This window comes from Flavobacterium sediminis (genome assembly GCF_003148385.1).
Taxonomy (GTDB): Bacteria; Bacteroidota; Bacteroidia; order Flavobacteriales; family Flavobacteriaceae; genus Flavobacterium; species Flavobacterium sediminis.
This window is the reverse complement of the sequence record NZ_CP029463.1, coordinates 2536494-2997866: the sequence shown is the minus strand read 5'-3', so window position 1 is coordinate 2997866 and position 461373 is coordinate 2536494. Positions and strand designations below refer to the sequence as shown.

The following is a 461373-nucleotide window of genomic DNA, read 5'->3' as shown; positions in this document are numbered from 1 at the left end:
TAGGTCTCTACCCTCTAATTCTAACGGTGTATACGGTTTAACACTTGCAATAGTCGGAATATTCGATTTCACTACCAGCATCGGTACAATCTGAACAATACCCCCGATAGCTACAGCAATTGTTGTATAAATAGTAAACTGAACCGGTTTTCTTTCTAACCAAGAGTGCCAGCTTTCTCCTTTTAATTGATATGGAGAAATTCTTGTTAATGCAGGTGCCTCAGCTAATTCATCTTCAATAGGAGAACCTTGACGTACCGTTTGGATCACATTATATACCAATGTTAAGATACCGATAAAATATAATGTACCACCAATAGCTCTCATAGCATGCATAGGAATAATCTGTGTTACAGTTTCTAAGAAGTTACCGTAAACCAATGACCCGTCCGGGTTAAATTGCTTCCACATTGATGCTTGTGTAAACCCTGCCACATACATTGGCAACACATATAAAATGATACCTAAAGTACCGATCCAGAAGTGGAAATTAGCTAATTTTTTAGAATATAAAGTAGTTTTAGCCATTCTTGGTAACATCCAATATGTCATACCAAACATCATAAATCCGTTCCAAGCTAAAGTACCTACGTGAACGTGCGCTACGATCCAATCCGTAAAGTGAGCAATCGCATTCACATTTTTTAAAGATAACATTGGACCTTCAAAAGTAGACATACCATAACCGGTAATTGCCACTACCATAAATTTAAGTACAGGATCTACTCTTACTTTATCCCAAACACCTCTCAATGTTAATAAACCATTGATCATACCACCCCAAGACGGTGCAATCAACATTACAGAGAAAACCACTCCTAAATTTTGTGCCCAATCCGGTAAAGCGGAATACAATAAGTGGTGAGGACCAGCCCAGATATAAATAAAGATCAAAGACCAGAAGTGAATAATTGACAATCGGTAAGAATAAACCGGACGGTTAGCAGCTTTAGGCACGTAATAATACATTAACCCCAAAATAGGTGTTGTCAAGAAAAAGGCCACGGCATTGTGACCGTACCACCACTGAACCAAAGCATCCTGAACCCCAGCATAAACCGAATAACTTTTCATAGCTGTCCAAGAAACCGGAATCTCTAAATTATTGAAAATGTGCAATAAAGCTACAGCAATAAAAGTTGCAATGTAAAACCAAATAGCTACGTAAATATGACGCTCTCTTCTTTTAATGATCGTTCCGATCATATTAATACCGAATGCCACCCATATAACTGCTATCGCTATATCAAAAGGCCATTCTAATTCAGCATATTCTTTTGATGAATTATAACCTAAAGGTAATGTAATGGCTGCACCTAAAATGATGATCTGCCATCCCCAGAAGTTCAATTGACTTAAAAAGTCACTAAACATTCTGGTTTTTAATAAACGTTGCAAGGAATAATATGCTCCTGCAAACACACCATTACCTACAAAAGCAAAGATTACTGCATTTGTATGTAACGGTCTTAATCTTCCGTAACTTAACCATGAAATACCATCGGTCATGTTAGGAAACAAATAAAAGAAAGCTACTATAAGCCCGACAAGCATTCCTATTACACCAAAAGCAATTGCTGCATAAAGGAAGTTTCTTACAATTTTGTTGTCGTAATAAAATTGTTGCATTTCCATAATTAGATTGATTTTTGTTTCTCTTTTTGTGATTGAATTAATTTGTTGTTAGGGTTTTTCTTGATTTCATCGTCAAAAAGCATTCTGACGGAAGGTGTGTAATCATCATCATATTGACCGCTTTTCACTGCTTTTATAAAAGCAAGCAGAAAAGTTATGGCCACAACGATACTTACTGTGATTAATAAATAAATTACGCTCATACCTATTTTTATTTTACGTTAACAAATTTAATTCGGGCACTGTAACTAAAATATGATTTTTGTCATATCTGAAATTTTTGTTAAAATTATTTCCTTCTGCTCAAAAGGTTTGTCATAATTGTTACAAAACTCACTACTGTAATAGAACTGAGAGGCATAATAATTGCCGCTACCAAAGGAGATAAATGCCCTGTGATCGCAAAGCTAAGACCTATACTGTTATACAAAAGCGACAATCCGAAACTTGTATAAATAGTCTTTACGGCATTTTTTGCATAATGAAGGTAATAATCCAAACGAGCAAATTGACTTGCATCCATAATCCCGTCACAAGCGGGTGAAAACACATTTACATTTTCAGATATGGCAATTCCCACATTACTTTGCGCCAAAGCTCCGGCATCGTTCAACCCGTCACCTATCATCATAACATTTTTTCCTTGCGTTTGTAAATTCTCTATGAACTTTAATTTTTCTTCCGGCTTCTGATTAAAAATCAATTCGGTAGCATCTGGGAGTAAGGTCAATAGCGTATTTCGTTCGCCATCATTATCACCGGAAAGAACTTTTAATTCGTAATTTTTAGCTAATTTCTCAAATAAATCAGCTAAACCTTCACGATATTGATTGTTAAATATATAAAATCCTTTGTAAATCCCGTTAATTTTTATGTTAACTTTTGTTTTCTCATACTCTGAATTCTCTTCTATATCAAGAAAACTTGCTGAGCCGAACTGAACGATTTCTTTATCAAAAAAAGCTAAAACGCCTTTCCCAGTAAGCTCTTCATAAGATGTTGGCATTGCTTTAGAAACATCAGGCAAATAATCATATAATCTTCTGCTTAGCGGGTGATTAGAGCCTCGAAGAGCATTCTTCAATAAGTAGATTTCATGGTCACTCAGCTCTTCTCCTACAAATCGGATCGCTGTTTTTTTATTGGTTGTAATGGTTCCTGTTTTATCAAAAACGATAGTATCTACTTTTGCCATTTGTTCAATTACTGTCGCATTCTTTAAATACATCTTTTGTTTTCCCATAATACGAAGTACATTCCCTAATGTAAATGGTGCTGTAAGAGCTAAAGCACACGGACAGGCAACAATTAAAACTGCAGTAAAAATATTAAACGCCTGATACGTGTCTACAAACAACCATCCTATCAAAGAAGCAAAGGCTATCAATAATAAAGCAGGAGTAAAATATCGACTAACTTTATCTGTAATGGTTTTATGCTTTTGTTCAAATTTCTTTTGAAAGACATCATTACTCCATAGTTGAGTTAAATAACTTTGGGAAACAGAAAAAAGCACTTCCATTTCAATACTTTTTCCCAACTGTTTTCCTCCGGCAAAAAGTTTATCTCCTGATTTCTTTTCAATAGGTTCTTCTTCACCGGTAACAAAACTGTAATCTACAGCTGCTTTTTCAGAGATTAATATTCCGTCAACCGGAATTAACTCCTGATTACGGATTAGTAAACGATCTCCTTTTTCAATCTCATACACCTGAACGGCTTCTTCTGTCCCGTTTGGTGCCACCTTTGTAACAGCTATGGGGAAATATGACTTATAATCTCGTTCAAACGACAAAAAGCTATAGGTTTTCTGTTGGAACAACTTTCCTAATAACATAAAGAAGATCAAACCTGTTAAGCTATCAAAAAAACCTTGTCCATAGCCCATGATGATATCAATTGTACTTCGTACAAACATAACTACGATCCCCAAAGCTATAGGAATATCAATATTCAATATCCCTGAGCGGATACTTTTATAAGCTGATTTATAATAATCGATAGCCGAATATAAAAATGCGGGAAGAGACAAAGCAAAAATCAGCCATCTGAAAAAAGAGCGATACTGATTGATCCAGAATTCCTGAACTTCAAAATATTCCGGAAATGACAATAGCATGATATTCCCGAAACAGAAAAAAGCCACCCCCACCTTATAGATCAAACTACGATCGACTTCTTTTTTACCCGTTTCATAATTCTCCAGACTTATATAAGGTTCATAGCCTATTGAACTTAAAAGATATACGATTGCTTTTAAATCGGTTTCCTGAGGATTAAATGTAATACGGACTTTCTTTTCCGGAAAATTTACCTGAGAAACAATAATTCCTTTCTGAAGTTTTTGTAGATTTTCTAATATCCATATACACGAACTACAATGTATATGAGGAATATACAATGATACAATTGACGTTGTATTTTCATTGAATTCTAATAACTTCTCAACAATTGTTACATTGTCTAAAAAGTCATATTTACCATTGATGTCCTGAGGCGTTGCTCCAGGGGCTTGTTGGAAATCATAATAACACGTTAAATCATTCTGACTAAAGATTTCGTAAACGGTCTTGCAACCGGTGCAACAAAAATTTTTGTCATCATAAATAACCTCGTCTTTTTTATTAATTTCGTTACCACAATGGAAACAAGTATTTGATTCCATATATTTGCTCTTTTATACCTTATACAAAGGTCTTAAAACTTGTATAAATAAAATATGATTTTTATCATCTTTTTTGTAGCTTTGTAACACACTTTTTTATAAATCCAGTTCACTATGAGCAAATGCGAGCAATGTATTGTTAGAGAGTTTAGTTCGTTAAAAGCACTAAATAAAGACGAGTTATTGAAACTGGCTAATTGTAAAACTTCCTATACTATAAAAAAGGGAGAACCCATTTTTGAAGAAGGCGAAAATATCAATGGTATTTTTTGTATCAAAGACGGTGTTTGTAAATTAACCAAATTAAGTGCTAACGGTAAAGACCAAATTGTAAAACTGGTTAAACCGGGAGAATTATTAGGTCAACGTTCGATGATTAGTGACGAACCGACTAATTTGAGTGCTGTTGCCTTAGAAGATATGCAGGTTTGTTTTGTACCCCGAAAAGAAGTTATCGGCTTTTTCAATCTGAATAATGACTTCTCTATGAATGTCATGAAAACTATTTGCGGTGATCTGCGTGAAGCTGATGATCTAATGGTTAGTATGGCTCAAAAAACCGTAAAAGAGCGCTTAGCGCAAACCTTGATCTACTTAGAGGAAACTTTTGGTAATAATGCTGACAGAACTTTGAAAATTCAACTTTCAAGAGAAGAATTAGCAGGAATGATCGGTACGGCAACGGAAAGTTGTATTCGTTTGCTTTCCGAATTCAATAAAAACGGCTGGATCGAGCTTATCGGTAAAAAGATTGCCATTAAAGACAAGACCAAACTAAAAAGAATCTCATAAAATATATTTCTTAAAAAAGAAAAAGGAGTCCTGCAGGACTCCTTTTTTATTCTTCAACAGGACCTTGCCATTCGGAAATCCCGCCTAAAAGATTGTAAACATTTTCAAATCCTAATTGTTTCATAACATTGCAAGCCTGAGCACTTCTCCCTCCTGCTAAACAATAAACATAATAATTTTTACTTTTATCCAGTTCATCTACTTTATATACAAAGCCTTGACCTTTGTAGAAATCAATATTAATAGATTCGGGGATTCTGAGAGCCGCATTTTCTTCTTCTGTTCTTACGTCCAGAATCACTCCGTTAGGATCTTGAAGAAACTGGCTCCACCAGTCATTTTGATTTAAGTTCATGGTAATTTTTTTGACAAAAGTACTACGATTTAATAGAACAACCAATAGCTTTTGTAAAATCGGTTTTCACTTCTTGTCCTTTCAACAAAGCATCAACTGCATTTTCTACATATTTTACCTTTATAGCTTCAGCATCAGTATGATTATCATCAATTGCCCCGATGTATTTTACAACATTTCCTTTAACCGTTTTTTGTAAAACAAAAACATGAGGCGTTTTAGTAGCGCCATATTGCGGATATATTTTTTGCCCTTCATCAAATAAATACGGGAAGGTAAACCCTTTTTCCTTAGCTCTTACTTTCATCAAATCGTAACTATCATCCGGTTGGACTTCAGGATTATTAGGATTAATAGCAATTACAGGATATCCTAGTTTTTTATATTTTTTATCTAAAGCAATGATTCTGTCTTCATACGCTTTAGCAAACGGACAATGATTACAGGTAAAAATCACAATATAGCCTTTAGCATCTTTATAATCTTTTAATGATACCATTTTGCCATCTACATTTTTCAATTTAAAATCAGTAGCTACATCACCGACTTTATAACCTTCAACAGGTTTTTCTGTAAAAGCAAAGGTTGTCACCAATACCAATGCAGTAAGTACAAATTTGATTGTTTTCATAATTTTAATTGTTTAGTATTAATAAGAGTTCTTTTTCTAATTCTTCATAAGTAAACGATTGTTCAAAAAACTTTTTGTTTTTACCTTTATATATAACGGTAGCCGGAATAGCTCCTGACCAATCTTTATTTACTTTTTCAATCCAGCTGTTTGCATCCGGATCATCCAAAACATAAACAGTAGACTGAATTTTTTTTCGTTCTAAAAAAGGCAATAACTGAGATTCTATTTTCTTAGGGAAATCTAAGCTTACTAAAATCACTTTTACATTTTTACCTTTATACGTTTCATTCAGTTTCTCAAAATAAGGCAATTCTTTAACACATGGCAAGCACCAAGTAGCCCAAAAATTAATAGCATAAGTAGCATCATCATCTTGTTCAAATAAAGGAGACAAATGTTCAAAATCAAAAGAAGCTACTTCCCTATTTTCATTTTTATAGCTCTTAACAGGCTTTAAATCTTGTGAATACAAAAATCCTGTACACAATAAAAACACTATAATGGCTTTTCTCATCTGAAATATTTTTTTTTAAAATTAACCAAGCAATAAAGCTTATGAAATTTTTTAATAAAAAATTAACATACTTGTATATACAAGTATTCAAAAATACACTACATTTGTACATACAAATTTTGTAATTACAAATGAAAATAGAAGAAATCATAAAAGCAACATCAGATCTAACATTAGAAAAGCGTACTTTATTAAATTTAATGTACACTCAAAATGTTATTTCTGAAAAGTTTAATGAGGTCTTAAAGCCATTTGAATTATCTACAGAACAATTTAATGTTTTAAGAATCTTGAGAGGACAAAAAGGGAAACCTGCAAATATGTGTGTTATTCAGGAGCGAATGATCGCAAAAACCAGTAACACAACACGTTTGGTCGACAAACTTTTATTAAAAGAATTGGTCACTCGCGAAGTTTGTCCGGAAAACAGACGAAAAATGGAGATCGAGATCACAGACAAAGGATTAGCGCTTCTTAAAGAATTAGATCCTTTAGTGGTAACTCATGAAAACCATTTTGCGGAAAACCTGACCCGGGAAGAATTAGAAAATTTAAACAATTTATTAGAAAAATTTAGAACTATTTAAATACAATGAGTACATTTATTGACAATCAAAATTGGCGCTATGCCACTAAAAAATTCGATGCTACTAAAAAAGTATCAGATACAGACTTAGCAATTTTAAAAGAAGCTATACAATTAACTGCTTCTTCATACGGTTTACAACCTTATAAAGTATTAATTATTGAAAACCCGGAAATCAGAAAACAGTTGCAAGCAGCTTCTTGGGGACAAACTCAAATCGTTGATGCTTCTCACCTATTGGTTTTTGTGAATCATACTAACATTGACGAGACTTATATCGCAAAATTTGTCGATCATATTGCAGAAACACGCGGAATACAAACAGAAGCTTTAAAAGGATATCAAGACGTAATGAATGCTAATGTTGCAGGATTACCGGCTGACGTAAAAAATACTTGGGCTTCCAAACAAACGTATATTGCCTTAGGAAACCTTTTAGCTGCTGCTGCTGAGCTTAAAATTGATGTAACGCCTATGGAAGGCTTTGTTCCGGCTGAATACAATAAGATATTAGGACTAACAGAAAAAGGGTTGAATGCTTCTTTGGTTGCAACTATCGGTTACCGTCATGAAGAAGATGCTACACAACATTTCAAAAAAGTTAGAAAACCACTTGAAAAATTATTCGAAACAATTTAATCTATTAATAATCCAATTCAAAATTTAATTCACAATCATGAAAGCAAATTTAAAATCAATCGCATTAGCATTAGTAGCTTTTGTTACTTTTTCAACAACTGCTCAAACCACTAAGAAAGTAAATGTTGAAAAAAGTAAATTACACTGGGTAGGTAAAAAAGTTACCGGTCAACACGAAGGAACAATCAGCTTAAAAGAAGGTGCTGTTGTTTTAAAAGGTAAAAAATTAGTAGGTGGTAACTTCACTGTAGATATGACTTCTATCAACACTACTGATTTAGAAGGTGACTGGAAAGCAAAATTAGACGGACACTTAAAAGCTGAAGATTTCTTTGGTGTTGAAAAATTCCCTACTTCAACTTTAGTATTCAAAAAAATCGCTGACAAAGGTAACGGTGTTTACACTGTATATGCTGATTTAACAATCAAAGGAATTACTCAACCTGTAAATTTTGATCTAACTGTAAACGGAAACTCTGCTACAGGTAAATTAGTGATCGACAGAACTAAATTCGGTATTAAATACGGTTCAGGTTCTTTCTTCTCAGGTTTAGGTGACAAAACCATCTATGATGAATTCGAATTAGACGTTACTTTAAGCTTCTAATCAAGATAAACTTTGCTATGAAAAAGAAAAAGTCCAAGTATCCCTTGGACTTTTTTCTTTTATATGGTAATTTTAAACCACTACCAATAATAAATCTGAAATTCATGAAAAACCTTAGCCTTCTGGTTCTTGTCTTAGTTACTTTTTTAGCTACTGCGCAAAACAAACCCGTTCCTCTGGATCAAAACTTAAGCAACTACAAATATCCGTATCCGGTTCATTTTATAGCGCTAAAAGTTCAAAACCAAGAGCTTCAAATGGCGTATATGGATGTAAAACCTAAAAATTTCAACGGTAAAAATGTCCTTTTACTACATGGTAAAAACTTTAACGGAGCCTATTGGAAAACCACTATTGAAGCTTTAACGGCTAAAGGATATCGAGTAATCGCTCCAGACCAGATTGGTTTTGGGAAATCTACCAAACCAGAACATTTTCAATATTCTTTTCAGCAATTGGCTCAAAATACAAAAGCCATTTTAGATCATTTAAACATTACTAAAACTGCGGTTCTGGGACATTCTATGGGAGGCATGCTAGCTACTCGATTTGCATTGATGTATCCTGAAATGACTGAAAAACTGATTTTGGAAAACCCGATCGGACTCGAAGATTACAAAGTAGTTGTACCTTACCAACCTATTGATTGGTGGTATGAAAAAGAATTAAAAAGCAATTACGAATCCATTAAAAACTACCAACTAAAATTCTATTACGACAATAAATGGAAGCCGGAATACGATCAATGGGTTAATATTTTAGCCGGATGGACTTTACACAAAGATTATCCGATCATTGCTTGGAATTCTGCTTTAACCTACGACATGATTATGACACAACCTGTAGTCTACGAATTTCCGAATATAAAAGCACCTACTCTATTGATCATCGGAACACGTGATCGTACCGCTTTAGGAAAAAATCTAGCTCCGGAAAATGTTAGAGAAACGCTAGGATTGTATTATGAGCTGGGCAAAAAAACGCAGCAAAAAATACCGAATGCTACATTAGTCGAAATTGAAAACATAGGTCATTTACCTCATATTGAATCTTTTGAAAAATTTATTCAACCTTTAACTGATTTCTTACTCGAATAATTTTTACATTTGTTTCAACAATTAAGAAGATGAACAACACTTTAAACAATACTTGGTGGTGGCACAACTTACGTCAAACGTTGTGAGCGAAACTTCTATTAGTATAATTTAAAACAAAATACTTAAAAAAGGCTTGTCGTGTGACAAGCCTTTTTTATTCCTTATACTTTATACTTTAGACTAAAAAGTAAAATTCATTTGTATTAATACACACACTATAATTAAAAATATTTTCTAGTATAAAAATTCAATCATTAGTGTTACTCTTTATTGCAAACAGGTCACTTTTTTAAATGCTTCCTTACTGTTTCGACTATTTCTACAGGATCTCTTGGAGTTGTAATATAATCTATCATTTTACCATTTCTATCAACGATAAAAAGCTTATCGGAGTGAGAAACCGAATAATTTAAATTAGAGTTATTATTCTGTTGTATAACATAACCTGCAGGGAACAAATCAATCGTTTTATCTATTTCTTGTTTATTTCCAGTAATTCCAACAAAGTCTTTATTAAAAGATTTAGCATATTCTGAAACTATCTCCGGAGTATCCTTTTTTGTAATCAACACTTATAAAAATTACGCTAACATTTTTACGTTCGCTTTGCGTAAGCATATCAAAAGAACTATTAACCGAAGCTAACGCCATAGGACAAACTGAAGCACAAGAAGTAAAACCGAAATACAGTAAATTTATTTCCTTAGCATTTTGATTAAACTCCCACTTTCCTTTTTCATTATTAAGAGTAAAATTTTCTCCATATGGAATGTTATCTATCTTATACCATATCAAAAAAATAACAAAAATAACTCCCAGAATAGTGAGAACGGTTCTTATAATTTTATTCATGGTTTAATTTTTCCATTACAGATATCCTGCCTCTAACATAGTTTCCTGTTAAAGAAACACCCACACCAACAAAAATTGTCACAGCAAGAACTGTCCAACTTATAGAATCTGCTCCGAGCTTGAAAAAATTTGAATTCCATATGCCCCATACAGGAAATGTAGGACGCCATAAATGGACTTCTGCAAATGCTGCCGCTACTAACAAACCGTTGATTACAGTTGCTATTGCAGCAGAGTTTTTGTTCTTACTTATAAGAAATAAAGCGATTAAACTAGGTGTATAAACACTTATATTTACCAACCAAACCGATAAAGGAATGGTATAATCCCAACAAGATGCTTGTCTAACATGGTCAGTATCATGAATTACTATCATTACAATCATAATGATATTTGCCCAAATCAATGTTTTTTTGTTTTGCTTTTCCATTTTTGTTAATCTAAAAATTTATCTAATTTATTTACAATGTCTTTCCAAAGATGATTCTTCATATTCTTCCTAAAATAACCAAAATGGTCAATTTTTTTCAATCCAAATTCTGTTGGTGTCAATGCTGAAAATGTTATGCCTTTTTCACTCTTTACATTTCGCCAAAAAGCTTTGGTGTTTTTTGAATTGGAAATAGTATCATCCACCGAGTAATAAACATGAATAGGGAATTTGAAGTTTTTAAAATTTCCATTAGGAACAGTTTTTCCATAGAATTTTTCATCAAAAAAATAGTTTTCTTTTTCTAGCCAATCACGCCATTCAAATACAACTTCTTTAGGCAAGTTTTCCATCAATCCATAAGGTTTCGAATTAACAAAACCGCTTATTAAAACACTTATTGGCGAAAAAACATAGAAAAAGAAATAAGCTTTCATTCTATAAGCAAATGGCATATTCGAATAATAACCCGATGAAACAGCAATATTAATCGTACCTTTTACATTATCTAAATTTTCAATAAAACCTATTTGTTGTCCTCCAACACTATGTCCTATAAAGAGAAAGGGAAGCTTTGGGAACCTATTTTCTAAAAAAGTTTTAATTGCAGACATATCTTTGGTTCCATAATCTGAAAACTTGTAATAATTATTTTTAAGATCATCGCTCTTTTCACTTCCTCTATAATTCCATAAGCAGCATAAATATCCGTTTTCTGCTAAAAAAGTTAGAAATGGAAGATAAAACTCCTTTTTAGTAGCAGTTCCGCAATTAAATTGTATAACAGCTTTTGGATTAGTAGGAATAATTAGTGTTCCTTTCAGCTTTATTCCGTCACTACAAATAGCTTCAAAATTTTCTGTTTTCATCATCATTATATAGGAAGTATCATACAGGTAGAAACAGTATGTGCATACACTTTTCCATTATTATCTATCAAATCTGCTTCTAATAATGCCGTAGTTTTACCTTGATGTATAATTTTTGTATGGGTTTTAAGTACTGGCGTTTTTGTATTTATTTTAGCAACAAAATTAATTTTTAGATCCAGAGTCGTAAATGTTGTTTTAACCGGTAAAGTAGAAAGTAAAGAACAACCTATTGCAGAATCTAAAATTGTAGTAACGATTCCTCCATGAACACTTCCTACAGGGTTGTAATGAAACTCTTTAGGATGAAACTCAAAAATTACTTGTCCTTTTTCGACTGAAATTACCTTGAAATCTACAGTATTAAAAATAGGCGGAGCAGCTATACTTCCGGCAAAAATACCTTTTAAATATTCCAATCCTGTTATATTCTTAGCTTGATTTATTCCTTTCAAAGGATCTTCCCATGAATAGTTTCGCTGTCTATATTCTATCATACTTTTTTTATCTTTTAGTTATCTAATTGCACTAAGCCACTCTTCTGTAGGCTCTACAAGTTTCCTGTTTTTTGTATCAAATAAACCTATATGCAATTCAACATCTGAACAAATATTCCCTTTACTGTCAGTTATCCATTGTTTCATAGTACCAACTTTTGAACTATATTCACCTGTTTGAGAATGAATAGTTATTTTATCTCTTAATCGCAATTCTTTAATAAATCGAAGCTTTATTTCAAGAATCACAGGACCTAATCCAGATGATTTTATTTTGTCTAAGCCATAATCATTATCCGTAATGAATTGCCAACGCGCTTCCTCATAAAGTTGAAGATAAGTAGCATTATTTACATGTCCGTAAAAATCAAGATGATGTTCTTTAATAGTTAGTTCATATTCCAAAATTCTATTTTCCATATTATATTATTTAATGATAAGTTCTTCTAAAATCATTTGTGTCATACTTTCAAAGTCTGAAGTATTTTTTTCAATTCTGGCAAATTGAGCAAATGCCATTAAACTTGCTATTATCTGTTTTGCTTTTAATTCAGAATTCGGTAAAATTTTAAAAACTTTTTGATTTTGTCCGTCTTCTAATATTGAATTTGTCCATTGTATTATTTTATCTGTAAAAAACAATAGTTCTTTTCGCAACGGTTCATCTAAAGTGTTGATATCCGATGTTAAAGCCCCAACAATACATACTTTTTCTTCAGCAACAAGTCTTTTATAGTAAAGGAATAATTTATTTATTTTTTCGATAGGTGTTTTCTCATTTGTCTTTAAGATTGTATGTTCAAAAGCTTCTTGATGTTTATGAATAATAGCAATTCCTAAATCACTTTTTGTCGGAAAATGATAGTGAATAGAGGACGTTTTAATATCAATTTTTTCAGTGATATTTTTATAACTAAATGCATTATATCCTTTCTCTACTAAAAGCTTATTAGCTTCTTCTATGATTCTTTCTTTCATATTTTAATCTATCTACTTATAGGTAGGTAAAAATAATAAAAATATTCTAATTGATGATATCCACTTCTAAAATTCATTTATAAGTTCACTGTTTAAAGCTCAAAACTAGACTTACGAGTTTACAAACTAGTTCTATATTAACTCTTTGTAAAACCATTCAACCGCTTACCAATTTCTTAGCCGAATAATTTTTTTAATCTAAATTTGGAATTCTAAAAAAATATTTTTTACATTTGTTTCAACATTTAAGAACATGAACAACATTTTAAACAATACTTGGTGGTGGTACAACTTACGTCAGACGTCGTGAGCGAAACTTCTATTAGTATAATTTAAAAACAAAATACTCATAAAAGGCTTGTCAATCACGACAAGCCTTTTTTTATTGCTCAATTTTAAAGAACATCAAATGAAAACCTTCAAATTACATACATTTCACAAACAAATTCTTGCTGACACCATTACGCCGGTAAGCATTTATTTGAAAATACGCGACAAATTTGCCAATAGTATCTTACTGGAAAGTTCTGATTATCGTGCCAATGAAAACAGTTTTTCATACATCTGTTTCAATCCGATTGCGACTTTTAAAGTGGAAAACCAACAAATTACCACAACTTTTCCTGACAAAAATTCGGTAACGAACACAATTACCCACAAAGACCAAGTTCTTAACGAATTAGATCAATTTTCGAAAGCTTTTCAAACTGAAAAGTCGCCGTTCAAATTTATCACACAAGGACTCTTTGGTTATATGTCTTACGATGCCGTTCAATATTTTGAAAAAATTGATATCCGTGAAAAATCGACAGAAAATCAAATTCCGGAAATGTTCTATTCAGTGTACCAAAATATCATTGCCATCAATCACCATAAAAACGAAGCTTATATTTTTTGCCACAGTTTAGACCAAAACAATAACATCAACGAAATTCAACAACTGTTACAAGCCAAAAACTTTGCTTCATTCAGTTTTAAGAAAGAAGGACATTTTACGTCTAACTTAACAGATGATACCTATAAAAACTACGTTCGTTTAGCTAAGAAACATTGCATGCGAGGCGATGTATTTCAATTGGTTTTATCCAGAAGATTTTCACAAAACTTTAAAGGAGACGAATTCAATGTCTATCGTGCTTTGCGAAGCATCAACCCTTCTCCTTACCTATTCTATTTCGACTACGGAAGCTTTAAAGTATTCGGTTCGTCACCCGAAGCACAATTAGTTATCCATAATTCACAAGCCGAGATTCACCCTATTGCAGGAACGTTCAAACGCACCGGAAATGACGAACAAGACGCAGAATTGGCTAAAAAATTAGCAGTAGACGCCAAAGAAAACAGTGAACATGTTATGCTGGTCGATTTAGCCCGTAACGATCTAAGTAGAAGTTGTAACGAAGTTACCGTAGAAAAGTACAAAGAAATTCAGTTCTTTTCGCACGTTATTCACCTGGTTTCCAAAGTTTCCGGAAAAATAAAAGATAACAACCATTTCTTGGATTTAGTTGCCAAAACGTTTCCTGCCGGAACCTTAACCGGAGCGCCAAAAGTAAAAGCCATGCAATTGATTGAAAGTATAGAGACCACTAACAGAAGTTTCTACGGCGGTGCCATTGGTGTTATGGATTTTCAAGGAAACTTCAATCACTCCATTATGATCCGAACGTTTTTAAGTAAAGATCACACGCTCCATTTTCAGGCGGGAGCCGGAATTGTGGAAAGTTCATCCGAAGAAAACGAAACCCAAGAAGTGTACAACAAACTAAACGCTTTACAAAAAGCATTAGACATTGCCGAAACCATTTAATTTTAGAAATCACATCCCATGAAAATAGCAGTTATCGATAATTACGACAGTTTTACATACAATTTGGTTCACTATTTAGAAGATTTAGGAGCCGAAGTAACTGTTTTTCGCAACGACGAATTTGAATTAGACGAACTCAAACCATTCAAAAAAATATTACTTTCTCCCGGTCCGGGAATTCCCGATGAAGCCGGATTGCTAAAGCAAGTCATTCAAAAATATGCACCTACCAAAGATATTTTCGGTGTTTGCTTGGGTTTACAAGCCATTGGCGAAATTTTCGGAGGGAAATTAACCAATTTAAACAAAGTATATCACGGTGTTGCAACAACAGTAAAACAAACAGAAAACGATTTTATTTTCAATGATTTACCTAACGAATTTGAAGTAGGTCGTTACCATTCCTGGGTACTTTCTAATGACAATTTACCCACAGATCTAATCGTTACTTCTGTTGATGAAAACAATCAAATTATGTCACTGAAACATGCACAATACAAAGTAAGAGGCGTGCAATACCATCCGGAAAGTGTATTAACTCCTAACGGTAAAAAGATTTTAGAAAATTGGCTTAAGAATTAAAAAAGCAAACTGATTTACTAATTCTTAATTCCCAAAAAAATGAAAACAATACTCAATAGATTAATCAATCACGAAATATTAAGTCAAGAAGAAGCTAAAAATGTCTTGGTTAACATTTCGCAAGGCGAATATAATTTAAGTCAAATTGCCGCTTTTCTAACGGTGTACATGATGCGTAGCATTACGGTAGAAGAACTTGCCGGATTTCGCGAAGCCTTGTTAGAACTATGTATTCCTGTAGATTTCTCCGAATACGATACCATTGATCTGTGTGGAACGGGTGGCGACGGAAAAGACACTTTTAACATCTCGACTTTGGCTTCTTTCATTGTAGCCGGTGCCGGTATAAAGGTTGCTAAACATGGAAACTACGGTGTTTCCTCGATTTCCGGTTCCAGCAATGTGATGGAAAAAATGGGTGTGAAATTTACAAATGATACTGATTTTTTAAAAAAAGCGATTGAGGAAACGAATGTCGTTATTTTACATGCCCCACTGTTCCATCCGGCTATGAAAATGGTGGCTCCCATTCGCAAAGAATTAGGTGTAAAAACCTTTTTTAATATTTTGGGACCTATGGTCAATCCGTCATTTCCAAAGCATCAAATGGTAGGCGTTTTTAGTTTGGAATTGGCCCGAATGTATGCTTATTTGTATCAAAACACCGATACGCAATACAGCATTTTACACGGATTGAGTGGCTTTGACGAAATTTCCCTTTCGGATGAAGTGAAGATCATTACCAATCATTCGGAACAAATTCTTCAGCCACAAGATTTTAAATTATCAGTTACACAATTAGCAGATATTAAAGGTGGAAACACCACTGATGAAGCCGCGCAGATCTTTTACCAAATCATTTCAGGTAACGGAACGCAAGCGCAAAATGATGTCGTTTGTGCCAATGCGGCTATCGCCATTCAAACCGTTCAACAAAACAGTTATGAAGAAGCCTTAGCAATGGCACAGGAAAGTTTGAACAGCAAACGAGCTTTTGAAAAATTGAACAAGCTAATTGAATTAAGTACGTTTTAAAACCTAAAAGAGAATAACCATGAACATACTAGACCGAATCATTGCTGATAAGAAACGGGAAGTAGCTTTAAAGAAAAAAGTTGTTCCGGTTGCCCAATTGGAAGCGACTGATCTTTTCAATTCGCGTACGCATTCGTTGCGCAAAATACTTGCGTTTAGTTCTACCGGAATTATTGCTGAACACAAAAGACGTTCGCCTTCAAAAAGTGTTATCAACTTCAATCACAATGTAGAAGATGTGGTTTTGGGATATCAAAATGCCGGTGTTTGCGGCATTTCAGTGTTGACAGATGGCAAATACTTCGGAGGTTCACTAGAAGATGTTTTATTAGCAAAAGCGAGTGTTTCCATTCCGGTTTTACGCAAAGAATTCATCATAGACGAATACCAATTACTGGAAGCTAAAGCCAACGGAGCTGATGTTATTTTACTGATCGCGGCGGTTTTAACCCGAACAGAAATTAAATATTTATCGGAATTTGCCCAAAGTTTAGGTTTAGAAGTATTGCTGGAAGTTCACAATTTGGAAGAATTGGAAAAATCGATCATGCCGAGTTTGAATATGATTGGTGTAAACAATCGCAACTTAAAAACCTTTGAAGTCAGTCTGGATTATAGCAAAGAACTTTCCGTTCACATTCCTGACGAATTTGTCAAAGTTTCCGAAAGCGGAATCAGTTCTGTAGCAGCTGTTAAAGAATTGCAACAATTTGGTTACCAAGGTTTTTTAATGGGCGAACATTTTATGAAAACAGATAACCCGGGAGCTGAAGCACAAACTTTCATTCAAGAATTAATCCCATAAATTTCTTTTTCAATCCCGATACAATGGAACCGAAACTTAAAATATGCGGCATGAAAGATCCTGAAAATATTCAGGAAATTGCGGCTTTGTTACCTGATTTTTTAGGGTTTATCTTTTGGGAACCTTCCCGACGTTTCTGCAATCTGGAAACGTTACCGGATTTACCGGAAAACATTCAGAAAGTCGGTGTTTTTGTGAATCCGGGATTGATGGAAGTGTTCCTTACAGTAAAAAAGAAACAATTAGATTACATACAATTGCATGGAAATGAAAAACCTGAATTCTGTAAAAAACTGAAAAAATTGGACATCAAAATCATCAAAGCTTTTTCGGTAGATGAAAATTTCGATTTTAAGATTATGAAGAAATATTTGGATGCCGCAGATTACTTTTTATTGGATACTAAGAGTAAAAATCCCGGTGGCAACGGCGTCACTTTCGATTGGAAACTATTGGAACAATATCCGTATGACAAACCCTATTTTTTGAGTGGCGGCATCGGATTAGAACAGGTCAAACAACTTGAAACCTTTTTAAAAACAAAAGCAGCACAACATTGTTTGGCAGTAGACATCAATAGTCGGTTTGAAACAGCACCCGGAATTAAAAATGTAGAACAATTAAACCAATTTCAACAACAAATAAACACCTTTTAAAATGAAATATAACGTTACTGAAAAAGGATTTTACGGGCAATTCGGCGGAGCTTTTATCCCTGAAATGCTGTATCCGAATGTAGAAGAATTGCGTCAGAAATATTTGCAGATCATGAACGAAGCTTCTTTTCAGGAAGAATTTCAGAATTTACTGGAACATTATGTAGGCCGCCCTACTCCTCTCTATTTTGCAAAACGTTTGTCGGAACAATACAATACCAAAATTTATCTAAAAAGAGAAGATCTGTGCCACACTGGAGCGCATAAAATCAACAATACCATCGGGCAAATTTTGATGGCAAAAAGATTAGGCAAAAAACGAATTATTGCCGAAACCGGAGCCGGTCAACATGGTGTGGCAACAGCAACGGTATGTGCTTTAATGGGATTGGAATGTATTGTGTATATGGGCGAAATTGACATTGAACGCCAAGCGCCAAATGTCGCACGAATGAAAATGTTGGGCGCCGAAGTTCGTCCGGCAACATCGGGTTCTAAAACCTTAAAAGATGCCACTAATGAAGCCATTCGCGATTGGATCAATAACCCAACGGATACCTTTTATATCATTGGCTCGGTGGTTGGACCTCATCCTTATCCCGATATGGTGGCACGTTTCCAAAGTATTATTTCTAAGGAAATTAAATCGCAATTATTGGATTTAGAAAACAAAGAAAATCCTGATTACGTTATCGCTTGCGTAGGTGGTGGAAGTAATGCTGCCGGAGCTTTCTTTGAGTTTTTAGACAACGAAAACGTAAAACTTATTGCAGTGGAAGCGGCAGGTCATGGTATAGATTCCGGTGAAAGTGCAGCCACTTCCGTTTTAGGAAAAATCGGTATTATTCACGGAAGCAAAACACTATTGATGCAAACCGAAGACGGACAAATTACGGAGCCCTACTCTATTTCTGCCGGATTAGATTACCCGGGTGTGGGTCCGTTACACGCGCATTTACACGATGTAAAAAGAGCCGATTTTGAAGCCATTACCGATGATGAAGCCATGCAAGCCGGACTTAATTTATGCAAAACAGAAGGCATCATTCCGGCCATTGAATCAGCACATGCTTTAGCTGCTTTAACCAAAAGAACTTTTAAGCCAAACAACATTGTTGTGATTAATCTTTCCGGTCGTGGCGACAAAGATCTGAATACCTATATTAATTATTTCGGATATTGAAATTGTACTCCTTATCAACCTAAAAAACGTAAAAAAATGAATCGAATACATCACGCTTTACAACAAGACAAAAAACTGCTTTCTATTTATTTTACAGCAGGTTACCCGCATTTAAACGATACGGCAGCGATCATAAAGGAACTCGAAAAGAACGGTATTGACATGATCGAGATCGGCTTACCGTTCAGTGACCCGTTAGCAGACGGACCAACCATTCAGGAAAGTTCGACCGTTGCCATTGCAAACGGCATGACAACACAGTTGCTATTTGAACAATTGAAAGACATTCGGAAAAGTGTGCAAATCCCGTTGTTAATTATGGGCTATTTTAACCCGATGATGCAATTCGGTATGGAAAAATTTTGTCAAAAATGTGCTGAAATCGGCATTGACGGTTTAATTATTCCCGACCTGCCTTTGGCTATTTATGAAGCCGAGTACAAAGCTTTGTTTGAGCGTTATGGTTTGCACAACATCTTTTTAATCACACCACAAACCAGTGACGAACGTATTCAACAAATCGATGCTATTTCCGACAGCTTTATTTATATGGTAAGTTCGGCAGCAGTTACGGGAAGTCAAAGTGGTTTTGCTACGGAACAATTTGTTTATTTTAAACGCATTGCCGACTTAAAACTAAAAAATCCGCAAATTGTCGGTTTCGGTATTAAAGATCAGGTTACGTTTATACAAGCCACAACGTACCAGAAAGGAGCGATTATCGGCAGTGCTTTTATTCAATTTTTAAGTAAAAACCCGATTAAGAATATTGGAAAATTTGTAAAGAGTGTTCGGTAAGAAGGTTAATTATTCAACCAAGAAAGCCAATATATAATTATAAAATCTGGAAATTGAAGTTTTACACTATAATTCCTAATGTACAATGGTGAAAACTTTAACAAAATATAACTTCTCCACATTTTGGATACAATAAACCACTATTTGGAAACATCCCTCTTTTCTTTTATACCCAATTTTGTCTGGTCTAATTTAATACTAAAGAACAATGGCAAAAACAATTTTTATTACAGGTGCTTCCAGCGGATTGGGAAAAGCTACAGCTAAATTATTTCAGAGCAAAGGTTGGCATGTAATGGCTACAATGCGAAATCCTGAAAAAGAAACCGAACTTACTACATTAGAAAACGTTACCGTTTTACCACTTGATGTGAATGATCCGGAGCAAATACAAACTACAGTTAAACAAGCAATCGAAAAATCAACTATTGATGTGGTCTTTAATAATGCCGGTTATGGTTTAATGGGTGCTTTAGAAGGACTAAGTGACGAAAAAATCATTCGTCAGATCAATACCAATTTGCTAGGAGTTTTACGTGTAACGCAAGCTTTTATTCCTTATTTCAGAGAAAAAAGAAACGGTTTATTTATCAGTACTACTTCTATAGGCGGGTTTATGGGCTTTCCTTTACATTCCATCTATCATGCTACCAAATTTGCTTTAGAAGGCTGGTCTGAAAGTATGTCTTTTGAATTGAGTCCATTGGGTATTCGAATTAAAACTGTGGCTCCGGGAGGAATTTCAACTGATTTTGCAGGCAGATCAATGGATTTTAATGCACAATCTGAATACTCCGACATTGAACATAAATTGTTTGAAGCTGTTGAAGGTATGATGAAAAATGCCTCAACTGCCGAACAAATTGCAGAAGTCGTTTACGAAGCAGCAACAGATGACAAAGATCAAATACGCTATTTGGCTGGAGCCGATGCTCATTTTCTTTATGAAAGACGATTAGAAATCGGTAAAGAAGCATTCATACAAGAAATTAAACAGCAATTCGGGTAACAATGAATCCAGCAACTATCTTTCTATAGTTGCTTTTTGTAAATTTGTAAAGAGAGAACATCATGTATATCATCAATTCCATATCTGAATTCCATAAGCTTTTGGCTCTGCCTGATCCGTTACATCCTTTGGTCAGCGTAATTTCCGTTTCAGATTTAAAGCCGGCGGAAAGTGAAATCTGGGAACAATTTTTTGCTAATTTTTACTGCATTTCACTCAAAAAGAATGTAGCTGCAAAAATGAAATACGGACAAGAATATTATGATTTTGAAAAAGGTACGATGAATTTTATTGCGCCTAAGCAAGTACAATCGCTTAGTATTGCTGATATTCAACAAATAAATGTGGAATGCGGAGAAGGTTATATGCTGATGTTTCATCCTGATTTTTTGCATAAACACCCTTTGCAGGTTTCAATTAAAAACTATGGTTTCTTTTCCTATTCCGTCAATGAGGCTTTACATCTCTCAGATCCGGAAGAAAAAAATATCATTGAGATCTTTCAAAAAATAGAACGGGAATATCAACATATCGACCGACATACTCAGGATATTATTCTTTCGCAAATTGATTTGTTACTCAATTACAGTAATCGTTTTTATGAAAGACAGTTCATTACCCGAAAAGCGGTAAACCATAATCTGGTCACTAAAATGGAGAAGCTGTTGAATGATTATTTTAGTAATGAAGAAACTTTACATAACGGATTGCCTACAGTCGAATATTTTGCAGGGCAACTTAACTTGTCAGCACATTATTTAAGTGATGTGTTGCGCAACTTAACCGGACAAAGTGCTCAGGCTCATATTCACAACAAAATTATTGAAAAGAGTAAAGAATTGCTCACGACTTCTCAGCTTTCCGTTAGTGAAATTGCGTACCAATTGGGATTTGAATACCCACAGTCATTCAACAAACTATTCAAGAAAAAAACCGAAATGTCACCTTTAGAATTCCGTGCAACATTTAATTAAAACTATCAAGCGAATAATGACAATTTTGATCTCTGTAATTCTGCTTTTGACAATTGCTGTATTTCTTTTTATGAATCACCCGCAATTTGGAAAGACTCCCGCTGGAAAACGGCTAGAACTTTTACAACAGTCTCCTAACTATAAAGACGGTAAATTCCAAAACATTCATCATACACCAACAGTAACTGAAGGTTATTCAATGACAGGTGTTTTATATGATTTCATTTTTAAATCATTTCCAAGAACTAAACCTGTAGATGTCATTCCTTCTGTAAAAACAGATTTAAAAAATTTGCCGATTACTGAAAATGTGTTGGTTTGGTTTGGACATTCCTCTTATTTTATACAACTTAACGGAAAACGATTCCTGATCGATCCGGTTTTTAGCGGGAATGCCTCTCCTATTCCTAATTCCAATACTTCCTTTAAGGGAAGTGATGTTTATTCGGCTGAAGACATGCCTGAAATTGATTATTTACTCATCACACACGATCATTATGACCATTTGGATTATCCTACAATTCTAAAGCTAAAACCTAAAATTAAAAACATTATTTGCGGATTAGGTGTAGGACAACATTTTGACTATTGGAAATTTGATGCTTCAAAGATCATCGAAAAAGACTGGAATGAAAGTTTCAATATTGCTGATGACTTTTCAATACATACGGCTTCTGCACGTCATTTCTCCGGTAGAGGCTTTACCCGAAATAATACGCTTTGGCTGTCTTTTATATTGCAAACAGATAATTTCAAAATGTATCTTGGCGGAGACAGTGGTTATGACTCTCATTTTACAGAAATCGGAGAAAAATTTAACGGTTTTGATTTAGCACTCTTAGACAACGGGCAATATAATCTCGCTTGGCAAGCTATTCACATGCTACCGAAAGAAGGTTTAAAAGCAGCAAAAGAACTAAAGACCAAACGATTGCTTCCTATCCATTCGTCTAAATTTAAACTAGCTAATCATACTTGGGACGAACCACTTAAAACTATTTCAGCATTACACGAAAAAGATAGTAGTTCCATTGCATTAATTACACCTAAAATCGGAGAAATTGTAAAACTGAATGACACTACACAAACCTTTGAAAGATGGTGGGAAGGTTTGAATTAAAACCTATTTTTCTCAAAACAATAAACCGTTAATTATCCTGTTTCTGATTCTTTTAAAAATAGTTTTTAAATTTGTTAACTAGCTTTTATCTGAGAATAAGATATGAATAAACTGCCTGTTCAGGAATTACTTCATGGAGAATATCTTCATATTGCCAGACTGCATAAAGATTTGAATGATCTATCTGCTGTTCCGCACCGACATGACCATTATGAATTTATTCTTCCGTTAAAAGGATCAGGCAAGCATTTAATTGATTATAAACCTTTTGATATTCAACCTAACCGACTCTATTTTATCCAAAAAGGACAAGTTCATATCATTGAAAATTTTGAACGAGAAGGTTGGTTGGTATTTTTTGGTGAAGAGCTATACAGCACGTTTTTAAAAATTCACAAACAAGAAAGCGAAAAGGGTTTGTTAGATAGCTATTCTCCTTTTCCATACATTGATTTAGACGAAAATCAATTGCAGAAATTCATTCATCTTATTGAACAAATCAATGAAGAACTTAAGGCTGAAAAGCAAGATCTCAACATCATTTTTCATTATGTGTCACTTTTTATTCTTCAAGCCAATAAAATACAAGTCAACCAACATCCTAAAGAACAATTAGATTTAGCCAATCGTAAAATATTTCAAGAGCTCAAACAACTTTTAGAAGTGAAATATAAAAGCGAACATCTTGCCTCCTATTATGCTGAAAAACTAAATATCGACGGTAAAAAACTAAATGCAATTTGCCGAAAAACTACCGGAAGTACTCTTTTTGAACTCATTCAAGAACGATTAATTACCGAAAGTAAAATTGAATTGCAAACCTCAACCGGTTCCATCAAAGAAATCAGTTACGAATTAGGATTTAATGATCCGGCTTTCTTCGGACGATTTTTCAAAAGACACACGGGAATTACTCCGGCTGAATTTCGCAAAAAAAGAATGATTTAAACCATAAGTTACCCAAAATGTACCATAATCTACAACCAAAGGCATAATACCTTTGCAAAATGGGAACTACTATTCAATCACTTAAAGGAATAATTTGGGGAATAATTGCATCATTCTTTCTATCCTCAACATTTTTAATCAACAGCTTAATTGCAGAATCAGGTGGACATTGGGCTTGGACAGCAAATCTGCGTACCTTTTTCCTCATTCCTATTTTAGCCTTAGTTTTGTTAGCTAACAAAAAACTACGTCCTTTAGTACAAGCCATGATTTTAAAGCCTATGATTTTCATCAAATGGGGAATTATTGGCTTCGGGATCTTATATAGTTTTGTGGCTTTAGCTTCCCTTTTTGCCCCAGGATGGATGATCGCTGCTTCTTTTCAAATGAATATTGTATTTGGAATTTTACTTGCTCCTTTTATTTATAAAGATCACCGACGCAAAATTCCTAAACAAGCAGTATTCCTTTCCCTTTTAATTTTGGTAGGAGTTCTTGTTATGCAATTTGAAAAAGCAGATGGTTTAGGAAATTCTTCCGAAATCGCAATCAGCTTTATATTAGTTCTCATTGGTGCAATTGTTTGGCCTTTAGGAAACCGAAAATTAATGGTTGATCTTGAAGAAAATAATCTCCAACTCAATGCCGTACAACGCGTATTAGGTATGAGTATCGGATCTATACCTTTATTAATTGTATTAGCAATTATCGGTTACACACAATCAGGATTACCGCCAATTTCTCAATGTCAAGCATCATTATACTCAGCTTTACTTTCAGGTTTTTTAGGCGGAGCAGCTTTTTATCATGCTACCCAAATGGTTCATAAAAATCCCATAGCCATTGCTGCTATCGAAGCAACTCAAGCTTTGGAAATCATCTTTACATTATTAGGCGAGATGATCTTATTAGGAACTTCTTTCCCCGGAACTTATGGACAAATAGGAATGCTTATTGTGTTCACCGGATTAATTCTTCACTTTTGGAATGTATTATATCAATCCAAAAAGCGTACTGAAATAGCTGTTTCTTGAAATTAAATAGCAAGATTCTGTTTTGTTAAATTTTTGTTAATATCATTTTTAAACAAATGTTTAATTTAAACAAGTGTTTAACTTTGCGTCGTAAATTAAAATGAAATGGAGTTAAATGCTAAACAAATCGAAATCATTACAATAGCCGAAACTTTATTCGCAGAAAAAGGCTTCGACGGAACTTCCATTCGTGATATTGCCAAAGCAGCTGATATCAACATTGCTATGATTTCTTATTATTTCGGTTCCAAAGAAAAGCTTTTGGAAGCTATTGTACTGAACCGTATTTCCGCTATGCGCTTAATGTTAGCCAACCTTTTCGAAGAAAACATTTCGCCGATAGAAAAAATGGAAAAACTGGTGCGCTTTTATGTGCATCGTATTTATGAGAATCGCAGTATTTATCAAATTCTGCATGTGGAGATCATTTCGCAAAAACGCGACATCAATTACGATGTTTTTATTGACATTAAGAGACAAAATCTGGATCTGATCGAAGACATCATTAAAGAAGGTCAGGAACAGAAGGTTTTTCGCCCGAATATAAAAGTATTGATGATTCCTCCGGTAATTATCGGAACGCTGACCCAATTCTATACCAACAAGGCTTTTTACCAAAAAGTATTAGACCTGAAAACGGAAGAAGAATTTGAACAATATATCTACAGCACTTTTACAGATGATCTGATCAGAGCAATTCACGCAATTATTTTAAACTAACATAACTATATAACTCAAAACCTCAACAGAAATCGAAACACTATGAAAAGTAAATTTTCGCTTATTTTAGTTCTTTTTCAACTGGTTTCTTTTACGGGACAAGCTCAGGAAACACAAAAGCTGACCTTAAAACAAACCGTTGAAATGGCTACGACACAAAGTAAGCAAGCCGTTTTAGCCGAGGCTAAAGTAACGACCTCAGATTATGAAGTCAAAAAGGCTAAAAACAACCGCTACCCGAGCGCAACGCTTTCGGGACAATATTTCCGGTTGACAGAACCGAACATCAGTTCGCCTTTGTTCGGTGATTCAAGTTCCGGTTCTTCCGGCGGAAGTACCGGTAAAATAAACCAATTGCTTTTAGGAATGGCTAATGTGAGTATTCCGGTATTCAACGGATTCAAAATCAGTCAAAACATTAAAGCCTCTGAGAATTTGCATGAATCGGAAAGTTTAGAAGCCGAATATACAAAAGAACAAGTGGCTTTATATGCTACTAATTTGTATCTGGCGATCTATAAAACCCAACAAATGTTGGATTTATTACAAGATAACCTGAAAAGCGCTCACCAACGTGTAGTGGACTTCCAAGCTATGGAAGACAACGGTTTGTTGGCACACAACGATATGCTAAAAGCACAATTGCAGGAATCTAACGTACAATTGATGATTGATCAGAACCAGAAGAATCTGGATGTATTGAATTTCAAACTGAAAAATCTTTTGGGAATTGCTGAAAATTCAACTATTGAAATTGATCCTAACGGAATTGATTCGTTCCAGGCAATAGCTGCCGGCGATGCACAACGCAGTGACCTACAAGCAGCAGAATACAAACAAAAAGCAGCGGAAAACGGGATTAAAATAGCACAAGGAAACTATTATCCCTCTATTAATCTAGTAGGCGGATATGTTGCCGTAGACATCAAAAATGCCTTTACCATGACTAATGCCATAAACTTTGGAGTTGGTGTTTCTTATGACTTATCGTCTATTTTTAAAAACAATGCAGAAGTTAAGGTCGCCAAAAGCAAATCGGAAGAAGCAAAACAATCCGTAGCTCTTTTAACCGATCAAATTAAAGAAGAAGTTCACGAAGCTCAGGAAAACTACACCTTAGCTCAAAAACAATACAATGTATACAACTTAGCTGCTGAACAAGCTACAGAAAACTACAGAATTGTAAAAGACAAATACGACAACGGTTTATCCAATACTAATGATCTACTGGAAGCCGATGTAGAACAACTTCAGGCTAATATCAATAAGGCGGTTTCAAAAGCAGATATTCTTCAAAAATATTACGAATTGGCTTTTGCTAAAGGAAACTTAACCCAATCTGTTCAACAATAAATTTCTGACCAAAAAATGGAAACAAAAAAAACAAATAAAAAATTTACGATCATCCTAATTGTTTTAGTAACCTTAGGAGTGGTTTACGGTGGATACAAATACTTCCACTCTTTGGCTCACGAAACTACCGATGATGCCCAGATAGAACAAAACATGTCACCGATTATTCCCAGAGTAAGCGGTTACGTTCAGAAAATATATGTAAAAGACAATCAATACGTTAAAAAAGGAGATACTTTATTCGTTATCGACAACAGTGATTATTTGGTACGCTTTGAAGAGGCTCAGGCAGCGCTTTTAGCGGCAGAAAGCAATTTAGAAGTCTCTAAAGCTGATGTAGGAAGCGCGGCAGCCGGTGTATCAGTTTCTGCTGCCAATGCACAATCCTATACTAATAGTATTGAAAATGCTAAAGTAAAAGTGTGGAGAGCCACTAACGACTTTGAACGTTTTGAGAACCTATACAAAAACAAATCGATCACTAAACAACAATACGAACAAGCCTTGGCAGCCAAACAAGTGGCAGAAAATGAACTGAAAGTGTTGCAAGATCAGAAAGCAGCTTCTGATTATCAGAAAAAAGTAGCTGTTTCCCGTTCAAATGTTTCCAGCAAACAAACACAAGTAGCTCAAGCTAATATAAAAAGAGCACAAGCCCAATTAGATGCTGCTAAATTAAACTTAGGCTATACCGTAGTGACTGCGGCTATTGACGGACAAGTTTCAACTGTTGATCTGCAACCGGGACAAATGGTTCAGGCCGGACAATCGTTATTTTATATCATCGAAACCGGAGACGTTTGGGTAGTTGCTAATTTCAAAGAAACCCAATTAGACAAAATGCGTTTGGGACAAGAAGTTGAAATAAAAGTTGATGCTTATCCTGACTATAAATTTGTAGGTGAAGTTACTTCATTCTCTCCGGCTACCGGATCACGTTTCTCCCTTTTGCCCCCTGACAATGCTACCGGAAATTTCGTAAAAACCGTGCAAAGACTTCCGGTTAAGATCAATTTTAAAAACTCTAACGACAAAGAAAAATTAAGTTTACTTCGCGCAGGAATGAATGTAGATGTAGACGTACACTTAAAATAAGATATGAGCGCATCAGGAACCATACAAAATGACGATTTGGTACTGTATGGCATTGACAGGGTTATTATTACCGTCACTGCCGTATTGTGTGCCTTATTAGAAATTGTAGATACTACCATTGTTAACGTAGCCTTGAACGACATGCGTGGAAGTCTGGGAGCTACCTTAACCGATGTGGCTTGGGTAATTACGGCTTATGCTATTGCTAACGTAATTGTAATCCCAATGACCAGTTGGCTATCTCAACAATTCGGTAGACGAAATTATTTTGCCGCTTCTATTATCATTTTCACCTTTTCCTCATTCTTATGCGGAAATGCTTCCGGAATTTGGGAATTAGTTCTCTTCCGATTCATTCAGGGATTAGGTGGCGGAGCCCTTTTGGTTACTTCTCAAACGATCATTACCGAAAGTTATCCGGTGGAAAAAAGAGGTATGGCACAAGCTATTTACGGTATGGGTGTAATTGTAGGACCTACATTGGGTCCGCCGTTAGGAGGTTATCTGGTAGATAATTACTCCTGGCCTTATATCTTTTACATCAACGTACCGATTGGAATTATTGCAACCTTGTTAACTTTAACTTACGTTAAAAGTCCGAAATACGGTGATAAATTAAAAAGCAATCAGGTTGACTGGTGGGGAATCATTACGCTGGCTATGTTTATCGGTTCGCTGCAATTTGTTCTGGAGCACGGACAACAGGACGACTGGTTTAATGACAGTACTATAGTTGTCGTCAGTATTATGAGCTTTGTCGGTTTGTTCTTCTTCATTTGGAGGGAGCTCGTCTACGAATATCCGATAGTGAATCTTCGGGTTCTGAGGGACAATAACCTGAGAGTAGGAACCATTTTAAGTTTTGTACTCGGTTTCGGATTGTATGGCTCTACATTCATTATTCCGATCTATACGCAGTCTATTTTAGGGTGGACCGCAACCGACGCCGGTTTATTGCTGATCCCGAGTTCCTTGATGACGGCTTTTATGATGCCGATCATCGGTAAACTGATCCAAAAAGGCGTACCTCAACCCTATCTGGTCGCTATAGGCTTTTTAATGTTCTTTATTTTTACGTTCTGGATGCATAACATTATGACTCCCGATACCGGTGAAGAACACATGTTTTGGCCACTGATCGTTCGCGGATTCGGTTTAGGATTGCTGTTTGTTCCGATCACTACTCTTTCGCTTTCCACTTTAAGCGGAAAAGGAATCGGTGAAGGAGCTGCTTTTACCGGAATGTTACGTCAGTTAGGAGGTTCATTCGGTATTGCCATTATTACAACTTTTATTTCCAGATTATCACAAGACCACCGAGTGAATCTGATCAAAAATATTGACGGAGCTAATACTCAGGTACAACAAAGGATCTATGCTTTACAACAAGGATTTATAGCCAAAGGATTTAGTCCCAATGAAGCATTGAACAAAGCTTACCAGCTAATTGATCTGTCAGTGACCCAACAAAGTACAGTATTGTCCTATATGGATGTTTTTATGTACTTAGGATTGCTGTTCTTAATTTGTATTCCGTTTATCCTACTCATTAAAAAAGGAAAAGGAAACGTCAATCTTAGTGATGCAATGCACTAATCTCATTTAATTTGTTAATCAGAAAAGCTCTTTCTTTTAAAAGAAAGAGCTTTTTGCTTTTGGCTATCTATGTTTTATAATACACTCTTTTTGGAGAACGAAATCGACAAAAACAAAAAGTCCCGAAAGGATTTCGGGACTAGATGTTCTTGATAAGAAATAAAAATTACTGCTATTAACCATCACAAATATACGGCAGACTAAACCTAACTCGGATACAGAAAAAATGTATATTTTGTTAAAGTTTTTAGAAGTTTTTCCTTTATTCTGTTTTTAATCCTAAAAACTATTGTCGCGTCAACATCAGATCTACTTTAGGTAAAAACATGGGAATATCTAACTGGTCGGTATAGGAACAATCCCAATCCCAATATTCATCATAAATAAAGTTTTTATATTCTATTTGATCTGTATTATTATCAATTCTATAAATATAGAATTTAGCAGAATTACTACAATTCATTTCATCTTCATAATAAAAAGAATACCCAATATTATTACCATAATATGATAAATTTATCTTATAATCATCAAAATCAACAACCTGCAAATCACTATATATCAATTGATTCGCAACTAAATCTACTACTTTAAATTTAACTTTAAGTATATCTTCATAATAATTAACATCCCCATAAGAAATTAAATGGTGGGGTAATTTAACAAACTGAAAGGTGTATTCTTTATCATTAATTATACCTATCCACGTCCCTTCCAAAAAAGACTGGACATCATCTAAATCTTTTAAGTATGCTCCATTAGTTCGTTCAAAACTTGGAGTATATAATGGTAAGACCTGACACTGTACATTCAAACTAATTAATAGTAAAGCGAGGATTTTAAATAGTATTTTCATCTTTACTTTTTTAAACGTTGGTTTTGAATTAATCCTCAAAACCAACGTTCTAATTACTGTCTTGTTAATACAAAATCTTGAGTCGGCAAAAACATGGGAATATCTAACTGGTCATTGTAAAGGCATGGATTGTTAGATAAACAACCATATTCTCCATAGCTAAAATCTTTATACATAATTTGGTCAGGACTGTTACTGTCTTTGATCAGATAAAACTCAGCTGTATTGCAACAATTGATCTCGCCGTCTTGAAAGAGTAACAATAAACTATTGCCCCTAAGAACAAGATTAGTTATTGTGTAATCATCATAAACTGTAGCATTAAGACCATTATATAAAATAGCATTCGTGTTTAAATCTATTACTTTAAATTTCCCTTTTATTTCATCATAATAATAATATTTATCTATGTCATATTGACTTAAGTGTTGTTGAAAAAACGTGAATTCAAAAACGTATTTTTTACCATTAGAGACTCCTTCCCATGTACCCACCCAGAATGGCAGCTCATTATTTAAGTCTTTTCTATAAGAGCCGTAGCTCATCTCTCCTCCATTTAAAGGTAGTATTTGAGTAACCTGACAATTTACATTTATACTAATTAATAACAGGCAGAGAATATTTAATAGTGTTTTCATATCGCTATTTTCCTTACAAAACCAAATCTTTAATCCTAAAAATTATTGTCGCGTCAACATCAGATCTACTTTAGGTAAAAACATAGGAATATCTAACTGGTCATTGTAAGGACATGGTCCGTCCAATGTAAAATACTCTCCATAACTAAAGTTCTTATAGAGTATCTGGTTAGGGTTATTATCATATCTTACTAAAGTAAAGTCAGCACTATTGTTGCAATGGTTCTCTTTATCATAAAAACCAAAATAGAACTCCCTTCCATATATTACATTCCCTTTTATAATATAATCATCAAAATTAGCAAAAGAAGATTCATCATAAATCACTTGATTTGTAGCTAAGTCGGTTACTTTTAGCTTACCTACAACTTTGTCTTTAAACTCGTATCTACCACTTGGAACTGTTCTTAAATGCTTTTGAAATAATACAAAAGTAAAAGTATACTTTTTATTATCGGCTGTTCCTTCCCATGTTCCCAACCAAAACGGAAATTCGTTGTCCAAATCTTTTAAATAAGCACCGTTGGGGTAATCTAATGTTCTATAAGGGACAACAGTAGTTACTGTCTGACACTGTACATTCAAACTAATTAATAGTAAAGTGAGGATTTTAAATAGTGTTTTCATAATTATTATGTTTTAATCGCATGGTGTTTCTTCTATTGTTAGCCCAAAAAAAGTATTTTTTAGTGTTTTTTGAGTCCATGCTATAGTATAATTGTTAATATCAGAAGTATCTTCATTTTCCACCTGTCCTTCAAATAAAGCTATTTTATTATATAATTGAGTGTCTCTCAAAGCGCCTAAAAACAGTTTTTGAAGTTCTTTTTTTCTACCACTTATTGTAGAATATTCCCTTAAGATATCTTTTGCCTTATCGCCATAATCTTCTTTCCAACCTCTTAAAAAAGTTTTTGTCTCTTCACTTAAAACACCAATTGGTTCAGTAATAGTAATAGCAAATATACTTTCATTTGAAACCATAACTACAAAAGCATTTTCTGGCGTTGTCCCATTGGAATTGTTAATAGTTGTTATTAACATGACTAAATCTTTAGGAGAAAGCATTTTAATTTGGGCATCAAAAGTGTTACCATCGGTATCTGTCTCTGGCTTGTTATTATGCACATGAGTCGCATTTAAAGAACCTTGCACTATATTTAGTGTATGGTTTCCATCAGCTACTCCGTCTACATACTGTTTTACCCCGTTAATTTCCTGTTCGTAAAAACCGGTTTCATGGTCTAAATTAAACTTTTCCGGTGTATTTAAGGCTTTAAATTTTTGTTTATATGCCGCACTGCCTGTTCCGGCTTTTATTCTGTCGCAAGGCGTTTCGGGTTCTTCTGCCGGCTCTGTTGCCGGGCTGGATATGATATCACTGTCGCCGCAACCTTTGCAGGTATCGCCTATATCTGTATTGTCGCCACTATCAGAGCTATCTCCTGTTGTGCTTGTACCTCCGGCACTACCGCCTACACCGCCCGAGGTCTCTACTCCGGTTGTTGTTGTGGTACTTCCGCCGCTGCCATCTGTTTCGTCATCGTAGTAATTCCAAGTGCATTCGTTGGAGACCAATACCCATTCTTCCGTGTAGAGTTCGCCACCTGTGTTATCGCCCTGGTGGGCCGGTACGACTTCCAATGACCATATTTCTACACAACTGTATTCCAGCACCATTTTGTTTAACTCGCCGCTGTTAAAGACCGAAGTGTCAAAATCTATCGGATAATAACGGGTCGTTGTGTTGTTCAGCGTTGTTTGAGACACAGCATTGTATTCGTCCTTTGAAAAACCATATTCTACGATATACGCATCGTAACTCCCGTCGGAACGTGACGATAGCAAGAGGTTTTCCAAATGGGAAGTGACCAAACTGTCCCGCGTGAGCGGAAAGTTATAGGAATGTTTCCCCGTTGTGGTATCTTCCACGTATTTCACATAAGCGGTGTTTACGGAAAAGCCGTAGGTTGAATTGTAAAGGATTCGGGAAGTACCTATTGGTGTTCCCGTTCCGGTGGCTTGTGCTTTGGTTTGCCCTGCAATCTTTTGTAATTCGTCCATAACCTTAGCATTGGACCGGATCTGTTCACTGTTCAGAACCCGAATGTCAAAGCGGGAGGTTGTTAACTTATTGTTTAGCGTTGCTTCCGGGTAGTCTTTTTCGCAGTTGGTTAAAAGCAGCACTAAGAGCCCCGATAAACCTAAGAGCAGCCTTTTCTTTCGTTTTAATTTCATTTAATAAACATTATAACCTTTTCTTTTTTCAATACGACGGCTGAAAAGGGTTTATGATCCGTTTCGGGACAAGTCATACTTTCTGGTGATTACACACTGAAAGAAAACAAAATTTTGATAAGTGAATCGGGATCAAATGTATAGCATTGTCCTTATAACTCGGATACAGAAAAAATGTATATTTTGTTAAAATTTCATATTTTATCCCCACGAGACGTAAAAAATCCACAAAAACAAAAAGTCCCGAAAGGATTTCGGGACTAAATGTTCTTGATAAGAAATAAAATTACTGCTATTAACCTGAAACAAAGGTAGCGCCTAAAGTTGTTAACTTGGATACAGAAAAAATGTATATTTTGTTAAAGTTTTGGTTTTAGCAATTTATTTTAAATAGTTATCTCATTACTTGTCTAATGAGCACTTTACCCCTAAAGTAGTTCGTTTCAACTTTTTTAAAAAAGACCACAAAACACTAACAATCAAAACATTGTATGTTTAATATCTTAAAATACTATTATTCTTAATGTAACTTTTAATTAAAACCTATACATATTAAGAAAAGTAAAATCATGAAAAAAACAATCTTCAGTCTTATTCTTTCAATGGGTATTGTACTCTTCTCATTCGGTCAGGCTCCATTGAGCCCTCAAAATAATCCTGTGGATTATAGTTTGGTAAAAAATGAATCTTCAAAAATGAAATGGTTTGTCCTGCAAGACACTATGAAAATTGAAATAGGAACTATTCAGACTGATGTTCAAAAAAAAGGAAATGAGCTGATAGTCATCTCTACCATTGATCTGAACCGCTCACCAGTAAAATGGGTTGACAGTACAATTGTAAAAACGGATCGCTTTAAACCGGTTTATCATTCTTCATACAATCAACAAAGGGATATGGCACTCCACTTTAAGGAAGAAATTACCGGTTATTATCTGGATAAAATGAATAATAAAAAAGTAATGATCTTAGAAAAAGCAGATGAATCTTACTTTGATAGTAATTTTTATCCGCAACTGATTCGTTGGCTCCCCTTAAAAGAGGGATACTCCGACATTATTTCTATTTTTGATTATAATCCGGTAGCTAAAATCGGTGTGATTACAGCAACAATTACACAAGTAAAAGATAGTACTTTGCTGAGTCATGGCCTTCCAAAAGAAACCTGGATTGTTACTACAACAGATGATATTTCAGATAACGAAGTTGTTTCCACTTATTACATTGAAAAAAGCAGCCGAAAGGTATTGAAACAGGAAATAGATATTAAAGGTAAAAAAATGCTTATGGAATTAATCGACTAATTGTTTTAACTACTATAAAACTACACCTTAAAGGTGTAGTTTTTCTTTTTATAGATGCGCTCTCTTTATAAAAGAATTATATTTGACGTACAATATATAAAGAATGAACATCCCATTTGAACCGCAAGTTTTCGGAACTTCAGTCAATGTACATTTACTATTAGAATATTTAGCTTTTTTCATCGGTTTCCGATATTACCTTTATTTAAAAAGAACGAAAAGTGATGCTATTACCGGAAAAAACAGATTATCCATCCTTTTAGGAGCTATTGTAGGAGCTTTTATAGGTTCCCGATTTTTTGCTTTTCTTGAAAACCCGGTCTTTCATTTCAGCTCTGATCACCTGATCCGTATCCTGAATGCTAAAACCATTATGGGTGGATTATTCGGAGGACTTATCGGTGTTGAATTAGCCAAAAAAATAATCCGTGAAAAAGAATCATCCGGTGATTTGTTTACACTTCCTTTGATCCTGGGAATCTTCATAGGGCGTATCGGCTGTTTTTTAAGCGGCATACGGGAGTTTACGTACGGGAAACCGACTTCTCTTTTTCTTGGTATAAATCTGGGCGATGGTATTAAAAGACATCCTATTGCTCTTTATGAATTATTCTTCTTAGCAGGTTTATTCTGGCTCTTAAAATATTTATGGGAAAACAAAAAACTTGAAAACGGTACCCTTTTTAAATTTTTTATGATCGCATACTTTTCATGGCGCTTTGCCGTTGAATTCTTAAAGCCGAATACTTTCTTTATTTCAGGACTAAGTAGTATTCAATGGTTGTGTATCATTTGTTTCCTTTATTATAGCAAAACCCTAAAAAAATACGTTGTTTATGCCTGTCAGAAAATATACTTACTATGATTTTACATTAAGCTTATGTCCGGAATGTTTAAAGCGAATTGATGCTAAAATTGTTTTTGAAGGACAAAAAGTCTTTATGTTAAAAAGATGTCCGGAACATGGTGCTTCTAAAGTTTTAATTGCCGATGATAAAGAATATTACAAAAACATCCGGAATTACAATAAACCCTCTGAAATGCCTTATGTGTTTAATACTAAAACACATTATGGCTGTCCCTATGATTGCGGTTTGTGTCCGGATCACGAGCAACATTCCTGTTTAACTGTAATTGAGATTACCGACCGTTGTAATTTAACCTGTCCTACTTGTTATGCAGGTTCCTCTCCTACTTATGGCAGGCACAGAACACTTGAAGAAGTGAAAACCATGCTTGATACGATTGTAAAAAATGAAAAAGAACCCGACGTTGTTCAAATTAGCGGAGGAGAACCTACTCTACACCCACAATTTTTTGAGATCTTAGATTATGCCAAATCCCTGCCGATCAAACATCTGATGGTAAATACGAACGGTATTGCTATCGCAAAGGATTTTGAATTTGCTAAGCGATTGAAAACATATACCCCTGATTTTGAAATTTATCTGCAATTTGATTCTTTTAATGACGTCGTTTTAAAGTCTATGCGGGGAGCCGAATTGAGTAAAATGAGAATGCAGACGCTGAAACACCTGAATGTACTCAATTTGTCAACAACTCTGGTGGTTACTTTACAAAAAGGACTGAACGACAATGAAATCGGAGAAGTGATTGAATTTGCACTTCAGCAACAATGCGTAAGAGGTGTTACTTTTCAACCTACACAAATTGCCGGAAGACTGGAAAACTTTGATTCACAAACCGATCGTATCACATTAACCGAAGTCCGACGAAAAATACTGGAACAAACTACTGTTTTCGAATCAGATGACCTGATCCCTGTTCCTTGCAATTCGGATGCCCTGGTTATGGGATATGCCTTAAAACTAAACGGAAATGTATTACCTTTAACCCGCTATATTAATCCGGCAGATCTGTTAGACAACAGTAAAAATACTATTGTTTACGAGCAGGATGAAGCCTTACAACAAAAAATGTTTGAAATTTTCAGCACCGGAACTTCTACGGATAAGGCTTCTGAGAAATTGCATTCCTTGTTGTGCTGTTTACCGTTTGTTGAAGCGCCTGATTTAGGATACGACAATTTATTCCGTATCATCATTATGCAATTTATTGATGCTCATAATTTTGATGTGAGAGCCATAAAAAAATCCTGCGTTCATATAGTCAATAAGGATAATAAAATAATTCCTTTTGAGACCATGAATCTCTTTTACCGGGATGAAAAAAGAAAAATTTTGGATAACCTCATTAATTAAATCGCTATGGAAGGCTTACTTTCTTTAATCATAATCATTTACTTATTATTTCACAGTCCGGCCATTCTAATGGTTATTATTGGCTTAATCATCCGAAAAAAGAAACCGTCTACCGCTAAAAAGCTTTTCATTGCTGCGGGAATCTATTTTTTAATCGGAGCCGGGATTTGCGGTGCCATGTTATCTTAAACGAATCAAAATGTCTTTAGACCTTTCCCAAATAGCTTTTAAAAAAATAACCAACTATCCTGATCAGCCTACTCTCATTTTTTTACATGACTCACTGGGCTGTATGGAACTATGGCGGGATTTTCCTGAACAACTGGCCAGACAGACGCACTGTAATGTACTACTCTATGACCGACAAGGTTATGGAAGATCCTGTCCTTTCTCATATTCAAAACGAGATGTAAATTATTTAGAAGAGGAAGCCGATATTTTAGCCGATCTGATGGAATTCCGGGAAATTGAAAAAGCTGTTTTATTTGGCTTCAGTGATGGTGGATCTATAGCACTTATCTTTGCCGCCAAATACCCTGAAAAAACCATCGGTATCATTACCCAAGGAGCACATATCTTTGTAGAAGATGTTACATTAAAAGGAATTCAGGAGGCTGTTCTGAATTATAAGACAACGTCTTTAAAACAAAAACTGGAACGTTATCACGGTGACAAAACGGAAGCTTTATTTAATGCCTGGACAAAAACCTGGACTTCTCCGGAATATAGAACCTGGAACATTGAACACTTTGTAAGACAAATATCATGTAAATCCCTTATTATACAAGGTGAAAATGACGAATTCGGTTCTCCGGAACAGGTGAAAAAGATCGTTACCCAAACAGAAGGTCCTTCTGCTTCTCTTATTGTTTCTGAGGCAGGACATACAGTGCACAAAGAAAATCCGGAACTTGTTCTACGGGAAAGTGTTCGTTTTATTAAAAAAATTATCGCGTAAAAACTAATGTGTTACCCTTGCTCAGATTGGCATCAAAAGCATAACCATCATAGTTGAAGTTTTTCAGCTCTTCAAGTGTTTCTACATTGTGATCCAAAATATAACGAACCATTAAGCCGCGTGCTTTTTTAGCAAAAAAACTAATCATTTTCAGCTTTCCGTCTTTGTAATCTTTAAATTCAGGAGTAATGACCGGAACTTTTAAAACTTTTACATCTACTGCACTGAAATATTCGTTACTCGCCAGATTGAGAAATAGCTCCTCTTTTTGAAGCTCTTTATTCAATGCATCCGTAATTTTCTTTTTCCAGAATTCATATAAATTCTTCTTAGTACCGACAGCTAATGAAGTTCCCATCTCTAAACGATAAGGCTGTATCAGATCTAATGGTTTTAATACACCGTACAAACCTGAAAGAATTCTCAATTTATCTTGTAAAACAGGGAGTTTTTCAACCGGAATTGAATAAGCATCTAAACCGACATATACATCACCGTTAAAAGCATATACAGCTTGCCGTGCATTTTCAAGAGTAAACGGTAACTGCCATTCCTGATTGCGTTGCCAATTCAAATCGGCTAACTTTTCTGAAATGTGCATCAATTCCATCAGATCCTTAGGCTTTTTCTTTTTTAAAACTTTTTGAATGCTATTGGCTTTATCTAAGAATTGTGACTCAGTAAACTCTTGCGTTGGGATTGCCGTTTCAAAATCCAATGATTTGGCCGGAGATATAACTATTTTCATACGTTCAATTGTTTAGTCTCAAAAATACAAAATTGTACTTTCTGCCTAAATGGTTAAAAATGAAAAGAATTGATACGATTATAGAGAAATCTTATTGTTGTCTCTGCTTTTCGTATAAAACCGTCTCTATCGTTTCGAAATCAGTCGGTTTATCTTCATTGAAGAAATACTTCACCAGAATTTGTCCCCAAAGATCACCGTTAGAGAATTCAGCAATGATCCACCTGTGATTTAAAACCTTCGCTTTGTTCACTAAAAATGGTTTACCGTCAATCGGTTCATAAGGTACTAGTGCATTTCCTTTTGGATTCGTGTTCAAGGAAACTAAATCTTCATTTACCTTAGCCATTACTTTTTGGTAATCTAAATCTTTATTGTAGAAATAATCTTGTGCATCCTGATCTTTTTCAATATCAAAATAATCGTTGTATTGTACCAGTGTTATTGAGTCACGGGCAATTTTTAAATGCTCTTTTGTTCTTTCTACCTCGTGCTCTTTAGCTTCTAAAATTTTAGTAGCATTGACATATTGAAATACATTGATCAAAAAAGAAAAAACAAAAAGGAATAAAATGATATTTTTTTTCATCAGTAATATATTAATTCTATTGTTATTATTTTATATGCTTTCTCATCACAAGGAAATTTCCAGATTATCATAGGCCACATACACATTATCCGGTAGTTTAGCCTGTATTTCTTCATGAAATCCGAAAATGTGACTTATATGCGTTAAATAAGCCTTTTCAGGTTGCACCAAAGATATAAAATCTAAAGCTTCTTCTAAATTAAAATGCGTATTGTGTGGTTCTTCACGCAAACAATTTATAACCAAAGCTTTACAGCCTTTTATCTTGTTTATCTCACTTATATCGATACGTTTCACATCAGTCAGATAGACTATATCCAACAGTTTGTACCCGAAAACCTGTAACGAACCGTGCCAGGCATTGATCGGTTCTATTACGATGTCTTTAATTGTAAAAGATTCATCTTCCCTGACTTCAACCTGAGTAACAGAAGGAGCTCCCGGATATTTATTTTCGGTTTCAAAAATATAATCAAAACGTCGTGCCAGATTATTCAGCACCCTTTTGTGTCCGTATACCGGAATATCCCCTGTTTAAAATAAAACGGTCTGATGTCATCCAGTCCGGCAGTATGATCTGCATGCTCATGAGTAAACAAAATAGCGTCTACATGTTTACATTTGCTTTGTAACATTTGCTGACGAAAATCTGGTCCGCAGTCAATTACAACAGAAAAATCACCGGAATTGATCCAAACCGAAACTCTAAGTCTTTTATCCTTAGGATCCTTACTTAAACACACCGGATGGTCACTACCGATAACCGGAATTCCCTGAGAAGTTCCGGTACCTAAAAAGTATAATTTTGCTTCTTTCATACCTTACAAAAATAAAAATAATTAGGCTATCTTTTACAAATTGATTAACTTTGCCGTAAACAAACAAACTAAAATTTTTCCCTAATTATCATTGCAGATGAGAAGCATGGTTACCGATATTAAACTACGAGGAGACAAGGAAATTGAACAAATTCCATCCATCAAAGACAAAGCCTTACGAATTAATCTAAACGATAATATTTACGGTACTTTTGCCGAGATCGGAGCTGGTCAGGAAACTGTCCGTCATTTTTTCAGAGCAGGAGCTTCTTCAGGAACCATTGCCAAAGCCATGTCTGCATATGATAAAGATTTTAGTGATGCCATTTATGGCATTGAAGAAGACGGTCGTTACGTCACAGAAAGTCGGTTAAAAAAAATGCTGGCTCACGAAACGAGAATTATTGAAGATCGTTTAAAACGCGACAAACATCCTAATAAAATATTCTTCAGTTATGCAAACACCGTTGCCACTATCGATTTTGCAAAAAAATTCAAAGGTCACGGTTGGGTCGGAATTAAATTTCAGGTAGAACCTGATGAAGATTACAATGAAATTATTCTCCACATCCGTTTTAAAGAGAATGATGCCCGTTTGCAACAAGAAACTTTAGGGATTTTAGGGGTTAACCTGATCTATGGCGCTTTTTACAAGCACAATGACCCTAAAAAATTATTGCGTTATTTATATGACCATTTAGACAAAGATCAATTAGAAATAGATACTATCAATTTTTCCGGTCCGCGTTTTGCTAATGTAGACAACCGATTAATGAGTTTACAATTGGTTAAAAACGGTATGACTGACGCTGTAATGTTTGGTCCTGACGGAAATAATATCTTACCGGCTGCTGTTCTTTATAAAAAGAATATCTTGGCGCTTAGAGGTAGTTTCAGACCGGTTACTAAAGTAAACATGAATATGTACAAAAAGTCATACGACATGTTTATTCGTGAAAATAAAGTAGACGAAGAGAATACTTTTGTGGTCTTTGAAATTACGCTTTCTAACTTAAAAGCAGAAGGGGAAATTGACGAAAGAGACTTTTTGGACAGAGCGGAATTATTATGTTCTTTAGGACAAACGGTAATGATATCAAACTTCCAGGAGTATTATAAAGTAGTCGAATATTTCTCTAACTATACTAAAGCTCGTATGGGATTAACTATGGGCGTTAGCAATCTGGTTGAAATTTTTGACGAAAAATATTACCGCCATTTATCGGGTGGTATTTTAGAGGCTTTCGGTAAATTATTCTACCGTGACCTTAAAGTTTACCTGTATCCGATGAAAGATGAAGATGGTAACATCATCAACTCCGACAATCTGAAAGTATATCCAAGAATGAAAGAATTGTACAAATTCTTTAAATTTAACGGTAAAGTAGTCGACATTCAGGATTATGAAGAAGAGAATCTTGATATCTTCTCCCGAAAAATATTGAAAATGATCAATAACGGTGAAAGCGGTTGGGAAACCATGGTACCATCCGGTACTGCTGAAATTATCAAAACGCACCATTTATTCGGTTACTATGATAAAAAAGAAAAAGAGTTAGCTGAAAAATAAAATAATAACTTTCAACTTAGTCTTGAATTGAAAAAATAATAAAAAGCCGAACAAAAATGTTCGGCTTTTTTTATCTATTTAACTAATAATTCTCTTTATTCAATTCTCTTAAAACTTCTCTTATTTTAACTCCCGATTCTTTCAGATCCGACAGTTTCCAATTTCCTTCCGATTTTGCTGTTTTTCGGAGTACAGAACATGTTTCGTCTTTATCTGAAACCGACCATGTAATCCAGCTCAATTTTTTGCTTTCCATCCAATCGATATATTCCTGCCATGATTTATAATCTAAAGGACCGTCTCCGGTAGCCTCCATTCCGGCACTTTCAGAAATAAAAACAGGTAAACCATTTGCCATAGCTGCATCTACCCTATCTCGTAGCCATTTTTCATGAGTCGCCGCATAAAAATGCATTGTATACATCAGGTTTTTATACCCTTTGATAGGATCTGCGGCCGGTAAATGAATATCCTGATCCCAATGCGGACACCCTACCAAGATAACATTATCGGAATCAATTGCTCTGATCACTGCAATAACTTCTTCAGCATAGGTTTTCACTTCCTCCCAACTCTCTTCATCCGGTTCATTAAAAACTTCATAGATAATATTTGGGTATTTACCATATTCTTTAGCAATTTCTGCAAAGAATTCTTTAGCTTCTTCCAAATTTATATTGTGACTATGCCAATCAACGATTACATAAATATTCTCTTTAATAGCGCCTTCTATCACGGCTTTGACCTTAGCCTTGGCAAACTCCGGATTATCTTTGTAAGTCTTATTTTCGTCTCCTCCTTCAATACCCATAGCAGCTCTTACCACATTGCAATGCCAATCTTTTTTAAGCCATTTTACAGCTTTTTTATTATAAAAACGGGGCCAAAAACTATGCCATCCGAAACTCATTCCTCTTAACACTACCGGTTTACCATATTGATTAACCAACTGGGTTCCTTCAACTTGCAAAGCACCATTGTTTTTTACAAACTGAGCCTGTACTGTAGTCAAGAAAAAAGTACACCAAAAAACAAAATACCTCATCTTATTATTTTTTTAAAATTAAAGTAATAACATCATGTGATTTAATCGATGCTTTAAACACTTTTTTTGTTGTTTTCAAATCCTTATGCGTCCAAGCATCTCTGATCTGATAGTTTTCTTTAACGAAAGAAAGTTCTAAATCATTTAGCTCATCTTTGATCTGATGTTCTTTCCAATCAAAATTTATCGTTTGCTCTGTATCGCTCTTATTAAAAAAGCTAATCGCCCAATTTCCGTTTTCTAAGGGTTTTACCCAAATTGACAGATCATTCTCTTCACTATGTTTAAAACCTTGTATTCCCAGTTTATCTTGATTTATTGCTATCAGTTCTTTATTTGTCAGAATTTCAAGGGTTTCTTTTTTCATCGTTCTGAAATCATTTCCGGCAATTAACGGTGAAGCAACCATACACCATAATGTAAAATGACTTTTATCTTCTTCATAGCTCATTCCGTTTCCGACTTCCAGCATGTCAAAATCATTCCAATGATCTGGTCCTGAATATTGGCGAATTCCTTTGTGCATTTCTGCTATTTTAAAGAATCCCCAAGATGACCAAGGCTCTGCTGCTTCTTTGTGAACGTATTCACAATCATAGCACGGGTAAATATCTCCTGAAATGCGCCACAGATTCCCGATCGGTTCACCCCATTCCCAAGGTTGGTTATCCCCCACTCACAAAGACTAAAAACAATAGGTCTTCCGGCTGTTTTAAGCGCTTTACTCATTGTCGTATACGCTTCCTTAGCATCTATTCCTGCTGTATTACACCAATCGTATTTTAAAAAATCGATTCCTAAAGACGCATAAAAACGAGCATCTTGGTATTCGTATCCTCGTGTTCCTGGATAGCCCGCACAAGTTTGAGTTCCTGCACAATTATACAATCCGAATTTTAAGCCTTTTGCATGAACATACTCGACTAAAGCTTTCATTCCACTAGGAAATTTTAAAGGATCAGGCACCAAATCACCGTTTTCATCTCTTTCTTTTGTCATCCAACCGTCATCCAATACAATGTATTCATAGCCTGCCTCTTTCATTCCTGTTGAAACTATCAAATCAGCGGTTTCTTTTACTAATTTTTCATCTATGTTTATTTCAAAAGTATTCCACGAGTTCCATCCCATAGGCGGTTGTTTAGCTAAACCAATAAACTTTTGTGCTTGCATAAAAGTCATTGAAAGCAGAAATACCAATAAAATAACGCTCTTTTTATTCATCTTTAATAATTTTAAAAAAGCATCTTGAAGATCAAGATGCTTTTATTAATAACTAATTCAAATAGGTATCTATTAATCAACAGTATATGTAATATTATCAAAATAATAGGTATGTGTCTCACCTGTAAACTCTTGAAAAGTGATATTTTGAACGTGGTCTGCATTATTTAGCTGTTGCCAAGTAAAACTCACTTCTGTCCATTCCGTTGTTGTATCGAATGCGAAATTACTATCTCCCCAGTTACTTCCGTTGAAAATGAAAACCAATTTTCCGGGAGTATCTGAACGAACGGCAAATTTAATACCGGTATATTGAGAGATTTGATCGTCCCAATCCCAGTTTCCTTGAATATTATCCCAGCCCGGGATATCTTTTTTGAAAAATGTAGTTCCCTGAAAAGCATTTGCCAAATCAGTAACATACACATGATTATTCCAGGCTTCTATAGTCCAAGGTGCATAAAAATTGTCATCGTAAATTGCTGTCCCTACAGCTGTACCCCAAGAGGCTGTACCTGAAATAGTCTCAACTGTAATATATTTATACTGTGCATTAGCCGGCATTACAGCTACAATTTCTGTTAAAGTATTAGACACAACAGTTGCCTGAGCACCATCAAATGAAACTGTAGGGTTTATGAAATAGTTCCCGTAAATTGTAATTTGATCCCCTTCAACAGCATTTACCGGCTGAAAGCTTTTTACAATCGGAGCTGGTGGGGCTACAACAAAATGATACACAAACTCTCCGTTTTTATTCACCACTTTTAATGTTTGAGGAGCATCTTCCTCATAAGGTGTCTCCATATCGATGGCTACAAAAATCTCAGTATCTGTAACCATTGCCGGGTTGAAATAAGTATCAAAATCATTAAAGTACACATTTTTCAACGTGTTAAAACCAGATCCTCTAATAATGACCATTGTTCCTCCTTGCGCTTGAGTAACTGGTTCTAAATCAGGATCACTAGCCAAAACTACACTTGTTATGACCGGAGGATTTACCATCCCCCTCTATTATCCTGATCACTATCTGAACAAGAAAATTGTACAGCTAAGATAAATACAGTCACAACAGCAACAGTAATTCTTTTTAAAATTCTATTTTTCATATCAAATTTCTTTTTTTAGTTAAAATCATAAGGTACCGGAGACTCTAATAACTTAGGATTTCTAGCCACTTCATTAGCAGGATAATCTAATAAGAAATCTGCGTCCGTTGGCGTAAAATATTGAGCATAATTCATGTCTCCTCTATTTTGAGCTGACATTATAGCTATTGCTTCTGCTCTTGGTCTACGTCCCAAGTCAAACCAATAATCGCCTTCAAAAGCCAGCTCTTTTCTTCTTTCTAAAAACATATCTTCTGATGTAATAGAACTTACACTAGGTAAACCGGCTCTGTTTCTAACTGCGTTAAAAGAATTCAATGCCGAAACATCACTCGTACTTCCTCCACCTGCTAATATAGCTTCAGCATGGATCAATAATAATTCTGCATAACGCATGATATAGGTATTATTAGACATCGCTCCGTTACCGCTGGTCTGAGTCGGACCGGTTTCATTTCCGTTTTCAATACCAATTACATATTTTTTAATTGCAGCTCCTGCTCCTTGTCCACCGATAGCTGTTGCAGCCGGTACGATAAAGCCCATTTGTTCAGTTTGTCCACCATTAATAAGTACTTTAATATTTGTATACTCCTCTCCTGGAAACATAATCGTTTCATGTCTTCTTAAATCGTTAGTCTCATACAAACTCAAAATATCTTGGGAAGGTGCAAAAACGCCTCCGTAGGAACAATTTGAAGTTGTTAAATTGCCTGTACTGATTCCGAACTGAGTGTTACAAATATTTCCGGAACCGTAATTTCCGTCCCATAACCATTGCAAAGCAAAGATTGATTCCTCATTATTATTATTAGGATATGTGAATAGATCTGCAAAAGATTTACCCGGAAGCTCTTGCCCGCCAAATAATTTAAACTCACCACTACTAATCACTTCTTCTGCTATTTGTTTTGCTTCTGTATATTTTTGTTCATATAGATACACTTTAGCTAACATTGCTTTAGCCGAACCTTTAGAAACATGTCCGTTATCAGCATAGTTACTTCCTCTGTTCTTTTCATACAATCGATCAATAGCTTTCAAATAATCCATTTCAATCAGCGTGTACACATCCTCTACTCTATTAGTCGGAATTTGAGGAGAATTAGCATAATCCAGATTGTTTTCAATAATCGGAACAGCCCCCATAAACGTACTAAATAGAAATAAGCTGTAGCCCTTAAAAAGTATGCCTCTCCGATTGTATTCTGAACAACTTCAGGGTCAACATCCGGTCCAACTCTTTCCTCTAAAAAGTTAATCAGGGCATTTGCCTGTGCTATATTTGCCCATAATGAAGCCCATCCATCCTGCAAAATAGCATAACTACCATTCATTGAAAAATCGCGTAATGCATTTACATCTGATGAATTAGTATACATATTTCCGGAACCTACTTCTGCAACTGCAAAAAAGAACTTTGTTTCAAAATTAAACCACGTTCTGGAATATAATACATTTGTTGCAGATGCTACTTGTTCATTAGTTGAATAGTAAGAGTCTAAACTAATTGCATCTTCAGAAGGTCTATCTGTAAAATCTTGCGAACAAGATGCCAGAATCAATACAGAAGCTAAAACTGCTGTAAAACGTCCTATTACTTTTTTATTCATTTTCATTTTCATTTTTTTTAGAATTCGAAATTAACACCAAATGAGTAAGTTCTTGGAGTCGGATATCTACCATTATCAATCCCCGACAATAAAACATTTTGGTTAAATGAACCAATTTCAGGATCATATCCTCTATACTTAGTGAAAGTATGAAGGTTTTGTACACTTCCGTAAAGCCTTATCCTTGACATCTTAATTTTTGCTACTAAATCAGATGGTAGTGTATAGCCTAAAGTTACGTTTTGAATTCTGGCATAAGAGCCATCTTCAATATAACGTGTTGAAACTAAATTATTAACATTTCCAACACCATTTAATGCTCTCGGAATATCTGTATTTGTATTAGTCGGAGTCCAGTAATTAGCTGCTTCAACTAACTGATTCGTATATAATTGTGAATTAGCTGTTCCGTTTCTCCATGTTAAATTCATGATATCATTCCCAACAGAACCCTGAACAAAAACGGATAAATCGAAACTTTTATATCTGAAATTATTAGTAAAACCAAAAGTAAAATCAGGATTAGGGTTACCAATTAAAGTTCTGTCTAATTCATTAATTACACCATCTCCGTTCACATCTTTATATTTTACATCACCCAACCAAGTTTCTCCCGGCTGATCTCCAACAGATTGACCAAATTGGATCGGTGCATTATTCAACTCCTCTTGCGTTTGAAATAATCCTTCAGCAACGTATCCATAAAACATTCCTATTGGCTGACCAACAACTGTATTCGTTACAGAAACTGGCATATAACCGTTTGTCTGAATGTCCTGAATCAGTATAAGTCCGTCTTGAAGAGATAATAGTTTGTTCTTGTAATGTGATAATACTAAAGTTGAACTCCACGAAAAATCACTTTCTCCTTTTGTTTTATAGTTTAAAGTAACATCATATCCTCTATTCTCCATAGAACCTATGTTTGAATATGGTGATTCAATTCCGCCATAATAGGAACTCCCTCCTGTTAAATAATCCGGTAAAGGTACCTGGAACAAAAATCCTTTAGATTTTTTCACATAATAATCTAAACTAGCTGATAATCTGGAATCAAATAACGTAAAATCAAGACCAAAGTTAGTTTGTTGCATTGATTCCCATGTCAAATCAGGATTCGGCATATTCCCCACTGTATAAGAAGATCCTAAACCTGAACCTCCCGGTTGTAACAAAGCCGTATAACGGTTATTCGGAATTTGTTGGTTCCCTGTTTCACCATATCCAATTCTGAACTTGATATTGTCAATATACTTTCTGGTATTTTCCATAAATTTTTCATTTGATAATTTCCAAGAGACAGCTACAGCCGGGAAATATCCCCATTGTTTTTTTCCACCATCAACAACCGGATCAAATTTTGACGATCGGTCTGCACGCCAAGAAGCTGAAAGACTATATCTATTGTCAAAATCATAGATCAAACGACCAAAATATGAGAATAATGCTGCACTACCTTTGTAATAATCATTTGCCGTAACACGAATCGTTGATCCCATATTAACCGTAGCCGGATCACTTACAGGGGCTCCTGTACTGTAAACGTTCAAACCTTCCCAGTGGCTATCATTAGCCTCCTGACCGGCTAAGAGTGTTACTTTATGTTTTCCGAATGTTTTATCGTAAGTCAATAAATTTTTAACATTTATAGAATACCAGTTTGAGTTTCGTCTCCATAATTCTGTTGCATTATGCGTTTGAATTCCCCAGTTATATTCAGGAATAAAATCTTCTTGAGTTGAAAATTCTGTATTTGCTCCTAACTCCGCTCTATATTTCAACCCATCAATTATAGTAGCCTCTCCGTACAGATTTCCTAAAAAGTTTTTACGAACCAGAGTATTATCTCTAACCATTGAAATAGCAACCGGGTTATAGTATGAAGCCCCTGCCATTGAATTGTCATTAGGTCCGGCAAAACTACCATCCGTATTTCTTACCGGAATATCAGGAGCCTGTAACAATGCATTACTAATAATTCCAGTATAGCTCTGGTTGATAGTTAGTTTTTCATTTGTAATACCTGTCCCAACATTTAAACCTACTTTTAACCAATCTTTTACTTTTGAATCAAGATTAGCACGCATCGTATAGCGTTTATACCCCGAACCAAGTAAAACTCCTTGCTGATCCATAAAACCTCCGGATAAATAATAAGTCGTTGCATCTTTACCGCCTGAGAAAGCCAACTGATGACTTTGTGTAAAAGCAGTTTGATATACTTCATCCTGCCAATTCGTTCCGTTTCCTAATAATTCCGGATGTGAGAATTCATCTCTAACAGAGTTTGGTAAACCTATCGCGACCGCTAAATTATTCTGATATCTGGCATACTGCTGTAAATTCATTACATCTAATTTTCTATAAATATTTGCAACAGAGGTGTAACCTTCATAAGATATCTTTCCATCTCCTCTTTTACCGGATTTCGTTGTAATAATCACAACCCCGTTAGCCCCCTTGAACCATAAATAGCTGTCGCTGAAGCATCTTTTAAAATATCAATCGATTCAATATCGTTAGGATTTAGAAATGACAACGGACTTACCGCACTGTTTCCCGAATCTCCTCCCGCTGAAAAATCATTAGCAGCTATAGGACGGCCTGACATGGATTTTCCAGTTGCATCACCGGAAACCGGAACACCATCAATAATATAAAGCGGCTCGTTTGTTCCAGAGATAGAAGTCACACCACGAACACGAACTGAAACTGCACTACCTGGCTGCCCTGAATTGTTTTGAATTGTAACACCGGCAGCTTTCCCCTGCATCATCTGATCCACAGTCGTTTGTTTTAAAGCCGTAATATCTTCCGTTTTAATTGAAGATATAGCACCGTTAACATCTTCCTTCTTTTGAGCACCATAACCAATAACTACGATCTCTTCTAAACTGGATACATTTTCTTCAAGAGTCACATTAATCGTTGATTGAGAATTTACCGGTACCTCTTTTGTTTTAAAACCAATGTAGGAAAAGGTTAAAACACCATCTGACGGGACATCCAATTGGAAATTTCCGTCGAAATCTGTAATCTCCCCTTTTTGCGTACCTTTCAAAACAACATTAACTCCCGGAAGAGTCACTCCTTGTTTATCGGATACGACGCCCGAAACCTTAATGTTTTGAGCCATTAAAGCAGAAAAAGACGATAAAAGAAAAAGAAAGAAAAAATACCTTTTTCTTTTACTTGCCTGCTTTAAGCAATAATTTGAATCCCTCATAAATTTGTTAGTTAGTTAGTAATTTAATAAAACAAAATAAATACCTATATTTTTTATAATATCAATAATTTAGACATGTATTTATTGTTGATTTACAAAATTATAGGTCTTACCAACTTAACTTTAATATTATTTTATCATTTAATTCTATTATTTTCACGAAAATTTTAACGAAATTTTAATGTTTGAATATGATAAAATAATATCATTGTTATAAAAAACGTTTCATTCCATTGAATTCTTCCCTGTATTGACTCGGAGTTGTGTTCTTTTTACTCTTAAAGATTCTGTTAAAGTTCGCTATATTATTAAAACCTGCCTTATAAGCAATTTCCGCAATACTTAAATCCTTCTCAATCAACCACCTGGAAGCATACCCTACCCTGATATCATTCAAATAGTTCACAAAAGTCTTATTTGTTCTTTTTTTAATAAAACGATTAAACGACACAACACTCATCGATAACAGGTCTGCTACTTCATCTAAAGAAATTTTCTCTGAAAAGTTTTGTTGCACATAATCATACACCATTTTCATTTTATCATCCTCTTCGAAATTAAAATTATCAACCGTATAAGTAGACAACAACCGCTGATTCCTTGAATTAGACATATCATAAAGTATAGACAAAAACTCTAAAAAATTATCAATTCCGTCTAATTTTGATAGTTTTTTCAACCTTTCCCCTATTTCTATAGCTGTTTTATTCGAAAACAATATTCCATGTATAGACTTTTCCAACATATCTTTGATCGACAGCATTACCCGTCTGGATAAAAAACTATCTTCAAACAAATCATTATGAAATTGGATGGTTATTTCATGAATCCTTCTTGACCTGCAATTATGTGTTTCCCACCCATGATGCAAATTAGGTCCAACTAACACCAACTCAACTTCTTCAATCTCTTCTATATGATCTCCCACTACTCTTTTTACACCGCTTCCGTTTTGAATAAAATTAATCTCGTATTCCGGATGATGATGTACCGGGAAATCAAATCCATCTTTAATTCTATCAAAGACCAAAAAGCTATCTCTTTTTGATAAGGGAGTTACTTCTCTGTGAAATTTATAGACCTCGCTCATTTTAATTTTATTTTTTTGCAATTATAAGATATAATTTTGACAAAATAATATTACTACTATATAGAATAACAAAATTAATTTTGAATTTTATAAAATCACAATCAATATTTTTAATTATTTGAAAAATATTCCTATATTTTTTAACTACTTTTTAAAAATACACAAGATAACTGATATGAGACTGTACAAAACCATACAAAAAATAACATTATTGACCTCAATCTCTTTGTTAGCTTCTTGTCATTCAATACTCAATAGCGACCAACAAGCTACTACTGAAACCCAAAACGTATACAGAAACCTGATACAATTAAAACAAAAAGGATTCATGTTTGGTCATCAGGATGATCTGGCTTATGGAGTGAACTGGAAATATGAAAATGGTCGAAGTGATGTAAAAGAAGTTGCTAATGATTATCCGGCTGTTTATGGTTGGGATATCGGAAGAATTGAAAATGACAGTCCGGAAAACCTGGACGGAGTTCCTTTTCATAAAATGAGACAATACATTAAAGAAGTATATCAAAGGGCGGTGTCAATACTATTAGTTGGCATATTAATAACCCTTTTACCGGTGGTGATGCTTGGGATACAACTCCCGGCTCCTTAGCTTCAGTACTACCAAACGGAAGCAAGCATGAACTTTTTAAAAACTGGTTAGACAAAGCTGCCGTATTTTTAAACAGTCTTAAATCTGACGATGGTAAATCAATCCCTGTTTTATACCGCCCGTATCATGAATTAACCGGAAATTGGTTTTGGTGGTGCCAAAACAACGGAACTCCTGAACAATTTAAAGAATTATGGGTGTTTTCATTTAATTACTTAAAATCTAAAGGCGTTCACAATTTAATTTATGTATTCAACACTGCTGATTTTGAAACATACGAAGATTTTGAAAAATTTTACCCGGGAGACCAATATGTTGATATCGTAAGCTTTGATGCCTATCAATACGACGATCCTGCCACAAGTACTGCCTATGTTGATAAATGCCGGAAACAATTCAAAATCATGAATGAATTTGCCTTCAAGCATAACAAAATAATGGCATTTGCTGAAACCGGATTTGAACAGATTCCCTATGAAAACTGGTGGACTGATACCTTAATAAAAGCTATTGGCAATTATAAAATTTCATACGTCTTGGTCTGGAGAAATCACGGTTGGCTGGAACATGAACAAAAAATGCATTATTATGCTCCTTATAAAGGGCAGTCTACGGAAAAGGATTTTAAAAAATTCTATGAATTACCTAATACTTTTTTCCAAAAAGAAATAACAGAACAAAATATTTACCAGTAAACCGATACTATGCAACTACTCAATACAATAGATTTTTTAATTATCCTTGCTTACTTGATCTCAATTGTCATTATCGGGCTGGTATTAAGGAAAAGGGCTGAACGAAGTAAAGACGATTATCTCTTAGGTGGTAAATCCATTCCATGGTATTTACTGGGGCTTTCCAATGCTTCGGGTATGTTTGACATTTCAGGGACTATTTGGTTGGTTACTTTAATGTTTGTTTATGGTATAAAAAGTGTATGGATCCCATGGCTTTGGCCGGTTTTCAATCAGATCTTCCTAATGGTTTATTTATCCAAATGGTTAAGACGATCAAACGTAACGACAGGTGCCGAATGGATCGGAACTCGATTCGGGACAGGTACCGGTGCCAAATTATCACACATGATCGTTGTTGTATTTGCTTTAGTTGTATGTTTAGGCTATTTAGCATACGGATTTATTGGCTTAGGAAAATTTGTAGAGATTTTCCTCCCTTGGGAAGTTATCAGTAACTATATACCTTTTCAGGTTTCGGCTCAATATGTTCCGCACTTTTACGGCGTTATTTTTACACTTTTTGCTGTATTCTATTCTCTATTGGGCGGTATGTCAGGAATTGTTTGGGCAGATGTAGTTCAATTTGCAATTATGACAGTAGCAGCTTTAGTTATCGGCTATTTAGGTTGGCAAGCTGTCGGAACAGGAAATCTGACCGTACCGGAACATTGGATGAGTCCGTTCAGCGGAGGCTTAGAACTCAATTGGTCTTCTGTGATACCAGAAGTACAAAGCAAAATAAAGTCCGATGGTTTCGGAATCTTCTCGATTTTTCTTTCAATGATGTTATTTAAAGGAATTTTGGTTAGCATCGCAGGACCTGCTCCTACTTATGATATGCAAAAAATATTATCTACCAAAAATGCTATTGAAGCTTCTAAAATGAGTGGTTTCGTATCCGTTATCCTAATGCCGATACGTTACTTAATGATTGCCGGATTTGCTGCCTTAGCTTTGGTTTACTATGAAAAGATAGACCTGTTGACTGCTTCCGGAAATCTGGATTTTGAGCTTATACTTCCTTCGGCTATTAAAACCTTTGTTCCTGTCGGGCTTTTAGGTTTATTACTGGCAGGGTTAATCGCTGCATTCATGTCTACTTTTGCTGGAACTCTTAATGCTGCTCAAGCCTATATTGTAAATGATATTTATCTGAAACATATTAAACCGGAAGCTAATGCTAAACAAATCAGAAATATGAATTATGCCACCGGAATTATCGTTGTGCTTATCAGTATTATATTGGGATTATTTGCTAAAAATGTAAACTCCGTGTTAAACATTATTGTATCTGTTCTTTATGGAAGTTATGTAGGAGCTAACATTTTAAAATGGCATTGGTGGCGATTTAACGGCGAAGGGTTTTTCTGGGGGATGCTAACCGGATTAGTAGCCGCTTACTTCACTCCCATGCTTTTTCCTGAAGTAAACGAACTTTATTTGTTTCCTATTTTGCTTATCGTTTCTTTATTAGGATCGATTATCGGAACCTATTCCGCACCGGCAACCAATAAAGACATTCTTAAAGAATTTTATTTAAACGTCCGTCCGTGGGGTTTTGGGGACCTGTAAAAGAAGAAGTAATAGCTGAAAATCCTGATTTTAAATCTGATGCTAATTTCGGTCGTGATATGTTCAATGTATTGATCGGAACAATAGCACAAACGCTATTGGTACTAATACCGATGTACCTGATCTTTCAGCAAACCTTTCCGCTTTATATCTGCATCATTATTCTTGTTATATGCATTGCATTACTAAAAAAATTCTGGTGGAATAATCTAAGTGAATAAAATTTTTAACCGTCAATAATATGGAAATTAAAAACATGAAACATATAACCAATTACGAACAATTAAAGGCTGTACACGAAACCTTTCTGAATATCAGCAACAAACCATACGAGGAATCAAACGGGATTTACATGCGCTATAAAAATGCAATTGTTACCCCGAAACATATTCCTTTGGAATGGCGTTATGACCTGAACGCAGAAAACAACCCTTATGCTATGGAACGTATCGGTTTTAATGCAACATTCAATGCCGGAGCTATAAAATGGAAAGGAAATTATATATTATGCGTACGTGTTGAAGGAAACGACAGAAAATCGTTTTTTGCTCTTGCAGAAAGTCCTAATGGAATTGACAACTTCAAATTTTGGGAAAAGCCATGTGTCATTCCTCAAATCCCCGGAAATCCGGATACCAATGTATATGACATGCGTCTGACACAACATGAAGACGGATGGATTTACGGCATTTTCTGTACCGAAAGAAAAGATCCGAATGCTCCTAAAGGCGATACCAGTAGCGCAATTGCTAATGCCGGTATTGTTCGTACAAAAGATTTGGTTAATTGGGAGCGCTTGCCGGATTTGATTTCCAATACAGGTCAACAACGAAATGTGGTTTTACACGCTGAATTTGTAAATGGAAAATATGCGGTTTACACACGCCCTCAGGACGGCTTTATTGATGTTGGTTCCGGTGGTGGTATCGGTTTAGGTTATATTGACAATATGGAAAACCCTGTTGTTCAAAATGAAACCATTATTTTCTCTAAAAAATACCATACAATCTATGAATTAAAAAATGGCTTAGGTCCTGCTCCGATCAAAACCTCAAAAGGTTGGTTGCATTTAGCACACGGAGTGCGAAACACAGCTGCCGGTCTGCGCTATACACTCTACATGTTCATGACCGATTTGAATGATATAGGAAAAGTAACGTATGTTCCGGCCGGACATTTTATGGCTCCGATCAATGACGAACGCGTAGGAGATGTTTCCAACGTGTTGTTCTCAAACGGTTGGATTACTGATGAAGACGGAACCGTATACATCTATTATGCTTCATCCGATACCCGGATGCATGTAGCCGTTTCTTCTACTGACAGATTAGTAGATTATGTAATGAATACTCCTGAAGACACCTTTATTTCATCAGGATCCGTAGCGACTATTATTGATTTAGTTGATCGAAATAAAAATTTATAATCCTTGATCTTTTGATATGCCAACACCAGAAAGAAAACAAAATTTAAAAAACGAGGTCAGAGAAGAACTTAACCACATTTTAAACTATTGGAAAAAAAACACCATAGACGCTGAAAATGATGGTTTTGTAGGACAAATCGATGCTTTTGAAAAAAAAGTTCTGAATGCTGAAAAAGGCTCTGTTCTCAATGCTCGTATTCTTTGGTCTTTCTCTGCGGCTTATCAGATCACACAAGATCCTTCCGATCTTGAAACAGCCACTAAAGCTTATCATTTTATTAATAGTTATTTTTTTGACAAAGAGTTTGGCGGGGTTTTCTGGAGTGTTGCATACGATGGAAAACCTTCTCAAACCAAGAAGCAGATCTATGCTTTAGCATTTACAATTTACGGCTTAGCCGAATACTATAAGATAACTCAGGATCAAAAAGTTTTACAAATGGCTATTTCGCTTTTTGAAACCATCGAAAAATATAGCTTTGACCCTGTAAACAAAGGATATTTAGAAGCCTTTACTCAAGAATGGAATCCAATTGAAGATCTCCGGTTAAGTGCTAAAGATGTCAACGAAAAGAAGACTATGAATACGCATTTACATATTGTAGAGGCGTATGCCAACTTATTTTTAGTTTGGCCAAATGAACTTTTACAAACAAAGATCATAGAAATTTTAGAGACGATCAATCACTATTTTATCAATACTAGAACCGGACATCTAAAACTCTTCTTTAATGAAGAATGGATTGAAAAACCAGATGTCGTTTCCTATGGCCATGATATAGAAGCTGCTTGGTTATTGCTTTGGTGTGCAAGAATTACACAAAATCAAGAACTGATTGAAATCTTTACTAAACACGCCTTACAAATGGCTGATGCTACTTTTGAAGGGATTGACCAGGACGGAGGTCTTTGGTATGAACTTGATCCTCAGAAAAATAATTTAATCACAGAAAAGCATTGGTGGCCACAAGCAGAACTTTTAATTGGGATGATCAATGCTTGGGAATTAACACAAGAAGAGAAATATTTTACTACTGCTGAAAAAAACTGGGATTTCATTAAGCGTTTTATCATAGACAAAGAAAACGGAGAATGGATCTGGGGTATTCATGGAGATTACAGTAAAATAATCAACGATAAAGCAGGTTTATGGAAATGTCCTTACCACAACTCCAGAGCTTGTATAGAACTGATTGATCGATTATAAAAACTATTGAAATGAAACATTATACTCTTTTCCCGATATTGTTCCTTTTTTGTCTGTTTTCTCATGCACAAAAAAATATCGTTAAAAACGGAGGCTTCGAGTCGGATCTGCAATATTGGAATGGTTCTTCAGCAACCATCTCTCCTTATGATAAAAAAGCAGGAAAAAATAGTTGCTTAATCAATCAATTTACCGGTAGCGAATGGAAAGGAATAGACCAGACTGTTAACATTCCGAAAGAAACATTTGCTTTAGAATGTAGTATATGGATAAAAACCGATGCGATTTCCGGAGGGAAAGAGCCTTATAACGCAGGCGTAATGACTGTAGAGTTCCTGACCTCTTCCGGAAAAAATATCAGTTATGAGAATATAGCTCAGATCAAAGGTTCTACCGCCTGGACTGAATATACAAAAACGGTTTTAGTCCCTTCTGATGCTAAAAAGATCCGAATTATGCTCGCGCTGGCCCAAACAGACGGTACTATTCTATTTGATGAAGTACAAGTTAATAAAATTTCTGAAGAGGAATACCATTCCACGGTACAAAAGAAAACCTCAGAAAAAGAGCAAAAAACCATAGTAAAAGTTATTGAACCGGTCTATTTCCAAAACGGTGATTTTGAAAACCAATTAGAATACTGGACAGGTAAAGCCCGTATAACCGACAAAAGCCATCAGGGAAAATTTGCAGTACTGGTATCTTCTCCGGCAAATGAATGGACTGCAATCGAACAGTCAGCAGACCTTCCCGAAGGTGCCGAGAAAATTCATATTTCAGGTTGGTTAAAAGCTGAAAATATTGTTCGGGGAAAAGAACCTTGGAACAACGGAATGTTTATCATTGAATTTACAAAAGACGGAAAAAATAAAACATCGGAAGACCAGCTTCTGGGAACTGTTACCAACTCTACTGAGTGGTTGTACTTTGAAAAAACATTAAGTATTCCTAAAGAGACAAAAAAGTTCAGGATCATGTTAGCATTAAGCAATTGTACAGGAAATTTATATGCTGACAACATCCAAATTAAATACTTCAGATAATGAAAAAAATATTTTTTTTCTTTTACACTACTCTTTTAATCGCTTGTTCCTCAACAGAGGAATCAAATTCCGTTGCTACTACAAATACAACAAATAACAACGGTATAACGCCTCAAAACGTGAGGAACTATATGGTTGATCCTAATGCTACTGATGAAACCGTTGCTTTGTTCTACAACCTGAAAAAAATGGCTGAAACAAAGTTTGCTATAGGTCAACAAGATGCTTTTAACAGCTTTTACAATAACGATAGCTCACAATCAGACATCAAAAAATCGACCGGATATGATCCCGCTCTTTTAGGATGTGATTTCATGTTCATTACGGATGATAATAACACAGGAGAAGCTTCTAATTGGTTCTACCAACAAGAATTAAAAATTATAACAGATGCTAAACAGGCGTATGACAATGGTATGTTTGTTACTTTTTCATGGCACATGCGCGAACCTTATGAGGGCCAAGAATTTTACACAAGTGAAATGACCGATTTCCAAAAATACAATGCTTTGATCAGTCTCCTACCCGGCGGTACAAATCATGAGTATTACAAAACAAAACTGGATAAAATAGCTACTGTATTAACTAACATGAAAGGAACTGATAATAAACAAATTCCTGTCATTTTAAGACTATTTCACGAATTTGACGGAGGATGGTTCTGGTGGGGAAGCCAGTGGTGTACTGCAGCCCAATATCAGCAGCTATGGCAATTTACTGTTGAGTATTTAAGAGATACTAAATCAGTTCACAATATCCTCTATGCTTTTTCTCCTGACAATTCTTATAATACAGAAAGTCAGTATCTATCACGTTATCCGGGAGACACTTATGTTGATATTTTAGCAATGGACAATTACGGAGATTTTAATAATCAAGGTACTTCAGGAGCAACAACTGCAAACAATAAATTAAAAATGCTCTCTGATCTGGCTATTGCAAAGAAAAAAATTGCAGCCTTGAGCGAGACCGGCTATCAGGTTAGCAATGCCAATCCTCCTATAAATGGTTGGTTCTCGAATTATTTATATACTGCTTTAACCGATCAGAACATCCAAATTGCATATACCATGTTCTGGTATAACACACAAGATGCTTATTATGTACCAACCCCAACTAACTCTAATGTAAACGATTTTGTAGATTTTACTAACAAGCCCAAAACGACTTTAGTAAATAATTTACCGAACTTGTACCAATTACCAAACTAAAAAATTATGAAAGCTATCCGTGCCTTTTTGCCCCTTCTTTTGATTATTATTTGTATTTCCTGCAATGTCGAAAAAGACAGCTTTATCAGCATTAAGGAATCTCAATTTATCAAAACCGGAGAACCTTATCATTATGTAGGAACTAATTACTGGTATGGAGGTCTTTTAGGCTGTAAAGAAGGTAATCAAAGTCGTTTACTAAGAGAGTTAGATGACTTAAAATCTAATGGCATTGTCAATCTAAGGATTATGATTGGTGCTGAAGGCGGAGATCAGGATTATACTGTAAGAGAACCTTTGCAACCTCAACAAGGTGTTTTTATTGAATCCCGTTTAGAAGGACTCGATTTTCTTTTATCGGAAATGAAAAAAAGAGATCTGACAGCTATTCTTTATTTTACTAACAATTGGGAATGGAGCGGCGGAATGGCTAAGTACTTAGAGTGGAACGGATACGGCGTAGTTCCTAACCCTAATATTGCACCTAATACCTGGCCGCAATTCATGGCATATACAGCACAGTTCCATACTTGTGAACCGTGTAAAGAAGCTTTAAAAAGTTACATCAAAAAAATTATTACCAGAACTAATTCTGTTTCTAAAGTAAAATATTCAGATGACCCAACTATTATGGCATGGGAAGTAGCCAATGAACCTCGTGTTTTTACTCCGGAAAATGAAAAAGCTTTTACAAATTGGTTAAATGATGTGACTGCCTATATTAAATCTTTAGATAAAAACCACTTGGTAACAACAGGCTCAGAAGGGAAAGCCGGTTCTAACGATGATCTGCTTACTTTTGAACGTACACACAATAATCCGAATATTGATTATTTGACCATGCACATCTGGCCTAAAAACTGGGGTTGGTATAAAATTGAAGACGAGGCTGGCTCTACTCCTGTTGCTATTCAAAATACACTGAACTATATAGAAGAACATATAAAAGTAGCTAATAAGCTAAATAAGCCTATTGTTTTAGAAGAATTCGGTTATCCGCGAGTTCAGGAAAACTTAGACAGAAATGCATCAGCGGCATACCGCAATCAATTCTATAAAGCTGTTTTCCGGCGCTTGGACAAAGCTATTCAGACTAATGAACCTTTTGTTGCTTTGAATTTTTGGGGTTATGGTGGTTTCGGAAAGAACAATCCTAAAAATGGTAAATGGAATATTGGCGATGACTATACTACTGACCCACCGCAAGAGCCGCAAGGTCTGAACTCCGTTTTTGCTACAGAAAAAAGTACCTTAGCTCTTATGAAAGACTTTAATTCTAAGTGGAATAACAACTAAATTATTCCTCTTAGAATTGATTCTATTTGTTGCAATTCCTCTTCTGAAAAAGTCAACTGCTCTAAACTTTTTAAGTTTTCGTATAATTGCGCAACAGAACTGGCACCTATTAAAACAGAAGTAATTCTTCTATCTTTTAACAACCAGGCGATAGCCATTTGTGCTAACGTTTGGTCTCTTTTTTGTGCCAACTTATTTAACAATTGTATCTTTTGAAGAATGTCTTCCGTTATGTCTGTTGTTTGTAAAGATCCGTTAGGATTTGATGCTCTTGAACCGGCAGGAATTCCTTTTAAATATTTAGAGGTTAATAGACCTTGCGCTAAAGGAGAAAACGCGATACATCCTACTCCATTCTCTTCTAAAACATCTAATAAGCCATTTTCAGGTGAACGCTCAAACATAGAATATTTAGGTTGATGAATTAAGCTAGGAGTTCCCAGATCTTTCAGAATCTTTATGGCTTCCTGAGCCTGCTCAGCATTATAATTACTAATCCCTGCATAAAGTGCCTTACCGCTTTTCACGGCATAATCAAGAGCCATCATGGTTTCTTCAACGGGAGTTTCAGGATCCGGACGATGCGAATAAAAGATATCCACATATTCCAGATTCATTCGTTTCAAACTTTGATTTAAACTCGTAATCAAGTATTTCCTTGAACCCCAATCTCCATAAGGTCCGTCCCACATCTTGTATCCGGCTTTCGTTGAAATGACTAATTGGTCTCGCATAAAACCTTGAAAATTCCGTTTAACGATTCCTCCGAAGTTTTCCTCTGCTGATCCCGGAACCGGCCCGTAATTATTTGCTAAATCAAAATGTGTGATCCCATTATCAAAAGCATTGACAATTATTTGCTCTGCATTTTTAAGATCATCAAAAGAACCGAAATTATGCCATAGCCCTAAAGATATTTGTGGTAACAAAAGTCCGCTTTTCCCACATCTGTTGTAATTCATATTTCTGTTTTTTTTACACAAAAAAGGATTGATGAAAGATCATCAATCCTTTTCAAAACCCTAACAAATTCTAGTATAAATGAAAAACACTATTCTTTGTATCAGAGGAGCTTGTTCCTATAAAAATTTGAAATTTACCGGATTCAACAATAAATTCTCCTTCACTATTATAAAAACCTAACTCTTTTTCAGTTAGTACAAACTCTACGGTTTTAGACTCTCCCTTATTCAGAGATATCATTTGAAAATCTTTTAATTCTTTTACCGGCCGGGTTAAACTTGCCACTACATCACGAACATATAACTGTACCACTTCCTTACCATCATAATTTCCGGTATTCTTAACTGTTACAGAAGCTTTTACAGGTTCTCCTTTTTTATAACTTTCTTTATCAAGAGTTATTTCTGAATACTCAAAAGTAGTATAACTCAATCCGTGACCAAAACTCCAAAGCGGTGTTTTTTCTACATCGCTGTAATGCGTCCAGAACACATTGTTATCTTTATCGATTGGTCTTCCCGTAGCATAATAATTATAGTAAATCGGGCATTGTCCCACATTTCTAGGAAATGACATCGGTAACTTACCGCTAGGATTGTAATCTCCATAGAGCACCTGAGCAACAGCATTTCCTGTTTCAGTTCCTAATTGCCAGGCTTCTACTATAGCCGGGATATGTTTGGCTGCCCAAGGTAAAGCTAGCGGACGTCCGTTATTCAAAACCAAAACAATATTGGGATTCACTTTGTACACTTCTTCTAAAAGTTCTTGCTGTACACCCGGAAGTCCAAGTTCTGTTCTGCTTCTTGCCTCTCCGGTCTGAAACCCGTGTTCCCCGAGAACCATTACTACTATATCACTTTCTTGAGCCGTTTTTTTTGCTGCTTCAAAGCTACTTTTATCAGTAGTGTTGATTTGAACTTCCTGAATAAAACTTACCGAACCTATAGTTACATCTGCTCCTTTTTCATAGACCAATCGGTTGCCTGTATATTGCTGCATTCCTTCTAAAACAGATACAGCAGTTTCATCATCCGATGCTATGCGCCAACTTCCTAACGGACTGGTTTTATCTGCTGCCAAAGCACCGATTAAAGCAATTCTTTTACCTGTTTTAGGTAAAGGAAGTAACTGTTTGTCATTTTTCAGTAATACAATTGACTTTTTAGCCATATCCAATACAGCTTCTCTGTTTTCTTTACTTCCAATAACCTTTTGCTCGCGTTTTTCATCACAATAGCGATAAGGATCATCAAACAACCCTAATTCAAATTTTACACGCAGAATTCTTCTCACTGCATCGTCAATCAGTTTTTCATCTACTTTCCCTTCCCAAACCAATTTCGCTAATTCGTATACATATAAATGCGACTCCATGTCCATATCAGCTCCGGCTTCAACTGCTTTCAAAGACGCTTCTGTTCCGTCTTCTGCAAATCCCCAATTGATCATTTCTCTGATGGAAGCCCAATCTGTAATCACAAAACCGTCAAAATTCCATTTGCCTTTTAAAATATCACGTTGTAAAAACTTACTTCCTGTTGCCGGTACACCGTTTAATGTATTAAATGAGTTCATAAACGTTCGCACTCCTGCATTTTTAGCAGCTTCAAACGGAGGCAGTACTAAATTATATAATGTTGGCATTCCGATATCTACCAAATTGTATTCCTTTCCGGCCTCCACAAAACCATAAGCTGCAAAATGCTTGGCGCAAGCTGCAATAGTATTAGGCAATCCTAAATCTTCTTTAGTCTCACCCTGAAAACCTTTTACTCTTGCTTCAGCTACCTTACTTCCTAAAAAAGCATCTTCTCCGGCTCCTTCCATAACCCTGCCCCAACGAGCATCTCTGGAGACATCTACGTTAGGTCCGAATGTCCAGTTAATACCAGAAGCAGAAGCTTCACCGGCTGCTACCTGAGCTGATTTTTTAATCGCTTCCATATCCCAACTTGCTGCTTCCGCCAGTGGTATAGGGCTTAACGTTTTGTAACCGTGAATCACATCAAAGCCAATGATCAGCGGAATTCCTAAACGGGTTTCCTCTACAGCTATTTTTTGTACGGCTTTAACTTCTTTTACACCTCTGACGGTTAACATGGAACCAACCCAACCTTTTTTAAGGTGCTCATACTTTAAAGCTGCCGAACCTCCTTCCGGAGCCGGACCGGTTACGTCCCAAAATCCGTTATATTGATTCATCTGACCTACTTTTTCTTCCAAGGTCATCTTTTGCAGTAACTGTTCTATTCTGGTTTCAATAGGCTCTTGTTGCTTCATTTTCTTTTTCTTTTGTGCATGGGCATAACTTCCCATGATAAGTAAGGTTAAGATGATTGTTCGTTTCATGGAATGGCAATTTTAAAAGTAGAAGCCGGTAATTCAGCTTCATTGAACAAATTAGACTGAACAGCATTTCCCCAAGCAAAACGGATGTATTCAGGATACTTTACTTTAGAACAACCGACTATTACTTTCCCTTCTACTATTTTGGCTTTCGCCTGATAAAAAACTCCATCATTTCCGGCAATTTCAAATAAATTCTCTTTGGTCGTAAAATGAAGGCTCTCGTTATGTTCAAAAGTAAGTTCAACTCCTTTTTTAACCTTTTTAGCACTTTGGATAGCCGGACTTTCAACAGTTCCTTTTAAAACATTATAATGCTCTTTTAAAGCCATATCCGCTAATCGGGTTCCTACCGTTTTTTTATTGGTCGGATGAATGTCATTTAAAGTTGCCACATCACTGATCACAACCATTCCTGTTTTTGGCAAAGCCAAAACTTGTCGCTGTAAATCACGGGTCATAGCAGCATAAGTGCCTTCTCCTTCATATTGATAAGGTGCGATCTGTACATAATAAAAGGACAATTCCTCTTTCCATAGTTTTCGCCACGATTGAATCAATTCGGTAAATAATTGTTGATATGTAGATTCTCCTACATTACTTTCTCCTTGATACCACAAAAAGCCGGCTATTTTATAACCAATCAAAGGATAAATCATGCTGTTGAATGTTTTAGAAGGTTCAACCGGACAATATTCTGACAACTTACGGTCAATGGCCGTTTTATAATACGATTTATCATTTGAAAATACATTCTTAGGCATCCAGACTTCTGCCGGAGTACCTCCCCAAGCTGAAACAATCAAGCCCACCGGAACATCCGGTTCTATTTCCTGTAACCTTCTGGCAAAATAATAAGCAACGGCACTATTTTTTCGCATGGTTTCCGGAGTACAAGTTTCCCAATTGCCAATAGCATTGACCTGAGGATAATCGGCTGTGACCTTAGCAGTCCTGAAAAAGCGGATCTCAGGAAAATCAGCTTTTGCTATTTCTTCTTCTTTATTGTCAATTCCCCAATCGGCCGTCATTTCCATATTAGACTGCCCGGAACAAAACCAAACTTCTCCCAACAAGACATTGGTTAATTGCAATGTATTGTAACCTTTTATTTCCACTTCATAAGGTCCGCCCGCTTGTATTGTCTCAATGGTTAGTTCCCAATAGGCATTCGAATCGGCTTCGGTCTTATATTCTTTTTTATTCCAAGACGGAATTACTGAAACGGGTTCTTTTGGATTTGCCCAACCCCAAATCTTTACTTGTGAATTTTGCTGTAAGACCATTCCATCCGAAAAGCACGAAGGTAAACTTACTTCTGCATTCATAACTTGAATTAAAAACAAACTAAAAATTACAACAATTTTATTCATTTAGTATTTTTTTAAAGGTTTCTTTCAATTGCTGAGCCATAAACTTATGATCTTCTACATCCGGATGGTAATCACATCCTTGGGGTTCCATAGGCTTGTACTCAAAAATAGTAATCGGTTTATGTACGGTGTCTGTTTCAAAAGCTTCTTTAACTTTCCTTAAACATGCCATAAAAACATCGTTTTTTTCTCCTGAAACCATAGGACTGTTCAGTAAAACAAGCTGTGTATCCGGATAACGATTATAAATAGTCTTTATAAACTTGATATAGTTTGCTATGTATTTTTCTTCATTAAAAGGCAAACGTTCCTTTTTACCATCCCCGTCAGACAGGTCATTAGTTCCCAAACATATACTTACTAAATCCGGTTGGAAATCAGTGTTGAAAACTTTAGAAGTATCTTTATCTAAATTTAGATTTTCATAGACCTCCGGTAAATTAGGTTCTGACTCATGTTCATCGTTCCAATTGCGGTACATACCATAACCGGAAACAGAGCTCAGCAAGAAATCGGCATCCAGTTCTCTGGCTAAAACTGGACCATAAGCCCAATATGCATTATGTTGATCGAACCAGAAATCGGTGCTATGACATGGAATTGTCAGATCATTTCCCATGCCACATGTAATGGAATTCCCGATAAATTCAATTCTCTTTTTAGATTCTGCCGAAAAGGGGACTAAATTTGTTATTCCTGAGCCATCGAATAAGACTTTTCCATTGGCTGCTTCTGTTGCTTTAAAAACTTTTACATGATGAATAGTATCTTTTGTTTCTTCAATTTTTACCTTTTCAATACCTATTGAATCAATTGTAAACCGTCCTTTGTAAAACCCATCTATCTCTAAAACATAATAATTATGATGTTTCCATGTATCAACACTCTCCATGTTAAACTCACAGCTATTCCCTTTGTAGCTGAATTCAATTGAAGAAGCCGATCCCAACAGGTAGACCTTACGATCTGAAACAGCCTCAACTCTTCCGCTGGTATGAAACAGTGTTTCAGTTATTTTTTCTTTTTCTCCTGCACAACCTGCTAGCAAAAAAACTAAAGCAAAAACTTTATAATTAATATTCATTTTTCAAAAAAATTAAGGATTATAAAATTAAGGCTATTTTTTTTGTACAAATAATACAATTACATCAAATTGTTATCAAAAAATAAACTATATCTGTAATAAATCAATCTTATTCTAAGTTTCTTAAAATACGCTTAACCTCTCTTTTTTTAACGTTAATTATTCTAATAAAACTGGTTAAAATGCTTAAATTTGTTAGAGTACATAACAAAATAAAACTAAACTTATGATGACCATAATTGCCACAACTGACTTTTCTGAAATCGCTCAGAATGCAGTTCAATATGCGGCTAACTTAGCTAAAGCAGCCAATATGAATTTAGTACTTTTCCATGCTTTCAATCCACCTATACACGCATCTAATGCGCAATTATCAGCAGAAACTTTTCAGAAACTGTTTGATATTAATTCAGAACGTTTGAAAGAGTTGGCTAAGGAATTAAAAAAGGAACACCATATTGAAACCCAATCAGAGATCACCTATTCTTTTGTTGAAGAACATTTAGTTACTTGCATTGAAAAATACAATGCCGGTTTATTAGTATTCGGTATGGCTGAAAAAAGCTTAGAACAGGAATTAATGGGTAATACAACAACCTCAGCTATCAGGAACATTAATATCCCTATAATCTCTGTTCCGTTAGAGACAAAATTCACACCGTTAAACAGAGTTTTATTTGCCTGCGATACACCGGATGAAATTCCGAGCCATGCTACTTCGCTCATTAAAAGCCTGATCGCTGCTCAAAATACAGAAATAGAAGTTTTCAGTGTTGATACAACTGTTGAAAAAATCAAAAAGGACAATCCTAAAACAAAAGAAGACGACGAAAAGGAGATCAACTATTATTACAAAAATATACAGTCGAAAGAAGTTATCGATGAAATTAAAAAAGAGATCAAAGATTTTAATGCAGACCTGTTAATTATGATGCCTAAAAAATATGGCTTTTGGGACTCAATGGTTCACAGAAGTAAAACCAGAGTTATGGCGTCGGGTTTAAGCATTCCGCTTTTATCTATACCTGCAAGCTATTAAAAATAAAAAGCTCCTAATAAACGGAGCTTTTTTATTTACTTAATATAAAATTCAATCTATTTATCTGGAATAATTCGGTGCTTCTTTAGTAATCGTAACATTATGCGGGTGACTTTCTCCGATACCGCTGGCTGTTAAACGAACAAAACGACCTACCTCTTGTAAAGTCGGAATATTTTTTGCACCGCAATATCCCATTCCGGCACGTAGACCTCCGATAAACTGAAGCATACTTTCCGCTAATTCGCCTTTATAAGGAACACGCCCTACAATTCCTTCCGGAACTAATTTTTTAACATCGTCTTCCACATCTTGAAAATAACGGTCTTTAGAACCTTCCTTCATAGCTTCAACAGACCCCATTCCTCTATAAGATTTGAATTTTCTTCCTTCAAAAATAATAGTCTCACCCGGAGATTCTTTGGTTCCTGCCAATAATGATCCGAGCATAACACAATCTGCTCCTGCTGCCAAAGCTTTAGGAATATCTCCTGTATAGCGGATACCGCCGTCAGCTATAACCGGTACTCCGCTGCCTTTAATTGCTGCAGCAACTTCTAATACGGCTGAAAACTGAGGAAAACCGACACCTGCGACAACACGCGTTGTACAAATGGATCCCGGACCTATACCTACTTTTACACCATCTGCTCCGGCTTCTACTAAATATTGAGCGGCTTCCGGTGTTGCAATATTACCTACTACAACATCTAACTGAGAGAATTCCGCCTTAACTTTCTTTAAAACGTCTACTACACCTTTTGTGTGTCCGTGGGCCGTATCAATTATAACCGCATCAACACCTGCATTTACCAAAGCTCTGGCTCTTTCAACAGCATCAGCTGTAACACCTAATGCCGCTGCAACTCGTAAACGACCGTATTGATCTTTATTAGCCATTGGTTTCAAGGTTAATTTAGTGATATCTCTAAATGTAATTAAACCAATCAGTTTGAAGTCATCGCTAACAACCGGTAATTTTTCAATTTTATTTTCTTGCAAAATTTCTTCTGCCTGCGCTAAAGTTGTTCCTTGCTTAGCTGTAACCAGATTTTCAGATGTCATTACTTCTGTAATGGCTCTTTTATTGTCTTTTTCAAAACGCAGATCTCTATTGGTTACAATTCCTTTTAAAGTCATATCCGTATCCACTACCGGAATTCCTCCGATACTGAATTCTTTCATCACTCGTTTTGCATCTCCTACATTTGCTTCTAAGGACAAAGTAACCGGATCAATGATCATTCCTGACTCGGCACGCTTCACTTTGCGTACTTCTGCTGCCTGGCGCTCAATTGACATGTTTTTATGCAAAACACCTATTCCGCCTTCTCTCGCAATAGCAATTGCCATATCACTTTCGGTAACAGTATCCATTGCTGCCGAAATAATAGGAACGTTTAATGATATATTTCTGGAAAATTTACTTGAAATATTTACTTCACGAGGAAGCACTTGGGAATAATTAGGAATTAAAAGGACGTCATCATAGGTTAGACCTTCACCTACGATTTTTGAGTTGTGTGCTTTCATCGCAATCTGTTGTAGTTGTTAAATTGCATGCAAATATATAAATTTACTTCCACATTCTAAAACTTTAATACCAGTTTATCATGCAAAGTCTGTCACTTCATATTTTAGAGATCCTATTAGTTGTATTTATAATCTTAGGGATGCATTTTTATAAAAAAAGAGTCGGAATAGGAACGCTTTATGTTTTTATAGGAACGATCCAATTCTTTCAGACGTTATTAGTTTCTAACGTGTATGATAATTATTTAGGGGATTACAGATTTTCACCAGGTTCCACTATATTTTACACTTCTACTCTATTTGCTATATTACTTTTCTTTCATACTGAAAACCTTGTCAAGACCAAAAGCCTTATTTACGGAATCTTGATCGCTAATATATCCATTACATTCTTTTCTCAATTCTTATTAGTACAAGACCACAGTATAGAACAATCCAGCGGACTGCTTTTAGAAGAGATATTGAGTTTTGAATTGACAATTTTCCTGATCGGGACAAGTTTACTTTATTTAGAAGCAATGTTTATCTTGTTATTTTATGATTTCTTAAATTATAAATTCAAGGATAAAGGTACCTTCCTGAAGATTTTTACAACGATGTCACTTGTATGTATCTTTGATTCTATTGCGTTCTATACGTTCTTTTATTTTACTCATGATAACTTTAAAGATCTGATCATTGGCAATATCATAGGAAAACAGATCACAGTGGGGCTATTTTCTATTTGTCTTTATTTCTATCTGAAATTCAATAAAAACATAAAACCGAAACGAACTCCAAGTGACTTTAAGGAAATATTGAAGATATTTACTTTTTAGTTTCTTAGTGGTAGTAATTAAAAACTTTTAACGCCTCATTATAAGCGCTTTCAAAACTCATAGCATGACAATTGGTCTCTGCTTTTTGTGTATTGAAATAGGACAACAACTTCTCTGTCGGCATGTTTCCGGTTAAATCGTCCTTAGCCATAGGACAGCCTCCATAGCCTTTTATTGCTCCGTCAAAACGTTTACATCCGGCTTTATAAGCTGCATCCACTTTTTCATGCCATGAATCCGGAGTTGTATGCAGGTGCGCCCCGAATTCAATATCCGGATATTCAGGAATCAAATTTGAAAATAAATAATTGATCACTTCCGGTGTTGAACTGCCAATGGTGTCTGAAAGGGATAAAATAGTAATTCCCATATTGGCCAATTTTTCAGTCCATTCGCCTACAATATCCACATTCCATGGATCTCCGTAAGGATTTCCGAATCCCATAGACAAATACGCCACGACCTCTTTATTAGTTCTGGCAGCTATATTTAATATTTCCTGCAAGGTTACAAATGATTCAGCAATTGTTTTGTGGGTATTTCTCATCTGAAAATTTTCTGAAATAGAAAACGGGAAACCCAAATATTGAATTTCGGAATGTACAGATGCTAACTCTGCTCCTTTAGTATTAGCCACAATAGCCAATAATTTACTTTTTGTTTGCGATAGATCAAGCTGAGCCAAGACCTCAGCAGTATCCTGCATTTGCGGAATAGCTTTAGGCGAAACAAAACTACCGAAATCAATGGTATCGAAACCTACTCTCAATAACGATTGAATGTACTGAACTTTTTTTTCTGTAGGAATAAAGGCTTTGATACCCTGCATGGCATCGCGTGGACATTCAATAATCTTTACCTGAGTAGTATTCATAAAAATCAAATGTAAAAAATTAATTCTTTTCTAACAGTTTTCGGTTGATCGCTTTAACTAAGCCCGGACCTTCATAGATGAAACCGGTATATAATTGTACCAAACTGGCTCCTGCTTCTAACTTTTCTATTGCATCTTCTGCCGAATGAATTCCTCCTACACCAATAATCGGAAATGCCTTATTACTCTTGTCTGAAAGAAAACGAATTACTTCAGTAGAACGCTTTGTCAACGGCTTTCCTGACAAACCTCCTGTTTCCTTTTGATTTTCCGAATGCAAACCTTCTCTTCCTATAGTTGTATTCGTTGCTATTACTCCGGCTATTTTCGTTTCTTTTACAATGTCGATAATATCCAACAACTGTTCGTTCGTTAAATCCGGTGCTATTTTCAACAAAATAGGTTTTGGCTTCTCTGCTCCGCTTGTTGTGGCAGGTTTTTCATTATTCAGATCCTGTAAAGTTTGTAACAACTTTGTTAACGGCTCTTTATCCTGCAACTCACGAAGATTAGGCGTATTGGGCGAACTCACATTAACTACAAAATAATCAACATAAGGGAATAATGCTTCAAAACAAATTTCATAATCTTTAACCGCTTCTTCATTAGGCGTTATTTTGTTTTTACCGATGTTTCCACCAATTAAAACACCTTTATTCTTTTTCAAACGCTCAACCGCTTCTTCTACTCCACCGTTATTAAACCCCATACGATTAATGATCCCCGAATCTTCTTTTAGACGAAACAAACGCTTTTTAGGGTTTCCGGGTTGGGCTTTAGGTGTTAAAGTACCGATTTCTATAAAACCAAAACCAAAGTTTGACAACTCTTTATATAATTTTGCATCTTTATCAAAACCAGCCGCCAGACCAACCGGGTTTTTAAATTTTAAGCCGAAAACTTCTCGTTCTAAACGCTTGTCTTCAATACAATACAGTGCTTTAAAAAGGGAAGAAAAACCAATTTTATTCAGAAATCGGATCAAAGAAAATGTAAAGTGATGCACTTGTTCCGGATCAAAACAAAATAAAATAGGCCTTATAAATATTTTGTACATAATTTTTGTTGTGTTGCTTTGCAAAAATAAGAATTCAACAGTATTTATAATGAAATAAACTTAATAATTTACAATTCTTCAAAATTTAACCATAAGTAGTATATTTGTGTGAAATTTTAAAAAAGGCATCATGCAAGATATTATCAATCGTTTTATCAGTTACGTTACAATAGATACAGAATCCGATCCGAATTCTAATACTACTCCCAGTACAGAAAAACAATGGGATTTAGCCAACAAACTTGTGGAAGAACTAAAAGCTATGGGCATGCAAGACGTCACTATCGACGAAAATGCCTATATCATGGCAACCTTACCGAGTAATGTTGCTCATGATGTACCTACTATAGGTTTTGTAGCGCACTTTGATACAACTCCTGATTTTACGGGAGCAAATGTAAAACCTCAGATCGTTGAAAATTATGATGGTCGTGATATCGTATTAAATGCCGAACAAAATATTATCCTTTCACCCGATTATTTTGAAGATTTGCTTCAATATAAAGGACAAACTCTTATCACAACCGACGGAACTACACTTTTAGGTGCTGATGACAAAGCCGGAATCACAGAAATTATGACGGCTATGGATTATTTGATCAAGCATCCTGAAATCAAACACGGTAAAATACGTGTCGGCTTTACACCGGATGAAGAGATCGGACGTGGTGCTCACAAATTTGATGTCGAAAAATTCGGAGCTGAATGGGCTTATACAATGGATGGAAGTCAGATCGGTGAATTAGAATACGAAAATTTTAATGCGGCCGGAGCAAAAATCACATTTCAGGGGAAAAGTGTTCACCCGGGTTATGCTAAAGGAAAAATGATCAACTCCATGTTGTTAGCAAACCAATTCATTTCTGAATTACCGATAAATGAAGTTCCGGAGCGAACAACAGGTTACGAAGGTTTCTTTCACTTACACGATATTCACGGAAGCATTGAAGAAACTGTAGTAGAATTAATTATCCGTGATCACAATAAAGATCATTTTGAAGCACGTAAAGCTTTGATCCAAACTATCGCTGATAAGATCAATACTGCTTATGAAAAACAATTCGGAGGTCCTATTTGTGAAGCAATTGTAAAAGATCAGTATTTTAATATGCGTGAAAAAGTTGAACCGGTTTTCCACATTGTAGAAATTGCTGAGAAAGCAATGAAAGAATTAAATATAACTCCTATCATAAAACCGATCAGAGGAGGAACAGATGGCGCTCAATTATCTTTTAAAGGTCTACCTTGCCCTAATATCTTTGCCGGCGGACATAATTTTCACGGAAAATACGAATACGTTCCGGTTGAAAGTATGGTAAAAGCTACAGAAGTAATTGTAAAGATCGCAGAATTAACTGCACAAAAATAATTTATAAAAAGAGCTTTTTTAAAGCTCTTTTTTTATATTTGAGTCTTTAAAGTAAATCTAAATAAAAACAACTTACATGACAAAATCTATAACTTCATTTCTACTCGCCTCAACTTTCTGCTGGTATGGTTTTGCCCAAGAAAGCAATTTAAAAAATCTAAGACAACTTACTTTTGGCGGTGACAATGCCGAAGCATATTTCAGTCCGGACGGCAAGAATCTTACCCTACAAATCACCAATCCGCAATTTGGTATACAGTGTGATCAAATCTACATGCTGGATTTACAAAAAGACAACCACACTCCGGAAGATTTAAAACTGATCTCTACCGGATACGGACGAACTACCTGCTCATTCTTTATGCCCGACGGTAAACATATTTTATATGCTTCCACTCATGAAGGCGGACATGCTTGCCCTACTCCTCCCAAATCAACTGACGGCAAATATCTTTGGGCCATTTACCCTGAATACGATATTTATGTCGCTGATCTAAAAGGGAATATTGTAAAGCAACTCACCAATTCTCCGGGATATGATGCTGAAGCCGTTGTTTCTCCTGATGGCAAAAAGATTGTTTTTACCAGTACCCGAAGCGGAGATTTAGAACTTTGGATAATGAACATCGACGGTTCTGAAGTAAAACAATTAACAAACGGTTTAGGATACGATGGCGGTGCATTCTTTTCACACGATAGTAAAAAACTGGTTTTCCGTTCGTCACGACCAAAAACCGAAGAAGACATCAAAGAATATAAAGAGTTACTAAGCAAAAATTTGGTAGCTCCTACCGAGATGGAGATTTACACCATTAATATTGACGGTACAGACCTGAAACAAGTAACTCATTTAGGCAAAGCTAATTGGGCTCCGTACTTCCATCCTTCGGATAAAAAGATCATTTTTTCATCAAACCATCATTCTACCAGAGGATATGACTTCCAATTGTTTATGATCGATACCGATGGAAACAATTTACGTCAAATCACATGGGAAAGCGAGTTCAATGCCTTTCCGATGTTTTCACCTGACGGAAAAAAACTGGTTTTCTCTAGTAACAGAATGCAAAGTAAACCGAGAGAGACTAATGTATTTATTGCCGATTGGGTAGATACTGATGAAGCCGAAATCGTAAACGATAAAAATCTAAAACAACATATCTCTTACTTAGCTTCTGATGCATTACAGGGTCGATTAACAGGTTCTGAAGGAGAGAAAAAAGCAGCAGATTACCTTGCAGCAGAGTTTAAAAAATTAGGTCTAAAACCATATAACAAGAAAAGTTATTTTCAAAAATTTGATTATAAAGTTCGCTTAAACCCTCATGACAGCACAAGTGTAAAAGCTAATAACGGAACCAATGTAATTGCCGTTTTAGACAATAAAGCAGACCGAACTATTGTTATCGGAGCACATTACGACCACTTGGGACTAAACGAACACCACCACTCTACAAAACCTAATTCTGAAGGAGAAATTCATAACGGAGCCGACGATAATGCATCCGGTGTTGCAGGTGTCATGGAATTAGCCCGAATGTTATCGCAAAATAAATCCAAAGAAAATGTAAATTATGTTTTTGCCCTTTTCTCAGGTGAAGAAGATGGTCTGATCGGTTCCAAATTCATGGCAGAAACTTTAAAAGAAAAATTTCCGAAAGTGATCACTATGGTCAATATGGATATGATAGGACGCTTAAATAACAATAAAGCATTAGTAGTAGGCGGCGTAGGAACATGTCCGGATTTTTCAGAATTGATTGCGAAAAATAAACCAGCCGGATTCAATGTAACGGAAGAAAATACCGGAATAGGCCCGTCAGATCACACTTCATTTTATTTAAAAGATATTCCTGTTTTGTTTTTCTTTACAGGAACCCATACAGACTATCACAAACCAAGTGATGACGAGGATAAGATCAACTATTATGGTGTAAGAGCTATTGTTGATTATGTCTTCAGAATTACGGATGCCATTTCAAATATGGATACGGTAACATTTACTAAGACTAAAGTCGAAGCAGGAAAAAAAGTCCCGGCTTACAAGGTAACATTAGGCATTATGCCTGATTATACAGATTATGGAGACGGTTTACACATTGATGGTGTTACTGACGGGCGACCTGCAGATAAAGCCGGAATACAATCCGGAGATGTTTTAACCCGAATAGGTGATTGTAAAGTAAAAGAAGTATATAGCTATATGGATTGCTTGTCTAAACTGAAAGCCGGTGACGAAAGAGAAGTAACCGTAATGCGTGATGGTAAAGAGTTGAAACTGAAAGTTGTTTTTTAATTAAATGGAAGAACAAAAGAAAAATCCCTGGAACAAGACCAATCAATGGACTGAAGAATTAGAGATACTTTTCTCTATAATCCGAAAAACTGATTTAGCAGAAACAACTAAATGGGGTGGTCCGGTCTTTACCCATAACGGAAAAAATGTAGTGGGAATAGGAGGTTTTAAGTCTTATTTCGGGATTTGGTTCTTTAACGGTGTTTTCTTAAAAGACAAAAAAAAGCTATTAATCAACGCTCAGGAAGGCACAACAAAATCGCTTCGGCAAATGCGTTTTCAATCAAAAGAGGAGATCGAAGAAGCTACTATAATTGCCTATATAGAAGAAGCTATTGCTGTTGAAAACAAAGGCTTATCTGTTAAGCCCGAGAAAAAAGAAGCTATTCATTCTGCCTTTCTTGAAGATTTTTTAAGTGAAAACCCTCACTTTAAAAGCAAATTTGAAAGTCTGACACCCTATAAGCAAAGAGAATATCTGGAGTTCATTGAAACAGCGAAACAGGAAAAAACAAAACTCACCCGTTTGGAAAAAATAAAACCTTTACTTGCAGAAGGTAAAGGTCTCAATGATCGCTATCGATAAAAAAATCCCAATCGTACGATTGGGATTTTTTTTATTTCTTTTCATTTAGCTTAGCTGTCATTTCCATTGATAAAGCCGATTTTTCCATTTTAATTTTTCCGGCCATTGTTTCTATCACAACTGTTCCATCTGAAATTTCAGCGATCTTGCCGTGAATTCCTGCCTTAGTAATCACCTTGTCTCCTACTTTTAAAGTAGCTTCAAATGATTTTTCTTTTTTTGCTTTTTGTTGTTGTGGACGGATCAGTAAAAAATAAAAAATTACTGCCATAAACAACAACTGCATTATAATCGTTGTATTCATTGATCTCTTTTTATTTGGTTAAAACATTAGCCTTAATTGCGAACGTTTCTTTTCCGTTCTCAGTATTAGTTGTCAAAGTAACTGTTTTGTTTTGCATACCTGATTTTCCAGAAGAATTAAAAGATACTTTGATCGGAGCCGATTCTCCCGGTTTTACCGGTTGTTTCGGATAAACCGGAACAGTACAACCACAAGATGCTTTAGCATCAGAGATTACCAGATCAGACTCTCCTGTATTTGTTACTATGAATTCTGTTTCTACAACATCACCTGAATTGATGGTTCCGAAATCATACTCTGTTTTATCAAAGCTTACTTTCGGTAATTTTCCGATCATGGCTTTTTCTGCTTCAACAGTAGCCATATCTTCATCTGTAATTTTGCCTTGAACATTATCTTTACACGAAACAGTTATTAAAGTAATAGCAACTGCTGCTAAGTAAATCATTTTTTTCATAATACTTGTTTTTTAGTTTTATAATAATCCTCTACCCGCTTTTTGCATACGGTTATCTCTTTGAAAATCTCTTACCAGATTATCCAGAATACCATTGATGAAGATACTACTCTTCGGTGTTGAATACTCTTTGGCAATCTCTAAATATTCGTTGATCGTTACTTTTACCGGAATTGAGGGGAATTTCAATAGCTCACAAATAGCCATTTTTAAAATAATCGTATCCAATTCTGCTATACGATCAGCATCCCAGTTCGGTGTTTTATCAATATACTCTTTAGACAATTCCACTTCATTCAAAACCGTTTTTCTAAACAGGTTTCTCACAAATTCTTTATCGTCTTCGTCTCTGTATAATTTTGGCAAACGAATAGTATCATTTTCATCCTTTAAACCTTTTATTTGTTTTAAAATAAAAGTATTTACCAAAGGAAGATCATCCAACCATGTTAATTTATAATCTTCTAAATAATCGTATAATTGTTCATTAGGAGCTATGATCTGACTAAAAACATCTGCTATAAAATATTTTTCCTCTTCATACGTCCCGACCGGTTTGCTCATATAATCCTTATACAAATCACTAGCCTTAATTTCCCGGATCAGAAACAATATTAAATCGTCATTATTTTTCCAGTTCTTTATACTTCTATCCCCAAGGCTTTCCTGCAATTTCTCATTTTCCGCCAATTGCATTAAAACTTTATTAGAAATAAATTTACGGTTAGGATTGCGTTCTTCTTTAGTTGCCAGATGCTTTTTGGAAGCCATATCAAGGTATTCTTCCTCTTTTTCTCTGATTTCTACAAGGGCAGAAAGCAATAATAAATATAGATCCTGCATAATTTCAATGCTTTGATAAAGAAATCTTTCTTCCTTGTCAAGAACATCAGATTGATGTTGATGCATAGCATAGATTGTCTGCATCACTTTAATACGAATATGTCTTCTGTTTAACATACTTTAGTTTAAGAACTTTTTAAAATTAAGAAAGCGAAAGAGAATTTCTTTCGCTTTGCAAAAATACCAATAATATTTAAAAATTATTTATTCTGTAATTCTTTTTTTCTATCATCAATACGCTTTTGAGCGATAGATAAAGCAGCCTGATGTGTTGTGATGTTGTTTTTATCGGCAAAATCAAAAATTTCTAAAGCCGTGTTATAAATATTCTCCGTTTTTTCTAAAACCTGCTCTTTTGTTAAATTAGCCAGTTCTGAGTAAACATTGATGACACCTCCGGCATTGATCAAGAAATCAGGAGCATATAAAATTCCTTTTTCTTTCAGAATTTGTCCGTGTGTTATTTCGTTTGCCAATTGATTATTAGCAGCACCTGCAATAACTTTAGCTTTTAATTTACTGATTGTTTCATCATTTACCGTTGCTCCTAAAGCACATGGCGCATAAATATCCACATCAGAAGCATACAGGTCAGTTCCTGTAAAAATCTTAGCACCGTACTTAGCACCTACCTGATGTAATCTGTCTTCATTAATATCCGTAATCGTAACTATAGCACCACTTTCTGTAAGGTGTTTTACTAAAACTTCACCTACATGACCAATACCTTGTACCAAAACTTTCTTACCTTCTAAATTATCCGTACCAAACTGATATTTAGCAGCGGCTCTTAATCCCATGAAAACCCCGTAAGCTGTAATAGGTGACGGATTACCTGAACCTCCTTTTTCAACGGAAATCCCTGATACGTGTTTTGTAACTTCTCTTACAATATCCATATCTTTAGTTTCCATCCCAACATCTTCTGCTGTGATATATCTTCCGGATAAAGAATCTACATACTCCCCAAATTTACGCATCAATTCAGGTGTTTTTTCAGTCTTGGCATCACCGATTATAACGGCTTTACCTCCACCTAAGTTTAATCCTGAAATAGAATTCTTAAACGTCATACCACGCGATAAACGCAATACATCGTTAAGGGCTTCCCATTCATTAGCATACTTCCACATTCTCGTTCCTCCCAATGCAGGACCTAAAACTGTGTTATGAATACCAATAATTGCTTTTAAACCTGTATCTTTGTCATGGCAAAAAACAACTTGTTCGTGACCGTCAAAAGAAATTTGCCCGAAAACCGGTGCAACCTTTTGAAGTTCTTTTGCATTTAATACGTCTGCTATCATTTGAATTGAGTTGAAAATTATTCAATATTTTATGGCAATATTACGTAAAAATTTGAAATGATTCAAAAATTTAGTCTTTTTTTAGCAATTCAACAACAAACAACTGCTTTTAAAAGAAAAAATAAATTTTTAAAAAGTTAAGATTTAAACTGTTTTTAATTAAAAAAAAAGCTTTTTTCCGTTTTTAAATGAAAGAATTACAATATTTAAATAAATTTTTTATTAAATACAAATATCGATTCCTACTTGGAATCGTTATTACATTTATAGCCCAGATCTTCTCTTTATTTACCCCTGAACTGGTTGGTGACTCCATTCGGTCTATAGAAGAATATACTCGTAACAACCACGAAATCAGTATTGAAGTTGCCCAATCATTATTGGGTAAAAACATTATTCTGATCTTGGCTACTACACTTATTTCCGGTTTTTTTACGTTTCTGATGCGACAAACCTTAATCGTAATGTCCCGCTATGTAGAATTTGACCTCAAAAATGAAATTTATAATCATTACCAGATTCTGAGTCAGACCTTCTACAAGCAAAACCGTACCGGAGACTTAATGAGCCGTATTAGTGAAGACGTCAGTAAAGTCAGAATGTATGTCGGACCTGCCGTAATGTATTCCATGAATACACTGGTTCGCTTCTCTATGGTTATTATTTATATGTATAATATTTCTCCAAGACTTACTTTTTATTCTTTATTACCTCTTCCGTTACTCTCATACGGTATTTTTAAGATCAGTTCAGAGATAAATAAAAGAAGTGGCATTTTTCAGGCTAATCTTTCTACCTTGTCCTCTTTTGCTCAGGAAATGTTTTCCGGTATAAGAGTTATAAAAGCATACGCCATAGAAAAACAAAAAGAAAAAGAATTCACTGATCTGACAGAAGATAGTCGTAAAAAATTCATGAATTTAGCTATCGTAAATTCTTTATTCGGTCCTTTAATGATCTTACTGATCGGGTTAAGTAACTTGGTTGTTATATATGTTGGAGGCATGATGTATATCAACGGTTCCATTTCGATAGGGATCATTGCCCAATTCATTTTATATATCAACATGCTGACCTGGCCGGTTGCTTCCTTAGGTTGGGTTTCTTCTTTAGTACAAGAAGCTGAAGCTTCCCAAAAAAGGATTAATGAATTTTTACATACCGAACCTGAAATTACGAATAAAACCGATCACCATTTTGATATTAGAGGAAACATCAGCTTTGAAAATGTAAGCTTCATCTATCCGGATACCCGAATTAAAGCTCTGGATCATGTAAGTTTTCACATAAAACCAGGTGAAACACTGGCTATTTTAGGGAAAACCGGCTCCGGTAAATCGACACTTTTATCCCTTATCAGTCGCTTATATGATATTGAAAAAGGAAAGATTCTGATCGACGGTGTCCCGATTGACCAGGTCAACCTCAACGATCTGCGCAATTCAATCAGTGTAGTTCCTCAGGATGCTTTTCTGTTTTCAGACAGTATTGCAAACAATATTAAATTCGGAAATGAAGATGCCACAGAGGAAGAAGTGATTGAAGCCGCTAAACTGGCCGTTGTTCACGAAAACATTCTCCATTTTAAAGAAGGCTACAACACTGTTTTAGGGGAAAGAGGAATTACACTTTCAGGCGGACAAAAGCAACGTGTTTCTATTGCCAGAGCATTAATTAAACAAGCACCTATCTTATTGTTAGATGATTGTTTAAGTGCAGTTGACACGGAGACAGAAGAGCAAATTTTAGGAAATCTGGGATCTTTTTCTCAGGACATTACAACCATAATTGTGAGCCACAGAGTGTCCTCTGCTAAAAATGCTTCGCAGATCATTATTTTAGACGAAGGCAGAATTATTCAGCAAGGTACACATAATCAACTATTAGCAGCAGATGGTTACTATAAAGATTTATATTTTAAACAGCTTGCAGAAAAAGAAATTATATAAACTATTGCTTAATACATTTTTTTTTTAGACTTTTGAAAAACTTAAAACCATTTAATTGATAGATTGGACTATGAGAGAAAATGAAATGTTAGAACAAGAAGATATCTTTTCTAAAGTATTAAGAGCAGGTAGAAGAACATATTTCTTTGATGTGAGAGCTACTAAAGCAGATGATTACTATATTACTATCACTGAAAGTAAAAAATTCACAGAAGAAGATGGCTCATACCACTTCAAAAAACACAAAATCTATCTTTACAAAGAAGATTTTGCAGCTTTCAGAGACATTCTTGACGAAATGACATCTTTTGTAATTGACAAAAAAGGTGAAGAAGTAATTTCTGAAAGACATCAAAAAGATTTTAAAAGAGATTCTTTTTCAAATGAAACTACAGAAGAATCTGTTTCTGCAAAAAGCTTTACTAACGTAGATTTTGATGATATCTAAAATTTTTTATATTTTTAAAATAAAATAAAAGCCTCGCAAATGCGAGGCTTTTATTTTATTTCAGGATTTGAGCAGCGTGCTCCTTGGTTTTCACTTTTTCAATCACTTCTTCAATCACTCCGTTCTCATCAATTACAAAAGTTGTTCTGTGGATTCCGTCATATTCTCTTCCCATAAATTTCTTAGGGCCCCAAACCCCGAAAGCATTGATTACTTTCTTCTCTTCATCTGCTAATAAAGGAAACGGTAAATCATTTTTTTCAATAAATTTAGTTTGCGCCTTAGCACTATCGGCACTTACACCTAATAACTCGTAATTCTGAGCTTTAAAACGTTCGTAATTATCTCTCAGATCACAAGCCTCAGCCGTACAACCCGGTGTACTTGCCTTAGGATAAAAGAAAACTACTAATTTTTTTCCTTTATAATCCGCTAATTCATGCTCTTTACCATTTTGATCTAGCCCTGAAAAATTCGGAGCTTTATCTCCGGCTTTTAATGTTATCATAATACTATTAATTTTAATCGTTATTTTTGCTTCAAAGTATAAAATTACAAAAATGACAAAGAACGAAAAAGTAACATTTGTTATAAATACCTTAAATGAATTATTTCCGGAAGTTCCTATTCCGCTCGACCATAAAGACCCTTATACTTTATTAATCGCCGTACTGCTATCTGCTCAATGCACTGACGAACGCGTAAACAAGATCACACCTTCATTGTTTGCAAAAGCAGATAACCCATACGATATGATAAAAATGAGTGTCGAAGAAATTGCTGAAATTATTCGTCCATGCGGCTTAACTCCTATGAAATCGAAAGGTATTTACGGACTTTCAAAAATTTTAATTGAAGAACACAACGGAGAGGTGCCACAAAGTTTTGAAGCCCTGGAAAGACTTCCGGCTGTGGGACACAAAACTGCCAGTGTTGTAATGAGCCAAGCCTTTGACGTACCGGCATTTCCTGTAGACACACATATTCACCGATTATTATATCGCTGGGGATTTTCTAACGGAAAAAGTGTAGAACAATCCGAAAAAGATGCCAAACGTTTGTTTCCGATGGAATTATGGAACAAGCTCCATTTACAGATCATTTATTACGGAAGATCTTATTCACCGGCAAGAGGTTGGAACTTAGACAAAGACATTATTACCAAAACTATTGGCAGAAAGACTGTAATCAACGATTATCATAAAAAAAATGCCTCGTAAAATTACGAGGCATTTCCTAATTAGCTATCATTTCAAACGACAATTTACCCACTTTCGTAACGTTAAGTGCCTTTGAATAGTTTAGTAAAAAAGAAACCGTTTCTTTTTTAGGTAACATCTCTTTTGTAGCTAATTTTTCTTTAGTGTAAAGTTTTGCCATAAATATCTATTAAAATCTATAGAGTTATAACGCACAAAACTTTTGTTTAGTATTTAATTCGTTAAAATTATCTGTTTTTTTTCAATTACTTTACGCAGGTTCATTAGCGCATAACGCATTCTTCCTAAAGCCGTATTAATACTAACTCCCGTTAGATCAGCTATTTCCTTAAAGCTCAAATCCTGATAAATACGCATCACCAGAACTTCTTTCTGATCGTCAGGAAGTTCATCTATTAAACGACTTAGATCCATTTCTACCTGTTCCAGTATGATCTTTCCTTCGATATTAGGATTATCATCACTCATAAATGAGAATATCGAAAATTCTTCGGTATCTCTCTGCATAGGCATCTTCTTTGATTTCCTGAAATAATCAATAACCAAGTTGTGTGCTATACGCATGACCCAAGGTAAAAATTTACCCTCTTCATTATACGTTTTTGACTTTAAGGTTCTGATCACCTTAATAAAGGTATCCTGAAAGATATCATCGCAAATATCTCTATCCTGAATTTTAGAATAAATAAAGCCGTAAATTTTGGATTGATGTCTTTCTATTAATGTAGCTAAAGCTTGTTCATTACCACCTACATAATTTTTTACCAAGACCGCATCGGAAAGTTCATATTTAGCCATAACAATACCTTTTAGTTTACTTGTGGGTTAAGAATCTCTAAAAAAGTATTTTTAAACTATAGGCCGTTTTCTTTACAATTGATTGTCAAATTTAATAGATTTTCTTTCAATTCACCAAATTATTTTCAAACTTTTTGTCTAAAAGTTCATTTTTTTTCAATATTCAAGGGAATACAACATAAAACTCTTGGTCAATTCCTGTAAAAAACTTGATATTTATTATCTTTGCAAATCTTACAAAAAACTATGAACACAACTGATTTTTCTAAACTTGAACCTAAAAAAAATATCCTGATTAAAGGTGCTCAATTGCACAACTTAAAAAACATTGATGTAGCCATTCCCCGAAATAAACTGGTAGTTATTACCGGATTATCTGGATCCGGAAAATCAAGCTTAGCATTTGATACACTTTATGCAGAAGGACAACGTCGCTATGTTGAAAGTTTATCGTCATATGCCCGTCAGTTCTTAGGTCGTTTAGACAAACCTAAGGTAGAATATATCAAAGGTATCGCCCCGGCAATTGCTATTGAACAAAAAGTCAATACCACTAATGCCCGGTCAACGGTAGGTACCTCAACAGAGATTTACGACTATTTAAAATTATTGTATGCCAGAATCGGAAAAACCTTTTCTCCTATTTCAGGGCAAGAAGTAAAAAAACATACAGTCACCGATGTTATTGAAACTGTAAAAACCTTTGAATTAGACTCTAAATGGCTATTATTAGCACCGATTCATCTGGAAAAAGGACGTGCCATCGAAGACAAACTAAATGTTTTATTACAACAAGGTTTTGCTCGTATATTGGTTAATAATGAGATGGTTCGTTTAGATGCTATTGAGCAAGTTAAACTTGATACAAAAGAAATCTTTTTAATTGTTGACCGAATTGTCGTTAAGGACGAAGAAGAGTTTTTTAACCGTCTGGCAGATGCTGTCCAAACGGCTTTCTATGAAGGTAAAGGCGAATGCTTTTTACAAGAATTAAAAACGAACAAACAGCTATCATTCAGCAACAATTTTGAACTGGATGGCATAACATTCTTAGAACCTAATATCCATTTATTTAGTTTTAATAATCCGTATGGTGCTTGTCCTAAATGTGAAGGCTATGGAAATGTGATCGGTATTGATGAAGAATTGGTCATACCTAACACTGCACTCTCAGTTTACGAAAATGCAATTTACCCTTGGCGTGGTGAAAGTATGAGCTGGTACCGTGACCAATTGGTTAACAATGCTTACAAATTCGATTTCCCGATTCACAAACCTTATTTTGAACTTTCTGACGAGCAAAAAGCTTTGATCTGGAACGGAAACCAATATTTCACGGGTTGAATGATTTTTTTGCCGAACTGGAAGAAAAAAATTACAAGATACAGAATCGTGTTTTATTGTCCCGCTACAGAGGAAAAACCAAATGTACGGTTTGTAAAGGCAAAAGGTTACGACAAGAAGCCAACTATGTAAAAGTAGACGGAAAAACAATAAGCGAATTGGTAGATTTACCTATTGTAAAATTAATACCTTTCTTCAAAGACTTAAAACTTACTGAATACGATGTTAAAGTTGCCAAACGTCTATTGATTGAGATCAACAACCGTTTAGCTTTTCTATCAGATGTCGGATTGAGCTATTTAACCTTAAATCGGAATTCGGCAACCTTATCCGGAGGAGAATCGCAACGCATCAATCTAGCAACTTCATTAGGCAGTAGCTTAGTCGGTTCTATGTATATTTTAGACGAACCGAGTATCGGTCTGCATCCAAAAGATACGGAACGTTTGATCTCTGTGTTGAAAAATCTTCGTGATTTAGGGAACACCGTTATTGTCGTTGAACATGACGAAGATATTATGAAAGCAGCCGATATGATCATCGATATTGGTCCGGAAGCCGGAACGCATGGCGGAGAACTAGTAGCACAAGGAACCTATAATGAAATTCTGAAAGCAGATTCTCTTACGGCAAACTATCTTAGCGGAAAAGAGATTATAGAAGTACCTCAAAAACGACGCAAATTCAAACACCATATCGATATAATCGGTGCTCGTGAAAACAATCTTAAAAATCAGGATTTTATGTTCCCCTTAGATTGTTTAACGGTTATTACGGGCGTTTCAGGAAGTGGAAAAAGTACACTGGTAAAAAAGATACTGTTTCCGGCTATTCAAAAACAATTAGACGGTGTAGGCGAAAAGGCCGGGCAATTTTCTGAATTGAAAGGAAACTTTGCGAATATCAAACATATTGAATATGTAGACCAAAATCCTATCGGAAGAAGTTCGCGTTCTAATCCGGTTACCTATATTAAAGCGTATGATGATATTCGTGATCTGTTCTCAAAACAAGCGGTTTCAAAATTACGTGGCTATCAACCAAAGCATTTTTCATTCAATGTCGACGGCGGTCGTTGTGAAACTTGTAAAGGAGACGGAGAAGTAACCATTGAAATGCAATTCATGGCTGATGTTCATCTGGAATGTGAAACCTGCCACGGAAAACGTTTTAAGAAAGAAATTCTTGAAGTCACTTTTGAAGGAAAAAATATTGATAACATCCTTAAAATGACCATTGACGATGCTGTTGAATTTTTTACTCAGCATAAGCAAACTAAGATCACACAAAAGCTGCAACCGTTACAAGATGTTGGTTTAGGTTATGTACAATTAGGTCAGTCCTCTTCTACTCTTTCAGGTGGTGAAGCACAGCGTATCAAACTGGCTTCTTTTTTAGTAAAAGGAACGGTTAAGGACAAAGCTTTATTTGTTTTTGACGAGCCTACAACGGGATTACATTTCCACGATATTAAAAAACTGTTAGCCTCTTTTGATGCTTTGATCGAAAAAGGGCATTCGATAATTGTAATCGAACACAATTTAGACTTAATCAAATGTGCCGACTATATTTTAGACATTGGCCCGGAAGGCGGAGAAAACGGCGGAAAATTAGTTGCTTTCGGTACACCGGAAGAAATTGTAAAGAATAAAAATTCGGTAACCGGAATATATTTAAAGGAAAAACTGAATTGATTTAATAATTTGAAGATTCCGTAATTTGAAAATGTCTGAATTTTATAGATCAAATTAACACATCACCCCATGAACATCAAACTTCTAACCATAGGAAAAACGGATAACAAAAACCTTCAGGCTCTGATCGATGATTATTCAAAGCGTTTGGGCTTTTACATTAAATTTGATCTGGAAATTATTCCCGATATTAAAAATGTAAAGAATTTAAGTGAAGCCCAACAAAAGGAAAAAGAAGGTGAATTGATCTTATCTAAGTTAACACCTACAGATCATTTGATCTTATTAGACGAGAACGGAAAAGAGTTTTCCAGTATGGGGTTTTCTGAATTTTTACAAAAGAAAATGAATGCCGGAATAAAGACACTGGTTTTTGTTATCGGCGGGCCGTATGGCTTCAGCGAACAGGTTTATCAAAAAGCAGCCGGAAAAGTTTCATTATCTCAAATGACCTTTTCCCATCAGATGGTTCGGCTATTTGTTATTGAACAAATCTATCGTGGTTTTACTATTTTAAAAAACGAACCATACCACCATCAATAATTAAATACTTTTTCTTTTAAAAATTTACTCATTTCGTAAAACTAACGTAACAAAGCGTTTTTATTAAGCCATTATTTTTGTTTTTGTTAAAATTTACAATATATTTAGCCAAAATTATTACCAATCACTAATTTAATTTTTACCTCAAAATTTATGAAAAATTTAATTACTATTCTAGTTGTTTTTATCAATTGTGTGGCCTTTGGTCAAATAAAAGTAATTGAAACTACTCCTATTATTAGATTAGGTGCTATCGGTCAGAACGATATGTACATTCAGACAGAAGGTGACAAATACACTTTCTTTTACAAAAACATCGAAAAAGAAGAAGAGATCACAAATCGTTCGTTCACGTTCCGTGACTTAGACAACGATATTGAAAAACTGGAAGACATTATTTTAGCCGGATTCACTGCTGATCCGTTATTAGATATTAAATTAGAATTACCTAACGATTATGTTTGGTTACACTACTCTAAAAATTTAGACAGAACTTATGTTCAGTTTATGTGTAGAAGCAAAGACGGTAATACTTCAGGTGTTTCTAAATCATTCAATTTAGAACAAATCGTTAAGATGTTTGAAAAGAAACTTCCTAAAAAATAATATTCTTAAAAAGATATATAAAAAAAGCTCCGCTTATAGCGGAGCTTTTTTTATTATAATTTACAACCACATTCCGGTAATTTCTTTTCGTCATAAACAAACTCGTACGATGAAAGCTGTATACGGTCAGAAGTAAGTTGCCACGCCAGTATTTTATTTTGAATGTATTGTTCATAAGTCAGATATTTGCTGAAATTCAAATGAATAATCGTATTCTTTCCATCACTCATAAAATCAGCAAAATCACGTACAAAAGGAACAAATTCTTCTCTGTCAATACCATTTCCGTCAATTGTAATTTCGTTTTCTTTATTAAAATTGATCGTTAGATTATTGTATGCTTGATACAATTCTGCATGTTCTTTTATATAGAATTTTGAGAAATCTTTATCGTAAAAATATTGCACATCCGTAAAAGGCAAAAAGGCTAAATTTTTCCCGATACTGTCGGCATACGAATATACATTAACCGCATCTTCTCTTTTGTGCATCCCATTCTTTTTCTTTTCCTGCAATTGCTGTACTTCCGGAATCACAGCATGTAACGGCAATCGTTTATCGATATTAAAGATCCAATTCGTTGTACCGATCGTATTCTTTCTATTGATCTTTGCAATAGTATCTTTCCCTTCTACTCTGAAAAACAGATAAACCGGGGAATGATCGTAGATCTCTTTCTGAACGGAAAGATCACTTTTAGGCAACTGAACGTCTTCCTGTTTACACGAGATCAAACCTAATAGTGATATTAAAATAATACTTCTTCTCATATTTAGCATAATTGTTCCATTATTGTAATACATTCAACTGCTTCTTTAACATCATGAACCCGTAATATATGAGCTCCTTTTTGCAAAGCGATCGTATTCAGAACCGTAGTCCCGTTTAAAGCATTTTGAGGTGTTGTTTCTAATAACTTATAGATCATTGATTTTCTTGAAATACCGATCAGTAAGGGTAATTCAAAAACCGACAAAAAATCAGTCCGCCTTAATAATTCATAATTTTGTTCTAAGGTCTTCGCAAAACCAAATCCCGGATCTAAAATAATATCATTAATTCCTAAGGCTCTAGCTGCACTGACCCTTTCCGAAAAATAATAGGTTACTTCCTTCGTAATATCCTCATATTGAGCCAATGATTGCATAGTATTCGGATTACCTTTCATGTGCATCATAATATAAGGAACCTGTAATTGTGCCGCAGTTTCTAACATGTTTTTATCCAATAAACCTGCTGAAATATCATTAATAACGGCTGCTCCGTTCTCGATCGCTTTTTGAGCCACCTGAGCCCTGAAAGTATCTATCGAAAGTAGTGTTTCCGGGAATCTCTTCAAAATAACAGCAATAATCGGTAAAATCCTGTTGATCTCCTCCTCTTCCGTTACGAACTCAGCTCCCGGTCTTGAAGAATATGCTCCAAGATCTATAAAAGCAGCCCCTTCGGAAAGCATTTTTTCAGTCTGATTTAAAAAATCGGAATCGGATTTATATTTCCCTCCGTCATAGAACGAATTGGGTGTCACATTTAAGATCCCCATTACTTTTGGAGTACTTAAATCGATCAAGTTTCCTTTACAGTTTATAGTCATGTCATTCTATATCAGATTAAAATAAAGATCAAAATTCAAAGTCTGCTTCTTTTCTCTTTATTCTTTCTCCTTAATTAATTACTTTTGAAAATTAATCAAACAAATATACGCTAAATAATGACCAATACGTCGCAACAATACGATAAAATAGTAACGATTTGCCGTGACTTGTTCAGCAAAAAAGCTAAAGATTACGGAACTGCCTGGCGCATTTTACGCTTGCCTTCCTTAACAGATCAAATCTTTATAAAAGCACAACGCATCCGAAGTTTACAGGAAAATGAAGTACGTAAAATCGAAGAAGACGAAACCTCAGAATTTATCGGAATTATCAATTATTGCGTAATGGCTTTGATACAAATCGAAAAAGGTATTGCCAATCAACCCGATTTAAGTGCTGACGAAGCGATTCAATTATATGATGAAAAAATTGCATTGACAAAACAGCTAATGGAAGATAAAAACCATGATTACGGTGAAGCCTGGAGAGATATGCGGGTCAGCAGCCTTACAGATCTGATCCTTCAGAAATTGCTCCGTGTAAAACAGATCGAGAACAACCAGGGTAAAACTATCGTTTCAGAAGGAATTGATGCCAATTATCAAGATATGATTAATTATTCAGTCTTTGCCTTGATCCATTTAGGTAAAGCCGATTAACAACTGGTTAACATTTCATTGACAGCTTAATTGAAGTGAAAAAGTTAATTTTAGAAAAATTTAAAAAATGCGAAACATTAGTACACAAATCGCCCGAATTTTAGTTGGCGTTCTCTTTATTATTTCAGGATTAATCAAACTAAATGACCCGACCGGTTTTTCATTCAAATTAGAAGAATATTTCAGTGCAGATGTTTTAAACATGGAGTTTTTTATTCCTTATGCACTGCTTATTGCTTGTTTTGTTGTAATTTTTGAAGTTGTTTTAGGAGTTATGCTTCTTATCGGATTCAAACCCAAATTTACAGTCTGGAGCTTATTAGCCATGATCGTTTTCTTTACCTTTTTAACGTTCTACTCGGCTTATTTTAATAAAGTTACAGATTGCGGTTGTTTCGGAGATGCTTTAAAACTAACCCCTTGGGAATCTTTTTCTAAAGACGTAGTTTTATTAGTCTTAATTCTTATTTTATTTATCAACCAAAAATACATCCGTCCATTATACGGAAAAATAGGAGTGAACTATACTGTATTTGTTGCTTATTCACTTTGTTTATTCATGGCTTATTATGTTTTACAGCACTTGCCTATAATTGATTTCAGAGCTTATAAAGTAGGAACAGATATCAAAAAAGCGATGGAAATACCGGAAGGAGCACCTAAAAGTGAATACGAAATGGTATTTATTTATAACGTTAATGGTCTGGATACCGAAATCAGTTATGACGATGTAATGGCTAATAAAGTTCCGGAAGGTGCTGAATTTGTTGACCGAAAAGACAAACTGATACGAGAAGGATACATTCCTCCGGTACATGACTTTACGATCGAAAAAGGCGGAAACGATTATACTGAAAGTGTTTTAGAAGAACCGAAAGTGATTATGCTTATTTCGTATGATTTAAAAAAATCAAAAGAAAATGGCATGAAGAAATTGGAAGATTTTTATCAAAAAGCAGCAGAAAAAGGATATCTGGTAATCGGAATGACATCTTCCGGAACAGATATTATTGAAGAGTATAAAAAGAAATACGGTTTAACATTCGACTATTATTTTTGTGATGCAACTACTTTAAAAACAATAGAACGAGCTAACCCAAGTATCGTTGTTTTAGAAAAAGGAGTTGTCGTTCAGAAGAAACATTTCAACGATATCGATAAAGTAGTGTTAAAATAATTCACAGGTCTATTTTTTACTTGTTGAATTGTTTACATTTGGATTAAACCAATAAATTAAAAAACAAAAATGAAAAAGATCTTATTATTATTTATCGGAGTTTTAGCTTTGATTTCTTGTGAAGCACAAAACAATACCGAATTTTCAAAAGAAGCGCTTGAAAATAAAATGATCTCTAAAGAAAACCAATCGGTTACTTTTCAAGAGATCATCGAACAATATAAAGGTAAAACCGTTTTTATTGATGTTTGGGCTTCTTGGTGTCCTGATTGCGTGAAAGGTATGCCAAAAGTAAAAGCGCTACAGAAAGAACATCCGGAACTGGTTTACCTATTCATTTCAATGGATAAAACCTACGATGCCTGGCTTAAAGGAATTGAAAAATACGAGGTAACCGGTAAACATTATCTTACTACAGACGGAATGAAAGGTGTCTTCGGGAAATCAATTGCTTTAGATTGGATTCCTCGTTATATGATTGTAGATAAAACAGGAAAAATTGCTTTATTCAAAGTAATTGAAGCTGATGATGCTAAAATCGAAGAAACATTAAGCAAGCTGGAATAATTGTTCAGTTACGCAATAAATTCAAAAAACAAACCAAAATATATAAAGATTTATGAGAAAAAATATTGTAGCAGGAAACTGGAAAATGCATAAAACATACACAGAAACTCTTGCTTTATTAGATGATATCGTTGCTCAGAAAAAAGAAACTACGGCTGAGATCATTGTAGCACCAACATTCGTTAACTTAAAAGCTGCAGTTGATAAAGTAGCCAGTCAAAATATTACGGTAGCTGCTCAAAATATGCACCAGGCTGAAGGCGGAGCTTTTACTGGTGAAATTGCGGCAAATATGCTTACTGATATCGGTGTTCAAACTGTGATCTTAGGACATAGCGAAAGAAGAGCTTATTTTCATGAAACCGATGCTTTATTAGCCAATAAAGTAGATACTGCTTTAAAGCATGAAATGCGTGTCATCTTCTGTTTTGGTGAAGAGTTAAAAGACCGTCAAAAAAACAATCATTTCAATATTGTGGAATACCAATTACGAGATGCGCTTTTTCACTTAGAAAAAGAAAACTGGAAATCTATTATTCTGGCTTACGAGCCGGTTTGGGCTATCGGAACCGGAGAAACTGCTTCTCCTGAACAAGCTCAGGAAATGCATCAGTTCATTCGCGAATTAATTGCTAAAGTATATGGAAATGATGTCGCTGAAAATGTTTCGATTTTATACGGAGGAAGTGTTAAACCGGATAATGCCAAAGAGATTTTTTCGAAACCGGATGTTGATGGCGGTTTAATCGGTGGCGCTTCATTAAAGGCAACTGATTTTCTGGCTATTGTAAACGCAATTTAAAAAAATAAAAAACAATAATAAAAAAGTCCCGAAATCGGGACTTTTTTATATCTATTCATTCATAGAAATCAAAAATTCTTCATTATTCTGTGTCTTCTTGAAACGATCATAAATGAAGTCCATCGCTTCTACAGGATTCATATCGGCTAAATACTTACGCATGATCCACATTCTTTGGACAGTATTTTCATCTAATAACAGATCATCACGACGTGTACTTGAAGAAACCAAGTCTATTGCAGGGAAAATACGTTTATTAGCAATTCTTCTATCTAATTGTAATTCCATATTACCTGTTCCTTTAAACTCTTCAAAGATCACTTCATCCATTTTAGAACCGGTTTCTGTAAGCGCTGTTGCAATGATACTCAACGATCCTCCGTTTTCTACATTTCGGGCTGCACCAAAGAAACGTTTAGGTTTCTGTAAGGCATTGGCATCCACCCCACCACTCAATACTTTTCCTGAAGCCGGTTGTACCGTGTTATAAGCTCTTGCCAAACGTGTAATTGAATCTAATAAGATAACCACATCATGACCACACTCAACCAAACGTTTGGCTTTCTCTAAAACAATATTGGCAATCTTAACATGCTCCTGAGGTTCTCTGTCAAATGTAGAAGCTACTACTTCTGCTTTAACACTACGTTGCATGTCAGTTACCTCTTCCGGTCTTTCGTCAATTAAAAGTACGATCATATATACTTCAGGATGATTCGCCGCAATAGCATTAGCAACATCTTTCAGCAACATCGTTTTACCGGTTTTAGGCTGTGCAACGATCATACCTCTTTGGCCTTTACCGATCGGAGAAAATAAATCAATAATTCGTGTGGAAATAGTACTGCTACGTTCAGCAAGTCTGAATTTTTCTTTAGGAAAAACCGGAGTTAAATGTTCAAACGAAATTCTATCGCGTACCACTTGCGGATCGTGGCCGTTAATTTTTAATACTTTTACCAAAGGAAAATACTTTTCACCTTCTTTTGGAGGTCTTACAACTCCTTTTACGGTATCACCTGTTTTAAGACCAAACAATCTTATTTGAGATTGTGACAAATAAATATCATCTGGAGAAGAAAGGTAATTATAATCTGAAGAGCGCAAAAAACCATAACCATCCGGCATCATTTCCAGAACACCTTCACTCTCTATAATTCCGTCAAATTCATAATCCGGCTCTCTATAATTCGGCTGCTTTGGATTATTTGCTCCTTTCTCACTATTGTGATGACTACTTTTCTTATAGTTGGGATTATTCGGATTATTAGCATTTGCTTTACTGTTTGGCACTTTTTGAACCGAAGAAGCTTGATGTTGTTCTGTCTTAACTTCCTCTTCCTTTACAACAACAGCTTCCTTATTTACACTCTGATCCTTTACTTCAGTCTTAGCGCGTCTGGTTGTCTGTTTTGCTACAGGTTTTGATTCTTCAGCTACTTCTTTAGCTTCCTTTTCTTCCAATAAAGGATTCTTAGCCTCATCAACCACTTCAGTACCCTCCGAGGTCTTAGCCTTTTTAACAATTCTAGTCCTTTTAGGCTTAGGAACTGCTTTATCTTCTTTTACTACCGGAGAAGTTTCCTCTGCTTTTACCTTTTCAGGATTAGCTGCTTGCATATCTAGAATTTGATAGATTAAATCTTCTTTTTTTAAAGAACGATATTTTTTTACATTAGCAACTTTGGCAATTTCTTGCAAGTCAGAGAGTTTCATCTCCTTTAATACTTCAATATCAAACATGAATATCTAACTGAAATTTTTATACGATTTATTATCGAAAAATGATAAGAAAAAAATGAGTTTATCTACAAACCGTAAAATGAAGTACTTACGGTTTTACATTGCAATAATACAAATAAAAATGCAGAAAACAATAGTTTTTTATAAAAAGAAACTATATTTTTGCATCAATAACCTAGAAAATGATTCAAAGAATTCAAACAATATACATGGGAGTTTGCCTGATTTTATCAGGTGTTTTACCCTTTTTTGTTTCATTATGGACTGATGCAAACGGTTTAGTTACTTTTGCTAAGGACTCTATTCTTTATTTATCACTTTTTGGTATTATTTCCTTACTAGCTTTAGTAAGTATTTTAAATTACAAAAAAAGGCAACTCCAATTTGTTTTAAACAGATTGAATATAATATTAAACTTTATATTACTAGGATTTTTTGTATATCGAACGCTAAGCTTATCCGGAGAAACTGAAATTTCTGAGAAGGGTATTGGGATTTTTCTTCCTACCATTTCTATCGTTTTACTTGTTCTGGCAAACAGAGCAATTAAAAAGGATGAGGATCTTGTAAAATCAGTAGATCGATTACGATAAACCTAACATCTTAGTTTATTAGTGCGTTAAAAAGTCTAACTCTTTAGTTAGACTTTTTTATTTTAATATCTTCCTTTCTTTACTTTCTTTACTAGCCGCACACTACCCTGTGATTTACTATTTAGTAGCGATAGGTTTTACGGGTTCAGTTGCTATTTCAGGGAGTTCTGTAACTTGGCATAAACAACGATTCAACAGCCAAAACTACAACACCTCAAATCCTAAATATTTCACTATCGGTGATGCCAGAATCGGTGCTTCCTTAGTCGTAAGTGCTATTGCTGACGGCAGAAACCTCGCCAAATACATTCATACAAACGATTTTAATCAATAAAAAGATTAATTAGAATTCTCCTTTTCATTTCCTTTTCCTTTTCCTTTTTTAAAAGAGATACCCTATTTATGTGTAAACTCCATTTCTCAAAAATAGGGTAAAAAAAAAGAGGATCATATTTTATATGATCCTCTTAAAGAAAGGCGGCGACATACTCTCCCACAGGATTGCAGTACCATCTGCGCTGTCGGGCTTAACTTCTCTGTTCGGAATGGGAAGAGGTGAGCCCCGACGCTATAACCACCTTAAGTTTTTAGTCTAAAGTAAAAATACTTTACTTAAGACTGCAACATCGGTTGCAATATTGTAACATACTAAGATAATAAAAAACCTTAAGAAAGTTCTCCCCCCGCCTTGCAGCGGGGAAGAGCGTGTACATAAGCTTACGGGTTATTAGTACTACTCGGCTATGACATTACTGCCTTTACACCTATAGCCTATCAACGTGGTCATCTTCCACGACCCTTAAAAGAAATCTCATCTTGTGGTGGGTTTCGCACTTATATGCTTTCAGCGCTTATCCCTTCCGAACGTAGCTACTCTGCGGTGCCCCTGGCGAGACAACAGATACACTAGAGGTTCGTCCAACTCGGTCCTCTCGTACTAGAATCAGATCCACTCAAATTTCTAACGCCCGCAGTAGATAGAGACCGAACTGTCTCACGACGTTCTGAACCCAGCTCGCGTGCCACTTTAATGGGCGAACAGCCCAACCCTTGGGACCTTCTCCAGCCCAGGATGTGACGAGCCGACATCGAGGTGCCAAACCCCCCCGTCGATGTGAGCTCTTGGGGGAGATCAGCCTGTTATCCCCGGCGTACCTTTTATCCTTTGAGCGATGGCCCTTCCATACGGAACCACCGGATCACTATGCTCTACTTTCGTACCTGATCGACCTGTATGTCTCTCAGTCAAGCTCCCTTATACCATTGCACTCTACGCACGGTTACCAAGCGTGCTGAGGGAACCTTTAGAAGCCTCCGTTACTCTTTTGGAGGCGACCACCCCAGTCAAACTACCCACCAAGCAATGTCCCCTACATCCGCAGGGTTAGGCCTCAGACAAGCAAAGGGTGGTATTTCAACAATGACTCCACAACGCCTGGCGACGCCGCTTCAAAGTCTCCCACCTATCCTACACATCACGTGTCCAAGGTCAATACTAAGCTATAGTAAAGGTGCACAGGGTCTTTTCGTCCCACTGCGGGTAATCGGCATCTTCACCGATACTACAATTTCACCGAGCTCATGGCTGAGACAGTGTCCAGATCGTTACACCATTCGTGCAGGTCGGAACTTACCCGACAAGGAATTTCGCTACCTTAGGACCGTTATAGTTACGGCCGCCGTTTACTGGGGCTTCAATTCAATGCTTCTCCGAAGATAACATCTCCTCTTAACCTTCCAGCACCGGGCAGGTGTCAGGCCCTATACCTCATCTTACGATTTTGCAGAGCCCTGTGTTTTTGATAAACAGTCGCCTGGACCTTTTCACTGCGGCCCCGCCTGAGCGGGGCGACCTTTCTCCCGAAGTTACAGGTCTATTTTGCCTAATTCCTTAGCCATGAATCTCTCGAGCACCTTAGGATTCTCTCCTCAACTACCTGTGTCGGTTTACGGTACGGGTACTTATAATCTAAGTTTAGAAACTTTTCTTGGAAGCCCTTAGGCACACTATCCCTTTGTCCGAAGACTCCGAGTACTATCGTATTTCACCAAAACCTACGGATTTGCCTATAGGTCTTATAGCTACATACTTCAACGAACACTTCCGTCAGTTCGCGGTGCTTTCATCACTCCGTCATTCCATCACAATTATAAGTAGTACGGGAATATTAACCCGTTGGCCATCGACTACCCCCTTCGGGTTTGCCTTAGGACCCGACTAACCCTCAGCTGATTAGCATAGCTGAGGAAACCTTAGTTTTTCGGTGTGCGGGTTTCTCGCCCGCATTATCGTTACTTATGCCTACATTTGCTTTTCTAAACAGTCCAGCAATCCTCACAGATCACCTTCAACCCAGTTTAGAATGCTCCCCTACCCATCTTTCGATGCCATAGCTTCGGTAGTATACTTATGCCCGATTATTATCCATGCTCGTCCGCTCGACTAGTGAGCTGTTACGCACTCTTTAAATGAATGGCTGCTTCCAAGCCAACATCCTAGCTGTCTAAGCAGACAAACCGCGTTTTTTCAACTTAGTATACATTTGGGGACCTTAGCTGATGGTCTGGGTTCTTTCCCTCTCGGACATGGACCTTAGCACCCATGCCCTCACTGCTGGTAAACATTTATTAGCATTCGGAGTTTGTCAGGAATTGGTAGGTGGTGAAACCCCCGCATCCAATCAGTAGCTCTACCTCTAATAAACTAAGCCAGCGCTGCCCCTAAAGGCATTTCGGGGAGTACGAGCTATTTCCGAGTTTGATTGGCCTTTCACCCCTACCCACAGGTCATCCGAAGACTTTTCAACGTCAACCGGTTCGGTCCTCCACTATGTGTTACCACAGCTTCAACCTGCCCATGGGTAGATCACACGGTTTCGCGTCTACCATTACCGACTATGGCGCCCTATTCAGACTCGCTTTCGCTACGGATCCACACCTGAAGTGCTTATCCTTGCCGGCAACGGTAACTCGTAGGCTCATTATGCAAAAGGCACGCCGTCACCCCAAAAGGGCTCCGACCGCTTGTAAGCGTATGGTTTCAGGATCTATTTCACTCCGTTATTCACGGTTCTTTTCACCTTTCCCTCACGGTACTGGTTCACTATCGGTCTCTCAGGAGTATTTAGCCTTAGCGGATGGTCCCGCCAGTTTCACACAGGGTTTCACGTGCCCCGCGCTACTCAGGATACCACTATCCTTATCTTCTCTTACTTATACGGGACTATCACCCTCTATGGTTAACCTTTCCAGGTTATTCTAATTCAATCCGTAAGAAATCTCGTGGTCCTACAACCCCAATATTGCCGTAACAACATTGGTTTGGGCTAATCCGCGTTCGCTCGCCACTACTTACGGAATCACTTTTGTTTTCTTCTCCTCCGCCTACTTAGATGTTTCAGTTCAGCGGGTTCGCCTCCTATCGGATACTATGTCTTCAACATAGTGGGTTGCCCCATTCGGATATCTACGGATCTATTCGTATGTGCCAATCCCCGTAGCTTTTCGCAGCTTATCACGTCCTTCTTCGCCTCTGAGAGCCTAGGCATCCCCCATACGCCCTTATTTTGCTTATTGTACTTTAATACTTTCGTATTCTTTGTGTTTTCTTTCTACTTTGTTTTTTAGTATCTCAATATGTCAATGAACTTTTGATCTCTCGATCTCGTGGAGAATATCGGAGTCGAACCGATGACCTCCTGCGTGCAAGGCAGGCGCTCTAGCCAGCTGAGCTAATCCCCCGTCTCAGTGATCAGTTAACAGTCTACAGTTAACAGTAACTTTAAACGGTTAGCCAACACCTAGAATTTCCTCTTTTTTTAAAACTAAAATTAGTAGTCCCGGGCAGACTCGAACTGCCGACCCCTACATTATCAGTGTAGTACTCTAACCAGCTGAGCTACGAGACTCTGTATTTTTAGCTTTAATTTTTGAACTAACAGCGAGAGTAAAACTCATCTCGAATAAACCGTATCGATTTCTCTAGAAAGGAGGTGTTCCAGCCGCACCTTCCGGTACGGCTACCTTGTTACGACTTAGCCCCAGTTACTAGTTTTACCCTAGGCAGCTCCTTACGGTCACCGACTTCAGGTACCCCCAGCTTCCATGGCTTGACGGGCGGTGTGTACAAGGCCCGGGAACGTATTCACCGGATCATGGCTGATATCCGATTACTAGCGATTCCAGCTTCATAGAGTCGAGTTGCAGACTCCAATCCGAACTGAGACCGGTTTTATAGATTCGCTCCTTATCGCTAAGTGGCTGCTCTCTGTACCGGCCATTGTAGCACGTGTGTGGCCCAGGACGTAAGGGCCGTGATGATTTGACGTCATCCCCACCTTCCTCTCGGTTTGCACCGGCAGTCTCGCTAGAGTTCCCGACATTACTCGCTGGCAACTAACGATAGGGGTTGCGCTCGTTATAGGACTTAACCTGACACCTCACGGCACGAGCTGACGACAACCATGCAGCACCTTGAAAGACGTCCGAAGAAAGTCTAGTTTCCTAAACTGTCGTCTCCCATTTAAGCCCTGGTAAGGTTCCTCGCGTATCATCGAATTAAACCACATGCTCCACCGCTTGTGCGGGCCCCCGTCAATTCCTTTGAGTTTCACACTTGCGTGCGTACTCCCCAGGTGGGATACTTATCACTTTCGCTTAGCCACTCAGATTTGCATCCGAACAGCTAGTATCCATCGTTTACGGCGTGGACTACCAGGGTATCTAATCCTGTTCGCTCCCCACGCTTTCGTCCATCAGCGTCAATCATTTGTTAGTAACCTGCCTTCGCAATTGGTATTCCATGTAATATCTAAGCATTTCACCGCTACACTACATATTCTAGTTACTTCACAAATATTCAAGCCTTACAGTATCAATGGCAGTTTTCTGGTTGAGCCAGAAGATTTCACCACTGACTTATAAGGCCGCCTACGGACCCTTTAAACCCAATGATTCCGGATAACGCTCGCATCCTCCGTATTACCGCGGCTGCTGGCACGGAGTTAGCCGATGCTTATTCTTACGGTACCGTCAAGCCGGTATACATACCAGTGTTTCTTCCCGTACAAAAGCAGTTTACAACCCATAGGGCCGTCTTCCTGCACGCGGCATGGCTGGGTCAGAGTTGCCTCCATTGCCCAATATTCCTCACTGCTGCCTCCCGTAGGAGTCTGGTCCGTGTCTCAGTACCAGTGTGGGGGACCTCCCTCTCAGGACCCCTACCCATCATCGTCTTGGTGTGCCGTTACCACACCAACTAACTAATGGGACGCATGCTCATCTTGTACCGATAAATCTTTAATAATAAAGTGATGCCACTCTAAAATACCATGAGGTATTAATCCAAATTTCTCTGGGCTATCCCCTGTACAAGGTAGATTGCATACGCGTTACGCACCCGTGCGCCGGTCTCAAGTTAGCAAGCTAACTCTACCCCTCGACTTGCATGTGTTAGGCCTGCCGCTAGCGTTCATCCTGAGCCAGGATCAAACTCTTCATCGTAGTATTTTTAATTTCGTACGATACTTGGTCATTCGTCTAATTAATTCGCCTTACTCTCTTTTTTGTATGCTGTCAATTCAATATGTCTATGAACGTGTCTTCTTTTTTATTCTCGCTATTCTTTCGTTTAGCGGGTGCAAAAGTACAACTTCTTTTTTAACTGGCAAGCTTTTTTTTAATTTTTTTTTTCAAAAATTTTAAAACTCGTTTTTTCAGTATTTTTTCGTTAAAATTAAAACCTTAACGCTTCCAAAGAACTCTCATCTTGCGGAGGGCAAAGATACTGTGTTTATCCTTTACAATCCAAATATTTTTTCAAGTTTTTTTCAAAATATTTTTCCCGTTTTAACACCCTTTCTATGAACCTCTCAAACCTCCCTAAATCGCTTTATTTAAAAACATATCTCGGCTGATTTGCGGGTGCAAAAGTAGTAGCTTTTTCCATTCTCGCAAACTTTTTTATGCCTTTTTTTTAAAGTTTTTTTTACTAACCCTGAAACACAATAACTTACAAGAAAAACTTTTTTTAACCCTTCTAAATATATAACAAAAATGAAGTGCTAAATAAGAAATATCTCTAACCAATTAAAATGTGAGCTTAATCGAATTATTCAAAGAATAACTATTGTTTACCGAGTTCTTTTGCTTTACGCTCTTCTCTCGCTTTTTCAATTTTGGCTCTCCAAGTTGCAGCCAATTCTTTTAAATCTATAGGAATTGCAGGATCCTGCTTAACTAAATGCCCTTGACGAAAAGCTGTAACCAGTATACTTTCGATATGAAAATCTTCTAATTCGTCAAAAGGCCGGTATTCTTCTTTGAGATCAATATTAAAAAGTTTAGCTGTATTGTTTGACCAAAAAGCCTTCCAACCGCTTTTATAATCTTTAATCAAATCAAAAGTCGACTCACCGGTTTGTCTGTAAATTAACTTCACCAGAATCTGTCCGTCTTTACGAGATAGTTTCTTCAATCGAGGTTCAAACTCTTCCTGCAGGTACTTCTCTACTATTTTAAAGTATTTCTTTTTTTCTTTTTTAGTTTTCAACTTAGCCATTGTTTCATTAAGCTGCTTAAGTTTTTCAGCAGTAGCTTTTGCATAAGGATAAGTTTTATACACCCTTCTCTTTAATATAAGTAGCTTTCTCCGTTCAGCCTCTAAAGCGGTTTCTTCTCTGGAAACTACCACTTCTTTTAATTCTATTGAATATAAAACAGCCGAATCCTGTGCCGTTACTTTTAATGTATCGGCTTCCTGTGACCATAAAAAGTTATTAATTCCTATTATAAAAAGAAAAACAGCTATTCTCATACCTTAAAAAATCAAATCAAAAATAAGCAAATAATCATAAGTGTACGAATCTATTTCATAATTTAGCAAAAAATTAAATTTTATGAGTACAAGTTCAATACTAAATGAAAAATCACTGGAATTTTTAGAGCAATACTTGAATAATGCTTCTCCGACAGGCTATGAGTCTTCCGGTCAAAAAATATGGATGGATTACCTAAAACCTTATGTTGATACTTTTATTACGGACACTTACGGAACAGCTGTAGGTGTTGTAAATCCGGATGCTCCTTATAAAGTAGTCATTGAAGGGCATGCTGATGAAATTTCATGGTATGTTAATTATATTACCGATGACGGTTTGATCTATGTTATCCGAAACGGAGGTAGTGACCATCAGATCGCTCCTTCAAAAAGAGTTAACATTCATACTAAAAAAGGAATTGTAAGAGGTGTATTCGGTTGGCCAGCCATACACACAAGAACCAGAGATAAAGAAGAAACAGCCAAAGTAAGCAACATCTTTATTGATTGCGGATGCGACAGTAAAAAAGAAGTGGAAGAATTAGGTATACATGTAGGTTGTGTGATAACCTACCCTGATCGATTTGAAGTTTTAAACGGAAATAAATTTGTATGCAGAGCTATTGATAACCGTATGGGTGGTTTCATGATTGCTGAAGTAGCCCGTTTAATTCACCAAAACAAAAAGAAACTTCCCTTCGGATTATACGTTGTCAATTCCGTTCAGGAAGAAATTGGTTTACGCGGTGCTGAAATGATCACACAAACAATCAAACCTAATGTTGCTATCGTAACTGACGTTTGCCACGACACTACAACCCCTATGATCGACAAAAAAATCGAAGGAGATCTGAAAATGGGTCGCGGACCGGTTATTGCATATGCTCCTGCAACACAAAATATTTTACGTGAGATGATCGTCGATACTGCCGAAGATAACAAAATCCCTTTTCAACGCCACGCTTCCTCAAGAGTTACCGGAACTGATACTGATGCTTTTGCTTACAGTAACGGAGGAGTAGCCTCTGCTCTTATTTCTCTACCGTTGCGCTACATGCACACAACTGTAGAAATGGTACATCGTGAAGATGTTGAAAATGTTGTTAAGCTAATCTACGAGACTTTGCTTAAGATTGAAAACGACAATAGTTTTTCCTATTTCAAATAAATAAAAAAGGCACCTCACGGTGCCTTTTTCTACCTTAACAAATACTAATTATTTCTTTTTCATTGCTTTAGTAAGTAATTGGGCAGCTTCATTTGAATTACTTCTTTTCGCATGATCTAAAGCTGTTAGCCCTTGATAATCTTCTTTTTCCAAATCAGCTCCTTTTTCTATTAACAAATTCATAATCCCTGTATTGTTATACATTGCAGCGTACATTAAAGGAGTCATTCCTCTGGTTGTAGTTTCATTAACATCTGCTCCGTATTCTATCATAATTTTTACTGCCTCTAAATCACCTTTACTGATTGCAGCACACAATGGTTTTGAATCATACATCTCAGAAACCGCTGTATGAGAAACATTAAAATCAGAAGCACTAACTGCTGTTGTAGCCATTACAAGAGCTAAACCTAAATAACCGATCGTTTTTTTCATGATATAAAATTTAAATGATTAATGATTGATGCTAAGTAGACGCTCTCTTTTCTTATTTGTTACAGTATTTTTGTGCAAAAAACTTTATTTAACTTTTATTTAATATTACAAAATGTTCAAGGGTATAAAAAAACCACGCATTGCGTGGTTTTCGTTTTATCTTAAGTTAAAAGTTACTTTTTCAAATAAGCTATAACATTTTTTTCAATTCTGTCTGTAAGATCCGAAATATCAGCTTTTTCAAACTTTTCTCCTGTAATATTTTCATAGAGCTCAATGTATCGATCGGAAACAGATTCTATATATTCCTCTGTCATTTCCGGAATCTGTTGTCCTTCTTTTCCCTGAAAACCATTAGCGATCAACCATTGACGCACAAACTCTTTTGACAATTGTTTTTGCGCTTCGCCTTTGTCTTGTCTTTCCTGATAACCTTCAGCATAAAAATAACGTGAAGAATCCGGTGTATGAATCTCATCTATTAAAACAATTTGTCCGTCTTTAGTTTTTCCGAATTCATATTTCGTATCTACTAAGATCAACCCTCTTGAAGCCGCTATTTCTGTTCCTCTTTGAAATAAGGCACGAGTATATTTTTCTAAAATCTTATAATCTTCCGGAGAAACAATTCCGTTTTCCAAAATAGCTTCTCTTGAGATATCTTCATCATGGACACCGAAATCGGCTTTTGTCGTCGGTGTAATTATCGGCTCCGGAAATTTATCATTTTCTTTCATTCCTTCCGGTAATTCCACTCCGCATAAAGTTCTTTTTCCGGCAGCATATTCACGAGCGGCATGTCCGGACAAATATCCTCTGATTACCATTTCTACTTTGAAAGGAGTACATAAATGTCCTACTGCAACGTTAGGATCAGGAGTTGCTATAAGCCAATTCGGAACGATGTCTTTAGTCAGCTCCATAAAACGTGTGGCTATCTGATTCAGGATTTGTCCTTTATAAGGTATTCCCTTTGGCATCACTACGTCAAAAGCTGAAAGCCTATCGGTAGCTATCATGACTAATAATTCGTCATTGATATTATAAACTTCCCTTACTTTACCTTTGTAAACGGATTTTTGTCCCGGGAAATTGAAATTAGTTGAAGTAATTGTGTTCATTCGGTTGTTTGTAATCTGAGCTTATCTCAGTTGTTTATTTGTAGTTAAACGAATTGTGTATGCAAATGTAATCTGTTTACCAATATTACCAAAAAACAATTTTGCTTTTGTTATAAAAAAAGTCATTTCAATTAAGAAATGACTTTTCACCTTTTACATATTTATTGACCAGACTGAATAGCCTTTTGGCGGACACTCGATTTTAACCCATTGATCACTTTGGGTTGTTGGATACCAACCGGAATTACCGGTAAAATCTTTAATCTGAGTATTGCTCCAGTTTGTTTGTATCCATCTTTCCTGCCATGAATCAGAATTGTTCAGATACACAATTAATCCCGGATTTCCGTTATAACCGTTTCGACGTGCTATATATTCATCAGTATCCGTATAAAGGATCGTTGTATTTCCGGTTGCTTTGTTATTATGTATCCAGATCAGATTGTTCAACTTACTTTTATCTAACCACTCCTCATAATCTCTGTAAAAAATAGTCGGATATCCTTCGTGCGTCAAAATATAAGCATACGCTAAGTATTTATTCCAAATTTCGTCTGTATCATGATTAGTAACAAACGTCACTGCTTTATACGGGTTTCTTTTCCACATCATGTCGTCATTCAAAACATTCAGATTATTTCCGTCAAAAGCATCATTCATTTTATAATAACAAGCAAAATCAAAAACAGAACTATTTGCATTATTAGCCCACCATTCTAAAGTATTTACATTTGAATCCCAATATTCTCCCACAGAAAAACCACCTACACTTGCATTCCAATCGTGAACCACCCATGGCCCGAAGCCTTTTACATAATCAAAACGCCAACCGTCAAACCCTATTGTATTCTTGTAATATTTTGCAACAGCATCTGAACGGTTCCAAAGCCAGTCTTGTACATAAGGATTAGCATGGCAAAGATCCGGATAGCCACCAAATGAACCTTCATCATTATTTCCGTAACTGTTTTTATAGAAATCATGATAACTTCTCAAAAATTTACCGGATGCCACTCCCGAAAAATCAGTCCAGGTATCTGTACCTGTGTAAGGATTCGCCTCAAGTTGACCGCCACTATTATGGTTGATTACAATATCTGCATAAACCTGCATGTTCTCAGTATGTGCTTTATTAATAAGTGACACTAATTCTGCTTTCGAACCGAATCTGGTTTCTACTGTCCCGTTTTGGTTATAGTCTCCTAGATCAAAATAATCTGTCGGATCGTATCCCATAGAATATCCTCCCCCTGTCCTTTTGAAGCAGGTGGCAACCAAATGGCATTTATTCCGGCATCAGACCAGGCCGTTACTTTTCCTTTCACCGTATCCCACCAGACTCCACCGCCTGTAGGATCCCAATAAAAAGCCTGCATCAAAACCCCTCCTCCGGGACCATTTACAAACTTTCCGGTTTCACCGGTATTACCAGTACTAAAAGGTTTTCCATCATGTTTTGTTACCTGAATTGCTTTAAATTCTTTTGAAGAAGTAGAAACGTCTGATTGTTCTTCCTCTTTATCACAAGATAAAAATGAGAACAACACACATGACGCTAAAATTCCTACGTGTTTTTTTAGTTTCATATATTTAGTTTTTAGTGATTTAAAGCCTAAATTAATACAAAATCAATAAAAAAATACACTTAAAAATAAATATATCTCAACTAAAACGTTTTCGTGTTAATAAGTTATTAAAAAAACAAACTTTTTTAATAAATAAAAAGCCGATTACAAATGCAATCGGCTTTTTATAACTATTTTACGACAATTTAATCATGATTTTCAATGCTCTTATAGGCATCAATTATTTTTTTGACCAATTTATGTCTCACAATATCTTTATCGTCTAAATACAACATGCCAATACCTTCCACATCTTTCAATACCAGAATAGCTTCTTTTAATCCCGATATTGTCCTTCTTGGTAAATCGACCTGCCCCGGATCGCCGGTAATGATAAACTTAGCATTGCGACCCATCCGCGTCAAAAACATTTTCATCTGACTATGAGTCGTATTTTGTGCTTCATCTAAGATCACAAAAGCGTTATCCAAAGTTCTTCCCCGCATAAATGCAAGTGGTGCAATTTGTATAATTCCTTTTAAGATGTAATCTTCCAGTTTTTCCGGCGGAATCATATCGCGCAAAGCATCATATAGCGGTTGCATGTAAGGATCGAGCTTCTCTTTCATGTCTCCGGGAAGGAATCCCAGATTTTCTCCTGCCTCTACAGCCGGTCTCGTTAATATAATGCGTTTTACCTGTTTCTCCTTTAATGCTTTTACCGCCATTGCTACTCCGGTATAGGTTTTTCCGGTTCCGGCAGGACCAATGGCAAACACCATATCATTTTTCATAACCAAGTCAACCAGTTTTTGTTGATTTGGCGTCATTGCCTTGATTAATTTCCCCCTACGCCATGTACCAGAATCTTATCTCGGTCGTGCATCTGCTGCGGTTCATGGTTGTCCGTTTCCAAAACACGTAAGATCACATTCTCGTCGATACTGTTGTAACGAGTAAAGTGAAGCATTAATCTGCGAAATTTAGTTTCAAATTCATCCAGAATCTCTTCTTCACCATATACTTTTAAAGTGGCTCCTCTCGCTACAATTTTAAGTTTCGGATAAAATTTCTTAATAGCTTCTAAATTAATATCTTGAGGACCCCAAAAATCTTTGGCAGTGATATCAGTTAATTCAATTATTCTTTCGTTCAAAGGCTTTGTAGTTTAAATTGTTTTTCGTGTCTTAAAATTATATTAGCTTTGTATTCAAATTTAAGAAAAACTAAGATTCATTTTCTAATAAGTTATAAACAAATTTATGTCAATAATTACGCTAACTACTGATTTTGGTTTAAAAGATCATTTTGTTGGGGCAACCAAAGGCAAAATAATATCCGGCTATGAAGAAGCAGTTATCGTTGATATTTCGCATGACATAGATTTGTTCAATACAACTGAAGCCGGTTATTGCATCGCCGCCGCATACAGCAGCTTTCCGAAAGGAACAATCCATATTATAGGTGTAGACAGTGAGCGCAATGATACTATTCAGCATATTGCCATGCAATGGGACGATCATTATTTCATTTGTGCAGACAACGGAATCCTTAGTACCTTGACACAACGCAAGATTCCGCAAAAGATCGTTGCTATAAATATCCACGATCGCTTACAGGAGAACGCAACTGATATGGACGTTTTCACAACTGTCGCCTGTCATATTGCAAGAGGTGGTCATTTGAACGTTATCGGAAAAGAAATCGAAACATTGAAAACCGTTAACGAATTGGTTCCTAAAATTACAAACGAACAAAGTGTTATTAAGGGAAATGTGATCTATATTGACCATTTCGGGAATTGTATCACTAATATTTCCAAAAAACTATTTCAGGAAATGGCACGGGGCAGATCGTTTGAAATTTCGTTCCATAACAAAAAAATTACAACTATTAAAAAATCCTATTCCGATTTTAATACATCCGATAAATTTACCTTAAAAGATTTTGAAGGTGAACGTTTAGCCCTGTTCAATGAAAACGGCTTACTGGAAATTGCTATTTATAAAAGTAATCCAAAAACCGTAGGCTCTGCCCATTCTCTTTTAGGCTTAAAATTCAGAGATGTAGTTACTATAACTTTTTCATAAAAAATACGTTATTATGTTTATACGCATTGTAAAAATGAGATTTCAAGAAGATAAAATTGAGGCTTTCCTTGAAAATTTTCATCAGTTTAAAGATCAGATCAGAAGTTTTGAAGGCAATCATTTACTGGAATTATACCGCGATAAAAATGATCCCAGAACTTTTTTCACTTATAGTTATTGGGAATCGGAAACACATTTAAATAATTACAGGAAATCAGAACTTTTTGGTCAGGTTTGGCCTTTTACGAAAACACTTTTCAGTGATAAACCGGAAGCTTGGAGTGTCGACAAATTAGTCAGTTTATCGTAAAAGCTATTTTGTCCAGATTTTTTGCTAATGCTAAAAAATAGCATAATTTTAAACCGAAATTTTAAATTCATACAATGAAAGCATTGCTGTTACGAGAGATCAAATCTTTTTTTGGTTCACCTATCGGTTACTTAGTGATTGCTATTTTTCTTTTACTCAACGGACTATTCCTTTGGGTATTTGACGGTGATTACAATATTCTGAATTCCGGATTTGCCGATATGACTCCGTTTTTTAGATTGTCTCCATGGATATTTATCTTTTTGATCCCCGCTATTACCATGAGGAGTTTTTCCGATGAGAAAAAACAGGGAACATTAGAATTATTGTTTACCAAACCTTTATCCATATGGGAAATTGTTAACGGTAAATTCATGGGTGCTTTCCTGCTATGTGTTCTGGCACTATTGCCTACCTTGATCTATGTTTGGGTTATCTCCTATTTCGGTAGTCCGCAAGGTAATATCGATATGGGAAGTACTACCGGATCTTACTTCGGTTTATTATTTCTGGTAGCGGCCTATACTTCAATCGGTATTTTTACGTCAACCTTGTCCGATAATCAAATAGTAGCTTTTATCCTGTCTGTTTTCATTTGTTTTTTCTTCTACTTTGGTTTTGACGGCATTGCCACTTTATTAAAACAAAGTAATTCTCTCATTGCTCAATTAGGAATGGACTACCACTTTAAAAGCATGGGTCGCGGTGTGATTGATACCAGAGATATTCTGTATTTCGGAAGTATTACTACTGCATTTTTAGCTTTTACTGTTTATAAACTTAAAACAACAAGAGGATAATGAAGAAGAATATAAAAGCTTTCAAACAGTTATTATTACTACTGCTTGTTTTAGTTGTTGCAAACTTCGGCGGACATTATTTTTTCAAACGTTTTGACTTAACACAGGACAAGCGATATACCTTATCCCCGACTACATTAAACATTATTAAAACTGTCGACAGTCCTTTATATATTGATGTTTTTCTGGAAGGAAATTTTCCGCCGGAATTCCGACGTTTACAGGATGAGACCCGACAATTATTAGAAGAGTTCTCTGCTTACAATTCCAATATTATTTTTCAGTTTGTCAATCCTATTGAAAAAGAAGAAGAGCGTGTTGCCATTATGAAACAATTCTATGAAAGAGGTATGCAACCTCTGAGCATAACGGTTGACGATAAAGGCAAACAAAGTCAGGAAGTCGTTTTCCCTTGGGCAACGGCCAATTATGGTGACAAAGGCTCTAAAATAGCACTGCTTAAAAATTTAATGGGCGCCTCCACAGAACAAAAAGTAATCAGTTCTGTTCAACATCTGGAATTTGCTTTTGCTGAAGCGTTGAACAAAATAACCAAAGAAAAACAAAAGAAAATAGCCATCGTAAAGGGCAACGGCGAATTAGACGATCGTTATATTGCCGATTTTTTACAAACGGTTCGTGAAAGTTATTACATCGGTCCGTTTACACTTGACTCTGTCAGCAAGCAACAACCTGTTGAAACACTCGATGCTTTAAAGAAATACGATCTGGCGATCATTGCTAAACCAACCGAAGGTTTTTCAGAAGAAGAAAAACAAGTACTGGATCAATACATTGTAAATGGCGGTAAAACACTTTGGTTGATTGATGATGTTGCCATCAATTTTGAAGACCTATCTAACGAAACAGGACAAACCGTTGCATTTCCAAGACAGTTAAATTTAACGGATATGTTCTTTGCGTATGGAATTCGTATGAATCCTTTGATTATCAAAGATGAACAAGGGATCCCTATTAAATTAGCAACAGGGCAGCAAGGTAGTCAAACACAATACCAGCAATTCATCTGGCGCTATTCTCCTTATGTTTACCCTATTTCAAGCCATCCTTTAGTTAAAAATATGGAAGGCATCAAATTTGAATTTGCCACACCGATTGAACTGCTGAAGAATGACATCCACAAAACTGTTCTCCTGACCAGTTCAGAATATTCAAGACCTATTGGTTTACCTGCAACTTTTTCACTGGATATGGTTACCGAAGAAACCCGTCCTGAAGATTATACCGGAAAAGGTTTAATGCCTGTAGCTGTACTTTTAGAAGGTAATTTTACTTCCATGTACAAGAATAGAGTGCTTCCGTTTAAAGAGAAGGACTTTAAAGAAACCGGTTCTGATAATAAAATGATTGTGATCTCTGATGGCGATGTCATCAAAAACCAACTGGAAAACGGTGTTCCGCTTGAATTAGGCTTCGATAAATGGACGAATAACCTTTATGGCAACAAAGAGTTTTTAATGAACTGTATCAACTACCTTTTAGACGACACGGGACTTATTAACATTCGCAGCAAAGATGTCGACCTGCCGTTGCTGGACAAAGAACGTGTCTATCAGAATTACACTTGGGCACAAATGGTAACTGTCGGATTACCAATCGGTATCCTGATAATTTTCGGTTTTGTATTTACTTACTTACGAAAAAGAATGTACAGCCGTTAGTTGTTGATAAAATATTGTTGCGTATTGCTGATAATTAAAATATATTTGTGAAAATAAAACCCGATATTGGATTTTTAATAAAAAGATGATGAAGTTTATTGTTTCAAGTTCGTATTTGTTAAAACAACTACAAGTTTTAGGTAGTGTTATTAATAGTAGTAATACCCTGCCTATTTTAGATAATTTCCTTTTTGAATTAGACAATACCCAATTAACAGTTTCAGCTTCTGATCTGGAAACCACGATGTCTGCAACTTTGGAAATTGATTCTAACAGCCAAGGAAGTGTGGCAGTTCCGGCGAAGTTATTGCTGGATATTTTAAAAACATTTCCGGAGCAGCCTTTAACTTTTACGGTTGAAGACAATAATACGGTAGAGATCAGTTCAAATTCTGGTAAGTATGCTATTGCTTATGCACCGGGAGACGAATTCCCTAAAGCTGTTGTTCTGGAAGATCCTTCATCTACAATTGTTCCGGCAGAGGTTTTATCTACTGCTGTTAGCAAAACCATTTTTGCAGCAGGAAATGACGATCTACGTCCGGTTATGAGTGGTGTTTTCTTTCAGTTCTCTCCGGAAGGATTAATTTTTGTCGCTACAGATGCGCACAAATTAGTAAAATATGCCCGCGCTGATGTAAAAGCCTCTCAGGTAGCCGATTTTATCATGCCTAAAAAACCTTTGAATATCTTAAAAGGAATTTTAGCAGCTTCTGATGCTGAAGTAACTATCGAATATAACGATGCTAATGCAACTTTCTCTTTTGATAACTATATCTTAACTTGTCGCTTAATTGACGGTAAGTATCCGAATTATGAAGCGGTAATCCCGAAAGAGAATCCTAATAAATTATTAATCAATCGTGTTCAGTTCCTGAATTCTGTTCGCCGTGTGGCTATTTTTGCCAATAAAACAACGCATCAGATTCGTTTGAAAATCGCCGGAACTGAATTAAATATTTCAGCCGAAGACATTGATTACTCTAACAAAGCTGACGAGCGTTTGACTTGTGACTACCAAGGAGACGATATGCAAATCGGTTTCAATTCCCGTTTCTTAACTGAAATGCTGAACAACTTATCCAGCGATGAAATTCAGTTAGAAATGTCTATGCCTAACCGTGCAGGTATCCTAACACCGGTTGACGGTTTAGATGAAGGAGAAACCGTTACTATGCTTGTAATGCCTGTAATGCTGAGCAACTAAAATTCAAAAAGATATATATATCAATTAGAAAAGCTTCAAAAGCTGAATTCTGATTTTAAGATTTATATAACCAACCCTTAACCTAAGAACCGTATGAACTGTAAAGTGATTACGGTTTTTTATTTTACAATCCCCAAAATGATTTTCGTGACTTCATAATTAATGCAGTATTAACAAAACTATCACTAAAGCTTTTTTAACTTTGCAACTTAAACTAAACCAATGCTACAAAAAGCCTTTCTTCAGTACTTCAATAATTTCAAAGGTTTTTCAAGAGAGATCTGGATTTTAACTCTTATAACCTTTATCAACAGGGCTGGAACCATGGTTTTGCCGTTCCTTTCAAAATATCTGAAGGAAGACCTGAACTTTTCGTACGGTCAGGTGGGGTGGATCATGGTCAGTTTTGGTTGCGGTTCTATGCTCGGATCCTGGTTAGGCGGTAAACTTTCCGATTCCATCGGATTCTATCGTGTTATGATCTTTAGTTTACTAACCAGTGGTTTAATGTTCTTTGGTTTGCAACACATACATACTTTTGAAGCTTTTATCGTTGCTATATTCTTAATTATGGTTATCGCAGATATGTTTCGTCCCGCTATGTTCGTTTCATTGGCTGCGTATGCCAAACCCGAAAACAGAACACGAGCGCTGACCTTAGTTCGCTTAGCGATTAATTTAGGATTTACTGCCGGACCTGCTTTAGGCGGATTAATCATTATGAATATGGGGTATAAAGGATTATTCTGGGTTGACGGAACAACCTGTATCCTTGCCATTGTGATCTTTTGGGCTACTGTAAAAGAAAAAGAAAAATCTAAATATCAAGATGTTAAACATCCGGGAGAAATCTTAACAGCTTCCGTTTTTAAAGATATTCCCTTCTGGATCTTTTTAGCAACTTGTCTCATCAGCGGGATCATTTTCTTTCAGTTGTTTACCACTCTTCCACTCTACCATAAGGAACAGTTTAATATGAGCGAGTATAAAACCGGACTGCTCTTATCATTTAACGGTTTAATGATCTTCTTTATGGAAATGCCATTGGTCAGCTATATTGAGAGCCATCATTTTAATAAAGTAAAAGTAGTAACAGCCGGTACATTTATCATGTCGCTCTGTATGTTCATGCTACTCTTTAATAAATGGGAATCTATTTTGTGGATCATGATGTTCAGCATGACATTCGGAGAGATGTTTGCTTTTCCTTTTTCCAACTCCTTTGCCATGAGCAGGGCTCCGAAAGGACATGAAGGCAGGTATATGGCTATTTTTACTATGAGCTACAGCTTAGCCCATATTCTTTCTGCCAAAACAGGTTTTACCATCATTGAATTTTTCGGTGGTTACCAGACCAATTGGATCATCATGGGAATTTTAGGGCTGATCGGTACACTCTTAGGGATTTTAGTTTTTATTCTGGTTCGCTATGAAGACAAAACATTTAAAAACGTTTTCTTTATTGTACTGGCTAAGTTTAACAAGCTTATCCTACCTAGTTTCACCAAACAAAGACTTGATCCTATTAAAGGTAAAAAATGGCAGAAAGCCATTATTGCATGGCGCTATTATGTTACGGCAAGAGCTTTAGAAGATACTGAAAAACGTAAAATTTAGTTAAATAACTATTTTTATAGTTGTGTAACTAAAAAAATAGTTGTAAGTTTGACTCATCAATGTCGAAACAACTATTGCTATGCAAAAATTAACCAATAAAGAAGAAGAGATCATGCACATTTTATGGAAGCTTAAAAAAGCTTTTGTAAAAGATGTATTGGCTGAGATCGTAGAAGAGAAACCACATTACAATACGCTGTCAACAATAATCAGAAATTTAGAAGAAAAGGGCTATGTTTCTCATACTGCCTATGGCAATACGCACCAGTACTTCCCTATCGTAAGCAAAGAAGAGTATCGCAAAGCTTTTATGAATACGGCTATTTCTCACTATTTTAACAACTCGTATAAAAATTTAGTTTCCTTTTTTGCTGAAGAAGAAAAAATCACTGCTGACGAACTTCGGGAAATTTTAGATCTAATCGAAAAAAAGAAATAGTATGGATGTTTTATGGCTCTACTTTCTTAAGGTAAATGGTTTATTACTACTCCACTATGGTGTGTACCAGCTTTTCTTGAAAAAGGAAACCTTTTTTCAAACTAACCGCTGGTTCCTTATTGCCGGAGTTTTCATTTCTTTTCTCTTGCCTTTATTCAGTTATACCAAGATCATCTGGGTCGACCCGGAACCTCAGGTTCAAAATTATTTTCCTTTTGTAAGCGCTAATTCTACCGCTAGCATTCCCTCAGTGGATGTTACAGAAATACCTATCGACTGGAATTTTATTGCTACTTCTGTTTACAGTATCATTGCTCTATTACTGGCTACTACGCTACTACTTGAGATCTTTTCACTCATCAGAATTTTTCGTCAAGGCAATCGTCGGAAAGAAAATAACATCTGGGTTGTAGAAACCTCGCAGGGTCAAAATCCCTTCTCATTTTTTAATATTTTAGTATACAACAAAGAAAAATTTACAGCAGAAGAGCTTAATCTGATCTTTTTACACGAAAGGGTACATATTGAACAGCGTCATTCTTTTGATGTACTACTGGGAAAAATACTTTGTTTTATCCTTTGGATCAACCCCATATCCTGGTTGTACCGCAAAGCTATTCTCCAAAACTTAGAATATATTGCGGATTCAGAAACGGCACGTTTGAGTAATAATTCTTATCAATATCAAAAAACATTAGTAAAGACTATTATCAATCACAATCAATTATCAATCACCAATCAATTTTATCAATCATTAATCAAAAAACGAATCGTTATGTTAAACACCAATCCATCAAGCAAGAAAAAGATGTGGAAATACACTGTAGTACTTCCTTTATTGACCTTATTCTTTTTGGTATTCCAGATCAAAACATTAGCTCAGGTTAAAGAGCGGGTCTTCATCACTCCTAATGATGAAACAACCGAATTCATCATTACTAAAAACACTACCGATGAAGAAATCAAAAAAGAAACAGCTATTCTTAAAAAAGAGCACGATGTTACTTTCAAGGTTTCAAAACTAAAAAGAAACACAGACAATGAAATTATTGCCTTAGATATTAAGTTCAAAGACAAAGACGGTTCCACCGGAAGAATGTCAGCCAATGGTGATCAGCCGATACAACCGATCCGTTTCTTTAAAGAGGTTGATATGAGCGGAAAAACGAATATGGGTTTCGGAAGAAAACAGCTTCGAACAGTTTTCAAAAAGATCGAAACAATGGGGCCGAAATCAGTCAAAATCGGTGACAGCCTTATCAATATCAAAACAGTAGAGATCCGAAAATCGGGTGATTCCGACCAATCAGAGTTATATATCATCAACGGTAAAGAATACACAAAAGATGAGCTAAAGAATCAAAAGATAGAACTGGAAGAAGGTTCAGTTCTGCAATTGTCTGAAGAAGATGCTATTGAAAAATTCGGAAAAAAAGGAAAAAACGGAGTAATTATCATGAATGGTAATGCTACTTTTAAATACGATGACGATTCTGATGAAGAAGCGATCTATATCGTAAATGGCAAACAAATTTCTCCTAACGAATTTAAAACGCTAAAAACAAAACAAGCTAAAACCGTTCGTGTTTATACTAATACGAATGATGAAGAAGAAACAGAATTCATCATTATGAATGATATGATGGCTGATCTACCAGAACCGCCGGCACCGCCGACATTCAATTTTGACAATTTACCTCCGGCGCCCAAAGCACCTTCCTTTCCAAACCCGCCAGCTTTACCTTCCGATCTTAGTGATGAAAAAGCCATGAAAGATTACGAAAAGCAAATAAAAGCTTTTGAGAAAAAAATGGAGAACATGGAGCCTCAGATAAAAGAATTTGAAAAGAAGATGGAGAAATTTGAAAAAGAAATGCTGAAAAGAGAACCTGCCATGAAAAAATACGAAGAGGCTATGAAAATCTATGAAGAAAAGATGAAAGCTTATGAGGAAAAAATAGGGGCTTATCAAAAGAAACTGGAAAAAATGTATTAAATACCTGAATATCTACTAACGGAACTTATTCCATCTAAACTTTCTGAGCAAAAAAATCCCTTGGTACATTCGTCCAAGGGATTTTTTTATTTCTTTTAAAAACACTGAATATCAACTGTGTAGTTTTTACAGCTGTATTTTTTATTATTTTTTTCTTTTTTTGATTTGCAGGTTACACAATTATGGCTATATTTGCACCCACAAAACAATGGCCTCGTGGCGCAACTGAATAGCGCATCTGATTACGGCTCAGAAGGTTACAGGTTTGAATCCTGTCGAGGTCACGATATAAGGACAATTTTTCCTCCTTAGTGCTACAAAAACCTTGGGTTCTCCAAGGTTTTTTTTATTTCTAAATGTGTCATTTTGTATCATTTTGTATCATTTTCTTTACCCCCATTTTTTCCCCCTTAAAAAAATAACAATCCTAACGCAATTTGTTAAGCTAGTACTGTTTAAGTGTTTTTTTTGTTATTTTTTAAAAAAGCGAAATTATTGAATATCAATAACTTAAACACATTTATTCATTAAATGTAATCTTTTTCTTACTATTTTAGCTCTCGTAAAATATGCTTGACCTGTTATTAAGTAAGAAAATAAAATCATGAAATTAAATTATTCAGTTAAACCTATCCTACGCACAGATAAAAAAAGAAAAGATGGAAAATGTCCAATTAACTTAAGAGTTACATTAAATTCTAAAGTATTAAAACTTCCTTTTGGAGAATATACAGAAGAAGTCAATTGGAATAAAAAAGAAGCCTGTTTTAAAGAACCAAAAACTAGCATTAGCAATGAAATGCTAGATAAAGAAGTAAGTAGAATAAAAGATTACATTAGAGAACAAAGAATTAGTGGAAAAGAAATAAACTTAGAATCTATAAAAAACTTTTATTCTAACAACAATACAACCGACTTGTTTTTTGTTTTCAATATGTTTACTGCTAAGAAATTTAAAGAAATCGAAACTGGGACACAAGAGCATTATAAATTACTAAAAAAACGCTTACAAGAATTCAAACCTAATGCTAAAGCAGAAGACATTAATTTAAAGTTTATAGAGAAATTTGACGACTTCTTACGAGAGAGAAGTAATATTAAAGAGAGTGGTTTATTTAACAGACATAAAAACCTAAAAACATTTATTCTGTATTTAATAAAAAACAACTATATAAAAGATAATCCATACAGAGATTTTAAAATGCCTAAATGCAACCAAAAATTTGGATATGTAACCGAAAAAGAATTAGAAAAAATATTAAATACAGATTTTTCAGATCACAAGAATGCAGAAACTATAAAACAAATTAAAGATATGTTTTTATTTTCTTGTAATACAGGATTAAGATTTTCAGATGTAGTAGCTCTAAAATGGGAAAATGTTATAAACATGAATCACATTGTATTAAACACTAAAAAAAACAATAAAAAAGCAACTATTCCTTTAAGTAGAAATGCTAAATTAATTTTAATGCAACATAAAAAGCATAGGTTAGAACAAGTTTTCCCTAAAATCACAAATGCACATACTAATAGAGTATTAAAAGAAATTGCGAAAATCTGCGATATAAATAAAAATGTTACTTTTCATATGGGGAGGCATTCTTTTGCAACAATTTTAGCTAACTACAATGTAAATCCTTTCCACATTGCACAGTTAATGACTCATAGCAGTATGAAACAAACAATGACATATGTTAATTCATCTGTTGAATCATTAAATAAATCAATAGAAAATATTAGTGTATTTAAGTAAAGTCTTTAAAAAACTCTTCGGGTGTAATATTGTGAATAGATAATATTTTAAAAAATGTTTTAAGAGTAATGTTTTTTCCTGATTCTACTCTCCAATATTGTACCCTATTTATTTCGTTTTCAAAAGCAAAATTCTCATAGCTAGAATAATTACTATCTATTCTTAGTTGTCTTATTTTCTCTGCAACTTTTTTAATGTTGGCTTCTATATTTAAATCAGCTTCACTCATATAAAAGCCGAAATTCAGACATTTGTATATTATATGTTACCTATTATAATAGACTTTACTATATTTGCTTAATTTAAAAACACTTTATTATGAAAAAATTACTCTTGTTTATTGCTTTTTTATGTTTTTCTACATCAAATGCACAAATTAATAATCTAAAAGAACTACTAATTGCTTCAGAGTTATCTTTGGAATCACTTACAGAGGAATTACAATATGATGGCTGGTCTATAGAAAGACCAACAGAAAAATTTAAAGACAATGGAAGAAAAGTAGTTGGAACTTATTCGTTTACATTCACTCAAAAGAAACAATTATTAAGAAGAATTATAATAATGGACACTTCGGATGGTACTACTTTTCAAAATACAAAACTAATAATTAAGGATAAAACGCTATATAACTTAATAGTTAAAAATTTACCGCAAAACGGTTATTCATTAATTAAAAAGAATGGAAATGAAAGTTTATATAACGACGGTCGTAATGCGATTATGCTTACAGAAAACTATTCACAAAAAACTCTTGGAACAGGAGTTTATGAAATATCAATTTTACTCAATGCTATAGAATAAATAGAATAATCTCTAAATTTTTTAAAAGCCCAATTAAGGGCTTTTTTTGTGTTTTGTTAAAAACTTCTTCAAATTGTCAATAACTTTTGCTGTTTTTTAGCCAAAATTCGTGTTGTGACTTTAGTTAATAGTATTATAAATCAAAATTTTAAAAATATGAAAACTAAAAACCCTTTAGACAAAAAGATTAATTCTTTAGAACAATTGTTAATCAAACTAAAAGCACAAAGAGAAGAAGAAAGACTTAATTATTTAGTAGAAAAAAAAGTAGAAGAAATTCTAAAATTAAAAATAGAAGAATTTAATCCAACTGCAAAAACTGCTTTCACAATAAAAGAGGCAGAAAAAATGTATTCAACTTCAAGGTCTACATTAGAAAGAGCTATAAGAGAAAATAAGCTTCCTGTAATACAAAAGCAAAGTTTTGGCAATCGCTTAATAAAAAAAACAGACCTAGATAATTTATTCTTTAACACAAATAAAAAATAATCATGGATAATATTACAATAATACTTAACAATAGAAAACTTTCAAGAGCTATTTTAAATGATTTCCAAAATGGCAATAATCCATATGTATTACCTAACACAGAAAGTAAAAACTTTATTGGTGAAAAAACTGTTTTTGTATGCTATTATATTTATTACAATAAAGTTAATTTTCAAGATAATGAAAACCAACCTTATATGAAACTTGTATATAGAGAATCAAGTAAGGGAACAATTATAGAAATTCGCAATAGTATTAGAAAATGGTTTTTAGGAAAAAGAAGCATTCAAGAAATAAATTTTTATGAATTTGAAGTTTGTTTAAAACATTTAAGCAATATAATATTTAAAGAGGAAAGTACAATTTATAATGGTATCTTAAGGCGAGTAGAAATAGGAAAAACAATAAAAATTAGTAACGATTTTGGAACAAGATTGCTCTTTAATACATTTTCACATAAAAACTATAAAAAGAGGGTTAATTATCCTCTAGAAACCTTGTATTTCATGACCGCCGACGGAAAAAACAATGTTAAGATATACGATAAAGGTTTAGAAATGCAAAAGAAAAAATTATTTAGTCAAAACTTTTATAGTGTATTTAGTAAAAAATGGATGCTTTTAAGATTAGAACAAAAAATACATGTAAGTACAAATGATTTTTTTAAAAGAAATAACATTAAAACAGTTAGGGATTTTTGTAATCAAAAAGAAGAAATAATAGATTATTGGATAAAACAAATGACCAATCTAGAGTATCTAGAATTAATTAACGAAAATGAATTAGATTTTTTAAAAACAAAAAAAAGAAACGTGTATTATGAATTCTTAATATGTAAAGGAATAGAGCGTATAGGATTAGACCGCTTATATGGATTGTTGCAAAAATTAGAGGATAATCCCAACAGAAGATACAAAATAAAGAGTACTTTAATTTTAAAATTAGAAAGCTTTAAAGTGGAAAAACATCAACTTACAAAACAAATAATGAAAAGAATTTTAGAAAAACAAGCCTACAACGGATTTCTAGAAAGTCAAAAAATAAAATTACCACAGTTCCGTCATAATAAGGTAATAATATAACTCTAGAATGTATAATATTAAACAATCTATAGAGTAATAGCGAATTTTTTCCGCACAACAAGTACAGGCTTCCAAAATTGTATCATATTAATTACATATACAACAAGTAAGACACAATTTTTGTATCAGCGATTTTTAAGAACATATTTTAACGAGTAAACATCTTAAAAAGATAAAAGGCAATCATTCATATATAGAACACGATTGCCTTTTTATAATTATAGCTATCTTAAAACGAAATACAAACGATTTAAGAGATTATCTATTAAATTCCGTAACCTAAATTAGATAATCTAAAAGTCATCGCTTGTTGGCTTACTTTAAACTTTTTAGCTAAGAAAATAATTGCATCATCTACATCATTAGGAGCTTTTTCTATTTCAGCTTCAATAAGTTTTTTTGGCATAAGTAAAGATGCTGCAAATGCATTTGCTTCTCTTTCTTTAAAATCCTCTCCAGTAGAAGAAGAATTATCTCTAAACATTACACTCGGAGTTTTGTCAATAAATATTGGCTGATCTTTAGAATGTAATAAAAAATGTCCAATTTCATGGGCAATAGTAAATCTTTGTCTTAATTCACCATCTTTTTTATTGTATGTAATTATGTTGTCAGTATCTGTCATGACAAAAAAACCAGACACGTTGTCATCTAAAACCTCCTCTTTTAAACTAATTCTTAACAATTTAGCTAACTTTTCAACACTAAATCCAGCTTTGAAAAGATTGTTTTTAGATAAAACGTCTTCTGCTTTGTCTTCAATGTATTTAAAATTTGGTCTCATTTTTTGTCTTTATTTAGTAAGTTTTTTATCTTTTCAAAAGTTAATTTATCTTCAACATCTAGGCTGTCTAAAAACCTTTCAATTTTATTATCGGAATTGTTTTTCTCTATGTAATCTAAGACTTCTGAATAGGTTGGTAAAATGGTATGTATGTCTAGCCTTAATGCTTCGCAAAGCCTATAAATAGTATCTAAAGGAGGGTGTTGCCTACCTTTTTCTATATTAGATATAGAAGCCCTTTTAAGGTCTTTTAATTCTTCAGATAAATTGGTTTGACTCATACCTAAAGAGTCTCTCCTATCTTTAATTCTATCCCCTAAAATTTTATACAAAGCAGAACTAAAATCTAGCATAAATTGTATTTCTAATATTATCCTTTACGAGGGTGCAAATATATAAAAATATATATACCGAATATACAAAAAATGTTCCAATTACAATAAATGTTTGTATTTTTTTCTGGCATGGTATTTGTATTACAAAAATAGTATTGTTATTTTTACAATACACGTTTATAATAATAACATTTAACAAAAAATAAAATGACGACACACTATTATATCACAGGAGTTTGGAAAGACAACCAAGGAAGAATTACAGATGTAATGTTACATACAGTTAACAATAATGGAACTTTCCAAACAAGAGGAAAAAAAAACAATAAAAAAGACGTTATTAAACTAATTAAAAATGGTAAAGTAATAAAAACACTTGTATGGGATTATCCTGGATGGAATTTAGGCGCAGTAGTAACATACGAAACTATAAATAACGAAGAGTATTTAAGAAGTGTAAAAGATGCTTCAACAAAAAATAATTTAGATAATTCCCTTCAAATGGAATGTTTCTTAGATTAAAATAGCGGAACTCCACAAGCTTTAATGGAGATTGTTTAATTAAAAATACAAAAGTATGAGTGTTTTAAAAAAAGAAGAGAATCTTACTTTTAGTTATAAAGACTTTAGTATTAGTGCTAATGGACAAGCAATAAGAACGCTTGCGGGATTAGCACTAACACTTGTAGTTATAGCTGGAGTGGTTTCTGTAGCAAACAAAAGATAAAAACAAGTGGGGTGAAATGCCCCTATTCATCTATTAATTTAAAAAGATTATTAATTATTATTTATTACGCTTATGAAGCAACATTACACATTTAAGAAGCACTTCAACATCAACAAAAGAGAACATGTTGACTTTGCGAACGTCCCGCTCGATGGGGACTTACTAGGGTTTATCTGCCCCTTTTTAATTGCAAATAACAAAGATGTAAAAATTGTAAAAGAAGTTTATTTACAATTAGAACATTTCTTTAAAAATCTAAATAGAAACTATATTGTCCCTATGGATAGACAAAATGGTCTTCTATTTCTATCAGAATTACACGAGCCTAACGAGTATCATTTAGGCTATTCGGACAGTAATAAAGGAAAAGCAATTGCAAATGAAAAAGCAGAAACAATTTTCGATTCTTTAAGTAGAAATGTCTTTGCACAACAAGGTATTTCTATAACAAACGAAGCACATAATATACTTTTATTAGTAGAAGGTATTGGACAAGATTTAATGTCAGATACAATTTCAAATGTGTGTAGAAACATTTTTGCAGAGTTTACAGAAGAACAATGCTTAAAGTATAAAATTCCTACTCTAAAAACAAAAGTTAGATTTTATAATCCTAATAGTGGTAAATGGGAAACTAAGGAATATAATTTACCAACTTACAAAGGCAAAAAAATTATATTAGTTCCAAAAATAATTATCTCTGGGTCTAGAGATTATTCTGGAAGATATAGCTATTTTGTTTCTAGTAATTGTATATCTAAGGATATAATGTCTAATAAAATTAAAATTAAGAATCTAAAGATTGTTAATAAACTTAAAGACGGAACTAAGAAGCTTATAATTAAGGAAATTTATAAAACTTATGGAAAGCCAAAAAGTCAGTTAGTAGATTTTGTATTACAATATAGAGGTTCGCTAGAGGATTTCTTAGAATATTGTAAGTTACATTACCCATCTTTAAATTTAGACAACTTAGGAGAGTAATTACCCTTAGAATTACCCCCATTTTTTTAAACCTCTGTAAAGTCTCGTATTTTATAGGGGTTTAAAAATAGGTTATAAGCCTGTCGAGGTCACAATTTAATCCCCAATCCCTTATAAATAAAGGTTTTGGGGATTTTTATTTTTCAACTGTGCCTTATTTGTACCAAAGCCTAAATTCAATTACAATTTAGTTTTAATTTTTCAAATTTCAAATGCATCAAATTAGATTTTTTTAATGCTAAAAATTTCCCACTAATCTGTTTTAAATATTTAGTAGATTTGGAAGAATCTAAATTAAAATCATGTGGAGTTTTTTCGAAAAGAAAATTAAAAATGAACAACTTGAATTATTGTCAGATAGATTTCCATTATATGTTAATCATACAATAGAAATTTTTGAATATTCTGAAAACAATTTAGATTATGAAAAACTCTATAGAATGTTATTTCATAAAAATGCTACTCAATTTGAGATTAATGAGATTTGTATTTTTTGCCTAAACTACATTGATGATGATTCATGAAGATATTTTGGAATAAATTAAAAATATCTGATGCCAACAGCTTTTAACGTAAATAGCCTTGTCAAATATCTACCGAAAATTCTCCTGATTTTCTAAATTTTGTCTATTTTTGGTCATACTCGGTCTTGGCTATTCACCACTTTCTTTAGCCGTACCCCATTACCACAAATAAAAAAACTTAAAAAATTGAAGACAAAAAAAACGATCATTACATTATTATTACTGTTAATCGAAGTCAATTTTGGTTTTAGCCAAGAAAAAGTATGTGATTGTATTAACGAACTGGATAATGTTTCAGAACTGATTAAAAACGCTAAAAGTTATCAGACTCAGATTGTAAAAGAACACAAAGAAACTGAGTTTGAAGATTGGAAAGAAATAATAAAACATGAGATCACAAACGACAGTTTGAACCAAGCATTCTGTACCGGATATTTACAAAAATATATTTCGTTTATTCATGACAGACACAATGAAATTTATACTATTCCTAGCGATATATCGACCTTTATCCCAAACTATACTAAAGCAATTGATACAATTAAAATCAAGAGCGATGGGATTTCAGGGATATACTTTGCCGGAAGAGAAAAAATACTTCTGATCAACGATGAAAAGAACACGTGGTATGGTGTTATGGTATCTTCCGATTCAGAGAAATGGAAAGAGAGAAAAATTCGATTAAAACTCAATAAACTGCCTAACGGCAAATTTGAACTTTTTGAATTTTATCAAAATGGACTATTGTATTACCAGAACAACATTGAAGTTAAAAACAGTAGAATTTATTCCACTTTTTGGAATAAAGAGAACAACTACTTTTTCAACAAAAATCATGAAAAGAATTTTACCTACCAATCCATAAACCCTTCTTTCGACTATATCGGAATCAAAACCCTGAGCAGAACCACTAATTTGATGAAAGAAGCTGAGAATTTTTACAACGAAAATTTATCAAACCTCAATAAAGAAAATCTGATTATCGATCTAAGAAACAATGGCGGAGGCGCTACCAAACAAGCAGAAGCATTATTGAAATACCTGAAAAAGAACCACAGCATCAAACGAATATATGTGATGATAAATTTCAAGACAGGGAGTTCTGCCGAATTAATTACTTTAGATCTTAAAAAAGACAACAGAACGATTATTGTCGGTGAAAATTCAAGAGGCATGCTCAAATACGGATACGGCAATAAAGCATTTTCTGCTACCACAAATTGTGCAAAATACAAAATGATTCTATCGACTAAAATTATCAATAAAGACTTCGATAAATTTGAATATACCGGAATTCAACCTGACTATTATCTTGACAATAAAAGCGACTGGATTCAGCAAATTATAAAGATCAACAATGAAAAAATATAACTACCTGTAACACAATAGCTATAAAAATGGCTTATTTCCCTCTATCAAAAATTTAAAACACAGCTCCCATGAAAACTATTCAAATAATGTTTCTAATGTTAATTTCCATTACTTCTTTTGCTCAAAAGAAGATTGAAATTAATTTTAAAATTGAGAACGATTCCACCATTATTCACTATTTAAAAGCTAAAAAAGTTGACTTCTCAAACGATCAAATAGCAACTTTAAAAGGAATCGGAACCTTTGCGGAATTTAGCAAAACCGAAAGACTGGTAGTTCCTGATGCCTTTTTTTTTAATTCTAAAGGTGAATTAATCAAGAATAAGGGAAAAGGGATGTATTGCGGAGCAGAATTAAAGAAGTTAGAAAAAATTTCAAAAATGAAATCCGATCCCGGTCAAACATTAGAGAACTTCCTGAAAGAAATAACTATTTTAGATGGTAGCACCATAACTGATGAAAATGTCGACATGTATATTTTTATCACTTGGGGGAAATTTCTGAGTGCTGAAAGCGAAACCTCTTTAAATTGGTTCTCAAATCTCGCAAACCAAGAAAATTTAAAAATAAAAGTTCTGCTTCTTAATCTGGATATTCAGGAAAACTGGAACTTAACAGAGAATCAGAAAGAGTATTTAGGGATAACTGAATAAAAAAATCGGTTACAATAATGACTCGGTTTAGAATTTTCCGAAAATCTCCCGAATCCTCTAAATTTTGCCTACATTAGCTTTGGTATAACCTAACATTTTTAGCCAATATTTCTATGAATGATATTCTGAATAAGGTCAAAACTGAAATTTATGACACATGCGGACTACAACTTTCTGATCTACAAACAGAACCGGAAGGTCAGGAATATGATGCCTGTCGATTTGAGTTGGACGGATTGAAGATCATCAGCAGAACCGCTAAAATAACCCCTAAAAAAACAGGGCAGTTCGTTACTTTCTGGAAACGGAATAAAAACGGAATTACAGAACCATTCTCTGAAAACGATCCTGTTGATTTCTTTGTTATTCATGTTCTTAAAGAAAATAAGCTGGGACAATTTGTCTTTCCAAAATCGGTTTTAAAAAACCAGGGAATACTACGTACAGATAAAAAAGACGGAAAAAGAGGATTTCGGGTATACCCGGTTTGGGATACGGCAAACAACAAACAAGCCGAAAAAACTCAGAAATGGCAACTTGATTATTTTTTCCGGATAACGGATACAACCGAACTCGATCGGGTCAAAGAATTATACACAAAGCCAACCTACTGATCTTATTTTCTATTTTAATTGATAACCTCGATAGCGAAATCGTATTTAACTTCTTAAAACCTCAACGGTTCATACACTCTGAGCACACTCCTGAAATTGATGCGTTAAAATTTTGAAAAACATAATTTTCAGGCAAAGAGATCTCTATTTCTGACGTTAAACACTCTACTTTCCCACAAACGGTACATCTGAAATGAAAGTGATTGTGCTTATGCTTTTTCTCTTGACAATTCGTGCAAAAAGCAAAATATTGCTTTCCGTCATCTCCCATGACTTTATGAACAAGCTTATCTTCACAAAAACGATTAAGTATTCTATAAATTGTAGCTCTGTCCGCATTACTAGTTAGTTTTGACCGGATCATATCGTGGCTTAATGCCGATTTAGATGCTTTAAGCAATGCGTATATTTCATTAGTCGATTCTGTATTTCTTCTTTTCATATAAATGCAACTTTGTCGCAATAATAAAAAATTTTTATATCTTTACCAAAAAAAGATATGGTTACAGTATTAAAAATTATAGCAATTGGGATCGGAGCAACTTTAACAATGGATATCTGGGCTTACATTTTGAGCATTTTTAATATAAAATCTTTAGATTACAGATTAGTAGGAAGGTGGATAGGAAGCATGACAAAAGGGAAATTTAAACATGATAAAATAATTCATACAACTCCTTTTCCTAATGAATCCCTGATCGGGTGGATCGCTCATTACTTCATCGGAATTGCTTTTGTCTTCCTACTTGTTTTAATTTATGGTACGGAATGGATTGAAAATCCTACTCTACAACCCGCACTATTTATCGGACTACTGACGACAATTGCTCCGTTTTTTTTAATGCAGCCTTCTTTCGGTTTCGGAATAGCCGGCTCTAAACTTCCTGAGCCTAACATTGCCCGCTTAAAAAGTATAATTACTCATTTCATATACGGACTTGGAATATATATAGCTTCATTAGGCTCAAGCAAATTAACTGAGTTCTTATAAATAAAGAATCGCTATTCTGTTCCGTAATTTTCATGCTAAAAAAATTAATCTTACATTTATATCTCTTATAAAAAAACAGATTCCAATTCTTTCAGCATGGAAAAAAAACAACTTAAAAAGCTTAACGAACTTGCTTCGACAGCTATTTGCGGAAATGATATCAGTTCTTCTTGTTTATACGTATCGGCTTTAGCCATTGTTTACTCCGGACAATATGCCTGGCTCGCTTTACTGATGGTTGGTGTTGTTCTCTTTTTATTCCGTAAAGTATACGGAGAAGTGGTAGGCGCACTTCCCTTAAACGGTGGTGCTTACAACGCCCTACTGAATACCACCAGTAAATCATTAGCTTCTCTCGCAGCTACCTTAACCCTGCTATCTTATATGGCTACTGCTGTAATTTCAGCCAATGAAGCCATGCACTACGCTTCAATTGTATTTGACCATTTGCCTATAATTATTGCAACAATCGTTTTACTTGGCATTTTTATGGGATTAAGCATAATCGGGATCGGAGAATCTTCTAAAGTCGCCATCTTTATTTTTATCTTTCATTTAACCTCACTGGTCATTCTGGCTTCTTTTACGATATTTTATCTCTTTCAAAACGGCTTTACCGTTTTTACCGAAAATAATCTTTTACCCACCAAAGGGGAAACATTACCACAGCCTTATTTTTCGGTTTCTCGGCAGCCATGTTAGGGATCAGCGGGTTTGAAAGTTCGGCTAATTTTGTAGAAGAACAAGAACGCGGCGTTTTTCCGAAAACATTGCGAAACATGTGGGTGGTTGTAACCATCTTTAACCCGCTGATGGCTTTTTTAGCTTTGGCCGTAATTCCTATGGGAGATATTGAGAACAATCAGGAAGCTTTATTATCTTATATGGGAAATATCTCCGGAGGATCCTGGCTTTCGGTTCTGATATCTATTGATGCTGCTTTAGTGTTAAGCGGAGCCGTTTTGACTTCGTTTGTCGGCGTAACCGGTTTAGTTGAACGAATGACACTGGATCGGGTGTTACCTCCTTTCCTACTCAAAAAGAACAAAAGAGGAAGCTCGTATCGCATTGCTATTGTTTTCTTTTTATTATGCGTTTCCATTTTATTGATCACAAGAGGAAAACTAAGTGCTTTGGCAGGTGTTTATACCATTGCTTTTCTATCCGTAATGGTCTTATTCGGTATCGGTAATATATTACTCAAAGTAAGGCGACAAAATTTGCCGCGACCGGAAAAATCTTCCTGGATCGCCCTGTTAATTGCTATCGGAGCCGTGATCATAGCCATAACCGGAAATGCCATCCTGAACCCTGCTTATCTGGGTGTATTCCTTCAGTATTTTTTACCTACAATATTAGTTGTTGCCGTGATGCTGAACCGGACCTCTATTTTAAAACTCCTTTTAAAGATCATTAAATATTTTCTGTCGCCCGTGCAGTCGTTTTTAACCCGATCCAATGACGGGATCCTGAAAGTTATAGACACCATCAATTCACAAGAATTTGTTTATTTCACCAAAGATGACGATGTGGCTACGTTGAATAAAGTAATGCTCTACATTCAGAATAACGAACATACTAAGAACCTCAAAATCGTAGCCGCCTTTAAAGAAGGTGAAAAAGCCTCCCCTCAATTCCTTGCCGATCTGGATGTATTAGACAGGGAATATCCCAATATTAAGATCGATTTCATTCAGCTACAAGCAGAATTCGGTCCGGATCTGATCAATGAACTATCTGAAAAATGGAACATTCCGGTCAATTTTATGTTTATTGGTTCGCCCGGCGATCATTTCCCGTATAAAATAGAACAATTGGGCGGTGTTCGATTGATTATTTAAGGTTTTCAAGGAATTGACTAAAAGACTAATTCTCTACTTTTCAATCGGATAGCAATTGTATGGGTTTATGGAAAACCGTAAAAAAGACTTTCAATAAAGTTTTATATTTGAAAAATAATTCTTCTTTTTATAAAGAAAAGTTATATATATTTGATGATATTTACTAGTTGTGTAACATTTGACAAAAACTATGGCAATACACCTATTTATTGACACTAATGTTTATCTGAAATTCTATCATTTCTCGAATGATGATTTGGAAGAACTGAGTAAATTGATGGTTCTAATGGACAACGACCAATTAGAACTACATTTACCTGAGCAAATCGTAAATGAATTTAATAGAAATAGAGAAACTAAACTTGCGGATGCTTTAAAAACATTTAATCAATCAAAATTAAGTACACAATTTCCTCAGTTCTGTAAAGACTACAAAGAATACGAAACTTTAAAAAAGTTGATTAAAGATTACGACAGAGAAAAACAATCTCTTCTAAAAAATTTAATGTTAAAAATTGAAACTCATACATTACAAGCGGATAAAATAATTGAGATGCTTTTTCAAAAAGCAAATTATGTTTCGACTACACCTGAACTTGTTGAAAAAGGCAGATTGAGATATGATATTGGGAATCCGCCTGGAAAAAACAAATCTTATGGAGATGCAATAAATTGGGAATGCTTGTTAGAAAATGTTGAGAACAATAATGATTTATATTTTATTGCAGATGATAAAGACTATTTTTCAGAACTTGACAATACAAATTTCAATACATTTCTAGCAAGAGAATGGAAACGAAAAAAGTTTTCTGAAATAAAATTTTATAAAACGCTATCTGATTTCTTTAAAGATATTTTTCCTGAAATAAAATTAGCGACAGAATTGGAAAAGGATATTCTAATTTCAAAGCTCATTGAAAGTGGGAATTTTTATTCTTCAAGACAACTACTTCAAAAACTTTCAAAATTTGAGTCTTTTTCAACAGAACAAGCAAATCAATACGTTTCTGCGAGTTTAAATAATTCACAAATTTTGTGGATTAGTGAAGATGAAGACATCAACGAATACCTACACGATTTTGTTGAGAAAAATAAAGATAAAATTAATGTGGAATTATTGAATGAATTTTATCGAACGGTACCGAATTTGAAAATTCCTGTTCCGCCACCACCACCATTTTAAAAAAACGTTACACAACAATGGCTATAAGTAATTGCTCGTTCTCGCCTACTTCTGAAAATCCTCGCGGATTTTCAGTTTGGTGCGTACTTGCTAAATTAAGTGCTAACCCACGCAACTACTCATAGCCGATACCGTTGTAACTTATATTAAAAAAACTTATGAAAAAAATCTATCTTTTTGTTATTTTTTATTTTTTAAGTAAAATGTATTCTCAGGAAAAATTTATCTTTAACAAAGATGGATTTACTGATTATGTAGTTGTTGAGATAAATCAAAATTCTTCTGAATTGTATTCAAAAACTATTAATTGGATAAAGGAAACTTACAAAGATCCTGATAATGTAATAAAAATGACTATTGTGAATGACAAAATTAGAATTTACGCATATACAAATGAACTCATTTCTTATAATGTTGGAAAGAAAAAAGTAAATAATGATTCATATTACACAATAGAGATTTCTTTCAAAGAAGGAAAATATAAATTTGATCCAACCGAACTCAAAATATCAAACCCTATGGGAAGTTCAACAGGCTTATTAGATGGTAGATCTTTATACTATGACGAAAAAGGAAAATTACCTAAAGGTTTTGAAGAAATACCTACAAAATTTGAAACATTTTTTAATAACTTAAATGAGTCTTTAAAAAACTATTTAGAAGGTAATTATAAAAGTAAAAGTTCTGATTGGTAATTAAAACATCGTCTATAAATTATGACTCTGTTTGTGGTTTTTCGCCACTTTCTTTAGCCACAGAACGTCACCAACATCAAACCTCCCCACAAAACCGTTCCCCAATCACCTTTCGGATGGAAACAAAACCGATATTTTCTAACGTAATCTCGGAACGCTTTACCCAAATCAAATCCTAAATTTTATTTTCGGTATTGCTCTTATCTTCAACACCATAAAAATAATTTCCATTTATGGAAAACCGTAAAAAGGACTTTCAATAAAATATTACATTTGAAAAACAATTCTTCTTTTTATAAAGAAAAAGTTACATATATTTGATACTTACAGATAAGTATAAAAATGACAATAAAAACACTAAAAATATTATTACCTTTTATCTTTACAACATTTATATTATCGTGTAATCAAACTGAAAAAAAAGAAAGTAATACTAAGATTAATGAAAATAAATCTACCATAATTTCAACTGACAAAAATAAACTTGGAAAATTAATTGACTTAAACACTTATAAACCCAAAAAGTAAAATTCAAATACGTTTTAATAGACAATTCTGGAAATAATCAAAGACTAACAGTTCCCGGTCCTTCAGAAAGACTATTAGAAGCAGTTCTTTATTTTGACAGTGAAACTTTCAACAAACTAATAATTAACAACTCCAAGCTTTCGACAATTTCGACAGGAAGAAAAGATGTTTATGATTTTGACTGGTTAGAAAGCGATATTAAGAATGAATTGAGCAAAATGGATAATTATACTGACTTCCCACCACATTTTTTTAGTTCAGTAGGACTTACAAACGGTGGATATTTTATGTTAAATAATAAAATATTACTTAAACTTTATTCAAACTAAAAAACCAGTAAGTAACAGCAGTTTAATAAAATGGCTCCGACTTGGCTCTACGTCACTAATTTGTAGCCGAGGATAATCACATACACATTTTAAAAGAACATGAAAAAAAATTACATTTTAATCTTGTATTTACTTAGCTTTCTAAGCTATTCTCAAGAGAAGATAAAAACAAATTTCATCAATTATGGAAAGACTAAAATTGAGTTTAATTCGACAATAAAATCATTCGGTGAAAACGAAATTTTAACTGATACATTCTATGCAAAATGGATTTTTGTAAAAAAAGAACCTAATGGAAATGAACAAAAAATGGCTGATGCAATAAATCCATTTGAAAAAGAAGTTAAAGGTAATGAACTAGGTAAAATAGTATTCAATTCAGATGGAAATGAATTTACCGGAATAAAATATAAATGTACATCATGTAACAAATTTAAGTTTAAAATTTTATCCTTTGGTAAAATAGATGGTGAGTTAGTAATCCTTAATATATGTTTTTTAGAAGAGCCTAAAAGCAATTCTGATTTAGATTGGCTAATGAAGAAATTCATTATTCTAAAATAAAAAGCTAGCTGGTTATCTGTTACAAGCAATCGCTAGACTAAGTTTTTTACAAAATTAAAGCTATATCAATTTCTGCTTGATCTCACTTGTTTGCTTAGCTATTGATATTATCACTATTTATTAGAAAAGAAAAGGTATTTATTATGAAAGTAGATTATGAAGAATATCAATACTCTTGTATAATAAACAACCGAGAGTTTCATTATGATTTCAAAATCATTGCTCGATTTAATGAAAATCTCACGCAATGTCCTGTTTGTGGTTCTGAAGAATGTTGCGGAGCAAAAGAAAAATTCATTTGGGCAGAATTTGGAGATGAAAAACTAGCAATTCATTTTGAAGATGGTGAATTTGAAAATTATTTAGAATATTGGCATTATGAAGGAATTAGTGAAGAGGAGTATCAATCACTGCCTAATTTTATTAAAGACTTCAATGAAGGAAAAGGTTGGGACGATTGGAATGTTATAGAACCTAATTCAATCATTGATGCTGTCGATTTTAAAAGAGCGATGGATATAATTAAAAATTCCGGACATATTACTCAAAATGACAAATTCCTAACGTTGTATTATCCTGTTATTATAGAATTTATTGATAGAGTAATTAACGAAAATAAGGTACTGAATATTTTAAAGGAGTAAAAACAACTGACAACGTCATTAGTAAATTATAGCTTTACTTATATTTGTTGAAAATTGGTTTTTAAAGAAGCTCAACTATTTTATAACCTAATATCATTGTATATAATTATAAATGAGAAGTTTAAAAGTAATCATATCATTTTCATTTTTCATTCTATTTTCATCAATTTTAATCTTAGCTTATATTTTCTTTAGAGAATCTAAAAGAGAAATAGAACATGAAATACCTACATTGGCTCCCATTTGTGGTACAAAAAGTTTAACCGAAAACCAATCCATTGGGAGACAATTATTTAATGAAAATTGCTCTGCTTGCCATCATATTAGGAGAAATTTTACTGGACCAAACTTAATGAATACCGACTCCTTAATTTTCTTTAATTGGTTGTCAAAAAATAGTCCTGCAGCAAAAAAATCGTCAGTGAAAATTGAATTTGGACAAGACTACCATCAAAAGATGTGGAATGAAAGACTTAATGATGATGAAATTTCAAAAATTTATCAATATTGCAGGTATTTTTCTAATGAATAATTGTGTACAATAGCGAACTAGATACAAGTAATGACTTTAGTCAAGAATTTTTCAAAAATTATACACCTTTTTTGAATTCTATCTATTTTGATTTGGCTTACAGTGTTCCTTTACAGTAAAAAACCTTGATTGTAATTTAGAAAAATTATGAAGAAAATTTGATACCTTTATCCAACAATGAAAAAAATAGCCTTACTTATTTTAATACTTTCTGCTGTTGGAATATGGTATTTTGATGCCTTTCACGAACCAGTTGAAACTATAGATGACTTGATTGGAAAAAATTTAGATTTTGCAAATAAAGTATACTTTAAATCGGAGGCAGACGAAATAACATCTTTTAATATTAATAATTCACTAAATGAATTTCAAGGTGGAATAGTAAATAAAAAGTCAATAATCACAGATAGTATAGTTTATCAATACACTTGGAAATATCTAAATCATAAAGAAACAATTTGGGTGGCAAAAACAAAAAAACAAGATTTAGAAATCGTTGATGCCATTAGATACAAAAAAAACGTAAAATTCTGATCATACAGCCATCGAAATAGCAGTTTAATAAATGACTCGGATCAATCGTCACTAATTTGTAGTTGCTAAATTACTAATCCCAAAAACTCCCCTATAACCTTTCAAATAGAAACAAAACCGATATTTTCTAACGTAATCTCGGAACGCTTTACCCAAATCAAATCCTGAATTTTATTTTTGTATTGCTCTTATCTTCAATACCATAAAAATTGTTTCCATTTATGGAAAACCGTAAAAAAGACTTTCAATAAAGCTTTATATTTGAAAAATAATTCCTATACTTATAAATAAAAATTGTATATATTTGATGATATATTCTTGTTGTAGGAAATGCTAAACCAATATTGCGATAATAATGGATAATAAACCTTTAGAAAAACAAGCTCAATCTTATATCTACTCTCAGCTTGTAAGATTTGGATTTAAAGTTAATGAGCTCTCTTTTGATGAAAATGGTTCGGATTTATATATTATAAAAAAAACAACTAAACATAAACTCAAGTATCTAATTGTTCAATCTAAAGGTCGAAGCTTAAATGAAAAAAATACATCTGTAACAATTCCAATAGAATATGTTCAAAGCAACTTCATCCTTTTCATATACATAATTGATGGTGAAAACGAACATCTTTTTTTATTTCTTCCAGACCAAATTAAAACCTGGAAAGTTAATAGTAATAAGGAATATATCATTTCCATAAATAAAGAGAAAATTCAATCCCAAGATTTTAAAACTAAAGTTTTCGATAAAAATTTAGCAGGCAAAATTGAACATATGCTTAAAGAAGTAAATGAATATACTTCTATAATTATAGATGGCATCTTTTTAGAAAAAGCTTTAGATAGAGCAATTAAATTATATTCAGATATATGGCCAGACAAAGAATTACAGAAACCCGATCTTATTACAATAATCAAAAATATTTTAGATTTTTATAATCAGTTCAAAACAGAGAAAAAAATAATCAACTGCACTTTGTTCATGAGTCGCTCATTTGGATTAGAACATAAAATTACAATCGATTACGATAATTTAAAGTTTGAAACTAAGAACGGTAATCAAGTTAGAATATTCATAAACAAGTCAGATGAAATTATTGCTTTTGAGATTTTTGAAGAACTAGATAGACTAGTTGATAATGATAACATAGTCTTGGTTGCAAGTGATAGAATCTACGAACAGGAACTTTCTGAATTAAAAAAGAAAGGACATGATATGATAATTATCTGCTCCAACAATCATGATGAAAGTGATATGTATTCTGAGTTTCGTTGGGGAGACATAACTTTGCCTTTAGGATTTGCTTTGGGATTGGAAAAACATGAATTATAAGCACTTCCTACAACAGCGGTTTTAAGAAATTGGGGTTTGAGTGTATAATGGAACGGTCTTTTTGTATATTTGACTTCAGTCTTAACGGAATGGTTTGGGAACAAAAATCCCCAACCTCTTAAAGCCGACGGGACGTTAACAGCAATTTTGAAAAAATCATGCTAATTAATTTATTTAAAAAGCCAACAGAAAAATGCCCAAGATGTCTTGGCAAAGGTTTTGTTGACAATAATGATATTGAAAGACTCAACAAAAAATTAGAATGGTTACCTGGAAAATGTGCATATTGTTTCGGAAAAGGGAAAGTAAATAAACAGACCATTTCTAGTATTCCTGCTGATTTATCTTATCTTACATTGAATCGTTCAAAAATTGAGAGATTGAAATTAACAATCGGAAATAAAAATGCTAAAAAAAGAGCCGAACTATATCAAAAAAATTTAAATGACTTAATAAATCATATAACAAAACAATACTTTGTAGGTCAACTAGATATTGAAACAATTGCTGATTTGCATTTTGCAAGATTTAAAATAAAGCATGTTTCGATTGAAGAAAAAAAAGAGTTTATGAAATATACTGAAAAAGTTATTGAATTAAATAGAGATAAACATAAATAAAAACTGCTGTTAACAGCAATTAAAATAAATAGCTTAGTCAAGAATTTCCTAAAAACCGTTCCCCAATCACTTTTCGAATGGAAACAAAACCGATATTTTCTAACGTAATCTCGGAACGCCTTACCCAAATCAAATCCTGAATTTCATCTTCGGCATTGATTCCGATACTATCGGTTGCCAACGGACATTCATAAAAAATATCCATCGTTCGGTAGGGAACACTTTTATACAAATAATTATTAGGCGAAGTCGTGATGTATTTCAAATCTTTCGGTACAATCTGTAATCCCAATTCTTCCTGAATTTCCCGGCAAACCGCTTCTTCCGCATTTTCACCCGGATCGATAAATCCGCCCGGTAAATCCCATTTTCCTTTATCAGGATCCACATTGCGCACCGTAAACAAGATTTGATCTTCAAACGTAAACACAACCGCCACCGCAGCTGCTATATTATGGTAATACGTAAAATCACAATCCAAACAATGAAAACGAACCGTATTCGTAAATTCAAAATGATCGGATCTGCAATTCGGACAGTATTTAAAAAATGTCATTTCTATGATATTCGTTTGTATTTAACTTCAAAACAAAGGTAAGACTAAGAAATATCTATTTCAACTTTCGACTTTCGACTTCTCACTTCGTAAAAACCCGATTCTCCTGTTCGCTTACCCGGATAAAAGTCGTTCGTTTAGACAATTCTTTCAGTTGAGCAGCGCCCACATACGTACACGTACTTCGCAAACCGCCTAAAATATCCAAAACGGTATCTTCCACAGTACCACGATACGGAACTTCCACCGTTTTTCCTTCGCTGGCGCGATATTCCGCAACACCACCCGCATGTTTTTCCATTGCTGTAGCCGAACTCATCCCGTAAAACAATTTATAACGTTCGCCGTTGCGTTCGATCAATTGGCCGCCGCTTTCATCGTGTCCTGCTAACATTCCGCCTAACATCACGAAATCAGAACCCGCACCGAAAGCTTTCGCCACATCGCCCGGAATACTGCAACCGCCATCACTAATAATGTGTCCGCCCAATCCGTGAGCTGCATCGGCACATTCAATAATTGCCGACAACTGTGGATAGCCTACTCCTGTTTTAACACGTGTGGTACAAACCGAACCCGGACCAATGCCCACTTTTACGATATCGGCGCCCGAAAGCAACAGTTCCTCTACCATTTCGCCTGTCACTACATTTCCGGCAATAATGACTTTTTCCGGTAAAAGAGCCCGCATTTTCTTTACAAATTCCACAAAATGTTCCGAATAGCCATTGGCCACATCAATACATAAAAATTGTAACCTCGGATTTTGTTCAAAAATGAGCTGCACCTTTTCAACATCCTCTTTTCCCGTTCCCGTACTTACCGCTATACACTGCTCAATGGCTTCCGGAGCTTCACTCATAAATTGTTTCCACTCGGCAACCGAATAATGTTTGTGAACAGCCGTAAACATACTTTTTTGAGCCAATGCCAATGCCATTTCAAAAGTTCCCACCGTATCCATATTAGCCGCCATGATCGGTACTCCTTTCCATACGAACGGACTGTGCCTGAATTTGTATTCGCGTTCCAAATTGACCTGTGACCGACTGCTTAGTGTTGAACGTTTAGGGCGAATCATAACATCTTTAAAACCCAATTTTAAGTCTGTTTCTATTCTCATGCGATACCATTTTGTTTCTATAAAATTACGATAAAGTGCTTTTTACAGTACATTTAGTTATCAAGAAAGCACATAATTTATCAACAATTAGCCTTAAAAAGCTATTTTTGTGGCATGCAAAAACTCGTTATCATAGGAAGTGTATGGCCGGAACCGGAATCGACAGCAGCCGGAAGCCGAATGTTGCAGCTCATTACTCTTTTTCAGGAAATGAATTTTGAGATTTCTTTTCTTTCGGCGGCAACAGCCAATGAATTTTCCTTTGATGTCAGCCAATGGAATATTGCAGCGTATTCCATTCAATTGAATCACGACAGTTTTGACGAACTGATTACAAAACTGCATCCTGATGTGGTAATTTTCGACCGCTTTATGATCGAAGAACAATTCGGTTGGCGCGTAGCCGAAAATTGTCCGGATGCCTTACGGATTCTGGATACCGAAGATTTGCATTTTTTGCGAAAAGCTCGGGAAACCACTTTCAGGCAGAACCGAACGCTACGTTTTGACGATTACCTCAACGATACGTTTAAACGCGAACTGGCTTCGATCTACCGTTGTGACCTCAGCCTGATCATTTCTAAATTTGAAATGGAATTGTTAACGCAGACTTTTAAAGTTGATCCGGTTCTTTTAGAATATCTTCCGTTTTTAGTCGAAACTCATATACTTTCAGACAAGCCAAGTTTTTCGGAACGAGAACATTTTGTAAGTATCGGTAACTTTTGGCACGAGCCCAATTGGCAAACGGTGCTACAATTGAAAAAACTGTGGAAATCCGTCAAAAAACAAATTCCGCAAGCCGAATTGCATATTTATGGCGCTTATGCTACCGATAAAGTTTACCAACTGCACAATGAAAAAGAAGGCTTTTTAATTAAAGGCAGAGCCAACAGTGTTGAAGAAGTCTTCTCAAAAGCCAGAGTTCTACTGACTCCTATTCCGTATGGTGCGGGATTAAAAGGAAAATTGCTGGAAAGTATGCTTTTCGGCTTGCCGAATGTCACTACCGAAATAGGCGCTGAAGCTATGAAACACAACGATCTCTGGAATGGTTGTATTGCTGATGACGAATCGGAATTTGTAGAAAAAGCAGTCGAATTGTATACTAACAAAAGTCTTTGGAACCAATGCCGGCAAAACGGTTTTGTAATTCTCCGAAACGAATTTGACAGAGAACTATTTACATCTCGTTTTCAAAACAGAATACAGCATTTACTGGAAAACTTGGAAGCACATCGCCGACAAAACTTTTTAGGACACGTTTTGCAACATCAATCTCTTCAAAGTACTAAGTTTATGAGTAAATGGATTGAATTAAAGAATAAATAATGTAATTTTCAATCCTATTATTTTCCAAGTTTTAATATTCTTACTGCTCCTTGAATCACTAAAACAAAAACGATTGTACCAATAATCAGATCCGGTTTATTTGACTTAAACCCATTGACTAAAATTGCCGCTATGATTACGCCCAAGTTGATAATCACGTCATTTGAAGTAAAGATCATACTGGCTTTCATGTGAGCTTCTTCTTTATTTTTTGATTTAAGGAGTAGATACAAACAAATTCCGTTTGCAATAAGTGCAAAAATTGAAACGATAATCATTGTTGAAAAATCCGGTAATTTAGCAACTCCTAAAAACCTTCTTAATACTTCTATGAATCCTATAATGGCAAGGGTTATCTGAAAATATCCGGCAAGTTTTGCAACTCTGCTTTTCATTATTAAAGTTCCTCCGACGGCAAAAAGGCTAATCCCATAAACAAAAGAATCGGCAAGCATATCCAAACTATCTGCAACCAATCCCATTGATTTTGACACAAATCCGCTTATCATTTCGATAATGAAAAAAGCAAAATTTATTCCGAGTATTGTCCAAAGTACCTTTTTCTGGTCAGCATTGTCTTCAAAACGGACTTCTTTAACTTGTTCAGTCGATATCTTTTTACCTCCTAAATTCAATTCCGAGACTGATCTCTCGATCTGATCAATTTGACCGCTGTGAAAAACGGTTAATTTGCGGTTAGGTATGTCAAAATCTAAATTTGCGATACATGGAATTCCATCCAATTTCATTCGAATTAAATGCTCTTCCGAAGGACAATCCATTTTTGTTATCTCAAATATAGTTTTTTCCATTCACGCTCTCGCCTTTAGCATTATTAGGATTTGGTTTATCCGTGAACCGTTTCTTTCGTTCCGTAGTTTTGAATAATTTTTGCTTCAGCTTCTAACCATTCGTTCCAACGTTTTTCAACATCAATAGTTTCTGAATATTTACGGGCAAAATTGATGAATGAAGTATAATGCATCGCTTCGCTTTCCATTAATTCACGGTAAAACTGTGCCAGTTCCTGATCTTCAATGTTCTCGCTCAACACTCTGAAACGTTCGCAGCTACGTGCTTCGATCATAGCAGCAAACAACAAACGCTCAATAAGTCCGGATTCTCTTGAACCGTCCTGATTCTTTTTTAAATATTTCAACAATTCGTTAACATAATCATCTTTTCGTTCGCGTTTAAACTCATAGCCGCGTTGAATAATGATATCGTGAACCATTTTAAAATGTTCCATTTCTTCAATAGAAATTTTCAGCATTTCTTCTACCAGATCCTGCTTTTCGGAATTATTAATGATTAAATTAATGGCATTAGTCGCTGCTTTTTGTTCACACCAGGCGTGATCTGATAAGATCTCTTCTAAATTTCCTTCGGCTATGTTTGCCCAACGCGGATCAGTAGGTAATTTTAAACGAAACATATATAAAAAATATTAACTTTAAATGTAAAGCGAATTAAGCCACAAAATTACTATTATCTATGAAATATTAAAATTATATAACAAACTATCTAAATGTTATAAAACGTTTGGGATAAAACAGAGCTAACTTGCGAAAGAATTAAAAATCAAATTATTATGAAGAAAATGAGTTTAGTTATCGCAGGAATTGCACTATTAGGTATAGTCGCTTGCAACGAAAAAAAAGAAGAAAGTCCGGAAAACGTAGCTGTTGAGCAAGAGGCTGCACCGCAACAGGAAGAAACTGACGGAACTTCGCTAAGTGTAAGCGAAGACGGTGTTGAGTTTTCAACGCAGGACGGAGAAAAGAAAACAGAAATTGATATTAACACCTCTGAAGAAGAAAAGAAAGAAGAAAAATAAACAAGAACTTGCAATGCGTTATATAAAAAATCCCGAATTCAGTTCGGGATTTTTTATTATTTCTAAGCCAGGCGCAATCCGTTCTTGACTTTAAAATCAGGCGATAAAAGGGTAACTTCTTTTCCTTCTCCCACTAACCCAGTACCAAACATTCGCTCATGAACTTCCCTATTTGTTTTTTCGGAAAATTGACTACACTTATAATCTGTTTGCCTGTAAGATCTTCTTTCCGGTATAAATCGGTTATCTGAGCCGATGATTTTTTAACACCGATCTCTTCTCCGAAATCAATGGTTAGCTGATAAGCCGGATTTCTGGCCTCCGGAAAATCATTTACCGCTATAATAGTTCCTACTCTAATATCTACTTTCTCAAAATCACTCCAAGAAATCTGATTATCTTCCATTAAAAATTGAATGTAAGACCCATGCCGGGCCGATTAATAAAAATTGTAAATCTTTAAAAAAAGAAGGTTTCTTACCTTCTACTTTATGTCCATAAAATTGTCCGATCCAAGCCACTGTAAAAATCAGCAACGAAACTTTCCATAGCGTTGCATATTGTGCAATATAATAATTCAACAGCAAACATACCAATGAGAACAGAACAATCTGAAATCCCATTTTTACGGATAATCGGAAATAAAATATTGATACGAATACTAAGGCTACAAAAGCCCAATTGGCTAAAAATGCCGGTAAAAAATGTAATATTCCGTTAGGAATACTCATCAACAATCCTACAATAGATAAAAAAATAGCCGGTACACAAATATAGTGAATCGCTTTGTTGGTTTTGTTTTGGTGGCTTTGGCTATACTCTCCGAACCAGTCCTGTAATGTTCTCATGATCGTTCTTATTTATTTTGTTTTTGGTGTAACTAATTTAAAAATTATAGCGTATAATAAAAAGAGAATCTCATATTTTCATCAAACCGACAAACTATAAACATCTTAAAATGGCTCGAACACCTTCAAATATGCTTCCGCTTGGCACAAAAGCGCCTGATTTTAAATTACCCGCAACTAATTTCAATGATTCATATACTTATAATGACGTAAAAGGAACCAAGGGTACTTTAGTTATGTTCATTTGCAATCACTGTCCTTATGTTGTACATGTAATTGACGAAGTTGTCATGATCGCTAATGATTACCGGGTGCAGGGAATTGGTGTGGTGGCGATTTCGAGTAATGATGTAGTGAACTATCCGCAGGACGCTCCTGATAAAATGGCTGATTTTGCTTTGGAAAACAGAATTGACTTTCCCTACCTGTATGACGAAACACAAGAAATAGCTAAAGCTTATGATGCTGCTTGCACCCCTGATTTTTATTTATTTGACAATCGCGACCAACTGGTGTATAGAGGTCAACTCGATGATTCCCGCCCGGGAAATTCTATTCCCGTAAGCGGTAGTGACTTACGTGCGGCTATAGATACTATCTTATATAACCGAAAAATTGACGAAGATCAAAAACCAAGTATGGGTTGTAATATTAAGTGGAAATAAACGCTATAGTCTCACTAAATACCGGACTGAACAGTAGATTAAATGCCGAATAAAATCATGACACAAACCGAACTTATACTTTTAAATCTATCAGAGATCAGGCGAAGAAGCATCAAACTTTGGAAAGCGCTACCTGAAGAATATTACCATTGGCAACCGGATAACGAGGCTATGACCGCTATTCAAATGATTCGGCATGTTCTGGAAGCTGATTATGGCTGGAATATTATTATCAATCAAGGAGATATGACGCATTATACAACACCGTGGGAAAATCGTCCGTATCGGAATGTAAATGAAGAACTTGAATTTGCTCAGCCCTATCGAGAACAATTTCTGGATAGTATCAAAAAGTTTTCTGCTGAAGAACTCTCAGAAAATCAGATCATCCATCCCGGAAACGGTGAAAAGAAAATACTCGGAGACTATTTATTGCGTATCGGTTACCACGAAGCCGTCCATGCCGGCAATTTTTTATCGTATTTAAGAGCTATGGGAGTTGACCGACCAAATGTTTGGGATTAATTTTTTAATACTTTCCGCTTTTAAAAATAGAATATGCTAATCGCAGACTCAACAAACCGGAAATTATAAAACCGACAAAACCTAAAAAAGGAACGTTGTAGATCTTAGGTGGCATATTCGCAAAAACCAATATGGACGAACCGATGGATAAGGCTGCTATAATGACGGCCAAAACTAAACGGTTGCTAGCTTTTTGAATAGTATCACGCATCTCTTCAAGTCCGTGAACTTCATGCTTTATTTTTAATTCTCCCCGTTTTGTTTTTTCTAAGATCTCTTTAAGATCCGAAGGCAGATTATCAACCAGATCATAAATCTCTTCAAAGCGTTTGACCAATTTATTGAAAATGCGTTTCGGACTGAACCTTCTGCTGATGATCGATGTGATATACGGCTCCACATTTGACATCAGACTATATTCCGGATCAAGTTTTAACCCGATAGCATCAATAATTAACAAGGCTCTCATCAACATATACAAATAATGCGGCAGAACGACTTTGTTCTCAGTCAGGATCTCTTTGAACTTCCCGATTCCTTCTTCCAGTTTAATATCCTGAAGTTTCATGGAATCAGCTTCACCTAAAAGCTTATTCAGTTCATATTCTACTTTTTTTCTGTCGGCGATATCACATTTTATGGCGATCCTTTCAACGGTACTGATGATCTTTTTGGTATCTTTTCTAACAAAATACAGGATCAGGTCTTCCAGTAATTCACGTTCAGAAGTAAGGATTCTCCCCATCATCCCGAAATCAATAAAACACAGTTGTTCCCTATCGGGCAAGAAAAATAAATTACCCGGATGCGGATCGGCATGAAAAAAGCCGAATTCGAGAACTTGTTTCAAATACAGATCAACACCTACTTTCGCTAATTCCTTTCTGTCAACCCCTAATCCGTCTAAAGCAACAACATTACTGATCTTGATTCCTTCAATATATTCCATACAAATTATTCGTCGGTTCGACAATTCTTTGTAAGCTCTTGGAACATGTAAATAAGGTTCGTCTTCAAAATTTTGAGCAAAACGCTCTAAATTGGATAATTCCCGGGTAAAATCAAGTTCTTCTAAAATACTTTCTTCAAAAGTCTCTACCATATTCACCGGCTGAAAAGACTGTAAAGTTGCACTGTAACTTTCCAAAGTCTTAGCCAGCGATTTCATGATCTCAATATCGGCTTCAATGACTTCTTTGATATCCGGTCGCTGAACTTTAAAAACGACCTTTTCACCATTTGTTAATGTTGCTCTGTAAACCTGAGCTATAGAAGCAGCTGCCAAAGGTTCCTCTTCTATTTGCTGAAAATAACTGTTCGGATCAATTTCAAATTCGGCTTCCAATAACACCCGTATATCAATACTGTCACGAGCCGGAACCTTATCCTGTAATTTTGTTAACTCTTCCAGCAACTGTTTCGGAAGCAGATCTTCTCTATTGCTGAATATCTGACCGAATTTAATATACGTTGGTCCCAGTTCTTCCAAAACCATCCGTATTCTTTCATAAGTAGAATGTTCTAAATTTTGCTTTAAAGCCTGATGTTTCTCCAAATAAGAAACAGGCAGGTAATTGAACAAGCCGGAAGCGGCAATCAAATCCTCAAAACCGTATTGGGTTAACACCATTGCCAGTTTTTTGTATCGGCTTGCCTGTTTTTTATCTAAAACACTCATACTTATAATTTCTTTACTTTTTTTCTAAGACCACCTCAATCGGTCGGTTACTTCTCGGACCGAAAGAACGTGCTTGACGCTCATTTTCCGCCGAACATAAGATATAAAGGTTATAACTCTGTAAAGGAAGCATCTGACTTTTATAGATACCATTGGGATCTTCGATCTTTATACTGAATTGCTCTGCCGGAAATGTATTGGTAACCGAAATAAAATATTGATCTTTTGCGTACGGAAAAAAATAACGCTCCTTTTCGCCTTCATTACTCACCAGATAATTCTGAGTAAACACCATCGGCAGATTGGCTTTATTCCAACTGTACAAATTATTCACATTGACTACTTCATTTCCGTTTTCATCTACAATTGAGATTTTTAACTCTTTTACATTTTCCGTTTTTCCGTTTTCGTGAACATCCACCACCAGATAAGACGTAAAATCGTAACCGCAATGCTGAATCTGGCTAAAAGAGTTCCAAGAGAAAAAGAAAATTAAAAGAGAAAAGATGCACTTCATATTTTAAAATTTATCTTGTAAAAATACAAAACATTTTTCTACTTAATACTAATTGAATACAACAGTTTTTTCTTATCTATTTAATATGTAATTTCATCTATAAAATCACGGAATTCATCTATTTGTTGCTTAATCATGCTTCTTTTATCTGTATATTTGATATGAGTTTTAAATTTAATCAACTAAAATTTAAACAAGTATGAAAGCACTAAAAAAAATAGGATTGACAGCTTTATTGTTAGCTGCATTCGTAGGAACAAATGCTCAGAACAGAAGATCGTCTTCTACAGCTAATCCTCAGAGAACTGATGGCAGGACTCAACAACCCAGATCTACTTCTGTTGACAATCAACCTAAACCTTATAATGTAGATAGAGAACAGGTAACTTATAAAAGAAATGAGCCCAAAGTAGTTGTTGTACGAGATGACAACAATCGTGATATGCGTAAGATTGTGCATCAAAATAACGAATATTACACGAATGCCGGCTTCTATTATAAAAGAGTAAACCATAACTATGTTCGTACAGCTCCGCCGATCGGATTGCACATTACCATTTTACCGGTAGGCTACATTATTGTAACGATCAACAGCGGAACGTATTTCTATTATGAAGGAACTTATTACATAAGTTCCGGAAACGAATATGCTGTTGTAAACCCTCCTATCGGAGCTATTGTGTATGCGATCCCTGTCGATTATGAAAAAGTGATTGTAGACGGTAAAACGTACTATGAATACAATGGAATTCTGTACAGTAAAATATACTATAACGGAGAACGTGCTTATCAGGTTATAGGATATGTAAATTAGTAGATTAAATTTTAAATTAGCACACCTCAAAACCAAAAAATCCCGACAGACTGTAGTCTTCGGGATTTTTCATTTATCTTTTGAATTAAAGGATAAAAGCTTACTTCACATCCATCAATTCTACATCAAATACTAATGTTGCATTAGGTGGAATAACTCCTCCTGCTCCACGGCTTCCGTAACCTAAATAAGAGGGGATCACAAAACGAGCTTTATCTCCTACTTGTAACAAAGCAATTCCTTCATCCCAACCTTCTATTACCTGACCTACACCTAAAGTAAATTCAATTGGTTCTTTTCTTTTATAAGAAGAATCGAAAACCATTCCGTTATCTAAAGCACCTTGGTAATGTACGGAAACTTTACTTCCTTTTTGCGGCTTTTTACCGTTTCCTTTTTGAATAATCTGGTAGCGTAAGCCACTTTCTGTTTTTTGAAAACCGGCAGCTAATTTTTCAAGAGCTTCTTCTGCTTGTTTCTTCTCTTCTGCAATACGTTGCTCTCTTGATCCTTCAAACGTTCTGAAAGCTTCAATAGCATTCCATTTCTTTGCTTCTTCACCTACTCTTATAATTTCTACAGAATCAATTCTGTCTCCCTGAGCAATAGCATCCACTACATCCTGTCCTTCCACCACATGTCCGAATACGGTATGCTTTCCGTCTAACCAAGGAGTCGGAACGTGCGTGATAAAAAATTGAGAACCGTTCGTTCCGGGACCTGCATTTGCCATAGACAATACCCCGGGACCATCGTGAACCAAATCAGGATGAAATTCATCATCAAACTGATATCCAGGTCCGCCTACTCCGGTTCCCTGAGGGCAACCTCCCTGTATCATAAAATCAGGAATCACTCTATGAAATGTAAGTCCGTCGTAATAAGGTTTTCCCATTGGTAACACATTGTTCTCTAAATGTCCTTCAGCTAAGCCGACAAAGTTACCAACTGTACCCGGTGTTTTATCGTGAGTTAATTTCACCAAAATACTACCTTTTGGCGTATTAAATTTTGCGTAAATTCCGTCTTGCATTATTGTAATTTTTAGTTGAGTGGCAAAAATACTAATATTTTTTGACTATTTTTGAACCTAAAGGACATCTTTTAGCAATCCTGATCACCGGTAATACGATTTAAAATGAACTACGAAAATTATTTTGAAATCAACAAACAAACCTGGAACACTAAAGTTCCGGTACACATTGATTCTGATTTCTATGATATGGAAGGTTTTTTAAACGGAAAGAATACGCTGCCTGATCTTGACCTGAAACTCTTAGGAGATGTCTCCGGTAAAAAAATCCTGCACTTACAATGCCATTTCGGTCAAGATTCTTTGTCTCTGGCACGCATGGGAGCTCAGGTTACCGGAATAGACATTTCTGATAAAGCTATAGAAGAAGCCCGAAAACTGAATGACCAATTAGGGTTAGATGCCCGGTTCATTTGTTGTAATGTGTATGACACTCCGGAATATATTAAAGAACAATTTGATATCGTTTATACCAGTTACGGTGTCATCGGCTGGTTACCAGATCTGAACAAATGGGCTGAAGTCATTTCAAAATGTTTAAAACCAGGAGGTAAACTGGTCTTTGTAGAATTTCATCCGGTAGTATGGATGTTTGATGATGATTTTACAAAAGTTAATTACCATTATCATAACGAAAGACCGATCATAGAATCGTATACCGGAACCTATGCCCAAAAAGAGGCTGACATCAAAACCGATTATGTAGGTTGGAACCATTCCTTAGCAGAAGTCCTTACTGCCTTACTCCAAAACGGTTTAACGCTAACTGATTTTCAGGAATTTGATTATTCTCCTTATAATTGTTTCAATAAGACGATCGAATTTGAAAAAGGCAAATACAGAATTCAGCATTTAGAAAATAAAATCCCGATGCTTTATTCATTAATTGTAAAAAAATAATTAAGTTTAAAAAATTAACTTTTTATTACGATTTTTTTTCTTAAATTGTCACTGACAAGAAATTTTTATTTCTATTAACTCGTTACAACACTCTGTTGTAAGCAACGATCCCCCCTTCACAAGACTGTTATTGTATTTATTGTTAACACAAAAATCAAGTGTATGAAAAGTATTTTTAACGCCCTTGATAACAAACAGATTATTATGAGAATACATCTGTTAGATGAAGATTCAAAAACAATTAGCGGTAATTTTACTGCCGAAATGCTATTTCGTCAATCTCTCTTAGAGTTAGACATTGCTTTCGGCAAACAAGACGTTAAGGTGGATCAAGTCAGAAAAGTCATGTGTCGTTTTTTTAAAGATCAGTTCATCAAATCAGTTATTTATGATGAATCGCAAAGGTTTTACAAACGTAAAACACCTAAAGAAGCAAATAAATCGCAACTCAAAGAAGAACTGATCCAGAAGATCAACCGCATCGGAAATCAAGGCAAACATGCCATCATGCGCATGCACCATCCTTTTTGGGGCAGAATGACTTATAACGATTGGAACTATTTAGTCTGGAATTATATTGACAATCATTTAAGTGATTTGGGAGTATAATACCGTTTCAATAGGTAAGTTTACTTTAAAGTTTTACCTTTGCGCCAGTAAAAGATTTTTTCCATGCGCATTGATATCATCACCGTTTTACCTGATCTGCTTCGTAGCCCGTTTGAAGGCTCTATCATGAAACGTGCCATTCAAAAAGGTTTAGTTGAGGTACACTTTCATAATCTAAGAGATTACAGTACTAACAAGCATAAAAACGTAGACGATTATCAGTTCGGAGGCGGTGCCGGTATGGTTATGATGGTAGAGCCAATTGATCTGTGTATTTCCAAATTAAAAAGTGAGCGTCATTATGACGAGATCATATACATGACACCTGACGGAGAAACTCTCGATCAAAAAATGGCTAATTCCATGTCAATGTTGGAAAATATCATTATTCTATGCGGACATTACAAAGGTGTTGACCAAAGAGTTCGGGATATGCACATCACTAAAGAAATCTCTATCGGTGATTATGTACTGAGTGGCGGGAGATCGGAGCTATTGTATTGTGTGATTCGATCATTCGCTTAATTCCCGGTGTTTTAAGTGATGAAACCTCTGCTCTGACAGATAGTTTTCAGGATAATTTATTGTCACATCCTATTTATACACGTCCGGCAGAATACAAAGGCCTAAAGGTTCCTGATATCTTATTAAGCGGTAATTTTCCGGAGATCGAAAAATGGCGTGAACAAAAAGCCTATGAGCACACCAAAGAACGAAGACCTGATCTGTTAGAAGAGTAAATTTCTAAATTGAAACTTATTAACTTATAAAAAATCCCGACTGAAAAGTCGGGATTTTTTTTATTCATTTGAAATGATAATTTTAATTGCTTTTTCTTTTGCACCATCCAGAAAAACCTGATAAGCATGCTCAAGTTCATCCAGTTTAAAATGATGAGTGATCATTTTTTTCAGTGGTAATTTATTGGTCGCTGCCGCTTTAAGCAACATTGGTGTTGTATTCGTATTTACTAAACCTGTAGTAATGGTCAGGTTCTTTATCCATAACTTTTCAATTTCAAAGTCTACTTTTTTACCATGAACCCCTACATTAGCAATATGTCCGCCCGGTTTCACTATTTTTTGACAAATATCCCAAGTTTGCGGAATACCTACTGCCTCGATCGCTACATCTACTCCCTCTTCTTCTACTATTTTTTTGATAACCTCTTCTACGTTCTCACTTCCGGAATTAATACTATGTGTAGCGCCTAATTCTTTTGCCATTTCCAAACGGTTTTCATCCAAATCTATCATTATAATTTTAGAAGGCGAATAAAACTGAGCTGTCAATAAGGCTGACATTCCAACAGGTCCTGCTCCTACAATAGCAATTTCATCACCCGGTTTAACATTTCCGTATTGCACTCCGATTTCATGTCCGGTAGGTAAAATATCGCTTAACAAAACAGCCGTTTCATCATCAATAGTTGACGGAATTTTATGCAAGCTGTTATCTGCATGAGGAATACGTACGTATTCTGCCTGAACACCGTCTATCATATACCCTAAAATCCATCCGCCATCTTTACAATGCGAATACATTTGTTTTTTACAATAGGAACAAGATCCACATGCTGAGATACAAGAAATAAGTACTTTGTCCCTGCTTTAAATTGGCTTACACTACTTCCAACTTCTTCTATAATCCCTACTCCTTCATGCCCTAAAATCCGGCCACTGGCTATTTCCGGGTTTTTACCTTTGTAAATTCCTAGATCTGTACCACAAATCGTTGTTTTTAAAACTTTTACAATCACGTCTGTTGGTTTCAGGATCGTCGGTTTTGGCTTTTCCTCTAACTTAATGTTATGATCGCCATAATATACCATTGCTTTCATAAGAATATTTTTTTCATTTATGTAAAAATATCAGTAACTTTAGAGAAGAATTTGAAGTATTCTACTAAAATATATCACAATTCTATCATTTTTTTAATTTTTATATTCCGTACTTTAATTTAAGTTTAACTTTCATTTTTTAATGAACATTACAGACAAAATATATCAAAATCGAAAATTAGAAACTTGGGTTGAGAACAAAACCTCTCATACTTTAAATAGTGCCGAAATGCACATTTTTGAAACCCATCAAACGGAGAAGAATTTTTTATTAAAGTTCAGGCATCCGGTTTTAGCAACTATGTTTGAGGGTAAAAAAGTAATGCATCTCAGAGGAATGGACTCTTTTGATTTTTTGCCCGGCGAATCATTAATTTTACCTGCAAATGAACTGATGACCGTTGATTTTCCTGAAGCAAGTTTAGATACGCCTACAAAATGTTTGGCAATGACTATTTCTGAAGAAATGATTAGGAAAACCATTGACGACATGAATGAAAGAAGAGCTAAAATAGACGGTGAATGGGAATTTAAGGATTATAATTTCCATTTTACCAATGATATGGCTATTCAGCAAATTATTGAACGATTATTATTTCTTTTCACTGAAAATCACCGTTCTAAAGACATCTTCGCTGATTTTATGCTACGAGAATTAGTCATCAGAATTTTACAGGCTGAAACCAGAAGCCAGTTAGTCAACGACTCTAAATCGTTAGCTACAAATAACCGATTAGCCTTTATTGTTGATTATATCCGACAAAATTTAGACAAAAACCTTACGATCAAAGAATTGAGTAACAAAGCTTATATGAGTGAATCGCATTTTTATAGGGTTTTTAAAAACGAATTGAACCTTTCTCCTATCGATTTTATTAATAATGAACGTATAAAATTAGCCACTGAATTATTAAGAGATCCTAAAAAGCAGATCAAAGAAATTTATATGGAATGCGGATTTAACAGCCCTTCTTATTTCAATAGAATTTTTAAACGAGTAGAATTAATTTCTCCCAGTGAATATAAAATGCGTTTTATGAAAGAATAATTTTAAAATTGAGGTCCTATTCACAACAACCTCAGATATTTATTTTCTTCTGAAAAAGAATCGATTTTGAACTTAAATTCACGAACTGATGTAAAAAATTAAGAATTCAAAATTAAGAATTCAATTTTTTTTATATATTTGCACCCACATTTGGACTAACCTCTGGCGAAAGACGTGATATGTTATTCTGAATCAAACTTTTATATTAAATAAAATGGCTAATTTAGTTGATTTCGTACAAAGCGAATTTGTAGCAAAAAAAGATTTTCCTGAATTTAATTCGGGGGACACAATTACTGTGTATTACGAAATTAAAGAGGGTGAAAAAACAAGAACTCAGTTCTTCAAAGGAGTTGTAATCCAAAAAAGAGGTGCTGGTTTAACTGAAACTTTCACTATCCGTAAAATGTCCGGATCAGTAGGTGTTGAGCGTATCTTCCCTATCAATATGCCGGCTTTACAAAAAATCGAAGTGAATCAAAGAGGTAAAGTTCGTAGAGCTCGTATCTTCTACTTCAGAGAACTTACCGGTAAAAAAGCAAAAATTAAAGAAAGAAGAAGATAATCTGTTTTTCTCTTTCGAAAAAAATAAAAAAGTCTCAACATTGTTGAGACTTTTTTATTTTAAGCACTTTTCACCTTCTTAAAATTAAGGATTTCAAAAAATATTCCTTATAAATTATCATATTCTCAATTCAATCGTTTTCGAGAGCTATTCGTCTGAAATTCACTGTAAAATTGTTATATTTGCGAGATTTTCTTTTGAAATTCTTAAAAAACAAACAAACTTAAAAATAAATTTTCATGTCAAATCAACCAAAAATCATCTATACGATTACCGATGAGGCTCCTATGTTAGCCACACATTCATTTTTACCGATTGTACAAGCCTTTTCTAAACCTGCCAACATTACTTTAGACACAAGAAACATCTCTTTAGCAGGAAGAATTTTAGCTAATTTTCCCGAGTTCTTAAAAGACGATCAAAAAGTTAATGATGCTTTAAGTGAATTAGGACAACTGGCAACCACTCCGGAGGCTAATATCATTAAACTACCGAATATTTCTGCATCTGTTCCGCAATTAAAAGCAGCTATTACAGAATTACAATCACAAGGATATGCTGTTCCTAATTTTCCGGAAGAACCAAAAAATGACGAAGAAAAAGCAATTAAAGCTAAATATGCTAAAGTATTAGGTTCTGCAGTTAATCCTGTATTACGTGAAGGAAACTCTGACCGTCGTGCGCCTAAAGCCGTTAAAAATTATGCTAAAGCTCATCCGCACTCTATGGGAGCTTGGTCAAAAGATTCTAAATCACATGTTTCTCACATGGAAGAAGGTGATTTTTATGGTTCTGAAAAATCAGTTACTGTTAATGAAGCCAATAGCTTTGCCATTGAATTTACTGATGAGAACGGAAACACTACCACTTTAAAAGCCGCTGCTCCTTTAAAAGCAGGAGAGGTTATTGATTCTGCTGTAATGAGCATGAAAGCTTTGAAAAAATTCATTTCTGAACAAGTAGAAGATGCAAAAGCCAAAGGTGTTTTATTTTCTGTTCACTTAAAAGCTACAATGATGAAAGTATCTGATCCGATCATGTTCGGTGCTTTTGTTGAAGTATATTTCAAAGATGTTTTTGCCAAATACAATGACCTGTTTGAAGAATTAGGTGTAGATACTCGTAACGGTTTAGGCGATGTGTATGCTAAAATTGCCGGACATGCCAAAGAAGAGGAAATCAAAACAGCTATAAACGAGGCTATTGCAAATGGTCCGGATTTAGCTATGGTAAATTCTGATAAAGGTATTACGAACTTAAATGTTCCTTCAGATGTAATTGTAGATGCTTCAATGCCTGCCATGATCCGTAATTCAGGGCAAATGTGGAATAAAGAAGGTAAATCACAAGATACAAAAGCCAATATTCCGGACAGATGTTATGCAGGCGTTTATCAGGCAACTATCGATTTTTGTAAAGAAAACGGAGCTTTAGATCCAAAAACTATGGGAAGTGTTCCTAATGTAGGTTTGATGGCTCAAAAAGCTGAAGAATATGGTTCTCATGACAAAACATTCCAAATGACTGCAAATGGTACCGTAGCGGTAAAAAATGCAGAAGGAAATACTTTAATGGAACAAAAAGTTGAAGCCGGAGATATTTTCAGAATGTGCCAAACAAAAGATGCGCCTATTCAAGACTGGGTAAAACTAGCTGTGAACAGAGCTAAAGCTACGGGAGTTCCTGCTATTTTCTGGTTAGACGAAAACAGAGCTCATGACAGAGAACTGATCAAAAAAGTAAATACTTATTTAAAAGATTACGATACAACCGGATTAGACATCCGCATTATGAACCCTGTTGATGCTACTAAATTCTCTTTAGAAAGAATCGTAAAAGGTTTAGATACTATTTCTGTTACCGGAAACGTTTTACGTGACTATTTAACAGACTTATTCCCTATTTTAGAGGTTGGTACTTCTGCTAAAATGCTTTCAATTGTACCATTGATGAATGGTGGCGGTTTGTTTGAAACAGGTGCCGGAGGATCAGCTCCTAAACATATTGAACAATTCTTGCAGGAAGGCTATTTGCGTTGGGATTCTCTAGGTGAATTTTTAGCTCTTGGCGTTTCTTACGAACATTTAGGAAATTTGTACAACAATGCTAAAGCTTTAGTCCTTTCTGAAACTTTAGACGATGCTACTGAAAAGTTCTTAGAGAACGACAAATCTCCTGCTCGTAAAATTGGCGGAATTGATAACAGAGGTTCTCACTTCTATTTAGCATTATACTGGGCTAACGCTTTGGCTAATCAGGATAAAGACGCTGAATTGAAAGCTAAATTTGCTCCGATCGCTGCTGAATTAAATGCAAACGAAGCTAAGATCAACGAAGAGTTGATTGCCGCTCAAGGTAAAGCGCAAAATATTGGCGGTTATTATCACCCGAATGAAGAATTGACCACTAAAGCAATGCGTCCTAGCGAGACTTTTAATGCTATCTTAGCAAAATTGAATTAAGAATAAAATTCTCAATTTATAAAAAAACGGCTTCTGAAATCAGAAGCCGTTTTTATTTTTTTAAAGGATAAGAGTGAGTTTACTCATCCATCGGTTTAACATATTCTATAGTAAATTTTGCCGAAACTCCTGTTTTTAAATTCCAATCGTTAGCTGTAATCAAATTTTCATTAGCATCGTAGATCGCAAAGTTTGCTGTATTAGGTCCTGCAAGCCCTTGATTAAGAGCCATAATGTTAACTAAATTATCTCCTTCTCTCAGATTAATAATATAGGTGTTATAATGCCCCTCTAAAAGCTCATTTGAATACATGGTTTCCGCATTCAACATGATTCTTACTCTGTCCCCGTCCGGATCCATATAATCCCTCATCTTCACTATAATTGACGAGGTATGCACCACAAATTTACCGAAGAAGACGTCTTCCCAATCTCCGTCTCTGTTGATCTCTCCATTCAATTTATCCTTTACCTCATCTCCCGGATTCTTAAAATCAGTCGTCTTATCAAAGACACTTTTAGTTTCCTCTTTCTTATTTAATATCGAATATCTTTTTAAAATATTATCGTCATTATTTTCAAAAGGGCTTTTATAATCCAGACTTGGCAAAGAAGAACCATCAAAAGAATTAGTACTGCTACTTGGCAGCCTAAGGTCTAAGTTCAAAGATTCTTTTTTAGTATCGATCTGGGCAAAAACCGAAGCAGTAACTAAAAAAACACAAATACTAATTGATTTTTCATCAATACCTATTTTTAAAACAAATCTATTTAAAAGCAGTCTATTTTACCACAAATTAACCAATGATTAACAATTGTTTTGAAACAAAAAGCAATATTAATCGTCAAATTTGTAACTCAAAAAATATACCATGTTGACAAACATTAGGCAAGTTAGTATTTTTTTATTCTTTTTTATCGGATTTATCAGTTATTCTCAGGAAAAATTCACGATAAGCGGAACAGTAAAAGACAGTCTATCAGGAGAAACACTCATTGGTGTTACCATTGCTATTACAGAATTAAAAACCGGAACCACTACAAATGAATACGGTTTTTATTCGCTAACCTTGCCTGAAGGCGAATACACATTATGGGTTAGTTATATTGGTTTTGGTGATTTTACTCAAAAAATCAATTTGAATAAAAACAAGAAGATCAATATTAATCTAAAAGAATCGCTACAGAATCTCCAGGAAATTATAGTTACTGAAAATCCGAATAAAGTCAATATTCAAAAACCGGAAATGAGTACTCATAAAATAACCGCAGCTACCATCAAAAAAATGCCGGTGGTTTTAGGAGAAACTGACGTACTGAAATCCATACTGACACTACCCGGCGTTACCAATGCCGGTGAAGGGCAATCCGGATTCAATGTCCGTGGCGGTGCAGCCGATCAAAATTTAATTTTACTGGACGAAGCTACACTTTACAATTCCTCTCACTTGTTCGGCTTCTTTTCTGTTTTTAATACAGATGCCATAAAAGATATCAAACTATACAAAGGAGGAATTCCTGCCCGTTTCGGCGGACGGGTTGCTTCTGTCTTAGAAATTTACCAAAAAGACGGAAACAATTCCGACTTTCACATGAACGGCGGAATCGGACTGATCTCCAGTCGGCTATTAGCAGAAGGTCCTATTGTTAAAGACAAAGGCTCGTTTTTAGTTGCCGGAAGAAGCTCATACGCTCACTTGTTCCTTAAAATGACCGGAAACAACAATTCTGCTTACTTTTATGACTTAAATACCAAACTGAGCTATCAATTAAATGACAACAATAGTTTATTTGTTTCCGGATATTTCGGCAGAGATGTATTCAGTCTCAATGACCAATTTAAAAACACCTACGGTAATTCTGTTTTCAACTTAAGGTGGAATCATTTATTCTCCGAAAAATTATTCTCTAACCTATCAGTTATTTACAGTGATTACTATTACGGTTTAACCTTAGACTTTATAGGATTCAATTGGGATAGCGGCATAAAGAATTACAATCTGAAATACGATTTCAAACATTATCTTTCCGATAAGATCAAATTATTCTACGGTGCTAATGCGATCTACTATGATTTCAATCCCGGAAAAATAGAGCCGACTGGTACTGATTCAGGAATCAATCCGGATCAATTGGCTAAAAAATATGCTTTTGAGCCTTCAATTTATGCTGATATCGAACAAAAGATCTCAAAAAAACTAACCGTGAACTACGGTCTCCGTTATAGTAAATTCTATCGCCTAGGAGATGAAGAGATCAATTTATATGCAAATAACGAAGCTGTTATCTTCAATGAAGCTTATCAAATTTACGAGAAAGCGACACCCGTCGGCACTCAAAAATATGGCAAAAATGATATTATTTCGCAATTCGGATACTTAGAACCGCGTTTCTCATTGGCTTATACACTAAACGAAAACAGTTCGGTAAAAGCCAGCTATAACCGAATGACACAGTATCTACATCTGATCTCTAATACACAATCTCCTACTCCACTGGATGTTTGGGCACCAAGTGACGATTACCTGAAACCACAGATTTTAGATCAGGTAGCATTGGGATATTTCAGAAATATTAAGAACGGAGATTACACTTTAGAAGCAGAAACTTTCTATAAAAAAGTAAAAAACAGATTGGATTATATTGACGGTGCCGACCTAATTGCGAATGATGATATTGAACAAGTCGTTTTAAAAGGAGAAGCCAGGGCCTATGGATTGGAACTGTTAGCTCGAAAAAACAATGGCAACCTGACAGGCTGGGTATCCTACACGCTTTCACGTTCTGAACAACGAACTCCGGGAAGAACGGCTAATGAAACTGGGATCAACAATGGAGAATGGTACAAAACCGGTTGGGATAAACTACATAACCTTTCCGTTACAGCGATGTATCAACTAAACAGTAAATGGAGTTTTAGCAGCATCTTTACACTACAAAGCGGACAACCTGTTACCTATCCTAATGGACAATATCAGTATCAGGGTATTACTGTGCCGACCTACGGTTTACGAAATGAAGATCGTTTGCCAGCTTATCATCGTTTAGATGTTTCGGCGACTTTGGTTCCTAGCAAAAATAAAAACAGAAATTGGTACGGCGAATGGGTATTCGGAATCTATAATTTATACAGCAGAAAAAATGCGGCTTCCATCAGTTTCAGACAAAATCAGGATTCCGGACAAAACGAAGCTGTTCGATTGTCGATTTTCGGTATTGTTCCTAGTGTAACCTATAATTTTAAATTTTAGTCATGGTTAAAATTATTTATAAAATAGTAAGCTTTTTTCTTCCGCTTTTACTGATCCTTTTGAGTTTAATCAGTTGTGAAGATGTTGTTAATGTTGATCTGGATACAGCTCCTCCAAAATTAGTTGTAGATGCCTCTATCAAATGGCAAAAAGGAACTTCCGGAAACGAACAAATCATTTATTTAACGACTACGGGAGATTACTACACTACAGATGTCCCTAAAGTTTCAGGTGCAACTGTTTACATCACGGATGAAAACAGTAATCAGTTTAACTTTACCGAAAATCCGGGAACGGGGCAATATATTTGCGGAAATTTTATTCCGACAATTGACGGGATCTATACATTAACCGTAAACTATAACGGAGAAATTTACACTGCTACAGAAACATTAAAAGCTGTTCCTACTATTGATAGTGTTTCTCAAAATGATAATGGCGGTTTTACCGGAGATGAAATAGAACTTAAGTTTTTCTTTCAAGACAACGGAAATGAAGATAACTTTTACCTGATCCAGTTTACCGGTAGTTTTACTTCCCTACCCGAATATGCAGTCGTTGATGATGAATTTTTTCAGGGAAATCAAATGTTCGGTCTTTATATTAATGAAGACATGCAGGCGGGTGATGATGTTACCTGTACACTTCAAGGAATTTCTGAGACCTATTACAATTACATGAACATTTTATTGAGTATTGCCGGAGATAACAGCGGAAGCCCTTTTCAAACACCACCGGCTACCGTACGGGGAAATCTGGTGAACCAGACTGATTTTGACAATTATGCTTTAGGGTTTTTCAGATTATCAGAAATTGACACAATGAATTACATAGTTGAATAATTATTGCTAATTTCGCAATTCTAAACGGCTAATTCTAAATTCTTAAATGTCTTCACATCATATTGTACGCGACGATCAGGAACCGGCATTAATCATTGCTAACGGTGCTTCTTGCAGCATCGAACTAATGGGGCAATTACTGGAGTGGTCTCCTTATGTAATAGTTCTGGACTCAGCAATGGACAGAGTTTTAGAATTAGGTGTAAAAGTAGATGTCTTATTAGGAGATTTTGACCGTGATTTTGATTCGGGTTCCTACAAAGATTCTCAGTACCCTTTAGAAATAATTCACACACCGGACCAAGATAAAACAGATCTGGAAAAAGCGTTTGATTTCCTTATTGAAAAAGGGCACCAAGCTGTAAATGTTATTTGGGCCACCGGAAAAAGAGCCGATCACACGATTACGAACATCACAAATATTGTTCGCTACCGTAATTCCTTAAAAATAGTCATTTTAGATGACCACTCTAAGATTTTTCTTCTTCCTCAGAAATTTCAAAAATGGTATCCGAAAAACACACCGCTTTCTTTAATTCCCATTGGAAAAGTAAGCGGTATACACTCTCAAAACCTTTTTTATCCTTTAAAAGACGATGAATTAACTATAGGATACAGAACCGGAAGCAGTAATCATACTACTGAAGATGGAATTGTAGTTATTGAACACCAACAAGGCGATCTTTTATTAATGGAATGTTGGGATTAACATAAACTATTTTATGAAGCAAAACTACAATCTTACACTCATACTGTTCTTCATATTGCTTAATTTAAGTAATGTCTACTCACAAATTGTCGTTAACGGAGAATACGGAATAGGGAGAACCTCACCCGCAAACAGCTTTTTTCCTGAATTAAAAGCAAATCAGACTGCCAGCCTTTCCATCGGAAAAAAACACAATTCCGATCTTGCCTGGTCTCAAGAATTAAACCATCCGGAAACAGGACTTACCTTTGAATACAGTAATTACGGTAACAATCAGATTATCGGTTCATCCTATTCTCTTTTACCTTATCTTGAATTGCCTTTTCTGAAATCTAAAATCAAAGGACTGGCTTTAAATACTGCTATGGGTGTTTCTTATTTTGATAAAACGTATGATGATGGTGCTAATTGGACAAACAAAGCGGTTTCAACCCATTTCACTTGGTCCTACAGAATGTTTTTATACTATTCACTGTTTTCTAATTCCAACTTAAAAACAAGACTCAGCTTAGGTTATACACATCATTCTAATGGGCATGTAAAATGGCCTAACAATGGTTTAAACACCTTTCTTTTAGGGCTAAACTTTAAATTTCAGAAAGAAAAAGTAAACCTTGAAAAAGATTCTATTATCAGTTCTCTACCAGTAAAGTTCTTTTCTATCAGAACCGGAATCGGACAACATTCTTTATCTCGATTAGAAAATAAAAACAAAGAAGTATATGCCGTGGCTCTTTCTTATGGAAAAATTTATAAGAACACTTATAAAGTAGGAATCGGATTATATTACAGATTTTATGAAAGTTATTATGATTATATCAAATCGGAAGGCTATCTAATTAACGAAGAATATCCCGAATTAAAGAAAAACGCCTTTTATAATTCTTCTACTTACGGAGTATTCATCAATGGAGAACTCTTATTAAATCATATTGCCTTTGAAGCTGAATTAGGCTTTAATATTGATAAGCCTTTTTACAAAGTAGATTATCGTTTAAACGACGAAAAATATATTCCTGAAACCAATTCCTATGAAGTCGGAACACTTGGTGGTTATTACAACGTAAAGCGATTCGTTGCCGGAAAGCTCGGTTTGAAATATTACCTCTTAAACACAAAAAACTCCCCTAAACACAACCTGTCAATCGGAGCTTCAATTTGTAGTAATTTAGGACAGGCAGATTATAGTGAATTGGCTCTAAGTTATACTTATTGTTTAAAATAAGTCTTCTCAGAAACGAGACGCATTTTGTTTTATTGAATTATGATCTTCTTTTGAATAAATTGATCGCCTGATCCCAGTTTAACCAGATACATTCCTTTAGAAAGATCAGTAATACAGATGTTCTCTACAACCTTCGGATTCTCAAAATTCTGTTCCAGAACTATTCTCCCGTTGCTATCGATAATTTTTAAGTTTGACTTTTTATTTGTTAAAGTACCGAAATTAATGTTTAAATAATCTTTTACCGGATTAGGAAAAAAACTCACTTTTAACGGATTATCAAAAGTATTGCCCGATAATGCCGTAGTAGCAATTGCAAAATGTAAAATAGCTCCGGTTGCTGCTTTCGCTACATTATAATTATAAACCGGATCCATATTAACGAATAGATCAGTTGATGAATGCGGATGAGTTGATTCATTGGTCTCATAAAAACCGGTGATAATTTCATTATTATCCTCAAAAGGCATATAATCAGATGCATAAGCATATGATAAATTTGCATTTAAAGACGAATACAAACCTACACAAGTCATCAATTCATTGGTAACAGTAGTAGACGCAGCATTGTTTGTCGTAGGATTCCCCGTATCTCTTTCACAAGTAATTGTATTATTAGTAACTCCGGCTACACCGCCAACTTCATCAATGTTAAAAACTAAACGAATATCCATTTTAGGAGTAGTCGCATTGACCACGTTATTAACGTAATGCTGGCTTCCTACTAAACCGTCTTCTTCCCCGCTGAAATGAATAAATTTAATAGAATATTCCGTATCTACATTTTGCAACAATCGGGCTGCTTCTAAAATGGTCACGGTTCCGCTTCCGTTATCATTAGTTCCGGTTCCTCCAATGGAATCGTAATGTCCGCAAACAATCACATACGTATTCGGATATACCGTTCCTACTTTGGTTACAATCAGATTTTTACAAGTATAGCCTGCATCCGTAAAAGTATCTTCCTGCATTTGTCCGGATACATAGCCATAACTTAGGTATTTATTTACAAGCCAGTTATAGGTATCTTCTAAAGGCTGTGTTCCTCTTCTTTTTATTCCTAATGCCTCAAATTCTGTTAAATAACTAGTGACATTCGTTTGGGAAACCTGATTCACAATATCGGAATAAGCCTGAACAAAAGTTTGCGAAAAAGACATGTTAGTCAACAACAATAAAATAGAAGAAACCAATATTTTTTTCATACGTTATATTATTTTGAGGGTGAAACAAATATACTCTTTTTCATTTAATCGCAAAGTCTTATTTGCTTTTGAGAAGTTTAGCTTAAATTTGCAAAAAACTATTCCGAATAGATGAAATTCCAAGTTGTATCTGAATATCAGCCTACAGGTGACCAGCCACAAGCTATAAAAAAACTTTCCGACGGTATCGTTAATGGTGAAAAGTACCAAACTCTTTTAGGAGTTACCGGTTCCGGAAAAACATTTACTATGGCTAATGTTGTTCAAGAAGTACAACGCCCGACTTTAGTTTTAGCGCATAACAAAACGTTAGCAGCTCAATTGTATTCAGAATTCAAACAATTTTTTCCGAACAATGCTGTAGAATACTTCGTATCTTATTACGACTATTACCAGCCTGAAGCCTATATTCCTGTTACCGGAACCTATATCGAAAAAGACCTTTCCATCAATGATGAACTGGAAAAAATGCGTTTAAGCACCACTTCTGCTCTGCTCTCCGGACGCAGAGATGTTCTGGTCGTAGCGTCCGTCTCTTGTTTATATGGTATCGGTAATCCGGTAGAATTTCAAAAGAATGTAATTTCTATTGAGAACGGACAAGAAATTTCCAGAACCAAATTATTACACCGATTAGTTCAAAGTTTATATGCCCGAACTGAAGCCGATTTCCTTCCCGGAACTTTCCGTATAAAAGGCGATACCGTTGAAGTTTTCCCTAGTTATGCCGATGAACCGTTCCGTATTCATTTTTTCGGGATGAAATTGAAGAGATCGAGGCTTTTGATGCCAAAACTTCTCAGGTTCTTGAACGTTATGAAAAATTAAATATTTATCCGGCTAATATGTTTGTAACTTCTCCTGATGTATTGCAAAAAGCCATTTGGGAGATCCAACAGGATTTAGTTAAACAAGTCGATTATTTCAAAGAAATAGGCAAACATTTAGAAGCCAAACGATTAGAAGAACGAACCAATTTTGATTTGGAAATGATCCGTGAACTAGGATATTGTTCGGGTATTGAGAACTATTCCCGCTATTTAGACGGAAGAGCTCCCGGAACTCGTCCTTTCTGCCTTTTAGATTATTTCCCTGATGATTATCTAATGGTCATTGACGAAAGTCACGTTACCATTTCTCAGGTTCACGCGATGTATGGCGGAGACCGAAGCCGTAAAGAGAACTTAGTGGAATATGGTTTCCGATTACCGGCAGCTATGGATAATCGTCCGTTAAAGTTTGAAGAGTTCGAAAGTTTACAAAATCAGGTGGTTTATGTTTCCGCTACTCCGGCAGATTACGAACTGAAAAAATCAGAAGGTATCTATGTGGAACAAGTTATTCGCCCTACAGGTCTACTGGATCCTATTATAGAAGTCCGCCCAAGTGCCAACCAGATCGACGATCTGATTGAAGAAATTCAACAAAGAGTTGAAGTTGATGAAAGAGTTTTGGTCACCACTTTAACCAAACGTATGGCCGAAGAATTAGCTAAATATTTAACCAAAGTTGCTATTCGTTGCCGTTATGTCCATAGTGACATTGATACTTTGGAACGTGTAGAGATCATGCAAGACCTGCGCAAAGGTTTGTTTGATGTATTAATTGGTGTCAACTTATTACGGGAAGGTTTGGATTTACCTGAAGTTTCTTTGGTTGCCATTTTAGATGCTGATAAAGAAGGCTTCTTACGCAGCCACCGTTCGCTAACACAAACTGTTGGTCGTGCAGCGCGTAACGTTAACGGAAAAGCCATTATGTATGCCGACAAAATTACAGATTCTATGCAACGAACGATTGACGAGACGAATTATCGTCGCGAAAAACAAATGAATTACAACCAAAAGCACAATCTGGTTCCTAAAGCATTGAACAAATCGATTGAAAATCCGTTAATGAAAAACAATTACGTAGAATCAGATTTTGCGATCAAAGCAAATCAAGCGGCTGAAAAAGAGACCGAATACCTTTCAAAAACCGAAATTGAAAAACGCATCCGGGAAAAACGAAAAGCTATGGAAAAGGCGGCTAAAGATTTAGACTTTATGCAAGCCGCAAAGCTCAGAGATGAAATAAAAGCATTACAGGAAAAAATTTAATATTTCAAAAGCACCCATGGTTATGCCTTTTAATTGTGTTGCTCACTAAAGACAGATAAAAGAGTTTCTCCGTCAACCATTCGTGTAGGGGATTCCTTCATCAAATGCAATACACGCTTCATCGCATAAGGATTCAACCCCATATTAATTCCTATTTCATTTATTTTTATTTGTTCTCTTTCATGCAATACACCATCACAATGCATTAACAAAGCTAAGCGGTAAAACTGGCACACTCTGTTAAATTCATCTTTTATTACTACTTTCTCCTGTTTCTTGTCAAACAACTTAAAAACCGTTTCTTTATCCACCTCTAATTCACTGGCAATAACCATGATAAAGTCAAACTCACGATCATGCAGTTCTCCGTCAACAAGTGAAAAAGCAATCATTTCTTGTAGCAATCCTATCTTTTCCTGATAAGTACTGTCCATAATTTCACAAAGATTTTTAACTAAAATAAACATTTTTTTGATTTCAACAATTATTTACGGCAGTTAATCGATAAAATGAATTCATTTCTTTAACAAAATTGTAGCTTTACTATAGTTCTTTAACAAAATGTAATCGGTAACAAATAAATAAATTTTCTATGAAGCATTTAATTACTCTAGTTACCATTTTGAGTATCAGCTACGGCTACACTCAAGTTGGTATTGGTACAACGTCCCCAAATGCTCAATTAGAAATCGCTGCTTCAAACCCCGCTAACCCCACCAATAGCGATGGTTTGATCATTACGAGATTAAACAGCTTACCTACTGCGAACCCTACTGTTAATCAACACGGTATGTTGATTCAGTTATTAAACACAAGTGGTGCGAAATCGCCTGGTTTCTATTATTGGGACAATACTGTTCCGGACTGGATTCCATTCGTAACCGGCACTTCTATAGGAGGATATCAGGATGCTGATTGGTTTGAAGAGGGAACCTTAACAGCACCGGATGACATTAACGACTCTATGTTTCACATTGGTAATACTGCTATTGGTAAGAATACGGCTACAACCCAATTAGATATTTCCGAAACTACAGACACGAACAATTCCACTTTATTAGTCACAAGGACCAATACGAGTGCTACCGCAGCATCCGCTATAAAAACTGCATTTACTGTAGCCGGTAACTCAGCTTATGGCCTTGAAAATAATTTAACCGGAACAGCTAATGCAAGTGTCGTTGGTGGCGTACACAATATATTAAACCATTCCGGTTCAGGTGAAAAAAGAGGTTTATACAATGAATTCTTAGCCGGAAGCGGACCTGTTACAGGAGTATACAACCTGATCAGTGCTCCGTCAACTGGAGTACAAAACGGTTTGTTTACTCGTTTTGCAGGAACGAATAGTGCCGCTCATTACGGGATCAATATTGAATTCAGAGGTACCGGTAACGGGAATAATACCGGAGTTTACATTGATAACGCTAAAAACGGTTCAGGCGTTTTTCACGGAGCTTTATTTGAAGTAGGCGGAAACGGAAACAACACTAAATACGGTGTTCAGAATATGATTTCCGGTTCGGGTTCAGGTGATAAATACGGGACTTACAATTATGTAGACAGTAGTGCCGGTGGTATACACTACGGAGTTTACTCAGCCGCTTTAAAATCAACTGGTTATGCAGGTTATTTCTTAGGAAGAGTTTCCATTGGAACAACCAGTACTAACAATTATATTTTACCGTTATCAAGAGGTACTGACGGACAAATCATGGTTACTGATGGCAGTGGCAATGTGAGTTGGTCCAATCCAAGCAGTGTCAGCTCTATTCAGAGTATCAGCACTGTCAGTTCCGGTACCTATAACGTTACGGCAAATGACTATACATTACGAATCAGCAATTCCGTTTCTTCTATTGTTTTGCCGGATCCGGCAACCGTTAACGGAAAAATATTGGTCTTAATAGGTATTCCCGGCATAAGCTCTAAAACGATAAGCTGTTTAAGCGGAAGTCTTTTTGACGATGCTACAAACAGTACTATCACAGCATTAGCGGCCGGAGAACGCTACATGATTCAAAGCAATGGAACTAATTGGTATGTAATCGGAAACTAACTGCCAATTATTCCATACAACTGTTGAACTTTTACTTAGAGAACATTTTCACTCTATAACCATAACAACACTCTTCTTTAAGACGTTCAACAGTTGTTTTTTTATCTTTCATTTAAAAATATACTTACCTTTGCCAAAAATCCATTGGCAGAAAAGCCTTTCCTAAAAGAAACAGAATGAATAATAATGACGTTTTAAAAAAACTAAGAGTAGCACTACAACTACGAGATGATCAAATTGTAGAAATTTTAAAATTAGTTGATTTTAGAATGTCAAAAGGAGAATTAGGCAATTTTTTCAGAGATGAAAAACACCCTAAATACATGGATTGCGGAGATCAGGTATTGCGAAACTTTCTAAATGGTTTAGTCATTTATCTACGTGGAACCAAAGAAGAGCCAAAGAACCCGATGGAAGTATTAACTGAAGTAAATCAGAATAAACAAAAACCGCTACAAAAACCGCAACCTAAAAAAGCAATTAAGAAAAGTGTTGCTCCAAAAAATAAGCCCATACTACAAAACATTAAATTTAAAAACGGTAAAAAGAAAAACAATCCCGAATAAATGCTCTTATTCAGTATTAGTGTTATTCCTGTATTAATCCTGTTCTTTGACGGATATGCTAAAGGAAGACTAAAGCTTGGTTTTCTGTACATTATATACTTTCTGTTGTTTCTGACCTTTACAGGGTTCATGCTTCATTTCTTTACAATTTACAGCATCTTCATTTTTCCGTTAAGTTTGTTCTTTTTGATTGCATTCAAAATAATGAAGAAGAAAAAAACAGAAACGAACCATAGTGTTTTTTAGAATTTTTATGCACTGTAGTAAACATCTGTTTCATTTCTTTTCGTATTTTTGGCAATTATATCTTTTAGTGAAAAACTAAGTAAATGCAATTCAAACATCCTGAAATTCTATATTTCCTTTTTCTTTTGGTTATACCAATTTTAGTGCATTTATTTCAACTTAGAAAGTTCAAAAAAGAATACTTCACCAATGTTAAGCTTTTAAAAGAACTGCAATTACAGACCCGAAAAAGCAGTTCGATCAAAAAATGGCTATTGCTTGCCACTCGCCTATTATTGCTTGCGGCCTTGATCTTTGCCTTTGCCCAACCATTTCTACCGGCTAAGGACTCAAAGGCTCAAAATAACGAATTGATCTTACTGGTCGACAACTCATTTTCCATGCAGGCGAAAGGTTCTGAGGGCGAACTCCTGAAAAAAAGCATTCAGGATATTTTAGAAAACATTCCGGAGAACCAAACGGTTTCCATAGTAAGTCCGTCAAAAAGTTTTTGGGATATTACCCCTAAAAGCATTCTGAAAGAATTACAGAACTTACAATACACGTCATACTCTTTTCAACCGGATTATTTGTTGTCGCAAGTTGAAAATAAAAAACCGAATACTACTAAGGATTATATTTTTATAACTGATGGCGTAGATGTATCGTCTGAAAAAACAACTGATTTAGTGCAAAAAGGAACCCTTTACGGAATTTTTCCGAAAGCTGAGAATAGTGCTAATTGCAGTATTGACAACATTTCTATCTCTGCTATTACGGATTCTTTCTACGAGATATCCGTTTCTCTTTCCAAAAACGGAAACGTAACCGATAATATCCTCTTCTCTATTGTTAGTGATTCAGGTGAAAGCGTTGCAAAATCTACAATTTCTTTTGAAGATGACAAAAACGAAAAGGTTCTTAAAATAAACGTACCGAAAAAAGATTTCAAAGGAAAAGCTATTCTTGAAGACAACAGCCTGCCGTATGACAATACCTTTTACTTCAGTCTGAGCAAACCTAAAAAATTAAATGTTTTAGTTATTGGTACACCTGAAAAAAATAATTTCATCCGCAAGATCATTACTCCGGACGAATTCCAACTAACCGAAACGACTCTCGACCAACTGGATTTCAGTAGTATTGAGCAGCAGCATACGATCATCATAAACGAACCGGAAAACATTACCCCTTCCTTAAGCAATACTTTACTTGCTTTTTATGAAAAAGGTGGCAATCTAATCATCATTCCGAGCGAAAACAGTAACGTCCAGAACCTGAATACATTGCTAAGCCAATTAGGAAACCTGAGAGTTAACGAATTACAACAAAATGAAAAACTGATCACAGAAATTCATTTTGAACATCCTTTGTATAAAAATGTCTTCGAAAAAAAGATCCATAATTTTCAGTATCCTAATGTTCAGACGTATTTTCCAGTTTCGGGTACTATTTCTTCCATTTTATCCTTTGAAGACCAATCCCTTTTTTAAGTTGGATTACAAATAAAAAAGGAAATGCCTTTATCTTTTCAGCGCCTATAAACAAAAAGCTGTCTAATTTCCAAAACTCCCCTTTAATTGTACCTACTTTTTACAACATGGCACAATACAATTCAGGAACAGCTCAAACGCACTATACCATCGGACAAAACGAACAATTGTTCATTGAGACCGGTATAGGAAAAGATCAGGTTTTATCGGTACAGAACGAATCTTACAGCTTTATCCCTTTACAACAAGTTCTGAATACTAAAGTAAAGATCAGCTTTGGTGATTATCCCGAACAAGCAAGGAATTATTCCATTGTACACGGACAGGATACATTAGCCAATGTAAGTTTTAACTATCCCAGAACAGAAAGCGATCTGCAAAAGATCAATTCTTCATTTTTTGATACCTTTACCAAAATAAACTCCGTATCAACTGCACTTAACGAGTTGGACTCCGAAAGAAACGATACCGGTTTATGGAAATGGTTTATTATAACAACACTACTTCTTTTATTTATTGAACTACTAATCCAAAAATTTGTAAAATGACAACGGTTTTAATAAAAAATGTCACCATTATTGATCCTGAAAGCCCTTTTCACAATCAAAAGGTCGATCTTAAAATTCAAGATGGTAAATTCATTGAGATCGGCAATAACTTATCCAAAGATAACGATACTACTGAGATCAATATTCCTGACCTGCACGCATCACAAGGTTGGTTTGACACTTCTGTTTCTTTCGGAGAACCGGGTTATGAAGATCGAGAAACCATTGCTAACGGTTTAAAAACAGCTGCTTTAAGTGGTTTTACCGGTGTTGCTTTACAACCTAACAGCCATCCTGTTATTGACAACCAGGCCTTAGTGAAGTTCGTCTTAGACAAAGCTCAGGATCAAGCAACATCGCTTTATCCGATAGGCTCTTTAACGATCAACAGTGAAGGAACAGACTTAGCTGAACTTTACGATATGAAAAATGCAGGTGCTATTGCTTTCGGAGATTATCAAAAAGCAATTCAAAATGCTAATGTTCAAAAAATCGCTTTGCAATATGTTCAGGATTTTGATAGTTTGGTTATCAGCTTTTGTCAGGACAACTCCGTTAAAGGAAAAGGTATTGTTCACGAAGGGGTCACTTCAACCAAACTGGGATTAAAAGGTATTCCTGCTTTAGCAGAAGCCTTGCATGTAGCCCGCAATTTATATCTGTTGGAATATACAGGCGGTAAAATGCATATTCCGACTATTTCCACGCAAGAATCCGTTCAGCTTATTAAAGAAGCAAAAGCTAAAGGATTAAATATAAGTTGTAGTGTAGCCGTTCACAACCTTATCCATAACGACATGGTTCTGGATAATTTTGACTCTCGTTATAAAGTTTTACCTCCGCTACGTGACGAAGCTACCCGAAAAGTACTTATAGAAGCCGTTTTAGACGGAACAATAGATTGCATTACCTCAGACCACAATCCTTTAGACATTGAACATAAAAAATTAGAATTTGATCTGGCTAAAGACGGAACCATTGGCTTAGAAAGTGCTTTCGGGGCTCTATTAAGTATCTTACCGTTAGAAGTCGTGATTTCTAAACTAACAGCTGGTAAAAAAGTGTTTGGTTTGTCTCAGCATACCATCAATACTGATAATAAAGCTGAGATCAGTTTGTTTACTACGGTAGAAAACTGGAACTTCGAAAAAGAAAATATCCTTTCAAAGTCTAAGAACTCTGCTTTTTTAGGTCAAAAAATGAAAGGAAGAAGTATAGGAATTTACAACAACGGAAAACCAGAAATCAACTTCTCTATTTAACTTCTATACTAAAAACTAAAAAATACAACACATTATGAACGATATTGAAAAAGGGAAAAACACGGCGATTATAAGTTATATTACCATTATCGGTAGTGTAATTGCTATTTTCATGAATCAGGACGAAAACAAAAGCAATTTTGCCAGTTTTCATATCCGACAGGCTTTAGGTATTTTTTTAACTTTCTTTTTATTAGGCTATCCTATCGGTTACTTTAACAGTTGGATGGTTTCCTCTGCCTTTTGGTTATTTATTTTCATTCTTTGGATCTATGGCTTCTTAGGGTGTCTGAACAATGAAAAAAGAATAGTTCCTATCGTGGGAGATTTCTATCAAAAGTTTTTTAAAAATTTATAATTTCATTTATCTTAATAATATTCTAACTTGCCAATAATAATGGCAAGTTTTTTTATTAATTTTTTATCGATCTTAAAAGCTGTTTCGTCATATTCACCGACACATTTTAACTTTTCGTCTTCGCCTTCTACAGCATATAATCTTTTTATCAGTATCCCTTGATCCGTATATAAAACATATTGCCTACCATAGATTATAAAAGTATTCACAGAAACTTCTTTACACCCATAAATTGATTTTTTATTTTCGACTAAAAATTCAACTCCGAAACTTTTAAGCTTACTTATTATATAATCTCCTGATACTAAATCATTTTCATTTCCATTTTTATAAAAATGTTGATAATTTAACAAAGGGAGATATAAACTCGGCTCATACTCTTTTTCATTTTGCTTTCGCAACATTTCTCCCTGACCGGTTACCAACCAGTCTGACGAAACATCTTTAAATCTCTCAAGAATGGATTTAACTATATTAAATGTTACCACAGGATACCTTCCGTTTCTAGGGTCTTTTGTAAATAATCTGTTAATCCTCGGCTGACTTATTCCTATTTCTCTACTAAATTGTAGCTCATTTCCGTTACAGAAATGTTCTATCACTTTGCGAATTCTTGCATTTTCTTTAGGTAAAATCATTGTAAATATTTTTTATTCATTTTTTTATAATTATTATTGATAATTAACCACTTGTTTATATATTTGTCCAAAATTCATATAAAGCAAATTTAGCTAATGTGCAAATGCTTTTTGTGAAAAGTCAACAAATTAAGGAAAAATTAAAAAATGAAAATTATACAAAAGCATTAAAATTTCCAAAATACTGTTTTAAGAATCAAACTTATAATTTAAATATTTTAAAAAGCTATTAAACACTAAAAAAATATTAACCTAAATATTAATTTAAATTAAGTATTATGTCAGATTTTATCAAAACTTTCATCGAAGAAGTGAAAACAAACACGCCAGGGTACATTGCAACAGCTGTAGCAGACGTTAAAACAGGCGTATTATACGGTTCTGATAGTGCCGTTCCTTCTTTTGATCCCGCAATTGCTTCTGTTTACAACTTAGAAGTAGCAAAAGCAAAAATGACTGCTATTAAAGCATTAGGCCTGGACAGCAAATTAGAAAACATTCTGGTAAACCTAAACAACCAAATCCACATTATTGACCTTGCTGAAGACGGCGCTTATTTTGTTTACTTAGCTGTAGATAGCACAAAAGCAAACTTAGGTATGACAATGGCCTTGTTAAACAAATACAAGAAAACATTGAAAGACAACCTATAAAATTACACTTTAAAACTAGCTAATTAACCCATTAATCTAATGAAGATAATTCTTACTGCTATCTGTTCTTTACTTATATCTACCAATTCTTTTTCTCAATCTATACCTGATTTAATTCTTGTGGAAGGTGGAGAATTCAGAATGGGAACCAAAAAAAACAGTTCCATTGAAGGTGACGAACAATTAGATCACGATGTAGAATTAAATTCGTTTTACATCGGTAAATATGAAGTCACATTAGCCGAATGGAAAATCTACGCTTTGGCGAATAAAATCAAAATGCCAAACTTCAGAAACTGGAATCCTCTTAATCATCATCCCATAACCAACATTAGTTGGACTGACGCTATCAAGTATTGCAACTGGCTTAGTAAAAAACATAAGTTTAAACCAGTTTACAAGAGAGTCGGCACTGTTTGGGTCAGAGATCTCAAAGCTAATGGCTACAGACTTCCCACAGAAGCAGAATGGGAATACGCGGCTAAAGGAGGAAAGTTATCAAAAGGTTACAAATTCTCAGGAAGCAACACTCTTGACAAAGTCGCATGGTATAACAAAAATGCCAAATCACCTAACGTTGTAGGGACAAAACTCCCGAATGAATTAGGTCTTTACGACATGTCCGGAAACGCTTGGGAATGGTGTTGGGATTGGTACAACAGGGATTTCTACTTAACAGAAACGAAAAACAACCCCAGTGGTCCGGAAAACGGAACTGAAAGATGTTTACGCGGAGGCTCCTGGGATAGCAGAACCTATTCTTTAAGAGTAGCAAATCGTTGGGCAGCCAAACCCTTTATAGAAAATGATTTTTTCGGATTTCGTCTTGCACGGAATGCAGATTAAGTAAAAAACAAAAAAAACAGAAACAATATGAGAACAAATGTTGAACCTGTAAATATCGAAGTAAACTGGGACAAAACCTTAGAACTCGTAAGTAAAACCAATAGAATAGGAATTATCAACTATGTAAATTCAGCATTCGTTAATGTTAGTGGCTATGAAGAAAGTGAACTTCTGGGACAGCCTCATAATATTATCAGACATCCTGATATGCCAAAAGCTATTTTCAGAATGCTTTGGGAAAATCTTAAACAAGGCAAAGACTTTCATGCCATTATTAAGAACAAAGCAAAAGACGGAAAATATTATTGGATCATTACCCAGTATGATTTTTTCAAAGATACCGAAGGCGACATTAACGGATACATGGCCAGAAGAAAGGCTGTTACTCCCGAAGTGATAAGCAAAATAGAAGGTGTCTATAAAAAAATTAAGAACATTGAAGATACTAAAGGATTAGATGCTTCAATGGCTTATTTCGCAGGTTTTTTAGACGAGCAAAAACAAACTTATGATGAATTTTTAACTTCAATATTAAAATCTTCTGACAAAAAAGAAGAGAAGAAGGCTACAGAAAAAAAATCTTTTTGGAATAGCTTATTTAGCTAACCCCCCCCCTATCATAAAACTTCCTATTATAGTCCATTCTATTAACACAACGAGATTTGGTGCAAAATACCTTCGTTAATAGTCTGGACTTTTTTTCATTTTGCTTTTTTAATTACTTTTGCGATAAAAGTCATAATTAATGAATCTACACTATCTACTACGCGAACCTAAAGAAAAGAAAGATAAAAACCCGGCATTAATTTTATTACACGGCTATGGCAGCAATGAAGAAGACCTGTTCTCCTTTGCCGGTGAATTACCGGAGGATTACTATATCTTTTCTGTAAGAGCGCCTTACGATCTACAACCATTCGGTCATGCGTGGTATGCCATACATTTTGATGCCGATGAAAATAAATTCTCCGATGACGAACAAGCGCGTCAATCCAAAGACCTGATTGCCGAATTCATCGACCAAATTGTAAATGAATACCCTTTAGATACTCAAAGCATAACACTTATCGGCTTCAGTCAAGGTGCCATTTTAAGCTATGCTACTGCCCTGTCCTATCCCGAAAAGATCGCCCGGGTAGTTGCCTTGAGCGGTTATATGAACGAAAACATATTATCTGATAACTACACGACTTTTAATAACAAACATTTACAATTTTTTATTTCTCACGGAACAGTTGACCAGGTAATCCCTGTTGTCTGGGGCAGAAAAGCCAAACCTTTTCTGGAAAAATTGGGACTAGCTGTAACCTACAAGGAATATCCTGTAGGACACGGAGTAGCTCCTCAGAATTTCTACGATTTCAAAAACTGGCTCGAAACAACAAAATAGAATACAAATAAGCGATTGCTCTAAATTCTGAAAAAGAGAATCCAGAAAAATTAATTTAATCTTAAGGAAACAAATATTTCTTAATTTAGTAATTTTGCCCACTAATATTTTTACAGATGGCAACAATTACACTAAAAGGAAATCCCATAACTACTAACGGTACTTTACCTGAAGTAGGTTCTAAATTAGCCGATTTCTCCTTAGTCAAGAATGATTTATCCACTACTTCTCTTTCAGATTTTAACGGAAGTAAACTGGTTCTGAATATCTTTCCGAGTATCGATACAGGAACCTGTGCTACATCTGTAAGACAATTTAATACCAAAGCCGGAAACCTTTCTAACACAAAAGTATTGTGCATTTCACGAGATTTACCTTTTGCTCAAAAACGTTTTTGTGGTGCCGAAGGCTTAGATAACGTGATAACTCTTTCGGATTTTAAAGACGGTTCTTTCGGCAAAACAAACGGCTTGGAAATGATTGACGGTCCTTTAGCCGGATTAAATTCCCGGGCAATTATTGTAGTTGATGAAAACGGCATCGTAAAATATACCGAACAAGTTGTTGAAATTGCCAATGAACCGGATTATGAATCAGCCTTAGCAGTATTATAATATGGAATTTAAAAAAGACGAAACGTTCTTCACCGGAAGACTTAAGAGCATCACCTTTGCCGTAAAAGGTGCATTCAAACTAATAACTACTGAACATAGTGTAATGGTACAATCTTCCGTAGCCCTATTAGTTACTCTTGCCGGTTTTTATTTCGGGATCAGTAAATCAGAATGGCTGATCCAAACTTTAGCAATCGGTTTAGTTCTGGGAATTGAAGGTTTAAATACCGCTGTTGAAAAAATCGCTGATTTTGTACATCCTGAATTTCATGAACGTATCGGTTTTATAAAAGATATTGCTGCCGGGGCAGTGTTCTTTGCTGCTTTAACTGCAATTGCTGTTGCTGCTATAATTTATATTCCGTATTTAGCATAAATTCTCTATTTTTGTAAAATAGAGTTAAGTCTAAAATGGCAAAAAAAGAAAAGCAAAACAAAAAAAACTCCGTACCTCTAAAAGAAAAAATATCTTGGCAACCTACTAAGCAGCAAAAATTTGCTATAGGTGTGTTGCTCATTTTATTGGCTGTAGCATTACTGCTATCTTTCGTTTCTTATTTTGTTACCGGAAACTACGATCAAAGTCAGGTTAATGATGTCCTGAACAGAGCGGTTAAAGTCAATAACTGGTTAGGAAAATTCGGTGCCTTTCTATCCGATTTTTTCCTGTACAAAGGTTTCGGGGTTGCTTCATTCATTTTTGTCCGAATGTTATCTTTAACAGGCGTATACCTTATTTTAGACCTTTCCGTTACTAAACTTAAGAAGATATTTTTTTGGGATCTCTACCTGATAATTGTATTATCAATACTTTTCGGTTTCTTTTGGGATCTCCTTCCCCAACTTTCCGGAGTGGTTGGTTTTGAGATGAATTTATTCATTCAGGATTACATCGGTAAGGTGGGTACATTATTAAGCCTTGTATTTGGCGTGGTGATCTTTCTCGTTTTCCGAATCAAAATCTCCGTTGAAAATGTAAAGAACTTTTTTGAAAAACCGGCTAAAGTATTACAGGAAGAGGCTGAACTTGCAGCTTCAGAGGCAAGTCCAACTTCTACCTTTGAGAATGAATACTCCGTTGAAGACACTTCCATTCCTGTAGAAAACGGTAAAAATGAAGACGATTTTGTACTCCGTGAAGACGAAGAAGAACTTTCTAAAATTGAACTAAAACCGACTTCTTCTTTTGAGATCAATAAGGAAGAATTAAAACCAACTATATCTAATGCTTCTGAATTAAGTCTGAATGCAAAACCTAATACAGAGAACAATAGTCAATCGTTGAATATACAAACACCGGAGTCTTCAAAAGAAGAAGAGAACACTACTGAAAGCGACTTTGTTATTGAAAAATACGAAGAAGAAGAATCTGTTACCGAAAATTTAGCGGCTAAATTAGTTCAAGATTTCGGAGAATTTGATCCTACTTTAGAACTTTCGAACTACCAGCTGCCTCCTATCGATCTGCTGAAAGAGTATTCAACAGGAGGAATTACTATAGATCAAAACGAGCTGGAAGAAAACAAAAACCGAATCGTTGAAACGCTACGTAACTACAATATCGGAATCTCTCAGATCAAAGCTACAGTAGGACCTACAGTAACGCTTTATGAGATTGTGCCGGAAGCCGGAATCCGTATCTCAAAAATTAAGAATCTGGAAGACGATATTGCTTTATCATTATCCGCATTAGGAATCCGTATCATTGCTCCTATTCCGGGTAAAGGAACTATCGGTATTGAAGTTCCGAACAACAAACCGACAATGGTTGCCATGAAATCGGTTATTGCTTCACCGAAATTCCAGCAAGCCGAAATGGAATTACCGATTGCTTTAGGAAAAAACATTTCCAATGAAACCTTTGTCGTTGATCTGGCTAAAATGCCGCACTTACTGATGGCAGGAGCAACAGGTCAGGGTAAATCAGTAGGTTTAAATGCTATTCTAACCTCTTTATTGTACAAAAAACATCCGGCAGAGGTTAAATTTGTTTTGGTCGATCCTAAAAAAGTGGAACTAACACTTTTTAATAAAATTGAACGACACTACTTGGCAAAACTACCGGATACGGAAGAAGCTATTATTACCGATAACACCAAAGTAATTAACACTTTAAATTCATTGTGTATTGAAATGGACAACCGTTACAATCTCTTAAAAGATGCTATGGTTCGTAACATTAAAGAATACAATGAAAAATTCAAATTACGCAAATTGAATCCTGAAAACGGACACCGTTTTCTACCTTATATTGTACTCGTTGTTGATGAGTTTGCTGATCTGATCATGACGGCAGGAAAAGAAGTGGAAACCCCTATTGCCCGTTTGGCACAATTAGCCAGAGCCATCGGTATTCACTTAATCATTGCTACACAAAGACCTTCCGTTAATGTGATAACAGGTATCATTAAAGCTAATTTCCCGGCTCGTATTGCTTTCCGGGTAACTTCAAAGATAGATTCCAGAACAATCTTAGACAATCAGGGTGCAGATCAATTGATCGGTCGCGGAGATTTATTATATACTCAGGGAAATGACCTTACAAGGGTACAATGTGCTTTTGTAGACACTCCTGAAGTTGAAAAAATATGTGATTTTATCGGTAATCAAAAAGCTTATCCTGATGCTTATCTTCTGCCGGAATACGTTGGAGAAGAAAGTGGCACAAGTCTTGATATAGATATTTCCGAACGTGACTCTTTATTCAGAGAAGCAGCCGAAGTGATTGTAACAGCACAACAAGGAAGTGCTTCTTTGATCCAGAGAAAATTAAAATTAGGCTATAACAGAGCCGGAAGAATCATCGATCAGTTAGAAGCGGCTGGAATTGTAGGACCTTTTGAAGGTAGTAAAGCCCGTTCTGTACTGGTTCCGGATTTAGTAGCCTTAGACGAATTTTTAAACAATGAACAAAACCATAATTAAAATGACTAAATTTTTAAAAGTAGCATTACTTTTTTTATTGAGTATTACAACTTTACAAGCGCAAAACGCACAAAAGGCTAAAGCCTTATTGGATGAAGTTTCTGCTAAAATCAAAACATACGAAAACATTACTATTGATTTCAAATACGCTTTAAGCAATCCTAAAGAGAATATCAATCAGGAAAGCAAAGGGAATGTAGTTTTAAAAGGAAATCTATACACCTTAAACTTTATGGGAGTAACCAAGATTTTTGATGGCAAAAAAGTGTACACCATTGTTCCTGAAGATGAAGAGATCACAATCTCTAAATATGACGAAACAGACAAAGATGCGATCACTCCTAACAAAATGCTGACTTTCTTCAATTCGGGATACAAATATGCATGGGATATTTTACAGGATATCAAAGGAAGAAAAATCCAATATGTGAAATTAACACCGATCAGTTCAAAAGATCAACGTAAAGAGATCTTAATCGGGATCGATATTCAGACTAAAAATATTTACAACCTGATCGAAATCGGTAAAAACGGTACCCGAACAACCTTAACTGTTAATTCTTTTAAAACAAATCAACCTTTGTCAAAAAATCATTTTACCTTTACCGAATCGAAATACCCTAATTACTATATTAACAGATTGGATTAATTTTTTTCGGTGAAAATATTAGACAAATATATTATCAAATCCTTCATGATTACATTCGCTTCTGTGTTTGTAATCTTGTTTTTTATATTCGTATTACAAGGAATCTGGCTATTCATCTCTGAATTAGCCGGTAAAGACCTGGATACCTTTACTGTTTTAAAGTTCTTATCCTTCTATGCGCCTACGATCGTTCCTTTAGTTCTTCCGCTATCTGTTTTACTGGCTTCAATCATGACCTTCGGTAGTTTTGCCGAGAACTATGAGTTTGCCGCCATGAAATCATCCGGTATCTCACTACAGCGTTCTATGCGTATGTTAACGGTCAGTATCTTTATACTGAGCCTGGTTTCCTTTGTTTTTGCCAACAATGTTATACCGGAAGCTCAATACCGCTTTATCAACCTGCGAAAAGACATCGTTCAGCAAAGTCCTGCTATGGCTATCGGTGAAGGGCAATTCAACAGCATCGGTAACATTAATATTAAAGTTGAAAAAAAATCAGGTAACAACGGTGAAGTATTGGAAGACGTTATCATGCACGTTAAAAACACTAAACACGGATTGGGTGCCAATACTGTAATTAAAGCTAAAAGCGGACTCCTACAAAGTCAGGAAGGGTCTAATTATTTACAATTACAGCTTTTTAACGGTGACTATTATGAGAACATTATTCCGAAAGAATACAAAGACCGAAAAAAATACCCCTTTGCAAAAAGTAGTTTTAAAAAATATACCATCAATATTGACCTCACAAAACTAAACACTGCTGACAATAATGACGACGACGTTACATCGGAAAAGATGTTAAACCTGAGAGAGTTAAGCTACACCGTAGATTCTTTGCAACGCAACTATGACAAAGACATTATCTCAATGGCAGACAATATGGCGCAACGTCAGGAAGTGATCTTCACTAAAAAACTGAATCTGTTGCCTGCAAACAAAGACACCACTATAGTAGATAAAACAAAAAAAATAGAGGATCTATTAAGCCTCTACGACGAAAAAGATCAAAAACGAATTCTGGAAGCTGCAAAGAACAATGTTACCAGTACAGAATTCAGCATTCATAACAGCAAAACCGATCTGGAAAACAAAAAGAAACAGATTAACAGCCATTGGATCGTGATCCATGAAAAATTCATGATCGCCTATTCTTGTCTGCTAATGTTCTTTATCGGAGCTCCTTTGGGGGCTATTATCAGAAAGGGAGGAATCGGGTTACCTATAGTATTTGCCATAGTGATCTTTATTGCTTTTCACTTCACTAATACTTTCGGAAGAAAATTAGCTCAGGAAGACTCTATTCCTACCTTTTTAGGAGTGTGGATGGCTTCTATCTTGTTAACCCCTCTTGCCATCGTATTAACTTACAGGGCGACCAACGATATCGGGCTTATGGGAAGCATTAATTTTGATTGGTTAACGAAGCCTTTTAAACGATTATTCAACAACAATAAAAATAAAGAAAATAACAACTAAACATGATGTCACACAACATACAACTCAACACTATTGAAGAAGCGATCGAAGATATTCGCCAAGGAAAAGTCATTATTGTAGTAGATGATGAAGACCGTGAAAATGAAGGAGATTTTATTGCAGCAGCAGAAATGGTCTCTCCTGAAATGATCAACTTTATGGCCACTCATGGACGTGGATTAATTTGTGCTCCACTTACAGAAAGTCGTTGTAAAGAACTGGATTTACACCCGATGGTTACCAACAATACCGTATTGCACCAAACAGCATTTACCGTTTCTGTTGATTTGATCGGTAATGGCTGTACAACAGGGATTTCAGTTCATGACAGAGCCAAAACCATAAAATCATTAATTGAAGAAGATACAAAATCTGAAGATTTGGGTCGTCCCGGACATATTTTCCCTTTGATCGCCAAACAAGGTGGGGTTTTAAGACGAACCGGACATACTGAAGCCGCTGTTGATTTTGCCCGATTGGCCGGTCTGAAACCAGCCGGTATCTTGGTCGAAATTTTAAATGAAGACGGAACTATGGCTCGCTTGCCTCAATTAGTAGAAGTAGCTAAAAAATTTGATCTTAAATTAGTTTCTATTGAAGCTCTTGTTGCTTACCGCATGCAACACGATAGTTTAATCCAGAAGAAAGAAGACTTTGAAATCGAAACCCGCTTCGGAACATTCCGCTTAAGAGCCTATCTTCAAACCACTAACAAACAGGTACACCTTGCTTTAACAAAAGGCAACTGGACCAAAGGTGAAGAAGTTCTGACGCGTATCAATTCCACACAGGTCAATAACGACATCTTAGGCACATTGACAAACGATGCCGATAAGAAACTGGACGATATGTTCAATAAGATCAATGCTGAGGGAAAAGGAGCTATTATCTTTATCAATCAGGAATTACAATCCGGTAATCTTCTTCCGCGTTTAGCAGAACTAAAAGAATTACAGGAAAAAGGAATAATGAAAGCTCCTCAGGTTAAAATGGATGCTAAAGATTTCGGGATCGGCGCTCAGATCCTTCACGACTTAGACATTTCCAAACTTCGTTTTCTAAGTAACACCGAAGAACACCAGAAACGAGTGGGAATGATCGGTTACGGATTAGAAATCACAGAATATGTAAATTACTAAAAAGGTTAAAAGAACCAAAGTTTTATAGCTAAAGACGATACAGTTATCACTAAGAAAATTTTGATAACTCTATCGTCTTTTTTTACGGACCAACGACTCCCCACCCATGCTCCGGAAGTATTTCCTATCGCTAAAATTCCGGCTATACCATAATTTATTTTATGCTCCAGCGCAAAAACAATAACTGCACTTACTGTATACAAAGCCACCACAAAAACTTTCGTAACATTGGCCTGTAAAAGAGTTAACCCGTTAATGTAAGGTAAGATCACCAGCATTAAAAAACCTATACCGGCATTAATAAAGCCGCCGTAGATCCCTAAAAAGAAGAAAATGACCGTTGTTACCCATAGCGGCTTTCCTGTCACTTTAGCCACATAATCCTTATTGTATTTAACCGGATTGAAGATTGTGGTCAATAAAACCATGATCATCACCACGGCTAAAATTTTATTGAATACGACTCCACTGATGTCAGAAGCCAGTTTAGCCCCGATAAATGCACCCAAAAAAGCAGAAATACCGAGATACAAACTAAAAGGATACATTGAAACTCCTTTACTTTTAAATCCTCTTACAGCGGCAGTAGTTTGCGCTAGAATAGCGATTCTGTTCGTTCCGTTTGCAACAGAAGCCGGAAGTCCTAAAAAAATTAATGCCGGTAGTGTCAATAAAGTCCCTCCTCCGGCAATTGTATTCAAAAAGCCGGCAAGAAAACCAATGGGAATTAAGATCAGGTAAGAAAATTCGAAATGCATAATCTGTTACGAAGAGCTACAAAGGTACAGAAATACCGATTAGAATACTCCGTTTTACTAATTTGTTTTTTTATTTAAAAATCGTAAAAACTGATTATCAAACATTTAAAAAAAAGATTAAAAAAAAGTTAGTTTTTTTATCGAAAAACATTTTGAAACTAAAAAAAGCTTCCTATATTTGCACTCGCAATCACGAAATGATAGCGACTTACTGGAGAAATGGCAGAGTGGTCGAATGCGGCAGTCTTGAAAACTGTTGACTGTAACAGGTCCGGGGTTCGAATCCCTCTTTCTCCGCTGAAAAAATCCTAAACGGTAGCAAAACCCTGTAAATCTTATGATTTACAGGGTTTTTTCTTTTGCAGACATTCCAAATTATTCATTCAATCTTATTTAAATCGAGATAAAATCGAGACCCTAGAAAATTCAAAAATTAGGGTCTCGCTAAATTACCTCAACACCTACAAACATTGGGTTCAACGACTGGTTCAATAGCTTGTTCAGTCAGTAAACATCTTGTTTGATTTCAATTAGGAATTTAAATTGAGTAATAATTAATTGGTCACCACAATGAAAACAAAAATCACACTTCACTTTTATGCCAAAAGCACAAAAGCCAATGCAAATGGACTACTTCCAATTTATGTAAGACTAACAGTTGACGGGAAGCGACTTGAATTCAGTACCAAAAAGTTTGTAGAAAAATCAAAATGGTCAAGCGAATTAGCTAAAATGAAAGGTACAACAGATGAAGCTCGTTCAATCAATAGTTACCTTGATTTAATGAAATCAAAAGTATTAGATGCACAAATGGAACTGCTTCATCGAAACGAGACCCTATCTATAGAAAATTTCAAAAATAAGTTACTTGGTACTGAAGAACGTCAAAGAATGCTCGTTCCTATCTTCCAAGACCACAACAACAAAATAAAAGAATTAGTTGGTAAAGAATATGCTTCGGGTACATTAGAGCGTTATACGACATCACTCAAGCATACCATTGAATTTATGCAATGGAAATACAATATTTCAGATATCGATATTACAAAGATTGATCATGCTTTTATCTCCGATTACGAGTTTTGGCTAAGAAGTGTTAGAAACTGTGCTAATAACACGGCGGTTAAATACATCAAGAACTTCAATAAGATTATCAAGATATGTTTGGCTAATGATTGGCTCGATAAAAACCCATTTGCTAACTATAAATCAAAAGTAAAAGAAGTGGAACGAGTTTATTTATCCGAAGAAGAAGTTCAAGCTATAATTGAAAAAGAATTTAAAACAGAAAGACTATCCTTAGTTCGCGATATCTTCCTTTTTAGCTGCTTTACTGGTTTAGCTTACATAGATGTCAAAAACTTAACAAAGTCGCATATCAGCTTTGGTATTGATGGAGAGCAATGGATATTCACTCATAGACAAAAAACCGAAAGTGCTTCTAAAATTCCAATCCTTCCGGTTACACAAATGATAATCGATAAATACGAAAATCATCCGCAATGTATCAATGAAGATAAATTACTACCTATCCTATCGAACCAAAAAATGAACGCTTATTTAAAAGAAATAGCTGGAATTTGTGAAATTGAAAAAGAATTAACCTTTCACATTGCTCGGCATACTTTTGCAACGACTGTAACACTTACTAATGGAGTTCCTATTGAAAGCGTTAGCAAAATGCTTGGACACAAAAATTTAAGAACTACACAACATTATGCAAAAGTTTTAGATAGAAAGGTTGGTGAAGATATGAAGATATTGAGAGATAAATTATCGTTACAAATCACCTTAACTAAAACTTCTTAGAGTATTATGATCATTTTCTTTTTATAATATTTACAGTATTTGAAATTTTAATAAGCATATTATAATTTTAAATTACCTATTAGCCAATCTGTTTTCAAATTCTAAATGATTTATCAAAGTATAGCTTATACTTTACTTTAAAATAAACCTTGATACTTAATTAAATCTTTCATTTTTAAATCTTTCAATGTTAATTTTTTTAAAAAAACTTGGAAACTATTTTGGTTTATAAGTTTCCTTACTATATTTGCAAAAAAATAATTTATATGAAAGAACAAATTATAAGTAAAGCAAAAACGATGTTTTTGAAGTTAGGCTTCAAAAGTGTGACAATGGATGATATTGCAAGTGAAATTGGAATATCTAAAAAAACTATCTATAAATATTTTAGCAATAAAGATATTTTGATTGATTGTAGTATAGAGTTAGCACATGGAGAAGTGCAAGAAATCATAGCTAAAATTGAAGCACAAAATTTAAATGCTATAGAAGATAACTTTGAAATGAAAAGAATGTTCAGAGAGATGTTTAAAGGTGCGGATACATCACCACTTTATCAGCTTAAAAAACATTATCCTGATATCTATGAAAAAGTAAACATTGTACAAATTGATATTTTATCAAATTGTTTCCGAAAAAACATCATTAAAGGAATCAAGGAAGGATTATACAGAGCAGAAGTTGATATTGATGAATATGTGAAATTTTATCAAATTTTAATTTTTGATATTAACGAAAACTCATTATTAGAAAAAGACTCACATATACTGGGACAAAAAGCTCTTGAATATCATATTAGAGCACTAGCAACATTAGCTGGAATTATCGAATTAGAAAAACACCTTAAAAACCCAATTATATAAACAATGAAGAATACAATCCTTATAACCTTATTAACTTTTACACTGTCAGTAAGTGCTCAAGAAGTGGCACCACTAACATTAAAAGATGCTATAACTTTTGCGCTTGAAAACAAAGCAGAAGCTAAGAAAGCAAAACTAGAAGTAGAAAATAGCGAGTATAAAATTCAAGAAGTTCGTTCGAGAGCTTTACCGCAAATTTCGGCTAATGGAAGCATGACATACAATCCTATTCTTCAACTAAACGCTTTACCAGGCGATTTCTTTGGAGCTCCAGGAACAACAATTCTAGCACCACTTGGACAAAAATGGAATTCTGTGGCTGGTGTTTCTTTAAATCAAGCATTATTTGACCAATCGGTTTTTACAGGTTTAAAAGCAGCTAAATCTACAAGAGAATTTTACCAAATAAACGCTCAATTAACAGAAGAACAAGTTATCGAACGTGTTGCAAATGCCTATTATCAAGTATATGTGCAACAACAAAAACTTATTGTAGTTGATAACAATTTGAAAAACACAAACAAAGTAAAAGACATCATCAAAGGGCAATTTGAAAATGGTTTAGCTAAAAAAATTGATTACGATAGAATTACGGTTCGTGTAAACAATATCAATTCATTACGTCAGCAAATTTTAAATGTGATTTTGCTTCAAGAAAATGCGTTGAAATTTTATATGGGAATGCCGATGGAAAACAAAATCATCATTCCTAACACCGCTTTTGAAGTTACACCACAAGACTTATCATCAACAGCTGATGTTACTGGAAGAACCGAATATTTGTTACTTAAAAAACAAGAACAATTATTAACGTACCAAAAAAAGGCGGTTCAAGCGGCATATTATCCAACACTTTCATTAACTGGAAATTACAACTATATTGGTCAAGGTCCAGAAATGCCATTATTTGCAAAACCAGCTGATGGCGTTTATTGGTCAGACTTTTCTTCTATAGGATTAAGTTTAAGAGTTCCATTATTTACAGGATTTGGAACAAGAGCAAAAGTAAGACAAGCAAACAATGCATTAAGTTCGATAAAAGTAGATCTTGATGACACAAAATTAGCTTTGGATTTAGCATTTGACAATGCAAAAAAACAACTTGAAAACAGTTTGATTACCATCAACAATCAAAAAGAAAACGCGCAACTTGCTCAAGAAGTTTTTGATAATACCAACAACAATTACACACAAGGATTAGCTGCATTAACCGATTTATTAGATGCTGAAAACGCATTAGTTGAAGCACAAAACAATTATACTAGTGCTATTTTAGAATACAAATTAGCAGAAATTCAATTCATAAAATCAAAAGGAGAACTAAAAAACTTATTAAACCAATAATCAAATGAAAAAAATAATTTATATCGTTTTAGGTGTAGGATTAGCAGGAGCTGCTGTTGTAACTCTTATAAATAATAAAAAACAAAATGAAGCCGACACTGCAATTGTAGCTCAAGAAAATAGTAGTGTTGCGGTTCGTGTAGCTACAGTAGCAACAAACCCAGTTGAAGATAACTTTGTTGCTAACGGAAACTTCTCTCCTGATCAAGAATTGGAAATGGCAGCAGAGCGTTCAGGAAAAGTAATTTCGATTTTAGTAAAAGAAGGTGATAGAGTAGCAAAAGGACAAACTATTGCTATTATTAGAGGTGATGTTGTAAATATTGAAGCAGAAACAGCTAATGCTAATTATCAAAATGCTCTTAACGATTTCAATCGATTCGAAAGTGCTTACAAAACTGGAGGTGTTACAAAACAACAATTAGACCAAGCTAGAATCAACATGATTAACGCTAAATCTAGATTGACTCAAGCTAATATTAATGTGGGTGATACAAGAGTAAAAGCGCCTTTCGGAGGAATTATCAATAAAAAATTCATTGAAGTTGGAACTATTTTAAGCGCAATGCCTCCAACAAAAATGTTCGAAATTGTGAATACAAACTCGTTAAAACTGAAAGTAAATGTAAGTGAGCGTCAAGTAGCACAATTAAAAATTGGTTCAGTTGTAAAAGTAAAAGCAAGTGTTTTTCCTGATAAAGAATACACTGGAAAAGTAACTTTTATTGCTCCAAAAGCTGACACATCTTTAAACTTCCCTATTGAAGTGGCTATAACAAACAATCCTAATAATGAAATCAAAGCAGGAATGTATGGTTCTGTAGTTTTTGGTGCGCCAGAAGGAAAACAGCCTGAATTAATGACAATTCCAAGAAGTGCTTTTGTAGGAAGTGTAAGTAGCAACCAAGTGTATGTGGTGGAAAAAGACATCGCAGTAATGAAAAAAGTTGTGGCAGGAAGAGTGTTTGGCGACAAAGTTGAAATTCTGAGTGGCTTAAACAATGGAGACGTAGTAGTAACTAGCGGTCAAATTAACTTAAGTGATAGCACTAAAGTTTCTATTGTAAAATAATTAAAGACGCTTACTTAAAACCGATTATATGAAAATTGTAGATATATCAATTAAAAGACCTTCTATGGTTATCGTACTTTTTACGATACTATTATTAGGTGGACTATATAGTTATAAACAGTTGAGTTATGAGTTAATTCCAAAATTTGAGATTAACGTAGTTACCGTTTCAACTGTTTATCCTGGAGCTTCTCCAAGTGAAGTAGAAAATACCGTAACCAAGAAAATTGAGGATGCGGTTTCTACCATGGAGAACATCAAAAAATTAGAATCAAAGTCATACGAAAGTTTATCGGTAGTAATGATTACGCTAACTGCGGATGCCGATGCCGATTATTCTTTAAATGATGCTCAACGCAAAATCAATGCAGTTTTAAAAGACTTACCTGAAGATGTTGATCCACCTTCATTAAGTAAATTCTCTTTGAGTGATTTACCAATTATGACTATTGGAGCAACAGCAAGTATGGATGAAATTGCTTTTTACGACTTGTTAGATAAAAAAATTCAACCTATTGTTTCTCGTGTTCCAGGTGTGGCACAAGTTAACTTAGTAGGTGGTGAAGAAAGAGAAATTAAAGTAAGCTTAGATGCAACTAAATTACAAGGATTTGAATTATCAGTTCCTCAGGTGCAACAAGCTGTTTTATCTTCAAACTTAGATTTCCCTACAGGTAATATTAAAACTAGAGAAAACAGTACAACCATTCGTTTATCTGGAAAATATAAATCAGTTGAAGAGTTACGAAATTTAGTTGTTGCTTCAAACAATGGCGTTCAAGTACGTTTGGGTGATGTGGCCGATGTTCAAGATGCGCAAAAAGACGTAACTAAAATTTCAAGAATTAACGAGAAAGGATCAATTCTTTTACAAGTTATTAAACAATCAGATGCAAATGCCGTTGAAGTTAGTAAAAAAGTAAAAGAAGCAATTGCTAAAATTGAACAAGATTATGCAAAATCAAACTTAAAATTAAAAGTTGCAAACGATAGTAGTGAATTTACCTTAACTGCTGCTGATAATGTAATGCACGATTTATTTCTTGCTATCTTTTTAGTTGCATTTGTAATGTTATTCTTCTTACACAGTTTACGTAATGCTGCTATCGTAATGGTATCGATTCCAGCTTCGTTGATTGCTACTTTTATTGGAATTTCATTAATGGGATACACGCTAAACTTAATGAGTTTACTTGGTCTATCGTTAGTAGTGGGAATCTTAGTAGACGACGCGATTGTAGTATTAGAGAACATTCACCGTCACATGGAAATGGGTAAAAATAAAGTTCGCGCTGCTTACGATGGTGCGGCTGAAATTGGATTCACTGTTACAGCAATTACTTTAGTTATCGTGGTGGTATTCTTACCAATTGCCATGAGTACCGGATTAGTTTCTAACATCATTACGCAATTTTGTGTTACAGTAATTATTGCTACATTATTGTCGTTATTGGCTTCCTTTACTATTGTGCCTTGGTTATTCTCACGTTACGGAAAATTAGAACATTTAAATAAAGAATCGTTTTTTGGGAAAATTATTCTAGGCTTTGAAAACTACCTAGATAAATTCACTCACAAAGTAACAGACATTTTAACTTGGTCTTTAAATTACAAAAAAACAACGTTAGCAATCGTTACTGTTATTTTCTTTGGTTCAATTTTCGGATTATTAGGAGGTGGATTTATTGGTGGTGAGTTCTTCTCTAAAACCGATAAAGGTGAATTCTTAGTTCAAATTGAAATGCCAAAAGATGTTTCTGTTGAGCAAACCAATTTTATGACTCAAAAAGCGGAAGCTTATCTAAAAAAAGATAAAAACATCGTTGATATGATTACCACAGTAGGTCAAACTAGTGATGGTATGGGAGCTACGCAATCTACTGCTTACAAAGCTGAAATTTTGATTTCTTTGGTTGAAAAAGCAAAACGTGATGACAACTCGTTTATATATGCGGCTAAAATCAAACGTCAGTTAGAAAAAGAATTGGTAGGAGCAAAAGTAAAAACTGTTCCTGTAGGATTATTGGGCGCAGATAAAGCACCAATTGCCTTAACGGTTACGGGGCCAAATTTTGATGATGTAATGTTATTTGCTCAAAAAGCAGCTGCTGAATTGAAAAAAGTTCCTGGAGCATCGGAAGTAAAATTGACTTCAGAAGCTGGAAATCCTGAAATTAAAGTTCAAGTTGACCGTGATAAAATGGCAGCATTAGGATTAAACCTTCAAACAGTTGGTCTAACTATGCAAACCGCTTTCAACGGAAATACTGATGGAAAATTTAGAGCCGGGGAATATGAATATGATATCAACATCAGATTCAATGAATATGATCGTTCTAATATTAATGATGTAAACAATCTAATTTTTGTTAACAACATGGGACAACAAATCAAATTATCTCAATTTGCAGAGGTTATTGAAAGTTCAGGTCCAAGTATGTTAGAAAGAAGAGACAAAAGTACTTCGGTTACTATTGAAGCACAATCTGTAGGTAAACCATCTGGTACTATTGCAACCGAATGGGAAACAGTATTCTCAAAAATGGAACGTCCAACAGGAGTTAATTATGTTTGGGGTGGAGATATGGAAAATCAAACTGAAGGTTTTGGTACTTTAGGAATTGCGTTACTTGCTGCTATTATTTTAGTTTACTTAGTAATGGTTGCCTTATATGATGACTTTGTAACACCTTTTGTAGTATTGTTTTCTATTCCATTATCATTTATTGGAGCGTTATTTGCTTTGGCATTAACTAATAATTCACTTAATATTTTCACCATTTTAGGTATTATTATGTTAATTGGATTAGTAACGAAAAACGCAATTTTATTGGTTGACTTTGCTAACCACAGAAAAGAAGCTGGAGAAACAACTTTCAAAGCTTTAGTACAAGCAAACCATGCACGTTTACGTCCAATCTTAATGACAACTATTGCCATGGTAATTGGAATGGTGCCTATTGCGCTTGCTAAAGGTGCTGCTGCCGAAATGAATAATGGTTTAGCGTGGGTAATTATTGGTGGTTTGATTTCCTCTTTATTCTTAACATTAATTGTTGTTCCTGTAGTTTACGCTATTGTTGACAGCATTAGAGTTAAACTTGGAAGAGATGTTAAAGTAGATTATGACTCATTAATGAAAGCTGATTATGTTCACAAAGAATTAAGTGAGGATGGTTTTACCCCGAAACATATGTAATAATACTTTAAATAATAAACTAACGAGAAGTATTTTCAATATTGCTCGTTAGTTTAAATTTGTTATGATGTAATTAACAGCTAACAGCTAACTTCATCTTTTAATTTGAATATTAACAAAATTTTATTTTTTTGTTTAGAACGATTAAACTTCATCATTGATTCAAATTAAAATAAATTCAAGTGATTTGAATACAATATTCCTTGATTTAGCTAAAAATAAAATTTGAAAATAATTCAACTTTACACCATAATTATAAAGTATTTAATAATATGAAAAATGTAAATTGGACAGCAGAAAACATTCCCCCTCAAAATGGGAAAACTATTTTAATTACTGGAGCAAACAGTGGACTTGGTTTTGAAGCAACAAAAGTATTGAGTAAAAAAGAGGCTCACATCATTATGACTGCGAGAAACTTGCAGAAAGGCAATGAAGCTCTAGAAGCAATTAAAAAAGAAAACCCAAGTGCGAAGTTACATTTAATGCAATTGGACTTGGCTGACTTTAATTCAATCCGAGAATTTTCAGATGAATTTCATTCCAAATATTCAAAACTTGATGTTTTGGTAAATAATGCCGGTGTTATGAATCCACCCAAAAGAGAAGTGACAAAACAGAATTTTGAAGTTCAATTTGGCACTAATCATTTAGGACATTTCTTACTCACCGGCTTGTTATTGGATATACTTAAATACACACCTAATTCAAGAATTTCGGTCCAAAGCAGCATCGTTCATAAAACGGAAAGTATGAAGCCTGATATTCATTTTGATGACTTGAACTTCGAAAAATCATATAATAGAGACCAAGCGTATGCTCAAAGCAAATTAGCTAATTTACTATTTGCTTATGAATTAGACAGACGTTTGAAAGCCAACAATTTCAAAACGATTGTAACTGCGGCTCATCCCGGCTATACAAAAACAAACCTGCAAGCAAATTCAGGATTTTTAATGTCGGTTATTTTGAATAACATTCTTGCCCAAAATGTTAAAATCGGAGTACTACCTATTCTACGAGCTGCAACAGAAGAAAATCTGAAGGGTGGTGAGTATTTCGGTCCAACTAAAACAATGGAAATGAAAGGATATCCTGAGCTAGTAAAATCAAGTGATAAATCTTATGACAAAGATTTGGCTAGAAAACTATGGGAAGTGTCCGAAAAATTAACAAATCATAATTATCAGTTTTAATTTACTCTTATATAAAAATGAAAACAAAAATTTGGTTTATTACAGGATGTTCAAAAGGTTTTGGTAAGGTTTGGGCTGAAGCTGCTTTAAAACGTGGTGATAAAGTAGCTGCTACAGCAAGAAACATTGACTCTTTAGCTTCATTAAAACAACAGTATGGTGACGAAGTACTGCTAGTTACTTTGGATGTAAATAATAGAGAAGCGTGTTTTTCAGCTGTTAACGAAGCGATTAACTATTTTGGAAAAATTGATATACTTGTTAACAATGCGGGATTTGGCCATTTTGGCTATGTTGAAGAAATATCTGAGAGTGAGGCTAGACAACAAATTGAAACCAATTTGTTTGGCTCACTATGGATGATTCAAGCTGTTTTACCCATCATGAGAAATCAAAAAAACGGTCATATTTTACAAGTATCTAGTATTGGAGGTATAATGGCTTTCCCAAGTTTGAGTATTTACCATGCATCTAAGTGGGCAGTAGAAGGTATTTGCGAATCAATGAATCAAGAAGTTGCTCAATTTGGTATTAAAACTACACTTATAGAACCAGCAGCTTATGCTACAGAATGGGCTACAGCTTCAGCAAGTTTTAGTGCACCAATAGAAGCCTACAATGGCATTAGAGAAGCCATGTTAGCTGCAAGAGGTAGTTTGAAAGCGGGTGACCCAAATGCAACTGCTGACGCTATTTTAAGAGTAGTAGATGCTGCTAATCCACCACTTAGGTTATTTCTAGGTAAATTACCGCTAATAATGATAGAGCCTACCTATAACAACAGATTGGAAACTTGGAAAGAATGGAACGAAATATCTGCAAACGCTGAATAACATATTATGAAAACAGGAAAAAAAATATTTCTCTATTTGTTAGTAGCATTTTACCTATTCATGGGGTTAATGCACTTTATACAACCCGAACAGTATTTTGCAATGATGCCATCGTGGTTACCAGCAAAAAAGATTTTAATAATTTTTAGCGGAATCGTTGAAATTGTTTTAGCGATACTTTTAATACCAATTAAAACAAGGGCAATTGCAGCAAAGTTCATAATTGCAATGTTGATTGTATTTTTATTTGCAATTCACATTCCTGAAAGCATAGGTTACTACAACACAGGTAATGAGAAGTTTGTTGCAAGCATCGTAAGACTACCTATTCAATTTCTGTTCATAGCTTGGGCTTGGATGTTTGCGAAAAAATAACACACAAAATAGAAATCTAAAGAATCAACAATGTTAACTCATACAAAGCGTTGTTGATTATAATTAAAATTGAACTATGGCAAAAATTGTAAATCATTTCGCTATAAACTCCATTTCAGAATTGCATCGTCTAATGGGATTGCCAAAACCTCTTCATCCGTTAATCAGTTTGATTAATATGGGTGATGTAGAATCATCTGAAAAAACAGAAGAACTACATTTTCTGCTTCATTTTTATGGCGTTTCCCTGAAAAAAAATGTAAGTGGTAAATTAAAATACGGACAGAACTACTATGACTTTGATGAAGGTGTATTGGCAATGACAGCACCAAAACAAATTTTATCAGTAAGCAGCGAAGATAAATACAAAGTCTTAGGATATTGGTTAGTTTTTCATGCTGACTTTATTTTAAATTATCCATTAGGAAAAGTTATAAAAAACTACGGCTTTTTTTCTTATGCAGTAAACGAAGCCCTACATCTTTCAGAAAAAGAAGAAAAAATGCTCGAAGGAATATTTAATAATATAGAGCAAGAATATCAGACATCAATAGATCAGTTTAGTCAAGATGTAATGGTTTCGCATCTTGAATTATTGTTGAATTATTGTAATCGTTTTTACAACAGACAATTTCTAACGAGAAAAAAAGCAGGAAATGACTTATTGAGCAAAATGGAAGAATTGCTTGATGACTATTTTAAAAAAGATAAACATATAGAATTAGGACTTCCAACAGTTCAATATTTTGCAGAAAAAATGAACGTTTCTTCCAATTATTTAAGTGATATGTTGAGAACACTCACAGGACAAAGTACACAACAGCATATTCACAACAAATTAATAGAAAAGGCAAAAGAAACATTAGTAACAACTAACTTATCTGTAAGTGAGATTGCGTATCAGCTAGGCTTTGAGCATCCGCAATCGTTTAGTAAATTATTTAAAAATAAAACCAAGGTAACACCCAAAGATTTCAGATCGACTTTTAATTAAATATAGTATGTTAAAACTTCAATTCACATTCATAGCATTAATTAGTGCTTCTATACTTTTGGCTCAAAATAATGACTCCATTTTAAAAGCTACCTTTAGTAAAAAAATTAAAGGAGAATTTCCTAAAACAAGAATGTTTAACCTCGAATACAATCTACAAGGACCAACGGCATTCACTTCAAAACTATTTGATGAGAACTTTAGTAAAGGTACAATTGATAGTCAGCGAGAAGTAAATTTTATTTCAAACATTCCATTATACAAAAACAAAAAATGGACATATACAGGCTCACTGAACTACAGGTTTAATGAGTTTGTTTTCTCTGATGTCGAAAATGTATCTAGTTCTACTAATTATACAAGTAACAAATATGAACAGTTTCACACCTTCGCTATAGTGTTAAGCACAACTTACACATCAAAATTATTTAACAAACCTTTCATCTATAATGGCAGTTTAATTTTGGATGGAGGTGAACAAGGTTTTGAAAGGATTAAAGGAATAATAGGAGCTTCAATAGTTCTAAAAGCCACTAAAAATAAAGTGTTCTCAATAGGTACGCTAGTTTTCATTGATCCAACGGCAATAATGCCTATTTTACCAATTATTAGTTATAATCAAAAGTTTGAAAATTCAAATTATGAACTAGACATATTTTTACCTCAACGACTTTTTTTTAGAAAAAACATAAGCCATTTTGCTCGTTTATCGTTAGGAAGTAGGTTAGCTCCCTCAGGATTTTATGTGTATAATGACGGAAGAAATATTCTGCTTCCAAACACATCAGAATACGCTCAAATCGAAGTGCAGTCAGGTCTTACTTACGAACATCTCCTTAATAAAAAGTGTATTATTACTATCAGTGGAGGAGTTTCATCTTTTATTACTTCTCGACTTACCGAAAAAGCCCAACCTATTAGGGAATATTATTATTCTAATCAACAAGAAGCAAAAGGATTTTTCAATATTGGACTTTCATATAACCCAGATTTAAGAAAGAAAAAGTAAGTTTTAATTAAAGTTATTTTAAATGCAAGATACGACCTCAATAGAAATCATAAAGTTTAAAATAGATCGCTTATGATTCTAAAATATATCATTTTAAAGAATAAAAACACGCCAATACTTTTTCCTAGGGAGCCATTCTCTCATTATGAAGTTGCTTATAGTCTTGGCGATGTGATATCAGCAGGTTTTTGCGTAATTCGTATTAAAGAAGAAAAATTACAAATTAAATGTTTTGGTGAATCATTAACATTGGCGATTAAATCAAATCCAAATGAAGATAAAGAAATAATTAAAAATTTTATAGCAAATAAATATTGAACACCAAGTCTATACTTTTATTAACAAAGTTAAACGAGCAATTAAATTTTACGGACATAGAAATTGATGACCCAATACAGAGAAGTGAAAATGCAGTTAATATCATTATCAATGCAGTTGAAAAATTAAAAATAATTTTTGAAAAGGAAAAGACAAAATCTCAAGAACAAGAAATTGATTTCTTTAAAAATATCAAGCCAAAATTCACATCAAAGCTAATTTATTATAATGCAATTTATAAGATTGAAACTAAGAAACCTCATGGTGGAGAACGTATCGTAAAAAAGTATATAAACAACGAGTTAGAAAAATTAAAACGCTATTTTGATAGCAATTTAGATTTCTATAGATATTATCGAACAGGAAGTAATTACTTAGATGTCAAATATTTCACCAGAGGAAAATTTGATATAAAGTTAGCGTTAGATAGCTTCTATTTCGAGGCAGACCATTCATTTTCAACATCTCACGATTTTAAAGTGGCTAAAATTATGGCTCACGATTTAATTCAAGTTTATTTGGAAGATATGCTATTAATGATAGAGAATAAAGAACCAAGAGAAAAATCACAAGTAAATCACAAGTTAAAGCAAAATTGGACAGGATCTAAAGTCGCTTTAACAGAACTTTTATACGCTTTGCATACCGAAGGTGTATTTAATAATGGAACATCTGATTTGAAAGATATAGCGGAGTATTTTGAAAATATATTTAATATTGATTTAGGTCAATACCATCGAGCTTTCCTTGAAATAAGAATGAGAAAATCAGATCAAACAAAATTCCTCAATTCTTTAAAAGAAACACTAATCAAACGTATGGAAAAGACAGACGATTTATAAGAACACAATTAAATACAATACTTTTTCGCAAAAGAAATCGCAACTTGTGGCTAAAACAATCCTTACTGTCTTTATTGAATAATAAAATTGAAATAGCGTAAGGACATAAAATGTATTTTTGTAAACTTTATTAGAGACTAGAGGTTTATTAATTAAGGACTGCATTAATTTTACCCCATAATTCATTGTCAAAACCAGATACTGCAAAATTTGGATTTGAAGGATCAGAAGCATCGCCCATTCTTATAACTACCATTTTTTTACTTGGAATAACATAAATACGTTGGTCACTTGCACCCATAGCAGCAAACATATCAGCAGGAGCGCTCGAAACAAGAGATCCTGGGTAAACCTCTTGACCACCAGGGATCATAGAACTAGCTTTGCCATTCAACCACCAAAAATAGCCGTAAGAAGGATTAATGTTTTGAGACGAATTTATACTCTCATTAAAAAAAGTTTCGTTTATGATGGTTTCATTATTCCACTTACCTTTGTTTAGTGCCAAAAGTCCAAATCTGGCCATGCTTCGGGTGTTGCTGTGGTATATTTTAAAGATTACACCATTGTTCCAAAAGCCATCCATACCAATTTTGTTTTTAATTTTGGCATTGAAATACGTTTCAAACTCTTGATTACTTGCATCAGCAACAACGTCCATTAATTTTTGGAATACATTGTGGTACGACCATCGGGTTCCAGCATCTGCTAAATAGGTTAAGTTTGATGGTATTACCAATTGATTCTGATCATTAAGACCCGATGTCATTGTTAGTAAATGCTTGGAATTTATTAAATTCTCTTTTGCCAAAGGAGCATTTGTCCAACCTTCGCCCAAATATTGAGAAACTTTTGTGTTATAATCTAATAAACCCTCTTGTTGGGCAATACCAGTAGTTGTTCCAACCAATGTTTTTCCGGCACTATTCCATTGCCATGTATCTGTTGCGGTATGACCATTAAAATATTCTTCCATGACTATTCTTCCATTTACAAGTATCATAAATGATTTTGTGTTTTTTTGAATTAGGTAGTCTTTTAAAGGTTGAATAGCATTTTGATTCCAATTCAAACTTGATATTGACTTGGTTTCCCAAGTAGAATTAGTATTGGGGGGAAATACATGGTTTCAGACGATGTTGGTTCAACTGCAGCAGCATCTTTACTACAACTTGAAATTAATAGCAATAGTAATATTGAAAATATAGTTATTGACTTCATATTTTTTAATTTATTGATTAGACACTGTATTTGCTAAATGGTTTAATGACACTATTATTATTATTCGAAGTTTTACTTTTTAATAATCACCAAAACTATTTACTATCAATTAAATTTTGTTCCGCCCATAGCACAATTGAGTTAAATACTTGGGTTAAGCTTTGTCCAAATTCTGTCAAAGAATACTCTACTCTTGGAGGAACTTCTTTATAATACTCTCTAAATATCAAACCATCTTTTTCTAATTCTTTTAGTTGTTCTGTTAGTACTTTTCTAGAAATACCGGCTATAGTAGCATCAATTTGTCCAAATCTTCGTGTACCCTTGGACAAGTAATATAAAATAGGAGCTTTCCACCTGCCACCAATTAATTCTAAAGTGGCGGTCACAGGGCAGTCAATTTTTTTTCCGTGTACTTTCATGGATAGTTACAATTAGGTTACTAGTTTTTAAAATTCAATAGTTACAAAAGTAATCTTTTATTAGTTACTTTGTGAAACAATTGAAAAAATAATAATAATTTAAACAGAGAAAAAATGATTTTAGTAACAGGTGCAACAGGGAATTTAGGCAAAGCAGTAGTAACCCAACTACTCAAAAAAACAGCAGCATCAAACATTGCTATATTGGCTAGAGATGCCCATAAAACAATCGATCTTAAAAAAGTTGGAGTTGAAATACGAATTAGTGATTTTGACAATCCATCTTCTTTACTAAAAGCATTAAAAGGAATCGACCAAGTGCTGTTAATTTCAGGAACAGATCCTATTAATCGCTTTCTACAACATAAAAACGTTGTTGATGCAGCTCTTAAAAATGGAATAAAAAGAATTGCTTACACAAGTATTGCCATGAATGATTTTTCAACATCGGCTAATCAATTTTTAATGCAAAGTCATTTTCAAACAGAAGACTACATACAAGCAAGCCAAGTAAATTATACCTTTTATCGCAACAACTTATATGCCGATACAATTTTGATGTTTGCTGGCGAAAATCCATTTGAAACAGGTATTAGTCTACCAACGGGGCATGGAAAAGTTGGTTTTGCATTACGTAGAGAAATTGGCGAAGCTATTGCAAATGATTTAGTAATTTGCGAAAGTGGCAATAGAATTTATCAAATGACAGGTTCTCAATCATACTCATATTCAGACATAGCTTTTGAGCTTTCTAAAATATCCGGTAGTGATGTATTTTATAACGATTTGAAAGCAAACGAATACAAAGAAATTTTAAAAAAATATGAAATTCCCGAAGAGTATATCCAAATGTATAGTGCGTTTACAGAAGATATTATAAGCAACCAACACGATATAGTTAGCTCAGATTTAGAAAAATTATTAGGGCGAAAACCAATTCAGTTCTCTGATGCATTAAAGGAGTTGTACAATCTAAAGTAACTAAATTAATTAATTTTTAAAATAGCTGATCAAATCCGTTTTATCTTTGGGTTGATAATCTTTTTACAAACAGTTTTGATTGAATACTCCATCAAATCAAGAATAGTATAGAGATAAAACGGGTTTTGACAGGCTCAAAAGTTACAGCAAATAATCATACAAAAGAAGTTATTGACCATACAAACTTTGGGAAGAGTAAAAACTACCTAACATCAGAATTAATTTAATATGAACTTGTAATGATGTATTTGTTGTCTTAGCATTTGAATAATTCTCACTAAAAAATAAATCAATAATCTCTATTAAAAAAGTTGAAAAGTAAAACAATCAAAGCCATAAATAAACACCTTACAGCCCTATTATTCAGTATTATAAAAACCCTAAAGTGATTGGTAGTATATTCATTATAGTATGATAGTACAACTATACAAACAGCAATTAATTATTAAAAATTAAAGACCAAAAACAAAAATCACAAGTCAATCACAAGTTGAAACAAAACTGAACTGATTCTAAAGTGTTGTCAATAAAGCTTTTATATAGTTTGCACTCATAAGGTATATACAATAATGGCACATCAGATTAAAGGAAGTTGGAGAATATTTTGAAAACATATTTAATGTCTATTTAGGCCAGTACCACAAAACTTTCTTTTGAAATTAGAATAAAAAATCAGACCAAACAAAATTCCTCAATGCACTTAAAGAAAAATTAGTAAAACGATTGGGAAACACAGATGACTTTCTATAATATCAATAAATACAATGCTTTGAATAAAAATCATTCACAACTTGTGACTGACTTGTGATTTAAAACTATTCAAAAACTACAATTTTGTACCATAACAATCTAAAACATCAGTTATGGCAGTACAAATTATTACTATCGAAGATTTAAACGAATTCCGTAGTCTTCTTTTGAATGATATAAAAGAAATCATTCAATCCAAACCACAACAAACAAAACAGTGGCTCAAATCTAATGAAGTCCGTAAACTGTTAAACATTTCTTCAAGTACTTTACAAAACCTCCGTATCAATGGAACACTAACTTACACCAAAGTTGGTGGCATCATGTATTACGACAAAGCAGACATTGAAAAACTCCTTCACGGCAACAAGGTTAATGCAATTCCTACCCTCTTCAAGTAATGTCATCCCGATTAGCCTGTTTTGAGCGAAGTCGAAATGAAGCAATCTTTTCTAATCACTTTTCACTAATCACTAGTAAAATGAACTACATCAAACACCTAACTGGTTTTTTCATTCGTATCGCATCTGAAGAAACCATTTACCCAACACATATTAGTTTGTATTTAGCTTTATTCCAAAGTTGGAACGTCAATCGTTTCAAAAATCCAATTTCCATTTCTCGTGACGAAATGATGAAAGCCAGCCGAATAGCATCTAAAGCAACCTATCATAAATGTATAAAAGAATTACAAAACATGGGATTTATTGATTATTTGCCTTCATACAATCCGTATTCCGGTTCAGAAGTAATTCTACATGATTTATCAGATAGAAAAGCTGTCTTTAAAAATCAAACCAGTTCAATTATTGACCAAACCATACCAATAAATAACCAAGCTAATAGTAACGGTACTGAACAAGTCAATGAACCCAATATATATAATACTAATAAAACATCTAAAAACAATAAAAACATTTCTATAGATACCAATTCCAAAATTTTAAATGAAGAAAAGTTTTTAGAGTCTGAAAAAAAAGAGAAAAAAAGTTCCGCGAAAAAAAGAGAAATAGAAAATCCATCATTCGAGCAAGTCAAAGACTATTTCAAACAAGAAGAATTCTCAGAATTTGAAGCAGAACGATTTTACAATTATTACACTAGTAACGGTTGGCTTATTGGCGGTAAAACTAAAATGATAGATTGGCATGCAGCAGCTCGTAGCTGGATATTAAATACAGCCAAATTCACAATTAATCTTCCACAAAATCCACAAGCAAAAGAGCAACCACGAGCCAAACAATTACAAGTTACCGAAGATAAAAATTATGCAGAACCGCTTTAGTCATTGCGAGGTACGAAGCAATCAGCTAATCACTTTTTACTAATTACTAATCACTAGCTTAATGACTTCACAATACAATTATCCGGAAATCCTAACATGGTTAGAACAAAAAGCCAAACAAGATTATGGTTTAAATTTCCATTTCGTTGAAGAAGATTTGTCAAACATAACAAAACTAGTTGCTTATTTCTTGAAGGATGAAATAACTGCAAATCAATTCGGCTTAGACTTGTCAAAAGGGATTCTACTTTCTGGTCCTGTGGGTTCGGGTAAAACAACCTTGATGACCATAATGAAATACATCACCCAAAAAGAAAATAAGTTTTACATGCGAACCTGTCGCGATGTAAGTTTCGAATTCATTAAAGAAGGTTACGAAATAATTCACAAGTACAGTCGTGGAAGTTATTCCCAAACAGATTGTAAAAATTATTGTTTTGACGATTTAGGAGTAGAAAGCAATTTAAAATACTATGGTAATGAGTGTAATGTTATGGCAGAAATTATCCTTTCACGATATGATCTATTCATTTCCAAAAAAGTCATAACTCATATCACTACCAATCTTTCCGCTTCAGAAATCGAAACCATGTACGGCAACCGTCTTCGCTCAAGATTAAGAGCCATGCTCAACCTCATCGCATTTGATAAATCCACACAAGACAAACGCTAACCAAACACTACAACAATGAGAAAAATAAACATATTCTGGAATTGGTTCCAGGACAACAACCAAGCCATTAAGAATCTAAAAAACGAAACACCAATAAATAAAAAACAAATCTGCTATTGGTTGGATAAACAATTAGGCTACTACTCCAAAGATTTAGATTTCATGATAGTATTTCCAAAAAAACAAAACCAAAAAACAGAACTCATCATTACCGCAAATGGTAATCCGGACTACTTCAATCAAGTAGAAGAACTAATCAATAATGCACCAGTACTAAAACATTGGAAATTCACCGCATTCATACAACCAACATCCAACATTGACCAAATCATAAACGGTTTAGACGAACCCTACGTTTTTCAAGAAATTACAATCAAAACAAGCGAAATCAAATTCCTACCACTAAACTATGATGACAACATCAAAAAGCTAGATATAATCATTTACTTAAAAAACTACACCATCAACTGTAATACAAAAACATGGCAGCAAATCATCTACATCATCCTTCAGGATGTATTGGGTGAAAAATCATTATATCAAAACATAAACTTTGTCCAATTAGCACAATTATCAAACTCTACTGAAGAATTAATCGAATTATACGAATTGCAGTTTTATATTGATACAATTAATAAAAGTGATGTTTCATAGTTGAATAATCAGGTTTATCTTGATATTTCTGCTATGGAAAACAACCTATATCGTATATTGCGATTTGCGATATAAAGTATAGTTTAAGCTCACAATCAAAAAATAGATTCTAAAATAGTAAATACTTCAGATGATACTCATTAAGAAAAATAACAAGCAAAAATGTTTGTTATTTTATACAAAAATGTTAGTTTTGTTTATAATAATGAACATTTGTAAAAATGAGCAGAAAGAAACAAACAATATTTCCAAAGCATCTAATCATATTAGAACAGATGGGAGAAAATATAAAGTTAGCTAGAAAAAGACGTAAGTTAACAGCTGTACAAGTTGCTGAAAGAGCAGATATTGTGAGAACTACTTTATACCAAATAGAAAAAGGAAATCCTAGTGTAGCTATCGGAGCTTATTTTAATGTGCTCAGAGTATTAGGACTACAAGATGATTTTCTAAAACTAGGAGCAGATGATGAATTAGGTAGAAAATTACAAGATTTAGAACTATTAAAATAACTATAAAAGATAAATTAAACGTCAGTTCGAGTGATTTTCGCGTAATGCAATGGAGCGAAAATTGTATCGAGAACCTTTAATATTAAGAGAAAAATGTCCAACAACAAATTCGACATATACGTTTACGCTCATTGGGTAGGAATGCCCGAACCTCAACTCATCGGTACACTTTCGGCTCATTTTGCAAAAGGAAAGAAAGCCTTTAGTTTTGAATACGACAAACAATGGCTTAAATCCGGAAATCAATTCCTGCTAGATCCCGATATTCAATTGTATAGCGGACAGCAATTCCCAAACGGCAAAGAAAACTTCGGAGTCTTCCTAGACAGTATGCCTGACACTTGGGGTCGTACACTAATGAAACGAAGAGTAGCCCAACAAGCGAAAGAGAAGAATGAAAAAGCACCAACATTATACGATATTGATTACTTATTAGGCGTATATGATGAAAGTCGCATGGGAGCTTTACGATTCAAAACGGAAATTGATGGCCCATTTTTAGACAACAATAACGAAACACCTACACCACCATGGTCCTCAGTGAGAGAATTACAACAAGCAGCGAATAGTTTTGAAAATGATGATAACAATGAAGATGCTAAAAAATGGTTGGCCATATTAATGGCTCCAGGTTCTTCATTAGGAGGAGCAAGACCCAAAGCCAACATTTTAGACGAGAATAAAGAACTTTGGATTGCCAAATTTCCTTCAAAAAATGATACCATCGACAAAGCAGCTTGGGAATACCTAGTTTATCTATTAGCAATAAAGGCGGACATCAATATGGCACCTTGCAGAATAGAAAAGATTGCAGGGAATTATAATACATTTTTCACGAAACGTTTTGATCGCGAAAATGATGGACGCATTCATTTTGCTTCCGCTATGACCATGACCGGTAATAACGAAGACACCATTCGCGACAATACGGCTAGTTATTTAGATTTAGCGGAATTTATAAGTAATTATGGAGCAAATGTAGAAGAAAACTTGCACCAGTTATGGCGAAGAATAATCTTCAACATTGCCATTTCCAATACCGACGACCATTTACGAAATCACGGTTTCATTCTAACCGATGAAGGTTGGATTTTATCACCAGCCTACGACCTCAATCCATCAATCGACAAAGATGGTTTAGCACTAAATATCGATACCGATAACAATACTTTAGATTTTGAATTAGCTAAAGAGGTAGGTGAGTATTTTAGATTAAACAACGAACAAATGGAAGCTATAATCCATGAAGTTCAGGTAAGTGTAAGTCAATGGAAAGAAGTAGCAACAAAACTGGGGATTCCAAGAAGTGAACAGGAACTTATGGAAAAAGCTTTTATATAATAATCATCAATGCTTTATTTCATCTCCAAACCAAACACCATATTTTTGCCATTGTTCGTAAAAAATTATCCATTCTGTAATCCAAGGAATCATTTTGTATAAGGGAATAAAATTCAATGTTGGTCTGTCAAAAATTGGATGATATAAACACAAAGACATATCTCTATATAAATGAATTTCATTATTAAACTTAATTACTTTATCATTTATGAAAATTCTGTCATATCGGTATTGGTTGAACGGAGAATATGAGAGCAAAATTTCATAATTTTTACCCTCAACATTCAACGTTCCTTTTCCTATTAAAGATTTACTTTCAGTACTTATCTTTAAATCGATCCACTCAAAATATTTTTCTACTAATAGTTTCTCAATTAGTAAAAATGTATACCAATTTTTTTTATGCTCCGATTTAATATTTTCCTCCAAAATTGCGATGAGGTTCATTTTTTATTCCTTGATTTTGATTAATATTTCCTAAAGAATTTGTCAAAGCATTACCACTTACAATTAAGCCACTTGCTTTTGCAAAGCCATCAGAAGTTGATTTTGAAAATGTTTTAAACTGTTCATTCAATGATTGTTTATATACTCCTTCGCCAAATAATTTTATATAATCTTCTTTTCCAGTTTCAAATGATGTTTTAAGATTTTGCCATTTCTTATAAAAATCTGTAATGAAATTGTAAAAACTATCGTAATGTTTATTAGTCCATGAATCTGTAAAATCTTCTGCTGAATTTACAGGATTTAATATTTTGAACCTTTCTCTATTGTTTACAGATTCCAAATAATTATTTTTAATTTTTCTTGCTAAATTATCTATTGTTTCAAAAATTGAACTTTCACCTTGATAAAGTGTTGCTGCCAATGTTGTAATAACTACACTCGATACAGGATAGTCTTTATCTTGAAAATAAATATCACGATACCTTTTAAACAATTGAACCGCTCTTTGTAATGGTGTTTTTAAATATAATTCTTCTGGTAAAGGTTCTGTTTCTACTTTTGCTTCAAGTAATACAGTAGAATACTTACGAAGCATTGGCATTTCAACTGAATTAGCAATATTTAGAAACCAATTTGCAAATCCTTTTGGATTTCCCAGAGACCAATCTTTCATTGCTTTTTCAGGAATTTTAATATTTTCTTTATCAAAACCATTAGGCATACAAGCAGGTAAAATATCCATGTGAAAATCACTCTTATAGTTTAATCGTACACATCTTTTTTTCTTTTCCATTATGGTTTTATAGTAACTGTCTTTTTCTAAAGCTTTAACCAAAGCATTGTAAACTTTTTCCGGAGAATGATTGTAGAAAACATCATAAATATGTAAAACTGTATCTAAATCAAAATCTTCTTGATTTATTGGTTTTACCGTTGTTCCTATTCTCTTTGAACCTTGAGCATAAACCTCAATTTCCAAATCATTGAAAAAATCATCATCCTTTTTTAAAACTTCTGCAACAGCATTGAATGCTGTTTCCATTCGCTCTAACCTTGTTTTATCAAGCTGTAATTCTTGAGCAATTCTTGCCAATAGTTCTTCTCTCTGAAGAACGTAATCTTTAAAAATATCAATCATCATTAAAATCTTTTATTTATTATTAATTTTGTGTGTTGCCCTATTCGCGCAACTTGTTTTTCGTTTTCCATATATCGTAGTTGCTCAATGTTGTCACAATCAACAATAGCATAATCTTTATTTAGGTTCGAGCCAACCTTACCTAATTCAATTAAAGCTAGTTTTTGTTCTTCATTCGGAATTAATTCAAATACATCAAATACTAAAATTTCATAACAACTAAAAAAATCACTCCAAACCAAGTTTTTAGAAAATCTTCGTATGTGTTTATAGTTTATATTTTGAAAAATATTCGTGTCTAAAATATTTGTGTCTAACAATTCTTCTCTAAATTCTCTATTTGGGTTAATTTCTCTTTCCTGCATACTTTCAAACCAATTCATTACTTCGATTGTATACTTTCCTTTTACCATAAATCTTAAATCAGACGCACTTTTTTCATCTACATTTAATCCATTTTTATTATTATCGGGTTTATATTCCCACTTATTGAAAAGCGAGTCATCTCCATATCTTTTGTATGCACCACCAACAGGTTGCAATTGATTTTCAATTCGCCTGTTTTTCACAAGTAAATATTTGTTTGTATTCGGAATTTGAATTTTAAACAAGTAACTTATTGAAAATCGAATATCTTTATTTTTATAACTTCCTATTTTTGTTTTAAAATAAGTTGTTAAATTGTTTCTGTTTTCCCAAACAATTGTAGCGCCTTTGCTTAGTATTGGTTTTAGCAGTGTTGTTAATAGTTCAGCCATTAGTAATATAATTTTAATTTAAAATAGGGGCGTTTCACCCCAACTCGTTTTTTAATTTGATTTTGATAATGCAGATATGCCAATTAGTACAAACATTGCAAAAGCACCAATCGCTAATAATTTTGCGTTTGAACCTTTTGCATGAATGCAGCTATTTTTATAGCATAAACTCACATCATCATTTGAAATAGATAAATTATTTGTCATTTCAATGAAATTTAATTACGTTCTTCATTTTGGGTAGAAAAACTTAACCCAGTACTATTAAGAAGTACCATTACTTTTCTTTTCTAACTCCTTTGAATGGTTCTGGACTTGATGTTTTTACATCAATAAATCTTCCAGTTTCGGTATCCCTTTTAGTCCATAATCCAGTAACTGGATTTTGAATTTGAGATCGTTCTCTAACCATTCCTTTTCTTGAATTGTCTTTTGGTGGATTAGTCGCCATTGTTTTACAATTTTTTAATTAAACATATTCTTTCAACTTCTCGACATGAAAGATTTGACGAGCGTAATCACTTTTACGTATACTAATTCCATTAGGTTAAATTATTTAACAAAATTTTATTAACTTCGTTTTTATAGTATAAGTGCGCCTCAATCATATACTAATTCCATTACTAACGCTTTTAGTATATAAATGAAAATAGAGTTAAAACAAGAAGATATAGATTTTGATGTGCTTACAAGTGATGAGCTTATCGAATACATTTCTTTTAAAAATGAATTTCCTAGCGAAGCAGAAAAGGCATTTATTGTATTCTGTAATAGATTTCAACAAGATGTTATAAAAACTGCTGAAATTTATTCTAATAAATATGGGCACAGTGAAGTTATTGCTCTTGATATTGCAAACTGTACTTTTGCTAAAGTATGGAAATACCATTCTTTTGATAAAAGTAAGTCAAAGATTAAGGATATCGATAAAGCAATAAAAATATGGCTTCATGCGATTGTTTTTAATGAGTTAATGAAATATGGAGTAAAAGATACTTGTAGTGAACCCGAGGAAGACGATTTGTCAATAGTTGAGAATTTAGATGATTTAGTTTCTCTTACAGTTGGTGAAGACTCGGAAAAAAGAAAAGATTTAAAAATTAGATTAGAAATAATTGAAAGGGCAATGTTGGGCTTATCAGAAAAGCATAAAATAATCTATCTTACTTATAAAGCCTACGAAAACAATGGAAAAAATATTCCAAGAATAGTAGGTAAGAAATTAAGAGAAAAATTAAACCTTGTTCAAAGTTCAATTCAAGTCTATAAAAAAGAAGCAACTGACCACATTAACAATTATTTGAATAGTTTAAATGGCAATAGATAAAAAATATATTGGTAAAGTAACTAATGATAATCTTGATGATTGGTTACATTCTACTGGTTTTTTGTATCCGACAAATGAAAAACAGTTAGATAGATTTAATAAATTATATGAGGAATATGATTTTAAGTTAAAAAACGCGACTATTGATGTGAAATCTATAATTGAAGGAACTCTGTGTAATAAATCAAAAGTTATCTCTTTAGATATTAGTAATAGTGTTATTAACGAAATTGAAAGTTTAAAAATGGTTGCTAGAAAAGGTCAAAGTAATCTACCAAAACATATTATTGATAAAATGAAAAAAAAGCATCGAGATTCAGATGATACAAAATAATTCGAAATCTAAAATTAGAAAACTTGCTGAATCAATTGCTTTAAAATACAATGAAAAGATTACACCTCTTGAAAAAATAGTTGAAGCTGAAGATTTAGAAGTTTTCTATGATGATTATGATAAAGGAACATTTGATGGAATGACTGTTTATGATGACGAAAATTTTTACATTCATATTAATACTGCTAATGGCAACAGAATAGACTCTGCTAGAGGACGATTTACATTGGCACATGAACTAGGCCATTATATCATTGATTCTCACCGAATAGGTTTAAAATTAGGATTATTAGAGCCACATCCATCAAGAACTAACCAAAAGCAATTTAATGAGATTGAAAGAGAAGCTGATTATTTTGCTTCATGTTTATTAATGCCTGAAGAGAGATTTAAAAAAGATTTTTTTAGAAAAAAATTTAGTTTTGAGTTAATTGATTCTTTGAGTAAGGAATATGGTGTTAGTATTACAGCTTGTGCATTCCGTTTTGCTCAAATTGGTTCACATCCAATAATGATAATATATGCTGAAAATGGAGCAATTAAGTGGACTTATTCCAGTGATGATTTTCCATTTAAGTACCTCCTTAATAATCAAAAAATTTCTGATTCATTTGTTATGGGTGAATACTTTAAAAATACTGCTACAGAAATTTCTAAAACAGCTCAAATAAGGGCTATTGACTGTTTCAATTACGTTAAAGCAGAAGATTCTAATAAAAAATTTTATGAGCATTGCATAACTCATAAAAATTCTGCTTTAAGTATAATTTGGGAGGATTGATACTTTATTTTAAAGAGCATCCTTTTTATGCTTTATATTTTTAGGATTTAACTAGTAATTATTTAAATTTAAGTTAACTAGGGTAACTCATTATCTCATTCACCTGCACAAAAATCGCTCCTAGTCCAAGTATTCCTAGCATCAATTCTTTGTTTGTTTCATTTCGTTAGTTTCAGATATAAAAAAGAAATAGGTACGCTAACGCTGAGGTATTTTTACCCCACCCAATCCAACGCTCCCCACCGCACAAGTGGTATTTCCCACGCGCACAGCATTTGTTTTTCCCAAGGTAAGCCAATAAAAAAAGGGTTCCAGTTTTCCCAAACCCATCGCGCACTGTTACCCTTTTTTTATCCACTTACTGCCAACGCCAAAAACAAAAGCTGTCTTCCTCCAGTTAAACCACTCCCAAGCTATGTTACATAATAAACCTTATAATTCCTTCCTTAAAAATCCCAACGCTCCCGCAGCGGCAGTTATAAGGGTTATTATGTAAAATATCCGCACTCCAACGCTCCCACCCAGAAGCGGTAAGTATTTTCATTGTTTTTTAGAGTGGCTTTGCATTTCCACAACATATAATCTTTTCACTATTCATGTATTACTTTCCACTCAACAATTAGCCACCCTAAAAATCAAAAAAGAAAGGATGTACAATTAAAAATTGCACACCCTTTCCAACGAATCGCTTTCAAATCACGTTTAGTTCTCCATAACAACAGACCAAATACAATCGTTTTTAAATTGAAAATCAGTATTTCAAAACAAAAAAAGTAAAAAAAAGAAGGCAAAGGTTTGTTCCAGGTATTCAAAAAAAGCAAGTTCAAGCCTTCGGTTTCAGATAAAATCTCCACCCCAAAAGTCTCATAAACATAATCCATCTGAACACTGCGACTGAATACTGCTCACTTATAAGGGGTAGTATTTTATCTGAAAAACTTGCTTTTTTGAAACCTTCCACATGAAATGACGGCTTTCTTTTTTTTCCTTTTTTCTTTTGAAAAGAAATTTTGTGTGAGGGCTGTCCGAACCAAATCATCTTTGGGAAATAACCAAAGTCTGGAGAAGAAAGAAGAATTAACCTTTAATTCTTTACTTATGACCAATTTCATTGTTAAAAGCCACGTAGTCGGAAAATCGTATGCAAAACCGCATTTCTTTGTTTTAAACAAAGGATTAAACAGCGGAAAACCACAAAACGAACCTTTTACAAATTCCTTTGTCTTGATCTTCCAAAAAGAAGAAGACAAAGAAGACGTTTTTTGGATTGCTTCCAGTTTATGGAAATCTAAATTTTGGATGACTTATTTGCGAGGTTCTGTAATACCATTTTTGGCACTTTATGAGTTTCAAAAGGAATTTTTTCCAAAAGTGAATCGTTTACTGCAAGAGCACGAGCAACATCAAAAAAATGTAAAAGCGTTACAGCTCTTGCAACAACAAGAAGCACATCACGCAAAAAACATTCACTTAATCAACGAGCTTCGTAATGCTATTTTGATGAGGTATCGCAACAAATAAAAAAAGCCTGGTCTTACGACTAGGCTTTCGTTTTGTTTAACCCAAAGGTCACCACAACTAGGGCTAAACTTATTTTTTGTGCTTCTTATTCAGGCTTTTAAGTACTAACGAAATAGTAAAACTGACTACAGCTCCAATAGTGGCTAAGATAACCGTTTTTGCAATATCTTCAGATTGAATATTTGGTGCAATACTTAAAAATGTACCACCTGCAGTACCTATTAGCGTGTGATTATTCGCTGTCATTTGGAATTGTCAACTGACTTGCAGCTGTCAAAACACTTCCAGCAACCGCAACATAACCGCCAATGGTTGTAACAACAACTGGCAAAGCTACTGGAGCTGCTAAAATAGTTCCACCAACTGCAGCTAATGCCAAACCAATAGTACGAAGCACTTTAAAAAACTTAGGTGTGGGAGCCGAAACTCTATTAACTATATTTTTCATAATTAAAATTTAAGATTGAACAATTAACGTAACACTTTCTTGATTATCCAAAGCTTTGTAAACAATGCTTTTAAGCTTCTCAAAAGCTTTTATCGAAAGTAATCCAAGTCCTGGTCCAGAAAGTTTAGTAACCGGAGCAATACAGCCTTGTAATTCCTTCTGTGCATTATTAGCTGGATGAACAAGAATAAATTTTCTATTTGGCACATCCACTAATTCCAAATGCCATTTGAATTTTGAGCTATATCGCTTTCTAATAAAATATTTCCCTTCCGGAATACAGGAAACTCTTGTTTCGTTCATCTTCCAAGGCAATTCTATGGTATTACATATCAATTTGCCTTCACATTCGAGTTTTCCATTAGTTCCTTCAGGGAAATAAGTTCTAGTTAACCAAATAACCATTACACGCCACCATCAACTTTAACAATCGATAACGGGTTGAAAGCACCATTTTTCAAAGGGTACATTTGCCCATTAATCTCTTGGTAAAATTCAATACCTAAAGCCAAAACTAAAGGTTGTGTAGAGTTAGCTGTAACAGCATTACTCAAGTTGATTACAGCTGTAGCAGTTCCATCCCAAGGTAAAATTGCGGTTTCGGTAGTTTCTACTACATAGGTTTCGTTCGTAAAATCGATTTCAGCTCCTCCAGAAATCACTTTAAAGTGAGTTGTTCCACTTGGAGCAGCAATCATATTCGCAGGTACAAAAGATGGAATAGAAACGCTTAACGTTCCGGCAGCTCTGTCAATCGCTGAGGTAAACGGAGCAAATAAAGAAGTACCTAGTTTTCCACGAATATTAAATTCGAATCCAAGTACCAATTCAATTTCACCATCAATTACATTTCGTAATCCTCTTTCACTCACAGCATCCGCTTGAATTACTTTTACCATTGTTTGAGTCAAACGACTCACCATTCTACCATCAGCAGAATTCAAAAGCAATGGGCGCAAAGCAGTTCGTAAAATCTTTCCGGCTTTTCCAGCTCTACCAAATTCGGAACCGTTTTCACGCGTTCTCTGGAACGCAGGATCACTCGCAATTCTGCTCGCGTCAATTCCACCTTTCTCACGAGCCAAATGACCATCTTGCGTTTTGTAAAAGGTAATATCCCCGATAGTACCTTTCAATTTAATTATGCCTTTCTGTCTAGCCATAACTTCAAAAATTTTATTAATAAATCAGTTAAAAACTCCTTCAATCTCCATCACGTTGCAACATTTTTAGATTGATTTAGAAACAAAATTTAAACAATAAATGAAAGTTTCAAAGTAGTGTGTCATCACATGACACATTTGTCCAAATCCGACACATATGACATCTAAACAAGTTCATTTATCGTTTCTGAACCAGTTCAAATAATAATTATTTTTACTAAAATTAATTCTGATAATCAGTATGAAATAAGTAATTCAAAGCCTAGTCAAAGGCATAGATAAAGTATGAAAATTGAAAAAAAGAGAATATGTATCTATCCAAAGGACATACAACGCATTACAGGGAAGAGTTATAGACAAAGTGCAAGATTATTACAAAAGATAAGAACTGACCTTAAAAAGCTTGAAAATGAGTTTGTATCGGTTGAAGAGTTCTGTAACTACACAAGCTTAAAGATTGAACAAGTAGAACCTTTAATTGTTGGATAAGATTGAGAAAGAAAGTATTAATTATTAAACTTCATTTCAAACCCTTTTTACACTCTTAACCAGTTCAATAAATGAACAATAATTATACTTTTTTACTTTGTTTAATCCTCTAATTTTCATAGATTTGTACTAATAAGATTTCGAAAAATTTGCACATTATTTATCGATGCAAAAGCGAGACCCTAGGATTTTTAAAATTGTTAAAACCAATAATATCAAGCGATTAGAAGAGGATGATAAATCCCTCTTTCTCCGCCACTTCAAATTACAAACCCTTGAAAATCAAATACTTTCAAGGGTTTTTTATTTTTGGTTGCCGTTATAGTTGCCTCTTTTGCTCTTTTAAACCCTTCTATAATGTTTTTCTTTTACTTTGAACTTTGTATTCTTTTCATAAATCTTTGGAAAATTTAAAATATAGTTATCAAATCCAATCATTTTAAAAATCAAAACATTTAAAAGTGTATAAAGTCTAACACTAGCATAGTATAAATCATAATCTTTTAATTCAATTGAGCGATTTGCACCTTGTTTTTTAAAATCTGGAACTCTACCATGTAAAAAATCATTTCTCGACTTAATCACTTTCAAATCCTCATCTAATAAAGTAATTCCTAATATTGAAAAAGGTTTCTTTAAACTTTCTAAATTAGTAATTTGATTAATATTTTCAATCCTTACTTTTAACGTATTAACATCTATAAATGATTCTTTAGTTGAATGCTTATTTAATACTTCAATTAAGTCTATTTTAAAATCTTTAAAATCTTGTTTTGAATTTATTGGTGCTATTTTTTCCTTTTCTGCTCCAATTATAATATCCGATAGTGTTTCAAGTGCTATGGAATATCCACTTGGTCTAAAAATAAGACTTGCCTTTGTTGATTCAATGATTAACAATATCGTTGCTGTAAATTCATCATTTGTAATTAATTTATTGCATAAAAATGAAAATTCACTAATTGTTAAAGGTCTAAATATTTTCAATTTATAATATTTTTCTGCAACCTTTCTGTAATCATTTAACCAAGAAAATGGGTTTGTATTTATTGGATTCATTAATGTTTTTATTTCATCTCTTAATGAGGTAAAATAAAAATCATTGTAGTTTTCCATCTTTGCATTTGAATAAGAAAAGAAATAACCTTTATTTCCTGCAAAATACCCCGAAACGTAACCTAAAGCTATCCTTATAGCAAATGTTTTATTACTAAATTCCTCGTAAGTTTGCTTTTTCCGAGATTCAATAATAATGTATTTGTTTTTATTTTCATCCTTTTCCTCCATTATAAATATTTCTTCATCCATTAGATTTATTTTTGTTGCTACACTTGAACGGATGCCGTAATCATTTTCAATAACTATGTGGTCAATTTGAAAGTGTATATCTAAAGATTTTGAATTTGGAATAACAAATTTAAAGTATTGTTTTTTTGATTTTGAAAAACCTTTAGAATGTAATTCATTAATTGAGCCTTCTAAACTTTGATTTGAAAATCTACCAATAAATACACTATTGAAAATTATTGTTTTTTCATTAGAGTCAAAATTTACTTTTTTAATAACATCTCCAACACCAATGTTTTTACTTTTTCTGCTATACTTATTAAAATCAAATTCAACTTTAAACTCATTTTTCAAGCTAGATAACTCAACCTCATCAATTCCATCTAATGAAGATTTTGACTTTCTAAAAATACCTTTTTTAGGTATTTCAAAGTCATTGATAAAAGTTATAGGCTTTTTATTATAGAAAAAAGGTATTCTTTTTGAACTCATATTTAAAATTTAATTTCTGGAAAAACAATTGAAACTATTTCATTGTATTTGCCGTCTTGTTGGGGTTTCCAATTGTTAGTATTTAAAATTTTAGGTTTCAGCAAACCTTTTTTATCCTCACTATTGCAAAATTTATCAATTCCCCAATAGGTTTCAATTGCTTTTACAATAACATCAAAGAATACAACTCTATCATTTTTCAAATTAGTATAATGATTAACAACTTGAATTAAATTTGAAAAATTATTTCCTATAACTTTTTTTATTTTAATTGATAAAATTGCAAAAAGTAACTGCTGAATTGATACATTATAATTAATATATAATTCTTTATAATTAGTCAATCTACTCAAAAAAATACTTATTGAAATATAGTAGACAATTGTATTTTCGTTTAGTTTATCTGAACTTTGAGTTTTTCTATTAAATTCATTATTAATAAACTCTTTATCTTCTTTTGTAAAAGTGTACTCATCCTTGAAAAACTCAAAAATCTTATCATACATTTCACTCTGTTGCATTAAAAACAATCGCTGATAATTAGTTAAAAAAAAATCGTTTCTTAAATCAATTATTGTACTTCTATTATTCTCATCAAAAGCAATATTTTTATCTCGAATTAGTTTTTGACTTGTTGTTAATTCTGGTATTCTAACTTCATCCTCAATCTCATCTTCATAGTATGAATAATTGTAATCTTCATAATCATACTCAATATTTTTCTTTTTCTCTTTTAGAAGTTTTAAAGCATTCTCTTTGGCTTTTTGTTGCTCTTTTAGTTCCTTTTCTCTTATTTCTTTTTGAGTTGCTAAAATCTCATTATTTAAAATTTCCTCTGCTTTTTTCACATCAAAATAAAAGATTTTATAATCAACTTCATTAAAAATCAATTTATCAAAACTTACATATTCAAAACACCAATCATAATCAATTTTTAAGTTTACAATTTTTGGCTTTTGATAATAACATAAAAGATATAGTTCCTTATTTTGTAATGATAAATTTATTGCCACTTCATCCAATACGAAAGCATTTCTATTGTTGGAATAAAAAACATCTTTTTGGGTAAAAAGTTGTTTTAAGTCGTCAATTTCAAAATCTTTGAAAATCCATAAAAGATAAATGTTATTTGTTTTATAAAAGTGTTCTCTATCAACTATAACGCTTAAGAATGTAGTAGATAATTGAATTTCAAAAACTACCTCAACATTTTTGTAATTCGTCTTAATATCTGGTTTTTTCCATTCAAGATAATTAGAGTTACATTTAACCACTTTTTCTACTAGAATATTTGAAAAGTCTTTATTTAATTCAAGAATGTTTTTAATTAAATGTTTTGTTTCAAAATGCAATAATCCTTCTTTTGCACCATTATATTTTACACGTTCAATTTGTTCTCTTGTAGGCTTTGCATCTGTCTTTAAAATGCAATCTCCTTTTTCTTTTTGATGTGCAAAATGCAATACTTTCTTTCTTAACCCTTTACCTCCATTTATCTTAATATTTTGATTACAAAAATAACATACAAAAATAGGCTCCCTTATACCTTTAATAACCTCTTGTAATTCAATTCTACGTTTCCAAATTACATTTTTACTTTGATTGAAAAAAATATCGGCATCAATTGGGTTTCCATCCTCTTTATTTAAAACTTCTTGTATGGTTCTTTTTGTACTCATTTAATAAACCTTTAAAAATAAAATTGATAATCTAGCCAAGAAATTGCAATTTGATATTCATTAGATTGGGGTTTCCATCTTGAAAAATAAAAACTAAAATCTACCTTATATCTATTATAACTATACATTTGCCTAAATAAATTGTAAACTTCCATCTCTGAACTAGAAAAACCAAATTCTCGCTCAATATCAATTGGTCTTACCATACTAGGACTTACAATTATCCAAGCTGTATCAAATGAAATTCGTTTATTCAAACAAGTTGCCTCCCACATTTGTTTAAAGACATAACTTCTATTCGACAATTTATATTTATTTGGGACTCTACTCTCTATATCATGTAAAAGTTGCTGTATTTTTATAATTGCATTTTTCACATAATTATAATCTACATCCAGCCTATTCTTACTATTATTTTGTCTAGCATTTGAACCAGTTTTACTGAAATATAAATCTGTAGCTTTTCCTTGCGAATGTATAATACAGTCCCTTGTACATTTTATTTCATTTACTTCGTTTATTAAAATTTCATCTAATATTGAGGTTAACTCTAAAGTATCTGAAAAAGATTTTATAAAACTATCAAACTTACCATAAGCAAGGTCAAGTATTTTTTGAGTTGCTTTTTTATGAAACAATTCTAATATTGAGCCTTCCTCCAGTAATTCATCTATTTCAAATTTCTTTGCACCAAATTTTTTGGGATATGAAATTAAAATCTGTTTAAGAATTTCATTTATTTGATGTTCAAAAATGCTGACTAAACCAATTATTGTAAATTCACAATTTTGTAGTTTCTCTTCAATTGAAAATTCATCTGAATTATAAATTTTATCGTTGATATTTTTTAACTCTAAAATTTTTTTGTTTGCATCATTAAAAGAAGTTTCTATTATACGACTAAGTCCCGCTCTTCTTGAAATTGTCAATAGGTTTAAATCCATTTTTTTAATATTTTATTTTACTCTCATACTCCGTAAAAAATACAACCTTATCGGAAAGATATTTTTCATTTACTATATAAACGATTAAATCTGCTTCGTTTTTATATTTTACTTCAAACCAAACTCCTTTTTTTACATTTCTAATCCATTTCGTTTTTAATACAATCCAGTTTGCATCATATTCATTTTCAGTAATAATAATTTTATAATTTGCCTCTTTTGGATTATCTGTATAAAAAACTTTTTGAGAATATGATTTAAACCCTAATAACAGAAACATAAATAAAAATAACAGTTTAGGTCTCATCTATTTAATTTTACTCAAATTTAATTAAAAAATATGTAGATTTGTTATAGAAAATATAACCTCATCAGTTGAGGTAAAAAATATGTACTCTTTAGAAGTCCTTGTTTACAGAATCGGCAAAATTCAAATACAAACACAAGGGGCAATAATAGAAGTACGCCGTCTGGCGTACCTGCTCCGTTATTTGTGTTTGGGCTTTGCCGAGCCATGTAAGCAGTAATGTGATGCGTGGTACGCTTTTTTTTGTATTACGGTTTTCCACATGGTTATTCTAAATAGTCAAAATAGATTTGTGAAATTTAATTTGAATATTTATGACTATTGAAAATTCTAAGAAATGGTTTAACAATAAACCTTTATTAATTGCTCTTCTTTTTCTCTTTCCTCCAGTTGGAATTTTTGGAATGTTTAAGAAACAGTCTGCACTTTGGAAAAAGTTGCTTTACACATTCTTTGCCTTAATTTCCTCATTACTCTTGTTAGTTTTTATATTGGCTATACTAAATCCTATAGATTATTATAAAAGTGGCTTAGAAAACTTTAAAAATGGAAAATATGAGCTTGCTATAAAAGATTTTGAAAGTGTTAGTTCTAGTAATGAAAATTACAATGATGCACTTTCTAAAATTGAGCTTTCAAAAAATAAATTAAAAGACCTGGAGTTAAAAAAAGAACAAGAACAAATTCAAGTGTTAGAGAATTTAAAATCTTTTCAAAATAAATGGTCGGACAGTATTGTTTCTACGTGGAACGGAAGCTATATAAATAAATATTCTATTAATGAAAACAGAGATACTATTTTCTTTCAATTGAATAAAGAAGCTACAAAAGGGAAATGGCGAGATATGGCTCAAATGTACGAATCTGTATATAAAAAGAATCTGGACAGTTTGTACAACTCTAAATTAAAGTTAGAATTTAATACTTCAATTATACTATTGCCTAACAAAGAACAAGAAGAAAAGAATATTGAATTGCTTAACAGACAAAAAAAGATTCAAATGCAATTTTCTTCATGGGATGGCTCTCATTCTGCATTAAAAGATTATGTAAAAGAAAACATGAACGACCCTTCTAGTTTTGACCATGTTAAAACTACCTATGCGGATAAAGGAAATTATTTAATTGTTCAAATGACCTTCAGAGGTAAAAATGCTTTTGGTGCAAAAGTTTTACAAACTGTAAATGCAAAAGTAGATTTGGACGGAAATATATTATCTGTAAACTAACTTAAAAAATTACAATATGAAAAAATTATTAGTACTACTGTTTATTTACACATTACTTATATCATGTTCAAGTGATGACACCAGTACTCCTGCAACTCCTCAAAACGATTATATTGAATGGTATATAAACGGAGTTAAATACACAAACGGCAATTTGAGCCAAAAAGTAATTGCAAATTCTAATTTGCAAATTTTAGAAGATAGTAGTAAAGAATTGTTTTTGTCTGTTGTTCCAGATAACCCATTTATTCAAAATACCACCTACAATACTACCAATTCTAATATTGATATAACAGCGAAGTATCCTTTTCCTGCAAATTCCATTTATGATGGAATACAATATTCAATTAAAAGTTTAAAAATATTAGAATTTAATAACACTTATATTTCTGGAGAGTTTGAAGCTAGAGATGCAGAAATTATTGATTCTGAAACAGGAAATTCAGAGGCAGTCTCTTATGATATTCTAAATGGTAAATTCAAAATATACAGATAGAAAAATATCTGTTTTTCAAACATCAAAAAATGGCTCGGAGGAGTACTTCTAGCCTAGTTAATGTTATAAAAGAGTACTATATTTTAATGGTGGGGTACTTATCCCCATCTTAGTAAAAGTTAAAGCCCTTTAAAATCAAGAACATTTCTATTTTTGATTTCTTAGGGCTTTTGTAATTGAAAAAAAAAATATTAAATAAACTTGTACCTACCTCTTCATAGTTCTAAAAACTTCTTCAATCTGCTCTTTGTCAAGGCAAAACAAGTATTGTCGTAGTTCGGTAGCCTTTTTATTTTGCGGAAGTTGGTTAATGTAAAATTTAAGCATTTTGAACTCCCTATTTAAGGATTCATAAACTATTTCTTTTGTTTTTATGCTAACTTTATCATTGCCCGCACATAAAATTTTAATAATTGATTTAAGCCCAACAAATCTTTCATCCATTGGTAGATATGCAAAAGATTTCTCTAATCCAACAAAATCCTCTTTAAAAGCTTGAAACAATTCTTGTTTTGCATTTTTAGTTAACTTGTTAGTTGATTTTAATTTTCTTCCTCCAGAACTTTTTTGAATTTCATTCTTTTTTAAATTGTCATCTCCGAAATTTTCATTTTCCATAATTAAAAAATTTGTTTGTTAAAAATAATCCCTTTTTAAAACCTGCACTTTGTTTACAAGTGCAGGTTATTTATTCATTTATTATTCTTTTGTATTTATTTTATATATGTATACCATATTTGAACAAAAAAATGCTATAAATGAACATTTGGTAAACTGTATTTGAACATCAACATTGCTAAATTTGAACATTGCTTTTTAATGTGCTAGCTTTGAACATTTCTGCTTTCAAACCAATTAAAAACATCAATATTTAATTTTAGGAAATGATTTTTTTGCGGTTCAATTAGATTTGCTTCTTTAAATTTACCTTTTGTAGTATCATAGTGACTTTTACTAATATTTAAAAAGTCACAATATTTTTCTTTACCTGCAATTGCAATTTTACTATCATATTTTTTTGATAAAGAGTATATCATGTAAAGAAAAGCATATTGCTTTAGAGAAAGTTTTAATAGTTTTCTATGTTTATGATAAATCTTCACATATAAGCCAGCTATTTCAAACTTTTCTTTAACATCTACTGATATATAATAAGCTTTGCCTTGGGCTTCAACTTTATTAATATGCCCTTTAGATATTAATTTTACTAATACTTTGTCCAAAGTATTCCTTGAAATACATAAAGTTTTACTTATTAATGATTTATCAAGCTTAATTTCATTTCTCTTACTGAATTTAAGCATGATTTGAAGAACAATATACTCTTCAAAACCAATTTCTAAACCCTTCATTACCTCAAAATATAATATCGAATAATTATCCTTTACAGGATTTTTTATAAATTTGTTATCCATAAAAGAAGATTTAAAAAGGCGTAGTAATTTTGCAGATTCAAACGCCTTTTTTGTTTAACAATAATTACTTATTTCTGTTGTGTTTGATTCCTCTTGGATTCTCTAAGAGTTTCTCTATGTCCTCTCTTTTAAATCGAATCCTAGTATTAAATCTGTAACTCGGAATGATACCTTGTAGGCACCAATTGTGTAAAGTGGGTAAACTAACCGAGAGAAGTTTTGCTGTCTCTTCTCGAGTTAATAATTCATTTGTATAGTTAGAAGATTTTTCCTTTTGCTGTTTTATAACAGCTTCTATCTCTTCCTTCACAGCCTCTCTAAAGAGTTCTTTTAGTTCCTGCGGAGTAATTCCTTCAAGATAAAACGACATAAGTTTAGTCCATTGTCTAAAATGAAAATGTTAAAAATTTATAATATGTTCTATATGATTTAAACAGCTTTGGAATTTGATAAAACTATACAGTAAAGCTGTTCAAATGTTCCTACCATAAAATGAATATGGTTCTATGAAGTCGAGTATAGTTTTTAACTTTCTATGACAAAACTAATAATAAATTTCGATTACAAAAAGTTAAATTCAAAAAAAATAAATATAAAACCCTTAAATTCAGTTGTTTATTAAATTTCAATGAAATTTAATTGATATTCAAAGTATTAATATTCAATTACTTAAAAAAATCATTCTGAGCCATTAAGACGGCATTTTCTTCGTTAGAAATTTTTATATATTGTAAAAAACTTGCCTCTGTTTTATGTCCAGTAATTCGCATTATATTCAAAGAATTCATTCCTAACTTAAAACTATTCGTTGCAAACGAACGTCTTGCAGTATGCGAACTTATTAAATCATATTTTTTAAAAATTTCCTCTGTTCTTTGTCCCCTTTGGTTTTTACTATTAAAATATCTTCATCAATCTTTACTTTTTTACCCAACTCTTTAAGATACTCATTAATCTTTTGATTTGTTATTTGTCTTGGCATTACACCATTATATTTATTTAAAATAGCTCTTACTTTTGGATGCACTGGTATTACTACCTTTTGCTTTGTCTTTTGTGTTACTATTTCCACGACTTCAACACCATCAATCGTTTTAAAATGTTGAGGTTGTAAGTTACTAAAATCTGAAAATCTCAAACCTGTAAAACAACCTACAATAAAACTATCTCTAACTCTCTCTAATTTTGGATTTTCGCTCAAATCTTCATTATACATTTTTTCAAGCTCTTCAATAGTTAAATAGATATGAGTTATATCTTCTTTTTTGATAGTAAATTTTCTGCTTTTGTAAGCTGTATTAATATTGTAACCATATTCAGAGGCTTCATTTAAAAATAATTTCAAATTTTGGATTAATTTCAATGAATAATTTACTGAAAGCGAACGTGGCGGAGAATATAAAAAGTTTTGAAATTTATCCAAAAAATCAATGTCTATATCTTCGTAGTTTAATTTACCATATTTCTTACTGTAATCTTTAAGGTGCTTTAAAGTCTTTTTATATACTTGAATTGAGCCTTTCGGTTTTCCTGCTAATTCTCTTTTTTGAATAAATTCATCAATAAAATTTAAAAGAGTTGGAGTTTCTTTTTGTTTTACTTTATTAAGTGAAATATCTAAAGCTTTTTTAAATTCAGAAATAGAAAGTGGTTTACTTTCAATTAATGAATTTCTATAGATTTCCTCTGTTTTATTTCTTAACGTTTTTAAGTAATAATTAAATTCGGCACTTTGAGGAAATTTAGATTTTCCTTCAGCACATTTGTTTTCAAAATCCCAATGCTTTTTTAAAATTTTTTGACCTGTTGAATAAACAAGTTTCTTACCATCGTATCTAAAGATTAGTAGAACTAAATTTTCTTTTTTCTCATCTACAGGGGACTTTAAACTAAATATAACATTACCCATAATAGTTGCCGTTTAAGTTGCCGTTTTTATTTTTTCAAAGATACTTAAATTTTATTTATCTTTGTTGTAAATCAGCTATAACAAGTGCAAATTAAATAAGTTAGATAAAAACAGATTAAGTTAAATACAAAAAGTTCGGGAGCCTCTTTCTCCGCGAGCTGAAAAGCAAACGGTACTAAAACCCGCTAAATTCAATGATTTAGCGGGTTTTTTCTTTTAAGTCTATACCAAATTATTCATTAAATCTCAAAGTTTAGGTGTCTTTCAAGGTGTCACTAAAAAATTAGAATTTCAAGTGACTCCTCGCAACGAAAACACCACTACTACAAGGTGTTCAATAACATATTCAAAAAATGTACATCTTGTGTGTAGTTATTAAATCGAATAAATTTAATACTAACTTTAAGGTCACCAACAATGAACACAGCAGTAGCAATTCTCTTCTACATCAAGAGAGCAAAAGTTAACAATTTAGGAGTTTGTCCAATCTACACCAGAGTAACGGTCAATGCTAAACGATTTGAGTTTAGTACCAACAAATACATTAATCCCGATAAATGGTCCTCAGAAGGTAGCAAAGTAAAAGGCACTAATGAAGAAGCTAGAACAATCAATAGTCATCTTGATTATCTAAAAAATCAAGTTTTAGAAGCAGAGAAGAAACTATTCAAAAAAGACATTAGTATAACTTCAGAGAATTTAAAAAATGAATTATTTGGTTTTTCCGAAACCAAGCGTATGCTCGTTCCCATCTTCCAAGACCATAACAACAAAATAAAAGAATTGGTTGGAAAAGAATACGCTCCAGGAACACTGGAACGCTACACTACTTCATTGAAACATACTATCGAGTTCATGCAATGGAAATACAACGTTTCTGATATCGATATTACAAAGATAGATCATGCCTTTATAACCGATTATGAATTTTGGTTACGAAGCGTAAGAAACTGCGCTAATAATACAGCGGTGAAATACATCAAAAACTTCAATAAAATTATCAAGATATGTTTGGCCAATGATTGGTTGGATAAAAATCCATTTGCAAACTACAAATCCAAAGTCAAAGAAGTAGAACGTGTGTACCTCAACGAAGACGAGATTCAAACTATAATAGAAAAAGACTTTAAAACAGAGCGATTATCTTTAGTTCGCGATATTTTCCTTTTCAGCTGCTTTACAGGTTTAGCCTATATAGATGTCAAAAACTTAACGAAGTCGCATATAAGCTACGGTATTGATGGCGAGCAATGGATTTTTACTCACAGACAAAAAACAGAATCAGCTTCAAAAATTCCAATACTTCCGGTGACACAAATTATTATCGATAAATATGAAAATCATCCACAATGTTTAAATGAAGATAAACTACTCCCTATCCTGTCCAACCAAAAAATGAATGCCTATCTAAAAGAAATAGCCGGTGTTTGTGAAATCGAAAAAGAACTAACCTTTCACATTGCCCGACATACATTTGCAACTACAGTAACGCTTACAAATGGTGTTCCTATTGAAAGCGTAAGTAAAATGCTGGGGCATAAAAATTTGAGAACTACTCAACATTACGCTAAAGTATTGGATAGAAAAGTAAGTGAGGATATGAAAATTTTGAAAGATAAATTTAGTTCTAGTTTTAAGTTGAATAGTAAAGAAGCATAAAAAAAAGTAAAAATTAAAAATTAATTTTACTACTTTTACAGCTGTGAAATTTTTAAACTACATATTATCTCTGTATTTAGTAGTACTTTCATGTTTGCCATGTGCAGATGTGGAAGCAACTAGTTTTACGCACACTTCTAGTAAAATAGACACAAACCACGAAAATCATTCACACGATAAGGAAAATGACGCTTGTTCTCCTTTTTGTGTTTGTAATTGTTGCAGACAAAGTGTTTTATCTTATGTTCCTACAATAGTTTTTAATTTTCATACTCCAACAGTAGAAATTCAAACGCTAAACTCCATTTACAAATCTAATTTGTATTCCAATTTCTTTGGGAGTATTTGGCAACCACCTCAAATAGTATAATGAAGCCCGAGTAATTTCGGGTTAGAAACTTGTGTTTTTACCACAAATTATGGCAAATTTTTAATTTGCTAATTTCTAATTCATTATAATATTTTCAATGTTAGACAAAATCATACAATTCAGTATAAAGAACAAATTCGTTATACTACTTTTTACACTTGTGTTAGTAGCTTGGGGAAGCTATTCAATAAAACAATTACCACTTGACGCATTACCAGATGTTACTAATAATCAAGTGCAAATTATTACAAATGCACCTACTTTAGCCAGTCAAGAAATTGAGCAACTCATTACATATCCATTAGAGCAATCTTTAAAAACAATTCCAAAAGTTATAGAACTGCGAAGTATTTCTCGTTTTGGACTTTCTGTTGTTACTGTTGTTTTTAAAGATGATGTAGATATTTATTGGGCAAGGAATCAAATTTTTCAACGAATAAGTCAAGCCAAAGAAAATATCCCAGCTTATGCAGGTTCTCCAGAAATGGCTCCCATTTCAACTGGTTTAGGAGAAATATTTCAATACGATGTATATGCTAAAAAAGGATATGAAGATAAATACGATGCAATCAAATTAAGAACTATCCAAGATTGGATTATCATTCCACAATTACAAGGGATTGAAGGTGTTGCAGAAGTTGCTACTTGGGGTGGTAAATTAAAACAGTTTGAAATAGCTGTTAAACCAAATACTTTAAAGAGTTTAGATGTAACCATAACTGAAATTTTTGAAGCTTTAGAAAAAAACAACCAGAATACTGGGGGTGCATATATAGAAAAAGATCAAATGACCTACTTTATTCGTGGTGTAGGTATGGCAACCGGAAGTAAGGATTTAGAAAATGTTGTTGTAAAAAATAGAAACGGTACACCTGTTCTAATTCGTGATGTAGCTTCGGTTAAAGAGGGATATGCTATGAGATATGGTGCAGCTACAAAAGATGGTAAAGGAGAAATTGTTTGTGGAATGGCATTAATGTTAAAAGGTGAAAACTCAAAAGCAGTTGTAGATAGAGTTAAAGAAAGAATGGTTCAGATTAATAAAACACTTCCAGAAGGAGTTGTTGCAGAAGCTTTTATTGACAGAGGTAAATTAGTAGAGAATGCCATTGGTACAATTAGTAAGAACTTATTAGAAGGAGCATTAATTGTAATTTTTGTATTGATTTTATTTCTAGGAAACTTACGAGCAGGATTAATAGTAGCTTCAGTAATTCCATTGTCAATGCTGTTTGCGGTTATATTAATGAATCAATTTGGAGTAAGTGGAAATTTAATGAGTTTAGGGGCTATCGATTTTGGGATTATTGTTGATGGAGCAGTAATTATTGTAGAAGCAACAATGCATCATTTACAGAAACTTAAAAGGAAAAAGAATTTGACTCAATTAGAAATGGATGTTGAAGTGTACCAATCTGCTTCTAAAATTCGTAACAGTGCTGCTTTTGGAGAAATAATTATTTTAATCGTATATCTACCAATATTAGCATTAGTGGGAACAGAAGGTAAAATGTTTAAACCAATGGCTATGACTGTTGGCTTTGCTGTAATTGGTGCTTTCATCCTTTCTTTAACTTATGTGCCCATGATGAGTGCAATGTTCTTGTCTAAAAAGACAGAACATACTGAAAATTTCAGTGATAAATTGATAGCATGGTTAGAAAAAATATATACTCCGTTTTTAGACAAAGCATTACAAATAAAAAAAGCAGTATTGGGTATTGCAATCGGATTATTTGTAATGGCATTACTAGTTTTCCAAAATATGGGTGGTGAATTTATTCCAACTATTGAAGAGGGAGATTTAGCAATAAATGTTACAATTATGACAGGAAGTTCGCTTACTCAAACTATTGAAACTTCAACTAAATGTCAAAAAATTTTAAAAGCAAAATTTCCTGAAATTAAAACTATTGTAACAAAAATTGGTAGTGGAGAAATTCCTACAGATCCTATGCCTATTGAAAGTGGTGATTTTATTATTGTTTTGAAAGATAAATCAGAATGGAGTTCGGCTGAAAACTGGGAAGATCTAGCTAACTTGATGAAAGAAGAAATAGAGGTTATTCCTGGAGCAAATATTGAAGTTTCTCAACCTATTCAAATGCGTTTTAACGAATTAATGACTGGTAGTAGAAGTGATATTGCTATAAAAATTTTTGGTGATGATTTAGAAGTATTAGATGAAAAAGCAAAAGAATTAATTTCAAAAGTAAATAATATTCAAGGAGTGGGTGATTTAAAACCCGATAAAGTAACAGGGTTACCACAAATCACTATTAAATATGATTACGATAAAATTGCCTTGTATGGACTAAATATTACAGATGTAAATAAAATCATCCGATCCTCTTTTGCGGGTGAAAGTGCAGGTAAAATTTATGAAGAAAGTAAACGTTTTGATGTAGTAGTTAGAATGAATGCAGAAAATCGTAGTGATATTTCAGATGTATCTAATCTTTTTATACCATTACCAAGCGGCCAACAAGTACCACTTTATCAAGTAGCTTCTGTAGAATACGAGCAAGGACCAGTTCAGGTTTCTCGTGAAAATGGAAAGCGAAGAATAACCATAGGATTAAATGTACGTGGTCGTGATGTAAAAAGTGTTGTTGAGGAAATTCAACAAAAATTAGAAACAAATTTTGAACTTCCAGCAGGATATTATATAACTTATGGAGGTCAATTTGAAAATTTAGTAGAAGCCAATAAAAGACTTTCTGTAGCTTTACCTATTGCATTGGGATTAATTATGGTTTTGTTATTCTTTACATTCAATAGCATGAAACAAGCCTTATTAATTTTTACAGCTATACCATTGTCAGCAATTGGAGGTGTTTTTGCTTTATGGATGAGAGGAATGCCTTTTAGCATTTCTGCAGGTATTGGTTTTATTGCTTTATTCGGTATTGCGGTTTTAAATGGTATTGTTTTAATCTCCTATTTTAACCAATTAAAATCTGAAGGAATTAAAGATCCTTTACAAAGAGTTTTAATTGGTACAAAAACAAGACTTAGACCAGTTTTAATGACAGCTGCAGTTGCTTCATTAGGGTTTTTACCAATGGCATTATCAACTAGCGGTGGTGCAGAAGTGCAAAAACCATTAGCAACAGTTGTTATTGGGGGGTTATTTTCAGCAACCTTATTAACCTTAATTGTTCTTCCTATTCTTTATTTATTATTTGAGAAAGGTTTTAAAAAAAGAAAAAAAATATCTAATCCTATCATAACTATAATCATATTATTTATAAGTACTTTTTCATTTGCTCAAAATGGTAAACCTATAAGTTTACAACAAGCTATTGAAATGGCTAAAGCCAATAATATGGATTTAAAAATTGCTGATAAGGAAATTGAAAAACAAACAGTTTTGAAAAAAACTGCTTTTCAAGCAGAGCCTCTCCAAATTGAATATATGGGAGGACAATACAATAGTTCAGATTATGACAATAATGTGAGTATTCAGCAATATTTTCCTGTAGGAGGAAGTACAAAAGCAAACAGACAACTTCAGGAAGAACTGGCAAAGTTGGCAGAAAAGCAAAAAGCATTATCAGAATATGAAATTGAAAAAGCTGTAACTTTAGCTTATTATCAATATCTGTATGGAATTTCAATTCAAAAGCTAAATGACGAATTATATGATGTGTATTCAAAATTTCTAAAAAATGCAGAACTTCGTTTTAAAACAGGTGAAAGCGGAAACATAGAAGTAATTAGTGCAAAAGCTAAAGTAAAGGAAATAGAAACCTTAAAAGAACAAATGCTTCTTGATTTAGTAATCTACCAAAAACAGTTACAGTATTTTATACAGACAAATGAAGATATACTTCCAGAGAGTACAACTCCTTTAAAATATATACATGCAGCTGCTTTAAATGAAAATAAGGTAGAAACATTAGTAAGTGATTATTATACCCAACAAGCAACGGTTTTTGAAAAAGAATCAAATGCTTTTAAGAAATCTAGAGCACCAAAATTAGGCTTGGGTTACTTTGGTCAAACATTAAACAAAGAATCTTATTTTCAAGGATTTACTGTTGGTTTGCAAATTCCTTTGTTTAGCGGTGCAAATACAGCTCGTGCTAAAGCTTCTGAAATAAGTATGTCGCAATCGCAATTAGAATTTGATAAAACAAAATTAACTTTAAAACTGCAAAAAGAACAATTAGTAAACCAATTTTCTAAACAAGAAAAAGCAATTCAATATTTTGAAAAAGAAGGGTTAAAATATGCAGAACAGATAATCACTACTGCTCAAAAAAGTTATGCCAATGGCGATATGAGTTACTGGTCTTACATCAGTTTCTTAAATCAAGCCATTGATATTAAAAAGCAAAATATCGAAGCAGTAAACGCTTACAATCAAAGTGCTATTCAAATGCAATTTCCATCTTTCAATAACAATTAATACTCACGATAATGATCAATATATCTTTAAAACCAAATTATAAAATAGGTTCAATTTTTAAAATATTTCTTCTTTCTTCTTTCCTTTTGATTCTAAACTCATGTGGAGAAAAGAAAACAGAAGAAGAGCATGAAGAAGAAAAATCGGAAACAGAAGTTGCATTAACAACAGCTCAATTCGAAACCGTGGGCATTGAAATTGGTAGTATTGAAATGAAAAACCTCAATACAATCATCAAAGCCAATGGTTACACAACTGTTCCACCTCAAAACCGAGCAGATGTTTCAACCTTAATTGGTGGAGTGGTAAAAGACATCTTTGTATTAGAAGGTACTTATGTAGCAAAAGGAAAAACTTTGGCTACACTTCAAAACCTTCAAGTGGCAGAAATACAAGAAGATTACAATGCTGCTGTAGCAAATATTGAATATTTACAATTAGAATACAATCGTCAAAAAACTTTGAGTGAAGAAGATGTAAATCCTCGCAAAGTATTTCAAGAAGTAAAAGCTAAATTGGCAACTGAAAGAGCAAGAGCACAAGCAGCCAAAAACAAATTACAAGCATTAAATGTAAGTCTATCAGGGAACTCTTCTATCATTCCTATCATTGCTCCTATAAGTGGTTATGTGGGTAAAATAGGCATTACAAAAGGAGCTTTTGCAGACACAGGAATTACTCTTTTTGAAGTAATTGACAACAAACAAATGCACCTCGATTTGAACGTTTTTGAAAAAGACATGAGTAAAATTTCTATTGGTCAAGAAGTTGATTTCGTACTAACCAATCAATCGAATAAAGTCATTAAAGGAAAAATATTTGGTATTAACAAATCCTTTTCAAACGAAAGTAAATCGGTTGCAGTACATGCCAAGATTAATGAAAATGACACAAAAGATTTAATTTCTGGAATGTATGTGGCAGCTAATATTAACATTACAAATCAAATGGTTCAAGCATTACCTAAAGACGCAATTGTAAGAAACGGAGATAAATATTATATTTATATGCAAGAAGAACATACAGAAGAAACTCCAAAAGCAAAAAAAGAAGCACACGTTCATAAAGAAGGAGAAGCACATAATCATGACGAAGAAGCTTCTGGAGAAGAGGAAGGACATGATGAAATTCATTTTAAAGCCATTGAAGTGATACCAGGAACAACTGATTTAGGGTACACGGAGGTAAAATTTGTTGAACCCATTCCAGCCAATGCGAAAATTGTAGTCAAAGGAGCATTCTATTTATTAGCAGCTTCAAAAGGTGGTGGAGAACACGTTCATTAATAATTTATAACAAAAAATAGAGATGAAAGTAAATACCAATATGCCTACAAAATTGAAACCTTTTTATAATGCTGAACTAGAATTAGCAAAAAATAATTTTAAGGAAAATAATTTACAAAAGTCTTGGTTTCATTTAGAAAGAGCACACATAATCGGACAAAAATATCCGTATGAACATACATTTGTCCATTGGAAAATGTTACAGTTTGGATTTAAAATTAAAAATGCCAAAGAAATTTTTGGTCAAATACCAAGATTACTAGTAGGTGGTGTAAAATCATTTGTGGGTCACATTCCTGTCGGAAATACAGGTGGTGCAAATGTTCCACCATTAAGAGCAATGGAAATTCCTGAAGACATTCAAAAAATATTAAATGTAAACACTTAGATTACTATGACAGATAAAAAATCACACCAAATAGAAGACGTTGCAGAATGCTGTAGAATTGAAGAAAAAATCAATAAAGCAGAAGAGGAACATGCAGAAGATGATGGACATGATCATGACCATACTTCTAAAGAAAAATCTACCTTCCAATTATTTTTACCAGCAATAATAAGTTTCGGCTTATTATTGTTGGCCATTGGTTTTGATAATTATTTTACCCAATCTTGGTTTGTGGGTTGGGTTAGAATAGTTTGGTATGTTGCAGCCTATATACCAGTCGGACTCCCAGTTATAAAAGAAGCCATACAAAGTATTCGTAAAAGTGATGTATTCTCTGAATTTTTACTAATGTCTATTGCTACTATAGGGGCTTTTGCTATTGGTGAATATCCTGAAGGTGTAGCGGTAATGCTATTTTATGCCATTGGAGAAATTTTTCAATCATTGGCAGTACAAAGAGCCAAAAGAAATATAAAATCATTATTAGATCAAAGACCTGACGAAGTTACTATTATAGAGAATAATGTAGCTAAAACCATTAAAGCATCAACGGCTAAAATCGGAGATATAATCCAACTTAAAGCTGGAGAAAAATTAGGTTTAGATGGAGAATTAGTATCAGATAAAGCTTCCTTCAATACAGCAGCTCTTACGGGAGAAAGTAAACCAGATTCAAAACTAAAAGGAGAAACAGTTTTAGCAGGAATGATTAATTTGAATTCGGTTTCTCAAGTTAAAGTAACAACAGCTTATACAGATAGTAAATTATCAAAAATTCTGGAAATGGTGCAAGAAGCAACATCTAAAAAAGCTCCAACAGAATTATTCATTAGAAAATTTGCTAAAATCTACACACCTATTGTGGTGTTTTTAGCAATTGGAATATGTTTAGTGCCAATGCTTTTTGTAGAAAATTATGTTTTTAACGATTGGTTGTATAGAGCTTTAATTTTCTTGGTAATTTCATGTCCTTGTGCATTAGTTATTAGTATTCCATTAGGATATTTTGGTGGAATTGGAGCAGCTTCTAAAAACGGAATCCTTTTCAAAGGAAGTAATTTTTTAGACGTAATGGCTTCTATTCAAAACGTAGTGATGGACAAAACAGGAACCATGACAGAAGGTGTTTTTAAAGTACAAGAAGTAGTTTTTAAATCGGAATTTGACCAAAAAGAAATACTTCAATTAGTAAACGCTATTGAAAGCCAAAGTACACATCCAGTAGCTACAGCTATTCATGATTTTGTTGGAGAAATAGATAGTAAAATCAGTCTTAAGGAAGTTAAAGAAATAGCTGGACACGGTTTAAAAGCTAGTGCAAATGGTAAAGAACTTTTAGTGGGAAACTTTAAATTAATGGATAAGTTTTCTATTAAATATGATATTGATCCATCAAGTATTGTGTATACACTGATTGCAGTGGCGTATGATAATAAATTTGTCGGTTACTTAACCATTGCAGATAGTATAAAAGAAGATGCACAGCGAACTATCGATAAACTAAAAGTATTAGGAATCAAAACTACTATGTTAAGTGGAGATAAAAATAACGTGGTACAATTTGTGGCTCAAAAATTAGGAATTACAAATGCGTTTGGTGATTTATTACCAGAAGATAAAGTAAATAAAGTCAAAGAAATTATAGCTAAAAACCAAACAGTAGCTTTTGTAGGTGATGGTGTTAATGATGCACCAGTAGTCGCTTTAAGCAATGTGGGTATAGCAATGGGAGGTTTAGGTAGTGATGCAACAATTGAAACGGCTGATGTAGTAATTCAAGACGATAAACCTTCAAAAATTCCAATAGCAATAAACATTGGAAAACAAACCAAGAAAATTGTTTGGCAAAATATCACTTTAGCTTTTACAGTAAAAGCGATAGTTCTAATTCTAGGTGCTGGTGGTTTAGCTACGATGTGGGAAGCGGTTTTTGCCGATGTAGGAGTCGCTTTATTAGCAATATTAAACGCTGTTAGAATACAAAGAATGAAGTTTTAATTGTATTATTAACATTTTCTTTATAAAAATTAATTTATTTTGATTAACTTTGATACGTTTTTTAACAAAAAATGAAAAAGTCATACATCATAATAATATTGCTTTTAGGTATATTTTTTATTCCTAACAGCTCTTTTGCATGTGGTAGTGACAATCAACAATCTTGTGAAAAAGAAGTTTCTACTTCTAATACAAAAGAAAAAAGCTGTTGTGACAACAGCATGGATGATGAAGGATGTAATGGAAGTTGCGGACACTCAAATTGCACAACAACTTCTTCTGTTAGTTTCATTGCTTTTTTCTTTAATGAAATAGAATTTACAAATAATAATTTTGATTTTTCTACAAGTAAAACAAAATTTTACCATACTGTAAACTTACCGTCAGATGGTTATTCTTCTATATGGCTTATACCTAAAATAAGCTAAATTTAAAATTTGACAGCCATACTTATGTCAAATTTATAGCATTTGCTATTTTTTATAACAGACTTTTGAATCTTAAATTATCATGTTTAAAATGCTTATTTAATTTATCATAGCTGCTATTCAATTTAAATTTATTTCAAAAAATCATTCAAGAAAAATTCTTTTTGAATACTAAAATCATATAAAATGAAAAAATCATTAGTAAAAATAATGATAGCAATCACAGTATTGTTATCTACCACTATAAATGCACAAACAAAAAACACAAAAACGGAGGAAATTAAAGTTTCAGGGAATTGTGGAATGTGTAAAAAAACGATAGAAAAAGCAGGAAACATCAATGATATTGCTACAGTAGTATGGAACAAAGAAACTAAAATAGCAACAGTAACATACGATGAATCTAAAACAAATAAAGAAGAAATAGCAAAGCGTATAGCTATAGCTGGATATGATTCAGAACTTGCCAAAGCAAAAGATGAGGATTACGACAACCTTCCGGGTTGTTGTCAGTATGACCGCGAGTAATTGTGCTTTAATCAGTTGTAATTAACCTATTCCTCTAGAGCAAAAAAACTTTAGAGGAATATTGAAAACTTGATTGCCAAAATATTTGGTAAATAATATTTCTATGGTTATAAATTTTATATTCAGATGTTAAATAAAATAATTAAATATTTCCTTGAAAATAGATTAGTAACTGTTCTTATTCTGATGGTTCTAATTTTATGGGGTATTTCCACAGCTCCGTTTAACTGGAAAATACCTTTCCTTCCTTCTGATTCAGTTGCGGTTGATGCTATTCCAGATATTGGTGAAAATCAACAAATTGTTTTTACACAATGGCAAGGTAGATCACCACAGGATATTGAAGACCAAATCTCTTATCCTTTGACTACTTATTTATTAGGTATTCCAGGTGTAAAATCCATTAGAAGTAATTCTATTTTTGGTTTTTCAAGTATTTATATAATCTTCGATGATGATATTGAATTCTACTGGTCTAGATCCAGAATACTTGAAAAATTAAATTCATTACCTAATAGTTTATTACCTGAAAATGTAAAACCATCACTTGGACCAGATGCAACAGCATTAGGGCAAGTGTATTGGTACACAGTTGAAGGAAGAGATAAAGATGGAAATCCAACAGGTGGATGGGATTTACAAGAAATTAGAACAGCACAAGATTTCTATATTAAATATGGATTAAATGCTGTGCAAGGAGTTTCAGAAGTAGCATCTATCGGAGGTTTTGTAAAAGAGTACCAAATAGACGTTAATCCTGATGCATTAAAAGCTTACAATATTAGTTTGATGCAAGTAATGACTGCGGTACAAAAATCAAATAAAGATGTTGGAGCTAAAACAATTGAAATCAACCAAGCCGAATATTTGGTTAGAGGTCTTGGATATGTAAAAAAAGTAGAAGATATTGAATTGGCAGTTGTTGCTGTAAAAGATAATGTGCCAATACGTATAAAAGATATTGGTGTAGTTGCATTAGGTCCAGAAACAAGAAGAGGAATTCTAGATAAAGGAGGTGCTGAAGCCGTAGGTGGTGTTGTTATTGCACGATATGGCTCTAATCCATTAGAAGTAATTAATGGTGTAAAATCTAAAATCAATGAAATTGCACCAGGTTTACCTAAAAAAACATTAGCTAATGGTGTTGTAAGCCAATTAACAATTGTTCCTTTTTATGATCGAACAGAATTAATTCAGGAAACAATTGGAACCTTAGAAATGGCTCTTTCGCATGAAGTATTAATAAGTATTATTGTAGTTTTACTTTTAGTTTTAAATTTAAGAGCTTCTTTAATCATTTCCAGCTTATTACCCGTTGGAGTATTAATGACTTTCATTGTAATGCGTTATGCTGGTGTAGATGCTAACGTAGTGGCTTTATCAGGAATTGCTATTGCAATTGGAGTAATGGTAGATGTAGGCGTCGTGTTTGTCGAAAATATTATTCGACATCTCGAAATGCCAGAAAACCATGGCGCAAAAGGCAAAAAATTAATGCAGGTAATTTATGAAGCAACTACTGAAGTTGTTTCAGCTATTACAACTGCCTTAGCAACTACGGTTGTAAGTTTTATTCCTGTATTTGCTATGGAATCTGCCGAAGGAAAATTATTTAGACCTTTAGCATTTACTAAAACATTTGCTTTATTAGGTGCTTTTGTTTTAGGATTAATTATTCTTCCATCTTTAGCTCATTATATTTTTGGGATTGACTACGACAAAAAAAGAGTAAAACGTTTTTGGGCGTATGTATTTATTTCTGGAGGTATATTATTGAGTATTTATTTTAAAATTTGGCTTCCTTTAGCTTTAACATTAATGGGATTATATGATCTCTTAAATCACAAAATACCTCAAAAATATCAACCCTATACAAAACATTTCAATTTAATTGTAGTTTTATTTATTGTATCCTTTTTCCTTACCGAAGAATGGATGCCTTTAGGTCCTCAGATAAGTGTAATTGGTAATTACCTATTTGTAATCATTTTGTTAGGAATAATATTAGGTGTTCTTTTGTATATCGTAAGTTCCTATGAAAAAGTACTGCGTTGGTGTTTAGAAAATAAAGGAAAATTTATGTTATTACCAATGATAACATTGTTTTTTGGAGTTTTAGTTTGGATAGGATTCGACAGTACTTTTGGCTTTGTTGCCAATGGATTCGACAAATTAGGTTGGAATATTAGATCCTCTAAAATTTGGTCAGTACCATCACATACATTTCCTGGAATTGGTTCCGAATTCATGCCAACACTTAATGAAGGAAGCTATCTTTTAATGCCAACATCTATGCCTCATGCTGGTGTAGAACAAAACAGAAAAGTAGTTGGACAACTCGATATGATTCTAAACCACATTCCCGAAGTTGATATGGCAGTTGGGAAATTAGGACGTGTAGAAAGTGCTTTAGACCCTGCTCCAATTTCAATGTATGAAAACGTTATCAATTATAAGCCAGAATATATTTTGGATGCTAACGGACATCGAATGCGGTTTAAAACCGATAATAAAGGTCGTTACATTACAAAATCTGGTGATACACTTTCACATGATGAAGCACTAAAACAGGCAATTACTGTAAAAAATTTAATACATGACGAAGATGGTTCTTTCTATAGAAATTGGCGCGATATAATTCAATCACCCGATGATATCTGGAATGAAATTGTAAAAGCTTCTAAAATACCAGGTGTTACATCTGCTCCCAAATTACAACCTATCGAAACACGTTTGGTTATGCTTCAAACAGGAATGAGAGCACCTATGGGAATAAAAGTTTTTGGACCCGATTTAAAAACTATTGAAGAATTTGGATTAGAATTAGAAGCCATTATTAAAGAAGTTCCTTCTGTAAAAAGCGAAGCTGTTTTTGCCGATAGAATCGTAGGAAAACCTTATTTACATTTAAATATTGATAGAGAAAAAATTGCTCGATTTGGCTTAAATATAGAAGATGTTCAACAAACTATTGAAACAGCAATTGGAGGAATGAAAATTTCTTCAACTGTTGAAGGAAGAGAACGCTATCCTATAAGAGTTCGCTATCCTAGAGAATTAAGAGATAGCCCTGAAGCATTAGGAAAAATATTAATAGCTACTCCTACTGGCGCACAGATTCCGTTAGGTCAATTAGTTCAGTTTGAATACAAAAAAGGACCTCAAGCCATTAAAAGTGAAGATACTTTTCTGGTTGGTTTTGTATTATTCGATAAAAATGATGGCTATGCCGAAGTTGATGTAGTAAATGATGCTCAAAAAGCAATTCAAGCTAAAATTGATTCAGGCGAATTGGTAGTGCCTCAAGGTGTAAATTATAAATTTTCAGGAAGTTATGAAAATCAAATAAGAGCAATGAAAAGACTTTCAATTGTAATTCCTATTTGTTTAATCGTTATCTTTTTGTTACTTTATTTTCAATTCAAGACTGTTATTGCATCGTCAATCCATTTCTCTGGAGTATTTGTTGCATTTGCAGGAGGATTTATTATGCTCTGGTTATATGGACAAGATTGGTTTATGAATTTTGCCATTGCAGATGTTAACATGCGGGATTTATTTCAAATGCATTCCATTAATTTAAGTGTGGCAGTCTGGGTAGGTTTCATAGCATTATTTGGAATTGCTACTGATGATGGTGTAATTATGGGTTCTTATATTCACCAAGTTTTTGAAGAAAAAGATCCGCAAACAGTGTCTGAAGTTCGTGATGCTGTAGTTGAAGCTGGTAAAATGAGAGTTAGACCTGCTGTGATGACAACGGCTACAACAATCATTGCCTTGCTACCAGTTTTAACCTCAACAGGAAAAGGCTCAGATATTATGATTCCAATGGCAATTCCAACCTTTGGAGGTATGACCATTCAAATTATGACCATGTTTGTAGTACCAGTATTACAAGCATTTTGGAGAGAAACAGTAATTAAAAATAAAGAAAAGAGAAATGCGTAAACTAATAATTATATTCATTTTATTTTTTGCTTATAATGCTAAAGGACAATCTTTAAACGATTATTATACTATTGCTGCGGAAAATAATCCAGAATTAAAAGCAAAGTATAAAGAGTTTGAAGCAGCCATGCAAAAAATACCACAAGTTAGCTCTTTGCCCGATCCTAATCTTTCAATGGGGTATTTTATCTCACCCGTAGAAACAAGACTTGGACCGCAAAATGTTCGATTATCTCTTTCGCAAATGTTTCCTTGGTTTGGTACTTTAAAAGCACAAAAAAATGCAGCAACTTTACTTGCAGAAAGTAAATATCAAGCATTCTTAAATGCTAAAAACCAATTGTTTTCACAAGTAGCCGCTGTATATTATCCATTATATGAATTGCACGGTTTAAAAGAAATTGAACAAGAAAACATTAGAATTTTAGAATCATACAAAAGCATAGCCAATACAAAATTTCAAAATGCTAAAGGAAGTTTAGTAGATGTTCTACGTGTGGATATTATGATAAAAGATGCTCAAACTAATTTAGAAATTTTAAATAAAAAAGAACCCGCATTAACATCTTGGTTCAACAGTATTCTAAATAGAAAGTATGATGAAAAAATTGTTGTTTCTAAAAAAATAGAAACAATAGAATTACCCATAGAATATCGTAAAGATTCAATAGCTACTAACCCTATACTACAAGAACTTGAATTAAAAAAGCAAGCTTCGGAAGCTACAATTGAAGCAGCCAGAAAGCAAGGTTTGCCAAAATTAGGTATTGGTTTAGATTATGTTTTTGTAGGTAACGGAATGAATAATTTTCCAGATTCGGGTAAAGATGTTATCATGCCTATGGTTACAGTTAGTTTGCCCATTTTTAGAAAAAAATACGACGCAGCAGTTACCGAAGCAAAATTAATGCAGGAAAATTATTCTTTTCAAAAAGAAGCTTATGAAAACAAATTGAACGGAACCTATTACAAACTTGTTTTTGAATTGCAAAAAGAAAGAGATTTGTTAAAATTATATGAAGGACAAGTAATAACACTATCCAAAAGTTTAAGTCTATTATTTGCCTACTACAGTAATGCCAATAAAGATTTTGAAGAAGTATTACGTATGCAACAAGAGCTTTTAAAATATCAAAAATTGCAATTGTCAAGTATAAGTACTTTTCATGTAAAATTAGCAGAATTAGATTATTTAACCGCAAAACAATTTTAATCATGAACATAGATAAAAAAACAAAAATCTTATTAGCAATAACCTTATTAGTTGGGCTACTATTAGGAGCTTTGTTATTTGGTGGAAGCTCTGAAGAAAAAGATGAAAATAAAACAGATGCTTCATCAAAAGCAGAAACATGGACCTGTTCTATGCATCCACAAATTAGACAGCCAGAACCAGGTGATTGTCCTATATGTGGAATGGATTTAATCCCTTTGGAAGCAGGAGATGAAGATATAGATCCTGATGCAATTAGCATGTCGGAATCGGCCATGATTATTGCTGGAATCTCTACTTACAAAGTAGGAAATACCGATGGTGTTAAAGAAATTTCACTTAATGGAAAAGTTGAAGTTAATGAAAGAACCGTTTATAGCCAATCATCACATATACCAGGTCGAATCGAAAAAATTCAAGTTTCGTTTGTGGGCGAATATGTAAAAAAAGGTCAAGTGGTTGCTTATGTGTATTCTCCTGAATTAGCCAGCACACAACAAGAATTAATTGAAGCATATACTGTAAAAGACATTCAACCTGAATTATTTGAATCGGTAAAAATGAAATTGAAAAATTGGAAAGTTTCAGATGCTACTATTAACAGTATTATTTCTTCAGGTAAAACCCAAGATAGATTTCCTGTTTATGCCGATGTATCGGGATATATTATCAAGAAAAATGTTGAGTTAGGCGATTATCTTCAAAAAGGACAAACCTTATATGATGTTGCAGATTTATCAAACGTATGGGTTCTTTTTGAAATTTACGAATCAGATATGAGTTGGGTTAAAAAAGGAGATAAAATCAACTATACAGTGGCATCTTTTCCAGGAGAAACATTTTCAGGAACAATTGCATTTATTGACCCATTTATAAACCCACTGACACGAATTGCAAAAGCAAGAGTTGAAGTAGCTAATTCTGGATTAAAATTCAAACCAGAAATGTTTGCAACGGGTACTTTAAAAACTAAAGTAGTTGGCAATAAAGCGACATTAAGTGTTCCTAAATCAGCTGTAATGTGGACTGGAAAACGCTCAATTGTATATGTAAAAAATGAAACAGAAAAAGGAATAACATTCAAATTACGCGAAGTTACCTTAGGACCATTATTAGGAAATGACTACATAATTGAAGAAGGTTTAAAAGTTGGTGAAGAAATAGTAGCAAATGGTACTTTTAATGTTGACGCTGCTGCACAATTAGCAGGAAAACCAAGCATGATGAATATTGAAGGTGGCAAAGTAAATACAGGACACAATCATGGAGATTCACCAATGCCTATGAATGGTGACAAAAAAGTAGTGCTAAAAGAAGATAAAACAGCAATTAGTGCAGAAGCCAAAAAGAGCTTACAACCATTATATAAAGATTATTTTGAATTTAAAGATGCCTTAACAAAAGACGATTTTAATTCAGCTAAAAAAGCTTTGTTAGCATTTGAAAAATCTTTTAATAAAATAAACATGAGCGTATTTAAAGGAGAATCTCATAAAGTATGGATGAATTATCAAACAGAGCTGAAAAAACAGACACTTCATGCTACACATATTAAAAACATTAAAGAATTAAGAATGACTTTTGAACCAATATCAAATGTTATGATAGCAATGACAAAAGCTTTTAATCCTTTAACTGAGAGTGCATACGTTCAGTTTTGTCCTATGGCTAATAGTGATAAAGGTGCAAATTGGTTAAGTAAAGAGAATAAAGTAGTTAATCCATATTTTGGAGCTTCAATGATAAAATGTGGAGAAGTAAAAGAAACAATTAAATAAATTAATAAATTTTTAAATCATGAAAAAAGTAATCGGAATTTTAGCAGTAGCTTTATTAAGCTTAACAATCTCTTGTAAAGACAACAAAGGAGAGCAAAAAGATGAAATGCATAATGAAATGAGCGATAATCATACAAAGTATGCTTGTCCAATGAAATGCGAAGGCGATAAAACCTATGATGAAGCAGGTTCATGTCCAAAATGTGGAATGGATTTAGAAGCAGTTGAAGCACATGATCATTCAGAGATGAATCATGAAGAAGGACATGACCATGGTAATAGCGAAAGTACAGAAAGAGAAATCACTCAAAACAATTCAAAAAACACTGCTACTTCAGCGATACTTGATGCTTATTTTGAAATCAAAAATGGTTTAGTAGCAGACAGTAAAGAGAAAACAGCAAATGGAGGAAATTCTCTTTTAACAGCTATTTCTAAATTTGATATGTCAAAATTATCAGGTGAAACACATAAAGAGTATATGGAAATTGCAGAAAGTGCAAAAGAACATGCAGAGCATATTGTAAAAAGTCCTATCGATCATCAAAGAGAGCACTTCGAAGCTTTAAGTATAGATATTACAGATATAGTAGCACTTCTTGGAACAGATAAAGTTGTGTATCAAGATTTTTGCCCAATGGCAAATAATAATAAAGGAGCATCTTGGTTAAGTGAAGTGAAAGAAATTAAAAACCCATATTTTGGTTCAAAAATGCTAAAATGTGGAACTATAAAAAAGCAAATTAACTAAATGAAAATTTCTAAAATCATCTTACTGATTTTACTGATTGTGTTTGTGGGAATTCAATTTATTCCCACAAAACGCAATCAAAGTGAAAGTGTACCCAATACTGATTTTATGATAGTTAATAATGTGCCTAATAATATTAAAGCTACATTACAAACTTCTTGTTACGATTGCCACAGTAATAACACGTCCTATCCGTGGTACAATACAGTACAGCCTGTAGCTTGGTTTTTAGAAAATCATATCGAAGAAGGTAAAGCAGAATTAAACTTTAGTGAATGGGATAACTACTCAAACAGAAGAAAAAAAAGTAAATTAAAATCCATTGTTAGTCAAATTAAAGATAACAAGATGCCTTTAAGTTCGTATACATTTATTCATAAAAATACCATTATTTCAAATAATCAAAAAAAAGAAATTATAGCTTGGATTAATGAAATAGACACTAATTGAATGAAATTATAATTATAAAACAAAAACTATGACTAAAATTAAATATATTATTATCTTATTATTATTTACTTTAAATTCAATTTTTGGTCAATCAGAGGAAGGAAATATAGACAATTTACCAGTGCATGAATATACCATTACTTTAAAAGAAGAATTGGTTAGTAAAGCTGGAAAACAGGTAAAAGGAATGACAGTTAACGGTACAATACCTGGGCCAACTTTAGAGTTTACAGAAGGTGAATATGCTGTGATTTACGTTAAAAATGAAATGAGTGTAGAAACTTCTGTACATTGGCACGGGTTGCTATTACCTAATTTTTACGATGGAGTTCCTTATTTAAATACTCCTCCCATAGAAGCAGGTCAGACACAAAAATATGAGTTTCCAATTAAACAATCTGGTACATATTGGTATCATTCGCATACCATGTTACAAGAACAAAGTGGTGTTTATGGATCCATTGTCATTAAACCTAAAACCAAAATTTTAAACTATGATAAAGATTTGGTTTTAGTTTTATCTGATTGGACAAATGAAAAGCCAATGAATGTTTTGAGAAACTTAAAACGAGGTAACGAATGGTATAACATCAAAAAAGGGACTGCTACTCCATTAAATCAAGTAATTGCACGTGGAGGTTTTAGTGCTCAATTAAATTTTTGGAGACAAAGAATGGAAAGTGCTGATATTGCAGATGTTTATTATCCAGCATTTTTAATTAATGGTAAGCAAAGTATTGAATATCCAGAATTTAAACCAGGTGAAAAAGTACGATTGAGAATTATTGACGGTTCAGCCTCAACATCTTTTTGGATGACTTTTGGAGGTGAAACACCACTTTTAGTTGCTGCTGATGGTAATGATGTTGTGCCAGTTAAAAAGAATAAAACATTTATTGCAGTTGCAGAAACCTATGATTTTATTGTAATTATTCCAGAAAGTGGGAAAATTGAATATAAAATCACTGCACAAGATGGTTCTGGAACTGCAACAGCATATTTAGGTAAGGGAACTGTTTTACCAGCAACGGAAATTCCAAAACCAGATAAAATTGGCATGATGAAAAAAATGTCTAAAATGAAAATGAAAATGGGTGCGCATGCCTTAAAATTCCAACCCAACAAGGACGAGCGTTTTGAAATGAAAGACGAGTACGGAATGCACATGGAAGGAATGTCTGGAATGAATATGGATAAAATGGAAGGAATGAAAATGGACAACATGAAATCCAAAGATTCTATGAATATGAATCATTCTAAAATGGACGGAATGAAAATGGAAAATGACGATAAAATGCAAGGAATGGATATGTATGCAGAATATAATTACGATTACTTAAAATCTCCAGAAAAAACAAATTACGATAAAAATGTTCCTGTAAAAGAAGTATTGTTGAATCTTACCGGAAATATGAATAGATACATTTGGAGTTTAAATGGTGTACCTTTATCTGAAGCAGATAAAATCAAAATAAGTAGTAAAGAAGTCACGCGTATCACTTTTAATAATCTTACGATGATGCACCATCCTATGCATTTACATGGTCATTTTTTTAGAGTTATTAATGAAAATGGTGATTATTCTCCCTTAAAACATACCGTTAATGTTCCACCAATGCAAAAGGTGGTCATTGAATTTTATGGAAATAATGGTGATGAGTATGGCGATTGGTTTTTTCATTGTCATATACTTTATCACATGATGGGTGGAATGGCACGAATAGTTTCTTATGATACACCTAGAAATCCAAAAATGAAGGAATACCCAGAACAAAAATTAATTAACGAAACAAATAAATGGTATTCCTGGGGAATGATTAATGCAGCATCCCATACAACTGGATTTAATTTAATGACATCAAATTTAAGAAATCAATTTAATGCTTCACTTGAATATGGTTGGAATAAAAATTTAGAAACTGAATTTACTTATGAACGTTACCTACACGATTATTTAAGAGTTTTTGGAGGTGTTAACATCGAAAATGAAAATGAAAAAAGTTTAGACCAATTTAAAACAACTGCTGTTGCTGGTATAAGGTTTTTAACTCCTTACTTATTTAGTTTGGACGCTAGGATTGACAATGAATTGAGACCTAGATTTTCTTTAGGAAGAAGTATAATGATTTTTCCTAAATTGTCTATTTTCGGATATTATGAATACCAATTAGATTTAGGAATTGTAAATAATCTTCCATCAAATAGAAACTATAGTTCTGAAACAGTATGGAGTGCAGGTGCATCATACATACTATCAAGAAATTTTTCAGCATTTAGTAGTTATGATAATCGATTCGGTGTAGGTGTTGGGCTAATGACTAGGTTTTAAATCTAAGCAATAGTATTAAATAGTAAATTGATTTTTTCATAATAACGTAACTATAAAAACAAAATCAATTTAAAATATAAAAAAAGCAAAATGTTATAATTTACTTCACTTCTAATGCACTAATTTTAAATAATATAAAATAAATAAATCATGGAACACACTACACAACATTCAAAGAAAAATCCCTATCCGAAATTTGCTATTATAATAGCAGTATCTTTTGTAATTATGTATTTAGTAATGTTTTTAAACGTTGCCGAATTCGATCATATTTTCAACAGTATTACTAGAGTTTACATGACAACATTAATGGTGTCTTCAATGGCAATTAGTATGCTATTATTCATGTGGAAAATGTATCCCAATAAAAAACTAAACTACAGTATTATAGTCTTTTCTACAATCACTTTTTTAGGAACTTTATTACTATTAAGAACTCAAACTCCAATAAGTGATATTCAATGGATGAAAGCGATGATTCCACATCATTCCTCAGCCATTATGACTAGTAGTAATGCAAGTTTTAAAGATCCTGAGGTACAAAAATTGGCAAATGACATAATTGAAGCACAAGAAAAAGAAATCAAACAAATGAAAGAAATGATTAACCGTCTAGAAAATAAATAATTCTTCATGAAATTACACATCAAAAATATGGTATGTAAGCGATGTATTTTAGTAGTTAAGTCTGAGTTAGAAAAACTTGGGCTTAACTATCTATCCGTTGAGTTAGGTGAAGTAACCTTTCAAAACGAAATATCTCAAAAAGATAAAATAGGTATATCTAAACATCTTGAAGAACTTGGGTTCGAAATTTTGAACGATACAAATAGCAAAACAATAGAAAAAATTAAAAGTAGTCTCATTGATTTAATTCAAAATAAAAACAACAACACAAAGGATAATTTTTCCAATTATCTGAAAGAAAAACTACATCAAGATTATAGTAAGTTAAGCAACTTATTTTCTCAAATTGAAGGAATTAGTATTGAAAAATATTTTATCAATTTAAAAATCGAAAAAGTAAAAGAATTAATATTTTATGATGAATTATCATTATCTGAAATAGCCTATTCATTAAATTACAGTAGTGTTTCGCATTTAAGTCATCAATTTAAAAAAGTTACAGGTTTTAGCCCCACCTATTTCAAAAAATTAAAAGAAAATAAACGTAAAGAAATAGATCTATTATAAAATTGTACAAATCATATCCATAATTATACAAACAGAAGTAGCTTGAGTTTTCGAAATTTGTACTATTGAAATAACGAAATTATGAAATCGTTAGTAACAAGTAGTGTGTGTAAGCAAATACTATTAATTTAAAAAGCGATTTTATAGGTTACCGGTATAAAATAAAAATCAAACATATGAAACATACATACCACATTGAAGGAATGACTTGCTCTGGTTGTGAAGCCAAAGTTAAAAAAGATTTATCTAATGCTGAAAATGTTACTGAAGTAGAAGTTTTTAAAGAAGATAAAAAAGTATCAATCATCATGTCAAAACATGTTGAAATAGAAGTTTTACAAAATGCTTTAGGAGGAAAAGAGAGTAAATATCAAATTTCTTTACCTATTAATAATTCAAAAGAAGTTGTTCAAAAAAGTTGTTGTTCTACTGGAGAAAAAGAACATAAACATCATGAAATAAAACACACCCATCAAGCTGGTAAATATTATTGTCCTATGCATTGTGAGGGTGATAAAATTTATGATAAAGCTGGTGATTGCCCAGTTTGTGGAATGGATTTAGTAAAAGAGCCAGAGGTTATTCAAAGCACAAAATATACTTGTCCCATGCATCCTGAAATCGTTCAAGATAAGCCAGGAAGTTGTCCTATTTGTGGAATGGATTTAGTACCACTGGAACCAACCGAATCGGAAGAAGATAAAACCTATCAAAAGTTATGGTACAAAATGAAAATTGCAACAATCTTTACCTTGCCTATTTTTATCATTACCATGTCTGATATGATTCCTAACAACCCATTGTACCAACTAATGGATTTACAATATTGGAATTGGATTCAATTGGTATTTACAATTCCTGTCGTTTTTTATGCTTGTTGGATGTTTTTTGAAAGAGCGTGGAAATCAATTGTAAATTGGAATTTAAACATGTTCACTTTAATAGGTATTGGAACAGGAGTTGCTTTTGTTTTCAGTAGTATTGGATTATTATTTCCAGCTATTTTTCCAGACCAATTCAAAACTTCCGAAGGCACCGTTCATTTGTATTTTGAAGCTACTGCAGTAGTTTTAACCTTAGTTTTATTAGGTCAACTTTTAGAGGCTAAAGCGCACAGTAGAACTAGTGGAGCTATTAAAGAACTACTAAAATTAGCACCAACAGAAGCAACTTTAGTCCTGGATGGCGAAGAAAAAGTAATTTCAATTCACGACATTAAAAAAGGAGATATACTTAGAGTAAAACCAGGTGAAAAAATTCCAGTTGATGGAATCATTACTGAAGGAAATAGTACCATTGATGAATCAATGATTACGGGAGAACCTATACCCGTTGATAAAAAAATTGAGGATAAAGTAAGTTCTGGAACAATCAACGGTACAAAATCATTTTTGATGATTGCCGAAAAAGTAGGTTCAGAAACTTTATTATCTCAAATTGTGCAAATGGTTTCAGATGCAAGTCGTTCGAGAGCTCCAATTCAAAATTTAGTAGATAAAATTTCAAAATATTTTGTACCAATTGTGGTACTCATAGCTGTTATTACATTTTTTGTTTGGTGGATTATCGGTCCAGAACCCAAGTTAGTGTATGGTTTTATAAATGCTATTGCAGTATTAATAATTGCATGTCCATGTGCTTTAGGTTTAGCAACACCAATGTCAGTAATGGTTGGTGTTGGTAAAGGTGCTAAATCAGGAGTATTAATTAAAAATGCTGAAGCCATTGAGAAAATGGATAAAATTGATGTTTTAATCACAGATAAAACAGGAACTTTAACCGAAGGAAAACCGTCTGTTGAAAAAATCGTAGTAAAAGGTGTAGATGAAAACATAGTTTTAGGAAAAATTGCATCACTAAATCAAAATAGTGAACATCCATTAGCAACAGCAGTTGTAAATTTTGCTAGAGCTAAAAACACTCAGTTTTTTAAAGTAGAAAACTTTGATGCTGTAACAGGTAAAGGAGTTGTTGGGTTTATTGACAATATAAAAGTCAGCTTAGGGAATAAAAAACTAATAGAGCTAGAAGGAATTAAAGATTTTTCAAATATTGAACAAGAAGTTATTACAGAACAAAAGTTAGGAAAAACAGTTTCTTATATTGCTATTGATAAAAAAGTAGTAGGTTATATCACAATTACCGATGCAATTAAAAAATCGAGTTTAGAGGCTATTAACGAACTAAAGCGTCAGGGAGTTCAAGTCATAATGTTAACAGGAGATAATGAAAATACGGCAAAAGCAGTAGCTTCTGAACTAAACTTAACCGATTTTAAAGCAAGCTGTTTGCCACAAGATAAATTAGAATACATCAAAGAGCTACAAGCCAAAGGTAAAATAGTAGCAATGGCAGGTGATGGTATAAACGATGCACCAGCATTAGCACAATCCGACATTGGAATAGCAATGGGAACAGGAACAGATGTGGCCATTGAAAGTGCTAAAATTACTTTAGTAAAAGGGGATTTAAAAGGAATAGTGAAAGCTAAAAATTTAAGTCACGCAGTAATGAAAAACATCAAGCAAAATCTGTTTTTTGCTTTTATCTATAATGTTTTAGGAGTTCCAATAGCAGCAGGTGTTTTATTTCCTGTTTTTGGGATATTACTTTCTCCAATGATTGCAGCTTTAGCTATGAGTTTTAGCTCTGTATCAGTAATTGCTAATGCATTACGATTAAGAACTATGAAAATTTAAAAGCACATGTTATCTATATAAATAACTAAAAAAACAACCATCTTTAACAATATTTTTAACACAATGAAGTTTTATACAAACTAACCCATATTGTATTAAAATGAATGAGTATTGTCTGAATTTTTTTAGTGAATTTGAAAAGGAGTATCAAAACATTAAAACTACAAATTCAGACAGTATTGTCATTGCACATAAAGTCACTGAATTAATCGAAAGGAGAAGTAAGGAACTATTCAAATGGCTAAAAAAACATAAATTTAGTTCTCCAGAAGAAGAAATATATTTTTTTAAAGATTTGAAACCTATATTTATATCCAAGCTTATCTATTACAAAACAGTTTTAAGTATAGAAACAAACTTACCAACATCAAAAAAGAATAAGATTAAATTTTATGAAGAAGCTTTAAATTTAATACAAGAAAACACCAATAAGAATAGAAAGTTCTATGAATACTATAGAGCAAGAGCTTCACATAAAGACAATATATATTTCTTGAGAAATTGTGATGCTAATATTTTAAAAAGAGATTGTTCTTTGATCAATTACGATGTAAAATTATGTACTACGCATGATTACAACATGGCTGTAATGATTGCCAACGATATATTAACCACTTATCTAGAAAATAAAATAGAACAATTAGAAAATAATTGCTCAACTGTTCACCCATCCGTACAACAAACAGTTAATTGGACTGGTACTAAAATTGATTTAGTCGAACTCATTTATGCCTTACACCATTCCAAAAAAATTAACAACGGCAGCACTGATATAAAGGAATTAGCTTTATTCTTTGGTAAAATTTTCAATCAAGATATTGAAGAAAATATTTATCGTTTTTACATTGACATCAAAAACAGAAAAACAGGTCGTCCCAAGTTCATCAATCAACTTGCAGAAGTTTTAGAAAAGCATATATTAGAAGATGAAAATGAAAATAAGTAACTTCTTTCTTAAATAAATTTATTTCAAAAACACACAACTTGTGTTGAGGTTGTGAATCAGCTTACAAATCCATGATTTTGACTTACTATACTAAATTGAATTTTATGCTTTAGATTTATTCAATTCAATAAAGTTAGAAAACAAAGCACTTTGTAGTCTTTTAATAAAAAAATCGTACACAACTTGTGTTTAGGTTGTGAAATAAAATCAATCAAACTTCACAAATTTGTACCATAACAATTTAAAACATCAGTTATGGCAGTACAAGTTATCACAATCGAAGACTTAAACGAATTTCGTAATCTTCTTCTAAATGATTTAAAAGAAATCATTCAATCCAAACCGCAACAAACAAAACAGTGGCTCAAATCCAAAGAAGTCAGAAAGCTGTTAAACATTTCTCCAGGTACTTTACAAAACCTTCGCATCAACGGAACACTAACGTATACTAAAGTTGGTGGCATCATATATTACGACAATTCAGACATCGAAAAACTCCTAAACGGAAATAAAGTAAATGCAGCTCCAACCCTATTCAAGTAAACCGTCATTGCGAGGCACGAAGCAATCTTTTCTACTCACTCTTCACTAATTACTAATCACTAGTAAAATGAACTACATAAAACACCTAACCGGCTTTTTCGAAAAAGTAGCAATAGACAAATCACTCAATCCAACGCACGTGAGTTTATATATAGCTTTATTCCAATTTTGGAATTGCAATCGCTTTAAAAATCCAATCAGTATTTCTCGTGATGAGGTAATGCGAATAAGTAAAATAAGTTCTAAAGCAACGTATCATAAATGCCTTAAAAATTTACACAGTTTAGGATATATCAATTACGAACCATCCTATAATCCATTCAAAGGAAGTCATGTGTATTTATTCAATTTTTCAGACGACTTAAAACCCATTCAAAAAAACGAAAGAAAACCAAAAAATGAACCACTTAATAAACCTGTTTCTGAACAAGCTCTAAACAAGTCTTGTACTCGTGATGAAACAAGTAGTGAACAAGCACTAGTACCTTCTATAAACTATATAAACAATACAAACAATTTAAACATTGAAAACGTTTCAAACTTGAACGAGCAAGCAAAAAATTTTCAAGAAAGTAATAATGATTTTGTCATTTCGACGATAGGAGAAATCACATCCCAAGAAAAAAAGTTGCGCGAAAAAAAGAAAGGTTTCATTCAACCAAACTTGCAAGAAGTCAAATCCTACTTCCAGGAACACAACTTTCCAGAAATAGAAGCACAAAAGTTTTTCAATTACTTCTCAAGCAACGGATGGTTAGTGGGTGGAAAAACACCAATGGTCGATTGGCAAGCAGCAGCACAAAATTGGATGATTAACGCACCAAAATTCATTTCAAATGCAGAACAACCTAACAGAGCAAAACAACTCAACACAACAACCGACAAAGACTATTCAGAACCTTTGTAATATAAAATGACATAGGATTTGGAAGCGAGTGTCAAATATTCGAAGAGTTCGTAAAAAGAAAAGCTGTCTGAACGAAGTGAGTTCTTTTCTTTTAGAATTCAAGAATTAATTTGACCGCTGAAAATCCAAGTCTTGTCCTATTGTATCTTTTGTGTCAAGACAAAAGAAAATGATAAAATGTAAAATAGTTATGAATACGACATTAAGTTATCCAGAAATCATTGCTTGGCTAGAAAAAAAAGGAGTAGAGTTATATGGTAAGAAGTTCAAAATCTTAGAAACAGACCATGAAATAATATACAAATTAATCGCATATTTCTTAAAAGATGAACAAGCTTGTTATCAATTCAATATCGATTTAGAAAAAGGCATCCTATTAACCGGACCAATCGGCTGCGGAAAAACATCATTGATGAACTTAATGAAATTCTTAACAGCAACAGAACACAAGTTTTTTGTAAAACCTTGCCGAGATATAAGCTTCGAATTTATCCAGGACGGCTACCAAATAATCCACAAATATAGTAATGGAAAACTCTACCAATCAGAACCAAGAAGCTATTGTTTCGACGATTTAGGAACGGAAAACAATCTAAAATATTTCGGAAACGAATGCAATGTAATGGCAGAAATTCTATTAAGCAGATACGATCTATTCATTTCAAAAAAACTATTCACTCACATCACCACAAACTTATCAGCCACAGAAATTGAAAAACATTACGGCAATCGAGTTCGTTCACGATTGAGAGAATTATGCAATTTAATAGCATTCGACAATGTCGCTAAAGACAAACGTAAATAAATTGCATAATCACGAACACCAAAAAAACAATAACAAAGCGTGAGTAAATGGTAAACTTAATAGCTTATGATAAATCAATACTAGATAAACGCTAACGTCAGTTCGAGTGATTTTGTTTACAAAATTGTATCGAGAACCTTTCAAATAACTGAATAACCAAATGAACCATATAACCAACTTCTGGAACCACTTCCAACAAAACAACTTCGTTTTCCTATTTCTAAACGAAATCTCAAAAGACGAACTAAAAACCCATTTCGACAAACTAATCAAAATACTTCATCAATACAACAAAGACCTAGACCTCATCATTAAGAACAAGACTAATGCAGCAGAGTTAATCATCACAGCAAATGGAAATCCATACCTATTCAAAGAAGTAGAATTACTCGTTCATCATGCACCAGTTATAGAGCGTTGGAAAATAACCGCATTCCTCCAACCAGAAACCAATCTAATCAAATACGAAAACGGCACCGACAAACCACTAGAATATTACGGCATCACTTTACGAATAAGTGAAATGTATTTCATCCCACTTGAAAACCCAAACAAACCAACCGATTTAGGAATAAAAGTGCTACTCAAAAACTACATCGTCCACAAAGATAACCTTAGACTTCGTGAAGCCGTTTACGTTCATATTGAGCATCTAATCGGAGAAAAAGCTTTCGCTAATGATATTGCGTTTATTGAAATTGGACAATTAGAAGGATATTATGAAAATCAAATTGAGTTATACAATTTAAAATCCTATATCGACATTGAAATAAACAATTAACTTTTGACAATACATTTTATTTACTGCCAAAGCTTAACAAATATTCTATTTGCAAGGATTTCGAATTTTCCTAGTAACCATAAATGAAATAAAATGTATTTTACTCATAAACAAACTGATAACTTGGTTAATAAATCAAATTGTATCAATTCAAACCATTAGGAATTATTTTATAATTTGCTAATTCTTAAATTTATTAAACAATGATTAAAGTCTATTTAGATTGGAATATTATGTCAGGAATGAAAAACAATCATTTTCCTGAGCTAAATAGCATAATAACAAATAAAGAAAAATTTCTGTTACTATACTCTACTTCCCACATTGGTGATATTTTTGCAAGTATAAAAAATCATAGTGAAGAAGAGCAAAGAATAATTAGAGAGGATTTAGATTATATTACTTTTTTAACTGATGATTTGTGTTTAGTAAATAATTCTAAAGAAGTTACATTAAGCAAATATGAACCAGGTGAATTACTTGATGACAGAATTAGAGAAGCACCAATGTTTCAAAATTTCAGCATTGATAGTTTGTTTAGTTCCGTTGAAGAAAATGATCCAATGTTTGGATTAGTAAATTCTATGAAAAATATGATTTCTTCAATACCATTAAACCTTGCATTTAAAGAAGCTTTTGAAAACCCTGAAAGTGCAGCAATGCTAAACAAAATGTTTCCAGGATTAAAAGAAGACCAAACAATGAATGGTTTCTTTAAAAGTTTTGGTCAAATGTTTCACAATATGAATGAAACAGAAGACTACAAAGATTTAAGAAATATGGTTCAACAAATTGGAGTAAACAGCGGTCACTTCAACGAAAATAAAAATCCTTTTGATATTATTGAAAATGCTTACAAGAAATTTGGAATAGAACATTTTGATGTTAATCAATATTTTGATAAAACTAAAAATGCTCCAGAATGGTTTAACGACATTACCAATGAATATGTTATGTTAGATATGCATGGTTTCAAAGCTGACAAAGTAAAGGTAACTGACAAGGAAAAAAATACTTTTAAGAATACAACCGAAGATGCTTCTCATTCAGCATTTGCATCAAGATGCGAATTTTACATTACTAATGATGATAAAAATTATCACAAAGCAAAAGCAGTATTTCAAAAATTAGGTATTTATACTATTGTTTTAAAACCGAGTGAATTCATTCAATACTATAACTTATTTCTTAATGTAAAAAGTTTTGATGACCACTTTATAAGTATAAATGAAGAATTGAAAAGAATAGAAAATTTTCAAGAACAAAAATATGAAAGTGGAGAAAGTTTTGGCTGGGTAAATTATACTGATCAGTATTTTTTTAATTTCTTCAATAAAATTCTAATCCCAAATTCAGAAGTCAATGATGCTTTATTTATATTAGGTAAAGAAAATCCGTCAAGGAGTTATATTATTAGTCACCGGGAAATTGAAGCAATGTTAAAATTGTTTGCCGATAAATTAGGTTCCGATATAAATGGGAAATCATATTTTGAACTAGGTGAAATAAATAGTAATGAAAATTGGCCAGGGAGAACTTGGGAAACCAATATTGGTCAGATTACAATTAAAAGATTAAATGGATGGTTTCAAATGTATTTTTACCCAATTGAGAAAAATTAAATCGAAATTTCAAAATGGAGCACACAATAAAACTATTCTTAAAATTAGGTAGCGAGAAAAACATTTTTGATTTATTCGAAAATGGAACAATCTATATGAATACAATTGAATATTTTCGCAAAGTTGAAGATGAAGAGTTGAGAGGCGATAGATACGAAGGAGTTTCAAGAGTAATTAATTCTTTGCCGGGCACTTTCAAAATACCAGGAATTGACAGAGAATTTAATTATGTTAAAGTTCATTTAAGAGAAAGTCATAAAGAAGTATTAGGTAATATTTATTCGTTATATGCAATATCTTCAAAAGGATTTCCAAATCCATTAGATTTTGAGTTTGATAAAAGAAATTTGCGTTTTGGGACACATGGAGTAATGATTAAAGATTTACCTTTTTTTTTTAATAAAATAGAAAATGAACTCAAAAAGAACAATTTAAAATTCATTCATGGTTTTGTAGATTACTATGATAAAGAAGAAGTTTCTAGAGAAATAACATTATTTGAAAAACCTCTTGAATTTGAATACCAAAAAGAATTCCGTTTTTACATAGAAAATGACGAAATTAAACCAATAAAAATTCAAATAGGTAGCATGAAAAATTATGCTGAAATATTCAAAATTGAAGACATCTTAGAATTGAAGTTAGAAATAAAAAAATAGTTTTTAGGTAACAAATAGTATTCTTACATTTGAAAAAATAAACTAAATAGTATATTAAATAATCATAAAATACACTTAAAAGTGTATTTTTGTTTGCAAACTAATAATAAAGTGAATATATTTGCTCTAGAAATATGGGATGATGAAGCTGCTAAATGCACTTTTTACACCGTAAAATATGATGAAGCCGAGACAAATGAAACGGATTTATTCTTTGAAAAATATGATGCAATAGCAGAATATAAAGAAGCAAATCAAGAATTGTTGTCTTTTGTATTGCTATCAATTGGTAATGATCACGGAGCAATAGATGAATTATTCAATAGAGATGAAAACGAAGTTAAGGGATTACCTGTCCAAGGTAAAAGAACAATCGAAAATATTACTTACCACTTTCCGGAATTTCCATTAAGATTATACGCCTTAAAAATCACAAACAACATAGTTATACTTTTCAATGGAGGTATCAAAGATGGTCCAACAAATCAAAAAAGTTCATTGCATTTAGAATGGAGAGCAGCATGTGAATTCGCAAAACGAATTAATGAAGCTTTACAAGATGGAACAATTATTGTTAATGAAAAAAATAGAAAACTTACTAATTATGATGGTTCAGATGAAATCATCCTCTAAAAATCCAAAACAATGAGAAGCAAAGTAGCACAAAGAATTTTAGCAGAAACACCGGAAGAAACAAAAATCTTCGCAAGATTGTATGCTGATATCGTGGTTCGAGTAAATCAATTGTTAAAAGCAAAAGGATTTAGCCAAAAAGATTTAGCAGATAAACTTGAAAAAAGACCTTCTGAAGTTAATAAATGGTTGGTAGGAGAACATAATTTTACATTACGTTCTTTAGCTAAACTTGAAGCAGAACTTGGGGAGTCAATTATTAATGTTCCACAAAGAAAACCAATGGGAACATCTGGATATGTAACCGTTTACAGAAATAATGCTATAAATACTGATGTAGCATATACTAATTCGTGGAAAAAATCTAAATCTAACAATAAAACAGCATTAGCCAATGTCAGCTAATTTATTACAACCTGAAAAAATTGAAATTGTTGATTTTAAAATCATTAAAGGGCAAATTCATAGCCCATTTGATTTTGAAGAAGAAAAAGTTCAAGGACACAATTTCAATGTAAATTTTGAATTAGGTTTTAATATTCCTGATAAATTAATAAAAGCTGATTTTTCAGTAAATGTTGAAACTAAAAGTGAAAAAGAAAATGAAGGTGATGAAGAAGCTATAGGCTCATTTAGTTTTGTTTATGTTTATTATATAGATAATATTGAAGAATTAACAAAGCTAGAAGAAGACAATACAGTAACAATAAGTCCTGCATTAGGAAATGCTTTAGCTGCAATTACATATTCAACTTCAAGAGGAATATTAATGACTCGTTTTCAAGGTACAGCTTTAAGTAATTTTATATTACCTATTATTAATCCAAATAAGTTAATAGAATAATATTTTGTTTTTCAAAGAGTATATTTTGTCCCATTTATAGTAAATATTTGGGGCATTTTTTTTAACCAAATAATTCGAAAATGTAAAATTTCGAAAAGTGGGTAGAAAAGTGGGTAGAAATCCTAACGGAAAGTAGAGTTGATATTCTAAAAATTATTCATAAAAACAGTAAAATCACCATTCGTGAGCTATCAGAGAACATTGGCTTAAGCCTTTCTGCTATTGACAAAAACTTACTTTTCTTAAAAGATTTAGGCATACTAAAAAGAATGAAAGGTGCTAATGGTGGATACTGGGTTATTCATTTTAAATTACCATAAGTGGGTAGAAAAGGTTAAAATAAATAAATTAAAATCTCTTTCCAATTGCCACTCCTTCCCAACGCTCCTAAAAAAATTACTGTCATGGTTTTTGTCCCAACGCACATCAAGCACTTTGTCTGTTGGCTAAAACGTTTTGTTTAAAAAGAAAAATCCAATAAGCCATCAGTCAAAGAGCTTGCCCAACGCTCAAAACAAAAACACGTTCGCTACGCAACTCATGCCAGTAATTTTTTCTCCCAAGCTTAGTTACATAATGTGGCATTATAATCCCTTCGGGCAAGGGACAAGCCATTATAATAACATTATGTAAAAAAGCCGCTCGTCCAACGCTCTTGCCAGTGGCTCCAGGACAACATTTTTTGCAGCTTCCATCGCATCACCCAGCTACAAAAAACACAGTCCTTCGCCACTGCCTTTAACAACGTTCTCTATTTCATAGGAATATTTTCTGTTATTATCGATTTTAAGAACGTTCACCGTAACTGTTTTTATTAGCTTTATGGTTAAATAGGAAGAATTTGCATTGCTTTTGTAAGTAATAAAATGGCTTTGAAATTCAGTTAATTTGCCTATGGTAAAAGCCTTTTTATTACCCACAAAACCAAAATTTCCAGTAAGAGTATCATTTTTTATTTGCCAGTAAATAAACAGTTATTGCTCCAACGGAAAAGCTGATGCTATAACATTTTTTTTAAGATAATCTTATGCAAACTGAATACTGCGACTGCCAACTGTATCTCAGGTATCAGCTTTTCCACTAAAGCAATCAGAAACATCACAGTAAGCAAATAAAAAATAATACCCTTACTTGCGCTACTGCCACATCGCACTCGGTATTTTAATGCATTGTTTTTTGAAGATGCTTCCCGTTTTAATAAGACACTTTTCTTTTAACTGAACACTGCGACTATCAACTGATTTCTAGGCATCCTCAAAAATCAAATCCAAGAAAGAGTATCAAATTCTTTGACCGAATAAATAGCTTTATTATTTTCTGATTAGGTTAATTAATCCATCCAAAGAATTTGATACCCTTTCCAAAGACGTCTATCTTTCAAATCAACACTCATTTCATTAGCTACAATCCGATTAAACAAGAACATTCCGATTGGATATTTCAAAAAAAATAAAGTAAAAAAGGAAGCAAAAATAAGTTTTAGGTATTCAAAAAAGCAAGTTCAAGCCCTTCGGGTTTCCGAAAAAATCTCCACCCAAAAAGTTTCAAAACACATTTCTATTCTGCTTAACCATTTCCGATTTCAATCACGTATCGGGTAGTATTTTTTCTGAAAAACTTGCTTTTTTGAAACCTTTCACTTGGACGAATGGCTTTCTTTTTTTCTTTTTTTTCTTTTGAAAAATTTTAATGGGCGAAGCGTAGCGAGGCACATATGCATTTCAATAGGAAATCTGCGAAAAACTGAAAATCTAATCAATTTTAAAGTCTAATGTTATGCAGAATTTTATCATTAAAACCCACCAAAAAGACACGATTTACTCGAAACCTCATTTATTCATACTTAACAAAGGAATGAACAGCGGAAAGCCGAAAAAAGAGTCATTTACGAACTGTTTTGTAATCATATTTGATTTAGAACAGGATTGTGAAAATCTTTATTTTGTTGCTTATAGTTTATGGAAAACTAACTTTTGGCATCAACATTTGGTTGGTTCCGTAATTCCATTTTTACGTCTTAACGATTTTAAAAAGGAGTTTTTTATAAAGTCTAAAGTTATGATGGATGAACACGAAACTCACATTAAACACGTTGCAGCTCTCAAACTTTTGGAGCAAAAAGAAAATCAATTTCACGATAACATCAACCTTATCAATGATATGCGAAGAGTTATTTTATATCGTTATTGTAATACTAAATAACCCAGCAGTGCTGGGTTATTTTCTTGTGGACAGTCAGGGATCGAACCTGAGAAGTTAACTGCAATATGTTCGTTCTTAGCTTTAAATCGATTAGACTTTTTTACTTTTGGTCTGTCCGCGTTAACTCCAATCCACCTTTTCAAAAAAATTCCAATGTCATTCATATCTTCTAGATTTTTAATATAGTTATAAACTGTTATTCCACCCAGTGTAAACTGGAAAAATGTTGCTGGAGGACATCTAAAAAGAGTAACCGATAAAAAACTAAGGATTACTAGTATTCATAAATTAGTTAATTCAAATATAATTAATAAATAAAAAAAGTCAAGTCTTTTTAGACCTGACTTTCGTTTTGTTTAACCCAAAGGTCACCACAACAAGGGCTAAACTTATTTTTTGTGCTTCTTATTCAGGCTTTTAAGTACTAACGAAATAGTAAAACTGACTACAGCTCCAATAGTGGCTAAGATAACCGTTTTTGCAATATCTTCAGATTGAATATTGGGTGCAATACTTAAAAATGTACCTCCTGCAGTACCTATTAGCGTGTGATTATTCGCTGTCATTTGGAATTGTCAACTGACTTGCAGCTGTCAAAACACTTCCAGCAACCGCAACATAACCGCCAATGGTTGTAACAACAACTGGCAAAGCTACTGGAGCTGCTAAAATAGTTCCACCAACTGCCGCTAATACCAAACCAATAGTACGAAGCACTTTAAAAAACTTAGGTGTGGGAGCCGAAACTCTATTAACTATATTTTTCATAATTATAATTTAAGATTGAACAATTAACGTAACACTTTCATGATTATCCAAAGCTTTGTAAACAATGCTTTTAAGCTTCTCAAAAGCTTTTCTAGACAACAACCCTAATCCTGGTCCAGAAAGTTTAGTAACCGGAGCAATACAGCCTTGTAATTCCTTTTGCGCATTATTAGCAGGATGAAAAAGAATAAACTTTCTATTCGGAACATCCACTAATTCCAAATGCCATTTGTATTTTGAGCTATATCGCTTTCTAATAAAATATTTCCCTTCCGGAATACAGGAAACTCTTGTTTCGTTCATCTTCCAAGGCAATTCTATGGTATTGCATATCAATTTGCCTTCACATTCGAGTTTTCCATTAGTTCCTTCAGGGAAATAAGTTCTAGTTAACCAAATAACCATTACACGCCACCATCAACTTTAACAATCGATAACGGGTTGAAAGCACCATTTTTCAAAGGGTACATTTGTCCATTAATCTCTTGGTAAAACTCAATACCTAAAGCCAAAACTAAAGGGTGAGTAGAGTTAGCCGTAACGGCATTACTCAAGTTGATTACAGCTGTAGCTGTTCCATCCCAAGGCAAAATTGCCGTTTCGGTAGTTTCTACCACATAGGTTTCGTTCGTAAAATCGATTTCAGCTCCTCCAGAAATCACTTTAAAGTGAGTTGTTCCACTTGGAGCAGCAATCATATTCGCAGGTACAAACGATGGAATAGAAACATCCAATGTTCCCGCAGCTCTATCAATTGCTGAGGTAAATGGAGCAAATAAAGAAGTACCTAATTTTCCACGAATATTAAATTCGAAACCTAGTACCAATTCAATTTCTCCATCAATTACATTTCGTAATCCTCTTTCACTCACAGCATCAGCTTGAATTACTTTTACCATTGTTTGAGTCAAACGACTCACCATTCTACCATCAGCAGAATTCAAAAGCAATGGTCTTAAAGCGGTGCGCAAAATCTTTCCGGCTTTTCCAGCTCTACCAAATTCAGAACCGTTTTCACGTGTTCTCTGAAACGCAGGATCACTCGCAATTCTGCTTGCGTCAATTCCACCTTTCTCACGAGCTAAATGACCATCTTGCGTTTTGTAAAAGGTAATATCCCCGATAGTACCTTTCAATTTAATTATGCCTTTCTGTCTAGCCATAACTTCAAAATTTCGTTAAACATTCTTTTAAAATCTCCTTCATTCTTTCAATCAGTTGCAACCACATTTCGAATGATTAATACAAAGTTTACAAAGCATTTCTGCAAAGAAAAAGTCATAAGTGTACCATATGTCCAAAATCGACACAAGTGTCTTAAATGAGCATAAAGGCACAATTAATGAGTATGAAAAATTATAATTAAATTGCAGAAGATTTTCTGCTCGTCAGAAGTATAGCATCGCTATATCAAAGCTATAGATAAAGTATGAAATTGAAAAATCAGAGGGTGTGCATCTATCCAAAGGACATACAACGTATAACAGGCAAGAGTTATCGTCAAAGTACTAGATTGTTGCAAAAGATAAAAAAAGACCTCAATAAGCTCGAAAATGAGTTTCTAACGATTGATGAGTTCTGTACATATAGTGGCATAAAATATGAACAAGTAACTCACTTGATTTTTGGTTAAAATTGAAAAATACTTCAGACAAATTTTAATCAAAAAAGCACTACTAAGCTTTAAAATAACTAGTTCAATTTTTAGTCTTGATACTTTAATATTCAAATAATTATGCTTATATTTGAGTACTTTGAATTTAGAATAATAGTAGCCTTATAAAAGAGGAGTCAGTCGAGGAGTCACTTAAACAACATACTTTGTAAAGTGTTGATTTTATTGGTGAATTTTGTAGTAGACAAATCCCTCTTTCTCCGCAGCGTAAAGCTTCAGATGAAAATCTGGAGCTTTTTTTATGCCTTAAAACGTTTGTTTTTACTGAATTTAGTTCCTTTTTAATTCTTTTTTTATCATCTCAAAATTCAATCTTTTTTAATAAAAAAAAGTTTTTACAAAGAATCTTAGACACAACTATAATTCACCTCATTACTGTTTCCTAATTTTTTGGAATTTATTCTATATTTGTTTCAGTTTGATCTTTACTTTCTTAAAACATAGCTATACACTTATTTCAAATTTGAGAAAATACGATGAAAATAAAACTATCCTTTTTAACACTTTTTTTTCATATTTTCATGTAAAAATAATTAAGAATTTAGTTTTTATGACAGATAACAGTAACAGAATTGACAAATACTAGGAATTAGAAATACCTGTAAAATCAGTAAGAAGCGATTTAGCTATGGATTGGATAACAATCAAATAAAAAACTGTAATAGAGGTATCCTATATCCAAAAAAAATCCAAAAGAAAGAAAAATCAAGCTATTCTTCCCTTTGGATTATTTGATTACTCTTCAATCATTCAGGCTTATTGAACACTCATCTCCATAGCATGGTCGTATTGACAACATTCCGGTAAATTGTCATACGCTTCTGTACTTCCGTTCAGTTTATCAGTATCATATCCTGCGTCAGCAATCGCTTTATGGATAGCCTCTAAATTAGTTTTTGACGCATCAAAAGATACACTGATCTGCTTTTTAGATACATCCCAATCGGCTTTAGAAATTCCTTCCAATTGATGTACAGCTTCTTCAATAGTGCTTTTACACATTTCACAATTTCCTCGTACTCCGAATGTAGCAGCTGCTAATTCTGCATTATCCGAACTTTCTGTTTGTTCAGTTGCAACGGATTCCGTTTCACTTTTAGCTTCGTTTTTACATCCGGTAAAGGTTAATGCAGCAAGCATCAAACCACTTAAGAACACTTTTTTCATACTATTTCTATTAATTTATTTGTTATTAATTTTTTCTTTTACTTCGCCACACTTTAGCATTTTATCTCCGAAATAGGGATTTAAAACTTTTCCTTCATTACTTAACCAATAAGCACCACTGTCACTATCAGCCATCGGGCAATACAATTTATAGGTCGTTGTATTGATTCCGAAATTCTGAACGGCTAAAATCAATTGGTTTGACATTTTTTTGAAGACTTTGCGTTGCTCTTCAATATCTGAAGATTTTGTAATGACAACCGCACTTTCTGTTATGGCATGATCTATTGCCATCCACTGCTTATGAGTCGCTTCATTAGGAACCAATTTCATATCTACGGCTGCAATTGCTTTTTCAATAGCAGAAGCCAATTGCTTTGCCTGTTTAGAATCACTGTTTATCAAAGCGTCTTTTAATGCAATATATCGGTCATAAACGACTTGCAACTGATTCTTAAATTCTGTCGGAACATTAACCGATCCGTTAGGTTCTTCTTTTCTGTTCATCATTGATTTTTTGCCCTGCAACTGAGCTGATGCATCAATTGTAAAGACACCGTTGGTAACAATCTCCTCTCCTGCTTGTAAACCTCCTGTTATTTCATAATCTTCCCCTGTTTTTTGCCCCAATAGGACTTCACGCATTTCAAAAACCGGTTCGTCAGGCTTCGGTTTTATATAAACAATCGAACGTTTTCCGGTCCATAATACTGCGGTAGCCGGAACGGTCAAGGTCTCTTTTGAATGACTAACTCTATCTGTTTTTCCTTTAACAAACATAGACGGTTTTAGCTTTCGGTCTTTATTATCGATTACTGCACGCATCTTTACCACTCGGGTATCAGGATTCAGAACCGGATCTATAAAGGCTATTTTGGCTTTAAAAACTTCTGTAGGATACGCTTCAGTCGTGATCACTATGGCTTGTCCGACTTTAAAATTGCTTATCTGATTTTCGTAAACATCAAAATTAGCCCAAACGGAATTTAAGTCGGATATCTTAAACAGAGGCTGTCCTTGCTTCACATAATCGCCCTGTTCTGCCAATTTTTCCGAAACCGTTCCGCTCACAGTTGCATAAATAGGAAAATATTCCTTTACCTTTCCTGAGCTTTCGATCTGATTGATCTGAGAATCTGACAGTTTTAATAATTTCAGTTTATTTCTTACCGCTTTGTAAAGTTCCGGTTGGGTACTTTTTAAAGAAGCCGCCGTTATCAATTCTTGTTGCGCTTTGACCAGTTCCGGCGAATAGATCGTTGCTAATGCTTGACCTGCCTTAACCTCTTCTCCGGTAAAGTTGATGTGCAATCGTTCTATTCTCCCGGAAAAATAACTGGCCTGGACAGCATTTGCTTCTTCATTTTCCGATATTTTACCCGATACAATTAAAACATTGCTCTTGCCACCACTATTTCCTACTATAGTTGTCTGAACATTTGCCAGAGCTAAGGCGTTCTCTGTCAATTTAAACTGTTCTTTTGATAAACCTCCCTGATGGTCATGATCTACCGGAATAAGGTCCATACCGCAGATCGGGCATTTTCCGGGTTCAGTCTTCATAATCTGGGGGTGCATGGAACACGTCCACATTTGCTTTTTAGCCTCTTGAGCTGTTACAGGGCTTGATTCTTTATTGGCTTCTTTATTGCCGAAAAGTAACCATCCGAGAACCAATCCGACAGCTACTAATACTATATAAATACTAATTTTTTTCATCTTTTCCCTTTATTTAATTAAATAATTAATTATGGTACTTTGTATATAATAATCCACTACCGAAGTAATCTTGTTGATTTGAAATTTCAGTTCAAATTCCTGAATATCAAGTACATCGTTAAAATCAATTGTACCGGTTTCATAGCTTTTAATTAAAATTTGTTCGGCACTTTTTGCCTGCTCCAGATTCTTGACTTGTGTATCATGACTGATTCTGGAAGCATTTCTATTAGAAATCGCTTTTTGCAGGCTTGCTTCTAAAAAATTGAGTTTATTTTGTTTTTGTGCTTTAATTTCTTCCTGTTTTAATTCGTTTTGCTTGCTGACTGATTTATATTTTTTATTAAAAATAGGGATCGATAGTGAAACCATTGGCATCAAGGCATCTTTCCCGTTATCTCTGAAATCCATATCGGGTCTTTTCTCGACATTGATATAATCAAGACCGAAACCTATCATCGGTCTTTTCTCTTTTTGATTTAGTAACTCTGATTTTTCAACTGAATGAAACAACTTATCATACTTAAGAAGTTCCGGGTGGATCTCCAGACTTTCAAATGATACTTGTTCTTTCTCATCCGGAATTTCTAAATCAGTAATAAGGTCAACCGCTATCTCAGAATCTCTGTTAAGGAGTTTATTTAATACTGTTTGTTCCGCTTTAAATTGTTCGCTCAAAACACTTTGCAACTGAGCTAATTCATTTTGCCTTATCTGCAATTTCAGAACATCAACCAAAGAAGCTTTTCCGACTTCAACCGAAGTCAGTGCTAATTTTTCGTATGTCTTTAAAAGTGTTTTGTTTTCTTCCAATACTCTTATCTTTTCTTTAATCTCATACAGTTTGTAATAAGATTGTGAAACTGTACTGATCAATTTTCTTTTAACTATCACTAAATCCTGATATTTAGCTTCTGATAGTGATACCGCATAATTTTCTCGGGCTGTGATCGTTCCGAACCAGGGAATCATTTGACGAACCGAAACTTTAAATGTCTGAGCTCCGGTTCGCGTTTCAGGCGTAATAGCAAACACTCCTATACCTAATTCTGTATTAGGCAATACATTTACCTCATTCTCTTTCTCTTTAGTAATTTTGTATTGTGATTCTATTTCTTGTACTTCCGGATTATTCCGTAAGGCTTCATCCAGAATTGTATTGAGATCCTGCGCTTTAGTCTGAATCGAAAAAAGAACTAATAGCCCAACTACATGTAATTTAAAAATTTGCTTTTTCATCGCTTTTCAATTTTCTTTTTAATACTAATTCTTCTCTCCAGCTATACAGCACCGGAACTATGAAATAGGATGTCACATCGATGATCATTCCTCCAAAACTCGGAATTGCCATAGGGATCATAATATCACTTCCTCTGCCAGTTGAAGTTAATACCGGTAGAAGTGCCAGAATTGTAGTTACTGTAGTCATTAAACACGCTCTGATTCTTTTATTTCCGGCATGTACAACAGCCGTTCGGATGTCTTCAACGGTTTCCGGTTTTTCTTTAGAAAAGAACTGATTCAGATAAGTTGCCATGACTACTCCGTCGTCTGTAGCAATTCCGAAAAGTGCTATAAATCCGACCCAAACAGCAACACTCAGATTGATGGTATGCATTTGAAACAGATCCCGTAAATTTTCTCCGAATAAACTGAAATTCAGAAACCATTCCTGACCATACAACCACATCATGATAAATCCTCCTGCAAAAGCAACGGCTATTCCTGTAAACACCATAAATGATGTTGTTACCGAACGAAATTGAAAATAAAGAATTAGAAATATTATGATCAATGCTAAAGGCACTACTAAAGACAAGGTTTTTTCGGCTCTTATCTGATTTTCGTATGTTCCGGTAAATTGGTATGAGATTCCTTTCGGTACAAGCAGTTCCCCGCGCTCTATCTTTTGACTAATTACATCCTGAGCATTTTCAACAACGTTAACTTCTGCAAAATCAGGTAGTTTGTCAAATAACACATAACCTATCAAAAAGGTATCTTCGCTCTTTATCGCTTGTGGTCCTTGCTCATATCGAATTGTAGCCAGAGTACTTAAAGGTACTGGTTTACCACTCGCTGTCGGGATGTAGATATTCGCCAGATCTGTAGGGTTTGAACGCAATTCTCTGGGGTAACGAACCCGTATGCCATACCGCTCCCTTCCTTCTACAGTTTGGGTAAGTGGCATGCCGCCAACAGCTACTTTCAAAACATCTTGTACCATTTGAATTGATATGCCGTAATTAGCTATTTTTTCTCTATCAATGTCGATCAATACATAAGGTTTACCTACAATTCTGTCTGCAAATACGGCTTCACTTTTTACACCTTCTACATTTTTCAGGATCTCTTCTAATTGGATACCGAAATCTTCTATTTGTTTCAGGTTCTGTCCTTTTACTTTAATCCCCATAGGTGCACGCATACCGGTTTGCAACATTACCAACCTTGTTTCTATAGGTTGCAACTTAGGTGCTGACGTAATTCCGGGAAGTTTTGTCTTTTTTACAATCTCATTCCATATATCATTTTCCGATTTGATAAATGGTCTCCAGTTTCTGAACAACTCCCCTCTATTATCTTCAATCAGATCATCGGGAGAAATTTTATAAAACCTTTCATCTATTGAATCGTTTTTGATAGTATTCGGATTAAAAACCGTTTTTCCGTCCTTCAACACAAAGGCTCCTTCATCGTTTATTTTATAACGTTGGCGTTTTCCTTCTTCATTTAGGGCATATTCCGGTTTATACAAAATGATATTTTCATACATCGATAAGGGAGCCGGATCCAATGCTGATTCCACTCTCCCAGATTTTCCGACAACGGTTTCTATCTCCGGAATATTGGCCACAGCCATATCTAGCTGTTGCAAGACATGCTTATTTTCTTCTACTCCGGAATGCGGCATTGAAGTTGGCATCAACAAGAAAGCTCCTTCGTTCAAAGAGGGCATAAATTCTTTTCCGGCGTTCTTAAAGATTAACATTCCACAAATAAATACACTAGCCGGAATGGTTAAAAAGAGTAATTTATGATGCAATGCCCATTTTAAAATGTGTGTATAATACTTTTGAAAAATAGAAAAAATACCTAATAACCCTAAACATATAATACTTACAAATAGTAGATTAATAAAAAGGCTTTTATCAACACCTAAAGGCCGCCAGTACTCTGACAACAATCCTATAATAGTTCCCGATGCTATAATGATATTGATACGATTTCTGTTTTTGCTTATAACTGCATTAGTATTAGATAAGAAGTATATTGCTCCGAATAAAATCAAGACCATTCCCAACCAATACCCATAGAACAATCCTGTAATACCGATAAGAACAAATAGTGCCTGAATCAGCGCTGCTGCTTTAGTAGTAAGTGATTTTCTTTTAAATACAAATGCCGCAAAAGGCGGAATAATAAACAATGCTACGATTATAGAAGCAATCAGTGCGAATGTTTTTGTAAATGCTAATGGCCTGAAAAGTTTTCCTTCTGCTCCGACCATTGTGAAAACAGGAATAAAACTTATAACTGTAGTCATAACTGCCGTTACTATTGCTCCTGAAACTTCTGAAGTAGCATTGTATACAACCGTATTTATAGGTAACTTTTTGGAATCACTTTCTAAATGCCTTATGATATTTTCAGATAAGATCACTCCTACATCGACCATAGTTCCTATAGCAATGGCTATACCGGAAAGAGCAACTATATTGGCATCAACATTGAATGCTTTCATCGCTATAAAAACCATCAGAACGGCAACCGGTAACAAACCTGAAATTAGAATTGAGGCTCTTAAGTTAAGAACCATCACTACAATTACTAAGATTGTAATCAGTATCTCAAGAGTTAAAGCTTCGTTTAATGTACCTAAGGTTTCTTGGATCAGTTCTGTTCGGTCGTAAAAAGGCACTATTGTCAATTGAGAGACTCTTCCGTCCTTTAATTTTTTACTCGGCAAACCGGTACTAACTTCCTTAATCTTTTCTTTTACATTATTAATGACTTCCAGAGGATTGGCTCCGTATCTTGCTACTACAACACCTCCCGCCACTTCAGCACCTTCTTTATCTAATATCCCTCTTCTGGTCATTGCCCCTAATGATACTTTGGCAACATCTTTTATCTTTACCGGAGTGAAATCTTTTGACGTTACTACTGCATTTTCAATATCTTTCAATGATTTCACATAACCGAGTCCCCTAACCAAATATTCTACCTGATTTATTTCTATAGTCTGTGCTCCGATATCCTGATTGCTTTCTTTTACAGCCTTTACTACTTGTTGAAGGTTGATATTATATTGCCGCATCAGCTCAGGATCAATATCGATCTGATATTCCTGAACATATCCGCCTATCGATGCCACTTCAGAAACACCGCTAGCAGAGGAAAGGGCATATTTCACATAATAATCCTGTATGCTGCGAAGCTCATTCAGATCCCAACCTCCCGTTACCTTTCCGTTTTCATCCCTTCCTTCTAATGTATACCAAAATATTTGCCCTAGAGCCGTAGCATCCGGTCCTAACGAAGGACTAACTCCGTCAGGAAGCAATCCGTTAGGTAATGAATTTAATTTTTCTAAAATTCTGGAACGGCTCCAATAAAACTCTACATCTTCTTCAAAAATGATATAGATACTGGAGAAACCGAACATCGAGGAACTCCGAATGGTTTTTACCCCGGGAATTCCCAACAATGAAGTCGTTAACGGATAGGTAATCTGATCCTCAATATCTTGAGGAGAGCGCCCGTCCCATTTTGTAAATACTATTTGTGATTTTCACCTATATCCGGTATCGCATCAACAGGAACCGGATAATTGGGTAATACTTTTGTATCCCAACTGAACGGAGCATGAATTATTCCCCAACCGACAAACAATACTAATAATAAGACGGCTACTAATTTATTCTCAATTAAAAATTTAATGATCTTATTAAGCATAATTATTTAATTTAATCATTTGACAAAAAAGTTTTGTCCAAAACGGAACTGAGTCCACTTCGGATTTTTAAAACCTATATCAAATAATCAAATTAAATATACTTCATCAAGTAGATGAATGTCCCTGACTATTAAAGGCGGAGAGTAATCTTTAAAATTATTTTCTTTTTGTTCAATTGCATTGAACAAACTAAAATAAGTATAACAAAAAGTTGTGAAGAATAATTGTTGCTCAAGGCTTAGTTTATCAAATGAAGAGAGTTTCATTTCTTCCTGCCCTTTAATAACCAAATGTTCATCTGAGCAACAGGATTTTTTAGTAACTGAACATTTTGAGTTAGTCAACACTTGTAACTTTTCCATTCCACAAGTCTTTGCTTCCTGAAAAATAGCTGTATCTACCAATTTATCACCACAATAGTGCTTACTTATTGTAAATGATAACGTAGAAAATAAGACTACGAATACCATTACAACAGCTATACTTTTATGGAGTGTTTTATAGTTCATAAGAACAAAATTACAGTTATTTTTTTAATTCTTTATATTTTAACAGACTTTTAGTCAATTAGTAATGAAAAAAGTAAAGAGCTGTCCTTATTTAAGAACAACTCTTCACATAACCATAACAAATAATAATTATCAATTATCTCTTTAATGAAAAATGTGCTTTAAATTCTTTCATTACTCCATGCTCTTCATATTGCAAACTAAACCAATAGTCTGTTGATGGTAAAGGATGCCCATTGTAAGTCCCATCCCATCCTTGACTCTCATTTAATGTACTTATTTGTTTTATCAATTTACCATAACGGTCAAAGATATACAATTTAGCTTCTGCCTGATTTAATCCAACAATATTCCAAGTATCATGTATTCCGTCTCCATTCGGTGTAAAATACTTAGGATAGTCTATCACCGTTACCGTATCCTGTAAGAAGGTACAGCCTTGTGTGTCTACTACAGTGATCTGATGCTCTCCCGAGCTTACTCCGGTAAACACATTGCTCGATTGTAACGATTCCTCATCCAACTGATACAGGTAATCTCCGTTACTTCCTCCGGATACCGTTACCACTACCGTTGCACTATCCGTAAAGGCATCCGTTACCGTAGTCACTATATTTGTCGCAGGATTGGTCTCCTCTACTACTACAGTATTGGAGATCCCTTCACAATTCGTGTCCAGATTCGTTACCACTACATAATAACTCGCTGCCTCTGATACCTCTAACGTTGAATCATTAGATAACGTTGCTACTGATACAGGACCGCTTCCGGCATCCATAAACCATTCAAACTGATAGTTACCGCCACTGAAATCTCCTGCATTCAATATCGTGGTCTGATAAACCACACCGCTCACCTGTTCCACACAGATAGCACTGTTTTCAAGTTCCGGCTCTGGCAATGGGTTCACATAAACCGTAATGTATTTGATCTCGCCCATACAACTACCTAACTGTGTCCAGACTTTGTAGATCACATATCCCTGACTATCGCTTGTTGTAAACAACTGATCAGGTATTTCTGCAGGCAATACATTCGTATTACCCGGTAAAGCTCCTGTTACGCCTACGGCATCCTGTACTTCCCAGTAAACCTCTACACCTGTTATATTCGGATAACCTACATAAATATCCAGATCGTCATAAACAATCTCTTCGCTACAGATCTCAGGTGCTACTGTTGGCTCTAAGATACTACCCGGTATCGGATTTACCGTTATGGTATCACTCACGATCACAGGACCTACACAAGTCCCTAAAACAGGAGTGATCTCAAAGTATACTGTTCCGGACTGCATAGGATCATTCACCGTAAACGGTAATGAGATCGTACTGTCTGTTGTTCCGCTGGTGGAACCTGTTGTACTCAATCCGCTGGTTTGTGCTACCCAGTTGAAGTCCATACCTGTAGGAAGACCTGAGATATTAACCTCTACCACATCTCCGCTACATACAGATACTGAGGCTATGTTAATGTCGATATTTGCCGGATCAGGTATAGGGTTAACCTGTACCATGAAATTAATAGGCTGACCTATACATCCATTTGCTGTCGGAACAACTTGCATATCTATATATCCAGTTGTATTTCCATCCATGAGATTAACAATTTGATTGATATCACTTTGATCCCCCGATTGATTATACGTAGAATTATCTACATTCACTATAGTTGCTGTCCAAGTATAAGTCAGGTCACTTACGTTAACATTTGAACTTGAAATAACAATATCTGTTTGATTTCCGTTACAAACAGTATTATAGGAAGCCGTTATTATAGGAACTGATTTTATTTCTATTTGTGTTGTCACAAAATAAGGAGTACATGCCCCATTTTGAGGCACTTCATACATTACAGTATAAGTTGCAGGACTACTTAATGTAGTGTTGATCTCTCCTGTTTGAGGGTCAATCGATAAACCTGAAGGAGTTGCTGTATAAATACCGTTTACTCCTGTTCCATTAAAATGAACAGCTACTATTCCATAAGACTCACAATAACTTGTCTCATCATAATTTATTGTTGCTGTATAAGGCTCATTCACAGTAATTGTTCCACTCGTTGTAGCCGTATCACAACCATTACCCGTTGTGGTCACCGTATAAGTAAATATTCCGGATTCTGTCGGAGTTCCACTAATCGTTACCGTATTCCCCGATACCGATAAACTAACACCAGTAGGAAGACCACTTACTGTGGCTCCTGTTGCGCCGCCTCCGATCGTCATTACTATTGACATCATTGCATCGTTCTCACAAACTGTTTCATCTGTTCCTTGAGTTATCGTATGAATATCATTTACCGTAATTGTACCACTCGTCATTGCCGTATCACAGCCATTACCCGTTGTGGTCACCGTATAAGTAAATATTCCGGATTCTGTCGGAGTCCCACTAATCGTTACTGTATTCCCCGATACCGATAAACTAACACCTGTAGGAAGACCACTTACTGTGGCTCCTGTTGCGCCGCCTCCAATCGTCATTACTATTGACATCATTGCATCGTTCTCACAAACTGTTTCATCTGTTCCTTGAGTTATCGTATGGTTTTCATTTACCGTAATTGTACCACTCGTCATTGCCGTATCACAGCCATTACCCGTTGTGGTCACCGTATAAGTAAATATTCCGGATTCTGTCGGAGTTCCACTAATCGTTACCGTATTCCCCGATACCGATAAACTAACACCAGTAGGAAGACCACTTACTGTGGCTCCTGTTGCGCCGCCTCCAATCGTCATTACTATTGATATCATTGCATCGTTCTCACAAACTGTTTCATCTGTTCCTTGAGTTATCGTATGGTTTTCATTTACCGTAATTGTACCACTCGTCATTGCCGTATCACAGCCATTACCCGTTGTGGTCACCGTATAAGTAAATATTCCGGATTCTGTCGGAGTCCCACTAATCGTTACCGTATTCCCCGATACCGATAAACTAACACCTGTAGGAAGACCACTTACTGTGGCTCCTGTTGCGCCGCCTCCGATCATCATTACTATTGACATCATTGCATCATTCTCACAAACCGTTTCATCTGTTCCTTGAGTTATCGTATGGTTTTCATTTACCGTAATCGTACCACTCGTCATTGCCGTATCACAGCCATTACCCGTTGTGGTCACCGTATAAGTAAATATTCCGGATTCTGTCGGAGTCCCACTAATCGTTGCCGTATTCCCCGATACCGATAAACTAACACCTGTAGGAAGACCACTTACTATGGCTCCTGTTGCGCCGCCTCCAATCGTCATTACTATTGATATCATTGAATCGTTCTCACAAACTGTTTCATCTGTTCCTTGAGTTATCGTATGGTTTTCATTTACCGTAATTGTACCACTCGTCATTGCCGTATCACAGCCATTACCCGTTGTGGTCACCGTATAAGTAAATATTCCGGATTCTGTCGGAGTCCCACTAATCGTTACCGTATTCCCCGATACCGATAAACTAACACCTGTAGGAAGACCACTTACTGTGGCTCCTGTTGCGCCGCCTCCGATCGTCATTACTATTGACATCATTGCATCGTTCTCACAAACTGTTTCATCTGTTCCTTGAGTTATCGTATGAATATCATTTATCATAATATTCATACTTGCCTGTACTGCACATTGACCCGCATCGGGAGTAAAGGTATAGGTTGACGTACCTGCTACGAATGTATCTATACTTGATGGAGACCAGGTTCCCGTTACACCGTTATCAGATGTAACCGGTAAAGACGGAGCCGTACTGTTCTGACATAATGGACCTATAGCTGTGAACACCGGAGTGATCTCATTCGTAATACTTATATCCATACTCGTTTGCACCGAACACTGTCCCGCATCGGGAGTAAAGGTATAGGTTGACGTACCTGCTACGGATGTATCTATACTTGATGGAGACCAGGTTCCCGTTACACCGTTATCAGATGTAACCGGTAAAGACGGAGCCGTACTGTTCTGACACAAAGGACCTATCCCCGTGAACACCGGAGTGATCTCATCCGTGATCGTAATGTTCATACTCGTTTGCACCGAACACTGTCCCGCATCAGGAGTAAAGGTATAGGTTGACGTACCTCCTGCGGATGTATCTATATTTGAAGGAGACCAAATTCCTGTTATTCCGTTATCAGATGTAACCGGTAAAGACGGGGCTGTACTGTTCTGACACAAAGGACCTATCCCCGTGAACAACGGAGTGATCTCATTCGTAATGCTTATATCCATACTCGTTTGCACCGAACACTGTCCCGCATCGGGAGTAAAGGTATAGGTTGACGTACCTCCTGCGGATGTATCTATACTTGATGGAGACCAGGTTCCCGTTACACCGTTATCAGATGTAACCGGTAAAGACGGAGCCGTACTGTTCTGACATAATGGACCTATAGCTGTGAACACCGGAGTGATCTCATCCGTGATCGTAATGTCCATACTCGCCTGTACTGCACATTGACCCGCATCGGGAGTAAAGGTATAGGTTGACGTACCTGCTACGGATGTATCTATACTTGATGGGGACCAGGTTCCCGTTACTCCGTTATCAGATGTAACCGGTAAAGACGGGGCTGTACTGTTCTGACATAATGGACCTATAGCTGTGAACAACGGAGTGATCTCATCCGTGATCGTAATGTCCATACTCGCCTGTACTGCACATTGACCCGCATCAGGAGTAAAGGTATAGGTTGACGTACCTCCTGCGGATGTATCTATATTTGAAGGAGACCAAATTCCTGTTATTCCGTTATCAGATGTAACCGGTAAAGACGGGGCTGTACTGTTCTGACATAATGGACCTATAGCTGTGAACACCGGAGTGATCTCATCCGTGATCGTAATGTCCATACTCGCCTGTACTGCACATTGACCCGCATCAGGAGTAAAGGTATAGGTTGACGTACCTCCTGCGGATGTATCTATATTTGAAGGAGACCAAATTCCTGTTATTCCGTTATCAGATGTAACCGGTAAAGACGGAGCCGTACTGTTCTGACATAATGGACCTATCCCCGTGAACAACGGAGTAATCTCATTCGTAATGCTTATATCCATACTCGCCTGTACTGCACATTGTCCCGCATCAGGAGTAAAGGTATAGGTCAAAGTACCTGTTACTGAAGTATCTATACTTGATGGGGACCAGGTTCCCGTTACACCGTTATCAGATGTAACCAGTAAAGACGGAGCCGTACTGTTCTGACACAAAGGACCTATCCCCGTGAACAACGGAGTGATCTCATCCGTGATCGTAATGTCCATACTCGTTTGCACCGAACACTGTCCCGCATCGGGAGTAAAGGTATAGGTTGACGTACCTCCTGCGGATGTATCTATATTTGAAGGAGACCAAATTCCTGTTATTCCGTTATCAGATGTAACCGGTAAAGACGGAGCCGTACTGTTCTGACATAATGGACCTATCCCCGTGAACAACGGAGTAATCTCATTCGTAATACTTATATCCATACTCGTTTGCACCGAACACTGTCCCGCATCGGGAGTAAAGGTATAGGTTGACGTACCTGCTACGGATGTATCTATACTTGATGGAGACCAGGTTCCCGTTACACCGTTATCAGATGTAACCGGTAAAGACGGGGCTGTACTGTTCTGACACAAAGGACCTATAGCTGTGAATGTTGGTGTATTAGGTGCGGTTATATCAATTGTTCCTGTTTCAGTCAAATTCGGTGTACACCCAATAGTTGTAACTGTATAATTAAAAGTGCCACTTACTGTTGGTGTTCCGCTTATTGTCAATGTATTTCCAGAAACTGAAAAAGAAACTCCCGTCGGTAATCCTGAGACATTAACTCCAGTAGCTACCCCTCCGAATTCATAAAGTATATCTACTATAGATTCTCCCTGACATATAGATTGGCTTTCATTACCTGATAGGTTAGTTAATTGACACATACAAAAAAGACTAACCGTAACATCAATAATCTGCACGCAACCTACATCATCAGTAACTGTTATAGTATATGTACCTGCGCTCAACCCAGAAGCTGAACTTATACCTGAATTATTATTATCTGTATAAATCACATTCCCAGTTGAATCTTCCCAAACATAATCATAAGGTTGTACTCCACCTTGACCTTCAACTGTTGCAGAGCCTAAAGCAGAACATGTTTCATCTGTTACTGTTGCTAGAGGAATATTACAACATTGCATCTCTGCAAAAAAAGGAAAATTTGGATCTACAGAACACCCTCCTGTCGACCATCCTCCCATTTCAGAATCCGAAAACGTATCTATATTTATTCCTAAATCGAGATTGGGAACACAAGAAGTTGTAGTCGTAATTTGAAAACAAAAAATCCAAGATCCAACTCCATCTATATCAGGATCACCATAATTATCTGTATAATTCCCGTTAGGTCCAGTAGGCCCTGCAGGGTCATAATCAACATACCATCCCCAACCCTCTGGTCCATTATCCCAAACCCAAACGTAATTACCTCCAGCTGTCGGAGATGATATACCCGTCAAAGTACTTAGATCCCAACCTGGACCAAAACTAGGTACAATAGCTGCTAACCAGTTGGCTCCTATCTGTTCAAATTCAGTTACTTCAAAACAAATATCAACCGTTGTTCCCGGTAAATAAAATCCTCCTGTCGGGGTTGGATTAATTGTTAAATTTGATGCTAAAACACACTGATCACAGTTATTTATTGCTGTCAACTCTAACTGAAAATCAGCAAAATCAGTTTCATCTACTCCACTTATTTGCATGAAATAAGTTTCACCTTCGGTTATTGCCTCAAGAATAGTTGATATGTTTCCATTATTACTCGTCTCACACAGCACCCCTGTAAGATCACTACAATTCCCAGACGGACTCGAATAAACCCCTATATTAGCATCATTTAACCCAGATGTGAAATTTATATCTAACTGATTTCCCTGAGCCACAAATGAGACCCAAACATCAGCTGCCGGAGCATCCATACACGACAAAGAGCTATATGGATTCTCAGCATTAGCTCCTATAGTAGTCCCATTATATATCAAAGTTGATCCACTATTAGTTGAACCACAGGGAGCAGGTGAAGGAAGTATTCCTAAATCTACTGCTGTTGAACAAACATCTTGCGCAAATAAATTTGTATAACTTACAATCAATAAAATAATTGATAATAGTAACTTCGTATAATTTTTTCTCATACTAATTACTTTTTAAGTTTTCTACTTTTAAACTCTACTGCTGTAAACTGCTGTAAAATATAGTTTCCATCATCTGAAAGTTTCAATACATATCCCTCTTTGAACTCTCTAACTAATATTCTATCTAAGTTCACTTTAACCCCTTTTCTTATTAACTGTTCTGCTGAAAAAATTTCAACTTTAAGACCATTTAAGAACTCTATAAAATTAGATTTATCTTTATACCTAAATTTAGTCATATCAGCTGTTGAAAAAGCCTTTCTATACTGACTAATATCTTTAACTAAAGTCGGATTAATAAAGCGATAAGTCACTTCTTCAACCTCTTGAGAAAAGGTCATTATTGAAAATAAAAATAATAAAATTAAAAGTAGTTTTTTTTTCATAATAGATTTTGTTTTATAGTTTATCGATATTATCAAACTGTTAATCTAGCTTTAACACAAAATTAACTACTGTCAAATTTTAAAATATTTAACTAAAAATCAAAGTTTTTTTTAATTAATTTTACATAAAAAAACATTTTATGCTAAAAAAATGTAAAAAAAACAAACAATCATCAACAAAAACACATCAAGACAGTTAATTAGACTATCAAAACAAGATTATACAAATAAATCATCTGAATAAAAATCAATTTTTATATTTGCCTTCAACTCTAAAACATTAAAAATGAATAAAAAGAAACTAATCTATCTGTTAACAGGAATCATTTTAACCGGATGCTCAGCCGGTAAATCTCAAAAAGCAGCAGATATAAATACTTACTTACAAACTATAACACCTAATGAATTAAGGGAACACCTTTATATTGTAGCTTCCGATGAAATGCAAGGAAGAGATACCGGAACTGAAGGACAGAAAAAAGCAGGTAAATACTTAATTTATCAATATGAAGCTAACAAAATAAAATTCCCTCCTGCCGCTGAAAGTTGGTATCAAAAAGTTCCGTCAGAGTTTATGGCAAGAGGCTTTTCTCCTAAATTAAATGATTCCGAAAATATCTGGGCCTTTATAAAAGGTAATGAAAAACCGGAAGAAGTAGTCATTGTTTCTGCCCATTATGACCATGTTGGTATGAAAAACGGGGAAGTTTATAACGGTGCTGACGATGACGGATCAGGAACTGTTGCCTTACTCGAAATTGCAGAAGCTTTTAAACTAGCTGAAAAAGATGGCTTCAAACCTAAACGTTCTATCCTGTTCTTACACGTTACAGGCGAAGAACACGGTCTTCACGGTTCTCGTTATTATTCCGAACATCCGTTGTATCCGTTCGAAAATACTGTGGCCGACATCAATATTGACATGATCGGACGACGTGATACTTTACATCCTGCTACTAATAATTATATTTACGTAATCGGATCGGATCGTTTGAGTTCTGAATTACATGAAATCAATGAGCGTATGAATTCAAAGTATACTCAAATGGAATTAGATTACAAATACAATGACCGTAACGATCCGGAAAGAATCTATTACCGTTCTGATCATTACAATTTTGCCAAAAAAGGTGTTCCTGCAATCTTCTTTTTTAACGGAATACATGCCGATTACCACATGGCAACAGACACACCGGATAAAATAGAATATGATGCATTGGCAAAACGCGCTCAATTAGCTTTTGCACTGGCTTGGGAATTAGCCAACAGAGAAGAAAAAATCATAGTCGATAAAGACGGGAAATAAAAAAAAAGCCTTTACAAATTGTAAAGGCTTTTTTTTTATAAATATTTATTTTTTTAGAAAACAAACATAGCTCTCTCTCCCATTAAGTCATTCACTTCTTCTGCTACTTGTTCTAAAACATTTTCATCTGTATGATTAGTTAATACTTTGTCTATTAAAGCAACGATAGTTTCCATATCTGCTTCTACCATTCCTCTGGTTGTGATAGCCGGAGTTCCCACCCTAATACCGGAAGTAACGAACGGCGATTTATCATCAAACGGAACCATGTTCTTATTAACTGTAATCTCGGCTTTTACCAAAGCATTTTCTGCTTCCTTGCCCGTGATATTTTTATTGCGCAGGTCAATCAACATCATGTGATTATCCGTTCCGCCGGAAATGATATTGTAACCTCTCTTAACAAATGCTTCTGCCATAGCCTTTGCATTTTTTTGCACCTGTAAAGCATAACGGAAGAACTCATCTGTTAGAGCTTCACCAAAAGCTACTGCTTTAGCAGCAATGATATGCATTAAAGGTCCTCCTTGATTTCCGGGAAAAACAGCCATATCTAATAAATTAGACATCATTTTCACCTCTCCTTTCGGAGTTGTATATCCCCAAGGGTTTTCAAAATCTTTACCCATCATGATCATTCCGCCACGAGGTCCCCGTAATGTTTTATGAGTCGTTGTTGTCACAATATGACAATGCGGTATCGGATCGTTTAACAAACCTTTGGCAATCAATCCAGCCGGATGCGAAACGTCAGCCATTAAAATAGCTCCTACACTATCTGCAATTTCTCTGAAACGTTTAAAATCCATATCTCGGGAATAAGCCGAAGCACCCGCAATAATCAATTTCGGTTTCTCCTGAGTTGCTATTTCCTGAATTTTATCATAATTCAACACACCTGTTTCTTTTTCCACACCATAGAAAACCGGTTGGTACAATTTACCCGAAAAGTTTACCGGAGAACCGTGTGTCAAATGTCCGCCATGAGCTAAATCAAATCCTAAAATCTTATCTCCCGGCTGTAAACAAGCGGCGAAAACGGCTGTATTAGCTTGCGAACCCGAGTGCGGCTGCACGTTTGCATATTCTGCGCCAAACAAAGCCTTTGCTCTATCAATCGCGATTTGCTCTACAATATCCACTACTTCACACCCTCCGTAATAACGTCTTCCGGGATAGCCTTCAGCATATTTATTCGTTAAACAAGAACCAGCAGCTTCCATGACTTGATCACTTACAAAGTTTTCAGAAGCAATTAACTCAATTCCGTGAATTTGTCTATCTTGTTCGTCAAGAATCAGATCAAAAATTTGTTCGTCGCGTTGCATTTTTTTAGTAATTCGTTAAAATTTACGCAAAAATACGAAAAAGGTTTGGTAAATAGGCTGTAACCTTTATATTTGATTCTTATTTTATCAACAACAAACTAACAGTATACCATGCCAAATATAGCAAACGACCCTAACAGAAAATCTTGGATATCAGTTCCCCAAGATAGTGATTTCCCCATCCAGAATATTCCTTTCGGCGTATTCATTACCAAAAACGATGACATCACTATAGGAACTCGTATCGGCAACACTGCTATTGATATGGGTGCGCTTCAACGCCTGAATTATTTTGAAGGAATAGACCTGACTGACGATATGTTTATGCAAGATACCTTAAACGATTTTATCTCGGACGGGAAAAAAACCTGGCGTTTGGTTCGTAACCGATTAGCAGAATTATTTGATCAGGAAAATCCGAAACTTAGAGACCATGAGGAACATCGGGAAATTATCTTATTTGATGTTTCTGAGATAGAAATGCTTTTACCGGTTCAGATCGGTGATTATACTGATTTCTATAGCAGTAAAGAACATGCTACTAATGTAGGAAAAATGTTCCGTGATCCGGATAATGCTTTATTGCCAAACTGGTTACATATTCCGGTAGGTTACCACGGCAGAAGTTCTACGATCGTTCCAAGCGGAGTTCCGGTAAGAAGACCTAACGGACAGACTTTGCCGGCAGGCGAAACACAACCAGTCTTCGGTCCTTCAAAATTTATTGATTTTGAACTGGAAACTGCTTTTATTACGACTGATGCAAACTTAATGGGAGAACCAATTCCTGTAAATGAAGCTGAAGACTACATTTTCGGAATGGTTTTGTTCAATGACTGGAGTGCTCGCGATATGCAAAAATGGGAGTATGTTCCTCTTGGCCCTTTTTTAGCAAAGAACTTCGCTTCTTCTATGTCGCCTTGGATCGTAACAATGGATGCTTTGGAACCTTTCAGAGTTAAAGGACCTGAACAAAATCCTGCTCCGCTACCTTATTTACAACAAAAAGGAGACCATGCTTTTGACATTAACTTAGAAGTAAGTATTAAACCTGAAAATACAGAAGAAACTTCTGTTTGTCAATCTAATTTTAAATACATGTACTGGTCAATGGCTCAACAACTTGCACATCATACAGTAAATGGTTGTCGTGTAAATTCCGGAGATTTAATGGGAAGCGGAACTATTTCCGGATCAACAGAAAACAGTTTCGGTTCTATGTTAGAATTGACTTGGGGTGGAAAAAATCCATTGAAAATGAAAGACGGAAGTGAACGTAAATCTATAAATGACAATGATACTGTTGTTTTAAGAGGTTATTGTCAAAATGCAGATACTAGAATCGGTTTTGGCGAATGTTCCTCAAAATTACTTCCGGCTTTGGATCTGAAGTTTTAAGTCAATCTTTTTTGTCAAGGCATTTACAAATATTAAAAAACTCCGGTTAAACCGGAGTTTTTTTTATTCTTTAAATGAACTGGCATCCTTTTTGCCTTGCTTTTGCCAAACAAAAAAAGATATAACAAACAGCCCGCATTAGCTCTAAAAAAAATATATCTTTGTCAAAACGGTTAACTTATGAAGAAAATTACTCTGATCCTTTTATGTTATGCAACCTTATTAGCTTGCAGCGGTGTAAAAAAAACAGAATCATATTTAAATAGTGGAAATTATGATGCTGCAATCGACATCGCCGTAAAAAATTTAAACACAAACAAAACTGCTAAAGGCAAACAAGATTATGTTTACATGCTTGAAGAAGCATTTGCCAAAGCTAAAAAACGCGATGAAGATGAAATTGCCCTTTTAAAAGTTGAAAATAAAGCTTTCAATTACGAGCGCATTTACAACCTTTATATGCAACTGCATAATCGTCAGGAACGTATTAAGCCATTATTGCCTCTACCCTTGCTAAAAGAAGGCAGAAATGCTATTTTCCTGATGAAAAGTTACAATAGCGAAATTGTTCAAAGTAAAGAAAACCTTTCCGGCTATTTATATGACAATGCCCGTAAATTAATGATTACCAACAATAAAATGGACTATAGAGAAGCCTATGACGACTTGGCTTATTTGGATCAATTGAATCCTAATTTCAGGGACGTAAGAACCTTAATGGACGAGGCTCAATACAAAGGAACAGACTTTGTTTATGTCTCTACTAAAAATGAAACCAACATGGTAATTCCTGCCAAATTACAAGATGATCTGTTAAACTTCGGAACATATGGATTAAATGATAAATGGACCGTTTACCACAGTAATAAACAAAAAGGTGTTTTTTACGATTTCGGTATGGTTCTTAACTTCCGACAAATCAATATTTCACCGGAACAAATAAAAGAAAAACAATTCATCAAAGAAAAACAGATCAAAGACGGGACAAAAACACTCCTTGACAGCAATGGAAATGTCGTAAAAGACAGTTTAGGGAACCCGATTAAGGTCGATAATATGAAATCCATTTCGATCAGCATCTATGAATTCACGCAATTCAAATCATGTCAGATCACAGGAATTGTAGACTATGTTGACAATAGAAACAAACAACTTATCGATTCATTCCCGTTAAGTAGTGAATTCATTTTTGAATACATTTATGCGAACTACAACGGGGACAAACGGGCTTGTGATGAAACTTATTATCAGTACTTTGACCGCAGAGCAGTTCAATTCCCTACCAATGAACAAATGGTATACGATACCGGAGAAGATATGAAGGCTAAGCTCAAAGGAATCATTACAAACAACAAGTTCAGACGGTAATTATCCCCTTTAAATTTTTAAAATTTATTTTTTCAAATTCCTTAATTTTGTAAAAAAATAAAATGACAAACGTAAACGTTGGGTTGGTGCAAATGTCTTGTGTAAAAGATGTGGCTACCAATATTGAAAAAGCAAAAAGAGAAATTAGAAATGCAGCTGCTAAAGGTGCACAGATTGTTTGTTTACAAGAGCTTTTTACATCACTGTATTTTTGTGATGTTGAAGACTACGATAATTTTCAGTTGGCCGAGGCTATTCCGGGACCTACAACTGAAACAATGAGCAAACTGGCCAAAGAACTAGGTGTAGTCATCATTGCTTCCTTATTCGAAAAAAGAGCCGAAGGCTTATACCACAATACAACTGCCGTTATTGATGCAGACGGCACTTATTTAGGAAAATACCGAAAAATGCACATTCCGGATGATCCGGCATTTTATGAAAAATTCTATTTTACACCCGGTGATTTAGGCTATAAAGTATTCCAAACTAAATTCGCTAAGATCGGAGTGTTGATCTGCTGGGATCAATGGTATCCTGAAGCCTCCAGAATTACTTCTTTAATGGGAGCAGAAATCTTGTTCTACCCTACTGCTATCGGTTGGGCTACTTCTCAAGATGAGGAAACCAATAAAGATCAGTACAATGCATGGCAAACTATTCAGCGTTCACACGCAGTTGCTAATGGGGTTCCTGTTGTAAGTGTAAACCGTGTTGGTTACGAACAAGAAGGCGCTATGAAATTCTGGGGCGGAAGTTTTGCAACTAATGCACAGGGAAGATTATTATATCTTGCCTCTCATGAAAATGAAGAAACCACAGTTGTTAACCTCGACCTGAAAGAGTCGGATTATTTCCGCATGCACTGGCCGTTCTTACGCGACAGAAGAATTGATAGTTATCAACCGATTACCAAACGTTTTATAGACGCAGAAGAATAATTTTCATTTTGTTTCAAGTTCTAAATTTCAAGTTAAATCAACACGAAACAATAGCAACCTGAAACCTGAAACTAAGAATAAAATGACTCCAAAAGAATTAGGCTTTTATTTTCCGGCAGAATTTGCACCTCAACGGGCTTTATGGCTTTCTTGGCCTCACAAAGAAGAATCCTGGCCGGGAAAAATCGAGACTATTTATAACCCCTACTGCGAATTCATCTTACAAGTTGCCGATCATCAAAAAGTATGTATCAATGTCGCAAATGAGAATATGAAAACTTTTGCTTTGCAACAGATACAATCCTGCGCTTACGCCCAAAAAGTTAACAACCTGAACGAATTACTCAGTCAGATCACATTCTATTTTCATCCGACAAATGACGCTTGGTGCCGTGACCACGGACCGGCTTTTTTATTGAATCATAATTCAAAAGAAAAAGCTATTGTCGATTGGGGTTATAATGCCTGGGGCGGAAAATATCCTCCTTTTGATTTAGATGATGTAATCCCGACTCTGATCGGAAAAGAATTAGGATTACACGTTTTTCATCCCGGAATTGTAATGGAAGGCGGAAGTGTAGAGTTTAACGGTGCGGGAACATTATTAACTTCTAAGGCTTGTCTGTTGAATGAAAACAGAAATCCGCATCTGAACCAAACTCAGATAGAACAATATTTAACAGACTATTACGGTGTAGATCATATTCTATGGGTTAATGACGGAATTATAGGTGACGACACAGACGGGCATATTGACGATATTACCCGATTTGTAAACGAAGATACTGTTGTAACGGTTATCGAAGAGAACAAAGCAGATGAAAATCATGCGATCCTTCAGGAAAATCTGGATTTGCTTAAAGGAATGCGATTAAAAAACGGAAAACAACTCAACATTGTAGAACTTCCAATGCCAAAACCTGTCATTTATGAAGATCAGATTTTACCGGCTTCTTATGCTAACTTCTACATTTCAAATCAAAAAGTAATCGTTCCGACTTTCAGAGATGACCAAAATGATGTAAAAGCTCTGGATATCTTACAAGATTGCTTTAAAACCCGAAAAGTAATCGGCATCGACTCAACTGATATCATTTGGGGATTGGGTAGCTTTCATTGTTTAAGCCAACAAGAACCGGAAATTATCTAAAAAGATCCAAAATACAATATTTAAAAGAAACCGTCTAAACTTTACTTAGGCGGTTTCTTTTTTTAAACTACACATAACGTATTAGCTATTTGATAATTAATAAATTATTTTATTTTTGTAATAACAAACCTATAAATTATATATTATGAAAAAAATTTTACTTTTAATTTTACTGGTTATTGCAAATTTTACCGGTTTTTCCCAAAAACTGGAAAAAATGAAACAAATTGAAGTTGATGGCTTTTATACAAATCCATTAGTTTCACCAGACGGACAACACGTTCTTCTAACGGGACGACACTTCAGAGGGGTTTATATCTTAGAACTGGCTACTAAAAAAGTTATTCAGGTAACAGATAAAGAAGGAAGCGGCTATGGCTATTCCTGGGATCAGAATAGCGACACTGTATATTTCAGACAAAAAGAAGAAAAAGAATATTTTAACAATGCTAAAGCATTTAGTTACAGTATTTCAACCGGAAGAACTGTAGCGATGCCCGAATTAGAGGTTAATACAATTGCTTCATATCACGGAACATCAAAAGAAACAAACAGTCAAATCGTTGTTTATACCAATTTAGCAACATTGAAAATAGAAGCTAAAGATTTGGCTACCAAAAAATCATGGGTTATAACTTCCGAAGAAGGGCAATACTACAACGCCTTGCTCTCCCCTGACGGTTCAAAAGTAGCTGTTCATAAAGGAGCCGATATTTACATTTATGATATTACAGGAAACGGAAAAGGTAAAAAAATCGGTACAGGATTAGCGACCTCTTGGTCAAAAGACGGAAAGTACCTCATCGGATTCTTAGATGAAAGCGAAGACGGACACAATGTTTCAAATTCAGATCTTTATTGGTTTGATATTGAAAACGGAACTGTAAAGAAGATTACCCGAACAGAAGTCTTATTTGAAATGTTTCCGAGTTTTGTTGACAACCAAACAATTATCTTCTCAGAAGATAAGTCAGGTGCTATCTATATCGCTAACCTTAAAATGTAATCACTCATGAAAAAAATATATTTTATCTTAATCGCTTTATTATTCAGCCTGAATTTTCAGGCTCAGATCATTGTATTAGATCCCGGACACGGTTACGGAGCTACTACCAGTGATAATCCTGACGGACGAACTGCAACCGAGATCGAAACCGCTTTAGAAGTAGGACTCAGAACCCGTGACCTGATCCAGAATAGTTGTACTTGGACCGTTTATATGACCCGAACTACCAACCTAAACAGTTGGATATCTGTTACCCAACGGGCGCAAATGTCAAACAACTGGAATGCAGACCGTTTATTAAGCATTCACTGTAACGCCGGCGGCGGTAGCGGAACAGAAACATTTTACTGTACACAAGACGATACCAATACTACACCGGATATCAACTTTGCCGGTAAAATTCAAACGGACATGGCTTCAAACGGACAATGGAGCAATAGACGCTGTGTGGAAGACAACAGCTACCTGTCTTATCATTTAGGTGTTTTACGTTATTCTTCAGCTACAGGGTGTCTTAACGAAATAGGCTTTGTAGATTCCTCTGATGCCACTAAATTAACCAGTTCAACTTGGAGAGACACTTTTGCCATGTCTTATTTCAGTTCATTTCAATCTGATCTGAATTTAGCTTGTACTGCATCTGCACCGGGTTCATTTACCTTAACGGCTACTCCGCAATGTAGCGGTAGTTCAACTCGTATCAGTTTATCCTGGACTGCATCGGCAAATGCTACTTCTTATGACATTTACAGAAACGGAAGCTTATACACTAACATTACGGGGACTTCTTTTGTAAATACCAATGTTACTGCCGGAACTTCTTATACATACTATATAAAAGCTAAAAATTCAAGCGGATCCACTACTAACTCAAACGGCACACTTTCGGCTACAGCACCAAATTGTTCCGGTCCCGGTACATTTACTTTAACTGCTACTCCAACATGTGACGGTACTACAAGTGCCATTAATTTAACTTGGACTACAGCGGCTAATGCTACTTCTTATGATATTTACAGAAACGGCAGCCTATATGCTTCAGATATTACAGGCACTTCATTCCTTAACACTTATTTAATTACACCGGGATCTACCTATAGTTACTATGTAAAAGCTAAGAACAGTTTAGGTACAACTAACAATTCAAACGGTACACAGTCTGTAACTGCTGTTACTTGCTCTCCTGGATCGTTTACACTAACCGCCACTCCTACATGTAGCGGAAGCAGTAGTGCTATCAATTTAACATGGACTACTTCTGCTAATGCTACTTCCTATGACATCTACAGAAACGGCAACCTGTATGCTTCTGATATCACTGGAACTTCTTTCCTGAACACTTATCTTATTTATGCGGGTTCAACTTATACGTACTACATAAAAGCTAAAAACAGCATCGGTTCTACCAATAATTCTAATGGCACACGATCGGTAACAGCCACAAGTTGTTCCGCTAAACTGATCGAAACTAAAGAAGATGAGATTGTAGAAATCACTTCACTTACCTTGTATCCTAATCCTACAAACGGTTTGATCAATATTCAGACTAATACAGCGACCAATCTTCCTATGGAGTTTATGATTATGGATATTAATGGAAAAATCGTGAAAAAAGGAAATCTGACCAATGAACGAACCATTGATATTTCCGAATTGCAATCGGCCAATTACTGGATCCGAATCTTTGTTAATAACAAGGAATTCCTTAAACAGATCATAAAAAAGTAACACCTTTAAAAAAAAAAGCCCTTGACAAGATCAAGGGCTTTTTTATAAATCATCTTTTCTATAACAGAAATTTTAACTTTTCGACTTCAATAGCATCATGCGAAGCATTATAAACAGCTTTTCCTTCTTTTAATACAATTACTTGAGGTGATTGATGGATAACTCCGAACTTTTCAGCTATTTCATTAGAAATGGATCGATACGCTAATAAATCTAAATAATATACCACAGCCTTCTCATCAGGAATATCATAATCCTGTTGAAAACGATTCCATACAAATCGACTAATACTACAGCGAGTACTATGTTTAAAAATAACGATTGGCTTTTCAAACGATTGTTTTTCAATTGCATCAAACGAAACCTCTTCTAAACAGTTCCAAAAAACATGAGGCAATGACTCTTTATCATCTGCCTTTTTGTCAAACATTTTACCAAAAAAACTCATTTTTCTATCAATTTAAGACATTTTGTCCTTATTTATCCTAAAAATCGGGCAATTTTAAGCCAATTTGTCCTTAACTTAGTAGTGGAATACAAATTGTTTATATACGAGCAAAGCTAACGAAAAACAGCTTTAAAACAACGCACAAAAAGGAGATTATTAATTATGAATTTAAAGAATTTAACCATCAAATCACAAGAAGCTTTACAACAAGCACAGCAAATTGCACAAAGCTTCGGTCATCAACAAATAGAAAACGAACACCTTGTAAAAGGTATCTTAGAAGTTGATGAAAATGTTACACCGTTTCTTTTAAAGAAACTAAATGTTAACGTAGAACTATTCAAAAAAGTTTTAGACAGTACACTGGAAAGCTTTCCTAAAGTTTCAGGCGGTGACATCATGTTATCACGTGAAGCAGGAACTGCTTTAAACGAAGCCAGTATTATTGCTAAAAAAATGAACGACGAATATGTTTCCATTGAACATTTATTATTAGCTATTTTTAAATCAAAAAGTAAAGTAGCTCAGATCTTAAAAGACCAAGGAGTTACTGAAAAAGGATTTGAAGCAGCCATTACCGAATTGAGAAAAGGAGAAAGAGTTACTTCTGCTTCGGCTGAAGAGACCTATAACTCATTGAATAAATACGCAAAAAATCTAAATGAATTAGCCAAAACAGGAAAATTAGACCCTGTGATTGGACGCGATGAAGAAATCAGACGTGTTCTACAAATCTTAACCCGGAGAACTAAAAACAACCCGATGCTGATCGGGGAGCCGGGAGTTGGTAAAACTGCTATTGCAGAAGGCTTGGCCCATCGTATTGTAGCCGGTGATGTTCCTGAGAATTTAAAAGATAAAGTGATCTACTCACTGGATATGGGAGCATTGATCGCCGGAGCTAAATACAAAGGAGAATTTGAAGAACGTTTAAAATCTGTGGTAAAAGAAGTTACTTCCGGTGAAGGAGAAATCGTATTGTTCATCGATGAGATCCATACACTTGTAGGTGCCGGAGGAGGTGAAGGAGCCATGGATGCTGCTAATATCTTAAAACCGGCTTTAGCCAGAGGTGAGCTAAGAGCCATTGGTGCTACTACTTTAGACGAGTATCAAAAATACTTTGAAAAAGACAAAGCTTTAGAACGTCGTTTCCAAAAAGTTATGGTAGACGAACCGGATACTGAAAGTGCTATTTCCATTCTACGAGGTATAAAAGAAAAATATGAAACCCATCACAAAGTTCGTATCAAAGATGATGCTATTATTGCTGCGGTAGAACTTTCACAACGCTATATTACCAATCGTTTTCTTCCGGATAAAGCTATCGACTTAATGGACGAAGCCGCTTCTAAATTACGAATGGAGATCAATTCAAAACCGGAAGAATTGGACGTTTTGGATCGTAAGATCATGCAATTGGAAATTGAAATTGAGGCCATTAAACGGGAAAATGACGAACCTAAGTTAAAATCTTTAGGATTAGAATTAGCCAATTTAAAAGAAGAACGCAATGAAATTTTCGCTAAATGGCAATCTGAAAAAGAAGTGGTCGATAATATCCAGAATGCAAAACAACAGATCGAAGATTACAAATTAGAAGCTGAAAAAGCCGAACGCGAAGGCGATTATGGTAAAGTAGCCGAAATTCGTTACGGTAAAATTAAAGACGCACAAGAACAATTGGCAACTTACCAAAAACAATTGCATGAAGATCAGGAAGGACATTCTTTAATAAAAGAAGAGGTTACACAAGATGATATTGCGGAAGTTGTTGCTAAATGGACAGGCATACCGGTTACCAAAATGCTACAAAGCGAACGTGAAAAACTGCTTCATTTGGAAGACGAACTACACAAACGTGTGGTTGGGCAAGAAGAAGCCATTCAAGCGATCAGTGATGCTGTAAGACGTAGCAGAGCCGGACTACAAGACGCCAGAAAACCTATAGGTTCATTCCTTTTCTTAGGGACAACCGGAGTGGGTAAAACGGAGTTAGCTAAGGCTTTAGCTGAATATTTATTTGACGATGAAAATGCAATTACCCGTATCGATATGAGTGAATATCAGGAGCGTCATAGCGTGAGCCGCTTAGTAGGTGCGCCTCCGGGATATGTAGGTTATGATGAAGGAGGACAATTGACAGAAGCTGTACGTAGAAAACCTTACTCTGTTGTATTGTTAGACGAAATTGAAAAAGCACATCCCGATACCTTTAACATCTTGTTACAGGTTTTAGATGAAGGACGTTTAACAGACAATAAAGGACGTTTGGCAGATTTCAAAAACACGATTATCATCATGACGTCCAATATGGGAAGCCATATCATTCAGGAAAAATTTGAAAACCTGAAAGGAAATGTTGAAGCAGCAGCCGAGAATGCTAAAGTAGAAGTATTAGGTCTGCTAAAACAATCTGTTCGTCCTGAGTTCTTAAACAGAATTGACGAAATTATCATGTTCACTCCGCTTACTACCGATAACATCAGACAGATCGTTCAATTGCAATTAAAAGGTCTTACTAAAATGTTGGCACATCAACATATTACATTAGATGCAACACCTGAAGCAATTGATTATTTAGCTAAAAAAGGGTATGATGCCGAATTTGGAGCTCGTCCGGTAAAAAGGGTTATACAAAGAGAAGTTCTTAACGAACTTTCCAAAGAGATCCTTTCCGGTAAAGTTACTACTGACAGTATTATTTTACTGGATAGTTTTGACGGTAAACTAGTGTTTAGAAATCACTTAGAAGAACATAAAGCATAATAATTCTCTTTATATATTAGGATTTATTTGGTTGGTTGGATTTTTTGAAACACCCGATAGCATTTTAAATGTTGCCGGGTGTTTTGTTTTTTTTTAGAAAAACAGGTATTTTTACCCATTGAACAAGATCAGTACTTTACTATTTTTGTTAAAGCGTAATTTTAATCAGTACAATGCCCCCAAAAACCGTATTTTTTTCTGACTGTTTTCTGATTAAATTTTAATTAAGTCTAATAATTATTAATTAAATCAGTTAAATATGAAAGCAAACAAGTTATTGCATTTCCTGACAATTGTTTTCTACTTAGGTATTTCCAATTGTTTTGCACAACAATCTCCCACTTCTTCAGGTGGAGATCTTACAGGAACAACCGGTTCTGTCTCCTACTCTGTAGGACAAATTGACTACAATACTAATTCGGGATCTAACGGATACACCATTGAAGGAGTACAACAACCCTATGAGATATCTGAAGTATTAGCTACCGAAAATTTTTCAGAATTAATCACAAACGTCAGTATTTACCCTAATCCGAGTACGGATATCCTTACCTTAAAAATGACGAATAGTGAAAATCTAAGCTTAAACTTTAAACTTGTTGACATTAACGGAAAGGTTATAAAAAGCGACAAAATAGCTTCTGACATTACAGAAATAGCAGTAAGTGACTTGCCTTCAGCAGTTTATTTTTTACAGATATCAGATCAGAATAAAGAAGTTAAAACTTATAAAATTATCAAACACTAAAAACAATCATTATGAAAAAAATATACTTTTTATTTACTATCCTGTTCTCTTTAACTATTTTAGCTCAGGCTCCTGAAAAAATGAGCTATCAGGCTGTAATCAGAGATTCAGGTGATGCCCTTCTTGTTTCTACTACAGTAGGAATGCAAATAAGTATTTTACAAGGTTCTTCTACAGGAACAGCTGTTTATGTAGAGACACAAACTCCGACAACAAATGCAAACGGACTGATTAGCATTGAAGTAGGAAACGGAACAGTTGTTTCCGGTGACTTTACAACTATCGATTGGTCAACAGGATCTTATTATATTCAAACAGAGATTGATCCGACAGGAGGTACTTCTTATACTATTTCAGGAGCCAGTCAACTGTTAAGTGTTCCTTATGCTCTATTTGCTAAAAACTCAGGTGGAATTGCCGGTTCAGAATGGACTACTAACGGAACTAACATTAACAATGCTAATACAGGAAGCGTTGTTGTAGGACCAAATGTTACCAACTCTAATTTGAATTTCTATGTTACTAATACAGGAGCTCCTAAAATGGCTATTGGAAACATGAATAATTTTAATAATGTAGATTCTGGTGAATTGCATTTTGCTGAGGATACCAATTATTCAGCTTCTGAATGTGGTATCAAATTCCAACATAACGGAAACTTAAACAATCTATATTTAATCGGTGGATGTCCTGCTCCGGATACCATTGCCAGATTCAACAGAAGCGGATATTCAAACATCAGACAATTACGATTAGGTACAAATTACAATTCAAATACCGCTAATAGACTTTCTGTTGACGGCGATTCTGATTTTACAGGAAATGTAACAATAACAGGAGATTTGAATGTTACAGGTAACATAGCAAAAGGAGGAGGAACTTTTAAAATTGATCACCCTTTAGATCCAGAAAATAAATATTTAATTCACAGTTTTGTGGAATCTCCGGATATGATGAATATTTATTCCGGAAATGCAACAACTGATGCTAACGGATATGTTACAGTGACTTTACCACGCTATTTTGAGGCTGCTAATAAAGACTTCAGATATCAGTTAACAACGATCGGTACTTTTGCTCAGGCAATCATCAAAGAAAAAATACAAAATAATAAATTCGTAATTCAAACTAATCAGCCTAATGTAGAGGTAAGTTGGCAAATTACAGCTGTAAGAGCAGATAAGTTTGCTAATGAGAATAGAATCGTTCCTGAAAAAGAAAAAGAATTCAAAGGGACTTACTTACACCCGGAATTATATGGAGCGAGCAAAGAACAATCTGAAAGTTATGTAAGAAATTCAGAAGCTTTAAAAGCACAACAACTACAAAATTCTTCAGATTTAGATGCTGACAGGGAATAAAAATTAAATATAACCGAATCTAAAAATGCCTGACTAAAAAATTGTCAGGCGTTTTTTTTATATTTGGTTTAAACAAACCAAAAACATGAAAACAATTATTTTAAAAAACGGATTAATTGGCGGACTAATTGTATCTGCCTTTATGATCTACGGAACAGTTTCTTTAATGAACGATCCGGATTTTCAACCTAATTACGTTTTAGGTTTCGGAGGTATGATCCTGGCTTTTCTCTTTATTTTCACAGGTGTCTTTCAATACCGAAGAGAGAATAATGGTACAGTCAGTTTTAAAAAAGCTCTGGTATTGGGTGTATTGATTGCTTTATTAATCTCTACGATCTACGTCTTAATATGGCTCATTGAGTACTATACTTTTTTTCCTGATTTTATTGAAAAATACGGGCAATTCCAGCTAGAAGAAGCTAAAAAAACGATCACTGATCCTGAGCTTTTGGCTCAAAAAGAAGAAGAAATTAAACAATTCGGTGAATTGTATAAAAATCCGGTAATGGTTATTGTCATTACCTATACAGAAATTTTACCGTTAGGTCTTGTTTTTGCATTAATAGCGGCATTGGTATTCAAAAAAAAATAAAAGGACTTGTTTTACAAGCCCTTTTATTTTTAAAGATCAGTTTCCATTGAGAATATCACCGTTAGGTGCAACTGCTATTCTTTTTGTTTTTTTCCCTTTCTGAATCTTTACCCAATATTCTTTTTTGTGTATGTCACCATCTGCCTGTACATAATGAAACTTATCTTCAACTATTCCCCAACCCGGATAGGCTTTCAGAACGGCAACAATAACATTATCCGGTAAAGTAACATTCTCATATTTTTCAACAACCCGTATCAGTTTCCCTTTTTGATTATAAGTTGCTGTCAATAGTCCTTTTTCATTTTTCATCATAACCAAATATGTGTCATAGCCTTCAAAGTCTTTCCCCAGATCATATGCTATAAAGTATTTTTGCATACTCTGAATACTCAGATCCGGATTCTTATATGGTAAATAAACAGAGAAATCATCTCCTATTTTTGTGATGACAATCTCCGGTAATTCTTCTAATGGCACTCCCCCGTTCCTAGCTGATTTTACTTCTTCTTCTGATTGAGAGAAGCTCAACGAAGTAAAACTACAAAATAAAATAAAAATTAATGTTCTCATAACGTTTCGGTTTTTGATTGATTATTTGATACTTGTTCTAAGGTTTCCGTTTGCTTCCCCTTTTTAGTTACTATTTCTGATGCTATCCAAAATTACAAAACATTAACCTCAACCTGTGTTAACTACCTTATTCAAAACCAGTTAAACTTGTGTTATATATTCTTCAAAGGGAATTATTTTCAGTCCAATTGAGCTCCGTCAGAAAATCCTGCCTAACATTTATTGAAAAGTTATACTTTTCTCTGTACATTTACTTTATATTAGAATTTTCAGAATAAGATGCTTAAACTCAATTTTTCTCCTTTTCCTGTATTGGAATCCGAGCGTTTACGATTTCGTAAACTAACCGATAATGATGTGCCTGCTGTCTTACAATTACGCAGTGATCCTAAGGTAATGGAATATATCCCACGCCCTTTAGTCAGTACTCAGGAAGAAGCATTAGCACATATTAAAATGATCAATGATAAAATCGATGCTAATACAGATATCAATTGGGCTGTCACTGAAAAAGGGAATGATTCCTGTATCGGGATCATGGGGTTTTACCGCACGCAACCGGAAAATTTTAGAACAGAATTAGGATATATGATCTTGCCGGAGCACCACAACAAAGGTTATGTTTCAGAAGCGGTTAATACCTTATTAAATTACGCTTTTAATGCTCTTAATTTTCATTCTATAGAAGCAATTATAGATCCCCGAAATATTGCTTCAGAACGGGTTTTGCAAAAAAACGGTTTTAGAAAAGAAGCGCATTTAATTGAAAATGAATTTTATAACGGAGAATTTTTGGATACTGTGATCTATAGTATTCTTAAACGTGACTTTGATCAAATATGAAAATTAGTCTTTCAAATCAAAATATCTCAGCACAGATCACTACTTTAGGAGCCGAACTCCTATCACTTGAAAAAGACCATCGAAATTACATTTGGACTATTGATGAACAATACTGGAATAAAACTTCTCCGGTGCTGTTCCCTATTGTAGGACGTTTAAAAAATGATCAATACACCTTAAACGGAAAAGAATTTAGCTTACCTAGACATGGTTTTGCCCGCAATTATGAATTTGACGTTCTGAAACAAACGGAAAACAGTGTTATTTTTAAACTGAGCGCAAACGAAGAAACCGTAAAGGTTTATCCTTTTGATTTCGATTTTTTATACCACTACGTTTTAAATGGTAATGTTTTAGAAATCACTTTTGAAATTATTAATAAAAACAGTTTTGAAATGCCTTTCTCCATTGGAGCACATCCTGCATTCAGACTGGAAAACCCTGTTGAGAACTATAGCTTACAATTTGAGAAAGAAGATCTTTTTAAAAGTGATCACCTTACTCATGAGAATTTTGACGGAAGCTTTTCAATAATAGAAAGTAAGAACGGTGAGATCCTGCTAAGTGACACCTTGTTTGAAAATGATGCGCTGGTATTTAAAAATCTGAAATCTAACTACTTGTTCCTCGCTGAGCACAACAAACCGGTTTTAAAATTCTATTTTCAGGATTTTCCGTTTCTAGGCATTTGGAAAAAAATAAAAGCTCCTTTTCTATGTCTGGAGCCGTGGCAAGGATTAGCTGATCATACAAACCATAATGGTAATTTCTTAGAAAAAGAAGGAGTCATAATTTTGCAACCTAATTCTTCAAAAAAACTAGGTTACAAAATTGAGATTTTATAAAAATCAATAAACTTAAACAATCTTATGGATTCTGTTTACAGGGATAATAACACCTTGTTTTAGAATTACCCGAGTGTCGGTAACTCCCCAAATAGTCGTTTCAACAACTTTAAAATTGCTATCATCTTCAAAAAAGATCTTGATTTTCACATGCTCTAAGTTTCCTAATGATAGCGCTCTGTCTAAATCATTTCTTCGTTGTAAGATGTCTTCTTTTTCAAACAGAACTTCAGTTTGGGGGAAATGTAAAGAACTTATCAGTTCTTTATCAATCAATTCGAAATTAGCAGTCATAGTCTTTCAATTTTTGTCTTTATTTATTGGTTTGTATTACCTAAAGTTACAAAAAAATGTTTCAAAAAAAAATAGGTTGCTAAAAATTTCAGCAACCCATTTTTAAAACTAACCAATAACCCATTAAAACTTCATACCAACACCGAACCCGAACAACCATGGGTCGATGTCAACATCTGCAGGAATACTCAATCCTGGAACTAAATTTGAAGCATCAACAGTTACATCCGTATTTAAAAATAGACGCTTTGCATCTACGTTTAAGAAAAATTTATCTGTTAACATAAGGTCAAAACCTATCTGAGCTGCATATCCGAAAGCATTATCATAAGTAACGTCTGCCACATCTCCTGATTTTACCCCATAAAATATCGTATAGTTTACACCTGCTCCGATATAAGGTTTGAATAATTTATCTTTTGTCGGATAAAAGTGATATTGCGCTGTTAAAGTAGGTGGCAATAACCAAACACTCCCTAAATCAACTTCACCGGCTGCTGTTCCAACTGCTTTAACATCATGTTTAGTAGTTCCTAAAATTAATTCAGCGGCAATATTTTTTGTAAAGAAGTACGTAAAATCCAGTTCCGGAATGAAGCTATTAGAAATAGCTGCTTCCCCACCGATAATTCCGATAGTAGAACTTTCATTCGGAATAACTCCTACTCCTCTTAATCTAACTTGCCATTTGCTAAAATCTGCTGTTTTTACTTCTTCACTTTCTTGTGCACTTGCAAACCCGATCCCTAAAAATGTAACTGACAATAGGGTTAAAAATATTTTTCTCATCTTGTATTAGGTTTAAAATTATAGGCCAAAGATATTGGCTTAATAACAGGGAAAACATGATTAAAATCAGCTTTTAGAAAAAATTTCCAGTTAAATTTTAATTTAAACTATTCGGAACAATATTTTTTATCCTAAATTTGCTCTCCTATGCAAAAAACGGTAAACATACTTAACAGAAAAGCGAAGTTTGATTATGAAATAATTGACAAATATACGGCCGGAATTGTTTTAACCGGAACCGAAATAAAGTCAATCCGAATGGGAAAAGCATCTATTGCCGAAAGTTTTTGTGAATTTCACCATAATGAATTATTTGTCATCAATTCTACCATTGAGGAATACCTTTACGGTACGCATTACAATCACAGAGCTAAAAGCGAACGAAAACTTCTTCTAAACAGAAAAGAGCTCAAAAAACTTCAAAAAGATAGTGAGAATAAGGGTTTAACGATCATTCCGCTGCGCTTATTCATCAACGAAAAAGGATTGGCTAAAATGGACATTGCTTTGTGTAGAGGTAAGAAAAACTATGATAAACGCGAAACCATGAAAGATCGCGATACAAAACGTGATTTGGACAGAATCAAAAAACGGTATTAGTTTTTTTGTTACTTTTAAGCAAAGATCAACTCATGCAAACTCTGCAACAGCTTTTAAAACAAGGACGTTACGACAAAGAACTTACCACTCGAAAATTGGCCGAAGTAGCATCGATCGATCAGGCTTTAATCAGTAAATTCGAGAATGGTTACCGCATTCCTACCCGCAAACAAGTTCAGTTATTAGCCGATATATTGGAACTGGATCTTAAAGCACTTTTAGTGGCGTGGTACAAAATAAAATTAAGCCATAGCTTTGACATTAATCCTTTTGCGATACAGGCTATATCTGAAATTCTTCAGGAAAAAGGCATTGATGTTGGTAAAGGCGCTAAAAAGGAAGAGCAGATATCTGAAATCCTTGATGAATTAGAAGTCTTAAAACAAAAGCTAACCAGTTTGAGATAATACAACAAAAAGCCGGGTCATGACCCGGCTTTTTGTTGTCTATTAAGATTTACTTATTTATACCCTACGATTTGTTCTTCAGCAGCAATTACCTCTTCTACATATTTTTTGAAATCGGCATAATCATCAGACGGAATATCATTCCAATCCAACGTTACTTTTCTTTTTACGACTAATTGATTCGGTTTTGCCAATTCATATTGTAATTCATAATGATGGCCTTTATAACTCAGATCTTTATTTTCCGGCAATTCAATGAATTTACTTCCCTCCGGAATATTAAGTACTACTTCAGACTCATAATCTTTTACATTTTCATAGGTTATATATGAAATGGAATAGTTACGATTCTCTTTTGAGATAATGTCTTTAGTATATACCTGATCGATAAACGGTATACTTAATATCTTAAGACTTCCTAACTGTTGTAGTTTTTCATTTACCGTAAAACCGGTTTCAAAATTAACACTCTCTGAATATTTATCAGTGGATAATAATTTTGAATCTTTCATTAAAACAACCTTATTAAGACGGGAATTATACATTTCTTCAAATTCTTTCTTTCTTACATCTTCGGTTGTGGCATTTGAAAACAACTCATTATAGTACGATTTCGGGCTTCCGTATAACACATGGTTATTTGTAAACTCTTTTTTGTCTTCGCTTACATTGATAATGGTTTTGGTTACATTTTTATTTACAATAGCATTATCAAACGGTATATTGATCAATTGTGCTTCCTGATTTTTTACCTTATCAAAATTAATCACTAAAGCATTGGCATGGTATAAAGAAATCGGTAAAGCTTTAAAAGGCAAATAACGATCTGTCATTTCCAGGAACGTCTCCTTACCGTCAATCATAACTCTTACAATACAGTGATTGAAATCTTTAGAAGGCAGTGAAAGTGTTTTAAATCCGTTATCATTAGTCAATACCAAAACCAAATTAGATTGCAAACCTGCTTCCTGTGCTAGGGTTACAAACAACGTTGACAAGTCTTTACAGTCTCCTAATTTAGTAGTTAGCGTTTTAGATGGTTTTTGCGGAACATAACCACTTTGTCTGAAATCTAAGAAACTATAAGTTATATTATCACAAATATATCTGTAGATCTTTTCGGCTCTTTCATTTTCAGAAATTCCGTTTATTCCCTCTGGAAAGATCTCTTTAAACGCATTTTGAGTTATTCGGTCGTATTTTATATTTTTCTTTACCAGATCAGCATACCAATCGGCAATAACACTCCATGACTTAATGGTTCCGACGCTTATGGTTTTAGTTAGATCAGAATATTCCGGAGCATACTTTTCATAGATCGGAATACTTGGTGTGTTTTCTTGTTTCCACTGCTTGATTACTTTCTTTTTCAGTTTTTTCTCCGTCAGTTTTACGTTTCCGTTCTTAGAGGTTATTTTCAGATCTAAACTAGGATCATGAATAATTGAAAAAGTGGATTCCACTACCGGATAACTACCGTTAAAGGTAAATCCTGACGTAAAGTCTTTGTAGAATCGTCCATACGAATTAGAATAATAATCGTACTCAATATAAACGACGTCGCCTACTTCCAGATTAGGAAAAACTAACATAGAACCGCTATCTTCAGCAGGAACAAGAGTTCCGTTCTTTTTAACGATCTCAGATTTTATCAGATTGATCCCGTAAGTATTCAAAGAATACTCTTTAAGGTTCTCAATACCGTTTTCAGCCGTTACTTCGTAAATAAAACGAACTTTGGATTTGCGTCCGCCTTCCGGCAATACATTAACGATATATTCGTCTAAAAGTAATGAAACACCATAATCTCCTTTTAAAGCTGTGTTACGTCTTTTTTCAATCAGATCATAAACATCTTTCGTTTCCACTACCTCTATTTCGTCAGGTGTATTCGTTAAATCGTATAATTTTTTACGTAATGAACTATTAGAAGAATCATGAGAAAGAGCTTTTAGATAATATGTTTCCGCTTGTTTGTTGTCTTTCATCAAACGATAAATATCTGCCTTTTGTTCAAAATTCTCAAACGAATACGGGAAAAATTCCAGATTTTCATCTACATAGGTTAACGCTTCCTTATATTGGTTTTCATTGATTAACATTCCGATATATGCATCTCGCAATGAATTAAAATACGGATACACTTTCAAACGACTCAAAATGATCTGTTTTACATCTTCTTTTCTATTAGAATCGCTGTAAAATTCAACCAATTTGCCTACGGCATCAAAATCCTCATGTTCTTTTACAATCCCTTCTAATATTTCTATGTATGTGGTCTTATCGTCTTTTAGATTATTGTATAAATTAGCTTTAGACAGTATATAACCTTCTTTGTTGTGGCTTTCCGCTATTAAATCATCTAACAATTCAAACATTTTATCAATATTAGATTGTCTTGAAGCCACCATGAATTGAAACAATAAGCTATAAGTCTTACTGATGTATTTTTTTGATTTTTCGGCATAGCTTTCTAAGTCTTTGATCTGAGCTTCTTTAAGCCAATTACCGTCTTTCATTTTCAATAATACCGTATAATAATAGTCTTCATCATTGTTTTCTATATTCTTATTCAGCTCCTCGATCTTATCATAGTTATCATCCATACTGTAATATCCTATCATGTAACGGGCGATCAAAGAACTTTTAGGGTATTTAGTATCTAAGCCTTCTATTGCTTTATGTGCTAATTCTTTCTTATGATTTGCCTCATAAGCTTTAAACAAGAACAATTTATACAACACATTTTCAGGATTTTTAGTTACCAAATCCTGAAAATACTTCTCATAATCTAACGTTGTTTCTGTGGCTGCAACTGTTGTCCCTCCTGCATAATCCTTATAAACAGAGGAAAATTGTAATTCTGTCGGATTCGAAAGATCTTTATTTACCAAACGAGCAGAAAAATAATCATTACCGGAACACTCTACTTTAAGTAGGATGCGATGAGTACCTTTAGATAATGTTAACCAATAATTAAAAGCATTAATATTCGTTCTTCCGGTTTCATAAGCAGATGCAACTTCTACATCGTCAACAAATACCTTTATCCCGGAAGATGTACCGAATTGCAACAAATATTCTTTATCTGCAGGGACATCCACAAAAGTTTGTGCATACATGATTCCTCTTCCGTATTCACTTTCATTAGAGAAAAAATTATAACCATCGTACTCAGGAATCTTAGGATTGTACCATCCTACTTGCCCATTACTGTTCGCTTCAAATACTTTGTCGTTTTTAGCATACGTTTCCGGTTCGTATTCCGTATCCAGACCGCTGCTATTTAAGTTTTCAAAAACACCGCAAAACTGCCACGCACTTATTGTATGCAGCTGAGCAATATATTTTTTTCCTTCTTCATAGCGCAAACGTTTATTTTCGGAAACAGCTTTTCGGTATTTCACAATATCCCGATTTCTGAAAACTTCTGACTGCGCCAAAAAGTCAATCTTTTCAAAGGTCAGATCATCATATTTTTCATCATTTACATTAGCCATTACAAAATTATCATTGATAAAAGGATCAATGTAATAAACGGCATTCGGCAACTTCTCAATTTTCTGAAGCAAGGTCGCATCATAATTGATCCGTCCGTTTTGCTCATCAATCATAGCATCTAAGAACAATAAATCAATTGATTTATCTTTTGTTTTCCCAAATTGCTTGTTGAATAATTTTCGAGCTTCTTCTCTTTTGTTATTCAGTAACAGATCCATTACTGTAGAATAGTCTTGTTGGGCAAAAGCAGAAAAACCGAACAAGATCAGGCATAACATTAAAATTTTTTTCATGCAGAGATTTAAATTATTTAAGTGTAGGTATTTATATAGTGTCAAAAAATTGATCGCTATTTAATTTTTATCTTCTAATAAAGGTACAAATCGAAACTCTCCGAACTCATGCTTCTCAAATTGTGTTTCATTCTTACGGATCAACATTGTCATGATTTGATGATCCTCTCCTAACGGAATGACCATTCTTCCGCCTATCTTTAACTGCGCCATTAAAGGCTGCGGGATAAACGGAGCACCTGCTGTAATGATGATACTATCAAACGGAGCCTCTGACTCTAAGCCTTTATATCCGTCTCCGAATATGAGTCGCTTCGGGCGAATGCCTATCTTAGGCAGGAACAATGATGTTTTTTTAAACAACTCGTTTTGGCGTTCAATAGAATAAACCTGAGCTCCCATTAAACACAGAACAGCACATTGGTAACCACTACCCGTCCCTATTTCTAATATTTTATCTCCTTTTTTTACCTCAAGCAACTGACTCTGAAAAGCCACTGTATAAGGCTGAGATATCGTTTGCCCTGCTGCTATCGGAAAAGCTTTATCCTGATAAGCAAAATCTTCAAAACTGGAGTCTAAGAACAAATGTCTTGGAATCTTCCGAATAGCTTCCAGAACATTTTTGTCGGTTATTCCCTTTTCTTCTAAAAGCGTAACCAACTTATTTCTAAGCCCCTGATGTTTCTGAGTGTCGTTCAACATAGACCAAATTTCTTTAGGGTAAAAATAATGTTAAAAAACACAAAAAACAAGAAAAAGAAAAACCAAAAAACCTAAGAAATTTGACTTGAAACTTGAAACAAAAACCTTATTTTTGTTCAAAATACTCTCATTATGTTAAAAGTTGGTGTTCTGGGTGCCGGTCACTTGGGCAAAATACATTTACGTTTACTCAAACAATCTGAAAAATACGAATTAGTAGGTTTCTACGATCCTTTCAAAGAAAATGCCGATAAAGTAGCCAAAGAATTTGGCTATACCAAATTTAACTCCATAGAAGAACTCATTGCTGCCGTTGATGTTGTCGACATTGTAACGCCTACACTGTCACACTATGAATGTGCTGTTCAGGCAATAAAATCCGGAAAGCACGTATTCTTAGAAAAACCGATTTCAAATACCGTAGAAGAGGCCGAAGGCATCATTAAACTAGCTAAAGAGTATAATGTTAAAGGGCAAGTAGGTCATGTGGAACGATTTAATCCGGCATTTAAAGCCGTAAAAGATCAGATTCACAATCCGATGTTCATTGAAACTCACCGATTGGCAGAATTTAATCCCCGTGGTACCGATGTTCCTGTAGTTCTTGACCTGATGATTCACGATATTGATGCTATTTTAAGCGTTGTAAAATCAAAAGTAAAAGACGTACATGCCAGTGGTGTAGCTGTGATTTCTGATTCACCTGATATTGCCAATGCCCGCGTAGAATTTGAAAATGGTTGTGTCGCCAACATTACTTCAAGCCGTATTTCAATGAAAAACATGCGTAAATCGCGTTTCTTCCAAAAAGACGCTTACATTTCGGTTGATTATTTAGAGAAAATATGCGAAGTCGTAAAAATGAAAGACGCTCCTGAAGTTCCGGGTGATTTTGATATGATCCTGCAAAATGCCGAAGGGGTTAAAAAACAGATCTATTTTGACAATCCAGAAGTTCATACTAATAACGCTATCTTAGACGAATTGGAAACTTTTGCCGATGCAATTAACAATAACACCACTCCTATTGTCACTTTAGAAGATGGAACGGAAGCATTGCGTGTAGCGTATCAAATCATAGCTTCTATGGAGAAAAACAGATAATTGTAATACAAAAAAGAAACTAAAACAAACTAATATAAATAATGAACACTATAGCTGTAATAGGTGCAGGAACAATGGGTAACGGAATCGCTCATACGTTTGCACAAACCGGTTTTACCGTAAAATTAATCGACATTTCTGAAAAAGCCATTGAAAAAGGAATGAGCACAATTGCCTCTAACCTGGATCGTATGGTTTCAAAAGGAACTATTACCGAAGAAGACAAGTACAAAACATTAGCCAACATCATTACGTATACAGATGTTAAAGACGGTGTTGTAGGTTGTGACTTAGTTGTAGAAGCGGCTACTGAAAATATAACTTTAAAACTAAATATTTTTAAACAGTTAAGCGAAGTTTGCGACCACAATGTAATCTTAGCAACTAATACATCTTCTATATCCATTACACAAATTGCTGCAACAGTAGTTCATCCGGAGCGTGTTATCGGAATGCATTTTATGAATCCGGTGCCTATCATGAAATTGGTTGAAATCATCCGTGGTTATAATACTTCTGATGAGGTCACTAAAATTATTATGGACTTGTCTGTTAAATTAGGAAAAACACCTACTGAAGTTAACGATTATCCGGGATTTGTAGCTAATAGAATTTTGATGCCGATGATCAATGAATCGATCGAAACTTTATATAACGGTGTTGCAGGAGTACAAGAAATCGATACTGTAATGAAATTAGGAATGGCACACCCAATGGGACCACTTCAATTAGCTGATTTCATCGGATTAGACGTTTGTTTGTCCATCTTAAATGTAATGTACGACGGCTTTAAAAATCCGAAATATGCTCCATGTCCACTATTAGTTAATATGGTAATGGCTGGAAAATTAGGGGTAAAATCAGGTGAAGGTTTCTACGATTACAGCGAAAGCAGAAAAGCTGAAAAAGTAGCAAAACAATTTAAATAGTCTTAACGTTGAAAGTCAAAAGCCGGAAAGTAATTCTCAACCTTTTGACTTTCAACTTTTGACATTCGACCAAACTATGGCCAAAATCATCCCTTTTAAAGCTGTTCGACCGGCGCCGGAAAAGGCAGCTTGGGTTACTTGTCGGTCTTATGACGAGTATTCCCCTGCTGAACTGGCAGCTTGGCTGGAATTCAATCCGTATTCATTTCTGCATATCATTAGTCCGGCCTATCAGAACATGCAAACCATTGCTGTTGAAAAACGGTTTCAATCCGTCAAAAAACAATACGAAAACTTTAAGGCTGAAGAAATTTTAGTGACCGACGAAGCAGCAGCGTTCTATCTGTACCAAATCAAGAACAAGAAACAAGTTTTTACAGGCATCATAGCCGGAACTTCTATTTTGGATTATCAGGAAAATAAGATCAAGAAACACGAAGATACTTTAGCATTTCGGGTAGAGTTGTTCAAAGATTACCTGCACCAAACACATTTTAATACCGAACCGGTCCTAATTACCTATCCCGATAATCCGGCTATTCACACCTGGATCAACCTAAAGAAAAAGAGCCAACCTTTTTACGAATTTGCAACGCCTAATCACGAGATTCATTCGTTGTGGAAAATCGATACGCAAAACGAGATCGACTGGCTTCAGGAATATTTTGAAGAAATTCCGAACCTTTATATTGCCGATGGCCATCACCGATCGGCCTCTGCCAGTGCTTTGTACGATCAGGACAAACATTTAAACAATCCGAACTTGCATTATTTTATGAGCTTCTTAATTGCCGAAAGTAATGTGAAAATTTACGAGTTCAATCGCTTGATTAAAGATTTGAACGGACTTTCTCAAAACGCTTTTCTGGAAGAACTGAAAAAGCATTTTATAGTCATTCCGAAAGAACAAGAATTGTGGAAACCAACTCAAAAAGGAGAATTCGGTATGTACCTGAATGGTAAGTTCTATGCTTTGGTTTACCAATCGAATACCAAAGAAAAAGAATCTGTTCTCACTAATTTAGACGCACAGATCTTATACGATTGCGTTTTACAACCTATTCTCGGCATTGAAGATCTACGCAATGATGAACGAATTTCGTATCTTTCCGGAAAACAATCTATCGCTTCTATTATGGAAAAAGTCGATTCCGGAGATTTCAAAGTCGGTTTTATGCTTTATCCTTCCGATATTAATGAGATCAAAGCCATTGCTGATGCTGATTTGATTATGCCGCCTAAAAGCACTTATATTGAACCTAAGTTTAGAAGTGGTTTAGTTGTATATGAACTTTAGATTTGTTTAACTTTGTCCTTTCGATGAAGGAGAAACGTAAGTTCAGCAGAGCTAAATCACATAATATTAAATATGGATAAGTTAATAGAATTATTGATATCTTCGGGTCCTCCTGCCTTACTAATTCTTGTTGGTTTAGTATGGGGAAAAAATTTAATTGAGTATTTTTTTAAAGAAATTATAGAAATTAAAAAAAAGGAATTAGCTCAAAATTTAGAAAATCATAAAATGAAAATTGAGCAAGAAAACAAAAACTTCCAACACATACTAGATGCAAAACTCCACGAGTTTAATATTAAATTTACAAATTTACATTCTGAAAGAGCAAAAGTTATAAAAGAATTATATCTCAAAATGCTTATATTACAATCTTCTTTAAATGATGTCTTTAAAATTAAACCAAACCATATTAATAATAATATTCATATAATTAATAACTTTTCAAACTCTTTTCAAGATTTTCAAAAATATTATCTTCCAAATAAAATTTATTTTTCTGAAAAGCTATCAACTAAAATTGATATTTTTTTAGAAGAATATAGTTTTATAACTACAGAATTTACAAATATTCTACTAGAAGAAAATGTACCTATTGAATCATTGAAACCTAAATGGGATAAACTATCGAAAGATTCTTCAGATTACACGTTTGAAATAATAAATGAACTTATTAAAGATTTTAGAAATATATTAGGAGTAGAAAATTAACTTATGTCAATAGCAATAAATCTAACAGAAATAAAATCTTCATTACCTGAAGACGTAACTTTGGTAGCCGTTTCAAAAACCAAACCGATTTCAGATCTAATGGAAGCCTATGAGGTGGGTCAACGCATTTTTGGTGAAAACTATGTACAAGAATTAGTTGAAAAACACGAGCAGCTTCCCAAAGATATTCAGTGGCATTTCATCGGGCATTTGCAATCGAGAAAAGTAAAACTTATTGCGCCATTTGTGAGCTTGATTCACGGTGTTGACAGCTTGAAACTTTTACAAGAGATCAACAAGCAAGCCGAAAAGAACAATAGAGTTATCGACTGTTTGCTTCAGATTCATATTGCGGAAGAAGAAAGTAAATTCGGTTTAGATGAAAAGGAATTAGAAGAGATACTGAAACAACTTCTCGACTCCGCTCGAAGTGACAACAATAATTTAAAAAATATTCGAATTGTAGGCTTAATGGGAATGGCTACTTTTACAGAAGATCAAAATCAGATCAGAAAAGAATTCACCTATTTAAAATCACTTTTCGATAAATACTCCAAACAGAACACTGATAATTGGAACCTAAAAATTTTATCTATGGGCATGAGTGGCGATTACCAATTAGCAATTTCCTGTGGTAGCACGATGGTTCGAATAGGAAGTAGTATATTTGGAGCAAGACAATATCAATAACAATTGTAATCAAAAAGTATTATCATAACAATTTGAATTAAAATGGATGAAAAACAATACTTTTTACGAAAAAATATTCAATTTTGAAGATCAATTGGTTTGTTTTGCAGGAGAATGTATTTTCTTTACAAGAAATTTGGATGAACGTTATGAAAATGAATATTACAAAAATCAATTAATTCGTTCTTTAGGAAGTGCCTCATTAAATTTTGGTGAAGCTCAGGAAACAAATACAGATATAGGTTTTATTTTTAAAAAAAGTGGAAGAATTGATTACAATTGCTTCAAAAATGATCATTAACAAAAAATAATTTTTCAATAGCAATTACAGTATCAATTGCAAAATTCAATTTTTAACTATTGTTTTTTGAGATTGACATTGTTTTTTGAGATTGACATTGACATTGAAAAATGTACGCAATATTAGACATAGAAACCACTGGTGGCCAGTATAACGAAGAAGGAATTACTGAAATTGCGATCTACAAATTCGACGGACATAATGTAGTAGATCAATTTATTAGCTTAGTAAATCCTGAAATCCCGATCCAGCCATTTGTGGTAAAACTTACCGGAATCAATAATTCCATGCTTCGTAGTGCACCTAAATTCTTCGAAGTAGCTAAACGCATTATTGAGATTACCGAAGATAGTATCATTGTGGCTCATAATGCTTCTTTTGACTACCGTGTTATCCGAATGGAATTCAATCGCTTGGGGTACGATTTTACCCGACCGACGATTGATACGGTGGAACTATCTAAAAAATTAATTCCCGATCAAAGATCTTACAGCTTAGGAAAACTGGTTCGCGGTTTAGGCATCCCTATTGCCGATCGTCATCGTGCCAGCGGAGATGCTATGGCTACCGTAAAACTTTTTAAATTATTACTTTCTAAAGACAAAGAAAAAGAGATCGTTAAAGGTTTTGTCAAAACTGAATTAAAATCTGGAATGTCTCCTAAATTGCTGGATATTGTGGAAAATTTACCTTCTAAGACTGGTATTTATTATATTCACAATGAAAAAGGTGATGTTATTTACATTGGTAAAAGTAAAAATATAAAGAAAAGGGTCAATCAGCATTTTACAGGTACATCAAGTAAAAGCAAAAAGATACAGCGAGAAGTGTATGCCGTAACTTTTGAAGAAACCGGTAGTGAACTCATCGCACTACTTAAAGAAAGTGAAGAGATCAAAATCAATAAACCGATCTACAATCGCGCCCAACGTCGAACTATTTTTCAATGGGCTTTGTATACGGAGAAAAATGAAAAAGGGTATTTAGCCCTAAAAGTTCAGAAAGCTGACGGACGTAAAAAAGAGATCACTTCATTTGGTACACAGCAGGAAGGAAGAACTTTTCTATTTAAAATAACTGAAAAGTATCATCTATGCCAGAAAATTAACGGCTTATATGATACTAAAAAAAGCTGCTTTCAGTACGATATTAAACAATGCTATGGCGCCTGTATAGACAAGGAAAAACCCGAAGAATACAATCAAAGAGTACAAACTTTTATTGCTGAAAGTTCCTTTGAGAACAATACTATGGTTATCATTGACAAAGGAAGAAGTGTAGAGGAAAAAAGTGCTGTTCTGATAGAAAACGGAATTTATAAAGGATATTGCTTTTACGATCTAAATCATCAGATTATCAACGTAGATATTCTGAAAAACCTGATCAGTCCGATGCAGCACAATCGGGATATTAAAACTATCATTCAAAGCTTCATCCGAAAAAATAAAGTTAAGATCATTCGTTTTTAGCATGCAGCAATCAAACAACAAATGGAGTAAAATTCAAAAGAAACTTTATACTGTCATTTACGGTACTGATACTTTTGCCGGTCGTATGTTTGACTTGGTCTTACTAGGTTTTATCCTCTTAAGCGTGGTTATTGTAATGCTGGAATCCGTAAAAGAGTTCAACACACAATACCATACCATTTTATATGCTATCGAGTGGTTTATTACTGTTTTGTTCACTATTGAATATATTTTACGCATTCTATCGAACAAAAGACCATTTCGCTACATCTTTAGTTTCTATGGCCTTATTGATTTACTCTCTATAATGCCCATTTATTTGTCTTTCTTTATTCCGCAAACACGTGTTTTATCGGTAATACGGGCGCTACGTTTATTGCGATTATTCCGTATTTTAAACTTGGCTCATTTTACAGGACAAGCTTCTAATCTTCGCTTAGCATTAAAAGCCAGCCAATCCAAAATTATTGTTTTCATCTATTTCGTGATGATCATTTCTATCCTTTTGGGAACTTTAATGTACATGATCGAGGGTCCCAGCAGTGGCTTTACGAGTATCCCCAGAAGTATTTACTGGTGTATCGTAACCTTAACAACGGTTGGTTACGGAGATATTGCTCCGGCTACAACTATTGGTCAATTCATTGCAACCATCGTTATGATCTTAGGTTACGGAATTATCGCAGTTCCTACAGGAATCGTTTCGGCGGAATACAGCCATCAGGTACGAAAGACAAACCCGACAAAATGTTCCCATTGCGGAACTTCAGATCATACAGAAAATGCTAAATTTTGCTACCATTGCGGTAGTGCTCTATCATAAATGAATTATTTAATTACCATCATAGGTCCGACAGCTATTGGAAAAACGGCTTTAAGCATTAAGTTGGCGCAACACTTTAACTGCGATATCCTTTCCTGTGACAGTCGTCAGTTCTTTAAAGAAATGTCAATCGGTACTGCTGTTCCTACCACAGAAGAATTAGCGGCTGCTCCGCATCATTTTATCCGGAATAAATCCGTTTTTGACACCTATACTGTTGGCGACTTTGAACAGGAAGCCTTATCCCTGTTAGATCAGTTATTCACCAAAAATAACGTTCAGATCATGGTAGGCGGTTCGGGGCTATATGTTGATGCTGTACTGAAAGGTTTTGATGAGTTTCCGGATATTGACGCTTCAGTTCGGGAGCAGATAAATGCAGATTATGATAAGTTCGGGATTGAATACCTCCGGCAAAAGCTCAAAGAATCAGATCCGGTTTACTATCAAAAATTGGAAGCTGAAAACCCGCAAACCTTGGTCAACCCGCAACGCATGAAACGTTTTGTGGAAGTTTGTTTGGGAACAGGAAAGCCTTACTCCGGTTTTTTAGGCAAGCGTTCCGTTCAACGCAATTTTACACCTATTATCATTGGTCTGCAAGCTGACAGAGAAAAGATGTACGAACGTATTAACTTACGCGTCGATAACATGATGCAGGAAGGTTTGTTAGAAGAAGCTAAAAAACTGTATCCCAATAAACATCTGAATGCTTTACAAACTGTCGGTTATCGTGAACTATTTGACTATTTTGACCGAAAAATAACTTTGGCTGAAGCCATTGAACAGATCAAAACGAACACAAGGCGCTTTGCAAAACGCCAGATCACATGGTTTAAGCGTACTGAAAATGTTCATTGGTTTGATTATTTAACTGCTGTTACAGAAATAATCGCTGTCATTGAGAAACAAATTAAAGACCTCAAAAACTCATAACTATGCCTATAGCACCCGATTTTTCCTCTGTTTTAGAAGAAACTTTTGAAATCAGTTTTTTACATTGTTACCCAAATGCATACCTGAAATATACAGATCTGTGCAACTTATTACAGTTAACAGCAGGTTCTCATGCTGATAAAGGCGGTATCAGTTATTCTGATCTACAATTGAAGCAGCAAGCGTGGGTTTTGAGCCGAATGCGAGTAGAAATTTTAAAATTACCAAAATGGCGTGATGTCGTAACTGTAAAAACATGGATTAAGAGCTTAGAAAACTCACGTTCGGTGCGCTGTTTGGAAATGCATCTGAATGGTGAAAAAATTGTGGGTTGTGAAACTTTTTGGGCCGTTATCAATACTCAAACACGACGTCCGGATGCTTTAGCCATGCCACACGATCACTTTGAAAAATATGATATTTCAGCAACTGAGAAGCCAACTGAAAAAATTAATATCCCGGAGGGATCCGCATTATGTCTGCCGTATGAAGTAACCTTATCGGATATTGATATCGTCAATCACGTTAACAATGTTAAATATCTGGAATGGTGTTTGGATGCTGAAGATCCTGAGAAATTATTACAGTGTAAAATTGCCACTTTAGACATCAATTTTATGCGCGAGCTCAATTTAAAGGACAAAGCTAACATTTGTTGCGCTGCAAACGAAATAGAAAGTGTTTATTCCATAACCAAAGACGATAAAAACGTTTACGCTTTACAAATTGGTTGGAAACCTTGAAAATAAAAAAAAGAGAACTTACAATTAAGTTCTCTTTTTATTTATGATTTTTTAGCTAACTAAATTCCGGCTATTTTTTTCAATTCTTCTACAAAGCGCTCTGCCAAAGCATCTGCTTCAACTTGCGAAGGAGCCTCAGTGTAAATTCGGATGATCGGTTCGGTATTGGATTTACGCAAATGCACCCATTCGGTTGGGAAATCGATCTTAACACCATCAATTGTGGTAATGTTTTCGTGAGCATAGACCTGTTCCATTTCTTTTAACACAGCATCCACATCTATTTGAGGGGTTAATTCAATTTTATTTTTGCTCATAAAATATTGCGGATATCCGGCACGTATTTCGGCAACCGTTTGCGTTTGGTTTGCCAAATAGGTCAAAAACAATGCAACTCCTACTAAAGCGTCACGCCCGTAATGCAATTCCGGATAAATGATTCCTCCGTTTCCTTCTCCACCGATGATCGCATTCGTTTTTTTCATTAATTCCACTACATTTACTTCACCTACAGCACTGGCTTCATAAGCTCCGTTATGCTTTTCAGTAATATCGCGTAATGCTCTGGAAGACGACATATTAGAAACCGTATTTCCCGGTGTTTTGCTCAATACATAATCAGCAACAGCCACTAAGGTATATTCCTCTCCGAACATTTCTCCGTCGTTTGAAATAAAAGCCAAACGATCCACATCCGGATCTACTACAATACCAAAATCGGCATTTTCTTCCACTACTAACTTACAAATATCTCCCAAATGTTCTTTTAACGGCTCAGGATTATGCGGAAAATGTCCGTTAGGCTCACAATACAATTTTACCACTTCTACTCCCATTTCTTCTAAAAGCTTAGGAATAACAACACCTCCGGAAGAATTCACACCGTCAACTACTACTTTGAACTTACGTTTTGCTACTGCTTCCACATCTACTAAAGGGAGTTTCAGTACCTCATCAATATGAATATCCATGTAAGCCTCATTTTCAAAAATCTCGCCTAAATCATCAACCTGAGCAAAGTCAAAAGCTTCTTGGTCGGCTATTTCCAGAATCTTAGCCCCGTCAGCTCCGCTCAAAAATTCGCCTTTTGCATTCAACAATTTTAAAGCATTCCATTGTTTCGGATTGTGTGATGCCGTCAAAATAATTCCTCCTTCAGCACCTTCCATTGGCACTGCCACTTCAACTGTTGGTGTTGTAGATAAACCTAAATCGATCACATCAATTCCTAAACCGATCAATGTATTGACCACTAACTGATGGATCATTGGTCCCGAAATACGGGCATCTCGGCCTATCACTACTTTTAATTTTGAATCTGACTTAGCGTTTTGTTTTAAGAACGTTCCGTAGGCTGAAGCAAATTTCACGGCATCAACCGGGGTTAAATTATCTCCAACATTACCTCCTATTGTACCTCGAATTCCTGAAATAGATTTGATTAATGTCATTCTCTGAAGAATTATGAAAGTTATATTATGATTTGTTATTCTAAAAGTTTAAATTGCATAGCAAATATACTAATTAGTCCTTTAAATACGCTGTAAAAACATGAACTATCTTGCCCATATTTATCTTTCCGGTGCTAACGATCTGATAAAAATCGGCAACTTTATGGCAGACGGGATCAAAGGTCATGAATATGAGAAATTTCCGATAGCTATTCAAAAAGGAATCTTACTCCACAGACAAATTGATTCTTTTACTGATTTCCATCCGACTTACAGGCAAAGTAAACACCGTTTGCACGAAGCTTACGGACACTATTCCGGGGTTATTATGGATATCTATTATGATCATTTCTTAACCGTTAACTGGGATTTATATTCGGATACTCCTTTAAATGAATACATCAATAGCTTTTATCAGTTACTGGAAACTAATTTTGATCTACTTACTCCTAAAATGCAACGTATGGTACCCAAAATGATCTCGCAAAACTGGTTGGGAAGTTATGCTCATCTTGAAGGCATGGAAAAAATTTTGTACCAGATGGATTATCGCACACAATTCAAGTCTAAAATGCAATTCGCCATTCGGGAACTGGAACTTTACTACGATGCTTTCAATATGGAATTCAAGGCTTTTTTTGATGAAATAAGAGCGATGGTTCAAGAAAAATTGAATAATTATTAGCATGTTCTTTTAAGAAGCGGTAACTTTGCCGAAATTTTGTTTTTAACAGAAAAATGCATACGAAAAAAGTAAATCCGATTCTCCTTTTTATTCGAAAAAATGTCAAAAGACTGGAGCGCCTGGTTTTCATTTTTAAATCCTTGTTATCGCCAAGACAATTTATTTACTTTTCTTGTGTTTTGGTTGGAATTTCTTCGGCATTAGCAGTAATTGTTCTAAAAACATTTGCCCACTCTGTCTATAAATTTGCTCAATATCTGGACGGTTTTTTGAATTTGCCTTATAGTAACAGTGCTTTTCCTATCATCGGAATTTTACTAACGGCTTTGGTCATTCAAAAGCTATTGAACGGCTCCCTGCAAAAAGGAACGGCTCAGATTATGTATGCTGTAGCCAAGAAAAGCGGTATTATGCCAAGGAAGCAAATGTATGCTCAGATCATTACCAGTTCATTTACCGTAGGTATGGGTGGTAGTGCCGGACTTGAGTCGCCTATTACAATTACAGGAGCAGCCTTCGGAAGCAATTTTGCTCAGAATTACCGTTTGAGCTATAAAGACCGTACTTTACTTTTAGCCTGTGGTGTTGCTGCCGGTATTGCTGCAGCTTTTAATGCACCCATAGCGGGCGTTTTATTTGCCATTGAAGTAGTCCTGACGGAGATCAGTATCACGGCTTTTATCCCTATTATGATCAGTGCCGCTACCGGGGCATTAGTGTCTACTATTGTTTTAAATGAAAATATACTTTTAAGCTTTAAGGAAGGAGAAGCTTTTGATTATCAAAACATCCCTTATTATATCTTATTGGGTATCATTTCCGGATTTATCTGTGTGAATTATACCCGTACATTCAGTAAGATCGAACATTGGTTTGCCCGATATAAAAGCAGTGTATACAGAAAAGCCTTTATCGGTGCTACACTTTTAGCCGTATTGATCTTCTTCTTTCCGTCCTTATTCGGTGAAGGATATGAAAGTATTAAAGTTTTAGCCAATCAGCACCCAGAAAACATTCTGGACAATACGATTCTGAGCTCTTATAAAGGCAACGATTGGGTCTTGTTATTGTTCATTGGTTTGACCATGATGGCAAAAGTATATGCTACAGGATTTACTCTTGGTGCCGGAGGTAACGGAGGTAACTTTGCTCCTTCCCTTTTTATCGGTTCTTATCTGGGCTTTGTACTTGCTAAATTTATCAATCTGATCGGAATTACCAAACCAATGTCAGTAAGCAATTTTACTCTGGTAGGTATGGCCGGGATTTTAAGCGGATTGTTCCATGCTCCGTTAACTGCTATTTTCCTTATTGCTGAGATCACAGGAGGTTATAATCTGATGGTTCCTTTAATGATGGTTTCTTCAGTGAGCTTTGCGATCTCAAAACGTTTTGAAACCTATTCTTTCGACATTAAAGACTTAGCCGGTAAAGGAGATGTTTTTACAAATGATAAAGACAAAAATATTCTGCATTCTTTAGAAGCTTCTCAATTCATACAGCACAATTTTAAACCGGTTCCTGATTCAAATTCATTGGAACAATTAGTAGAATTGATCAAAACTACGGACGAGCTGGTCTTTCCGGTTTTAAATGATAAAGAACAACTACAAGGATTAATTGATGTTGCTGAGATCAGACCTGTTATTCTTTCTCCTTTTAAGATTAAATATACTTCGATACAAGAGGTAATGCAGCCTCCTAAAGAAATTATTTTTTATGATGAAATGATGGAAACCATCATAGAGAAGTTTGAAAATTCACAAACTCAAATTCTTCCGGTTTTAAAAAACGGGAAGTTTATCGGTTTTATGTCTAAAATTTCCATTTTAGAAAAATACCGTGAAAAGCTGAAAGCTATGATCATTGAATAATAATAATAATATCTTATAAAAAGAAAAAGGCGAATTATTCGCCTTTTTTTATTTGCTTTTCTCTCCTATAAAATAATCCTCTTTGAGCTTAAACAACACATTAAATGTGGTTAAACTTCCATAAATACGAGTAATATATTGTTGCAGTTCTACTTTTTCTAATTCGTCTAAATTACTGGAATTTATTTTTTGCTCCATCACCCGTATTCTATCTCGTACCATAACAATCTTATGGAAAAAAGTATCGATAGGAATTTCTTTATTTTGTGTATCGTTCCCGGATTCTAAAAGAATTCTTCCTCCTTTCCACTTATCGGCTAAAGAGGTTGCCGGACTAATATCTGTGTATTTTTGCAAAAGATTTTTCAGCATTTTCTCCACCTCATAAAAACTTACGGTATCTACCTCTGCTTCAACTGCTTCTATAACTTCAAATTCTTCGGTAAGATCAATGGTTTCTATTCCTTTTTCAATAAAAGTTACCCAATAATGTCTTGCCGATACATTGGTGACAACACCCGTTCCGTATTCCGCATGTTTGATGCGCGAACCTATTCCAAGTAATTTCATTTTATTTATTTTTTATTTAATCTTCTAAAATTTCTTCATTATAATAACTCCGATCACTACCATGAGCATCCCTATAATTCTTCCTATACTAATGGGCTGCTGTTGCGCTACTAGTACATTGAAATGTTCCAATAAAACAGAGAAAATCATTTGTCCTGCAACTACTAATCCAAAAGTTAAGCCAGGACCTAATTTAGGAAATGCTAAAATAATAACTGTAACATAAAAAGCTCCCAGAATACCCCGATCCACAAATAAAAGGGTGCTGCTTTTATACCGGACCAGGAAACGGTTTGTTTAGTTACCACAAGATATAAGATCAGAGCAACTGCTCCTACAACAAAAGAAATGGTTGAAGCATGAACCGGACTTTCCCCTGCTTTTCCCAATCGGGAGTTCAATCCGGCTTGAATAGGTAAAAAAGCTCCTGCTATAAGTACCATTACAATCCATAGTAGCTTATCTGTATTCATTCTTGTATATTTTTGCTAATATAGCTAAAGTTAGATCTAAATAAGCTAAAATATCGTTTGATTTTACACAAAACCTTTTAATAACTTTTCTCCTTTTAATACAAAGTCAAACCCAAGTAATCCGGTTAAAAATAAAAAGAAATTCTTCTTTCATCTTATCTAAGATGAATACAAAGTAAATAAAAACATACATTTTTAACACATTAATAAACTAAAAATAAAAGATTTTACTTGCAAAGTAAAAAATAAATTAATTTATTTACATAACTATTTTATAACCTTTTAAAGTTTTTTATTATGAAAAAAGTCTTTTTAACAGCTGCCTTATTTGCTACATTACTAGCTTCAACTTCTTACAGTAACAACAGTTTAGAAGTTTCGTCTAAAGAAACCAGTATTACTAAAGAAGTAAAAACTACTTATGTTACTGCTTTCTCTGTAAATAATATTCCTTCAAGTCCTGGCACTACTGCCTATTTCAACACCTACAGTTGTGCTCAGAACTTTATTGATCAATTCGGAGGAACTCATGCGGGAAAGGTTTCCGTTCCCTCTACTCAAGTTTTAACTTGTTTATAAACATAATTGCATGCCTCTCTAGGTATAGTAATTAAACAAGCTATTAGGAACAATCCAGATAACACACCATTATTTGGGTTGTTTTTTTATTTTCTCCTAATAAGTTTTCCCATTCATCCTTTATTTAGAAGCAAAATCTTATTTTTGATATACTTTTTACATCGAAAAACCATAATTATGCAAAACATCAATATTCAAGATTTTAAATTTTCCTTACCTCTAACTATCCGTTGGAATGATTTAGACCCCTTAAGTCATGTAAATAATGTCTACTATTTCGAATATTTCCAAATCGGACGCGGTCATTATATGCCAACAGTTAGTAAACAATGGGATTGGACTAAAAATATGTTTGTCATTGCGCATATAGAATGTGACTATTATAAAGAATTAAAACTCACTGCCGTTCAACCTACTATCAAGTTGAGAACCTCATCTTTAGGTTCTAAAAGTTTTGAAATCGAATACTTAATTACGAGTTTAGGTAAAGATGGAAATGAAATTGTTCACGCAAAAGGAAAAAGTACGCAAGTATTAATTGATACAACACTGGGAAAATCTATTGAGATTCCGGATTGGCTACGAACTGATTTAACGACTTACGAACCCGCTTTACAATAATATTTTAAACCTATCAAATTATGAATTTTAAAAATGTAACTGTAGCAGGAAGCGGTGTTTTGGGATACCAAATTGCATTCCAAACTGCTTTTCATGGATTTAAAGTAACAGTATACGATATTAACGACGAAGTTCTGGACAAAGCCAAAGCTAAATTTGACAGGCTAAGTAAAGCTTATATCCATGATTTACAAGCTACTGACGAACAGTTGAAAGCCACTTTTGAAAATTTAAGCTATTGCTCTGACTTGGCAGAAGCTGTAAAAGATGCCGACCTATTAATTGAAGCTGTACCGGAAAATCCGAAGATTAAAATTAGTTTCTATGAAAAATTAGCAGTAGTAGCACCTGAAAAAACAGTTTTCGCTACTAACTCATCTACCCTGTTACCCAGTCAATTTGCAGCAGCGACCCAACGTCCTGAAAAATTCGTTGCTTTACACTTTGCTAACGAAATTTGGAAACATAATACTGCTGAGATCATGGGACATCCCGGAACAAATGAACAGGTTTTTAATGAGGTGGTCGACTTTGCTAAAGCTATCGGGATGATTGCTCTTCCACTCTACAAAGAACAACCGGGATATATTCTGAATTCCCTTTTGGTTCCTTTGTTAGGTGCTGCAACTAATTTGTTGGTAAATGGCGTTTCTGATGTCAAGACCATTGACAAGACCTGGATGGTTGCAACCGGAGCACCTGTTGGTCCGTTTGGAATATTAGACGTCGTTGGTATTACAACTGCTTATAACATCAATAAAATGGCTGCGGATAAAACTCAGGATCCGATTAAAATCAAAACCGTTGCGTTTTTAAAGGAAAATTTTATTGACAAAGGCAAACTGGGTGTTGCTACCGGAGAAGGATTCTATAAATACCCTGATCCTGCTTATAAAGACAAAGATTTTTTGAAATAAGGAAATAAAAAAAGAAGCCCTCAGGCTTCTTTTTTTATCCTTTGCATTTACATTTTCTTTTCCCCGCATCTAGTGCTTCTTTTTCAGTCATTTCTGTGATATCCGACTTACAACGCTTTAAAGCGGCATGCGACTTTACCTGATGATAAATTTCACTTTTCCCGCAAACATAAACTACCGAAGTATCCTTATTTTCCGAACTGAAACTAAACAGCGAAAAAACAATTGCTAAAACAAATATCTTTTTCATAAAGTTGATTTGACAAATTTCATTGCTTCTTCCATCTGAGAAACATCAAAATACCTTTCATACCTTTCTTTACTTGCTCTTTCAAAAAATAAATTATCAATGGGAACCAATGCTTTTAAAATATTAGAATGAGCCACAATTGCAAGATGTCCCATTTGCTTATAATTCCTCAAAGTCCAAATTATATCTTCCATAAAAGCTTTACTACTTGTTTTACTGATTTTCATTTCATCCAGTTTAATCAAAACATTTACAAATGAAAACCCCATATCTAATTTTTCCTGAAAGAACTTTTGAGCCAATTTTTCATCTGTCTCTGTAAATCCGTCTATAACCTCAAAAGCTAATGTATTTCCTTTAAAAGTTTCTAATTGTTCTATCATGATCTTCTTTTTTATATTAAAAAAACAGATTTCTTAGCCATAAATTTACTAAAAAACTCACATTTATATTGCTAAACACTCTCTTTTTTTGCCTGTTAAAGTGATTAGTTTTTCTCCCTATAAACTTGTATCTTTGCGTTTTGGCCAAAAAACATGAACAACACAGAAGAAACTATTGAAATTATTGGCGCTCGTGCCCATAATTTAAAGAATATTGACGTAATCATTCCCGAGAAAAACTGGTAGTTATTACCGGGCTTTCCGGTTCCGGAAAATCATCGTTAGCATTTGATACCATTTATGCCGAAGGACAACGCCGTTATATAGAAACTTTTTCAGCTTATGCCCGACAATTTCTAGGAGGATTAGAACGTCCGGATGTGGATAAGATCGACGGTCTGTCGCCTGTAATTGCCATCGAACAGAAAACAACAAGCAAAAGTCCCCGCTCTACAGTAGGAACTATTACAGAGATCTATGATTTTTTGCGATTGTTATATGCACGTGCGGGTGAAGCTTTTAGTTACAATACGGGAGAAAAAATGGTCTCCTATTCAGATGAACAAATTAAAGAATTGATTTCTGAAACCTTCAATGGCAAACGAATCAATATTTTATCACCTGTTATTCGTTCCAGAAAAGGTCATTACCGTGAACTATTCGAGCAAATTGCAAAACAAGGTTTCGTGAAAGTACGTGTTGATGGTAAAATCCGAGATCTGGAATACGGCATGAAAGTAGATCGATACAAAACTCATGATATAGAAATTGTAATAGACCGGATTGCTGTTAAAAATGATGAAGATACTGAAAAGCGCCTTATCGAAAGCATTAAAACCGCAATGTATCACGGCGATGATATCTTAATGGTATTGGAACAAGAAGGTGATGAAGTACGCTATTTCAGTCGAAATTTAATGTGTCCGTCAACCGGTATTTCGTATCCGAATCCCGAACCCAACAACTTTTCATTTAACTCTCCGAAAGGCGCCTGCGAATGTTGTAACGGTTTAGGCACAACCAATGAAATTAACCTTAAAAAAATCATTCCCAACCCTAAAGCATCGATCAAGAACGGTGGTTTTGCGCCCTTGGGCGACTATAAAAACTCCTGGATCTTCAAACAATTGGAAATCATTGCTCAGAAATTCGAATTCAAATTAACTGATGCTATTGATACGATTCCTCAGGAAGCAATGGAAATGATCCTGAACGGTGGCAATGAAAAATTTTCAGTAGTTTCTAAAGTGATGGGAATTACTAAAGACTATAAAATTGATTTTGAAGGAATTGCTAATTTTATCAAGAATCAATACGAACAATCCGAATCACAAAGTATCAAACGCTGGGCAAAAGAATTCATGGATGAAGTCGAATGTCAGGAGTGCCATGGAACACGTTTGCGTAAAGAAGCACTATATTTTAAGATTCATGACAAAAATATAGGCGAATTAGCCCAAATGGACATCGCTGAACTGTCAGAATGGTTTAAAGGTTTACCGGAACATCTTACGGAAAAACAGCAAACCATTGCTCTTGAAATTTTAAAAGAGATCACTACACGCCTACAGTTTTTACTGGATGTCGGCTTGAACTACCTTTCACTAAACAGAAGTTCTAAATCGCTATCCGGTGGGGAAGCCCAACGGATCCGTTTAGCGACACAGATCGGCTCACAACTGGTAGGTGTACTGTATATTTTGGACGAACCGAGCATTGGTTTACACCAAAGAGATAACGAACGACTCATCAAATCATTAGAAAGTCTGCGCGATATTGGAAACTCAGTTATTGTTGTTGAACATGACAAAGACATGATCGAGCGTGCTGACCATGTAATTGATATCGGACCGAAAGCAGGACGTTTTGGCGGTAAGATCATTAGTCAGGGAACACCGAAAGAGTTGCTAAAAGAAAACACGATTACCGCACAATTCATGAGCGGCAAGATGAAGATCGAAATTCCTGAAAAACGTCGTGAAGGCAACGGAAAAACCGTAAAATTATACGGTGCTAAGGGGAATAACCTTAAAAATGTTACCGTTGAGTTTCCTTTAGGAAAACTAATTTGTGTAACCGGGGTTTCCGGTAGTGGAAAATCGACTTTAGTCAATGAAACACTCTACCCTATTTTAAACGCTCATTTCTTCAATGCGGTCAAAAAACCGCAGCCCTATGACAAAATAGAAGGATTGGAACACATAGACAAAGTTATCGATATTGATCAAAGTCCTATCGGTAGAACGCCACGCAGTAATCCCGCAACTTATACAGATGTTTTCTCTGAAATCCGCAGTTTATTTACCCAAACTCCGGAAGCTCAGATCAGAGGATATAAACCGGGACGCTTTAGCTTTAATGTTAAAGGCGGAAGATGTGAAACCTGTGAAGGATCAGGTGTACGAACTATTGAAATGAGCTTTTTGCCGGATGTTTATGTTGAATGCGAAACCTGTCAGGGAAAACGCTTCAATCGGGAAACACTGGAGATCCGCTACAAAGGGATATCCATTTCAGACGTATTGGACATGACTGTTAACGAAGCAGTGGTTTTCTTTGAAAACATCCCGAAAATTTACAGAAAGATCAAAACTATTCAGGATGTAGGTTTAGGATATATTACACTAGGTCAACAAAGTACCACCCTTTCAGGTGGCGAAGCACAACGGGTAAAACTGGCGACCGAACTTTCCAAGAAAGATACCGGAAATACATTTTACATTTTAGACGAACCCACAACAGGTCTGCATTTTGAGGATATTCGAGTTTTAATGAATGTTATACAGAAATTAGTCGATAAAGGCAATACGGTTTTGATTATCGAACATAATCTCGATGTTATTAAAATAGCAGATTATATCATTGACATTGGCTATGAAGGTGGAAAAGGAGGCGGTCAGGTAGTCACAACCGGAACTCCTGAAGAAGTTATCAAAAATAAAAAGAGCTATACGGCACAATTTTTGAAAAAAGAATTATCTTAGCGGGCTTGTTTAATTTTAAAAAGACGAAAAGACTATGGCATTAGAGCAATACGAAAACGACGACCACAGAATACAGGAAAAATTCAAACAAAAGACTTGGAACGAAATACGAACTAACGATTCATGGGCAATCTTTAAGATCATGTCTGAATTCGTAAACGGTTACGAGTCAATGGGAAGAATCGGTCCCTGTGTTTCTATTTTCGGTTCGGCACGTACTAAATCTGACAACAGATATTATCTTTTAGCAGAAAAGATCGCTTATAAAATCAGTAAAGCCGGTTATGGTGTAATCACCGGAGGAGGTCCGGGTATTATGGAAGCCGGGAACAAAGGGGCTCACTACGGCGGGGGAACTTCAGTAGGTTTGAACATTGAATTGCCTTTTGAACAACATTTCAATCCGTATATCGATCGCGACAAAAACTTGCAGTTTGATTATTTCTTTGTCCGCAAAGTAATGTTTGTCAAATATTCACAAGGATTTATCGTTATGCCGGGTGGTTTCGGTACTTTGGATGAATTGTTTGAAGCTATAACGCTAATTCAGACTAAAAAGATTGCTAAATTCCCTATCATTTTAGTTGGTTCTGAGTTCTGGGAAGGCTTGATGGATTGGGTTAAAGCGGTACTGTTAGAAAAATTCCACAATATTAGTCCGGAAGATCTTAATTTATTCAAAATTGTAGATACTGAAGATGAAGTGTTAGACGCTTTAGATACTTTCTACAAAAAATACAATTTATCTCCGAATTTCTAAAAATTAAAAAGTTACTGCTTAATCTGTGTTAAGCAGTAACTTTTTTTAATACTTCCTAAATCAAACTAAAGTTGCAGTCAGCTTTATTTCAAAACTAAAAGCATTACTTACCGGACAGGTTTTCTCTGCATTCCTAGCTACTTTCTGGAATTCTTCTTCACTTATTCCCGGAATCTTAGCCTGTAATGTCAGTTCTGATAGTGTGATCACACCGTTATCAATTGTAACTACTGATTGTGTTTCCAGTGATTCTACCGTATAACCTGCTTCAGAAAGATCTAAATCTAATTTCATTGTAAAACAGCCTGCATGAGCCGCCGCTAAAAGTTCTTCCGGATTTGTCCCTACACCGTCTGCAAAACGGCTGTTAAACGAATACTGTGTCTTGTTAAGGGTGGTACTTTGAGTGGTTAAATGCCCTCCCCCGGTTTTAATGTCGCCGTTCCACACGGCAGTTGCTCTTCTTTTCATTCTTTATTGTTTTTAGTTAATTCATAGTTTTACATTAGTCTCATTGTATGCAACGTAAATTCATTTCGATCAGCATCTTTAATTCTGATTTGTCATTTACTGTATTTCGAGTTACGTTAAGCCCACTCCAAAGATTTAATAAATGTAGTCCTAACAAATCAGGAGTCACAGCTGTTTTTAAGTTTCCTTGCATCTTTTCTTTTTCAAGTGCTTTTACGAAAATATCTTTCAGAGTTCTCAATTGTTTTTCGGCTGAACATTTTAAATCTTTGTCACTAACCTGTATCAAAGCATTTGCAAAATAGCAACCATACTTTCCTAAATTAGTTTCCGGATCTGCCATTTCATAAAAGAAAACTCTTATTTCCTCTAAAGGATGCTCCGATAGCTCTATTTTATCTTTAAACGCTTTTATATGGTGATCCATTACCCGATCCAGTGACTTTTGAAAGAGCTCTTGTTTTCCTCCTTTATAAGCCAAATAAAAGCTTCCTTTCCCTATTCCCATAGCTTTTAGCAAATCATCTGATGATGCGTTCTCATAGCCCTTTTGCCAAAAAACTTCAATTGCTTTATCTAAAGCTTGATCTGCATTGTATATTCTGGGTCTTCCTGCCATTTCTCATTGATTTTCAGTATAAATATACAAATTGTACCAATTAGTACAAAATTAATTTAAAAAAATCGGGAAACAGTTTACATTTCCCGATATATAACGTATAAGTTTCTGAACTTATTTAATTACAATTTTTTTGATCGCTTCATTTCCGTTATTCTTCACTTTTACCAAATACATTCCTTTAGCCAGCTCCATCGTAAGTCTGATCTGAGAATCAAAAGTCTGCTCTAAAACAGCCTGTCCGGTTAAAGTATAAATAGTTACAGTAGAAGTGCCGCTTAAACCTGAAATCATTAAATAATCTGTAGTCGGATTGGGATACACCTTAACAGCATCTGCAATAAAATTTTCATTTGCTAAAGCAAAAGACCAAGGATCTCCGTAATGAGAACCGAAAATATAATCTGCTAATAAAGGATAATCAATAAACGGATTTCTATTCATCTGCCAATTATAAACGACATTATTTCGATTCATTTCATAATCATCAGCCGGGTCTTGTGTATTCCAATTCAACAAAGTAGCCAGATCTCCTATTTCCCCTGAAGGGGTTGTTCCGTCAGACAAATACTCACTCGGATCGCCATTAACCACATCCAAAGCATTGAAGCGAACAGCCATATAAAACAATGCTCTGGCTACATCTCCTCTCCAAGAACCTTGAGTTCCTGTTGGTCCGGCATAAACCGTTCCGGAGGCGACTGTACCGTAATTTTTATTGTTCCTTGATGAGTTCTCTTGTCCGTTCACCGCTCTTAAGTGATGTGCATCAGAAATTCCGTCTACCGTATTGTCCGGTCCGGTTGTATTCCAAACATTAATTCCGTCAGCCGTATCTCCCATTGCTACTTCAAACCCGCCTCTTGACTGACAAAAGATATGTTCTCTATTCCATTTTCCGACAATACTACTGGTATTTTGCTGATCTAATTTCGCCATTGGCGATTCTGTATAAACACACCAAACTTGATTGTTATTTTCGGGATTACGATCAGCATCTTTTAAAATATCCCAGATATCCGCATAACTTTGTAATCTTACCACAGCCGGATCTGCAATTATATCTTGTAATGCTTGTTTCAATGCTGCTCCTGAAAGTCCTTCCAAAGCATCATAATAACCTGCCGGAATTTGTGGTGCACACACTCCATACGTAGGATTTAGAGGTGTTCCCCAAGGATCAGTCGCAAAATTAATATCATAAATCCGGATAATAAAATTGTCATTATTGGCAATATAACCTGAAGGTAATGATTGAAACTGGAACAAAGCTTCTTCATCGCCTTCATCTGTTCCGTCATCATACAAGCTAATGGTTGTAGACGTAGTAGATGAACCAACCGGGATAGAAACCGTCAAAGCGCCTGAAAAATCATTTACTGAAAAATTGCCGTTCGTCAATGAAAAATTCATAATTAAATTTTGATTTTGAACGGGCTGACTTGTTGTAAAAACAATATCAAAATTTTCACCTTCATTATAAGAGGTCTGAGAAGTTGTCACTGTTATATAATTGAATACTATTCCACTTCCGTCATTATTCATACCCGGCGTGGGCGTATCAACAACATAACTACCGTTTAACAACTGAATGGATTGACTGGAACCTGAACTATTTTGATTTTCATTTACACAAACAGACAATCCCCAAATCGACATTAAAGCCGTTGGCTGCGTTGTAGAACTATTTGAATAAGCTAAAGCATCCACTACATTAGAGGCCGTAGCAGCAGTTCCGAAAGGAAAATCTGTATCGTTACCTAAATAGAGTGCTACTCCGTCCGGACCGTTTTGGATCGTATTATTAGGAATAACAATTACCGGTGAAGGAGAAACTTGTGCATTTCCGATCAGAAAGTTTCCGTTAGCATCAGTAGTATATCCATCTAAATCGATTGCATAATAACTGGAAACTCCTGTTCCGGAAGAAGTTGCATTAAAAAAGACCAACACATATCCGTCTAAAACATAATTAGGTGTCGCAGAATGTAATTCTACAAATTCCAAAACATCTGTACTGGCAGTATCAGCATCTAATTCGCTGATAACAACTTGTGAAAAAATAACAGTAGAGCATAAAAAGGTTACTATGCAAAGTAATTTTTTTATCATTTTTTGGGACATTATAATTCTTTCAAAGATATTTAATTTCTTAAAGAACTTAAGCTATTTCTTGTTTAATTTTTAGTTTAATCCTATTTTAAGCTATTGTTAAGCTTTAAAAAAGAGCATTTGTGTAAGTTTAACGATGAGTTACGCAACTTTTTAGTATTATTGTAATCTTTATTATAAAAAAGTCCGTGAAAAAGAACCTTTTATTTTATCTGTTTTTCTGTTGCATTACGGGCGGAATTGCCCAACATAAATTACGGCTTGATGTTAAAGCTGATACAGAAGCGCACTTATTATACATCCAGCAGGAAATCGAATATTTCAATTCTACGAATGATACACTTCAAAGTATTGTTCTAAACGATTGGAACAATGCTTTTTCTTCCAAGAATTCAGCTTTAGCCAAACGCTTTTCAGATGAATTTGATCGTAGTTTTCACTTAGCGTCTGAAAATGATCGCGGTTATACTGATATTAAAGCTGTTTCAGATGAAAACTTTAAGGAACTGCATTGGCAACGAGCTGCAAAACACATTGACATCATAACTTTAAACCTTAATAAACCACTACTCCCTTTTCAATCCCAACTTATTCGATTGACTTACATTGTTAAAATGCCTAATAGCCGTTTTACACAATATGGTTTTGATAATGACAAATTGTATCTGAAAAACTGGTATTTATCTCCTGCTCTTTTCAGTAATAAAAAATTTATTACTTACAGTAATGAAAATCTGGATGATATATCAAATACTATCGCAGATTACTCTATTCGTATTACTATTCCCGAAACTTTCCATATTGCTTCCAATCTAAAAGTTGAAACAATTGATGCTACCGGAAGTTATTTGCTATCCGGCGAAAACTACCAGGATGTTTCCTTAATTATTTCTCCGACAGCTATTAATCACATCTTTAAAAATGATGTCATAGAAGTTGATTGCAGTATTGAAAATTCAAGATTAGACGATTATCAAAAAGCAATTGTAATTGACAAGATTACCCGATTCGTACAAGAAAAACTAGGCAACTCTTCCGTTCCGAAACTGTTAGTTTCCAACGAGGATTATAAACGTCAGCCTTTTTATGGTTTAAATCAGTTGCCTGCATTCTTAAGTCCTTATCCTGATGAATTCATGTTTGAACTAATGTTCCTGAAAACGTATCTGAACAACTATCTCAAGGCTAATATCCAATCCAATCCCAGAATGTACAACTGGATTTATGACGGTATTCAGATCTATACGATGATGCAGTATATTGATACATTTCATCCGGATATGAAGATGACCGGAAATTTGTCAAAGATCAAGCTTCTGAAATCTTATAATTTTATCAACCTTCCGTTTAACGAACAATTCAACTACCTCTACATGCTGATGGCACGTAAGAATTTAGACCAACCCATAGGCTCTTCCAAAGAAAAGCTGATTAAATTCAACGAGCAGATATCCGGTAAATACCGATCGGGATTAAATTTAAAGTATTTAGATAGTTACTTAGAACACAATATTGTCAATACAAGTATTCAGGATTTTTTAGCCTTAAATAAAATAACCCAAACCAGTTCTCATGATCTGGAATACATTTTAAAGAAGAACAGTCCCAAGAATATTGATTGGTTTTTTACCACCTTGGTTGATTCCCGTGATCTGATTGATTACAAGTTTGGTCGTGTAAAAAAATCTAGTGATTCCATTAAGGTTACCATTAAAAACAAGACCAGAACAAATGTTCCGATTTCCTTTTATGAACTTAAGAATGATACAGTCGTGTACAAAAAATGGATTGAAAACATTACAACTGATACTACTCTTGTTTTTCCGAATTATGAAGCCGACAAATTAACCTTGAATTACCACAATGAAATTCCGGAATATAACTTACGTAACAACTGGAAATCTTTAAAAGGATTCTTTTTTAACAACAGACCTTTTAAGTTCAATTTTTTCAAGGATCTGGAAGATCCCTATTACAACCAGATCTTATATGTTCCTGAATTTGAATACAACCTTTACGATGGCATGGCTTTAGGGCTAAATGTCAGCAACAAATCCATTTTGAACAAACCTTTTACTTTTAGTGCAGCGCCTTTCTATTCTCCTAATACACAATCTGTTGTCGGTAAGTTTTCTGCCATATATGACAACAACATTCGCGAAGAAGGCAAGCTCTATAAAGTTCGCTATATTTTAAAAGGAAGCCAATTCCATTATGCTCCTAATGCTCGCTATACCAATTTTAGTCCGAGCGTACAATTCTTTCTTCGGGATAAAAACTTCAGAACAAATAAAAGTGAATACATACAATTACGCCAACTGTACATCAACAGGGAAAGTTCGCCGGTTATAACAGATGTCAATACAGACAACTATAGCGTTTTTAATGCCAAATACGGTAATTATCAAGCTGAAGGCACTAAACTTTACAGTTTATTGACCGATCTACAAGTTGCTAATTCTTTCGGCAAACTTTCTGCCGTGCTACACTATAGGAAACTGTTTGAAAACAACCGTCAGATCACCTTACGCTTTTTTGCCGGAACCTTTTTGTACAGAAGCACAACTTCTGACTATTTCAGTTTCGGACTGGATCGCCCAACTGACTACATGTTTGAAGAGAACTTTTTAGGAAGAAGTGAAACTACCGGATTATACAGTCAACAATTTGTTTATGCGGAAGGAGGGTTTAAATCTATTTTCGGAACCCGATATGCTAACCAATGGATGGTTACAACTAATGCCGCTTTTAATATTTGGAACTGGATACAGGTTTATGGCGATGTAGGTGCATTCAAGAACGAAAATTTTAACACAAAGTTTGTCTATGATTCCGGAATACACCTCAATCTGGTTCCCGATTATTTTGAGTTATTCTTTCCGGTATATTCCTCTAACGGTTTTGAATTAAATGATCCTGACTATAATCAAAGAATCCGATTTGTGGTAACCCTCTCACCAAAAACTTTAATTTCGTTATTTACCCGAAAATGGTTTTAATATTTTTTAGAACCTCTGATTATTATTAATTCAACAAAAACACTGTTTTATTTGTTTTTTTTGATGTTTTTTCAAACAATAAAAGGAAAATTTACAAAATACAAAAAATCAAGCCACTTCCCTATTGCTTTTTACAGGCTATTTCTTTACATTTGTAACAATCCAATTTGTTACAAAATATGAGTAGTAAACCGATCGAAAAAGAAGTTCTGTCGTTTGAAGATTTCAAACAGGAAGTAATCAATGATTACAAAATTGCCGTTATCAGTAGAGAATGTAGCCTTTTAGGGCGCAGAGAAGTTTTAACAGGTAAGGCAAAATTCGGAATCTTTGGAGATGGTAAAGAAGTTCCACAATTAGCTTTAGCTAAAGCTTTCAAAAACGGTGATTTCCGTTCGGGTTATTATAGAGACCAAACCTTTATGATGGCTTTAGGACTATTAAGTATTCCTGAATTTTTTGCCGGTTTATACGGACATACCGATATTAATCTGGAACCAATGAGTGCCGGTCGTCAAATGGGCGGACACTTCACTACACATAGCTTAGATGAAAACGGAAACTGGAAAAATCTAACCCAACAAAAAAACTCCAGTGCAGACATTTCTCCTACTGCCGGACAAATGCCTCGTTTATTAGGATTAGCGCAAGCCTCAAAGATTTATCGCAACGTAAAAGGATTGGAAAATCATACACAATTTTCAAATCAAGGAAATGAAGTAGCTTGGGGAACGATCGGTAATGCCTCTACATCTGAAGGCTTATTCTTTGAAACGATTAATGCTGCCGGAGTTTTACAAGTACCTATGGTTATGAGTGTTTGGGATGATGCTTATGGTATTTCTGTCCCAGCAAGATATCAAACGACTAAAGAAAGTATCTCTGAAATCTTAAAAGGTTTTCAAAGAGACGAAAATACAAACGGTTATGAAATCTTTACCGTTAAAGGTTGGGATTACCCGAGTCTTGTAGAAGTTTATCAAAATGCCGGTGCTCTGGCACGTGCGGAACACGTTCCGGTTCTAATCCATGTTCAGGAACTAACCCAGCCTCAAGGTCATTCCACTTCCGGAAGTCATGAACGTTACAAAAGTAAAGAACGTTTAGAATGGGAAAGTGAACATGACTGTATCGTTCAAATGAGAAAATGGATGATTTCCAACAATATAGCCAGTGAAGAAGATATTAATGCTATTGATGAAGCGGCTAAAAAAGAAGTGCTTCAGGGAAAAAAAGAAGCATGGAATAACTTTATAAAACCTATTAAAGAGGAACAACAAGATTTGGCTAATTTATTAACAAATTTAGCGCAAAAAAGTCCGAACGGTGTATTCCTGCAAAAATTTGCTACTGATCTATTAGCCATCAAAGAACCTATCAATAAAGATGTTATTACCACTGCACGAAAAGCACTTCGTTTAGTCATCAATGAAGATGGTAAACCGACTTTAGTACAATGGATTAAAGATTTTATGGCTAAGACACAGCCAAAGTTCAGTTCTCATTTGTATTCACAATCGGCTAAAAGCATTGCTAATATCCCTGCGGTTGCACCTGCTTATGATGAAAACAGCGAAACTGTGGATGCCCGTTTGATCATTCGAAACAATTTTGATGCATTATTTACCAAACATCCTGATGTACTTATATTCGGAGAAGATTCAGGAAATATCGGTGATGTAAACCAAGGCTTGGAAGGAATGCAAGAGAAATACGGTGAATTCCGCGTTTCTGATACCGGAATTCGTGAAGCTACGATCTTGGGACAAGGAATAGGAATGGCTATGCGCGGATTACGTCCTATTGCTGAAATTCAGTATTTAGACTACTTATTATACGCTATCCAAATCATGAGTGATGATCTGGCCACTTTGCAATATCGAACCTATGGCCGCCAAAAAGCTCCTTTGATCGTAAGAACAAGAGGACATCGTCTGGAAGGTATCTGGCATGCTGGATCACCAATGGGAATGATCCTTAACGCTATCAGAGGAATGTATGTTTTAGTTCCCAGAAATATGACTCAGGCAGCCGGCTTTTATAACACTTTATTAGAAAGTGACGAACCTGCTTTAGTCATTGAATGTCTGAACGGCTATCGTTTAAAAGAAAAGCTTCCTGTAAATTTAGGTGAGTTCAAGACACCTTTAGGAATCGTTGAAACAATTAAAGAAGGAAGTGATATCACTGTTGTTTCTTATGGCTCTACATTGCGAATCATTGAGCAAGCAGCAAAAGAACTTTTTGAAGTAGGTATCAATGTTGAGATCATCGATGTACAGTCGCTTCTACCCTTTGACATCAACCATGATATTGTAAAAAGTGTCGCTAAAACCAATAGATTGTTAGTCGTTGATGAAGATGTTCCGGGCGGAGCCAGTGCCTATATTTTGCAACAAGTAGTAGAAAAACAGCATGCTTATCAATATTTAGATAGCGAACCGCAAACTTTAACTTCTAAAGAACATCGTCCGGCCTATGGGACTGACGGAGATTATTTCTCTAAACCTAGTGTTGAAGATGTTTATGAAAAAATATATGCTATCATGCACGAAGTTAATCCATCAAGATATCCTGATTTATACTAAACAAATGTAAATATTTTATTAAAGTTATCTTAAACTACTTTAATAATTTACTGTACTGATTTATAATGCGTAACTTTATATAGTAAGCTAAACTATATAAAGTTATTGTATTATGAGTACCTTTCAAAACAAAACAATTATAATTACAGGAGCAGCTATGGGTTTAGGCTTAGCTGCCGCCAAAAAATTAGCCGACTTAAAGGCTAATATTACTTTAGTCGATTACAACGAATCTGCCCTTCGCGAAGCAGAAAAAGAAATTTTAAAAGAATTTCCCGGTACCGGTATTCTTACAGTAGTTGCCGATGTTTCCAAAGAAGAACAAGTCAAAAACTATGTACAAAAAACTTTAGATACATTCAAACGTATTGATGGTTTTTACAACAATGCCGGAATCGAAGGGCGACAAGCTCCTCTTACTGAATACGATTTAGGCATATTCCAAAAAGTACTTGATATCAATCTTTTAGGTGTCTATTACGGAATGCGTTATATCATTCCGGTTATGCAAAAACAAAATTACGGACGAATCGTTAATGTTGCATCTGTAGGAGGTATCCGAGGTGTTGTGAACCAGACTGCGTACGTGGCAACAAAACATGCTGTAGCCGGCATGACCAAAAATGCTGCATTAGAATACGGAAAGTTCAACATTATGACCAACGCCATTGCTCCGGGTGCTATTTTGACACCTATGGTTGCTGAAGCTTTTAAGCAGGTAAACCCTGCTGATCCGAAATTAGCTGAAACGGAATATGCTAAAGCTAATCCGACAAAACGATTAGGAATTCCTGAAGAAGTAGCAAATGTTGTTGCTTTTTTATTGAGTGAAGAGTGTTCCTATGTTAACGGACAAGTATTGGCTATTGATGGCGGAGAATCCAATGCATACGGTAATGTTTAAAAAATATAAATACCCCTTTTAACCCCATTTATTAATACCAATCGGCTATCTAAATTGAAACTTAAGAGAACAAACTAAACTATTTTATTCATCACTACAATGTGGTTTTCTATTACTCCCGTTCTTTTGTTTCATTTTGGGTAGCCTTTTTAATTTCTTTTTTTAAGCCAAAAACTCACTTTGGTTTTTCTAATCTGTCTTTCCGTAGTCCGTCTCAATTTTTCATGGTACAAAAAATAACCGGCAATAGCTCCGATCAAACTTCCGATCAGAATATCAAAAAAACGGGTTTCTATTAAATCATTAGCATGGCTAAGTGCTGTTCCTCCGGCTTCAGCCAAAAAAATCGTCAAAGGCGTAATAAAAATAACCGCTAATCCATAATGCCGTACGACCAACATTTCAATTATAAACTGTAAGATCATAATGGTTAGACAAATCCCTAAAGCCTCAAAATGTAAGGATACTAATCCCCAAGCCAATCCTAAGCCTATAAATGTACCTAAAATACGCTGAAAACTTCTGCTCCAAACGTGTTGCAACGAAACCCCTTGCAATACAGCCATACAGGAAATAGGTAGCCAATAAGGGTTTGTAAGTTCCAACAACTTACCCGTCAGCAACGAGATCCCTATAAAAGTTCCTATTATTAAAGATTCAAAAATAGCAGCCGTTGAATTTTTCTTTAACAGAATTAATTCATCCTTTGCAAATTGTCTGTTCTTAGTGATAAAGATACTATAAAACAATGCCAGCAAACACGCTAACATAGCCCCCATTCCAACCAAGCCTACTTTCAACGGAACCACATCAAAATCAAAAGGCATGCAACTCGCTATTGAAGCTATCATTACAAAGAAAAAACTTCCCGGAGGCTTCATGTCAAAATAGCGAACAACCCAATGTACTCCAACCGTAAACAACCCTAAAACCAATGCTGATATATAAGGGTTAAAACTGAACAGAACCCCAATAGTAAAAGAGATCATAAAACCAAATGAACAACTCAACAGAGTAATCATTCTTCTGGCAACAGATGTTGTAGGCAGATATAAAATAACCAATCCGGCCATACAGGATAATAATCCATAATCCAATCTATCAGTAAAGTAGCCCACTAAAAGCGGAAGACCTACACAAAGAGATGCCAAAAGAGGAACATGCCATAAGCGTTCCGTTTTCTTTAAAGTTAAAAGGCTTTTGGCTTCAGCCTTTACAATTTCTAAAAAATCACTCATCTATTGTATCATTTACCCCATTGTCTTCAAAGCCATAATCAATGCATCAATCTCTTCTTTTGTATTTTCATGGCTTAGAGAAATACGTAAACTTGGTTTTTGCAAATCTTCCGGGCTTAAAATTTCAGCTAAAACATGTGAAGGACGAACACTTCCACTTTGACAAGCACTACCACGGGAAACTGCAATTCCTTTCATATCTAAAGCAAATAAGATCATTGACGTTTTATCTGTTGAAAAAGGTAACATTACATTCACCAAGTTGTAAAAAGTTGTATCACTATACGTTCCGTCAAAAATTTCTCCGTTAAAAATAACTTCCGGAAAAGCCTCCGTCAGTTGTTCCTTCAGGTATATTTTTAATTCATGAATGTGTAAACGCTCTTTTTTCAGTTCTTGACAAGACATTTCTAAAGCCTTAGCCATACCTGCTATCTGATGAACAGCTTCAGTTCCGGCACGCCATCCTTTTTCTTGTTCGCCTCCGAAAAGCAAGGGTTGTAATACATAATTTTTCTTTACATATAAAAGACCAACACCTTTGGGTCCGTGAAATTTGTGCGCACTAGCCGTAATAAAGTCAACCGGAAGTTCTTCCAAATTCAATTCGGTTTTCCCTACCGATTGCACAGTATCAGAATGAAATAAAGCATTGTAATTTTGACACAATGTACCCACTTTATCTAAATCGAGAATAGTTCCTATTTCATTATTCACGTGCATTAAACTTACCAGTGTTTTTCCCTGAACCTCATCTGCTAAAATATTTTCCAATCCTTGATAATCGACCGCTCCGTTGACTTCCAGAGGAACATATTCCACCACAATATCATATTCATTTTGTAAAGCCAGAACTGTATGTAAAATGGCATGATGTTCAATCTTACTCGTTACGATACGTTTAACTCCTAAATCTTTGACTGCCGAACGCAAGACCCAATTATTCGATTCTGTTCCACAAGAAGTAAATAAAATTTCACTGGATTTAGCACCAATTGAAGATGCTATCTTTTTTCTTGAAGTTTCTAAAATGACTTTCGCACTACGACCAAAACTATGCGTAGAAGAAGGATTCCCAAATTCCTGAGCCATTACTTCTGCCATATGAGTAATTACTTCTGGACGAATTCGGGTTGTAGAAGCATTGTCAAGATATACTTTTTGCATGAACAATTATTTTTTAGCAAAGATACGAAACACCTAAAACATGTTGGAAACATTGCATAAAAAAAGCCGCTTTGTTCATAAAGCGGCTTTTTCTTATTTTTTTCTATCTTGTTAGTGACCTCCACTTACTTTTTTATCAAAATTGATTCCTTGTTTTGTTAAGATATCTTTTACGGTATAAGCATAGAACGCTAAATAAGCAAAACAAACAACTCCTACGATATAACTAAAATGAGGAGATGTTAGATCAGCCACAAAACCTTGAATCCAACTTACGATTCCTCCCCCATAATCATCATGATTAAAAAGTTACTTCCTTGAGTAGTATGTTTTCCTAATCCACTAATAGCTAATGTAAAGATACATGGCCATAACGTAGAACAGAACAAACCAACACTTGTAAACGCATAAACGCTTACCATTCCGCTAGTAGCCATTCCAATTGCTAAAGCTGTAATTCCTAAACCTGAAAAGATCAACAACATCGTAGCCGGATTTCCTTTACTGGCAAAATCTGCAACAATCAATACTAAAATTACAGCCGCATATACATAAAATGGTTGTAAATCTTTCCCTGCCAAGTAACTTGCCAATAAGAACACTCCAAAAGCAATATAAGGCATAATAAATTTCATTACTTTTTGCATTCCGGCAGAAAGTCCTAAAGCTTCTACAGCTCCTGTCCAGCGTCCGATCATTAAACTTCCCCAATATAAAGATACATAAGGGGCTACTTCACTAATTGACATTCCTAAACCAGCCTCTAAATAAGCCGGCATATTACTAGCCGTAGAAACCTCAACTCCTACATATACAAAAATTGCTAACATTCCCATTAACAATTGCGGATATTTTAAAGCTGATGAACGAACGTCTTTAACAGTTGCTACTTCTTCCTCTCCTTGTTCTTTAATTTTATTTGGTAAACTTGAAAATTTTAATAGAATAGCCACTAATGCAAAAGCTAAACCTAAAATTAAATACGGAACTTTTACGGTAGCAATATCAATTACGTGGTTTACAGCCGGCTTTGCTCCAAAAATTGCGTACGTTACAATTAAGGGACCTATAGTTGTTCCGAAGTTATTGATTCCACCCGCTAAAGTTAATCGCTGAGAACCCGTAGCAATAGGACCTAACACAATTGCCAAAGGATTAGCAACCGTTTGTTGCAATGAAAAACCTAAACCTACAGTAAACAAGCCTGACAACATTAAAGCAAACGAACCTGTATTAGCAGCCGGATAAAACAATAACGTTCCTAAGGCCGAAATCAGTAAGCCTAAGGACAAACTGTTTTTATATCCTAATTTTTGAACTACATCTACTTTTATTAATCTTGAAATCAGCATATAAAGTAAAGCACCTACCGTATAGGCAACATAAAAAGCAACTGACACCAATTGACTTTGACCTTGCGTTAAATCAAATGCTTTTTTAAAAACAGGAATTAAAATATCATTACTGGCTGCAACGAATCCCCAAAAGAAAAATACCGAAACTAAAGGAATAAATTGAGCCCAATTAGTCTGTTTATTTGATGTACTCATATAGTATAAAACGTATTTATTGGTTTGTTATTTATTTTTTTGTAGTTCAAATAAAACGTTGCCAAAATCGGTAAATGATCGGACGGATATTTGAAGTCATAAAAATCGTTAATTGTATTGAATTTTCGAACGTAAATTGAAGTTTTTTTATCAAAGAAAATGTAATCTATCTGTTTATCAGGTATTTTATAAAACTGAAAAGCATTCCAGGTATGGATAGAGTTACCATACGGTTTTGTTTTTGAAACCGAACTTGCTTCTTTTAGATCTTCTTTTAAAGTTGTAATAACCGTATCGTTAGGTTCGGCATTGAAATCACCTGTAAGAATGAACGGAATATCTTTTTTAGCCTTCAGTTCTTTAGCCAATTGAACCAGTATTTTAGCCGATTCTTCTCTGGCTTTTAAACCGACATGATCCAGATGGGTATTGACGATCCAGAATTTCTGTTTGCTCTTTTTATCCTGAAATAATCCGTACGTCACAATTCGATGACAAGCAGCATCCCAACCTTTAGACATTTCGTCCGGAATTTCGGAAAGCCAAAAAGTTTTTTCTTCTAATACTTTGTATTTTTCAGCATTGTAAAAAATACAGGAGTATTCCGCATGAATTCCTTCTTCTCTTGGTAAACCAATAAATCGGTACTGCGGAAGGTTTTCCAACAAAAAATCCAATTGTACTTTCTGAACTTCCTGCATTCCTAAAAAATCAGGTTCATAATATTCAATTAAACGGGCAACTCTTTCTTTTCGTATCTCCCAACTATTATCGCCGTCATCTACTGAAGCTAAACGCACATTATACGACATAACATTCAAATCGTTCTGAGCAAATGCTAAGGTTGAAACGCAAAAAAATAAAAACAATACCTTTTTCATCAGTCTACTTTTATAACTGGAGTTCTTTCGCTAATTCCGTTAGCATTAAAGGCCTCTATTTGGAAATAATAGGTGTCGGTTCGATCCATCCCTGTAAAGAAATAATCACTTTTACCGTAAACCATAATACTTCCGTATAATTTATCAGGCGATTTACCAAAATAGATCACATAGCCTTCAGCCTGATTATTTTGTTTCCAACGGATCCACGAACTTCTTCTTTCGCCAAATTTATTCTTATCTGCTCGTAAAACCATAAAATTTTCGACTTTTTCAGGTTTTTTCCCGTTTCCTTTTCCAAAAACACGGAAACCACTCAAAGCAAATTTCCCGGTTGGCATTTTGATGTTCTCCAATTTCAGGTAACGCGCTTTTACAGGCTTTACTAATTCGATATAATCATGAGGGACATCTGTTCTGTTTTTGCTTTTATCTACTGCCAGTTTCCATTTTTTACCGTCATCAGATGCCCAAATTTTGTATTGGTGTGCAACTCCGGAGCTTTTTCCCATAAATTCTACATCCTGATCAGCATAATTGATCTGTATAGCATTTATTGTCGATATTTCACCTAAATCCGTTTGAAACCATTCCCCTTTTTCTCCTGTTTGTGCACTCCAATAGGTTCTCATATCTTCATCTACTGCAAAATTCGGAGCATATCCTCCCAAAGTAGAAGAAACCTGAACCGGTTTATTGTAGTTCAGCAACATCCACCCGGCAAATAATCCTTGTGTAAAATCTTTATCTTTAGCATATTCCGGAATAAATGTAGGATAATCTCCGTAAGCCGTATTACAATACATCACGTCATCCTTATCAAAACCGGCAGGCCAGATCCCGATCCGTCTTTCAAAATTATTTTTTTGTCCCAGAATAATGGTTGAAACGTGCCACCAGTTTCCGAAATTGTCCTGATATGTGGCTCCGTGACCGGCTCCGCGAGCAAATCCGCCCGGTTTATAGGACAAGGGATTGTGTTGCTGGTAAGCAAAGCCCTCCAATGGATTTGAACTAACATAAACACCATCTGCATATCCGCTGAATTCCGTTGCCGGCGCAGCATATTGCAAGTAATATTTATTTTTATATTTGGTCATCCAGGCGCCTTCCATAAAAGGTTGCAAAAACGTATTATCATTGTATTCCCCGAAACGTTCCCAACCATGATCTTCGGGTTTTAAAGTCAATATTGGTTTTACAAAACCTTCTGACTGTAAAGTTGTCGTATTTATTTCTGTTCCGAAAAGAGGAAATTCATTACTGGATCCCCAATATAGGAATAACTTATCTTTTTCTTCATCGTATAAAAAACCCGGATCCCAGGCTCCTACTTTAAAGTTGTCAACTGCTTTTTCCCATTCGTTTGCTAAAGGATCCTTACTTCTCCATAGAGCAAAATCAGGTCCGTGTGTGGAACCAATTACGTACATATATCCTTTCATAACAAAGACAGCCGGAGCACATAGCTCGTCATATACCTTGTTCTTTTCATCAAGCTTATGGTCGGCTTTTACACCATCATTCAATGAAGGGTATTCGTTTTCCGATTTTAAGAATTTCCGTTGGATATAATTCCAATGTAGCATATCATCACTCCACCAATAGCCCCATTGATTGGTTGCAAACAAAAAGTATTTATTCTGAAAATTAACAATAACCGGATCTGCTGTTGCGCGATGCTTTCCTTGTTTCGTAAAATTAGGAATAGGTGTATAACCATAATCGATATTGACCGGATTACAAAATGTCTTTTGCTGAGCAAATCCCTGAAAAACAGAGATCATGGTTAGTATTGCTACAATTATTTTTTTCATGAGTTACTTCCTTTACTAAAAAATACCCTTTAGTGATATTCCAAAGGGTATTTAACTTAAACTAAAACATTACTTTACTAACTCAAATTTTAATTTCATCTGGGTATCAGAATTGGTTCCTACAAAAACTTCGAACGTTCCGGGTTCCGCTACAAAATCTAAATTAGAATTGTAGAACTTCAAATCTTCTTCAGTTAAGTCAAACTGTAGTGTTTGTGTTTCTCCTTTTTTAAGAGTAACTTTTCGGAATGCTTTTAATTCTTTAACCGGTCTTGTTACTGAACCTACTAAATCTCTGATATATAATTGAACGACTTCTTTTCCGTCATAATTTCCTGTGTTCTTAACCTCTACCGAAACGGTAATTTTCTCGCCTTTCGACAACGTATTTGATGACAACTTTAAGTTTGAGTACTCAAAGGTCGTATAACTCAATCCATAACCAAACGGGAATAATGGTGTGTTTGGAACGTCTAAATAATTAGAACGGAATTTTTCGAATTCGCCTTTTTGTGTTTTTTCCAAACTTAAAGGTCTACCCGTATTCTTATGGCTATAGAAAATTGGCACTTGTCCAACATTTCTAGGGAAAGTCATTGATAATTTTCCTGAAGGATTTACCGTTCCATACAGTACATCAGTAATGGCAGGACCTGCTTCAGTTCCCGGGAACCAAACGTCTAAAATAGCATCTGCTAATTCATTTTCCTCAGTAATTGCTAAAGGACGACCATTAAACAATACCAAAACAATCGGCTTGTTCGCTTTTTTCAATTCTTTCAATAAGTCTTTCTGAGCCTGGGGAATCAAAAGGTTTGTTCTACTACTCGATTCTCCGCTTAGTTCGGCTCCTTCTCCGATAGCAAATACAATTACATCTGATCTTTTTGCTGCTTCTAAAGCTTCTGCCCAAAGCACTTCTTTTGCTCTGTTATCGCTTGGTAATGGTTTTCCGAAGAAACCTGCTTTTTCAACAAACGCATCATCATAATCAAAATTACAGCCCATTGCATAATTAACATTTGCTTTGCCTAATTTAGCTTCTAAAGCAGTTTTTAAAGTAATTGGTGTATCAAAATTGGTCGCCACACTCCAAGTTCCCGGCATGTGTTTTTGCGCAATTGCCAAAGGACCAACTAAAGCCACTTTTTGATTGGTTTGTAATGGTAAAACTGAATTTGAGTTTTTCAACAAAACAAAAGATTCAGCCGCGATATTTTGAGCAATCTGACGATTTTCTTTCGTAAAAATTTCTGTTTTAGCACGTTTTACATCACAATATTTATATGGATCGTGAAACAAGCCTAAATCGTATTTTGCTTCTAAAATTCGTTTTACGGCAGCATCTAACTGATCTATGGGTACTTTTCCTTCTTCAATTGATTTCTTCAAGGTTGTCAGAAAGCCTTCTCCAACCATATCCATATCGATTCCGGCATTCATTGCTAAAGCAGAAACGGCTTGTAAATCGCCCATTCCGTGTGCTATCATTTCATTGATCCCGGTATAATCAGTTACTACAAAACCATTGAATTTCCATTGGTTACGCAATACATCTGTCATTAGCCATTTGTTTCCCGTAGCCGGAATTCCGTCGATTTCATTAAATGATGCCATAACCGAACCTACTCCGGCTTCAACAGCTGCTTTGTATGGCGGGAAATATTCATTATACATACGAATACGGCTCATATCAACCGTATTGTAATCTCTACCGGCTTCCGGAGCACCATACAATGCAAAATGTTTCACACAAGCCATAATTGTATTGTTATCCATTAAGCTTGCTCCCTGATATCCTTGCACCATGGCTTTAGAAATTTGACTTCCTAAATAAGCATCTTCGCCTGAACCTTCTGAAACTCTTCCCCAACGCGGATCACGAGAAATATCGACCATGGGAGAAAAGGTCCAGTTAATTCCATCGGCACTGGCTTCTTTAGCTGCAATCTGCGCTGATCTTTTGATATTATCCATATCCCAACTGCATGATAAACCTAAAGGTATAGGAAACGTAGTTTCGTAGCCGTGAATAACATCCATACCAAAGATCAAAGGAATTTTCAGTCGGCTTTTTTCAATAGCAACTTTTTGTACGTCTCTGATGCGTGCTACAGATTTTATATTGAATAAACCTCCTACTAGTCCTTTTTCGATTTTCTCTCCTATATCAGAGTTTGTAGCCTGTCCGGTAGTAAATTCTCCGGCACTTGGCAGATTTAACTGTCCGATTTTTTCTTCTAAAGTCATTTTAGCGATCAATTCATTGACCAAAATATCTTTAGGCGGAACAGTTCTCTGTTTGTTCTTCTTTTGAGCCAAAGCAGAACCGGAGATCGTTATTGTTGCTAATAGTATACTTATTATCTTTAATTTCATTGGTTTGTTTTTGTTTATAGTAGATTAATTCTTTTGTTGAGCAAGCATCCAATTGTAAATTTCGGGGTCATCATAGACTCTTGTCCAACTATCATGATTTGCGTCATCAAAAATGGTTAGTTCGATATCTTCATTGCAATTCTTTAATTTTTTATAGATCTCAATGGAATATCGAACATCTACAACATCATCAACCAATCCATGAAAAATTCGTGTTGGGATTTTGCTTATTTTACAATTTTCGATCATTGGTACACGATCTACAAAACCTGCAATGGGCACTAAAGCAGCAAAGCTTTCAGGGTGAGCAAAAGCTAGATTCCAGGCTCCCCAGGCTCCCATACTTAGACCTGTCAAGTAAATTCGTGATTCGTCTATATTTTTATTTTCTTTGATTATATTTTGAATCAAGCGATATAGTGATTCCGGTTCCCAATATGCTTCTTTCGGACACTGAGGGGCTAAAACGTAAGCGTCCAATTCATGTGTCTTTAAATATTTAAAAGGTCCGTGAACCTTTACCAATTCAATATCGTGTCCTTTTTCACCTGATCCGTGTAAAAAAATGATAAGCGGTTTTTTATCCTTACCTTTAGGTTTATGCAAAGTATATTGATACGAATAACTCGTTGAAACAGTGGTCTCAAAATTTCCGGTTACCTCTTGAGCCAAAGTGATATTAAACCATAAGAATACTGCAAGAACAATTATATTTTTCATTAAAATCCGTGTTGAGTTGATGAAAATCCTAAGTTTTGTAATCCGGTTTGAACTTCGGTTGCCTGCATGAATAAATCCCATAGCAATCCGGTTCTATGATTTTCGATCATCGGAGCAATAGTTCCCTGATCAATAGCTAAATATCTTCTTGTTACCCAGTTATATGGTGGCGAAAAAGCATCATAAGGTCCGGCATAGCCTACCAGTGTAGCTTTCTTTTCTTCATATAAATAGCGTAAAAAACGCATGGATTCTGTCGGAGTATACGGAAATGAAGATAAAGCTGCCGTAGGGGTAATGACACCTGTGTCATTATTAGGTTGATGAGCGGTATAGCCTGTTGAACCGTCTGAATTTCGGGTATAACTTGCCGTAAGTCCCCAACATTTATCACTATACCCATTCCAATTATTAGGGTTCGTCACACAATGTTGATATATAATTTCCGTATGGTTTTTATTCAGATCCCAATAGTTTGCATACTGATCTGAAAGTCCTCTGGGGTCTAATCCTAAATAAGAATAATGAGCCCAGAAAAGCGGTCCTACATTATTAGTCGCTCCGTTGTGATTGAAAATCAAAGGGATTCCATATTTAGTCCCTGAAGTTACAATAGCCCCGTTTCTGGCCCAAGCCTGATGATAGGCTTCGTTAGGAATAGGATGAGTCGGCGAAGCTGCCCCCATAATGTAAGCTGCCAGACATTCGTTATAGCCTTCCAGTTTAAAGTTCATTTGCCACTCATAATCGGGAGACCAATGCCAGTATAGAGCATTCTCTCCTTTAGTATACCAATCCCACTCTACTCCTTCCCATAAAGCATTTGCTTTTTGAGATAAAGCCTGTTCTGCAGCACTTCCATTTTTAAAATACTCTCTAACGCAGATCAATCCTTCACATAAAAAAGCTGTTTCTACTAAGTCTCCTCCGTTGTCCATTGTCCCGAAAGGGATAACATCACCTGTAGTACCGTTCATCCAATGTGGCCAGGCGCCGTGGAAACGATCGGCATTTTCTAAGAAATTCAGTGCTGTAGTTAATCTTGTAACAGCTTCTGCTCTTTGAACAAAACCTCTTTCAATACCAACTAAAATAGTCATTAAACCAAATCCTGAACCTCCTGTGGTAACAATATTCTGATCGTATGTCGGATCATCTATCAGGTAACGTTCTCTTGCTAATTTACAATCAGGGTGTGCTAAATCCCAGAAATAACGAAAAGATTCTCTTTGTACTTGTGTCATTAATTCGTCATCAGATAAAGACGCAGAAGGGTTTGTAGGCAGTGGTGTCCCTGAACCGTCATTTCCTCCTCCCGATTCTGAACTACAAGACACGGCAAGAATTACACTCAATAAAGCTAATTTTAGTTTTTTCATGCGTTTTTTTGAAAATTTAAAGTAAACTCCGGAAAACCGGAGTTTACTATTATTTAATGATTTATCTACCTTGTCTTTCTAACTGATATAAGGCATTGATATCATTTTGTGATAATGCTACATTATAAATTCTGAATTCATCCATAGCCCCTGTATAAGGCAACATCCAGCTATCCGGAGCACTCCAAGGCGATCCTAAGAATTGTTGGTAGCCTCCCAATACAAAGTTTTGCACATCTGCAAAAGATAAAGCTCCTAATGGCGTTCCTCCTGAATCCGGATCATTTGTATATCTATTGATTATTGCAGCAGGTGTTACATCTGTACCATCAACATAAATATGATATTTAGAGGTATCAGCATTATACGTCCAAGTAATATGCTTCCATTGATTGCCATACATATCTGCTAAAGCATTAGTACCGTCATTAACCAACCATTGTTCTGCATAAGGAATTGAAGGAGTCACATTTTTTTGGAAATGAACTTTAAGAGTCATCATATCAGTACTTGTACCTTCAATTAACATGAAGTTGTTTCCCCAGAAACCGGATGTTTTGGGTAACATATACAAAGCCTGTGCCCCACCGGTATGTTGTGTTGTATTGATCCAAGTAGAAACTGTCATACTTTGTAAATCTGAAACTTGTGTAGCAACATCTTCATATTTTACATAAGCATCGGTTGCTCCTTGATAAGCATTTCCTTTGATCCCTGAAACAAATGAGACATTTCCATATGATGTAGGATTTATAATTCCTGATTTCTCATCATCAAATGAATTTTCAAAACTCAATTTACAGACTAAATTATCAGAACTAATCTCATCTGAATTAACGTATCCCCAATCGGAGTATACGGAATCGGATTATTTGGATCTTCATCATCCTGACATGCAACAAAAACCGAAGTTAGTGCTAAAGCAAAAAGTAATTTATTATATTTTCTCATGATTTAAATCTAAATTAGTTGTACATAGGGTTTTGGATCGAATATCCTATTGATTCATTGATAAACTGTTGCGGTAATGGGAAAACTTCGTGTTTGCCAACTATAAATGTTTTACCGTCTGCAGCAAATGCAGCTTCAGCCTGTCCTGTACGAACCAAATCAAACCATCTATCGTGTTCCATAGCCAATTCTACTCGTCTTTCATTCCAAATAGCCTGTCTAAGAGCAGTTTGCCCAGTTGCTGTTGTATTAGTTAAACCGGCTCTGTTTCTAACCATATTCAATTCCGTTGTAGGATCTTGTCCTAATTCATTCTTAGCCTCAGCTATCATTAATAATACTTCAGCATATCTCAGGTAGCGAATATTAGTATCTGTTTCCCATGCATCGGAATTAGCAGAAGAATAAGCCTTGTAATTATATCTGGGATTCTCGACAGTATTAGGAACGACTCTTCCGTCGTATAAAGTTGTACCTGCAAAAATAATTGTAGCATCTTTACGTACGTCACCGGTTTCATAAGCATTTACCAAACTTTGAGACGGTGTATTAAAACCCCAGCCCCAGCCTCCGGCACCTCTGGCACCTTGACAAGCTGAGTATCCTTGAATTCCTTTTACGGGATTTGTTCCTCTACCTTGAATTTCAAAGATTGATTCTTGATTATTTTCTCCTGTTACTTTGAATATTTCAATATAATCAGGTGTTAGAGAACGACTGGTAATTTGATTTGCATAATTTAAAACATCAGTCCAATTTTGCTCATATAAAGCTACTTTTGCCATCAATGCATAAGCCGCTTCTTTTGATGCTCTACCGGCATCTTCAGATCCATATTGATTAATATACGGTAAAACATCAATTGCATCGGTTAAATCTTGTTTGATAAAATCATACACTTCAGCTACTGATTTTCTGGTCAACTGCATTGCTTTATCTTCATCTGAAGACGGGTTAGGCACATGATCCACAATTGGCACTCCTCCATACAATCTAACAAGATTGAAATACATAAAAGCTCTTAAGAACTTGGCTTCTGCCATTAAACGCTCTTTCAGATCCGAATTTGCATTAGTTAATTGAGGAATATAGAACAAAGCCTGATTACAGTTGCTAACTCCTTGATAATTTCCTTGAAATACTTCCTTAACCGATAAACTGGATGCATTGTATGTTAAATTATCCATCAAATCTTTATCGGTACCTGTATCTCCCGGAGAGGATCCTTTGTCTGCATCGTCCGATGCAATACTGGTCATACCCACCCAAGAGAATGAACTCATATTCCACTCTGTGAACTTTGAATAGATAGAAGTTACAAATGATTTAGCTCCTTCATCGTTATTCAATAATTCCAGATCAGAAGTAGATATTGATTCCGTTGGTTTTTCATCTAAATAATCATCACTACAACTGTAGATACATAATGATGAAATAATTGTAATTGTATAAAGTATCTTTTTCATAACTATAATTTTAAGTTAACTCCGAATACAAATGAACGTAATGTAGGATAAGCATCTAATTCTATCCCTTGCATATTGAAAGGGTTTCCGTCACCATTGATCTCCGGTGAATAACCGGAATATTTTTGGAAAATAAATGGATTGATCGCGTTAAAATAGATTCTTGCTGAAGAAATAACTTTCGTAAACTTAGGTAAAGTATATCCGAAAGAGATATTATTAATTCTTAAGAAATCTCCTGATTCTAAGTAATATGTTGAAGCAATAGGCACAGTATTAAATGGGGCAGGATTACCTGCATTTGTATTTGTTGATGTCCAAAAATCAGATGCTACATCATACTCCACATTTTCTCCGCCAAATCGTTGTGCTTTCTTACCATTATATATTTTTGCTCCGGCAGTTCCGTAAGCATCAACAGATAGATCGAAATTTTTATATTTAACTCCCACGCTAAAACCATACATAGTTTTCGGCATAACAGAACCAACAAATTTTCTATCATCTTCTGTTAATTGATCCTGAGCCACAACGTTTCCGTCTTTGTCATAAAAAGTCATATTTCCCTGATCGTCGTAACCTGCTTGTTCCCATAAATAAAAACTACCTAAAGGCTGCCCTACTGCATCTTGATTCAATACTTTTGTATATTGCCCATTCCCTAAACCTCCACCTGTCTGAGCTGATATATTATCGCTTAAACTGGTTAATTCATTCTTATTTTGGGTTAGGTTCCCTGATATCCAATACGATAAATTATCATTGATCTTATCATCCCAACGCAATGCTATTTCATAACCTTTATTTGAAACAGAACCGGCATAAGCATAAGTTGCACTAGCCGTTCCTGAAGTCAGATATGCTGAAATCGGGATAATAATCTTATCTGTTTTCTTATGATATAAATCAAAAGATCCTTTCAATCTTGAATCTAAAACTTCAAAATCTACTCCTCCTGATAATTCTTCTACAACTTCCCATGTTAATTCAGGGTCAACAATGGAAGAAACTGTTATCCCTGCTGACGGATACCCATTCCCATAAGAATAATCTAAACCCGAAGTAAACGGCAATTGGTTCAAAGGTACTTTCTGGTTACCAAGTTTACCCCAAGAACCTCTTACCTTTAAGAAATTAACAAAATTGATATCTGCTAAAAAATCTTCTCTTGAAACAATCCATCCTATTCCTACAGAAGGAAAAGTTCCCCATCTGTAATCTTTCTGAAATCTGGAAGAACCATCTCTTCTAAGCGTTGCAGACACTAGATATTTATCCATCAATTTATACTGCAATCTTCCGAAATAAGATAATATTCTATTGGAATTATTTTTCACTTCATTGATAGTATTGCTTAAATCAGAGGTTGAAAAACTGTAATACCAATAATTTTCATTAGCCGGCACATCGCGATAAGTTACAGCCAGATACTCATTTCCGTCATCATAAACCGTTTCAACACCGGCTGTTAATTCCACATCATGAATATCTGCAAAAACATTAGAATAAGTAAAATAACCTGACCAATTGTATTTGTAATTACTATTACGTGTTTTAGTCAATAAATTCACAGGTTGAGCTGGATCTAATGCATCATAAGCCTCACTTGTTCTGGTAGGATCAGCTGCTAACCAGATATTTTTTGAATCTACAAAATTGTATGATTTGAAAGTATTGTACTCGATACCGAAATTTGAAGTAAATTTTAATCCGTCAAATAGTTTGGCACCGAATTCAAATGCGCCAATTAAATTCAGATTCTTTTGTTGCTCATTGTGAAAATTAAGCATTGCTACCGGATTACCTACATTATTAAACAGATTTGTACCCGATGTAGACACAAAACCGTCATCTCCAACTAAAGGCACACCATATTGACCTGTATTAAAGTAAACCGGAACCGCCGGAGATTGTTTGTATGCTGCTGTAAATGCACCGTATGGTTTAGGTGTATTATTTACAAAAGCAACATTAATATTTTGTTTTAAATAAATATTATCATTAAATTTAAATTTGTTGTTATTTCTAATGGTCACTCTGCTATACCCTTGACCGTTTAAAATAGCATCTTCATCATAAAAATTACTACTTAACATATAATCAACTGCTTTAGTTGATCCTGATAATGTAATATTGTTCTGAGAATAAGTACCTGTTCTGGTAATTTCATCAAACCAATTAGTATTAACCGGTTGATCCTGAGAAAAAGTAATGGTTCCTAAAGCTGTATTATTATAAAGGGCAAATAAATTACTACCGGACATCTTTACTTTTTTCAATGGCATTCTTATTCCGTAATTTGAGTCAATTGTAACATCCATTTTGTCACCTTTCCCTTGTTTGGTCGTAATAATTATAACACCATTTGCTCCACGTGTCCCGTATATTGCTAATGAAGAAGCGTCTTTCAAAACATCAAAAGTTACAATATCCGAAGAGTTGATATTTGTAATATCGTCCATAAAAACACCATCCACAACATACAAAGGGCTACGACCGCCCTCAATTGAATTAATACCTCTTATAATTACAGAAGGTTGGCTTCCCGGAGCATCACTTGATGTAATATTTACCCCGGCTACTTTACCCTGAACGGCTTGTACAGCATTTTGTACTTTACGTTCTGAAATGTCTTCTGCTTTTAAAGAAACTATAGAAGAAGTATTATCTATTTTTTTTCTGACACCATAACCTACCATTACAATATCATTTAATTGTGTCAAGCTTTCTTTCATGACAACATTCATATTAGTAGTCGCTTTGGCTACCAAATCTTCCATACCTATCATGGTAAATTTCAAATCCTGGCCTTCTTTAGCCTCTATTGTAAAATTCCCATCAAAATCAGTAATGGAATACTTTTCTGTTTCCAGAACTTGTATGGTTACCCCTGACAGAGGTGTCCCGAATTCATCTACTACATTTCCTTTAATTTCCTGCGCTAAGGAAACTATCGGAATAAAGAGCATTGAAATAATTACTAAAATTTGTCTCATTTTGTTAATTCATGTTAAGGTTTTGAGCGATAAAAGTACAACTACAACGTTGTAATAACAACAAAACGAGACACTACAATACTACATCATTTAGAGATAAAAAACACATAAGTAACTATAATACAAAATTTTACAAATGTTAATATATTGTAAAACACCCTACACATAATAACATAGTGATGTAGTAATGATGTATTATAATTTGATAATTTTAAAAGAAATAAAATAAAGATATTATAAAAATTATAGTATTATTTTATATTATTCATAAACAGATTAAGGTTCACGGAAGAATCCAGATCCATCTTTTTTCGTAATCTGTACCGATGAAGTTCTACTCCTCTATAGCTGATATTCATTAAAGGGGCAATTTCTTTAGAGGATAAATTCATCTTAAGATAGATACATAATTTAATATCTTTTGACGTTAAATTCTGATGTTTCAATGTTAATTGTTTTACAAAATCTTCATTGCTCTTCAGCAAGTTTTCTTCAAATGATTTCCATTCATTTTTATTAAGCGCATTGATCTTTATAGCTTTACTGATCTTAGCTTTTAAAGAAGTTATGTTTTTCTCTGAATCTAATATTTTCTGAATACTATCTATCAATTCACCTTGTTTTACTATCGAAAGCGACTTACTGGCTAATTCATTTGCTTTAGCCTGAACCTGATTCTCCAAAATATGTTTTTCATATTCCTGTAGTTTCAATTTATTATCTGCTTCTATCTCCAAACGCAGGATTTCATTCTTATGCTTTAGCTCTTCTTCTTTCAGTTTTAATTTTTGGTAATATTTATATTTGGTCCATTTGTAATACAACAAAAGTAACGATGCAATTATCAGAACATAAACCAATTTCATCCATATAGAGAAATACCAAGGGTCAGAAACCTTAAAACTAAACTTTGATGCCTCGACAAATTTCTCGCCATCGTTGTAATATACCGAGATACTATGCGAATCACTCACCAAATTCTTTAATTCAACTACTCCCTTTTCAAGCGGTACTAACGCCTCATCGTCAATTTTATAATAAAGAGGTGTCTTTTTACTTCCGTAGTATTCCGAAATAACATAAAGCTTTAACTGTTCTTTAAACCCTACACTCCCTCCTTCCCTCAGGAAAGTATTATTAGAACTTGCTAACTCTATTTTTACATTTTGTTTAGCAAATTGACTTCTCAAAGAATTAATCTGTAAGAAACCGTCGTCTGTATTAAGTAAATACTTCCCCTCCTTTTTATAAACTTTTGTTTCATTGTTTATCAGTTTTCCTAAATAATATTCTTGCGGAATTGGCACCCAAATAAAATTATTGTCTACATTATTGATAATAAATAATTTTCCGTCTTTGTTTACTATAAAATCATCCTCATCCAATGAGATGATCTCCTGTATATTTTTAAAATTAGCATTAAAGACTTCATTCGGGATCAACTTATTACTAATCGACTCTAAAAAATACCAGACATTATCGATATAATACAGTTCAGCATTTTTATAATGAAATAACTTTACCCCAAAATCATTCTGTATTTCATTCAACTGAGTTATATTCGTTATCTTTTCCGGTTCGTCTTTTTCATTAAGTTCTACTTTATACAAACCTCGATAGCTATCTGCCAAAACAAAGGCTTTTGGCCCTACCTGAACAAAGTCCTTAATCGGCTTCATTTTATCATTGATCTTTTTATATACCGAAAAATCGTTCGGATCCGGAAAAAGGTACAAGCCGGTGTAATTAGCCTGAATGTATCGATTGGCAAATTTGTCCTTTTTAAAATTCCAGCCTCCAGTAAGATCATTTAACTTTCTATATCCTTTATTTTCTGAATATTCAAAGGTTCCTTCGTTATGCCCAATGACATATTTATCGTCTACTTTTTCAATATCCCACACTTGTCCCTGACTATTAGGAATAAGAGTCAGCTTATTGTCCTTACTTTCAAAAACACCATGATTCGTCCCTAACAAATATCCCTCCCCATACGACGCTAAACTGTATACGGTACCTAACTGCCCGGAATGATCCGAAAAAATCTGATAAGGAGAATTTAGAATAATATGCGAAATTCCGTTATCCAGCCCCAACCAAACATCTTGTTCTTTGTCGACGCTGATACTTAAAACTGAATTATTGCGAAGGGAATTAGACCGATTGATGTTAAAATATTCATTTGATGTTAAATTAACTACATAAATACCATTGAAAGCTGTACCGATCAAAACTTTATCCTTAAAGACTTTAGCCGTAATAATAATCTGCGTTTTTAACTTCTCATTGATCGGGTGGTTCCAAGCCAGCAGTTCTTCATTGACGTTTTGCACAAAAACACCGTTCTTTTGAGTAAAAAAGAAATTTTGATTCTTATAAGCATCTATACCGTAAATAATATTATCTTCAATTGGTTCCAGTCCGGCTACTTTATCAAATTCTCCTCCCAGAAATTCATAGATCCCTTTATGAACGGTTGCTGCAAACAAACGATCCCTAACTACAAAGCAATAGGATATCTGATACGGAAAATTTTTCTTTACTATTTTTTCACTATCATAAATGTAAAGTTCATTGAATGTCTGAAAATAAATCTTTTTATTCAGGGAAAATATTTTCCAAACCTCTTCACTACGCGTGTTTCCCTCAAAAAAATCTTTATCAGCCGAAAGTGATGTATATTTCATCACCCCATTCTCTCTTACCCAAAAACCGAATTCATTATAAGAGCCGGTAAATACTTTTCCCTGAAAAGCTAAAACCGATCGAATGATCGTCTTATTAGGTAATGTATATTTCTCCCATTTAACTCCGTCATAACGGATCAAAAAACTATTATTCGCAAAATACAACGCATTATCATCACCCTGCGAAACACTCCAAACCTGATTATCTCCATTGTAATCTTGTTTGGAAAAGTTTTCTACAAACGGTAATGTTTCCTGACTAAATAGGAAATGCTGAAAAAAGAATATCAGGATAAAAAAATGTAACTTCACTGAGCAAATATTTATTACCAAAGTTAAAAAACTAATTCCACACTAACGGAAAATTGAATATTAAACTTATTTTTGTGCTAACTAAAATCAGCAAAACGATGAAAAAAATCATAGGCTTAGTACTTCTTACTTTTTCACTACATTCATGTGATGATGGTGATATCACATTACAATCTTTTAATTTTGACAGCCAATCTATCCAAAAATGCTCTGACACTAATTTGCTTTTTAAAATCAATGATAGTGAAGCTTTACTTTTAGATATTCCGGAAAGCAGTTTACCAACGGATGCTACTCCTGAAGACACGCCTGTTGAATTAAATGTAAGCACTACCAATCAGATCATCTACAGAAAATATTCTGGAACTGTAACTTCATCTTCTTTTTGCGGGGATATTCCTCCGGCTTCTCCTATAGTTTCAAAAGAATGGAATGCTTCCGGCGGAAAAATTATCATCATCTCCAATTATATTTATGACACAGATAACACAACCATAATCGGTTTAACTCACAATATCACTTTTCAAAATGTAAGCTTTTCAAGTGGCGATGAAACATTCAATTTCGAAACCTATATTTTCGGAAATTATGAAGTAGACAATTAAATTATATAGGTCCTAAAAAAACACAAAAGGGGAGCCCGTTGGCTTCCCTTTTTCTTTATCCCAAACTCTGCTTAATATAAACTTCCGTTGCTCCCAAACCATACTTTCTGAAATTTGCTTCTTGGAAACTCACGTTATCATATCGAGACAGGAAATATTCTATTTCCGATTTCAAAACACCTTCACCAACGCCGTGAATGAACACTAATTTCGGAATGCGATTTTTAATAGCAAACTCTAATTGACGCTTAACCGTTTCCATTTGGATATTCAGCATATCAAAGTTTGTCAACCCTTTACTTGAGGGCACCAATTTCTCTATATGCAGATCAACTTCTACAACATATTCATCCTTTTTAGACTTCTTTTCTTTGGTGAAACTACGCTTTTTAGGCTCTCTTTTATCATTCAAAACATCATTTAAACTTTTACTTCCGAATAAATCAGTTAAATTATTCATTTCATTAATATTAACCACCTCGTTGACAAAAAATGTCATCATTAAATCGTCAGAAGTTTTGATCGTAATTTCTTGCTTTTCTATTTTTAAAACCACTCCTTCAATCGGCTCATCTAAAACAGCAACTTTGTCCCCTACTTTTATCATTTCTTTATTCATCGTCTTCTTTTTTATTCGGTATTTTTTTCATTATTTGATACAAGCCTATCATAAAAATTGCCATTGCCCCTATCATTAAAAACGGATTGGGTTGGGGTTTTGACTGTTCCCAAATGGCTAAAAAACCTGCTCCGAAAAACAAGATTGTCAACACTATTTTTTTCATAAAAACTGTATTTTTTTCAAATATAATAAACTATGAAAGAAAGATTTTTTATATTTACTTTTAATTACAAAAATGCAGTTTTAAACTACAGAAAAATGGAAAAATACATGATTCCCTGCATGAGCAAAAAACTCTTCGGTGTGGAATGTTTAGGATGCGGAACCCAACGTTCACTCGCCTTACTTTTACAGGGCGATTTTGTAGCAGCTTTTAAAATGTACCCTGCAATTTACACACTCATCTTACTCTTCATGTTTATCTTTTTACATGTAATTGACAAGAGTAGAAACTACACTAAAATAGTCATTAGTCTGGCCATTGTAAATTTAATTATAATGGTAGTTTCTTACTTTTATAAAATGGTATACTAATCAAAAATTAAATACTTTTTCTTATGGAAAATCAAAAATTACCCAATGCAACCCCTGTTTTAATTTTAGGAATTGTCTCCATTTTGGGATGTTGCTGTTATGGAATCTTAGGTCTTATTTCAGGGATCGTAGCGCTTATTTTAGCTAAAAAAGACACTGCTCTTTATAAACAATCACCGGAACTTTATACCAATTACAATAACCTTAAAGTAGGTAAAGTTTTAGCCATTATCGGAATTATCCTTAGCGTTATTTACCTTCTTTTTGTTATCTGGATGATTGCTACTTTCGGTTTTGAAACCCTACAAGACCAACAATTACTTCAACATAGAATGAATGAATATTTTGGAATAGAATAAGAAAAAAATCTTATTTTTATAAAGAGAGCCTGAGTGCTCTCTTTTTCTTTTTATAACCCATCGATTATTTTTTTGGCACGCTAATTGGATATCTATTACCAAACGATATGTTTTAAAAACAAAAAAATGTTCAACCTTAAAATGATGTGTTATGAAAAAAATTACTTTAGCATTAGCAACGTTTGTTCTTTTAGGAACCGGAATAGTAAAAGCATCAACGGAAAAGGTTTCTGACGGTGTAAATCACAATAACTTTCCTCCTATCGATTATCGATATGCAGAGCCAATTGCTTTCACGGAAAGAGGAGTTGAGTTCTTAGTTTTTCCTAACGGAGATTTTGATTTTAATACCGTAAGATCAAATACAGTTCAGCCAAGAAATAGTACTTACGGTGCTCCGCGCACTTATCACGGATATTACAATACTAATAGTCCTCGTGGTGTTTTGGTACAACATGATAATATGGGACGGGTAAGACGTGTGGGTAACGTTTTTATAAACTATGATGCATTGGGACGTGTTAAACGCATTGGATCTGTTTATATGAGCTATAACAGTTTTGCTTTAAAACAAGTCGGAAATTTACGCATTATTTATGACCGTAGAGGACGTATCATAGACATAAGAGGGTTCGTAAACGCTTACAGCCAACATTATGCTTACACCCCAACGACGAATAATCATTATGACACAACAACTGTTTATCATTATGAAGACAACGACTACGGTTACAATAACGACAATGATTTCTATTATTATAGAAAAGACGGCTCAAAAGCCAAAATGAGTGAAACGGATATTTCAGAAATTAAGAAAGAAACTCAAGAGAATAAAACAAGAAAATAAAAATAAATAGTTTTTGGTTGGTTAGTTTGTAAAAAGTCCTGCGGAGCGATATTAGCAAAGCAGGATTTTTTTATTCATACTGACTGTTTCATTCCGGTAATAAAGAAACTAAACTCTGAGTCAATGCTTTTCGGCTATACTGTTGTAACCCCACAGGATACACCTTTAAACTTCCTTGTCTATAGTTTTCAAAAAGTTGCAAAACATATTCTTTAACCGCTTCTTTATCCTTATACGTAAAAAACTTTCCGGTATTTGTAGCAGTTACTATTTGTGAAAAATCAGCATTTTCAGGACCTAAAGCTATAATTGGCCGGTCTGAAACCATATATTCAAATAATTTTCCGGGAATGATACAAGCAGTATCCTGCGAATTGATCTCTATAAGCAACAATACCTGAGAACATCGCTGTTCCTGTAAAGCTTCTTCATGAGACATATACCCTAAAAGATTACAATAAGCCTCTAAACCTTCTTCTTTTAAGCTGTCCAATACTTCACTACTTACCGCTCCGATAAGCTTTAACTGAAATGCTTCCGCAAAAGCAGTGTTCTCTTCTATCAATTCACTTAATGCTTCCCATAAAACTTTCGGATTCCTCTCTGACAATAAAGAACCGATATGCGCTACCGTAAATTTTTCATCCATCGGTTTCGACTTGATATTCTCTACGTCATATCCGTTAGTTATAACTGAGATCGGTCGATCGGTCAGGTTTTTAAATTCTTTCTTTGTCGTTGGAGAAGTTACTATTACCCTATCGCAGGATTTAAGTACCTCTTTTTCCAGTTTTTTATGTTTCTGAGCCGCACGATGACTCAACTTTAATTCTTTGTGATAGCCAATTGTTGTCCAGGGATCTCTAAAATCAGTTATCCAGTGTACGTTCAAATCTTTCTTAAGCTCTAATCCGATTAAATGCAAACTGTGTGGTGGCCCTGTAGTAATCACTGTAGTTATTTGATTTTCAATCAGATATTTTTTTAAAAATTGTACAGAAGGCTTCACCCACAACACGCGGGCATCCGGAATAAAAAGATTGCCTCGCACCCAAAGCATGGCTCTTTCTACAAAAGATTGCTTCTTTTTATGAGTTATAATCCCTGAACTTATCTTTTTAGTATTCTTTTTGGATAAAAAAGCTGCCAAACCATACGGCTCTATAATAGGTTGCTTCAGAATAATTGCTTTTTCAGAAACTTCGGCAACTAACTTTTCATCGACCAGAGGATATGTAGGGTTTTCAGGAACATAAACATGTGGTTCAACAGCAAAGTCGGGCAAATATTTCACAAATTTCAACCAACGTTGTACTCCCGGACCTCCGGCAGGTGGCCAATAATACGATACAATGAGTACTTTTTTTGTCGGTTTATTCAAAACAATTAAGCTTGTATTTTCTTTTTGCGTTCCACATAAATTCCACCGGCAACAACCAAGATCATCGCAATTGAACTGAATAAAGCAATTGTACTTCCTGTTTTTACTACTTGTGGTTCAAATCTAAACTCAATAGTGTGTTTTCCGGCAGGGACATACAAACCTCTTAAAACATAATCGACATTGTAAATCGGCGTTTCTTCACCGTCAATGGTCGCTTTCCACCCGTTTTTATAATACATCTCCGAAAAAACCGCAAAACCGTCTTTACTATTATTTGACGTATACTTTAAATAATTCGGTTCGTATTTTACTAATTGAACGGCTGCTAAAGAATCTTTCCCGAGAGTATTAAAATTAGCTTTCATCTTTATAGTAGAATCCGGATTATAAATCGCTACTTTTTTAGTATCTAAATCATCTAATGCTTTCATCTCCTCGTCTGCCGAATTGACGATCTGTACTTTCTCAACAAACCATGCATTTCCGTTTGCCGACGGATTTTCCAAGGCTATAGGCTGTCCTTCTTCATCTGTCTGAATTACATATTTAACATTTAGCATATTCAATGTTCTCACATTATTTTTAGCGATCTGATAATCAAACAACTGTTGCATTCTTCTAGGTTTAGCCGCATGATACCCTCCTATTGAATGATGAAAATACGACGCCCGGGCACTATTCATATTACCGGCAAAATCAAAAACACGGTATTGAGAAGTATCTTGTAAAATTTGTTTATCAGCTTGTGTAGGTTGAAAAGGCTGCTCCATTTCTCTTTTAGAAACAAAATTCTCTTTATTTACATAATTCTTGTCAATAAAAAACAAGTCACCGACCATTAAAACTCCGACTAAAATTACTGCTGTTACGGATTTTAGTGTTTCTTTGGTTACCAAAAACAGAATCACAAAAACAGCTATAACAAAGCCCATAGAACGCAATACATCCTGAGTATATAAAGAAGCTCTGTCTTCTCTCAGAACACGCATGAACTCCGGTCCGTAAGCCTCATTGTAATAAGCATCGCTACCTCCTGCAAAATCAAAAGCCCCTTTGAAAACAAATAACATTACCAAAAGACCAAATGTAACTGCCGTAGATTTCCATAAAAAATCCCATTGCTGTTTTTTGTCTTCCAGTTTAAAAAATTCATAAAACCCTAAAACAGCTAATGCCGGTATACACAACTCCAATACCACCTGAATAGAAGAAACGGCACGGAACTTATTATACATGGGTACATAATTGATGAAAAAATCGGTCAATAAGGCAAAGTTTTTACCCCACGACAGGAATAACGATACCAAAGCTCCTGTAAACAGGATATATTTTATCTTTCGGTTTTGCGGCAAAAACATAGCCAATACAAAAAAGAAAAACACTACAATTCCGATATAAGCCGGGGCAGCCACTATAGGTTGGTCACCCCAATAGGTCGGCATTTGTTTTACCAATTGCATTGCTTCGTAAGGCGGAACTCCCTGAGAGGTAACAAAACGATACATTTCCGAATCAACTCCCAGATCTTCGTGATTTGACCCGCCAAATAAACGCGGCGCAATTAAATTTAAACTTTCAGCCTTACCATAACTATATTGCGTAATATAATCATAGCTCATTGCATTTGTATTCTCTTTTCTTGAGCCATCAGCTTCATAGGTTAATTCACTATTGCTTCTGGTTGAAAATTTAGCATATTCAGAAGTAGCCATTAATCCGGTTGCATTAGCTCCGATAGCCAAAATCCCGGTCACTGCAAAAACACCCGCAACCTTAGCCAGATCGACAAATGCTTTTTCTTTAATGAATCGGATAACATAAAAAATACCTACAACCAATAACAGAATCAGTAAATAATATGTCATTTGCGGGTGATTGGCTTGTATTTCCAAGGCAGCCGCGATCATAGTTAAAATTCCCCCTAACCAATATCGCTTTTGAAAAACCAGTAAAACTCCAGCTAAAACCATAGGCATATAAGCAATAGCATGTGCTTTAGCATTGTGCCCGACCCCTAATATAATAATCAAATAAGTAGAAAAACCAAATGCTAAGGCTCCGAAGAACGCTTTTAACGGATCTACTTTTAACACCATTAAGAGAATATAAAACCCTATAAAATAAAGGAACAAATAATCAGCCGGACGCGGTAAAAATCGTAATAGGCTATCTATTTTTTTTACATAATTATGTGGATAATTTGCCCCTAACTGATAGGTTGGCATCCCTCCGAAAGCGCTATTCGTCCAATACGGTTCTTGTTGTTTTTCTTGTCTAAAATCGTTTTGTTCCTTTGCCATTCCGGTATATTGCGCAATATCCGATTGAAAAATCACTTTATTTTGCATAACCGGATAAAAATAGATCAGAGCAACAATAACAAAGCCTAATACAGCTAAAGCATGCGGCACATACGATTTTATATTTTTCATCTATTTGTTTTTAGAGTTATTAATCTATCAGTTGTAGTACTTTAAGTAATAATCAGGACGCTAAGGTAAATAAAAAAAGGATATTGTAGAAGCAATATCCTTTTCAGGGTAATTTGTGCGAATTAATAATTATTCAATCTCTTCATAATCAATATACTCACCAATCTTTTCTTTTTCTTTAGGCATATCTTTCTTAGTAGTATTCTGATTGTTGTAATTTTGATAGTTTTGTTGTTTCATTTGATCCTGCATTCTTTCCTGTACTTTGTCAACAGCTTTTTGCATTACTATAGGAGCAAAAATCCGAGCCAAAAAGCGGAACAGATAGTAGAACAAAATAATATAAAACAATACTCTTATAAATCCTGTAAACGAAGCCAATTCCATTTTCGTATTTTTTTAAAATTCAAATATACTACATAAGTGTTTATTTTAGCTGAATTGTTTCTTAAAATTATGATAAAAGTGCTATTTTTGGAAATAAAAAATTTCTCTAATGAAGCGTATTTCTATTTTTTTGATTTTCTTTTTATTAAGCAGTCCGTTCTTATTTGCTCAATTCACAGACGAAATCAATTCTAACCGCCCGGGACGTTCTATGATGGCATATTCAGTAGGTAAAAAAGTTATACAAGCTGAAACCGGTTTAATGTATAAAACTGAAAATCATGACAAATTAAAATATGATGCCAACGGTATTATAGGTGAGTTGCAATTGCGCTATGGCGTCTGGAAAGAAGAATTAGAAGTAGTTGCTGATATACAGTACCAAACAGATAAATACACGTCTACCTTTTTAGAGGAAAACAGAAGTGGTTTCAAACAATTGACATTAGGTGCAAAATATTTAGTTTACGACCCGTTTAAAAATTATGTTGAAAAAGAAAATATTTACAGTTGGAAAGCTAATCACCGTTTTAAATGGAGACAATTCATTCCGGCTGTAGCCGTATATGCCGGAGCCAATTTCGCTCTGGGTGATACACCGTTCAATTACGCTCCTTCATACATTGAAGAACCGTCAATAAGCCCTAAGATCACTGCCATTGCTCAAAACCATTTTGGTCGTCACTGGGTTTTGGTTACTAACATTACGTATGACAAATTCACCTCTGATTTTAAAAGCCTTAATTATATTTTAACCTTAACCAGAGGTTTTAACGCTAAATGGTCCGGTTTCATTGAAAACCAAGGCTATAGTGGTGATTATTATTCCGATGGTGTTTTCAGAATAGGTGCTGCCTATTTGTTTGATAAGAACATGCAGTTAGACGCTTCTATCGGTAAGAATATCAAAAGTACTCCTTCCCTGTTCTTTGCCGGCATCGGTTTTTCATGGCGCTTTGCCGAGAAACATGAGGATGTGAAACTGGAAGAAGACAACGGTAGTAAGATGGACAAAAAGATGAAGAAAAAAGCCGATAAAGAAAAGAAAAAACGCAAAGACGCAGTTGAGATAGAAGAATAACGTATGGTTACAATCAAAGAAGTTACAAATAAAAAAGAGTTAAAAGATTTTATCTTATTCTCTTTTGAGCTTTTCAAAGATAATCCTTATTGGGTTCCGCCTTTGATCTCTGAGGAGATGGAAACTTTTGACAAAGAAAAGAATCCCAATCTGGAGAATTGTGATTTAAAGCTCTTTTTAGCCTACAAGAACAATAAAATTGTCGGAAAGGTTGCCGCTATCGTCAATTGGGATGAAGTCAATGAATTAGGCAAGAAGAAAACTCGTTTCGGTTGGTTTGATGTCATTGATGATCTTGACGTAACGAAAGCACTTTTAGATAAAGTTGCCGAATTCGGTAAAGAAAAAGGAATGGATCATATAGAAGGTCCGTTAGGCTTTTCTAATCTTGATAAAGTCGGGGTCTTGTCAGAAGGGTTCAACGAAATCAGTACTATGATCTCCTGGTATAGTTTACCTTATTATGTAGAGCATTTCGAAAAATTGGGAATGGACAAAGAAAAAGAATACATTGAAAGTATTTTCTCCATGCTTGATGTAGATCCGAAAGGATTTATGAGAGCCAGCAAAATGATAAAAGAACGTTACAAGCTTAAGGTAATGAATTTTGACAATTCTGCCGATATTATACCTTATGTTGATGAAATGTTTGCTGTTTTCAACACGACTTACGAAAAACTGCAATCTTATGTTACCATTACACCGCAACAGATTGAGTATGTCAAAAGAAAGCATATCAGTTTTATCAATCCGGAATATATTAAGTTTATTATGGATGAACATAACAACATGATTGCTTTTACTATCGTTATGCCCGGTTTTGCTGAGGCTCTTCAAAAAGCAAAGGGCAAATTATTTCCTTTTGGCTGGTGGCATTTACTGCAAGCCAAAAAGCATTCTAAAGAAGCGGTGTTTTATCTTATCGGTGTTTTACCGGAATATCAGAAAAAAGGGGTTACAGCTGTTATTTTTGAAGAATATTACAAAGTTTTTAAAGCTAAAAACATTCGCACTTGTGTACGAACTCCCGAATTGGAAGAAAATCACGCCATGCATAATTTATGGAAAAATTTCAATCCGAGAATCCATAAAAGAAGGCGGACTTATAAGAAAGATATATAACTAAAAAGCTAAAAGCTACTCTATTAGAGTAGCTTTTTTTATGATTTATGATCTATTTATTTACTTTTTAACTACCAAACGGAATCCTTCTCCGTGAATGTTCAAAATTTCCACATTTTCATCGCGTTTCAGGTATTTTCTCAATTTAGCAATATAAACATCCATACTACGAGATGTAAAATAGTTGTCGTCTCTCCAAATTTTAGTCAATGCTAATTCTCTAGGCATCAAATCATTTTCATGAAGTGCTAACATTTTCAACAATTCACATTCTTTCGGAGAAAGCTTAATCGGCTCCTCGTTCTGGAAAGAAAGAAAACGCAATTTAGAGTTCAAATGAAATCTTCCGATCTGAAATTCAAATCGTGTATTGTCCGGCTTCGTTTCTGAAGCTTTGCGTTGCACAATTGCTTTGATCTTCATCAACAACACTTCGGAATCAAAAGGCTTGTTCAAATAATCATCAGCACCTACTTTGTAACCTTTTAAAACATCTTCTTTTAATGTTTTAGCCGTTAAAAATATGATAGGGATTTCCTGATTCTTCTCTCTGATCTCACGAGCCAAGGTATAACCATCCTTATACGGCATCATTACATCAAGAATACATAAATCGAAATTATCTTTTTTAAATTTTTCAAAACCTTCCATACCATTTTTAGCCAATGTTACCTCAAAATCATTGATTACTAAATAGTCTTTTAATACTGCACCAAAGTTGGGGTCATCTTCAACTAATAAAATTTTTCTAGCTTCCATATTTGTTGTGTCTTAATTTATTAATGGCATTTTAATTATAAATGTACTTCCTTTTCCTTTTTCACTTTCTACATAGATCTGACCGTTATGGTCTTCTACTATTTGTTTCACATAAGCTAAGCCCAGTCCATGACCTTTTACATTATGCAAATCGCCCGTGTGTTCTCTATAAAATTTTTCAAACACTCTTTTTTGGGCTACTTTACTCATTCCTGCTCCCTGATCCTGAATCTTGATGAGTATATAGTCTTTGATATTTTCTGTATATACATCAATCACAGGAGCATTCGGCGAATATTTGATGGCATTGTCCAAAATGTTCACCAAAACATTTGTAAAATGCGATTCGTTTAATAATATGGTTGTTCTTGTAGCCTCTAAATGCTTGGTAATTGTTCCATCCCGATCTTCAATCAATAAACTAACGTGTTCTATAGCATTCTCCAGAACTTCCATTACATCTGTCGGCTCTTTATTGATATCCAATTCGTTTTTCTCTAATTTCGAAATTCGCAATACGTTTTCAACCTGAGCATGCATTCGTTTGTTCTCATCTTTAATCATCTGAAGATAACGCTGAACCTTATCCTTATCCTCAATAATTTTAGGATTCTTAATTGCGTCTAAAGCTAAGTTGATCGTTGCAATAGGCGTTTTAAACTCATGCGTCATGTTATTGATAAAATCAGTCTTAATCTCTGAGATCTGTTTTTGTTTAATCAATTGCTTCAACGCACTCATATAGGTCAACACTATAACCAAAGTAAACAAAAGTGAAAGTAACGTTAGACCAAATATTTTAGAAAAAACGAATTTACTTTTTTGCGGAAAGGAAACCAGTAACTGGTAATTTACTTTTCCGTCTCCGTCTTTAAAGATCGGTATGCCGTACGTTTTATTCTTATCATATTTAAAACTCTCTGAACGAACTTTTGTTGCCAAGCCATTACTGTAAATCCCGAATTCAAACGGTGTTTTAATTCCGTAATTATCTAGTTCCGTTTTTAATAAATGATGTAATTCTTCAGCACTTATTCGGGACTGGATCGGTCTTGCAGAAACAATATCTTTCATCGCCAACTCAAAATTAGCTTTATCCAGACTAGACAGTGAACCTGATTTCCGTATCGTTATATCCGGGGTTTTATTCAGTTGTCTGTGATTATTATCAAAAACATCTCCGTTATAGACTTCTGTTTTTCGGTTAGAAACAATATTCTTTACCCATAACGAATCTGCATTTTTATCAAAGAACGAACCGTTAATTCCATAATTTTCAGATACTAATGTACTGGTGTAAATTATAGTTTCATTGGTTTTAATATCTTTCTCATAAAAGAGAATTTCTTTTAATACATTAGTTTCCGGTTCTTTACCAATGCTGTCTTTAATTTTATTGTATTCAGTTATAAAGTTTTTTAATTCACGTGAATTTACATTTTCTGCCACGTGACTTACTACTTGTTGTACCTGATACTTAAATTGTTCATCATTGATCCTCAATGATGTATTTATCCAATAAAGCTGAACCGTAATGATTCCTATTAAGGATAAACTCATCAAAAGAGCCAGCAACCTAAACCTTGTCTTATTCATCAATACAAATTTAACTTTTTAACATTTCTTGTTAAAAAACATTAACCAAAGATTAACAAAAAGATGCTTTTTTACGATTTTCTTATTTTTAAGAAAATATTATCAATTTTTTTTAAAGTGTCCTGCAATTCAATATTCTGAATTACAAAATCACTCATTTTAGCTTTATCTTCATCCGACATTTGGTTCTGAATCCTGTCCAAAACTTGTTGTCTTGTCAGACCATCCCTAGCCATTGTTCGTTCCACTCGCAATTCTGTCGGAGCTGTCACCAGAATAACATAATCACAATCTTTATGACCTCCGGTCTCAAATAATATCGCCACTTCTTTCACTACAAAAGGCTGCTCTTTATGTTCTTGCAACCAATCGGAGAAATGCTGTTTAACTTTAGGATGTATAATCTGATTAAGCTTTTCTAACTTTTCCGAATCATTAAATACTATATTTCCCAGTTTTTTACGATCTATCTGTCCTTCAGTATTTAAAATCTCTTTTCCGAAAAATTGTATTATTTCTGAAACCGTCTCCGGTAACTCAGCTATTTTTTTAGCTTCTGAATCGGAAACATAAACAGGAATCCCTTTTTGAGCAATATAACGAGCTACCGTTGTTTTACCGCTACCTATTCCTCCTGTTAAACCGATTATTTTTGTCATTTCTTTATCTTTTAAAAAAACAATTCCGGATGCGCTTCCTCCGGTGCTCTCTTCAAAACGTTTATATTCCAAAAAGATTTAAAAAAACCTATCCCATATCCATAGAACTGTATTATTACAGCTATTATACTATATGTAGCAATTTTTATGCTTTTGGTTACAAATAAAGAAGAAAAAAAAAGTACTATAATGTAAAACAGGTAAACTTCAATACCTATATACACTCCGAAAACGGTTAAAAGAATTGACACAATGAAGCCAAACAAAAAAAGTGTAGGAAACCAGAAAGTCAGTTTTTTATATTCCGGATACCAGAAATTTAAGATGGGACGGGCTTTTCCGAATTTATTCACCTGAATAAAAAATTTATTCCAGTCAATACGTCTTTTATGAAATACATAGGCTTCTGAAATCAATCGGGTTTTATAGCCGAGTTTCCAAAGACGAATTGACAAATCCGGATCTTCTCCTGGGTGTATGTTCCCAAATCCTTTGGAAGCCTGAAAAGCTTTAGCAGAAAGTCCCATATTGAAACTTCTGGGTTGAAACTTCCCTATTTTTTCACTTCCTCCCCGTATCCCTCCTGTTGTCAAAAAAGAAGTCATGGAAAAATTAATAGCTTTTTGTACGTCAGAAAAGGTATCCAAAGCTGCATCCGGACCTCCGAAACAGTCTACATATTCTACATTTAAATACTCTTCTACTTTCTTTAGGTATTGTTCAGGAATAATACAATCTGAATCAAGGATAATATAGTAATCACCTTGTGCCTTTTGCATCCCGAAATTCCTGGAATCTCCGGGTCCTGAATTGTCTTTATAAAAATAGCTGACGTTTAGCTTCCCTTTGTATTTCTCTATGACCGATCTGCAATCAATCTTTGAGCCATCTTCTACCACAACAACTTCAAAGGGCTTATTATAATCAAGCTTTGATAAACTTTCCAAAAGTTCATCTATTTCATCCGGACGGTTATAAACCGGAATTATAAAAGAAAAGTGCATTCCGTTTTTTTAACAAATATAAGATATCTGGAAATAAAAAAAGCCCCGAAAGTATCGGAGCTTTTAAATTAGTGTTTTATTAAAGTTATTGTTTCACTACTTTTAAAGTATTTGTGTTATCTCCTACCTGAACACTTACAATGTAAGTACCGGCAGCTAAGGATGTCATATCTACCTGAGTTGAAGCCGCATTAGCTTTTTGAACCAGAACTTCTTGCCCTAAAAGATTCATAACACGTACTGCTGTAATATCAGACGAATACTCTAAATTTAAAATATCTTTTACTGGGTTAGGATAAGCTTTAAATGTATTATTACCGAACGATGCTGCACTTAAAGATGCGTCATACGCCGAAACCTGAAAAGATCCTTCTGTATCATTAGCATATTCCCAAACACTTACATACAATACTTCTCCCGGAGTTTGACCTGTTAATGCAACTAAAGAAAAGTTTCCGTCTGCACTATCATCATCATCACATTCAATCAAAGTTAGTGATCCGCAAGAGCCACTATAAACAGCCATTCCTGTATCTGTTACCGAACTTCCGTTTGCCGAATCGTTATTGGTTTCTATTGTTATACTTCCTGAAGCCGGAACTGTAACAGTATACCAAACATCTCCTCCGAGATAAAGAGCACATCCCGGTGCTGTTTCTCCTGAGTCTGTTGCCGCTGTATTATATCCGATTACTGCATTATCAGCAAAAACACCTCCCGGCGTTAATACCGTAGCATTTGCACATTCATCATTAGCTGGCGGACAAGTATATGTTATTGTCCCTGAAGACAACGTACATGACCCGTCTTGTTCATTTGTAATTAAGAACGATAGCGATGCTCCTTCAGCATAAGGACCGAAAGTCTGAACTCCTGTTGCTGAAATAGCTGTCAAAGTCGTTGTACCATCAGTAATAGAAACTGAAGTAGCCGTTCCTAAATCGGTTAAATCTACATCAACTGAGAATTGTGTATTATTACAATCCGGAATAACAGCAAATATAGCCGTAGGATTAACACAAGTAGCACAAGTTACAGTAAAGTCCCACTGTGTAGAGAACGAAGCATCTCCGCAGCTAACCGAACCATCCGAATCGATCTCTACATAAATAGCATCAGAAGTACTATCAAAAGTCAATCCCGTTAGATCCCCTCCGTTATTTCCTTGGTATAGTAGTGCTCCTGTATTGTCAGTACCATCATAAATTAAAATATCATCACAACAAGATTCGATATCTCCTCCGTTAAATGTAATTCTTAACGGGCTTCCGTCGTCAGAAATAAACACCCATGTTGTTGTATCATTATTATCATAACAGTAAACAGTATTCAATGGCGTACCACAAATTATTTGCGCCGGTGTTCTGAAAGTCACAGGCCCTACCCATGAACTATAATTTCCTGAACCACAATCGGCTCTTACATAAGCTTCATAAGCTGTATTAGAAGTCAAACTATTATCTGTTACTGAAAAACTTGACACAGCTGTACCATTAGCTGTCGGTATTCCGGTTCCCTGTGGTTGAATCACATATTCAAAATCATTCTGAAATCCGGTAGGGTCATTCCAATCCAACTGAGCCGAAGTCGGTGAAAGAGCTGTCGCAGTAAAAGAGTTCGGACTAACACAAGTAGCACAAATCACTGTAAAATCCCACTGAGTAGTGAACGAGCCATCTACACAACTAACCGAACCGTCTGAATCGATTTCTACATAAATTAAACCGGAAGCACTATCAAAAGTTAAGCCTGTTAAATCTCCTCCGTTATTCCCTTGGTACAATAATGTTCCTGTGTTATCACTACCTTGATAAATTAAAATATCATCACAACAAGATTCGATATCTCCTCCGTTGAATGTAATTCTTAGCGGACTTCCGTCACTAGAAATAAATGACCATGTTGTTGTATCATTATCATCATAACAATAAACTATATTCGATGGCGTACCACAAACTATTTCTGTCGGAGTTGTAAATGTAATTGGTCCAACCCAAGAACTATAATCTCCACCACCGCAATCGGCTCTTACATAAGCCTCATAAGCGGTATTAGGGGTTAAGCTATTGTCTGTTACTGAAAAACCTGACACAGGTGTTCCGCTACCTGTAGGCGTTCCGGTTCCCTCAGCCTGAATCACATATTCAAAATCATTTTGAAATCCGGTAGGATCATTCCAATCCAACTGAACAGAAGTCGATGAAATTATAGTTGCCGCAAAAGTATTCGGATCAATACAAGTCGGTGATTCATAAATCGTAACTAAAATATTAGCCCAATTAGCCGACGACCCGGAATAAGTCTGATTGAACTCTAGATCCAAAGTTCCGTCTACACTAGGATCATAAGGACCGAAAAAAGTACCTTCAAAAGTTAAAGTCGTGCTTGAATTACTACTTGCTCCACCTGAAGTTGCTGTTGCAAAAAAAACAGATCCGGCTGCTGTTGTAGCAGTTAACTGAGCTTCTTCCGAATAAGGAAAACCACTCACTTCTGACCAATCTAGCGTTACCTGAAAAGAAGAATATGATCCTGTTGCGGACGTTGGAACTCCGGCACTATTTGCAGCATCATTAATGTTCAAAGTCACAGGAGAACCTTCCTGTACTACTATAGGTCCTGCTATTGTCCCAAATGAATATTGAGCCTGAAGGGATATACCCGATAGGAACAGAACTAAAAGAAGGGTAATTTTTTTAATCATACGTATTGTTATTTTATTATTATTTTTTTTACGCAATTTATAAATAAAATAACAAAAAAATAAAAAATAGACTATTTTTAACTTAAAAAGAAAAAAATAACATTATTACAACCTTTTAAGATCTACCATACCGCCCAAATATATATTCATATAAAATAAAAACCCCGTCTTTAAAAAGACGGGGTTTTTCAAGAGTTAATCAATTAACATCCTTATTGTTTAATAACTTTTATTGTCTTGATCAAATCACCTGCCTGAACATTTACAATATAAGTTCCGGCACTTAATGAAGTCATATCTATTTTTGCAGATGTAGCATTTACCTTTTTAGCAAATACTTCCTGACCTAATAAATTAAGTACTCTTACTTCATCAATAGTAGCTTCATATTCTAAATTCAGAATATCATTTACCGGATTTGGATAAGCTACAAACTGAGCTTCATTATCAAATGTAGCGTTAGATAATGTAGAAGTCACATCGATAGTAAACTGTCCTTCTGAAGAATCTGAAAAACTACTATAATGACCAATGTTTATATAATATGTTTCTCCGAGTGTAGATCCGGTAATTGTATAAGTTTCTCCTGTTCCGCTACTGTTTGAATCAGCATTTCCTACGCATGTAAATGTACCGCAAGAACCTGTATAAACTCCAATCTCGGCATCCCAATAACTCATATTCGTTAATTCAATAGTTATATCACTACCATTCCCTACTACTGTATACCAAACACCATCATTCATTCCGCTTCCACAAGCTGTTACCATTCCTGCATTATTAGTTGCTCCTAAAGCATCTTGCGAATTTGTATAAGGTAATGATGTTATTTCAATTGCTGTAGAACAACTATCGTTAGCCGGTGCAGGTGGCTGTGTTCCTACACAAATATCAAATGTAGTTTGCTCAGTGTTTGTTGAGCTCCAACCGTAAACTGCTACAAGGTACGTATTCCCGATCGTTAAGCCTGTTACATCATAAGTATTAGGATCACTACTACCTATTAGAGATAATGCTGAACATCCGCTTGTTCCGTCAAAAACTGCCATTCCCATATCTATTGAAGTTCCTACTACTGCAACAATATTTGATAATGTAATTCTATGTTGTGTACTGGTTGCTACAAAAGAGAACCATACATCATTATCAGGTGTACCAGACACGCTAAATGTTGGTTCAATTCCTGAATCAGTGGCTGCTTCATTTGTAGCTGAAGTAACAACTGCACATGAATAATCAGCGTTTACAGTCAACGCTACAGCATTATCACACTCGTCATTAGCCGGTGGTACTGCAGTTGTTGTAAATGAGATTGTTACCCAATCACTTCCACAATCTGTTCTGACATGGAAATAATAAGTTGTTTCAGGTGTTAAAGATATTTCATTGTAACTTTCTCCTGAAATAGGTGTTCCTGCTCCTGTAGGATCAGTTGCACTATTATCTAATACATATTCGTAATTTCCTGTAGTTGCACCCCAAGTAAAATCTGCAGTAGTATCGGTAATATTACTTACAACTACACTAAAAGGTGGTTGACAGGCAGGAGTTAGATCTATAGAAATATCATCCAATGAAATATACCATGGAGCACTATTGATGTTTCCTTTTATTCCTACATAATATACACCATCTGCTGAAGGTGTAAAATTACCCTGTATCTGTTGATAGTCTCCGTTTACGATTCCTGTTGCTGCCACTATCGCGTTTGTCATCGAAGCATCGTCCGGATTAAGACCGTAGCTTATAGCTATATCTGCATTTGCAGCATTTGCACCGTCTTGACGCGCATACAAGTCTACTGTATAACTTGTACCACCTATCAATTCAACCGGAATAAATAACCAATCTTCATTAGAATATCCTAGATATGCATTCCAAGAACCGGTTCTCGGTGTTCTATTATAACTTGTCGCTGAAGTATTAGCCGTCCATACCCCTGATCCACTCAATGATTCCTGATACAAACAACCAGCAACAGTAGTTGCATCTGCATACCCTGATTCAAAGCCTTCAAAATAAGGAATTGTATAAGGATTACAAGGTGTGTCAAAATTAATTGGACCTACCCAAACACTATAACTTCCTCCACAATCTGCTCTTACATACGCTTCATAAGCTGTATTTGAATTTAAAGAATTATCTGTTACAGTGAAACTACTTGAAACAGTTGTACCATTACCGGTAGGCACTCCTGTTCCCTGTGGCTGAATAACATATTCAAAATCATATTGGAAACCTGTAGGGTCAACCCAATTTAATTGTGCTTCTGATGCTAAAACATTTGACACTGTGAAATTACTCGGAGGAATACAAGTTGGCATTTCTGTTACCTCAATATTATCTAGAGCCATATCCCCATAAGAATCTGTCCCTCTTACAGCTCTGAATCTTAATCTGATTATTCCTGTATAACCTGACAAATCTACTGCCTTGAACTCCCAAAGATCAGTCTCAGCCGTTTGTTGTTCTCCTGAAATAACTTCTAGATCATTTGTCCATGTTGTTCCGTCGAAAATATCAACATGCAAATCACCCATTGTTGATCCGTACATGTGGTAATAAAACTGTACTGCCGGAGATGTTAAAGCACTAACATCTACAAACGGAGTATATAGCTCTGCTACATCTCCTGCTAATCCTGAAGTAGCTTCAGTATAAAAATAGTTGGTTCCGCTATAAGCACCTGAAGGCCCTGTTAATGATGAAGGTGTTGATCCACTACCATCAACATTCCATCGGAATAGTGACGAAGTTCCTGTCGGATTTGATACCCAACAATCTGCAATAGATGAACTTGTCGTTGTGGATGCTGATTCCACATCATACAACCACGGAGCTAAAGCAGGTGCACAACTTGTTGTAAAAATAACAGAATCAGTCCATTCACTATAATCTCCACCACCACAATTAGCTCTTACATACACTTCGTAATCTGTAGCCGGTGTTAAAGAAGAATCCGTAACTGAAAAACCTGAAACTGCTGTTCCCGATCCTGTTGGCACTCCTGTTCCTACCGGTTGGATCACATATTCAAAATCATTCTGAACTCCAGAAGGATCTGTCCATGATAAATAAACAGAATTGTATGTAATATTGCCTACTGCTAAATCTAAAGGTGTATAACAAGAAGGAGCTTCCGTGATTTCAATATCATCTAAAGACATATCGCCGTAATAATCTGTTCCTCTGATTCCTCTGAATCTTACCTGAACAACCCCTGTATAACCCGATAAACTTACTATTCTTTGCAACCAAGGATCTGCTCCATCAGTTTGTTGTTGTCCGATAATCACATCTACATCATTAGTCCAAGTTGTACCGTCAAAAACATCCACATGTAACTCTCCCATAGTTGCTCCATACATATGATAATAGAATTGTACCACAGGAGTAGTCAATCCACTGATATCAACATCAGGAGTATATAATTCTGCTATATCTCCGGTAGATCCTGAAGAAGCTTCCGTATAGAAATACTTACTTCCGCTATAGGCACCTGTAGGTCCTGTTGAGAATGAAGGTGTTGATCCACTACCGTCAATATCCCATCGGAATACTGAAGAATCTCCTGTAGGATTAGATGACCAACAATCTCCTATTGAAGAATTTGTTGTTGACGCAGCAGTTTCAACGTCATAAGACCACGGTGCTACAAATGTTGAACACAAAGTTGTAAATGTAATCGGACCAACCCAAGCACTGTAATCTCCTCCGCCACAATTAGCTCTTACATAAACTTCATAAGTAGTATTTTCATTTAATGATGTTTCAGAAACTGATGTTCCGGAAACTGCCACTCCATTAGCCGTAGGCTCTCCGGTTCCTGCTGCCTGAATCACATATTCAAAATCATTCTGAGTACTTGGATTTGCCGTCCAAGAAAGATCTACAGAAGTTGTTGTCAAATTAGACGCCATAAAATTCTCAGGATCCAAACATGTTGGCGCCGGAATTAAAGTTGTCGTTAAACAAAAATCTGTTGATTGCGGAGAAGGCCAAGTAGAAATCTGTAAATAATACGTTTCTCCGGCAACAAGAGGATCTGAATCAAAAGTAATATCTTCTGTTCCTGATGTAGTTGCATATCCCATACAGGTAGCAGTACCAGACTCCGGACAACCACTTGTCAGTCCAAAACCTGTCCAATCATCATGACCAGTTAATACAAAACTAAGAGTCTCTCCTGTTTCAGAAGCCACATAATAGAACAAATAATCATCTCCTCCATCATAATTTCCTAAACAAGGATTACTGCTATTGGTATCACCTCCTTCAGAAGTATTACCACATTGCTGTGTTCCGGGTGTCAATAAGACCGCCCCTGCACAGCCTGCTTGTGAAAACATATTAACTGTCACAAGCAATGTTAAAATTGTTAAAAAACAAGTAATTTTTCTCATTTATGTTATTTTTTTAATAAAGTGCGCTAAAATACATATTTAAATATTTTAAAATCACTTTTTAAAACATATTAACTTTTAGTAAGTAAATTTTTTACTACAAAATAGAAAAAGATAATCTATTTAACAATTATTAGTTTATTAAATAAAAAAACTCCATCCTTACGGATGGAGCTTAGTATTTAGATTTTAAATCTTTAAAAAGAATTTACTGCTTAACTACTTTAATTGTTTTAACTGCATCATTAACAGTTACATTTACAATATAAGTACCTGCACTTAAATCGTTCATATCAATTTGTACATCTGTTGAATCTACATTATTTTTATTGATAACGACCTGACCTAATAAATTAACGACTTTTACGTCAGTAATTTCAGTTGAATATTTCAAATTCAACACATCTTTTACCGGGTTAGGATAAGCCATGAAACCATTTGATTCAAATGATTCTGCACTTAACTGAGCTATGATATTAACTGTAAAGTCGAGAGTTACACCATAAGAACCTGAAAAACAAGGATCAGGTGGTACTTGTCCGGAATCAGCTGTTCCTATACGCATTCTATGTTGCCCCAATGTTGCACCAGGTGCTAAATAAAATGAAGCATCAAGTGTGGTAGGGTTAGCAGACGTGCTTGTTCCTGTGTATACTTTTTCAGTTACGTTATCAAAGTTATAATCATCATTAAAATCGATCCAAATATTTGTATCGTAAGTATAACCTGTTGCGAAATCAATTAAAACAGAAGCCGTTACATTTTGTTCTAAATCAACAGATGTCGCTGTATGATCATAATATGTAACATCCGGTGTTCCAAAACCTGTTGAATTAATAGTTACATTCGTAATTCCTAAATCATCATTAGAAGTCGGTACAGAATCACAGTAACAACCTGTTGCAGTTGTAGTAAATGTAACTTCAGAACATCCTACAGCATCTCCGTTGTCATTATAAGGAGTAACTGTAAAGTAATATGTTGTGTTAATCAACCCTGTGAAATCATATGTAATTGCAAGACCTAAGTCTACATTATCTAAAACATCATTTCCTCCTGAAGTAGTTCCGATAGTTAATTTATAACCATTCGCACCGGAAACACTATCCCAAGATAAAACAGTTGGATTATTACCACATGATGCATCAGGTGTAGCAACTACATTTGTAGCACAATCCGGTGGTAAAACCGGTGACAATCTAATCTCAAAATTATCAATAGAGAAGTCGATATCCGCAGAACCGTTTGACGATCCTTCTACCGCTCTATATGCAAATCTTACGACCATACCGGCATAAGCATCCAAATCAATGATATTTACCGTACCTGTGTTTGACGGAACATTTGTATTATCATAAGTATACAACACTGTCCAGTTATCTGTACTGGTAGACACTAATACTTGTACATAGTCATCTGCTTCCCACGCTGTTGTTGGTGCAGAAGTACTTGCATATTGTGCTGCTGCTGCATCAAATTTCAACTCATAGCCAGTTGTAGGGATATCATAAAGCGGTGATAACACCCAATCATTTGCACCTGTTGTATAAATATTGTACTTAAATGCACCTGTTGTACCATTATTTCCGAAACCGTCCGCAGACCATGAACTAGAACCGAATGAAGCTGGTCCAGCTACTAAATCTCCGTTATCTGCTTCTTCCCAACAGTCAGGAACATAAGTTGTAAAATCTTCTAACGTAGGGACAGAATAAACGGCACAAGCTGTAGTAAATGTCACTGGTCCTACCCATGAACTATAACTTCCTCCTCCACAGTCAGCTCTTACATAAGCCTCATAAGTTGTAACCGGAGATAGTGTATTGTCCACTACTGAAAAGTCCGCAACCGGAGTTCCGTTTCCTGTAGGAGTACCTGTTCCTGCCGGTTGGATTACATATTCAAAATCATACTGGAATCCTGTAGGATCAGTCCAATCTAATTGTACTTGGGAATCAGTAACATTAGATGCTGCAAAATTACTAGGCGGGAAACATGCCGGAGCTTCTGTAAACTCAATATCGTCTAAAGACATATCTCCATAAAAATCAGTTCCTCTTACAGCTCTGAACCGTACCTGAATCACCCCTGTATACCCTGATAAGTTTACTATTTTTAGTAACCAAGGATCAGTATCCGATGTTTGTTGCTCACCTAAGATAGCATCTACATCATTTGTCCAAGTTGTTCCGTCGAAAACATCAACATGAAGATCTCCCATTGTAGATCCGTACATGTGATAATAGAATTGAACTACTGGTGATACTAAAGCACTAATATCTACTAAAGGTGTATATAATTCTGCCTCACTACCGGTTGATCCGGAAGAAGCTTCAGTATAAAAATAGTTAACCCCACTATAAGCTCCTGAAGGCCCTGTTAACGACGAAGGCGTTGATCCACTTCCATCAACATTCCATCGGAATAATGATGTAGTTCCTGAAGGATTTGATGACCAACAATCATCTATAGCAGAACTTGTAGTTGTAGCTGCAGATTCTACATCATATAACCATGGTGCTGTAACCGGTGCACAGCCTGTTGTAAAAGTAATAGGTCCTGCCCATCCACTGTAATCTCCTCCTCCACAATCAGCTCTTACATACACTTCGTAATCAGTAGTCGGAGTTAATGAAGAATCCGTAACCGACAAACCTGTAACTGCTGTTCCGGCAGCTGTTGGCGTTCCTGTTCCTGCTGGCTGAATTACATATTCATAATCATTCTGAACTCCTCCAGAAGAATCTGACCATGACAACAAAACTGAGTTAAAAGTAACGTTATTTGCCGCTAAGTTAGTTGGTGTAAAACAAGAAGGTGCTTCTGTAAACTCGATATCATCTAAAGACATATCTCCATAATAATCAGTTCCTCTGATTGCTCTGAATCTTACCTGAACCACTCCAGTATAACCTGATAAACTTACTATTCTTTGTAACCAAGGATCTGCCCCGTCAGTTTGTTGCTGTCCAACGATTACATCAACATCATTGGTCCATGTTGTGCCATCATAAACATCCACATGTAAATCTCCCATTGTTGATCCGTACATGTGATAATAAAATTGAACTACAGGAGTAGTCAATCCGCTGATATCAACATTAGGTGTAACTAATTCCGCTGCATCTCCGGTAGTTCCTGAAGACGCTTCTGTATAGAAATAATTACTTCCGCTATAAGCACCAGAAGGACCTGTTAATGATGAAGGTGTTGATCCGCTACCATCAACATTCCATCGGAATGACGATGTAGTTCCCGAAGGATTTGATGACCAACAATCTTCAATAACAGAACTTGTAGTCGTAGCTGCAGTTTCAACATCATACAACCAAGGTGCAGTGAATGTTGAACATAAAGTTGTAAATGAACCAGCTGCTGACCAACTACTTACTGTACCACCGCCACAATCAGCCTGTACATAAAAATCGTAATCTGTATTTGCTGTTAACGAACCAATAGTTGTAGGGTTAGACACACCTGTTAGAACAGTTCCTGTTCCAGGAGTAAACCCGGCTGGTCCGTATTCTATATTCCAAAGAGTAGCAGAACCGTTTTCTGTCCAAGTCACAACTGCACTATCAGAAGCCAAAGTTGTATATGTCAAGAAAGTCGGTGGTAAACAAGATGCTACATTTCCTGTAATAGAAACTAGCGGTCTTGTAGTTGATGTAGTTCCTGTAGCTGTTGTACAAGGAGACGTTGCTGTATCTGATCTGTAATAAACAGACCCGTTAAATGACAATGTTGAATTAGAACATTGAACATTTTGAGTCCAAGATCCCGATGCATTACCGGCACAAACTTCAATAATCAAATTTGAAGTTCCGTCCCATGTAAAAGGAGTTGTTAAAGGAAAAACAATTGAACCGGCTGCTGTCGGAGTAAAATCCACCGGACCGTAAACTACAGTAGCTCCTGATTCAAAAGTTGATGTTAAAGCAGTTAAAGAGGTTTGAAGAATAGAAATTGTATAATTCTCTTCCAAACCACTGGTCCCAATAGAGGTAGCTACCCAACCGATCTCTGTAATATCTCCTGCTACCAATCCTGAGGCTGATAATTCAGAAGCCAGATACAAAAATTGAGACCTACCTGTTTTATAATAATCCTGTAATGGACTTGGGTAACCAGTAGTCGTGTTAGGCGAACCGTCGTCTGCCCCCACCAAAACCGTACCTGTTTGCGCATTCATTTGTAAGAAAACAAAAAACAGCGCAAAAAATAGCGTAATTTTTCTCATTTTATAATTATTAATTTGTTAAGCGTTGCTAATTTATTAAATTTTAGCATTACTTTTACACTTATTTAACATTGAAATATAAAACCCCATGTAAAAACATGGGGTTTTAACAAATTTCTATCTGAAAGTTAAATTATAGCAACTAAAAATAACTACAAAATGATTTTTCCTTAGTTATTTATACTAGGAATTCTTACAACTTCATTAGTATCAGCTAAATAGTCTACTCCATCAAAACCAAAACCGAACAAATTTAAGAAATCCTGTTTATACCCTGCCAGATCACCGATCTCCTGTAGATTCTCAGTAGAAGCAATTGCCCAAAGTTTTTTAACCTCTTCCTGAACATCTTCTCTCATTTCCCAATCGTCAATACGGATTCTATGTTTTTCATCTGTCGGGATCTCATTTCCAGAATACAATCTATCTTGGAACAAACGTTGTATTTGTTCAATGCAGCCTTCATGCAATCCTTTTGCTTTCATTATTTTATACAATAATGATATATATAAAGGTATTACAGGAATAGCTGAGCTTGCTTGTGTTACCAATCCTTTATTAACTGAAACATAGGCTCTTCCTTGAATATCTTTCAATTCATCAGTAATTTCAAATGCAGTCGCTTCTAAATGATCCTTTGCTCTACCAATAGTTCCTTTTCTGTAAACCGGTTCGGTAACTTCTGGTCCTATGTATGAATATGCTAAGGTTAACACACCATCAACCAAGACGCCGGCTTCTTTCATTGCTTCAATCCACAGCATCCAATCTTCACCCCCCATTACTTTAACTGTATTTGCTATTTCCTCTTCATTACAAGGCTCTATAGAAACTTCAGACATTTTACCTGTATGAAAATCCACAGTCTTATCTGTGAATTTATTTCCAATCGGTTTTAAGACTGAACGATATAAAACTCCCGTTTTAGGATCTTTTCTAACAGGAGAGGCTAAACTATAGATTACAAGATCTACTTGCCCTAAATCCTGTTTGATTAAGTCTATTGTTTGTTGCTTAATTTCATCTGAAAACGCATCTCCGTTAATACTTTTAGCATATAAACCTGCTGCTGTTGCTTCTTTTTCAAATGCAGCCGAGTTATACCATCCCGGAGTTGCTGTTTTCCCTTCTGCCGGTTCTTTTTCAAAGAATACTCCTATTGTTGCAGCTCCATTACCAAAAGCACTCGTAATTCTGGAAGCCAAACCAAATCCTGTTGAAGCTCCGATAACCAATACTTTTTTAGCTCCTTCAATTTTTCCTTTAGATTTAACGTATTCTATTTGATTTTTTACGCTTTGCGCACAACCTTCTGGATGAGCTGTTAAGCATATAAAACCACGCATTCTAGGCTCTATAATCATAATTTATTCTTTTACGTAATTAATAAACAAAAATACTACTTTAATTTAATAATGTCTGAGCATGTGCCAATGCCGAGTCAGTAATATTCTTTCCTGACAACATTTCTGCAATCTCTACAACTCTTTCGTTTGCATCCAACTGCTTGATTTCAGAATTCACCACTCCCCCTACTTCATTTTTAAATACTTTGTAATGCTGATTTCCTTTTGCAGCGATCTGTGGTAAATGAGTAATGGCAAATACCTGCATCTTTTTACTCATCTCTTTCATGATCTCTCCCATTTTTAATGCCACCTCTCCGGACACTCCGGTATCTATTTCGTCAAAAATAATCGTCGGCAAGTCTATTGACTGTGCTAATACAGCTTTTACTGCCAACATAACACGCGACATCTCTCCTCCCGAAGCCATTTTTTTGATCGGACCGGGTTTCATCCCTTTATTAGCCGAAAACAACAAACTAACACTGTCTTTCCCTGTTTCCGAAAATTGCTCAAGTGGTTTTATTTCAAACTGTATCTGCGCATCGGGCATTCCTAATGGTCTTACAATTTCCAGCAATGCCTGTTCCAGTTTAGGCGCCGTTAGCTGACGTGATCCTGAAATTTCATCGGCTGTTTTCTCTAATCGGTTAAAAACGATCTCTTTTTGCACTTCTGCCTGATCTATCTCCGAATCAATTGCGTCAAACTTAGTCGCTTTTTCACTTAATTGATTTTGTATATCCAGAAGTTCCGCAACTGTATTTACGTTATGTTTCTTTTGTAAATTATAAATGAACTGAAGTCTTTCATTAATATAAACTAATCGCCCCGGATCGTCTACGATTTGTTCCTGCTTCCCGACACATTCTTCTACAACATCATCCAGTTCTATATAAATACTATTGATTCGCTCAAATAAACTTTGGTATTCTTTTGACAACGAGGCTAATTTCTGTAAACTGTTCTTAGCTTCATTGACTGAAGAAAGAATACCTATTTCTTCTTCTTTGGCTAAAGCCAAAACCTTATCGATATTTTCTTTAACAAACTCAATATTGCTTAAAACTTCCTGCTCTGATTCAAGCTCTTCCTGTTCAGACTCTTTTAAATTAGCCTGAACCAATTCCTCCAATAAGAAGTTGTTGTATTCTTGTTCGTTTAAAAGAGATTGTTTTTCGGCTTGTAATCTTTGCAGTTCTTTCTGTAATTTTTTAAAAACACCCAAATCTTTTTTAAATACAGCCAAAAGCTCTTTGTTTTGAGCAACTGCATCTAAAATCCGTATTTGGTAACTTTCATCGATCAAATCACGGGTTTGGTGCTGGGAATGTATGTCTAATAAAAAATTAGCCAAGCCTTGTAACTCCTGAAGATTTACAGGACTATCATTTACAAAGGCTCTGGATTTACCGGAAGGCAATATCTCTCTCCTGATGATCGTTACCTCTTCATAATCGAAATCACTAGCTTCAAAAACGCTTTTCAGATCGTATTTACTTACATCAAAATGTGCTTCTACCACACACTTTTGTTCTTCATCTTTAAGCGAACTTAAATCGGCTCTATTTCCTAAAACCAGTCCAAGAGCTCCTAACAAGATTGATTTACCCGCACCGGTTTCTCCTGTAATAATGGAAAAACGATCCGAGAAATTAATTTCTAACGAATCGATAAGTGCATAGTTCTTTATAGCTAAAGTTAAAAGCATAGCAAAAAACTGATTTTTAACGAATTCTACTCCATTTTGCAGAATTTAACGGAGAAATTCTATTCAATGTTTCTTTTAGTGTAACGGTATTGTAATTTGGTCCGCCTGAAAAAACAGACACTATTTCATCTACTTTGGCATCAAAAAACACACGTGTCAGAAAAGCATTAGGTCTGAAACTCTGAATAGCAGATAATGTTTCTATTGCTTTGCCAATCTCTTCTTTAGCCTTAGCTTGATCTGCTGCCATAGTATCCAACCCCAGTAAATGATATTCATACATAGCTTTTCTAAACGCTTCATAGGTATTAGACATCATATCTGAGACCAAAAAGTAACGATTGGTATTTGTATTTTCATTTTGCGACCAACCTTTATAACCTTTAGGTTGTGCTAAATTTAATATTGCTAAAGCAGACTGTAAATATTTTGTACCCGCTTTTTCTTCAAAAGTATCTCTGTCTACCGCAATAATGATATTGGCATAAAAAGCTAAAACGGAAATCAAATTTGACGTAAAATTATTTTGATCGTAAACCAACTGTTCATATTCCAAAAACTGGAATCCGAAATCTTTATCATTAATATTTAAAACCGGTGAACTATAGGTGGAATTATAAATAGGTCTGGACGATTGTACTTGTAATGTTGCCTGAATATTATTAGAATTAAACTCCGCAACATTGATAAAGAAATTACATTCGATTCTTTCGTGCTGTTCAAAGTTCAGGTCTGTAAAACGGGTATTATTAAGAAATTCTCTGACCTTAGTTTCTAAATTCTTAAAAATTTGGGGATTTACATCTGTCATTCGTTGGTAATTAACCGAAACAGTTGCATTCAGTTCTTGAGCAGAACTTACCGATATAAAACCTAAAACTAAAACCAGAATTCTTAAAACGTTACGCATGTTGTATCTCCAAAATTTTATTAATGATATCTTGTGCCACTTCTTCTTTTGACTTCAATTCCATAGCCTGTATATTAAACTGTGCATCTATAAATGTTACTTTATTAGTAGTATGTCCAAAACCGGCTCCTGAATCGTTCAGCGAATTAAGCACAATCAAATCTAAGTTTTTTTTCTGAATTTTTTGCTTAGCGTGTTCAATTTCATTTTCTGTTTCTAAAGCAAAGCCAACTAAAAGCTGGTGTTTTTTATTTTCTCCCAATGACGCTAAGATATCTTTTGTTTTTTCCAACTCTATATTAAACGTAGCATCATTCTTTTTTATTTTCTGATCCGCAACAATTTTCGGACGATAATCAGCAACTGCAGCCGCAGCAACTGCTACATCAACAGAATCAAAATATTCATGACAAGCATCATACATTTCCTGAGCCGATTGTACCCGAACAATTTTAACCTGACTATTATCGAGCTGCAAATGCGTCGGACCGGACACTAAGATCACTTCTGCTCCTTTCTCTGCAGCTTTCTGAGCGATATCGAACCCCATTTTTCCTGAAGAATGGTTCCCGATGAAACGAACCGGATCAATCGCCTCGTATGTAGGCCCGGCTGTCACCAACACTCTTTTATTTCGCAAAGGAAGTTTTTGCAATAAATCGTCTTCTAAAAAAGCAATAATATTTTCTGGCTCTGCCATTCGGCCTTCTCCCGAAAGACCACTTGCTAATTCTCCTTTTTCAGCCGGAATAATGGTATCTCCGAACTTTTGTAATTTAGTAAAACTATCTAAAGTTGACGGATGTTTGTACATATCCAGATCCATTGCAGGAGCAAAATAAACCGGACATTTTGCCGAAAGATATGTTGCTATAAGTAAGTTGTCACAATTTCCGTTTGCCATTTTAGCCAAAGTATTGGCTGTGGCCGGAGCTATGACCATCAAATTTCCCCAAAGAGCTAATTCAACGTGGTTATTCCAAACCGCATTCTCTTCTTCTTCATTGTAAAATTCTGAAACAACGGGGTTTTTAGATAAGGTAGAGAGTGTTAAAGGTGTCACAAAATCTTTAGAAGCAGGTGTCATGACAACTTTAACCTGAGCACCTGCTTTTATAAAAAGTCTTACCAAATGAGCTGTTTTGTATGCAGCAATACCTCCAGATACACCCAGAATAACTTTTTTACCGCATAGAACAGACATAAGCTAATTATTTTGCTTCTCTATAATAAATTTTACCTTCTAACCATTCTTGTACGGCAAGAGCGTGTGGTTTAGGTAATTTTTCATAAAATTTAGATACTTCGATTTGCTCTTTGTTCTCAAAAATTTCTTCTAAGCTGTCATTATAAGTAGCAAACTCATCTAATTTTTCTAACAACTCTTTTTTGATTTCAGTGTTGATCTGACTTGCTCTTTTGGCAATGATTGTGATAGCCTCATAAACATTTCCGGTAGGGGCTTCAATTTTAGCTTTGTTATACGTAATTGTATTTACAGGAGCAGTTGTCTTTTTTAAATCCATGATTTAATTTATATTAGAATATTGTTGTAACTCTTTTTCAATAACTGCCAACATATCGTCAGCTTCTTTTTTGTATTCTGTATCCGGTTTAAACTTCACTAAGCTCGTATACGTAACTTTTGCATAATTTAAACGGTCTTCTTTTTTACTCGGAACTGAATTTACCGCTAATTTGTAAGCCGAATCCAAACGATAATACAAAGCTTTTTCTTTATAAGTCGTTCCCGGATAATCTGCCAAGAAATTATCAAACGCTTTCAATGCCGCTTTAAAATCAGAAATCGTATTGTATTGCTTTGCGATTTCAAATGCTTTTTTTTCTAACTTTTCATTAAGCTCCTTTACATACGCATTAGCTTGTGGTAAATATTCTGAATTAGGATACGTATCGATAAATCTCTGCAACTTCATCAATGCTTTATCTGTATCTGACTGATCTAAACTAAATACCGGAGATAATCGATAATAACATTCTGCACTTAAAAACGCTGCTTCTTCTCTCTTTTCACTCTTAGGATAAGTTGCCGCAAAATTTTCAAACTGATATCCTGCTAAATAGTATTGTTTAGAGTTATAGTATGATTTTGAATAAAAATAAAACATTCGCTCTGCACTGGGTTTGCCTTTAAAAGCAGGTGCTACTTGCTCATACAAACGGATCGCTTTGTTGTATTTTTCTTTTTCATACATCTGTTCCGCCACTTTATTCTTCAGTGCTACATCATCGCTTTTCAGCGCTTTTTGATATTCACTACAAGAAATCAACACAACAGATACTATTACTAAACTTATTATTTTTCTCATTTATCCGGTTTTAACTTTTTTAAAAATCAGGCATCTAAAAAAGCAAATGCAAATTTAGATATTATTTAGTTACTACAAAAATCTTTTTTTACTGTATTTTTTTAGTAAAAGCATCTAGTCTTTTAGCTAAATCTTCATCTGTATTTACCAATGGTAAACGAACGGTATTCTCCGCTATTCCTAAGGATTTAAAAATTTCTTTAATTCCTGCCGGATTTCCTTGCTCAAAAATCATATCAATACTTTCGGCTAATTTATATTGTAACGCATAAGCTTCTTCTACTTTTCGCTCTAAACCGAAACGGATTAATGCTGAAAAATCTTTAGGATACCCTTGTCCGATCACAGAGATCACTCCTGTACCTCCGGCCAAAACCATAGGTAATGCAATCATATCATCTCCAGAAATCACTAAAAAGTCTTTTGGTTTATTCTGAATCAGACGCATCGCTTGCACAATGTCCCTGCTGCTTCTTTAACCCCTATGATATTTTCAAAATCTTTAGCCAAACGTATCACTGTTGAAGGCAACATATTACTAGCAGTTCTTCCCGGCACATTATATAAGATAACCGGAACAGGCGATGCTTCAGCAATTGCTTTGAAATGTTGGTAAATTCCCTCCTGAGTTGGCTTATTATAATATGGAGAAACCGACAAAATTGCATCAAAAGCAGAAAGATCACTTGTTTTCAATTCTTCCACTACTGCAGCTGTATTGTTACTACCAACTCCCAAAACCATTGGCACTCTCCCTTTATTAGCTTCTACAACCGTCTTTATCACTAATTCTTTTTCCTGCTTGTTCAATGTAGCAGATTCTGCCGTTGTACCCAATACAACTAAATATTCCACTCCTCCTTCAATCACATAATCAACAATTCGTACTAAGGCTTCGGTATCAACCGAAAAATCTTTTTTAAAAGGTGTTACCAATGCTACACCAGTTCCTAAAAATTTTTGCATTACACTTTTTTTAGTATTCTTAAATATTTAAACAATTCATTCGTAAACAACTTGGTTTCCTGCATGTCGGTTTTTACAATAACATTGTTAGCCCGATAATCCACACTATCCAACCCCACTCTGAATTTAGCTTTTGAGCTGGTTGTTGCCCATAATAATTCCGGTTTGTTCTCATCAAAATAATTGACCAATACGTCAAATGGTGTTGCCAAAAAAGCAGCTACTTCTTCCTTTTTCGCAGAACCTGTTAAACTTATATCTTTACCGGAAAAACCGGGTTTTTCTATTGCTCCTTTTTTCTTTACGGCATCTTTAAATGTAAGTACTTTAAGTTGTTTTAACGGAATACCGCTGTCTGCGATATGTTTCAGCAACTCTTTTTTATATCCTTTTTCCGTTTCATCAATTATAATCCCTATTGTCTGTATTTTTCCTTCTGACGAATCTTCTTTAAGTATACTTAACCTTTTATTAATTATTTTTTTTAGAAAAAAGCGGCTAATAATTTTATAAAACATAGTAATTTTACAATTTCGGCAAAATTAAGCATTTAAACCCATCTTGAACATGGTAAAAGTAAAAAAGAATACAATCAAATTTATCTATTTTGTTATATTATTAACATTTTTTTCCTTGACTTCTTGCGAATCTTACAAAGGAAAGATTTATGAAGTAAAGGGTTCAAATATCAATATAAATGAAAATCAACATTCTCGAAACGACATTGAAAATTTTGTAGCTCCTTTCCGGAATCATATCAACAAAGACCTTGATAGTATATTAGCTTACAATCCGGTCGATCAAGACAAAAGCAAAGGAAAATGGCAATCTAACATCGGAAATCTGCTTGCCGAAACTACTTTAGCTTTAGGCGATAAAGTTTTCGAGATGAGAGAACACAAATCTATTGACTTTTGTATTTTAAACCACGGCGGAATTCGATCTGTAATTCCGAAAGGTAATGTAACGACAAGAACGGCTTATGAAGTAATGCCTTTTGAAAACAGTCTGATTGTTGCTGAATTGAAAGGCTCTCAGATCAGAGAAATAGCTGATTATCTTTTAGAGAACAGAAAACCTCATCCGTTAGCCGGAATCACTATTTACATTTCTGAAGACGAAAAATCAGTTGATAAAATCCTGATCCGTAACAAACCTTTAGAAGACCAAAAGACCTATTATGTTGCTACATCTGATTACTTAGCCAATGGCGGTGACAACATGACTTTTTTCACAGAAAGTCCAAAAAAATACGATCTGGATTACAAGTTACGTAACTTGTTAATCGACTATTTTAAAAGTGTTGATACACTTCCTAATTTAACTGATAAAAAAATCATTATAGAATAAGTGAACATGAAAAGAAGAGATTTTATACAAAAAACAGCTGTTAGTTCTGCTTTGTTACCTTTAGGCGGACTTTCATTGAGTAGTTTTAACAAAACCGAAACTAAAAAGATTACTATTCTTCACACAAATGATGTTCACAGCCACATAGACCCGTTCCCGGCAGATCATCCTAAAAACCCGAATATGGGTGGGGTTGCCCGAAGAGCTTCCTTAATCGATCAGATCAGAAGTGAAGAAAAAAATGTTTTGCTATTAGATGCCGGCGACATTTTTCAGGGAACACCTTATTTCAACTATTATGGCGGAGAATTAGAATTCAAACTAATGAGCCTAATGAAATATGATGTAGCTACTATGGGAAATCATGATTTTGACAATGGTATAGATGGCTTTTATGCACAATTGCCTCATGCTGCTTTTGATTTTGTTTCCGCTAACTACGACTTCAAGAATACAATATTAAACGGAATTGTAAAACCTTATAAAATACTTATCAAAGACGGAGTTAAAATAGGTATTTTCGGCTTAGGTGTGCAATTAGAAGGTTTAGTTGATAAAAAATTATCTAAAGAAACCGTTTACAACGATCCGATTGAAGTATCCACAGACATTGTAAAGGAATTAAAAGAAGAACACCATTGTGACTTGATCATCTGCTTATCCCATCTTGGTTTTAAATACAGAAACGAACCTGAAAAAGTTTGCGATATTTTATTAGCTCAAAAAACTAAAGATATCGACCTGATCATTGGTGGACACACTCATACTTTCTTAGACAAACCGATCATTGAGAAGAATTCAGAAGGAAAGCCGGTTCTCATCAATCAGGTAGGATGTTACGGGATCAATCTGGGAAGAATTGATTTTTATTTTACTAACGACAAAAAATTTGACAATACAACCCGCAACATTATTGTATAGTCAATCTCTTTTCATTATCTCTGGAGATAAAATAGCGTACAAGTAAGTAATAACACGGTATTTCGACTGCACAGCTCAAATACAACCACAATGTATTTTGAGTATAATACTTATATAGTACATAGAAAATATCAGAACCGAAAAGGGATAAAAATGTAATCAGCAAAAACTTAGAACTGGTTGTTTTGTTTTTCAAAAAATTATAAAAACCTAAAACCAAAACTCCTATGGCTAAAACAATATAAGCTAAAATATTGTAATAACTGCTGAAAATTTTGGTTAACCAATAAACCGAAATAATCTTTGCTACAACAGAAAAAGCAAAAACAGAAAACAAACCGGCTTTTACATATTGAAGTTTCTTTTGTTTTCTTTCCAATAGTTTTGAATCTACTAACAAAATATAAAACAGTAAGATCAATACCACAAGGTATATGAACAACGCCCAAAAGTTAAAAATTTCTTCTAACATCAGCGCCATATTATCTGCAATGAACAATAACAGCAAAATAACAAAATGTAACTTTCCTTTGTAATCTTCTACTTTTTTTTCGTTGTAAAAAAATAATAAAAGGAGATCGAAGTTACGATCATTGGCTTAAAGATCAACGCTATTTCTTTGTCAGCATAAATTTTAAAAAAAAACAAATACATTATATATGACAAAAAATATAGCAGCAGTGCCGGGTTTCTTAATTTTACAATCATACTAATTATTTAACATCTTTTCTCTTTCCACAAAATATTTCATGTAGAAATAGTATGATAGGGTCTGGGTAGCAGTATTTATTATTCTAAGCAGAATAATCTCATCAAGACTTCTGTACAACACAAAAAACAAGTCTGACAGAATAAAAGTTGAGATAGTCAAAGTTAAATAAAAATTTCGTTTATTCGTTGAATTATAATAAACCATTGCCGCTAAACAGCCCATTAATTCTAATTCTAAGCCAAAAAACGTATACAAGATAAATTCCATGGTTGATTTTACTTCCAGAAAATCAAGTGTTAAAAGAATCAACACCGTTAAAACAACTAAAACCAGAAAAAAAGTAAAGTCGAGCACTCTTCTCCTTTTGGTTCTCATAATTTCCTTAAAATCCCCCAAATAAAATACAACACAAAAAGATAAGGTATCAAGAAGATGGTAAGAATCAATTCATAGAACTCTTCCCCGCCTATCAACAAAAACATATCCCCTAAAAAAAATACGATCAACGACAAAGTAAAAGCAACATTTACTTGCCCTTTTACACATGTATAATATGCAAAAAAGATTGATGGCATAATAACAGGTTTAACAAGCAACATAAGGTCGTAATTGTCCAAGCCGACTGCCAGTACCAGAATTAAACTCGCTAAACCATATACTATTAAAGGAGCGTCAATTTTCATTTATCAGGTCATTAAACTCATACTCAGAGATAATCGGTATCCCTAATTTATTTGCTTTCTCTAATTTAGACGGTCCCATGTTAGCGCCCGCCACCACATAATCAGTTTTCGACGAAATTGAACTTCCTACTTTTCCGCCATTATCTTCAATTACTTTTTTCAGATCATCACGGGAATACGTTTCAAAAACTCCGGATACTACAAATACTTTTCCTCCCAAAACATCAGAAACCATAGTTGATTCTTTCTCTTCAATTTCAAAGCGAAGTCCGTATCCCTTTAAACGGTCAATCAGAATAACATTATTCGGATTTTCGAAAAACTGTATTACACTTTGCGCAATTTTATCTCCGATCTCATCGACTAAAATCAAATCCATCAAAGAAGCATTGGCTAAAGCATCAATATTCTTATAGTGCTTCGCCAGCTTTTTAGCCACCGTTTCACCCACATATCGAATCCCTAGTGCATATAAAACTCTTTCAAACGGAATCTGTTTTGACTTTTCAACCCCTTTAATCAGATTGTCTGCCGACTTTTCTGCCATGCGTTCTAAAGGAATAACCTGTTCTTTTTTTAATTCGTACAAATCAGCATAATTTTCGATCAATCCGGCATTATAAAGCAAAGCTACCGTTTCCCCTCCCAAACCTTCTATATCCATTGCCTTACGGGTTATAAAATGCTGAATACGTCCGATAATCTGTGGTGGGCAACCGTAAAAATTCGGACAATAATGCTGTGCTTCCCCTTCATTTCTTACCAATTCCGTGTGACACTCCGGACAATGTGTAATATAAACGGTTTTCTGCGAATCTGACTTTCTTTGAGTTGTATCTACCCCAATGATCTTAGGTATAATTTCCCCCCTTTTTCCACAAAAACAGTATCTCCGACTCTGATATCTAATTTTTCGATCTGATCGGCATTATGTAATGACGCTCTTTTCACGATAGTTCCGGCCAACTGAACCGGTTCTAAATTTGCAACCGGAGTTATAGCACCGGTTCTTCCTACCTGATAAGCTATAGAATTTAAAACTGTTACAGCTTGCTCTGCTTTAAATTTATAAGCAATAGCCCAACGAGGAGACTTTGCCGTATAGCCTAATTCTTCCTGATATTGAACCTGATTCACTTTTACCACCACTCCGTCTGTTTCAAAAAGCATGTCATGACGATGGGTATCCCAATAATCGATAAACTCAAAAACTTCTTCTACAGATTTTACTAATTTTGACTGTGTAGGCACTTTAAATCCCCAGTCTCTGGCTTTCTGTAAGCTTTCAAACTGAGTGCTGATCGGTAAATTATTTCCTATTAGCGAATACAACAAACAATCTAGCGGACGTTTGGCTACTTCTGCCGAATCCTGTAATTTCAAACTTCCGGATGCTGTATTTCTCGGATTAGAATATGGTGTTTCACCGATTTCTATCAAATCCTGATTCATTTTTTCAAAACCCGCTAACGGCAAAATAATTTCACCGCGAATTTCAAATCTATCCGGATAATCTCCTTTTAAACGAATCGGTACCGATTTGATCGTTTTTACATTATTCGTCACATCATCTCCCTGAAAACCATCACCTCTGGTCAATGCTCTTTTTAATTTTCCGTTTTCGTATAAGATACTGATGGAAGCACCATCATATTTTAATTCGCAGGTAAACTCTAACGGAACATCACCTAATATTTTCTGACATCTGTTTACCCAATCCACTACATCTTCTTTCGAATATGAATTATCCAGAGAATACATGCGATACTCATGTGCAATTGTTTCAAAATTTTTAGTAATAGCCCTCCTACTCGCTGCGTAGGCGAATTCTCATCAAAATATTCCGGATGCTGAGCTTCTAAATCCTGTAATTGTTTTAATTTTTGATCAAATTCAAAATCAGAGATCGTGGGATTATCTAAGACATAATAGTTGTAATTATGCTGATTTAACTCTTCTCGTAAAGCTTTAATTCTAGCTAAAACATCCATAAATATTTATTGATTTAAAAGAAATTCTAATTTAGTAAACAATTCTCCCTTACTGATTATCCCTCCTTGTTTAATGATCTCAAACAAAGAGCCATTCCTGTCTATAGAGATATCTTTTTTCCCTTTTTGTATCTCCACTTCACTGGTCGTTATGTTCTCACTCAGCCAATTGATCCCTTCAGCACTTAAAAAATTAACGTCTTGACTTGTTGCATTGATCACGTAAGAAAAAACAGTTGTCCCCACACATTTAAACAGAAAAATATAATCTTCAGAGAAGTGATCTATAAAATTAATATTAGTCAGTGCTCTATCCCAGATCAGATCCGAAAACACATCTATTTCCTGTTCTGCTATTTCCGGTTTGGTTTCTTTTAGCACATCCCACTCTTTTTTATCAATAGACTGAGTAGCCAAAAAAGTTATAAATTCAGGATGTAGTTCTTCCAGTTGTTCTTTGGTTAATCTTATATATTTCATAAAAAAGAGGCTTTTTCTTGGTAAGAGAAGAACAATTTCCCTCCAAACTATAGTATAAGGTTACAAAAGGTAAATATAAAAAAAGCTCCGCTAATTGCGGAGCTTTCAAAAAATATTTTATTATGAATTATGCTTGTTCAGCAACAATTTCATAAGGCAATTCTACAACTACTTCTCTGTGTAATCTTACAGTAGCATTGTATTTACCTAATCTCTTAACGATACCGCTAGTGATGAATTTTTTCTCAATTGCATGTCCGTTACCTTCTAAAACTGCAGCAATATCTGCATTAGTAACTGAACCGAATAATTTATCACCACCTGCTTTAGCTGTAATTTTAATCTCAAGAGCTTTGATAGCTTCAGCAATAGCCTTAGCATCAGCGATCAATTTAGCTTCTTTATGAGCTTTTTGTTTTAAATTTTCAGCTAAAACTTTTTTAGCAGAAGGTGTTGCTAATACTGCAAAACCTTGTGGAATAAGGTAATTACGACCGTAACCGTTTTTCACAGTTACAACATCGTCTTTGAACCCTAAATTTTGTACGTCTTGTTTTAAAATAAGTTCCATGTTGTTGTCCTTATAATTAGTAGAAGTTAGTCCCGCTGCAAGCGAGACAACAACCTATAATATTAATATTATTTTAATAAATCAGCCACATACGGCATTAAAGCTAAGTGACGAGCTCTTTTAACTGCTACTGACACTTTTCTTTGATATTTCAAAGAAGTACCTGTTAAACGACGAGGTAAAATTTTACCTTGCTCATTCACAAACTTCAATAAGAAATCAGGATCTTTATAATCTACATACTTAATACCTGATTTTTTGAAACGACAATATTTCTTTTGTTTGTTAGTTTCAATATTTAGTGGAGTAAGATATCTGATATCTCCCTCTTTTTTTCCTTTTGCAGATTGCTCTAAAGTTGACATAATTAGTTTGATTTAGATTTTAATTTTGCTCTTCTTCTCTCTGCCCAAGCTACAGCATGTTTGTCTAATGCTACAGTTAAGAAACGCATAATGCGTTCGTCACGACGGAATTCAGTTTCAAAAGCAGCAATAATTTCGCCAGGTGCTTTGAATTCAAATAAGTGATAAAAACCACTTTTCTTGTGTTGGATCTCGTAAGCTAATTTTTTTAAGCCCCAATCCTCTTTCGATACCATCTCAGCTCCTCTTGAAGTAAGAAAATCTTCAAACTTGCTTACTGTTTCCTTTATCTGTTGCTCAGACAAAACGGGATTTAAGATGAAAACAGATTCATATTGATTCATACAAAAAATAATTAAATTATTTAAAATTGGCTGCAAAGGTAATGGTTTCTATTTAATATCCAAAGCACCTTTATATTTTTTCTTATTTTTTTATTTATTTGCTTTAGTTTGTAAAATAAAAATCACTATATTTAACAGTAAATTTATATGCCTATGAAATTGAATTGTATCGTTGTTGATGATAGTGCTATTCAAAGAGTAACTATTACAAAACTTGTTAACGAATCGCCTAATCTTCATTTGATAGGTGATTTCGCCAATGCTCTCGAAGCTAAGAATTGTATTAACCATAATACTGTAGATCTCATTTTCTTAGACATTGAAATGCCGTTGATCAACGGCTTTGATTTATTAGACGGATTAAAAATTAAACCTCAAATTATTTTTATCACATCAAAAGCAGATTATGCTGTAAAAGCTTTTGATTATGAAGCTACTGATTTTTTACAAAAGCCTATTTCAAAAGAACGTTTTTTAAAAGCGGTCAAAAAAGCTCTGGAATTACACCAGTTAAGAACCGATTCGCATGAAGATCTCGGAGAGGCTATCATCATCAAGAGTAATCTTAAAAAACTAAAAATTTACACCGCTAAAATAAAATGGGTAGAAGCCTTCGGTGATTATATTAAGATCATTACAGACGATGACAACCACTTAGTCCTGTCGACTATGAAATCTTTTGAAAATGAACTTCCGGACGGCAAATTTGTACGCGTTCACAAGTCGTATATTGTCAATGTGGAACGCATAGACAAGTTCAACAGTAAATTTGCAGAAATCGGCAGCACAAAAATACCAATCAGCAGAAACAAAAAGGACACAATCACTAAAGCTATAGAAAGTCTTTAGTAATAATCTACATTAGCCGAAACTTTTATACTTCGGTAATGTGAAACCGCTTCAAAACTATTCAAAATCTTTTGGATAGTTTTTTTTGTTTTTCCCAAGTGGTTCTCAGCCGGAATTTTAACCAAAATAGTTCTCAGGTATTCGTTTCGAATCTTACTCACCATTGGTTCCTCCGGTCCTAAAACAGGAATATTCAAATGTTGTTTCAACACATTATACATCCAAAGCGAACCTTCTTTCAATTTATCATAATCCTTGTGTTTCAAGGTTAATCGGATGATGCGATAAAAAGGAGGATATTTAAAATTCTTTCGTTCGTATAGTTGTTCCTGAAACATTGCTGCATAATCATTATTAACCACTTGCTGTATTGTATTGTGATACGGATTATAGGTCTGGATCAGTACTTTCCCTTTTTTCTCTTTTCGCCCTGCCCTGCCCGATACTTGTGTCAATAGCTGAAAAGCTCTTTCATAAGCTCTAAAATCGGGCTGATTCAGTAAGTTATCCGCATTCAGTATACCGACCAAAGTTACATTATCAAAATCCAGACCTTTGGCTAACATTTGGGTTCCCACCAAAATATCAAATTCTCTGTTCTTGAATGAATCGATTATTTTTTCAAAACCAAACTTTCCTCTGGTTGTATCTTGGTCCATTCGTCCTATTTTTTTATCCGGAAATAGTCGTACCAATTCTTGTTCTATTTGCTCCGTTCCGAAGCCTTTTGCATTCAAATCTAAAGAATTACAACTATGACAATGGGTCGGATTAGCGATATTATACCCGCAATAATGACATTTAAGCTGGTTTTTATACTTATAGTACGTTAAACTGACATCGCAATTCGGGCAATGCGGAACATGTCCGCAGGTTAAACATTCTACATAAGGAGAAAAGCCTCGTCTGTTTTGAAACAAGATCACTTGCTCTCCGTTATGAACCGTCTCTTTTATATTTTCCAGTAAAACATCCGAAAAATGCCCTGTCATTCGCTTTCTGAAATATTTATCTTTCAGATCGATTAGCTGAATTTCAGGCAGCACAACATTTCCGTAACGTTCTTTCAACTCCACTAAACCGTATTTCCCTGTTTTCACATTGTAATACGATTCTAGGCTTGGTGTAGCACTTCCCAATAAGACTTTTGCATTGTGCAATTTAGCTAGAACGACAGCAGCATCTCTGGCATGATAACGCGGTGCCGGATCTTTTTGCTTAAATGTTTGCTCGTGTTCTTCATCTACCACGATTAACCCCAGATCAGAAAAAGGCAAAAATAAAGCACTTCGGACCCCTATTACAACCCGTGCATTTTCAGAATTCTGTAATAAATTATTCCAGACCTCTATCCTTTCATTGTTAGAGTATTTTGAATGAAAAACAGCAATCTGATTTCCGAAATAAGCCGTCAGCCGTTGTACCAATTGAGCTGTCAAAGCAATTTCCGGCAACAGAAACAACACTTGCTGCTGTTCCTCTTTTAAGAACTGCTCTATAAGCTTGATGTAAATCTCCGTTTTACCGGATGCTGTAACGCCATGCAATAGCATTACATTCTGTTGCTGAAATCCTTTTTCAATGGCTGAAAAAGCGGCAGCCTGTGCCAAACTCAATTCAAAAGAAGCATCTTCTTTTTTCTCAAATTGTACTCGATCTTCATGAATATAATATTCTTCAAATACATCTTTATCAATTAAGGCTTTTATCACTGCTATACTAGCTCCTGAACTCTCTATTAATTCTTTAACAGCAATAGGTTTTCGCTCTCTTACATGCAATTGAAAATAATGCAGAACCAACTCTCGTTGCTTAGGCGCTCTTGACAGTATTTCCAGCAATTCCACCAAGTGCTCTTGTTGATGGTAAATAACGTGAAGCTTAATATAGCGAACCAATTTAGGCTTGTATTGCTCTGTCATTTCTTCATGTAGCGCAATTGCCCCTTTTGACAATAACGAGTTAATTGTCGGTATTACTGTTTTTTTCCCTAAGATCTTAACAACTTCCTGTAACGTTATAGATGACTGATGTCGTAACGCTTCCAGAATAAGATACTCATCATCCTTTAATTGATGATCCGGAAGGTTTTCTACTTCTTTAGGCAGTAGTTGTGTTTCACTTTCCAGAATAAATCCGGACGGCACCGCCGCTTTAAACACATCTCCTATAGTACACATGTAATAATCCGCAACCCAATTCCAATGTTGAATTTGTAATTCATTTACAATAGGTTTCTCATCTAATATCTGATGAATTTCTTTGGGTTGATATAATTGCGGTGGTGTATTGTGTTTTCCGACGATCAAAGCTGTATAAATTTTGGTTTTACCAAAGGGGACAGCAACCCGCATACCAATTTGTACGAAGTCAAACTCTGCTTCGGAAACCTGGTATGTAAAAGTTTTGGCAACCGCCAATGGCAAAACTACTTCTATAAAATACAACATTTAACAAAGGTAGTTTTTAAAAAAGAGAAAAGAAAAACAGAGGAAAAGATTTTGGATAGCAATAGTACATTTTACAGAAAAAGCGTTCTCAATTAAGAACGCTTCAGATTATCTTTTATACCAACAGGTTTATTTTCCCAACATACCTGCTTTTAAATTTTTATCAGCCGGCTTATCGCATAACCAGATTCCGAAAAGCGCTTTTTTAAAGTCATGTCCATCGATAGAACCTTTTTTAACACCATTTTTATATACTACAATTCCGGTTCCCGGTACGTTGACAATTAAAAACTGATCTCCTTTCTTAATTTCTTCACTAAAAAAAGACTTAAATTTTTCAATTTTTGTTTTTATCGATGCTGTATTTCCTTTTGTTGCATTTTCAAATCCTTCATTAACGGCATTGATCATTTTTTCAGAAGTAATCATTCCTGAAACAATCGTTAATTTTATTGCTGCGCCGTCTGCACTTGCCATAATATCATTTGCACTGTTCGATTTTTTAGGAAGATACAACGCCCCTACATACAAGTCTATCCATAACTTCTCTCTCAGCCCGGCTCCGTTTAAGATCAAATCCTGTCCGTCAATTGAAAGTTTACCATCTACCTTTACTCCGCTAATCGTAGTTTGCGCAAAAGACATAAGTGACGAACTTATCACTAACAACATTAAAGCAATTTGTTTTTTCATAATTTTTGATTTTAATTTTTGCTAAATATATAAATTTTTTCTTTTTAATTTACTAATTGTGGCGTTTAACTCAAATCCGAGTAATAAAACCATACAATTGATCCAAATATAAAACATCAGTACAAGAAGTGTACCAATTGAACCGTACAGTTCATTATATCTAGCAAATTTTTCTACATAAATACCAAAAATATAGGATGAAATAACAATCAGAATCGTAGTAAAGACTGCTCCATAACTAATAAAGGAGATCGAATAGGTTTCTTTGGTTCCGAATTTATACAAGATCGAAGTGGTTATCAAAACCATCAGCAATACAAACAGATAACGTCCCCAAACAATAAGTTCTACATCGTCATTGATGAGTCCCTGTAATTTAATTTTTTGAATAACCACTTCAAATGTAACGATAGCCGCTACTGTAAACAGCAAAATAAATGACAGACTTAAGGATATAGCCAAAGCAATGAAATACTGCCTGAAAAAGCCTCTGGTTATAGTAATATGCGTTGACATTTCGAAACCTCCCAGAATAGCATTTATTCCATTAGTCATCAAGAAGATAGACAAGATAAAACCGGAAGACAATAAACCGTTATAACTATTGTTCAGAATATCGTAAATAGTATTTTTAATAGCATCAAACGTATTAGGCGGGACATTCTGAGACACAAATTCTAAAAAATCATCCTGAAAATTATCAATCGGAATATAAGGAATCAGGTTTAGTATAAATAAAGCAAACGGAAACAAGGCCATAAAGAAACTGAATGCAATAGCACTCGCCCTGTAAGAGAAAGCACCTTTTAAAATTCCCATTACATAAAGCTCTACAATATCATAAAGGGAAAGTCCTTCTAATGATTTCAGGGTTATCTTTTTTGCAATAGCCACCAATTGTTTGACTACAGGAATTTTGTTCAGTTTATTTTCAATTGCTTCCGACATTTCTTTAAAAAGCTTTTAAACTTAAATCCATATTATATACTGAATGGGTTAAAGCTCCGGAAGAAATATAGTTTACTCCACAATTTGCATATTCCCGAATTGTTTTTTCATTGATATTGCCGGAAGACTCTGTTTGGCATTGGTCTCCTATTAATCGTACTGCCTCTTTTGTCATTTCGTAATCAAAATTATCCAAAAGGATACGATATACTCCTTGCGACTGTAATATTTCTTTTACTTCCTCTAGATCCCGGGCTTCAACTATAATCTTTAGATCTTTTTGATATTCTTTCAGATAATTCTGTGTTTTTTCAATTGCTTTTGTAATACCTCCGGCAAAATCAATATGATTATCTTTTAGCATAATCATATCATACAAAGCAAAACGATGGTTCTCACCGCCGCCTATTTTTACAGCCCACTTTTCTATAGCTCTTATTCCGGGAGTCGTTTTACGAGTATCTAAAACCTTTGTTCGGGTACCTTCTAACAAATCTACAAAGGAACGCGTTTTAGTAGCAATAGCACTCATTCGCTGCATAGCATTTAATACTAATCGCTCTGCCTTTAAAATAGATTGTGAACGACCATGAACTGTAAAAACAATATCACCATATTTAACCGGATCACCTTCCTGAAGTAAGGTTTCCATCTTTAGGTCTTTGTCTACATAAGCAAATACCATTTTTGCAAATTCGATTCCGGCTATAACTCCTTCGTCTTTAACTAATAATTTAGCTTTTCCCTGTGCTGTTTCGGGTATACAAGCCAGAGAACTATGATCTCCGTCCCCAACGTCTTCTCTAATTGCATTGGTGATAATAATTTCTAATTCTTTTTGAAATTGCGCCTCTGATATCATGCTTTATTTTTTTCTGTTGCTAAGGTAGCAATTCAATTGTATTTATAAAACAAAACCACGTTTTGAAACGTGGTTTTTGAGCATCTTTTTTATAGTTGTTCTTATTTGTAAACTGATTCTTTTTTGAAATGTTTCGCTAACAAATAATAGAATACAGCTCTGTATTTGTTTTTATTAGATTTTCCGTATTGCTCAATCACTTTTGCAATAGCACTATCTAATTCCGATCCGTCTTTTAGTCCTAATTTTTTGATCAGAAAATTATTTTTTACGGTAGCTAATTCTTTTTCATCTGTTCCTGAAACAGTAGAAGAATCAGCATTATAGATTGCCGGACCACAACCGATCGTTACTTTAGTAAGCAAATCCATATCAGGAGTTACTCCACATTTATCTTTTAGATCGGCAGCATATTTTACAATTAATTCATCTCTCTTACTCATATTTTAGAAATTTATAGTTGTTTATCCTTCCAAATATAGAGATTTGTAAATTAAATAACAAAATTTTGACTACAATTTTTCTTTTATAACAATTTCTTAAAATACTCTTTTAAAATCAAGTCATTTTCTTTTTCAGGTGTAAAGACTTCTACGATTTGTGGCTTGGTATTTTGCTGAAACATCTTATCCAACACCACTTCGAATTCTTCTTCATTGGCAGCTTTTTGGTATTGGAATCCAAACATCGCGGCAAGATGCTCGGCTGTTAAATGGTGAGAAGTTTCAAAATATCGGTTGAATGTTTGTGTCTCTTTGTGTCCGGGCAAAATCCTGAAAATCCCTCCTCCACCATTATTGATCAGGACTATTTTAAAATTTTCCGGAATGTAATTATTCCACAAAGCATTACTGTCATAGAAAAAACTAATATCTCCGGAAACCAGAACTGTCGACTTATCGGATGCAACTGCTGCTCCTATGGCTGTTGTTGTACTGCCATCTATTCCGCTGGTTCCCCGATTACAAAAAACAGAAACAGAAGGATCGATATCAACTAATTGTAAATAACGGATTGCCGAACTGTTGCTCATTTGCAAATTGACTGCTCCTTTTATTTTTTGACTCAAAATATCAAAAACCTTAAAATCTGAAAATGGAATCTGCCCTATATATTTGTTATGCTTTTGAGCGCGATACAATTGAATATTTTGTATTTCCTTCTTATAACTACTTTCCGTTTCTTCTGCTTTCAACATTAAAACACCAAAGAATTCATCAGGAGTCGTTGCAAAATGAGCTGAAAGACAAGCATAGGTGTCATACGCTCTTAAAGGGTCTATGTGCCAATGATGCACAGGTTGATACTTTCTCAAAAAAGCTTTGATCCGTTTTGAAACAACCATTCCTCCGAAAGTCAGTAAGAGTTCCGGCTGAAATTTCAGGAAATCTTCCTCGGTAAATGGTGTAATGATGGTATCTATATTAGAAACAAAAGCAGGATGATGCAAATTAGAAGTCTTTTCGGTAAAAACAACCACGCTGTTATCCTTTGCCAGCCATTCTACTATTTTACTTTCTAAACTATCCGGGAATAATTCTCCGACTAACACTAATTTTTTAGCACTTTTATTCCATATAGAACTAATCTCTTCTGTTAATTCAAAAGTTTTCTTTTCTTCTGTTCTTTTGCTAAAATGAGGTGTAACGGTTAACGTTTCGACCGTATCATATAGAGGCTCTTCAAAAGGAACATTAATGTGTACCGGTCCTCTTCTTAAAAATGCTGTATCAATAGCCTCACAAATTTCCGTATCATTAACATCAGAGGCTTCTTCCTGCAAATTAGCATTATACAAAATATGATTTGCATATACATTTTCCTGACGGATCGTTTGCCCGTCACCGATGTCTATTTTGTTATGAGGTCTGTCTGCACTAACCACTATCAACGGAATCTGGCTGTAAAAAGCTTCTGCTATAGCCGGATAATAATTCAGTAAAGCAGATCCTGAAGTACACAGCATTGCTACCGGTTCTCTTTTTTGTTGTGCAATCCCTAATGCAAAAAAGGCTGCACATCGTTCATCAACGATACTGTAACAATTAAAGAAGGGATTATTAGAAAAACCAATCGTTAAAGGTGCATTTCGGGAACCCGGAGAAATTACAATATTTTGAATTCCTTTATTTTTAAAAATCTCTAAAACACTTTGAGCCAAAGGAATTTTGGGATATAACATAGCTTAGTAATAATAAAAAACAAATTTACAAAAGTTGGACTGCTTTTAGTACATTTACGTTATAAAATAATTGTGCTATGTCTTTGCAAATACGAAACTACACTTCTGATGATTGTCAAGCCATCTTAGACATTATTAATTTCAATATTCTGCACTCTACTGCTTTATACGATTATGCTCCGAGAAAACTTGAAAATCAGTTCGCCATCTTTGAAGACAAACTAACCAAAGGTTTTCCTGTTATTGTGGCTGAAAAGGACCAAAAAGTGGTAGGATTCGGTTACTACAGTGAATTTCGTTTCAGAGAAGCCTATAGGTTTACCGTAGAACATTCTGTATATGTCCATCAGGATTACCAAGGTCAATCTATCGGCAAACGTATTTTAGAACACTTGATCATTCTGGCACAGGAACAAAAATTACACACCATGATCGGGGTTATTGATTCCGAAAATAAAGGTAGCATTTTCTTCCATGAAAAAATGGGATTCAAGACCGTTGGTGTCATTAAAGAAACCGGATATAAATTTGACAGATGGTTGGATTCTGTTTTTATGCAGTTGATCCTTTAATCTACATTTGCACCGGTAGCCATCTTATTTTCATTTCGGGACCATTCACTCCACGAACCTACATACAGTTTCGGATTGCCTAATCCTGCATAATCCAGTGCTAATATAGTATGGCAAGCGGTAACTCCTGAACCGCAATGTACAATAACGTGCTCAATACTTTGCCCCTTCAGTAGTTTTGTATATTTTTCTTTTAATTGCACTGGTGTTAAAAAAGTCCCATCGGGATTCAAATTTTCCGGAAAAGGAAAATTCACAGCTCCCGGAATATGTCCGGCAATTTGATCTATAGGCTCTGAAATTCCCAAATAACGGTTTTCTTCTCTTACATCAATAATAAGGTCATTTGTTTTACGAATTTCATCCATCTCCACAAGAGGTAGTTCCCATTTTGTAAACGGATAATCTGCAACCGGAACAGGCTGTACTTTATGGTTATTTACCGGATAACCCGATTGCTCTGCCTTTTGTATACCTCCGTCTAAAACCTGAACTTTTTTATGCCCGGCAGCTTTTAACATCCACCAGAATCGGGCTGCGGCATTTGCACCGTTCTTGTCATCATAAATAACGACATGTGTGTGCTTTGAGATTCCTATTTTTCCTAAAATTTCTGAAAAATCTTCTATCTTCGGCAAAGGATGTCTTCCACCCTGACTAAAGTTGTCTTTTATATCTGCTAACTGAGAATTCAAATCCACAAATATAGCTTTGTCTAAATGTTTCTTTTCATAATTGTATCGTGCTTCTTTTCCATTGGAAACGTCGACAATTACCAAATCTTTCTCTTTTTCTGAGATTTCTTGCAACTCCTGTACTTTTATAATCGGATTCATCCTTTGCTTCGTAATTTGCATTTATTTACCTTCTATCCAATCAATGATCTTTGAATCATTCGGCAACGTTTTCGGACTAATTACCATTTCCAACTGTCCTTTTTCATTTAGAAGGTATTTTTGGAAGTTCCACTCCACCTCGTTGTCTTCCAAACCGTTCTCAGATTTTTGAGTTAAAAATCGATACACAGGGTGCATATCGTCTCCTTTTACTGAAATCTTACTCATCATGGGAAATGTCACTCCATAATTCTTTTTACAAAATGTTGCAATTTCCGTATCGGTTCCCGGCTCTTGTTCCATAAAATTATTCGCAGGAAAGCCTACAATGATAAAGTTCTTGTCTTTATATTTTTCGTATACAGCTTCTAATTGCTCGTATTGAGGTGTTAAACCACATTTTGAAGCCGTATTCACTACCATTATTTTTTTTCCGGCTAAATCACTAAATCGGAATTCGTCTCCGTTGATAGCTGTAACTGTAAACTGATGTATCGATGGTTTTTCCATAGTAACCGTTTTTTTATTTGTATCTGTATTTTGTTGGTTTTGCTCTTGCTTACAAGCGAATGATAAAGAAATTACCGCTAATACCAGGATTAAAATTTTAATTTTCATAATTTTCTTTTTTAATTTAACCAATATACATTTTCTTTATAATATGTTATCTTAAACAAATATTAAAAAATATCTAATATTTTTGTGAATAATTTATTATAAAAAATAATTCTATGTTCTTCTTTAAAACTTTAATTTCTTTTTTACAAGATGATGAGTATCGCGACCTGCTGATCACCACTATCATCATTATCATTATCGGAACAATTGCTTACCATTATTTGGAAGGATGGGGATTGCTTGACTCTTTATATTTCTCCGTTGTAACTCTTACAACAATCGGATTCGGTGATTTTACTCCAAAGACAGACGGCGGTAAGATCTTTACTATTTTTTACATCGTTATGGGAATCGGAATGATTCTGAGTTTTATCAATACGGTTCAACATCATTTTACCATTATGCGTCATCAGGAAAAAAGAGATTTAGTTAAACAGTTTAAAAAAACATCCGACACACTCCCTGATACAAAAAAAGACAACGATTAATGTTGTCTTTTTTTGTTGTTATTTACTTTTCAAATGTTTTCGATATTGTGACAGTGCTAACAATCCTATAGCAATTACAACTATCAGAATATAGAAATAATAAGTCACATTTTGTCGTTCACCGGAAGCGTAGGAATGTAATCCACTCAAATGGAAGTTAACTCCCACGTAAGTCATCACAATTGATGCAAATGCTAATACACTCATAAAATTAAAAGCCCATCTTCCTCTTAAACCGGGAACCAAACGAGCGTGTATCACAAAAGCATAAACCATAATACTGATCAATGCCCAAGTTTCTTTCGGATCCCAACCCCAATAGCGTCCCCAACTTTCATTTGCCCATTGCCCTCCTAAAAAGTTTCCGATCGTTAACATCACTAAGCCTATAGTTAATGCCATCTCATTGATATAGCTCAATTCTGCTATAGCTAATTTTATTTTGGATTTGTTTTTACTATTTGTAAAGATCATTAAAAATAAAGCGACCAGCCCTAAGATCATTCCTAAAGTAAACGGACCGTAACTTGCCACAATAACTGCTACGTGGATCATTAACCAATACGAATTTAAAACCGGTTGCAGGTTTCCGATCTGAGGATCTAACCAGTTTAAATGGGCTACCATTAAGATCATTGATGCCACAAATGCTGTAGAAGCCACTGTCATTTTAGATTTTCCGAATATCAATCCAAACAACATTGTTGCCCAGCCAACATAGATCATACTCTCATATGCATTACTCCACGGTGCATGTCCTGAAATATACCAACGGGCGATTAACCCTAAAGTATGCAGTATAAAGCAAATAAAAATGAAACCGTGAAATAGGTTTGTTCCAGCATTGATCCATTTTTTAGAATAGAACAATTGAAGAATGGTAAAAACCAACATTATAATTCCTCCAAAAAGGTAATAATAGTGTAGCTTTTTAAAAATATCATACTTATTGTACAATACTTCCGTTTCAATCTTTTTATCAGACAACATTACCTGTGCTCCATAGGTTTTTTGATATTTTTGCAAACCTGTCAACAGACTATTCGGTAGCTTATAATCTTTAGAAATAGCTGATTTTGTAACAGCGTCTAAATAAAACGGCACAATATTTTTAATTGAATCCAGTTGCGTTCCTGTCGGTTCATTGATTTCCAGAAAGGAAACCCACTTATTATTCGGGTCGTTCGGAATCGGAAAAACTTTTAAAATATCACCGCTCAAAGCTGAATGTAATAGATTCACTTTTTGGTCGGCATCGATAAAATCCTTCTGAAACTGGTTAGGCACAGCCTCTCTGTAGGCGTCGTCTAAAAACGATGCTAATTTATAATTGCCTTTTTCGTCAAAAAAATCGATCAACGAAGCATATTTTGCACCCTTCTCTACTCCTATTATTTTACGAATACTATCATTTCCTCTTTTTAGATAAATGACCGGCAATGAAAACCAATACTGCGGAAATTGTGTCATGGAAATAAAGGCCTGATCTGCATCCATACCTTTATATGTATCGCTTTTAGAAACTTTACGAAGCAATTCTGAAGCAAATGTATTGATTGGCTTCATTCTTCCTCCCTGGTCTTGAATTACGACCTTACCGAACTCTTCAGCATGTTCCGGAGAAACCTTATATTTCTCTAAAAGTTCCAAAATCTTTTTCTCATCACTCGGAATATGTTCATGAGTACCCTGAGCCTGAACCCCTAATGTAAATAATGAAACAACAACTAAGGTTAAAGCTTTCTTTTTATTCTTGATCTGTTTGATTTTTCGTTTCAGATCACCAAAACGAGTATTTTTTCCGAAAAGAATCATAATTAATCCGAAATACAATAAAGTATATCCTATATAGGTTATCCATGTTCCCCAAAAATCGTGATTTACAGAAAGGTTTGTCCCTTTTTCATCCGGATCAAAACCAGCCTGAAAGAAACGGAATCCTCTGTAATCTAAAATATGATTCATAAACACGCTATCTTTAAATACTTTATTTTCTTCATTGTCCGTTATTGACAACTTACTTTTATAAGCGGAATAACTCTTTTCCGTTCCCGGGTATTTATCTGCAATAAAATCTTCTAACTTGATTGAGAACGGTAATTCATAAACCTTGCTTCCGAAGAATAACGTAAAATCTAATTTCCCAAGAGTAACCGTTTGTGGTATTCCCATTTTTCCACGGGATCCTACAAGAGTAAATTTTTCTTCCTGCCCCTGTGATTTTACTTTTACCATTAAAATATCATCCGATTGCTTGTCCTTAAAGTTATTGTTAGAAACATAGGCTACTTTTCCTCTTTTTGCCATTTCAGGAAAAACGAACTGCGCACCGCCAACATTATATAATGAACGTAAAAACAATACCTGAACAGAGTCTTTCGGAAGATTTCCTTTATATTGGTCTGCCATTCTCATAAAATCACCTTCAAAAGGCGACTGGATAAAATAAGCATCATTTTGCAGTGTAACATTAATTGCTCCTTCTGTATATTTATTAAATGCAAATAATACATTATGGATATTCTGTACTTCTCCTTCTTTCAAAAAATGGTCGTGACGGCTTCCCCCTCCTGATTCCACCATTTTAAGATACAACTCACCGTTTTCATCTTCCTCAATGGTCTCGGTTCCGTTCATGACATAATCTTCGTATTCAATCGTAAAGGGAATGCTATTGAAATCGCCTTTAACCGTAAAATTATTATGGGTCACAGGAGAAAGATATAATGCTTTCTCATACGTTTTACGCTTCATTTCGCCCTGATAATCGCCATCGACAAATGCTGTTAAATACGGTTTATCAGAATACACTCTGCTTTCCGTTTCTCCTTCACGGATAGGCATCATTCCTTCATAACTAATATAACGAGTAATAAATGCTCCTATTAAGACAAAAATGAAGGCTAGGTGTAATAACAGAACAGACCACTTCTCTTTTTTATACAATTGATACCTTTTTATATTCCCTATAAAGTTGATCACAAAAAACACCATGATCGCTTCAAACCACCAACTATTATAAATAATTATCCGGGCTGTATCAGTATTATAAGCATCTTCAATAAAAGTTCCGGCTGCCATGGCTGCTGCAAAAACTAAAAATAAAACAGCCATTAATCGGGTAGAAAACAAAAAAGAGAATATTTTTTTATCCATTTGGAGTATATCGTAAAGTTAGTCTGGATGCAAATGTACTTAAAAACAAAAAAAATACCTGTAATTTAACAAAGCTTTACTAAGTTTTAAGAAATACGTTTCTTTTAATAGTACATTTTAACTTCTTTCACATCAAAAGTTCTCACAGAATCATCTTCAAGCTGTATACACAACTTTCCTTCTCTGTTCACCTCCTGTATAATCCCCATAAATTTACCTGATTCAGCGCTCTCAAATACAGTAGGAACTCCTTTTCTAAACAGAAAATCGTGGTATTTGTTCCAGATCTCATCCTCATTCAGTTCTACAGAATCTGAAAAAAAAGACTGCATTTGCTCCATGATTGCTAGTAATATTTCTTCTTTAGAAAACGTTCTATCCTTAATCATTTTTAAAGAAGCTGCTTGTGGCAAATGAGGAAAATGATCCTGATTTACATTCAATCCTATTCCTATTACAGAATATATACTGCCATTACTTCTGAAAAAATTTTCAACCAAGATACCGGCAATTTTCTTATTCCCTGACAAAATGTCGTTTGGCCACTTTACTTTAACATTCGGTATGTCAAACTTTTTTAGTGCCTCAATCACACATAGCGGGACTATAATATTCAACAGAAACAGATCGTGATGTTGCTGTACAAAATCTTTCAAAAACACACTGAATGTAAGGTTCTTACCTTTTTCAGAAGACCAACCGTTACCTCGCTGTCCTTTTCCTTTAAACTGATCTTCCGTAACCACAACCGTTAAATTATCTACTTCATTATGAAGAGCCATCTCTTTTAAAAAAATATTAGTCGAAGCTGTGGCATTGAGTTTGATGATATTCATCTTGGTAAAAAATGAGAGAATTTATTTTAATCTTATGTTAAGTTTCAAAAGTAAATACAAAAAATGATAACTTTGCATAAACTTAAAAATTTTAGATGACGAAGCAAAATTATAGTACAGACGATTTATTAGCAGTTATAATCAAAGGGATTGAAGATGTAAAAGGAGCTGATATCGACATTTTAGATTTAAGAGAGATAGAAAATACAGTTTGCGATTATTTTATTATATGTAACGGAAACTCAAACACTCAAGTTGTAGCAATTGCAAACTCCATCCAAAAAAGTGTTTCCAAAGAATTAAAAGAGAAGCCTTGGCATGTAGAAGGAATGGAAAATGCCGAGTGGGTTTTAATTGATTATGTAAATATCGTAGTACACGTTTTCCAAAAACACATTCGTGAATTTTACAGCATAGAAAGCCTTTGGGGAGATGCAAGAATAACTTCAATCGACAGTAAATTTTAATCATGGCAGAAGACAACAAGAATAAGAATAACAACAATAAAAATAATCAAGGTTTCAATTTCAAATTTAATCCTTGGATATTTTATGGTTTTTTCATCAGTATCTTTATCATCATTTTTGTATTTGGTAATGGTCTGAATTTTAACAATCCGAGACCCATTTCTTTATCTAAATTCTATCAGTATTTAGATTCTAACCAGGTTGATAAAGTAAGTTTTTCGAATACAAAAGCAACAATTTATCTTAAAGAACAAGCTTTACAAGATTCAGTTCATAAACTAGTCAGCAAAGATGTTTTCAATAAACTGAATACAAAAGGACCGCATTATTTCACAGAAATCGGCGATCTGAAAGATTTTCAGGAAACGCTTAGAAAAGCACTGGAACAAGGAAAGATCTCAGAATATACCAAAGAACCGGAAAGTATGTGGGGAGAATTATTATCTATTCTTCTTCCGTTTTTACTGATCGGGGCTTTATGGATCTTTATGATGCGACGAATGTCGGGAGGTGCCGGAGGAGGCGGTGGTCAAATTTTCAGCATAGGAAAATCGAAGGCTAAACTGTTCGATGAAAAGAACGATGTCAAAGTAACTTTTGCTAACGTTGCCGGATTAGAAGGAGCCAAAGAAGAGATTCAGGAAATTGTTGAATTTTTGAAAAATCCTGAAAAATATACCTCTATTGGTGGTAAAATCCCTAAAGGAGCATTATTGGTAGGGCCTCCGGGAACCGGGAAAACTCTATTAGCAAAAGCTGTAGCCGGTGAAGCTAAAGTTCCTTTTTTCTCTTTATCAGGTTCTGATTTCGTAGAAATGTTTGTAGGTGTAGGAGCTTCACGTGTAAGAGACCTTTTCAAACAAGCTAAAGAAAAAGCGCCTTCCATCATTTTTATTGATGAGATAGATGCTGTAGGTAGAGCCAGAGGTAAAAACAACTTCTCAGGTTCAAATGATGAAAGAGAAAATACTTTAAACCAGTTATTAACTGAAATGGATGGTTTCGGTACCAATACTAACGTAATTGTATTAGCCGCTACCAACCGTGCCGATATATTAGACAAAGCACTACTGCGTGCAGGACGTTTTGATCGCCAGATCTATGTTGACCTACCGGACATCAGAGAGCGTAAAGAAATATTTGAGGTTCACTTAAAACCTATCAAAAAAGCAGAAGACATCGACACTGAGTTCTTAGCTAAACAAACACCTGGTTTTTCAGGAGCTGATATTGCTAATGTATGTAATGAAGCAGCATTGATTGCTGCCCGAAAAAACAAAAAATCAGTTGACAAGCAAGATTTCTTAGACGCAGTTGATCGAATTATAGGCGGACTTGAAAAGAAAAATAAGATCGTTACACCGGAAGAAAAAAGAGCTATTGCCATTCATGAGGCCGGTCACGCCACTGTAAGCTGGATGCTTGAATATGCAGCTCCACTGGTTAAAGTCACTATTGTTCCTCGCGGACAAAGTTTAGGTGCAGCCTGGTATTTACCGGAAGAAAGACTTATTGTCAGACCGGAACAAATGCTGGATGAAATGTGTGCCACTATGGGCGGTCGTGCAGCTGAAAAGGTAGTTTTTGATAAAATTTCAACCGGAGCTTTAAGTGACCTTGAAAAAGTAACCAAACAAGCCCGTGCCATGGTTACGATCTATGGTTTGAACGACAAATTAGGTAATATCACGTATTATGACTCATCAGGTCAAAACGATTACAACTTCTCAAAACCATATTCTGAGGAGACCGCTCAGGTAATTGACAAAGAAATTTCTACTGTAATTGAAGGCCAATACCAAAGAGCAATTGCTATCCTTACCGAAAATAAGGACAAATTAATCGAATTAGCTGATATTTTGATTGACAGAGAAGTTATCTTTAAAGACGATCTGGAAAAAATATTCGGCAAAAGGCCTTTTGAAAAAGAGGTACATTCGGCTGAGACTGATATCAATAGCAGAATAAACAATGCTACTGAAAACACAGAAAAATCAGAATAATACAAAAAAATCACAAAATTTTAAAAAATCTTGATTCTTACTATACTTTGAATCAAGATTTTTTTATCTTTGAATTTCACAAGAGAAAACACTCCAGCTAAAAATACATGAGTCTTTTTAGAAAAATTTTCGGTTCAACAAGCGATACATCTAAGAGTAATAAGGAAAAGGAAAAAGAAGAAGAAAAAAGCCCTTATACTCCTGAGGTGAAATTGCCTATTGATGAAATGTTTACCTATCATTTTAAGAAAAACGGCGGTAAGTTTATCTATTGTGAAAACCTTGAAGAAGTTTCTGAAAACTTTATTAATATTTTAGAAGAAAACGATTGGTTTGAAAAAGAAGCGCTATGTTTTGACAATCGGCTGAATTATCTTTTAGACGAAAATAAACTTCCTCATACCAATACTAAGAATCCTGCCTTTATCTTATCGTCTTGTGAAAACCTTATTGCAGACGAAGGCTCTATTTTATTCTCATCCAACCAGTTTAAACATTTTAAGCCAAACGAATTACCGACTGACATGGTGGTTTTTGCAACAACCAGCCAACTGGTCAATACAAAAAGTGACGGTCTAAGAGGAATTAAGCAAAAGTATGATCGGGAATACCCTACCAATATCACAACTATTAAATATTTTGAAGAAGTAAAAGAACAGGACTTCTTACATTATGGTAGCTGCCATAAAAACCTGTATTTACTTTTACTTGAAGATCTTTAGAATGAATGAAACTTTAAAAAGAGGCATTACCGGTGCTGTTTATGTTACCTTACTTTTAAGTTGCGTTTTGTACTCAAAAGAAAGCTTCTATTTATTGTTCGGTTTTTTTTTACTCGTAGCCGTTTTTGAATTTTGCCGATTAGTCTCTATCAACAAATGGATTCCTTTAGTATCATCATTGCTCATTTATAGTTTTTTCTATAATGCAACGTTCAATCCTATACTAGATTCTATCATAACCGGTTTTACAATAGCAATATCCATTCGCTTATTACGATTCCTATTCAATGAAAATGCTCAGGAATTATCCATTTTCTCTAAATACTATTATCTGTTCGGATATGTTATTTTCCCTTTTGTGTTGTTGACCAAAGTACCTTTGGGTGCCAGTGGGTACAACCCGAAAATATTAATTTCGATTATTGTTTTGATCTGGACCAATGACACTTTTGCATACCTGATCGGAAAAAATTTCGGAAAAAGAAAATTATTTCCTAGTATTTCACCTAAAAAGACTATTGAAGGATTTATTGCCGGTATCCTGTTCTCAATCATATGCGGTTATTTTTTGGCAAAATTCTACATACATACCAAACAATTCTACTTTTGGATCATTATAGCTTTAATTGTTAGTATTTTCAGTACTTTAGGCGACTTAATCGAATCAAAATTTAAACGTATCGCCGGAGTAAAAGACAGTGGTAAAATAATGCCGGGACACGGAGGTATACTAGATCGACTAGATAGTATTATATTTGTAGTCCCGTTTATATATTTATTTTATTTAATTTTAAATATTTTAAAAAGTTATGTTTCATAAAGAAGGTGGCAAAATTATTTTCATAACGCTATTAGTCGTTGTCGGTATTATTTTCGCTAGTGATTACCTGATTGCTATAGAATGGCTTAAAAACAGTATTATTGTTTTAGCAATTGTATTTTTAATTTTAATCTTACAATTCTTTAGAAACCCTAAAAGAGAGGTAGACAACAGCGACAATCATATTTTAGCTCCGGTAGACGGAAAAGTAGTCGTAATAGAAGAAGTTTACGAACCGGAATACTTTAAAGACAAACGGCTGATGGTTTCCATCTTTATGTCGCCTTTAAACGTACACGTAACCCGTTATGCAGTAAATGGTATTGTTAAATACAGTAAATACCATCCGGGAAAATACTTAGTAGCTTGGCACCCGAAAGCAAGCGAGGAAAACGAAAGAACCACTGTGGTAATCAACAATAGAATTTACGGAGAAGTTATGTACCGCCAGATCGCCGGAGCATTAGCCCGCAGAATCGTTAATTATGCTGTGGAAGGTATGCGCGTTATTCAGGGAAAAGATGCCGGCTTTATCAAGTTCGGTTCTCGTGTTGATATTTATTTACCCCTTGGCACTCCTGTAGATGTTAAATTAGGACAAAAAGCAGTAGGTGCTAAGACTGTTATTTGTAAAAAATAGAATGAGTACAAAAGATTTAGATACTTTATTTGATGAAGCATTTGAAAATGCCAATTTAGTTCCGAAAGAATCTGTTCCTCAGGACGTTCAACTGGTACTCTACGGGCTCTACAAACATGCTATTTCAGGAAGAATTAATGAGTCTTCATCTAATGATGTTAATGATCTCGGGGAAGATTTAAGAAATGCTTTTAAACTGAATGCATGGATGCAGATAAAACATCTGAGCATTGAAGAAGCCAAACAACGTTATATCGATATCATTAATCAGTTGATGAGAGAAAGAGGATTGCTATGATCAAACACATACTAATGGCTTTATGCTTTTTATCTTTACTTTCTTGTAATGATAACAGCAATCTAGTTGAAGTTCAGATTCCGGAACCGGAAGTCATTGTCCAAACAAATTTTGCTGATCCCCGTAGTTTCAAAGCCACAGGATTACCTTTTAAACTAAGTCCCGTGGAATATTCATTTGATACTTTCCCTGATTTTATAGACGGAAAAACTTTTGAATTCCATTATTCCAATATCTACTTAAGTTATACCAATAACCTCAACAAACAAGTAACTGAAAAAAATTGGGAAACTAAAAAAGCAAGTCAGATTTGCAAAGAAATCAATCCCGAAGATACTACTTTCCTTAATTTTGCCGGAGGATACTATAACCACAGCTTATTTTTCGAGACACTATCTCCTAAAAAAGATACTAACCCGTCAGAAAGTTTAAATAATGCCATTGATGAAAATTTCGGCTCCGTTGAGAACTTCAAAAAACAGTTCATACTAAAGGGTATCAACACAAAAGGATCAAACTGGATTTGGCTTGTTTTAAACAACGATCAAAAATTAGAGATCACGATCACGCTAAACGAGGAAAATCCGCTAATGCAAAAAAGCACCGTCAAAGGTTTTCCCCTACTCTGCTTAGATCTGTGGGAACATGCCTATTTACTAAACAACAACCCTAGCAAAAAAAATTATATCGAAGCCTTTTTCACTTATGTAGATTGGAATAAAGTTTCAGAAAGATACGAGCAGCTTACTGCTGTTAATCCGCAATCATAGCGGATTTCTTTATAAAATGAAGCCTCTTTTAAACGAAATAAAAAGTTGTACGATTTGTAAAGACAATTTGCCTTTAGGTCCTAACCCCGTTTTAACAGTACATCCTAATGCAAAAATAGTTATTGTAGGACAAGCCCCGGGAATCAAAGTACACCAAACAGGCATACCGTGGAATGACGCTAGCGGCAAAGAACTGAGAAGATGGTTACAAATAGGCGAATCTTTATTTTATGACGAAAAACAAATAGCAATTATTCCTATGGGATTTTGTTATCCGGGAAAAGGAAAATCCGGCGACCTACCACCACGCCCGGAATGTGCATTGCATTGGCACAAACCTTTATTTGATTTACTCTCCAATGTAGAACTAATTCTTTTGATCGGTCAATATGCTCAAAACTACTATTTAAAAGATTCAAAAAAAACCTTGACGGAAAACGTTAAAAACTATCAGAATTTTTTACCGCGATATTTTGTTTTACCACACCCCTCACCTCGTAATCGAATCTGGATGAAGAAAAACTTTTGGTTTGAAGAAGAAGTGATTCCCGTTTTAAGAGAAAAAATAAGTACTATTCTAAAAAAATAAATCCCGATTACTCGGGATTATTTTTATTTTTCAAATTCTTGAAGTGTTTTCGTAATAATAGAGATACAATCTAGTAATTGCTCTTCCGTCATAACTAACGGTGGTGCAAAACGAATGATATTCCCATGAGTCGGTTTTGCCAATAAGCCGTTTTCAGCCAATTTTACACAAATATTCCAGGCCGTTTCGCTTTCTTCAGTATCATTAATCACAATAGCATTCAACAAACCTTTTCCTCTTACCATAGTAACGGTATTACTGGTCTTAATGTAATCCTTTAATTTTTCTCTAAAGATCACTCCTAAGCGTTCAGCATTATCGGCAAGTTTTTCTTTTTCAACTACATTCAATGCTGCAATTGCTACAGCAGCCGCTAGCGGATTTCCGCCAAATGTAGAACCATGCTGTCCGGGTTTGATTACGTTCATAATAGCATCATCTGCCAATACCGCAGAAACCGGATAAACACCACCAGAAATAGCTTTTCCTAAGATCAATACATCCGGCTGAACATTCTCATGCTGAACAGCTAACAATTTTCCGGTACGCGCAATTCCGGTTTGAACTTCATCTGCAATAAACAAAATATTATGCTTTTCACACAACGCTTTTGCTTTAGCCAAATATCCTTCTGACGGCACATAAACTCCGGCTTCACCTTGAATCGGTTCCACCAAGAAACCGGCTATATTTGATGAAGACTGAATCGCTTGTTCCAATGCTTCTATATTGTCATACGGAATTTTAATAAAGCCTGCTGTATACGGACCAAAATTCTTTCTGGCATTCTCATCATTTGAGAAAGAAATGATCGTAGTCGTTCTACCGTGAAAATTGTTTTCGCATACAATAATCTGTGCTTCATTTTCATTGATTCCTTTTTTCTCATACGCCCATTTTCTACAGATCTTGATAGCGGTTTCAACAGCTTCAGCTCCTGTATTCATCGGTAAAACTTTATCAAAACCGAAATAGTCTGCTACAAACTTCTCATAAACACCCAATTTATCATTATAAAAAGCTCTTGAAGTCAAGGTTAAGGTTTGAGCCTGATCTGTTAATGCCTCTATAATTTCAGGATGACAATGTCCTTGGTTCACCGCAGAATAAGCTGAAAGGAAATCGTAATATTTTTTTCCTTCCACATCCCAAACAAAAACACCTTTTCCTTTACTCAATACAACAGGTAACGGGTGATAATTATGGGCACCGTATTGGTTTTCCAAAGCAATAGCTTCAGCAGAGCTGATTTTTTCTAAAACTGACATTTTTTTAATATTTAATTAAATAAACTGCAATTCCTTCTTTATTCGGAGAGAAATCATCCTTGTTGTTAGCAAAAATACAAAAAATAAGATTGCTTTTTATAGATAAGTGAAGGCATGTATACATTTTTTATTCTAAAAAATATTAATATCAAAAGCAATACTTTATTTTTGCGTTATGAGAAAGAGACGTAGCGAAAAAATTGTTTTCGAAAATATAGAAATTTTAGATGCAGGCGCAAAAGGAGTTTGCGTGGCAAAAGCTCCGGATGGTAAGGTAATTTTTGTACCGAATGTTGTTCCGGGTGACATCGTAGACATTCAAACGACTAAAAAGCGTAAAGCGTATTACGAAGGAAAAGCGACTCAATACCATGAACAATCTTCTTACAGAGTAGAACCTGTTTGCCAGCATTTTGGCTATTGCGGCGGTTGCAAATGGCAAAATATGTCCTATGATCGTCAGCTTTTCTACAAAAATCAGGAAGTAGAAAACAACCTGAAACGTATCGGTAAGATCGAACTGCCGGATTTCGAACCTATTCTTGGTTCTGAAAAACAATTCTTCTATCGCAATAAAATGGAATTCGGATTCTCTAACGCCCGCTGGATGACTGATGAGGAAATCAAAAGCGGCGTGGAATTTGAATCTAAAAATGCTCTAGGATTTCACATCCCTAAAATGTGGGACAAGATTTTGGATATTGAAAAATGTCACTTGCAGCAAGATCCGTCAAACGCGATCAGAAATGAGATCAAACAATTTGCTACGCAACATGGCTTAGCCTTTTTTGACGCGCGCAATCAGGAAGGTCTTTTGCGTACTTTAATGATCCGAACAGCTTCGACCGGTGAGATTATGGTTTTGGTTCAGTTTTACAAAGAAGACCAAAATGATAGAGAATTACTTTTAGATTTTATTGCTGAACGTTTCCCGGAAATTACCTCTTTATTGTATGTGATCAACAGCAAAGCAAATGATACGTTGTATGATCAGGATATAAAACTATATAAAGGGCGTGATTATATCTTAGAAGAAATGGAAGGCTTGCATTTTAGCATTAATGCAAAATCATTCTACCAGACCAATTCTGAACAGGCTTACGAATTATATAAAATTACCCGGGAATTTGCCGGATTAAGCGGAGAAGAGCTCGTTTATGACCTATATACCGGAACCGGAACTATTGCGCAATTCATTTCCAAAAAAGCTAAAAAAGTGATTGGTGTAGAAGCTGTACCTGAAGCTATTGATGATGCAAAAGCTAATGCCGAACGCAATAATATTACCAATTGTGAGTTCTTTGTAGGAGACATGAAAAACGTATTCAATGATGAATTTATAGCTACTCACGGGCAACCGGATGTCATAATCACTGACCCGCCCAGAGACGGTATGCATAAAGATGTTGTTGAACAAATTTTGAAAATTGCCCCGAAACGTGTTGTTTACGTAAGCTGCAACAGTGCTACACAAGCCAGAGATCTGGCTTTGATGGACGAAAAGTATAAAGTGATCCGTGTGCGACCGGTAGATATGTTTCCACAAACGCACCATGTGGAAAATGTTGTACTTTTGGAGAAAAGACATTAAAAAAACAGGTTTTAATATACCGTAGATGAAGAAATATAGTATTATAAGTTTAATGATCCTTTTTGCTGTTTCATTCTGGAATTGTGAAAAAGACGACCTTTGTGCTGACGGAACAGTTACTACCCCTCAATTAGTTATTGAGTTCTATGATGCCACTAACACAACCGAAATAAAAGAAGTTACAGGTATTGCTTACTTCGAAACCTCCGTGAACGATACCCTCTCGGAATCTTCCGTAACACAGATCTTGCTTCCGTTAAAAACCAATGCCGATCAGGTCACTTTTAAACTCATTTTAAACGGTAATGATGAAGATACTTCAGATGATATTGAAGATATTCTTACGATAGATTATACCAGAGAGGATATTTACATATCAAGAGCCTGTGGTTATAAAACTAATTTTAACCTCACCGGAGTTACTCTTAATTCTACTAATTGGATTAACAACTATACCATTGAACAATCCAGCATAACTAACGAAGATGAAGTACACCTTAAATTATATTTTTAGTTTTATCGCACTTATTTTGGTCACACAGATCAATGCACAGGACTCCATTAAAACGTATCCTCAACGTTACGGATTGCGTATAGGAGTTGATTTACATCGTTTATCAAAATCTTTCTATGATTCAAATTATAAAGGTTTAGAATTAGTTGGAGATTATCGCCTGACCAATAAATTCTACATTGCAGGTGAAATCGGTAACGAAGAAAAAACCGTTGATGACGACCGTTTTAACTTTACAACAAACGGTTCATACTTTAAGATCGGTTTTGATTATAATGCTTACGAGAACTGGCTGGATATGGAAAATATGATCTATACCGGAATGCGGGTAGGTATCAGCACTTTTTCACATACTCTGGACAGCTATAAAATATATGATCCTCTTAATTATTACGGAGAGAACATTGTTACTCCGGGACAAAAATTTGATGGGTTAAGTGCCAGTTGGATCGAAGTTATCGGCGGTATTAAGGCTGAACTATTTAATAACGTGTTCTTAGGCTTTTCTGTCCGCTTAAATTATTTGGTTTCCAATAAAAAACCGGATAATTTTGATAACCTTTTTATTCCGGGCTATAACAGAACCTATGAAGGTAAATTCGGAGCAGGATTTAATTACACATTAAGTTATTTCATCCCTATTTACAAGAAGAAAAAATAATTTTCATATTCTCAAATGATAGAGATCAAAAGTTTTCAGCCGGAATATAGAGAAGCTTTCAAACAATTAAATCTTCATTGGATCGAAAAATATTTCAAAGTCGAAGACCCCGATATTAAAGCACTCACCCATCCCGAAGAATATATTCTAGAAAAAGGAGGTGAGATCTTTACCGCTCTGTACAAAAAAGAGCCGGTGGGAGTTGTCGCTATTATAAAAGTCGATGACACTACCTACGAATTAGCTAAAATGGCTGTAGCAGAGAACCATCAGGGAAAAAGCATTTCTAATTATTTAATTCAGGCTTGTATTGCTTATGCTAAAGATCATAAGGCACGTAAAATCATTCTGTATACGAACTCTTCTTTAAAACCGGCCATTCATCTTTACAAAAAATTCGGTTTTACGGAACACCCCATTGAAAATAATCAATACGACAGAGCAGATATTTATATGACGCTGGATTTATAACTTTTATCCGAATACATTACTTAGACTCCTTAAAAAATATCTTTACTGTAAAAATTACAGAGTATTATTACCAAAAAGTTAACAATCTACATTTATCCGTAATTAATCATTAAAAAATATTAAATTTGAGGCTATCCCAAAAACTTTATCTAATGAGTAACCTGGCAAAAATTAATATTTTCAGAAGAAAAATAACGAAAGGATTAACCCGGAATATCGGTAAAAATCGATTTATCGTTAAAGGTGTTACCCCTAAAAAAATCCTGATTGTCAGACCTAATCACCGTCTTGGAAATACATTACTTATTACGCCTCTTATTTTGGAAATATCAAAGCAGTTCCCGGACAGTAAGATAGACTTATTCGTTAAAGGTACGGTAGCCAATGTTCTTTTTGAAAATTACACTCAAGTAGATCAAATTCTATGTCTCCCTAAAAAACATTTTAAAGAACTTTTTTTATATTTCAAAACCTGGTTCAGACTAAGGCTAAAAAAATATGACTTGGTGATCAATACAACAAAAGGTTCGTCATCCGGAAGACTGGCGACTAAACTTTCCAGAGCTCCTTACAAATTTTACGGAGAAATTGAAGACAATCCATACAACAAACTACCGGATTATGAACATTTTGCTAAATTTCCGGTCTACAATTTCTGGGCGTATTTAGAACTTTCCGGAAGAGCAATCCCGGAAAAAAACATTCCTGTTTTATCGTTAAAACTTTCTGCTGAAGAGTTGCAAAACGGACAAGAGAAACTACATGAAATCATTCCCGACAAAAACAAACCTACTATTGCCATTTTCACTTTTGCTACAGGAGACAAATGTTATTCCGAACAGTGGTGGGAAAAACTATACCAAGCTATGTTGGCAGAATTCAAAGATTACAACCTGATTGAAATTCTTCCTGTTGAAAACATTTCTCAGATCCAGCATAAAGCACCTACTTATTACAGTAAAGACATCCGTGAAATTACAGCCGTAATGGCTAATACAAGTATCTTTATCGGTGCTGATAGCGGTATGATGCATTTATCCGTTTCTAGTGGTACCACGACAATCGGTTTATTCCATGTAACTGACCCGACCCGTTATGGCCCTTACGGCAATAAAAATTGCAGTTTAAACACAACCGGTTTATCTACTGAAGAAATTATAAAAGAGATCAAAGATCGATTATAGATCATAGATTATTACTTCACTTCTTTAATTCCTTTGACAAACAACCATTTCATAAATATCTTATCTCCTTCAGCTGTTTTGAGAAACTGAAATTTAGGAGACAAGAAAAGGGATACTGCAAATGCTATTATCTTTGGCCAAAAATCTTCCATTTTAAGAAGATTTGCTCCTATGAACCATGTTGGCACAAAAAAAGCGATAAAGCCTGCCAAATTATATAAGAATGCTTTTGTCTTTTTACTCATAATTCTATTTTTCTTCTGAGAGCTTAATTAAACTTTGCTTTCTTGCTCCCCTCGTACATTTCATATTTTACCAAACGAGCTTCTAATTTCCCGTTGAACAGCTTTATTTTTCGCGAAGGTCTTAAGCCTACAAATTTTAAAGCTTCGAGATTTGAAGTAATAAACCACGCATTAGTATTAGGATAACCTTGTTTCAACGTGTCTCCTATTTCTCTGTAAAAACGTTCCATGTCAATATCCAGACGTTCTCCGTAAGGCGGATTAAAGACCATGTGCAACGGTCCGTCAGTCTCTTTTTTCGTTTCAAAGAAATTAGCCTGACTTATCGTTACATAATCGTCAAGATTGGCATTTTTCAGATTGTCTTTTGCTTTATGAACAGCACTAGGCGCTTTATCATATCCCGTAATGGTATAGTGAAACTCTTTAGTCTTTTTCAATAATGATTCTAAAATAGTATCAAACAACTCACTGTCCCAGTCTTTCCATCTTTCAAAAGCAAATTCTTTTCGGTTGATATTAGCCGGTATGTTACATGCTATCATAGCAGCTTCTGCCAAAATAGTTCCGCTCCCGCACATCGGATCCATAAAATGAGAATTACCATCCCACCCGAAAGCAATAACATTCCTGCTGCCAGAACCTCATTTATAGGGGCTATGTTTGTAGCTGTTTTATATCCTCTGTGATGCAAAGAAGCTCCTGAGGTGTCTATAGAAACCGTACACAGATCACGATCAATATGCACATGAATACGCAAATCCGGAAATTCTTTATCAATACTCGGACGTTTCCCTACCGATTCTCTAAACTGATCCACCACCGCATCTTTAGCTTTTAAAGCTACAAACTGGCTGTGATTGAATAATTCCGAATGTAACGTTGTCTCAATCATGAACGTTTGATTCTCATTCAAATAATCAGACCAATCAATACTTTTTACCCCTTCATACAAGCTTTTTTCGTTGAAAGCTTTAAAAGTTTTCAATGGTTTCAGGATCTTTAAGGCAGTTCGCAAAGCCAAATTGGCTTTATACATAAACCCTTTATCTCCTAAAAAACTAACCATACGGGTTCCCTGTACTACTTTTTGGGCTCCTAATTGTTGCAATTCTTTCGCTAAAATCTCTTCAAAGCCAAAAAAAGTTTTGGCGATCATTTTAAAGTTTTCCATCTGTTCGACCGTAAATTCAATACCCTGCTTAAATTCAAATTCTAAATACCTGTATCTTATATCAGAGTTGTGCAAAAATACATTAAATTTGCAAGACTAATCGGCTAGAGAAAGAATAATGACTGAAAATACAAAATCAAACACTCAAAATTGGTTTGCATCTTGGTTTGATACGCCTTATTATCATATTTTATACAAAGACAGAGATTATAATGAAGCACAGCACTTCATGGACAATCTAACGCAATATCTGAATTTACCTGAAAATGCTAAAATATTAGATCTGGCCTGCGGAAAAGGCAGACATTCTATTTATTTAAACTCTTTAGGTTACGACGTTACCGGTATTGATCTTTCAGAAAACAGTATCAAAGAAGCATCAAAAGCTACTAATGAAACTTTGCATTTTAAAGTTCATGACATGCGTTTACAATCTGACGAAAAATACGATGCTATCTTTAATTTGTTTACCAGTTTCGGATATTTTGAAGATGACACTGACAATTTAAAAACCTTAAAAGCTATTCATAATAGTTTGAACGAAACAGGATTTGCCTGTATTGACTTTATGAATGTGGATTATGTGATTGAACATTTAGTACCGGAAGAAACCAAAGTAGTGGAAAACATTGAATTCCATATCAAAAGATATGTAAAAGACAATCATATTTTTAAAGAGATTGACTTTTTTGCAGACGGCTATCAGCACCATTTTGTAGAAAAAGTACAAGCTTTACGTTTAGAAGATTTTGAATCCATGATGGAAGAAGCCGGAATTTATCTATTAGATATTTTCGGCAACTACAAATTGCAAAAATTCTTTAGAAAGCAATCAGAACGTTTAATTATGATCTTTAAATAAAATATGCCTTACTCAATTTATATATTCCCCTTATTATCCGTTCTATTAGGATATGCCGTTGCCCTGTTTTTAAAGCCTAAAAATAAGCGCAATCTAAAACTTTTATTAGCTTTTAGTGGTTCCTTTTTATTATCCCTTACTGTAATGCACTTACTTCCGGAGGTCTATGAATCTGATTTACAACACATCGAAGGCCACCACCATCACCACCATAGTGCTGTGGGTATTTATATTATGATCGGGATTGTATTTCAAATCATTCTGGAATATTTGTCTAAAGGTGCCGAACACGGTCATGTACATACTCATGATCATCTTCACAAAATGCCTTGGTTATTATTTTTCAGTTTATGTATACATGCATTATTAGAAGGAATGCCTATCAGTAATGACAATCATTTGGCTTTCGGCATTGCAATACACCACTTCCCTATCGCTATAATTTTGACCTCCTTTTTTGTGAATGCCCATTTAAAAGCTAAAGCAATTTTCTTCTTTATGTTCGTATTCGCTTTTATGACTCCCATAGGAACTTATTTAGCCGAGAACCTTGAATTCCTAACCCATTATTACACTCAGATCGCAGGAATTGTAATTGGTATTCTATTTCATATCTCATCTACTATTATTTTTGAAAGTAGTGAAGGACATAAATTTAATCTTGCAAAATTGAGTGTCATCATTTTAGGAATTATTTTAGCCTATTTTATGTAAACAGGAAACAAGTATAACCGTTTTTATTGATCTTCAATCAAAAAACATTTCTATCATATCACTCAAATCAAATTTCTTTGTAAATTAGCTACCAAACCGAGCTGACTTATGAGTTTTACCAAAACTACCGAACAAACTTCAAAATACAACCATTTGGAAAAAATGTCGGTTGCTGATGTATTGACAAATATCAACAATGAGGATAAAACCGTACCGTTTGCTGTTGAAAAAGCCATTCGTCAGATAGAAAGCTTAGTGACAGCTATAACTGAACAGATGAGAAAAGGAGGGCGTTTATTTTACATCGGAGCCGGTACTTCCGGGCGTCTGGGAATTGTAGATGCTTCTGAATGTCCGCCTACATTTGGCGTTCCCTTTGATCAGGTTATCGGTTTAATTGCCGGAGGAGATACCGCTATAAGACGTGCTGTTGAATTTGCCGAAGACGATACCGAACAAGCCTGGGAGGACTTACGAGCCTGTAAAATAAATGAAAATGATGTTGTCATTGGAATTGCAGCTTCCGGAACTACTCCTTATGTGATCGGTGGACTGGAAAAATGCAATGCAAATCACATTACAACAGGATGTATCACTTGTAATCAAGGTAGTCCTTTAGCTCAAGTTGCTAAATTCCCTGTCGAAATAGTAGTAGGTCCTGAATTTGTTACGGGAAGCAGCCGTATGAAAGCCGGAACAGCTCAGAAACTAGTCCTGAACATGATCTCTACAACCGTTATGATACAACTAGGTCGTGTTAAGGGCAATAAAATGGTAGACATGCAACTGAGCAATACTAAATTAGTCGACAGAGGTATTAAAATGCTTATAGAGGAACTAAACATTACTTATGAAAAAGCACAGACGTTGTTAGAAAAACACGGTAACGTTCGCAATGCGATCAACCATTATCAATCTTTAAAATAATTTAATAAACCCTATATCAATATGAAAACTTTCTTATTTGCCCTTTGTTTCCTTTTTACAGGATTAGCTTTTGCTCAAGAAATCAAATACGAGGACAATAAATTTTTTGTCAATGACAGTTTGGTATATAAACATGAGATCAAAAAAATATTAGCTGCGAATGAAGACGCTTTAAAACTTTATAATAAAGCTAAAACAAGACAATCAATAGGAGGTATATTATTAGCTTCCGGTTTAGGATTGTGTGTTGCTGATGCTGTAATGGGATTAACTACGGACAACAGAAGTTACCCTAAAGCTCTGACTGTAGCAGGTGTGGTCGTTGCAGGTATATCTATTCCTATTTTATCAGGAAACAAAAAACGTATTGAAGAAAGTATCAATACTTATAATGCTGCTTTACCTGAAAAAGAAAAAACCTTAGGCTATAATTTTGATGTTAAATTAATTACCAATCAGAACGGAATTGGTTTCCATATTAATTTTTAATGGCTACAAATAAAAAAATACTATTAAAAGGTATTAGAGTCTTAGCACTGTCTTTACCCTTACTCTTCATCGGACCTGTGGTAATTAACAGTGCTTTTAAAAACAAAGAGAATCCTTTGTATCCTTACGTTTTAGGATTAGGAATTATTATTTGCGGATTTTCAATTTTTTTGATTTTCAAAGGCATTAATACCCTGATTAAAAGCTTATTTGATGGCGATAGATCCTAAGAATTATACCGAAAGTGTTTATAAGCAAATGTTGTATTACAAGGCACTTGCCGAAAAAGCCATGGAACAAATTTCTGAAGAACAATTATTTGTATCGTATAACGACAATAGTAATTCTATAGCATTAATTATAAAACATTTAGCCGGTAATATGCTTTCCCGTTGGACAGATTTTCTTACAAGCGACGGGGAGAAAGAATGGCGTAACCGGGATGCTGAGTTTGAAAATGATATTAATTCTAAAGAAGCAGTAATGGCTCTCTGGAATAAAGGCTGGAACGTTTTTTTAGACACCCTTAAAAGTTTAAAACCGGATGATCTGAGTAAAATTGTTTACATCCGCAATCAGGGACATACTGTTGTTGATGCAATAAACAGACAACTAGCTCATTACCCTTACCACGTGGGACAAATCGTGTTTTGTGCTAAATTGCTTAAAGAAACAGAGTGGAATAGCTTATCCATTCCGAAAAACAGATCAAAAGATTACAATGCTGAAAAATTTTCAGAAGAAAAAAGGATAAAGCATTTCACTGATGATGAATTAAAGAACTTAAAATAGCCTGAGAACCTTATCTTAAAAATGAAAAAACTTCTACTACTTATACCTTTTATTATGGCTTCTTGTTACAATCAGAAGCGCAATTGTACTGACTTTAAGACCGGTAAATTTGAATTTTCACAGGAAATTGACGGTAAGACCGAAACTTCCGTCTTTGTTCGTAACGATTCTTTGCAAATAGAAACGTTCAGAGGTAAAACAGATACCTCTGCTGTCAGATGGATCAATGATTGTGAATTTGTCCTGCAAAAATTACACCCTAAAAACAGAGCTGAGAAAAAAGCAATACACATGAAAATAGTGACCACTAATGAAAACGGTTATATTTTTGAGTATGCTTTTATAGGTGATACTAAAAAGCAACGGGGAACTGTAAATCGGCTAAATTAAGAAAAGCATAATCAATTAATATAAGCTTATATCTAATAAAAGAAAAACCCACAAGATCACTAAGTGTACCTTGCGGGTTTAAAAAAAATAACAACAACAAAACGTTTACTTTAACCCGTCGGTTAAAGTATGTAAAAACATTACTAAATTTTCTTTTTCCTGAGAAGTTAACTGCAAATTATCAAAAGGCAAAGTCTGGTATTCCAGATCAAAACCTAACCCTTGTCCGCCTCCTTTATTATAAAAATCAATTACTTCTTCTAAATTCGTATAAACACCATTGTGCATATAAGGTGCTGTTTGAGCGCTGTTGCGTACCGTAGGCGTTTTAAAAAAATATTTTCGCTGTTCAGTTTTAAACAAGTTGTATCTTCCTTTATCATCATCTAAAACCGGATGTATCGTATCTTTTGTTTTAGGCACTCCTAGTAATTCCAGTTCTGATTCTTTATAAGCCATAGGAACAGTTCCGTTAAACAACGGTGCAAAATGGCAGGTTGCACATTTTCCTTTTCCCATAAAAACATTAAAACCGTTTATTTCTTGCGGAGTGAGAACAACTTCTTCTGATTGCATACTTTGATCAAATTTTGAACTAAAAGGACTCAATGAAGCGATATAAGATGCTATTGCTTCACGGATCAGAACATTTGACACCTCTTCGCCAAATACCTGTTGAAATTTTTCCTGATACGTTTTATGCTCCTTTACCTTTGTTTCTACCGTATTTAAATTCGTATGAAACTCATTCGGATTCTCCACTACATCTATAATTTGTCCTTGTAAACTTCCGGTGCGCTTGTCGTGAAAGAAGCCTTTTTGTAAAGCTGCATAAAAAAGTGTCGGAGAATTTCTGTTCGTCCCCGGTGATTTTGCTAAACCATCCGTTAAAAAAAGCTCTTGTTTATGGCAACTTGCACAACTTAACTGACCATTACCGGAAAGTGTCGAATCTTCAAAGAGCATTTTTCCTAAAGTGACTTCTTCCTGTTTTAACTTAAAATCAGGCTTATCCATAAAATAGCCGACATTAAATGTTGTGTTCGCAAACAAATTATCTGCATCATACGCTATTGCCTGCTGAAACGGGAAAGTCACTTTCCAGTCCTGAACCGTTTTTTGCCATAACTTCAGCTTTGAGTGTACGTCATCCTTATAATACTGATAGAAATTAAAAGTATCAAATTGAGACGTTGCTAATTTTTTTTGTGTCCCCTCAATTTGGCTTTGCCAATTTTGCACCAATTCTTTTTGATTAAATTCGGAGGTATAAACTGTAATGATCTTTAAAACTCCGTCGTATACCCAACTTACTTCCTGTAAAGTTTGAGCACTTTCAGGCACATCAAATGCTGTAACACCTAAAAGAGAAGCCCGTAAAAATCCATCCCGAATCATCCATAATACCTGATGCGGCTTGACAAATTGCAGGGAATGATTTTTTCGCAAAAATTTTACCCTTTGACTGGTTTTATAAATTAGTTCTTTCAAAGCTTTTTCATCGGGGTTATCACCATATAATGATTCCTCTATTACCTGAAAGCCAACCGGGTTTTTAATTTTTATATCTGTCGCATCTTCTTCGTCAATCTTTAGCAAATTGGCCTGATTGAGATAATTGTAATTCTCAAAATCCAAAAAAGCTAAAATCGGTTCAATTGTTTTAAAAGCTTTTCTTGCTTTCCAGAAATGTTCTTTTTTTTCAGCTATATCTTGTGTCAATACTATTGAATCTAACTCTTCAAAAGTATTTTCTAGCTGCTGCTTATAAAATTGTTCCAACACAACCTTTTCCTCTTGCGGTTCAAACTCCTTTCGATCTGTACAACTCACAAAAGATGGGAAAAGGCTATATAAACATATAGCCTTTAAGGAAAAGGAAATAATTAACCTTTTTTTCATTTTTATCTTTCTAATCCTTTGATTATATGCAAAATACTACCCTCACTTGAAGTTGAGTTAGGATTTGCATTCACATCTGTAAAGGCAGGATCTGTCCAACCGTGGTTTTGTGTAATGATCAAGAATGTCCCTTCAATTCCTACAGTATCAGAAATGTCGATCATCCCTGTTAACTCCCAAACACTTGAAGCAGAACCATAACCTGCAGCTTCAGCAGTATTCTGATCACATTCTAAAACAACTTTTAAGGCTCCTGTTTGAATATTATATTGGTACAATTGTGCAAAGTGAGTTTTATCTGCTGTATCAAAATAACCGTTCGGATCTTCCTGGATGTACACATAATTATCCGTTACACATAAATTATCAGGACTGTGGAATTGTTTTGCAGCACCTGTAGCATTATCTCCGTCTAACACACAAGTAATCGTACCTGCCAACGGACTGTTAGCATCCAATACTACTTTATAGATACGCCCGTAAGAAGTTCCTTTACCCACTAAGCCACTACTTTTACGACCGGTAACGGCAAAGTAAAACTCTCTGTTATTTGCTCCTGAACCTTTTCTGTAATCAATGTCTTCTACTCTTGAGAATCCCATGATTCCTAAAGCTGCTGATTCATTCTCTAATTCGTTATAAGTTCTCTCTGTATATTCTACGAATTCTACGTCATACGACTGACCTTCCTGCATATCCATTTCGTAAGTAACACCTGCTGTAGTCACTTTTAATCCATATAAGTTTCCTCCAGCCAAATCACCTCGGTTCCCTACATACATTGCTAACTGTCCTTTCGGTGTGTTATTATCTGCCTTATCGTCTCCGATAATCACTACTGTTTTATCCGTAAAAGCATCTTTTCCCAGTGGTACTGCATTTTCAGTATCCCATTGACCTAAAGCCGGTAAAACAGTACCTAATTCAGCATCTTCAGCATTTCTGAACGGATCCGTTGCAAAAACGTTTTTAGAAGAACCACCCCATTCTCCACCTGATAGATATAATGGTCCGAAACCATGTTCTTCCGGAGTAATTAAAGTTCCTGAACACATTGCTGTATTAGCTGTAGCTGCTGCATTCAATATGTATTCTCCTTTTACAGGTTTAAAAGTTTTGTCTAATGAAATTCTTGAAATAGAATAATCAGCTTCAATATTGTTGATTAAGGTAAAAGTCCCGTCATCATTCTTAAGCAAACCCGCTCCGTCAGCCATTGAACCATAAACGAAGTTAGGTGAATCTACTAATTGATCTTCTGAACTTAATAAAGAGTAGATCTGAAGGTTTTCAAATCCTGTTTTTTTGGTTAAGAACACCGGTGTTTCTGAATGACTGGCTAAAACCGGTTGTAAGTTAGGTTCTGTTGTAGCAGATGAATCATCATCGTTGTTACATGATGCCATAATCCCCGCTAATGCTAAGATCGACAATAATTTTGTGTTGGTTTTCATAAGGCTTTTATAGTTTGATTAATTGTCGCAAAACTAAATCTCAGAGATTAAATCAACATTTCCTTATTCTTACAAAATAGAAACTAAAACATTACGAAAAGGTTATCGTAAATATAATTTGTAAACTTATCTTTAACAAAAAGAAAAACCCGAATTACTTCGGGTTTTTCTTTTTGTTATTCATCTAAACTCAAGGTTATTTGTCCATCGTCTTCTAAATCCGTTTTTATTTCCTCAGAAATATTCTCTTCATTTTTCACCTCTAACTCTTCCGGTTTAGGTTCCTCCGGTTCTTCAAAAGGTAACGGATCTAATAAATTAATCTGCCTTACTTTGTCTGTTGTTAACTGATTTCCTAAGGCTTTTATTCCTTTTACAGCAATAAACTGTTCCAAATCTACAGTAATAGGTTCCTTTTGTATACCTTTTACTTTTGAAAAAATTATTTCAGCCATCGGACGCCAATCTGTCGAAACGATCTCTAACTGGGACTTTTCGTGTTCAGTAATAAAGGTTTCTTCTTTGTTTTCATTTTCTACCAGAAAACGTTTTACGTAGTAACGCTCTTTTTCCCCGTCATAATAAATAGCTGAAACAGGTTTATGAGGTTTCCATTTTTCCAACACGATCATATTCTCGTCAAAATGTGTAGTCAATTCAGGAATAATTGTTTTTACTTTACCTGATTGTGTAATGACCAGTAAGCGATCATTCGGCTTAAATTCGCCTAATAATTCTCCTCTTCCGTCTACATTTAAACGTTGTACAGTATCGTCAAACCAGATTTTACGCGGACGAAGTGTTGAGATTCCTCTTTCTTTTAATTCAATTCGCTTAATCGGATATTTTGCAACCGTATTTCCTTTAGAACTTCTTCCTTTAATAAGGATATCTGCAAAATCAATATCCCATTTCAGTTTTTTCACACTTCCTACCTGACGTAACAAAATGGTTACCACCTCTGCCTCACCGTTAGGATTAGCGGAAAAATATAAGGTTTGACTTCCTGCTTTCCCCTGTGTTAAGTCGTATTCCCTATCACGCGTAACACCGGACACATTAAAGCGCTTTATGAAAGAACTACCACTTTTGCCATCGCGATAGATCATATTGTAGATGGTTCTCTTATCGTTCTTATCAAAAACAGCTATGTGTATAATATCTTTTCCTATGAACTTTTTATCATCTACTTTGGTTACCATCATTTTACCGTCGCGTAAAAAGACAATAACATCATCTATATCGGAACAATCGAAAACGTATTCATCTTTTTTCAAGCTGGTTCCTATAAAACCTTCTTCCCGGTTTACGTATAATTTTGTATTGCGCAACACTACTTTTGTTGCTTCAATAGTATCAAAACTTCTCAGTTCAGTTTGTCGCTCTCTGCCCTTTCCGTATTTCTCTTTTAACTTGGCAAAGTAAGCAATGGCAAAATCGATCAGATGTTCCAGATCGTGTTTTACCTGTTCTATTTCCGCTTCCAATTTTGCAATAGCATCATCGGCTTTATCCGAATCAAATCGCGTGATACGAATCATCGGGATCTGTGTTAATTTCTGTAAATCATCATCTACAATCTCCCGGATCAATTGCTTTTTGAACGGCTCAAAACGTTTGTACAAATAGTTATACAATGATTCTTTGTCACTATATAATTTGAAATCGATATACATTTCTTCACGAATGAATATTTTTTCCAAATTTGCAAAATGCCATTTGTTCTCTAATTCATCCAATTGAATTTCCAACTCTCGTTTTAAAATTTCGACTGTACGGTTCGTTGAAATTTTCAACATATCGGAAACACCAATGAACAAAGGCTTATTACAACTCTCGATCACACAACCTAAAGGTGCTATCGAGGATTCACAATCCGTAAAAGCATACAAAGCATCGATCGTTTTATCGGGAGAAACACCTGCCGGAAGATGCACTAAAATTTCAACTTCAGCAGCTGTATTGTCTTCAATTTTCTTGATCTTAATTTTCCCTTTATCATTCGCTTTTAGTATACTATCAATCAATTTTGTCGTATCTGTTGCAAAAGGGATCTGGGTAATTACCAATGTTGATTTATCAAACTGTGAAATCTTGGCACGTACCCGAACACGTCCGCCTCGCATTCCCTCATTATAATTCGATATATCGGCAATACCAGCTGTCGGAAAATCGGGATATAATGTAAAAGGTTTTCCTTTTAATATTTTGATCGAAGCGTCAATCAGTTCATTAAAATTATGTGGTAATACTTTTGTTGACAAACCTACCGCAATACCTTCACCTCCTTGTGCCAACAATAACGGGAACTTAACCGGAAGATGTATCGGTTCGTTCTTACGTCCGTCATAGCTCAACTGCCATTCCGTTACTTTAGGAGAAAACAAAACGTCTAACGCAAATTTGCTTAAACGTGCTTCAATATAACGCGGTGCTGCCGCTCCGTCGCCGGTTAGGATATTCCCCCAGTTTCCCTGACAGTCGATCAATAAATCTTTTTGACCGATATTTACCATAGCATCACCAATACTGGCATCACCGTGCGGGTGATATTGCATGGTATGTCCGATGATGTTTGCTACTTTGTTATAACGTCCGTCATCCAATTCTTTCATGGAGTGCATAATACGACGCTGAACGGGTTTAAATCCGTCTTCAATAGCCGGAACAGCACGTTCTAAAATCACATAAGAAGCATAATCTAAAAACCAGTCTTTGTACATTCCGGTTACTTTGGTAATCGAATCGGAATTTTCGACTTGCTCCTGATTTTCAGGTTCAAAATTCGGATTATCATCCGGGTTTATATGTTGGTTCTCTTCGCTCATATTTCAGTTGTCAGTTACTCGTTAACTGTCATTATTTCATCAATTCTTCTGCTGTATCTAATTCTACCTTCAAGTTGTGAATGATAAACTCTTGTCGGTCCGGTGTATTTTTCCCCATGTAAAATTCCAAAAGCTTTTCAATCGACATGGCTTTGTCCAGCATTACCGGATCTAATCGGATATCCTGACCGATAAAGTGTTTGAACTCATCGGGTGAAATTTCCCCCAACCCTTTAAATCGGGTGATTTCCGGTTTCGGTTTTAATTTTTCAATAGCTGTTATCCGTTCTTCATCGCTGTAACAATAGATCGTTTCTTTTTTGTTACGCACACGGAACAATGGGGTTTGTAAAATATACAAATGCCCTTCTTTAATCAATTCCGGGAAAAACTGTAAAAAGAACGTAATCAACAACAAACGGATGTGCATTCCGTCCACATCGGCATCGGTTGCAATTACAATGTTGTTGTACCGTAAATTTTCATAATCTTCCTCAATATCTAAAGCGGCTTGTAGCAAGTTAAACTCTTCATTCTCATACACGATCTTTTTACTCATTCCGTACGAATTCAAGGGTTTTCCTCGTAAAGAGAAAACCGCCTGTGTATTTACATCGCGACTTTTTGTAATAGATCCCGAAGCCGAATCTCCCTCAGTAATGAACAACGTACTTTCTAAATATCTGGGGTTTTTAACATCTGTTAAATGCACACGACAATCGCGCAACTTTTTATTGTGTAAGCTTGCCTTTTTAGCCCGTTCACGTGCCAGTTTACGGATTCCGGAAAGCTCTTTGCGTTCGCGTTCTGCCTGAAGGATCTTTTTCAATAAAGCATCTGCTACTTCCGGATTTTTATGCAGGAAATTATCCAGCTTGTTCTTAATAAAATCATTGACAAACGTACGAACGGTAGGTCCTTTAGGTCCCATTTCGGTAGAACCTAATTTAGTTTTGGTTTGCGATTCAAAAACCGGTTCTTCAACTTTAACGGCAATTGCCGCTACAATTGATTTACGGATATCTGATGCTTCAAAATTCTTATTATAGAATTCTTTTAAAGTTCGTACTACTCCTTCTCTAAAGGCTCCTAAATGTGTACCTCCCTGCGTTGTATTTTGTCCGTTAACGAATGAATAGTATTCTTCAGAATACTGTGTTCTGCTGTGTGTCAAGGCAATTTCGATATCGTCACCTTCCAGATGTATTACCGGATATACAGTATCTTCTTCAACAATATTGTCTTGTAATAGATCTTTTAACCCGAATTCCGAATAGAATTTCTCACCATTGTAGTATAGTGTTAATCCACGGTTCAGATAGGTATAATTGCGAAGCATCTTTTCAACGTACTCATTGCGATACTTATAATTCTTAAAGATCGTATCATCAGCAATAAAAGATACTTTGGTACCCCGACGTTTAGTCGTTTCCGTTATGTCCTCTTCCGTTGTTAGATTTCCTGCAGAGAACTCTGCTACTTTTTGCTGGTTATCACGTACGGATTCTACACGAAAATAGGTTGAAAGTGCATTTACCGCTTTGGTACCAACCCCGTTTAGACCTATCGATTTTTTGAAGGCTTTGGAATCGTATTTTCCTCCAGTATTCATTTTAGAAACCACATCAACCACTTTTCCTAACGGAATACCACGACCGTAATCACGGACAGTTACCAGTTTTTCTTTTATGGTCACTTCAATGGTTTTACCGGCACCCATAGCAAATTCATCGATACAATTATCGATAACTTCTTTTACTAAGATATAGATACCGTCATCGGGTGTGGAACCGTCACCTAATTTTCCAATGTACATTCCGGGACGCATACGGATATGCTCTTTCCAGTCGAGCGACCGTATATTGTCTTCGGTGTATTGATTTTGCTCTTGCATAGACAGACTTCGGATTTTGTGCAATATACCATTTCTGCCTAAAAAATAAAAGTCACTACTGTAGAAGTTATTGACAATTTGAAGTTTAAATCCCTCTCTTTTAACACGGTCAAATTCTCCTAAAAGTGTACTTTTAGTTATAATGATGAAAAATACCGAAATCAAAAATGGTCCACAATGCCGCTTTTTGATCCGCTGCTTTTAAAGCCTGATTTACCCAGGTATTACAAGTATAAAACAAACTATACCTCCCTTTTGCCTTGTAAAAAACATCATGAATACCATAAACAGCATTGGTCCGGATCTTAGAATATGTATCTTTCTCTACCTGAAATGAATTTTGTATAAAACGAACCAGTTTTGAGTAATTACCTACTGAAAGCCATAATTTTACACAATCTTTACCTTCCTTTATCCCTTCATAAAAAGTAACATGCATTGCTGTAGTATTGAAGCCCGAAACAGCTTTAAGAGCCGTACTCGTTTTTAGATCAGCCCAAGTAGGTGTGTCTAAATAAAAGCCTTTATCACCCCAACCAAATGCTACATACTCATACTGTCTGTTTTTAGCTCTCACATCTTCAAATTTTACTTTTTGAGACCAATCGAAAATTTCATTTTTAACAGGAACTACAATATCCGTATGAACACCGTTTGACAAAATGTAAACCGGCACTTTATTGCCTGACATTTTCAACACTATTTCATCGTTTACCGGAATATAGGAGACTGCTACTACAGATATTAAGTATAGCACTAAAAACAGTAACAGAAAAGTTGTAAGCCTTATCGCTTTTTTAAAAATTTTAATCATCTTAGGTATTTCAAAACTTTATATAAACAAAAAAACCACAAAATATTTTTGTGGTTTTCTATATTTCTTTGCTATGCAAAAGTATTATACATTAAATCTAAAATGCATTACATCACCATCTTTTACGATATACTCCTTACCTTCTACTCGAAGTTTTCCGGCTTCTTTTACTTTAGCTTCCGATCCATAGTTTGAAAAATCTTCAAAAGCGATTACTTCAGCTCTGATGAACCCTTTTTCAAAATCGGTATGGATTACTCCGGCAGCTTTCGGCGCTGTATCTCCGACTTTAATAGTCCAGGCACGAACTTCTTTAACACCTGCAGTAAAATAGGTTTGAAGATTTAACAACTTATAAGCTGCACGAATTAAAACTGCCGAACCAGGCTCTGTTAAGCCTAAGTCTTGCAAGAACATTTGACGTTCTTCATAGCTTTCTAATTCATTAATATCAGCTTCGGCTCCAACAGAAAGTACAATTACTTCTGCATTTTCATCTTTTACTAATTCACGAACTTGTTCTACATATTTATTTCCGCTAACCGCAGATGCTTCATCTACATTACAAACATACAAAACAGGTTTTGCTGTAATTAATTGGAAATTTTCGAATAGCGCTTCTTCATCAGCACCTTCCGGAACTACGGTACGAGCTGATTTAGACTGTAATAAGGTTTCTTTAATCCTGTTTAACAATGCCTGCTCTACAAGAGCCTCTTTATTTCCTACTTTAGCCGCTTTATTCGCTTTCTCTAAACGTTTTTCAACCGTTTCTAAATCCTTTAATTGCAACTCAATATCGATAGTTTCCTTATCTCTAATAGGATTTACATTTCCGTCAACATGAACAATATTATCGTTATCAAAACAACGTAACACGTGAATAATAGCATTACACTCGCGGATATTTCCCAAAAACTGATTCCCTAAACCTTCGCCTTTACTGGCTCCTTTTACTAAGCCAGCAATATCCACAATATCTACTGTAGCCATCTGAACACGTTCCGGTTTAACGAGTTCTTCCAAACGGGCAATACGCGGATCCGGCACATTTACTACCCCGATGTTAGGTTCAATTGTACAAAACGGAAAGTTTGCACTCTGCGCCTTAGCATTTGACAAACAGTTAAATAAAGTTGATTTTCCTACATTCGGTAAGCCTACAATTCCTGCTTTCATAATTCTATTTTTGCCGTTAACTATTTGGGTTAACTATTTGTTTTTTTAAGTGTGCAAATATAAATATTTGAACCAATATTTCTTGCTTTTTAATCTGAAATGTAAATTATATAATACTTCCTGTGAATTTCATAACGCATTTCTACAAGGTGCTAATTAACTTTGACTTATAAAAATTTAAAAAGAAATGATTATGAAAAAGACAATGATGTTATCCGTATTATTTTTGAGCGGTTTTACGCTATTTGCTCAAAACACGAATGTTTTAAAAGAAACCGAGACTACAATCACTACGATCAAAGATTCCAAAGGTGAACGAAAGATTGAAAAGGTTACAGAGATAAAAGAAACTCAGCCTGTAGAATTAGAGATATCGGAACAAAAAGGAAAAAACATTCCCATGAAAGAGAGTGTTCCTGTAAATGTAGCCACAACCACTAAAGTAGCTGTTGACGGTCAAACAGAATATGTAGATGTAGATCACTCTTCTTATTATATGTATAACGGTGAAAAGTATGAAATTAAAAATGATGAAAAAGGCTATATTTTTTATCGCAACGGAAAAGAAACGAACAGTATTTTACGTAAAGCTTCGGGAGGTTACTACCTGTATATCTATAAAAATGATGTATCAATAGCTCGATTTGACAAAAACGGAGATTTAGTCATAGAATCTTATGACAAAAAGAAAGATACGGTAACTATTGAAAAATATACGGTTTTAAAACCATAAATACGCTTTTTGCCCCTAAAAAAAAGAGACCCGATAAAAAATCGGGTCTCTTTTTTATTCCGCTAACATTGTAATAATTTTTCGTTCTTCCACTGTAGGTGTCAATCCCGACTCAAACTCCCAATAAGGCGTAAAAACAGTTGATCTTTTATTAATAAGCGACTTATCTTTAAAGACATTCTCTTTTGTGTATCCGAAAATTTCAGTATCAAAATTCGTTACTACCATATAGTTCCTTACTTCAATTTTTCGTTTTTCTTTTTTGTATTTCTTTTCAAATCCAATCACTTCTTTAGAACTGGTCAAATAATACAAACTGCCATCAATCCTGAACATGTTCTTATATTCCAGTGTATAAATATTAGTTTTGTTAAAGAACGATTCTTCCATAAACATCATTCGGGAAGAAGGTATTGTAGAATTAATCTCTACAATGAGTTTTTTAGTACTGTCGTATACTATATAAAAATTAGACAAAACTCCTTTTGCTTCTTCCAAGGGCGAGATCTTTATGGCTAAATAATTTTCATTTTGCGGAAAGGTCTTTACCTGAAAGTCATAGTCTTTCAGAGCCTTCTTATTCAATACTTCATTCAAATACTTGAACTGATAATAATTTTCCATAATGTTGTTAAGATTATATCCTAAAACATCTTCGTTAATATCACCGTCTAACAGACCAACAGTCCTGTTCTGTTCTATTAAAATATCCGTTTTAATCTTTTCGGGCGAACCCAATATCTGGAAATTCAGCAAACCGTCGTTAAAGAATACATAATTATCATTCTTTTTATAGAACTCTCTCAGATACACCTTTAAATTAGCCGGAACAGTTACGTGCTGCATGGAGTTTTCCACCAGATCCTTTAATATTTCCTGCGGATGTCTTTTGGTCAAGATCACTTCTTCTAACAGTCTTAGATTACTTTCCAGATAAATGACATTCTCTTTCTGGTTTAGAGAAGCATAACGTACAATCAAGGGTTTATAGGAAGAGTGAACCAATTCCAGATCGGATTTTCGTGAGAGGTTCACTTTTGCGACTCCGTCACCGTTTGTCAAAAAACCTTGTCTGGTTTTCAAAGCTGTTATAGTTACCTCATCTACAGGAGTATCCGTATCAATATCTTTAACAATAATAGTAAACTCTGTAGCTTGAGAAAAACCTGTGGTATAAATAGCAGCAATAAAAAACAGTAGTAAAATTTTTCTCATAAACGATACAATTTGGGTTTTGGGTAGATTTGTTTTGGGCTTTTGTAATTTTGACTAAAGTAAAAAAAAAAGAGGATTTTTTAACAAAATCCTCTTTAAATTATTGTGTTTTTTTCTTATTCATTATGCAGGAATGACTGACGGTTCAGCAGCGTTTCTTCGCTTTCCACATGCTCCTCGTCTGGCACACAACAATCTACCGGACAAACAGCTGCACACTGAGGTTCTTCATGAAACCCTTTACACTCGGTGCATTTCCCCGGAACAATGTAATAAATATCGTCAGAAATAGGTATTTGGGCAGCTCCGGCATCCACTTCAGAACCATCCGGTAACATTACTTTACCTGATAATTTTGTTCCGTCACTATAACGCCAATCGTCAGCTCCTTCATAAATCGCAGTATTCGGGCATTCCGGTTCACAAGCTCCGCAGTTAATGCACTCATCTGTTATTTTTATAGCCATTTTTAATCTTTTTAAGTTTATTTAAAGTAAGGGTACAGAAGATTTTTGAATAAAAAATTTCCCATAACAACTTATTACGTACTTTTGCAAAAGTACAACGTAAACCCTATAAAAACAAGTTACAAATGTTACAAAATGAAATTAACGATTATTTTGTTCAATTAGGACTTTTCTTAAAACAATTTGATACTGAATTTACCCGAAACAGTACTGTTTTACACAATAACCTTTTCTTTGACGAGTTTGCTGAAATCATTGAAAAACAACAGTATCAAAACGGTTGGTTCACTAAAGATCAGGTAACATTTGCTTTGCAATCGTGGGCTAATGCCTTAACATATGAGAACCTAAAAAACTGGACAAAACCTTACGAATTTCCGAAAGATTCCGAACCAAAGATCATCGGTTTAATTTTAGCCGGGAATATTCCTTTGGTCGGGTTTCACGATGTGCTTTCAGTAATTATTTCCGGAAATATTGCTAAAATAAAGTTGTCTTCCAATGACCAACAGCTTTTAAAATTCATAGCCAAATACCTTACAACTCTTAATTCTGAATTTTCTGAAAGGATACTTTTTGTTAGCGAAAAACTTGAGAATTTTGATGCTGTAATCGCTACCGGAAGCAACAATACAGCCAGATATTTTGAATATTATTTCAGAGACAAGCCTAATATCATTAGGAAAAACCGAAATTCGGTCGCAATCTTAACCGGCAACGAATCTAAGGAAGATTTAATAGCTCTCGGTGAAGATATCTTTCGCTATTTTGGTTTGGGATGCCGAAACGTTTCTAAAATATTCATTCCTAAAGATTACGACTTCAAGCTCTTTTTTGAAGCAATGTATGAATACGGAGATATTATCCACTACGACAAATATGCTAACAACTACGATTACAACAAAGCCGTCTTTCTGATGAGTAATTTTAAATTGTTGGATAATGAGTTCATGACCTTAAAAGAAGACGAAGGATATGCTTCACCGATTTCTTCTGTTTTTTATGAATATTATGACACTGTTGATGCTGTGTTACAGAAATTAGAAGCAGATGCCGAGAAAATTCAATGCATTACTTCCAATAATCTTACAAAAAACAGTATTCCTTTCGGAAAAACCCAAAAACCGGAACTTTGGGATTACGCTGATAATGTGGATACTTTAGATTTTCTACTAAAAATATAAAGCATTATTAAATTCTCATCGTTTTTTATTAAAGAACATTAATTGTTGATAACAATGTGAAATTGTTCATGTTTTTTACCCCTATTTGTTATATTATTTACGAAATTTGTAACGCTATTTAGTTAATTTCAACATAACAATGAAAAAACACAATTTTAGTGCAGGTCCTTGTATACTACCGCAAGAGGTCTTTGAAAAATCTGCACAAGCTATTTTAAACTTTAACAACTCAGGACTTTCAATCTTAGAAATCTCACACCGCAGTAAAGATTTTGTTGCTGTGATGGACGAAGCCAGAGAATTAGTACTTGAGCTATTAGATCTTAAAGGGAAAGGCTATCAGGCTCTTTTTTTACAAGGAGGTGCCAGTCTTGAATTTTTAATGATCCCTTACAACTTAATGAAAGAAAACGGAAAAGCAGCATATTTAGATTCCGGTACTTGGGCTTCAGGAGCTATTAAACAAGCAAAATCTTTTGGGGAAACTGTGGTTGTTGCGTCATCAAAAGACGAAAATTACTCCTACATCCCTAAAAATTACGAAATTCCTTCGGATGCCGATTATTTTCACTGTACTTCCAACAATACTATTTTCGGAACGCAGATCAAATCCTTTCCGCAAACCGACATTCCTGTAGTTTGTGATATGAGTTCGGATATTTTTTCCAGAGTTTTAGACTTCTCTAAATTTGATATTATCTATGCAGGAGCTCAAAAAAATATGGGACCTGCAGGAACTACACTGGTTGTTGTAAAAGAAGAAATCTTAGGAAAATCAGGAAGAACGATTCCTAATATGTTGGATTATCAACAACATATTGCAAAAGAAAGTATGTACAATACACCGCCGGTATTTGCTGTATACACTTCTTTACTTACTTTACAATGGTTAAAGAATTTAGGTGGTGTACCGGCTATTGAAAAGTTAAACAATGAAAAAGCTGCTCTTTTATATAATGAGATAGACCGAAATCCTTTATTCAAAGGTGTGGCTGCAACTGAAGACCGTTCGAACATGAATGTTACTTTTGTACTGAACAATCCGGAACATCAGGAAACATTTGACAAAATGTGGAAAGAAGCCAATATATCCGGCATTAACGGACACCGTTCTGTAGGTGGATATCGTGCTTCTATTTATAATGCGATGCCGATAGAAAGTATTCAGGTTCTGGTTGACGTAATGAAAAAATTAGAAGAAAACGTTTAATCGGTTTTGTTGCCAAATCAACAAAATTAAATTTTATACAATATGAAAGTATTAGCCAATGACGGAATTTCTAAAAGCGGTATAAAAGCTTTAGAAAAAGGTGGTTTTGAAGTCATAACAACTAAAGTAGCGCAAGAACAGGTAGCCAGTTATATCAACACTAATGATGTAAAAGTACTTTTAGTAAGAAGTGCTACCAAAGTACGTAAAGATATTATTGACGCTTGTCCGGGATTAAAAATCATCGGAAGAGGAGGCGTTGGTATGGACAATATAGATGTAGATTACGCACGCCAGCAAGGAATTCATGTTATCAACACCCCGGCATCTTCTTCTGAAAGTGTTGCCGAATTAGTTTTCGCGCACTTATTCTCCGGAGTTCGTTTTTTACACGATTCAAATCGCAATATGCCTTTAGAAGGAGATACTCGTTTTAACGAATTGAAAAAGGCTTATGGTGGCGGTGCCGAGTTAAGAGGAAAAACATTAGGTGTGATCGGTTTCGGAAGAATCGGTCAGGCCGTTGCTAAAATGGCATTAGGACTGGGAATGAAAGTAATTGCTGCCGACAAATATGTTGACAATGCAGTTATTAAAGTAGATTTCTATAACGGTCAGTTCATCAATGTAGACATTAAAACCGAACCGATGGAAGAGGTTTTAAAACATTCTGACTTTATTACACTTCACGTTCCGGCTCAGGACGGTTACGTTATTTCGAGAGAAGAAATTGATTTAATGAAAGACAATGCCGGAATTGTCAATGCTGCTCGTGGCGGAGTAGTTGACGAAGTTGCTCTTGTAGAAGCTTTAGACTCCGGTAAATTGCGATTTGCAGGATTAGACGTTTTTGAAAATGAACCGACGCCTGCCATGAAAGTATTGATGAATTCAAAAATTTCATTAACACCACATATCGGTGCGGCAACAGATGAAGCACAAGACAGAATCGGTACGGAATTGGCGGAGCAAATCATCAGTTTATTAAAAAACGAATAATAAACCTTAAAAAACTGTAGAACTATGGCAGGAATTTTAGATTTAATCAATAGTGATTTAGGCAAACAAATCATTGGAAACATTTCGGCGCAAACCGGAATTAGTGAAACTCAAGCTTCTGATGTTGTTTCTTCAAGTGTTCCTGAATTATTGGGAGCTATGCAGGGCAATATGTTAAGCGGTGATAGTGCAAACGGCTTATTAAATGCTTTAACAAGCGGTAAACACAACGGAAGCATTTTAGATAATGTAAGTGGCTTTTTAAACGGTGGCGATTTTTCCGATGGTTCTAAAATCCTGAATCATTTATTAGGAGACAAACTAAATGCCGTTTCTACCGGAATTAGTAATAAGACCGGTGTCAGTTCCAGTATCATTACTAAAATTTTACCAATGCTCGCTCCTATCATCATGGGATATTTAGGGAAACAGACTCAAAAAGGAAATGTTTCCAGCGCATCTGATTTAGGTGGATTACTAGGAGGTCTATTGACCGGAGTTACCAGCGGAAATGGTGGCGGAGGAGACATCCTCACCTCTGTTTTAGATCAAAACGGAGATGGTAAATTAGATGCCAGTGATGCCATTTCAGCCGTTACTAAAAAGAAAGGCGGTTTAGGTGGATTATTGGGCGGACTTTTCGGAAAATAATTCCAAAATATTTTTTATGTTAAAAGCTCTGAATATTTCAGAGCTTTTTTTTATCTTTAAACATTCTAAATAAGATTGTTTTGCGTCATTATCTTTATATTACGGCTCTTGTTTTCGGATTACTTTTTTCTTGTAATTCCAATAAAGAAGTTGTGGCTAAAGATCAGCACAATGACAAGCCTAAATTGGAAAGCGATACGATCAGAATAGCAAATGACGAGATCGAATATGAAATCATCATTATAGATCCCGGATTTACATCCTGGTTTAATTCTTACGCCAAACCAAGAGGTTTTTACACGCAAAGCTATTTAGAAGCCAGAAATATTTTTTGGGTAACCGAATGGAACAGAAGAGTTATAATGTCATCGCAATATGATCCGAGCCTGTACGAAATGCAGATTAACTACAATTCTTATACAAATTACGGATATGAAGTGAATTATATGCTCTACAACTATTTGGTTTATTTTCAACTAACAAATAAGCAACGTTTGGGCGGATTTCCCCCAGAATTTAAATATGAAGAAACTCAAAGAACGCTGGAATATTAAAAGCAATTTCCAGTTTGTCATCATTTTTATTGTTTTTGCTATAACCGGTTCTACTGCTGCTTATGTTTCACGACCTATTTCTGATGTTTTGGGAATTCAGAAAGACAATTTACCCTACTGGATATACCTTCCGGTTCGTTTAATTATTATATTCCCTTTATACCAAATTTTACTTATTGCGATCGGTACGCTATTCGGTCAATTCAAATTTTTCTGGTGGTTTGAAAAAAAGATGTTACGCGGTATGGGGCTAGGATTTATCGCTGATTTTTTTGAACAACTAACACCTAAAAAATAATCCGCTTTCAACAATCATCGTTTGAATTTCTTAACTTTGCGCTATGTTAAGAAGTGTATCAACATATAATAATGAATTAAAACTAAAAGGCTTTAATGTTTTTCAAATTGAAAAAGATGGCAATGCCACTAAAGTCTACAGCAGAAAAGATTTCTACAAAATCTGTTTAACTACCGGTAAAAGTCGAATCCATTATGCCGAACGTAGCTTTGAGACCGAAGGAACCATCTTGTTTTTTGGAAATCCGAATATCCCCTATTCTTGGGAAACGCTTTCTACTAAATATGTTGGATACACCATTTTATTTTCTGAAGATTTTTTTGTTTCAGGAAAACATTCAATTAATCTTCAAAAATCGCCCTTATTCAGTTTAGGCGGCACTCCAATTTTAGAAATATCAGAAAGCCAACGTTTGTTTCTAAACAGTCTTTTTGAAAAAATGATTGAGGAACAACAATCTGATTATAAATTTAAAGACGATTTAATTCGCAATTATATTGATTTAATTTTACATGAATCGTTAAAATTAAAACCTTCCGAAAATTTCAATCAAGAAAAAAGCAGTGCATCACGTTTAACAAGAGTTTTCATGGAACTTTTGGAAAGACAATTTCCTATTGAAAACCCTGAAAATCCTTTGCAATTAAAAACTGCTAAAGATTATGCCGATATACTTTCTGTTCATGTTAATTCGCTAAACAGAGCTGTAAAAGAAGTGACTGGCAAAACAACAACAACACTTATTTCGGAACGAATTATCGGCGAAGCCAAAGCGATCCTACAAAACACCGATTGGAACATTTCAGAAATAGCTTACGCCTTAGGGTTTGAATATCCAACCTACTTTAATAATTTCTTCAAAAAACAAACAGGAATCAGCCCAACTTTGGCTCGAACTGAAAATGTTTGATTTTCTTAATTACCGGTTTGAATAGTTTTAACAGACCGTTCATTTTCAAAAGTACATTTGTACCATTATTTGATACAAATAAAAAATGAGAATGAAAACAATACTATTCGCAAGCTTATTATTCACTTTTACAGCTTGTTACAATAATAAAAACCAGAAAAAAATGAAAGAAGAGAACAATTCAGCACTTTATCCTAAAGGGCAAAAATTACCAAACGATTGGTTTTCAGGAAATGCTTTTTTAACTCCGCTTGTAGCAAAAGACCATAATAACGAATTCTCTGCCGGAAGTGTAACTTTCGAAATTGGCTCCAGAACCAATTGGCACACGCATCCAAAAGGGCAAGTATTATTGGTCATAAACGGTAAAGGAATCTATCAGGAAAAAGGTAAACCGGCAAAGTTGATCAAAAAAGGAGATGTGATCAATATTCCTGAAAATGTTGAGCATTGGCATGGAGCTACTGCTAATACAACTATGACACATATTGCCATTACCAATTACAAAAACAACGAACAGGTAACTTGGTTAGATGCAGTGACAGATGAAGAATTTGATGAAGCAAATACAAATACACATCCATAATTAAATAAAAGATGAAGCCTTTTTCAACACTCGTATTTGTTGGCATAATACTTTTAATCTCTTGTCAGTTCAATCAAAAAAACGAAGAACAAACTCAAAAAACAGAAAAAATGAACACAAAAGAAGAACACTATACATTTGAATTAAGTGATAATGTTTCACGTCAAAAAGTAACGTTTAAAAATCGTTATGGTATTCCACTTTCAGGCGATTTATACCTTCCAAAAAATAGAGGAACTAATTTTCCGGCATTAGCTATTAGCGGACCTTATGGCGCTGTAAAAGAACAAGCTTCAGGTTTGTATGCCAATCAAATGGCGCAACGAGGTTTTGCTGTATTAGCTTTCGACCCTTCCTATACAGGGGAAAGTGGTGGCGAACCGAGAAACATCTCTTCCCCCGATATTAATACGGAAGATTTCAGTGCCGCGATTGATTTCCTTGGTTTGCAACAAAATATAGATCGAAACAAATTAGGAATTATTGGTATTTGTGGCTTCGGTGGTTTTGCTTTAAATGCTACTGCTGTTGACAAACGTGTAAAAGCAGTTGCCACAACAAGTATGTATGATATGTCAAGGGTAACTTCAAAAGGATATTTCGACTCCATGACACCAGAACAACGTAGTCAAATGCTAGAGCAAATGAGCCAGCAACGTTGGATAGACGCCAAAAATGAAACTCCTGAATTATCAGGGCAAGGTTTACCAAATGAATTAAAAGAGGATGAACCAGAATTTGTACAAGGTTATTTCGACTATTACAAAACCCCAAGAGGTTTTCACGAGCGTTCAATCAACTCTAACGGTTCTTGGACAAAAACCAATTCTTTTTCGTTAATGAATATGCCTATTTTAACGTACATCAATGAAATATCACCAAGACCAATTTTAATTATAGCGGGTGAAAATGCACATTCTAAATATTTTAGCGAAGATGCTTTTAAAGTAGCCAATGACCCCAAAGAACTAATGATAATTCCGGGCAAAGTTCATACTGATTTATATGATAAAATTGATATCATTCCTTTTGACAAATTAGAAGTTTTCTTTAAAGAAAATTTAAAATAAAAAAAGCGGCAAATGCCGCTTTTTTTATTCTTCTTTTTGAATAAAATACGTATAAAGCCAAGTCAATGTAAAAGTCGGAATAATATCGATAAAAGGAATTAGCTCTTCAATCGTACCGATAATACCAGCCACTTTACCTTTAGTTCCTTTATACATCAACATTAATAACAAACCGGAAATAGGAGCCCAGATTACATCAACAGCCTCACCAAATACAGGCACCAAATAAGACATCATTCCTATCAGGTCAAAAATAATGCTCAATACTAACTTTGCTTTCTTATTAGAAGATTTAACTTCAGGTTTAACTATTACCTCTTCTCCCATTATATCTTTTTTTATTCAACTATCTCTATACAAACAAAACTAATGCCAATATAGTACTTCAGAATTGAAAATACTCATTATTTTAATTTGGAATGGTAATATTTTCTCAATTTCTCCAACTTTGGTGCAATAACCATCTGACAATAACCTTGAGATGCATTTTGACTGTAATAGTCCTGATGGTAATCTTCTGCCGGATAAAATTCAGATGCCGGAGACACTTTGGTTACTATAGGCTTAGTATACAATTTTTCCTTTTCTATTAACTGAATATAATGCTCTGCCTTTTCTTTTTGTGCCTGTGTATAGTAAAAAATTTCACTTCTGTATTGTGTCCCCACATCAGCTCCCTGACGGTTTAAAGTAGTCGGATCATGAGTACCGAAAAAAATCTCTAATAAATCTTCGTAAGCCACTTCTGTCGGATCAAAAGTGATTTGAATTGCCTCCGCATGTCCGGTTGCACCTGTACATACTTCTTTGTACGTGGGATTTTTAGTCGTTCCGCCGATATAACCGGATACTACTTTTTTCACTCCTTTTACTTCCTGAAATATGGCTTCTGTACACCAAAAACACCCTCCCGCAAAAGTTGCGATCTCATTATGTTTATCCATTTTTATAACAATAGGTTCTTTATTTTTTTGTTCTTCTTTTTGTTTTTTTTGCCCCTGACATCCAGTCACGATCAACAAACTTACTACTAAAACTATTTTCATTTTTGCAATTTTTATCCCAAGTTAGCCATTAATTATTTTTTAAATAAACGGTTTAACTAATTTTTATCACATTTTTTGTATTTCAAAATAGTTTGATTTCCTCAAAATAAGTTACTTTGTAAAAAATTTGTCATGATAAAAGCCTATAACATTCATAAAAGCTATGGAACGCTTCATGTTCTGAAAGGAGTTAATTTACATATCCAAAAAGGAGAGATCGTTTCTATAGTAGGTGCTTCCGGAGCTGGGAAAACAACCTTATTACAGATTTTAGGGACATTAGACAAGCCCAATCTTTCTGATGACTCCTCACTTGTGATCAACAATGAAGATGTTTTAAAAATAAATGACAAAAACTTATCTCGTTTTCGCAACCGGCATTTAGGTTTTATTTTTCAATTCCATCAATTGTTACCGGAATTCACGGCTTTGGAAAACGTCTGTATTCCTGGTTTTATTGCCAACAGAAACAAAACAGAAGTGGAAGCAGAAGCCAAAAAACTTCTGGATTATTTAGGGCTTTCACACCGTATCGATCACAAACCCGGAGAACTTTCCGGTGGTGAACAACAAAGAGTAGCGGTTGCCAGAGCTTTGATCAACAAACCGGCTGTTATCTTTGCCGACGAACCTTCAGGAAATTTAGATACTCATAGTGCCGAAAATTTACACCAGCTTTTTTTTAAGCTTCGAGACGAGTTCGGACAAACTTTCGTTATTGTTACCCACAATGAAGATTTGGCTGATATGGCCGACAGAAAACTGACCATGGTCGACGGAAATATTGTATAATTATGAAAATTTTAGAGACCGATCGATTAATACTACGGGAATTTGAACCTGATGATGCAGATTTTCTTTTCCTGTTAAATCAAAACTCTAACGTTATCCGATATACAGGCGACGCTCCTTTTTTATCTGTAAAAGAAGCTAACGATTTTATTAAAAATTATTTAGATTATAAAATATTCGGTACAGGAAGATGGTTGGTTATTGAAAAAGAAAAGAACACTTCTATCGGTTGGTGCGGGCTCAAAAACCACGATCATGAATTCATTGATCTGGGCTTTCGTTTTTTAGAAGAGACTTGGAATAAAGGATATGCTACCGAAGCTGCTCAAGCCTGTCTTGATTATGGTTTTAATCAATTACATTTTACGGAAATTATCGGAAGAACAATGCCTGAAAATACCGCCTCGCAACGTGTTTTAGAAAAAGTAGGAATGCAATTTTCCCATCAGGAAACTGTTGAAGGTTTACATGAAGCACTAATCTATAAAATTTCTAAATGACTTCTACAGAGCTAAAAGATTTCTTAGATGAAAAAGCCGATTTATACAATCGTCCTGATTTTATAACAACTGATCCTATACAAATCCCGCATTCCTTTACGGTCAAAGAAGATATTGAAATTGCGGCTTTTATAGCTGCTATTTTAGCTTGGGGAAATCGGAAAATGATTATCAGAAGCGGACAGCGGTTTATGGAAATTATGGGAAATTCTCCTTATGATTTTGTCATGACCCACAAGGAAGAGCACTTAGAAACACTAAATACCTTTGTACACAGAACTTTCAACGGACAGGACGCTAAAACATTTATTAAAGCGTTGCGCAACATATACCAAAATCACGATGGTTTGGAAGCGGTTTTTAATCAATCCCAAAGCAATGGAAACCAAGTAGAGAGCATTTCCAATTTCAAACGTATCTTTTTTGAAATCCCGCATTTGCCAAGAACTACAAAACACATTTCCGATCCTTTGAATAAATCAGCTGCCAAACGGATCAACATGATGTTGCGTTGGTTAGTTCGTCAAGACAATAAAGGAGTCGATTTAGGAATATGGAAATCTATCAATCCGGCTCATTTATCCTGTCCCCTCGATGTACACAGCGGAAATGTTGCCCGAAAACTTGGTTTACTTACTCGTAAACAAAACGATGCTAAAGCTTTAGTAGAGCTAGACACCAATCTTAGATTATTGGATCCCCAAGATCCTGTGAAATATGATTTTGCACTATTTGGTTTGGGTGTTTTTGAAGGTTTTTAAATGTAGACTATACTCTAATAGTAAGGTTTTGAAACATTTTTACAAAATCATGTAACACATCAGTAAGCTTCACAACCTAACTTTGTTTTATCAAAAAAAGATACTAACCTTTAAAAATATAAAACTATGTTACGCTGGACTATTATATTCATAATTCTTGCTATTGTTGCCGGAATTTTAGGCTTTGGAGGTATTGCTGCCGGAGCCGCTCAAATTGCAAAAATCTTATTTTTCATATTTATCGTCCTTTTTATTCTTTCTCTTATAAGAGGAAAAAGGTAAAACAAATATGCTACAACAATCTTATAATTACGTTTAGTTTAAGTTTTGAGTTTTGGTTGAATTAAAAAATCCCGATCGGTCAGATCGGGATTTTTTGTGGAGAATATCGGGCTCGAACCGATGACCTCTACGCTGCCAGCGTAGCGCTCTAGCCAACTGAGCTAATCCCCCTTAGACGATATCCGTAAACCTACAGTTTTTTTCAATATGTTTTACAAAACTCTAAAAAAATAAATACACTTTAACAAAGTCAGGGGATTTAAAAATAAAATTGTAACAAAAAGGCTCAAGTTCCGTCTTACACAGAAAGAAGTTATCGGCTTTTTAAAAACCAACTAAATAAAACTATTTTGGAAACAATTCTTACTATTCGAAACTTAGACAAAGTGTACAACAATCATGTACATGCTGTTAAAAACGTTTCGTTTGAAATAAAGAAAGGGAATGTTTATGGTATTTTAGGACCTAACGGTTCAGGGAAATCAACTACTTTAGGTATCGTTCTCAATGTCGTTAATAAAACTTCAGGAGAATACCAATGGTTTGACGGAACAGTACCTACTCATGATGCTTTAAAGAAAGTAGGAGCTATTATTGAGCGTCCTAATTTTTATCCCTATATGACTGCTGAAGAAAACTTGTCATTAGTTTGTAAAATTAAAGAAGTTCCGCGTGAAAAGATTGCAGAAAAACTGGAATTAGTAGGTCTATTAGATCGCAAAGACAGTAAGTTCAAGACATTTTCTTTAGGGATGAAACAACGCTTGGCCATTGCCTCTGCCCTTTTGAACGACCCTGAGATCTTAATTCTGGATGAACCGACCAATGGCCTTGATCCGCAAGGGATACGTCAGATCAGAGAATTAATAAAATTGATCGCTTCTCAAGGAACAACTATTCTCTTGGCATCACACTTATTAGATGAAGTAGAAAAAGTATGCAGCCATGTAGTTGTTTTACAAAAGGGTGTCATGCTTTACCAGGGAACTGTAAATGAAATGGTTGCTAACGAAGGGTTTTTTGAATTGAAGTCTGATGATATTGTACATTTGGAAAGTATCATAAAGGAACATCCGGCAGTTGACAAAACAAGCCAGGAAGACGGAAAACTGATTGTTTATCTAAACTCCGGTTTAGAAGCTGCTGAATTAAATGATTATTTATTCAAAAAAGGAATTGTTCTTAGCCATTTGGTTAAGAGAAAACACAGCCTTGAAGAACAATTCTTACAATTAACCAATCATCAATCCTAATGTTATGTATCGTTTACTTTCTATAGAATTTCAAAAAATATTCAAGAACAGAGCCAGTAAAATCTTAGTTATACTCTATTTTTCTCTTTTATTCTTATTGTTCTTAATTAGTAATATCGAATTTGATCTGGGACCTATTCATGTTAACATTGCCGATCAGGGAATATTTAACTTCCCGTTTATCTGGCATTTTAATACTTATGTAGCAGATTATTTCAAAATATTTTTAGCTGTTGTTATTGTATCTATGATGGCTAATGAATATACCTATAACACTTTAAAACAAAACCTAATAGACGGATTAAGTAAAAAAGAGGTTATTTTAAGTAAATTTTTGACGGTTATAATGTTTTCATTGATATCGACTCTTTTTGTTTTTCTCATCACATTGATTTTAGGGCTTCGCTTTTCTTCATACAATGAATTTTCAATTGTTTTTTCCCAACTAGAATATGTATTAGGCTATTTTATAAAATTAGTAGCTTTCTTTTCATTCTGCTTATTTTTAAGTGTTTTAATCAAACGTTCCGCTTTTGCTCTTGGTTTTTTGATCTTTTGGTCAATGTTTGAATTCTTTAGTCACGGAATTTTAAAATATGTTATTCTGAAAGAGAACAAACAAGACGATACTTTAATTGATAAGATTTATGATTTCTTTCCGCTTGAATCCATGTCTAACATCGTTGTTGAACCTTATTCCCGATTGAATTTTGTAAAAACTATCGGTACTCAGGTAGGAATAGAAAACACGAAAGACTACAGCGTTCACTTTTCAAACATCCTGATCGCCTTAATCTGGATCTTTATCTTTATTTTCCTATCCTATAAATTGCTTAAAAAACGAGATTTATAGTATCTTTGCAGGTACTATGAAAATGAAATTTATTTTTGGCTTCTTAGTGCTTTTTACAAGCATGCCTCAATTGTATGCCCAATATATTACGGTTGATGATACTTACACTGCCGAAGACTTAGTCAATGATGTCCTCTTCTCTAATTCTTGTGCTTCTGTAAGCAACGTTTCCGTTTCAGGCGGTAACTTTGGTAACGGACAGGAAAGTTGGGGCTTTTTTAGTGATAACGGAAGTAGTTTTCCATTTCAGAACGGTATTATACTTAGTTCCGGAAAAATTGACAATGCACCAGGACCCAATACGTATATCTCAGATGATGGCGGCGGAAATATCAATTGGGGAGGCGATTCAGACCTTAATCAAGCTCTGGGTATTTCTAACTCACTAAATGCAACAGTTTTAGAATTTGATTTTATTCCGATAGGGTCGCATATCAGTTTTAACTATATCTTTTCTTCTGAAGAATATCACGGAACGGCAACCTGTACCTATTCAGACGGTTTTGCATTTCTATTACGGGAAGCAGGTTCTACTGCTTATCAGAACTTGGCCGTTATACCAGGGACTAACACTCCCGTAAAAGTAACTAATGTACATCCGGATATTCCAGGAGGATGTAATGCTCAGAACGAACAATATTTTGATGCTTTTAACGGAACGAATCATCCTACGAATTACAATGGTCAGACCAAAAGAATGATAGCCGAAGCGGATGTTACTCCCGGAGTTCAATACCATATTAAATTGGTCATAGCCGACGAAGGTAACTATCGCTATGACTCCGCTATTTTTCTGGAAGGAGGAAGCTTTAATTTCGGTTTAGATCTGGGAAATGACAGAACCGTTGCTAACGGCAACCCAATCTGTTCCTCTGAAAATCCTTATACTATCGGGCAAACTATTCCGGGAGCCACTTACCAATGGTTCCAAAACAATTCACCTTTGACCGGTGAAACCAATGCTACACTTGATGTAACTTCTGATGGTATTTATAAAGTAGAAGTTTCAATCGGAGGGTGTATAATTGATTCTGAGGTTGAATTGGAATTTGCACCGAATTTAACTGTTAATCAAACTGATTTTGAAAGTTGCGATGCTGACGATAATCAAGATGGTATTACCGCTTTTGATCTAAATAATATCGCGACACAACTATTCAGCAATCTACCGTCTAATTTCCAGATCTCTTTTTACGAATTAGGCTCTAATACGGCTTTACCGTCAGACTATACTAATACAACAGCGTACCAACAAACAATACTTGCCCGAATTTCCAATATCAACTGTTATAGCGATTATCCGATAAACTTAACAGTACACACTTTTGAAGAAACAATTAATGATGTAACTCTCGGACTTTGTAATGGAAATACAGAAACTCTACAGGCAGACAGTGGTTTCAGTAGTTATCTTTGGGACGACGGTTCAACTACCGAATCCATAAATGTAAATTCAGCCGGAAACTATTCGGTTACCATTACTAACGATCAAGGCTGTTCTAAAATTAAAACCTTTTTTGTCATTACTTCAGAAGCTGCTACCATAACAGATATTGTTATTCATGATTTTGATTCAAATAATACTGCAACGATCTTAACATCCGGAAATGGCAACTATGAATATTCTTTAAACGGCATCAATTATCAGGATAGCCCTGTTTTTGAATATCTGGAAGAAGGAGAATATACGATCTATATTCAGGATAAAAATGGCTGTGGTATCACTATCGGAACGTTTTACATATTGAATTATCCTAAATATTTCACCCCTAACGGAGACAACTACAACGACTATTGGAATATTAAAAATCTGGATAAAAGAGGGCTGCAAGCCAGTAAAATTTTTATATTTGATAGATTTGGAAAACTTCTAAAACAAATTAGTCCGGAAGGCACCGGTTGGAACGGAACTTATAATGATCAACCTCTACCTTCTTCAGATTACTGGTTCGTTTTAGAATTAACCAATGGCAAAACCATAAAAGGGCATTTTGCTCTAAAACGATAACAGAAATTATAATGGTAAGAAGTTTGTTTTTTGTTGCACTGGGAGGCGGATTAGGAAGTATCCTAAGATTCCTGACCAATGTTTGGGTATCCAAAAATATGGTTGGAAAACTGTATAGTGCCACGTTTATTGTAAATATCCTTGGCTGTTTTTTAATCGGTTTTTTAACGGGTTATCTTCAAAAGCAATTTTCCGGTAATGAATCTTTAAAACTACTTTTAGTCACAGGCTTCTGTGGTGGTTTTACTACTTTTTCCACTTTTGGACTTGAAAATTATAATTTTATACAATCCGGAAACTATATGACTTCTATTTTCTATACCTTCTTAAGTATCGGATTAGGAATCATATTTGTCAGTCTGGGACTTTTATTAGCAAAATAATCTATGTTTACAACCACAGAAATCAAAAAATTAAAAGAAATACTCTCTCACCCTAAAAAAATCAGCATTGTTTCACATAGAAATCCTGACGGAGATGCAATGGGTTCCTCCTTAGGATTACTGCATTTTTTACAACAGCTGAATCATGAAGTAACCTTTGTATCCCCTAATGACTTTCCTGATTTTTTAGCCTGGCTGCCCAATGCTAAGAACACTGTAATCTTTGAAAAAGAAGAGGAAAAGGCAAAAGATATCTTAAACAGTTCCGAGCTTATCTTCACATTAGATTTTAACGCTTTACACCGTACTGGACACCAAATGGGAGCCTATCTGGAAACGTTAACCCTTCCGATGGTTCTGATTGACCACCACGAATTACCGGATGATTACCCTGCTTTTACATTTTCCGACACCAATTACGGTTCAACTTGTCAAATGGTATACGACTTTATTAACGCTCTAGGGTACAATCACTTGATCGACAAAGACGTTGCTACCTGTATTTACACCGGAATTCTTACAGATTCGGGCGGATTCCGATTTCCTAAAACCACGCCGGCTACGCACCGTTGTGTCGCAGAATTAATCGAACGGGGTGTTAATAATTCAGAAGTTTATAATTTATTATACGATAACTCCACTTATAACCGTTTACAACTATTAGGCAGGGCATTACAAAATTTGAAAGTTTTACCGCAATACAATGCTTCCTACATCACACTGAGTCAAAAAGAACTGGACAGTTTCAATTATCAAAAAGGAGATACAGAAGGCATTGTAAACTATGGTTTAACAATTAAAGGAATACACCTTACAGCGATCTTTATTGAAAATAAAGAAGAAGGAATTGTTAAAATTTCTTTTCGTTCACAAGGAAGTTTTGATGTCAATCAATTTGCTCGTAACCATTTCAACGGCGGGGGACATATTAATGCTGCCGGTGGAAAATCTTTTTCAAATTTAGAAGAAACTGTAAACCAATTTATTGCTATTTTAGCAAAAGAAAAAGCTTAATATGAAAATTATTTTAAAATCAATTGCTCTTGGTTTCCTAGTCGCTGCTTGTTCACAACAGCAAGCAAGAAAGCCGATCTCCCATACTGACGGGACTTTTATAAAAGAATCTATTGAGCGAAACAAAAAATTAATTGCCAACGAAGAAAAACTGATCGAAGATATCATAAAAAAAGACACATTAAAAGAATACTTAGCCTCTTCAAAAGGCTATTGGTATAAATATGATGTTAAAGTAACGGATGCAACATCAAGTCCGCAGCGAGGAGATATCGCGTTTTTTGACTATGAAATAAAAGATATCCGAAATCAGATCATCTATTCTGAAGAAGAACTCAAACCTCAAAAATATTATGTCGATAAGGAACATATTATGATGGGACTTCGTGACGGGATTAAATTGATGAAAAAAGGAGAAAAAATAACTTTTCTTTTTCCGTCACACATGGGATACGGTTATCACGGAGACGATAATAAAATCCATTCGAACCAGCCTTTGATCTGTACGGTTACCCTGAATGATATTCAAAAAGATACGATCCATTAAACAAACTGATTTACATAAATGAGAAACATTAAAAAAGCATTTATTGCATTGGCTACTTCGTTAATTCTGTTTTCATGTAACGAAAAGTATGCCGATTTAAAGGATGGTTTATATGCTGACATCCAAACTTCAAAAGGAGACATTCTCGTTCAATTAGAATTTGAAAAAGCACCTATTACAGTTGCTAACTTTGTTTCCTTAGCAGAAGGTAAAAACCCTTTCGTAGAAGAAATATTCAAAGGAAAACCTTTTTATGACGGACTACTGTTTCACCGTGTTCTTTCAAATTTCATGATTCAGGGTGGTGATCCTAACGGTGATGGTTCCGGCGGTCCGGGATACAAATTCAAAGATGAATTCCATGAGGATCTAAAACATGATGCTCCCGGAATTTTATCCATGGCTAATTCCGGTCCGGATACAAACGGTAGTCAGTTCTTTATCACCCATAAAGAAACTCCTTGGTTAGATCGTGTACACACCGTTTTCGGTCATGTTGTAGAAGGACAAGATGTTGTCAATGCTATTGTACAAGACGATGTTATCGAAAAAATAAGCATCATCCGAAAAGGAAACGAAGCTAAAAAATTTGATGCCGTAAAAATATTTAAAGATTACTACAGTATTGAAGCTGAAAACCAGAAGAAAGCTGCTGAAGCATTAGAAGAGATAAAAAAAGAACAAGTTGTAAAGATCAACGCATTAAAAATGAGCGGCACCAAAACAAGTTCCGGTTTGGTCTACAAGATTGAAAAAGGCGAAGGAAAAAAACCGAATAACGGACAGGAAGTCTATATTCAATATTCCGGTTTTTTAACTAATGGAGAACTGTTTGATTCGAGTGTAGAAGCAATAGCTGAGAAATTCGGAAAGTTAAACCCTAGAAAAGCTGCCGCTAATGCCTACCAGCCTTTACCTTTTAATTACGGCACAAAACAAGGATTGATCCCTGGGTTCATTGAGGCATTGGATTTGCTTTCTTTCGGAGACAAAGGAACCTTTTACATTCCGGCGATCTTAGGTTATGGCGCACAGGGTTCCGGAAATGTTATTCCGCCTAACGCAGATATCGTATTTGAAATTGAATTATTAGAAAATCTTCCAAATCAATAAAAAATGAGAATTACAAAACACTTTACCATTTACTTCTTATTGCTGACGTCATTATTGATAGCACAAAATAAAGAAGAGGGATTATTTGCTGAAATTAAAACGAATCAAGGAACTATCTTACTATCATTAGATTTCAAGAAAACACCTGTCACAGTTGCTAACTTTGTTAGTTTAGCTGAAGGAAAAAATGATTTTGTAGACGAAAAATTAAAAGGAAAACCTTTTTATGACGGACTAAAATTTCATCGTGTTATTGCTAACTTTATGATTCAGGGTGGTGATCCGGATGGAACCGGTGCCGGCGGTCCCGGTTACAATTTTACAGATGAAATTACCGATCTGACTCATGAAGGTCCCGGAATTTTATCCATGGCAAATGCCGGTGCAAATACAAACGGAAGTCAGTTTTTTATTACTCACAAGGAAACACCTTGGCTTGATGGAAAACACACCGTTTTCGGACATGTAGTAGAAGGACAAGATGTTGTTGATAAGATCAAACAAGGAGATGTGATTGAGAAAATCACAATTATCAAAAAAGGTAAAGAAGCTAAAAAATTCAAAGCCGAAAAAGTATTCAAGGCTTATATGAAAGATAAAGAAGCTGAAGACAAAAGAATTGCAGCTCTTAATGACAAAAGCAGAGAGAATTTTGCTAAAGTACAGGAAGAGAAAAGAAAAAAACAAGTAGCACTAGAGGAACAAAGAAAAAAGAACAAGAAGCTAAGATCAGTGCCATTTGTACAGAAAAATCGGTTTACTTCGCTCATCTAAAAGAAAAAGCTACCCAAACTGATTCAGGTTTGTTGTATGTAATTACTCAAAAAGGAACAAACCAAAAACCGGAACCGGGAACTAGTGTAAAAGTTGCCTATTCTGGCTTTTTTAACGATGGAAAACTTTTTGATTCCAGTAATCCTGAAGTAGCAAAACTTTTCGGAAGATACGATCTAAGAAGAGAACAAAGCGGTAATTACGGACCTATCGAATCTACGATCGGTCAACATCGTTTTATTGCCGGATTTGCTGAAGGTGTAGATTTGTTACATTACGGAGAAAAAGCAACTCTTTTTATTCCTTCTAAACTGGCTTACGGTGAAAAAGGTGCCGGTGGTGGCCTTATTCCGCCAAATACAGATTTAGTTTTTGAAATTGAATTAGTAAAATAAATTCATAAAAAAAGCTCTGAAATTTTCAGAGCTTTTTTTATTTATAAGCTTGCTAAGCTTTAAATTTCCAGTCAAATTCATCCTTTTGCGTAAATACTGCTCCTATTTCAATTGTAACCAACACTCCGTAATCAAAATGCAGAAAAACCCAGTTTTCTTCATTGAAAAGCATCGTAACCCCGTCATTCACTTCCGTTTCCCATTGGGTAATCTTATTCGCTTTTAATACTTGTAAAACCTCTTCCCGGCTTTTACCCATTACCTTTTCTCCGAACAATACTGCCTCCGGATTTGAAATGGTAATATATCCCAAACGAAAACCTTCTTCTTCATAAAATGTCAACCGGGATTTCAGATCGTTATACCCTAAAATAACATTTTGTTCCTCATCTTTATATTGAAAATCAGCTTTTCCGTAAAGTGTTTCAACATGATTTTGCTTCATCCCGAAAAGCAATTCATCAAATCCGAATTTTAATTTTATCTCCATATTTTCTAAAATAAAAAACCACGAATCAAACAAAGTTTACAAATTCGTGGTTTCTATAGTAATTTCTAAAATTCTTAATCTATTTTGTATCTTTTACGATCATTTTCATTCAAGTAAATCTTTCTTAAACGAAGTGATTTTGGTGTAACTTCAACATATTCATCTTTTTGGATGTATTCCAAAGCTTCTTCCAATGAAAATTTGATCGCAGGAACAATTCTTGCTTTATCATCAGCACCGGATGAACGAACGTTAGTCAATTTTTTCGTTTTAGTTACATTCACCACCATATCGTCACCACGTGAATTTTCACCGATTACTTGTCCTTCGTAAATATCTTCATTAGGATCAACAAAGAACTTACCTCTTTCCTGTAATTTATCAATAGAGTAAGGAATAGCTTTTCCGTTCTCCATTGAAATTAAAGAACCACTTAAACGTCCCGGTATTTCTCCTTTAAACGGTTGATACTCAATAAAACGGTGTGTCATAATAGCTTCACCGGCAGTAGCTGTTAACAATTGATTACGTAAACCTATAATACCACGAGAAGGAATGTTGAACTTAATCACCATACGATCTCCTTTTGGTTCCATACTTAACATTTCGCCTTTACGAACTGTTACAAACTCTACTGCTCTACCTGATACATTCTCTGGCAAATCTACTGTTAACTCTTCAACCGGTTCGCATTTTACACCATCAATCTCTTTGATGATAACTTGCGGCTGGCCGATTTGCAATTCATATCCCTCACGACGCATTGTTTCAATCAATACAGATAAGTGCAATACCCCACGACCGAAAACCATAAATTTATCTGCCGAATCCGTTTCATGAACTCTCAATGCTAAGTTTTTCTCTAATTCTTTGTTTAAACGTTCTTTAATATGACGAGAAGTAACAAACTTACCTTCTTTTCCAAAGAACGGAGAATCATTGATTGTAAATAACATACTCATTGTAGGCTCGTCGATAGCAATAGTTTGCAATGCTTCCGGATTTTCATAATCAGCAACGGTATCACCGATCTCAAATCCTTCTAATCCTACAAGGGCACAAATGTCACCTGCTACTACTTTTTCTACTTTCTTACGCCCCAGACCTTCAAAAGTATGTAATTCTTTAATTTTTGATTTAATTATTTTACCGTCACGTTTTACCAAAGAAACATTTTGTCCTTCTTTCAATTCTCCTCTTTGCAAACGACCGATTGCGATACGACCTGTAAAAGATGAGAAATCCAAGGATGTAATCAATAACTGAGGCGTTCCTTCTGAAACTTTCGGTTCCGGAATATGCTCCAATACCATATCCAATAAAGGCTCAATATTTTCTGTTTGATTTTTCCAGTCTTCCGACATCCAGTTATTTTTAGCCGAACCGTAAACTGTCGGGAAATCTAACTGCCATTCTTCCGCGCCTAATTCAAACATCAGGTCAAAAACTTTTTCGTGTACTTCTTCCGGTGTACAGTTCTCTTTGTCTACTTTGTTGATCACAACACAAGGTTTCAAACCAAGACTGATTGCTTTTTGCAACACGAAACGTGTTTGCGGCATAGGCCCTTCAAAAGCATCTACTAAAAGTAATACCCCATCAGCCATGTTCAATACACGTTCTACTTCTCCTCCGAAATCGGCGTGGCCCGGAGTATCAATGATATTGATTTTTGTTCCCTTATAATTTACTGAAACGTTTTTAGAAACAATTGTAATTCCCCTTTCTCTTTCAAGGTCATTGTTATCTAATATTAACTCACCTGTACTTTCGTTATCTCTAAACAATTGACAGTGATACATGATTTTGTCAACCAAGGTTGTTTTGCCGTGGTCAACGTGTGCTATAATTGCAATATTTCTAATCGGAGTCATGCGATAAATTTTTCAAGGTGCAAAAGTACGCTTTATTTTTGGATAAAACACTATGTAGTAATCCAGTAAATTACAAATAACATAAAAATAATGTATAAAAAAAGCCTTCCGAAAGGAAGGCTTCAAGTTTAATAGTAATTTTATTTCTTACAAAGCAGTAACATGTTTTGTCAATTTAGATTTTAAATTAGCTGCTTTATTTACATGAATAATGTTTTTCTTAGCTAATTTATCAATCATAGAAATTACACTTGGTAATTTAGCAGTAGCCTCAGCTTTATCAGTAGCTAAACGGATTGCTTTGATAGCATTACGTGTAGTTTTATGCTGATATCTGTTTAAAACTCTTTTTTTCTCGTTACTTCTAATTCTTTTTAGAGCTGACTTATGATTTGCCATTTTAATTCTTTTTAATTGTAATAATTATTATAAACTACTAGTTAAAAAAGAAAAACCTCCCACAATTGAAGAACAATCACTTTGGTTTTAACTAATAAAACAAAAATCAGAGACACTTGACTTTTATTTTATAAAACTTATTTACAACTAATTTGTAGCCCGTAGGGGAATCGAACCCCTCTTACCAGGATGAAAACCTGGCGTCCTAACCGATAGACGAACGGGCCTGAGATGAACTTTGTAGTCCGTAGGGGAATCGAACCCCTGTTACCAGGATGAAAACCTGGCGTCCTAACCCCTAGACGAACGGACCATTATTCTCATTGCGGTTGCAAAGATACATCTAATTTTTATTCCTGCAAGACCTCAAAGAAAATTTTTCAAAAAAAATTAATATGCCTTTGCAAAAAGCACTCTCCCTTTTGACGGAGCCCCTGTATAAACACAAGTTCCGGCTTCCTCCACTCTATCCAGAGCGATACAACGAATCGTAGCCTTTGTTAATTCTTTAATCTTTTCTTCTGTTTCCGTAGTACCATCCCAATGTGCTGATACAAAACCTCCTTTGTTCTCTAAAACCTCCTTAAATTCTTCAAAAGAATTTACTTCAGTAATATGAGTATCTCTGTAATTTAATGCTTTTGTAAACAAGTTTTCCTGGATCTCTTCCAACAAATTTTGGATATACGATGCAATTCCTTCTTTAGAGACAGTTTCTTTTGACAAAGTATCTCTTCTGGCTACTTCATAAGTTCCGTTCTCTAAATCTTTAGGTCCTATTGCTAAACGTACCGGAACACCTTTCAATTCATACTCTGCAAATTTAAAGCCCGGACGTTGAGTATCTCTGTCGTCATATTTAGCCGAAATACCTAACTTACGTAATTCTTTAACTAATTCATTTACCTGGTTCGAAATCGACTCCAACTGTTCATCATTTTTATGGATCGGAACGATAACTACTTGGATCGGAGCTAAATTCGGAGGTAAAACCAATCCGTTATCATCAGAATGGGTCATTACCAAAGCCCCATTAAACGAGTAGAAACTCCCCATGAGGTTGCCCATACAAAATCTTGTTTCCCTTCTTTATTCACAAATTTTACATCAAAAGCTTTGGCAAAATTTTGTCCTAAGAAATGTGACGTTCCTGCCTGAAGTGCTTTTCCATCTTGCATTAAGGCCTCGATACAATATGTTTCTACAGCTCCTGCAAAACGCTCATTAGCCGTTTTAACGCCTTTCACTACAGGAATAGCCATAAAATTCTCCGCAAAATCAGCATACACATTCATCATTTGCTCTGCTTCCGCTATAGCTTCTCTTTCCGTAGCATGTGCCGTATGCCCTTCTTGCCATAAGAACTCTGCTGTTCGTAAAAACAAACGAGTACGCATTTCCCAACGCACTACATTAGCCCATTGGTTTACCAAAATAGGTAAATCTCTATAAGATTGAATCCATTTTCTATAGGTATCCCAGATGATTGTCTCTGAAGTAGGACGAACGATCAATTCTTCTTCTAATTTAGCCTCAGGATCCACCTCAATCGATTTTCCGTCCTCACCTGTTTTCAAACGATAATGCGTTACAACAGCGCATTCTTTTGCAAATCCGTCTACATGACTGGCTTCTTTACTAAAATAAGATTTGGGTATAAACAACGGGAAATAAGCATTTTGATGCCCGGTTTCCTTAAACATTCTATCTAATTCTGATTGCATTTTTTCCCAGATAGCATATCCGTAAGGTTTAATAACCATACAACCTCTTACTCCTGAGTTTTCAGCCAAATCTGCCTTAACCACTAACTCATTGTACCACTTTGAGTAATCTTCCGCTCTTGTTGTTAAATTTTTGCTCATTATTATTTTTTTGGCATAAAAGTTGTTTAACTAAATCTTAAGTAAATTATTCGACAAAACTAACTAAATTTGTAATGTCCGACAATAAAAAAAACGCGTTATGAAAACTAAACTACATTTTTCCAGCAAAATCCAAATGATCTTTTCACTTGGAGCATTAGCTGTTTTTGTCGTTTCATGCGGTTCCTACCAAAATTCATCCTATTATGATAACGATGCAATTTACGGAAATGATGAACCCAGACAAGAGACAGTACAGTATAATGATTCGGAAGCAGATCAAAACGGTGAAGCTTATGCTCAAAAATTCCGTTTCATGCAAGATGAATATCAGCAACAATACGATTACTTCACTGATGTTGACCAATACTCTTCTCAAGAGAATGACACAGTTGTAACGGTTTACAAAAATAACTACAATGATTCTAATCAATACGCCGGTTGGGGAGCAATGACCATGATGTAACTATAAATTATTACAACAACGGATGGTATGGTTGGAACAGTTGGTATTACCCTTATTACGGCGGATGGTACGGCGGTTACTACAATCCTAGTTGGTACTGGGGTTGGAATTCATGGTACGGACCTAGCTGGGGTGTAAGTTGGGGTTGGAATTCATGGTATGGTCCAGGATGGTATGGCGGTGGTTATTACCCATATTATGGCTATGGCTATGGTTATCCTTACTATTATGGAGGATATTATCATAGAAACGTTGTTTACAACAGCGGTCCTAGAGGTGGTAGTAATTATTATTATGGCAACGGCGGTCGCTACAGCACTGGTCGTAATGTTAACCTAAACAGAAGTTCAGGAAGCAGAAATACTTATTCAACCAGTAATTCTCGTTCCAGAAACACTTACAGCAATAGTCGAACCAATACCAATTCGACCCGAAATAATTATTCTACTCCTACAAGAAGTTCCAGCACTCGCAGCACCAACTACTCTACTCCGAGAAGTTCAAGCGGAAGTTATGGCGGTAGCAGATCCAGCGGAGGCTTCGGAGGCAGTCGTTCCAGCGGCGGTTTTAGTGGTGGTGGACGTTCTGGTGGCGGAGGACGTGGTCGTTAATTTAATTTTGAAAGTATAGGCTATGAAAAAAATATTATTATCATCCATTTTTTTATTGGGTTTATTCAGTCATGCCCAAGAAATAAGACAAGAAGACGGATTGCGATATGCGATACAAGATTTAACAGGAACAGCTCGTTTCAGAGCTATGAGTGGGGCTTTCGGTGCCGTAGGCGGTGATCTATCTGCTCTTAATGTAAATCCAGCGGGAAGTGCTGTTTTTAATAACAACTATGCCAGTTTTTCAGCTAGTAATTACAATACCAGCAATAAATCCAACTATTTTGGCTTAAGTACAAAAGAAAACAACTCCACCCTTGATATTAATCAGGCAGGAGCGGTTTTAGTTTTTAAAAATACAGATAACGCCAGTGACTGGAAAAAGTTTTCAATAGGGTTAAATTATGAAAACACCCATGATTTTGACAATGAAATCTTTATCGCCGGAACAAATCCTAACAACTCTATTTCTAATTATTTTTTAAATTATGCACAAGGAATTCCTGAATCCACTTTATCCAATTCAAATTATTACGATCTGAATTTTGGTGGGCAACAAGCTTTCCTTGGTTATCAAACGTATTTGTTCGATCCTACTTCTGCCGGAGCTAATACTTACACAAGTAATGTTCCTCCCGGAAGTTATTACCAGGAAAATTATATTACGACTAGCGGTTTTAACGGTAAAGTAACCGGAAACTTTGCTACTTCTTATAAAGACCGTTTATTCATCGGGTTAAACTTAAATGCTCACTTCACAGATTATGTAAGAACAACTAATCTATATGAAAGTAATAACAATAACCCTAATTTAGGAGTTCAGGCTATTTACTTTGATAATGAAGTATATACTTATGGAACCGGATTTTCCTTTAACTTAGGAGCTATTGTAAAAGTAACAGACGCTTTAAGAGTTGGTGCTGCTTATGAATCGCCAACTTGGTACAGACTGCGAGATGAGTTAACACAATCTATAGATGCTTTTTCTAATGATGGTTCTACAACCTACCACGATTACTATTATCCGAATATCACGAACATTTATCCGGTTTATAAAGTACAAACACCCAGTAAATGGACAGGTAGTGCCGCTTATATTTTTGGACAAAAAGGACTAATCAGTGCTGATGTTTCTTATAAAGACTACAGTAGTATTGAGTTTAAACCGAAAAATGAAGATGTATACCAAAATCTGAATATGGCTAACAGTAACTTATTAACAGACGCTATTGAAGTTCGTGTAGGTGGTGAATATAAATTCAAACAATGGAGTTTCAGAGCCGGTTATCGTTTTGAAGAAAGCCCGTATAAAGTAGATTATGCTATGGGAGATCTAACAGGATATACCGGAGGACTTGGCTATAGTTTCGGGGAAAGCAGAATAGACCTGGCTTATTCCAATGCTCATAGAAATTACAATCAATATTTAATTTCTTCAGGGATGAACGATACAGCCCGAATAAGAACTACACAAAACAATGTTACACTAACATATTCGATCAACTTTTAATAAGACAAAACAAGATACACTTTAAACCCGACAGCAATTTACCTGTCGGGTTTCTTTTTTAGAAAAGATTAGCTTGCTTTTCAGTTTTTTACGTAATTTTGCACCCGCTCAATTCTTTCGGTTTAACAGAGCGAAACTAATTTTTAATTCTATGAGAACCAAATCATTAAAGAAAAATAAAATCAATGTAGTTACATTAGGCTGTTCCAAAAACGTTTACGATAGCGAAGTTTTAATGGGACAATTGAAAGCTAATGGTAAAGAAGTTACACATGAAGCAACAAATGACGAAGGGAATATCATTGTAATCAATACTTGTGGTTTTATTGACAATGCAAAGGAAGAATCGGTTAATATGATCTTAGAATATGCCGATAAAAAAGAACAAGGTTTGGTTGACAAAGTGTTTGTTACCGGATGTTTGTCAGAACGTTACAAACCCGATTTAGAAAAAGAAATTCCAAATGTGGATCAATTTTTCGGAACAACGGAACTACCACTATTATTAAAAGCACTCGGAGCTGACTATAAACATGAATTAATCGGAGAACGCTTAACCACTACTCCTAAAAATTATGCTTATCTGAAAATTTCTGAGGGTTGTGACAGACCTTGTAGTTTTTGTGCTATTCCTTTAATGCGAGGAAAACACGTTTCTACTCCGATTGAAAAATTAGTTATAGAAGCTGAAAAATTAGCAAAGAACGGAGTCAAAGAATTGATCTTAATCGCTCAGGATTTAACATATTACGGTTTAGACCTATACAAAAAAAGAAATCTTGCCGAACTTTTAGAGGCTTTAGTTAAAGTAGATGGTATTGAATGGATTCGTTTGCATTATGCCTTTCCTACCGGTTTTCCTATGGATGTCTTAGAGCTCATGAAACGCGAACCTAAGATCTGTAATTACTTAGATATTCCTTTACAGCATATTTCAGACAATATTTTGAAATCAATGCGTCGTGGAACTACCTACGAAAAAACAACTAATTTGTTAAAAGAGTTTCGAAAAGCTGTTCCGGGAATGGCCATTCGTACAACCTTGATCGTTGGCTATCCGGGTGAAACTGAAGAAGATTTTGAAATTTTGAAGAACTGGGTTCAGGAAATGCGTTTTGAACGCTTAGGCTGCTTTACCTATTCGCATGAAGAAAATACCCACGCCTATCTATTAGAAGATAATGTACCTGAAGACATAAAACGTGAGCGCGCTAATGAGATCATGGATATTCAGGCGCAAATTTCATGGGAATTGAATCAGGAAAAGATCGGTCAAACGTTTCGTTGTGTAATTGACCGTAAAGAAGGACAATATTTTATAGGCCGAACAGAATTTGACAGTCCGGATGTGGATAATGAAGTTTTGGTTGATGCTTCCAAATTTTATTTAAAAACCGGTGATTTCATTGACCTTACAATCATTGATGCTACGGAATTTGACCTTTATGCCGAACCGACAACCTTGAATTAAATAAAAAAGCTGATATATTTTTAGAAAATCCTTGCCAAAAAGCAAGGATTTTTTTTGATACATGATAAATATCATATCTTATATTGATCGTTACACTTACTTTTGACCTAAACAAATCGTAACCCGAATATGATTACCAAACATAATTTATCAGATGAATTCCCTGAATTTTCAGAAAGGATAACGTCTTTAAAAGCAACGAATGCCCACTTTAAAAAATTATTTGAAACCTATGATGAATTAGAGCAATCTATTTATCGCATTGAAACTGATACTGAGCCAACTTCAGACAACGTGTTAAATAATTTAAGAATTGAGCGGGTTAGCTTAAAAGACGAAATTTATCAGTTTATAATAAGACATTAGTTCTTTTTCATAAGATTAGCTTTATTAGTTAATCCATAGTTTTCAATCCGAAATCCTCATCATTTTTGGTGAGGATTTTTTATTTTTGAAAAAAATTAAACCTATGTTTTTACGA

436 protein-coding genes, 7 tRNA genes, 3 rRNA genes and 16 pseudogenes (2 of these 462 running past the window's edge) are annotated in these 461373 nt (G+C 34.6%); 268 read left to right on the top strand and 194 right to left on the bottom strand.

The window, feature by feature from the left end:
• The 3 genes from ccoN to DI487_RS13915 form a co-directional block, all read right to left on the bottom strand.
• Positions 1-1635 carry the 5' portion of a cytochrome-c oxidase, cbb3-type subunit I gene (ccoN, locus tag DI487_RS13925; RefSeq protein WP_109570179.1) on the bottom strand. The gene continues 558 nt to the left of window position 1, outside the view, so 1635 of the gene's 2193 nt are visible here — the first part of the coding sequence; the start codon lies at positions 1633-1635; its stop codon lies beyond the left edge, outside the window.
• 2 nt (positions 1636-1637) lie between these two features.
• Complete coding sequence (gene ccoS, locus DI487_RS13920) at positions 1638-1838, bottom strand: cbb3-type cytochrome oxidase assembly protein CcoS (protein ID WP_109570178.1); 201 nt, start codon at positions 1836-1838, stop codon at positions 1638-1640.
• An 86-nt stretch (positions 1839-1924) separates the two neighbouring features.
• Positions 1925-4300, bottom strand: coding sequence for a heavy metal translocating P-type ATPase (locus DI487_RS13915; protein ID WP_109570177.1), 2376 nt, complete (start codon positions 4298-4300; stop codon positions 1925-1927).
• A 114-nt stretch (positions 4301-4414) separates the two neighbouring features.
• Between DI487_RS13915 and DI487_RS13910 the strand changes: the two genes are divergently transcribed.
• Entirely contained in the window at positions 4415-5092 is a 678-nt protein-coding gene (locus DI487_RS13910) for a Crp/Fnr family transcriptional regulator (protein ID WP_109570176.1), read from the top strand.
• Positions 5093-5138: 46 nt separating this feature from the next.
• On the opposite strand, the gene DI487_RS13905 is transcribed toward DI487_RS13910, so the two are convergent.
• The 3 genes from DI487_RS13905 to DI487_RS13895 are packed head-to-tail and all read right to left on the bottom strand — an operon-like array spanning position 5139 to position 6595.
• On the bottom strand, positions 5139-5447 hold the full coding sequence (locus tag DI487_RS13905) for a rhodanese-like domain-containing protein (RefSeq protein ID WP_109570175.1): 309 nt from the start codon (positions 5445-5447) through the stop codon (positions 5139-5141).
• A 22-nt stretch (positions 5448-5469) separates the two neighbouring features.
• The gene (locus DI487_RS13900) at positions 5470-6078 is read right to left on the bottom strand and encodes a thioredoxin family protein (protein WP_109570174.1); all 609 of its coding nucleotides are present in this window, start codon (positions 6076-6078) and stop codon (positions 5470-5472) included.
• Positions 6079-6082: 4 nt separating this feature from the next.
• Positions 6083-6595, bottom strand: coding sequence for a TlpA family protein disulfide reductase (locus DI487_RS13895; protein WP_109570173.1), 513 nt, complete (start codon positions 6593-6595; stop codon positions 6083-6085).
• Between the two features lie 131 nt (positions 6596-6726).
• Here DI487_RS13895 and DI487_RS13890 point away from each other — a divergent pair, with 131 nt between their 5' ends.
• The 4 genes from DI487_RS13890 (at position 6727) to DI487_RS13875 (ending at position 9524) form a co-directional block, all read left to right on the top strand.
• Positions 6727-7182, top strand: coding sequence for a MarR family winged helix-turn-helix transcriptional regulator (locus tag DI487_RS13890; RefSeq protein ID WP_109570172.1), 456 nt, complete (start codon positions 6727-6729; stop codon positions 7180-7182).
• A gap of 5 nt (positions 7183-7187) precedes the next feature.
• Positions 7188-7820 (top strand): NAD(P)H-dependent oxidoreductase, encoded by a 633-nt coding sequence (locus DI487_RS13885; RefSeq protein WP_109570171.1) that lies wholly within the window; start codon positions 7188-7190, stop codon positions 7818-7820.
• Between the two features lie 37 nt (positions 7821-7857).
• On the top strand, positions 7858-8427 hold the full coding sequence (locus tag DI487_RS13880; protein WP_109570170.1) for a YceI family protein: 570 nt from the start codon (positions 7858-7860) through the stop codon (positions 8425-8427).
• A 104-nt stretch (positions 8428-8531) separates the two neighbouring features.
• Positions 8532-9524: an alpha/beta fold hydrolase gene (locus DI487_RS13875; RefSeq protein ID WP_109570169.1), complete on the top strand. Its 993-nt coding sequence runs from the start codon at positions 8532-8534 to the stop codon at positions 9522-9524.
• 281 nt (positions 9525-9805) lie between these two features.
• On the opposite strand, the gene DI487_RS16730 is transcribed toward DI487_RS13875, so the two are convergent.
• From DI487_RS16730 to DI487_RS13840, 7 genes are read right to left on the bottom strand one after another with little or no spacing between them, the layout of a single operon-like run.
• On the bottom strand, positions 9806-10096 hold the full coding sequence (locus DI487_RS16730) for an SCO family protein (protein WP_109570168.1): 291 nt from the start codon (positions 10094-10096) through the stop codon (positions 9806-9808).
• Entirely contained in the window at positions 10047-10376 is a 330-nt protein-coding gene (locus tag DI487_RS13865) for an SCO family protein (protein WP_109570167.1), read from the bottom strand. The genes DI487_RS16730 and DI487_RS13865 overlap by 50 nt, the downstream gene beginning before the upstream one ends.
• Positions 10369-10752 carry a hypothetical protein gene (locus DI487_RS13860; RefSeq protein WP_218925774.1) on the bottom strand — a complete coding sequence of 128 codons (384 nt, stop codon included), beginning with the start codon at positions 10750-10752 and terminating at the stop codon, positions 10369-10371. The genes DI487_RS13865 and DI487_RS13860 overlap by 8 nt, the downstream gene beginning before the upstream one ends.
• Before the next feature lie 59 nt (positions 10753-10811).
• Positions 10812-11678, bottom strand: coding sequence for an alpha/beta hydrolase family protein (locus DI487_RS13855; RefSeq protein WP_170108215.1), 867 nt, complete (start codon positions 11676-11678; stop codon positions 10812-10814).
• Positions 11679-11680: 2 nt separating this feature from the next.
• The gene (locus DI487_RS13850) at positions 11681-12172 is read right to left on the bottom strand and encodes a PaaI family thioesterase (protein ID WP_109570164.1); all 492 of its coding nucleotides are present in this window, start codon (positions 12170-12172) and stop codon (positions 11681-11683) included.
• Between the two features lie 18 nt (positions 12173-12190).
• Positions 12191-12592 (bottom strand): acyl-CoA thioesterase, encoded by a 402-nt coding sequence (locus DI487_RS13845; RefSeq protein WP_109570163.1) that lies wholly within the window; start codon positions 12590-12592, stop codon positions 12191-12193.
• Positions 12593-12598: 6 nt separating this feature from the next.
• Positions 12599-13150 (bottom strand): TetR/AcrR family transcriptional regulator, encoded by a 552-nt coding sequence (locus tag DI487_RS13840; protein ID WP_109570162.1) that lies wholly within the window; start codon positions 13148-13150, stop codon positions 12599-12601.
• A 409-nt stretch (positions 13151-13559) separates the two neighbouring features.
• On the opposite strand from DI487_RS13840, the gene DI487_RS13835 reads away from it, so the two are divergent.
• From DI487_RS13835 to DI487_RS13760, 16 genes are all read left to right on the top strand, one after another.
• Entirely contained in the window at positions 13560-14960 is a 1401-nt protein-coding gene (locus tag DI487_RS13835) for an anthranilate synthase component I family protein (protein ID WP_109570161.1), read from the top strand.
• Positions 14961-14978: 18 nt separating this feature from the next.
• Complete coding sequence (locus DI487_RS13830) at positions 14979-15542, top strand: anthranilate synthase component II (RefSeq protein WP_109570160.1); 564 nt, start codon at positions 14979-14981, stop codon at positions 15540-15542.
• 39 nt (positions 15543-15581) lie between these two features.
• Positions 15582-16577 carry an anthranilate phosphoribosyltransferase gene (trpD, locus tag DI487_RS13825; protein WP_109570159.1) on the top strand — a complete coding sequence of 332 codons (996 nt, stop codon included), beginning with the start codon at positions 15582-15584 and terminating at the stop codon, positions 16575-16577.
• 19 nt (positions 16578-16596) lie between these two features.
• Entirely contained in the window at positions 16597-17382 is a 786-nt protein-coding gene (trpC, locus tag DI487_RS13820; protein ID WP_109570158.1) for an indole-3-glycerol phosphate synthase TrpC, read from the top strand.
• Positions 17383-17405: 23 nt separating this feature from the next.
• Positions 17406-18038, top strand: coding sequence for a phosphoribosylanthranilate isomerase (locus tag DI487_RS13815; protein WP_109570157.1), 633 nt, complete (start codon positions 17406-17408; stop codon positions 18036-18038).
• 1 nt (position 18039) lies between these two features.
• Positions 18040-19221, top strand: a complete 1182-nt coding sequence (trpB, locus tag DI487_RS13810) for a tryptophan synthase subunit beta (RefSeq protein ID WP_109570156.1) — start codon at positions 18040-18042, stop codon at positions 19219-19221.
• Between the two features lie 36 nt (positions 19222-19257).
• Positions 19258-20019, top strand: a complete 762-nt coding sequence (gene trpA, locus DI487_RS13805; RefSeq protein ID WP_109570155.1) for a tryptophan synthase subunit alpha — start codon at positions 19258-19260, stop codon at positions 20017-20019.
• A gap of 208 nt (positions 20020-20227) precedes the next feature.
• Positions 20228-21028: an SDR family oxidoreductase gene (locus DI487_RS13800; protein WP_109570154.1), complete on the top strand. Its 801-nt coding sequence runs from the start codon at positions 20228-20230 to the stop codon at positions 21026-21028.
• 62 nt (positions 21029-21090) lie between these two features.
• Positions 21091-22002, top strand: a complete 912-nt coding sequence (locus DI487_RS13795) for a helix-turn-helix domain-containing protein (protein WP_109570153.1) — start codon at positions 21091-21093, stop codon at positions 22000-22002.
• A gap of 16 nt (positions 22003-22018) precedes the next feature.
• Positions 22019-23122: an MBL fold metallo-hydrolase gene (locus DI487_RS13790; RefSeq protein WP_179948682.1), complete on the top strand. Its 1104-nt coding sequence runs from the start codon at positions 22019-22021 to the stop codon at positions 23120-23122.
• A gap of 102 nt (positions 23123-23224) precedes the next feature.
• Positions 23225-24070 carry a helix-turn-helix domain-containing protein gene (locus tag DI487_RS13785; RefSeq protein ID WP_109570151.1) on the top strand — a complete coding sequence of 282 codons (846 nt, stop codon included), beginning with the start codon at positions 23225-23227 and terminating at the stop codon, positions 24068-24070.
• A gap of 59 nt (positions 24071-24129) precedes the next feature.
• Complete coding sequence (locus DI487_RS13780; protein ID WP_109570150.1) at positions 24130-25104, top strand: DMT family transporter; 975 nt, start codon at positions 24130-24132, stop codon at positions 25102-25104.
• 105 nt (positions 25105-25209) lie between these two features.
• On the top strand, positions 25210-25824 hold the full coding sequence (locus DI487_RS13775; RefSeq protein ID WP_109570149.1) for a TetR/AcrR family transcriptional regulator: 615 nt from the start codon (positions 25210-25212) through the stop codon (positions 25822-25824).
• A 42-nt stretch (positions 25825-25866) separates the two neighbouring features.
• Positions 25867-27177: a TolC family protein gene (locus DI487_RS13770; protein WP_109570148.1), complete on the top strand. Its 1311-nt coding sequence runs from the start codon at positions 25867-25869 to the stop codon at positions 27175-27177.
• A 15-nt stretch (positions 27178-27192) separates the two neighbouring features.
• On the top strand, positions 27193-28272 hold the full coding sequence (locus DI487_RS13765) for an HlyD family secretion protein (RefSeq protein WP_109570147.1): 1080 nt from the start codon (positions 27193-27195) through the stop codon (positions 28270-28272).
• 3 nt (positions 28273-28275) lie between these two features.
• Positions 28276-29868, top strand: coding sequence for an MDR family MFS transporter (locus DI487_RS13760; RefSeq protein ID WP_109570146.1), 1593 nt, complete (start codon positions 28276-28278; stop codon positions 29866-29868).
• Positions 29869-30154: 286 nt separating this feature from the next.
• Here DI487_RS13760 and DI487_RS13755 read toward each other — a convergent pair whose 3' ends face one another.
• From DI487_RS13755 to DI487_RS13740, 4 genes are all read right to left on the bottom strand, one after another.
• Positions 30155-30682 (bottom strand): hypothetical protein, encoded by a 528-nt coding sequence (locus DI487_RS13755; RefSeq protein WP_170108214.1) that lies wholly within the window; start codon positions 30680-30682, stop codon positions 30155-30157.
• A gap of 95 nt (positions 30683-30777) precedes the next feature.
• Positions 30778-31362: a DUF6705 family protein gene (locus DI487_RS13750; protein ID WP_109570144.1), complete on the bottom strand. Its 585-nt coding sequence runs from the start codon at positions 31360-31362 to the stop codon at positions 30778-30780.
• Between the two features lie 42 nt (positions 31363-31404).
• Complete coding sequence (locus tag DI487_RS13745) at positions 31405-31989, bottom strand: hypothetical protein (RefSeq protein ID WP_146193480.1); 585 nt, start codon at positions 31987-31989, stop codon at positions 31405-31407.
• Between the two features lie 12 nt (positions 31990-32001).
• Positions 32002-33600, bottom strand: coding sequence for a hypothetical protein (locus DI487_RS13740; protein WP_109570142.1), 1599 nt, complete (start codon positions 33598-33600; stop codon positions 32002-32004).
• A gap of 569 nt (positions 33601-34169) precedes the next feature.
• Here DI487_RS13740 and DI487_RS13735 point away from each other — a divergent pair.
• The 5 genes from DI487_RS13735 (at position 34170) to DI487_RS13715 (ending at position 38084) form a co-directional block, all read left to right on the top strand.
• Complete coding sequence (locus DI487_RS13735) at positions 34170-34904, top strand: DUF3108 domain-containing protein (RefSeq protein ID WP_245896424.1); 735 nt, start codon at positions 34170-34172, stop codon at positions 34902-34904.
• A 103-nt stretch (positions 34905-35007) separates the two neighbouring features.
• Complete coding sequence (locus tag DI487_RS13730) at positions 35008-35769, top strand: prolipoprotein diacylglyceryl transferase (protein WP_109570141.1); 762 nt, start codon at positions 35008-35010, stop codon at positions 35767-35769.
• Positions 35741-37126: a radical SAM protein gene (locus DI487_RS13725; RefSeq protein WP_109570140.1), complete on the top strand. Its 1386-nt coding sequence runs from the start codon at positions 35741-35743 to the stop codon at positions 37124-37126. The genes DI487_RS13730 and DI487_RS13725 overlap by 29 nt, the downstream gene beginning before the upstream one ends.
• A gap of 6 nt (positions 37127-37132) precedes the next feature.
• A complete protein-coding gene (locus DI487_RS13720) occupies positions 37133-37315 on the top strand; it encodes a hypothetical protein (RefSeq protein WP_109570139.1) in 183 nt (60 codons plus the stop codon).
• Between the two features lie 10 nt (positions 37316-37325).
• Positions 37326-38084 carry an alpha/beta fold hydrolase gene (locus DI487_RS13715; RefSeq protein ID WP_109570138.1) on the top strand — a complete coding sequence of 253 codons (759 nt, stop codon included), beginning with the start codon at positions 37326-37328 and terminating at the stop codon, positions 38082-38084.
• Here the strand turns inward: DI487_RS13715 and yaaA are convergent.
• The 3 genes and pseudogenes from yaaA to DI487_RS13700 form a co-directional block, all read right to left on the bottom strand.
• Positions 38074-38832, bottom strand: a complete 759-nt coding sequence (yaaA, locus tag DI487_RS13710) for a peroxide stress protein YaaA (protein WP_109570137.1) — start codon at positions 38830-38832, stop codon at positions 38074-38076. The two genes, DI487_RS13715 and yaaA, sit on opposite strands and share 11 nt — an antisense overlap.
• A gap of 91 nt (positions 38833-38923) precedes the next feature.
• A complete protein-coding gene (locus DI487_RS13705) occupies positions 38924-39421 on the bottom strand; it encodes a hypothetical protein (RefSeq protein ID WP_109570136.1) in 498 nt (165 codons plus the stop codon).
• Positions 39422-39466: 45 nt separating this feature from the next.
• A pseudogene (locus DI487_RS13700) lies at positions 39467-40239 on the bottom strand (MBL fold metallo-hydrolase).
• 106 nt (positions 40240-40345) lie between these two features.
• Between DI487_RS13700 and DI487_RS13695 the strand changes: the two are divergent.
• On the top strand, positions 40346-41809 hold the full coding sequence (locus tag DI487_RS13695; RefSeq protein WP_170108245.1) for a TonB-dependent receptor: 1464 nt from the start codon (positions 40346-40348) through the stop codon (positions 41807-41809).
• A gap of 82 nt (positions 41810-41891) precedes the next feature.
• Here the strand turns inward: DI487_RS13695 and DI487_RS13690 are convergent, their stop codons facing one another.
• The 9 genes from DI487_RS13690 to DI487_RS13665 all read right to left on the bottom strand — a co-directional run bounded on the left by DI487_RS13690 (position 41892) and on the right by DI487_RS13665 (position 51119).
• A complete protein-coding gene (locus tag DI487_RS13690) occupies positions 41892-42854 on the bottom strand; it encodes a glycoside hydrolase family 5 protein (protein ID WP_109570134.1) in 963 nt (320 codons plus the stop codon).
• A 4-nt stretch (positions 42855-42858) separates the two neighbouring features.
• A complete protein-coding gene (locus tag DI487_RS16395; protein ID WP_262497998.1) occupies positions 42859-43380 on the bottom strand; it encodes an alpha-amylase family protein in 522 nt (173 codons plus the stop codon).
• Between the two features lie 5 nt (positions 43381-43385).
• Positions 43386-44078 carry a glycoside hydrolase family 27 protein gene (locus DI487_RS16390; protein WP_262497997.1) on the bottom strand — a complete coding sequence of 231 codons (693 nt, stop codon included), beginning with the start codon at positions 44076-44078 and terminating at the stop codon, positions 43386-43388.
• Between the two features lie 72 nt (positions 44079-44150).
• On the bottom strand, positions 44151-45086 hold the full coding sequence (locus DI487_RS13680; RefSeq protein ID WP_109570133.1) for an IPT/TIG domain-containing protein: 936 nt from the start codon (positions 45084-45086) through the stop codon (positions 44151-44153).
• A gap of 119 nt (positions 45087-45205) precedes the next feature.
• Positions 45206-46339, bottom strand: coding sequence for a RagB/SusD family nutrient uptake outer membrane protein (locus tag DI487_RS16385; protein ID WP_394335961.1), 1134 nt, complete (start codon positions 46337-46339; stop codon positions 45206-45208).
• On the bottom strand, positions 46267-46809 hold the full coding sequence (locus DI487_RS16380) for a RagB/SusD family nutrient uptake outer membrane protein (protein ID WP_394335960.1): 543 nt from the start codon (positions 46807-46809) through the stop codon (positions 46267-46269). The genes DI487_RS16385 and DI487_RS16380 overlap by 73 nt, the downstream gene beginning before the upstream one ends.
• A gap of 11 nt (positions 46810-46820) precedes the next feature.
• Entirely contained in the window at positions 46821-49247 is a 2427-nt protein-coding gene (locus tag DI487_RS13670) for a SusC/RagA family TonB-linked outer membrane protein (RefSeq protein ID WP_245896421.1), read from the bottom strand.
• The gene (locus DI487_RS16375) at positions 49244-50029 is read right to left on the bottom strand and encodes a TonB-dependent receptor plug domain-containing protein (RefSeq protein WP_245896419.1); all 786 of its coding nucleotides are present in this window, start codon (positions 50027-50029) and stop codon (positions 49244-49246) included. The genes DI487_RS13670 and DI487_RS16375 overlap by 4 nt, the downstream gene beginning before the upstream one ends.
• A gap of 211 nt (positions 50030-50240) precedes the next feature.
• Positions 50241-51119: a helix-turn-helix domain-containing protein gene (locus DI487_RS13665; protein ID WP_109570689.1), complete on the bottom strand. Its 879-nt coding sequence runs from the start codon at positions 51117-51119 to the stop codon at positions 50241-50243.
• A 175-nt stretch (positions 51120-51294) separates the two neighbouring features.
• Here DI487_RS13665 and DI487_RS16370 point away from each other — a divergent pair, with 175 nt between their 5' ends.
• From DI487_RS16370 to DI487_RS13630, 9 genes are read left to right on the top strand one after another with little or no spacing between them, the layout of a single operon-like run.
• Positions 51295-51729 (top strand): glycosyl hydrolase, encoded by a 435-nt coding sequence (locus DI487_RS16370; RefSeq protein ID WP_245896417.1) that lies wholly within the window; start codon positions 51295-51297, stop codon positions 51727-51729.
• A complete protein-coding gene (locus DI487_RS13660) occupies positions 51639-52424 on the top strand; it encodes a glycoside hydrolase family 26 protein (protein ID WP_317046290.1) in 786 nt (261 codons plus the stop codon). Before DI487_RS16370 ends, DI487_RS13660 begins: the two co-directional genes overlap by 91 nt.
• Positions 52425-52433: 9 nt before the next feature.
• Entirely contained in the window at positions 52434-54038 is a 1605-nt protein-coding gene (locus tag DI487_RS13655) for a sodium:solute symporter family protein (RefSeq protein WP_245896415.1), read from the top strand.
• Positions 54017-54259 (top strand): hypothetical protein, encoded by a 243-nt coding sequence (locus DI487_RS16365; protein ID WP_245896413.1) that lies wholly within the window; start codon positions 54017-54019, stop codon positions 54257-54259. Before DI487_RS13655 ends, DI487_RS16365 begins: the two co-directional genes overlap by 22 nt.
• Positions 54260-54294: 35 nt before the next feature.
• On the top strand, positions 54295-55464 hold the full coding sequence (locus tag DI487_RS13650; protein WP_218925773.1) for a glycoside hydrolase family 130 protein: 1170 nt from the start codon (positions 54295-54297) through the stop codon (positions 55462-55464).
• A gap of 16 nt (positions 55465-55480) precedes the next feature.
• Positions 55481-56671 carry an AGE family epimerase/isomerase gene (locus tag DI487_RS13645; RefSeq protein WP_109570131.1) on the top strand — a complete coding sequence of 397 codons (1191 nt, stop codon included), beginning with the start codon at positions 55481-55483 and terminating at the stop codon, positions 56669-56671.
• 11 nt (positions 56672-56682) lie between these two features.
• A complete protein-coding gene (locus DI487_RS13640; protein ID WP_109570130.1) occupies positions 56683-57714 on the top strand; it encodes a carbohydrate binding domain-containing protein in 1032 nt (343 codons plus the stop codon).
• Positions 57714-58925 (top strand): glycoside hydrolase family 26 protein, encoded by a 1212-nt coding sequence (locus DI487_RS13635; protein WP_109570129.1) that lies wholly within the window; start codon positions 57714-57716, stop codon positions 58923-58925. The genes DI487_RS13640 and DI487_RS13635 overlap by 1 nt, the downstream gene beginning before the upstream one ends.
• A 6-nt stretch (positions 58926-58931) precedes the next feature.
• On the top strand, positions 58932-60221 hold the full coding sequence (locus DI487_RS13630; protein WP_109570128.1) for a glycoside hydrolase 5 family protein: 1290 nt from the start codon (positions 58932-58934) through the stop codon (positions 60219-60221).
• Here DI487_RS13630 and DI487_RS13625 read toward each other — a convergent pair.
• The 4 genes from DI487_RS13625 to DI487_RS13610 form a co-directional block, all read right to left on the bottom strand.
• A complete protein-coding gene (locus tag DI487_RS13625) occupies positions 60218-61183 on the bottom strand; it encodes an aldo/keto reductase (RefSeq protein WP_109570127.1) in 966 nt (321 codons plus the stop codon). The genes DI487_RS13630 and DI487_RS13625 overlap by 4 nt on opposite strands.
• Positions 61184-61253: 70 nt before the next feature.
• The gene (bglX, locus tag DI487_RS13620; RefSeq protein WP_109570126.1) at positions 61254-63536 is read right to left on the bottom strand and encodes a beta-glucosidase BglX; all 2283 of its coding nucleotides are present in this window, start codon (positions 63534-63536) and stop codon (positions 61254-61256) included.
• Positions 63533-64906 (bottom strand): sialate O-acetylesterase, encoded by a 1374-nt coding sequence (locus DI487_RS13615; RefSeq protein WP_245896412.1) that lies wholly within the window; start codon positions 64904-64906, stop codon positions 63533-63535. Before DI487_RS13615 ends, bglX (DI487_RS13620) begins: the two co-directional genes overlap by 4 nt.
• Positions 64899-65990, bottom strand: a complete 1092-nt coding sequence (locus tag DI487_RS13610) for an SGNH/GDSL hydrolase family protein (RefSeq protein WP_109570125.1) — start codon at positions 65988-65990, stop codon at positions 64899-64901. The genes DI487_RS13615 and DI487_RS13610 overlap by 8 nt, the downstream gene beginning before the upstream one ends.
• A 226-nt stretch (positions 65991-66216) precedes the next feature.
• On the opposite strand from DI487_RS13610, the gene DI487_RS13605 reads away from it, so the two are divergent.
• Positions 66217-67029, top strand: coding sequence for a universal stress protein (locus DI487_RS13605; protein ID WP_245896410.1), 813 nt, complete (start codon positions 66217-66219; stop codon positions 67027-67029).
• A 60-nt stretch (positions 67030-67089) separates the two neighbouring features.
• Here the strand turns inward: DI487_RS13605 and guaB are convergent, their stop codons facing one another.
• Positions 67090-68562 carry an IMP dehydrogenase gene (gene guaB / locus DI487_RS13600; protein WP_109570123.1) on the bottom strand — a complete coding sequence of 491 codons (1473 nt, stop codon included), beginning with the start codon at positions 68560-68562 and terminating at the stop codon, positions 67090-67092.
• 80 nt (positions 68563-68642) lie between these two features.
• Here guaB and DI487_RS13595 point away from each other — a divergent pair, with 80 nt between their 5' ends.
• Positions 68643-69380 (top strand): hypothetical protein, encoded by a 738-nt coding sequence (locus DI487_RS13595; RefSeq protein ID WP_146193478.1) that lies wholly within the window; start codon positions 68643-68645, stop codon positions 69378-69380.
• A 4-nt stretch (positions 69381-69384) separates the two neighbouring features.
• Here the strand turns inward: DI487_RS13595 and DI487_RS13590 are convergent, their stop codons facing one another.
• Positions 69385-70254, bottom strand: a complete 870-nt coding sequence (locus tag DI487_RS13590; RefSeq protein WP_109570121.1) for a hydroxymethylglutaryl-CoA lyase — start codon at positions 70252-70254, stop codon at positions 69385-69387.
• 19 nt (positions 70255-70273) lie between these two features.
• A complete protein-coding gene (locus DI487_RS13585) occupies positions 70274-71311 on the bottom strand; it encodes a quinone-dependent dihydroorotate dehydrogenase (RefSeq protein ID WP_109570120.1) in 1038 nt (345 codons plus the stop codon).
• Positions 71312-71441: 130 nt separating this feature from the next.
• Between DI487_RS13585 and pepT the strand changes: the two genes are divergently transcribed.
• The 3 genes from pepT to DI487_RS13570 all read left to right on the top strand — a co-directional run bounded on the left by pepT (position 71442) and on the right by DI487_RS13570 (position 75562).
• Positions 71442-72680: a peptidase T gene (gene pepT / locus DI487_RS13580; protein WP_109570119.1), complete on the top strand. Its 1239-nt coding sequence runs from the start codon at positions 71442-71444 to the stop codon at positions 72678-72680.
• Between the two features lie 76 nt (positions 72681-72756).
• On the top strand, positions 72757-74976 hold the full coding sequence (locus DI487_RS13575) for a M20/M25/M40 family metallo-hydrolase (protein WP_109570118.1): 2220 nt from the start codon (positions 72757-72759) through the stop codon (positions 74974-74976).
• Positions 74977-74980: 4 nt separating this feature from the next.
• Positions 74981-75562 (top strand): YdeI/OmpD-associated family protein, encoded by a 582-nt coding sequence (locus DI487_RS13570; RefSeq protein WP_109570117.1) that lies wholly within the window; start codon positions 74981-74983, stop codon positions 75560-75562.
• A 31-nt stretch (positions 75563-75593) separates the two neighbouring features.
• Here DI487_RS13570 and yajC read toward each other — a convergent pair whose 3' ends face one another.
• The 4 genes from yajC to DI487_RS13550 all read right to left on the bottom strand — a co-directional run bounded on the left by yajC (position 75594) and on the right by DI487_RS13550 (position 78473).
• Entirely contained in the window at positions 75594-75866 is a 273-nt protein-coding gene (gene yajC / locus DI487_RS13565; protein WP_109570116.1) for a preprotein translocase subunit YajC, read from the bottom strand.
• 10 nt (positions 75867-75876) lie between these two features.
• The gene (locus DI487_RS13560) at positions 75877-76323 is read right to left on the bottom strand and encodes a DUF1573 domain-containing protein (protein ID WP_109570115.1); all 447 of its coding nucleotides are present in this window, start codon (positions 76321-76323) and stop codon (positions 75877-75879) included.
• 18 nt (positions 76324-76341) lie between these two features.
• Entirely contained in the window at positions 76342-77283 is a 942-nt protein-coding gene (nusB, locus tag DI487_RS13555) for a transcription antitermination factor NusB (protein WP_245896408.1), read from the bottom strand.
• 83 nt (positions 77284-77366) lie between these two features.
• Positions 77367-78473 carry a Glu/Leu/Phe/Val dehydrogenase dimerization domain-containing protein gene (locus DI487_RS13550; protein ID WP_109570114.1) on the bottom strand — a complete coding sequence of 369 codons (1107 nt, stop codon included), beginning with the start codon at positions 78471-78473 and terminating at the stop codon, positions 77367-77369.
• A 188-nt stretch (positions 78474-78661) separates the two neighbouring features.
• Between DI487_RS13550 and DI487_RS13545 the strand changes: the two genes are divergently transcribed.
• Positions 78662-80422 carry an ABC transporter ATP-binding protein gene (locus tag DI487_RS13545; protein WP_109570113.1) on the top strand — a complete coding sequence of 587 codons (1761 nt, stop codon included), beginning with the start codon at positions 78662-78664 and terminating at the stop codon, positions 80420-80422.
• 70 nt (positions 80423-80492) lie between these two features.
• The gene (locus DI487_RS13540; protein ID WP_109570112.1) at positions 80493-80870 is read left to right on the top strand and encodes a PUR family DNA/RNA-binding protein; all 378 of its coding nucleotides are present in this window, start codon (positions 80493-80495) and stop codon (positions 80868-80870) included.
• 55 nt (positions 80871-80925) lie between these two features.
• Here DI487_RS13540 and bcp read toward each other — a convergent pair whose 3' ends face one another.
• Positions 80926-81378 carry a thioredoxin-dependent thiol peroxidase gene (gene bcp, locus DI487_RS13535; protein ID WP_109570111.1) on the bottom strand — a complete coding sequence of 151 codons (453 nt, stop codon included), beginning with the start codon at positions 81376-81378 and terminating at the stop codon, positions 80926-80928.
• Between the two features lie 52 nt (positions 81379-81430).
• On the opposite strand from bcp, the gene DI487_RS13530 reads away from it, so the two are divergent.
• Complete coding sequence (locus DI487_RS13530) at positions 81431-82090, top strand: endonuclease III domain-containing protein (protein ID WP_109570110.1); 660 nt, start codon at positions 81431-81433, stop codon at positions 82088-82090.
• A 16-nt stretch (positions 82091-82106) separates the two neighbouring features.
• Here the strand turns inward: DI487_RS13530 and DI487_RS16110 are convergent, their stop codons facing one another.
• A complete protein-coding gene (locus DI487_RS16110) occupies positions 82107-82250 on the bottom strand; it encodes a hypothetical protein (protein ID WP_170108213.1) in 144 nt (47 codons plus the stop codon).
• A 53-nt stretch (positions 82251-82303) separates the two neighbouring features.
• Positions 82304-82888, bottom strand: a complete 585-nt coding sequence (locus tag DI487_RS13525; protein WP_109570109.1) for an RNA polymerase sigma factor — start codon at positions 82886-82888, stop codon at positions 82304-82306.
• 246 nt (positions 82889-83134) lie between these two features.
• Here DI487_RS13525 and uvrA (DI487_RS13520) point away from each other — a divergent pair.
• From uvrA (DI487_RS13520) to DI487_RS13510, 3 genes and pseudogenes are all read left to right on the top strand, one after another.
• Positions 83135-85926: pseudogene (uvrA, locus tag DI487_RS13520) on the top strand (excinuclease ABC subunit UvrA).
• A 69-nt stretch (positions 85927-85995) separates the two neighbouring features.
• Positions 85996-86469 carry a 23S rRNA (pseudouridine(1915)-N(3))-methyltransferase RlmH gene (gene rlmH / locus DI487_RS13515; RefSeq protein WP_109570108.1) on the top strand — a complete coding sequence of 158 codons (474 nt, stop codon included), beginning with the start codon at positions 85996-85998 and terminating at the stop codon, positions 86467-86469.
• A 153-nt stretch (positions 86470-86622) separates the two neighbouring features.
• Positions 86623-87075, top strand: coding sequence for a hypothetical protein (locus tag DI487_RS13510; protein ID WP_109570107.1), 453 nt, complete (start codon positions 86623-86625; stop codon positions 87073-87075).
• Positions 87076-87128: 53 nt separating this feature from the next.
• On the opposite strand, the gene DI487_RS13505 is transcribed toward DI487_RS13510, so the two are convergent.
• Positions 87129-87845, bottom strand: coding sequence for a hypothetical protein (locus DI487_RS13505; protein WP_179948681.1), 717 nt, complete (start codon positions 87843-87845; stop codon positions 87129-87131).
• 2 nt (positions 87846-87847) lie between these two features.
• Positions 87848-88669 (bottom strand): dihydropteroate synthase, encoded by an 822-nt coding sequence (folP, locus tag DI487_RS13500; protein ID WP_109570106.1) that lies wholly within the window; start codon positions 88667-88669, stop codon positions 87848-87850.
• Between the two features lie 117 nt (positions 88670-88786).
• Between folP and DI487_RS13495 the strand changes: the two genes are divergently transcribed.
• The 4 genes from DI487_RS13495 (at position 88787) to tpiA (ending at position 91875) form a co-directional block, all read left to right on the top strand.
• Entirely contained in the window at positions 88787-89329 is a 543-nt protein-coding gene (locus tag DI487_RS13495; protein WP_109570105.1) for a DUF1599 domain-containing protein, read from the top strand.
• A 67-nt stretch (positions 89330-89396) separates the two neighbouring features.
• On the top strand, positions 89397-90506 hold the full coding sequence (locus tag DI487_RS13490; RefSeq protein ID WP_109570104.1) for a BT_3928 family protein: 1110 nt from the start codon (positions 89397-89399) through the stop codon (positions 90504-90506).
• A 69-nt stretch (positions 90507-90575) separates the two neighbouring features.
• Positions 90576-91073, top strand: coding sequence for a TlpA family protein disulfide reductase (locus DI487_RS13485; RefSeq protein ID WP_109570103.1), 498 nt, complete (start codon positions 90576-90578; stop codon positions 91071-91073).
• A 52-nt stretch (positions 91074-91125) separates the two neighbouring features.
• On the top strand, positions 91126-91875 hold the full coding sequence (gene tpiA / locus DI487_RS13480) for a triose-phosphate isomerase (RefSeq protein ID WP_109570102.1): 750 nt from the start codon (positions 91126-91128) through the stop codon (positions 91873-91875).
• A gap of 51 nt (positions 91876-91926) precedes the next feature.
• Here the strand turns inward: tpiA and rho are convergent, their stop codons facing one another.
• Positions 91927-93618 (bottom strand): transcription termination factor Rho, encoded by a 1692-nt coding sequence (rho, locus tag DI487_RS13475; RefSeq protein ID WP_109570101.1) that lies wholly within the window; start codon positions 93616-93618, stop codon positions 91927-91929.
• A 182-nt stretch (positions 93619-93800) separates the two neighbouring features.
• Here rho and DI487_RS13470 point away from each other — a divergent pair, with 182 nt between their 5' ends.
• Both DI487_RS13470 and DI487_RS13465 read left to right on the top strand, forming a co-directional pair.
• Positions 93801-94211 (top strand): DUF4293 domain-containing protein, encoded by a 411-nt coding sequence (locus DI487_RS13470; RefSeq protein ID WP_109570100.1) that lies wholly within the window; start codon positions 93801-93803, stop codon positions 94209-94211.
• A 109-nt stretch (positions 94212-94320) separates the two neighbouring features.
• Positions 94321-94545: a hypothetical protein gene (locus tag DI487_RS13465; protein WP_109570099.1), complete on the top strand. Its 225-nt coding sequence runs from the start codon at positions 94321-94323 to the stop codon at positions 94543-94545.
• Between the two features lie 138 nt (positions 94546-94683).
• Here DI487_RS13465 and rrf read toward each other — a convergent pair.
• The 6 genes from rrf to DI487_RS13435 all read right to left on the bottom strand — a co-directional run bounded on the left by rrf (position 94684) and on the right by DI487_RS13435 (position 101025).
• Positions 94684-94793 (bottom strand): 5S ribosomal RNA (gene rrf / locus DI487_RS13460).
• A gap of 125 nt (positions 94794-94918) precedes the next feature.
• A 23S ribosomal RNA gene (locus DI487_RS13455) occupies positions 94919-97787 on the bottom strand.
• A gap of 91 nt (positions 97788-97878) precedes the next feature.
• Positions 97879-97952: transfer RNA gene (locus tag DI487_RS13450), tRNA-Ala, on the bottom strand.
• Positions 97953-98045: 93 nt separating this feature from the next.
• Positions 98046-98119: transfer RNA gene (locus DI487_RS13445), tRNA-Ile, on the bottom strand.
• A gap of 77 nt (positions 98120-98196) precedes the next feature.
• Positions 98197-99713, bottom strand: a 16S ribosomal RNA gene (locus tag DI487_RS13440).
• Together the 16S, 23S and 5S rRNA genes with 2 tRNA genes alongside form the textbook arrangement of a ribosomal RNA operon.
• Positions 99714-100335: 622 nt before the next feature.
• Complete coding sequence (locus tag DI487_RS13435) at positions 100336-101025, bottom strand: DUF4294 domain-containing protein (RefSeq protein ID WP_109570098.1); 690 nt, start codon at positions 101023-101025, stop codon at positions 100336-100338.
• 82 nt (positions 101026-101107) lie between these two features.
• Here DI487_RS13435 and DI487_RS13430 point away from each other — a divergent pair, with 82 nt between their 5' ends.
• On the top strand, positions 101108-102196 hold the full coding sequence (locus tag DI487_RS13430) for a M42 family metallopeptidase (RefSeq protein ID WP_109570097.1): 1089 nt from the start codon (positions 101108-101110) through the stop codon (positions 102194-102196).
• A 48-nt stretch (positions 102197-102244) separates the two neighbouring features.
• On the opposite strand, the gene DI487_RS13425 is transcribed toward DI487_RS13430, so the two are convergent.
• The 4 genes and pseudogenes from DI487_RS13425 to DI487_RS13410 form a co-directional block, all read right to left on the bottom strand.
• The gene (locus DI487_RS13425) at positions 102245-102631 is read right to left on the bottom strand and encodes an ankyrin repeat domain-containing protein (protein WP_109570096.1); all 387 of its coding nucleotides are present in this window, start codon (positions 102629-102631) and stop codon (positions 102245-102247) included.
• 173 nt (positions 102632-102804) lie between these two features.
• On the bottom strand, positions 102805-103752 hold the full coding sequence (locus DI487_RS13420; RefSeq protein WP_109570095.1) for a phosphoribosylaminoimidazolesuccinocarboxamide synthase: 948 nt from the start codon (positions 103750-103752) through the stop codon (positions 102805-102807).
• A gap of 153 nt (positions 103753-103905) precedes the next feature.
• Positions 103906-105338, bottom strand: a pseudogene (locus DI487_RS13415) (alpha-amylase).
• 185 nt (positions 105339-105523) lie between these two features.
• Positions 105524-106473: pseudogene (locus DI487_RS13410) on the bottom strand (PhoH family protein).
• Positions 106474-106579: 106 nt separating this feature from the next.
• On the opposite strand from DI487_RS13410, the gene DI487_RS13405 reads away from it, so the two are divergent.
• From DI487_RS13405 to DI487_RS13360, 10 genes are all read left to right on the top strand, one after another.
• On the top strand, positions 106580-107407 hold the full coding sequence (locus DI487_RS13405) for an SAM hydrolase/SAM-dependent halogenase family protein (protein WP_109570094.1): 828 nt from the start codon (positions 106580-106582) through the stop codon (positions 107405-107407).
• 13 nt (positions 107408-107420) lie between these two features.
• A complete protein-coding gene (locus DI487_RS13400) occupies positions 107421-107717 on the top strand; it encodes a putative quinol monooxygenase (RefSeq protein WP_109570093.1) in 297 nt (98 codons plus the stop codon).
• Positions 107718-107791: 74 nt separating this feature from the next.
• Positions 107792-108517, top strand: coding sequence for a gliding motility-associated ABC transporter permease subunit GldF (gldF, locus tag DI487_RS13395; protein ID WP_109570092.1), 726 nt, complete (start codon positions 107792-107794; stop codon positions 108515-108517).
• Positions 108517-110199, top strand: a complete 1683-nt coding sequence (gene gldG, locus DI487_RS13390; RefSeq protein WP_109570091.1) for a gliding motility-associated ABC transporter substrate-binding protein GldG — start codon at positions 108517-108519, stop codon at positions 110197-110199. The genes gldF and gldG overlap by 1 nt, the downstream gene beginning before the upstream one ends.
• Before the next feature lie 88 nt (positions 110200-110287).
• Entirely contained in the window at positions 110288-111406 is a 1119-nt protein-coding gene (dnaN, locus tag DI487_RS13385) for a DNA polymerase III subunit beta (RefSeq protein WP_109570090.1), read from the top strand.
• 222 nt (positions 111407-111628) lie between these two features.
• On the top strand, positions 111629-113023 hold the full coding sequence (locus DI487_RS13380) for an MDR family MFS transporter (RefSeq protein ID WP_109570089.1): 1395 nt from the start codon (positions 111629-111631) through the stop codon (positions 113021-113023).
• Positions 113024-113102: 79 nt separating this feature from the next.
• Positions 113103-113462: a BlaI/MecI/CopY family transcriptional regulator gene (locus DI487_RS13375; RefSeq protein WP_109570088.1), complete on the top strand. Its 360-nt coding sequence runs from the start codon at positions 113103-113105 to the stop codon at positions 113460-113462.
• 1 nt (position 113463) lies between these two features.
• Entirely contained in the window at positions 113464-115458 is a 1995-nt protein-coding gene (locus DI487_RS13370; RefSeq protein ID WP_109570087.1) for a M56 family metallopeptidase, read from the top strand.
• A 210-nt stretch (positions 115459-115668) separates the two neighbouring features.
• A tRNA-Arg gene (locus tag DI487_RS13365) sits at positions 115669-115742 on the top strand.
• Positions 115743-116062: 320 nt separating this feature from the next.
• Complete coding sequence (locus tag DI487_RS13360) at positions 116063-117214, top strand: site-specific integrase (RefSeq protein ID WP_109570086.1); 1152 nt, start codon at positions 116063-116065, stop codon at positions 117212-117214.
• Here the strand turns inward: DI487_RS13360 and DI487_RS13355 are convergent.
• Positions 117207-117443, bottom strand: coding sequence for a helix-turn-helix domain-containing protein (locus DI487_RS13355; RefSeq protein WP_109570085.1), 237 nt, complete (start codon positions 117441-117443; stop codon positions 117207-117209). The two genes, DI487_RS13360 and DI487_RS13355, sit on opposite strands and share 8 nt — an antisense overlap.
• An 89-nt stretch (positions 117444-117532) precedes the next feature.
• Between DI487_RS13355 and DI487_RS13350 the strand changes: the two genes are divergently transcribed.
• The 3 genes from DI487_RS13350 to DI487_RS13340 all read left to right on the top strand — a co-directional run bounded on the left by DI487_RS13350 (position 117533) and on the right by DI487_RS13340 (position 119589).
• A complete protein-coding gene (locus tag DI487_RS13350; protein ID WP_109570084.1) occupies positions 117533-118018 on the top strand; it encodes a hypothetical protein in 486 nt (161 codons plus the stop codon).
• Between the two features lie 156 nt (positions 118019-118174).
• Positions 118175-118507 (top strand): helix-turn-helix domain-containing protein, encoded by a 333-nt coding sequence (locus DI487_RS13345; protein ID WP_146193476.1) that lies wholly within the window; start codon positions 118175-118177, stop codon positions 118505-118507.
• A 2-nt stretch (positions 118508-118509) separates the two neighbouring features.
• On the top strand, positions 118510-119589 hold the full coding sequence (locus DI487_RS13340) for a hypothetical protein (RefSeq protein ID WP_109570082.1): 1080 nt from the start codon (positions 118510-118512) through the stop codon (positions 119587-119589).
• Positions 119590-119854: 265 nt separating this feature from the next.
• On the opposite strand, the gene DI487_RS13335 is transcribed toward DI487_RS13340, so the two are convergent.
• Both DI487_RS13335 and DI487_RS13330 read right to left on the bottom strand, forming a co-directional pair.
• Positions 119855-120373, bottom strand: a complete 519-nt coding sequence (locus tag DI487_RS13335; protein WP_109570081.1) for an ImmA/IrrE family metallo-endopeptidase — start codon at positions 120371-120373, stop codon at positions 119855-119857.
• The gene (locus tag DI487_RS13330; protein WP_109570080.1) at positions 120370-120726 is read right to left on the bottom strand and encodes a helix-turn-helix domain-containing protein; all 357 of its coding nucleotides are present in this window, start codon (positions 120724-120726) and stop codon (positions 120370-120372) included. Before DI487_RS13330 ends, DI487_RS13335 begins: the two co-directional genes overlap by 4 nt.
• A 189-nt stretch (positions 120727-120915) precedes the next feature.
• On the opposite strand from DI487_RS13330, the gene DI487_RS13325 reads away from it, so the two are divergent.
• The 6 genes from DI487_RS13325 to DI487_RS13300 all read left to right on the top strand — a co-directional run bounded on the left by DI487_RS13325 (position 120916) and on the right by DI487_RS13300 (position 125581).
• Positions 120916-121230: a DUF3892 domain-containing protein gene (locus tag DI487_RS13325; RefSeq protein ID WP_109570079.1), complete on the top strand. Its 315-nt coding sequence runs from the start codon at positions 120916-120918 to the stop codon at positions 121228-121230.
• Positions 121231-121285: 55 nt separating this feature from the next.
• Entirely contained in the window at positions 121286-121435 is a 150-nt protein-coding gene (locus tag DI487_RS16100; RefSeq protein WP_170108212.1) for a hypothetical protein, read from the top strand.
• A gap of 72 nt (positions 121436-121507) precedes the next feature.
• Positions 121508-122419, top strand: coding sequence for a hypothetical protein (locus DI487_RS13320; RefSeq protein ID WP_109570078.1), 912 nt, complete (start codon positions 121508-121510; stop codon positions 122417-122419).
• A gap of 710 nt (positions 122420-123129) precedes the next feature.
• The gene (locus DI487_RS13310) at positions 123130-124314 is read left to right on the top strand and encodes a S41 family peptidase (RefSeq protein WP_245896404.1); all 1185 of its coding nucleotides are present in this window, start codon (positions 123130-123132) and stop codon (positions 124312-124314) included.
• 68 nt (positions 124315-124382) lie between these two features.
• Positions 124383-124967, top strand: a complete 585-nt coding sequence (locus DI487_RS13305; RefSeq protein ID WP_109570076.1) for a hypothetical protein — start codon at positions 124383-124385, stop codon at positions 124965-124967.
• 113 nt (positions 124968-125080) lie between these two features.
• A complete protein-coding gene (locus DI487_RS13300) occupies positions 125081-125581 on the top strand; it encodes a MepB family protein (protein ID WP_109570075.1) in 501 nt (166 codons plus the stop codon).
• A 61-nt stretch (positions 125582-125642) separates the two neighbouring features.
• Here the strand turns inward: DI487_RS13300 and DI487_RS13295 are convergent, their stop codons facing one another.
• The gene (locus DI487_RS13295; protein ID WP_109570074.1) at positions 125643-126023 is read right to left on the bottom strand and encodes a Fur family transcriptional regulator; all 381 of its coding nucleotides are present in this window, start codon (positions 126021-126023) and stop codon (positions 125643-125645) included.
• Between the two features lie 57 nt (positions 126024-126080).
• Between DI487_RS13295 and DI487_RS13290 the strand changes: the two genes are divergently transcribed.
• The 11 genes from DI487_RS13290 to DI487_RS13240 all read left to right on the top strand — a co-directional run bounded on the left by DI487_RS13290 (position 126081) and on the right by DI487_RS13240 (position 135375).
• Positions 126081-126572, top strand: coding sequence for a DUF2938 domain-containing protein (locus tag DI487_RS13290; protein ID WP_109570073.1), 492 nt, complete (start codon positions 126081-126083; stop codon positions 126570-126572).
• A gap of 96 nt (positions 126573-126668) precedes the next feature.
• The gene (locus DI487_RS16490) at positions 126669-127274 is read left to right on the top strand and encodes an APC family permease (protein WP_262497996.1); all 606 of its coding nucleotides are present in this window, start codon (positions 126669-126671) and stop codon (positions 127272-127274) included.
• Positions 127268-128413, top strand: a complete 1146-nt coding sequence (locus tag DI487_RS13285) for an APC family permease (protein WP_262497995.1) — start codon at positions 127268-127270, stop codon at positions 128411-128413. The genes DI487_RS16490 and DI487_RS13285 overlap by 7 nt, the downstream gene beginning before the upstream one ends.
• 190 nt (positions 128414-128603) lie before the next feature.
• A complete protein-coding gene (locus DI487_RS13280; RefSeq protein ID WP_109570072.1) occupies positions 128604-129596 on the top strand; it encodes a PIN domain-containing protein in 993 nt (330 codons plus the stop codon).
• Between the two features lie 158 nt (positions 129597-129754).
• A complete protein-coding gene (locus tag DI487_RS13275) occupies positions 129755-130291 on the top strand; it encodes a hypothetical protein (protein ID WP_109570071.1) in 537 nt (178 codons plus the stop codon).
• 956 nt (positions 130292-131247) lie between these two features.
• Positions 131248-131712, top strand: coding sequence for a hypothetical protein (locus tag DI487_RS13265; protein WP_109570069.1), 465 nt, complete (start codon positions 131248-131250; stop codon positions 131710-131712).
• A 143-nt stretch (positions 131713-131855) separates the two neighbouring features.
• A complete protein-coding gene (locus DI487_RS13260) occupies positions 131856-132356 on the top strand; it encodes an FmdB family zinc ribbon protein (protein ID WP_109570068.1) in 501 nt (166 codons plus the stop codon).
• A 112-nt stretch (positions 132357-132468) separates the two neighbouring features.
• Positions 132469-132888 (top strand): c-type cytochrome, encoded by a 420-nt coding sequence (locus DI487_RS13255; RefSeq protein ID WP_109570067.1) that lies wholly within the window; start codon positions 132469-132471, stop codon positions 132886-132888.
• Positions 132889-133065: 177 nt separating this feature from the next.
• Entirely contained in the window at positions 133066-133422 is a 357-nt protein-coding gene (locus tag DI487_RS13250) for a hypothetical protein (RefSeq protein ID WP_109570066.1), read from the top strand.
• A gap of 355 nt (positions 133423-133777) precedes the next feature.
• A complete protein-coding gene (locus DI487_RS13245; RefSeq protein ID WP_109570065.1) occupies positions 133778-134755 on the top strand; it encodes a hypothetical protein in 978 nt (325 codons plus the stop codon).
• 158 nt (positions 134756-134913) lie between these two features.
• Entirely contained in the window at positions 134914-135375 is a 462-nt protein-coding gene (locus DI487_RS13240) for a hypothetical protein (protein ID WP_109570064.1), read from the top strand.
• A gap of 37 nt (positions 135376-135412) precedes the next feature.
• Here DI487_RS13240 and DI487_RS13235 read toward each other — a convergent pair whose 3' ends face one another.
• Together DI487_RS13235 and DI487_RS13230 are read right to left on the bottom strand one after the other, a co-directional pair.
• The gene (locus DI487_RS13235) at positions 135413-135931 is read right to left on the bottom strand and encodes an NUDIX hydrolase (protein WP_109570063.1); all 519 of its coding nucleotides are present in this window, start codon (positions 135929-135931) and stop codon (positions 135413-135415) included.
• Between the two features lie 82 nt (positions 135932-136013).
• Positions 136014-137054, bottom strand: coding sequence for a GMP reductase (locus DI487_RS13230; protein WP_109570062.1), 1041 nt, complete (start codon positions 137052-137054; stop codon positions 136014-136016).
• Positions 137055-137168: 114 nt separating this feature from the next.
• On the opposite strand from DI487_RS13230, the gene DI487_RS13225 reads away from it, so the two are divergent.
• Positions 137169-138386, top strand: coding sequence for a glycosyltransferase family 4 protein (locus DI487_RS13225; RefSeq protein ID WP_109570061.1), 1218 nt, complete (start codon positions 137169-137171; stop codon positions 138384-138386).
• A 17-nt stretch (positions 138387-138403) separates the two neighbouring features.
• Here DI487_RS13225 and DI487_RS13220 read toward each other — a convergent pair whose 3' ends face one another.
• Entirely contained in the window at positions 138404-139198 is a 795-nt protein-coding gene (locus tag DI487_RS13220) for a cation transporter (protein WP_109570060.1), read from the bottom strand.
• A 35-nt stretch (positions 139199-139233) separates the two neighbouring features.
• A complete protein-coding gene (gene miaE / locus DI487_RS13215; protein ID WP_109570059.1) occupies positions 139234-139821 on the bottom strand; it encodes a tRNA-(ms[2]io[6]A)-hydroxylase in 588 nt (195 codons plus the stop codon).
• A 156-nt stretch (positions 139822-139977) separates the two neighbouring features.
• On the opposite strand from miaE, the gene DI487_RS13210 reads away from it, so the two are divergent.
• Positions 139978-140223: a hypothetical protein gene (locus DI487_RS13210; RefSeq protein ID WP_109570058.1), complete on the top strand. Its 246-nt coding sequence runs from the start codon at positions 139978-139980 to the stop codon at positions 140221-140223.
• A 62-nt stretch (positions 140224-140285) separates the two neighbouring features.
• On the opposite strand, the pseudogene DI487_RS13205 reads toward DI487_RS13210, so the two are convergent.
• Together DI487_RS13205 and DI487_RS13200 are read right to left on the bottom strand one after the other, a co-directional pair.
• Positions 140286-140629, bottom strand: a pseudogene (locus tag DI487_RS13205) (tRNA-binding protein).
• A complete protein-coding gene (locus tag DI487_RS13200; RefSeq protein WP_109570057.1) occupies positions 140619-141071 on the bottom strand; it encodes an Mpo1 family 2-hydroxy fatty acid dioxygenase in 453 nt (150 codons plus the stop codon). The pseudogene DI487_RS13205 and the gene DI487_RS13200 overlap by 11 nt, the downstream one beginning before the upstream one ends.
• Positions 141072-141181: 110 nt before the next feature.
• Between DI487_RS13200 and DI487_RS13195 the strand changes: the two genes are divergently transcribed.
• Together DI487_RS13195 and DI487_RS13190 are read left to right on the top strand one after the other, a co-directional pair.
• A complete protein-coding gene (locus DI487_RS13195; RefSeq protein ID WP_109570056.1) occupies positions 141182-141736 on the top strand; it encodes a thioredoxin family protein in 555 nt (184 codons plus the stop codon).
• A gap of 42 nt (positions 141737-141778) precedes the next feature.
• Positions 141779-142261: a DinB family protein gene (locus DI487_RS13190; RefSeq protein ID WP_245896402.1), complete on the top strand. Its 483-nt coding sequence runs from the start codon at positions 141779-141781 to the stop codon at positions 142259-142261.
• Between the two features lie 4 nt (positions 142262-142265).
• Here the strand turns inward: DI487_RS13190 and DI487_RS13185 are convergent, their stop codons facing one another.
• A complete protein-coding gene (locus tag DI487_RS13185; RefSeq protein ID WP_109570055.1) occupies positions 142266-143939 on the bottom strand; it encodes an ABC1 kinase family protein in 1674 nt (557 codons plus the stop codon).
• 13 nt (positions 143940-143952) lie between these two features.
• Positions 143953-144456, bottom strand: coding sequence for a hypothetical protein (locus DI487_RS13180; RefSeq protein ID WP_109570054.1), 504 nt, complete (start codon positions 144454-144456; stop codon positions 143953-143955).
• A gap of 199 nt (positions 144457-144655) precedes the next feature.
• Between DI487_RS13180 and DI487_RS13175 the strand changes: the two genes are divergently transcribed.
• Positions 144656-145270, top strand: coding sequence for a DUF6515 family protein (locus DI487_RS13175; RefSeq protein ID WP_109570053.1), 615 nt, complete (start codon positions 144656-144658; stop codon positions 145268-145270).
• 100 nt (positions 145271-145370) lie between these two features.
• Here DI487_RS13175 and DI487_RS13170 read toward each other — a convergent pair whose 3' ends face one another.
• Entirely contained in the window at positions 145371-146303 is a 933-nt protein-coding gene (locus DI487_RS13170; RefSeq protein ID WP_109570052.1) for a peptidylprolyl isomerase, read from the bottom strand.
• 105 nt (positions 146304-146408) lie between these two features.
• Here DI487_RS13170 and DI487_RS13165 point away from each other — a divergent pair, with 105 nt between their 5' ends.
• The 3 genes and pseudogenes from DI487_RS13165 (at position 146409) to trmD (ending at position 148552) form a co-directional block, all read left to right on the top strand.
• Positions 146409-147203, top strand: coding sequence for a class I SAM-dependent methyltransferase (locus DI487_RS13165; protein WP_109570051.1), 795 nt, complete (start codon positions 146409-146411; stop codon positions 147201-147203).
• A gap of 204 nt (positions 147204-147407) precedes the next feature.
• Positions 147408-147812: a hypothetical protein gene (locus tag DI487_RS13160; protein ID WP_146193472.1), complete on the top strand. Its 405-nt coding sequence runs from the start codon at positions 147408-147410 to the stop codon at positions 147810-147812.
• Positions 147813-147938: 126 nt separating this feature from the next.
• Positions 147939-148552 (top strand): annotated as a pseudogene (gene trmD, locus DI487_RS13155) (tRNA (guanosine(37)-N1)-methyltransferase TrmD).
• Positions 148553-148612: 60 nt separating this feature from the next.
• Here the strand turns inward: trmD and DI487_RS16360 are convergent.
• On the bottom strand, positions 148613-149116 hold the full coding sequence (locus tag DI487_RS16360; RefSeq protein WP_245896572.1) for a zinc-binding dehydrogenase: 504 nt from the start codon (positions 149114-149116) through the stop codon (positions 148613-148615).
• A gap of 189 nt (positions 149117-149305) precedes the next feature.
• Positions 149306-149643 (bottom strand): annotated as a pseudogene (locus DI487_RS16355) (alcohol dehydrogenase catalytic domain-containing protein); the annotation flags it as partial.
• A 151-nt stretch (positions 149644-149794) separates the two neighbouring features.
• Here DI487_RS16355 and DI487_RS13145 point away from each other — a divergent pair.
• The 3 genes from DI487_RS13145 (at position 149795) to DI487_RS13135 (ending at position 153727) form a co-directional block, all read left to right on the top strand.
• Positions 149795-150700: an AraC family transcriptional regulator gene (locus DI487_RS13145; protein ID WP_109570049.1), complete on the top strand. Its 906-nt coding sequence runs from the start codon at positions 149795-149797 to the stop codon at positions 150698-150700.
• 214 nt (positions 150701-150914) lie between these two features.
• On the top strand, positions 150915-151265 hold the full coding sequence (gene rplS, locus DI487_RS13140) for a 50S ribosomal protein L19 (RefSeq protein WP_109570048.1): 351 nt from the start codon (positions 150915-150917) through the stop codon (positions 151263-151265).
• Positions 151266-151504: 239 nt separating this feature from the next.
• Complete coding sequence (locus DI487_RS13135; RefSeq protein WP_109570047.1) at positions 151505-153727, top strand: NADP-dependent isocitrate dehydrogenase; 2223 nt, start codon at positions 151505-151507, stop codon at positions 153725-153727.
• 79 nt (positions 153728-153806) lie between these two features.
• Here DI487_RS13135 and DI487_RS13130 read toward each other — a convergent pair whose 3' ends face one another.
• Positions 153807-154394, bottom strand: coding sequence for a hypothetical protein (locus DI487_RS13130; RefSeq protein ID WP_109570046.1), 588 nt, complete (start codon positions 154392-154394; stop codon positions 153807-153809).
• A gap of 205 nt (positions 154395-154599) precedes the next feature.
• Here DI487_RS13130 and DI487_RS13125 point away from each other — a divergent pair, with 205 nt between their 5' ends.
• From DI487_RS13125 to DI487_RS13110, 4 genes are read left to right on the top strand one after another with little or no spacing between them, the layout of a single operon-like run.
• Positions 154600-156978, top strand: coding sequence for a TonB-dependent receptor (locus DI487_RS13125; protein ID WP_109570045.1), 2379 nt, complete (start codon positions 154600-154602; stop codon positions 156976-156978).
• Positions 156979-156980: 2 nt separating this feature from the next.
• Positions 156981-157820 (top strand): DUF4249 family protein, encoded by an 840-nt coding sequence (locus tag DI487_RS13120; RefSeq protein ID WP_109570044.1) that lies wholly within the window; start codon positions 156981-156983, stop codon positions 157818-157820.
• 46 nt (positions 157821-157866) lie between these two features.
• A complete protein-coding gene (locus tag DI487_RS13115) occupies positions 157867-158529 on the top strand; it encodes a thiamine diphosphokinase (protein ID WP_109570043.1) in 663 nt (220 codons plus the stop codon).
• A gap of 13 nt (positions 158530-158542) precedes the next feature.
• On the top strand, positions 158543-159754 hold the full coding sequence (locus tag DI487_RS13110; RefSeq protein ID WP_109570042.1) for an acyloxyacyl hydrolase: 1212 nt from the start codon (positions 158543-158545) through the stop codon (positions 159752-159754).
• Between the two features lie 29 nt (positions 159755-159783).
• Here DI487_RS13110 and DI487_RS13105 read toward each other — a convergent pair whose 3' ends face one another.
• Complete coding sequence (locus DI487_RS13105; protein ID WP_109570041.1) at positions 159784-160959, bottom strand: M28 family peptidase; 1176 nt, start codon at positions 160957-160959, stop codon at positions 159784-159786.
• 111 nt (positions 160960-161070) lie between these two features.
• Here DI487_RS13105 and DI487_RS16725 point away from each other — a divergent pair.
• Together DI487_RS16725 and DI487_RS16720 are read left to right on the top strand one after the other, a co-directional pair.
• Positions 161071-161750: pseudogene (locus DI487_RS16725) on the top strand (DEAD/DEAH box helicase family protein); the annotation flags it as partial.
• A 54-nt stretch (positions 161751-161804) separates the two neighbouring features.
• Positions 161805-163058, top strand: a complete 1254-nt coding sequence (locus tag DI487_RS16720; protein WP_394335981.1) for a helicase-related protein — start codon at positions 161805-161807, stop codon at positions 163056-163058.
• A 29-nt stretch (positions 163059-163087) separates the two neighbouring features.
• Here DI487_RS16720 and DI487_RS13095 read toward each other — a convergent pair whose 3' ends face one another.
• Positions 163088-163525 carry an excinuclease ABC subunit B gene (locus DI487_RS13095; protein WP_245896400.1) on the bottom strand — a complete coding sequence of 146 codons (438 nt, stop codon included), beginning with the start codon at positions 163523-163525 and terminating at the stop codon, positions 163088-163090.
• 125 nt (positions 163526-163650) lie between these two features.
• Here DI487_RS13095 and DI487_RS13090 point away from each other — a divergent pair, with 125 nt between their 5' ends.
• The 6 genes from DI487_RS13090 to DI487_RS13060 all read left to right on the top strand — a co-directional run bounded on the left by DI487_RS13090 (position 163651) and on the right by DI487_RS13060 (position 169569).
• Entirely contained in the window at positions 163651-165117 is a 1467-nt protein-coding gene (locus DI487_RS13090) for a hypothetical protein (protein ID WP_109570039.1), read from the top strand.
• A 176-nt stretch (positions 165118-165293) separates the two neighbouring features.
• A complete protein-coding gene (locus DI487_RS13085) occupies positions 165294-165683 on the top strand; it encodes a DUF1456 family protein (protein WP_109570038.1) in 390 nt (129 codons plus the stop codon).
• Positions 165684-166012: 329 nt separating this feature from the next.
• Positions 166013-167401, top strand: coding sequence for a vWA domain-containing protein (locus DI487_RS13075; protein ID WP_109570036.1), 1389 nt, complete (start codon positions 166013-166015; stop codon positions 167399-167401).
• Positions 167402-167508: 107 nt separating this feature from the next.
• Positions 167509-167949 (top strand): hypothetical protein, encoded by a 441-nt coding sequence (locus DI487_RS13070; protein ID WP_109570035.1) that lies wholly within the window; start codon positions 167509-167511, stop codon positions 167947-167949.
• Complete coding sequence (locus DI487_RS13065) at positions 167946-169211, top strand: dihydroorotase (protein WP_109570034.1); 1266 nt, start codon at positions 167946-167948, stop codon at positions 169209-169211. Before DI487_RS13070 ends, DI487_RS13065 begins: the two co-directional genes overlap by 4 nt.
• Before the next feature lie 34 nt (positions 169212-169245).
• Complete coding sequence (locus DI487_RS13060; protein ID WP_109570033.1) at positions 169246-169569, top strand: DUF4870 domain-containing protein; 324 nt, start codon at positions 169246-169248, stop codon at positions 169567-169569.
• A gap of 11 nt (positions 169570-169580) precedes the next feature.
• Here DI487_RS13060 and DI487_RS13055 read toward each other — a convergent pair whose 3' ends face one another.
• Entirely contained in the window at positions 169581-170207 is a 627-nt protein-coding gene (locus tag DI487_RS13055; protein ID WP_109570032.1) for a hypothetical protein, read from the bottom strand.
• 278 nt (positions 170208-170485) lie between these two features.
• On the opposite strand from DI487_RS13055, the gene DI487_RS13050 reads away from it, so the two are divergent.
• The 10 genes from DI487_RS13050 (at position 170486) to ribB (ending at position 179905) form a co-directional block, all read left to right on the top strand.
• Entirely contained in the window at positions 170486-170860 is a 375-nt protein-coding gene (locus DI487_RS13050) for a hypothetical protein (RefSeq protein WP_109570031.1), read from the top strand.
• Positions 170861-170899: 39 nt separating this feature from the next.
• Complete coding sequence (locus tag DI487_RS13045) at positions 170900-171706, top strand: formylglycine-generating enzyme family protein (RefSeq protein WP_109570030.1); 807 nt, start codon at positions 170900-170902, stop codon at positions 171704-171706.
• Positions 171707-171733: 27 nt separating this feature from the next.
• Positions 171734-172312: a PAS domain-containing protein gene (locus DI487_RS13040; protein ID WP_109570029.1), complete on the top strand. Its 579-nt coding sequence runs from the start codon at positions 171734-171736 to the stop codon at positions 172310-172312.
• A 139-nt stretch (positions 172313-172451) separates the two neighbouring features.
• A complete protein-coding gene (locus tag DI487_RS13035) occupies positions 172452-173096 on the top strand; it encodes an alpha/beta hydrolase (RefSeq protein ID WP_109570028.1) in 645 nt (214 codons plus the stop codon).
• A gap of 116 nt (positions 173097-173212) precedes the next feature.
• A complete protein-coding gene (tpx, locus tag DI487_RS13030) occupies positions 173213-173710 on the top strand; it encodes a thiol peroxidase (protein WP_109570027.1) in 498 nt (165 codons plus the stop codon).
• A 1-nt stretch (position 173711) separates the two neighbouring features.
• Entirely contained in the window at positions 173712-174086 is a 375-nt protein-coding gene (locus tag DI487_RS13025) for a diacylglycerol kinase family protein (RefSeq protein WP_109570026.1), read from the top strand.
• 35 nt (positions 174087-174121) lie between these two features.
• Positions 174122-176635, top strand: a complete 2514-nt coding sequence (locus DI487_RS13020; RefSeq protein WP_109570025.1) for a DNA translocase FtsK — start codon at positions 174122-174124, stop codon at positions 176633-176635.
• Between the two features lies 1 nt (position 176636).
• Positions 176637-177284, top strand: coding sequence for a LolA family protein (locus DI487_RS13015; RefSeq protein WP_245896397.1), 648 nt, complete (start codon positions 176637-176639; stop codon positions 177282-177284).
• A gap of 9 nt (positions 177285-177293) precedes the next feature.
• Positions 177294-178766, top strand: a complete 1473-nt coding sequence (locus DI487_RS13010) for an LptF/LptG family permease (RefSeq protein WP_109570023.1) — start codon at positions 177294-177296, stop codon at positions 178764-178766.
• Between the two features lie 2 nt (positions 178767-178768).
• Positions 178769-179905 carry a 3,4-dihydroxy-2-butanone-4-phosphate synthase gene (gene ribB, locus DI487_RS13005; RefSeq protein WP_109570022.1) on the top strand — a complete coding sequence of 379 codons (1137 nt, stop codon included), beginning with the start codon at positions 178769-178771 and terminating at the stop codon, positions 179903-179905.
• 5 nt (positions 179906-179910) lie between these two features.
• Here ribB and DI487_RS13000 read toward each other — a convergent pair whose 3' ends face one another.
• The gene (locus DI487_RS13000) at positions 179911-180663 is read right to left on the bottom strand and encodes a sulfite exporter TauE/SafE family protein (RefSeq protein ID WP_109570021.1); all 753 of its coding nucleotides are present in this window, start codon (positions 180661-180663) and stop codon (positions 179911-179913) included.
• A 213-nt stretch (positions 180664-180876) separates the two neighbouring features.
• Here DI487_RS13000 and DI487_RS12995 point away from each other — a divergent pair.
• The 13 genes from DI487_RS12995 (at position 180877) to DI487_RS12935 (ending at position 194517) form a co-directional block, all read left to right on the top strand.
• A tRNA-Ser gene (locus tag DI487_RS12995) sits at positions 180877-180960 on the top strand.
• A gap of 273 nt (positions 180961-181233) precedes the next feature.
• Positions 181234-182472 (top strand): site-specific integrase, encoded by a 1239-nt coding sequence (locus DI487_RS12990; RefSeq protein WP_109570020.1) that lies wholly within the window; start codon positions 181234-181236, stop codon positions 182470-182472.
• A 266-nt stretch (positions 182473-182738) separates the two neighbouring features.
• A complete protein-coding gene (locus tag DI487_RS12985) occupies positions 182739-183335 on the top strand; it encodes a TetR/AcrR family transcriptional regulator (RefSeq protein ID WP_109570019.1) in 597 nt (198 codons plus the stop codon).
• 3 nt (positions 183336-183338) lie between these two features.
• Complete coding sequence (locus tag DI487_RS12980) at positions 183339-184679, top strand: TolC family protein (RefSeq protein ID WP_109570018.1); 1341 nt, start codon at positions 183339-183341, stop codon at positions 184677-184679.
• Between the two features lie 4 nt (positions 184680-184683).
• Positions 184684-185751 carry an efflux RND transporter periplasmic adaptor subunit gene (locus tag DI487_RS12975; RefSeq protein ID WP_109570017.1) on the top strand — a complete coding sequence of 356 codons (1068 nt, stop codon included), beginning with the start codon at positions 184684-184686 and terminating at the stop codon, positions 185749-185751.
• Between the two features lie 28 nt (positions 185752-185779).
• A complete protein-coding gene (locus DI487_RS12970) occupies positions 185780-188950 on the top strand; it encodes an efflux RND transporter permease subunit (RefSeq protein ID WP_109570016.1) in 3171 nt (1056 codons plus the stop codon).
• 272 nt (positions 188951-189222) lie between these two features.
• On the top strand, positions 189223-190146 hold the full coding sequence (locus DI487_RS12965; protein WP_109570015.1) for an oxidoreductase: 924 nt from the start codon (positions 189223-189225) through the stop codon (positions 190144-190146).
• A 17-nt stretch (positions 190147-190163) separates the two neighbouring features.
• Complete coding sequence (locus tag DI487_RS12960; protein WP_109570014.1) at positions 190164-190979, top strand: SDR family NAD(P)-dependent oxidoreductase; 816 nt, start codon at positions 190164-190166, stop codon at positions 190977-190979.
• Between the two features lie 6 nt (positions 190980-190985).
• Positions 190986-191354 (top strand): DoxX family protein, encoded by a 369-nt coding sequence (locus DI487_RS12955; RefSeq protein WP_109570013.1) that lies wholly within the window; start codon positions 190986-190988, stop codon positions 191352-191354.
• A gap of 76 nt (positions 191355-191430) precedes the next feature.
• Positions 191431-192348: a helix-turn-helix domain-containing protein gene (locus tag DI487_RS12950; protein ID WP_026726497.1), complete on the top strand. Its 918-nt coding sequence runs from the start codon at positions 191431-191433 to the stop codon at positions 192346-192348.
• A 7-nt stretch (positions 192349-192355) separates the two neighbouring features.
• Positions 192356-193357: a DUF6268 family outer membrane beta-barrel protein gene (locus tag DI487_RS12945; RefSeq protein ID WP_026726498.1), complete on the top strand. Its 1002-nt coding sequence runs from the start codon at positions 192356-192358 to the stop codon at positions 193355-193357.
• A 72-nt stretch (positions 193358-193429) separates the two neighbouring features.
• Entirely contained in the window at positions 193430-193675 is a 246-nt protein-coding gene (locus tag DI487_RS12940) for a hypothetical protein (protein ID WP_026726499.1), read from the top strand.
• Positions 193672-194517 carry an RteC domain-containing protein gene (locus DI487_RS12935; RefSeq protein WP_109570012.1) on the top strand — a complete coding sequence of 282 codons (846 nt, stop codon included), beginning with the start codon at positions 193672-193674 and terminating at the stop codon, positions 194515-194517. Before DI487_RS12940 ends, DI487_RS12935 begins: the two co-directional genes overlap by 4 nt.
• A 148-nt stretch (positions 194518-194665) precedes the next feature.
• Here DI487_RS12935 and DI487_RS12930 read toward each other — a convergent pair whose 3' ends face one another.
• Together DI487_RS12930 and DI487_RS12925 are read right to left on the bottom strand one after the other, a co-directional pair.
• A complete protein-coding gene (locus tag DI487_RS12930; protein ID WP_317046220.1) occupies positions 194666-195589 on the bottom strand; it encodes a serine hydrolase domain-containing protein in 924 nt (307 codons plus the stop codon).
• Positions 195590-195833: 244 nt separating this feature from the next.
• Complete coding sequence (locus DI487_RS12925; RefSeq protein WP_109570011.1) at positions 195834-196160, bottom strand: winged helix-turn-helix transcriptional regulator; 327 nt, start codon at positions 196158-196160, stop codon at positions 195834-195836.
• A gap of 114 nt (positions 196161-196274) precedes the next feature.
• Here DI487_RS12925 and DI487_RS12920 point away from each other — a divergent pair, with 114 nt between their 5' ends.
• From DI487_RS12920 to DI487_RS12890, 7 genes are all read left to right on the top strand, one after another.
• Complete coding sequence (locus DI487_RS12920; RefSeq protein WP_109570010.1) at positions 196275-197141, top strand: SDR family oxidoreductase; 867 nt, start codon at positions 196275-196277, stop codon at positions 197139-197141.
• Positions 197142-198004: 863 nt separating this feature from the next.
• The gene (locus DI487_RS12915; RefSeq protein WP_109570009.1) at positions 198005-198292 is read left to right on the top strand and encodes a helix-turn-helix domain-containing protein; all 288 of its coding nucleotides are present in this window, start codon (positions 198005-198007) and stop codon (positions 198290-198292) included.
• Positions 198293-198372: 80 nt separating this feature from the next.
• Complete coding sequence (locus DI487_RS12910; RefSeq protein ID WP_109570008.1) at positions 198373-199176, top strand: transcriptional regulator; 804 nt, start codon at positions 198373-198375, stop codon at positions 199174-199176.
• Between the two features lie 61 nt (positions 199177-199237).
• Positions 199238-199849 (top strand): P-loop NTPase family protein, encoded by a 612-nt coding sequence (locus DI487_RS12905; protein WP_109570007.1) that lies wholly within the window; start codon positions 199238-199240, stop codon positions 199847-199849.
• A gap of 15 nt (positions 199850-199864) precedes the next feature.
• Complete coding sequence (locus DI487_RS12900; protein ID WP_109570006.1) at positions 199865-200503, top strand: hypothetical protein; 639 nt, start codon at positions 199865-199867, stop codon at positions 200501-200503.
• 221 nt (positions 200504-200724) lie between these two features.
• Complete coding sequence (locus DI487_RS12895) at positions 200725-201015, top strand: helix-turn-helix domain-containing protein (RefSeq protein WP_109570005.1); 291 nt, start codon at positions 200725-200727, stop codon at positions 201013-201015.
• Positions 201016-201108: 93 nt separating this feature from the next.
• A complete protein-coding gene (locus DI487_RS12890) occupies positions 201109-202356 on the top strand; it encodes a type II toxin-antitoxin system HipA family toxin (RefSeq protein ID WP_109570004.1) in 1248 nt (415 codons plus the stop codon).
• A gap of 6 nt (positions 202357-202362) precedes the next feature.
• Here the strand turns inward: DI487_RS12890 and DI487_RS12885 are convergent, their stop codons facing one another.
• The 5 genes from DI487_RS12885 to DI487_RS16090 form a co-directional block, all read right to left on the bottom strand.
• Positions 202363-202803, bottom strand: coding sequence for a hypothetical protein (locus DI487_RS12885; RefSeq protein WP_109570003.1), 441 nt, complete (start codon positions 202801-202803; stop codon positions 202363-202365).
• On the bottom strand, positions 202769-203947 hold the full coding sequence (locus DI487_RS12880) for a nucleotidyltransferase domain-containing protein (protein ID WP_146193470.1): 1179 nt from the start codon (positions 203945-203947) through the stop codon (positions 202769-202771). Before DI487_RS12880 ends, DI487_RS12885 begins: the two co-directional genes overlap by 35 nt.
• Complete coding sequence (locus DI487_RS12875; protein WP_109570001.1) at positions 203947-204702, bottom strand: SMODS-associated NUDIX domain-containing protein; 756 nt, start codon at positions 204700-204702, stop codon at positions 203947-203949. The genes DI487_RS12880 and DI487_RS12875 overlap by 1 nt, the downstream gene beginning before the upstream one ends.
• A gap of 51 nt (positions 204703-204753) precedes the next feature.
• Positions 204754-204909, bottom strand: a complete 156-nt coding sequence (locus DI487_RS16095) for a hypothetical protein (protein ID WP_170108210.1) — start codon at positions 204907-204909, stop codon at positions 204754-204756.
• 70 nt (positions 204910-204979) lie between these two features.
• Positions 204980-205153 (bottom strand): hypothetical protein, encoded by a 174-nt coding sequence (locus tag DI487_RS16090; RefSeq protein WP_170108209.1) that lies wholly within the window; start codon positions 205151-205153, stop codon positions 204980-204982.
• 192 nt (positions 205154-205345) lie between these two features.
• Here DI487_RS16090 and DI487_RS12870 point away from each other — a divergent pair, with 192 nt between their 5' ends.
• The 4 genes from DI487_RS12870 to DI487_RS12845 all read left to right on the top strand — a co-directional run bounded on the left by DI487_RS12870 (position 205346) and on the right by DI487_RS12845 (position 208665).
• Positions 205346-206029, top strand: coding sequence for an RNA polymerase subunit sigma (locus tag DI487_RS12870; protein WP_109570000.1), 684 nt, complete (start codon positions 205346-205348; stop codon positions 206027-206029).
• Positions 206016-206363, top strand: coding sequence for a hypothetical protein (locus tag DI487_RS12865; protein ID WP_109569999.1), 348 nt, complete (start codon positions 206016-206018; stop codon positions 206361-206363). Before DI487_RS12870 ends, DI487_RS12865 begins: the two co-directional genes overlap by 14 nt.
• Positions 206350-207144: an ImmA/IrrE family metallo-endopeptidase gene (locus DI487_RS12860; protein WP_109569998.1), complete on the top strand. Its 795-nt coding sequence runs from the start codon at positions 206350-206352 to the stop codon at positions 207142-207144. Before DI487_RS12865 ends, DI487_RS12860 begins: the two co-directional genes overlap by 14 nt.
• Positions 207145-208185: 1041 nt before the next feature.
• Entirely contained in the window at positions 208186-208665 is a 480-nt protein-coding gene (locus DI487_RS12845) for a DUF6943 family protein (RefSeq protein ID WP_245896393.1), read from the top strand.
• 69 nt (positions 208666-208734) lie between these two features.
• Here DI487_RS12845 and DI487_RS16085 read toward each other — a convergent pair whose 3' ends face one another.
• The 4 genes from DI487_RS16085 to DI487_RS12830 are packed head-to-tail and all read right to left on the bottom strand — an operon-like array spanning position 208735 to position 210276.
• A complete protein-coding gene (locus DI487_RS16085; RefSeq protein WP_170108208.1) occupies positions 208735-208911 on the bottom strand; it encodes a hypothetical protein in 177 nt (58 codons plus the stop codon).
• Positions 208898-209113, bottom strand: a complete 216-nt coding sequence (locus DI487_RS12840; RefSeq protein WP_109569995.1) for a hypothetical protein — start codon at positions 209111-209113, stop codon at positions 208898-208900. Before DI487_RS12840 ends, DI487_RS16085 begins: the two co-directional genes overlap by 14 nt.
• 9 nt (positions 209114-209122) lie before the next feature.
• Positions 209123-209518 (bottom strand): DUF5675 family protein, encoded by a 396-nt coding sequence (locus DI487_RS12835; protein ID WP_109569994.1) that lies wholly within the window; start codon positions 209516-209518, stop codon positions 209123-209125.
• Positions 209518-210276 carry a hypothetical protein gene (locus DI487_RS12830; protein ID WP_109569993.1) on the bottom strand — a complete coding sequence of 253 codons (759 nt, stop codon included), beginning with the start codon at positions 210274-210276 and terminating at the stop codon, positions 209518-209520. Before DI487_RS12830 ends, DI487_RS12835 begins: the two co-directional genes overlap by 1 nt.
• Positions 210277-210561: 285 nt before the next feature.
• Here DI487_RS12830 and DI487_RS12825 point away from each other — a divergent pair, with 285 nt between their 5' ends.
• Positions 210562-210765 (top strand): hypothetical protein, encoded by a 204-nt coding sequence (locus DI487_RS12825; RefSeq protein WP_109569992.1) that lies wholly within the window; start codon positions 210562-210564, stop codon positions 210763-210765.
• Positions 210766-211107: 342 nt separating this feature from the next.
• Here DI487_RS12825 and DI487_RS12820 read toward each other — a convergent pair whose 3' ends face one another.
• The 4 genes from DI487_RS12820 to DI487_RS12805 are packed head-to-tail and all read right to left on the bottom strand — an operon-like array spanning position 211108 to position 215474.
• A complete protein-coding gene (locus tag DI487_RS12820; RefSeq protein WP_109569991.1) occupies positions 211108-212544 on the bottom strand; it encodes a hypothetical protein in 1437 nt (478 codons plus the stop codon).
• Positions 212545-212546: 2 nt separating this feature from the next.
• A complete protein-coding gene (locus DI487_RS12815) occupies positions 212547-214223 on the bottom strand; it encodes a DUF6035 family protein (protein WP_109569990.1) in 1677 nt (558 codons plus the stop codon).
• A gap of 11 nt (positions 214224-214234) precedes the next feature.
• Entirely contained in the window at positions 214235-215167 is a 933-nt protein-coding gene (locus tag DI487_RS12810; RefSeq protein ID WP_109569989.1) for a hypothetical protein, read from the bottom strand.
• Between the two features lie 4 nt (positions 215168-215171).
• Entirely contained in the window at positions 215172-215474 is a 303-nt protein-coding gene (locus DI487_RS12805; protein WP_109569988.1) for a DUF6150 family protein, read from the bottom strand.
• Between the two features lie 314 nt (positions 215475-215788).
• Here DI487_RS12805 and DI487_RS12800 point away from each other — a divergent pair, with 314 nt between their 5' ends.
• Complete coding sequence (locus DI487_RS12800) at positions 215789-216703, top strand: hypothetical protein (protein WP_109569987.1); 915 nt, start codon at positions 215789-215791, stop codon at positions 216701-216703.
• 16 nt (positions 216704-216719) lie between these two features.
• Positions 216720-217199 carry a hypothetical protein gene (locus tag DI487_RS12795; RefSeq protein ID WP_109569986.1) on the top strand — a complete coding sequence of 160 codons (480 nt, stop codon included), beginning with the start codon at positions 216720-216722 and terminating at the stop codon, positions 217197-217199.
• A 207-nt stretch (positions 217200-217406) separates the two neighbouring features.
• Here DI487_RS12795 and DI487_RS12790 read toward each other — a convergent pair whose 3' ends face one another.
• The 4 genes from DI487_RS12790 to DI487_RS12775 form a co-directional block, all read right to left on the bottom strand.
• The gene (locus DI487_RS12790; RefSeq protein ID WP_109569985.1) at positions 217407-217817 is read right to left on the bottom strand and encodes a hypothetical protein; all 411 of its coding nucleotides are present in this window, start codon (positions 217815-217817) and stop codon (positions 217407-217409) included.
• 206 nt (positions 217818-218023) lie between these two features.
• The gene (locus tag DI487_RS12785; protein ID WP_109569984.1) at positions 218024-218614 is read right to left on the bottom strand and encodes a hypothetical protein; all 591 of its coding nucleotides are present in this window, start codon (positions 218612-218614) and stop codon (positions 218024-218026) included.
• A gap of 64 nt (positions 218615-218678) precedes the next feature.
• Positions 218679-218984 carry a helix-turn-helix domain-containing protein gene (locus tag DI487_RS12780; RefSeq protein WP_109569983.1) on the bottom strand — a complete coding sequence of 102 codons (306 nt, stop codon included), beginning with the start codon at positions 218982-218984 and terminating at the stop codon, positions 218679-218681.
• A 471-nt stretch (positions 218985-219455) separates the two neighbouring features.
• The gene (locus DI487_RS12775) at positions 219456-220523 is read right to left on the bottom strand and encodes a site-specific integrase (protein WP_109569982.1); all 1068 of its coding nucleotides are present in this window, start codon (positions 220521-220523) and stop codon (positions 219456-219458) included.
• A gap of 417 nt (positions 220524-220940) precedes the next feature.
• On the opposite strand from DI487_RS12775, the gene DI487_RS12770 reads away from it, so the two are divergent.
• From DI487_RS12770 to DI487_RS12625, 29 genes and pseudogenes are all read left to right on the top strand, one after another.
• A complete protein-coding gene (locus DI487_RS12770; protein ID WP_072780933.1) occupies positions 220941-222182 on the top strand; it encodes a site-specific integrase in 1242 nt (413 codons plus the stop codon).
• Positions 222183-222225: 43 nt separating this feature from the next.
• On the top strand, positions 222226-222552 hold the full coding sequence (locus tag DI487_RS16645) for a DUF6660 family protein (RefSeq protein ID WP_227658696.1): 327 nt from the start codon (positions 222226-222228) through the stop codon (positions 222550-222552).
• A gap of 97 nt (positions 222553-222649) precedes the next feature.
• Positions 222650-226966 carry a CusA/CzcA family heavy metal efflux RND transporter gene (locus DI487_RS12760; RefSeq protein WP_109569981.1) on the top strand — a complete coding sequence of 1439 codons (4317 nt, stop codon included), beginning with the start codon at positions 222650-222652 and terminating at the stop codon, positions 226964-226966.
• 11 nt (positions 226967-226977) lie between these two features.
• Entirely contained in the window at positions 226978-228252 is a 1275-nt protein-coding gene (locus tag DI487_RS12755; protein ID WP_109569980.1) for an efflux RND transporter periplasmic adaptor subunit, read from the top strand.
• A gap of 22 nt (positions 228253-228274) precedes the next feature.
• A complete protein-coding gene (locus DI487_RS12750) occupies positions 228275-228640 on the top strand; it encodes a DUF3703 domain-containing protein (protein WP_072780921.1) in 366 nt (121 codons plus the stop codon).
• A 6-nt stretch (positions 228641-228646) separates the two neighbouring features.
• Complete coding sequence (locus DI487_RS12745; protein ID WP_109569979.1) at positions 228647-230638, top strand: heavy metal translocating P-type ATPase; 1992 nt, start codon at positions 228647-228649, stop codon at positions 230636-230638.
• 71 nt (positions 230639-230709) lie between these two features.
• Entirely contained in the window at positions 230710-231066 is a 357-nt protein-coding gene (locus DI487_RS12740; protein WP_072780916.1) for a hypothetical protein, read from the top strand.
• A 210-nt stretch (positions 231067-231276) separates the two neighbouring features.
• Positions 231277-231594, top strand: a complete 318-nt coding sequence (locus tag DI487_RS12735; RefSeq protein WP_244889100.1) for a heavy-metal-associated domain-containing protein — start codon at positions 231277-231279, stop codon at positions 231592-231594.
• A 126-nt stretch (positions 231595-231720) separates the two neighbouring features.
• Complete coding sequence (locus tag DI487_RS12730; protein ID WP_109569978.1) at positions 231721-235545, top strand: efflux RND transporter permease subunit; 3825 nt, start codon at positions 231721-231723, stop codon at positions 235543-235545.
• Entirely contained in the window at positions 235538-236758 is a 1221-nt protein-coding gene (locus DI487_RS12725; protein WP_109569977.1) for a TolC family protein, read from the top strand. Before DI487_RS12730 ends, DI487_RS12725 begins: the two co-directional genes overlap by 8 nt.
• 2 nt (positions 236759-236760) lie before the next feature.
• The gene (locus DI487_RS12720) at positions 236761-238536 is read left to right on the top strand and encodes an efflux RND transporter periplasmic adaptor subunit (RefSeq protein ID WP_109569976.1); all 1776 of its coding nucleotides are present in this window, start codon (positions 236761-236763) and stop codon (positions 238534-238536) included.
• Between the two features lie 19 nt (positions 238537-238555).
• Positions 238556-239287, top strand: coding sequence for a DUF3347 domain-containing protein (locus DI487_RS12715; protein WP_245896391.1), 732 nt, complete (start codon positions 238556-238558; stop codon positions 239285-239287).
• Positions 239288-239737 carry a heme-binding domain-containing protein gene (locus tag DI487_RS12710; protein WP_072780901.1) on the top strand — a complete coding sequence of 150 codons (450 nt, stop codon included), beginning with the start codon at positions 239288-239290 and terminating at the stop codon, positions 239735-239737.
• Positions 239738-239765: 28 nt separating this feature from the next.
• Positions 239766-242066 carry a multicopper oxidase domain-containing protein gene (locus DI487_RS12705; RefSeq protein ID WP_072780898.1) on the top strand — a complete coding sequence of 767 codons (2301 nt, stop codon included), beginning with the start codon at positions 239766-239768 and terminating at the stop codon, positions 242064-242066.
• Positions 242067-242216: 150 nt separating this feature from the next.
• Entirely contained in the window at positions 242217-242693 is a 477-nt protein-coding gene (locus DI487_RS12700; RefSeq protein WP_072780895.1) for a DUF305 domain-containing protein, read from the top strand.
• 6 nt (positions 242694-242699) lie between these two features.
• The gene (locus DI487_RS12695; protein WP_072780892.1) at positions 242700-243260 is read left to right on the top strand and encodes a helix-turn-helix domain-containing protein; all 561 of its coding nucleotides are present in this window, start codon (positions 242700-242702) and stop codon (positions 243258-243260) included.
• A 176-nt stretch (positions 243261-243436) separates the two neighbouring features.
• Complete coding sequence (locus DI487_RS12690; protein ID WP_109569975.1) at positions 243437-245959, top strand: heavy metal translocating P-type ATPase; 2523 nt, start codon at positions 243437-243439, stop codon at positions 245957-245959.
• 100 nt (positions 245960-246059) lie between these two features.
• Positions 246060-246905 carry an RteC domain-containing protein gene (locus DI487_RS12685; RefSeq protein ID WP_109569974.1) on the top strand — a complete coding sequence of 282 codons (846 nt, stop codon included), beginning with the start codon at positions 246060-246062 and terminating at the stop codon, positions 246903-246905.
• A gap of 255 nt (positions 246906-247160) precedes the next feature.
• Positions 247161-247448 carry a helix-turn-helix domain-containing protein gene (locus DI487_RS12680; protein WP_109569973.1) on the top strand — a complete coding sequence of 96 codons (288 nt, stop codon included), beginning with the start codon at positions 247161-247163 and terminating at the stop codon, positions 247446-247448.
• Positions 247449-247515: 67 nt separating this feature from the next.
• The gene (locus tag DI487_RS12675) at positions 247516-248355 is read left to right on the top strand and encodes a transcriptional regulator (protein WP_072780880.1); all 840 of its coding nucleotides are present in this window, start codon (positions 247516-247518) and stop codon (positions 248353-248355) included.
• Positions 248356-248545: 190 nt separating this feature from the next.
• On the top strand, positions 248546-249160 hold the full coding sequence (locus tag DI487_RS12670) for a P-loop NTPase family protein (RefSeq protein ID WP_072783353.1): 615 nt from the start codon (positions 248546-248548) through the stop codon (positions 249158-249160).
• Between the two features lie 160 nt (positions 249161-249320).
• Entirely contained in the window at positions 249321-249941 is a 621-nt protein-coding gene (locus tag DI487_RS12665; protein ID WP_072780877.1) for a hypothetical protein, read from the top strand.
• 203 nt (positions 249942-250144) lie between these two features.
• The gene (locus DI487_RS12660) at positions 250145-251563 is read left to right on the top strand and encodes a hypothetical protein (RefSeq protein WP_109569972.1); all 1419 of its coding nucleotides are present in this window, start codon (positions 250145-250147) and stop codon (positions 251561-251563) included.
• Positions 251564-251658: 95 nt separating this feature from the next.
• The gene (locus DI487_RS12655) at positions 251659-252222 is read left to right on the top strand and encodes a hypothetical protein (protein ID WP_146193468.1); all 564 of its coding nucleotides are present in this window, start codon (positions 251659-251661) and stop codon (positions 252220-252222) included.
• A gap of 111 nt (positions 252223-252333) precedes the next feature.
• Positions 252334-252855 (top strand): hypothetical protein, encoded by a 522-nt coding sequence (locus tag DI487_RS12650; RefSeq protein WP_072780855.1) that lies wholly within the window; start codon positions 252334-252336, stop codon positions 252853-252855.
• Positions 252856-252867: 12 nt separating this feature from the next.
• Entirely contained in the window at positions 252868-253260 is a 393-nt protein-coding gene (locus tag DI487_RS12645) for a helix-turn-helix domain-containing protein (protein ID WP_072780852.1), read from the top strand.
• On the top strand, positions 253250-253699 hold the full coding sequence (locus DI487_RS12640) for a hypothetical protein (RefSeq protein ID WP_072780850.1): 450 nt from the start codon (positions 253250-253252) through the stop codon (positions 253697-253699). The genes DI487_RS12645 and DI487_RS12640 overlap by 11 nt, the downstream gene beginning before the upstream one ends.
• 101 nt (positions 253700-253800) lie before the next feature.
• A pseudogene (locus DI487_RS16715) lies at positions 253801-254019 on the top strand (winged helix-turn-helix domain-containing protein); the annotation flags it as partial.
• A 1456-nt stretch (positions 254020-255475) separates the two neighbouring features.
• Positions 255476-255901 (top strand): DUF6943 family protein, encoded by a 426-nt coding sequence (locus DI487_RS12625; protein ID WP_072780847.1) that lies wholly within the window; start codon positions 255476-255478, stop codon positions 255899-255901.
• On the opposite strand, the gene DI487_RS12620 is transcribed toward DI487_RS12625, so the two are convergent.
• From DI487_RS12620 to DI487_RS12565, 13 genes are all read right to left on the bottom strand, one after another.
• A complete protein-coding gene (locus tag DI487_RS12620) occupies positions 255883-256065 on the bottom strand; it encodes a hypothetical protein (RefSeq protein ID WP_109569968.1) in 183 nt (60 codons plus the stop codon). The two genes, DI487_RS12625 and DI487_RS12620, sit on opposite strands and share 19 nt — an antisense overlap.
• Before the next feature lie 225 nt (positions 256066-256290).
• Entirely contained in the window at positions 256291-256467 is a 177-nt protein-coding gene (locus DI487_RS16080; RefSeq protein ID WP_170108208.1) for a hypothetical protein, read from the bottom strand.
• Positions 256454-256669: a hypothetical protein gene (locus DI487_RS12615; RefSeq protein ID WP_072780841.1), complete on the bottom strand. Its 216-nt coding sequence runs from the start codon at positions 256667-256669 to the stop codon at positions 256454-256456. Before DI487_RS12615 ends, DI487_RS16080 begins: the two co-directional genes overlap by 14 nt.
• A 9-nt stretch (positions 256670-256678) precedes the next feature.
• Positions 256679-257074, bottom strand: coding sequence for a DUF5675 family protein (locus tag DI487_RS12610; protein ID WP_072780838.1), 396 nt, complete (start codon positions 257072-257074; stop codon positions 256679-256681).
• Complete coding sequence (locus DI487_RS12605; protein WP_072780835.1) at positions 257074-257832, bottom strand: hypothetical protein; 759 nt, start codon at positions 257830-257832, stop codon at positions 257074-257076. The genes DI487_RS12610 and DI487_RS12605 overlap by 1 nt, the downstream gene beginning before the upstream one ends.
• Positions 257833-259100: 1268 nt before the next feature.
• Complete coding sequence (locus DI487_RS12595; protein WP_109569967.1) at positions 259101-259511, bottom strand: heavy-metal-associated domain-containing protein; 411 nt, start codon at positions 259509-259511, stop codon at positions 259101-259103.
• Between the two features lie 15 nt (positions 259512-259526).
• Entirely contained in the window at positions 259527-261230 is a 1704-nt protein-coding gene (locus tag DI487_RS12590; RefSeq protein ID WP_109569966.1) for an efflux RND transporter periplasmic adaptor subunit, read from the bottom strand.
• Positions 261231-261239: 9 nt separating this feature from the next.
• On the bottom strand, positions 261240-262469 hold the full coding sequence (locus DI487_RS12585) for a TolC family protein (RefSeq protein WP_109569965.1): 1230 nt from the start codon (positions 262467-262469) through the stop codon (positions 261240-261242).
• Positions 262450-265965 (bottom strand): efflux RND transporter permease subunit, encoded by a 3516-nt coding sequence (locus DI487_RS12580; RefSeq protein ID WP_394335980.1) that lies wholly within the window; start codon positions 265963-265965, stop codon positions 262450-262452. Before DI487_RS12580 ends, DI487_RS12585 begins: the two co-directional genes overlap by 20 nt.
• A gap of 47 nt (positions 265966-266012) precedes the next feature.
• Positions 266013-266189 (bottom strand): hypothetical protein, encoded by a 177-nt coding sequence (locus DI487_RS16710; RefSeq protein WP_394335958.1) that lies wholly within the window; start codon positions 266187-266189, stop codon positions 266013-266015.
• Positions 266190-266276: 87 nt separating this feature from the next.
• Positions 266277-266699, bottom strand: a complete 423-nt coding sequence (locus DI487_RS12575; RefSeq protein WP_449404176.1) for an HYC_CC_PP family protein — start codon at positions 266697-266699, stop codon at positions 266277-266279.
• Positions 266700-266835: 136 nt separating this feature from the next.
• Positions 266836-273873, bottom strand: a complete 7038-nt coding sequence (locus DI487_RS12570; protein ID WP_109569964.1) for a T9SS type B sorting domain-containing protein — start codon at positions 273871-273873, stop codon at positions 266836-266838.
• A gap of 5 nt (positions 273874-273878) precedes the next feature.
• Positions 273879-274259, bottom strand: coding sequence for a hypothetical protein (locus tag DI487_RS12565; protein ID WP_146193466.1), 381 nt, complete (start codon positions 274257-274259; stop codon positions 273879-273881).
• Positions 274260-274545: 286 nt separating this feature from the next.
• On the opposite strand from DI487_RS12565, the gene DI487_RS12560 reads away from it, so the two are divergent.
• The gene (locus DI487_RS12560) at positions 274546-275565 is read left to right on the top strand and encodes a M28 family metallopeptidase (protein ID WP_109569962.1); all 1020 of its coding nucleotides are present in this window, start codon (positions 274546-274548) and stop codon (positions 275563-275565) included.
• Positions 275566-275618: 53 nt separating this feature from the next.
• On the opposite strand, the gene glyA is transcribed toward DI487_RS12560, so the two are convergent.
• Complete coding sequence (gene glyA / locus DI487_RS12555) at positions 275619-276893, bottom strand: serine hydroxymethyltransferase (protein WP_109569961.1); 1275 nt, start codon at positions 276891-276893, stop codon at positions 275619-275621.
• A 111-nt stretch (positions 276894-277004) separates the two neighbouring features.
• Between glyA and fahA the strand changes: the two genes are divergently transcribed.
• The 6 genes from fahA (at position 277005) to DI487_RS12525 (ending at position 284484) form a co-directional block, all read left to right on the top strand.
• A complete protein-coding gene (gene fahA / locus DI487_RS12550; RefSeq protein WP_109569960.1) occupies positions 277005-278291 on the top strand; it encodes a fumarylacetoacetase in 1287 nt (428 codons plus the stop codon).
• Between the two features lie 180 nt (positions 278292-278471).
• Complete coding sequence (locus tag DI487_RS12545) at positions 278472-279659, top strand: hypothetical protein (RefSeq protein WP_109569959.1); 1188 nt, start codon at positions 278472-278474, stop codon at positions 279657-279659.
• 62 nt (positions 279660-279721) lie between these two features.
• Positions 279722-280600, top strand: a complete 879-nt coding sequence (locus DI487_RS12540; protein WP_109569958.1) for a carbon-nitrogen hydrolase — start codon at positions 279722-279724, stop codon at positions 280598-280600.
• An 82-nt stretch (positions 280601-280682) separates the two neighbouring features.
• On the top strand, positions 280683-281750 hold the full coding sequence (locus tag DI487_RS12535; RefSeq protein WP_109569957.1) for an agmatine deiminase family protein: 1068 nt from the start codon (positions 280683-280685) through the stop codon (positions 281748-281750).
• Between the two features lie 145 nt (positions 281751-281895).
• Entirely contained in the window at positions 281896-282756 is an 861-nt protein-coding gene (locus DI487_RS12530) for a TolB family protein (protein WP_109569956.1), read from the top strand.
• 6 nt (positions 282757-282762) lie between these two features.
• On the top strand, positions 282763-284484 hold the full coding sequence (locus DI487_RS12525; RefSeq protein WP_109569955.1) for an N-acetylmuramoyl-L-alanine amidase: 1722 nt from the start codon (positions 282763-282765) through the stop codon (positions 284482-284484).
• Between the two features lie 58 nt (positions 284485-284542).
• Here DI487_RS12525 and ytxJ read toward each other — a convergent pair whose 3' ends face one another.
• Positions 284543-284932 (bottom strand): bacillithiol system redox-active protein YtxJ, encoded by a 390-nt coding sequence (gene ytxJ, locus DI487_RS12520; protein ID WP_109569954.1) that lies wholly within the window; start codon positions 284930-284932, stop codon positions 284543-284545.
• Positions 284933-285094: 162 nt separating this feature from the next.
• Here ytxJ and clpB point away from each other — a divergent pair, with 162 nt between their 5' ends.
• The 4 genes from clpB to DI487_RS12500 all read left to right on the top strand — a co-directional run bounded on the left by clpB (position 285095) and on the right by DI487_RS12500 (position 290405).
• Entirely contained in the window at positions 285095-287701 is a 2607-nt protein-coding gene (gene clpB / locus DI487_RS12515) for an ATP-dependent chaperone ClpB (protein ID WP_109569953.1), read from the top strand.
• Positions 287702-287960: 259 nt separating this feature from the next.
• Positions 287961-288449: a T9SS type A sorting domain-containing protein gene (locus DI487_RS12510; RefSeq protein WP_109569952.1), complete on the top strand. Its 489-nt coding sequence runs from the start codon at positions 287961-287963 to the stop codon at positions 288447-288449.
• A gap of 11 nt (positions 288450-288460) precedes the next feature.
• Positions 288461-289810, top strand: coding sequence for an autotransporter outer membrane beta-barrel domain-containing protein (locus DI487_RS16135; protein ID WP_179948680.1), 1350 nt, complete (start codon positions 288461-288463; stop codon positions 289808-289810).
• A gap of 85 nt (positions 289811-289895) precedes the next feature.
• Complete coding sequence (locus DI487_RS12500; protein WP_109569951.1) at positions 289896-290405, top strand: DUF4199 domain-containing protein; 510 nt, start codon at positions 289896-289898, stop codon at positions 290403-290405.
• A 36-nt stretch (positions 290406-290441) separates the two neighbouring features.
• Here DI487_RS12500 and DI487_RS12495 read toward each other — a convergent pair whose 3' ends face one another.
• On the bottom strand, positions 290442-290978 hold the full coding sequence (locus DI487_RS12495) for a hypothetical protein (RefSeq protein ID WP_109569950.1): 537 nt from the start codon (positions 290976-290978) through the stop codon (positions 290442-290444).
• 279 nt (positions 290979-291257) lie between these two features.
• Here DI487_RS12495 and DI487_RS12490 point away from each other — a divergent pair, with 279 nt between their 5' ends.
• Both DI487_RS12490 and DI487_RS12485 read left to right on the top strand, forming a co-directional pair.
• The gene (locus DI487_RS12490) at positions 291258-291821 is read left to right on the top strand and encodes a GNAT family N-acetyltransferase (protein WP_109569949.1); all 564 of its coding nucleotides are present in this window, start codon (positions 291258-291260) and stop codon (positions 291819-291821) included.
• Positions 291818-292666: an aldose 1-epimerase family protein gene (locus tag DI487_RS12485; RefSeq protein WP_109569948.1), complete on the top strand. Its 849-nt coding sequence runs from the start codon at positions 291818-291820 to the stop codon at positions 292664-292666. Before DI487_RS12490 ends, DI487_RS12485 begins: the two co-directional genes overlap by 4 nt.
• 12 nt (positions 292667-292678) lie before the next feature.
• Here DI487_RS12485 and DI487_RS12480 read toward each other — a convergent pair whose 3' ends face one another.
• Entirely contained in the window at positions 292679-292960 is a 282-nt protein-coding gene (locus DI487_RS12480; protein WP_109569947.1) for a hypothetical protein, read from the bottom strand.
• Positions 292961-293083: 123 nt separating this feature from the next.
• Positions 293084-293749, bottom strand: coding sequence for an OmpW/AlkL family protein (locus DI487_RS12475; protein ID WP_109569946.1), 666 nt, complete (start codon positions 293747-293749; stop codon positions 293084-293086).
• A 147-nt stretch (positions 293750-293896) separates the two neighbouring features.
• Between DI487_RS12475 and smpB the strand changes: the two genes are divergently transcribed.
• Together smpB and DI487_RS12465 are read left to right on the top strand one after the other, a co-directional pair.
• Positions 293897-294349, top strand: a complete 453-nt coding sequence (gene smpB, locus DI487_RS12470; RefSeq protein ID WP_109569945.1) for an SsrA-binding protein SmpB — start codon at positions 293897-293899, stop codon at positions 294347-294349.
• Between the two features lie 32 nt (positions 294350-294381).
• Positions 294382-294756, top strand: a complete 375-nt coding sequence (locus tag DI487_RS12465) for a helix-turn-helix domain-containing protein (RefSeq protein WP_109569944.1) — start codon at positions 294382-294384, stop codon at positions 294754-294756.
• 53 nt (positions 294757-294809) lie between these two features.
• On the opposite strand, the gene DI487_RS12460 is transcribed toward DI487_RS12465, so the two are convergent.
• Together DI487_RS12460 and DI487_RS12455 are read right to left on the bottom strand one after the other, a co-directional pair.
• Positions 294810-298550 carry a transglutaminase domain-containing protein gene (locus DI487_RS12460; RefSeq protein WP_109569943.1) on the bottom strand — a complete coding sequence of 1247 codons (3741 nt, stop codon included), beginning with the start codon at positions 298548-298550 and terminating at the stop codon, positions 294810-294812.
• A gap of 60 nt (positions 298551-298610) precedes the next feature.
• Positions 298611-299252, bottom strand: a complete 642-nt coding sequence (locus DI487_RS12455; protein ID WP_109570681.1) for a protein-L-isoaspartate(D-aspartate) O-methyltransferase — start codon at positions 299250-299252, stop codon at positions 298611-298613.
• A gap of 135 nt (positions 299253-299387) precedes the next feature.
• Between DI487_RS12455 and DI487_RS12450 the strand changes: the two genes are divergently transcribed.
• From DI487_RS12450 to DI487_RS12405, 10 genes are all read left to right on the top strand, one after another.
• On the top strand, positions 299388-300359 hold the full coding sequence (locus DI487_RS12450; RefSeq protein ID WP_109569942.1) for a Gfo/Idh/MocA family protein: 972 nt from the start codon (positions 299388-299390) through the stop codon (positions 300357-300359).
• A gap of 41 nt (positions 300360-300400) precedes the next feature.
• Entirely contained in the window at positions 300401-301288 is an 888-nt protein-coding gene (locus tag DI487_RS12445; RefSeq protein ID WP_109569941.1) for a 3-hydroxyacyl-CoA dehydrogenase family protein, read from the top strand.
• Positions 301289-301364: 76 nt separating this feature from the next.
• Positions 301365-302585, top strand: coding sequence for a DUF1015 domain-containing protein (locus tag DI487_RS12440; RefSeq protein ID WP_109569940.1), 1221 nt, complete (start codon positions 301365-301367; stop codon positions 302583-302585).
• A gap of 72 nt (positions 302586-302657) precedes the next feature.
• Positions 302658-303293, top strand: coding sequence for a hypothetical protein (locus tag DI487_RS12435; RefSeq protein WP_109569939.1), 636 nt, complete (start codon positions 302658-302660; stop codon positions 303291-303293).
• A gap of 3 nt (positions 303294-303296) precedes the next feature.
• Positions 303297-303983 carry a YggS family pyridoxal phosphate-dependent enzyme gene (locus DI487_RS12430; protein WP_109569938.1) on the top strand — a complete coding sequence of 229 codons (687 nt, stop codon included), beginning with the start codon at positions 303297-303299 and terminating at the stop codon, positions 303981-303983.
• A 46-nt stretch (positions 303984-304029) separates the two neighbouring features.
• Complete coding sequence (locus DI487_RS12425) at positions 304030-304284, top strand: hypothetical protein (RefSeq protein WP_245896388.1); 255 nt, start codon at positions 304030-304032, stop codon at positions 304282-304284.
• A 110-nt stretch (positions 304285-304394) separates the two neighbouring features.
• Positions 304395-305753, top strand: coding sequence for an exonuclease domain-containing protein (locus DI487_RS12420; protein WP_109569937.1), 1359 nt, complete (start codon positions 304395-304397; stop codon positions 305751-305753).
• Position 305754: 1 nt separating this feature from the next.
• A complete protein-coding gene (locus tag DI487_RS12415) occupies positions 305755-306576 on the top strand; it encodes an ion transporter (RefSeq protein WP_109569936.1) in 822 nt (273 codons plus the stop codon).
• Entirely contained in the window at positions 306577-307512 is a 936-nt protein-coding gene (gene miaA / locus DI487_RS12410) for a tRNA (adenosine(37)-N6)-dimethylallyltransferase MiaA (RefSeq protein WP_109569935.1), read from the top strand.
• 2 nt (positions 307513-307514) lie between these two features.
• A complete protein-coding gene (locus tag DI487_RS12405) occupies positions 307515-308255 on the top strand; it encodes an acyl-[acyl-carrier-protein] thioesterase (RefSeq protein ID WP_109569934.1) in 741 nt (246 codons plus the stop codon).
• A gap of 59 nt (positions 308256-308314) precedes the next feature.
• Here the strand turns inward: DI487_RS12405 and glmM are convergent, their stop codons facing one another.
• Complete coding sequence (gene glmM / locus DI487_RS12400; protein ID WP_109569933.1) at positions 308315-309706, bottom strand: phosphoglucosamine mutase; 1392 nt, start codon at positions 309704-309706, stop codon at positions 308315-308317.
• Between the two features lie 100 nt (positions 309707-309806).
• On the opposite strand from glmM, the gene DI487_RS12395 reads away from it, so the two are divergent.
• Both DI487_RS12395 and DI487_RS12390 read left to right on the top strand, forming a co-directional pair.
• Entirely contained in the window at positions 309807-310391 is a 585-nt protein-coding gene (locus tag DI487_RS12395) for an acyl carrier protein phosphodiesterase (RefSeq protein WP_109569932.1), read from the top strand.
• A gap of 53 nt (positions 310392-310444) precedes the next feature.
• Entirely contained in the window at positions 310445-312265 is a 1821-nt protein-coding gene (locus DI487_RS12390; protein ID WP_109569931.1) for a chloride channel protein, read from the top strand.
• 48 nt (positions 312266-312313) lie between these two features.
• Here the strand turns inward: DI487_RS12390 and DI487_RS12385 are convergent, their stop codons facing one another.
• A complete protein-coding gene (locus tag DI487_RS12385; RefSeq protein WP_109569930.1) occupies positions 312314-312835 on the bottom strand; it encodes a hypothetical protein in 522 nt (173 codons plus the stop codon).
• Positions 312836-312859: 24 nt separating this feature from the next.
• Positions 312860-313278 (bottom strand): annotated as a pseudogene (locus DI487_RS16705) (DMT family transporter).
• A gap of 327 nt (positions 313279-313605) precedes the next feature.
• On the opposite strand from DI487_RS16705, the gene DI487_RS12375 reads away from it, so the two are divergent.
• From DI487_RS12375 to DI487_RS12365, 3 genes are all read left to right on the top strand, one after another.
• On the top strand, positions 313606-313887 hold the full coding sequence (locus tag DI487_RS12375; protein WP_109569929.1) for a hypothetical protein: 282 nt from the start codon (positions 313606-313608) through the stop codon (positions 313885-313887).
• Between the two features lie 177 nt (positions 313888-314064).
• Complete coding sequence (locus tag DI487_RS12370) at positions 314065-314508, top strand: acyl-CoA thioesterase (protein ID WP_109569928.1); 444 nt, start codon at positions 314065-314067, stop codon at positions 314506-314508.
• 20 nt (positions 314509-314528) lie between these two features.
• Positions 314529-315425, top strand: coding sequence for a 3-hydroxyacyl-CoA dehydrogenase (locus DI487_RS12365; RefSeq protein WP_109569927.1), 897 nt, complete (start codon positions 314529-314531; stop codon positions 315423-315425).
• Positions 315426-315459: 34 nt separating this feature from the next.
• Here DI487_RS12365 and DI487_RS12360 read toward each other — a convergent pair whose 3' ends face one another.
• Together DI487_RS12360 and DI487_RS12355 are read right to left on the bottom strand one after the other, a co-directional pair.
• Positions 315460-315675: a hypothetical protein gene (locus tag DI487_RS12360; protein WP_109569926.1), complete on the bottom strand. Its 216-nt coding sequence runs from the start codon at positions 315673-315675 to the stop codon at positions 315460-315462.
• Complete coding sequence (locus tag DI487_RS12355; RefSeq protein ID WP_109569925.1) at positions 315672-316058, bottom strand: SpoIIAA family protein; 387 nt, start codon at positions 316056-316058, stop codon at positions 315672-315674. The genes DI487_RS12360 and DI487_RS12355 overlap by 4 nt, the downstream gene beginning before the upstream one ends.
• 153 nt (positions 316059-316211) lie before the next feature.
• Here DI487_RS12355 and uvrA (DI487_RS12350) point away from each other — a divergent pair.
• Together uvrA (DI487_RS12350) and DI487_RS12345 are read left to right on the top strand one after the other, a co-directional pair.
• A pseudogene (uvrA, locus tag DI487_RS12350) lies at positions 316212-319042 on the top strand (excinuclease ABC subunit UvrA).
• A 34-nt stretch (positions 319043-319076) separates the two neighbouring features.
• Entirely contained in the window at positions 319077-319802 is a 726-nt protein-coding gene (locus tag DI487_RS12345) for an LOG family protein (protein WP_109569924.1), read from the top strand.
• Between the two features lie 60 nt (positions 319803-319862).
• Here DI487_RS12345 and DI487_RS12340 read toward each other — a convergent pair whose 3' ends face one another.
• The 3 genes from DI487_RS12340 to DI487_RS12330 form a co-directional block, all read right to left on the bottom strand.
• Positions 319863-320273, bottom strand: a complete 411-nt coding sequence (locus tag DI487_RS12340; RefSeq protein WP_109569923.1) for an OsmC family peroxiredoxin — start codon at positions 320271-320273, stop codon at positions 319863-319865.
• Positions 320274-320313: 40 nt separating this feature from the next.
• Entirely contained in the window at positions 320314-320892 is a 579-nt protein-coding gene (locus tag DI487_RS12335; protein WP_109569922.1) for a TetR/AcrR family transcriptional regulator, read from the bottom strand.
• A 114-nt stretch (positions 320893-321006) separates the two neighbouring features.
• On the bottom strand, positions 321007-323004 hold the full coding sequence (locus tag DI487_RS12330; RefSeq protein ID WP_109569921.1) for an endonuclease: 1998 nt from the start codon (positions 323002-323004) through the stop codon (positions 321007-321009).
• Between the two features lie 188 nt (positions 323005-323192).
• On the opposite strand from DI487_RS12330, the gene DI487_RS12325 reads away from it, so the two are divergent.
• The 3 genes from DI487_RS12325 (at position 323193) to DI487_RS12315 (ending at position 329495) form a co-directional block, all read left to right on the top strand.
• Positions 323193-326003, top strand: a complete 2811-nt coding sequence (locus tag DI487_RS12325; RefSeq protein ID WP_245896386.1) for a gluzincin family metallopeptidase — start codon at positions 323193-323195, stop codon at positions 326001-326003.
• Positions 326004-326182: 179 nt separating this feature from the next.
• Positions 326183-328591 (top strand): alpha-ketoacid dehydrogenase subunit alpha/beta, encoded by a 2409-nt coding sequence (locus DI487_RS12320; RefSeq protein ID WP_109569920.1) that lies wholly within the window; start codon positions 326183-326185, stop codon positions 328589-328591.
• Positions 328592-328703: 112 nt separating this feature from the next.
• On the top strand, positions 328704-329495 hold the full coding sequence (locus DI487_RS12315; protein WP_109569919.1) for an SDR family oxidoreductase: 792 nt from the start codon (positions 328704-328706) through the stop codon (positions 329493-329495).
• Between the two features lie 149 nt (positions 329496-329644).
• On the opposite strand, the gene DI487_RS12310 is transcribed toward DI487_RS12315, so the two are convergent.
• The 13 genes and pseudogenes from DI487_RS12310 to DI487_RS12255 form a co-directional block, all read right to left on the bottom strand.
• Positions 329645-330733 carry an FUSC family protein gene (locus DI487_RS12310; protein ID WP_109569918.1) on the bottom strand — a complete coding sequence of 363 codons (1089 nt, stop codon included), beginning with the start codon at positions 330731-330733 and terminating at the stop codon, positions 329645-329647.
• Between the two features lie 12 nt (positions 330734-330745).
• Entirely contained in the window at positions 330746-331900 is a 1155-nt protein-coding gene (locus DI487_RS12305) for a cysteine desulfurase family protein (protein ID WP_109569917.1), read from the bottom strand.
• 111 nt (positions 331901-332011) lie between these two features.
• Positions 332012-333450 (bottom strand): annotated as a pseudogene (locus tag DI487_RS12300) (MFS transporter).
• Positions 333447-334331: an endonuclease/exonuclease/phosphatase family protein gene (locus DI487_RS12295; protein ID WP_109569916.1), complete on the bottom strand. Its 885-nt coding sequence runs from the start codon at positions 334329-334331 to the stop codon at positions 333447-333449. The pseudogene DI487_RS12300 and the gene DI487_RS12295 overlap by 4 nt, the downstream one beginning before the upstream one ends.
• Positions 334331-336148, bottom strand: coding sequence for a discoidin domain-containing protein (locus tag DI487_RS12290; protein ID WP_109569915.1), 1818 nt, complete (start codon positions 336146-336148; stop codon positions 334331-334333). The genes DI487_RS12295 and DI487_RS12290 overlap by 1 nt, the downstream gene beginning before the upstream one ends.
• A gap of 69 nt (positions 336149-336217) precedes the next feature.
• Complete coding sequence (gene bglX / locus DI487_RS12285; protein ID WP_109569914.1) at positions 336218-338527, bottom strand: beta-glucosidase BglX; 2310 nt, start codon at positions 338525-338527, stop codon at positions 336218-336220.
• 24 nt (positions 338528-338551) lie between these two features.
• On the bottom strand, positions 338552-339247 hold the full coding sequence (locus tag DI487_RS12280) for a carboxylesterase family protein (protein ID WP_109569913.1): 696 nt from the start codon (positions 339245-339247) through the stop codon (positions 338552-338554).
• Positions 339247-340626: a glucoamylase family protein gene (locus DI487_RS12275; RefSeq protein WP_109569912.1), complete on the bottom strand. Its 1380-nt coding sequence runs from the start codon at positions 340624-340626 to the stop codon at positions 339247-339249. Before DI487_RS12275 ends, DI487_RS12280 begins: the two co-directional genes overlap by 1 nt.
• Before the next feature lie 61 nt (positions 340627-340687).
• Positions 340688-341422, bottom strand: coding sequence for a LamG domain-containing protein (locus DI487_RS12270; RefSeq protein WP_245896382.1), 735 nt, complete (start codon positions 341420-341422; stop codon positions 340688-340690).
• An 8-nt stretch (positions 341423-341430) separates the two neighbouring features.
• Positions 341431-341577: a hypothetical protein gene (locus DI487_RS16345; RefSeq protein ID WP_245896380.1), complete on the bottom strand. Its 147-nt coding sequence runs from the start codon at positions 341575-341577 to the stop codon at positions 341431-341433.
• A gap of 14 nt (positions 341578-341591) precedes the next feature.
• On the bottom strand, positions 341592-343043 hold the full coding sequence (locus tag DI487_RS12265) for a RagB/SusD family nutrient uptake outer membrane protein (RefSeq protein WP_109569911.1): 1452 nt from the start codon (positions 343041-343043) through the stop codon (positions 341592-341594).
• A 2-nt stretch (positions 343044-343045) separates the two neighbouring features.
• On the bottom strand, positions 343046-346039 hold the full coding sequence (locus DI487_RS12260) for a SusC/RagA family TonB-linked outer membrane protein (RefSeq protein ID WP_109569910.1): 2994 nt from the start codon (positions 346037-346039) through the stop codon (positions 343046-343048).
• Positions 346040-346290: 251 nt separating this feature from the next.
• Entirely contained in the window at positions 346291-349038 is a 2748-nt protein-coding gene (locus DI487_RS12255) for a helix-turn-helix and ligand-binding sensor domain-containing protein (RefSeq protein ID WP_109569909.1), read from the bottom strand.
• Positions 349039-349136: 98 nt separating this feature from the next.
• Here DI487_RS12255 and DI487_RS12250 point away from each other — a divergent pair, with 98 nt between their 5' ends.
• Positions 349137-349643 carry a hypothetical protein gene (locus tag DI487_RS12250; RefSeq protein WP_109569908.1) on the top strand — a complete coding sequence of 169 codons (507 nt, stop codon included), beginning with the start codon at positions 349137-349139 and terminating at the stop codon, positions 349641-349643.
• Between the two features lie 55 nt (positions 349644-349698).
• On the opposite strand, the gene DI487_RS12245 is transcribed toward DI487_RS12250, so the two are convergent.
• Positions 349699-350262 (bottom strand): Smr/MutS family protein, encoded by a 564-nt coding sequence (locus DI487_RS12245; protein WP_245896378.1) that lies wholly within the window; start codon positions 350260-350262, stop codon positions 349699-349701.
• The gene (locus DI487_RS16075) at positions 350255-350428 is read right to left on the bottom strand and encodes a hypothetical protein (RefSeq protein WP_170108207.1); all 174 of its coding nucleotides are present in this window, start codon (positions 350426-350428) and stop codon (positions 350255-350257) included. The genes DI487_RS12245 and DI487_RS16075 overlap by 8 nt, the downstream gene beginning before the upstream one ends.
• 32 nt (positions 350429-350460) lie before the next feature.
• Here DI487_RS16075 and DI487_RS12240 point away from each other — a divergent pair, with 32 nt between their 5' ends.
• The 3 genes from DI487_RS12240 (at position 350461) to DI487_RS12230 (ending at position 352005) form a co-directional block, all read left to right on the top strand.
• Positions 350461-350799 carry a DUF2752 domain-containing protein gene (locus DI487_RS12240; RefSeq protein WP_245896376.1) on the top strand — a complete coding sequence of 113 codons (339 nt, stop codon included), beginning with the start codon at positions 350461-350463 and terminating at the stop codon, positions 350797-350799.
• 23 nt (positions 350800-350822) lie between these two features.
• Positions 350823-351158: a CCC motif membrane protein gene (locus DI487_RS12235; protein ID WP_109569907.1), complete on the top strand. Its 336-nt coding sequence runs from the start codon at positions 350823-350825 to the stop codon at positions 351156-351158.
• A 151-nt stretch (positions 351159-351309) separates the two neighbouring features.
• On the top strand, positions 351310-352005 hold the full coding sequence (locus DI487_RS12230; RefSeq protein WP_170108206.1) for a hypothetical protein: 696 nt from the start codon (positions 351310-351312) through the stop codon (positions 352003-352005).
• 88 nt (positions 352006-352093) lie between these two features.
• On the opposite strand, the gene DI487_RS12225 is transcribed toward DI487_RS12230, so the two are convergent.
• From DI487_RS12225 to DI487_RS12215, 3 genes are all read right to left on the bottom strand, one after another.
• Entirely contained in the window at positions 352094-353386 is a 1293-nt protein-coding gene (locus DI487_RS12225; protein WP_109569906.1) for a glycosyltransferase family 4 protein, read from the bottom strand.
• Positions 353387-353391: 5 nt separating this feature from the next.
• On the bottom strand, positions 353392-355821 hold the full coding sequence (locus DI487_RS12220) for a YfhO family protein (RefSeq protein WP_109569905.1): 2430 nt from the start codon (positions 355819-355821) through the stop codon (positions 353392-353394).
• 129 nt (positions 355822-355950) lie between these two features.
• Positions 355951-356208 (bottom strand): DUF4834 domain-containing protein, encoded by a 258-nt coding sequence (locus DI487_RS12215; protein WP_109569904.1) that lies wholly within the window; start codon positions 356206-356208, stop codon positions 355951-355953.
• Positions 356209-356317: 109 nt separating this feature from the next.
• Between DI487_RS12215 and DI487_RS12210 the strand changes: the two genes are divergently transcribed.
• Together DI487_RS12210 and DI487_RS12205 are read left to right on the top strand one after the other, a co-directional pair.
• Positions 356318-357289 (top strand): transporter, encoded by a 972-nt coding sequence (locus DI487_RS12210; protein WP_109569903.1) that lies wholly within the window; start codon positions 356318-356320, stop codon positions 357287-357289.
• 3 nt (positions 357290-357292) lie between these two features.
• Complete coding sequence (locus DI487_RS12205) at positions 357293-358411, top strand: N-acetyltransferase (RefSeq protein WP_109569902.1); 1119 nt, start codon at positions 357293-357295, stop codon at positions 358409-358411.
• Positions 358412-358471: 60 nt separating this feature from the next.
• Here DI487_RS12205 and DI487_RS12200 read toward each other — a convergent pair whose 3' ends face one another.
• From DI487_RS12200 to DI487_RS12130, 15 genes and pseudogenes are all read right to left on the bottom strand, one after another.
• Positions 358472-359170: a response regulator transcription factor gene (locus tag DI487_RS12200; RefSeq protein WP_109569901.1), complete on the bottom strand. Its 699-nt coding sequence runs from the start codon at positions 359168-359170 to the stop codon at positions 358472-358474.
• 12 nt (positions 359171-359182) lie between these two features.
• Positions 359183-360766 carry a sensor histidine kinase gene (locus DI487_RS12195; RefSeq protein WP_109569900.1) on the bottom strand — a complete coding sequence of 528 codons (1584 nt, stop codon included), beginning with the start codon at positions 360764-360766 and terminating at the stop codon, positions 359183-359185.
• A 71-nt stretch (positions 360767-360837) separates the two neighbouring features.
• Positions 360838-361425 (bottom strand): dephospho-CoA kinase, encoded by a 588-nt coding sequence (coaE, locus tag DI487_RS12190; protein WP_109570677.1) that lies wholly within the window; start codon positions 361423-361425, stop codon positions 360838-360840.
• An 11-nt stretch (positions 361426-361436) separates the two neighbouring features.
• Positions 361437-362429, bottom strand: a complete 993-nt coding sequence (locus DI487_RS12185; RefSeq protein WP_109569899.1) for a glycosyltransferase — start codon at positions 362427-362429, stop codon at positions 361437-361439.
• A gap of 85 nt (positions 362430-362514) precedes the next feature.
• The gene (locus DI487_RS12180) at positions 362515-365133 is read right to left on the bottom strand and encodes a T9SS type A sorting domain-containing protein (RefSeq protein WP_146193464.1); all 2619 of its coding nucleotides are present in this window, start codon (positions 365131-365133) and stop codon (positions 362515-362517) included.
• 212 nt (positions 365134-365345) lie between these two features.
• The gene (locus DI487_RS12175; protein ID WP_109569897.1) at positions 365346-369536 is read right to left on the bottom strand and encodes a fibronectin type III domain-containing protein; all 4191 of its coding nucleotides are present in this window, start codon (positions 369534-369536) and stop codon (positions 365346-365348) included.
• Positions 369537-369744: 208 nt separating this feature from the next.
• Complete coding sequence (locus tag DI487_RS12170; protein WP_109569896.1) at positions 369745-373776, bottom strand: fibronectin type III domain-containing protein; 4032 nt, start codon at positions 373774-373776, stop codon at positions 369745-369747.
• A 170-nt stretch (positions 373777-373946) separates the two neighbouring features.
• A complete protein-coding gene (fabV, locus tag DI487_RS12165; protein ID WP_109569895.1) occupies positions 373947-375140 on the bottom strand; it encodes an enoyl-ACP reductase FabV in 1194 nt (397 codons plus the stop codon).
• A gap of 40 nt (positions 375141-375180) precedes the next feature.
• Entirely contained in the window at positions 375181-376833 is a 1653-nt protein-coding gene (gene recN, locus DI487_RS12160) for a DNA repair protein RecN (protein WP_109569894.1), read from the bottom strand.
• A 16-nt stretch (positions 376834-376849) separates the two neighbouring features.
• Positions 376850-377743 (bottom strand): type IX secretion system protein PorD, encoded by an 894-nt coding sequence (gene porD, locus DI487_RS12155; RefSeq protein WP_109569893.1) that lies wholly within the window; start codon positions 377741-377743, stop codon positions 376850-376852.
• Entirely contained in the window at positions 377736-378947 is a 1212-nt protein-coding gene (gene coaBC, locus DI487_RS12150; RefSeq protein ID WP_109569892.1) for a bifunctional phosphopantothenoylcysteine decarboxylase/phosphopantothenate--cysteine ligase CoaBC, read from the bottom strand. Before coaBC ends, porD begins: the two co-directional genes overlap by 8 nt.
• Positions 378948-378954: 7 nt before the next feature.
• Positions 378955-379269, bottom strand: coding sequence for a DNA-directed RNA polymerase subunit omega (locus DI487_RS12145; RefSeq protein WP_109569891.1), 315 nt, complete (start codon positions 379267-379269; stop codon positions 378955-378957).
• Between the two features lie 3 nt (positions 379270-379272).
• Positions 379273-380073 (bottom strand): outer membrane protein assembly factor BamD, encoded by an 801-nt coding sequence (locus tag DI487_RS12140; protein ID WP_109569890.1) that lies wholly within the window; start codon positions 380071-380073, stop codon positions 379273-379275.
• A gap of 88 nt (positions 380074-380161) precedes the next feature.
• A pseudogene (gene dapA / locus DI487_RS12135) lies at positions 380162-381039 on the bottom strand (4-hydroxy-tetrahydrodipicolinate synthase).
• A complete protein-coding gene (locus tag DI487_RS12130) occupies positions 381039-381557 on the bottom strand; it encodes a DUF6913 domain-containing protein (protein ID WP_109569889.1) in 519 nt (172 codons plus the stop codon). Before DI487_RS12130 ends, dapA begins: the two are co-directional and overlap by 1 nt.
• 115 nt (positions 381558-381672) lie before the next feature.
• On the opposite strand from DI487_RS12130, the gene DI487_RS12125 reads away from it, so the two are divergent.
• Positions 381673-382389: a 5'-nucleotidase gene (locus DI487_RS12125; protein WP_317046218.1), complete on the top strand. Its 717-nt coding sequence runs from the start codon at positions 381673-381675 to the stop codon at positions 382387-382389.
• Positions 382390-382395: 6 nt separating this feature from the next.
• Positions 382396-383310 (top strand): bifunctional metallophosphatase/5'-nucleotidase, encoded by a 915-nt coding sequence (locus DI487_RS12120; RefSeq protein ID WP_109569887.1) that lies wholly within the window; start codon positions 382396-382398, stop codon positions 383308-383310.
• Here DI487_RS12120 and DI487_RS12115 read toward each other — a convergent pair.
• The 8 genes and pseudogenes from DI487_RS12115 to rpsF form a co-directional block, all read right to left on the bottom strand.
• Positions 383300-383782: a hypothetical protein gene (locus DI487_RS12115; RefSeq protein WP_146193462.1), complete on the bottom strand. Its 483-nt coding sequence runs from the start codon at positions 383780-383782 to the stop codon at positions 383300-383302. The two genes, DI487_RS12120 and DI487_RS12115, sit on opposite strands and share 11 nt — an antisense overlap.
• 237 nt (positions 383783-384019) lie before the next feature.
• Positions 384020-384397: a hypothetical protein gene (locus DI487_RS12110; RefSeq protein WP_109569885.1), complete on the bottom strand. Its 378-nt coding sequence runs from the start codon at positions 384395-384397 to the stop codon at positions 384020-384022.
• Positions 384394-384705: a hypothetical protein gene (locus DI487_RS12105; RefSeq protein ID WP_109569884.1), complete on the bottom strand. Its 312-nt coding sequence runs from the start codon at positions 384703-384705 to the stop codon at positions 384394-384396. Before DI487_RS12105 ends, DI487_RS12110 begins: the two co-directional genes overlap by 4 nt.
• Positions 384695-386696: pseudogene (gene ligA / locus DI487_RS12100) on the bottom strand (NAD-dependent DNA ligase LigA). Before ligA ends, DI487_RS12105 begins: the two are co-directional and overlap by 11 nt.
• 6 nt (positions 386697-386702) lie before the next feature.
• Positions 386703-387176, bottom strand: coding sequence for a DUF6495 family protein (locus tag DI487_RS12095; protein ID WP_109569883.1), 474 nt, complete (start codon positions 387174-387176; stop codon positions 386703-386705).
• Positions 387177-387303: 127 nt separating this feature from the next.
• The gene (rplI, locus tag DI487_RS12090; RefSeq protein ID WP_109569882.1) at positions 387304-387747 is read right to left on the bottom strand and encodes a 50S ribosomal protein L9; all 444 of its coding nucleotides are present in this window, start codon (positions 387745-387747) and stop codon (positions 387304-387306) included.
• A gap of 68 nt (positions 387748-387815) precedes the next feature.
• Positions 387816-388112, bottom strand: a complete 297-nt coding sequence (gene rpsR, locus DI487_RS12085; RefSeq protein ID WP_072785428.1) for a 30S ribosomal protein S18 — start codon at positions 388110-388112, stop codon at positions 387816-387818.
• Positions 388113-388114: 2 nt separating this feature from the next.
• Complete coding sequence (gene rpsF, locus DI487_RS12080) at positions 388115-388456, bottom strand: 30S ribosomal protein S6 (protein WP_109569881.1); 342 nt, start codon at positions 388454-388456, stop codon at positions 388115-388117.
• A 153-nt stretch (positions 388457-388609) separates the two neighbouring features.
• On the opposite strand from rpsF, the gene DI487_RS12075 reads away from it, so the two are divergent.
• Positions 388610-389305 (top strand): LytR/AlgR family response regulator transcription factor, encoded by a 696-nt coding sequence (locus DI487_RS12075; RefSeq protein WP_109569880.1) that lies wholly within the window; start codon positions 388610-388612, stop codon positions 389303-389305.
• Here DI487_RS12075 and priA read toward each other — a convergent pair.
• The 6 genes from priA to menD form a co-directional block, all read right to left on the bottom strand.
• On the bottom strand, positions 389302-391755 hold the full coding sequence (gene priA / locus DI487_RS12070) for a replication restart helicase PriA (RefSeq protein WP_109569879.1): 2454 nt from the start codon (positions 391753-391755) through the stop codon (positions 389302-389304). The genes DI487_RS12075 and priA overlap by 4 nt on opposite strands.
• 129 nt (positions 391756-391884) lie before the next feature.
• Complete coding sequence (locus DI487_RS12065; RefSeq protein ID WP_109569878.1) at positions 391885-392448, bottom strand: chalcone isomerase family protein; 564 nt, start codon at positions 392446-392448, stop codon at positions 391885-391887.
• 21 nt (positions 392449-392469) lie between these two features.
• Entirely contained in the window at positions 392470-393396 is a 927-nt protein-coding gene (locus DI487_RS12060) for a YihY/virulence factor BrkB family protein (RefSeq protein ID WP_109569877.1), read from the bottom strand.
• Positions 393397-393400: 4 nt separating this feature from the next.
• Entirely contained in the window at positions 393401-394258 is an 858-nt protein-coding gene (gene nadC, locus DI487_RS12055; RefSeq protein WP_109569876.1) for a carboxylating nicotinate-nucleotide diphosphorylase, read from the bottom strand.
• Positions 394259-394359: 101 nt separating this feature from the next.
• Positions 394360-394701 (bottom strand): DUF2853 family protein, encoded by a 342-nt coding sequence (locus DI487_RS12050; RefSeq protein WP_109569875.1) that lies wholly within the window; start codon positions 394699-394701, stop codon positions 394360-394362.
• Between the two features lie 83 nt (positions 394702-394784).
• On the bottom strand, positions 394785-396440 hold the full coding sequence (gene menD, locus DI487_RS12045) for a 2-succinyl-5-enolpyruvyl-6-hydroxy-3-cyclohexene-1-carboxylic-acid synthase (protein ID WP_109569874.1): 1656 nt from the start codon (positions 396438-396440) through the stop codon (positions 394785-394787).
• A 77-nt stretch (positions 396441-396517) separates the two neighbouring features.
• Between menD and DI487_RS12040 the strand changes: the two genes are divergently transcribed.
• Positions 396518-397012, top strand: coding sequence for a GNAT family N-acetyltransferase (locus DI487_RS12040; RefSeq protein WP_109569873.1), 495 nt, complete (start codon positions 396518-396520; stop codon positions 397010-397012).
• Here the strand turns inward: DI487_RS12040 and DI487_RS12035 are convergent.
• Positions 397009-397848, bottom strand: a complete 840-nt coding sequence (locus DI487_RS12035; protein ID WP_109570676.1) for a sulfurtransferase — start codon at positions 397846-397848, stop codon at positions 397009-397011. The genes DI487_RS12040 and DI487_RS12035 overlap by 4 nt on opposite strands.
• A 21-nt stretch (positions 397849-397869) precedes the next feature.
• Positions 397870-398466: a glutathione peroxidase gene (locus DI487_RS12030; RefSeq protein WP_109570675.1), complete on the bottom strand. Its 597-nt coding sequence runs from the start codon at positions 398464-398466 to the stop codon at positions 397870-397872.
• A gap of 113 nt (positions 398467-398579) precedes the next feature.
• On the opposite strand from DI487_RS12030, the gene DI487_RS12025 reads away from it, so the two are divergent.
• Positions 398580-398954 (top strand): potassium channel family protein, encoded by a 375-nt coding sequence (locus DI487_RS12025; protein ID WP_109569872.1) that lies wholly within the window; start codon positions 398580-398582, stop codon positions 398952-398954.
• An 18-nt stretch (positions 398955-398972) separates the two neighbouring features.
• Here DI487_RS12025 and ccsA read toward each other — a convergent pair whose 3' ends face one another.
• Positions 398973-402110, bottom strand: a complete 3138-nt coding sequence (gene ccsA / locus DI487_RS12020) for a cytochrome c biogenesis protein CcsA (protein ID WP_109569871.1) — start codon at positions 402108-402110, stop codon at positions 398973-398975.
• A gap of 104 nt (positions 402111-402214) precedes the next feature.
• Positions 402215-402946 carry a biotin--[acetyl-CoA-carboxylase] ligase gene (locus DI487_RS12015; protein WP_109569870.1) on the bottom strand — a complete coding sequence of 244 codons (732 nt, stop codon included), beginning with the start codon at positions 402944-402946 and terminating at the stop codon, positions 402215-402217.
• A gap of 95 nt (positions 402947-403041) precedes the next feature.
• Here DI487_RS12015 and rsfS point away from each other — a divergent pair, with 95 nt between their 5' ends.
• The 8 genes from rsfS to DI487_RS11975 all read left to right on the top strand — a co-directional run bounded on the left by rsfS (position 403042) and on the right by DI487_RS11975 (position 409255).
• The gene (rsfS, locus tag DI487_RS12010; protein WP_109569869.1) at positions 403042-403413 is read left to right on the top strand and encodes a ribosome silencing factor; all 372 of its coding nucleotides are present in this window, start codon (positions 403042-403044) and stop codon (positions 403411-403413) included.
• A 2-nt stretch (positions 403414-403415) separates the two neighbouring features.
• A complete protein-coding gene (gene ftsH / locus DI487_RS12005; protein WP_109569868.1) occupies positions 403416-405416 on the top strand; it encodes an ATP-dependent zinc metalloprotease FtsH in 2001 nt (666 codons plus the stop codon).
• A 107-nt stretch (positions 405417-405523) separates the two neighbouring features.
• Positions 405524-406138: a lactate utilization protein B/C gene (locus DI487_RS12000; RefSeq protein ID WP_109569867.1), complete on the top strand. Its 615-nt coding sequence runs from the start codon at positions 405524-405526 to the stop codon at positions 406136-406138.
• Between the two features lies 1 nt (position 406139).
• Positions 406140-406958, top strand: coding sequence for a phosphatidate cytidylyltransferase (locus tag DI487_RS11995; protein WP_109569866.1), 819 nt, complete (start codon positions 406140-406142; stop codon positions 406956-406958).
• On the top strand, positions 406948-407598 hold the full coding sequence (locus tag DI487_RS11990; protein WP_109569865.1) for a phosphatidylserine decarboxylase family protein: 651 nt from the start codon (positions 406948-406950) through the stop codon (positions 407596-407598). Before DI487_RS11995 ends, DI487_RS11990 begins: the two co-directional genes overlap by 11 nt.
• Before the next feature lies 1 nt (position 407599).
• Positions 407600-407896, top strand: coding sequence for an acyl-CoA-binding protein (locus tag DI487_RS11985; protein WP_109569864.1), 297 nt, complete (start codon positions 407600-407602; stop codon positions 407894-407896).
• A complete protein-coding gene (locus DI487_RS11980; protein WP_109569863.1) occupies positions 407893-408666 on the top strand; it encodes a superoxide dismutase in 774 nt (257 codons plus the stop codon). The genes DI487_RS11985 and DI487_RS11980 overlap by 4 nt, the downstream gene beginning before the upstream one ends.
• Positions 408667-408682: 16 nt before the next feature.
• Positions 408683-409255: a uracil-DNA glycosylase family protein gene (locus DI487_RS11975; protein ID WP_109569862.1), complete on the top strand. Its 573-nt coding sequence runs from the start codon at positions 408683-408685 to the stop codon at positions 409253-409255.
• A 23-nt stretch (positions 409256-409278) separates the two neighbouring features.
• Here the strand turns inward: DI487_RS11975 and rocD are convergent, their stop codons facing one another.
• Positions 409279-410523: an ornithine--oxo-acid transaminase gene (gene rocD / locus DI487_RS11970; RefSeq protein WP_109569861.1), complete on the bottom strand. Its 1245-nt coding sequence runs from the start codon at positions 410521-410523 to the stop codon at positions 409279-409281.
• Positions 410524-410698: 175 nt separating this feature from the next.
• Between rocD and rlmD the strand changes: the two genes are divergently transcribed.
• The 5 genes from rlmD (at position 410699) to DI487_RS11945 (ending at position 414944) form a co-directional block, all read left to right on the top strand.
• The gene (gene rlmD / locus DI487_RS11965) at positions 410699-412114 is read left to right on the top strand and encodes a 23S rRNA (uracil(1939)-C(5))-methyltransferase RlmD (RefSeq protein WP_109569860.1); all 1416 of its coding nucleotides are present in this window, start codon (positions 410699-410701) and stop codon (positions 412112-412114) included.
• A gap of 25 nt (positions 412115-412139) precedes the next feature.
• On the top strand, positions 412140-412628 hold the full coding sequence (locus tag DI487_RS11960; RefSeq protein ID WP_109569859.1) for a DUF6452 family protein: 489 nt from the start codon (positions 412140-412142) through the stop codon (positions 412626-412628).
• Positions 412600-413289 carry a DUF6048 family protein gene (locus DI487_RS11955; protein ID WP_109569858.1) on the top strand — a complete coding sequence of 230 codons (690 nt, stop codon included), beginning with the start codon at positions 412600-412602 and terminating at the stop codon, positions 413287-413289. Before DI487_RS11960 ends, DI487_RS11955 begins: the two co-directional genes overlap by 29 nt.
• A gap of 15 nt (positions 413290-413304) precedes the next feature.
• On the top strand, positions 413305-413760 hold the full coding sequence (locus tag DI487_RS11950) for a GNAT family N-acetyltransferase (protein ID WP_109569857.1): 456 nt from the start codon (positions 413305-413307) through the stop codon (positions 413758-413760).
• A gap of 152 nt (positions 413761-413912) precedes the next feature.
• Complete coding sequence (locus tag DI487_RS11945) at positions 413913-414944, top strand: glycosyltransferase family 9 protein (protein ID WP_109569856.1); 1032 nt, start codon at positions 413913-413915, stop codon at positions 414942-414944.
• A gap of 11 nt (positions 414945-414955) precedes the next feature.
• Here DI487_RS11945 and DI487_RS11940 read toward each other — a convergent pair whose 3' ends face one another.
• Positions 414956-415189 (bottom strand): hypothetical protein, encoded by a 234-nt coding sequence (locus DI487_RS11940; RefSeq protein ID WP_109569855.1) that lies wholly within the window; start codon positions 415187-415189, stop codon positions 414956-414958.
• Positions 415190-415212: 23 nt separating this feature from the next.
• Positions 415213-416363 (bottom strand): annotated as a pseudogene (locus DI487_RS11935) (THUMP domain-containing class I SAM-dependent RNA methyltransferase).
• A gap of 118 nt (positions 416364-416481) precedes the next feature.
• On the opposite strand from DI487_RS11935, the gene DI487_RS11930 reads away from it, so the two are divergent.
• From DI487_RS11930 to DI487_RS11900, 7 genes are all read left to right on the top strand, one after another.
• Positions 416482-417225 (top strand): class I SAM-dependent DNA methyltransferase, encoded by a 744-nt coding sequence (locus tag DI487_RS11930; protein ID WP_109569854.1) that lies wholly within the window; start codon positions 416482-416484, stop codon positions 417223-417225.
• 3 nt (positions 417226-417228) lie between these two features.
• Positions 417229-417939, top strand: a complete 711-nt coding sequence (locus DI487_RS11925) for a ZIP family metal transporter (protein ID WP_109569853.1) — start codon at positions 417229-417231, stop codon at positions 417937-417939.
• A 108-nt stretch (positions 417940-418047) separates the two neighbouring features.
• Positions 418048-418866 carry an N-acetylmuramic acid 6-phosphate etherase gene (murQ, locus tag DI487_RS11920; protein WP_109569852.1) on the top strand — a complete coding sequence of 273 codons (819 nt, stop codon included), beginning with the start codon at positions 418048-418050 and terminating at the stop codon, positions 418864-418866.
• A 21-nt stretch (positions 418867-418887) separates the two neighbouring features.
• Positions 418888-419355 (top strand): hypothetical protein, encoded by a 468-nt coding sequence (locus tag DI487_RS11915; RefSeq protein ID WP_109569851.1) that lies wholly within the window; start codon positions 418888-418890, stop codon positions 419353-419355.
• Positions 419355-419585: a DUF6095 family protein gene (locus DI487_RS11910; RefSeq protein WP_109569850.1), complete on the top strand. Its 231-nt coding sequence runs from the start codon at positions 419355-419357 to the stop codon at positions 419583-419585. Before DI487_RS11915 ends, DI487_RS11910 begins: the two co-directional genes overlap by 1 nt.
• Entirely contained in the window at positions 419569-420147 is a 579-nt protein-coding gene (locus tag DI487_RS11905; protein WP_109569849.1) for a DUF1572 family protein, read from the top strand. The genes DI487_RS11910 and DI487_RS11905 overlap by 17 nt, the downstream gene beginning before the upstream one ends.
• A 21-nt stretch (positions 420148-420168) precedes the next feature.
• Positions 420169-420537, top strand: coding sequence for a DNA topoisomerase IV (locus DI487_RS11900; RefSeq protein ID WP_109569848.1), 369 nt, complete (start codon positions 420169-420171; stop codon positions 420535-420537).
• Between the two features lie 105 nt (positions 420538-420642).
• Here DI487_RS11900 and DI487_RS11895 read toward each other — a convergent pair whose 3' ends face one another.
• The 6 genes from DI487_RS11895 to ychF form a co-directional block, all read right to left on the bottom strand.
• Positions 420643-422439: a cytochrome-c peroxidase gene (locus DI487_RS11895; RefSeq protein WP_109569847.1), complete on the bottom strand. Its 1797-nt coding sequence runs from the start codon at positions 422437-422439 to the stop codon at positions 420643-420645.
• Between the two features lie 2 nt (positions 422440-422441).
• Positions 422442-423893, bottom strand: a complete 1452-nt coding sequence (locus DI487_RS11890; protein ID WP_109569846.1) for an alkaline phosphatase PhoX — start codon at positions 423891-423893, stop codon at positions 422442-422444.
• Positions 423894-424069: 176 nt separating this feature from the next.
• On the bottom strand, positions 424070-426721 hold the full coding sequence (locus DI487_RS11885; protein WP_109569845.1) for a DNA gyrase/topoisomerase IV subunit A: 2652 nt from the start codon (positions 426719-426721) through the stop codon (positions 424070-424072).
• A 31-nt stretch (positions 426722-426752) separates the two neighbouring features.
• Positions 426753-428615 carry a DNA topoisomerase IV subunit B gene (locus DI487_RS11880; protein ID WP_109570674.1) on the bottom strand — a complete coding sequence of 621 codons (1863 nt, stop codon included), beginning with the start codon at positions 428613-428615 and terminating at the stop codon, positions 426753-426755.
• A gap of 133 nt (positions 428616-428748) precedes the next feature.
• The gene (locus tag DI487_RS11875; RefSeq protein WP_179948679.1) at positions 428749-429429 is read right to left on the bottom strand and encodes a TIGR02117 family protein; all 681 of its coding nucleotides are present in this window, start codon (positions 429427-429429) and stop codon (positions 428749-428751) included.
• 84 nt (positions 429430-429513) lie between these two features.
• Positions 429514-430608 carry a redox-regulated ATPase YchF gene (gene ychF, locus DI487_RS11870; RefSeq protein ID WP_109569843.1) on the bottom strand — a complete coding sequence of 365 codons (1095 nt, stop codon included), beginning with the start codon at positions 430606-430608 and terminating at the stop codon, positions 429514-429516.
• A gap of 193 nt (positions 430609-430801) precedes the next feature.
• On the opposite strand from ychF, the gene DI487_RS11865 reads away from it, so the two are divergent.
• Positions 430802-431341, top strand: a complete 540-nt coding sequence (locus DI487_RS11865) for a hypothetical protein (protein WP_146193460.1) — start codon at positions 430802-430804, stop codon at positions 431339-431341.
• 54 nt (positions 431342-431395) lie between these two features.
• Here the strand turns inward: DI487_RS11865 and DI487_RS11860 are convergent, their stop codons facing one another.
• Together DI487_RS11860 and DI487_RS11855 are read right to left on the bottom strand one after the other, a co-directional pair.
• A complete protein-coding gene (locus tag DI487_RS11860; RefSeq protein ID WP_109569841.1) occupies positions 431396-432556 on the bottom strand; it encodes a hypothetical protein in 1161 nt (386 codons plus the stop codon).
• A 116-nt stretch (positions 432557-432672) separates the two neighbouring features.
• Positions 432673-433023: a 4Fe-4S dicluster domain-containing protein gene (locus DI487_RS11855; RefSeq protein WP_109569840.1), complete on the bottom strand. Its 351-nt coding sequence runs from the start codon at positions 433021-433023 to the stop codon at positions 432673-432675.
• A 125-nt stretch (positions 433024-433148) separates the two neighbouring features.
• On the opposite strand from DI487_RS11855, the gene DI487_RS11850 reads away from it, so the two are divergent.
• From DI487_RS11850 to DI487_RS11810, 9 genes are all read left to right on the top strand, one after another.
• Positions 433149-434207 carry an acyl-CoA reductase gene (locus DI487_RS11850; RefSeq protein ID WP_109569839.1) on the top strand — a complete coding sequence of 353 codons (1059 nt, stop codon included), beginning with the start codon at positions 433149-433151 and terminating at the stop codon, positions 434205-434207.
• Positions 434208-434346: 139 nt separating this feature from the next.
• Entirely contained in the window at positions 434347-435417 is a 1071-nt protein-coding gene (gene serC, locus DI487_RS11845; protein WP_109569838.1) for a 3-phosphoserine/phosphohydroxythreonine transaminase, read from the top strand.
• Positions 435418-435459: 42 nt separating this feature from the next.
• Entirely contained in the window at positions 435460-436416 is a 957-nt protein-coding gene (locus tag DI487_RS11840) for a D-2-hydroxyacid dehydrogenase (RefSeq protein ID WP_109569837.1), read from the top strand.
• Positions 436417-436440: 24 nt separating this feature from the next.
• Positions 436441-437067, top strand: coding sequence for a DUF937 domain-containing protein (locus DI487_RS11835; RefSeq protein ID WP_109569836.1), 627 nt, complete (start codon positions 436441-436443; stop codon positions 437065-437067).
• A gap of 80 nt (positions 437068-437147) precedes the next feature.
• Positions 437148-437621: a DUF6146 family protein gene (locus DI487_RS11830; RefSeq protein WP_109569835.1), complete on the top strand. Its 474-nt coding sequence runs from the start codon at positions 437148-437150 to the stop codon at positions 437619-437621.
• A complete protein-coding gene (locus DI487_RS11825; protein WP_109569834.1) occupies positions 437590-437919 on the top strand; it encodes a DUF6787 family protein in 330 nt (109 codons plus the stop codon). The genes DI487_RS11830 and DI487_RS11825 overlap by 32 nt, the downstream gene beginning before the upstream one ends.
• A gap of 43 nt (positions 437920-437962) precedes the next feature.
• Positions 437963-438829, top strand: coding sequence for a helix-turn-helix domain-containing protein (locus tag DI487_RS11820; protein WP_109569833.1), 867 nt, complete (start codon positions 437963-437965; stop codon positions 438827-438829).
• Positions 438830-438920: 91 nt separating this feature from the next.
• Positions 438921-439415 (top strand): (R)-mandelonitrile lyase, encoded by a 495-nt coding sequence (locus DI487_RS11815; protein ID WP_245896373.1) that lies wholly within the window; start codon positions 438921-438923, stop codon positions 439413-439415.
• A gap of 110 nt (positions 439416-439525) precedes the next feature.
• On the top strand, positions 439526-440485 hold the full coding sequence (locus DI487_RS11810; RefSeq protein WP_245896371.1) for an alpha/beta hydrolase: 960 nt from the start codon (positions 439526-439528) through the stop codon (positions 440483-440485).
• 24 nt (positions 440486-440509) lie between these two features.
• Here the strand turns inward: DI487_RS11810 and DI487_RS11805 are convergent, their stop codons facing one another.
• Positions 440510-440812 (bottom strand): hypothetical protein, encoded by a 303-nt coding sequence (locus tag DI487_RS11805; protein WP_109569831.1) that lies wholly within the window; start codon positions 440810-440812, stop codon positions 440510-440512.
• Between the two features lie 77 nt (positions 440813-440889).
• On the bottom strand, positions 440890-441429 hold the full coding sequence (gene msrA, locus DI487_RS11800; RefSeq protein WP_218925801.1) for a peptide-methionine (S)-S-oxide reductase MsrA: 540 nt from the start codon (positions 441427-441429) through the stop codon (positions 440890-440892).
• Between the two features lie 234 nt (positions 441430-441663).
• Between msrA and DI487_RS11795 the strand changes: the two genes are divergently transcribed.
• The 4 genes from DI487_RS11795 to DI487_RS11780 all read left to right on the top strand — a co-directional run bounded on the left by DI487_RS11795 (position 441664) and on the right by DI487_RS11780 (position 443866).
• Entirely contained in the window at positions 441664-442323 is a 660-nt protein-coding gene (locus DI487_RS11795) for an ABC transporter ATP-binding protein (RefSeq protein WP_109569829.1), read from the top strand.
• A gap of 2 nt (positions 442324-442325) precedes the next feature.
• Entirely contained in the window at positions 442326-442823 is a 498-nt protein-coding gene (locus DI487_RS11790) for a GNAT family N-acetyltransferase (protein WP_109569828.1), read from the top strand.
• The gene (locus tag DI487_RS11785) at positions 442820-443584 is read left to right on the top strand and encodes a TIGR02757 family protein (RefSeq protein ID WP_109569827.1); all 765 of its coding nucleotides are present in this window, start codon (positions 442820-442822) and stop codon (positions 443582-443584) included. The genes DI487_RS11790 and DI487_RS11785 overlap by 4 nt, the downstream gene beginning before the upstream one ends.
• A gap of 126 nt (positions 443585-443710) precedes the next feature.
• Positions 443711-443866 carry a DUF1328 domain-containing protein gene (locus DI487_RS11780; RefSeq protein ID WP_109569826.1) on the top strand — a complete coding sequence of 52 codons (156 nt, stop codon included), beginning with the start codon at positions 443711-443713 and terminating at the stop codon, positions 443864-443866.
• Between the two features lie 97 nt (positions 443867-443963).
• Here DI487_RS11780 and DI487_RS11775 read toward each other — a convergent pair.
• Positions 443964-444037 (bottom strand) — tRNA-Ala (locus tag DI487_RS11775).
• 179 nt (positions 444038-444216) lie between these two features.
• Here DI487_RS11775 and DI487_RS11770 point away from each other — a divergent pair.
• From DI487_RS11770 to DI487_RS11730, 9 genes are read left to right on the top strand one after another with little or no spacing between them, the layout of a single operon-like run.
• On the top strand, positions 444217-445119 hold the full coding sequence (locus DI487_RS11770; protein ID WP_109569825.1) for an ABC transporter ATP-binding protein: 903 nt from the start codon (positions 444217-444219) through the stop codon (positions 445117-445119).
• Positions 445120-445123: 4 nt separating this feature from the next.
• Positions 445124-445972 carry an ABC transporter permease gene (locus DI487_RS11765; RefSeq protein WP_109569824.1) on the top strand — a complete coding sequence of 283 codons (849 nt, stop codon included), beginning with the start codon at positions 445124-445126 and terminating at the stop codon, positions 445970-445972.
• A 22-nt stretch (positions 445973-445994) separates the two neighbouring features.
• Positions 445995-447980 (top strand): T9SS type B sorting domain-containing protein, encoded by a 1986-nt coding sequence (locus DI487_RS11760; protein ID WP_245896368.1) that lies wholly within the window; start codon positions 445995-445997, stop codon positions 447978-447980.
• 11 nt (positions 447981-447991) lie between these two features.
• On the top strand, positions 447992-448363 hold the full coding sequence (gene crcB / locus DI487_RS11755) for a fluoride efflux transporter CrcB (protein WP_109569822.1): 372 nt from the start codon (positions 447992-447994) through the stop codon (positions 448361-448363).
• A 3-nt stretch (positions 448364-448366) separates the two neighbouring features.
• Positions 448367-449377 carry a DHH family phosphoesterase gene (locus tag DI487_RS11750; RefSeq protein WP_109569821.1) on the top strand — a complete coding sequence of 337 codons (1011 nt, stop codon included), beginning with the start codon at positions 448367-448369 and terminating at the stop codon, positions 449375-449377.
• 1 nt (position 449378) lies between these two features.
• Positions 449379-449924 (top strand): gliding motility-associated peptidyl-prolyl isomerase GldI, encoded by a 546-nt coding sequence (gene gldI, locus DI487_RS11745; protein WP_109569820.1) that lies wholly within the window; start codon positions 449379-449381, stop codon positions 449922-449924.
• Between the two features lie 18 nt (positions 449925-449942).
• On the top strand, positions 449943-451037 hold the full coding sequence (locus tag DI487_RS11740) for a peptidylprolyl isomerase (RefSeq protein ID WP_109569819.1): 1095 nt from the start codon (positions 449943-449945) through the stop codon (positions 451035-451037).
• Positions 451038-451040: 3 nt separating this feature from the next.
• A complete protein-coding gene (locus tag DI487_RS11735) occupies positions 451041-451811 on the top strand; it encodes a peptidylprolyl isomerase (RefSeq protein ID WP_109569818.1) in 771 nt (256 codons plus the stop codon).
• Positions 451812-451840: 29 nt separating this feature from the next.
• A complete protein-coding gene (locus tag DI487_RS11730; protein ID WP_170108205.1) occupies positions 451841-452206 on the top strand; it encodes an FKBP-type peptidyl-prolyl cis-trans isomerase in 366 nt (121 codons plus the stop codon).
• 52 nt (positions 452207-452258) lie between these two features.
• Here DI487_RS11730 and DI487_RS11725 read toward each other — a convergent pair whose 3' ends face one another.
• The 6 genes and pseudogenes from DI487_RS11725 to proS form a co-directional block, all read right to left on the bottom strand.
• Complete coding sequence (locus DI487_RS11725; protein ID WP_109569816.1) at positions 452259-452696, bottom strand: hypothetical protein; 438 nt, start codon at positions 452694-452696, stop codon at positions 452259-452261.
• 74 nt (positions 452697-452770) lie between these two features.
• Positions 452771-454570: a translational GTPase TypA gene (typA, locus tag DI487_RS11720; RefSeq protein WP_109569815.1), complete on the bottom strand. Its 1800-nt coding sequence runs from the start codon at positions 454568-454570 to the stop codon at positions 452771-452773.
• Positions 454571-454717: 147 nt separating this feature from the next.
• Positions 454718-454969, bottom strand: coding sequence for a 30S ribosomal protein S20 (gene rpsT, locus DI487_RS11715; protein ID WP_109569814.1), 252 nt, complete (start codon positions 454967-454969; stop codon positions 454718-454720).
• A 155-nt stretch (positions 454970-455124) separates the two neighbouring features.
• Positions 455125-455196: transfer RNA gene (locus DI487_RS11710), tRNA-Glu, on the bottom strand.
• A gap of 14 nt (positions 455197-455210) precedes the next feature.
• A tRNA-Glu gene (locus DI487_RS11705) sits at positions 455211-455282 on the bottom strand.
• Positions 455283-455359: 77 nt separating this feature from the next.
• A pseudogene (gene proS, locus DI487_RS11700) lies at positions 455360-456834 on the bottom strand (proline--tRNA ligase).
• A 100-nt stretch (positions 456835-456934) separates the two neighbouring features.
• Here proS and DI487_RS11695 point away from each other — a divergent pair.
• The 6 genes from DI487_RS11695 to DI487_RS11670 all read left to right on the top strand — a co-directional run.
• Positions 456935-457300, top strand: a complete 366-nt coding sequence (locus tag DI487_RS11695) for a hypothetical protein (RefSeq protein ID WP_109569813.1) — start codon at positions 456935-456937, stop codon at positions 457298-457300.
• Positions 457276-457911 carry a hypothetical protein gene (locus DI487_RS11690; protein WP_109569812.1) on the top strand — a complete coding sequence of 212 codons (636 nt, stop codon included), beginning with the start codon at positions 457276-457278 and terminating at the stop codon, positions 457909-457911. The genes DI487_RS11695 and DI487_RS11690 overlap by 25 nt, the downstream gene beginning before the upstream one ends.
• Before the next feature lie 22 nt (positions 457912-457933).
• Positions 457934-459421, top strand: a complete 1488-nt coding sequence (locus tag DI487_RS11685) for an OmpP1/FadL family transporter (RefSeq protein WP_109569811.1) — start codon at positions 457934-457936, stop codon at positions 459419-459421.
• Positions 459422-459572: 151 nt separating this feature from the next.
• Complete coding sequence (gene rimO, locus DI487_RS11680) at positions 459573-460892, top strand: 30S ribosomal protein S12 methylthiotransferase RimO (protein WP_109569810.1); 1320 nt, start codon at positions 459573-459575, stop codon at positions 460890-460892.
• A gap of 129 nt (positions 460893-461021) precedes the next feature.
• Positions 461022-461258 carry a YdcH family protein gene (locus DI487_RS11675; RefSeq protein ID WP_109569809.1) on the top strand — a complete coding sequence of 79 codons (237 nt, stop codon included), beginning with the start codon at positions 461022-461024 and terminating at the stop codon, positions 461256-461258.
• A 103-nt stretch (positions 461259-461361) separates the two neighbouring features.
• Positions 461362-461373: the beginning of a GyrI-like domain-containing protein gene (locus DI487_RS11670; RefSeq protein WP_109569808.1), read on the top strand. It continues 465 nt past the right edge of the window; only the first 12 of its 477 coding nucleotides appear in the window; its start codon is at positions 461362-461364; its stop codon lies beyond the right edge, outside the window.

Excerpts from the sequence above, each read along its gene's own strand:
- DI487_RS13345 (WP_146193476.1), top strand. The coding sequence starts at position 118,175 with ATGAAAACTAAAAACCCTTTAGACAAAAAGATTAATTCTTTAGAACAA.
- rpsR (WP_072785428.1), bottom strand. The coding sequence starts at position 388,112 with ATGTCAACTTTAGAGCAATCTGCAAAAGGAAAAAAAGAGGGAGATATC.
- DI487_RS12120 (WP_109569887.1), top strand. The coding sequence starts at position 382,396 with ATGAAAAGAAGAGATTTTATACAAAAAACAGCTGTTAGTTCTGCTTTG.
- DI487_RS13175 (WP_109570053.1), top strand. The coding sequence starts at position 144,656 with ATGAAAGCACTAAAAAAAATAGGATTGACAGCTTTATTGTTAGCTGCA.
- DI487_RS16080 (WP_170108208.1), bottom strand. The coding sequence starts at position 256,467 with ATGACAGCGAATAATCACACGCTAATAGGTACTGCAGGAGGTACATTT.
- DI487_RS12320 (WP_109569920.1), top strand. The coding sequence starts at position 326,183 with ATGAGTAGTAAACCGATCGAAAAAGAAGTTCTGTCGTTTGAAGATTTC.
- DI487_RS12800 (WP_109569987.1), top strand. The coding sequence starts at position 215,789 with ATGACTATTGAAAATTCTAAGAAATGGTTTAACAATAAACCTTTATTA.
- DI487_RS12220 (WP_109569905.1), bottom strand. The coding sequence starts at position 355,821 with ATGAAAAATATAAAATCGTATGTGCCGCATGCTTTAGCTGTATTAGGC.
- DI487_RS13135 (WP_109570047.1), top strand. The coding sequence starts at position 151,505 with ATGTCAAATCAACCAAAAATCATCTATACGATTACCGATGAGGCTCCT.
- DI487_RS12660 (WP_109569972.1), top strand. The coding sequence starts at position 250,145 with ATGATTAAAGTCTATTTAGATTGGAATATTATGTCAGGAATGAAAAAC.
- DI487_RS13400 (WP_109570093.1), top strand. The coding sequence starts at position 107,421 with ATGTTTATACGCATTGTAAAAATGAGATTTCAAGAAGATAAAATTGAG.
- miaA (WP_109569935.1), top strand. The coding sequence starts at position 306,577 with ATGAATTATTTAATTACCATCATAGGTCCGACAGCTATTGGAAAAACG.
- DI487_RS12240 (WP_245896376.1), top strand. The coding sequence starts at position 350,461 with ATGAAAGAAAGATTTTTTATATTTACTTTTAATTACAAAAATGCAGTT.
- DI487_RS13655 (WP_245896415.1), top strand. The coding sequence starts at position 52,434 with ATGCAACTACTCAATACAATAGATTTTTTAATTATCCTTGCTTACTTG.
- DI487_RS13405 (WP_109570094.1), top strand. The coding sequence starts at position 106,580 with ATGTCAATAATTACGCTAACTACTGATTTTGGTTTAAAAGATCATTTT.
- clpB (WP_109569953.1), top strand. The coding sequence starts at position 285,095 with ATGAATTTAAAGAATTTAACCATCAAATCACAAGAAGCTTTACAACAA.
- DI487_RS13185 (WP_109570055.1), bottom strand. The coding sequence starts at position 143,939 with ATGAGTGTTTTAGATAAAAAACAGGCAAGCCGATACAAAAAACTGGCA.
- DI487_RS11855 (WP_109569840.1), bottom strand. The coding sequence starts at position 433,023 with ATGGCTATAAAAATAACAGATGAGTGCATTAACTGCGGAGCTTGTGAA.
- DI487_RS12140 (WP_109569890.1), bottom strand. The coding sequence starts at position 380,073 with ATGAGAAAAATAATAAGTTTAGTAATAGTATCTGTTGTGTTGATTTCT.
- rpsF (WP_109569881.1), bottom strand. The coding sequence starts at position 388,456 with ATGAATCAATATGAATCTGTTTTCATCTTAAATCCCGTTTTGTCTGAG.
- DI487_RS13830 (WP_109570160.1), top strand. The coding sequence starts at position 14,979 with ATGAAAATAGCAGTTATCGATAATTACGACAGTTTTACATACAATTTG.
- DI487_RS13510 (WP_109570107.1), top strand. The coding sequence starts at position 86,623 with ATGAAAAATTTAATTACTATTCTAGTTGTTTTTATCAATTGTGTGGCC.
- DI487_RS13630 (WP_109570128.1), top strand. The coding sequence starts at position 58,932 with ATGAAAGCTATCCGTGCCTTTTTGCCCCTTCTTTTGATTATTATTTGT.
- DI487_RS12990 (WP_109570020.1), top strand. The coding sequence starts at position 181,234 with ATGAAAACAAAAATCACACTTCACTTTTATGCCAAAAGCACAAAAGCC.
- DI487_RS13125 (WP_109570045.1), top strand. The coding sequence starts at position 154,600 with ATGTTGACAAACATTAGGCAAGTTAGTATTTTTTTATTCTTTTTTATC.
- DI487_RS12590 (WP_109569966.1), bottom strand. The coding sequence starts at position 261,230 with ATGAAAAAAATTAGTATTTATATAGTATTAGTAGCTGTCGGATTGGTT.
- DI487_RS13330 (WP_109570080.1), bottom strand. The coding sequence starts at position 120,726 with ATGCTAGATTTTAGTTCTGCTTTGTATAAAATTTTAGGGGATAGAATT.
- DI487_RS11980 (WP_109569863.1), top strand. The coding sequence starts at position 407,893 with ATGATCAAACACATACTAATGGCTTTATGCTTTTTATCTTTACTTTCT.
- DI487_RS12755 (WP_109569980.1), top strand. The coding sequence starts at position 226,978 with ATGATCAATATATCTTTAAAACCAAATTATAAAATAGGTTCAATTTTT.
- DI487_RS13715 (WP_109570138.1), top strand. The coding sequence starts at position 37,326 with ATGTCTTTAGACCTTTCCCAAATAGCTTTTAAAAAAATAACCAACTAT.
- guaB (WP_109570123.1), bottom strand. The coding sequence starts at position 68,562 with ATGAAAGCACACAACTCAAAAATCGTAGGTGAAGGTCTAACCTATGAT.
- glyA (WP_109569961.1), bottom strand. The coding sequence starts at position 276,893 with ATGCAACGCGACGAACAAATTTTTGATCTGATTCTTGACGAACAAGAT.
- menD (WP_109569874.1), bottom strand. The coding sequence starts at position 396,440 with ATGTTATATCCCAAAATTCCTTTGGCTCAAAGTGTTTTAGAGATTTTT.
- DI487_RS16385 (WP_394335961.1), bottom strand. The coding sequence starts at position 46,339 with ATGGGGGCTGTTCCGATTATTGAAAACAATCTGGATTATGCTAATTCT.
- DI487_RS13790 (WP_179948682.1), top strand. The coding sequence starts at position 22,019 with ATGACAATTTTGATCTCTGTAATTCTGCTTTTGACAATTGCTGTATTT.
- DI487_RS13070 (WP_109570035.1), top strand. The coding sequence starts at position 167,509 with ATGGCACAATACAATTCAGGAACAGCTCAAACGCACTATACCATCGGA.
- rlmD (WP_109569860.1), top strand. The coding sequence starts at position 410,699 with ATGAGAAAGAGACGTAGCGAAAAAATTGTTTTCGAAAATATAGAAATT.
- DI487_RS12275 (WP_109569912.1), bottom strand. The coding sequence starts at position 340,626 with ATGAAAAAACTAAAATTAGCTTTATTGAGTGTAATTCTTGCCGTGTCT.
- DI487_RS11890 (WP_109569846.1), bottom strand. The coding sequence starts at position 423,893 with ATGAAAACCAACACAAAATTATTGTCGATCTTAGCATTAGCGGGGATT.
- DI487_RS12375 (WP_109569929.1), top strand. The coding sequence starts at position 313,606 with ATGAAAAAAGTCTTTTTAACAGCTGCCTTATTTGCTACATTACTAGCT.
- miaE (WP_109570059.1), bottom strand. The coding sequence starts at position 139,821 with ATGTTTCGTTTAAAATTACCTACTGATCCGCGTTGGGCAAACATAGCC.
- DI487_RS12130 (WP_109569889.1), bottom strand. The coding sequence starts at position 381,557 with ATGTTTTATAAAATTATTAGCCGCTTTTTTCTAAAAAAAATAATTAAT.
- DI487_RS13775 (WP_109570149.1), top strand. The coding sequence starts at position 25,210 with ATGGAGTTAAATGCTAAACAAATCGAAATCATTACAATAGCCGAAACT.
- DI487_RS12330 (WP_109569921.1), bottom strand. The coding sequence starts at position 323,004 with ATGATAAAAAAATTACTTTGCATAGTAACCTTTTTATGCTCTACTGTT.
- DI487_RS12860 (WP_109569998.1), top strand. The coding sequence starts at position 206,350 with ATGATACAAAATAATTCGAAATCTAAAATTAGAAAACTTGCTGAATCA.
- DI487_RS11875 (WP_179948679.1), bottom strand. The coding sequence starts at position 429,429 with ATGATTAAAATTTTTAAAAAAGCGATAAGGCTTACAACTTTTCTGTTA.
- DI487_RS12875 (WP_109570001.1), bottom strand. The coding sequence starts at position 204,702 with ATGGCTGAACTATTAACAACACTGCTAAAACCAATACTAAGCAAAGGC.
- DI487_RS12740 (WP_072780916.1), top strand. The coding sequence starts at position 230,710 with ATGAAAAAGTCATACATCATAATAATATTGCTTTTAGGTATATTTTTT.
- DI487_RS12105 (WP_109569884.1), bottom strand. The coding sequence starts at position 384,705 with ATGAAAATTGACGCTCCTTTAATAGTATATGGTTTAGCGAGTTTAATT.
- DI487_RS13540 (WP_109570112.1), top strand. The coding sequence starts at position 80,493 with ATGAGAGAAAATGAAATGTTAGAACAAGAAGATATCTTTTCTAAAGTA.
- ccsA (WP_109569871.1), bottom strand. The coding sequence starts at position 402,110 with ATGGATAAAAAAATATTCTCTTTTTTGTTTTCTACCCGATTAATGGCT.
- DI487_RS12430 (WP_109569938.1), top strand. The coding sequence starts at position 303,297 with ATGTCAATAGCAATAAATCTAACAGAAATAAAATCTTCATTACCTGAA.
- DI487_RS12970 (WP_109570016.1), top strand. The coding sequence starts at position 185,780 with ATGAAAATTGTAGATATATCAATTAAAAGACCTTCTATGGTTATCGTA.
- DI487_RS13795 (WP_109570153.1), top strand. The coding sequence starts at position 21,091 with ATGTATATCATCAATTCCATATCTGAATTCCATAAGCTTTTGGCTCTG.
- DI487_RS12575 (WP_449404176.1), bottom strand. The coding sequence starts at position 266,699 with ATGAACTATAAAACACTCCATAAAAGTATAGCTGTTGTAATGGTATTC.
- DI487_RS12825 (WP_109569992.1), top strand. The coding sequence starts at position 210,562 with ATGAAAATTGAAAAAAAGAGAATATGTATCTATCCAAAGGACATACAA.
- DI487_RS12605 (WP_072780835.1), bottom strand. The coding sequence starts at position 257,832 with ATGGCTAGACAGAAAGGCATAATTAAATTGAAAGGTACTATCGGGGAT.
- DI487_RS13375 (WP_109570088.1), top strand. The coding sequence starts at position 113,103 with ATGCAAAAATTAACCAATAAAGAAGAAGAGATCATGCACATTTTATGG.
- DI487_RS13750 (WP_109570144.1), bottom strand. The coding sequence starts at position 31,362 with ATGAAAACACTATTAAATATTCTCTGCCTGTTATTAATTAGTATAAAT.
- DI487_RS11945 (WP_109569856.1), top strand. The coding sequence starts at position 413,913 with ATGAGTAACCTGGCAAAAATTAATATTTTCAGAAGAAAAATAACGAAA.
- DI487_RS13815 (WP_109570157.1), top strand. The coding sequence starts at position 17,406 with ATGGAACCGAAACTTAAAATATGCGGCATGAAAGATCCTGAAAATATT.
- nusB (WP_245896408.1), bottom strand. The coding sequence starts at position 77,283 with ATGTTAAACAGAAGACATATTCGTATTAAAGTGATGCAGACAATCTAT.
- DI487_RS12665 (WP_072780877.1), top strand. The coding sequence starts at position 249,321 with ATGAACCATATAACCAACTTCTGGAACCACTTCCAACAAAACAACTTC.
- DI487_RS12790 (WP_109569985.1), bottom strand. The coding sequence starts at position 217,817 with ATGGAAAATGAAAATTTCGGAGATGACAATTTAAAAAAGAATGAAATT.
- DI487_RS13530 (WP_109570110.1), top strand. The coding sequence starts at position 81,431 with ATGACAAAGAACGAAAAAGTAACATTTGTTATAAATACCTTAAATGAA.
- DI487_RS12910 (WP_109570008.1), top strand. The coding sequence starts at position 198,373 with ATGAACTACATCAAACACCTAACTGGTTTTTTCATTCGTATCGCATCT.
- DI487_RS13765 (WP_109570147.1), top strand. The coding sequence starts at position 27,193 with ATGGAAACAAAAAAAACAAATAAAAAATTTACGATCATCCTAATTGTT.
- DI487_RS12735 (WP_244889100.1), top strand. The coding sequence starts at position 231,277 with ATGATAGCAATCACAGTATTGTTATCTACCACTATAAATGCACAAACA.
- DI487_RS11810 (WP_245896371.1), top strand. The coding sequence starts at position 439,526 with ATGAACACAAAAGAAGAACACTATACATTTGAATTAAGTGATAATGTT.
- trpB (WP_109570156.1), top strand. The coding sequence starts at position 18,040 with ATGAAATATAACGTTACTGAAAAAGGATTTTACGGGCAATTCGGCGGA.
- DI487_RS11880 (WP_109570674.1), bottom strand. The coding sequence starts at position 428,615 with ATGCAAGAGCAAAATCAATACACCGAAGACAATATACGGTCGCTCGAC.
- DI487_RS13615 (WP_245896412.1), bottom strand. The coding sequence starts at position 64,906 with ATGAATAAAATTGTTGTAATTTTTAGTTTGTTTTTAATTCAAGTTATG.
- DI487_RS16395 (WP_262497998.1), bottom strand. The coding sequence starts at position 43,380 with ATGCACAAAGGAATTCGCCAATATTCAGGACCAGATCATTGGAATGAT.
- ftsH (WP_109569868.1), top strand. The coding sequence starts at position 403,416 with ATGGCAGAAGACAACAAGAATAAGAATAACAACAATAAAAATAATCAA.
- DI487_RS16375 (WP_245896419.1), bottom strand. The coding sequence starts at position 50,029 with ATGAGGGATTCAAATTATTGCTTAAAGCAGGCAAGTAAAAGAAAAAGG.
- DI487_RS12975 (WP_109570017.1), top strand. The coding sequence starts at position 184,684 with ATGAAAAAAATAATTTATATCGTTTTAGGTGTAGGATTAGCAGGAGCT.
- DI487_RS11835 (WP_109569836.1), top strand. The coding sequence starts at position 436,441 with ATGGCAGGAATTTTAGATTTAATCAATAGTGATTTAGGCAAACAAATC.
- DI487_RS13645 (WP_109570131.1), top strand. The coding sequence starts at position 55,481 with ATGCCAACACCAGAAAGAAAACAAAATTTAAAAAACGAGGTCAGAGAA.
- DI487_RS11885 (WP_109569845.1), bottom strand. The coding sequence starts at position 426,721 with ATGAGCGAAGAGAACCAACATATAAACCCGGATGATAATCCGAATTTT.
- DI487_RS13195 (WP_109570056.1), top strand. The coding sequence starts at position 141,182 with ATGGCTCGAACACCTTCAAATATGCTTCCGCTTGGCACAAAAGCGCCT.
- DI487_RS13380 (WP_109570089.1), top strand. The coding sequence starts at position 111,629 with ATGCTACAAAAAGCCTTTCTTCAGTACTTCAATAATTTCAAAGGTTTT.
- smpB (WP_109569945.1), top strand. The coding sequence starts at position 293,897 with ATGCAAAAAACGGTAAACATACTTAACAGAAAAGCGAAGTTTGATTAT.
- DI487_RS12920 (WP_109570010.1), top strand. The coding sequence starts at position 196,275 with ATGATTTTAGTAACAGGTGCAACAGGGAATTTAGGCAAAGCAGTAGTA.
- DI487_RS12500 (WP_109569951.1), top strand. The coding sequence starts at position 289,896 with ATGAAAACAATTATTTTAAAAAACGGATTAATTGGCGGACTAATTGTA.
- rlmH (WP_109570108.1), top strand. The coding sequence starts at position 85,996 with ATGAACATCAAACTTCTAACCATAGGAAAAACGGATAACAAAAACCTT.
- DI487_RS12810 (WP_109569989.1), bottom strand. The coding sequence starts at position 215,167 with ATGGATTTAAACCTATTGACAATTTCAAGAAGAGCGGGACTTAGTCGT.
- DI487_RS11695 (WP_109569813.1), top strand. The coding sequence starts at position 456,935 with ATGAAAACTAAACTACATTTTTCCAGCAAAATCCAAATGATCTTTTCA.
- DI487_RS12745 (WP_109569979.1), top strand. The coding sequence starts at position 228,647 with ATGACAGATAAAAAATCACACCAAATAGAAGACGTTGCAGAATGCTGT.
- DI487_RS11955 (WP_109569858.1), top strand. The coding sequence starts at position 412,600 with ATGAAGTACACCTTAAATTATATTTTTAGTTTTATCGCACTTATTTTG.
- DI487_RS13560 (WP_109570115.1), bottom strand. The coding sequence starts at position 76,323 with ATGAAAAAAATGATTTACTTAGCAGCAGTTGCTATTACTTTAATAACT.
- DI487_RS13340 (WP_109570082.1), top strand. The coding sequence starts at position 118,510 with ATGGATAATATTACAATAATACTTAACAATAGAAAACTTTCAAGAGCT.
- DI487_RS13300 (WP_109570075.1), top strand. The coding sequence starts at position 125,081 with ATGAATGATATTCTGAATAAGGTCAAAACTGAAATTTATGACACATGC.
- DI487_RS12365 (WP_109569927.1), top strand. The coding sequence starts at position 314,529 with ATGAATTTTAAAAATGTAACTGTAGCAGGAAGCGGTGTTTTGGGATAC.
- DI487_RS12490 (WP_109569949.1), top strand. The coding sequence starts at position 291,258 with ATGCTTAAACTCAATTTTTCTCCTTTTCCTGTATTGGAATCCGAGCGT.
- DI487_RS13180 (WP_109570054.1), bottom strand. The coding sequence starts at position 144,456 with ATGAAGTGCATCTTTTCTCTTTTAATTTTCTTTTTCTCTTGGAACTCT.
- DI487_RS11760 (WP_245896368.1), top strand. The coding sequence starts at position 445,995 with ATGAAATTTATTTTTGGCTTCTTAGTGCTTTTTACAAGCATGCCTCAA.
- DI487_RS13720 (WP_109570139.1), top strand. The coding sequence starts at position 37,133 with ATGGAAGGCTTACTTTCTTTAATCATAATCATTTACTTATTATTTCAC.
- DI487_RS16090 (WP_170108209.1), bottom strand. The coding sequence starts at position 205,153 with ATGGCGACTAATCCACCAAAAGACAATTCAAGAAAAGGAATGGTTAGA.
- DI487_RS12210 (WP_109569903.1), top strand. The coding sequence starts at position 356,318 with ATGAAGCGTATTTCTATTTTTTTGATTTTCTTTTTATTAAGCAGTCCG.
- DI487_RS12980 (WP_109570018.1), top strand. The coding sequence starts at position 183,339 with ATGAAGAATACAATCCTTATAACCTTATTAACTTTTACACTGTCAGTA.
- DI487_RS12960 (WP_109570014.1), top strand. The coding sequence starts at position 190,164 with ATGAAAACAAAAATTTGGTTTATTACAGGATGTTCAAAAGGTTTTGGT.
- DI487_RS12750 (WP_072780921.1), top strand. The coding sequence starts at position 228,275 with ATGAAAGTAAATACCAATATGCCTACAAAATTGAAACCTTTTTATAAT.
- DI487_RS11825 (WP_109569834.1), top strand. The coding sequence starts at position 437,590 with ATGAAGAAACTCAAAGAACGCTGGAATATTAAAAGCAATTTCCAGTTT.
- DI487_RS13115 (WP_109570043.1), top strand. The coding sequence starts at position 157,867 with ATGTCTTCACATCATATTGTACGCGACGATCAGGAACCGGCATTAATC.
- DI487_RS16490 (WP_262497996.1), top strand. The coding sequence starts at position 126,669 with ATGGAAAAAAAACAACTTAAAAAGCTTAACGAACTTGCTTCGACAGCT.
- DI487_RS12830 (WP_109569993.1), bottom strand. The coding sequence starts at position 210,276 with ATGGCTAGACAGAAAGGCATAATTAAATTGAAAGGTACTATCGGGGAT.
- DI487_RS16075 (WP_170108207.1), bottom strand. The coding sequence starts at position 350,428 with ATGAAAAAAATAGTGTTGACAATCTTGTTTTTCGGAGCAGGTTTTTTA.
- DI487_RS12170 (WP_109569896.1), bottom strand. The coding sequence starts at position 373,776 with ATGAGAAAAATTACGCTATTTTTTGCGCTGTTTTTTGTTTTCTTACAA.
- crcB (WP_109569822.1), top strand. The coding sequence starts at position 447,992 with ATGGTAAGAAGTTTGTTTTTTGTTGCACTGGGAGGCGGATTAGGAAGT.
- DI487_RS13875 (WP_109570169.1), top strand. The coding sequence starts at position 8,532 with ATGAAAAACCTTAGCCTTCTGGTTCTTGTCTTAGTTACTTTTTTAGCT.
- DI487_RS12360 (WP_109569926.1), bottom strand. The coding sequence starts at position 315,675 with ATGAAAAAGATATTTGTTTTAGCAATTGTTTTTTCGCTGTTTAGTTTC.
- DI487_RS13915 (WP_109570177.1), bottom strand. The coding sequence starts at position 4,300 with ATGGAATCAAATACTTGTTTCCATTGTGGTAACGAAATTAATAAAAAA.
- DI487_RS13865 (WP_109570167.1), bottom strand. The coding sequence starts at position 10,376 with ATGAATAAAATTATAAGAACCGTTCTCACTATTCTGGGAGTTATTTTT.
- DI487_RS12880 (WP_146193470.1), bottom strand. The coding sequence starts at position 203,947 with ATGATGATTGATATTTTTAAAGATTACGTTCTTCAGAGAGAAGAACTA.
- DI487_RS12560 (WP_109569962.1), top strand. The coding sequence starts at position 274,546 with ATGAATAAAAAGAAACTAATCTATCTGTTAACAGGAATCATTTTAACC.
- DI487_RS16345 (WP_245896380.1), bottom strand. The coding sequence starts at position 341,577 with ATGAGAAAATATAATAAATTACTTTTTGCTTTAGCACTAACTTCGGTT.
- DI487_RS12675 (WP_072780880.1), top strand. The coding sequence starts at position 247,516 with ATGAACTACATAAAACACCTAACCGGCTTTTTCGAAAAAGTAGCAATA.
- DI487_RS12690 (WP_109569975.1), top strand. The coding sequence starts at position 243,437 with ATGAAACATACATACCACATTGAAGGAATGACTTGCTCTGGTTGTGAA.
- DI487_RS13910 (WP_109570176.1), top strand. The coding sequence starts at position 4,415 with ATGAGCAAATGCGAGCAATGTATTGTTAGAGAGTTTAGTTCGTTAAAA.
- DI487_RS12780 (WP_109569983.1), bottom strand. The coding sequence starts at position 218,984 with ATGTCGTTTTATCTTGAAGGAATTACTCCGCAGGAACTAAAAGAACTC.
- DI487_RS13425 (WP_109570096.1), bottom strand. The coding sequence starts at position 102,631 with ATGAAAAAAACGATCGGTTATTTAGGTTTAGCTCTTGTAATGGCTACA.
- DI487_RS13255 (WP_109570067.1), top strand. The coding sequence starts at position 132,469 with ATGAGAAGTTTAAAAGTAATCATATCATTTTCATTTTTCATTCTATTT.
- DI487_RS11860 (WP_109569841.1), bottom strand. The coding sequence starts at position 432,556 with ATGAGAAAAATTTTACTACTGTTTTTTATTGCTGCTATTTATACCACA.
- trpD (WP_109570159.1), top strand. The coding sequence starts at position 15,582 with ATGAAAACAATACTCAATAGATTAATCAATCACGAAATATTAAGTCAA.
- DI487_RS13680 (WP_109570133.1), bottom strand. The coding sequence starts at position 45,086 with ATGGTAAATCCTCCGGTCATAACAAGTGTAGTTTTGGCTAGTGATCCT.
- DI487_RS13190 (WP_245896402.1), top strand. The coding sequence starts at position 141,779 with ATGCCGAATAAAATCATGACACAAACCGAACTTATACTTTTAAATCTA.
- DI487_RS12950 (WP_026726497.1), top strand. The coding sequence starts at position 191,431 with ATGGCAAAAATTGTAAATCATTTCGCTATAAACTCCATTTCAGAATTG.
- DI487_RS13275 (WP_109570071.1), top strand. The coding sequence starts at position 129,755 with ATGAAAAAAATCTATCTTTTTGTTATTTTTTATTTTTTAAGTAAAATG.
- DI487_RS12525 (WP_109569955.1), top strand. The coding sequence starts at position 282,763 with ATGAAAAAAATATATTTTATCTTAATCGCTTTATTATTCAGCCTGAAT.
- DI487_RS11850 (WP_109569839.1), top strand. The coding sequence starts at position 433,149 with ATGTTACAAAATGAAATTAACGATTATTTTGTTCAATTAGGACTTTTC.
- DI487_RS11790 (WP_109569828.1), top strand. The coding sequence starts at position 442,326 with ATGAAAATTTTAGAGACCGATCGATTAATACTACGGGAATTTGAACCT.
- DI487_RS12725 (WP_109569977.1), top strand. The coding sequence starts at position 235,538 with ATGCGTAAACTAATAATTATATTCATTTTATTTTTTGCTTATAATGCT.
- DI487_RS13145 (WP_109570049.1), top strand. The coding sequence starts at position 149,795 with ATGAACATTACAGACAAAATATATCAAAATCGAAAATTAGAAACTTGG.
- DI487_RS11780 (WP_109569826.1), top strand. The coding sequence starts at position 443,711 with ATGTTACGCTGGACTATTATATTCATAATTCTTGCTATTGTTGCCGGA.
- recN (WP_109569894.1), bottom strand. The coding sequence starts at position 376,833 with ATGCTTTTAACTTTAGCTATAAAGAACTATGCACTTATCGATTCGTTA.
- DI487_RS12230 (WP_170108206.1), top strand. The coding sequence starts at position 351,310 with ATGAAAAAAATTACTTTAGCATTAGCAACGTTTGTTCTTTTAGGAACC.
- ychF (WP_109569843.1), bottom strand. The coding sequence starts at position 430,608 with ATGAAAGCAGGAATTGTAGGCTTACCGAATGTAGGAAAATCAACTTTA.
- fabV (WP_109569895.1), bottom strand. The coding sequence starts at position 375,140 with ATGATTATAGAGCCTAGAATGCGTGGTTTTATATGCTTAACAGCTCAT.
- DI487_RS12290 (WP_109569915.1), bottom strand. The coding sequence starts at position 336,148 with ATGAAAAAAATAATTGTAGCAATACTAACCATGATCTCTGTTTTTCAG.
- DI487_RS13525 (WP_109570109.1), bottom strand. The coding sequence starts at position 82,888 with ATGGCTAAATATGAACTTTCCGATGCGGTCTTGGTAAAAAATTATGTA.
- DI487_RS13230 (WP_109570062.1), bottom strand. The coding sequence starts at position 137,054 with ATGAGAATAGAAACAGACTTAAAATTGGGTTTTAAAGATGTTATGATT.
- DI487_RS13725 (WP_109570140.1), top strand. The coding sequence starts at position 35,741 with ATGCCTGTCAGAAAATATACTTACTATGATTTTACATTAAGCTTATGT.
- DI487_RS13550 (WP_109570114.1), bottom strand. The coding sequence starts at position 78,473 with ATGATAGCAGACGTATTAAATGCAAAAGAACTTCAAAAGGTTGCACCG.
- trpA (WP_109570155.1), top strand. The coding sequence starts at position 19,258 with ATGAATCGAATACATCACGCTTTACAACAAGACAAAAAACTGCTTTCT.
- DI487_RS13235 (WP_109570063.1), bottom strand. The coding sequence starts at position 135,931 with ATGACATTTTTTAAATACTGTCCGAATTGCAGATCCGATCATTTTGAA.
- DI487_RS12060 (WP_109569877.1), bottom strand. The coding sequence starts at position 393,396 with ATGTCGGAAGCAATTGAAAATAAACTGAACAAAATTCCTGTAGTCAAA.
- DI487_RS12720 (WP_109569976.1), top strand. The coding sequence starts at position 236,761 with ATGAACATAGATAAAAAAACAAAAATCTTATTAGCAATAACCTTATTA.
- DI487_RS12345 (WP_109569924.1), top strand. The coding sequence starts at position 319,077 with ATGGCATTAGAGCAATACGAAAACGACGACCACAGAATACAGGAAAAA.
- DI487_RS12680 (WP_109569973.1), top strand. The coding sequence starts at position 247,161 with ATGGCAGTACAAGTTATCACAATCGAAGACTTAAACGAATTTCGTAAT.
- DI487_RS13545 (WP_109570113.1), top strand. The coding sequence starts at position 78,662 with ATGAAAGAATTACAATATTTAAATAAATTTTTTATTAAATACAAATAT.
- DI487_RS16370 (WP_245896417.1), top strand. The coding sequence starts at position 51,295 with ATGAGACTGTACAAAACCATACAAAAAATAACATTATTGACCTCAATC.
- DI487_RS11985 (WP_109569864.1), top strand. The coding sequence starts at position 407,600 with ATGAGTACAAAAGATTTAGATACTTTATTTGATGAAGCATTTGAAAAT.
- DI487_RS12655 (WP_146193468.1), top strand. The coding sequence starts at position 251,659 with ATGAATACAATTGAATATTTTCGCAAAGTTGAAGATGAAGAGTTGAGA.
- DI487_RS13745 (WP_146193480.1), bottom strand. The coding sequence starts at position 31,989 with ATGAAAACACTATTTAAAATCCTCACTTTACTATTAATTAGTTTGAAT.
- DI487_RS12480 (WP_109569947.1), bottom strand. The coding sequence starts at position 292,960 with ATGACTGCTAATTTCGAATTGATTGATAAAGAACTGATAAGTTCTTTA.
- DI487_RS13355 (WP_109570085.1), bottom strand. The coding sequence starts at position 117,443 with ATGAGTGAAGCTGATTTAAATATAGAAGCCAACATTAAAAAAGTTGCA.
- DI487_RS13590 (WP_109570121.1), bottom strand. The coding sequence starts at position 70,254 with ATGAATACTACTCAGGTAAAGATTATTGAATGTCCACGCGATGCCATG.
- DI487_RS11905 (WP_109569849.1), top strand. The coding sequence starts at position 419,569 with ATGGCGATAGATCCTAAGAATTATACCGAAAGTGTTTATAAGCAAATG.
- DI487_RS12610 (WP_072780838.1), bottom strand. The coding sequence starts at position 257,074 with ATGGTTATTTGGTTAACTAGAACTTATTTCCCTGAAGGAACTAATGGA.
- DI487_RS11990 (WP_109569865.1), top strand. The coding sequence starts at position 406,948 with ATGTTTCATAAAGAAGGTGGCAAAATTATTTTCATAACGCTATTAGTC.
- DI487_RS12900 (WP_109570006.1), top strand. The coding sequence starts at position 199,865 with ATGAGAAAAATAAACATATTCTGGAATTGGTTCCAGGACAACAACCAA.
- tpx (WP_109570027.1), top strand. The coding sequence starts at position 173,213 with ATGGCAACAATTACACTAAAAGGAAATCCCATAACTACTAACGGTACT.
- glmM (WP_109569933.1), bottom strand. The coding sequence starts at position 309,706 with ATGACATTAATCAAATCTATTTCAGGAATTCGAGGTACAATAGGAGGT.
- priA (WP_109569879.1), bottom strand. The coding sequence starts at position 391,755 with ATGTTGTATTTTATAGAAGTAGTTTTGCCATTGGCGGTTGCCAAAACT.
- DI487_RS12535 (WP_109569957.1), top strand. The coding sequence starts at position 280,683 with ATGACTCCAAAAGAATTAGGCTTTTATTTTCCGGCAGAATTTGCACCT.
- DI487_RS12305 (WP_109569917.1), bottom strand. The coding sequence starts at position 331,900 with ATGCAAAAAGTATATCTTGACAATGCTTCTACAACCCGAATTCGTCCA.
- DI487_RS12770 (WP_072780933.1), top strand. The coding sequence starts at position 220,941 with ATGAACACAGCAGTAGCAATTCTCTTCTACATCAAGAGAGCAAAAGTT.
- DI487_RS12185 (WP_109569899.1), bottom strand. The coding sequence starts at position 362,429 with ATGCACTTTTCTTTTATAATTCCGGTTTATAACCGTCCGGATGAAATA.
- DI487_RS12265 (WP_109569911.1), bottom strand. The coding sequence starts at position 343,043 with ATGAAAAAGATACTTTATACAATTACAATTATTTCATCATTATGTATC.
- dnaN (WP_109570090.1), top strand. The coding sequence starts at position 110,288 with ATGAAGTTTATTGTTTCAAGTTCGTATTTGTTAAAACAACTACAAGTT.
- DI487_RS13695 (WP_170108245.1), top strand. The coding sequence starts at position 40,346 with ATGGTTACCGATATTAAACTACGAGGAGACAAGGAAATTGAACAAATT.
- rimO (WP_109569810.1), top strand. The coding sequence starts at position 459,573 with ATGAGAACCAAATCATTAAAGAAAAATAAAATCAATGTAGTTACATTA.
- DI487_RS12840 (WP_109569995.1), bottom strand. The coding sequence starts at position 209,113 with ATGAAAAATATAGTTAATAGAGTTTCGGCTCCCACACCTAAGTTTTTT.
- DI487_RS13785 (WP_109570151.1), top strand. The coding sequence starts at position 23,225 with ATGAATAAACTGCCTGTTCAGGAATTACTTCATGGAGAATATCTTCAT.
- DI487_RS12050 (WP_109569875.1), bottom strand. The coding sequence starts at position 394,701 with ATGAGTAAGAGAGATGAATTAATTGTAAAATATGCTGCCGATCTAAAA.
- DI487_RS13855 (WP_170108215.1), bottom strand. The coding sequence starts at position 11,678 with ATGATGAAAACAGAAAATTTTGAAGCTATTTGTAGTGACGGAATAAAG.
- DI487_RS12095 (WP_109569883.1), bottom strand. The coding sequence starts at position 387,176 with ATGAAATATATAAGATTAACCAAAGAACAACTGGAAGAACTACATCCT.
- DI487_RS12200 (WP_109569901.1), bottom strand. The coding sequence starts at position 359,170 with ATGGAAGCTAGAAAAATTTTATTAGTTGAAGATGACCCCAACTTTGGT.
- DI487_RS13020 (WP_109570025.1), top strand. The coding sequence starts at position 174,122 with ATGGCAAAAAAAGAAAAGCAAAACAAAAAAAACTCCGTACCTCTAAAA.
- DI487_RS13025 (WP_109570026.1), top strand. The coding sequence starts at position 173,712 with ATGGAATTTAAAAAAGACGAAACGTTCTTCACCGGAAGACTTAAGAGC.
- DI487_RS16085 (WP_170108208.1), bottom strand. The coding sequence starts at position 208,911 with ATGACAGCGAATAATCACACGCTAATAGGTACTGCAGGTGGTACATTT.
- gldF (WP_109570092.1), top strand. The coding sequence starts at position 107,792 with ATGAAAGCATTGCTGTTACGAGAGATCAAATCTTTTTTTGGTTCACCT.
- DI487_RS13015 (WP_245896397.1), top strand. The coding sequence starts at position 176,637 with ATGACTAAATTTTTAAAAGTAGCATTACTTTTTTTATTGAGTATTACA.
- DI487_RS12335 (WP_109569922.1), bottom strand. The coding sequence starts at position 320,892 with ATGGCAGGAAGACCCAGAATATACAATGCAGATCAAGCTTTAGATAAA.
- DI487_RS12510 (WP_109569952.1), top strand. The coding sequence starts at position 287,961 with ATGAAAGCAAACAAGTTATTGCATTTCCTGACAATTGTTTTCTACTTA.
- bcp (WP_109570111.1), bottom strand. The coding sequence starts at position 81,378 with ATGATAACATTAAAAGCCGGAGATAAAGCTCCGAATTTTTCAGGGCTA.
- DI487_RS12245 (WP_245896378.1), bottom strand. The coding sequence starts at position 350,262 with ATGAATAAAGAAATGATAAAAGTAGGGGACAAAGTTGCTGTTTTAGAT.
- DI487_RS13320 (WP_109570078.1), top strand. The coding sequence starts at position 121,508 with ATGAAGCAACATTACACATTTAAGAAGCACTTCAACATCAACAAAAGA.
- DI487_RS13885 (WP_109570171.1), top strand. The coding sequence starts at position 7,188 with ATGAGTACATTTATTGACAATCAAAATTGGCGCTATGCCACTAAAAAA.
- DI487_RS12835 (WP_109569994.1), bottom strand. The coding sequence starts at position 209,518 with ATGGTTATTTGGTTAACTAGAACTTATTTCCCTGAAGGAACTAATGGA.
- gldG (WP_109570091.1), top strand. The coding sequence starts at position 108,517 with ATGAAGAAGAATATAAAAGCTTTCAAACAGTTATTATTACTACTGCTT.
- DI487_RS11865 (WP_146193460.1), top strand. The coding sequence starts at position 430,802 with ATGAAAAAGACAATGATGTTATCCGTATTATTTTTGAGCGGTTTTACG.
- DI487_RS11900 (WP_109569848.1), top strand. The coding sequence starts at position 420,169 with ATGAAAAAACTTCTACTACTTATACCTTTTATTATGGCTTCTTGTTAC.
- DI487_RS12205 (WP_109569902.1), top strand. The coding sequence starts at position 357,293 with ATGGTTACAATCAAAGAAGTTACAAATAAAAAAGAGTTAAAAGATTTT.
- DI487_RS13905 (WP_109570175.1), bottom strand. The coding sequence starts at position 5,447 with ATGAACTTAAATCAAAATGACTGGTGGAGCCAGTTTCTTCAAGATCCT.
- DI487_RS12715 (WP_245896391.1), top strand. The coding sequence starts at position 238,556 with ATGAAAAAAGTAATCGGAATTTTAGCAGTAGCTTTATTAAGCTTAACA.
- DI487_RS12815 (WP_109569990.1), bottom strand. The coding sequence starts at position 214,223 with ATGAGTACAAAAAGAACCATACAAGAAGTTTTAAATAAAGAGGATGGA.
- DI487_RS12985 (WP_109570019.1), top strand. The coding sequence starts at position 182,739 with ATGAAAGAACAAATTATAAGTAAAGCAAAAACGATGTTTTTGAAGTTA.
- DI487_RS13105 (WP_109570041.1), bottom strand. The coding sequence starts at position 160,959 with ATGAAAAAAATATTGGTTTCTTCTATTTTATTGTTGTTGACTAACATG.
- DI487_RS12570 (WP_109569964.1), bottom strand. The coding sequence starts at position 273,873 with ATGAGAAAAAATTATACGAAGTTACTATTATCAATTATTTTATTGATT.
- DI487_RS13065 (WP_109570034.1), top strand. The coding sequence starts at position 167,946 with ATGACAACGGTTTTAATAAAAAATGTCACCATTATTGATCCTGAAAGC.
- DI487_RS13085 (WP_109570038.1), top strand. The coding sequence starts at position 165,294 with ATGAATAATAATGACGTTTTAAAAAAACTAAGAGTAGCACTACAACTA.
- DI487_RS13090 (WP_109570039.1), top strand. The coding sequence starts at position 163,651 with ATGAAGCATTTAATTACTCTAGTTACCATTTTGAGTATCAGCTACGGC.
- DI487_RS12775 (WP_109569982.1), bottom strand. The coding sequence starts at position 220,523 with ATGGGTAATGTTATATTTAGTTTAAAGTCCCCTGTAGATGAGAAAAAA.
- DI487_RS12565 (WP_146193466.1), bottom strand. The coding sequence starts at position 274,259 with ATGAAAAAAAAACTACTTTTAATTTTATTATTTTTATTTTCAATAATG.
- DI487_RS12685 (WP_109569974.1), top strand. The coding sequence starts at position 246,060 with ATGAATGAGTATTGTCTGAATTTTTTTAGTGAATTTGAAAAGGAGTAT.
- DI487_RS16720 (WP_394335981.1), top strand. The coding sequence starts at position 161,805 with ATGTTTGTAACTTCTCCTGATGTATTGCAAAAAGCCATTTGGGAGATC.
- DI487_RS13120 (WP_109570044.1), top strand. The coding sequence starts at position 156,981 with ATGGTTAAAATTATTTATAAAATAGTAAGCTTTTTTCTTCCGCTTTTA.
- DI487_RS13860 (WP_218925774.1), bottom strand. The coding sequence starts at position 10,752 with ATGATAGTAATTCATGATACTGACCATGTTAGACAAGCATCTTGTTGG.
- DI487_RS12445 (WP_109569941.1), top strand. The coding sequence starts at position 300,401 with ATGAACACTATAGCTGTAATAGGTGCAGGAACAATGGGTAACGGAATC.
- DI487_RS12595 (WP_109569967.1), bottom strand. The coding sequence starts at position 259,511 with ATGAAAAAAGTGTTCTTAAGTGGTTTGATGCTTGCTGCATTAACCTTT.
- murQ (WP_109569852.1), top strand. The coding sequence starts at position 418,048 with ATGAGTTTTACCAAAACTACCGAACAAACTTCAAAATACAACCATTTG.
- DI487_RS12075 (WP_109569880.1), top strand. The coding sequence starts at position 388,610 with ATGAAATTGAATTGTATCGTTGTTGATGATAGTGCTATTCAAAGAGTA.
- DI487_RS11750 (WP_109569821.1), top strand. The coding sequence starts at position 448,367 with ATGTTTACAACCACAGAAATCAAAAAATTAAAAGAAATACTCTCTCAC.
- ribB (WP_109570022.1), top strand. The coding sequence starts at position 178,769 with ATGATGTCACACAACATACAACTCAACACTATTGAAGAAGCGATCGAA.
- DI487_RS11995 (WP_109569866.1), top strand. The coding sequence starts at position 406,140 with ATGAATGAAACTTTAAAAAGAGGCATTACCGGTGCTGTTTATGTTACC.
- DI487_RS12340 (WP_109569923.1), bottom strand. The coding sequence starts at position 320,273 with ATGAAAAGAAGAGCAACTGCCGTGTGGAACGGCGACATTAAAACCGGG.
- DI487_RS13260 (WP_109570068.1), top strand. The coding sequence starts at position 131,856 with ATGAAAGTAGATTATGAAGAATATCAATACTCTTGTATAATAAACAAC.
- DI487_RS13665 (WP_109570689.1), bottom strand. The coding sequence starts at position 51,119 with ATGAGCGAGGTCTATAAATTTCACAGAGAAGTAACTCCCTTATCAAAA.
- DI487_RS12805 (WP_109569988.1), bottom strand. The coding sequence starts at position 215,474 with ATGAGACCTAAACTGTTATTTTTATTTATGTTTCTGTTATTAGGGTTT.
- DI487_RS12585 (WP_109569965.1), bottom strand. The coding sequence starts at position 262,469 with ATGAAAAAGCAAATTTTTAAATTACATGTAGTTGGGCTATTAGTTCTT.
- DI487_RS16095 (WP_170108210.1), bottom strand. The coding sequence starts at position 204,909 with ATGACAAATAATTTATCTATTTCAAATGATGATGTGAGTTTATGCTAT.
- DI487_RS12420 (WP_109569937.1), top strand. The coding sequence starts at position 304,395 with ATGTACGCAATATTAGACATAGAAACCACTGGTGGCCAGTATAACGAA.
- DI487_RS13280 (WP_109570072.1), top strand. The coding sequence starts at position 128,604 with ATGGCAATACACCTATTTATTGACACTAATGTTTATCTGAAATTCTAT.
- DI487_RS13470 (WP_109570100.1), top strand. The coding sequence starts at position 93,801 with ATGATTCAAAGAATTCAAACAATATACATGGGAGTTTGCCTGATTTTA.
- DI487_RS12435 (WP_109569939.1), top strand. The coding sequence starts at position 302,658 with ATGGATAAGTTAATAGAATTATTGATATCTTCGGGTCCTCCTGCCTTA.
- DI487_RS13060 (WP_109570033.1), top strand. The coding sequence starts at position 169,246 with ATGAACGATATTGAAAAAGGGAAAAACACGGCGATTATAAGTTATATT.
- DI487_RS13170 (WP_109570052.1), bottom strand. The coding sequence starts at position 146,303 with ATGCAAGACGGAATTTACGCAAAATTTAATACGCCAAAAGGTAGTATT.
- DI487_RS12040 (WP_109569873.1), top strand. The coding sequence starts at position 396,518 with ATGTCTTTGCAAATACGAAACTACACTTCTGATGATTGTCAAGCCATC.
- DI487_RS11840 (WP_109569837.1), top strand. The coding sequence starts at position 435,460 with ATGAAAGTATTAGCCAATGACGGAATTTCTAAAAGCGGTATAAAAGCT.
- DI487_RS13495 (WP_109570105.1), top strand. The coding sequence starts at position 88,787 with ATGACCAATACGTCGCAACAATACGATAAAATAGTAACGATTTGCCGT.
- DI487_RS16380 (WP_394335960.1), bottom strand. The coding sequence starts at position 46,809 with ATGAAAATGAATAAAAAAGTAATAGGACGTTTTACAGCAGTTTTAGCT.
- DI487_RS13880 (WP_109570170.1), top strand. The coding sequence starts at position 7,858 with ATGAAAGCAAATTTAAAATCAATCGCATTAGCATTAGTAGCTTTTGTT.
- DI487_RS12440 (WP_109569940.1), top strand. The coding sequence starts at position 301,365 with ATGGCCAAAATCATCCCTTTTAAAGCTGTTCGACCGGCGCCGGAAAAG.
- DI487_RS16100 (WP_170108212.1), top strand. The coding sequence starts at position 121,286 with ATGAGTGTTTTAAAAAAAGAAGAGAATCTTACTTTTAGTTATAAAGAC.
- coaBC (WP_109569892.1), bottom strand. The coding sequence starts at position 378,947 with ATGTCTGTTCTATGCGGTAAAAAAGTTATTCTGGGTGTATCTGGAGGT.
- ccoS (WP_109570178.1), bottom strand. The coding sequence starts at position 1,838 with ATGAGCGTAATTTATTTATTAATCACAGTAAGTATCGTTGTGGCCATA.
- DI487_RS11960 (WP_109569859.1), top strand. The coding sequence starts at position 412,140 with ATGAAGAAATATAGTATTATAAGTTTAATGATCCTTTTTGCTGTTTCA.
- DI487_RS12260 (WP_109569910.1), bottom strand. The coding sequence starts at position 346,039 with ATGAGACAAATTTTAGTAATTATTTCAATGCTCTTTATTCCGATAGTT.
- DI487_RS16110 (WP_170108213.1), bottom strand. The coding sequence starts at position 82,250 with ATGGCAAAACTTTACACTAAAGAAAAATTAGCTACAAAAGAGATGTTA.
- DI487_RS12925 (WP_109570011.1), bottom strand. The coding sequence starts at position 196,160 with ATGAAAGTACACGGAAAAAAAATTGACTGCCCTGTGACCGCCACTTTA.
- DI487_RS12465 (WP_109569944.1), top strand. The coding sequence starts at position 294,382 with ATGCAAACTCTGCAACAGCTTTTAAAACAAGGACGTTACGACAAAGAA.
- typA (WP_109569815.1), bottom strand. The coding sequence starts at position 454,570 with ATGACTCCGATTAGAAATATTGCAATTATAGCACACGTTGACCACGGC.
- DI487_RS12425 (WP_245896388.1), top strand. The coding sequence starts at position 304,030 with ATGAAAAACAATACTTTTTACGAAAAAATATTCAATTTTGAAGATCAA.
- DI487_RS13360 (WP_109570086.1), top strand. The coding sequence starts at position 116,063 with ATGAAATTAAATTATTCAGTTAAACCTATCCTACGCACAGATAAAAAA.
- DI487_RS13640 (WP_109570130.1), top strand. The coding sequence starts at position 56,683 with ATGAAACATTATACTCTTTTCCCGATATTGTTCCTTTTTTGTCTGTTT.
- DI487_RS13210 (WP_109570058.1), top strand. The coding sequence starts at position 139,978 with ATGAAGAAAATGAGTTTAGTTATCGCAGGAATTGCACTATTAGGTATA.
- DI487_RS12625 (WP_072780847.1), top strand. The coding sequence starts at position 255,476 with ATGCAGAATTTTATCATTAAAACCCACCAAAAAGACACGATTTACTCG.
- DI487_RS12295 (WP_109569916.1), bottom strand. The coding sequence starts at position 334,331 with ATGAAAAAGGTATTGTTTTTATTTTTTTGCGTTTCAACCTTAGCATTT.
- DI487_RS16135 (WP_179948680.1), top strand. The coding sequence starts at position 288,461 with ATGAAAAAAATATACTTTTTATTTACTATCCTGTTCTCTTTAACTATT.
- DI487_RS12395 (WP_109569932.1), top strand. The coding sequence starts at position 309,807 with ATGAACTATCTTGCCCATATTTATCTTTCCGGTGCTAACGATCTGATA.
- DI487_RS13220 (WP_109570060.1), bottom strand. The coding sequence starts at position 139,198 with ATGGAAAAAACTATATTTGAGATAACAAAAATGGATTGTCCTTCGGAA.
- tpiA (WP_109570102.1), top strand. The coding sequence starts at position 91,126 with ATGAGAAAAAATATTGTAGCAGGAAACTGGAAAATGCATAAAACATAC.
- DI487_RS13095 (WP_245896400.1), bottom strand. The coding sequence starts at position 163,525 with ATGTTTATTTTAGTTAAAAATCTTTGTGAAATTATGGACAGTACTTAT.
- DI487_RS12035 (WP_109570676.1), bottom strand. The coding sequence starts at position 397,848 with ATGAATCCGATTATAAAAGTACAGGAGTTGCAAGAAATCTCAGAAAAA.
- DI487_RS12030 (WP_109570675.1), bottom strand. The coding sequence starts at position 398,466 with ATGAAAATTAAAATTTTAATCCTGGTATTAGCGGTAATTTCTTTATCA.
- rho (WP_109570101.1), bottom strand. The coding sequence starts at position 93,618 with ATGTTTGATATTGAAGTATTAAAGGAGATGAAACTCTCTGACTTGCAA.
- bglX (WP_109569914.1), bottom strand. The coding sequence starts at position 338,527 with ATGAAATTAAAGATAATAAGTATACTATTAGCAACAATAACGATCTCC.
- DI487_RS13165 (WP_109570051.1), top strand. The coding sequence starts at position 146,409 with ATGAACTACGAAAATTATTTTGAAATCAACAAACAAACCTGGAACACT.
- DI487_RS12915 (WP_109570009.1), top strand. The coding sequence starts at position 198,005 with ATGGCAGTACAAATTATTACTATCGAAGATTTAAACGAATTCCGTAGT.
- DI487_RS13585 (WP_109570120.1), bottom strand. The coding sequence starts at position 71,311 with ATGTACAAAATATTTATAAGGCCTATTTTATTTTGTTTTGATCCGGAA.
- DI487_RS13490 (WP_109570104.1), top strand. The coding sequence starts at position 89,397 with ATGCGAAACATTAGTACACAAATCGCCCGAATTTTAGTTGGCGTTCTC.
- DI487_RS13040 (WP_109570029.1), top strand. The coding sequence starts at position 171,734 with ATGAGAACAAATGTTGAACCTGTAAATATCGAAGTAAACTGGGACAAA.
- DI487_RS12475 (WP_109569946.1), bottom strand. The coding sequence starts at position 293,749 with ATGAGAAAAATATTTTTAACCCTATTGTCAGTTACATTTTTAGGGATC.
- DI487_RS13055 (WP_109570032.1), bottom strand. The coding sequence starts at position 170,207 with ATGATTTTACCTAAAGAAAATGCAAGAATTCGCAAAGTGATAGAACAT.
- DI487_RS11940 (WP_109569855.1), bottom strand. The coding sequence starts at position 415,189 with ATGAGTAAAAAGACAAAAGCATTCTTATATAATTTGGCAGGCTTTATC.
- rpsT (WP_109569814.1), bottom strand. The coding sequence starts at position 454,969 with ATGGCAAATCATAAGTCAGCTCTAAAAAGAATTAGAAGTAACGAGAAA.
- DI487_RS12180 (WP_146193464.1), bottom strand. The coding sequence starts at position 365,133 with ATGATTAAAAAAATTACCCTTCTTTTAGTTCTGTTCCTATCGGGTATA.
- DI487_RS13435 (WP_109570098.1), bottom strand. The coding sequence starts at position 101,025 with ATGAGAATAGCTGTTTTTCTTTTTATAATAGGAATTAATAACTTTTTA.
- fahA (WP_109569960.1), top strand. The coding sequence starts at position 277,005 with ATGCCAAATATAGCAAACGACCCTAACAGAAAATCTTGGATATCAGTT.
- DI487_RS13335 (WP_109570081.1), bottom strand. The coding sequence starts at position 120,373 with ATGAGACCAAATTTTAAATACATTGAAGACAAAGCAGAAGACGTTTTA.
- DI487_RS12235 (WP_109569907.1), top strand. The coding sequence starts at position 350,823 with ATGGAAAATCAAAAATTACCCAATGCAACCCCTGTTTTAATTTTAGGA.
- DI487_RS12620 (WP_109569968.1), bottom strand. The coding sequence starts at position 256,065 with ATGAATGACATTGGAATTTTTTTGAAAAGGTGGATTGGAGTTAACGCG.
- DI487_RS11975 (WP_109569862.1), top strand. The coding sequence starts at position 408,683 with ATGAAGCCTCTTTTAAACGAAATAAAAAGTTGTACGATTTGTAAAGAC.
- DI487_RS13045 (WP_109570030.1), top strand. The coding sequence starts at position 170,900 with ATGAAGATAATTCTTACTGCTATCTGTTCTTTACTTATATCTACCAAT.
- DI487_RS12460 (WP_109569943.1), bottom strand. The coding sequence starts at position 298,550 with ATGAAAAAAATTTTAATGTTATGCCTGATCTTGTTCGGTTTTTCTGCT.
- DI487_RS12760 (WP_109569981.1), top strand. The coding sequence starts at position 222,650 with ATGTTAGACAAAATCATACAATTCAGTATAAAGAACAAATTCGTTATA.
- DI487_RS12890 (WP_109570004.1), top strand. The coding sequence starts at position 201,109 with ATGTCCAACAACAAATTCGACATATACGTTTACGCTCATTGGGTAGGA.
- DI487_RS13705 (WP_109570136.1), bottom strand. The coding sequence starts at position 39,421 with ATGAAAAAAAATATCATTTTATTCCTTTTTGTTTTTTCTTTTTTGATC.
- DI487_RS13295 (WP_109570074.1), bottom strand. The coding sequence starts at position 126,023 with ATGAAAAGAAGAAATACAGAATCGACTAATGAAATATACGCATTGCTT.
- DI487_RS12710 (WP_072780901.1), top strand. The coding sequence starts at position 239,288 with ATGAAAATTTCTAAAATCATCTTACTGATTTTACTGATTGTGTTTGTG.
- DI487_RS12530 (WP_109569956.1), top strand. The coding sequence starts at position 281,896 with ATGAAAAAAATTTTACTTTTAATTTTACTGGTTATTGCAAATTTTACC.
- DI487_RS13800 (WP_109570154.1), top strand. The coding sequence starts at position 20,228 with ATGGCAAAAACAATTTTTATTACAGGTGCTTCCAGCGGATTGGGAAAA.
- DI487_RS16390 (WP_262497997.1), bottom strand. The coding sequence starts at position 44,078 with ATGAATAAAAAGAGCGTTATTTTATTGGTATTTCTGCTTTCAATGACT.
- DI487_RS12355 (WP_109569925.1), bottom strand. The coding sequence starts at position 316,058 with ATGATAGAACAATTAGAAACTTTTAAAGGAAATACATTAGCTTTTGAG.
- DI487_RS13265 (WP_109570069.1), top strand. The coding sequence starts at position 131,248 with ATGAAAAAAAATTACATTTTAATCTTGTATTTACTTAGCTTTCTAAGC.
- DI487_RS12865 (WP_109569999.1), top strand. The coding sequence starts at position 206,016 with ATGGCAATAGATAAAAAATATATTGGTAAAGTAACTAATGATAATCTT.
- DI487_RS13595 (WP_146193478.1), top strand. The coding sequence starts at position 68,643 with ATGCAAAGTCTGTCACTTCATATTTTAGAGATCCTATTAGTTGTATTT.
- DI487_RS11795 (WP_109569829.1), top strand. The coding sequence starts at position 441,664 with ATGATAAAAGCCTATAACATTCATAAAAGCTATGGAACGCTTCATGTT.
- DI487_RS13900 (WP_109570174.1), bottom strand. The coding sequence starts at position 6,078 with ATGAAAACAATCAAATTTGTACTTACTGCATTGGTATTGGTGACAACC.
- gldI (WP_109569820.1), top strand. The coding sequence starts at position 449,379 with ATGAAAATTATTTTAAAATCAATTGCTCTTGGTTTCCTAGTCGCTGCT.
- DI487_RS12905 (WP_109570007.1), top strand. The coding sequence starts at position 199,238 with ATGACTTCACAATACAATTATCCGGAAATCCTAACATGGTTAGAACAA.
- DI487_RS11740 (WP_109569819.1), top strand. The coding sequence starts at position 449,943 with ATGAGAAACATTAAAAAAGCATTTATTGCATTGGCTACTTCGTTAATT.
- DI487_RS12110 (WP_109569885.1), bottom strand. The coding sequence starts at position 384,397 with ATGAGAACCAAAAGGAGAAGAGTGCTCGACTTTACTTTTTTTCTGGTT.
- DI487_RS12795 (WP_109569986.1), top strand. The coding sequence starts at position 216,720 with ATGAAAAAATTATTAGTACTACTGTTTATTTACACATTACTTATATCA.
- serC (WP_109569838.1), top strand. The coding sequence starts at position 434,347 with ATGAAAAAACACAATTTTAGTGCAGGTCCTTGTATACTACCGCAAGAG.
- DI487_RS12615 (WP_072780841.1), bottom strand. The coding sequence starts at position 256,669 with ATGAAAAATATAGTTAATAGAGTTTCGGCTCCCACACCTAAGTTTTTT.
- DI487_RS16710 (WP_394335958.1), bottom strand. The coding sequence starts at position 266,189 with ATGCTTAATAAGATCATTAAATTTTTAATTGAGAATAAATTAGTAGCC.
- folP (WP_109570106.1), bottom strand. The coding sequence starts at position 88,669 with ATGACTATAAACTGTAAAGGAAACTTGATCGATTTAAGTACTCCAAAA.
- DI487_RS12450 (WP_109569942.1), top strand. The coding sequence starts at position 299,388 with ATGTTAAAAGTTGGTGTTCTGGGTGCCGGTCACTTGGGCAAAATACAT.
- DI487_RS12415 (WP_109569936.1), top strand. The coding sequence starts at position 305,755 with ATGCAGCAATCAAACAACAAATGGAGTAAAATTCAAAAGAAACTTTAT.
- DI487_RS13690 (WP_109570134.1), bottom strand. The coding sequence starts at position 42,854 with ATGAGGTATTTTGTTTTTTGGTGTACTTTTTTCTTGACTACAGTACAG.
- DI487_RS13420 (WP_109570095.1), bottom strand. The coding sequence starts at position 103,752 with ATGAACACAATTACTTCAACTAATTTCAATTTCCCGGGACAAAAATCC.
- DI487_RS12785 (WP_109569984.1), bottom strand. The coding sequence starts at position 218,614 with ATGGATAACAAATTTATAAAAAATCCTGTAAAGGATAATTATTCGATA.
- DI487_RS12940 (WP_026726499.1), top strand. The coding sequence starts at position 193,430 with ATGATTCTAAAATATATCATTTTAAAGAATAAAAACACGCCAATACTT.
- DI487_RS13735 (WP_245896424.1), top strand. The coding sequence starts at position 34,170 with ATGAAAAAAACAATCTTCAGTCTTATTCTTTCAATGGGTATTGTACTC.
- DI487_RS13245 (WP_109570065.1), top strand. The coding sequence starts at position 133,778 with ATGGATAATAAACCTTTAGAAAAACAAGCTCAATCTTATATCTACTCT.
- DI487_RS11735 (WP_109569818.1), top strand. The coding sequence starts at position 451,041 with ATGAGAATTACAAAACACTTTACCATTTACTTCTTATTGCTGACGTCA.
- DI487_RS12370 (WP_109569928.1), top strand. The coding sequence starts at position 314,065 with ATGCAAAACATCAATATTCAAGATTTTAAATTTTCCTTACCTCTAACT.
- DI487_RS13740 (WP_109570142.1), bottom strand. The coding sequence starts at position 33,600 with ATGAAATTAAAACGAAAGAAAAGGCTGCTCTTAGGTTTATCGGGGCTC.
- DI487_RS13225 (WP_109570061.1), top strand. The coding sequence starts at position 137,169 with ATGCAAAAACTCGTTATCATAGGAAGTGTATGGCCGGAACCGGAATCG.
- DI487_RS12885 (WP_109570003.1), bottom strand. The coding sequence starts at position 202,803 with ATGAACCTCATCGCAATTTTGGAGGAAAATATTAAATCGGAGCATAAA.
- pepT (WP_109570119.1), top strand. The coding sequence starts at position 71,442 with ATGCAAGATATTATCAATCGTTTTATCAGTTACGTTACAATAGATACA.
- DI487_RS12965 (WP_109570015.1), top strand. The coding sequence starts at position 189,223 with ATGAAAAATGTAAATTGGACAGCAGAAAACATTCCCCCTCAAAATGGG.
- DI487_RS12485 (WP_109569948.1), top strand. The coding sequence starts at position 291,818 with ATGAAAATTAGTCTTTCAAATCAAAATATCTCAGCACAGATCACTACT.
- DI487_RS12545 (WP_109569959.1), top strand. The coding sequence starts at position 278,472 with ATGAAGAAAATTACTCTGATCCTTTTATGTTATGCAACCTTATTAGCT.
- bglX (WP_109570126.1), bottom strand. The coding sequence starts at position 63,536 with ATGAAACGAACAATCATCTTAACCTTACTTATCATGGGAAGTTATGCC.
- DI487_RS12495 (WP_109569950.1), bottom strand. The coding sequence starts at position 290,978 with ATGAGAACATTAATTTTTATTTTATTTTGTAGTTTTACTTCGTTGAGC.
- DI487_RS13290 (WP_109570073.1), top strand. The coding sequence starts at position 126,081 with ATGGTTACAGTATTAAAAATTATAGCAATTGGGATCGGAGCAACTTTA.
- DI487_RS13200 (WP_109570057.1), bottom strand. The coding sequence starts at position 141,071 with ATGAGAACATTACAGGACTGGTTCGGAGAGTATAGCCAAAGCCACCAA.
- DI487_RS13840 (WP_109570162.1), bottom strand. The coding sequence starts at position 13,150 with ATGAAAGAAAGAATCATAGAAGAAGCTAATAAGCTTTTAGTAGAGAAA.
- DI487_RS13770 (WP_109570148.1), top strand. The coding sequence starts at position 25,867 with ATGAAAAGTAAATTTTCGCTTATTTTAGTTCTTTTTCAACTGGTTTCT.
- DI487_RS13575 (WP_109570118.1), top strand. The coding sequence starts at position 72,757 with ATGACAAAATCTATAACTTCATTTCTACTCGCCTCAACTTTCTGCTGG.
- DI487_RS13325 (WP_109570079.1), top strand. The coding sequence starts at position 120,916 with ATGACGACACACTATTATATCACAGGAGTTTGGAAAGACAACCAAGGA.
- DI487_RS11895 (WP_109569847.1), bottom strand. The coding sequence starts at position 422,439 with ATGAAAAAAAGGTTAATTATTTCCTTTTCCTTAAAGGCTATATGTTTA.
- DI487_RS12670 (WP_072783353.1), top strand. The coding sequence starts at position 248,546 with ATGAATACGACATTAAGTTATCCAGAAATCATTGCTTGGCTAGAAAAA.
- DI487_RS13650 (WP_218925773.1), top strand. The coding sequence starts at position 54,295 with ATGAAACATATAACCAATTACGAACAATTAAAGGCTGTACACGAAACC.
- DI487_RS13850 (WP_109570164.1), bottom strand. The coding sequence starts at position 12,172 with ATGATAGAATATAGACAGCGAAACTATTCATGGGAAGATCCTTTGAAA.
- DI487_RS13240 (WP_109570064.1), top strand. The coding sequence starts at position 134,914 with ATGCTAATTAATTTATTTAAAAAGCCAACAGAAAAATGCCCAAGATGT.
- DI487_RS13610 (WP_109570125.1), bottom strand. The coding sequence starts at position 65,990 with ATGAATATTAATTATAAAGTTTTTGCTTTAGTTTTTTTGCTAGCAGGT.
- porD (WP_109569893.1), bottom strand. The coding sequence starts at position 377,743 with ATGCGTAACGTTTTAAGAATTCTGGTTTTAGTTTTAGGTTTTATATCG.
- DI487_RS11785 (WP_109569827.1), top strand. The coding sequence starts at position 442,820 with ATGACTTCTACAGAGCTAAAAGATTTCTTAGATGAAAAAGCCGATTTA.
- DI487_RS11765 (WP_109569824.1), top strand. The coding sequence starts at position 445,124 with ATGTATCGTTTACTTTCTATAGAATTTCAAAAAATATTCAAGAACAGA.
- DI487_RS16360 (WP_245896572.1), bottom strand. The coding sequence starts at position 149,116 with ATGTCAGCCTTATTGACAGCTCAGTTTTATTCGCCTTCTAAAATTATA.
- DI487_RS12315 (WP_109569919.1), top strand. The coding sequence starts at position 328,704 with ATGAGTACCTTTCAAAACAAAACAATTATAATTACAGGAGCAGCTATG.
- msrA (WP_218925801.1), bottom strand. The coding sequence starts at position 441,429 with ATGGATAAACATAATGAGATCGCAACTTTTGCGGGAGGGTGTTTTTGG.
- DI487_RS13350 (WP_109570084.1), top strand. The coding sequence starts at position 117,533 with ATGAAAAAATTACTCTTGTTTATTGCTTTTTTATGTTTTTCTACATCA.
- DI487_RS11915 (WP_109569851.1), top strand. The coding sequence starts at position 418,888 with ATGAAAACTTTCTTATTTGCCCTTTGTTTCCTTTTTACAGGATTAGCT.
- DI487_RS13370 (WP_109570087.1), top strand. The coding sequence starts at position 113,464 with ATGGATGTTTTATGGCTCTACTTTCTTAAGGTAAATGGTTTATTACTA.
- coaE (WP_109570677.1), bottom strand. The coding sequence starts at position 361,425 with ATGACAAAAATAATCGGTTTAACAGGAGGAATAGGTAGCGGTAAAACA.
- DI487_RS13160 (WP_146193472.1), top strand. The coding sequence starts at position 147,408 with ATGAGAATACATCTGTTAGATGAAGATTCAAAAACAATTAGCGGTAAT.
- rplI (WP_109569882.1), bottom strand. The coding sequence starts at position 387,747 with ATGGAACTTATTTTAAAACAAGACGTACAAAATTTAGGGTTCAAAGAC.
- rsfS (WP_109569869.1), top strand. The coding sequence starts at position 403,042 with ATGACGAAGCAAAATTATAGTACAGACGATTTATTAGCAGTTATAATC.
- DI487_RS13250 (WP_109570066.1), top strand. The coding sequence starts at position 133,066 with ATGAAAAAAATAGCCTTACTTATTTTAATACTTTCTGCTGTTGGAATA.
- DI487_RS12115 (WP_146193462.1), bottom strand. The coding sequence starts at position 383,782 with ATGTTAGAAGAAATTTTTAACTTTTGGGCGTTGTTCATATACCTTGTG.
- DI487_RS11950 (WP_109569857.1), top strand. The coding sequence starts at position 413,305 with ATGATAGAGATCAAAAGTTTTCAGCCGGAATATAGAGAAGCTTTCAAA.
- DI487_RS12540 (WP_109569958.1), top strand. The coding sequence starts at position 279,722 with ATGACAAACGTAAACGTTGGGTTGGTGCAAATGTCTTGTGTAAAAGAT.
- DI487_RS13780 (WP_109570150.1), top strand. The coding sequence starts at position 24,130 with ATGGGAACTACTATTCAATCACTTAAAGGAATAATTTGGGGAATAATT.
- yajC (WP_109570116.1), bottom strand. The coding sequence starts at position 75,866 with ATGAATACAACGATTATAATGCAGTTGTTGTTTATGGCAGTAATTTTT.
- DI487_RS13505 (WP_179948681.1), bottom strand. The coding sequence starts at position 87,845 with ATGAGAAGAAGTATTATTTTAATATCACTATTAGGTTTGATCTCGTGT.
- DI487_RS13570 (WP_109570117.1), top strand. The coding sequence starts at position 74,981 with ATGGAAGAACAAAAGAAAAATCCCTGGAACAAGACCAATCAATGGACT.
- DI487_RS12895 (WP_109570005.1), top strand. The coding sequence starts at position 200,725 with ATGAGCAGAAAGAAACAAACAATATTTCCAAAGCATCTAATCATATTA.
- DI487_RS12215 (WP_109569904.1), bottom strand. The coding sequence starts at position 356,208 with ATGGAATTGGCTTCGTTTACAGGATTTATAAGAGTATTGTTTTATATT.
- DI487_RS13845 (WP_109570163.1), bottom strand. The coding sequence starts at position 12,592 with ATGGAAAATAGAATTTTGGAATATGAACTAACTATTAAAGAACATCAT.
- DI487_RS13110 (WP_109570042.1), top strand. The coding sequence starts at position 158,543 with ATGAAGCAAAACTACAATCTTACACTCATACTGTTCTTCATATTGCTT.
- DI487_RS12025 (WP_109569872.1), top strand. The coding sequence starts at position 398,580 with ATGTTCTTCTTTAAAACTTTAATTTCTTTTTTACAAGATGATGAGTAT.
- DI487_RS12145 (WP_109569891.1), bottom strand. The coding sequence starts at position 379,269 with ATGGATTTAAAAAAGACAACTGCTCCTGTAAATACAATTACGTATAAC.
- DI487_RS12390 (WP_109569931.1), top strand. The coding sequence starts at position 310,445 with ATGCATACGAAAAAAGTAAATCCGATTCTCCTTTTTATTCGAAAAAAT.
- DI487_RS13895 (WP_109570173.1), bottom strand. The coding sequence starts at position 6,595 with ATGAGAAAAGCCATTATAGTGTTTTTATTGTGTACAGGATTTTTGTAT.
- DI487_RS12250 (WP_109569908.1), top strand. The coding sequence starts at position 349,137 with ATGAAAAAAATCATAGGCTTAGTACTTCTTACTTTTTCACTACATTCA.
- DI487_RS12645 (WP_072780852.1), top strand. The coding sequence starts at position 252,868 with ATGAGAAGCAAAGTAGCACAAAGAATTTTAGCAGAAACACCGGAAGAA.
- DI487_RS12385 (WP_109569930.1), bottom strand. The coding sequence starts at position 312,835 with ATGAAATTACTTGGAATAGGTTCGCGCATCAAACATGCGGAATACGGA.
- DI487_RS13000 (WP_109570021.1), bottom strand. The coding sequence starts at position 180,663 with ATGCATTTCGAATTTTCTTACCTGATCTTAATTCCCATTGGTTTTCTT.
- DI487_RS12705 (WP_072780898.1), top strand. The coding sequence starts at position 239,766 with ATGACTAAAATTAAATATATTATTATCTTATTATTATTTACTTTAAAT.
- yaaA (WP_109570137.1), bottom strand. The coding sequence starts at position 38,832 with ATGAAAATAGTTATATCTCCGGCCAAATCATTGGATTTTGAAACGGCA.
- DI487_RS12175 (WP_109569897.1), bottom strand. The coding sequence starts at position 369,536 with ATGAGAAAAATTACTTGTTTTTTAACAATTTTAACATTGCTTGTGACA.
- DI487_RS13430 (WP_109570097.1), top strand. The coding sequence starts at position 101,108 with ATGAGTACAAGTTCAATACTAAATGAAAAATCACTGGAATTTTTAGAG.
- DI487_RS13305 (WP_109570076.1), top strand. The coding sequence starts at position 124,383 with ATGAAAACTATTCAAATAATGTTTCTAATGTTAATTTCCATTACTTCT.
- rocD (WP_109569861.1), bottom strand. The coding sequence starts at position 410,523 with ATGTCAGTTTTAGAAAAAATCAGCTCTGCTGAAGCTATTGCTTTGGAA.
- DI487_RS11925 (WP_109569853.1), top strand. The coding sequence starts at position 417,229 with ATGCCTTACTCAATTTATATATTCCCCTTATTATCCGTTCTATTAGGA.
- DI487_RS13625 (WP_109570127.1), bottom strand. The coding sequence starts at position 61,183 with ATGAATTACAACAGATGTGGGAAAAGCGGACTTTTGTTACCACAAATA.
- DI487_RS13605 (WP_245896410.1), top strand. The coding sequence starts at position 66,217 with ATGATGACCATAATTGCCACAACTGACTTTTCTGAAATCGCTCAGAAT.
- DI487_RS11815 (WP_245896373.1), top strand. The coding sequence starts at position 438,921 with ATGAAAACAATACTATTCGCAAGCTTATTATTCACTTTTACAGCTTGT.
- DI487_RS12730 (WP_109569978.1), top strand. The coding sequence starts at position 231,721 with ATGTTAAATAAAATAATTAAATATTTCCTTGAAAATAGATTAGTAACT.
- DI487_RS12700 (WP_072780895.1), top strand. The coding sequence starts at position 242,217 with ATGGAACACACTACACAACATTCAAAGAAAAATCCCTATCCGAAATTT.
- DI487_RS12955 (WP_109570013.1), top strand. The coding sequence starts at position 190,986 with ATGAAAACAGGAAAAAAAATATTTCTCTATTTGTTAGTAGCATTTTAC.
- DI487_RS12065 (WP_109569878.1), bottom strand. The coding sequence starts at position 392,448 with ATGAAAAAACAAATTGCTTTAATGTTGTTAGTGATAAGTTCGTCACTT.
- DI487_RS13835 (WP_109570161.1), top strand. The coding sequence starts at position 13,560 with ATGAAAACCTTCAAATTACATACATTTCACAAACAAATTCTTGCTGAC.
- DI487_RS12310 (WP_109569918.1), bottom strand. The coding sequence starts at position 330,733 with ATGAGTGATTTTTTAGAAATTGTAAAGGCTGAAGCCAAAAGCCTTTTA.
- DI487_RS12015 (WP_109569870.1), bottom strand. The coding sequence starts at position 402,946 with ATGAATATCATCAAACTCAATGCCACAGCTTCGACTAATATTTTTTTA.
- DI487_RS12945 (WP_026726498.1), top strand. The coding sequence starts at position 192,356 with ATGTTAAAACTTCAATTCACATTCATAGCATTAATTAGTGCTTCTATA.
- DI487_RS11820 (WP_109569833.1), top strand. The coding sequence starts at position 437,963 with ATGTTAAGAAGTGTATCAACATATAATAATGAATTAAAACTAAAAGGC.
- DI487_RS13730 (WP_109570141.1), top strand. The coding sequence starts at position 35,008 with ATGAACATCCCATTTGAACCGCAAGTTTTCGGAACTTCAGTCAATGTA.
- DI487_RS11725 (WP_109569816.1), bottom strand. The coding sequence starts at position 452,696 with ATGGAGATAAAATTAAAATTCGGATTTGATGAATTGCTTTTCGGGATG.
- DI487_RS13635 (WP_109570129.1), top strand. The coding sequence starts at position 57,714 with ATGAAAAAAATATTTTTTTTCTTTTACACTACTCTTTTAATCGCTTGT.
- DI487_RS11910 (WP_109569850.1), top strand. The coding sequence starts at position 419,355 with ATGGCTACAAATAAAAAAATACTATTAAAAGGTATTAGAGTCTTAGCA.
- DI487_RS12000 (WP_109569867.1), top strand. The coding sequence starts at position 405,524 with ATGAGTCTTTTTAGAAAAATTTTCGGTTCAACAAGCGATACATCTAAG.
- DI487_RS11675 (WP_109569809.1), top strand. The coding sequence starts at position 461,022 with ATGATTACCAAACATAATTTATCAGATGAATTCCCTGAATTTTCAGAA.
- DI487_RS13485 (WP_109570103.1), top strand. The coding sequence starts at position 90,576 with ATGAAAAAGATCTTATTATTATTTATCGGAGTTTTAGCTTTGATTTCT.
- DI487_RS12870 (WP_109570000.1), top strand. The coding sequence starts at position 205,346 with ATGAAAATAGAGTTAAAACAAGAAGATATAGATTTTGATGTGCTTACA.
- DI487_RS13035 (WP_109570028.1), top strand. The coding sequence starts at position 172,452 with ATGAATCTACACTATCTACTACGCGAACCTAAAGAAAAGAAAGATAAA.
- DI487_RS11805 (WP_109569831.1), bottom strand. The coding sequence starts at position 440,812 with ATGGGAGAAGAGGTAATAGTTAAACCTGAAGTTAAATCTTCTAATAAG.
- DI487_RS11930 (WP_109569854.1), top strand. The coding sequence starts at position 416,482 with ATGACTGAAAATACAAAATCAAACACTCAAAATTGGTTTGCATCTTGG.
- DI487_RS13075 (WP_109570036.1), top strand. The coding sequence starts at position 166,013 with ATGCAATTCAAACATCCTGAAATTCTATATTTCCTTTTTCTTTTGGTT.
- trpC (WP_109570158.1), top strand. The coding sequence starts at position 16,597 with ATGAACATACTAGACCGAATCATTGCTGATAAGAAACGGGAAGTAGCT.
- DI487_RS12820 (WP_109569991.1), bottom strand. The coding sequence starts at position 212,544 with ATGAGTTCAAAAAGAATACCTTTTTTCTATAATAAAAAGCCTATAACT.
- DI487_RS12280 (WP_109569913.1), bottom strand. The coding sequence starts at position 339,247 with ATGAAAAATATAATTGTTCTTGCAGTATTCTTATGGTTTAATATCACT.
- DI487_RS12405 (WP_109569934.1), top strand. The coding sequence starts at position 307,515 with ATGCCTATAGCACCCGATTTTTCCTCTGTTTTAGAAGAAACTTTTGAA.
- DI487_RS11685 (WP_109569811.1), top strand. The coding sequence starts at position 457,934 with ATGAAAAAAATATTATTATCATCCATTTTTTTATTGGGTTTATTCAGT.
- rplS (WP_109570048.1), top strand. The coding sequence starts at position 150,915 with ATGGCTAATTTAGTTGATTTCGTACAAAGCGAATTTGTAGCAAAAAAA.
- DI487_RS12640 (WP_072780850.1), top strand. The coding sequence starts at position 253,250 with ATGTCAGCTAATTTATTACAACCTGAAAAAATTGAAATTGTTGATTTT.
- ytxJ (WP_109569954.1), bottom strand. The coding sequence starts at position 284,932 with ATGAGTTTTTTTGGTAAAATGTTTGACAAAAAGGCAGATGATAAAGAG.
- DI487_RS12695 (WP_072780892.1), top strand. The coding sequence starts at position 242,700 with ATGAAATTACACATCAAAAATATGGTATGTAAGCGATGTATTTTAGTA.
- nadC (WP_109569876.1), bottom strand. The coding sequence starts at position 394,258 with ATGATATCAGAGGCGCAATTTCAAAAAGAATTAGAAATTATTATCACC.
- DI487_RS12195 (WP_109569900.1), bottom strand. The coding sequence starts at position 360,766 with ATGAATAAGACAAGGTTTAGGTTGCTGGCTCTTTTGATGAGTTTATCC.
- DI487_RS13760 (WP_109570146.1), top strand. The coding sequence starts at position 28,276 with ATGAGCGCATCAGGAACCATACAAAATGACGATTTGGTACTGTATGGC.
- DI487_RS13285 (WP_262497995.1), top strand. The coding sequence starts at position 127,268 with ATGTTAGGGATCAGCGGGTTTGAAAGTTCGGCTAATTTTGTAGAAGAA.
- DI487_RS13050 (WP_109570031.1), top strand. The coding sequence starts at position 170,486 with ATGTCAGATTTTATCAAAACTTTCATCGAAGAAGTGAAAACAAACACG.
- DI487_RS13890 (WP_109570172.1), top strand. The coding sequence starts at position 6,727 with ATGAAAATAGAAGAAATCATAAAAGCAACATCAGATCTAACATTAGAA.